We start from the raw sequence: 447,627 nt of genomic DNA, 5'->3' as shown, positions 1-447,627 counted from the left end.
AACCGTGCCCCGTTCCCACCGCTCACCGCTGCTGCTGGCCGGTCTGCTGGCCACCGCCGGCGTCGCGCACTTCGCCCGACCCCGCACCTTCGACGCGATCGTGCCGCGCGGACTGCCCGGCACGCCCCGAGCCTGGACGTACGCCAGCGGCGTCGCCGAGCTGGCCCTGGCCGCGGGTGTCGCCCTGCCCCGCACCCGCAAGGCCGCCGCGCTGACCACGGCGGCCTTCTTCGTGGGGGTGTTCCCCGCCAACGTCAAGATGGCCGTGGACTGGCGGCACCGCCCCACGCCGCAGAAGGCCGCCGCCTACGGCCGGCTGCCCGTGCAGGTGCCGCTCGTCCTGTGGGCCCGCGGCGTCGCCAAGGGCAGCGAGGGCCGGTCGTGAGCCGGGCACTCGGCGTCGGCGACACGGTCGACGACTTCACGCTGCCGGACGAGACCGGAACCCCGCGCCGCCTGTCCGAGCTGCTCGCCGACGGTCCGGTCGTGCTGTTCTTCTATCCCGCCGCCCTGACCCCCGGCTGCACCGCGGAGGCCTGTCACTTCCGCGACCTGGCCGCCGAGTTCGCCGCGGCCGGCGCCCGCCCCGTCGGCGTCAGCGGCGACCCCGTGGAGCGGCAGCGGGAGTTCGCCGGACGGCACACCCTCGGCATGCCGCTGCTGTCCGACGCCGACGGCGAGGTCCGTGAGCTGTTCGGAGTCAAACGCGGGTTCAGCCTGGCCCCCACCAAGCGGGTCACCTTCGTCGTCGGCCGGGACCGCACCGTGCTCGAGGTCGTCCGCAGCGAGCTGCGGATGAACACCCACGCCGACCGGGCGCTCGCGGCGCTGCGCGAGCACCGAGCGTAGGCAGCCGTGCCCGTTGCGGTTGAAACCGCGCCACAACGGGTCAATCCTGGACATCATGGAGCATGCCTCCGCCGTGGCGACCCTGGACATCCGCGGCACGGTGACGGGTTGGAGCGAGGGCGCCCGACGGCTGACCGGCCACCCGGCCGAAGAGGTGGTGGGACGGGACGCGCGGGAGCTGCTCGCCCGGGACCTGCCGCCCGAGGCGCTGACCGGCCTGTCCGCCACCGTCCTGCTCCGTCACCGTGACGGCTCGACCGTGTCCGCGCACGTGCGCGCCTCGCCCCTGCTCGGGACGGCCGGCACACCGCAGGGGTACGCGCTGACCGCGGGCCCGTCCGAGCGCCCGGCGTTCCAGCTGACCGGGGAGACCTTCCGGCAGGCTTCCCTGTCGATGTCGGTGCACGACGTCCAGCAGCGCTACCTCCAGGTCAACGACACGGCGCGCCGCATGCTCGGTCTGCGGTCCGAAGACCTGATCGGGCGGCCGATCTCGGACGTCATGGACGAGCTCGACGCCGACGGCGCGGCGTTCCTGCGCCACCTGAGGCAGGTCGCCGAGAACGGCCGTCCCGCACGCTACGAGACCTTCGCCCCGGCCTCCTCCCGGCTCGGCGAGCACGCCTGGACCATCGAGATGTGGCCGGTCCGCGACGCGTCCGACGAGGTGGCCGCCGTCGCCGTGGCGGGCTTCGAGAGCACCCTCCAGCACCGGGCGCGCAAGCGGCTGGCCCTGCTGAACGAGGCCGCCGCCGGCATCGGCACCACCCTGGACGTCGTACGCACCGCCGAGGAGCTCATCGGCTTCCTCGTCCCCCGCTTCGCCGACTTCGCGAGCGTCGACCTGCTCGACTGGGTCCTCGGCACGCAGGAACCCCTCTCGCCGGCCGCCGCGGGCGTCACACTGCGCCGCGTCGCGCACGGGGCGGCCACCGAGGGGGCCCCACGGGCGTCCGTGCACCTGGGCGAGACGGACGTCTACCCGCCCTACTCCGCACCCGCCCGCGCGGTGGCCCTGGGGCGGGTGGTGCTGTCGGAGCCGGGTGACCCGGACTTCGACCGGTGGATGCGGGTCCGCAACGAACAGGCGCCGCACAACCGCGGCTACCGGGAACGCGTCCGCTCCACCCTGGCGGTGCCGCTGCTGGCCCGCGGCACCACCCTCGGAGTCGTGGTGGCCGTCCGAGCCGCGCCCCAGGAGCCGTACGTCGACGACGACGTCGTCCTCGCCGAGGAGCTCGCCAGCCGGGCCGCGGTCTGTATCGACAACGCCCGCCGCTTCGCCCGCGAGCGTGCCACCGCACTGGTGCTCCAGCACAGCCTGCTGCCCAGGGGCCTGCCCGGACCGGCGGCGGTCGAGGTGGCCCACCGCTATCTCCCCTCCGCCTCCGCGGCCGGCATCGGCGGCGACTGGTTCGACGTGATCCCCCTGTCCGGCAGCCGCGTCGCCCTCGTCGTCGGCGACGTCGTCGGCCACGGCATCCCGTCCACGGCGACCATGGGCCGTCTCGCCACCGCCGTCCGCACCCTGGCCGACGTCGACCTGCCCCCCGACGAGCTCCTCACCCACCTCGACGACCTCGTCACCCACCTCGTGGCCGGCGACACCGGCAACGAGGTCGCGGAACTGGGCGCCACCTGCTTGTACGCCGTCTACGACCCGGTCTCCCGCCGCCTCACCGCGGCCGCCGCCGGCCACCCCGCACCGGCCCTCGTCCTGCCCGACGGCACCACCCGGCTCCTGGCGATGACCGCGGGCCCGCCGCTCGGCGTGGGCGGGCTCCCGTTCGAGGCGGCCGAGGTGGAACTCCCCGAGGGCACCGTCGTCGCCCTCTACACCGACGGCCTGGTCGAGGACCGCGACCGCGACCTCGACCACGCCACCGCGGAGTTGTGCCGCGCGCTGACCGCGCCCGCCGCCTCGCTCGACGCCCTGTGCGACACCGTGCTCAAGGCCGTGCTGCCCGAGGAGCCCAGCGACGACGTGGCGCTGCTGCTGGCCCGCACCCGGGCACTGGGAGCCGGCCAGATCCGCACCTGGGACATCAGTCCGGACCCCGCGCACGTCGCCGCCGTCCGGCGGTCCGCCACCGAACAGCTGTCGGCCTGGGGACTGGACGAGACGGCGTTCGTCATGGAACTGGTCGTCAGCGAACTCGTCACCAACGCCATCCGCTACGGCGAGCCGCCCATCCAGCTCCGCCTCATCCGCGACGGCGCCCTCATCTGCGAGGTCTCCGACGGCAGCTCCACCTCACCGCACCTGCGCCGGGCCCACGCCTACGACGAGGGCGGCCGGGGCCTGCTCCTGGTCGCCCAGCTCACCCAGCGCTGGGGAAGCCGGCAGACCACCACCGGCAAGACGATCTGGGCCGAACAGGCGCTGCCCGCCGAGTGAGCGAACCACCGCCCCGGGACGCGAAGGAAGGCACCACTCGCTACTTTGCGCCGCGTTCCGCGGCGACCCGGGCGAGCGTCCGCCCGGTCCGCGCCGACCGCGCCCGCCGTGGGTCCGGGGTGCCGCGCCCGCGGGCGCCGCCGGTGGCCGTCCGCACGAGCAGCCAGGCCTCCTCCTGGTCGCCGTCCCGCCCGCCGCGGAACCGGGTCAGCGCGTACTCGCCGCGCAGCTTCGCGCCGCGCAGCCGGAACCTGGCGTGGCCGTGGGCCAGCGACTCGCCGAAGTCGACCGGCCGCCCCCGGCGGTCGTGGCTCAGCGGCTCGTAGGTGCCGTGGTCCCAGACGATGACCGTGCCGCCCCCGTACTCGCCCGCGGGGATCACGCCCTCGAACTCCTCGTACTCCAGCGGATGGTCCTCCGTGGGCAGGGCCAGCCGCTTGTCGCCCGGGTCCGCCGACGGCCCCTTCGGCACGGACCAGGACCTGAACACGTCCGCGACCTGGAGACGGAAGTCGAAGTGCAGGGTGCTCGCGTCGTGGATCTGCACCACGAACCGGGGCTCGCCGCGCAGCGCGGACGCCCCGCGCCCCGCAGGTTCGCCGGTCCGGCCGAAGTCACGCCTGCCGCGGTAGTCCCGCAGCCCGTCGCCCTCGCCCACCTGCGGCTCCTTCCCGGAAGACGTACGCCGACCGGGGCCGGGTACCCCGCTCAGAACTCCTCGTGCGCCTCCGGGTCGCCGCCGATCCGGCGGTGCGCCCGGTCCGAGACCGCGCGCAGCTGCGCGTCGTCCAGTGCGAACCCGAAGACGTCCAGGTTCGCGCGCTGCCGGGCGGGGTCGGCGGACTTGGGGATGGGGACCGCGCCGAGCTGCGTGTGCCAGCGCAGGACCGCCTGGGCGGGCGTCACGCCGTGCGCGCCGGCGACCGCGGCGACGGCCGGGTCGTCCAGCAGGTCGCTGCCGCGGCCCAGCGGGCTCCAGCTCTCGGTGCGGATGCCCTTGCGCTCGTGGAAGGCGCGCAGCTCCTCCTGCGGGAAGAGCGGGTGCAGCTCGATCTGGTTGACCGAAGGCAGTACCCCGGTCTCCTTCTCCAGCCGCTCGATGTGCCCGGCGGTGAAGTTGGAGACGCCGATCGAGCGCACCAGGCCGTCGTCGCGCAGCTTGACCATGGCCTTCCAGGAGTCGGCGTACTCGTCGACCCGGGGCAGTGGCCAGTGGATCAGGTACAGGTCGACGTACTCCAGGCCCAGCCGGGCGCGGGACTCCTCGAAGGAGGCGAGTGTCTCCTCGTAGCCGTGGTGGCGGCCCGGCAGCTTGGTCGTCACCACGATCTCCTCGCGCGGGACGCCGCTGTCGGCCACACCGCGGCCGACGCCCGTCTCGTTGCGGTAGTTGGCCGCCGTGTCGATCAGACGGTAGCCCGCCTCCAGGGCCTCGCGGACCGCCCGCCGGGCCTCGTCGTCCGTCATCGGCCAGGTGCCGAGCCCCAGCGCCGGGAGCGCGGTGCCGTCGTTGAGCGTGTGCGTCGGGATGCTGATCACCGTGGGACCTTCCCTCGAATGTGCGCGGTGGTGTGCTGCCCGCCCAGCCTCGCCCACCCGGTCGGCGGTGATCAACCGGGCGGGACGGGGCGGGCGCCGGCCACCCGTCTGCCACGATCTCCCCTGAGCCGGAACGGACGACCGAGACGACCACGGGAGTGCGCATGACGACGGACAGGGCAGCGGCGACATGTACGGCGGCGGACGCGGCCGGGATCGAGGTGGCACCGGCCGCCGGACACATCGGCGCCGAGGTCCACGGCGTCGACCTGGCGGGCGGCCTCGACGCGGCGCAGGTCGCGGCGGTCCGGGCGGCGGTGCTGCGCTGGAAGGTGGTGTTCTTCCGCGGCCAGCGCCTCGACCACGCCGGACACGTCGCGTTCGCCCGGCTCTTCGGGGAGCCGGTGGTGCTGCCCCGGCGCGGCAAGGCCTCGCCGGCCGGCCACCCGGAGGTCGAGACGACCGCCGACCGGCTGGAGCTGGGCGGACGCTTCGGCATGGAGCACGACGAGTGGCTGCGGCGCCGGCGCCACACCCTGCTGCGCGGCTGGCACTGCGACCACGGCGCCCGCGTCGACCCGCCGGCCTTCACGATCCTGCGCGCCGAGACGGTCCCGCCGTACGGCGGCGACACCACCTGGTCGAACCTCGCCGCCGCCTACGCCGGGCTCTCCGCGCCGATGCGCGCCTTCGCCGACGGCCTGCGCGCCGAGCACCGGCTCGGCGTCGGCTACCAGCCCAGGCCGGGCGACGACGCCTACGTCCGGCACCTGTTGGACCATCAGACGGCCACCCTGCACCCGCTGGTCCGCGTCCACCCCGAGACGGGGGAGCGGGTGCTGTTCGTCAACGGCTACTACGTCGAGCAGATCGCCGGCCTCACCCGCCCCGAGAGCGCGGCGGTCCTGGAACTGCTGCTGGAGCAGGCCACCCGGCCCGAGTACACCGTCCGCTTCCGCTGGGAGCCGGGCAGCGTCGCCTTCTGGGACAACCGGGCCACCATCCACCTCGCCCCGAGCGACAACGCGCACCTCGACCATCCGCGGACCATGCACCGCGTGATGCTCGCCGGGGACGTACCGGCCGGGGTCGACGGCTCCCGCTCCGAGGCCGTCGTGGGCAGCGAGCCCGGCCGCTGGTGACCACCCGGGCCGATGCCGGGGAGGTCCCGGCATCGCGGGACCCGTGGAGGCCGGGCGGACCGGGGGCGTGCGAGCCGTGTCCGGCGCCGACCCCTACGAATCCGGGACCGCGCACGCCGCGGGCATGCCTCTGAGGCGGCACGACGCGCACGCCGCCGTGGCCGCCGGGACCGGGCTCGTGCCAGAGGACCGCAAGCGGCAGGGTGAGCGGAGAGGGAGGCGGGCTCCCGGCGGGCGCCCGGGTCAGAACGTGCGCTCGAGCAGGTCGAGCAGCGCCGCCCAGTGCCGTTCGGCCGCCTTTGGGTCGTACGCCGCGGTGTCGGCCTGCGTGTAGCCGTGGGGCGCGCCCTCGTAGACCTCGCAGCGGTGCCGGACGCCGGCCCCGGCCAGGGCCGCCGTCAGGCGTTCCTGCTGCTCGGCGGGCAGGCCCGGGTCCTGGTCGGCGTGGCCGAAGTACAGCTCGGCGGTGATCCGGCCGGCCACCAGGTGCGGGCTGTCCGGTGCCTCGGTGGCCAGGTTGGCGCCGTGGAAGCCGGCCGCCGCGGCGACCCGGTCCGGATAGGTGCCGGCCGTGCGCAGGGCGAGGCCGGCGCCCATGCAGTAGCCGGTCAGCGCGACCGGACCGTCCGCCGCCGCCGGGAACCGCTCCAGCCACCGCAGGTAGGCGTCGGCGTCCCGCATCGCCCGCTCGGGCGTGAGCGCCTCGAAGGCCGGTCCGAGGAGCCGGAACAGACCCGGCCGCGCCGCCGGGTCGATGAACTCCGGCAGCTCCGCGACCGGGGCCCGCCCGTTGCGGTGGAAGACGTTCGGCACCAGGACGGTGTACCCGGCGCCGGCCAGCCGGTCGGCCATCTCCCGCAGCCGCGGGCGCAACCCGAAGGCGTCCATGTAGAGGAGGACGGCGGGGCACGGACCGCCTCCGGCGGGGTGCGTCACGTAGGCGTCGGCGGTGCCGTCCTCGGTGCGGACGTCGACGGCGGTTCCCTGTACGGCGGTCACGGCGGGCCTGCCTCTCTGTCGGATGCTCGCGGGCGACCCGCCGGCCACACCCGCGGATCATGGTCATCCTGGCACGCCGGGTCCCGGGACGGCTCCGCCCCCTGAGCGGGGCGGCCCGCTACTCGAACCGGGCCGTGTCGCCCGCGCCCCGTCGCACGATCTCCGCCTCACCGCCGGAGAAGTCGACGACCGTGGTCGGCTCGGTGCCGCAGTCGCCCGAGTCGATCACCGCGTCCAGTACGTGGTCGAGCCGGTCCTTGATCTCCCAGCCCTGCGTCATCGGCTCGTCCTCGCCGGGCAGCAGCAGGGTGCTGGACAGCAGCGGCTCGCCGAGTTCGGCGAGCAGGGACTGGGTGACGACGTGGTCGGGGATGCGCACGCCCACGGTCTTCTTCTTCGGGTGCTGGAGCATGCGCGGCACCTCCCGCGTCGCGGGCAGGATGAAGGTGTAGCTGCCGGGCGTGGACGCCTTGATCGCCCGGAACACGTCGTTGTCGATCTGCACGAACTGACCGAGCTGCGCGAAGTCCTGGCAGACCAGCGTGAAGTGGTGCCGGTTGTCCAGCTGCCGGATCGACCGGATGCGTTCGGTGCCGTCACGGCTGCCCAGCCGGCAGCCGAGCGCGTAGCAGGAGTCGGTGGGGTACGCGATCAGCGCGCCGGACCGGACGCTGTCGGCGACCTGCGCGATGCTGCGCGGCTGGGGGTTGTCGGGGTGCACGTCGAAGTACTTCGCCATTCACCGAGCTTATGCCCGTCGGCGTGCGCGGACCGTCAGGCCCGGTCGACGGCACGGAGGCCGCCCGCGCCCGGGCGGTGCGGTACCGTCCGCATCTGGGCCGGGGGCGGGACGAGGAAGATGGGAAGGCCGACGTGGCGGGCCGCGAGGAAGGAACACGGCAGCGGGAAGCGGGAGCCGGGGCACGCGCCGACTGGGCGGAGGAGCTGCTCGACCACCTGCGGCCCGCCGGACGCGACGTGCACAAGGTGGTGACCTGGCTCGCCAGGGCCGCGCACGCGACCGTGTCGCTGCAGGACGGCACCGGCCGCCTGCTGGCCGGCACCCGCACCGCACCGGACGAGTCGCTGGTGGCCGACATCACCTCGGGCCGGATCGCGACCGCCGCCCTGGAGGACCGCGGCCGCCATCTGCGGCTCGTCCGCGTGGAGCGGGTCCACCCGGCGCCGGCCGCCGTCCTCGCGGTGACCCGCGAGACCCCCTTCGACCGCCGTGCCTTTGACATCGTCACGCACACCGCCCAGGTGCTGGAACTGCTTCTGGCCGGACACGAGTCGGCCGCCGCCGGACACCGGCTGCGCCGCGCCACCTCCGACCTGCGCCTGGCCATCCTGCAACTGCTGATGGTGGAGGACACCGTCTCCGCCCGCCGCGTCGCCGCCGGTCTCTGGCCGGGACTCCTCGACACCGACACCGCGTGCGTGTACGTCGTGGAGTGCGCGGCGGGGGAGCGTGACCGTCTCGCCGAGGAGTGCCTGTCGGCGACCGGGGACCGGGCGCTGGTCGTACGGTGCCCGGCGATGGACGGCCATGTGATCGTCCTGGCGCCCCGCGACGCGGCCGGGCGGGAACTGCGCTCGCTCGTCGGCCGCCTCCCCGGCGTCTTCCTCGGCGGCAGCGCACGGCAGAGCCTGGCCCGCACCGCCACGGCGTACGGGCAGGCCGTCAGCGCCCTGGCCGTCGCCCGCTACCGGCCGCGGCAGGCGGCCGTGTACGCCGAGCGCACCCGTCCGGAACTCCTCATGGACCCGGCGGCCCTGTACGGCTGGACGGCCCACCTGCTGCGCCCACTCGACGCGCTCCCGCACCACACCCGCGCCGAACTGCTCGCCACCACCAGGCTCGGCCTGGAGTTCACCGCCGTCAGCACCGCGAAGATCCTCGGCGTCAGCCGCAACACGGTCCGCGCCCGGATGGACCGGGTCGAGGGGCTGCTGCGCACGGACTTCGCCGACCTGGCGGTCCGCGCGACCGTCCACCTCGCCATGAACGCACAGGCCGGCCTCGACCAGCACGCCGCCGACGGCGGCGCGGGCCGGCCCGGCCCCGCCCGTCTCACCGACCTGCTGGCCGGGCCCGCGCTGCGTGCCTGGGCCGGGGACCTGCTGGGTCGCCTGGAGCCCGACGCCCGGGACCTGCGGCGGACGCTGCGCACCTGGATCGCCGCCGGCGGCAACGCCGAGCGGGCCGCCCAGACCCTCGGTGTGCACGCGCAGACGGTGCGCGAGCACGTCCGCAGCGCCGAGCCCGTCCTGGAACGCCAACTGCTCGCCGCCGGCGGCGACCTGTACGAGGTCGTGCTCGCCCACCTGGCGGCCGGGGACCTCGACGAGCCCGCACTGCACGGGACAAAGACGGACCATCCGGACTCATCTGTGCACGGGTGAGTCCGGATGGTCCGGCAGCGGGCATCGGCACGATTCACATCGGCCGAGCCGTCCACGTAGTTTCGAGGGGCCGCGGGGGTCCGACCGGAACGGGGGACCGGTCGCGTCCCCGCGGCCCCGCGCCCCGCCGGGCGGGCTCAGCCGTGAGGCAGGATCACCGCGCGGCCGTTGACCTTGCCCTCGTGGAGCCGCTCGTAGGCGAGCGGCGCGTCGTCCAGGGAGTACGTCTCGGTGTGCACCGACACGGCTCCCGAGCGGGCCAGGTCCAGCACCTCGATCAGCTCGCTGCGGCTGCCCCAGTAGGGCGCGTTGACCGACACCTCGAACGGCAGCAGGCCGAAGCCCACGGGGATCGACCCGCCGCCGATGCCGACCAGGGTGACGTCGCCCTCGACGGCCGCGACGGCGCCCGCCGTCTTCACCGTCGGCGCCACACCGACGAAGTCGAACACGGCCTCGGCGCCGAGACCGCCGGTCAGCTCACGCACCGCGTCCGCCGCCTTCGCGTCCGACAGCACCGTCTCGTGGGCGCCCACCTCACGGGCCAGGCGCAGTTTGTCCTGGCTGACGTCGAGGGCGACGACCCGGGCGGAGGTCAGCGCGCGCAGCAGCTGGATGGCGACGTGGCCGAGGCCGCCGGCCCCGATGACCACCGCGGTCGACCCGGGGACCAGCTTGGGCAGCGAGCGCTTGACGGCGTGGTACGGCGTCAGCCCCGCGTCCGTCAGCGGCACCGCCGCGACCGGGTCGAGCCCGTCCAGCGGCACCAGGTGCCGGGGGTCGTCGACGAGCAGGTACTCGGCCATCGACCCCGGGCGCCCGAGCCCCGGCGGGTGGATGCCCAGCTCGCCGGCGCGCAGGCAGTAGTTCTCCTTGCCCTCGGCGCACTTGGCGCAGGTGCCGCAGCCCCACGGACCGTAGACGGCGACCGCGGTGCCCTCGTCCAGCCCGCTCACTCCGGCACCGAGCGCGGCCACCGTGCCGACACCCTCGTGGCCGAGGGTCAACGGCAGCTCGTACGGGAAGCCCTCCGCGGGCCAGCCCATCACCGCGATGTCGGAGTGGCACACGCCGGCGGCGGTGACCTTCAGCAGCACCTGGCCGGGGCCGGGCTCCGGGTCGGGGACCGTCACCACCTCGGGCGGCGCCCCGATGGTGCGGTACTGCAGTGCCTTCATGGTCGAACTCCCTTGTTCGTCCCCCCGGTGGATGTGCCAGTTCTCAGACGGCGGTGTAGGCGCCGTCGACCAGGTGGTAGCTGCCGGCCACGAACGACGCCCGGTCCGACAGCAGGAAGGCGATCAGCTCGGCGACCTCCTCGGAGCGCCCGAGCCGGCCGGCCGGGTGCAGGGCGACCAGGCCGTCGTAGGCGGCCTCGTCCATGGTCTTCAGCAGCGGGGTGTCGATGAAGCCCGGGCCGACCGCGTTCACCCGGATGCCCTGGGCGGCGTACTCGGCCGCGGCGGCCTTGGTCAGCCCGACCACGCCGTGCTTGGCGGCGACGTAGGCGGGGGAGCCGGCGAAGCCGACCGAGCCGAGGATGGAGGCGACGTTGACGACGGCGCCGCCCCGGCCGGCCGCCTCCATGGCGGGCAGTTCGTAGCGCATCGAGTAGAAGACGCCGTCGAGGTTGGTGCGCACGACGCGCTGGTAAGCGTCCACGTCGTACTCGCCGGTCGGGGCGCTGGGACCGCCGATCCCGGCGTTGTTCACGGCGAGGTCCAGGGTGCCGAAGGTGTCGACGGCGAACCGCACGGCGGACTCGACGGACTCGGGGACGGTCACGTCCAGCTCGACGGCGGCGGCCTCGACGCCCTCGGCCCGCAGCTCGGCGGCGGCCTTCTCGGCGCCCTCCGCGTTGTGGTCGGCGACGACGACCTTCGCTCCGGCGGAGCCGAGGCGGCGGGCGGTGGCCAGGCCGATGCCGGAGGCGGCGCCGGTGACCAGGGCGGTCCGCCCGGTGAACTCCGCGGGCGGGACGGTGGTGGGGGTGGTGGCGGGGGTGGCGCCGGTGGTGCTCATGGTGCGTGTCTCATTCTTCCGGGGTGCTGTCGGGGGTCGCGGCCGCGGCCTCCGAGGTCAGGGCGTCGTAGGCCCGCTCCACGAGGGCGGCGAGGTCTGCGGCTCCCGAGTCCCGCCCGTCGCCCCGCGCCCACAGGCGCATGGCGGCGATCAGGACTCCGGCGGCGGCGTCGACGACGGCTGCCGGGCGCACGTCCCGGGCGTCGTCGGTGCCGAGCCGGTCGGCGACGATCCGGATCGACTCCTCCTGGGCGTCGACCCGGATGCGCTGGTAGGCGGCGAACAGGCCGGGCTCGCTGTCGGCCAGGGCCAGCAGCCGGCGCATCCGGGGACGCACGTGCCAGGCCGGGTCGTCCCGGTCGGTCAGCCAGTCGCGCACGGCCCTGCGGTAGGCGAGCAGGGGCGGCTCGCCCGCGGGGCGGGACCGCAGCAACGCGTTGATGCGGTCGCCGTCCCGCCGGACGAAGTCGAGGGCCGCGTCCTCCTTGCCGGCGAAGTACCGGCTGAACGTGCGGCGCGTGACGTCCGCGCGCTCGGCGATGGCCTCCACCGTGGTGGCCGCCGACCCGCGTTCCAGGATCAGGTCGCAGGCGGCGGTGGCCAGCGCGTCGCGGGTCCGCAGCGCCTTGCGCTGCCGCCGGTCGCCGGAGGCGGGGGAGGGCTTCGTCGCCGTCATGCCCCCGAGCGTACACCCGAAAATGTCTCAGTGAGACATGTGGCCCAGCGAGACATTTCCGGTCGGTGCCCGGCGGTGTCCGAGGAGCCGTGTGCCCTGCGGCGCCACGGGTACCCGGGCCGCGCTTCGGATCGAGAACTCGGATCGAGAACATCGAGGAGGAGGACCGCATGACCAGCGGCACGGAGACCGGCGGCGTGACCGGCACACAGGACAAGGACTACAACCTGATCTGGTACGTCGAGTCGTGCCTCAACAACGCGCTGCGCCTGGAGACGTACATCCAGGACGCCGAGCGCAACAAGGACACCGAAGTCGCGGAGCTGTTCCGCAAGGCGCAGGCGGACAGCCGCAAGGGCGCCGAACTGGGCAAGGGGCTGCTGCGTGCCCGTCTGAACGGCGGCTGACCCCGCACGACCGTCCCGCCCGTTTCGCGAGGACCCGGACGCACCCGTGAGCCGGGTGGCCGGGTCCTTGGTGTGAAACCCGGCGAATGCGTGCACATCGGTATGTGACGGGCACCTCACCCTGGGGTACCCGCACCACCCATGTGCGCGGCCGACGGCCGCCTCGCAGCTCAGGGCCGCGTCCGACGACGGCCACGAGTCGAAGGAGCCCACGAACATGACGGACGTATCGAGCCAGGGCCCCGCCTCCGGCGACGACCGCAAGGTGCTCACCAACCGCCAGGGGCACCCCGTCTACGACAACCAGAACCAGCGCACGGTCGGCGCCCGCGGCCCCGCCACGCTGGAGAACTACCAGTTCCTGGAGAAGATCAGCCACTTCGACCGCGAGCGCATCCCCGAGCGCGTCGTGCACGCCCGCGGGGTGACCGCCTACGGCTACTTCGAGGCGTACGGGGCCTGGGGCGACGAGCCCATCGACCGCTACACCCGGGCCAAGCTCTTCCAGGAGCGGGGCAAGCGCACCGACCTCGCCGTCCGGTTCTCCACCGTCATCGGCGGACGCGACTCGGCCGAGACCGCCCGCGACCCCCGGGGTTTCGCGGTGAAGTTCTACACCGAGGACGGCAACTGGGACCTCGTCGGCAACAACCTCGCCGTCTTCTTCATCCGCGACGCGATCAAGTTCCCGGACGTCATCCACGCGCTCAAGCCGGACCCGGTCACCTTCGAGCAGCAGCCCCGGCGCATCTTCGACTTCATGTCGCAGACGCCCGAGTGCATGCACATGCTGGTCAACCTGTTCAGCCCGCGCGGCATCCCGGCGGACTACCGCCACCAGCAGGGCTTCGGCGTCAACACCTACAAGTGGGTCAACGCCGCCGGTGAGACCAAGCTCGTCAAGTACCACTGGATGCCCAAGCAGGGAGTCCGCAGCATGACCGAGGAGGACGCCGCCAACGTCCAGGCACAGAACCTCGGCCACGCCACCAAGGACCTCTACGACGCCGTGACCCGCGGCGACTATCCGGAGTGGGAACTGCTCGTCCAGATGATGGACGACCACGACCACCCGGAGTTGGACTTCGACCCGCTCGACGACACCAAGACCTGGCCCGAGCAGGAGTTCCCGGCCAGGCCGGTCGGCCGGATGGTGCTCGACCGGATGCCGGACAACTACTTCGCCGAGAACGAGCAGATCTCCTTCGGCACCGGCGTCCTCGTCGACGGGCTGGACTTCTCCGACGACAAGATGCTGGTCGGCCGCACCTTCTCGTACAGCGACACCCAGCGCTACCGGGTCGGCCCGAACTACCTCCAGCTGCCCGTCAACCAGGCCAAGAACGCCGACGTGCGCACCAACCAGCGCGACGGACTGATGGCCTACCACCAGGACGGCGGCGGCGAGAACCCGATCGTCAACTACGAGCCGTCCATCACCGGCGGCCTGCGCGAGGCCGAGTACCCGACCCACGACGAGCAGGGCCCGGAGGTCCGGGGGCGGCTCACCCGCAAGCGCATCCCCCGCACCAACGACTACATGCAGGCCGGGCAGCGGTACCTGCTGCTGGAGGAGTGGGAGCGCGACGACCTGGTGGCGAACTTCGTCAACCTGCTCTCCCAGTGCGACCGGCCGGTGCAGGAGCGCATGGTGTGGCACTTCCTGCTGGTCGAGAACGACCTCGGGCTGCGGGTCGGCGAAGGCATCGGCATCAGCCCGCAGGACGTCAAGCACCTGGAGCCGCTGGCGAGCCAGGACCTCACCGACGAGGACCGCGAACGGCTGGCCAACCTCGGCAAGAACCCGCCGCGCGACGTCGAGGGCCTGACCATGACCCACTGCGTCCCGAACGAGCGGCACGTCGTCACGCGCTGACGCCTCACCCGGCCGAGCGCAGCGCCGCCCGGGCCACCGTCAGGGCCTGCTCGGCGTAGCCCCGGCCGAACAGCACGGCGTGCACCAGCAGCGGGAAGAGCTGGTGCACGCCGACGCGGCCGGACCAGCCGTCGGCGAGCGGCGCCGCCTCGTCGTAGGCGGCCAGGATCCGCTCCAGGTGCGGGCAGCCGAAGAGGCGCAGCATCGCCAGGTCGGTCTCCCGGTGGCCGCCGTGCGCCGCCGGGTCGATCAGGTGCACCTGCCCCTCGGCGCCCCACAGCACGTTCCCGCTCCACAGGTCGCCGTGCAGCCTGGCGGGCGGCTCCGGCGGCCCCGCCAGGTCGGGCAGCCGCTCGCAGACCAGCTCGACGTCGGCCGCCTCGGACGGCCGGACGGTCCCGGCGTCGACGGCCTCCCGCAGATACGGCAGCACCCGGTGCTCGGCGTACCAGCGCGGCCAGTCGTTCCCCGTGGCGTTGCGCATCCGGGCGAGCCCGATGAACGCCTCCTCGGGTCCGCCGGGCGGCGCGGCGCCGAACGCGGGCGCCCCGGCGGCGTGCAGGGCGGCCAGGTCCCGGCCGAACCGGTCCGCCGCCCCTGCGGTCGCCCGGCCCTGCGCCACGCGATCCGTGACCAGCCACCGCTCGTCGTCGCCGTGCACCACCGGAATCCGTACCGTCCCGGCGGCCGCCAGCCAGCGCAGCCCCGCCGCCTCGGCCCGCGCCGCTGCCGTACCGTCGCCGCGCTTGACCATCACCGTGCGCCCGTCGTCGAGGGTGACCTCGGTGAGCGAACCGGACAACGGGCGTTCACCGGTCGCCGGCCTGCCGGTGAACCGGGCGGCGACGGCCGAGGGCGAGGTGAGGGGGCGCACGGTCGCCAGCCTAGGCCCCGCTGCGGCCGACCTGGTGAAAAACGCCCGGTGCGCCGATCGAACGCACCGGGCGCGGGGGAGCAGTGGGACTATGACCAGTTCAGCGTTCCATCGGACCATCACCCTCCCCGCGCCGGTGTGCGAACAGGCCGCCCATCACCTCGAGCAGGCCGTCCACAAGGCCATCGACGGCGCCGCGACCCCGTGGCGCGCCTTCCGGGGGGCCGACGGCGACGACTTCGCCTTCTCGGTCCCCGTCGTCGAGCAGGCCGCGGGCTGTCTGCTGGTGCTGGCGGCCGAGAGCGCCCAGAGCCTGCGGCCCTCGGCCCTGCGCGCGCTGATCACCGTCGCACTGCACCTGCGGGACGCGGCCGAGGCGGTTCGCCGGCCCGCGATTCCCAGTGTGGCCTGGTGAGCGGGGGCGGGGCCAGGGGCGGGGGCGGGAGCGGAGGGGGGCGGAAAAGTCCGTGCGTCGATCGTGAGCGTGTGTTTGGCTCTGCCGCATGTATCCCGGCATGTATCCCGGCATGGAGTTCACTCGCCTTCTCGACTGCCTCGCGGCCGACTACGACCGGCTGCGGGCGGTCGTCGAATCCGGCGCCGACGCACCGGTGCCCACCTGTCCCGGCTGGACCGTCGCCGATCTGACCCGCCACGTCGGCGAGGTCTACCTGCACAAGACCGTGGCCATGCGGGAGGGTGTCGAGCCCGAGCCGTGGCCCCCTGAGGAGTTCGCCGACGAGGAGCCGACGGTGCTGCTCGACCGGGGGTACACCGCGCTGCGCGCCGAGTTCGCCACCCGCGCTCCCGAGGACGCGGCCGCCTCCTGGTACCGGCCCGACCAGAGCGTCGGTTTCTGGATCCGCCGGATGGCCCAGGAGACCGTCGTCCACCGCGTCGACGCCGAACTCGCCACCGGGCAGCCCGTCGCACCCGTCCCCGGAGACCTCGCCGTGGACGGGATCGACGAACTGCTGAAGGTCTTCGCCGCGTACGCCGTCGCCGAGTGGGGCGAGTACTTCACCGACATCCTCGCCGGTTCGCCCGGGCACACGGTCCTGGTGCGGGCCGGTGACGCGGCGTGGCGGGTGAGGACCGGTCCGGGGGAGTTCACCGTGACGGACGGTGCCGGGGGCGGCGAGGCCGACGTGACGCTGACCGGTTCGCCGGAGGCCGTGCTGCGGCGGCTGTGGAACCGGGACGGGAACGGGGACGGGAACGCGGGAGTGGTCGTCGAGGGTTCTCCCGAGGCGGTCGAGGAGCTGCGGCGCTGCATCGTCATGGCGACCCAGTGAGCGTCTGCTGACTCCCGGGGTGGTCAGGGGTGTGGCCGAGGCCACGTGATCGACGAGAGCCGGGCCATGTTCCGTACGGCGGGCCGCGGGCTACGGTTTTCGGGCATCCCTGTTTCCCTCGACGAGCAGTTCGGACGGCCCGGCAGTGCACGCAGACCTCTCGCCCGTCATCGCGGCGACCGCCCAGTGGCTCACCCACGCCTACCCGGCAACGGGCGGGGCGCTGGCCTGCGCCCTGTCCGAGGTGCAGGCACGGCAGGCGGTGACGGTGGCCGCGCGACTTCGCTACCCGACGCCGATGGACGCCGGGCTGATGGGCGTGTCGGGCCCGGGAGGTTCCGCTCGCCTCGACTGGATCACCGGCACGGACGGCATGGGAGGTGCGGACGCGGAGGAGGAGGCCTGGCGGACCTGGGTGGACGAGGTCGTCGTGAGCTGGGCGGCCTGTCTGCTCACCGACCCCGCACTCGCCGCCCGCGCGGTGGCCGCGCTGACCGAGGGCGGTACGCCGGCCGAGTTCCGCCGCCTGCTGACTCCGGACGACCTCGACCGACGGGCGGCGGCGCTGCTGCGTCATCCCGACCTCGTCGCCCCCGTGGCCGCACTGCACCGGGCCGAACTCGACACACGGCTGGGACCTGGCCAGGCACTGGTCGCCTGACCGGCGGTGGGGTGAGGTGCCTGCGGCGGCCTGTGGCTGTTCGGTGGGGGTGCGCGTAGCGCGTTCGGTCGTGGTGTGGGTCGGGGCCGCGCCGGGGGTATCCGTCCCCGGAACGGCGCGGAATCGGTCGGCCACAGAAGTGAACGGCGCGGACGCGCCAACCGCTGCGGGCGGACACCCCCCCCACACGTCCCCTTCCCGCCGTACGCGGCCAAGCGCCCGCGCGGGGGCGCGCGGCCTCCGGCTGGGTGCTGCGCCATCGCGCGCGGCCGCGGGCACGCCCCGCCCAGCTGCCACAGCTGTCCCAGCTGCGGGCAGTCGTGCCTGGCCCAGTGCGTGAACGGCCTGGGAGGTGCCCCCAGGGCGATGGGGGTCCCCCCGCTCGAGCGAAGCCGAGAATGGGGGGAGGGCGGGCGGTGGGGGCACCTCCCGCTCATGGGGGCCCCGCGCGAGCGAAGCCGAGCGTGGGGGAGGTACCCCGTCAGCGCCGGGCCGCGCGACCCACCCCCGCGGCACCCCCACGCCGGGCACCGTCACCCGTCCACGCCGCTCGTCGAAGGTCCCTGCTCAAGCCGCGCAGGGTCACGCCGCCGTCCCCAGCGCCGCTCGTCGAAGGTCCCTGCTCAAGCCGTGCAGGGTCATGCCGTCGTCCCCAGCGCCGCTCGTCGAAGGTCCCTGCTCAAGCCGTGCAGGGTCATGCCGTCGTCCCCAGCGCCGCTCGTCGAAGGTCCCCGCTCAAGCAGCCGTGCAGGGTCACGCCGCCGTCCCCAGCGCCGCCCGCGCCGGCGCCTCCGTGTCGTCGCCCCGCAAGGACACCGCCCCCGCGGGCCTGCGGGCGTGCAGCAGATGCCCCGCCCCGATCGTGCCCGCGATGATGAAACCGCCCGCGATCAGGGCGCCGCGCGCGCCGGCCAGCTCCATCAGCAGGCCCAGCGCCGGCGGGCCGCCGAGGCTCCACACCGTGCCGATGCTGCCCCACACCCCGAGCACCCGGCCCCGCATGTGCGCGGGCGGGTCGGTCTGGAGGACCGCCGTGCCGGCGGTGTCGGAGACGGACTCCACGACGGCCATGGGCAGCACCATCACCAGGAGGACGGCCAGCGACGGCGACAGACCCGCCACCACCTGCAGCAGTCCGCCCGCCGCGGCCAGCGCGCCCACGACGCGCACGGAGGGCCGCCGCAGCCGGGCGCCCAGGACCGCGCCGACGATGCCACCGGCCGCCAGCACCGTGGAGACCGTGCCGAACGAGCCCGCGCCGCCCGCCAGGGGGCCGGTGACGAGCACCGCCAGCGTCAGCTGGTAGTTGCGCCCGAAGACCGCGCTGACCCCCGTGACCCCCGCCAGCGCCAGCAGCCGGGGACGGCGGGCGAAGAAGGACAGTCCCTCGCGCACGCTCATGGTGTCGCGGCGCGTGGCCGCCACGTGCTTCACCGCGCCCCGGGCCGGTCGCAGGAAGGGTATGACCGAGGCGACGAACAGGAACGACAGCCCGTTGGCGGCGTAGGCGGCGGCCGTGCCCAGGAAACCGACGGTCACGCCGGCGAGCGCGGCACCGGTGAGGCGGCCCGCCTGGTGGACCAGCGCGCCCACGCCGATCGCGGAGGGCACGTCCTCGGCCGGGACCAGGTCGTTGCCCAGCAGCGAGCACGCCGGACCGTCGACCGTGGCGACGACACCGGTGACGGCGGCCAGCACCATCAGGGTGGTCACGTCCAGCCGGTCGAGCGCCACCAGGAGCGCCGTCACGAACGCGATGGCGCCGAGCAGCGCCTGGCTGACCGCGGCGGTCAGCTTCCGCGGCCAGCGGTCGACGGCAGCGCCGCCGAACACGCTGATCAGCAGCGCCGGCGCCGCCTGGACGGACATGGACAGCCCCGTCGCGGCGGCCGACCCGGTGATCTGCAGGACCAGCAGGTTCTGCACCGTGAGCTGCATCCACGTACCGGCGTTCGAGACGAAGTTCGCCACCGACCACCAGCGCATGCTGCGGTATCTCAGGGACCGCCACGGCGAACGGGACGGGGCGGGGGCGGGAGCAGGGGAAGAAGACACAGTGCGCCACTCGAAGACGGACCGGGGGACCCGGAAGGAGTACGGGACGGAAGTGAAAGCCCGGCTTCGCTGCGCGGCCACTCCACTGAGCCGGATACGGCGCCGACCATCGTGGCAGAAGGGGCCGGACAGTCCTCGCCGCCGCGCCTCCCACGGCCGGCTGGGGCGGAGTGAAGTCCGTTCGCCTGGTTGGTACTTGGCGGGGCGAGTGGGTTTGATCACAGGGGTCGCCGCCTGCCGGGCGGGCGGGTGCGCCGCCGTGACGGTGGCCACAGGGGCCGGGCCGCACGGGAGGGGCCACGGCAGGCGTCAGAGCATGAAAGCTACTCGGCGGGGCACCCGGGGCGCGCTCGTCAGCGCTTCGCGGAGGAAGGAAGGTCGTCCTCATGATGCCGACGGCGGCGTTCAGCCCGCGGGAGGAGGCCCGGCCGCCCTGGCACCGGGCCCTGGTCACCGGCGGTGCGGGGTTCCTCGGGTCGCATCTGTGCACCCGCCTGCTCGATTCGGGGGTCGAAGTCGACTGCCTCGACAACCTCTCCACCGGGCGGGCCGAGAAGGTGGCCCACCTCGCGGGCCGCCCCGGGTTCCGCTTCCTGGAACGTGACGTATCGGGGGAGGGGTGCGCCGAACTGCTCACCGGGCCCTACGACCTCGTCCTGCACCTGGCCGGGCCGGGGGCCTCCCCGGCGTCCTGGTCCGAGCGGTCCGTGGAGATCCTGGACACCGGCAGCCTCGGGACCCGGGCCGCGCTGGCCGTCGCGGAGCGGGACGGTGCCCGGTTCCTGCTGGCCTCCTCACCCCCGGTGTCCGCCGGTGACGGTGCCGACCCGGTCGGTCCGCACACCGTCCGTGCCGAGGCCGTCCGGTTCTCCGAGGCCCTGGTCGCCGCGCACGCGGCCGCCCACGGCTCGAACGCCGGGATCGTCCGCCTCTTCACCGGCTACGGGCCCGGCATGCGGCTGGACGACGGGGACACGCCCGGCGCCTTCCTCGAGCAGGCCCTGGCCGGCCGGCCCGTCACCGTCACCGGGGACGGCGGCCGGACCCGTCCGCTGTGCTATGTCGACGACATGGTCGACGGTGTGCTGCTGGTCGCGGCCGGGCGGTCGGTACGGCCCGTGGACATCGGTGGCGACGAGGAGCCCACGGAGGCGGAGATCGCCCGCCGGGTGATCGAACTGACCGGGTCCGGCTCGCCGCTGGTGTTCGTCGAGGGGACGGTGCCGGACGAGTCCCGGCCGGTCACCGGATTCGCCCGCGAGATCTTCGGCTGGCTGCCGGGCGTGACCTGGCGGGAGGGCCTGGAACGCACCGTCGCCTCCCTCGCGGAGCGGCCCGATCCGGTCCCGGCGGCGCCGGGAGGGCGCACGGGGGAGTGGTGGGCGTGAAGGCGCTCGTCGCCCGCCCCGGCGGACTCGGTGATGTCCTCCTGGCCGGCCCGGCGGTCCGCGCCGTGGCCACCAGGGCCACCCGCGTGACCATGTTGTGCGGGGCCCTTGGAGCGCCCGCCGCCCGGCTGCTGCCGCACGTCGACGACGTCGTGGTGTGGGAGCAGCCGAGCGGCGACGGCACCGACGGCCTGGTGAGCCGGCTGCGCGCGGAGTCGTACGACGTCGCGCTCGTCCTCGCTCGCGGGGCCCGTGGGTCCTCGAACACGACGGGGGTCCTGCGCTCGGCGCGCGTCCGGCGGATCGGTGCCGTCGGCGGGCCGAGCGGTCTGTCCGAGGAGGAGGCGGCGCTCGACGCGGCCGCGGCGATGGGGTTCGGGCTGCGGCGCGGCGACGACGGCGGGCTCCGTGTGCGGCCGGCGCCGGACACCGCCGGTCTCACCGGGAACGGCCCGTACGTCGTCGTCCACCCCGGGGCGGGGGATCCCGGCCGTGCCTGGGAGGCCGGTCGCGGCGCGGCGGCGGTCGCCCGGCTCGCCGACGCCGGGCACCGCGTCGTCGTCACCGGTGGGCCGGAGGAGGCCGTACTGACCCGCCGGGTCGCCGGTGAGGTGGCCGTGGACCTGGGCGGACGTACCGACCCGCGGACGTTCGCGGGTGTGCTGCGTGCCGCCGACGCGCTCATCACCGGGTCGGGGGGACCTGCCCGGCTGGCTGCCGCCGTCGGTACCCCGGTCGTCTCCGTGCGGGCGCTGCTGGGGCACTGACCGCCGCGCGTGCGACCGCCGCGCGTGCGAGGGGCCCGTCGCCGTCGCGAACGGGCCCCTCGCAGGTGGTGGACGGTTCAGCCGGATTTGCCGCGGCCCGACATCGCGTCCCGCACCCGGTCGACCATTCCCGCGCCGGGCGCCAGCAGCTTGTTCATCGGCGGCTTGTCCGGAGCGGACGGGTGCGGCCGGGTCGGCGCCGTCTTCTTGGCCTGCCGGACCTTGTCGCCCAGCTCGTCGAGGGCGTCCGGGGGGCACGCCTCGCGGAGCCGGGGGAAGAGGTTGCCCTCCTCGTCGGCGACGTGCTCGCGGATCTCGCTCATCAGCATGCCGATCAACCGGTCGAACTCCGCGTCGTCCGCCGCGCAGCCCTCCAGGTCCTTCATGATCTGCTCGGCGCCCGCGTGGTCCTCCAGCTCCTTGTCCGCGAGGGCGTTCCCGTTCGCCACGTGCTCACGGACGGCGGGGTAGAGGTAGGCCTCCTCCGCCACCGAATGCCGGATCAGCTCGATCGTCGCCTGATCCGCGTACAGCTTGCGGTCCTTGTGACCGGACGGCAGTGCCTCGATCTTGCCGAAGAGCTCTTCGACCTCACGGTGATCGGTCGTCAATTCGTCGATGACGTTTCCACCGTGTCCCATGTTTCACCTCCAGCCGGCTCGTGGCGTGCCGGGTCCGGCCGCCACGAGCCTCGGGTCCCCCCTCGTACGGTGGGCTAACGCCCGGTTCAGACGCCCAGCTTGGCCCTCAGGCCACCCGCCGTGGCCGCCGGGCGCGCCGCGGCACGGACCGAACGCCGCACCAGGTGGGCGTCGTGGCGCAGGTCGTGGGCGGCGTGCCGGCCGCGCCACAGCAGCGAGGGGGCGCTGCCCGTGTCGTCGGCCGCGATCAGCAGCCCGCCCATCATGGACAGGTTCTTCAGGAAGTGGATGCGCTGCTGGGCACGGTCGGCCGGGTCGTCCGCGTCCCAGTAGCGGTGTGCCGCCAGGGTGGTGGGGACCAGCGTCGCCGCCAGGGCCAGTGCGGCCAGGCGCGGACAGCGGCCGAGCCCGAGCATGAGCCCGCCCACGACGTGGACGGCGCCGTTGAGCCGTACGAGTTGTTCGCTGCGGTCCGGCAGCACCGACACGCGGTCGGTCAGCGGCCGCACGATCGGCTCGGCGGCCGGTGCCACGTCCTCGGGCCGCCGCAGGGAATGCAGACCGCCCGCGACGAACATCGAGGCGAGCATCGGGCGGCCGGCGATACGCAGAAGACTCATGACGCTCTCTCGCTCTCCAAGAGGGTTAACGGTGCAGTGACAGGGGGTGTGGCGACTGGACGACTACTGGGATCATCGGGTGACCGGGCCGGTGGGCGCCATTCGGCGGGCGGTGCGGGGCGGGCTCTCGCCGGTGGCGTGGGGCCTGGTGTCCGCGCAGGTCACAGACTGTTCAGGATCTGCGGCGACAGGTTCTTGACCATGGTGTTGGTCCAGCGCATCTGGCGGAGTGTCCGCGGGTGGCAGGCGGAGGCGAGCCCCAGCAGCTCGCTGTTCCGGGAGGCCTGCGCGGCCTGCGCGAGCATCTCCCAGTGCAGCGAGTTCTCCGCGGCGGCCACGTGCAGCTCGCGCAGGTCGCGCAGGAGCAGCAGACCGGGCTCGGGCCGGTGCACCACGGCCTCCGACGCCTTCTCGCGCAGCGTCGCGAACAGGCCGTCCGGGGAGGTGCCCGGCGGGTCGCCGAGCCTCACGTCACGGTGCGCGGCGACCTCGGCCAGGCGCCGTACGTGCTCGCGGGACCAGCCGGCGAGGTCGGTGGCGACGTGGTGGACCTCGTGCTCGGTGCGGTGCCGCTCGGCCACCGTCACCAGGTCGTGCGCCAGGTGTCGCTCGCCGCGGTGCAGTGTGCGCAGGGTCAGGGTGATGCCGTTCACTGGGCGCCCTCCTCGCGGCCGTGCGGGAACGGGGCCGGGACCTGTGCCGTGTATGCGGCCTCGCCGCCCTCGGTGGGGCGCGCGGCACCGGCGGAGGCAGGTGCCGACGCGGTGGTGGTCGGCGCCGGTGACGGGCTGCCGTCGCCGCGCTCGACGAGGGTGAGCGACGCCGTGGACGTCTTGAACAGGGGCTGCTTGGAGGCCGGGTCCCAGTCGGTGACCGTCGTCTCGTTCGCCGCCCGCCCGGGGGTGTCCGGGCCCGGGCCCGACCCGTTCCCGGTGTCCCAGTAGCCGTAGTGGAACGGTACGAAGAGCAGCCCGGGACGGATGCCGGTCACCCGCAGCCGGCCGTGCAGCGCGCCCCGCCTGCTCGCGACCTCGACCAGGTCGCCCTCGGCGAGGCCGAGCCGGTCGGCGTCCTCGGTGGAGATCTCCACCCACACGTCCGGGGCGGCGTCGCGGAGCTGGGGCGCGCGTCCGGTCTTCGTACGGGTGTGGAAGTGGTAGACCGTCCGGCCCGTGGTGAGCTGGAACGGGTACTCCTCGTCCGGCTCCTCGTGCGGCGGCAGATAGGCGGCGGCCTTCAGCATCGCCTTGCCGTCCGGGTTGAGGGAGCGGTACTCGACGACCTCCTGCGACGCGCCGGTCTCCAGGTCCTTGCCGTAGCTCTCGCACAGGTCCGGGTGGGCCCAGCTGATGCCGTCGGTGTAGAGCCGGGCGGTGCCCTCGGGCGCGTCCTCGTCGCAGGGCCACTGGATGCCGCTGGTGTCGCGGAGCTTGGCGTAGGTGAGGCCGGTGTAGTCGCAGGGGCGGCCCGCGCTGCACCGCTTCCACGCCTCGAACGCCGACTCGGGGTCGTCCCAGGTGATCAGCGGGCCGCCGTCCTTGTCCCGGAAGTCCATGCGCCGGGCGTAGTCCAGGAAGATGTCGAGGTCCGGTTTGGCCTCGCCGGGGGGTTCGACGGCCTTCTCCGACAGGTGCACCGTGCGGTCGGCGTTGGTCAGGGCGCCGGTCTTCTCGCCCCAGGTGGCGGCGGGCAGCACCACGTCGGCCAGCTGCGCCGTCTCCGTCAGGAACAGGTCCTGCACGACCGTGAACAGGCGTTTCTGCGTCAGGATCGAGCGGATGCGGGAGAGTTCGGGAAGGGACACCGCGGGGTTGGTGCCGCTGATCCACAGCATCCTGATCGAGCCCTGCTCGGCGTACCGGTACATCTGCATCGCGTGTGTGGGCGGTGCGTAGTGCGGGATCCTCTCCGGCTCGACGTTCCACACCTTCGCGAGGTCGGCGACGTGTGAGTCGTTCTGCCAGTTGCGGAAGCCCGGCAGGTCGCCGTTGGCGCCGCACTCGCGGGTGTTCTGGGCGGTGGGCTGGCCGTTCATCTGCAGCAGGCCGGCGCCCGGCCGGCCCAGCATGCCGCGGATCAGGTGCAGGTTGTTGATCTGGACCGCCGCCGCGGTGGCCTGGTGGGACTGGTAGACGCCCTGGAGGACGGTGGAGACCAGCGCGTCGGTGGTGCCGACGAGTTCGGCCGCCTCCTCGATCCGGGCGGCCGGCACGTCGCAGATGTCCGCCGCCCACTCGGCCGTACAGCCGGCGACCCGTTCGGCGAGTTCCTCGAAGCCGACGGTGTGCGCGGATATGAAGTCCCGGTCGAGGCGGTCGTGCCGGATCGTCTCGTGCAGCAGGGCGTTGAGCAGCGCGACGTTGGTGCCGCCGCGGGGCGCGAGGTGCACGGTGGCGTGCCGGGCGACCTTCGTCGGCCGGGGGTCGACGCACAGCAGGCGCGGCGGGTCGGCTCCCTCCAGCCGGTCCAGCAGCCGCATCCACTGCACGGGCTGGGTCTCCGCGATGTTGTGGCCGTACAGCGCGATCACGTCGGCGTGGTCGAAGTCGTCGTAGCTGCCGGGCTGTCCGTCGCAGCCGAAGGTCTCCTTCAGCGCCTCCGCCGCCGTCGATGTGCACAGGCGGGTGTTGCCGTCCAGGTGGTTGGTGCCGATGCCCGCCCGGGCCAGGACCGCGAGGGTGTAGTACTCCTCCAGGAACAGCTGGCCCGAGGTGTAGAAGCCGATCGACCCGGGGCCGCGCTCGTCGAGCAGCTCGCGGGAGCGGGAGGCCACCAGGTCCATCGCGGTGTCCCAGTCCGTCTCCACCAGTCGTCCGTCGCGTCGTACCAGGGGCCGGGTGAGCCGGTCGCGCGAGGCGTTCGCCTGCCACCCGTACAGGTCCTTCGGGCCGAGGCGTCCCCGGTTGACCCGGTCCACGTCGCGGCCCCGTACGCCCACCATCCGGCCGTCGGCCACCGCGATGTCCATGGCGTCGCCGTCGGAGTGGAGGATCGACGCCGACTGCACCCACCGCTGGACCGCGGAGGGGTCCACCCCCTGCGCGAGGAACGTGTCCACGCGGGCCGGCCAGGTCTCGTGGCGCCCGTAGGGCGTCCTGCCGCCCCACGGGCGCGCGATCCGGTCCGTCGCTTCCTCCATCGCCGGCCTCCCGCCAACGTCGGCCACATTGCGGCCGCCGGGTACCCGGGCTTCCGCGATCGAAGCGAACCACTTGTGGGAGCGCTCCCAGGAGGGGAGGATGCCGTAGTGAACCCGACTGCCGCCGTACGCCCGTACCGTCCCGCCGACGCCCCGGCCCTCGACGACATCTGCGTCCGCACCGCGCACAACGGCCGGGACAGCCGGCCCGTGTACGCCGACCCTGCCGTCCTGCCCGCGATCTTCGCCGCTCCCTACGTCCACCTGGACCCGGACCTGGCCTTCGTGCTGGACGACGGGAACGGCCGGGCGGTCGGCTACATCCTCGGCACGGCGGACACCCCGCGCTTCGCCGAGGAGTTCCGCGCCAAGTGGCTGCCGCGCGTCGCGGACCGCTACCCGGCGCCCCCCGGTGCGCCCGGCACACCGGACGAGCTGATGGCCGCGCTGCTGCACGACCCGGAGCGGATGATCGTCCCCGAACTCGCCGCCTACCCGGCCCACCTGCACATCGACCTGCTGCCCGAGTGGCAGGGCCGCGGTCACGGCCGGTCGCTGATGCGGACGTTCTGGCGGGCGCTGCGCGAACGCGGCGTCCCGGCCGTTCACTTGGTCATGGCCACCGCCAACACACCCGCCAGGGCCTTCTACGACCGCCTCGGCTTCCACGTGATCGAGGCGGCCGGCCTGAACCCCGCCGACGTCACCTGCCTCGGACGTACGACGCGGGACCTGGAACGGCCCTGACCAGGACGGCGGCGACCAGGAGCGGGGAACGCGGTCAGGCCGAGCCCAGCTGGTAGACGTTGAAGGCCCGGCGGATGACCGGCTGGGCCACGTTGCGCACCCGTACGCCGCCCGCCGTCATCCCGTGCTCGGTGCCCAGATGCGCGTGGCCGTGGACGGCCAGGTCGGCGCCGGCCGTGTCGATCGCCTCGGCGAGCAGGTAGCTGCCGAGGAAGGGATGGATCTCCGGCGGCTCCCCGGCGAGCGTGTCGGCGACGGGGGAGAAGTGGGTCAGCGCCACCCGGGCCGCACAGCCCTCCTCGTCGAGTTCCTTCAGCGCGGCGTGCAGACTGTCGGCCGATCGGCGGGTGGTGCGCACGAACTCCTTCATCACCGGCTCCCCGAACTCACCGGCGCTGCGCCCGACGAATCCGCCGCCGAACCCCTTGGCCCCCGCGATCCCCACCCGGCCCCCGGCGCACTCCACGACGGTCCCCTCGCCCTCCAGGACGGTCACCCCGGCCTCCCGGAGGATGCCGGTCACCTCCTCGGGCCGTTCGTCGTGGTGGTCGTGGTTGCCGAGGACGGCCACCACCGGAACCGGCAGACCCCGCACCTCCCGCGCCACCACCCGGGCCTCGTCGGGCGTGCCGTGCCGGGTGAGGTCCCCGGCGAGCAGCAGCAGGTCGGCACAGTCGGGCAGGGTCTCGAAGGCGGGCCGCAGCAGCCCCTCGCTGTCGGGCCCCATATGGATGTCTCCGACGGCGGCGACGCGGATCATCACAGTTCCTCCGCATGGTCGGGACGGGTGGTCTCCGCCACCACGATGTCGGTGTGCACGGTGAGACCGGCCAGCTCCTCGCGGGCGATCCGCAGCACGCTCTCGCGGCACCGCGCCGAGGGCACCGTGCCGGTGAGCGCGATCGCCCCCGCCCGGATCTCGGCCCGTACGCCGAGTTCGCCGAGTTCCTCGGCGGCCAGCCGGTCGTGCAGGTGGGCCACGCGGTACTCGACGTTCTCGGTACTCCCGCCGTTCCGGGCGGTGCCGCCCGCGGCGGCGGGGCCGCTCGCCGCGGGGCCCTGGTGTCCGACGGGGTCGCTCATCGCTGCTCCTCCTTCGGGGCGGTGGCCGCGGGGGCGGCCGAGGGACCGGCCGGGGAGATGATCTCCAGCCGTTCGAGAACGAAGAAGAACGCGGCAGGCATCGGGGCGTCTCCGCAGTCGCGGCGCAACCCGTCCCAGTCGATCTTCTCCCGCAGGGTGCGGGCGATCGGCAGCACCGCGCCGAAGTCGCAGTGGTGCTCGGAGAAGGCCGCGAGCAGACCGCGCAGCAGGTCGGTCGGTGCCAGCACCGGCATGAGCACCGAGTCGACCGACAGGTCCTGGGCCCGGGACAGCAGCTTTGTTGTGACGGGCTCGTGGGCCAGCTCGAAGATGAGGTCCACCTGCTGGCCCAGGCACTTCGCCTTCATCAGCCAGTCCTCGGGCGGCGTGTACACCGTCAGACCGGCCTCCCGCAGGGTCTCGGCCACGGCCGTGGCGTCGTCGGGACGGATGCAGAAGTCGACGTCGTGCTGGAGGTTCTGGGTGCCGCCGTGCGCGTATACGGCGACGCTGCCGGCCAGCGCGAACGGGTGCTCGTTGCGCTTCAGGATCGCGCCCACCTGCTTGGCCGCCTGGAGGATCGCCTGGTTGCGGTCGAGCGGGAGGTCTTCGTGGCGGGCGTCGTGCGGGGGGACGGGTCCGGGGTCCCCCGCCGTCGGACGGAGCTCGGAAACGCCGGCGCGCCGGTCGAGAGCGTGGTCGTCGGCGGGCTGCGTCATCGCTGTCCCCTCTCCGGGCTGCTGCCTGTCGCGGACCGGTCGTCCTCTGGCCCTGCGGGTACCCTGCGCGCTGCCGCCGACACGACGGCCGCCGGCCCGGCTGTGGCGGCGGAGCGATCGGGGGCACCCGGGCGGCATGAACGACAAGCAGACGCGGCGACGGACCGCATTCGACGACCGGCGGACCGTGGAACGGCTGGTGGCGGCGTGGCTCGAGGAGACCGAACGCCACGACCGTGCCGCGGCCCGCGAGGCCCGCGCGGGCTGGGAACAGGGCGCTCTGTCCGAGCGGGCCGCCCAGGACCTGGCCACGTGGGTCACGGCGAGGATCACGGACACCGGATTCACCGAGGACGAGGGCCCCTACGTCGAAGGCCCCGTCCGGATCACCCCGGCGGACAAGGACACCGTGCACGACTGGCTGCGTGCGCGGGGGCACCGGGTCTGACGCCCTGACCCACCACGCCGCGACAGGTCAGCGGGTCGGCGGCCGCCATTCGAACATCAGGATCGTCGCGTCGTCACGCAGCTGCCCGCCGGACTGCGAGTCCAGGATCGAGTGGATCAGCCGCCGCAGGGTCTCCGGGGCCAGCTCGCCGCCCGCCGTGGCCCGGATGACGTAGTCCGCGAACCGTTCGAGCCCGAACAGCTTCTCCTCCCGGGTGCGCGCCTCGGTGATCCCGTCCGTGTACAGCAGGACCCGGTCACCGGGCTCCAGCCGCATCTCGTGCGTCCGGCGCGGCTCGGCGGACAACTGGGCCGGTGCGCCCATCGGCGGGTCGGCCTCCCGCTCCAGGGCATCGACGATCAACTGGTCACCGCGGATGAGCAGCGGCGCGGGGTGACCGCAGTTGCTCCACCGCAGCAGCCCGGTCTCGAACTCCAGCTGGGCGAGGACCGCGGTGCAGTACTGTTCCGGCAGCCACCCTGCCAGCGCCTCGTCGACGCACTGCACGAGCGCGGGCAGGTCGTTTCCGTTGCGCCGCGCGTTGCGGCAGGCGGCCATCGCCACCGCGCTGGTCAGCCCGGAGGCGAGGTCGTGTCCCATGGCGTCGATGACCGACACGTGCAGCGTCGTGGGAGTGAGCGAGTGGTCGAAGGCGTCGCCGCCGAGCTCGTAGGCGGGTTCCAGCACGGCCGTGGACACCACGTGCGAGTTGCCGATGGTGCGGGGCGGCAGGAAGGCACGGAGCAGCTCGGAGGTGAGGTGCATCCGCTCGGTGCGCGTGTGCCGGACGAACGAGTCCTCGAAGGCCCTCTTGGACGTGATCATCATGGCCAGCAGCGAGGCCAGCGCCCGGCTGCGGACCAGCGTGGCGGTGGTGAGCGCCGGCGTGTGCACCCCCAGCACGCCGAGCCGTTCGGCACCGTCGAGCAGGGGCAGCCACGCCGTGACGCCGCCGGTCTCGGACTCCTCGACGCGCAGCGCCTGCGTCCGGTAGGCCCAGCCGGCCAGTGAGCCGTCGACGGGGATGACGGGTGCCACGTCGGTCTGCGGCACGAGGTGCCGCTGCTGGAGATCGACGAGGTAGACCACGGCGTGCTGCAGGTCCAGGGCCTCGGTGCAACGGGTCACGGCGGTGGCCAGGTCCAGTGTCAGATGAGCCGGATCGGCGAGGAACTCCTGCAGGAGCGCCTCGCTCGCCTCTGACGTCGACACCTCGTCTCCCCTCGTCGACAGACCCGCCGGGACGGGGCACATTGCCAGCAGTCTGGCACCGCGCGCCCCGCCCCGCCCGCCGGGCCGGACGCCCGTGGAGCGCTTCGGTCCGGGCAGAGGGGGCACGCGTCCCGTCGTAGGCCCCCGAGCGCCGAGGAGTGGTGCCACATGACCGAGTACGAGCGTTCCCGCACCATGCCGGCCCAGCCGGAGCAGGTCTTCGACCAGGCCGCGAACGTCGGGCAGCTCGACACGTGGCTGCCCCGGGACCTGCACGTGGAGCCGGAGGAACCGCCCGCCGTCACCGTGCACGAGGACCGCACCGACCAGGACACCTCCGCGCTGCTGAGCGCCCGGCCCGAGCAGATGCGGCTCGAGTGGGGCACCCGCGACCAGGGCAGCTACGCCGGCTGGCTGCAGGTGGCCGGACTGGGCACCGGGGCCAGCGAGGTGACGGTGCACCTGTCGTTCTTCGACGAGGACCACGACCCGGGGCAGCCCGCGGTGGCCGAGGCCCTGGACGGCAGCCTGCGGCGTCTGGAGGAACAGGTGCGGATCCGCGCCGACAACGCGGCCGACTGACGAGGGCGACCCGCGGCGGTTCTGCCGGGTCGTCCGCCCTCGCCGTGGCCGCGTTCCCGGCGACTGCCGCGACACCGCCCTCCGGCCGTCCGGTCACCGCCGGGCAGCCGGACCCGCTGCCGATGTGCGTCGGGGAGACGCTGCCGCCCACCGTTTCCCACCGCGGGTGCCGGATCGAGTGCGGCACCGGCGCTTTCCGGGTGACGGTCGCGGAGCGCGGCACCCGGGGGGCCGGGGGGCGCCGCCCTGCTCCGCGCCGCCCCGGCCGACCTCCGGGCCACCACGGTCACGCCCGTCGACACGCTGCGCCGAGCGTTCCCGGCGACCGCCGCGACACCGCCCTCCGGCCGGTCACCCGCCGGGCAGCCCGGCCGCTGCCGAGGAGCGCCGGCGAGTCGGTCGACACGCTGCGCGAGCGGTCCGCCGGTTCGCCCGTCACGTCACGTCACGACGGGCGGGCCGCCGTCGGGGCGCAGGACGGCCCGCTGACCGCGCCGGCAGTGCACGAGCCGGTCGGCGAGTCCCTTCCGGTCGGCTTCGGCGAGGAAGGCGTCGAGCGGTGAGCGGAAGACGGAGTAGTCGTCGTAGTGCACCGGCAGGATCAGGCGCGGGCCGAGACGGCGGGCGAGTTCCGCGCCCTGGCGCCCGTCCATGGTCACCACGAAGCCGCCCGGCAGCGTCGTCCCGCCCAGGTGCAGCACCGCCAGATCCAGGTCCGGGAAGCGCCGGGCGATCTCGTCCAGGCCGTCGAAGAGCAGAGTGTCGCCGGAGACGTAGAGCCGGTGCCGCGGGGGGCCCGCCGCCGGGCCGAACTCCAGCAGGCTGCCCATCACCGGCGGCAGCAGGCGCCGCAGCACCGGGTGCCCGGCGTGCCGGCCGGGCAGCGCGGTGATGCGCACCCGCGCGTCCGCGTGCCGCACGGTCTCCTCCTGCCAGGTGCACAGCCCCACGGCACGGTGGAACCCGTGCACGCCCTGCAACCGGCGGGAGGCGTGCGGGGTGGTGACGATCGGCAGCGACCGCGACAGCGACCGCCGGGCCCTGCGGTCCCAGTGGTCGCCGTGCAGGTGCGACAGCACCACGGCGTCGAGCCCCGGCAGCACGCCGGGGTCCAGCGCGGGCTCGGTCAGGCGACGGCTCACCAGTCCGTACCCGAGGTGGGCGCGTTCGCCGCGGTGGAGGAGGTTCGGATCGGTGAGCAGGCTCAGCCCGCGGTAGCGCAGCAGCACCGTCGCGTTGCCGACGAAGTGGATCCGCAGGGAGTCGTCCGGGGTCCGGTCCGGGGACGAAGGCGTGGACGGGGACATGGGGGTGGTCCGATCCTGTCCGGGAGCACGGGGCCGGGGCCCGGGCCGTCCGGCTCGAGGTCCCCGTCGGAGGACGGAGTACCCCGACCGCGGACCCTCACCCGGCCGCCCGCACCGCCGGGTGTCCCTGGAGCGGCCCGGGGCACCCATCGGTCATGGACGCACAACGCCGCCCGATGCTGGACCGCACCCTCGCCGTGCTCACCGAGGGGTACGCCTGGCTGCCCGACCGGATGCGCGAAAGCGCCGACTCAGTGGTGCGCACCCGGCTGCTCGGCAAGCCCGCGCTGGCCGTGCGCGGGCCGGACGCCGTGCGCTTCTTCTACGACGAGGCACACGTGCACCGTCACGGTGCCGTCCCGGCGCCCGTGCTGGACACCCTGTTCGGGCAGGGCGCGGTGCACACCCTCGACGGCGGCGCCCACCGTGCCCGCAAGGAACTGTTCCTGCCGCTGCTCGACCCCGACCGGGTCGCCGGCCTCACCGAGCACGTCACCGAGGCCTGGGACGAGGCCGTGCGCGCCTGGAGCGGGCGTGCCCGCGTCGTCCTGTTCGACGAGGCGGCCGTGGTGCTCACCCGCGGAGTCTGCCGCTGGGCCGGGCTCCCCGACGAAGCCGTCGACGCGGAGCCCCTCGCGCGGGACCTGATCGCGATGGTCGACGGCTTCGCCATCCCGGGACCGCGCCACCTGCGGGCCCGCCGGGCCCGGTCCCGGCAGGAGGTCCGGACCGCCCGGCTGATCGAGGACGTACGGTCCGGGAGCGTCACCGCCCCGGCCGGCTCGGTGCTCGAACGGGTCGCCCGGCACCGCGACGGCCCCGACGGCCCGCTGGACGCCCGGACCGCCGCGGTGGAGCTGCTGAACGTGCTGCGGCCCACGGTCGCCGTCAGCTGGTTCGTGGCCTTCTCCGCGCACGCCCTGCACCGTTGGCCCGCCCACCGGGAGCGGCTGCGTGCCGGGGACGGCGCGTTCGCCACGGCGTTCGCGCACGAGGTCCGCCGCTTCTACCCCTTCGCCCCGTTCCTCGGCGGCCGGACCGTCACCGACCTCACCTGGCACGGCGAGTCCGTCCCGGCCGGCGGCATCCTGCTGCTCGACGTCTACGGCCAGAACCACGACGAGGAACTGTGGGGCGACCCGTACGCCTTCCGGCCCGAGCGGTTCCTCGGTCGGCCCCCCGAGCGCGACGAACTGGTCCCGCAGGGCGGCGGCGATCCGGCCACCGGTCACCGCTGCCCCGGCGAGCGCCTCACCGTGGGCCTGCTGGAGGCGCTGGCGGTGCGGCTGGCCCGCCTGGAGTACACGGTCCCCGCCCAGGACCTGCGCATCCCGCTGCGCCGCATCCCGACCCGCCCGCGCAGCGGCTTCGCCGTCACCGGCGTACGGGCGCCCTGACGCGGTCCGTCACGAGCGGGCGCCCTTGTGCCCCCGGCCCGGCTCCACCGCGTCGCGCCGCCCCGTCTGCTCTGCCTGGTCGAGCCGGACGAGTTCAGGATGGTTCAGGTCGAAGGCCGGTGACTCGGACCGCACCCGGGGCAGCGCGTGGAAGTTGTGGCGCGGCGGGGGACAGGACGTGGCCCACTCCAGTGAACGCCCGTACCCCCAGGGGTCGTCGACCCCGACCGGCCGCCCGTACCTGGCGGTCTTCCAGACGTTGTAGAGGAACGGCAGCGTCGACAGCCCCAGCAGGAAGGCGCCGACGGAGGAGACGGTGTTCAGGGCCGTGAAGCCGTCGGCGGCCAGATAGTCCGCGTACCGGCGCGGCATGCCCTCCACACCGAGCCAGTGCTGCACCAGGAACGTGGTGTGGAAGCCGACGAACAGCGTCCAGAAGTGCACCTTCTCCAGCCGGTGGTCGAGCATGCGGCCCGTCATCTTCGGCCACCAGAAGCTGAAGCCGCCGAACATCGCGAACACGATCGTGCCGAACAGGACGTAGTGGAAGTGCGCGACGACGAAGTAGGAGTCGGTGACGTGCCAGTCCAGCGGCGGGGAGCCGAGGACCACGCCGGTCAGTCCGCCGAAGAGGAACGTCACCAGGAACCCGGCCGCCCACAGCATCGGCGGTTCGAAGGACAGCGACCCGCGCCACATCGTGCCGATCCAGTTGAAGAACTTCACGCCCGTGGGGACGGCGATGAGATACGTCAGGAAGGAGAAGAACGGCAGCAGCACGGCACCGGTGGCGAACATGTGGTGCGCCCAGACGGTGGCCGACAGCCCCGCGATGGCGATGGTCGCACCGACCAGCCCCATGTAACCGAAGACCGGCTTGCGGGCGAAGACCGGGATGATCTCGGTGACCACCCCGAAGAACGGCAGCGCCAGGATGTACACCTCGGGATGGCCGAAGAACCAGAACAGGTGCTGCCACAGGATCGCCCCGCCGTTCTCGGCGTCGAACACGTGCGCGCCGAAGTGCCGGTCGGCCTCCAGCACCAGCAGCGCCGCCGCCAGCACCGGGAAGGCCAGCAGCACCAGGACGGACGTCAGCAGCACGTTCCACACGAAGATCGGCATGCGGAAGACGGTCAGCCCGGGAGCGCGCATGCAGATGATGGTGGTGATGAAGTTGACCGCTCCCAGGATGGTGCCGAACCCCGACAGTGCCAGCCCCATGATCCACAGGTCGGCGCCGAGGTACGGGGAACGCAGGGGCCCGCTGAGCGGTGTGTAGGCGGTCCAGCCGAAGTCCGCGGCGCCCTGCGGGGTGAGGAAGCTCGCGAGGACGATGAGGCCGCCGAAGAGGAACAGCCAGTACGACAGCATGTTCAGTCTGGGGAAGGCGACGTCCGGGGAGCCGATCTGCAAGGGCATGACAGCGTTGGCGAAGCCCGCGAAGGTCGGGGTGGCGAACAGCAGGAGCATGATCGTGCCGTGCATCGTGAAGGACTGGTTGTACTGCTCGTTGGAGAGCAGTTGCAGCCCGGGGCGGGCCAGTTCCGCCCGGACGAGCATCGCCAGCGCTCCCGCGATCAGGAAGAACGCGAAGGACGTGATGAGGTAGAGGTGGCCGATGCGCTTGTGGTCGGTCGTGGTGAGCCAGGAGATGACCACCCGCCCTCTGTGGCGGCGTCGCGCCGCCGGGACCGGAGCGATCGGTTCGGTCTGTGTCGCCATCCGACCACAGCAGCCGACCCCCGGCCGCATGCGTCGACGCCACGTCACGCACCCACCCAGGTAGGGCCGATTGGCTGATCGTTTCTATCCGTCCGGGTGTGTCGCCGCCCCGGAGGGACGCCGCGGCCGTCACCCGAATGGCCCCCGCTCGCTACTGGTGGCGGCCGATCCGGTGTCTCCTGGAGTGTGTCAGCGGCGTCCAGGCTGGGAGGCCGATCATGTACGAAATGTGCGTGGGCCCGGAGAAGGCGGGCGGAGCGTTGGTGTGGCACGTGATGGCCAAAAAGGCAGCGGCCACTCTGTGCGGAGAGCAGCTCCGCGAACGTATCGAAGCATCCGACGGCGAACGGGCACGCCACTGCCCGGACTGCATGGCTTCCTTCGAGAAGCTCATGGCAACCACGCCGTGCTGACGGACCGTCCGCAAACCGTCCGCCCCGTCGCATCCCGCGGCGGGGCGTACGGCGTACGGCGGCCCGCCCGCCCGTTCGTGGCGGGCGGTCGGCGTGATTGTCGGCTGGGTGCATGGTCATGGAGCTGGGCTGCTTCGGTGATCTTTCCCCGGGTGGTGTGCCAGGACTCGGCCCGCACGGTGCGGCAGCCGATTGACTGGCCCACGGGCCGGCGCGGTGCGAGGCGCCGCCGGTTCCCGCTCATCGCCCCCCCTGACGTTCCCATCGCGAGGAGTAGTTCGTGTCGCAGATCACCGACTCGGCCCCGGCAGGTGCCTTTCCCCGGCTGGACTGGGTCGACGACGTGCTGTCGCCCGCCCTGCGGGCCGCGGTCGAGTCGCTGCCCGCCGCCGAGAGCCTGGTGGCCAGGTATCACCGGGGGTGGTGCGAGGCCGACGGCGAGCCCCGTACGTCCGCGTCCGGCGGCGGCAAGGTGGTGCGCCCGGCGCTCACGCTGCTGTCGGCCGTGGCCGTCGGCGGCAGCCCGTCGGACGCGGTGCCCGGGGCCGTGGCGGTGGAGCTGGTGCACGATTTCACCCTGTTGCACGACGACGTCATCGACGGTGACGCGCTGCGCCGGCACCGGCCCGCCGCCTGGTCCCTGTTCGGCACGCCCGCGGCCGTGCTCACCGGGGACGCGCTGCTGGTCGCCGCGATGCGAGTCCTGGCCCAGACTCCGCCGGCCCGCGCCGGAGCGGCCGTGCAGGAACTCGTGGGGGCCCTGCTGGAGCTGGTGGAGGGGCAGAGCCACGACGTCGCCTTCGAGAAGGCGCACGACGTGACGGTGGCCGACTACCTGGCCATGGCCGCCGGCAAGACCGGTGCCCTGATCGGCTGCGCCTGCGCCCTCGGCGGTGTGCTGGCGGGCGCGGACAGCGTCCGGGTGGGCGGGCTGCGGGACTTCGGCCGCCACCTCGGCGTGGCCTTCCAGTGCGCGGACGACATCCTCGGCATCTGGGGCCGCACCGCGCGCAGCGGCAAACCGGTCGGCGCGGACCTGGCCGCACGCAAGAAGTCCCTGCCCGTGGTCGCGGCCCTCGCCGCCCCGGGGGCCGCGGCCGGGCGGCTGCGCGAGCTGTACCGGGCACCGCACCCGCTGACGGAGGACGACGTCGACCTGGCGCGTCACCTGGTGGAGGAGGCCGGCGGACGGCAGGCGGCCGAGGAGGAGGCCCGCCGCCAGACGGCGGCCGCACTGCGTTCCCTGTCGCTGGCGCGTCCCACCGCGGACGCCTACCGCCAACTGCACGACGTCGCCCGGTCGATGACCCGCCGCGAGTCCTGACGCGCACACCGGCGCCGGGCCGTCGCGCACGGCACCGTACTCGCGGCCGCCGGATGCGTCACCGGGCTCGTCACCGCGGGCGTGACCACGCAGGCCGCCCACCCCGCGGCCACCCCCCGGCCCTGCGAGCACTCGCTCGCCTCCCACCCCCGATCAGCCCAGCCGGCCGGAGCGACGACGCCACCGGCGCGTGACCTCGGGCCGGACGGACCGTTGTCCTGGCGATGACCGCTCCGTTCCCTCGCCCCGGCCGCGCCGTGGCCGTCCGCCGCGGCCCCGATCCGACGAAACACAGTGGAGCCGTGCAGACCACCGAGCACAGCGCAGCGCCCCCGGGCGACCTCCCGGCCGTGGCCGCCTACGGGCTGACCGTGGCCCGGGGCACCCGGCCGGTGCTGCGCAACGTCAGTTTCACCATTCCCCGCGGCCGCATCGTCGGCCTGCTCGGTCCGAGCGGATGCGGCAAGACCACCCTGCTGCGCTGCGTGGTCGGTGTGCAGCAGCCGAACGCCGGACACGTCCAGGTGCTCGGTCACTCGGCGGGCGCCTGGCCCCTGCGCACCCGCGTCGGCTACGTCACCCAGGCACCGTCCGTGTACGCCGACCTGACCGTGCTGGAGAACCTGCGGTACTTCGCCGCCGCCCTCGGCATGCGCGGCTGGCGCCGGGAGGACGCCGTGGTCCGCGTCGTGAAGGAGGTGGACCTGGTGGCGTACGCGGACCAGCCGGTCGCCCGGCTGTCGGGCGGTCAGTACTCGCGGGTCTCCCTCGCGGTGGCCCTGCTGAACCGGCCCGACCTGCTCGTGATGGACGAGCCCACCGTCGGCCTCGACCCGATGGTGCGCCGGGAGTTGTGGCTGGTGTTCCAGCGGCTGGCCGAGGAGGGCACCACACTCCTGGTGTCCAGCCACGTGATGGACGAGGCCGACCGCTGCGACCGGCTGCTCCTGATGCGCTCCGGCCGGCTCCTCGCCAGCGCCGACCGGGACAGCCTGCTGAAGCACACCGGCTGCGCCGAGGTGGAGGAGGCGTTCCTGCACCTCGTACGCGCCGCGGCGGCGGCGGAGGCGCGGGCGGCCCGGCAGCACGACGCCGTCGACGGCCTGTCGCCCCATCTGCTCGACCAGCCCGGCGCGCCCGACGCCGAACGCACCTTCTTCGCTGCGGACACCCTCACATGACTGCCACTCACCTGACCGACCGGCTGCCGTTCTCGCCCGGCATCACCACCGCGACCGCGGTGCGGGTGCTCCAGCAGATCTCCCGCGACCGCGGCAGCACCGCCCTGCTGCTGGGCATCCCCTGCATGCTCATGGTGCTGCTCAAACTGATGTTCCACGACTCCGAGGAGACCTTCGAACGCGTCGGACCCCAGGTCTTCGGCATCTTCCCGGTCATCGTGATGTACCTGGTGGCCTCGGTGTCGACGCTGCGGGAGCGCACCTCGGGCACCGCGGAGCGCCTGCTGACGATGCCGGTCCGGCGGCTGGACATCGTCCTCGGCTACAGCCTCGCCTTCGCCTTCCTGGCGCTGCTCCAGGCCGTGCTGTCCACGCTGCTCTCGGTGGGCCCGCTGGGCCTGGACATCAAGGGGCCCGCCTATCTGCTGATGGTCATCGCGATGCTCGGCGCCCTGCTGGGTCTCGCCCTCGGACTGCTGGTGAGCGCCTTCGCCCGCAACGAGTTCCAGGCGGTGCAGTTCCTGCCGGCCGGTGTCCTGCCCCAGTTCCTGGTCTGCGGACTGTTCGTGCCGCGCGACGAGATGCACGGCGCGCTGGCGGCCGTGGCCCGGGCGATGCCGATGACGTACGCCGTGCAGGCCGCTGGTGAGGCCGCCACGCACACGGGCGTCACCGGACTGTTCGTCCGTGACGCGGTGCTGATCCTCGTGTGCGTGGTGCTGGTGCTCGTGGCCAGCGCCGCCACGCTGAAACGACGATGAGGGCCGTCGACCGACGGCCCTCATCCGGGTGTTGCCGCTGCCCGGCCGCGCTAGCGCGCGAGCCCCCAGGAGAAGCCGCCGGAGACGCTGCCGAACTTCGGGATCTCGAACGGGCCGAAGTGCAGCGGCGGCTCGTGGCCGCCCCGGGACCCGTGACCGCCGCCGTCGGGGCCGAGCGCGGCGACGGCCGGAGCCGACGCCTCGGCGGCACCGGCGGCCGACACGGCCCCGCCCGCCGTCAGGGCCAGCGCGGCCAGCGACACCACGGCGGCGCGGCGCAGCTTCAACGACATGAAATACCTCCGAAAGGAATCAAAAAGGGAGAGGGGGCGTGAACGATTGCAATGCTAGCCAATCCCGTCTCGCCGCGGCGCCGTAAAAGGCCGTGTTCCCTCGAATGAAGATGCCGGATACACCAGCAGAAAACGCGATGAACGTCACCGTCGATGCGAACGATGCTTTTCGGTGACCGGAAAGGAAAGGCGATAATGAATATGATGACCCGGACGCGGCGGCCGGCGCTCGTCCTCTGCGCGGTCCTCACCGCACTTCACGTGCCCCAGACAGCCGCCTGGGCCGGACCACCGCCCCCACCGACGCCGCCCACCCCCTACCGGGCGCCGCTGTGGCCGGTGCCCGAGCCGGGCCGGTGGCAGCCCGCGCCCGGCCAGTCCGCGTCCGGCCAGTCCGCCTCGGACTCGTCCGCCTCCCGGCCGCAGAAGGGAGGTTCCGGTGCGGCGGACGAGCGCATGGTCGACGCCGTCAACCGGCAGCGGAAGCAGGCCGGCTGCTCCCCGGTGCGGCTGCACGGGGCGCTCGACCGGGCCGCGCAGAAACACAGCAGCGCCATGGCCCGTACCCGCCGGCTGTCCCACACGGGAACCGACGGCAGCAGCCCCGCCGACCGGATGCGGGCCGCCGGGTACCGGGTCGGCTCGGCCGGCGAGAACGTCGCCGCCGGGTCGGACACCGCCGAGGACGCCGTGACCGTCTGGATGCGCAGCGCCCAGCACCGCGACATCCTCCTCACCTGCCGTTACACCCATGCCGGCGTCGGCCGGGCGAAGGGCTCCGGCGGGCCCTGGTGGACGCTCGACCTGGCCTCGGCGCGCTGACCCGACCGCCCCCGTCCGGGCGTCAGGAGAGGTCCGCGTCCCACCACCAGGCGATGGCCGGGGCGCCCTCCACCGGCCCCGGGCGGGTGTCGGACGGCTCGTCGGCCCAGGTCAGCAGCGTGTCGTCCATTTCGTCGGGCCAGTACCCGCTGCGGATGTACCGCGGCACCCGCAGTCCCCACTCGTTGTTGCCTCGGATGCCGTACGTGAGCCCGCCCAGATACGTGCGCAGGTCCTCTCCGGCGGTCGGCCGGACCCGGTCGTGCAGCTCCATGAAGCGCAGCAGGACGCGGTCCCGCAGGCCGGTGGCCGCCCGTACGGCGTCCTCGAGCGGGCAGGACAGTTCCTGCGTCAGCACCGTGTACACGTTCTGGTCGGCCTCCCCGCCGCCGAGTTCCTTGCGCAGGGAGTGCCCGTCGTTGTCCAGGGCGGCCACGAGGATGGCCATCTCGGTGAGCGCGCGGACGGCCGGGCGGTGCAGCTCACGGCCCGGGACCTGCGCACCCGTCGCCAGTTCCAGCAGGGCGAAGGTCGGCTCGCCGCCCGACGACAGCAGCCGCATCGTCAGGAAGTCGTCCAGGCCCGGCATGCGGCCGGCCGCCTGGTTGCCGATCTGCCAGGCCACCCCCGACAGCCAGGCGCGGTGGGCGTGCGCGAACCTGCTGACCTGGGTGGGCGGGGCGAAGCCGCGGAAGCGGCGCATGATGTCCTGCAGTGCTCCGGCGAAGCGGTCCGAGCCCACGGCCGAATCCGTCTCGCAGGCCCGCTGCACCTGGCCGGCCAGCGCGTTGAACTGGGCCGGACGGCTGCTGAGCGGACCGCTGTCGCACCGCGCGTCGTCGAAGGCGAAGCCCCAGTACACCCACAGGGCCGCCGCCAGCAGCCGCTCCTCCTCGGCGACCGGCGCGAAGCGTCCGAAGAAGTCGGCGCTGTGCGTCGCGACCACCCAGGCCCGTTCCCGCTCCGAGGCGCACATTCCGCTGTCGTCGATCCATTTCACGGCCTGTTTCTCGACCTGCCGGACCCGGGGGTGAATGGCGGACTCGAAAGGGCAGAAGACCGGCGGCAATTCCACGCCGGAAACGCGGGAGGCGGGGGAGGTCATGGCAAGGCGAACCTTTCGGGCGAGCGGCGGGGATTCGCTCACGATCATGGAGAACCGACCGAAAGAATGGTGACGTGACAGCCCGCCGGGCGGTGGCTGTCAGTCGAAAGGGTTCCGGACCTCATGGCGGTTGACGGTCGTGACGATCACTCGCCTGGGGCAGTGTCGGGGTCTGAGTCCGGGGCAGTCGCACGTCGTGCCCGGGCGCGCAGTCCTCCCGCGCCGGGGTCGCAGGGTGTGCCGCGGCCGGGATCCCCGAGTCGGTCGCGGCGCGCCCTCCCACGCCGCGGAGCAGCACGCCCTCCCGTCCACGATGGGTGTCGGCCACGGCGGCCAATGGGCGCGGTCCCCGAGAGTCGCCCCCCGCCCGGCGTGCGACCGTTGAGCGATGCCGCGCCCGGGGGGCTCTGTCCGGGGCCGGGGAGGGGTGTGGGGGGAAGGAAGGCCCATCGGGGAAGGAAGCCCCATCGGGGAAGGCGGCCCCATCGGGGCAGAGCGTCCCGTCCCGCCTTCGCCGCCGTCTTCTTCTTCGCCTTAGGGCTCGCCATCGACCCCGGCGACATCGCCTCCGTCGCCGGACCGGTCGCCGCGGCGGCGGCACTGACCGTCCGCATGAACGTCGTCACCGGGCTGTGCGTCGCCCGCGTGTACGACCACGGTGCCCAGCCCGCCGAGGCGATCGCCACCACCCTGATCGTCCGGGGGAGTTCGCGCTGATCCTGGCCGTCATGGCCGCGGGCACCGGACCCGACGGGCGGCTAACCCCCTGCATTGCCGGGTACTTCCTCGTCCTCACCGTGCTCGGCCCCGTCGTCGCGGGACGGGCGCACGTGCTCGTCGGCTGGCCGCGGTCCGCCGGCCGGCTGGTCCCCGGGGCGCGGACGACGGCCGGGCCGCCCGGCGAACGGTCCGGCGGGGACGTGCAGGCGGGTGAACCGGCGCCCGTCCGAGGCGGCCCCGCCCGGCCCGCACCGCGAGGGGAAGCCGACCGGTAGGGCCGGCACCCGGCGCTCCGTACACGCCCCGCGTCCCGGTGGGACAATCTGCCCGCAGAGCCGGTGTCCGATGCCGTGGTCGGGACCGTCCGGGACCGGAAGGAGCCGTCAGAGTGATCGAGTGGGTGCCTCTGGGCAGCGGTCCCAGACCTGTCCCCCGGCCGGTCGCGGCTCCGCTGGTGTGGGCGGGAGCCTTCGGCGGCGCCCTCGCCCTGGTGGCGCTCATCAACGGCACCGTGGGGTACGGCCGTCCGGGACTCGCCCTGGCCCTGCTCTCCCTGCTGGCGGCGCTCCTCGGGCTCTGCGCCCGGTTCACGGCCGCCCCCGGCACGGCCCTCCTGTGCTGGCTGTCCCTCAACGGCTTCGCGATCCCGCCGGCCGGCACCCTCACGTGGGCCGGCCGGCGGGACGCTCTCTGGCTGGCCTGTCTGCTCGCCGCGGCCCTCGTCGGCACGGCACTGGCCCGCCTGGTGCACGCACGGGCCGCCTACCGCCGGCTGGCCACGGGGTCCGGCCCCGAGGCTCCGGACGGGGGCGCCGGGCCGGGGGACTTCTGAGCCGCGCACCGCTGAGCCACCGGCAGCTCCGCCGGTCACCCGGCGGAGCTGCGGTGCCGTCCCCGAAGGGGTCAGGCGGTGTGCAGGGTCAGCCCGTAGCGGTTGAGTATCTCGTTGACGGGCTGGAACCAGGTCTCCCCGCCGCTGGAGCAGTTGCCCCAGCCGCCCGAGGTGACGCCCTGCGCCTGGTCGCCGCTGATGAAGGAGCCGCCGGAGTCGCCGCCCTCGGCGCAGACGCTGGTCTTCGTCATCTGGTGCACCGCGCCCTGGCTGTAGTTGACCGTCTCGTTCTTCGCCAGCACGGTGCCGCAGTGCCAGTGGGTGGTGGAGCCGGAGCGGCAGACCGACGCGCCCACGGGCGCCTCGTTCGAACCGCGCACCAGCTGGTCGGAGACGGTGCCCCAGCCGAGGACCACCGGCACCGTCCACCAGCCGCTGCCCACGCTGACCCAGGCGTAGTCGTTGCCCGGGAAGGACGAGCCCTGGAACGTCCCGATGTGCGAGCCGTCCCAGCCGCGGACCGCCCCTCCCACACCGCCGCAGTGCCCGGCGGTGACGAAGCCGCCGTGCACCGAGAAGCCGATGGAGCAGCGGACGTTCCCGGTGTAGTACGGGTCTCCGCCGACCGTGCCGGCCGCGAAGGTGGCCGGTGCCGAGGTCACCGTGCGCACCGTGACCGGGCCGGCCTCGCGGGCCCGGTCCACGAAGGCGCGGACATCGTTGTCGGTCCGCTCGCCCCGGACCACGTTCACGACCACGGAGTTGACGGCCGGGTCGACGTGCCAGCTGCCGACGCCCGCGGGAGCGTCGAGGCGGTCGATGCGGTCCTTGGCCGCGTCGAGCTGCCGCGCGCTGTGCTCGACGGTGCGCACGTGCGCACCGGTGGCGGACACCGCCCGCACCGTCGTGGGCGACGCGTCCGAGGTGAGGGCCACGGTCAGCCGCCCGCGTCCGGCGTCGAACCAGGAGCCGCCGAACGCGTTCCCGGCGGCCCGGCGTGCTTCGGGAGCGAGGTCGGTGGCCCGGCGTTCGGCCGCGAGCCGGTCCTCGGCCTCGGCCCGGGTGAGGCCGAAGTCCCGCTGCATGGCGTCCAGGAGACCGGCGGAGGCGGCCGGTTCCCGGTCGGGGGCGGTGGTGGAGGCGGCCGCGGAGGCCGGCAGCGTGCCGGTCGCGGTGAGGCCGCCGAGCACGAGGAGGGTGGACAGGCCGAGGTGCCTGAGTCTGCTGCGTCTCACGGAGTTGCCCTTCGTCGTTCCAGCAAGGTGGGGGTGGAACTGATGGGTGGAACAACCGCGTGTCTGAGAGCGCTCTCATCGGGGTCGCTACGAGCTTAGCCAGGAAGGGGGGATCAGGTCCATGCCAATGCAGGGCTTTTCCCCGGACATTCGCGCGGCTGACCGGCACGTCGGTTGGTCCGTCGCGGACGGGGCACTCAGTGCGGCGTCCTTGCAGTGACGGTTCATCGGCGCGGGAGGCACGCGTGGCGGTTCGGCATCGGTTGATCCAGGCGAGTCCCCGGGCGGTGTGGGACGTCCTCGCGGACGGCAGCCTGTACGTGGAGTGGGTGGTGGGTCCGTCGGACGTCACCCCGAGACGCGGAGAGTGGCCCCAGGTCGGCGCGACGATCGCCTACGAGGTCCGGCTCGGGCCGCTACGGCTGAACAACGAGTCGGTCGTCAGGCGCTGCGTGGCGGGCTCCGAACTGGAGATCGAGGCCAAGGCGGGCCGGCTCGGCACCGCCCGCATCGCCATCGAGCTGCGCCCCTGGGGCGAGCAGTGCCTGGTCATCGTCGACGAACACCCGCTGCGCGGCCCCGGCGGCCTCGTGCACAACGTGGGCGTCGAGGCGCTGATCCAGGTGCGGCACCGCGCGATGCTCGCCAGGCTGGCGAAGCTCTGCGAGAGCGGCGACGGGTGCCGTCCGGACCCGGCCGACTCCGCCGGGACCGTGGACCTCGGTACGGGAACCGGCCGTGCCTGACGCGGTCGTCGTCGGGGCGGGCCCCAACGGGCTGGTGGCGGCCAACCTGCTGGCGGACGCCGGGTGGAGCGTCGAGGTCCTGGAGGAGCAGCCCGAGCCGGGCGGCGCCGTGCGCCACGACAGCGAGGTCGCCCCCGGTTTCGTCCACGACCTGTTCAGCTCCTTCTACCCGCTCGCCGCCGCCTCCCCGGTCCTGGCCGGACTGCGGCTGCGGGACCACGGACTGCGCTGGGCCCACGCCCCGCACGTGCTCGCCCACCCCCTGACCGACGGCAACTGCGCCGTCCTGGACCGCGACCTCGCCGTCACCGCCGCCTCCCTCGACGCCTTCGCGCCCGGCGACGGCGCCGCCTGGGACCGCCTGCACGCGGTGTGGGACCGCTACCGCGCCGACATCCTCGACGCCCTCTTCACGCCTTTCCCCCCGGTCCGGGCCGGCGCCCGGCTGGCCCTGCGGCTGCGTGGCGGCGGGGGCCTCCGCCTGGCCCGGACCCTGGTGGCGCCGGTGCGCCGGATGGGCGAGGAGGAGTTCCGCGGCGAGGGCGGCCGGCTGCTCCTGGCCGGCAACGCGCTGCACGCCGATCTCGCCCCCGAGGCGGCCGGGAGCGGCGGCTTCGGCTGGCTGATGTCGATGCTCGGCCAGACCTACGGCTTCCCGGTGCCGGTGGGCGGCTCCGGAGCCCTCACCGCGGCCCTGGTCCACCGGCTGCGCTCCCGCGGCGGCATCCTGCGCTGCGGGCAGCGCGTCGAACGGGTCGTGGTCCGCGACCGGCGCGCCGTGGGCGTCCGCACGTCCGGCGGCGAGACGGTCGCCGCCCGCCGTGCCGTCCTCGCCGACGTGTCGGTGCCCGCGCTCTACGGCGATCTCGTGGCCCCCGAGCACCTGCCGGACCAGGTCCTCGCCGATCTGCGCCGCTTCCAGTGGGACTTCGCCACCTTCAAGGTCGACTGGGCGCTGGACGGCCCCGTGCCCTGGCGGTGCCCGGAAGCGGCCGGCGCCGGAACCGTGCACCTGGCCGACGGTCTCGACGAGCTGACCCGGTTCGCCGCCCAGATCGCCATGCGGCAGGTCCCCGACCGCCCCTTCTCGCTGTTCGGCCAGATGACGACCACGGACCCGGTCCGCTCACCGAACGGCGCGGAGTCCGCCTGGGCCTACACCCACGTCCCCCACGACATCCGGGCCGACGCGGGCGAGGAGGGCATCACCGGCCGCTGGGACGCCAGGGAGCGGGAGCTCATGGCCGACCGGGTGGAGCGCCAGGTGGAACGCTTCGCGCCCGGCTTCCGCGCGCTGATCCGGGCCCGCCGCGTCCTGGCCCCGCCGACGCTCCAGGCCCTGGACGCCAACCTGGAGGGTGGTGCCATCAACGGCGGCACCACCGCCATGCACCAGCAGCTCGTCTTCCGCCCCGTGCCCGGCACGGGCCGGCCGGAGACCCCGGTGGCCGGCCTCTTCCTCGCCTCCGCGGGCGCCCACCCGGGCGGAGGAGTGCACGGGGCGCCGGGCGCCAACGCCGCCCGCGCCGCCCTGCGCAGGCACCGGTTCGCCGACCTCACACGGGTCCAGCGCGCCCTGACCCGCCGCGACCGCGCCGGCGACAAGAAGTGAACCGCGCCCCCGCCCACCCCGAGAAAGGGCCGGCCCGTGACCGACAGCCCCCTCAGCAACCGCACCGTCGTGGTGACCGGCGCCGCCCGCGGACTGGGCGCCGCCCTGGCCCGCGCCTGCGCGCTCCGGGGCGCCCGGCTCGCCCTGCTCGGCCACGAGAAACCGCTCCTGGACGCCCTGGCGGCGGCACTGCCCACCCCGGCACTCGCCGTCGAGACCGACGTCACCGACCCGGCCGCGCTGGACGCGGCGGCCCGCGAGGTGCGCGGTCGCCTCGGGCCTCCGTCGGTCGTCGTCGCGAACGCCGGCATCGCGCTGGGCGGACCGTTCGCCACCTCGGACCCGGACGAATGGCGCCGCGTCGTGGACGTGAACCTGACCGGGAGCGCCCACACGGCCCGCGCCTTCCTCCCGGACCTGCGCCGCACCGCCGGGTACCACCTCCAGATCGCCTCGCTGGCCTCACTCGGCGCCGCGCCCATGATGAGCGCCTACTGCGCCGCCAAGGCGGGGGTGGAGGCGTTCGCCCACTCGCTGCGCGCCGAGGTCGCCCACCACGGCGTCGCCGTGGGCATCGCCTACCTCAACTGGATCGACACCGACATGATCCGCGACGCCGACCGGTACGCGGTCCTGCGCGAACTGCGCGCCCACATGCCGGCACCGGCGCGCCGCACCTTCCCGGCGGCCACGGTCGCCGCCCGGCTGGTCCGCGCCGTGGAACGCCGCAGCACGGCCGTGTACGTGCCCCGCTGGCTGCGTCTGGCCCAGGCGGGACGCGGCGCCCTGCCGCCCGTCGTCCTGCGGGTCGCCCGGCGGGACCTGCCCCGGCTGGAGGCCGAGGGGGCGATGAACCCGACCGGCCCGCTCGGCGCGGGCGGCGCGGCGGACCACGAGGCGTAGTGTCACGGGGCGCGGCGGACGCCACCGCCGAGAGGCGGGCAGGCCGGTGACGGTCTGCCCGGGCGGGCGGGTGTCCCGACGGCCCGGCGGTGGTGCGGCACCGGTGCTTGCCGTCCAGCCGCTCGTGCACCTGCCACGTGGGCGTGACCGGTGACGCCCACGTGGCGGAGCCGCGCGATGTCGCCGTGCGGCGACGCGCACCGCGGGCGTCAGCGCGGCGGGCCTCCGAACCGCCGTGCCAGGGCGCGCAGCGGCGCGGACCGCCCCCGGTCGGGCACCGTCCACAGCGTCTCGCCGCGCACCCCCCACCGTTCCAGCAGGGCGTTGGCCGCGAGGAAGCCGGAGGTGGCGGCCCGTTCCATCAGCGCGACGGGCAGGCCGGTGCGGACCAGGTCCCCGGCGACCACGACGGACGGGTCGGGCGTGCGCACCGTCGGACGGTCGCGGTAGCCGCCGACGGTGAACAGCGGGCAGTCCTGCCGCCACTCGTGCCGGGCGGCCACGACTCGCGCCTGACGGGTCTCCGGATAAACCCGGTGCAACTGCTCGACGACCCGTTTCTCCTCGACCTCCCGGACGGCCGCCGCCGGCACGGCGTAGGCGTGGAGTTCGACGACGGAACCTCCGGTGCGCGCCGCCCAGCGGGCCGCCTCGCCCTCCCACCGGGAGAGCACGCTGACGTTGTCCAGCGAGCCGTACCCGCTGGTGCCGAGGAACCCGGGCCGGCCGGACGCGACCGGACGGTCCAGCCACAGCCGGGAGACCAGGAACGGCGGCGCGTTGCGCAGCCGCGCCACCCTCTCCCGCCAGGCGGCGTCGGCCAGCTCCGGCGAGCGCTCCACCAGCCCCCGCAGCCCACCGGTGTCCAGGGCCAGCACCACGGCGTCGTACGGCCGGGCACCGGCGTCGCCGGCCACCAGGTGACCGCCGGACGGAGCGGGCCGGACCGACCGCACGGGCGTGCTCGTGCGCACCTCGGCCCCGAGCCGGGCGAGGTGTCCCGCGAGGGGGTCCCACAGAGCCTGCGGGAACGGCTCGCGCGGGACGTCGAACAGCAGTCCCTCGCTGGAGCCGAGGAAGTAGATGTGGAACATCAGCGCCATCTCCGCGGCCGACAGCTCCCGCGGGTCGGCGAAGAAGCTGCGGGAGAACACCTCGAAGGCCAGGTGCCGGGCGGCGGCGGGAAAGCGCACACTGTCGAGGAAGTCGTGGGCGCTGACGTCGTCCAGGCGCTCGTGGACACCGCGGGTGCTGACGTCCAGGAGGGGCAGGGCCGCGGCCGGCCGCAGGGCCAGCAGGTCGCGCAGGCCGAAGCTGGGGCTCAGGGCGACGAAGCCGAGCGCGCTCAGCGGGGGAGTGCGCGGCACCCGGCGGAACCCGTCGCGCAGCCCGCTGCTGTGCTGCAGCGGGTAGTCCGGCAGGCCCGTCAGCATGTCCAGCGCCGGATCGCAGCGGCGCAGCAGCCCCCGCAGGTTGTAGTACTGGCGGAAGAACGCGTGGAAGCCGCGGCTCATCGTGGCGGGCGTGCCGTCGGGCAGCGTGACCGGCCGGCCGGACACCCGTCCGCCGAGCACCGGTTCGCGTTCGTGGAGCACCACCCGCACCCCGCGCTCGGCCAGGACGGTGGCCGCCGCCAGCCCCGCGATGCCCCCGCCGACCACCGCCACGGACGGCGCGTCACCGGCCACCCGGTCCCGCCCCGCCCGGGGCGGGATCGCCCGTGCCCGCCGGTCCCGGCCCGGCGGGCGCATCCCGTCGCGTCGCCTCACCGCGCACCGTCCGTCTCTGCGTCGGCCCGGCGGCCGACGAACGTGTGGGCGATGCCCGTCTGCCAGCCTGGCAGCGGCAGCACTCGTACGTCCGCGAAACCGGCCCGGCCCAGCCGCGCGCCGAAGGCCGGCGCCGTGTCGAACTCGGTGACGCTGCGCCACAGGTGCCGGTACAGGGCCCGGTCGCCCGTGACCGTGCCGAGCGGCAGGATGACGCCCCGGCACACCGCGTCCCACACCAGCCGGTCCGCGCGCCGTCCGCCGAGCGCGTACTCGTGCACCGCCAGCCTCCCCCCGGGCGCCAGCAGCTCACGCACCGAACGCAGGACGGCGTCCGGATCGGTCAGGTTGCGGAAGAGGTAGGCGGCGAGGACCGCGTGGAACGGGCCGTGCACCCCGGCCCGGTGCAGTTCCTGCGCCGGGGCGTGCACGAACCGCACCCGCGCCGGCCACCGCTTGGCCCGGGTGCGTTCCAGCATGCCCGCCGAGGCGTCCACCCCGACGATCTCGGCGGCGGGGAAGGACGCGGCCAGCGCCGCCGTGGACGCGCCCGTGCCGCAGCCGAGGTCCAGCACCCGCCGGCCGGCGCCGCCGTCGGGGATGCCGAGCCGGCGGGCGGAGCGGCGCAACTGGGCGTGGTAGCCCGGGTTGAGCGCGACCAGACGGTCGTAGCGGCCGGCGCCGTGGTCGAAGGCGTCGGTGAGCGCGGCGTCGCGCAGCAAGGGCATCGGTCACTCCCGGGACGTGTCTGTGGGGGGACTTTCTCGGCGGTCGGGCAGCGGCCGGCGCGGCAGCCACGGCAGTTCGGCCGCCGTCCGCAGCATCGGCAGCACGGGAGTGCGCACCCCGACCGAGAGGTCCTCGTACAGCCGGGACCGTCCGTCGAGGAAGCGCAGCAGCCGCCCGGCGGGTACGCGGTCGAACAGCCGGAAGAACAGGTCGGGGCCGTCCACCCGGCCGGTGTCCAGTGCCCGCAGCAGCACCGCGTCCATCAGCCTGGCCCGTGCCGGGTGCGGGGACGGCGGCACCGGGCGGCGGCCCGCGCGCACGGCCCGGGCGACGGCTTCGGACTGCCGTTGCACGGCGGCGAACGTGTAGCCGGTGGACGCGCGGGTCGCCCCGCCCGCGCCCCCGATCCGGAAGACCGAACCGGAGCCCGCCACCCGCCGCTCGAACACCGCGTCGGTCATCGGGATCACCCCCTGTTCCGTCGACAGCACCTGGACGTCACCGGTGTGCAGGACCCGGCGCGTGTACTCCTCCAGGGCCCGGTCGTACGCGTCGGACGCCAGCGGCGCCGGCCCGAACTCGGTGTACTCGACCAGCGCGGTGTGCCGCCCCGTCGGCAGGACGTACCCGAAGGACAGCCCGTGCTCCGGCTGCTGGGTACGGAAGTCCATGAGGTCGACCACCGCCGGGTCGAAGACCGGCCGTCGGGCGCGGACGAACCAGCCGCGGAAGTGCTGGAGGAGCAGGGAGCGGGCGGGCGGCAGCCGCTCGGGCGGGCGGGAGTCGAAGACCCAGCGGGCGCGCACTTCGTCGCGTGCGCCGGTGGCGTCCGTGGCCGGGACGCGGGCCGTCCCGTCGGCCGACGTGGTCACCGTGCCGACCGTGGCCTCGAGCCGCCGTAGCCCCGGCCGGTCCTTCAGGTCCCGGTCCACCAGCGCCTCGAAGTCGTCCGAGCGGACCATCTTGTAGCGCGCCGGCGCGATGTGCCGCCGGACGACCGCCCCGTCCCGGCCGCGCACCCGCAGCCACTCCCAGGACGCCGTCGCCGCCGCGTCGTAGCGTCCGGGACCCGTCTCCCAGAAGCACCAGGTGCGGGGCGGCGGGCGCAGCGGTCCGGGCGGCGGATCGATCAGCAGCACGGAAGGGGCCGCGCCGCGCGGCGCGTCCGTCAGGAGCCGGTGCGCCAGACAGAGACCCGCGGCGCCGGCGCCGACGACGACGATGTCCGCGTCCTCCACGTCCGCCTCCTTCCCGTCCGCCCGGCGCGCCTCCCACCCGGCCCGCCGGAGTATTCCGTCCTCCTGCCGCCCGCGGATGCGCGGCGCGCTGAATCGCCTCGGCGCGGGTACCCACCGGACGCCGGACACCCGCCGCACGGGTGACTGCCGGGCGTGATGAGGCCCGGACGGCGTCGCGCCACGAGCGGCGGGGGAAGGGATGACGCCGAGTCACTTCCCCGGGGCCGTCGCCGGGACACACGGTGCATCCGCCGCGCACCGTCCGGCGGAAACCCCCACGGCACCACGCACCCGGCACGGCCCGTGCCGCAGCCGACGACGAGAGGACCCGGATGCGCCCCACCACCTTCGACGGCGGCACGGACCAGCCGCGTGACCGGCCGCGCGCGGACGGGGGCCCGCGATGACGCGGACGGTGACCGGACGCACCGACCACGTCGTGGTCGTCGGCGCGGGGCTGGCCGGCCTCTCCGCCGCCCTGCACCTGCTCGGCTCCGGACGGCGGGTGACCGTCGTCGAACGCGACCCGCTGCCCGGCGGCCGCGCGGGACGGCGCGAACTCGGCGGCTACCGCCTCGACACCGGCCCCACCGTGCTCACCATGCCCCATCTGGCCGACGAGGCGTTCGCGGCCGTCGGCGACCGGCTGGCCGACCACGTCGAACTGCTGCCCCTGCACCCCGCCTACCGGGCGGGCTTCGCCGACGGCGACACCCTGGACGTGCACACCGACGCCGCCGCCATGGAGGCCGAGGTCGAACGCTTCGCCGGGGCCCGGGAGGCCGCCGGCTACCGCAGGCTGCGCACCTGGCTGACGCGGTTGCACGCCGTACAGATGCGCCGGTTCATCGACGCCAACTTCGACTCGCCGCTCGGCCTGCTCACCCCGGACCTGGCCCGGCTCGCCGCCCTAGGCGGCTTCGGACGGCTGGACGCGCGCATCGGACGGTTCCTGACGGACGAACGGCTGAAGCGGGTCTTCTCCTTCCAGGCCCTGTACGCCGGTGTCGCCCCGGCCCGCGCCCTGGCCGCCTACGCCGTGATCGCCTACATGGACACCGTGGCCGGCGTCTACTTCCCGCGCGGCGGCATGCACGCCCTGCCCCGCGCCATGGCCGCCGCGGCGGTGCGGGCGGGGGCCGACCTGCGCCTCGGACAGGACGTCACCCGGCTGGAACGGTCCGGCTCCCGGATCACCGCGGTCGTCACCGCCGGCGAACGCATCCCGTGCGACGCCGTCGTCCTCACCCCCGACCTGCCCGTCGTCCACCGGCTGCTCGGCCGCCGCCCGCGCCGTCCGGTCGCGCTGCGGCACGCCCCCTCCGCGGTCGTCCTGCACGCGGGCACCAGCCGCACCTGGCCGCACCTCGCCCACCACACGCTCTCCTTCGGCGCCGCCTGGCGCCGCACCTTCGACGAACTCACCAGGACCGGCACCCTGATGACCGACCCTTCCCTGCTGATCACCCGGCCCACCGCGAGCGACCCGGACCTCGCCCCCGAGGGCCGGCACCTCCACTACGTCCTCGCCCCCTGCCCCAACACCGACATCGGCCCGGACGCCCGCGCCTGGACCGACCTCGCCCCCCGCTACCGCGACCGGCTGCTCACCACCCTCGAGGGCCGGGGACTGGCCGGCCTCGCCGCCGCGATCGAGGAGGAGTGCCTGGTGACACCCGCCGACTGGACCGACCGGGGGCACGCCGCCGGCACCCCCTTCTCCGTCGCCCACACCTTCGCCCAGACGGGACCCTTCCGGCCCCGCAACCTCGTCCGCGGCACGGACAACGCGGTCCTCGCGGGCTGCGGCACCACCCCGGGGGTCGGCGTGCCCACCGTGCTCCTCTCCGGGAAGCTGGCCGCCGCCCGCGTCACCGGGGCACCAGGACGCCGTACGGCGGCCGGCGGCGGGCACCGATGACCCGCCGCGAACTGGACGCCGCCGGCATCACCGACCCGGCCCTGCGCGCCGCCTACGGCCACTGCCGGCGCCTCAACGCCCGCCACGGCCGCACCTACTTCCTGGCCACCCGTCTCCTGCCCGTCGACCGCCGGCCCGCCGTGCACGCCCTGTACGGCTTCGCCCGGTGGGCGGACGACATCGTCGACGACATGGGCGTCGGGGCGACCACCGCCGAGCGTGCCGCCACCCTCACCCGGCTGGAGGAGGAGCTGCGGCGGGCACTGACCGGCGGCCCCGGGTCCGCCACCGAACCCGTGGTGCTCGCCCTCGCCGACACGGCCGCCCGGTACGCCATCGACCCGGCGCACTTCACCGACTTCATGGCCTCGATGCGCAGCGACCTCACGGTCACCGACTACGCCACCTACGCGGACCTGCGCGCCTACATGCACGGCTCGGCCGCCGTCATCGGCCTCCAGATGCTGCCCGTCCTCGGCACCGTCACCGCCCGGGCCCACGCCGCCCCGCACGCCGCCGCGCTGGGCGTCGCCTTCCAGCTGACCAACTTCCTGCGCGACGTCGGCGAGGACCTGGACCGGGGACGGATCTACCTCCCGGCGGACCTGCTGGCCGCGCACGGCGTCCAGCGGGACCTGCTGCTGTGGAGCAGACGGACCGGCCGTCCCGACGCCCGCGTCATCGCCGCCCTGCGAGCCGCCGAGGACCTCACCCGCGGCGTGTACCGCGAGGCCGCCCCCGGACTGGCCATGCTGGACCCGGTGGCCCGGCCCTGTATCCGCACCGCGTTCGTGCTCTACCGCGACATCCTCGACGCCGTCGCCCGGAGCGGGTACGCGGTACTGCACCGGCGCGCGGTGGTGTCCCGCCGCCGGCGCGCGGCCGTCGCCGCCGACGGGCTCGCCCGCGTGGCCGCCGCCCGGCTCGTGGCCGCCGCGCACCGGACGCCACCGGTGCCGGCCCGGCACGACGCCTGCTCCGCGAAGGAGGCCGGATGAGGCAGGACCCGCCCAGCCCCCGCAAGGGCCGCTTCCCCCTGCGGCTGCGCCGCCGCGCCGTCCCCTGGCAGCACCAGCGCCCCACCTGGCGCGAGGCCCGCCCCGCGATCGTCGCCGACGCCCTCGAACGGGCCCTGGCCCGCCCCTGCGGCAACTGGTACGTCCTCGGCGCGAGCACCGCCGTACGAGCGGACCGCCCGCTGTCCGGCACGGTCGCCGGCGTCGAGGTCGTCGTCTGGCGGGACGCCGGCGGCCGTCTGGTGGGCGGTCCCGGCGCCTGCCCCCACCTCGGCGCCCCGCTGGCGGACAGCCCGGTGCGGTGCGGCACGCTCGTGTGCCACTGGCACGGACTCGCCCTGGACGGTTCCCCGTTCGCCGGCTGGGAGCCGCTGCCGGTCCACGACGACGGCGTACTGGTGTGGGTACGGCTGGACACCGCCGGCGAGGAGACGCCCACCTCCGCCCCCGCCGTCCCCGCCAGGCCGGCGCGGGCGACGGCCCTGACGTCCGTGTGGCGCGGGATCGGCGTCTGCGACCCCGAGGACGTCGTCGCCAACCGGCTCGATCCCTGGCACGGCGCCTGGTTCCACCCGTACTCCTTCGTGGACCTCACCGTCGTCGAAGTGCCCGGCGAGGACGACGACCGCTTCGTCGTGGACGTGTCCTTCCGGCTCACCGGCCGCCTCGTCGTGCCCGTGCGCGCCGAGTTCACCGCGCCCGGGCCCCGCACCGTCGTCATGCGCATCATCGACGGCGAGGGCACCGGGTCCGTCGTGGAGAGCCACGCCACGCCGCTGGGCCCGGACGAGCGGGGCAGGCCGCGCACCGCGGTCACCGAGGCGGTGCTGGCCACCTCGGACCGGCCGGGATTCCCGGCGGCCCGCCGCCTGGCACCTGCCCTGCGCCCCCTGATGCGCGCCGCCGCCGGCCGCCTGTGGCGCGACGACCTCGCCTACGCCGAACGCCGCAGGCACCTGCGCGAGCGCGGCCAGTTCCCCGGCTGAACGGAGCAGCACCGGCATGCAGACCTTCCTCCCCCACCCCGGCTTCCGGGAGTCGGCGCTCGCCCTGGACCGCCGCCGGCTCGGCAAGCAGCGGGTCGAGGCGCTCCAGGTGCTGCGCGGCCTGACCGTGCCGGGCTACGGATGGCGCCGGCACCCGGCCGTGCGCATGTGGACGGGGTACGAGGAGGCCCTCGTCCGGTACGGCCTGGAGATCTGCCGGGTCTGGCGGGAGCAGGGGCACCAGGACGGTGTCGCCGCCTCCCTCGTGGCCGGGCTCGCCGCGTGCCGCCCGGGTGGACCGGTGCGGGACCAGGAGGAGCTGGCGGGGGCCGGCGAGCTGCCGCCCTGGCTCGGTGACGAGGCCTTCCACCGCAGCCACCGGTCGGCGCTGGTGCGCAAGGACCGGGAGGCGTACGCCGGGCTGTTTCCCGGCGTCCCCGACGACCTGCCCTATGTCTGGCCGGCCTCGGACCGGGAGGGCGGGGGGACGGGGAAGGACGCCTGAAGGGACGTCAGGCCTTCTGCTCGCCGGCGAGTTCCTTCAGGTCGACCGTCTGGTCGGCCGGCGGCTGCTCGGCCTGAACCGGCTCGTTGTACTCGCTGAAGGTGACGCTGCCGGGGTTCTTGCCGCCCTCGGTGATGCTCTTCAGGATGTACGGCTCGCCCTCCGTGGCGACGTACAGGGCGAGGGTCTCGCCGCCGGACGTCTTCTTGGTCAGCTTCAGGGCCTCCTCGCCGCCGACCTCCGTCGTGCCGTCGCGCTTCATGCCCTGGCGTTCGGACTTGTCCTCGTCCATGGCCGCGATGAAGCCCTGCTTGTCGCAGACCCCGGCGGTCGCGGCGTCGCTCGCCGGCATCCTGACCCACTTGCCGTCGAGCTTCTGAGGCATCTGCTGCGAGGCGCCGGGCTGCTGTTGCAGCGCGTTCTGCCAGTACTGCTGGTCACCGCGCAGGTAGAGCGTCGCGTCGGTGTGGCGCACGTCCGCCTGGGCCTCGCCGGTGCCGATGGTGCCCTCGCAGTTCTTCTCCTGGTCGACCGAGACGTCGATGGTGACGGTGCCGCCGTCCTCCGGGCGGACATCGCCCTTCATGTGCAGGGACTTGGCCTGCTGGGTCGCCTCGACCGCCTTCGTCGCGATGTCGTCGGCGCTCTGCCCCTCGAAGGGTTCGCTGCCGCCACCGGAATCGCCGCAGCCGGCCAGTAAGGCGACGGAGACGCTGGCGGTCGCCACAGCGGTTGCCACTTTGATGGTGCGCACTGGCGGTTTCCTCCCATGTCGGTTCATGACCGTCTCATGACTGTCAAATCCCTTGCCGTCCCGATGTGTTGGCATCGGGACGTTCCGGCTACCCCATTTCCTGTGACATGCACGCGGTGGAGAACCCGTGGCGCCCGTGTGAGCGCCGGCCGATCCGATTGGCCCCCGATGCGGACCGTCCGGTGGACCCCATGACGGGCCGCCGTGCTTCCTAACGTCGTGGCCATGAACGCCACCACCACGCGCGGGGCCCTGCTCGCCGCGCTCGCCTGTGTCCTCGTCGGAGGGTCCTTCACCGCCAACAGCCTGCTCGGCGACTATCCGTACGCGGGCGGCCAGTTCCTGCGCTACGCGCTCGCCTTCCTGCTGCTCGTCCCGCTCGCCGGCCCCGGCGCGACGGCCCGGCTGCGCACGCTCGGGGCCGGCCGGTGGCTGCGGCTGGCGCTGCTCGCGGCCGTCGGCATGGTCGGCTTCAACCTCGCCGTGCTCGCCGCCGAACGCACCGCGGAACCGGCGGTCCCCGGCGTCTTCGTCGGCTGTGCGCCGGTGGTCGTGGCCGTGGTCGTCCCCCTCCTGGACGGGCGCCGGCCGCAGCGCGTCGTGCTGTACGGCGCGTTGTTCGTGGCCCTGGGCGCCCTCACCGTCCAGGGCTGGGGGCGCACCGACGCGGCGGGCATCGCCTTCTCGGTGTGCGCCCTGGTCGGCGAGGTCGGCTTCGCCGTCCTCGCGGTGCCCGTACTGCGGCCGCTGGGGCCCCGCCTCCTGTCCACCGTGGTGTGCGGGATCGCGGCGGTGGAGTCGGCGCTGGCCGGGTTCCTGATCGACGGCCCGGACTGGCTGCGGTGGCCGGACGCGGTCGAGGCCGGGGCCCTGCTGTGGCAGGCGGCGGTGGTCACCGTCGTCGGCTTCGTGTGCTGGTACATGGGCATGCAGTGGATCGGTGCCGAGCGCGCCACCCTCTTCTCCGGCCTGATCCCCGTCGCCGCCGCCTGCACGGCGCCGCTCGTCGGCACCGGCTCCTACGGCGCCGCGCAGGCAGTGGGCAGCGCGCTGGTGTGCGCCGGGGTCGCGGTCGGGTCGGGCGCCTCGCCGTGGCCGACGCGCCGGGGCCGGGCGCCGGCGGGGCGTCAGCGGGCCTGCGAGCGCTCCTTGGAGAAGCTGTAGAGGTCCTCGGAGGTGGTGATCAGCTCTCGCTGCTCCTGCCGGGAGCCGACCATGGGCTGCGAGCCGCGCAGCGGCACCTGGGCGCTCTCCGGCAGGAACCGCACGGTCACCAGACCGATGGCACCGGCCACCATCAGGTAGTAGGCCGGCATCAGCTCGCTGCCCGTGACGCTCACCAGGGCCTCGGTGAACAGTGGAGTGGTGCCGCCGAAGGCCGCGACGGCGAAGTTGAAGCCGATGCCCATGGCCGCGTAGCGCACGGCGGTCGGGAAGAGCGCCGGCAGGGTCGCGGCGCTCGGCGCGGCGAAGCAGGCCAGCAGGGTGGACAGGAGCAGCACCCCGGCGACCGGCTGCCAGGTTCCGTCCGCCTTGAGGAGCAGGAAGGCCGGCACGGCGAGGACGATCATCGCGACCGCGCCGACCGCGTAGAGCGGGCGGCGGCCGACGTGGTCGCTGAGCCGGCCGAGGAAGGTGATCAGCAGCACGATCCACACCATGCCGATCAGCACCAGCACGTCGGCGAAGCCGCTGGACCGGCCCAGGGTCTCGGTCTGGTACGTGGGCAGGTAGCCGGTGACCATGTAATTGGTGACGTTGTACAGCAGTACCACGCCCATGCAGATGAGCAGCGGACGCCAGTGGTCCTTGACGATCGTCTTGAACTCGCTGCCGACGGACTCCTGCGCGAGGCTCTTCTCGTGCTCGTCGAGCTGCTGCTGGAAGGCCGGTGACTCCTCCAGCTTCAGCCGCATGTACAGGCCGATCAGGCCCAGCGGGCCGGCGATCAGGAAGGGGACGCGCCAGCCCCAGTCGAGCATCTGGCCGTCGGTCAGCGCCAGGTTCAGCACGGTCACCAGCGCGGAGCCGAGGGCGTAGCCGACGAAGGTGCCGAAGTCGAGCCAACTGGAGAGGAAGCCGCGCCGCCGATCGGGTGAGTACTCCGCGACGAAGGTGGTCGCGCCGCCGTACTCGCCGCCCGTGGAGAAGCCCTGGAGCATGCGGGCGAGCAGCAGCAGGCCCGGGGCGGCGATGCCGATGGAGGCGTAGCTGGGGATCAGGCCGATGGAGAAGGTGCCGACGGCCATCAGGATCATCGTGGTGGCGAGCACCTTCTGACGGCCGATCCGGTCCCCGAGCGGACCGAAGACGAGACCGCCCAGGGGCCGTACGACGAAAGCGGCGGCGAACGTGGCGAAGGACGAGATGACCTGGGCGGTCGGGGAGGCGTCCGGGAAGAAGACCTTGCCGATGGTGGCGGCCAGGTAGCTGTAGACACCGAAGTCGAACCACTCCATGCAGTTTCCGAGGGCGGAGGCCCCGACGGCCCGTTTCAGCAGCGGTCCCTCGACGACCTGGACGTCCTCCTCGCCAAAGGCCCGCTTGTTGCGGCGCAGCCGTCGGGTCAGTTCCTCGCGCACCTGCCGGGGCAGCTGCGCGACCGTACTCGGCATCTTCACCCGGCCCAGAGGGCCGGGCCCGCCGTCAGGCCTCGCGTTCACCAGGCGGCCACCCTTCTGTCGCTTCGCCACGTTTCGCCTGACCGAATTCTGTGCCGCGGTGATCGTCCGGCGCACGCGGAGGGACTGCCGCAGACGCGGGAACCTGGGCCCCCGCTCCGGGGCGCGCGGTGGTCCGGTCGGCGCCCGCTGCGGTCGCGGGCGTCCCAGGTCGCGGCAGCCGATGCGGTGGGGACGTGCGCCAAAGCGCCCGTACGACGGTGACCGGCACCGGGCGGCTGTCCGTACGGGCACGGCGCCGGACGCCGGGCTTGGGCCCGCCCGGTGCCGGAATGGGCTCCCGGGCCCTGCCGGTGGGCCCCGCGCGCCGCCTACCGTCACCGCACCGGACGTGGAGACGAGGAGCAGAGGAGGCGCGGGGTGCCGCTGTTCGGCGGGGCGGAGCAGGAGCGCGCGGGCGGTCGCGCCGGGCGGGACGGCGGGCAGAGCGCCGTGGAGTACCTGGGCATGGTCGCGGTGGCCGGCGCCGTCGTGCTGGCCATCGCCGGCACCGCCCTCGGGACGGAGATCGACGACCGGATCATGTGCCAGGTGCAGCGGGTCGTCGGCACGGACGGGTGCGGCGGGCACGGCACCGAGGGCGCCCCCGGCCCCGACGACCCGCTGCCGCCCGGCGGTGACCCCTTCCAGCCCGCCAAGTGCCTGCTCTCCTCGGAGGAGACCAAGGACACCGTCGTGGTGCAGATCCTGTTCATCAAGATCTCCAGCACCGAGCAGGTCAAGGTGATGCAGTGGTCCGACGGGTCCGTGATGCTCGAACGCGTCACCAGCACGGGCGGCGGCGTGACCGCGAGCATCGGCGCGGACATCCCGGGACTGAAGAACTGGGGCGGTGGCGCCTCGCTGGGCGGGAGCTACGTCAGGAGCAGCGGCAGCGGCGGACGGTGGCTGTTCGACGCACACGACTCCGACGATCCGCAGGCGGACCTGGAGGCGAACCTCGCGGACGCCAAGCAGTTCGCCGAGTACCTCAAGGCCGCGCACAAGTGCCGCAGCCGTCCACCGGGAGCCCGGTCCGCGGAACTCGGCATGATCTGCGGCCACGCCGCGGACGACAAGAAGCCGGACGTCGACCCGGAGAAGGCCCCGGACGTCGACATCACGAAGACCACCACGGAGCTCTCCGGCGAGGTGAGCTTCGGCGGCAAGTACGCCAAGGACGACAAGGCGGTGAAGTCCCTGAAGGACGACATCGCCGCCGAGATCCGCAGGAACGACCCGAAGGCGTCCCCGAAGGAGCTGGCGGAGAAGATCGAGAAGGCGCAGCAGACGGTGATCGGCTCGGCGCCCGACACCAAGGACATGGGCAACGGCTCCCTCCAGGGTCTGTCCGGCACCATGAGCAAGGACGTCGTGGTGATGCGGGCGAAGACCGGACCCGACGCCGGCAAGATCACCTTCGTCTACACCTTCGAGATGAGCGGCAGGTCCGGTGCCGGCGACCAGACCGGGGCCACGCGCATGCAGCAGATCGCCGTCACCTACGACGCCGAGGCCTACGACCGGGAGACGGAGGAAGGGCTGCAGCACCGCCCCGAGAAACTGAAGATCACCACGAGCGAGGAGAGCGGCGGCGGCCCCGGCGTCAACGTCGGCGCCGGAGTCAACACCGGCCCCGTCACCATCGACGTCGGCGGCGGTGGCGGCAGTACCGAGACCCGGCTGCACACCGAGATCGCGGAGATCACCCTCACCGACGACACGGACCGCGAGACGGTGGAGGACTGGATCCGCGGCCGCGGCGACAACCCGGCCGGGCAGGGCGTCCCCTCACCGTCCTCCCTCGTCGGCCCGCTGCCCGCGGACGCCGGCCCGATCGACCGCCTGCTGCACGGCAAGGCTCAGATCAGCAGCCTGGACTACGAGGTGAACACCGACTGGTGGAACGCCTCGCTCGGCATCGGTTTCGGCGTCTCGGCAGGCTCCCTCAACGCGGGCTTCAAGCTGTTCGGCATCGACGTCACCCATGAGGAACGCACCCAGACCATCACCGGCGACCCGGCCTACGCGGGGGCGCCCGGCAGTGACGGCAGCCGTCCGTGGAAGTCGTTCACCAACTGCAGCGACACCGAGCCGATCACCACCTGAGCCGGTGTGCGGCGCGGCTCGGCTCAGGGCTGCACGGGCATGCTCCAGCAGTTGGAGCGGGCCGGTTCCCCGGAGAGCCGGTCGGTGAGCCAGGAGATGGCCTCGCCCTGGTCGGCCAGCAGTGGGGCGAAGTGGTTGAGCAGGCCGCTGCCGACACCCGGCAGCACCACCGGGTCGTAGGTGACCTTCGCGCCCTTGCGGCACCAGTCGACGGCCAGCTGCCGGGACTGGTCGTGGGGGACCAGGTCGTCGGCGGTGCCCGTGGCCACCCGTACCGGACCGGCGGGCCTCAGCTCGCCGATGCGCTGTTCGGCGAGGAACGCCTGAAGGGCCGGTTCGGCCCGGATGACGTCGCTGATCGACTGCCCGCCCTTCGTCCAGGCGGTGCTGCTGTCGCCGCCGTACGCGAGGAGCGCGTCGCCGACGCACATCGTCGACAGGTCCTTGAGCGCCTCCTCACCGGCCGGGTCGATGTACCGGTCGGCGATCGGCCGCAGCGCGGGCTCGCTCTGGAGGAAGCCGTTGAGCGACCAGCCCAGGGCGCCCGCCAGGTCGCTGCCGTCGATGGCCTCGGTGACCTCGGCCAGGTCGGCGGGCGGAGCACCGGCGTAGGTGCCCGCCAGGGTGACGTCCGGGGCGTAGGACGGCTGGAGTTCGGCGGCGGCGGCCGTCGCCCCGCCGCCCTGGCTGTACCCGAAGAGCCCGACCCGGGAGCCGGAGGTGACCGACGCCGAGTCGAGGGAGCGGGCGGCGCGTACGGCGTCCAGGACGGCGTGGGCCCCGTCGACGCGGTTGACGTAGGTGTGCAGCCGGTCGGTGGTGCCGAGGCCGACGTAGTCGGTGACGACGACCGCGACGCCGCGCAGCAGCAGCCGGTAGATCGACAGGTCCTCGTAACCCACCGAGACCGTCTCGCCGTTGAACCGCAGCGGGTGCTCGAGCGCCATCGAGGCGGCGCACTGGTCGCCCTGGCCCATGGTGCCGGGCGCGACGGCGACCAGGGGACGCGGCCCGTCGCCGCGCCACTGGGCGGACGGCTCGATGTAGGCACCGGTCACGGCGACCGGTTCGCCGCCTGCGTCGGTGGACTTGTACATCAGCCGGGTCGCCTCGCCGGGGAGGGGACCGCCGAGGCCGGGCAGGCTCAGTGCCAGGGGCAGCGGCTCGCTGCGGATCAGCGCGCCGTCGGCCCCGGGCAGGGTGGCCGGCGGGGTGTAGAAGGCGGGGATCTCGATGCCGCGGGAGACCTCCGTGGCGGTCGCCGGTCCGTCGGCCGCCGCGGCGGGGACGGCCTGGACGCCGAGGGCGAGCGCGACGGTGACCGCCGCGGCGAGCGTACGTGGACGTGGGGGCATGGCGAACCTCCTGGGGAAGGGCCGGAAACCGGTCGGCCGCGGCCTGGTGGGGCCAGGGCCGTGGCCGCGCTGCTCCTGTGGGGTTACGGGACGGTAACCGGACAGGAGTTACCGTGGGTAGCACCATGCTCATTACGGTTCAGTAACTTGACGTGCTGTCCCACAACCGTCACGTCGAGGGGCGGAGCCGCCGTCAGGACACGGGCCAGGAACCCCGGTCGACGAGCCCCAGCACCAGCTGCGCGATGTTCCAGGCGTCGTCCACGCCCCGGTGGTGCCGCCCCTGAAGCGGCAGCCCGGCCAGGTCGAGCGCCCGCGCCATGCCGGGCCGCCTGCGCAGCCCGTGGGCGTCGGCGAAGACCGCCTTGGCGTTGGTGTGGGTGCGTTCGGCCGGCCGGCCGAACGGGTAGGGCACCCCGTCCGTCGCGCACTGGCGGACGAACTGGTGCCGGTCGTAGTCGCCCCAGCTCGCCCACGGCCGGACGGCCGCGCCGTGCTCGCGCACCAGCGTGTCGCAGGCCTCGGCGAAACTCATGCCCGCGTCGGCCTCGGCCGGGGTGATCCCGGTCAGTTCGGTGCAGAACGCGCTGACCCGGGAGCGGGCGGGCCGCACCATGACGCAGTGCCGAGCCACCCGCTCCCGGGCCACGAGGTCGACCACGGCGAGTCCGATCTCGATGACCTCGCTCACCGCGCCAGGGGGCGGCTGCCCCTCCCAGCAGGTCGCCTCGATGTCGATGACGTTCAGCAGGCCCCCGTGGCCCCCGCCCGTGCCGTGCCGGTCCATCCCGGCACCGTACGGGGGCACACGGGCACCGTCACCCGGATTTCCGCCCGGGGTACGGCTACCGGCGGCTGCGCACCAGCAGGTACAGGAAGTACGGCGTGCCGATGACCGCCGTCATGAGGCCCGCGCCGAGCTGGGACGGCGCGATCACCGTGCGGCCGATCAGGTCGGCCGCGCACACGAGCACCGCGCCGAGGAGGATCGCGACGGGCACGACCCGCACGTGCCGCCGGCCCACCAGGGCGCGGGCCGCGTGGGGGGCCACGAGCCCGACGAACCCGATCGTGCCCGCGCACGCCACGGCCGTCGAGCTGAGTACGACGCTCAGCACCAAAAATCCCAGGCGTCCCGGGGCCAGCCGCATGCCGAGCAGCCGCGGGGTGTCCTCGTCCAGGGAGACCAGGTCCAGCTCGGTGCGCCGGGCGACGGCCACACCGATGCCGACGACCAGCGCCAGAGCGACCGGCACGACGTCCGGCATGGTCCGCCCGTAGGTCGAACCCGACAGCCAGGTCAGGGCCTTGGTGGCGTTGAACGGGTCGGTGAGCACGATCAGCAGGCTGATCAGCGCCGCCGTACCGGAGGCCGTGCCGATGCCGACCAGGACCAGCCGGTTCTGCTGGAAGCCGCCCCGGGCGGCGAGCCCGAAGACGACGACCGCGGTGATCGCGGACCCCGCGAACGCGGCACCGGCGACGCCCCACGTAGTGGCGAGGGGCGCGGTGGTCACCAGGATCACGGCGCCCAGCGCGCCGCCGCCGGTGACGCCCAGGACGCTGGGCTCGGCGAGCGGGTTGCGGGTCACGGCCTGCACCAGCGTGCCGGCCAGGGCGAGCGCCGCTCCCGCGCCGAGCGCGGCGAGCACCCGGGGCACCCGCGTGTCCAGGACGAAGGTGACGGACCGTCCGGCCCGCCCCTGCGTCCAGTTGACGACGTCACCGAGGAGCAGCTTGGTGTCGCCGACCAGGACGGCGGCGATCACCAGGCCGACCAGGACGACGACGAGGACGCCCACGGTGACCAGGAACGCCGTCCGGCTCGGGGTGCGCAGCCGGTCGGGTGCGCCGGCCCCGGCCGTGTCCCGCATCCGGATCGCCATGACGACCAGGAACACGGCACCGACCAGGCTGGTGACGACGCCCGTGGGCACGGCCACCGAGAGGTCGTCCGAGACGAGCGTCCGCAGCACCACGTCCGAACCGAGGACCAGGGCCGCGCCGGTCAGCGCGGCCGCGGGCAGAGCGGCGCGGGAGCGTGCGTAGCCGCGGAACCGGCGGACCAGCGGGCGGACCAGGGCGGGGGCGCACAGGCCGACGAAGCCGATCGGCCCGGCGAGCGTGACCGCGGCGGCGGACAGCAGCGCCGCCAGGACGACGACCGTGACCCGGGTCGCCCGGACCGGGACGCCCAGCCCGCGCGCCGCGTCGTCGCCGAGGGCGAGCGCGTCCACCCGGCGGGCCGTCAGCAGCAGGCCGACGAGCCCGATGAGGGCGACGGGCAGCATCTGCAGTACGCCGTCGAAGCCGTTCTGGCCGATGCTGCCCTGGTTCCACTGATAGAGGCCCTCGGTCTGCTCGGGGAAGAGCAGCAGCAGACCCTCGGTCATGGAGTTCAGGCCCAGCATCAGCGCCGTGCCGGCGAGCACGAGCCGGACCGTGCCCGTGCCGAGGCCGGACAGACCGAGCACCACGGCCGCCGCCGCCAGACCGCCGAGGAAGGCGACGCCGGAGGAGGCGATCATGGGCAGCGAGAGGCCGGTGGCGCCGGCGATGCCGAGCGCCAGGTAGGAGCCGGCGTTGACGGCCAGGGTGTCGGGCGAGGCCAGCACGTTGCGGCTGACCGCCTGGAGGACGGCGCCGGCCATGCCGAGGACGGCGCCGACCAGCAGACCGGCGGTCATCCGGGGCAGCCGGGAGGCGACGACGACCGAGGCGTCGCCGGCGTCGGCCTGCCCGGTCAGGGCCCGCCACACCTCGGAGGCTCCGACGGCGGCGGTGCCCTGGGTGATGTCGACGACGGCGAGGACGGCGACCAGCAGGACGAGACCCGCCGTCACCGCGGCCGCACCCGACCGGGGCGTGGGAGCCGTCGACGGACGGGCAGCGGGTTCGGTTGCGGTGACGGCCATGGCCTCGCTACTTCGTGAGCGCGCCGACGACGGCGTCGATGTACGCCTCCATCGACCCGGGACCACCGAACATCCAGATGCCGTCGTTCAGCCGGTGCACGTCGCCGGCCTTGACGAACGGCAGGGACTTCCACACCGAGTTCTCGGTGAGCGCGCTGGTGAACGGCGTGGCGTTCGGGTCCTCGTCGTTGCCGATGTAGGCGAACTGGACGTCCTTCGGCAGGTCGGTCAGGCCCTCCACGTCGGTGGCGCCGAGACCGTAGGCCTCGTCACCCTTCACCTTCCAGGCGTTCTTCAGGCCGATCGCCTCGTGGACCTCACCGATGAGCGAGGTGGCGGTGTACGGGCGGATCGAGACCTGGTTGGAGGTGACGTAGCCGTCGGCGAAGGCGATGTCCTTGCCGGCCATACCGGCGTCCGTGAGGGCCTTCTTGCCCTCGGCGACCTTCGCCTCGAAGTCCTCGCGGATGGACTCGGCCTTGTCGGTGGTGCCGGTGGCCTTGGCGATCAGGTCGACGTTCTCCAGCATCTGGTCGATCTGGCCGGCGCCGTCTGCGGACCTCACCTCCAGCACCGGGGCGACCTCGCGCATCTGCTTCACGGCGGCCGGCGGCAGGTCCGTGGTGGCGACGATGAGGTCGGGGGCGAGGGAGGCGACGGTGTCCATGCTGGGCTCGCCGCGCGTGCCGATGTCCTTGGGGTCGCCCTTCAGCGGGACGGAGGTGTCCCACGTCTTGTAGCCCTTGACGTCGGCGACGCCGACCGGTTCGACACCCAGCGAGAGCAGGCTCTCGACGACGTTCCACTCGGTGGCGACGACCTTGGTGGCCGGGCCGTCGAGCTTCACCTCGGTGCCCTTGCCGTCCGTGAGGGTGATGGCCTCGGAGGCCTTCTTCTCCTCCGGCTTGTCGGCGGCGGGTTCGGTGGTGCCGCAGGCGGCGAGGGTGAGCGCCGCGGCGGTGGTGGCGGCCGCGGTGAGCAGGAGGCGTCTCATGAGGTGGTGCCGAGCCTTTCGGGGGTGCGTAGGTGATGGCGGCCGATCGGGCGGGTGCGCAGCCGGCCGGTGAGGGGGTCGGTGTCGACGTCGATCCGGATGCCGTAGACGGCGGTCAGCCGTTCCGGCGTCAGCACGTCCTCGGGCGGGCCGTCGGCGACGATCCGGCCCGCTTCGAGGAGCGTGATCCGGTCGGCGACGGCCGCCGCCTGGTCGAGGTCGTGCAGGACGACCCCGACGGCGATGCCGTGGTCGTCCGCCAGGTCCCGGATGAGGTCGAGGAGTTCCACCTGGTACCGCAGGTCGAGATAGGTGGTGGGCTCGTCCAGGAGCAGTACGCCGGTCTCCTGGGCGAGGCAGCTCGCGAGCCAGACCCGCTGCAACTGCCCGCCGGACAGGTGGTCGGCGCCGCGGTCGGCGAGTGCGTCGACGCCGGTGAGCGCGAGCGCCCGGTCCACGGCGGCCGGGCCGTCCGGGTCCGGGCGTCCCCAGCGCCCCCGGTACGGGTAGCGGCCGAACTCGACGACGTCGCGCACGGTGAGTCCGCCCGGCGTCGGGCGTCCCTGGGTCAGCAGGGCGACGTACCGCGAGAACTCACGGGACGTCAGTGCGAGGCCGTCGGTGTCGCCGTCGATGCCGAGCGTGGCGCTGCGGGCCCGCTGCAGCCGGGCGACGGTCCGCAGCAACGTCGACTTCCCGCTGCCGTTGGGGCCCACCAGGACGGTCACTTCACCGGGCCTGAGCCTGACCGCCGCGTCGTGCACGACGTCGACACCGTCGTACGCCACGGTGACGTCCGTGGCCGACAGTTCGTGTCCGCGCAGGCGTGGGCTGCCGGCTGCGTCTTCACCAGATCTCACGTGGCGAAGGTTAGCCTAACCTAAAAAGCGCTGGTAGAGATGGGGGTCACACGGTTCCGGGGCGAGTGCGGTCCGCTGCTCCCTGCGCGGGCGGACGACGCTCTCAACTCGCCTGCCACGACTGGGGTTTCCACAGTCCCGCCCGGTTCAGGGACTGCGGGCAGTGCAGGTAGATTTCGTCGATCTCCAGCAGGAGCGCCAGGTCCGGACGGCGTCCGTCCCGCGCCATGGCGTCGAAGAAGGGCGCGTCGGTGAGGATGCGGGCCCGGCCGTTGACCCGCAGCACCTGCTTGCCGCCGGGGACCAGGTACAGCAGGCCGGCGTGCGGATTGTCGAGGATGTTGTGGAAGCTGTCCCCGCGCCGGTTCCCGGGGCGGTCCGGGACGGCGACGGTGGCGGGATCGAGGACGTGCGTGAAGCCCGGGGCGTCGCCGCGCGGCGAGACGTCGCAGTTGCCCTGGGCGTCTGAGGTGGCGAGCAGGCAGAAGGGGGAGCGGGACAGGATGTCCCGGTCGTCGTCGGTGAGCCGGTCGTGCACCTTGTCGATGACGACGGGCCAGGGCTCGCCGAGCAGCTCGCGCAGCTCGGCGTGCGAGCCGAGTTCGGTCCAGCCGGCTTCACCGGTGGTGTCCGGCCGGTCTCCGGCCGCTTCGATCGTGGGTGGCAAGGCCGGCTCCCGGGTACGTGCGGGCCGGAAGGGTGCCCTTCCGGCAAGTAGTTGCACGTAGAACCGTATCTCGCGGCGGGTCGGGCCCGTCCGTCGCCGTCAGAACGCGTACCGGATGCGCAGCCAGGGTGCGTGGGAGGCCACCAGGGCCCGGACCCGCGCCACCGCGTCCGCCTTCACGCCCATCCGGTAACGCACGTTCGGTGCGCCGTTCTCCGAGCGCTTGGCCTCCTGGACGTCCGGCCGCCACAGCACCTCCTCGGCGCGCGGGTGCCAGCCCAGGTTGACCTCGTGCAGCTCCCGGTTGTGCGTCAGCATGATCACCTCGGCGGCGGCCTGTCGTTTGACCCGGTCCGGCAGGACGTCGTCGAGCTGCCGCAACAGCTCGCCCCAGGCCGCCTCCCAGCCCGGCCGCACGACGACGGGCGACAGGTTGAAGTGGACCTCGTACCCGGCGTCCAGGAAGTCGGCCGCCGCCGCGACGCGCTCGGCGACCGGGGAGGTGCGTACGTCCAGCAGCCGGGAGTCCTCCGGCGGCATCAGGGAGAAGCGGATCCGGGTGCGGCCGCGCGGGTCGAGGGCGAGCAGGTCGGGGTTGACGAACTTGGTGGCGAAGGACGCCTTCGCCGTCGGCCACTGCCGGAAGGCGTGTACCAGGTCGGCGGTGTTGTCGCAGATCAGTGCGTCCACCGAGCAGTCGCCGTTCTCGCCGACGTCGTACACCCAGGCCTCGGGGTCGCACTGGTTCGGCTCGCGCTTGGGTCCCTGCCGGGCGATGTGGCGGCCGAGGTGGGCGATGATCCGGTCGATGTTGGTGAAGACGGTGACGGGGTTGGCGTAGCCCTTGCGGCGGGGCACGTAGCAGTAGGCGCAGGCCATCGCGCAGCCGTTGGAGGCGCCGGGGGCGATCCAGTCCGCGGACCGTCCGTTGGGGCGGGTGGTCAGCGTCTTCCTTTCACCCAGGACCAGCGTCTCGCCCTTGACCCGCACCCAGCGCTCCACGTTGCCCTCGTTGCCGTGCAGGCCGGGGATGCGCCAGTGGGAGTCCACCTCGACGACGCGGGCGTCGGGGAAGCGGGCGAGGACCTGCCGGCCGCGAGGGGACGCGGCCGCCGCCGGTTCGGCGTGGATCTCCCGGACCGGAAGCAGCCGGCGGGCGGCGGCGGAGTCCCGCAAGAGCGGACCGGCGGGCGCGGCGGCCGGCGGACCGGGGGTCAGGGCGTCGAGGCCGAACAGGGTGCCGGAGCCGTCGTCCGGGGCGCTGGACGGGTTGTGCATGGGGACTCCGGGGAGCGAGGGTGCGGTGGGGTCCCGGCGGCGGTCGGCCGGTCCCCGTCCCTCCACTGTACGGAGCGTGCGCGAGAGCCGGCCGTGTCACGCCGCCCGTCGGGGGCATACGCGTGACACGGCACCGGACCGGTGCCCCCGATCCGAAGGGATGTACACCGTGCTCGCCATCATCGCGGCGGTTCTGTTCCTCATCGCCTGGCTGATCAACGCGGCGGAGATCTCGACCAACGACATCTTCACCGCCACCAACGTCATGCTCGTCGGCCTCGCCCTGCTGGCCCTGCACGTCGCCGGGATCGGCAGCGGCCGGCCGGCGCGACGGCGCAGCCGCTGAGCCGCCGCCCCCGCGCCCCCGGCCTGCGGCCTTCGCGTCAGGGGATGCGCGCCACGCCCGCGTAGATGCCGCTCTCCTCGGGCGCGGGCGGTTCCTGACCCTCGCCGTACCACTCGGTGGTCGTGACCAGACCGGGCGGCAGCAGCTCCAGCCCGTCGAAGAAGCGCGCCACCTCTGCCCGGGTGCGGAAGCCGAGCTCGATGCCGCCCTTGGCGTACTGGGCGATCACGTGCTCCGCCGTCTCGGGGAAGAGGTCGATCGCGGCGTGCGAGAGGACCAGGTGACTGCCCGGTGGCAGCGTTTCGACGAGTCCGCGCACGATGCCGTGGGCGTCCTGCCGGTCCGTGATGAAGTGCATCAGGGCGATCAGCGACAGGGCGATCGGCCGGTCGAAGTCCAGGACCTCGCGGGCGTGCCGCACGATCTCGTCCGGCTCGCGCACATCCGCCTGGATGTAGTCGGTGGCCCCCTCGGGGCTGCTGACCAGGAGTGCCTGAGCGTGCCGCAGCACGATCGGGTCGTTGTCGGCGTAGACGACCTTGGCCGCGGGCACCGTCCGCTGGACGATCTGGTGCAGGTTGGGCTCGGTCGGAATGCCCGTGCCGATGTCCAGGAACTGGTCGACGCCCCGGGCGGCGAGGTGCGCCACCGCGCGGTGCATGAACGCACGGTTCTGCCGCGCCGCGTCCCGCGCCTCGGGCGGCAGCGTCTCGCCCACCGCCTCGTCGACGGGGTAGTTGTCCTTTCCGCCCAGCAGCCAGTCGTAGACCCGCGCCGGGTGGGCCCGGCCGGTGTCGATCCGGGGGTACTGGGAATGGTCCGTCGTCATGGCAGGCTCCGTGGTCCGAGAGGTGACGCTCCGCCGCGATCGTGGATCATCGTACTGCCCCGCGGTCCGTGCCATGTGCCAGGTGTGCGACGGGAGTTGGCGAGCACCGTGTGTCGGTCAGCCGACGGCCCGGCGCGCGGTGCACGGCGGACGGTAGGCCCATTCCCGGTCGGCGTCGGTGATCTCGCGGATCACCCGTGCCGGGGACCCGGCGACCACCACCATGGGCGGCACGTGCGCCGTGACGACGCTGCCCGCACCGACCACCGAGCCCCGCCCGACGGTGACCCCGGGCATGATCTGCGCGCCCGACCCGATCCACACGTCGTCCTCGATGCGCACCGGCGCCGAGAACTGGGCGCCGTCCCGGCGCAGGCCCGGGTGGACGGGGTGCCCGGTGGTGCTGACGGTCACGTGCGGCGCGAACATCACCCGGTCGCCGACGAAGACCTCGACGTCGTCGACGAGGGTCAGCCCGAAGTTGGCGTACACGTCGTCGCCCAGGTGCACACGGCTGCCGTAGGCCACGTGCAGCGGCGGCTCGATCCAGACGCCTGTGCCCACCGAGCCGAGCAGCTCCTTCAGAAGCGCCCGGCGGCCCTCCTCGTCGCGGGCGCCGGTCCGGTTGTAGGCGTCGGCCAGCTCCTTGCCCCGCGTTCGCTCCTCGGCCAGCCCCTCCAGTCCGGGCGCGCCGTCGGCGTAGAGCTCGTGCGCCGCCATCCTGCGGCGTACGTCGAGTTCCCGTGGGTCGGTGGTCATGCCGCCTCCTTCGGTCGGTACGGGCCGGGGGCCGGCCCGGTCCGCACGGCGGCGGCCGCGCGGACCGGGCGTGAGCGGTGGGCAGAGACTCAGTCGCCGGACACGTCGGTCACCGTCCAGCGCTGGTTCGCCCCTGAGTTGGGCGGTCAGGTGGTGAGGAGGCGTCTGCTGCGGGTACGGCGTGCCATCGTGTGCTCCCAACTGGTAGGTGTGGTCGCTGCGGTGGCCCCTGCCGCCCGGTTCCGGGCAGGAGGGGACGGCCCGGAGCGGGTGTGTGCCGATCGCTCCGGGGAGAAGGGCGGGTGGTACCGGACGCGCGCTCAGTCGGTGGGCGTGCGCACGACGGCGACGCCCCGGCCCGCGAGGACGACGGCGCCCTCGTCGCCCGTGCCGCCCGCCAGGACCTCTCCGGCGAGCCCGGGGACGGTGACCGGCTCGTCGGTCCGGTTGACCAGGAACAGGAACCGGCCGCCCGGGCCGCGGCGCACGGTGGCCTCCACCCGGCCGCGCACCTCGGCGGGCAGCTCGCTCGTCACGCCGGCCGGCTCCAGCAGCCGCGGCAGCAGCGCCGCCAGCCCCTCGGGGCCGAGCCGGGTGGAGACGTAGGCGGCCGATCCGCCGCCCGCCGGGCGCCGGGTGACGGCCGGGCGGCCCGCGTGGGTGCCGGTGCGGTAGTGGGCCAGGACCTCGGTCTCCGGCGCGGTCACCGTGATCTGGTCGGTCCACAGGCTGCCGGTTCCCGCGCCGTCCAGCTCCACCGTCCCCCCGGCGGGCAGCGGACCGAACTCCTCGACGCGGATGCCGAGCAGGTCCCGCAGGGCGCCCGGGTAACCGCCCAGCCACACGTGGTCGTTCTCGTCCACGATGCCGGAGAAGTACGTGGTGACCAGGTGCCCGCCCTGCTCGGCGTACCGGGTGAGGTCCTTGGCCAGCTCGGCCGGGACCAGGTGCAGCACCGGGGCGATCACCACCCGGTGGCGGCTCAGGTCGGCGCCGGTGGGGACCACGTCGGCGCGGATGCCGAGGGAGAGCAGTGCCGAGTACCAGTCCAGCGCCTCCCGGTGGTAGTCGAGCAGCGAGGTGGGGTGCGAGTCCTGCTCGCTCGCCCACCAGGACTCCCAGTCGAAGAGGATGCCGACCTCGGCGGGCTCCCGCTCGCTCCCGGCGACCGGCGCCAGCGCCTTCAGCGTCTCGCCGAGCGCACAGACCGCCCGGAACAGGTCGCTGTCGGCGCCGGCGTGCGGGACCATCGCCGAGTGGTACTTCTCGGCGCCCGCCGCCGACTGGCGCCACTGGAAGAAGCAGACCGCGTCGGCGCCGTGCGCCACGTGAGTCAGCGAGTCCCGGGCAAGCTCGCCGGGCCGCTTGGCCAGGTTGACCGGCTGCCAGTTCACCGCGCTGGTGGAGTGCTCCATCAGGAACCAGGGCCGGCCGCCCGCGATGCCGCTGGTGAGGTTGGCCGAGAAGGACAGCTCGTCACGGTCCCGGGGGCCCGGCACGACGTAGTGGTCGTTGGCGACGAAGTCCACCTCCGCCGCCCAGTCCGCGTAGTTCATGCCCCTGGTGCCCGGCATCACCATGAAGTTGGTGGTCACGGGGACGTCGGGCGTCAGCTCCCGCAGCACCTCGCGCTCCGCCCGCAGGTGGTCCTTGAGGGCGTCGGACGAGAAGCGTTTGAAGTCCAGCTGCTGGGTCGGGTTCGGGTGGGAGGCGGCCAGCCGCGGCGGCAGGATCTGCTCCCAGTCGCTGTAGCGCTGGGACCAGAACGCCGTGCCCCAGGCGTCGTTGAGGGCGTCCAGGGTGGCGTACCGCCCGCGCAGCCAGTCACGGAAGGCGCGGGCCGCGTCGTCGGAGTAGTCGTAGGCGTTGTGGCAGCCCAGTTCGTTGTTGACGTGCCAGGCGACCAGGGCCGGGTGGCCGGCGTAGCGCGCCGCCAGCTCGCGGACCAGGCGCAGGGCGTGCTGGCGGAAGACCGGTGAGGTCGGGCGCCAGTGCTGGCGCGCGCCCGGCCACAGGGTCTCCCCCCGGTCGGTGACGGGGAGGATCTCCGGGTGCGCGGCGGTCAGCCACGGCGGCGGGGACGCGGTGGCGGTGGCCAGGTCGACGCCGACGCCGTTCTCGTGCAGCAGGTCCATGACGTCGTCGAGCCAGCCGAAGTCCCAGGCGTCCGGGCCCGGCTGGATGCGGGCCCAGGAGAAGATGCCCACGGACACCACGTTGACGCCGGCCTCGCGCATCAGCGCTACGTCCTCCTCCCACACCTCCCGGGGCCACTGCTCGGGGTTGTAGTCGGCGCCGTAGGCGAGACGGGGGACGGGCGCGCCGTCCGTTTCGCGGTGGAGACGGGACAGGAGGGTGGAGATCATGCGGTCCAGGTCCTTCCGGTTGTGGCGTCGGCAGTTCTCGACTGCTCCTCGGCCGGCTCTCGGCTACTTCTCGACGGTGAAGCCCTGCTCGGTGCCGTACTCGACCGACGCCTCCTGCCAGGACTCCAGGCCCTCGGCCAGCGTGGTGTCCGAGACGTAGGCCTGGCCGACGGTGTCGTTGAAGATCGAGTTGGCGTACACCTGGTAGGGCAGGTACGACCAGTCGTCGGCGACGTTCGCGGCCGACTCGGCGAAGACCTTGTTGGCCTGCTGGCCGCCGAAGTAGGAGAACGCGGTCTCCTGGAACTCCTTGGACTCCAGGTCCGCGGTGGTCGCCGGGAAGGCGCCGTTCGCCAGGCGGGTCCTCACGCCCTCCCCGGCGTTGGCGTACTCGACGAAGGCGTAGGCCAGCGCCTCGTCGCCGCCCAGTTCCGGAAGGGCCAGGGCGCTGCCGCCGTTCTCCGCGCTCGCCGCGGCGCCCGCCGTCCACTGCGGCAGCGGGGCGACGCGCCAGTCGCCGGCGGCGTCCTTCACGCCCGAGGCCAGGTTGGCGGGCATCCAGGCGCCCATGGCCAGGGTCGCGATGGTGCCGTCGCCGAGGCCCTTGTACCAGTCGTCGGTCCAGCTGGTGACCGGGGCGAGCAGCTTCTCGTCGATGAGCTGCTGCCAGGTGTCGGTGAACGTCTTCGCGCCCTGGTCCGAGAAGTCGATCCGCACCTCGGTGCCGTTCACCGTGTACGGGCGCGAACCGGCCTGCCAGAGCATGCTGGTGGCGAACCCGGCGTCGCCGGTGTCGGCGGTGATGTACGCCTTCGGGTCCGCCTTGCGCAGCTCGCGGGCGGCGTCCAGGTACTCGGCCCAGGTGGTGGGCACCTCGATGCCGTGCTCGTCGAAGACCTTCTTGTTGTAGAACAGCGCCATCGGGCCCGAGTCCATCGGCAGGGCGTAGACGCCGTCACCGCCGGCCTTCACACCGTTCCACGGGCCGGGGGAGAACGTGTCGGAGAGCTTGTCGGCGCCGAAGCCCTTGAGGTCGGTGAGCTGCTTCGTCAGCGCGTACTGGCCCATCGCGTAGTACTCGATCTGCGCGACGTCCGGGACGCCCTTCTTCGCCGATATCGCGTTCTGCAACGCGGTGTACTGGTCGGCGTTGGTGCCCGCGTTGACGAGGTCGACCTCTACGCCGGGGTGCTTCTTCTCGAAGTCCGCGGCCACCTGTTCCAGCGTGGGCTCCCACGCCCAGACCGTGATGGTGCCGCCCTTCTCCAGGGCAGCCCGGATGTCCTCCTGGGAGACGGCCTTCCGGCTGGAGTCCCCGTCGTCGGAGCCGCAGGCGCTCACCCCCAGGGCGAGGGCGCAGACGAGGCCGATGCCGCGCAGCAGGCGGCGCGAGTGCTTGTGCATGGGCGAGCTTCCACTTCTTCGTGGGCCGGGACCGGCACCTTGAGGGTTGGCGGGGCGGGGGAGGGCAGGGGAGCGGCTACTCCTTGACGCTTCCGGCGGCGAGTCCGGACCGCCAGTACCGCTGGAGCAGCAGGAACGCGGCGATCAGCGGCAGGATGGTGACGAGCGACCCGGTGACGACCAGGTTGAAGACGGCCTCGCCGCCCGCGGTCGCGGCCTGGGCGTTCCAGCTGTTCAGGCCGAGGGTCAGCGGATACCAGTCGGGGTCCTTGAGCATGACCAGCGGCAGGAAGTAGTTGTTCCAGGTGGCGACCATGGTGAAGAGCAGGACGGTGACGATGCCCGGCGCCAGCAGCGGCAGGGCGACCCGGAAGAAGGTGCGCACCTCGCCGGCGCCGTCGATGCGGGCGGCCTCCATCAGCTCGGTCGGGATGGCCTCGCTCGCGAACACCCACATCAGATACAGGCCGAACGGCGAGATCAGGGACGGGACGATCACCGCCCAAGGGGTGTTGGTGAGCCCCATCTTGCTGAACATCAGGAAGGTCGGCACCGCCAGCGCCGTACCCGGCACCGCCACCGCGCCGATGACCACGGCGAACACGGCCCGCCGGCCCGGGAAGTCGAACTTGGCCAGCGCGTAACCGCCGAGCACGGCGAGGAAGGTGGCCCCGCCCGCCCCCAGACCCACGTACAGCAGGGTGTTGAGCAGCCAGCGGGTGAAGACGCCGTCGTCGTAGGTGAACGTCTGGCCGATGTTCTCCCACAGCGCGAAGTCGCCGTCGAACCAGAGGCCGAAGGAACGGGACAGCCCCTCCTGCGTCTTGGTGGCGCTGACCGCCAGCCAGATCAGCGGCACCAGGCTGTAGAGCAGCACCAGTGAGGTGAGCAGGGTCAGCCAGACGCTGCGCCGCGGCTTGTCGGCGGAGTGCCGGCGCCGGGGCGTGCGCAGCCGGGGCGGGGGCGAGCCCGGCGTGCCGGCGGCCTTGGCGGCGCCGCGGTCGGAGACGGTGACGACGGGACTGGTCATCGCTGCTCACACTCCCTTGCGCATGCCGCGCAGCTGGACGACGTAGGCGATGACCATGGTGATCAGCCCCATGACGATGGCGACCGTCGCGGAGTAGTTGTGCTGCTGTCCGTTGAAGGACAGCGAGTACGTGTAGAAGTTCGGCGTGTAGTCGGTCGTGATGGCGTTGGGCGCGAGCGGCTGCAGGATGCTGGGCTCGTTGAAGAGCTGGAAGCTGCCGATGATCGAGAAGATCGTCGCGATCACCAGGGCACCGCGGATGGCGGGCAGCTTGATCGCGGTGATCACGCGGATCTGCCCCGCGCCGTCGATCTGCGCGGCCTCGTACAGGGAGTGCGGGATCACGCGCAGCGCCGAGTAGAAGATCAGCATGTTGTAGCCGACGAACTCCCAGGTCACGATGTTGCCGATGGAGGCCAGCACCAGGTCGGGGGAGAGCGGGTCGGGCAGCGAGACGCCGAAGGCGCCGTTGATGTCCCCGACCAGACCGAAGCGGGTGCCGTACATGAAGCCCCACATCAGGGTGGCCACCACGGCCGGCACGGCGTACGGCAGGAAGATCGAGATGCGGAAGAAGTCCCGGCCGTACAGGCGTCCGCTGTCCAGTGCCAGGGCCACCAGCAGCGCGATGCCGAGCATGACCGGCACCTGGACGGCCAGGAAGAGCGAGACCCGGCCGAGCGCGGCCCAGAACCGGTCGTCCCGCAGCGCCTGCGCGTAGTTGTCCAGGCCGACGAAGGTGGTGCCGCCGATCAGCTGGTCACGGAAGAGGCTGAGGTAGACGGAGTACGCGATCGGCGCGAGGAACACCAGGGCGAACACGGCCACGAAGGGCCCCAGGAAGCCCCACCCCGTCCAGGAGCGGCGGCTCCGCCTCGCCCGGGGTGGGGCCGGCCGCGGTGCGGCGGCGGCCGATGGTTGCGGCGTCGTCATGTCGTTCCTCGCTCGTCCAGGTCCGGGAGCCTCGGGCAGCCTGTGTGGCGTCAGTATGTTTGCGTAAACATCGCGCAGCGCGTAGAGCGGTCCGGTGGCCGACCGGGGTTGGTATGTTTACGTAAACATTCGGTGGCGGCATGTCTACACTGCCCCGAGGAGGACGGTCAAGGGTCCTTTCGGGAACCGGACTCGGACGGCTGCGGAGAGGTGGCGGACGGCAAGTGGACACGGCTGAGGGGCTCGCGGACCCGCGGCAGGCGGGCGCGCGGCGCCGGCGCGGCGGCCGGGCGCCCACCGCGTCCATGGCGGACGTGGCGCGGCTGGCGGGGGTCTCCTCGCAGACCGTCTCCCGCGTCTCCAACGGCTACGCCGGGGTGACCGAGGAGACCCGGCGGCAGGTGCTGGCGGCCATGAAGGAGCTGGGCTACCGGCCCAACAGCGCGGCCCGCGCGCTCAAGCGCGGCGAGTTCCGCACCATCGGCGTCATCACCTTCTCGCTGGCCACCACCGGCAACGTGCGCACCCTGGAGGCCATCGCCACCTCCGCGGCGAGCGAGGGGTACGCGGTGACCCTGCTGCCGGTCGCCGTCCCCACCCAGGACGAGGTGCGGGGCGCCTTCTCCCGGCTGGAGGAGCTCGCGGTCGACGCGGTCATCGTCATCATGGAGGTGCACCTGCTGGACGCGGCGACGCTCCAGCTGCCGCCCCACGTCCAGGTCGTCGTGGTCGACTCCGACGCCGGCGACCACTACACGGTCGTCGACACCGACCAGGCCGGCGGCACCCGCGCCGCCGTGCGCCACCTGCTGGACCTCGGGCACGACACCGTGTGGCACCTCGGCGGACCCGAGGGCTCCTTCGCCGCCCAGCGCCGCACGGACGCCTGGCGGCACACGCTCGCCGAGGCCGGCCGCACCCCGCCGCCCCTGGTGCGGGGTGACTGGTCGGCTCGGTCCGGCTACCGGGCCGGCCTCGAACTCGCCGCCCGCGAGGAGTGCACGGCCGTCTTCGCGGCCAACGACCAGATGGCCCTCGGCCTGCTGCGCGCCCTGCACGAGCGAGGGCGGCGCGTCCCCGAGGACGTCAGCGTCATCGGCTTCGACGACATCGCCGAGGCCGGTTCCTTCCTGCCGCCGCTGACCACCGTCCACCAGGACTTCGCCGAGGTGGGGCGGCTGTGCGTCGAGGCCGTGCTGCGCAAGATGCGCCAGGACGGCCCGGAGCGGGGCACGACGCTGGTGCCCACCCGGCTGGTGACCCGGGCGAGCACCGCACCGCCGCCGCGGTAGCGGCCCGGGCGCGGGCCGGCCCTCGGCAGTCCGCGCCGCAGACACGCGCAGGTCCGCCGGCAGCCGGGACACGTGCGTCCGCGAGATGGCGACGGCGTCCGCCGCCTGCCGCTGGGTCGGACAGTCGCCGAAGTACAGCTTCGGAATGGCCCGCTCCCCGGCCGGCAGCTCGGCGACCAGCGACCTGCGCGCCGGCAGCTGCGTGACCAGTTCGAGCCCCGGGTCGTCACCGCCGATGGTCTGCGCGAGGGCGAGCCCCTGCCGGTGCCGCGCGCCTCGTCCACGGACGGCGGGTTGCCCGCCCGGTCCGCCCGGTCCGCCCGGTCCGCCCGGTCCGCCCGGTCCGCCCGCAGGGCGAGCGGCACCTCCCGCTCGTCGATGCCGGCGGGCTGCCGGAGGCCGCGGACCGCCCCTGCGTCGGTGCGCCCGGCCCGGCGCGTCTCCTCCTGCGCGAGCCGCACCCGGCGGTACTTGCCCCGCGGCCGCCGCGGCACGCGCACCTGCCGGGTGGAAGGTGGGTTCGTCGCCGAACGGGTGAGTACCGCCCGGTTTACGAGCGGCCGGGGAAGGCAACTCCACAAGCCGACCGTCGTCCCCCCACGTCCCGGGAGAGCCTCATGACCCAAGTCGCCGACTATGTGCTCCAGCGCCTGTCCGAGTGGGGCGTGCAGCGTGTGTACGGCTATCCGGGTGACGGCATCAACGGTCTGCTCGGCGCCTTCGACCGGGCCGACGGCGACCCGGAGTTCATCCAGGCCCGGCACGAGGAGATGTCCGCGTTCATGGCCTGCGCCCACGCGAAGTTCACCGGCGAGGTGGGCTGCTGCGTCGCCACCTCCGGCCCGGGTGCCGTACACCTGCTCAACGGCCTCTACGACGCCAAGCTCGACCACCAGCCCGTGGTCGCCGTGGTCGGCCAGCAGAAGCGGCTCTCGCTGGGCACCCACTATCAGCAGGAGATCGCCCTCGACCAGCTGTTCGCGGACGTGTCCGAGTTCTGCCAGATGGTCGTGCACCCGGGCCAGGCCCGGCACGTGATCGACCGCGCCTTCAAGACCGCGCTGACCACCCGGGGCGTCGCCACGATCATCATCCCCAACGACGTGCAGGAGGAGGACGCCATGCCCTCCCCGCCCAGGGAGCACGGGTCCGTCTTCTCCAGCGTCGGCTGGAGCCGCCCCCGGGTCCTGCCCGACCACGACGAGCTGCGCAAGGCCGCCGACGTCCTCAACGCGGGCGACAAGGTCGCCATGCTGGTCGGCCAGGGCGCCGCCAACGCCGAGGCCGAGGTCATGGAGGTGGCCGAACTGCTCGGCGCCGGCGTCGCCAAGGCACTGCTCGGCCGCGAGGTCCTGCCCGACGACCTGCCCTACGTCACCGGACCCATCGGCCTGCTGGGCAGCAAGGCCAGCGACAAGATGATCCAGGGCTGCGACACCCTGCTGATGGTCGGCAGCAGCTTCCCGTACTCGGAGTGGCTGCCCGAGGAGGGGCAGGCCCGGGGCGTCGAGATCGACATCGACGGACGCATGATCGGCATCCGCTACCCCATGGACGCCCACCTCGTCGGCGACTCCAAGGAGACCCTGCGCGCCCTGATCCCACTGCTCCAGCGCAAGAAGGACCGAGGCTGGCGGGAGAAGATCGAGAAGGACGTGCGGGAGTGGCACGACCTCGCCGACCGCTGGGCCGGCGAGCACTTCGGCAAGACCATCAACCCGCAGGCCGTCGCCGCCGAACTCTCCTCCCGGCTGCCCGACGACGCCATCCTCACGGCCGACTCCGGCTCGGGCACCAACTGGTGGGCCCGGCACCTCAAGCTCCGCGACGGCATGCGCGCCTCGCTGTCCGGCACCCTGGCGACGATGGGCCCGGGCACTCCGTACGCCATCGCGGCGCGGTTCGCCTACCCCGACCGGCCGGTGATCGCCTTCGTCGGTGACGGCGCGTTCCAGATGAACGGCATGAACGAGATGATCACCGTCAAGCGGTACCTGGACCGCCTGTCCGGCCCGGCCCCGCTGATCTTCTGCGTCTTCAACAATCAGGACCTCAACCAGGTCACCTGGGAGCAGCGCGCCATGGCCGGCGACCCCAAGTACCCCGGCTCGCAGGACATCCCCGACGTCCCCTACGCCGCCTACGCCGAACTCCTCGGCCTCAAGGGCATCGTCTGCTCCGACCCCAAGAAGGTCGGCGACGCGTGGGACGAGGCACTGTCCGCCGGCCGGCCCGTGGTCCTGGAGTTCAAGGTCGACGCGGAGATCGCGCCGATCCCGCCGCACATCATGAAGGAGCAGGGCAAGAAGGCCGTCAAGGCCGCGCTGCACGACCCGGAGGCCACCGGGATCGCCGCCAAGGGCGTACGCCAGAAGCTCACCGAGTACGCCGAGCACCTGCCGGGAAGGGGCAAGAAGTGAGCGGCGGCCCACAGGACCGCGGCGGCGGGCCGCGCCGCCGGGCGGGCGACACCGGCGTCGTGGTCGTCACCGGGGCGAGCGGCGGTGTCGGCCGGGCCACCGCACGGGCCTTCGGCGCCCGTGGCCGTGCGGTAGCCCTGCTCGCGCGCGGCGAGCACGGTCTCGAGCGGGCGGCCGAGGAGGTCCGGGAGGCGGGCGGGCGCGCGCTGCCGCTGGTGGTGGACGTCTCCGACGCCGAAGCGGTGGACGCGGCGGCCGACCGGATCGAGGCGGAGCTGGGCCCGATCGACGTGTGGGTGAACGCCGCCTTCTCGACCGTCTTCGCGCCCGTGGCGGAGATCAAGCCCGAGGAACTGCGGCGGGCCACCGAGGTCACCTACTTCGGCTTCGTCCACGGCACCCAGGCCGCCCTGCGCCGCATGACCCCGCGCGACCGCGGCACCATCGTCCAGGTCGGCTCCGCCCTGGCCCGGCGCAGCGTCCCGCTCCAGGCGGTGTACTGCGGGGCCAAGCACGCCATCGAGGGATTCACCGAGTCCCTGCGCTGCGAGCTGCTGCACGACCGCAGCGGGGTGCGGGTGACCATGGTGCAGATGCCCGGGCTGAACACGCCCCAGTTCAGCTGGGTCCTCACCCGGCTGCCCCGGCACCCGCGCCCGGTGGCCCCCGTCTACCAGCCCGAGGTCGCGGCCGAGGCGGTCCTGTACGCCGCGGACCATGCCGAGCGGCGCGAGTACTGGGTCGGCGGCTCGACCGTCGCCACCCTGCTGGGCCAGAAGCTCGCCCCGGGACTCCTGGACCGCTACCTGGCCCGCACCGGCTACGACGGGCAGCAGACCGACGAGCCCGTCGACCCGTCCCGGCCGGTCAACCTGTGGAAGCCGCCGGACGACACCGCCCCCGCCGACTACGGCGCCCACGGTGCCTTCGACGACGAGGCCCACCCGCGCAGCGTCCAGTTCTGGCTCTCCCGCCACCGCCGCCCGCTCGCCCTGGCCGCCGCGGTGACCGGAACGGCCGCCGCCGCGCTCGCCGACGGGATGCGCCGACGCTCCCGCCACGGTGCGGTGGAGGCGTCACTGCGCCGGACCGCGCGCGCCGCCCGAAGGGCGTGGACGTAGGCCCGTCCGGGAGTACGCCGGGTCGTCGCGGGCACCAGGCCGCCCGGCTTCCGTGACCCGGTCCCGCCAGGGTGGAACGCGGCGGACTCGGCCGTGTTCGGGCCGGGCCGGTGCGCCTGGCCCGGTCTTTGGGCGCCGGTCGGTGCTGTGCCTGGGGGGAGGGGTGATTGTCAGGTGTGCGGGGGCGGCTGGCCGTGTGCGGGGATGGCCCCGCCTGAGGGCGGGGTGCTGCGGGGTCGGACGTGTTCGCGTCGGGCCGGGCGCTTGGCCGGGCGTCCGGGCATGTGTTCGGGTGCCCGAGTGTGCGGGCGCGGTAGGCGGCGCGTGCGGGCGCCGGGCCGGGCGCCGGGCCGGGCGACGGTGCCGGTCCGGCAGGACGACGGTCCGGTTCGTGCCGTCTCCGCCGGGCGGCGGCCCGGCGTGCCGTCCCGGTCCGGTCAGTCCGGTTTGCCCGCCGGTGCCGGCCGGGCAGGCCCGCCCCGCTCCCGTCGGTCCGCGACTCAGGCGGCCGGTGCGGCCGTCCGATGGTCGAGTATCTCCTTCGTCACCGCGTCGACCAGGTAGGTCTGCGCGTGGTCCCGGCGCACGGTGGTCACCTCCACGGACCACACCGTGCGATCCCGCCGGTCCTTCTCCAGGCGGATGCCGGACACCTTGCCGAAGTCCGGGCTCTTCACCTGCTCGACCGCCACCTCGGGCAGCACCTCGGCCGAGTCGGCCAGCGCGGCGACCCGTTCCTTGTCTGCGGCCGTCTGCCCGCCCGGCACGGAGGAGCCCAGCAGCCGCCCGTGCACGGCCCCGACGCGGACCACGTGAACGGTTCCGTCCCGGCCGGCCACCCGGGTGTACCAGACGGGTTCCGGCTCGGTGGCCCCGCGCAGGGCCAGCGAGAGCAGCCGGCTGCCGGAGACCTCGTCGAGCGCCTCGCGCACGGCACGGTCGTAGGGCGCCTCGACCTGTGGCAGCACCTCCGGGCGCGGCGAGGGCGGTGGGCCCTCGCAGCCGGCGCCGGTGACCAGCAGGACGCACGCCGCCACGGACGCGGAGACCCACGGGACGCGGGCGCGACGCCGGGTGCCGGTGCACATCAGGAGGCGGACCATGGAACGTATGCCTTTCCGGTAGGTAGCGGGGGCGAGTAGGTAGCGGGGGCGAGGGACCGGAGGACCGCTCACTCCCGGTCGATCGTGCGCGTCCACCAGTGGTGCTCGCAGAACCAGTGACCGACCATCGCGCCGCCGAACACGACGAACCCCACGCCGATCAGCCAGGACTCCACCACCAGCACGATGCCGACGGTGCCGTAGCTGATCGCGTTGTCCAGGATGAGCGGGGTGAAGACCAGGTACGAGAAACCCCGCAGCCCGATGAGGCCGACCATGGTCGCGACGGCCCCCGGCAGCAGGTCCCGCCAGCGGACCTGGCTGCCGAGCAGGAAGTGCTGGCCCCACCAGAAGAACAGCATGCCCGTCGCCGTGGACAGCGCGATCCGCAACGACCCGTGCAGCGCGGTCCGCGTCTGGACCTCCTGGTAGAGGTAGGCGGTCAGCATGACCACCCAGGTCAGCTGGCGCCACACACGGTGCCAGGGGCCGGAGGGCAGCTCCCAGATGCGCTCGTAGCCGTTCTGCACACTCGCCGCGAAGGACACGCCGAACACGGCGAGCGCGATGCCGCCCCAGACACTGGTGGTGCCGATGACCTTGGTCGGCGGACTGATGATGTCGGTCAGCACCTTGGCGGAGCGGCCGGACAGTCCCATGCCGTCGGCCAGCCAGGACGCGAAGCCGCCGCGTCCGAGCGGATCGAAGGCGGCCACCACGATGAGCAGCGGCGCCAGGGTGACCAGCGCGAGGGTGGCGAACCCCATGGCACGGTGCATCAGCTCCAGGTCCCGGCCGCGCCGGACCAGGGCGGAGGCGGCCAGCCGGTCCCACACACGGTGGAACGGCTGCCAGAACCGGTTCACGGGGTGCTCCTCGGGCGGTCCTTCCGATGGCTCGTGGACGCGCAACTGAGTGACCCGGGACGGCCTGGGCAAACGTGCCGCCACCCGGACGCCCGCCGCACAGCCGCGGACGGCCCACGCATGGGTCGGGCGGTGCGGGGAACCGGCCCCGGGAAGGCGAGCCGAGAGGATGACCAGCATGCGCGCACTGACCGTCCGCCCGGGCCGGGACGGCTCACTCGCCGTGGAGGAGGTCCCCGACCCGGAACCGGCCGCCGGTGAACTGCTGGTCCGCGGTCTGGCCCTCGGCGTCTGCGGCACGGACCGGGAGATCGCCTCGGGCGCCTACGGCCAGGCCCCGCCGCACCACGACCGGCTGGTCCTCGGCCACGAGTCGCTCGGCCGGGTGGCCGAAGCACCGCGGGACAGCGGCTTCGGCCCCGGCGACCTGGTGGCGGGCGTGGTGCGACGCCCCGACCCGGAGCCGTGCGGCGCCTGCGCGCACGGCGAGTTCGACATGTGCCGCAACGGCCGCTACCGCGAGCGCGGCATCAAGGAAATCGACGGCTACGGCGCCGAGCTGTGGCGCCTGGAGCCGGACTACGCCGTGCGGATCGACCCGGGCCTGGGGCTCGCCGGCGTGCTCATGGAGCCGACCAGCGTCGTGGCCAAGGCCTGGGAGCAGATCGAGCGGGTCGGTGCCCGGGCCTGGTTCGAACCCCGCACCGTACTGGTGACCGGGGCCGGCCCCATCGGGCTGCTCGCCGCCCTGCTCGGGCGGCAGCGCGGCCTCGACGTGCACGTCCTGGACCGGGTCACGGACGGTCCGAAGCCGGACCTGGTGCGCGCCCTCGGCGCCGCCTACCACAGCGACGCGGCGGACGACGTGCTCGCCGCCGTACGACCCGACGTGGTGGTCGAGGCCACCGGAGCCGGCCGGCTGGTGTTCGACGCGATCCGCGGGACGGCCGCGTACGGCGTCGTCTGCCTCACCGGCGTCTCGCCCACCGGCCGGTCCCTGACCGTGGACGCGGGCACCGTCAACCGTGACATCGTGCTGGAGAACGATGTCGTGGTGGGCTCCGTCAACGCCAACCGGCGCCACTTCCGGCAGGCCGCCGACGCACTGGCCCGGGCCGACCGGGACTGGCTGGACCGGCTCCTCACCCGCCGGGTGCCGTTGGCCCGGGCGACCCGGGCCTTCGAACGGGGCCCCGGCGACATCAAGACGGTGATCACGCTATGACGCCGGTCACCGGGCCCGGTGACCGGCCACCGGCCTCTCGTGCGGCCGGCCCGACGGCACTGGACTCGTGCACGGTCGACGGGGTCGACGTGCACGCCTTCGAGGTTCCCACCGACGGCCCGGACGGCAGGGAGCAGGACGGCACCCTGGAGTGGGACTCCACGACCCTGGTCCTCGTCCGCGTGCACGCCGGCGGCCGCACCGGCCTCGGTTACACCTACGGGGACCTTTCCGTCGCCTCCTTCGCGCAGTCGGTGCTGGCGCCGGTCGTCGAGGGCCGGCCGGTCTCCTCGCCGCCGGCGCTGTGGGAGCGGATGGGGGCGCGCATGCGCAACGCCGGCCGGCCGGGCGTCGGGGCCATGGCCCTGTCCGCCGTCGACGTGGCGCTGTGGGACCTCAAGGCGAGGCTGCTGGGGCTGCCCCTGGTCCACCTCCTGCCGGCCCACCACGACCGCGTCCCGGTCTACGGCAGCGGCGGCTTCACCAACTACCCCCTGGACCGGCTCACCGACCAGCTCTCCGGATGGGTCGAGCAGGGCATCCCCCGGGTGAAGCTGAAGACCTCGCGCGACCCGGAGGCCGACGCGGACCGCCTGACCGCGGTGCGCCGGGCGGTCGGCGACCGACCGGAACTGTTCACCGACGCCAACGGCGCGCTCGGCCGCAAGGAGGCGCTGTACTGGGCGCACCGGTTCCACGACGAGTGGGACGTGCGCTGGTTCGAGGAGCCCGTCACCTCCGCGGACCTGGAGGGGCTGCGCATGCTCCGGGACCGGGGGCCCGCCCGGCTGGAGATCACCGCGGGGGAGTACGCCTTCACCGCCCAGGACTTCGCCAACCTCACCCACGGGCCGGCCGTGGACTGCCTCCAGGCCGACGTCACCCGCTGCGGCGGCATCACGGGCGTGCTGGAGGTCGCAGGCCTGTCGGCCGCCCGGCACCTCGACCTGTCCGCGCACTGCGCCCCGGCCGTGTCCGCCCACGCCTTCTGTGCCGTGCGCCGACTGCGGCACCTGGAGTACTTCCACGACCACGTCCGCGTCGAGCGGCTGCTTTTCGACGGCACCCTGTCGCCCGACGGCGGCGCCCTGCGCCCCGACCCGGGGCGGCCGGGGCTGGGGCTGGACGTCAGGTGGCCGGACGCGGAGCCCTACCGCACGTACGGGACCCGCCCGGCCACGGCCTGATCACGGGGCCGGATGACCGGCCCGGATCACGGGTCCATGCGCTGTTGCTGCTCGCGCATGCGCTCGTTGTGCCAGGCGATGGCGGCCCGTATCTGCGAGTCCTGGAGGCCGGTCCGGCAGCCGAGCTGGTCCATGGACAGCGCCGTCGGGCCCGTGGTCAGGGCCCGGGTGAGTTTCGCCGCCCACAGCTCCTCGTCCACGAAGGGCCGGTGCGCGTAACCTTCCTTGATCACGTCGAAGTGGTCGTCGCAGCACGTCGTGATGAGCCGCAGCCCGTCGAACCACTCCTTGGTGGCGTGCGCCGCGGAGGAGTCCGGCACGTAACCGCTCACGGCCTCGTCCTTGGGAAATATCCTGGCGCACAGGTCGCACAGCTCCATGGGGACCGGCTTCGCGGCCCGGCGGCCTTTCCTGCCCTTGCGCTTCCACATGGCGACTCCCGGGGGTCGGCGTCCGGAATGCCGGAGTTACCCGAAGGGCGGGGTGCAAACGCCCCACCGGTGAAGGTACGGGGCGCGGCCGGAAGGCGCTAGACCAGTCTGACCGGCAGCTCGTACAGGTCGTTCTGCGTGACCACCGGTTTGTTGCGCAGTTCGGACGCGGGTACGGCCAGGTCCAGCCGCGGGAAGCGGGCGTAGAGCGCGGGCAGCGCCACACCGGCCTCCAGCCGGGACAGGGCCGCTCCGGGGCACACGTGCGGGCCGTGGGTCACGCGGCACGCAACAGGCGATCACTATCAGGGAGTTCATGATCGCAGCGAGAAGGGTCTTGTTCGGTCGCCGGGTACCTCCATGCGGTCCGGGACGGCCGGGTCACAGCCGCTCGCCGGCCACGTCGTCCTCGCCCGGCGCCCGTCCGGCGGGCCGTCGGCCGCGGGCCCTGAGCAGCCGGAGCCGGTCCAGGCGGGAGACCGCGGGGGAGGCGGTCACCCCGTGCAGGACGACGGAGGCGAGCACCGTGAACGCCACCACGGCCCACAACTCTCCGGCGGGCACGTGGAAGCCCTCCGTACCGAGCGCGTACGCCAGGTAGAACAGCGAGCCGATGCCGCGGATGCCGAAGAACGCGGTCACGGCACGCTCCCGGGGGCCGGCCGCGACGCCGAACTGCGCGACCCAGCCGGTCACCGGCCGGACGACGAGCAGCACGAGCAGACCGACGGCCGCGCCCCGCCAGGTCAGGTCGGCCAGGGCGCCCTGCGCCACGCACGCGCCCAGCAGGAAGAGGAGACCGGCGGTCAGCAGTCGTTCGACCTGCTCCACGAAATCGTGCAGCACGGCGTGGTAGCCGTGGTCGCGTTCGGCGGCGCGGATGCGGCAGGCGGTGACGAAGACGGCCAGGAAACCGTAGCCGTGGGCGAGTTCGGTGACCCCGTAGGAGAGGAACGTGGCGCCCAGGGCGACGAAGCCCTCCCGGTGCTCGGACAGCCGTACCGCCTGCCGGCCGGCCCGGAAGAAGAGCCAGCCGAGCAGCTTGCCGACGGCCAGGCCGCCCAGGACGCCGATCAGGCACGCGTACAGCAGGTCGACCAGCAGCCAGTGGCCGACCCAGCCACCGGACAGGCCCGTGCCCGCCGCGGCGGTCAGCGCGATCGCCGCCATGACGACCGGGAAGGCGAGGCCGTCGTTGAGGCCGGCCTCGCCGGTGAGCGCGAAGCGCGCCTCGTCCTCGTCGTGCTCGGAGTCGGTGGGCGCGCCCACCCGTACCTCGGAGGCGAGCACCGGGTCGGTGGGCGCGAGCACGGCCGCCAGCAGCAGCGCCGCGGCCGGCGGCCAGTCCAGCAGCCACCAGGCCAGCAGCCCCGTGACCGCGACGGTCAGCGGCATGGTGATGCCGATCAGCCGCCAGGGCGCCTGCCAGCGCCGTAGGCCGACCGGGCGGTTGAGCGCGAGGCCGGCGCCCATCAGGGAGACGATGACGCAGATCTCGGTGAGGTGTTCCACCCACACCCGGTCGCGGACCAGGTCGATCTCCGGGAGCGGGGTGGGCAGCAGTTGCAGGGCGACGCCGAAGGCCAGGAACACCAGCGGCATGGACAGCGGCCGCCCGGCCACCAGGCGCGGCAGCACGGCCGCCGCGAGCGCGCCCGCCCCGAGCACGGCGAAGAGGAAGTCAGCCAAGGTCACCGCTGACGTGTGCCCGCCGGGGCGGAGCGGTACGCCCTCCGGTGCGGTACCGGGGCGGGGCGCCCGCCGGGTGCCGGCTCAGGACAGGCCGCCCCGCTCGACCACCCGGCGGGCGACCTCGCGGAGTTTCACGTTGTGGTCCTGCGAGTACCGGCGCAGTGTGGCGAAGGCCTGGTCCTCGGTGATGCGGTGCCTGCCCATGAGGATGCCCATCGCCTCACCGATGGTGTGCCGGGTGCCGATGGCCTGCTGCAACTGGGCGTGCGTGCGGGCACTGGAGAAGGCGACCGCGGCGTGCGAGGCGAGCAGCCAGCCCGCCGTCTCACTGGCCTCCGTGAACGCCCCGGGCCTGAAGGAGTAGAGATTGAGCGCCCCGAGGTCCTCGTCCTCGGTGAACAGCAGGAACCCCATCATGCTGCCCAGGTTCAGCTTGCGGGCCTCGGGCACGTACTTGGGCCAGCGCCGCGCCTGGTCGGTGAAGTCGGCGATCCGGAACTGCCGCTGTCCCTCGGCGGTCCGCGCGGCGTCGAAGCACGGACCCTCGCCGACGCGTCCCTGCAGTTCGTCGCTGTCGACGACCACCTGGCCGGTCGGGGCGAGGGACTGCACCCGGTTGCCGCGCAGGATGAGGATGCCCGCGGCGTCGCAGCCCTCCACCAGCTCCGTCGCGGAGAAGGTGATCCGTTTCAGCGTGTCGTTCACCGACTCCTGCGCCAGGAGATCGCGCGCCAGCGACGCCATCTGTTCGGCGAACCCGCGCCAGTCGTCCATGCCGCCTCCTCCTCGCTCCGTGCAAGGGTTCCCGCCAAGGGCCGGAAGGCAACACCGGACCGGCGAGCGCCACCGGCCCGGCTCAGCGCCGGATGAGGCCGAGGGCCGTGGCGGCGGCGACCGCGGCGGTGCGGGAGTCGACGTCCAGCTTGGTGTAGACGCGGGCCAGGTGCGACTTGACGGTGCCCTCGGTCAGGTGGAGCCGGGCGGCGATGTGCTGGTTGGACAGGCCCTCGGCGACCAGGGACAGGACCTCGGTCTCACGGCGGGTCAGCGAGGTGCGCGGCTCGCGCAGGCGCGCCATCAGCCGGTCCGCGACCGTGGGCGCGAGCGTGGTGCGGCCCGCGGCGGCGGTGCGCACCGCCGCCGCGAGGTCCTCGGGCGGCGCGTCCTTGAGCAGGTAGCCGGTGGCGCCGGCCTCGATGGCGGGCAGGGTGTCGGCGTCGGTGTCGTACGTCGTGACGATCAGGACGCGCGGCGCGCCCGTCCGCGCGGTGATCGCGGCCGTGGCCTCCGCGCCGCCCATGCCCCCGCCGAACCGCAGGTCCATCAGTACCACGTCGATGTCGCCCCGGCCCGCCCGGGTGACGGCCTCCTCGGCGGTGGCGGCCTCGGCGGCCACGGTGATGCCGTCCTCGGTCTCCAGCACCGCGCGCAGCCCCGCGCGGACGACGGGGTGGTCGTCGGCGAGCAGCAGACGGATCGGCGTCGGGGCGGTCTCGGTCACGGGTGTGCCTCGGGGTCGTCGGGCTCGGGTGCCGGGTCGGGCTCCGGCTCGGACTCGGGGGCGGCTTGGAGCGGGACGCGCGCGGTGAGCGCGGTGCCGCGCCCGTGGGCGGACTCGACGGTGAGCGTGCCGTCCAGGGCGTGCACGCGGGCCCGCATCGCCGGCAGACCGAAGCCGGCGCCGTCCGGGCCGGGCGCGGAGACGGCGCCGGGATCGAAACCCACCCCGTCGTCGGTGACGCCCAGGGTGACGCAGTCGTCGAGGTAGGCCAGGGTCACCTCGGCCTTTCCGGCCCGGGCGTGCCCGACCGTGTTGGCCAGCGCCGACTGCGCGACGCGGAGCAGGGCGACCTCCTGCGCGGTGGGCAGCGGGCGCGGCCGGCCCGCGAGGCGGAATCGGACGTCGAGACGGTGCCGGTCGGTCGTGGTCGCGCACAGGCGCTCCAGCGCGTCGGCGAGCGTGGTGTCGTCCAGGGCGGGCGGGGCGAGCGCGGCGACGAGTCGACGGGCCTCGGCGAGGTTGTCCAGCGCGGCCTGACGGGCCTGGCCCACGTAGGTGGTGGCGGGCGCCGGCCCCTCGGGCAGGGTCCGCTCGGCGGCGCGCAACAGCAACTGGATGCTGGACAGGCCCTGGGCGAGGGTGTCGTGGATCTCCCGGGCCAGGCGTTCGCGTTCCTCCAGCACCCCGGCGGCCCGCTGGGCCTCGGCCAGGTCGGCGCGGGTGACCGTGAGCTCCTCGATGAGCCGCCGCCGCGCTTCGCTCTCGCGGTACAGCGCCTGGTAGCCCCACACCACCGCCACGGCCACGGCGGCCCCGAGCCCCGGGCCGATCACGGTGGCCGCCGAGAACGTGCCCTGGTGGGCGGCGAAGGCCCCGATCGCCGCGGCCGCCGTGGCGACGACCGCGATCAGCCCGGCCCGGCGGGAGAGCAGGTGGAGCTGGACGAAGTACAGCGGGAACGCCAGCCACACCCCCTCGGCGGACAGCGCCAGCAGCGCGAGCCACACCGCGCCGACGGCGCCCAGCCACAGCGCGGCCGCGCGGCGGGAAGAACGGACGGATGCGAGGGCGGGGCCCAGCGCGTACACCACGCCCACCACAGCGGCCACCGCGACGACGGCGGGCGCGTGCGGCCGGTCGTCCGCCACCGCCCGTGCCGCCGGGAGGGCGAGCAGGCCGGCCACGAGCAGGTGCAGGCTCCAGGTCAGGGCCCGGGAGGTGGGAGTCAGCGCGTTCACGATCGTTCCAGCGTACGGACCGCGCCGGGGGCCGGGCATCTGCCGAAAGTTGCAAGTCGCACCGCGTCCTTCGGCTCGGGAAGTGCCCGCCCGGGAGCGATGCCCTCGGGGCCGCCGAACGGCGACGGTGGACTCCTCGCCGGTCACTCCGGCGGTTGTGCCCCCCTCCCACCGCTGTCGAAAGGCCGGGCGAAGACGTGTTTGTCGCCTTGAGAGACCTGACGTTCGCCAAGGGGCGGTTCGCCCTGATGGGCGGCGTCGTCGTACTGATCACCCTGCTGGTCGGACTGCTGTCCGGCCTCACCGCGGGCCTGGCCCGGGAGAACATCTCCGCCGTCACGTCCCTGCCCGCCGGCCGGATCGCCTTCGCCGCCCCGAGCGGCGGCCAGGACCTGTCGTACGCGAACTCCACCGTGACCGAGGAGCAGTGGCGCCGCTGGGCCCAGGCGCCCGGCGTCCGCGGCGCCGAGCCGCTGGGCATCACCACCACCCGGGCCACCGCGGGCGAGCGCACCACCGGCGTGTCCGTCTTCGGCGTCGAGCCCGGATCGGGCCTGGCCCCCGGCGGCGGCCGCGTCGACGACCGTACGGTACTGATGCCGGACTCGGTGGCCGACGAACTCGGCGTGCGCGAGGGCGGCACCGTTGCGCTCGCCGGCCGGAGGATGACCGTCGCCGTCACCGGACACGACGTCTCCTTCAGCCACACGCCCGTGGTGTGGACGAGCCTCGCCACGTGGCAGGCCGTCGCCCCGCCCACCGGCGGCACCGAAGGACCCGCCGCGACGGTGATCGCCCTCGACACCGCCTCCGGTGCCGACCTCGCGGCGACGGACCGCGCGGCGGGCACCGAGACCGTGACCAAGGACGAGTCGCTCTCCGCGATCGGCTCGTACACCTCCGAGAACGGCTCGCTGCAGCTGATGCGCGGCTTCCTCTTCGCCATCTCGGCCTTGGTGATCGGCGCCTTCTTCACCGTGTGGACGATCCAGCGCGGCGGCGACATCGCGGTGCTGAAGGCCCTGGGCGCCACCACCGCCTCGCTGCTGCGCGACGCGCTCGGCCAGGCCGTCGTGCTGCTGGCCGGCGGCACCCTGGTGGGCACCGCCGCCGCGGCGGTGATCGGCGCCGCGGTGGCCGGATCGGCCGTCCCCTTCGTCCTCACGCCCGCCACCGTCCTCGTCCCCGCCGCCGTGATGATCCTGCTCGGCGGCCTCGGGGCGGGACTCGCCGTCCGCCGTATCACCTCCGTCGACCCGCTGACCGCCCTGGGGAGCGCCCGATGAGCCTGCGCCTGACCGACATCACCCTCACCTACCCCGACGGCGACAGCCGGCTGACCGCCCTCGACCGCGTCAGCCTGGAGGTCCCGAGCGGCCACCTGACCGCCGTCATCGGGCCCTCCGGTTCGGGCAAGTCCAGCCTGCTGGCCGTGGCCGCGACCCTCATCACGCCCGACTCCGGCACGGTCACCGTGGACGGCGCCGACACCACCGGGATGAGCCGCGCGGAACTGACCGACCTGCGCCGCCACCGGATCGGCATCGTCTTCCAGCAGCCCAACCTGCTGCCGTCCCTGACCGCGGCCGAGCAGCTCCAGGTGATGGCCCACATCGACGGGCGCCGGGCGGGCGCCGCCCGGGGCCGGGCGCTGGACCTCCTCGACGCGGTCGGCCTGGCGGACCGGGCCGACCGCCGGCCCCACCAGCTTTCCGGCGGCCAGCGCCAGCGCGTCAACATCGCCCGCGCCCTGATGAACGACCCCGGTGTGCTGCTCGTCGACGAACCCACCAGCGCCCTCGACCACGAGCGGGGCGCCGCCGTCATCGACCTGATCACCCGCCTCACCCGGGAGCGCGGCACGGCCACCGTGCTGGTCACCCACGACCGCGCCCGGCTGGCCGCGGCCGACCGGGTCACCGAGGTGCACGACGGCCGCCTCGGCCTGCCCGCAGGCCGCCTCGACCTGCCCGCGGCGGCCGGCTGACGAGGGCTCAGACGTCACCGGGTCCCGGGGCCCGTCCGGCGGCGTCCGGCGGCTGGATCCGCATGCCGGGACGCCGCCGGTGCACGGTCAGGTACGTCACGCCGTCCGGGCCCGCGGCGATGCCCCGCGCCGAGCCGTGGGGCAGCCAGGTCAGGGCGCCCGCCCCCAGCGGGCGCTCGCCGTCGGCGCGGACGAGGTCCGCCGATCCGTCCAGGACGAGCAGCAGGACGTCGAGGTCCGGCTCGGTGTGCGTGCCGACCCGTCCGCCCGCCGGGACGCGGACGACGTTGGCGTCGAGCTGCCGCCCCGGCTCGGTCAGCCTCCACAGGGCGCCGGCCGCCGTGTCGTCGCCGAGCGACAGCAGCTCGGCCGTGTCGCACAGGACCCGGGGGAGGGGAGTGCCGTCCGCCGGGGTGTCCGCCGCGCCTCGGTCCGGGGAGCCGTCGTCGTCCGCTGCCATCCGAAGTCACCCTCCTCGCGCGTCCCGTGACGCGTTCCACAAGATCATGGCCCCCATTAAATACGAATCTAACATGCGCATTTGATAACGTCCGGGCTGTGCGGCTGACGAAGTTCACCGACCTGGCGCTGCGTTCGGTCATGCGCCTGGCGGTCGTGAAAGACGGCGACGACCCGCTGACCACCCGTGAGGTGGCCGAGGTCATGGGCGTGCCGTACACGCACGTGGCCAAGGCCATCACCCGCCTCCAGCACCTCGGCGTAGTGGAGGCGCGCCGCGGCCGCGGCGGCGGTCTGACGCTGACCGGCCCGGGGCGGCGGGCCTCCGTGGGCCGGCTGGTGCGCGAACTCGAAGGGGACGGTGAGGTGGTCGCCTGCGAGGACGACCCGCCCTGCCCGCTGCGCGCGGCCTGCCGGCTGCGCGGGGCGTTGCGGGACGCCCAGGAGGCCTTCTACGCCTCGCTCGACCCGTTGACCGTCGCCGACCTGGTGGCCTCGCCCACCGGCCCGGTGCTGATCGGCCTGACGGACCGCCCGGACCGCCCCTCGGGGTGAGCGTCGGCCCGTCGTCGCGGGCCCGGCCGGTCCGTGTCGGCGCCGGCCTGGCTTCAAAACACGCATATCATCTACCAATTAAGGAGTCGCTGTGCTCTCCGAACAGTCGGTCCCCGTGGTCCGCTCGACCCTCCCGGCGGTGGGAGCGGCCATGGGTGACATCACCACGCTGTTCTACCGGAAGCTGTTCGACGCCCACCCCGAGCTGCTGCGGGACCTGTTCAACCGCGGCAACCAGGCCAGCGGCGAGCAGCAGCGGGCCCTGGCCGGCTCCATCGCCGCGTTCGCCGGGATGCTGCTGGAGCGCCCCGACGCCCGCCCGGACGCGCTGCTCTCCCGGATCGCGCACAAGCACGCCTCCCTCGGCATCACGTCCGAGCAGTACAAGATCGTCCACCGCCATCTGTTCGCCGCGATCGCGGAGGTGCTCGGCGACGCCGTCACCCCGGAGGTCGCCGCGGCCTGGGACGAGGTGTACTGGCTGATGGCCAACGCGCTCGTGGCCGTCGAAACCCGTCTCTACCAGGAAGCGGGTGTCGCCGAGGGCGAGGTCTGGCGCTCCATGGAGATCACCGGGCGGCGCGAGGAGACCCCCGACGCGGTCTCCCTCGTCCTGCGGCCCGCCGACGGCGGTCCCACGCGGCCGTTCCTTCCCGGCCAGTACGTCAGCGTGCGGTCCTCGCTGCCCGACGGCTCCCGGCAGATCCGCCAGTACAGTCTGTCCGCGGCACCGGGCCGGACCGACTGGCGCATCACCGTCAAACGCGTCCAGGGCGACGGACGGCCCGAGGGCGAGGTCTCCTCCTGGCTCCACGCGCACGCCCGTCCGGGCGACGTCCTCACCGTCTCCGCGCCCTTCGGCGACCTGGCGCTCGCGGAGGACGACGGCCCCCTGCTGCTCGCCTCGGCCGGAATCGGCGTCACCCCCGTACTGGCCATGCTGGACCACCTGGCGGCCACCGGCTCCACCCGCCCGGTGACCGTCGTCCACGCCGACCGGAGCCCCGCCGGCCACGCCCACCGGCAGGAACACCTCGACCTCGTACGGGCACTGCCCGACGCCCGCCTCCACCTGTGGTACGAGGAGCCCGGCGACGCGGCGCCGGAGGCGGCGGCCGGCCGTGCCGACGTCACGGACCTCGAACTCCCTCCGGGGCTCACCGCCTACCTGTGCGGACCGGTGCCCTTCATGCGAGCCGTCCGGGGCGACCTGCTGCGCCGCGGGGTGCCGGCCGAGGCCGTCCACTACGAGGTCTTCGGCCCCGACCTCTGGCTCGGGCAGCAGTAGGAGGCCGAGGGGCGCGCCGGGACCTCAGGCCGCCGCCGTGAACGCGGTGGAGATGGCGGTGTCGACCCGTGCGTGCACCACCAGCCGCGGGCCGGAGGCGTCGGCGTTGTCGTCCAGCAGCCGCCGGACGGGCGCGCTGTGGGTGACGACGCTCATCAGCACGCCGAGGCGACCGCACCACTGATGGGCCCGGAGCACGGCACTGACCGCGGCGGGACCGCCGGCCCGGTCGGTGAGGACGATGACGACGGGCGTCGGCTTGTGGGCGTCGACCAGGTTGGTGATGTGCGTGGTCAGCGCGGCCCGCCCGTCGATTCCCGGGTCCTGGTCCAGCGTGATGACCAGGACCCCATGCTCCAGGGTGTGGGACAGCATCGTGGCCTCCGATCCGACGCCTCGTGGCGAAGTTGTGTCCAGTGAAAGTGCCCAGGGCGGGGTCCGCAATGCGCCCGCCCGGCACCGCCCCGTCCGGGTGGCCGGAGCCGAGTACGATCGTCCGGTTCGCCCCGACCGCCACGAGGAGTCCCGACCGGTGCCCGCCCTGCTGCCCCAGCCCCGCACCGGGGCCCGTCTGCCGGCTCCGGAGTGTCTGACGCGAGTGGAGGACGGCGAACGGCTGCACGCCCTGCTCTGGCGCCTGGGACCGGGCTGGCGCACGGTCAGCAGCGCCGTCCTGGGCGGCGGGATCACCGAGAGCGAGTGGGTGCTCAACGCCCAGGTGGCCCACGGCTACCGGCGTACCGACCCCGCGCGGCACCTGGCCGGCCTGGCGCGTGACGCCGGCGCCCGGGGGCCGGGGGTGGGCCTGATGACGGCCGCCGACGTGTCGGCCTGCGCCGGCGCGCGGGACGGCGGCGCGCAGGCCGTCGTGACCGCGGGCATCTCGGTGCGCGGGTGGGCGGCCTCACCCGGGGCGGGCGTCCCCGGGGCCACCACGCCGGGGACGATCAACATCGTCGCCGCGCTCCCGGTCGCGCTGACCGACGCCGCCCTGGTCAACGCGGTGATGACGGCCACCGAGGCCAAGGTGCAGGCGCTGCTGGAAGCGGGCCTCGACTGCTCCGGCACACCCACGGACGCCGTGTGCGTCGCCGCCCGGACCCGGAGGGAGGGCGCCGAGCTCCACTCCTTCGCCGGCCCCCGCTCCGAGTGGGGAGCCAGGCTCGCCCGTGCCGTCCACCGGGCCGTGCTCGGCGCGCTGCCCGACGGCCCCTGACCGGGCCCGCTACAGCGACGTCCGGCGCCGCACCGCGAGCGTCCGCAGGCCCAGTGCCCCGGCGAGCAGCACCCAGGCCACTACGCAGTAGGCCCACGCGGTCGCGCCCCGCGCGACACCGACGGCACTCCACACGGCCCACAGCGCGAGCACCACGCACAGCGTCGTCCAGGCGATGTCGGCGACCCGGGTGCGCAGTTGGGCGCGCTGGCGGGTGCCCGGCTCCAGTTCGCCGAGGCCGTTGTCCGCGGCACTCTTGTGCTCCTCCACGTCGGACTCCTTCGGGGTCGCGGATCGGATCGCTGCAGAGCGAACTCCGAGTACCCCGGGGCCCGTTGCCCAAGCGGCCGCCCGGGCGGAGGGAGGCGCACGCGAACGGGGGCGGCCCGGCCGGGCCGCCCCCGTCGACCGTCCGTGCGGACGCTCAGCGCTGCGAGGTCTTCTGCAGCGCCTTGTCGAGCGCGGCCTTGAAGCCGTAGGCCCACAGCTGGTTGACCCGGCTGCGCTCGGCCGAGTTCGGGTAGGCGTTGGTGCAGGACGGGCCGGGGCCGCCGCCCGACATCAGCTCGCTGCACGGGCCGGAGTAGTGGTCGGGCAGACCGAGCACGTGCCCGGTCTCGTGGGCGGTCACACGGGTCGAGTCGTACACCTGGTTCTGCCGGTAGTCGAGGAAGATGTAACCGTTGCCGTGTCCGTCCGTGGACGCGTACGAGCCGCGCGAGTCGTTGCCCTCGTAGTACGCGAAGTCCGCGCCCGAGCTTCTCTCCGCGAGCCGCACGTTGGCCACCGAGCTGTTCCATATCTGGGTGGAGCGGGCTATCTGGGTGCGGAAGCTGGGCGCGTTGGAGGCGCTGTAGTAGACGGTCACGGCCGCCGTCGAGGACGGGTTGGCGGCGCGCTTCTCCGCGACGGACTTGATGACCGCCTCGAAGAACGCCCGGTTCGCGGCGGCGTCCTCGCCCGAGCCGGCGGCGGGCTGGTAGCCGACCTGGGCGGCCTTGGCCGGCGCCTGGGGAGCGGCGACGGTCGCGGCCGGGGCGCCGAGCACGGCCGCCGTCAGACCGAGGCCGACGGTGGTGGCGAGCAGGGGCATGCTGATGCGCATCGATGACTCCTTGTGTGGGGGAGTGGGGAGAGAAGTCGTCACCGGTGAGTGTGGAGCGCCCACGGACCCGCTGTGATGATGGCAACCGGTGATAGGGCGGGGCTATCACCACCGGCCGCACCACCGCACGGCGTCCCGGAACAGCTTCGACCGGAGTGCAGAACTCGCCCTGGTCCGCCGCGTTTTGTTCACCTGGCGCAACCAACTGTTCCGCTTTACGCTCCCTGCATGGAGCTCGAGGTGAGGCACCTACGCGCACTGTGCGCCATCGCCGACGCCGGTAGCCTGCACCGGGCGGCACGCCAACTGGGCGTCGCCCAGCCTACTTTGAGCACGCAGCTGACCCGGATCGAACAGGCCCTGGGCGGGCCCCTGTTCGTCCGCGAGCGCACCGGCTGCCGCCCCACTCCGCTCGGCCGGTCGGTGCTCGGGCGGGCCCGTCCGCTCCTCGCCGACATGAGCATCCTGGTCCGCGAGGCCCGCGCCGCCGCGGCCGGCGGCGACAGCCGGCTGCGCGTCGGCTCCACCGCCAGCCGCGCGCTGGCCGGCTGGCTGCGCCGGCTCAGACGCCCCGGCCTGGAACCCACCCTCCAGATGGACGTCTCCGCCAACGCCCTGCTGCGCCGGGTCACCGAGGGGCAGCTCGACGTCGCCTTCGTGCACGAGGTCGAGGGCAGCCCGCTGCGCGTCCCCGAGGGCCTGCGGCTTCGGGTCCTCGTGGAGCGTGAACCGCAGTTCGTCATGCTGCCCGCCGATCACCCGGCGGCGGGCCGGCCTGTCGTCCGCCTCGCCGACCTCGCCGACGACCGCTGGATGGTCGACCCCACCGTCGACGGCGAGTGGGACGGAGTGCACCGCATGCTGCGCGCCGTGGGGCTCAACCCGCGTGTCCTGCACGGCGATTACCACACGGCCGCGTCCCTCGTCGCCACCGGCGAGGTCGTCACCGTCTGCCAGCCCAGCTCCCAGTCCCGCCCCGACATGGCGGTACGGCGCCTGCACGGCGACCCCCTCGGCGTACGCCTGCTGCTGGCCGCCCGCACCCGGGCCGAGCTGGAGGCCGTCTACCCGGCGCTGGAGGAGGCGTACTGGGAGGTGGCCCGCCAGTCCGTCGCCTACCGGGAGTGGCTGGACGGCTCCGGCTCCGGCTCCCGCCCCGGCGCCCCGTTCACGCCCGGAGCCCGTACCGCGACGGACCGGGCGGTGTTCGTACCGGCTCGCTGAGCCGTGTCGGCCATTGCGGTGGTTTCCGCCCGAAACCGGTATGGCAAAACGGTCATATGGTTACGGAGAGGTGTATGAGCTCTGTGCGACGTCTCCCGCCTCTTCGTTCGATGGCCGTCATCTGCGCGCTGGGCAGCTCGGTGCTGCTGATGACCGGCTGCACGAACGCCGACACGACACGCTCCAGTGTCGCCGAGGCGGCCCAGACCACCCCTGCCACCGACACCGCCTCCCCCACCGGTACCAGTACCGGCACGACCTCTCCCTCCCCCTCACCTTCCGAGTCCATGACCGACGACCAGGCCGAGCGCAAGGCCCTCGTCCCGATGGCCGAGGTCACCTGGGACAAGGCGGCCGACACGGCCGTCAAGGAGGTCCCCGACAGCAAACTCGTCGACCTCGAACTCAAACGCACCTCCGCCGAGGCCACCGCGTCGACCGGTTCGCCCAGCCCGAGCACGCCCAACCCGGCCCCCAGCCAGGGCGCTCCCGAATGGGAGGCCAAGGTCGCCACCGCCGACGGCACCGTGCACCGGATCGACATCGACGCCGTCTCCGGAAAGGTCTTCCGCACCCAGGCCGAGGACCAGGACGCGGACGACAAGCAGCAGCTCGCGGACCTGCTGAAGAAGGCCACCCAGACGCCTGAGCAGGCGGTGAAGGCGGCCACCGACAAGGCCAAGGGCACCGTGACCCACGTCGAGCTGGACGAGAACGACGACCAGAAGGCCGTCTGGTCCGTCGACGTGGTCTCGACCGACAACTGGAACAAGACGACCCTGGACGTCGACGCGACCAACGGCGAGATCCTGCGCGAGCACGTGGACCGCGACTGAGCGCCGCCCACGTCGCCGCGAAAAGTACCTGACGACGACGGGAGCAGCCGGGTGACTCACCCGGCTGCTCCCGTCGTGCGCGTCCGCGGACCTCAGGCGGCCGGTCCGACGGCCTTCGCCCCCGCGTCCGCCGCGGTGCGCGGCAGGGTGAGCACGGCCAGGAACCCGAGGACCGCCACCGCGGCGAAGAAGTAGAAGCCCCACGGATGACCGACCCCGGACGAGACGAGCGCACCGGTGATCGACGGGCCCACGATCGAGCCGATCCGGCCGATCCCGGACGCCGAACCGAGCGCGGTGCTCCGCACGGAGGCCGGGTAGTAGGCCGTCACGTAGGCGTAGACGAGCACCATGGCCGAGAAGACGAACACGCCGGTGAGGAAGACGACGGCGTTGAGCATCAGGTCGCTCTCCATCTTGACGCTCAGGCAGGCCAGCATGAGCACCGACACCGCGAACCAGACCAGGGTGGTGCCCTTGATGCCCCGCCGGTCGGCGACGAACCCGCCGAGCACCAGCCCGACCACACCGCCGATGTTGAGCACCAGGAGCTGGGTGACGGCCGTGGGCACGGGGTAGCCGGCGTCGTTCATCAGCTTCGGCAGCCAGGTGTTGAGGCCGTAGACCAGCAGCAGCCCCATGAACGACGCGACCCAGATGCCGATGCCCGCCCGCAGGTACGCCGGCTTGAGCAGCTCGGTGAACGGCACCCGCTGCTCCCCGTCCTGCTTGGCCCGGACGAAGGCCTCCGACTCCGGCAGCCTGAACCACTGGACGGCGGCGACCACGAGGCCCACGACGCCGAGCAGGTAGAAGAGGATCTCCCAGTCGTCGGTCACCTGGAGCGCGAGCAGCGAGGTGATCACCGCACCGGTGTGGTAGCCGGTCATGGTCAGCGTGCTGGCCCGCGCCCGGCGGTCGGCCGGCATGTGCTCGGCCATCATCGTGAGCGACACGGGCATGCAGGCGCCGAGACCGAGTCCGGCGATCAGCCGCAGCGCGGCGAACATCCACACGGAGGTCGCGAGCGGTACCACGATGGTGAAGACCGAGAACAGCACCACCGAGCCGATGAGCAGCCGGCGGCGGCCCAGCCGGTCGGCGAGCGGCCCGACGCAGACCGCGCCGATGGCGACGCCCACGAGCGAGAGCGTCGCGATGGTGGTGGCGTCAGCGGCGGTCATGCCGAGGTGGTGGGTCTTGAGCAGGGTGGGGATGATGGCGCCGAGGACGACGAGGTCGTAGCCCTCCAGCAGGACGGTGATCCAGCACAGGATCACCGTCCACGCGCTGCTGCCGGTGCGGCCTGACCGCGCGGGCGCGCCGGACGTGGTGGCGGAAGCCATGATGAGTCTCCCCCCGGGGACGGGTGCGAGTGAGCGGAGCCGGAGCCGGGACGGCCGGGGCGGCCGTCCCGGAAGGAGGGGCCGGACGGATCAGAACGGGTAGTCGGCGATGTCCGGGCGGACCGTGACCCACTGGGTCTCGGTGAACGCCTCGATGTTGGCCGTGGCGCCGCCGAAGCGGGAGCCGGTACCGGAGGCCTTGACCCCGCCGAACGGGGCGCCCGGCTCGTCGCTCACCGTCTGCTCGTTGATGTGGACCTTGCCCGAGTCGATCCGGTCGGCGAGCTTCATCGCCGGCCCGACGTCGCCGAGGATGCCGACCGACAGCCCGTACTCGCAGTCGTTGACGATCCGCGCGGCCTCCTCGAGCGTCGAGAAGGAGATGACCGGGGCGACGGGACCGAAGATCTCCTCGCGCCAGGCCGGCATCTCCGTCGTCAGGCCGGTGAGCACCGTGGCCCGGTAGCCCGCGCCCGCGATCTCGCCGCCGGCGGCGATCTTCGCACCCGCCGCCACGCTGTCGGTGACGATGCCGTGCACCCGCTCCAGCTGGCGGCGGTCGATGATCGGGCCGAGCGCCACGTCCTCGCGGGCCGGGTCGCCGACCGGCAGCGCCTCGGCCTTCGCGGCGAGCGCGGCGGTGTACTCCTCCACCAGCGACTCGTGCACGATGTGCCGGCCGGTCGTCATGCAGATCTGCCCCTGGTGCAGGTACGAGCCGAACGCCCCCGCGGAGGCCGCCTTCGGCACGTCCGCGCCCGGCAGCACCACCAGCGCGTTGTTCCCGCCCAGCTCCAGGTGGGCCCGCTTGAGCAGCCGCCCGGCCTGCTCGCCGATGATCCGCCCGACCGGCGTGGACCCGGTGAAGGAGATCACCCGGACCTCAGGGGCCTCGACGACCGCCCGGCCGACCGCGCCGTCGCCCGGCAGCAGGTGCAGGACACCGGCGGGGAGGCCGGCCTCCTCGAAGATCCGGGCGATCACGACACCGCCGCCGACCGCGGTGCGCGGGTCCGGCTTGAGCAGCACGGCGTTGCCGAGGGCGAGCGCCGGGGCCACCGAGCGCAGGCCCAGGATGAGCGGGAAGTTGAAGGGGGCGATCACGCTCACCACACCGGCCGGGCGGCGGCGGGCGAGCGACCAGCGGGCCTCCTCGGAGGTGAGCACCTCGCCCTGCGGGTGCGTCGGCAGGCCCGCGCACTCGAAGCACTCGCCGATCGCCAGCCCCACCTCGAAGGCGGCCTTGGAGCGCACCGAGCCGGCCTCGCGCACCAGCCAGTCCTCGATCTCGGCGGCGTGCTCGGTGAACAGCTCGCCCGCGCGGCGCAGCACGGCGGCCCGCCGCTGGGGCGAGGTCGCCGCCCACTCCCGCTGGGCCTCGGCGGCCCGCGCGGCGGCACGGCCCGCGTCCTCGGCCGTGGCCAGACCCACCGAACCGAGCCGCTCTCCGGTCGCCGGCTCGGTCACCGGGTGCTCGGCGGGGGAGTCCCGCCAGCCGTCGCTGAAGAACTTCCGGCCCCAGACGTCGCTGTCCAGGAATGTCATCGTTTTCCCCTTCTTCGGGACTGCTTCGGGACTGCTTCGGGACTGCTTCGGGACTGCTTCGGGACTGCTTCGGAACTGTTTCGGGACTTCTTCGGAGCCAGTCGCGGGTCACGCGGGCGTGGTGAGGGCGGTGTCCACCTGGATCAGGCGAGGGTGGTCGGGCCGCTCGGCGAGCGCGGCGCGCAACTCCTCGGCCCCGCCGACGTGCTGGGCGCGCACCCCGTACCCCTCCGCGACGCGGGTGAAGTCCAGCCCCGGGATGTCCAGTCCGGGCGCGTCCGGCACCCCGAGCAGACCGCCGAACCAGCGCAGCGCCCCGTAGGTGCCGTTGCGCAGCAGCACGACCGTCAGCGGCACCCGGTGCTGGGCGGCCGTCCACAGGGCGGTGATGCCGTAGTTGGCCGAGCCGTCCCCGATCACCCCGGCGACCGGCCGGCCGGGCTGGGCCATCGCGACGCCGACGGCGCCGGGCAGGCCGAAGCCGAGCCCGCCGGCCGCCGGGAAGTAGTACGAGCCCTGGCGGCGCAGGTCCATCTGGCGCCACCACGCGGAGTTGGTCGACGTGGACTCGACGACGTACGCGGTGTCACCGGGCAGTTCGTCGCGCAGCGCGGCGAAGACCTGTTCGGGGTGGAGCGCCGCTCCGTCGGCGGTGAGCGGCTCGGGCACCGGCCGGTAGGGGCCCGCGGGCTCGCCGGGCGCGTCGAGGGACTTCAGCAGCAGGTCGATGACGGCGCCGGGGTCGGCGACCAGGGCCTCGCCCATCGGTGCCCGCGCGGCGGCCGACGCGTCCTCGGTCACCTGGATCAGCCGCGTGCCCTCGGGCAGGTAACGGCCGGGCAGGTGCTCGTGGTACCGGAACACGGGCGCGCCCAGCACCAGGACGAGGTCGTGCCCCTCGAAGGCCTCGGAGACGGGCGCGATCCCGGCGGGCAGCACACCGCGGAACAGCGGGTGCCGGTTCGGGAAGGGCAGCCGGAAGAGCGAGGGCGCCGCCCACACCGGGCCGCCCAGCCGCTCCGCCAGCCGGACGGCGTCGTCGAACAGTCCCGCCGAGTCGATGTCCCCGCCGAGCACGAGCGCCGGGCGCCGGGCGGCGGCGACCCGCTCGACCAGCCGGCCGCCCTGCTCGCCACCGGGCGCCGAGGCGCGCTCGACCCGGCGGTCGAGCACCGCCAGGGCGTTGTCGCCGGCCTCGGCCGACCAGTCGTCGTACGGCACGGAGAGGTACGTCGGCCGCCGCTGGAGCCGCGCCTCGAAGACGGCCTGGGCGAGCGCCCGCGGCACGTCCTCGGCACACGCCGGTTCCGCGGCCCACCCGACCAGCGGCTTCATCAGGGTCTGCGCGTCGACGCTGGCCAGGTTGGCCTCCGGCCCGATGGCGGGCCGCACCTGCTGGCCGGCCAGTACCACCAGCGGCGTGCGGGAGGCCACGGCGTTCGTCAGCGCCCCCATCGCGTTGCCCGAACCGGAGGCGGCGTGCAGGTTGACCAGGACCGGACGCCCGGACGCCTGGGCGTAGCCGTCCGCCATGCCGACGACCGCGCCCTCGTGCAGGCCGAGGACGTAGCGGAACGTGTCGGGCAGGCCGGCGAGGAAGGGCAGCTCGTTGGAGCCCGGGTTGCCGAAGACGGTGGTGAGGCCCTGGCGTTCCAGGAAATCGTGGGAGACACGACGCACGGATGGCACGGACGCTCCTTTCGCAGTGATGTCCGACACGCTAAGGACCCCGCGACATGGGCACCAATAGATGTTTCGGCAACCCGATATAGAGTCCCTCTATATGGGCACCTTCGATCTCAATCTGGCCCGCGTCTTCGTGTTGCTCTACGAGACCGGCAGCGTCACCGCCACCGCGGAGACGCTCCACGTCACCCAGCCCACCGTCAGCTACAGCCTGGGCAAGCTCCGGCGGCACTTCGACGACGAACTCTTCCGCCGCAATGGGCGCGGGCTGACGCCCACGGCCGGCGCCCGGCGGCTGTACGAGCCGCTCCAGCGCGCCCTCGCGGAGATCGACGGGACGGTCCGGCAGGGCGACGCCTTCGACCCGGCCGCCATGTCGGGCCGCTTCACGATCGCCCTCTCCGACCTCGGGGAGGCGACCCTGCTGCCGAGGCTGCTGGCCGCCGCGCGCGAGCGGGCGCCGGGGGTGTCGTTCACGGTCCGCCCGTTCGACGTGGAGGACGCCGAGGGCCAGCTGCGCCGCGGCGACCTCGACGTGTTCGTGGCCACCCCGGTGATCACCTCGCACCTGACCGTGCGCGTCCCGCTCTTCCGGGAGCGCTACGTCCTCATGGTCGCGGCCGACCACCCCCGGATCCGGGGCGACGAGGTCACGCTGGCGGACCTCGCGGCCGAGCAGCACGCGACGGTCTTCGGGCCGAGCGGACACGTCGCGCCCCGGGCGGTGCTGGCGGCCCACGGACTCCTGGAACGGGTGGCCGTGGACGCCACCCGCTTCTCGATGCTGCCGTACCTGCTGGAGCAGACCGACCTGATCGCGATCGTCCCCGAGTACGTCGGGGAGGTCTTCACCGCCTCCCACCGGGTGCGCCTGGTGCGGCTGCCCTTCGAGACCGAGCCGATCGAGATCGCCCTGTACGCACGGCACGAATCCTCGCGCAGTCCGGCGCAGCGGTGGCTGGTGCAGTTCATGTCCCAGGTGCTGGGCGAGCAGGTGAGCCCGGCCCAGCTCCCGCCGACCGCGGCGGTGACGTAGCGGTCACCGCCCGGACGTCACCCCTTGCGGCCCACCCCGCCGAACATGGCGACCTCGGCGGGGAGTTCGCCGTCACCGGACTCCGGGCGCCAGCGGTTGCAGGAGACCACGCCGGGCTCCAGCAGCTGCAGCCCGTCGAAGAACCGGGCCACGGCGTCCGGGGTGCGCTGCGTCAGCTTCGGCGTGCCGTTCTCGTTCCAGAAGGCCACGGCCGCGTCGACGTCGGGCATGTCCGGCCGGGTGACGGTGTGCGACAGCACCAGATGACTGCCCCTGGGCAGCGCCTCGACCAGACGCCGCACGATCCCGTACGCCTCCTCGTCCTCCTCGACGAAGATGACCACGCCCAGCAGCACCAGCGCCACGGGCTCGCTCAGGTCCAGCGTGCGCGAGGCGTGCTCGAGGATCGTGCCGACGTTGCGCAGGTCCTCGTCGAGGTAGTCGGTGCGGCCCTCGGGCGTGCTGGTGAGCAGCGCCTCGGCGTGGGCCAGGACGATCGGGTCGTTGTCGACGTAGACGATGCGGGACTCGGGCGCGACGCGCTGCGCGACCTCGTGGGTGTTGTCCGCCGAGGGCAGCCCCGTACCGATGTCGAGGAACTGCCGGATGCCGCACTCACCGGCCAGATGACCCACCGCGCGCCCCAGGAAGAGGCGGTCGGCGAGGGCGTAGTCCCCGATCCCGGGGTGCAGTCGGCGTATCTGGTCGCCCGCCTGCTGGTCGACCGGGTAGTTGTCCTTCCCGCCCAGCCAGTAGTTCCATATGCGGGCCGTGTGCGGCTGGTCCGTCCTGATCCGGCTGCGCGCCTCGTTCACGGCGTTCACGTCGTTCACGGCGGGCGACTCGGGCATGGGAAGTCCTCCGGTGCGGCTGGGTGATCACTCAAGAGACAACGTAGCCCGCCGAGTTGACGCCCGCCGGAGTACGTACGTGTTTGCCGCGGCGGCGAGCGGCAAAGCGGAGTCCATGAGCGATCCCAGCAAGGACACGAGCCAGAAGCGCACCACCACGCGGACCGCCGAGGTCAAGGCATCCGGCGTCGCGGACAAGGCCGGTGACGCGGCGTCAGCGGCCAGGGCGGGAACCCGGCGTTCGGCCGAGGCCGCCAACGGGGCCGTGCAGACGGCGGCCAAGGGCGTCGCGGCCGGCCGGCAGGCGGTCGTCACCACCTCGGGCCGGATGGCGACCGGGGCGAGGACGGCATGGACGGTCATCGCCCACCGCAAGCTGGTCGCCGCGGGCGTGGGCGCCGGCGTCACCGCGCTCAGCGCCGCCTCGTACGCGGTGGGCCGCCGCGCGGGACGCCACAGCCACGGGCCCCTCACCCGGCTCACCGGCGGCCGGATCTGACGCCTGCCGGACAGCTCCGTCGTCGGCGGTCGCACCGGTCCGGGCGAGCACCGGTGCCGCCGCCCGGCCCCCTCCTCCGTGTCCCGGCCGACGGCTGTCGCGCCCCCGTCTCGGTCATGCGTTCACCGTAACCATGGCCCTCCCCCGGGTGCCGCTCCCCGGACAGGGGAAGATGGGTCCGCGAGCGATTGCCCGACGAGCGGAGGAGTGGGCGCATGCAGCACGACCGAGCCGGCAAGCCGGCCGGCCCCGAGGACCTGATCGACGTCGCCAGGCTGGTGACGGCGTACTACGCCGTGCACCCGGACCCGGCGGAGCCCGGCCAGCGCGTGGCCTTCGGCACCTCCGGCCACCGGGGATCGTCTCTGGCGGCCGCGTTCAACGAGGACCACATCGCGGCCACCAGCCAGGCCATCTGCGAGTACCGCGCCGCACAGGGCACCGACGGCCCGCTCTTCCTGGGCGCCGACACCCACGCCCTGTCCGAACCGGCCAGGATCACCGCGCTGGAGGTGTTCGCGGCCAACGACGTGACCGTCCTGATCGACACCGCGGACGGCTACACCCCCACCCCCGCCGTCTCCCACGCCATCCTCACCCACAACCGGGGCCGCACCTCGGGCCTCGCCGACGGCGTGGTCGTCACCCCCTCGCACAACCCGCCCTCCGACGGCGGCTTCAAGTACAACCCGCCGAACGGCGGCCCGGCCGGCTCCGACGCCACCTCCTGGATCCAGGACCGCGCCAACGAGATCATCACCGCCGGACTCAAGGACGTACGACGCGTCCCGTACGCCCGGGCCCTCGCCGCGCCCGGCACCGGCCGCCACGACTTCCTCGGCGCCTACGTCGGTGACCTGCCGAGCGTCCTCGACCTCGACGCGATCCGGTCGGCGGGCGTGCGGATCGGTGCCGACCCGCTGGGCGGAGCCTCCGTCGCGTACTGGGGCCGCATCGCCGAGCAGCACCGCCTCGACCTGACGGTGGTCAACCCGCTCACCGACCCCACCTGGCGGTTCATGACGCTGGACTGGGACGGCAAGATCCGCATGGACTGCTCGTCGCCGCACGCGATGGCCTCGCTCATCGAACAGCGCCACCGCTTCACCATCGCCACCGGCAACGACGCGGACGCCGACCGGCACGGCATCGTCACCCCGGACGCCGGGCTGATGAACCCGAACCACTACCTCGCCACGGCCATCGCCTACCTCTACGCCCACCGCACCGAGTGGCCCGCCGACGCCGGCGTGGGCAAGACGCTGGTCTCCTCCGGCATGATCGACCGGGTCGCCGCCGACCTCGGACGCCCGCTCGTGGAGGTGCCCGTCGGCTTCAAGTGGTTCGTGGACGGACTGGTCGACGGCACGCTCGGCTTCGGCGGCGAGGAGTCCGCCGGCGCCTCCTTCCTGCGCCGGGACGGCTCGGTCTGGACGACGGACAAGGACGGCATCATCCTGGCCCTCCTCGCCTCCGAGATCACCGCCGTCACCGGGAAGACGCCGTCCGAGCACTACGCGGCCCTCACGGCCCGTTTCGGCGAACCCGCCTACGCCCGCATCGACGCCCCCGCCACCCGCGAGGAGAAGGCCCGCCTGGCCAAGCTGTCCCCGGCCCAGGTCACCGCCGACACCCTCGCCGGGGAGCCGGTCACGGCGGTGCTCACCGAGGCACCGGGCAACGGGGCCGCCATCGGCGGCATCAAGGTGACCACCGAGAACGCCTGGTTCGCGGCCCGGCCCTCCGGCACCGAGGACGTCTACAAGATCTACGGGGAGTCGTTCCGCGGGGCGGACCACCTCCGGCAGGTGCAGGACGAGGCCAAGGTCGTCGTCCTCGGCGCGCTGGGCGACTGACGCCGTGGCCCCGGCCCCGGGCCGGTCAGCGGTGACCGGCCCGGGGGAGCGCCACGGTCAGCCCGCGAATCTCGTAGCCGCCGATCGCCTCCTGGAAGGCGACGCGCGGTTCCCCGCTCATGCGGACGCCGTCCAGCGCGAAAAGTCGGCTGAGGAAGACGTCCGTCTCCAGCAGGGCGATGTGCGCCCCGGGGCACCGGTGCGGGCCGTCACCGAAGGCGAGCCCCGCGCCGACCTCCCCGGCGCGGTCGGGCCGGACCCGCAGCGGCTCCGCGCCCACGGCCGCCGGGTCGGTGTTGGCGTCGTCCAGCAGGAGGGCGACGCGCTCGCCGGGGCGCACGGTCACCGGCCCGCCCGGACAGGGCAGCTCGACTGCCTCGGTGGCCCGCCGGCGCAGTTGCCCGATCACGGGCTCCAGCCGCAGCAGCTCCCGCAGGACGGCCAGGCGCCCCGCTTCGTCTGCCGCGCGGTAGTGGGCGAGCAGCTCGGTGTCGGAGAACAGGTGCCAGGCGGCCAGACAGACGAACTCACGCGTGGTGACCATGCCGGCCGCGGCGAACGTCAGGCACTCACCGAGGATCTCCGCGTCCGAGCAGCCCTCCGCGATCAGGTGGGAGATCAGATCGTCGTGCTCCCGGCGGCGGTGCGCGCGGATGGCCGGGCGGACGTCGGCCAGGTGGATGTGGAGCCAGTTGGCGTTCTGCCGCAGCAGCCAGTACAGACCCCGCGCGCTGGTCAGGCCGGGCTCGCCGAACTCCTGAGGGAAGAACCGCTCCAGCCTGCGGCGGATGCCGGGCCGGCCGTACCGCAGCCCGACGACCTCGCTCACCACGCCGATGGCCAGCTCGAAGGCCAGGTCGGAGAGCGGGGCCTCGCCCGCCGCGCGGAGCACGCCCAGCTGTTCCCCGGCGATGCGGACCATCAGGTCGCGGTAGTGCTCGTCGACCCGGCGGGGAGTGAAGAAGCGCGCGGTCTGCCGGCGGTGCTCCCGGTGTTCGGGGCCGTCCCGGTAGAGCACCGGCCGGCGCACGCGCGGCGGGAGTTTCTCCACCGTCTCCACGCCGAGACCGGCCTGTACGGTGCCGGGTCCGCGCAGCAGCGCACGCGCGACCTCGTAATCGTGTACCTGCCACGTCCCGTCCGCCGCGCGGCTGACCGGGCAGGCGGGCCGGGGCCGCCCCCGGTCGGCCTTCCGCGAGGACCGCGCCGCTTCGTGTCCGCCGTGCACCAGGATCCCCTCCCCGTCCCGGCCCCGCGCGGTCCTTTCGACCGCGCCGCCGGCCGGCGTCCCTGACAGGATCGGTCAGGCACCCGGCCCCTGGCCATCCCCGGGCTCCGTCGAGCCGGCCGCACGGGCCGTGGCGGGTCCCGCTCCCGGCGGGCGGGAGCGCAGCGCCCACGGCGGCGCCCAGACCTCCCCGTCCGGGTGGTGGGCCGGCCGGGAGGCGAGGTGGGCCCGCAGCGCCGCCAGCGCGGGGTGCGGGTTGTCGGCGTGCCGGAGCAGGGAGTGCGGATAGACGGGCGTCGGGTCGCGCAGCGGGATGCGCCGCAGACCGTCCACGGCGGGCCGGACGAGCGGTGTCCGGTCGCTGAGGAAGGTTGCCACCGCCGGGGACCCGGCGATCGTGTCGAGCATGTCATCGACGCCGAAGTTCGGTCCCACGGCGTCGATGGTGAACCCGAACGCGGCGGCGAGGGCGTCGTAGTAGGCCGTCCACTCGGTGCCGGGCACGTTCCCCGGCATCCAGACGCGATGACCGGCGAGCCGGGCGGGGGTGATCTCCCGTGCCGCCGCCAACGCGTGGGCGGGCCCGGTGACCAGATGGAGCGGCTCGTCGAACAGGGGCGTGACCTCGATGCCGTCCGGCAGCTCGAATCCCGGCATGGTGACGCAGCGGAAGGACGCGTCGAGGGCCCCCGACCGGATGGCGGCGACGGCCGCCCGCACGTCGGGGAGTGTGACGACGTCGAGGGCGACACCGGGACGGGCCCGGTGGAAGTCGCGCAGCACGCCGGCCGTGGCGGCCCGTCTGCCGATCACGTCGACCCGCAGCGGGCGGCCGCCGGGCCGTACGGAGGACAGGGCCCGCTCCTCGGCGTCGAGCAGCGCACGCGCGTGCGGGAGGAACGCCTGTCCGTCGACGGTGAGCCGCACCCCTCGTGCGGTGCGGGTGAACAACGGCACGCCAAGACTCTTCTCCAGGGCGGCGACGCGCTTGGACACTGCCTGCTGGGTCACCGCCAGCCGGTCGGCGGCGATCTGCAGCTGCCCCGCCTCCGCGGCGGTGACGAAGGTGCGCACGGCGAGGAGGTCCACGCCCGCCATCCTAGGAGGCCCGCACGACTCGTGGCCGCGGGCCGATGTTTCCCGGATCCGGGGGTAGACGGGCTGGCGTGACGGTCAAGGCTCAGGAAGAGGGCGGATCGAATGAACGGGGCTGCCCGGAACGGGAACCGGCCGAGAGAAGCGTCGGTCAGGGTGTCGGCGGAGTACGAGGGCAGGCCCGGCGACATCGCCCGGGGCCGGGAGCTGGCCCGCGCCTTCCTGACCCGCGTGCGGGCCACGCGGGACCGGCCGGTGCCCGACCGCGCGGTCGACCTGGTGCAGCTCGTGGTCAGCGAGCTGCTGACGAACGCCTGCAAGTACGCGCCCGGTCCGTCACTCGTCGACCTGGAGCTGGCCGGGGACCGGGTGGAGGTCACGGTGTGGGACAGCGATCCGGTGCTGCCGGTGGCCGAGAGCGCCGACCCCGACCGGGTCGGGCGGCACGGGCTGGAGATCGTCATGGCCGTCTGCCAGAGCTTCGAGGTGCACCGCGAGCCCGTCGGCAAGCGCATGAGGGCCGCGGTGCGGCTCGCGGACGACCGCGACGGCACGGCCCTCGGCCACGCGTCCTGACCCCTTTGGCCCCGTACTGCTCGGTGGCCGGGTGCTTTACTTTGTCGCCGCCTCCGCGTCGATGACCTCGGCCGGATCCGGCGCCTTGATGTCCAGCGGCTCGTCGAAGGCCGTGAACGACGTGGTCGTAGCGTAGTCGGCGCCCTTGTAGACCACCTTCAGCAGATGGGGCTCGCCCTCGGTGGCGACGTGGAAGGTGTAGGTCCCGCCGGTGCCCCCGGCGCCCCCGTCGTCGGTCACGGTCAGTTCGACGGCCGGCCGTCCCGCGACGGAGGCGCTCTTGCCCTTCTTCGCCTTGCCGAACGACGTGAAGGGCCGTGTGCAGGAGGAGAGGCCGTCGCCGGGCTGCGCCGAGTCGGCGGGCACCTTGATCCACATCCGCTGCTCCCCGGTGACACCACCGGGCTTCCACTTCTCCAGGTAGGCGCGGTCGGGACGGACGAAGTCGGTCTCGCCCATCCGTATCTGCTCCAGGCTGCCGCCCTCGGAGAAGACGGTCCTCGCGGAACACCGGCTGTCGAGGTCGGTCACGAGGCGGCTGGTCACCGTACCGCCCTTCGCGGCGGTGCTGGTGGAGTCGATCCGTACGGACTCCAGTGCCCGCATCGTGGCGTTGGCGTCATCGAGCAGCTCGTCGGCGGACTTCGCCTCCCCGGCGTCGCCGGCGCCGCACCCCGCCGTGAGCGCTCCCGCCAGCAGACAGCTCAGTACGGCCGTCGCCGCGGTCGTGGTCCTGGTCCGCACACACCCCTCCGAGGTACAAGATCGGCACCGGGAGCCTACCCGATCTCCCTCTTCCGGCCCTCCGGAGCGGTTCACCCGTGCCCGGTGGGGGAACCTGGCGGGACGGACGGCATCGGAAGGCTGTGAGGGTCGTGGCGTCACGCTGGGCGGGCCACCGGGAGGGCGACGGACCGGGGCCCAAGAACGCGGACGGCGTTCCGGATCCCGCCCTCACCGGCGCCGTGCTGCGGGCCCTGGGCGCCGGCGTCCTCACCCTCGACGCGTCGGGCCGGATCACGTCGGCGAACCCGTGGGCCGAGCAACTGCTGGGACGGCCGGAGCGGGACATGATCGGAGACGACGCGCACGACCTGCTGCACAGACACGCCGACGGCAGCCCCGTACCGCGCGAGCTGTGCTCCCTGCGCAACCCGCTGACCGGGACACCGGCAGAGGAGGGCAGCGAGGAGTACTTCCAGCGGGCGGACGGCACCACCGTGCCGATCATCTGGGCCACCACCCCGCTGGTCCGGGACGGCCGGCCCGACGGACTGGTGCTCGTCTTCCACGACTTCAGCCTGCACCGCAGCGCCACCGAGGAGATCGAGGCGCGCACCGCCGCGCTGGAGGCCTTCACCACCCAGCTGCACCTGGTGGCCGAGATCTCCACGGTCCTCGTCCCCACCGAGCGCACCTCCGTCACCTTCCGCCGTCTCCTGCGGCTGCTGGTGCCCGAGCTGGGGCAGTGGGCCGCGGCCGACGTCCACCAGGACCGGTCGGAGGTCCTGGAGCGGGTCGCCGTCCGCAGCAGCACGCACCCGCACCGGGCCGGACGGCTGCGAGGGCCCGTCGCCCCGCTGCCGGACGCGGCCCGCGCCGCGCTGAACCGGCTGGTCAACGGCGACCGTCCCGTCCCGCTGAGCGCCGACGAGGTCCGAGACGACCCGCACCACCCCCTCGCCGCCACGCACCGCGTCCTGTTCGAACGACTCGGCGGACACTCCGCCGTCGTCGTCCCGCTCCGCACCCGGCAGCGGTCGTACGGGACACTGACCGTGGCACGCGCGGGGGACCACCCCGCCCATTCCGAGGCCGAGATCGCCCTGCTGGCCGACATCGGCCGGCGCGTCGGACTGGTACTGGACAACGCCCGGCTCTACCGGGAGCAGCAGAACGTCGCCGTGACCATGCAGCGCCAGCTGCTGACCCCCCTTCCGCAGGTCGACCACGTGCGCATGGCGGCCCGCTACTGGCCCGCCGAGAGCGCGATGGAGGTCGGCGGCGACTGGTACGACGCCTTCCTGCTCTCCGACGGCGTGATGGCCCTGGTCATCGGGGACGTGGTCGGTCACGACCTGCAGGCCGCCGCCCACATGGCCGAGGTCCGCAACATGCTGCGCGCCCTGGCCTGGGACCACCGGGAACCGCCCAGCGTCATCATGCGGCGCCTGGACGAGGCGGTGACCAACACCAGCGACGCCCCCATGGCCACCCTCGTCTTCGCCCGGATCGAAGGTCCGGAGGGCGGCCCCTGGCACTTCCACTGGGTCAACGCCGGCCACCCGCCGCCCCTGGTGGTCACCCCGGACGGCGCGACCCGCTTCCTGGAGGCGGGGCACGGTCCGCTCATCGGCATGAGCGCCACCCTGCGCCTCGGCCTGGACTGGCCCGACGCGACCGAGGAGCTGCCGCCGGAGAGCATCCTCCTGCTCTACACCGACGGTCTGGTGGAGAGCCGCGACCGTCCCATCGACGCCGGCATGGCCAAGCTCCGCCACCACGCCGGCGTCCTGGCGCGGCGGCTGGAGGAGGAGAGCATCGACGCGTTCTGCGACGAACTGCTCGCCCGCATCGAGCCCCGCGGCGACGACGTCGCTCTGCTGGCCCTGCGCCTGCCCGCCGAGGGTGTCGGCGCCCCCGGCGACATCTCACCGCCGCCCCCGCCCCAGTCCCCGCACAGCGAGGCCACCCCCGACCGGGCCGCGCCGGGCGCCCGCCGCCAGGAGCCCGAGGTCCTCGACCCGACCCACGCCGACCCGGACGAGTAGCGGGTTCGGCCAACGGGGCGAGGCCCGCCCACGGATGCACCCGTGCCGTCACCCGCCTGAGCGCCTTGAGTGGTGCTACCCGGGCCGCGGGCTGACGGTGATTCACGTCGGGGCCGGGTCAATTCAGCTGACGAAGCACCAGCTGCCCGGTCGTGACGGAAGGAACCTCAGATGCGTTCTGCTCGCATGCTCCTGACCACTGCGGCGGCCTCGGCCGTCCTCGTCCTCGGCGCACCCGGCGCCTACGCGGCGGCCGCCGGCGACTGGGAGCACGACGATTCTTCCTACAGCAAGGAGCACGACAACGGAGGCAAGCACGACGAACCGCGCGGCGGAATGCACACGGGCGGCGGCGCCCTGGCCGCGGTGAACGAGGGCGACTGGGAGGGCGGCGGCTCCAAGGAGGGGTCTCAGACCCACAAGCAGGACGAGGGCGAGAAGTCCTGGGGCGGCGGCGAGCAGGAGAAGCCGCGCGGCGGGATGCACACCGGAGGCGGCGGGCTGGACACGCCGGCCACGACCGCGGGCGGGCTGGCCGTCCTGGGCGTCGCCGCGACCGGTCTGTACGCGGTCCGGCGCAGGAAGTCGGCCGACGGAGTGGCGTGAGCCGTGCCGGGCGCGATAGCAGCCGGGCCGCCACCAGGCAACGCGTGGCGGCCCGGCCCGCTTTCCCCCTGCCTCGCCCGCCCGTCCCTCGCCCTTCCACCGCCCGCCCTGCTGCCGTGCCCAAGTGAGGTGGTCCTCGATGGCAGTCCCCCCTACCCCACCCGCCGACGACACGGAGGTGCCCGCCGGACAGGGATCCCGTCCGGGCATGACGGTGCTGTGCGCCGTGGCCCTCCTGGTCCTGGCGGTGAGTCTGGTCGGCGGCAACGACACGTCGGCCGACTCCTCGCGGCCGCCCCTCACCTCGCAGCCCGGCGCGTCCGCGCCGTCGGCCCCGCCCACCGCGGACGACGGCGGGAGGAGCCTGCCCCGGTCGAAGCCGGTGCGCCTGCTGATCCCGGAGATCTCCGTCGACGCCCCCTTCACCGGCCTCGCCATCGGCAAGAACGGACAGCTCGAAGCACCCCCGCCCGACGACACCAACCTCGTCGGCTGGTACGCCAAGGGCGCCTCCCCGGGGGAGACGGGCACCTCGATCATCGCCGGGCACGTGGACACCAAGACGTCCGCGGCCGTCTTCGCCCGGCTCTCCGAACTCGACGAGGGCGACGTCTTCCGAGTGGAGCGGGCCGACGGACGCACGGCCACCTTCGAGGTCGACAGTCTGGAGACGTTCGACAAGGACGACTTCCCCAGCAAGCGTGTGTACGGCGACACCGACCGGGCGGAGGTACGGCTGATCACCTGCGCGGGCGACTACGACCGCAAGGCCAAGGACTACACGGACAACCTCGTGGTCTTCGCCCACCTCACCTGAGACCGCCTCGTCCGAGCCCCCGGTCACCCGCGCAGTGCACACGGGTCGCGCGCCACCAGGGGCGGGCACAGGATCGAGGAACGCCGGCGTCGCACCACCGCGGCCGGCGTCACGTTCCGCCCCCGCGAAGGACCCGTGCAGGACCCGCGAAGGAGATGTGCGCAGGATGACCACCACGCCCGCCCCTGCTTCCGAACCGCTGACGCGACAGGTGTCGCACCACGTCTCCCAGTCCGTGTTCGACGGCTCCAGACTCCGGGTCGTCCTGCTGGTCGAGGTCTACGACGGAGCCCAGCAGCAGTTCCTGGAGACGTACGAACGTCTGCGCAGCCACGTCGAGTCCGTGCCCGGGCACCTCGGCGAGCAGCTGTGCCAGTCCATCGAGAACCCCTCGCAGTGGCTCATCACCAGCGAGTGGGAGAGCGCCCCGCCGTTCTTGAACTGGGTGAGCAGCGAGGAGCACGTGCGGATGGTGAAGCCGCTGCACAGCTGTGTCCGGGACACCCGGTCGCTCCGCTTCCACGTGGTCCGCGAGACGGGGCATCCGGCGGCGGGCGCAGAGTCCGCCGCCCCGGGCGGGCTCCAGACGTCGCCGCGGATCGGTGACGGAGTCATCCGGCACGCCCTCACCTTCACCGTGAAGCCGGGCAGCGAGGACGCGGTCGCCGAACTCCTCGCCGACTACGCCTCGCCCGAGCCGCGGGTCGACGACAGCACGCGCTTGTGCCGCACCTCCCTGTTCCTGCACGGCAACCGGGTGGTGCGGGCCATCGAGGTCCGCGGCGACCTGCTCGCGGCTCTGCGGCACGTGGCGGAACAGCCCGAGGTGCGCGCCCTCGAGGAGGCGCTCAACCCGTATCTGGAGCAGGACCGGGACCTCGGTGACCCGGAGTCCGCGCGGGTCTTCTACACCCGGGCGGCCCTGCCCGCCGTACACCATGTGACGACGGGCGAGGAGGACCCGGCGGCACGCCGGCACGCGCTGGCGTACCCGGCCCGGCCGGGTTGCGGCATGCGGCTGGCCCAGCTGCTGGCCGCGGCCGACGAGGCGGCGGCGGACGACCCGCACAGCCCGGTCCTGTGCAGCACGATCTTCCAGCGCGACGACGTCGTCGTACGGCTGGTCGACGTCCGGGGCGAGCTGGCCGACGGAGACCCCGCGGTGGCCCTCGGCCTCGCGGACCCGGCCCGGGTGTCCGAACTGACGACCCTCCTGGACGGCCCCGCGCCCGCCGGCGGCGAGCTCGCCCACGCGCTCGCCGGCGCCCGCATGGACCTCGTCACCGACCGTCGCGCGCCCGGCGTCTGACCCGGCCCCCCTCGCCCGCACGCACCTCGGCCGCCGGCCCGCGCACGTCGCGGACCGGCGGCCGAGGTGCGTCCCACCCGTCAGCTCACTCGGGCACGGTGCAGTCGAACGCGTGCAGGTAGGGGTTGACCGGGCGGATGTCGTCGATGACGAGGCCCGCGTCGGTCAGCCGGCCGACCATGCTGTCGGTGGTGTGCTTGGCGCCGCCGACGTTGAGGAGCAGCAGCAGGTCCATCGCGGTGCTGAACCGCATGGAGGGCGAGTCGTCGACGAGGTTCTCGATGACCACGACCCGTGCCCCGGGGCCGCCCGCCGCCATGACGTTGCGCAGGGCGCGGGCGGTGCTGTCGTCGTCCCACTCCAGGATGTTCTTGATGACGTAGACGTCGGCCCGGACCGGGATGGCCTCCCGGCAGTCGCCCGGCACGATCCGCACCCGGTCCGCGAGCGAACCGCCCTCGCGCAGCCGGGGGTCGGCGTTCTCCACCACGCGGGGCAGGTCGAGGAGGGTGCCGTGCATCGACGGGTACTTCTCCAGCAGGCTCGCCACCACGTGCCCCTGGCCGCCGCCGATGTCGGCCACCGACGTGCTCGCGGACAGGTCGAGGAGCGCGGCGACGTCCTGGGCCGACTGGCGGCTGGACGTGGTCATGGCGCGGTTGAAGACCTCGGCCGACTCGGGGGCGTCCTCGTTGAGGTAGGTGAAGAACTCCTTGCCGTACAGGCCCTCGACGACGTTGGAGCCGGTGCGGACCGCCTCGTCGAGCAGGGGCCAGGCGTCCCAGGTCCACGGTTCGGTGCACCACAGGGTGATGTAGCGCAGGCTGTGCGGGTCGTCCTCGCGCAGCAGCAGCGACATGTCGGTGTGCGTGAACGTCCCGTCCTTGTGCTCGGCGAAGACGCCGTAGCAGGTCAGGGCGCGCAGCAGCCGGCGCAGCGGCCTCGGCTCGGTCTTCACCGCGGCCGCCAGGTCCTCCACGGCCATCGGTGAGTCGCCGAGCGCGTCGGCGACGCCGAGCCGGGCGGTCGCGCGGAGGGCGGCGGCACATGCCGCCCCGAACACGAGCTCCCGCAGCCGCATGGGCGGGGGCGGGGCGGTCTGTGCGGTCATGTGCCGCGTCCTTCCTTCTTCTGCGTTCTTCCGGGGTTCCCCGGGTGATTACCGGCGGCCGGTCAGCACAGTCCCGCGGGCTCGGAGGCGCCGCAGGTGTTGCCGGTGAAGGTGTTGCTCTTGGCGGTGTCGCCGGTCGTGGCGTTGACGAGGTCGGCGGGGGCGTTGTCGCGCAGCCGGTTGCCGTTGATCTCGTTCTTCGAGTTGGCGGCGCCCACCATGCTCTTGGCCAGGACGATGCCGCCGGACATCGACGACTTGCCGGAGTTGCCCTCGACGGTGTTGTCGGCGACCAGGACCTTCTCGACGCCGGTCAGGACGATGCCGGAACCCTGGAGGGCCTCCAGCCGGTCGGTCTTCGGGCAGGACTTGTTGTTGCGCACGACGTGGTTGTCGCGCACGACCAGGTCGCCGGCCATGGGCTTGTTCTCGTCGCCGACGACGAACACACCCGCGCAGTTGCCGCTGATGAGGTTGTCCGCGACGGCCAGGTTGCGCAGCCGACGGACGGTGATGCCGATCCGGTTGCCCTCCAGGCGGTTGTGCGCGACCTCGGTGCCCTGGGTGTCCACGGCGCCTTCCTCGGCCTTGATGGTGTTGGCCAGGAAGATGCCCGCGTCGCCGTTGTCGCGGGCGGTGTTGTCGCGGAAGATGCCGTGGATCGACCGCTCCTGGGCGATGCCCCAGACCCCGTTCTTCACGGCCGTGACGTTGCGCACGGTCAGGCCGTCGGTGGCCATGGAGAACAGGCCGGTGCGCTTGAAGCCGGTCACCGTCAGGTTGGCGACGGTGATGCCCTTGACGTTCTCGTCCTTCGTCCCGATCACGCAGATGCCGTTGCCGCCCTCGGCGCAGGTGTTGTCCTCGGCGGCCTTCTCCGTGCCCGGCTTGATGACCGTGTTGCGGCCCATGCCGCGCAGGGTGAGCCCCGGAGTGCTCACCTTGACGCTCTCGTGGTAGGTGCCGGGTGTCACGAGGACGGTGTCGCCCGACTCGGCGGCGTCGACCGCCTTCTGGATCGATTCGCCGGGGTGGACCACGTGGATCATGTGGCCGGCGGACGCGGGAGCCGCTCCCAGTCCCGTTCCGATCATCGCTGCGGTGCACACCAGGTACACAACATGGCATTTCTTCATATTCCGCACGTTATGCCCGAAAGAATCCCGCCCCGGTCCGATGAGCCATCCGACGGCGTGTCATGAACGGACGGTGAACGCCCGGTTCTTGGGCAGACGGGCGTAGGTGATCTTCATGTCGTCGGCCAGGAAGGAAGCACTCCCGTGACCGCTCCCGCACGACACCCCCGCCGAAGGCGCTCCGGACGGCGTTTCGACCTCCGTGCGACGGCCCTGTTCTTCGGACTCGCCGCCGTCGGCCTGTGTGTCGCGGGGTGGGCCGCGCGGATGGCGTTCGGCGTCGCCGAGCGGCGCCCGGCCTGGGCGCTCGTCCTGGTGCTCGGCGGAGTACTGGCCTGGCTCCTGGGCCGCCGCAGGCGCTCCGGGCTCTCCGCTTCCGGCCTGGCGCGGCGCACCACACGCGCACTGGCGGCGGGCACGGAGACGGCCCTGGAGGCACTGGAGGAGACGCGGGAGACCGCGGTGCCGAGGGAGGCGTCCCACGTCCCCGAGCCCGCGACCACGACGGCCGCCGACGACCAGCCGCTGACCGCCGACGAGTTCGAGCAGGCGATAGCCGAACTCTGCCTGCGCGACGGCTGTGCCGAGGTGGAGGTGGTCGGCGGCGCGGGCGACCTCGGCGCGGACGTGACGGCGGTGGCCCCCGACGGCCGGCGCCTCGTCGTCCAGTGCAAGTGCTACGCCGACGGCAACAAGGTCGGCTCCGAGGACCTGCAGCGCTTCGGCGGCACCTGTTTCACCGTCCACGACGCCGACGTCGCGGTCGTCGTCACCACCAGCGACTTCACCCGCCCGGCCGTCGAGTACGCCGAACAGTGCGGCATAGTCTGCGTGGACGAGCGCGGGCTGCGGGACTGGAGGCAGGGGGCCGGACCGGCGCCCTGGGCGCTCGCTCCCGCGCGGCCGAGCGGTTTCCCGGCCGCACGGTGGCAACCTGTGCCGCATGGGCAAAACAGCGCTGATCGTCATCGACATGATCAACACCTATGACCACGAGGACGCCGACTCGCTGATTCCCTCGGTGGAATCCGTACTCCCCGCCGTGACCGGCCTGCTGGAGCGGGCGCGACGGCAGGGCGTCCCCGTGATCTACGTCAACGACAACTTCGGCGAGTGGCGCTCGCACCACGGCGAGATCCTCGACCAGGCCCTCGCGGGGCCGCACGCCCGCCTCGTCGAGCCGCTGCGGCCCGACGGCTCCTCCCTCTTCGTGGTCAAGGCACGCCATTCCATCTTCTTCGAGACCCCGTTGACGTACCTGCTGTACGAGCAGGGCATCGACCGGCTGGTGCTGTGCGGGCAGGTGACCGAGCAGTGCGTGCTCTACTCGGCGCTCGACGCCCACATCCGCCACCTGGAGGTGATCGTGGCGCGCGACGCGGTCGCCCACATCCACTCCGACCTCGCGGACGCCGCGCTGCGCATGATGGAGCGCAACATGGGCGCCCGGGTGTGCGACAGCGGCGAGTTGTGGACGTGACGGGAGCCGCCGCGGCGGCGCACGCCGGCGCCGCCCCGGGTCAGCCGCGCAGGGTGCGCACGGGCAGGACGACCTGGGCCGCCGACGCGAGCGTCCGCTCGTCGTTCGCGAAGGCGGCGACCGCCTCGCCGTCGCCCGGCTCCCCGTCGTCCCACGGGCGGGTGGCGAAGATCAGGCAGGCGTACCCGCGCTCGTCGACCGCGCGGCGCCACTGCGCCGTGGGGATGAACTGGGCGTTGACCCCCGGCATCGTGAGGGCCGCCGCGCCCGGCACCACCAGCAGCGTCACCGGCAGGTTCGGCAGCCGCGCGGCGTCGACGACACCGTCGCCGACGGACAGACCGGCGTGGCCCAGCAGCCGCTCGACGGCGGCCCCGGTCGCCTCGGGGCCGCCCTCGCCGTCGCCGAGGGAACAGGCGAGGAGGAAGGGGACGTCGCCGTCGGGGGTCTCCCGGCTCCAGGACATGATGACGAGCGTGCCGAGGTCGGCGGTTCGCAGGGGGCGTGTGTCAGTTGAGATCGAGGTCACCGCGAAACCGTAAGGGCGCGCCGTGCCGCACCGGCCCGCCGCTCACTCGACTGGCCGAGCCCCTCGTGGTTCTTCACACGAACGAGGGGCGCGCGCCCAGCGCTTCGGGAGCCGGTCCCGCCGGCCGCCCGCCGCCCGGTACGTCCGTCCCCGAGACGCCTGTCCCCACCCCGCACTGGAACCGACATGTCGTCCGCGCGCACCGCCCCCGCGTCCCCGCCCTGGTACCGCGAGGTGTCCCGGGAGAAGTGGAAGTCCTTCTTCACCGCCTGGATCGGCTATCTCCTCGACGGCTTCGACTTCGTCCTGATCACCCTCGTACTGACCGAGATCGCCGACGACTTCGGACTGTCGACGGCGGAGTCCGCGAGCCTGGTCCCGGGCGCGTTCATCACCCGCCGGCTCGGCGGCGCCGTGCTCGGTGCCCTCGGTGACCGTTTAGGCCGCGGGAGCGCCATGGTGGCCGGCATCCTGCTGTACCCGGCCGGCACCTTCGCCTGTGGTTTCGCCTGGGACTGCACCAGTCTGTTCACGGCCCGTCTGCTGATCGGCATGGGCAGGGTCGGCGAGTACAGTGCCAGTGCCACCTACGTCCTGGAGATCCGGCCCGTCCGGCTGCGCAACCGTGCCTCGGGGTTCCTCGTCTCGGGATTCTCGCTCGGTGGTGTCCTCGCTGCGGAGGTCTACGAGCACGTGGTGCCGGCCCACGGCTGACGCTGGCTGTTCCACATCGGCCTGTTCCCGGTGGTCGTCGCGCTGTGGGTGCGGCGGGCGCTGCCCGAGGCCGACGACTGGGAGGCGGAGGTGGGCGCCGCCGGAGAGCGCCCGAACCCGTTCCGGCCGCTGTTCGCGGGCCGCCGCCGGGCGACCGCCAACACGGCCTTTGCGCGCGTCGCCACCGGATCGCTGTTCGCGGTGTTCACCCCGCTCGGCGCGGGGGCCGTGCCCGTGCTCTCCGTCGTGGGCGGCGGCCTGTCTGATCGCGTTCGCCGTACAGCTGGGCGGCCGCGAGCGGTGGGCGCTGTCCGTCGCGCTGTGCCTCACCGTATTCTGCGCCTTCCGCTACAGCCGGCCGGTCCGGGCCCTGCTGCCCACCTACCTCGAGACCGAGCTCGGCTGCACACCTGCCCAGGTCAGTGACGCGCTCTACTACGCGGGCTTCGGCACCGTGGCGGGCTGTGCCGTCACCGGCTTCGCGGGGGACCGGTTCGGCACCCGCGAGACGTACGCCGTCACCCTGCTGATCGGCGTCGCGTTCGTCTTCCCGGTCTTCGCGATCCGGGACAGCCCGCTGCGCCTGGGCGTCCTGCTCTCCCCCATGCTCGCCCGTATGCAGGGCGTCTCGGGGCTGCTGCCCAAGTTCATCGCCGGGCACTTCCCGACCGAGACCCGGGCAGCGTCCCTCACCTACAACGTCGGAGCGCTGGGCGGTGCCGTCGCCCGGTGCTCGGGGCCGAGCCGGCGTCGACGATGCCACTGGGGCAGTCGCTCGCGGTCCTGACGTTCTCCCTCACCCTCGTCGTGATCGTGCTGATCGGCTTCGACGTGCCGAGCCGTCTGAACCGGCTCGTGGACCCGCGGGGCCGTGCCGGACCGTCTGGCCGCCGAGACGGTGACGGAGGGCGGGCGTCGCGTGCCGTCGGCGAAGTGACGGGGCGGCGGGTGCCGTCGGGTGGTCCGGTGCCCCGACCGGCGCAACGAGGCGGTGGCTGGCGAGGCGCCGTGCCGTCACCCGGTGTAACAGTCTCGGTATGATCTGTAGACGAGATGTTCATCGGAGCGCCTCGCGCGTCCGCACGGCCCGGACCGCGGCGGTGGCCCTCCTCGCCGCGGCCGCCCTGGGCGCGACCACCGAGGCGGCGGCCGCGCCCGCCGTCCCCCCGCGCACCGACTGGGACGCCATCGCGGCCTGCGAGTCCGGCGGTGACTGGAACGCGAACACCGGCAATGGCTACTACGGCGGTCTCCAGTTCGCTCCGTCGAGCTGGGCCGCCGCGGGCGGTCTCGCGTACGCGCCGCGCGCCGACCTCGCCACCCGCGGGGAGCAGATCGCCGTCGCCGAGCGCCTCGCCCGTATCCAGGGCATGTCGGCCTGGGGCTGCGCCTGAGGCGCGAGCGCCACGGAACGGGCGTCAGTCGCCCGGCCCCGGGTCCGGCCGTACCGGGGTGCGGACACCGGCCCGGGCCGCCTCCAGCTGGGCCGCGAAGGCGATGCCGAGGAAGAGCGCCACCGCCGTGAGGTTCGCCCACAACAGCAGCGCGATGAAGGCGGTGAGCGGTCCGTACACCGCGCCGAAGGCACCGCTGTGACCGACGTAGAGCGCCAGCAGCCAGGTCGCCGACACCCACAGCACCAGGTGGACCGCCGAACCGAAGGCCAGCCAGGTGTAGCCGGGCTGGTCGCGCCGAGGCGACCAGCGCAGGATCACCGCCGAGGCGACCCAGGCCAGCAGCAGCCCCGCCGGTACCTCCAGCGCGGTCCACCACCCGGGAGCGCCGGCACGGTCGCCGGCGGAGCGGGCCACGGCGTCACCGACGGCCTCGCCCGCGACGAGCACCAGAAACCCCAGCACCATCGGCAGGCCCGCGGTGAGCGCGAGCACCAGCGCCCTGCCGTACTTGCGCAGGGTGGGGCGGTCGCGCTCGACGCCGTAGATGCGGTTGGCGCCCCGCTCGATCTGGCCCATGGCCGAGGCGAGGTTCAGCAGGGCGAACGCCATCCCGAGCCAGAGCGCCAGCGCGCTCCACGCGTCGCTCCCGGCGCTGCGCCGGGTGCCTTCGAACGCTTTCTCCACGACGTCGGCGCTGGCCCCCGGCACGATCCGCCCGAGCGTGAGCTCCACGACCCGGCCCACGCCCTCGGTGTGGACCGAGGTGGCGAGGCCGACGAGCACGATGGTGAACGGGACCAGTCCGAGGACCACCTGGAAGGCGAGTGCGCGTGCGTTGGTGAAGCCGTCCGCGTAGCGGAACCGGGCGAAGGAGTCGGTCAGGAGCCGCAGACCTCCGTACCGGCGCAGCGCGGTCAGGGCTTCGTCGCCGGAGAGCTCCTCTCCGAGCATGTCGCGGGTCTGCGGGACGTGCACGGCGGTTCCCACGGTGCGGCTGCTCCTCGGGTCGGGGCGGGCGAAGGTGCGTACCTCCACCCATGCGCATGCCCGAGAACGAGCCGGGCAGCACCCACCGGACCACCGGTGGCGGCCGATCGGGTGGCCGCGCCCGGAGTTGACCGGGGTAACCCGTGGGTGTGCATGTGCCCGTACCGCCGCCGTCGCCTGTTTCCCTCGGGCGGCGGCTGGGCAGTCCCCTGGCGGGGGAGCCGAGGGGCGGTCCCGGACGTTCCGTACGCCGATACCTCCGGGGCCGCCCTCGCTCACCCGGGTCTCAGGAACGGCGCCCCGAGTAGGCCGACCAGCGGCCGTCCCGCCTGGCCACCGTGATGTCCCGGCCGAAACACGCGGTCAGCAGGGAGTCGGTGAGGACGTCGTCCACGGGTCCGCGGGTCAGGATCCGGCCCTCGCGCAGCAGCAGGGCGTGGCTGACGGCGGGGAACAGCTCCTCCAGATGGTGGGTCACCGTCACGGTGGCCAGCCGCGGGCGTCCCTGGGCAAGCTGGTGCATGGCCTCGACGAGGTCCTCCCGGGAGGGCAGGTCCAGCGCGTTGAAGGGCTCGTCCAGGAGGAGCAGGGCAGGGTCGGCCATCAGCGCCCTGGCGATGAGCACCCGCGCCCGCTGGCCGCCCGAGCACACGCCGTACGGCCGGTCGGTCAGCTCCTTGACGCCGAGTTCGGTGAGCAGGTCGCGGGCGCGGAGGCGGACCTCGTCGTCGTACGTCCGCCACAGGGGCTGCACGGTGCCGCTGTGCCCGGTGAGGACGACCGCGTGGGCGGTGAGGTCCTGGGGCACCCGCTGGGCGGAGTTGACGTGACCGATGCGGGCCCGCAGCTCACGGACGTCCACCCGGCCCAGCCGGCTGCCGAGGACCTCCACCGTCCCGGTCGTCGGGTGCATCAGCGCGCCCAGCAGCCGCAACAGGGTGGTCTTGCCGGCGCCGTTGGCTCCCAGTAGGGCCCAGTGCTCGCCCGGCCGGACCGTCCAGTCGACGCCGTCGAGGATGAGCTGGTCGGTGGTGTGGCGGCGGACACCGACGCCCTCTAGCCGGAGGACGGCCGCGTCGTACTCGGTCACGGGGGAGTCGGCTGACTGCCCTGCCATTGCGTCTCCTTCGCGCGGGAGGCCGGTCGTTCGCGCGGAAGGGTAGATGCATGCGCCATGCGTCTGCCGGGCCGTCCGGTTGCTGGACGGCCCGGCCCGCTGCCGGTCAGGGGCGGGTCAGACGCCGGCGACCGACTGGATCCAGGAGCGGTACGCCGTCACGTTCGTGTACGCCGTGGTGGTCTGGCGGTCGCTGGTCGAGGCGACGCCGACCTGGACGCCGCCGGCCATCATCGGACCGCCGGAGTCGCCGCCCGCGGTGATGCCGTCACCGGGGCGGGCGCAGATGGCCTGGCCGTAGTAGGCGTCGTAGCAGCCGCGGGTGACGGTCAGGTTGGCGACCTTCAGGTACCGGGACTGGCAGTTGATCTCCGAACCGCAGCGGGAGGTGGCGCCCCAGCCGTAGACCTGTACGTTCTGGCCGACGCGCACCGTGCCGGGCTGGCCGAGCCGCGCGTAGGAGGCGGAGACGGAGCGGTCGAGGCGCACCAGCGCGAGGTCCGACGAGGAGTGGGTTACGGTCTGCACGCCGTTCGCCACGGTGCCGCCGGAGCTCTGGTCGAGGCTGCCGATGCGGAAGGAGAGTCCGCCGCCGCTCACGCAGTGCTTGGCCGTGAGTATCCAGGTGGGGGAGATGATGGTGGCGCTGCAGGTCTGGGTGCCGTTGGAGAACAGCCGGGCCGCCCAGGGGGCGTTCTGGGCGTAGCCGCCGCCGATGATCGGCTGGGGGCCGCCCTCACCGGGCTTGTGCTCGGCCGCGGAGGCGTTCGGCGCGAGCGCGACGGCGGACAGAAGTGCGGCCATGAGCGCGGCCAGCAGGGTGGGGACGAGTCTGGTGATGCGCAAGGCTCCTCGATTCCGACGACACGCGTGGGGTCGCGTGTGGTGGGTGGGGGCGCTCAGCATCTCGGGCGGGGGCGAGGAGCCACCAATCCCGGTTTCCCATAACACGCCGTTATGGAAAGGGCCCACAGCCCGCGCGTCCCGGGTCCTGTTCCCCGTCTCAACCGGCCGAGGTGGCCGCCGGGTTCTGCCGGTCCCGCACGGTCATCGACAGGGTCCGGGGCCGCACGGTGGCCGCGGCGACGGGCCGTGCGGTCTGTCCCGGCGCCAGTTCCAGGCGTACCCGGCGGACGATGGTGGCGACGGAGAGGAGTTCGGTGCGGGCGAACCGGTCCGCGATGCACTTGTGCTCGCCGGCGCCGCGGGGCAGGAACGCGTGCGAGGTCCTGGGACCGTCGCCGTCCGGCCGGCGGTCGGGGTCGAACCGCAGCGGTCCGGGAAGAGCGCGGGGTCGCGGTGGAGGGCGTGCCGGCAGTGGGCGAGTTCGGTCCCGGCGGGCACGGGCCAGGGATCGAGACGGGTCGCGGTGACGGTGCGCCGGGTGACGAGCCAGCCGGTGTGGTGCGGGCGCGGAGTCCCGTCGCCGACCCGTCTCAGGTAGGGGAGCACGTCATCGAGTTCCGCGAGGACCTCGGCCTCGACGTCCGGCTCGCGGGCGAGTTCGTACAGCGGCCAGGAGAGCACAGAGGCGGTGGTCTCGGTGCCGGCCACGGCCGGGGGTGAGGATCTCGGAGGGAATCTGGTGCCCGGTCAGCGGCCGGCCGGTCTTCTCGTTTGTGGTGCGCAGCAGCAGGGACAGCATGTCGCCGGTGTCGTGGCCGGAGGCCCGCGGCCCGGTGACGGCCCGGTCGACGGTGGCCCGTACGGCGTTCCGTGCCCTGGTGAAGCGGCGGTTGGCGGGCAGCGGCAGCCGCTCGATCCAGTCGGGGGGAGGGCGTGACGCGGGCGCCGACGCCGTTCATCACGACGGACAGGTCCACGCGCAGGCGGCGGAAGGCGGTCGTTCCTGGGGCACGCGATACAGCTCATGCGCTACAACCCCGGCTTCGTCGTCGCACTGCGCACCGCCTGCGGACCGGTCGTCGAGATCACCCTCCAGCCCGGCACCCGCACCCTCGTCGGCCAGGATTCCGACCTCGTCCCCACCGTGCCGACCCGACCTCGGCCCGAGCCCCGACAAGGGCCGCTCCTTCAAGGAGCCGGGCCGGCTGCTGGGCGGCTCCGTCGTCACCGCCGCCGGACAGACCCACGTCCGCAGACCGCGCCGGCTCCAGCCCGCCTTCGCCCTCGAACGGATCGACCGCCACGTCGACGCCGTGCGCGGGAGACCGAGGCCGCCGTCGACGGCCTGGCCGTCGGCCGGGCCCTGGACGTGCGCGAGGTGATGGTGGGGCTCAGTCTGAACCTGCTGGCCGAGACGGTGTTCTCGGGCAGCCTCGACGAGGCTTCCCTGATCGCTCGCGGGACCAACCCGTCGGGGAACGTGGTCCATCCCACCTGCCAGGTCCGCCCGGACGCGGAGTGCGGAGACAAGTGGCGGGGAAGCTTCCGCTTTTGGCCGCTTCCCCGCCGAAGGACGGCTCAGCGCAGCAGCAGCTGTACGAGGGCCACGGTGCCGACCGTCACGACGACGATCCGCAGCGCCGAGGGGCTGAAGCGGCGGCCCACCTTGGCCCCGCCGTACCCGCCGAGGGCCGAGCCGATCGCCAGGAGCGCAACGGCCGTCCAGTCGAAGTCCGCGGCGAAGAGGAAGAAGAGCGCGGCGACGGTGTTCACGACGGCGGAGAGGACGTTCTTGACGCCGTTGAGGCGCTGCAGCGGCTCGTCGAGCAGCATGCCCATCAGGGACAGGTAGATGATCCCCTGCGCGGCGGTGAAGTAGCCGCCGTAGACGCTCGCCAGCGTCAGCCCGGTGAACAGCAGCGGCCCGCCGTCCCGGCGCGGCGAGGCGCCGGTCCGCTCGCGGCGGTGCTGCACCCACCTGCCGATCTGCGGCTGGAGCGCCACCAGCACCAGGGCGAGGCCCACCAGTACCGGCACGATGGTCTCGAACGCGTCCGCGGGCAGGGCGAGCAGCAGCGTGGCACCCGTCAGGCCACCGGCCAGCGCACCGGCGCTGAGCTTCAGCACGCGCCGGCGCTGACCGCTCAGTTCCTTCCGGTACCCGATGGCGCCGCTGATGGAGCCGGGGATGAGTCCGAGCGCGATGGACACCGTCGCGGTGACGGGGGAAAGGCCCGTGGCCAGCAGCACCGGGAAGGTGATCAGCGTCCCGGAGCCGACGACGCTGTTGATGGCGCCGGCCCCCACGCCCGCCGCGAACACCGCGGCCATCGCCTCGGGCGTCACGGCAGGCCGTCCGGGGCCGGCCGTGCGCGCGGCCGGAAGGTGTCTTGTGCATCTTTCACGGGGCCGACTGTACCCACCGCCGAAGTGACAGGAAGCGGTGGTTCCAACCGGTCCTGGATGAACACTTCTTGACGTGAATTCACCTGATCATGCGGTGATACGATCACCGCGTTTGCGGAGCGGGCGGATGGGTGAAAGACGGCATCTCCGACTTCCGGGACAGCCCGGGCAGCACCCCAGGTGCCGGGCGGTCCACCGGGCCGCCCGCGTGGACGGGAACTCAGCGAACCGGCCTTCAGTCGCCTGAAGAGAGTCTTATGACGGAATACACAGGGAACCCATTGCTCTGGGTCCTTCTCGTCGCCCTCGTCGCCGCCGCCGTGCTCATCGGCCGGCAGCGCGGGGCGGCACGAGCTCTGCGGCAGGAGGTCCAGGGGCTCAAGCAGCACTACACGGAGCTGGAGAACGACTACGGCAAGTCCGTGCGGGCGGCCCAGGAGCGGGCCGAGGACGAGACGAAGACCGTGCTGAAGTCGGCCATGCGGACCCTGCAGGGCCTCGCCGCCGAACAGCAGCTGGTGCTCTCCCGGCTGCAGACCAAGTACGGGGACTCGGCGCTGCTCCAGGACCTGCTGGAGATCGACCACACCAACTCGCAGTTCGGCCGGCGCGCCCAGTCCATCGCGGTGCTGTGCGACGGCTGGCTCGGCGGCCGCCGCGACACCGCCTCGGTGTACGACGTGGTGCGCAGCGCCCAGGGCCGCATCCGGCACTTCCGCCGGGTAGAGATCCTCTCCCAGGTCGACTTCGGCATCACCAGCCGTGCCGTCGAACCCGTCGCCCTGGCCCTCGCCGAGCTGCTCGACAACGCCACCAGCTACTCCAGCCCGGACACCGTCGTCGAGATCAACATCCGTACGGTGCCCAAGGGCATCTGCGTCGTCGTCGACGACGCGGGCGTCGGCATGAGCGACGAGGAGCGCGTCCGCGCCGACAGACTCCTCGCCACCGAGCGCGCCTCGGGTGTGGCGGGGCTCGGCAACCCGCCGCAGTTCGGGTTCGCGGTCATCGGCCTGCTCTGCGAGCGCTTCGGCTTCGAGGTCTCGGTGGACTCCTCGTCCCCCTACGGAGGTGTGCGCGCCGTGGTCCTGCTCCCGCACGACCTGCTCACCGCCATGCCGGAGAGGAAGGCACCCGCCGCCCCTGCCGTCCGCAACGCCGCCCGGCCCGAGGCGGACGGCGGACCGGAGGCGTCGCTCGCCCCCTCCGAGACCAGCGACGGCCTGCCCCGGCGGCGCCGCAAGCGCCCGATGGCCATCGTGCCCGGCAGCGCGGCCGCCCCGCGTACCGCCGGCCGTTCCGACGCGGAGCAGGCGCAGGTCATGGCCGCTTTCCAACGGGGCACCCAGACCGGCCGCGGCACCGGACCCCAGGACGCCGACCGGACACGCAGAACATCTGGTGCAAGCAGAGAAGGACATGAGGACTCGTGAACGACGATCTGTCATGGATGCTCGACAGCGCCCTGGAGATTCCCGGGGCCCTGCACGCGGTCCTGATCTCGGCCGACGGGCTGCTGATGGCCCGGACGCAGGACTTCGACAAGGACGACGCCGACCGGGTCGCCGCCGCGATGAGCGGCGTGCAGTCGCTCAGCCGGACCCTCGCCTTCTTCTGTGAGGACCCGAGTCAGTCCTGGCGGCAGACCCTGGTCGAGTTCGACGGCGGCTGGGTGTTCCTGATCTCCGCCGGCGAGGGCGCCTACCTCGGCGTCTCCGCCTCCCCGGACGTCGACATGGCCGACATCACCTTCCGGATGCAGCAGCTCGTCGCCCAGCTCGGCAAGCGGCTGACGACGCCGCCGCGCGAGAACCCCGGTTCCCGTTCATGACCGGCCACGACGGCTGGGAGCCCGAAGCACCGGAATTAGTACGGCCGTACGTCATCACCAAGGGCCGCGGCCTGCCCGACGAGGAACACCTCTCCCTCATCACCCTCGTCACGGCCGCCGACGGGCACGCACGGCGGCCACTGCGGCTCTCCCCCGAGGAGCAGAGCCTGCTGGACCTGTGCTCCGCCGGCTACCTGTCGGTCGCCGAGATCGCCGGGCACACCCACTTCCCGCTGGGCGTGGTGCGCATCCTGCTGGCCTCCCTGATGGAGGGCGGCCACCTCATGACCCGTCCGCCGGTGGCCCGCGCCCGCCTGGCCGACAAGGAGATCCTGGAGGAGGTGCTCAATGGGCTCCGCGCCAAGTTTGGATGAGCGGGACTACGTGCGGGGCGGGGCGACCCAGACCGCGGTGAAGATCCTCGTCGTCGGTCACTTCGCGGTGGGCAAGACCACCCTCATCGGCTCCATCTCCGAGATCGAGCCGCTGTCCACCGAGGAGACGATGACGCAGGCCGCCGAGTCGGTCGACGACCTCAAGGGGGTCCAGGGCAAGACCACGACCACGGTCGCCATGGACTTCGGGCGGCTGACCATCAGCGACCGCGTCGTGCTCTACCTGTTCGGCACCCCCGGCCAGCAGCGCTTCGTGCAGATGTGGGAGGACATGGCGCGCGGCGCGCTCGGTGCCCTGGTGCTCGTCGACCCCGAGCGGCTGGCCGACTCCTTCCCGGTCATCGACCTCATCGAGCACTACGGCCTCGACTACGCCATCGCCGTCAACCACTTCGACGGCGCTCCGCCGCGCGACGAGCGGGCCCTGCGCGAGGCCCTGGACCTGCTCGACGACACCCCCGTCGTCACCTGCGACGCCCGCGACGAGAAGTCCTCGGCCGCCGCACTGACCACCCTCGTCCGCTACTTGCTGGACCGCACCCGCTAGGAGCTGGGAGCAGACATGAACGCCCACGACACCGCCCCGGTGCCGCCCCCGGGGTGCCCGGCGCACGGCTCCGGCGCCCGAGTGCCCCTGCACGGCCCGGAGTTCGCCGCCCACCCTCAGGCGTACTACGAGTACCTGCGCCACTACGGGGCCGCCGCGCCCGTCGAACTGGCCCCGGGCGTCGAGGCCACGCTGGTCACCGACTACGCGGCGGCGCTTCAGCTGCTGCAGGACTCCGGCTCCTTCCGCAAGGACGCGCGCCGCTGGCGGGCCTTCAACGAGGGCAAGGTCGGCCCGGACAGCCCGGTCGCCCCGCTGCTCGCCTACCGGCCCAACTGCATGTTCGCTGACGGCGCCGACCACATCCGGCTGCGGCAGGCGGTCACCGACAGCATGGCGCGGGTGGACACCCGGCGGCTCAGCCGCAGCACCGAGCAGATCTCCGGCTATCTCATCTCGCAGTTCGGCTCCCGCGGCTCCGCGGACCTGCTCGGCGACTACGCCAAGCAGCTCCCGCTGTTCGTGTTCAACGAACTCTTCGGCTGCCCCGCCGGCATCGGTGACCGGGTGCTGTTCGGCATCTCCGGCATGTTCGACGGCGTCAACGCCGAGAAGGCCACCGCCGTGCTGTTCCAGGCGGTGGAGGAGCTCGTCGCGCTCAAGCGGAACAAGCCCGGCGAGGACGTCACCTCCTGGCTGATGCGGCACGAGGCGCGGCTCAGCGACGAGGAGATGGTCCATCAGCTCGCGCTGCTGCTGGGCGCGGGCGCCGAGCCGCTGCGCAACCTCATCGGCAACACCCTGCACCGGCTCCTCACCCACGAGCGGTACGCGCGCGAGGGCGGCCTGATCGACGAGGCCCTCGACGACACCCTGTGGGAGAACCCGCCGATGTCGAACTACGCGCCGCACTACCCGGCCGCCGACACGGAACTCGCCGGCCAGCAGCTCCAGGCGGGCGACCTGGTCCTGGTCAGCTTCGCGGCCGCCAACACCGGGCCGGCCCTCGAGGCCGCGCGCCAGGCCGGCAGCAACCGTGCCCACCTGGCCTGGAGTGCGGGCCCGCACGCCTGCCCGTCCAAGGAACCGGCCCGCCACATCACGGTCACCGCCATCGAGCACCTGTTCAACGAGCTGCCGGACGTCGGGCTCGCCGTGCCCGAGGACAGCCTGACGTGGCGTCCGGGCCCCTTCAACCGGGCCCTCGCCACCCTGCCCGCCCGCTTCACCCCGGTGCGCTCGGGCCGGGCCGAGGACGCGCGGCCGGGCGCCGTGACCGCCCAGCGGCAGATCTCGGAGAGCTCCGCCCGTCCGGCCGAACGCGGAGGCATGTGGAGCCAGTTCCTCAACTGGCTCACCAGGTGACATGCGCAACACCCGCCCAACCAGTCCCTCTCGCATGAAGGTTCGACGCCACGGGTAGTGAGCAACGCGGCATTCAAGTTGCTTACGAGTAAAAGGAGGTGTCGTGGAGCACATATCCACGAACGCCGCTTTCCCGCCGCCGAACCCCCCGATACCCGCCTCGCCAGGCGGGTATCTCTCTGTGCGGCCCCGGCGGGGGACGGGCCGATGAGCGCCGCACCGACGAGCGCGGACCTCGCGGGCGCACCGACCCTCGGCGCCCTGACCGGCGGCCAGCTGCGAAGACTCGGCGCGGTCGCCGGACTCTCCGCGGCCGACGCCGAGGCCTACGCCGGCGTGCTGACCGACGTCCTGGGCCCGGTGGCCGAGCGGTCCCTGAGCCTGCCGCCGCCCAACCGCACCTTCCTGTCCGACGACCACACCCCCGTGGAGTTCTCCCTCTCGTTCCAGCCGGACACGGCACCCTCCCTGCGGGTGCTCCTGGAGCCGGGCTGCGGCGCAGACAGCCTGGCTCAGGAGGGCCGCGCGGGGCTGGAGGCGGTCCGGGGAATGGCGCGGCGCTGGAACTTCTCCACCGCCGCGCTCGACGGGCTCCGGGACTTGTTCCTGCCTCCGTCCCCGCACGGGCCCCTGGCCCTGTGGATCGCCCTCGAGCTGGAACCCGGCGGCGTGCCCAAGGTCAAGGTCTACCTGAACCCGGCCGCGCGTGGGGCGGAACGTTCCGCCGCGACGGTGCGCGAGGCACTGGACCGACTGGGCCACCGGCGGGCCTTCGCGAGCCTGCCCGCCGGCAGCGGCTACCCGTTCCTCGCCCTCGACCTGGGCGACTGGGCGGAACCCCGGGCGAAGGTCTACGTCCGCCACGAGAACCTCACGGCCGGCCGGGCCGGACGGCTGTCCCGCATGATGCCGGGGCCCGGTCCCGCGGCCGTCGAGGGCTTCTACCGCACGGCCGCGGGGACCGGCCCCGACGCGACGGGACTCGGCCGGCGGCCCGGCCTGTCCTGCCACGCCTTCACCGACACCGCCTCCGCGCGGCCGAGCGGATTCACCCTGCACATCCCGGTCAGGGACTACGCCCGGCACGACGGCGAGGTCCTGGCACGGGCGTCGAGGGTGCTGCGCCACCACGGCATGGACGACTCCGTACTCGTCCGCGCCCTGGCGGCCCTCACCGAGCGTCGCCCCGAGGACGGGGTGGGCCTGATCGCCTATCTCGCCCTCGCCCACCAGCAGGGCCGCGCGCCGAGGGTGACGGCGTACCTCTCCTCGGAGGCGTACGCGGTCAGGCCGCCTGCCGTGGACGCGCCGCGCGAGCCGGTGGCGGTGCGCTGAGCGGACGTCCGGACACACCTCGGGGCTCCCGGTGCGATCCACCGGGAGCCCCGCGGACGGACACGGCGACCGGGACGCCGACGACGGCGTCCGGGGCGGTCACACGGGCAGCGACTCCTTGAACTCCGCCAGGTACGGGCCCACGTCCACCTGGATCGAGGCGCCCCGCGTCCGCCCGTAGCGCCGCACGATGGAGGTGAGGTAGGAATCGATCTCCTCCCGCATCTCCTGGGCCGCGGGCAGCGCGGCGTCCCCGTCGATGATCTGGGCCACCCACCGCGCCTGGGCCTCCACCAGCCGCGTGATGGCGCCCACGGGCCGGACCAGTCCCACGAAGAACAGTCCGGGTCGGTCGGCCGGCACGACCCGGCGGTACAGCTCGACCGACCCGTCCGCCGCCACCGGGCAGCCGGCGGGCAGGAAGGGCCAGGTCATGTGGAAGCCGGTGCAGTAGACGACCGCGTCCGCCGCCGCGGACGTGCCGTCGGTGAAGACGACCCGGTCGGCCTCGAAGGAGTCGATGGCGGGCTTGGGCGTGACCGCGCCGTGCCGGATGCGGCTGAGGATCTCGTCCGAGAGGGTCGTGGCCGAGGAGAAGACCGGGTGGTCGGGCTCGGGCAGGCCGTAGTCCGACAGCTTGCCGCGCGCGACCAGCAGGGCTTGCTCCGCCCACTGGATCCGCTCGGCGAAGGACATCTCGTTGAACCAGGGCGCTTCGGCGATCACGTCGACCGACATGCCGTAGAGCTGCTTGGGCACGATGTGCAGTCCCCGGCGCACCGAGAGGAGGGTCTCGGCGGCGTGCCGGGAGAGGTCCGCCGCGATGTCGACCGCGGAGGCGCCGAGCCCGACCACCACCACGCGCCGCCCGGCGAAGTCGGTGCCGGCGCGGTAGTCGAGGGAGTGGAGGATCCTTCCGGTGAAGGACTCGGCCCCCGTGGGGAGCGGATCGGGCAGCGCGGGGTCGGTGTGGTGGCCCGAGGCGACGACCACCCGCTCGAACCGGCGTGACGCCACGACGCCCTCGGCGTCCCGGCTGACCACGGTCCACATGCCGTCCGCCTCCTGGCTCACGGACGTCACCTCGGTCCGCAGCTCGACGTGCTCCCGTACGCCGGACCACTCGGCGAAGGACCGCAGATACGCGGCGAACTGGCTGTGCCGGGGATAGAGCGGGTACGCCTCCGGCATCGGGTAGTCCGCGTAACCCGTCAGCTGCTTGGCGGTGTTGAGGTGCAGGGACTGGTACCCGGGGCCCCGCTCGCCGGCCTCCGGCTGGCGCCAGATGCCGCCTACGTCGTCCGCCTTCTCCAGGCAGACGAAGCCGATGCCCCGCTCCCTCAGGGCATGACCCACCGCCAGCCCCGACAGACCTGCACCGATCACACACACACGCACGGGATTTCCCCTCAGGACGGACTCGACCTCCCCCGATCATGCACTCACTGCCCATCCATGCCTCGCCGCACACCAGTACGGGAGAGGAACGGACGTGTCCGTCCTCACGTTTCTCCCCGCCGGCGCTCAGGTCCCGCGCTGGTCGCTCACCCTGCGGATCTTGCCGAGTGAGCGCTCCAGGGTCTCCGGCTCGACGATCTCCACCTCGACGGTCACGCCCACACCGTCCTTGACGCCCTGTCCGATCGCCCGCGCGGCGGCCTCGCGCTGCTCGGGGCCGGCGCCGGGGCGGGCCTCCACCCGCACGGTCATGTGGTCCATGCGGCCGCGCTCGGTGAGCCGGATCTGGAAGTGCGGCGCGACGCCGGGCGTGCGCAGCACGATCTCCTCGACCTGGGTGGGGAAGACGTTCACCCCACGCAGGATGATCATGTCGTCGCAGCGGCCGGTGACCTTGCTCATCCGGCGGAAGGCGGGCCGCGCGGTGCCCGGCAGCAGCCGGGACAGGTCGCGGGTGCGGTAGCGGATGACCGGGAGCGCCTGCTTGGTGAGGGAGGTGAAGACGATCTCGCCCTCCTCGCCCTCGGCCAGGACCGCGTCCGTGAGCGGGTCCACCACCTCGGGGTAGAAGTGGTCCTCCCACACGTGCAGCCCGTCCTTGGTCTCGACGCACTCCTGAGCCACACCGGGGCCGATCACCTCGGACAACCCGTATATGTCGACCGCGTGGATGTCCATCCGCTCCTCGATCTCGCGGCGCATCTCCTCGGTCCACGGCTCGGCGCCGAAGATGCCGACCTCGAGGGAGGTGCCGCGCGGATCGACGCCCTGGCGTTCGAACTCGTCGAGCAGGGTGAGCATGTAGGACGGCGTGACCATGATGATCTCGGGCCGGAAGTCCTGGATGATCTGCACCTGCCGGGCCGTCATGCCGCCGGAGGCCGGGATCACCGTGCACCCGGCGCGTTCGGCGCCGTAGTGCGCGCCCAGGCCGCCGGTGAACAGGCCGTAGCCGTAGGAGATGTGCACCTTGTGGCCGGGCCGGCCGCCCGCGGCGCGGATGGAGCGGGCGATCACGTCCGCCCACATGGACAGGTCGTCGTCCGTGTAACCGACGACGGTGGCCCGGCCGGTGGTGCCGCTGGAGGCGTGCACGCGCCGCACCTCGGACATCGGGACGGCGAACATGCCGAAGGGGTAGGTGTCCCGCAGGTCGGCCTTGGTGGTGAAGGGGAACCGGGAGAGGTCCGCCAGGCCGCGGCAGTCGTCGGGCGTGACCCCGGCGGCGTCGAACTTCTTGCGGTACAGCTCGACGTTGTCGTAGGCGTGCCGCAAGGTGGCGCGCAGCCGGTCGAGCTGGAGCTCGGCGAGCTGCTCCCGGGACAGCCGCTCGGCGTCGTCCAGGAGGTCGTGGGGGAGGGGCTCGCCCCGGCGCGGTGCCGGGACCGGCCCGGGCGTCGGCTCGCTGCTCATCGCGACTCCTTCGTCGTCGTACCCTGCGTCTCGCGCGCCGTGGTGTCCCGCACGCTGCGGCTGCGTCCGCGGAACTCGGCGATCACCTCCGCGCCGCGCCGCACGGTCACGTCGTAGACGCCGCTGCGGCCGAACCGGGCGCGTTCCTCGGCCCTGGCCACGAGCACGTCGCCCTCGCGGGCGGGCGCAACGAACACGATGTCGGCACCCGCGGCGACGGTCACGGGGCCGTGGCTGTTGCAGGCGCAGGCGAAAGCGGTGTCGGCAAGCAGGAACAGATAGCCGCCGTGGGCGATCCCGTGCCCGTTCACCATCGACGGGGTCACGGCCATACGGAGAACCGCGGTGCCCTCGCCGTGCTCGACCAGTTCGATGCCCAGCCGCCGGGACGCCTCGTCCGCGCAGAACATCACCTCCGTGGGCGTCTGCTCCGTGGCCTGCGACACCTGTCCCACCACCTTGTCTCCCGAGTCTCCCGACCGACCATTCGGTCAGCGCGCGGCTCGGCCCAGTAATCCAGCCGTGGGGTCGCCCTGTCAAGAGTGTGACCGGCGGGGCCCCGGGGTCTTGCCCGGCGCACGGAAAGGCACCACACTGATACCGAACGAATGGTCGGTTGGGAAGCTGGTGACGATGACCACGACAGACGCCGCCGAGGCGCCGCCCCCTCAGCCCTTGCAGGAGCACTTCGACGCGACGATCGCGCGCGACCAGCGCGTCGAGCCGCGCGACTGGATGCCCGAGGGCTACCGCAAGACGCTGATCCGCCAGATCGCCCAGCACGCGCACTCGGAGATCATCGGCATGCAGCCGGAGGGCGAGTGGATCACCCGCGCGCCCTCGCTGCGCCGCAAGGCGATCCTGTTCGCCAAGGTCCAGGACGAGGCCGGCCACGGGCTCTACCTGTACTCGGCGGCCGAGACGCTGGGCGCCGACCGCGCGGATCTCACCGAGCGGCTGATCGACGGACGCCAGAAGTACTCGTCGATCTTCAACTACCCGACGCTCAGCTTCGCCGACGTCGGCGTCATCGGCTGGTTCGTGGACGGCGCCGCGATCTGCAACCAGGTGCCGCTGTGCCGCAGCTCCTACGGGCCGTACGCGCGCGCGATGGTGCGCATCTGCAAGGAGGAGTCCTTCCACCAGCGCCAGGGCTACGAGCTGCTGATGACGATGATGCGCGGCACCGACGCCCAGCGCGCGATGGTCCAGGACGCCGTGGACCGCTGGTGGTGGCCGTCCCTGATGATGTTCGGTCCGCCCGACGACGCCTCGCCCAACTCGGCGCGGTCGATGGCCTGGAAGATCAAGCGGCACAGCAACGACGAGCTGCGGCAGCGCTTCGTCGACATGACCGTCCCGCAGGCCGAGAAGCTCGGCGTCACCCTGCCCGACCCTCGGCTGCGCTGGAACGAGGAGCGCGGGCACCACGACTTCGGCACCCCCGACTGGGACGAGCTGATGCGCGTCATCAAGGGCGACGGCCCGTGCAACGCACAGCGGATCCAGCGGCGGCGGACCGCCCACGAGGAGGGCGCCTGGGTGCGCGAGGCGGCCACCGCCCACGCCGCCAAGCGGGCCGCCCGCGCGGAGAAGGGAGCGGCGGCATGAGCGCCGAGAAGCCGGAGAAGCAGGGCTGGCCGCTGTACGAGGTGTTCGTGCGCGGCAAGCGCGGCCTCAACCACGTCCACGTCGGCTCGTTGCACGCCGCCGACGACGCGATGGCCCTCACCCACGCCCGCGACCTCTACACCCGGCGCAACGAGGGCGTGAGCATCTGGGTCGTGCGCTCCGAGCACATCGCCGCCTCCACCCGCGACGAGAAGGACCCGTTCTTCGCCCCCAGCGCCGACAAGGTCTACCGGCACCCCACCTTCTACGACATCCCCGACGACGTCCCGCACATCTAGGAGCAGGGCATGAGTGACGACCACGTCTACCTGACCCTGGCCGAGGGACACGAGGACGACACCCGCTGGGCCTACGGCACCGGCTTCGAGGACCCGCTGCACGGCGTGGACACCACCGTGCCGGAGGACGTCGACGCCGGTGAACTGGCCGCCGAGTGCGTGGCGCTCGCCGACGACGCCCTGGTGAGCGCCCAGCGGCTCGCCGAGTGGGTCACGCGCGCGCCCGAGCTGGAGGAGGAGGTGGCGCTGGCCAACATCGGCCTCGACCTCCTCGGCCAGGCCCGCCTGCTCTACTCCCGCGCCGGCCAGGTCGACGGCACCGGCCGGGACGAGGACGCCTACGCCTACTTCCGGGACCCCGAAGACTTCCGCAACGTACGCCTGGCCGAACTGCCCGGCGGCGACTTCGCCTTCGCGATCGTGCGGCTGCTGGTGCTCTCCAGCTGGCGCCTGGCCCACTTCCAGCGGCTGGCGGCCCACCCGGACCCGGTTCTCTCGGCGGTCGCGGCCAAGGGCGTCAAGGAACTGACCTACCACCGGCAGTACGCCGCCGAGTGGGCCGTGCGCCTGGGTGACGGCACCGACGAGTCGCACCGCAGGATGCGCGCGGCGCTGGAGCAGGTCGCCCCCTACGTCGACGAGCTGCACGCCACCCACGACGTGCGCGAGGAGGTCGCCGACGTGCTCCGGCAGGTCACCGAGGCAGCCGGGCTGCCCCTGCCCGTGTACCGCCCGCTGCCCGGCTCCGGCCGCGCCGGCGAGCACACCGAGCACCTGGTGCCGCTCCTCACCGAGCTGCAGGGCATCGCCCGCGCCCACCCGGAGGCGACATGGTGACCGCACTCCTCGACGCCCGTTGCGCCCGGCACATCGCCGAGCAGGTCCCCGACCCCGAGCTGCCCATGCTGACCCTGGCCGACCTCGGCGTGCTGCGGGACGTCGAGGTGACCGGAGAGGGCACGGTCGTCGCGAGCCTCACCCCCACCTACTCGGGGTGCCCGGCGATGGCCGAGATGCGGGCCGACGTCGCCGCCCGGCTGCGGGCAGCGGGGTACGGCCGGGTGGAGATCCGCACGGTCCTCGACCCGCCCTGGACCAGCGACTGGATCACCGAGTCCGGCCGCCGCAAGCTCGCCGAACACGGCATCGCCCCGCCCGGCGCCGCACCCCGCGGCCCCGTCCCCCTCGTCCTGTCGCCCACCCGGCCCGCGGTGCCCTGCCCCCGCTGCGGCTCGCGGGACACCGAGGAGACCTCCCGCTTCGCCGCCACGTCCTGCAAGGCGCTGTGGCGCTGCCGGGCCTGCCGCGAGCCGTTCGAGCACGTCAAGGAGATCTGATGGCCCCGACCGCCCCCGCCTCGGCGTCCGCCGCCGCACCGGCGGTACGCACGCGACGCCGCCTGGCCTTCCACCGTCTGCGCGTCGCCGCCGTCGAGCGGCTGTGCGCGGACGCGGCGGCCGTGAGCTTCGAGGTCCCGGACGGGCTGGCCGAGGAGTTCGCCTTCGCGCCCGGCCAGTCGCTGACCCTGCGCCGCGAGGTCGACGGCCGGGACGAGCGCCGCTCGTACTCGATCTGCTCGCCCGCCGGCTCCGTCCCGCGCATCGGCGTCCGGGTGGTCCCCGGCGGCCTGTTCTCGTCGTGGCTGGTGAACGAGGTGCGGCCGGGCGACACCGTGGAGGTGATGGCCCCCACCGGCCTCTTCACGCCCGACCTGTCGACCCCCGGCCACCACGTGCTGGTCGCGGCCGGCTCGGGCGTCACACCCATGATGTCCATCGCCGAGTCGGTGCTGGCCGCCGACGACCGCTCGACGGTCACCCTCTTCTACGGCAACCGCCGCACCGGCACGGTGATGTTCGCCGACGAACTGGCGGACCTGAAGGATCTGTACCCCACCCGCTTCCACCTCGCCCACGTGCTCTCCCGCGAACCCCGCGAGGCCGAGGTGCTCTCCGGACGCCTGGACGCCGGTCGGCTGGCGGCGCTCGTCGACTCCCTGGTCGACGTGGAGCGGGCGGACCACTGGTGGCTGTGCGGCCCGCAGGGCATGGTCGCCGACGCCCAGCGGGTCCTGGCCGGCCTCGGCGTCCCGCCGGACCGCGTCCACCGGGAGCTGTTCTTCGCCGAGGACGAGCCCGTGCGGGAGGTCCGGCACGAGGAGACCGGTCCCCAGGGTCCCGTCAGCGAGGTCGTCGTCACGCTGGACGGCCGCTCCACCACCTCCTCCCTGTCCCGGGAGCGGACCATCCTCGACGGCGCCCAGCAGACCCGTCCCGACCTGCCCTTCGCCTGCAAGGGCGGCGTCTGCGGCACCTGCCGCGCCCTGGTCACCGACGGCCGGGCCGACATGCGCCGCAACTTCGCCCTGGAGGACGCGGAGGTGGCCGCCGGGTACGTCCTGACCTGCCAGTCCTACCCGGTCACCGAGAAGCTGACCGTGGACTACGACAGCTGAGGAACCCGTGGGGTCCGGCGGTCGTGGGAAGACTGTGAACGCAATGATCGAAGGGGCGGCTCCGGTTCCGGCGCGTTCGTGACATCGCGGCTCGCGGCGCGACTTCGCGCGCGCAGCACGCACAGGAGCCGCCCGTGCCCACACCCCGGCCAGCCACCCGTGTCCCTGGGCCGCGTCCCGCCGACTGCCCGGCCGAACTGGCCGGCAAGGCACGCTGCCGCACCGGTCTTCGCCGGCAGAACCCCGGTGACATGGCGGGTGTTGCCCGCCATCGCGGTCACTCAGGGACGGGCGCCCGGCACGCCCGGCAGGGCGACGTCGCGCATGGCCGCGACGAAGCGGGCCAGGTCCCGGGCCGACGGCCCGGGACCTGGCCCGGGCCAGCGGCTCGGGCGCGGTCAGCGCACCCGCCTCCGGGAGGCCTCCGCCGTCACTTCCCCGGCTCCGACCGCCCGCCAGCGGCAGCCGTACGGCCATGTCGCCCAGCCGGTACATCGCGTCGACCGTGCCGCCGGGGGAAAGCGCTCGACGGGCAGTCCCCTCCACCGAGGGAACTGCCCGTCGACCAACCGCCGTACGAGACCGGTCCGGGCGGTTCAGACGCCGAACTCCGACGGCGGCACGCCGAGAGCGGTGCAGGCCTCGCGGATCGCGTACTGCTCGGACGGCTCGAAGACTCCGTCGGCACCGGCGATGACCATGCCGGTCTGGATGACGGCCCGGGCCTCCGCGGGCTTCTTGGCGGCCTTGGCGATCACCTGAAGCGCCTCGCTCCTGCCCAGCTCGAAGTTGGCGAGGAGCTTGTCCACGTGCTGGTTGAAACGCTGGCGGAGCTGGTCGGCGGGGAAGTTCTGCAGCACCTCGTTGGAGACGATCAGCTCCTCCACGCGCTGGCGCTCCGCCGGCTCCACCTGGCCGTCGGCCGCGGCGACCAGCGCGCACATGGCCATGCTGGCGTCCCGGTAGGCACCGCTCTTGAGCTCGGTCTTGACCGACGCCAGCTGGGACTTGAACAGCCCGATCAGCTGTGCCTTGGAACCTCCCGAGGACGACGACCCCGACCCGCCGGCGCCCTGCTGCCCGTACCCCTGCTGTCCGTACCCCTGCTGTCCGTGACCGCTTGCTCCCCGAGTGCCCTGGGACTGCTGGAAGGTCTTGGCCTGGTCCTTGATCTTGTCCCACATCGCCACTCGTGCCACCTCGGCTTCTGTTGCTGTGTATCCGTCTTGACTCTCACCAGCTTGAACGCCCTTGGGAGCCACGGGGTTCCCGAAAGGCAAAGGCGAAGCAAAGTGTCTCACGGCGGTGGCGCGGCCTTCGGGACTTCTCGGTCACCAAAGGGTTCCTCAGTCACCGAAAAGTGCGTTCTTCCATGTCAGGCCGCACTCTCCTACGGTTTCCGAGCAACCGAAGGAGACGACACATGGCCATCACCCTGGTGAACCCCGAAGGACTGCCGGAGATCGACGTCTACCGGCAGGTGTCCGTCGCCGCCGGATCGAAGCTGGTCTTCGTCGCCGGCCAGGTCGCGTGGGACGCCGACGGCAGGACGGTCGGTGCGGGCGATCTCGCCGCGCAGACCGAGCGGTGCTACCTCAACGTCGCCACCGCCCTCGCCGCGGCCGGCGCCTCCTTCGCGGACGTGGCGAAACTGAACGTCCAGGTCGTCGACTGGACCCCCGACAAGATGCCCCAGCTGCTGGAGGGCATCGCCCGCGCGTCCGCGGTGCTGGGAACGACCCCGGTGCCGCCCGCCACGCTCACGGGCGTCGCGGCGCTGGACGTGCCCGAGCACCTGATCGAGGTCGAGGCCACCGCGGTCGTCGACTGACGCGTGCCCCTACCCGCCGGCCGCTCCCGCGGACCCGCGCTCCTGCTCGCCGCAGGCCCCGCTCGCCCTGCGGACGGCGCCGGCGTCCGGTTCCGAAGTGCCGGTGCGGCGGCGGCAGTCCGGGTCGTGGCCCGTGCCCAGCGAGGTCCACCACCGCTCGCAGCAGCCGCTCGTGGATCCGCGGGCGGCGGCCGGCCGGGTGCACTCGGGGCCGTGCGCGGCCCCGTAGGAGTGCTGCCAGAACGCGCAGCACGGCGCCGGCGCGACGAGGGGCCGCCGTGACCGGGAGCGGGCCAGGCGCTCGGCACGCCGCGCCCGCGCGAGCCGCAGCCGGTGCTCCGTCCGCGCACGGGCGGCGCACCACGCGAACACGGCGGCGGCGTACAGGCCCGGCACGGCGAGCCAGGGGTGGCGGGTGGCCGCGTAGCCGGCGGCGGCGAGCAGCAGAACGGCGGCGGCACGGCACGCGCGGGCGGTGCGCAGGCTCGGCGTCACGGGAACTCCCGTCGGTCGGCGTGGGAGGGGCTCGGGACATCCGTATGCCCCCGGTCCGCCGGTCTACGTGCGCCCGGCGGAACCGACAGCGCCGTCCTCGGACGGGGCGGCGCCGGAAAACCCGTTGCGGTCACCCACCGTCAACCCCAACCCTGCACTCATGTCCCCAGCTTCCGTGCGACCGGCCACCCTCGCCGACGCCCCCGCCATCACCGGCCTGCTCAACGAGATCGACCGGATCGAGATCGGCCGGCCCGAGACCGACCAGCACACCGTCGAAGCCGATCTGAAACACCCGGAGACCGACCTGACGCGCGACTCGTGGCTGGCCTTCGACGACGGGCGGCTCGTGGCCTACGGCCTGCTGTGGGACGAGTCGGGCGGCGAACGCGTCGACATCGACCACTACGTGCTGCCCGGCCACCAGGCGACCGGACTGCGGGTCCTCGCGGCCATGGAGGCCCGTGCCCTGGCCAAGGCGCGGGACAACGGGGCGGAGCGGGCCGTCGTCCACCTCCACCTCAACACCCGGCCCACGACCGACACCGGACTGCTCACCGACCGCGGCTGGAGCGTCGTACGGCGCTACCACGTGCTGCGGCGCGCGGTGGACCCGGCGAGCGACCTCGCGCCCGAGCCGCCGGCGGGAGTGCGGGTGCGGGCCTGCGCCACGGAGGCCGACCGCCTGCGGGTGCACGAGCTCTACCAGCGGGCGTTCGCGGACCACTTCGACTTCCAGCCGCGTGAGTACGCACTGTGGCTCAGCGACATCGACGCCGAGCGACTGGACTGGTCCCTCGTGTGGATCGCCGAGACCGACGACCTCGGCGACGCCGGGTTCCTGCTGGCCCGCGACGACCGTGAGGCCATGGGCTGGATCCGCGCCATCGGCGTCCTGGCCGAGGCCCGCGGCCGCGGCCTCGGCGGATTCCTGCTGCGGCACGCCTTCGCCCGCTTCGCGGCGCGGGGCCGGGACACGGTGGGCCTCGGCGTCGACACCGCCAACGCCACGGGTGCCCCGCGGCTCTACGGCCGCAGCGGCATGTCGGTCCACTACGCGGTCGACACCTGGGAGGCCGTGCTCGTCTGAGACCCGCGTGCCCCGCCAGGGCCTGTCTGAGACAGGCCCTAAAACGCGTCCCGCTCCGCGCCCTCTTCCCGGCCGCCCGTGGCCCGCTTCTGAGCGTGGTGGCCCAGGGCGGCCCTGCGGCTGGCCGCCAGGTGGTGCAGGACGAGTTCCTGCACCCGTTCGACGTCCCGCTCGGCGATGGCCTGGTACAGGGCCTCGTGTTCCAGCGCCACGGCCAGCAGGTCGTCGTGCTGGCCCAGGAGCCACCGCAGCCGGCTGCGCAGCACCCGTTCGAGTTCGTTGAGCAGCTCGTTGGCGGCCAGCGAGACGACCGTCTCGTGGAAGTCGGCCGCCGCCCGCCGCGCCCGCACCGCGTCACCCGCGCGCGCCGCCTCCAGCTCCGCGTCCACCGTCGCGCGCAGCCTCTCCAGCCCTTCACGCGTGTGCCGTTGCGCGGCGAGCCGGAAGCCCAGGGTCTCCAGGCCCGAGCGCACCTCGTCCAGGTCCGCGATGTCGCTGGTCGTGAACTCCCGCACCACCGCCCAGGTGCGCGGCCTCGGCGTCACCAGCCCCTCGGAGACCAGGGTCTTGAGGGCTTCCCGCACCGGCAGCCGGCTCACCCCGAGCGTCTCGGCCAGCTCGCGTTCGACCAGGCGGCTGCCCGGCCGCCGGACACCGTCGACGATCTCGTCGCGCAACTGCCGTGTGACCCGCTCGGACTCGGGCGTGAAGCCCCCTGACGCAGTCATCGCCGTCCTTCGTCCGTCTTCCCGTTCCGAGCCACGCCGACCGGGCGGTGCGGCGCGTCGGTCGGGCGGCCCGTCAGAATACCCCGGGACCGGTCGCGGCCCGTGGAGCGGGGGACGGCGCGGGCGGGGTCAGCCGGCCTTCGGGGGCCAGTTGACGATCCGCTTGGTGCGCGGACGGGCGTAGGTGCGCACCTTGGACGTGGACAGACCCAGCCGGACCAGCGACTCGGCGATCGTCACTGCTGCGGCGACCCCGTCGACCACGGGGACACCGGTCCGCTCCACCACGCGTTCGGCGAGACCGGCCATGCCGCCGCAGCCGAGGCAGATCACCTCGGCCCGGTCGTCCTCGACCGCGCGGGCGGCCTGCTCGGTGATGGCCTCCACGGCCGCCCGCTCGTCCCGCTCCAGCGCGAGCACGGCGAGCCCGCTGGCCCGCACCGAGGCGCACCGGGCACTCAGGCCCGCCACCTCCAGCCGCTCCTCGATCAGCGGGACCGTCCGGTCCAGGGTGGTGACGACGGAGTACCGGCGGCCCAGGAACCGCGCCGTGCTCGCCGCGGCCTCGGTGATGTCGACGACGGGGACGTCGAGCAGTTCCTGCAGTCCCTCCCTGCCGTGTTCGCCGTATCCGGCCTGGATCACCGCGTCGAAGGGCTCCGGGTGGGCCCGCACGGTCTCCATGACGGCGACCGCCGCCAGGTAGCTCTCGTAGTTGCCCTCGACGGACTCCGCGCCGAAGGAGGGGGTCAACGGGACGATCTCGGTGCCCGGCGAGGCGGCGAGCGCCGCCTGCTTGCCGATCGCGTCGGTGATGGACTGCGTGGTGTTGACGTTGACCACGAGGATGCGCATGAAGGGGCCTTCTGCTCGAAAGGGGGTACGGCGCGCGACGGTGCCGGGACTATTCCGCGGCGACGGCGATGGACTCGCCGTCCACGTCGCGGATCGGGGAGGATCGGTCGGCGACGGCCGCGTACAGCGCGGCGGCGAGGGCCGCCCCGATGAACCAGGAGAAGCCGGCCGCGGCGTGGAACCAGGGCACCAGGGCGACGACGACGGCGATCGCGGCACTCGGCACGAAGGCGGCGACGGCCCGCGGGTTGTAGCCGCGGCGGTAGTGGTACTCCGCCCCCGCGTCCTCGGTGTAGAGGGCCGGCACGTTCACGCGGGCCTTCCGCAGCAGCCAGTAGTCCGCCATGATCACGCCGAACAGCGGGCCGAGCAGCGCCCCGAGCCCGCCGAGGAAGTAGTTGACGACGACCGGGCTGTTGTAGAGGTTCCAGGGCGTGATGACCAGGCCCAGCACCGCGCTCACCAGTCCCGCGCGGCGGAAGTCGAGCCGGCGGGGGAAGAGGTTGACCAGGGCGTAGATCGGGGCGACGAAGTTGGCCAGCAGATTCACCGCCACGGTCAGGGCGATGAGGGCCAGCGAGGCGACGGCGAGCAGGAACATGTTGGGCACGCTGCGCACGATGTCCGTCGGGCTGGTGATGACGCGCCCGTCGAGGCTGAACTGCGCTCCGCTGAGGACCGCCACGATGACGGCGAAGAAGAGCATGTTCACCGGGATGCCGATGACGTTCCCGCGCACGATGGAGCCGCGGCTGCGCGCGGACCGGGTGAAGTCGCAGAAGTTCAGCACGAACGTTCCGTAGATCACCACCCACAGCGCGGCGGCCTGAAGCACCTGGAGCCACATCGCGCCGCCGGTGAGCGGGTCGTCGACGGACAGCGAGACCGAACCGTCCGCGCGGACGAACATCCACACGGCCAGGGCGCACATGGTGAGCAGCGTGGTGGGCGCCGCGAACGCCATGTACCGGCGGATCATCTGCATCCCGTAGCTGACGATGACGACCTGCACGGCCCACAGGACCAGGAAGGTGATCCAGCCGAGCGTCGACTGGCCGAGCAGGGAGTTCGTGTCCAGGCGGGCCAGGTCCGGGGCCATGGCCACCAGGAGGGTGCTCAGCACGGCCGAGGCAAGATAGGTCTGGATACCAAACCAGGCGATGGCCACGGCTCCTCGGACGGCGGCCGGTATCTGCGCGCCCTTGACGCCGAACGCGATGCGGCTCATGACCGGGAACGGCACGCCCGTCTTGTGCCCCATGAACCCGGACAGGGTCAGGAGCAGGAAGAGCAGGACCGAGGCGAGCGCGAAGGCGGCGAGGATGCCCCACACGTTCAGTCCGAGGGCGAACAGTCCGATGGCGAACGCGTAATTGCCCAGGCTGTGCACGTCGTTGGCCCAGAGCGTGAAGACGTTGTAGGCGCCCCAGCGGCGCCCTTCCCGCTTCGTCGGGGCCAGGTCGTAGGTGTAGAGGCCGGAGCTGGTGGCGGTGCCGTCGGTCCCGGCGGGCGAGCGGCGGTCTTCCAGGGCAGTCATACGGGACTCCTGGGTCCGGGGAGCGGGGGAGGGGGAGGGGAGTTCGGAAGATTCCACAAAGCGGAAGCGGCGTTCCGGTGAAGAGAACGTAGTTTTCGCCAAACCGGACCGTCAAGAGGTCTGCCGTAAATGGAATACCATTTTTCGCCCCGTTGGCAGTGGTGCGAGCCGTCCCTGCCGTGACACCCCGTCTTTACATCGATGTACAGCTGTGGAAAGGACCCCTCGTGCTTCCCAGCCCCTCCCGCCACCCCCCGCGCGCACGCCGGCCTGCTGGCCGTCGCCCTCCTCGGGCTCCTCGTCGGCCTGCTGCCCGTGTGCACCGCCCCGGCCGCCGCGGACGACGCGTCGTCGGCCCCGCGCCCCACCGCGGCCGGCACGTTCCGCAACCCGCTCAACACCGGGCCCGACCCGTTCGTGACGCACTGGAAGGGGAACTACTACCTCACCGCCACCCAGGGCGACAGCGTCCGCATGTGGCGCTCCCGTCGCTGGGTACCCTGCTGACCGCCGACCCGGTCACCGTGTGGACGGACTCCGACCCGTCCCGCAACCGCAACATCTGCGCGCCGGAGTTCTACCGCTTCGGTAGCCGCTGGTACCTGTACTACACGGCCGACGACGGCGTCGACGAGCACCACCGGCTGTACGTCCTGGAGTCGGAGGGCGACGACCCGGCCGGCCCCTACCGCTTCAAGGCGAAGCCCGCCCCGCCCAACCACGCGGACGACTTCGCCATCGACGCGAGCATCCTCCGACTCGGCGGCCGCCTCTACCTCGCCTACAGCGGCGTCAACCAGTACCAGCACAACGGCATCAACATCGCCCCGATGTCCGACCCTTACACCGTCTCCGGCGACGCCGTCGCCATCGACGCCGCCGGTGGCTGCCCCGAGGTGCGCGGCGCCTGGAACTCGGGCACGGGCTGCGCCACGCAGTGCTTCTGGAGCGACGACCACTGGAGCGACCGGGCCGGGGCCACGGCCACCTTCACCGGCACCCGTATCGCCCTGCTCTCCGTCAAGGACACCGGCAACGGCTACGCCGGCATCAGCGTCGACGGCGGCCCGGAGCAGCGGGTGGACTTCCACGGCCCGATCCGCGTCGGCGAGGCGGTGCAGTACGTCAGCCCCAGGCTCCCGTACGGCGAGCACACCCTGCGTGTCCGTGTGACGGGGGAGCGCAACCCCCGGTCCGGGGCGCGTCCTTCGTGAGCGTCGACCGCGCCGAGGTCTACGTGAACTGACGCGTCCGGCGAAGGACGGCCGTCAGCTCCGGTCGTGGCCCTCCGTGCTCTCCCGCAGGACGAGCCGGTGGGCCACGATGCGGTCCTGGGGCGAGAGCACACCGGACTCCGCGTCCTCGCTCACGCCCTCCGGTCCGGTCGCCTCCTCGATGCGGTGCTGGAGCAGTTGCACCGCGACCCTGGCCACCGCCGCCTTGTCGGGCGCCACCGTGCTCAGCGTCGGCACGGAGTACCGCCCGCCTTCCACGTCGTCGAAGCCGATGACCGCGACGTCCTCGGGCACCCGGATCCCGTGTTCGTGCAGGGTGCGCAACGCCCCCAGCGCCAGCTGGTCGTTGAGGCAGAGCAGCGCGTCCGGCCGCAGGCCCGCGCCGAGCGCCCGCGCCACCGCCTCGGCCCCGTCGGGCATCCGGAAAGACTCGACCGGCAGCAGCGCGGCCGGGTCGTAGGCGATGCCCGCCTCGATCAGGGCCGCACGGTAGCCGCGGGTGCGGGCCTGAGCCGTGCCGAGGCCCGGGTCGTCGCGCCCGCCCACGGCCAGGACGGTGCGGCGGCCGAGCGCGATCAGGTGGCCGGTGGCCTCGCGCGCGGCCCGTTCGTTGTCGATCGCCACGTGGTCGGCGCCCTCCTCCAGCAGCTCACCGAGCAGCACGGTGGGCGGGGCGCCCGCGCGGCCCCGCAGATCGTCGGCGGTCAGGGCGAGCGGGCTCAGGATGATCCCGTCCACGAACGTGGAGCCGAAACCGGCCAGCGCCGCCAGCTCGTGGGCGCGGTCCGCGCCGGACTGGTGGATCAGGACGGTCAGGGAGCACTTCTCGGCCTCCCGGACGACGTGCCGGGCCAGCTCCGCGAAGTACGGGATGTCCAGCTCGGGCACGACCAGGGCGATGATGCCGGTACGGCCCCTGCGCAGGTGACGGCCGGCCAGGTTCACCCGGTAGCCGAGCTGTTCTATGGCCTCCCGCACCACGCGTCGGGTCCGGTCGGAGACATGGGCGTAGTCGTTGATGACATTGGACACCGTCTTCTCCGACACGCCCGCGTGACGTGCGACGTCCTTGATCCTGGGCCGTGCCACCGAGACCTCCCTGCCTCCTCGCGCTGCCCGAGTTTATGTCCCGGCAGTCGGTCACCCCCAACCCGGGCGCCGCCTCTCTGCAGCCAATGTACATCGATGTAAAGACTAGCCACCGCATGAGCGTCCGGCCGTCGAAAGGTCCGTGATGAGTTCCCGTTTGCCTGCCCAGGGGGCGGCCGCGGCCGGAGGCCTGCTCGCCGCCGGCCCGCTGTCCGGCTGCGCCTCACCGGCCTCCGCCTCCGGAGCCTCCTCGCTGAGCGTCTGGGACCTGTTCCAGGGCGGCGACGGCATGCTGATGGACGAGATGATCGAGGCCGTGTCCAAGGGCGCCGGGGGTGCCAAGGGCTTCGAGGTCGACCGCACGATCCTCGACTGGGGACCGTCGTACTACACCAAGCTCGCCATGTCCGCCGCCGGCGGACGGGCCTCCGACGTGGCCGCGATGCACCTGTCCCGGCTCGCGGGGTACGCGCCCGGCGGCCTGGTCGACCCCTTCGACCTGGACCTGCTCGCCGAGTTCGGCGTCCTACCGCGGACAGCCGTACTTCGTCAGCGAGTTCGGCGGCATCTAGTGGGACCCCGAGGCGGCCGCCGACCGGTCCGGCGAGGACCGCACCGTCTCCTGGGGCTACGGCGAACGCGTCCGCGACGAGGAGGAGTTCCACGAGCGGTTCGCCGGCCTCACCGAAGTACTCCTGTCGGACCGCGACATGTTCGGCTACTGCTACACGCAGCTGACCGACGTCTTCCAGGAGCAGAACGGCGTCTACCGCTTCGACCGCGGGGTCAAGCTCGACATCGAGCGCCTCCGCGCCGCGCAGGCGCGCCCGGCCGTCATCGAGGAGGAGCAGAGTCCCGCGTAGGGCACCTGGGCCGGAGGCGAACCGCCGCCTCCGGCCGCACGCGGCGGGTCAGAAGGGGCGGTCACCCTCGATGGCGACGCGTTCCGCGACCCGGCGCTCGGAGCCGTAGTCGCCGACGGCGTAGTGCTGCGTGGCCCGATTGTCCCAGAAGGCGACGTCGCCGGGCTGCCAGCGGAAGCGGACCTGGTACTCGGGCACGTGCGCCTGCTGGAACAGGAAGCGCAGCAGCCGGTCGCTCTCGTCCCGGTCCATGCCGGTGATGTGGGTGGTGAAGGACGTGTTGACGAACAGCATGCGCCGCCCGGTCTCCGGGTGGGTGCGCACGACGGGGTGCTCCACGGGCGGGAAGAGGTCCTGGTGCGGGACGAGCCGTTCGGGTCCGTAGAACCTGGCGAAGCCGGGGATGAAGTCGTGCACGGCGCGGGCGCCGTCGACGCGGTCCTTCACCTCCTGGGGGAGGTTGTCGTAGGCGGCGGCCATGTCCGCCCACATCGTGTCCCCGCCCAACGGCGGCACCTCGCGCAACTGGAGCACCGCGCCGAGCGCGGGCCGCTCGCGGAAGGTGACGTCGGTGTGCCAGACGTTCTCGTACGTCGGGACGGCGCCGTCGCGCTTGTCGAACCGCACGACGTCCTCACTGGAACCGGCGGCGAGCAGGGGATTGGTCTCCAGCTCGCCCCAGTTGCCCGCGAACGCGCGCTGCTGCCCGGAGGTGAGGTGCTGGGAGCGGAAGAACAGCACCTTCCACTCCAGCAGGGCGCGGTTCAACTCCTCGCGCAGCGCGGGAGTCAGCGGACGCGACAGGTCGACGCCCCTGATCTCGGCGCCGATGGTCCGGGCCTGCGGAACGACCTCGAAGCGTTCGTACGGCCGCTCCTCCCACCCCTCGGGCAGCCGGCGCAGCACGCGCCGCCCCTCGTACAGGCCGTCGGCCGGAATACGCGCTTCACGCAGTTCGACAGCGGGTGCGGCAGACATGACGGTCATGGGAATCCTCCCCATTCGTGGTGATACAGACATGTGCGGTGGTACGGGTACGGGCCATGGCGGCACCACGGCGAGGCGTGATGGCCAGGAAGAAAGAAGGTGCTCCGGGCTGTTCGCCGGAGAGCGGGACTCAGCCCGTGGGCGGCCGGTTATCGGCCGGAACGCTCACATCCGGTGCGCTCGGGCACGCGAAGACACTCCGCCGTGGTGCCGAACCGGTATGTGGTCATGGCACCGATTGTGTGATCTTCACCCGCCGCTGTCAACGGGGCGGTGGTCACGCCGGCAGGGGGGTGAAGGGCCGCAGGGCGTCCCCCTCGGGCTGCACGACCCCGTAACTGCCCTCCGGCACCTTGTTCCAGACCCCCGGCAGGTCACCCAGGGGCTCCGACACGATCAGCCGGGCGTCGTCGGACGCCTCCTGGAGGAAGGGCAGCCCGGGATGCAGCGCGCGCAGGCTCTCCACCCGGCTGCTGTAGTAGAGCGACCGGGTTCGGGCCTGGCTGGAGTAGCGGAAGGCCCACAACCGCAGTCCGTCGGTCACGGCGACCGTCATCTGCAGCGGGAACTCCACGTCGTGCTCGTGGCCGATCTCCTCCACCAGCCCCGCCATCCGCGCCACAGCCGTCGGGGGGTCGTCCTCCAGACCGAGGGTGAGCGCCAGGTAGAACATCATCTCCGAGTCCGTCGAGCCCTCGATGTCCAGGAAGAGCCGCGGGTCGACGGCCAGGGCGAGGTCCCGGCGCAGGCGGTGGAACTCGGCGATGGCGCCGTTGTGCATCCACATCCAGCGGCCGTGGCGGAAGGGGTGGCAGTTGGTCTGCTGCACCGCGCTGCCCGTCGAGGCCCGGATGTGCGCGAAGAACAGGGGCGAGCGTACATGGCTCGCGATCTCCCGCAGATTGCGGTTGCTCCACGCCGGCCCGATCTCCCGGACGATCGCCGGCGTGGTCATCTCCGGCCCGAACCAGCCGACGCCGAACCCGTCCCCGTTCGTCGTCTCGACACCCATGCGGGCGTGCAGGCTCTGGTCGATGAGCGAGTGCTCGGGCTGGTAGAGGAGCGTCTCCAGCAGCACGGGCGTTCCCGAGTAGGCGAGCCATCGGCACATCGTCCGCAGCCTCCCTGGTCTTGGGACGTCAGTCGACCGGCCAGGTGTGGACCGGGGCGTTCAGGTGCATGTAGTCCATGTACTGCCGCGTCATCCGGCGCAGCGCCTCGTGGCGGCCGGGGCGGGCGGTCGCGTCGATGTGGTGGAACATCTCCTTCTGCCAGACCGCGCCGTTGCGGCCGGTGACGCACCGCTGCTCGATGATGCCCAGCAGCGGCTCCCGCCAGGCCGAGTCCATGCCGGACAGCTCCAGCCCCCGGTGTGCCAGCGGCAGCAGCCGCCGGAGCACGAGTTCGGGCACGGTCACCTCGCCCATGCCCGGCCAGTACAGCCGGGCCTCGATGCCGTGCCGGGCCGCGGTGTGCAGGTTGTCCTCGGCGACCGAGAAGGACATCCGCGACCACACCGGTCGTTCCTCCTCCACCAGGGCGCGGGTGAGCCCGTAGTAGAAGGCGCCGTTGGCGAGGGTGTCGGCGACGGTCGGGCCGGCGGGCAGCACACGGTTCTCCACCCGCACGTGGGGCTTGTCGTGGGCGACGGCGTAGACGGGACGGTTCCAGCGGTAGATGGTGCCGTTGTGCAGGGTGAGCTCGCCCAGCTCGGGGATGTCTCCCCGGTCCAGGATCTGAGCGGGGTCCTGTTCGTCGCACAGGGGCAGCAGGGCGGGGAAGTAGCGCAGGTTCTCCTCGAAGAGGTCGAAGACGCTGTTGATCCACCGCTCGCCGAACCAGACCCGGGGCCGCACACCCTGTGCCTTGATCTCCTGCGGGCGGGTGTCGGTGGCCTGCTCGAACAGCGGGATACGGCTCTCGTGCCACAGCTCCTTGCCGAACAGGAAGGGCGAGTTGGCCGCGAGGGCGACCTGGACGCCGGCGATGGCCTGGGCCGCGTTCCAGTAGTCGGGGAACTCCTCGGGGGCCACCTGGAGGTGGAACTGGGTGCTGGTGCAGGCCGCCTCGGGCGTGATCGTGTCCGCGTAGGTCCGCAGCCGGTCCACGCCGTCGACCTCGATGTGCAGGTCCTCGCCCCGGGCGGCGAACACCTGGTCGTTGAGGAGCCGGTAGCGCGGGTTCTCCGAGAGGGCGGCCTCGCCGACGTCGGACTGGCGCAGGGTCGGCAGGATGCCGACCATGATCAGGTGGGCGCCGACGGACTCGGCGCGGTTGTCCGCGTGGTTCAGGGCCGCGCGGATCTCGGTCTCCCAGGCGTCGGGGCCGCCCGCCGTCAGCGCGCGCGGCGGGATGTTGATCTCCAGGTTGAAGCGGCCCAGCTCGGTGGACCAGGCGGGGTCCGCGATCGCCTCCAGCGCGTCGCTGTTGCGCATCGCGGGCTCGGCCCCGTCGTCGACGAGGTTCAGCTCGATCTCCAGGCCCACCTGGGGGCGCTCGGTCTCGAACCGGGACTCGCGCAGCATCTGCGCGAAGGCCTCGAGGCACTCCTGCATCTTGATCCGGTACCGGCGGCGGTCCTCGCGGGTGAAGACCAGCGCCGGGACGTCCCGTCCCATCGGCCCTCCCGGGTTGCCTCGCTCGGACGCCTCTCCACCCCAGCGTCGCACCACCTGGCGGACCCCACCAGACGGAACGGGAACGGGGCCCGCCGCAGTGTGTGCGGCGGGCCCCGTCGGAATCAGGCACCAGCGGGACCGGCTGGTCTCAGAGCTTGCCGGACTCCCGGATCGTGATCTTCGCGGAGGTGCGGCCCGACTGCGAGCCGAGGCCCTCGATCTTGTCGACCACGCCCGTGCCCTCGACGACCTTGCCGAAGACGACGTGCTTGCCGTCCAGCCACGGGGTGACGACCGTGGTGATGAAGAACTGCGAGCCGTTGGTGTTCGGGCCCGCGTTCGCCATGGAGAGCAGGTAGGGCTCGGTGTGCTTCAGCTGGAAGTTCTCGTCCGCGAACTTCTCGCCGTAGATGCTCTTGCCCCCGGTGCCGTCACCCCGGGTGAAGTCACCGCCCTGGAGCATGAACTGCGGGATCACGCGGTGGAACGAGGAGCCCGCGTAGCCGAAGCCGTGCTCGCCGGTGGCCAGCTCGATGAAGTTCTTGGCGGTCTTGGGGGTGACGTCCTCGCGGAGCTCGAAGACGATGCGGCCCGCATCCTGGCCGTCGATGTCGATGTCGAAGTAAACCTTGGAATTGCTCATCCCACCATTGTGACGTGCGGACCTCGGCGATGCCGAACCGGCCTGCCCCTTCAGCGTGTGGCGAGCAGTTCCAGGGTGTCGATCACGCGGTTCGAGAAGCCCCACTCGTTGTCGTACCAGGCGACCACCTTGACGTGCCGGCCGTCGACGCGGGTGAGCGCCGAGTCGAAGATCGACGAGGCCGGGTTGCCGGTGATGTCCGAGGAGACCAGTGGGTCCTCCGAGTACTCCAGGACGCCGGCGAGCGGCCCCTCGGCAGCGGTCCGGTAGGCGGCCAGCACGTCCTCGCGGGTCACGTCGCGGGCGACGGTCGTGTTCAGCTCGACGATGGAGCCCACCGGCACCGGCACGCGGATCGAGTCGCCCGACAGCTTGCCGTCGAGGTTCGGCAGCACCAGGCCGATCGCCTTGGCGGCGCCCGTCGTGGTCGGCACGATGTTGACCCCGGCGGCGCGGGCGCGGCGCGGGTCGCGGTGCGGGCCGTCCTGGAGGTTCTGCTCCTGGGTGTACGCGTGCACCGTCGTCATGAAGCCGTGCTCGATGCCGGCGAGCTCGTCGAGCACCGAGGCCAGCGGGGCGAGGGCGTTGGTGGTGCAGGACGCGTTCGAGACGACCGTGTGCGCGGCGGGGTCGTAGGCGTCGGTGTTCACGCCGTAGGCGAGGGTGACGTCGGCACCCGCCGACGGCGCGCTGACCAGGACCTTCTTCGCGCCGGCGGTGAGGTGGGCGCGGGCGTCCCCGGCCGAGGTGAAGCGGCCGGTCGCCTCCAGTACGAGGTCCACGCCCAGCTCGGCCCAGGGCAGCCGGGCCGGCTCGCGCTCGGCGAGCACCCGGATGCGGCGCCCGTCGACGACGAGGGCGTCCCCGTCGACGGTCACCGGGCGTCCCAGCCGTCCGGCCGTGGTGTCGAAGGCGAGCAGCCGGGCGAGGGTGGCGGGTTCGGTGAGGTCGTTGACGGCGACGACCTCGAGCTTGGTGTCGCGTTCGAGCAGCGCGCGCAGCACGTTGCGCCCGATGCGGCCGAAGCCGTTGATGCCGATGCGAGTCATGGGAGTGCCCTTCCGGTTCGCCGTGCGGTGCGATTCCCAGGTTGGCGCGCGAGGCCCGTGCGGGGCAGCGGCGTGAGTGCCATGGTTCGCAAGGATCGCGCCAAGGGGAGGCCGGGACGACTACTCCCCCTGGGTGAAGGTGCGCCGGTACTCGCTCGGGGTGGTGCCCAGGATGCGCTGGAAGTGCATCCGCAGGTTGGCGCCGGTGCCGAGGCCCACGTCGGCGGCGATCTGCTCGACGCCGCGCTCCGACCGTTCGAGCAGCTCGCGGGCCATGTCGACGCGGGCGCGCATGACCCACTGCATCGGTGTGTAGCCGGTGTCCTCGACGAAGCGCCGGGAGAAGGTGCGCGCCGACACCGCCGCGTGCCGGGCGAGCGCCTCCAGCGTGAGCGGCTCGTCCAGCCGGCGCAGGGCCCACTCGCGGGTCGCGGCGAACCGCTCGCCCAGCGGCTCGGGCACGCTGCGCGGCACGTACTGCGCCTGACCGCCGCTGCGGTAGGGTGCCGCGACCAGGCGCCGGGCCGCGTGGTTGGAGGCGGCCACGCCGAGGTCGCCGCGCAGGATGTGCAGGCACAGGTCGATGCCGGAGGCGGCACCGGCGGAGGTCAGCACGCTGCCCTCGTCCACGAAGAGGACGTTCTCGTCGACCCGGACGCGGGGGTGCTTGCGCGCGAGCGCCCGGGTGTAGTGCCAGTGCGTGGTGGCCCTCCTGCCGTCGAGCAGTCCGGTGGCGGCGAGCGCGAAGGCACCCGTGGAGATGGCGGCGAGCCGAGCGCCCCGGTCGTGGGCCGCGGTCAGCGCGTCGACGACGGTCCGCGGCGGGTCCTCGACGTCCGGCGCACGGTGACCGGGGAGGAAGACCACGTCGGCCCACGCCAGCGCGTCCAGGCCGTGGGCGACGTGGTACGAGAGCCCGTCACCGCCGGTCACCAGGCCGGGCGTCGCCCCGCACACCCGCACCTCGTACGGCATGCTCGCGCGCGTCGTGAACACCTGTGCAGGGATGCCGACGTCGAGCGGCTTGGCGCCCTCGAGCACGAGGACGGCGACACGGCGCAGGCGGGAGGACGGCACGGCACGAGCGTACGCGGTGACGCGGCGTCAGCTCAGGTCGAGCACCTCCATGGTGTGCTCGGCCATGCGCCGCTCGCCGAGGGCGTTGGGGTGGACGGGGACGAGGCTGTGGCCGAACAGCAGCGGTTCGATCCAGCGGGTACCGGCGGACTGGCAGGCGTCATGGCCCTCGGACACCCGGGAGAAGTCCACGAAGGTCACGCCGGTCTCCTCGGCGGCGCGCTCGACCGCGTCGTTGAGGCTCGCCTGGATGTCCCGCAGGTAGGGCACGTCACCGGCGGCGACCGGCAGCTTCAGGAAGCAGGACGGGTCGGCGGTGGCCGGCATGATCCACGGGTAACCCAGGGCCGCCACCCGGGCGTTCGGCGCCTTCGCGCGGACGGTGCGCAGCGCGGCCTTGAGCGCGGGATAGGTGCTGGACTCGATCTCGTCCTCGAAGGACGTGCCGTGCCGGTCCTTGCAGGGGCTGCCCCTGCCCCCGCTGAGGAGTCCGGCGGTGCCGCAGGCCGTGATGGCGTTGATGAAGGTGTTGTTGTCGTTGCCGCCGATGGTCAGGGTGACCAGGTCCGTGCCGGTGCTCAGCGCGTCCACCTGGGGTGCGACGCCGGGGTACTGCGACTGGGTGAAGTGGGAGGTCTGGGCGGCCCCGCAGGTCACGTCCTCGAGGTCGGCGCCCGTCTCGGCGGCGATGACGTGGGGGTAGTTCGCCGTGGAGCGCAGGCAGAGCAGGTCGGTGGGGTCGACGGGCAGGACGCCCGAGCCCGCGCTGTAACTGTCGCCGAGGGCGACGTAGTCCAGGGAGGGGGTGGCGTGGGCGGTGGCGTCGGTGAGACCGAGGGCCAGGGTGCCGACCGCAGCGACTGACGCGGTCATGACACGGCGGAGGGCGCGCTTGGGCATGGGCTCTCGCTTCCCGTGCGGAGTGGGGCGTGGGGTTACCGAGCGGTTCTACTTTTAAGTAATGTGCGGGTGCGTTGACTTGCAGTCAATGTTGTTGACAGAACTTCTTACGGCGGAAATGACTTTGCCCCACCGTCCCGCCGTGTGATCAGGATGAGACCATGCCCGCTCCCGTCACCCCTGTGCGCCCCGCGACACCCGAGGACGTACCCGCCGCCGTGCGGACCCTGGCCCGCGCCTTCGCCGACTACCCCTTCACCCGCCACGTGGTCGCGGCGGACGACCACCCGGAACGGGTCCGCCGTTTCCAGGAGCTGTTCCTGACCCGGGTCGCCATGGAGTACGGCCGTGCCTGGGTCACCGACGACCGCCGGGCCGTCGCCGCCTGGACGACTCCGGAGCGGGACCCGGGGCCCGCCTTCGCCGAGGTGGGGCCGCTGGCCGTCGACCTCGCGGGCGACCGGGCGGCGGCCCTCGGGTCCGCCGAGCAGGCGCTGGCGCCGCACCGCCCCACCGGGCCGGTGTGGTTCCTCGCCACGGTGGGCGTGGACCCGGACGCCCAGGGCGCGGGCCTCGGCACAGCCGTCCTCCGTCCCGGCCTGGAGGCGGCCGAGCGCGGGGGGTTCCCCGCCTTCCTGGAGACGTCGGACGAGGGCAACGTACGGTTCTACGCCCGCCTCGGCTTCGAGGTGACGGCGGAGGTGACCCTTCCGGACGGCGGCCCCCGGACCTGGTGCATGCGCCGGGACCCGGTCCCCTGACCGGCACCGACGGCGGCCCGCGCTGTTCTAGAGTTGTCCCGCCAGTGCAGACGACCGTGGACCTGTGAGGTACTCACCAGCCATGCCGACCGAAACGTTTGAGTTCCAGGTAGAGGCGCGTCAGCTGCTGCAGCTGATGATTCACTCCGTCTACTCGAACAAGGACGTGTTCCTGCGCGAGCTCGTCTCCAACGCCTCCGACGCGCTCGACAAGCTCCGCCTCGCCGCCCTGCGGGACGACCTGCCCGACGCCGACGTGTCGGATCTCCACATCGAACTGGAGGCCGACAAGGAGGCCCGCACCCTCACCGTGCGGGACAACGGCATCGGGATGTCCTACGACGAGGTCACCCGGCTCATCGGCACCATCGCCAACTCGGGCACCGCCAAGTTCCTCGAGGAACTGCGGGAGGCCGAGGACGCCGCCGGGGCCGACGGGCTCATCGGCCAGTTCGGCGTGGGCTTCTACTCCGGCTTCATGGTGGCGGACGAGGTCACCCTGGTGACCCGTCGCGCCGGCGAGCCCCAGGGCACCCGCTGGACGTCTCGCGGCGAGGGCACCTACACCCTGGAGACGGTCGACGAGGCGCCGCAGGGCACCTCCGTCACCCTCCACCTCAAGCCGGCCGACTCCGAGAACCAGCTCCACGACTACACCTCCGCGTGGAAGATCAAGGAGATCGTCAAGCGGTACTCGGACTTCATCACCTGGCCGGTCCGGCTGGTGCCCGAACGGGGCGAGGACGGCGCCGAGCCGGGTGAGGCCGAGACGCTCAACTCGATGAAGGCCCTGTGGGCGCGTCCGCGCGACGAGGTGTCCGACGACGAGTACCACGAGCTGTACAAGCACATCGCGCACGACTGGCGCGAGCCGCTGGAGACGATCCGGCTCCAGGCGGAGGGGACCTTCGAGTACCAGGCCCTGCTCTTCGTGCCCTCGCACGCCCCGCACGACCTGTTCACCCAGGGCTACCAGCGCGGCGTCCAGCTCTACGTGAAGCGCGTCTTCATCATGGACGACTGCGAGGAACTGCTCCCGCCGTACCTGCGCTTCGTCAAGGGCGTCGTCGACGCCCAGGACCTCTCGCTCAACGTCTCCCGCGAGATCCTCCAGCAGGACCGGCACATCCGCATGATCCAGCGCCGCCTGACCAAGAAGGTCCTGGCCACGGTCAAGGACCTGAGGACGTCCGCGCCCGAGCGCTACGCCACGTTCTGGCGGGAGTTCGGCCCGGTCCTCAAGGAAGGGCTCGTCACCGACTCCGAGAACCGGGACGCGATCCTCGCCGCCTCCTCCTTCGCGACCACCCACGACGCCGACGAGCCGACCACGCTCCAGGCCTACGTGGAGCGGATGAAGGAAGGCCAGAACGACATCTGGTTCATGACGGGCGAGTCCCGTCGCGCCATCGAGGACTCCCCGCACATGGAGGCCTTCCGCGCCAAGGGCGTCGAGGTCCTGCTGCTCACCGACGCCGTCGACGAGGTCTGGGTCGACGCGGTGGGGGAGTACGAGGGCAAGGCGCTGCGCTCGGTCGCCAAGGGCGAGATCGACCTCGACGACGACCGGGAGGAGAAGTCCGACGCCGAGAAGGAGCAGCAGGGCGAGGAGTACGCGGGCCTGCTCGGCTGGATGACGGAGCACCTCTCCGAGGACGTCAAGGAGGTGCGCCTGTCCTCCCGCCTGACGGTGTCGCCTGCCTGTGTCGTCTCCGACGCGAACGAGCTGACGCCCGCCCTGGAGAACATGTACCGGGCCATGGGCCAGGAGGTTCCCCACGCCAAGCGCATCCTCGAACTCAACCCCGAGCACCAGCTGGTGAAGTCGCTGAACCGCGCTTACACCGAGCAGCAGGACCGGGCGGAGCTCACCGAGACCGCCGACCTGCTGCACGCCCTGGCGGTACTCGCCGAGGGCGGCCGGCCCAAGGAGCCGGGGCGGTTCGTGAAGCTGGTGGCGGACCGCCTGGAGCGCACGCTGTAGCCGGCCGCCCGGCGCCACCCGGCCGGACCGGGGAGTCAGGCGCGTGCCGTGGCGGGAAGCCGCGCGGCACGCGCCTGTCCGTTTCGCCATCCGCATGGCGCGCTCTTCGGCGCCGCTTCGCCGCGGTCCTCGGCGGCACCTGGGCCCCGCACCTGGGCCGGCCTCGAGCCGCGTCCCCTGCGCGGCCTGGGCAACCCGAAGCCGGGCGACGGCGTCCGCTGACGGAGGATGCCCGTGCGGCACAGGGGTCAGGCCTGCGCCGCACGGGCGGCTAGGGGGTGTCGGCGCCCGCGCCCGGAGTGTTCCGGTCCGCGGTGGCGCCCCGGTCCGTGGTGGTGACGCGGGCGATGGCCTCCAGGGTGAGGGCCCGGCCGTGCGGCTCCCGCGCGAGCGCGCGGTGCAGCGTCAGGCCCTCGATGAGGGCATCGAGCTGACGGGCCGTCTCCGGGTCGAAGTGCTTCTCCAGGTGGACGCGGCTGCGGCGCATCCACTCGTGCGTGAGCTCCCGGTAGGCCGGCTGACGCGCCGCGAGGGTGTAGAGCTCCTGCGTGAGCACCAGGTCCCGCTGGCTCTCCTCGGACAGGGAGTGCACGAGGTCGGCCACCGCCGTGCGGGCCTGGTCGCGGTCGGCCGCGGCGCCCAGACGGGCGTCGAACACGGCGACGATGTGGTCGGTGAAACGGCCGAACGCCTCCCGCAGCAGCTGGTCCATGCCGCTGAAGTGGTAGGTCATCGAGCCCAGGGGGACGCCGGCGCGCGCGGCGATCCTCCGGTGGGAGACGCGTGCGATGCCCTCGTCCGCGATCAGGTCGAGCGTGGCGTCGAGAATGCGCTCGCGCCGCCGCGGGTCCGTGTGTCCGGTTGCCATGGGAGCAGGCTTACACCTTCCGCACCGGCCGGGCGGGATTCCCGACCACGACGACGCCCGCGGGGACGTCCTTCGTGACGACGGCGCCGGCGCCGACGACGGAGTCGTCCCCGATCGTCACGCCGGGCAGGACGATGGCGCCGCCGCCCAGCCAGACGTTGTCGCCGATGGTGATGGGCCGGGCCGCCTCCAGCTTGTCGCGCCGGGGCCCGGGCTCCAGGGGGTGGGTGGGGGTGAGCAGCTGGACGTTCGGCCCGATCTGGCAGTCCTCGCCGATCGTGACGGCCGCGACGTCCAGCGCCGTCAGGTTGTAGTTGACGAAGGTGCGCGCACCGATCGTGATGTTGCTGCCGTAGTCGACGTACAGCGGTGGCCGCACATGGGCGTCGACGCCGAGGGAGCCGAGCAGTTCCGCCAGGATCGGCCCCGCGGCCCCGGCGTCCTCCGCGTAGGCGACCTGGTAGCGGGCGGCCAGCCGCACGGCCCGCTGCTGCCTGCGGGCGATCTCGGGGTCGTCGGCGATGTAGAGGTCACCCGCCCGCATGCGTTCGAGGTTCGAGCGGGGGTCGCCCGCGAAGTGGTCGGTCGGCATGCGCGCGATCCTACCCGCCGGAGCGTACGAACGTACACTCATCGCTCGCTGTGTCGCCGTACCGCGCGTCTCAGCCCCGCCGGGGTCGCAACACCCCGGCGAGCAGCAGCACGACGACCCCGGCGAGCGGCACCACCAGCAGCCCCGCCCGCAGGCTCGTCGCGTCGGCTACCAGGCCCACCACCGGCGGGGAGAGCAGGAAGCCCAGCCGCATGAGCCACGAGACGATGGTCAGCCCCGACCCGGGCTTGAGGCCGGGCAGCTCGTCCGCCTCTTGCATCGCCGCCGGCACCAGGGTCGCCACCCCGAAGCCGGCCGCGGCGAACCCGAGGATCGTCCCGGGCACCGTGGGCACCGCCAGCGCCAGGCCCATGCCCACGGCCGCGATCAGGGCACCGGAGCGGGCCACCGCGCGCTGTCCGAACCGGTCCGTGAGCCGGTCACCGATGAGTCGGCCCACGAACTGGGCGCCGACCAGGGCGACATAGCCGGAGGCGGCCAGTGCCACCGACGCGTGCAGGGAATCGGAGAGGTAGAGCGTCGCCCAGGAGCTGCCCGCGTCCTCGACGAGGGTGCCGGCCGTCGCGATCAGCACGAGCGCGGCGAGCACGTAGCCCGTCCGCGCGCCCGGCACCTGAAGCGCGCGCCGCGCCGGCCGTGCGTGGTCCTCCGCCGTGTCCTCCCCGGACGTCTCGTTGTCGGGGCCGGGCAGGCAGAACCGCAGGGCGACGCAGGCCGCGACCGCGAACAGCACGGCCGAGAACAGCAGGTGCGGACCCCGGGGGACGTCCAGCGCGATCGCGCCTGCGGCCATGGACCCTCCGGTGACGGCGCCGATGGACCAGATGGCGTGGAAGGAGTTGATGACGGAACGTCCGTAACGGCGCTGCACCCGCAGCGCATGGGCGTTCTGCGCCACGTCGGTGACCGCGTCCGCGGCTCCGGCCAGGAGCAGCGCGCCCGCGAACAGCGCCACCGAGCCGCTCAGGCCGGCGGCGAGGATCCCCGCGCCGGTCACCAGCGTGCCGCCGACCGCCACCCGCGCCGAGCCGAAACGGCGGACGAGGGCACCGGCCGCGAGCCCGGCCGCGATGGCGCCCGCCGGGAACGCCGCCACGGCCAGCCCGTAGGCGGCGTTGCCGATGCCGAGGTCCGCCTTGATCTGGGGATACCTCGGCAGGAGGTTGGCGAACAGGGCCCCGTTGGTGAAGAAGAGCACGGCGACGGCCACGCGGGCCCGCCGTTCACCCAGGGTCGGCCGGCGCAGTACGTCAACAGTCATGCGGCGGAGCCTACAACCGCGAGCGTACGAACGTACACTCTCGCGTCACCGGCGGCCCGCGGCCGCACAGTGAGACGCGCCCCCGGCGGGAATGGCGGGAAGCGGATCTTCGTTGACACCTGTCATGCCCGCTTCTTCCCCACGGTCCGCGGCCCCCCGCATGCCGCTCGCCGTCTACATCCTCGGCCTCTCCGTCTTCGCGCTCGGTACCAGCGAGTTCATGCTCTCCGGTCTGTTGCCGCCCATCGCCGACGACATGGACGTGTCCATCCCGCAGGCCGGACTGCTGATATCGGCGTTCGCGATCGGCATGGTGGTCGGCGCGCCGCTGCTCGCGGTCGCCACGCTGCGGCTGCCGCGCAAGACCACACTGATCGCGCTGATCTCGGTGTTCGGCCTCGGCCAGGTCGCGGGCGCGCTGGCGACGACGTACGAGGTCCTGTTCGTCTCACGGGTCGTCAGTGCCCTCGCGTGCGCCGGTTTCTGGGCGGTCGGCGCCGCCGTCGCCATCGCTATGGTGCCGAGGACCGCGCGGGCCCGGGCGATGGCCGTGATGATCGGCGGACTGTCGATCGCCAACGTCCTCGGCGTCCCGGCGGGCGCGTTCCTCGGTGAGCACCTCGGCTGGCGGTCCGCGTTCTGGGCGGTGGGCGCGGCGTCCGCCGTCGCGCTCGTCGGCGTGGTGACGCTGATCCCGCGCATCCCGCTGCCCGAGCGGCGGGCCCGGCTCAAGGGCGAGCTGGCGATCTACCGGGACCGCCAGGTCTGGCTGTCCGTCGGCCTGACCGCGCTCGCGGCCGGCGGCGTGTTCTGCGCCTTCTCCTACCTCGCCCCGCTGCTCACCGACGTGGCCGGGCTGGCCGACGGCTGGGTGCCGACCGTGCTGGCGCTGTTCGGCCTCGGCGCGCTGATCGGCACGACGATCGGCGGCCGGGTCGCCGACGCCCACCTGTTCGGCGTCCTGCTCTCCGGCATCGCCGCGTCCACCGTCTTCCTGGCCGCACTGGCGCTGTTCGCGTCGAGCCCCGCCGTCGTGATCGCCCTGTCCCTGCTGCTCGGGGTCTCCGCCTTCTACACGGCGCCGGCGCTCAACGCCCGCATGTTCAACGTCGCGGGTGCCGCACCCACCCTCGCGGGCGCGACGACCACCGCCGCGTTCAACCTGGGCAACACCGGCGGCCCCTGGCTCGGCGGCACGGTGATCGACGCGGGCCTCGGCTACGCCGCCACCGCCTGGGCGGGAGCCGGGATGACCCTGGCCGCGATCGTCCTCGTCGCGGTGTCACTGCGGTTGCACAGCCGGTCCCGGATCGTGACGGGGGCCATGGCCGCCGAGCCCGCGGGTGTGGAGTCCGGCCGGCCGGTCTGACCCTCCCGCGCGGGCAGGCACGCGTGACGCGACGGTGCCGACGTGCATGGCGGTCACCACCTGACCGCCATGCGTGCCACGGTGGGGGCCGCGGGAGGGAGCAGAGCCCGCTGCCGAACCCCACCGAGGAAGACAGGAGCCGATCAGTGAGCCGCCACCCGCATGTTCTCGACGCCCGCGCGCTCAACCGCGCCACGCTGGCCCGGCAACTGCTGCTCGACCGGGCCGATCTCCCGGTCTCGGACGCTGTCGCACACCTCGGCGGCATGCAGGCGCAGGAGCCGCAGGAACCGTTCGTCGGGCTCTGGTCGAGACTGCGCGCCTTCGAACCGGCCTCGCTCTCCGACCGGCTGACGGGCCGGCAGCTGGTGCGGACCCACCTCATGCGCCGAACCGTCCACCTCGTCACCGCCGACGACGTCCTGGCCTGGCGCTCCCGGCACGACGCCATGCTGCGCCAGAAGGTCCTCGGCGTCTACCGCCGCGAGCTGCGAGGAGTGGATCTCGGTGAACTCGCCGCGGCGGGACGGGAGGTGATGGCCGACGGCGAGCCCCGCTCGATGGGCGAGCTGGCGCGGGCGCTCGCCGGACGCTGGCCGGCCCCGGGGCCACGGGCCCTGGGGGAGATGCTGGCCGCCGCCCTGATCCCGATGGCGCAGCTGCCGCCGCGCGGACTGTGGCGCACCAAGTCGGGCGTACGCTACCTGCCGCTTTCCCGCTGGCTGGGCCGGGAGATCGACCCGCCGGCACCGCACGGCTCCGATCCGGTCGGCCAGGCACTGGTACGGCGCTACCTCGCGGCGTTCGGCCCCGCCGCCTCGGCGGACCTGCGCGCCTGGTGCGGCCTCGCCGGACTGCCGGCGGCCGTCGCCGCCGTCCGCGAGGAGCTGGTCGCCTTCCGCGACGAGCGGGGCCGGGAACTGCTTGACCTGCCCGACGCGCCGCGACCCGATCCCGGCACCCCCGCCCCCGTGCGGTTCCTGCCGGCGTTCGACAACGCGGTCCTCGGCTACCACGACCGGGGCAGGATCATCGACGACGCCCACCGCGGCCTGTCGGTCGCCGGCGCCCGTGTGGTCCTGGTCGACGGCAGGGTCGCCGCGACCTGGAACGTCGAGGCGGACACGGTGACCGTCACCCCGCTGCGCCCCATCTCCCGCGCCGACCGCGCGGCCGTCGCCGAGGAGGGGCGGGCCCTGGCGTCCTTCCTCTCCGACCAGCACAGCGACCGGGTGCGACTCACCGCACCCCTCGACGAGTGACAGCGCTGGAGACGCGATGCCGGTGACCGGCTGACGGACACTGGTTCCACGACGGAACAAATGCGGCGTACACCCATCCTCGGGATCTGCACTCCGGGGGGAGGAGGACGGGCCCGCAGTACACCCAATGCAGTACGCCGGTCCAGCCCCAGGGGCGGATCAAATGAAACAGAAGCCGGGTGAGCATAGGTGGGTATCCCGGAGAGAACGCCTGCGTTCCCATCTGCCGGGTCTCGTCCTGCCCGTATCCGACGGATTGGTCCCAGGTGGCTACGTTCCTTTACCGACTCGGCCGACGCGCGTTCCGGCGCCGCGGTCTCGTCGCCCTGCTCTGGGTGGCCATACTCGTGGGCGCCGGCGTCGCCGCGTCCACCGCGCCCGCCCCGCCCGAAGACTCCTTCTCCATGCCCGGCACCGAGTCCCAGAAGGCGTTCGACCTGCTCGACGAGCGCTTCCCGGCCGCCAGTGCCGAAGGCGCCACGGCGCGGGTCGTCATCCGTGCCCCCGAGGGCGACAAGATCTCCGACCCGGCCGGCAAGGCCAAGGTCGAGGAACTGGTCACCGCCCTCGGCGACGGCCCGCAGGTCGCCTCGGTGGACGACCCGTTCGAGGCGAACGCCGTGAGCCAGGACGGGACCACCGCGTACGCCTCGGTGACGTACAAGGTCAACGCCATGGAGCTGACCGACCAGGCCCGCGAGTCCCTCACCGCCGCCACCGACGACGCGCGCGGCGACGGCTTCACCGTCGAGACCGGCGGCGACGCGGTCATGGCCGAGCAGGAGATGGGCGGCACCGCCGAGCTGATCGGCATCGGCGTCGCGGCCGTCGTACTCCTGCTGACCTTCGGCTCACTGGTCGCGGCCGGCATGCCGCTGCTCTCGGCGATCATCGGCGTCGGCATCGGCATCTCCGCCATCGGGGCGCTCGGCAGCACCCTCGAACTCTCCGCGACGACCTCGACCCTCGCCATGATGATCGGCCTGGCGGTCGCCATCGACTACGCGCTCTTCATCGTCTCGCGCTACCGAGCCGAGATCGCCGAGGGTCGCACCCCCGAGGACGCCGCGGGACGCGCCGTCGGCACGGCCGGCTCCGCCGTCGTCTTCGCCGGGCTCACCGTCATCGTGGCCCTGGCCGGCCTCGCGGTGGTCAACATCCCGATCCTCACCAAGATGGGCCTGGCCGCCGCCGCCACCGTCGCCATCGCCGTGTTGATCGCCCTCACCATGACCCCGGCCCTGCTCGGCTTCGCCGGCAAGAAGGCGCTCAGCCGCAAGGACCGCAAGGCGGCCGCCGGACAGCGCGCGGTGTCCGGCAAGCCGAAGCTCGGCACCCGCTGGGCCCGCTTCGTCCTGCGCCGCCCGGTGACCGTACTGCTCACCGCGGTGATCGGCCTCGGCGCCGTCGCCGTACCGGCCGCGAGCATGGAACTGGGTCTGCCCGACGAGGGCAGCTCCGCGCCGGACACCACGCAGCGCAAGGCCTACGACATGCTGTCCGAGTCCTTCGGCGCCGGGTTCAACGGCCCGCTGATGATCACTGTCGACACCCGGGACGCGGACGACGCGAAGGCCGCCGCCGACACCGTCGGCAAGGAGATCACCGCCCTCGGCGAGGCCGCGGCCGTCACGCCGGCCAACTTCAACGAGCAGGGCGACACGGCCGTCCTCACCGTGGTGCCCAAGACCGGGCCCAGCGACGCGGCCACCGAGGACCTGGTCAAGGAGATCCGCTCGCTGTCCGGGGACATCGAGTCCGAGACCGGCGCGACCATGCTGGTCACCGGCATGACCGCGATGACGATCGACTTCTCCCAGACCCTGGACGACGCGCTGATCCCGTACCTGGCCCTGGTCGTCGGCCTCGCCTTCCTGCTGCTGATGCTGGTGTTCCGCTCGGTCCTCGTCCCGCTGAAGGCGGCCCTGGGCTTCCTGCTCTCGGTGGCGGCGGCGCTCGGCGCGGTGGTCGCGGTCTTCCAGTGGGGGTGGCTCGCGGACGTGTTCGGCGTGGACCAGCCGGGTCCGATCATGTCGATGATGCCCATCTTCATGATCGGTGTGGTCTTCGGCCTGGCGATGGACTACGAGGTCTTCCTCGTGACCCGGATGCGCGAGGCCTACGTCCACGGCTCGTCCGCCGCCGAGTCCGTCACCACCGGCTTCACCCACGGCGGCCGGGTCGTCGCGGCCGCCGCGATCATCATGATCAGCGTCTTCTCCGGCTTCATCATGGAGAACGACGACATGATCAAGATGATGGGCTTCGGCCTCGCCATCGCGGTCCTCTTCGACGCCTTCGTCGTCCGCATGGCCATCGTGCCCGCCGTGCTCGCGCTGCTCGGCACCAAGGCGTGGTGGCTGCCGAAGTGGCTGGACCGCATCCTGCCGAACGTCGACGTCGAGGGCGAGAAGCTCCACAAGGAACTCGGCGACGCCTCCGGACCCGCGGAGCCCACCCGCGAGCCCGAGACGGCCGGAGTCTGACACCCGCACCACCGCGGCGCTGCCCGGCCTGGACCACCAGGCCGGGCGGCGCCCCCGCTCAGAGGTCCCTGGAGGCGTCGGTCAGCGCCTCGTCCAGGATGTCGACGCCCCGGGCGATCTCGTCGTCGCCCGCGGTCAGCGGGGGTGCGATGCGGAAGGTGCCTCCCATCCCCGGCAGCTGGACGATGTTCATGTGCAGCCCGAGCTCGAAGCAGCGCCGGGTGACGGCCGCGCCGAGCCGGTCCGCGCCGCCAGGACCGAGTACCTCGTCGCCGACCAGTTCCATGCCCAGGAGCAGCCCCCGGCCGCGGACGTCGCCCACCACCTCGTGGCGGGCGGCGAGCTTGTCGAGCCGGTCGCGCAGGGCCGTGCCGAGCACCCGGGCACGCTCGTCGAGGCGGTCGCGGACCAGGACGTCCAGGACGGTGTTGCCCACCGCGGCCGGCAGCGGGTCGCTGACGTGGGTGGTGAAGAACAGGAACCCCCGGTCGTGGGCGCGCTGCTCGATCTCCGGGCTGGTCAGCACGGCGGCCAGCGGGAGCCCCGCGCCGAGCGTCTTGGACACGGTGAGGATGTCCGGAACGACGCCCTCGTGCTGGAAGGCGTACCAGTCACCGGTGCGGCACAGCCCGGTCTGGGCCTCGTCGAGGATCAGCAGCATCCCGCGCTCCCGGCACTTCTCGGCCAGCGCGGTGAGGTAGCCGGGCGGCGGCTCGACGACGCCGCCGGAGCTGAGGATCGGCTCGACCAGGCAGGCGGCCAGGGAGCCGACCGACTGGGCGTCGATCATCTCGAAACCCAGGTCGAGCTGACGGCGCCAGTCGAGGTTGCCCTCGGCGTCGACGAGGGCGGGCCGGTGCCGGTCGGGCACCGGCAGCGCGAAGTTGCCCGGGGCGGCGGGCCCGTACCCCTTGCGGCCCGCGCTGTACGTGGCGTTCGCGGCGGCCTGGGTCATGCCGTGCCAGGACCGGGCGAAGGAGACGATCTCGTGGCGGCCGGTGACGAGTTTCGCCATCCGCACCGCGGCCTCGTTCGCCTCCGCCCCGGTGGTCAGCAGCAGCGCCTTGTCCAGCGGTGCGGGCAGGGTGCCGGCGAGCCGGCGCGCCAGCTCGACCACCGGCGGGCTCAGCATGCCGCTGTGCAGGTGGTCCAGGCGCGCGACCTGCTCGCGCACCGTCGAGACGATCGCCGGGTGGGAGTGCCCGAGGATCGCGCTCATCTGACCGGAGGTGAAGTCGAGCAGCTCACGACCGCTCTCGGTGAACACCGATGTGCCCGCGGCGCGCACGACCAGCTCCGGTGAGAAGGAGCCGTGACCGGAGTAGCGGACGAGGTGACGCTCGGGGTCGGCGTATGCAGTCTCGGAAGGCATGCGACCGACGTTAGGGAGGGGTGCTGCGCGTGTCCATCGCACACTTTCGACTCTGCTGTTCGCGACAGCCGTACAGGGATTTACAATCGGCCACGTGCTCAATTCGGGACGGCTGCGACTGCTCAGCCTGCTGGACACCCTCGGGACCGTCCGCGCGGTCGCCGACACGCTGCACCTGAGCGCGTCGACGGTCTCCCAGCAGCTGGCGGTGCTCGAGACCGAGACCCGGTGCCCGCTGCTGGAGCGGACGGGCCGGCGCGTCCGGCTGACCCCGGCCGGACTCCTGCTGGCCCGGCGGGGCCGGGAGATCCTGGACCGCATGGCCGAGACCGAGGCCGAGCTGCGTGCCCTGAACGACGAACCCAGCGGCACCGTGCGTCTCGGGGTGTTCCAGAGCGCGATCTACACCCTCGCGGTACCGGCCGCCACCCGCCTCGCGACCAGCCACCCGCACCTGCGCGTGGAACTGACCGAGATGGAGCCGCACGAAAGCGGACCCGCCCTGCGCTCCGGCGAGGCGGACGTCATCGTGACCACCACCGACTACACCGGCCTGTCCTGGGGGACGGACCTCGAAGTCACGTCCCTCGGCACCGACTCGGTCGTACTGGTACTGCCGCGCGCCCACCCGCTGGCCTCGCGGACCACGGTGAGTCTCGCCGCCTGCAAGGACGAGACCTGGGCCTGCGACCGGCCGCAGTCGTACATGGCCGACCTGACCCTGCGGCTGTGCCGTGAGTCGGGCTTCGAGCCCCGTGTGGCCTGCCGGTTCAGCAACTACCTGATGCTGCTGCGGCACGTCGAGACGACCGGGTCGATCGCCCTGCTGCCCGCCCTGGCCGTCACCCCGGACCATGCCGTCGTCACCCGTGGGCTCAACCCTCCGGTGCGCCGCAACATCGCCGTCCTCGTGCGGCGCGGCACCACACGACGCGCCGAGGTGAACGCGGTGATCGCCGCGCTGCGCGACCACCCGGAGCTCCCGGCCCTGGCCGCCCCCGGCCGGCACCCGGGAGGCGAGGAACACCCGCCCGCGCCGTGAGCGGACGGAGGGAACCGGCGGTGGAGCATCCCCACCATGTTCCGCGTCGCGAAGTGCCGGGCGCGGTTGATGGCGGAGTCCACCAACGCTCGGGCAGGTCACGCCAGGGCGCCCCGGTCGGCGACCGCCGGAGCGAGACCGATGATCAGGGGTACGGCTAGTCACCCATGAACCACAAGTAGCTGCCCGGCGTCGCCGCACACGCTTCAAGGAGGCGGTCGAGGTCGAGCAGAGCCGCCTTCTGCCGGTCGTCGGTACACCTTTGTGCCAGAGCGGCGACTTCCTGGCGGGCGAGTTGAGCTTCCTGTTCGTTGAACAGCGTGTCTCCGTACGGATCCACCCAGCCGAGCTTCCCCGAGCCATGCCGGTCGAGGCTGCTGAGTACTCTCGCCAACGCTTCACCGTGCTCGTACGAACCCCGCAGCAAGGTGTCCCGGAACGATCCCTTTCGCGACGGTCGCGACGAGTGCAGTTCCAGCTCGATCCCCATGACTCCTCCCTCAGCCCTCAGCCTCAGACGCGGAAGCTTCCAGTTTCCTCGCCTTCGGGACCGCCGAGAGTGCCCGCCGCCGGTTCGCAGCCGGGCCCTCGGCGCAGGCGCGTCCGGTCAGTGGCGGACGGAGGCCGGGTCCTCGGCGTCGGCCTCTCCGGCGGCCCTGAACTCCACGGCGACCACGCCGTCGACGCGTCGGCAGAGCTCCTCCAGCACGGGGACGGGCACGTCGCCCGGGAGCCGGCCGCTGAGGACGACATGGCCGTGGGCCACGTCCACCTGCACCGACGACGGAGCCAGACCGAGCGACTTGACCAGGGCCTCCTCGATGATCTCGGTCCGGATCGCCCGGTCCGTGCGCAGGAAGACCCGCAGCAGGTCGCTCCGGCTGACGACCCCGATCAGCCGACCCGCCTCGTCGACGACGAGGAGCCGCTTGATGCCGTGCCGGGCCATCACGCGGGCGGCGTCGACGACGCTCCAGTCCTCGCGCGCGCAGACGGCGGGCGACGTCATCAGCCCGGCCGCGTCCGTGGCGGACGCCTTGGCGTCGGCCGGCCGGGGCACTTCCCCGTCACCGGGAGGGGCGTCCGGCTCCCCGCCCCACATCTTCCGCAGGAGGTCCGCCTCCGACACCACCCCCACCGGCCGGTCCTCCCCGTCGACGACGGGCACCGCGGTGATGTCGTACTCCTGCAGCAGGTGGGCGATCTCCTTGAACGGCGTTCCGGGCTGGGCCCGGACCACGGCGTCGCTCATCAGATCGCTCACCTTCTGGTGCTTCATCGAGGGTCTCTCCTCCGCTGCCGGCCGGGACGGGCCGGCGTTCGTCCTTCTTGTCATGGGAAACGGTCCGTCGGCCCGGTGAGTGCCCCACGCCTCACGCGTTCGGGCTGATCAGGAGCAGGGCGACGTCGTCGCCGGGGGCGGGCGTGTGCCGGATCAGGGCGTCGGCCATGGCGTCGAGGTCACCGGGGTCCGCTTGCTCCAGCAGCCCGGCGAGGGCCGCGACCGCGTCGTCCAGGTCGACGCCGGGCGCCTCGACGAGCCCGTCGGTGTACAGGGCGAGGACACTGCCGGGCGGCAGCGGGAACTCCAGCGCCGGGTAACGGGTGTCCGGCTCGATGCCGAGCAGCAGACCGGGCGGCACGCGGACCAGTTCGGTGCGTCCGTCGGCATGCCGCAGCAGGGGCGGCGGGTGGCCGGCGGTGGCCAGGCAGGCCCGGCGCGTCGCGAGGTCGAAGTGCACGTAGACACAGCTCGTGAAGAGGCCGGGGTCCAGATCGGTGAGCAGGCGGTTGGTGCGGGCCAGGACGTCGTCGGGGGAGGCGCCCACCGTGGCGTGGGCGTGGACGGCGGTCCGGACCTGGCCCATGAGCGCGGCCGCGTCCACGTTGTGGCCCTGGACGTCGCCGATGGCGGCGCCGAAGGTGTGCTCGTCGAGACGGATGAGGTCGTAGAAGTCGCCGCCGACGCCCAGCCCCCGGGCGGCCGGCAGGTAGCGTGCGGCGACCCGCAGACCGGGCACGCGGGGGAGGGTGTGCGGCAGCAGGGCGGACTGCAGGCGGTGGGCGAGGTGGTGCTTGGCGTCGTAGAGCCGGGCACGGTCCAGAGCCTGGCCGACCAGACCGGCCAGCGAGGTCAGAGCGGCGCGCTCGCCCGGTGGGAAGGTGTGGGGCCGCTCGTAGGACAGGAGCAGGGAGCCGATGGGGCGACCGGAGGCGATCAGCGGCAGCACCGCCCAGGCGGCCATCCCGTCCTCGTGCACCATGGCCGGATAGGCGTCGGCCATCTCGTCGAAGGTCGCGAAGAACCCGGCGACGCCCGTGGCCATGACATCGGCGCCGGGCACCTCGGAACTCAGCGGAATACCGTCGAAACGGTCCATCAGCTCGGTGCGGTAGCCGCGGTGGCCCGCGATCCGCAGACGGCCGTCCTCGGCGGTCATCAGCACCATGGCCTGCGCGCCCAGCGCCGGCAGCAACTGGTCGGCGGTCTGCTCGACCACCTCCTGCACGCCGATGGCCTCGGTGAGGGTCGAGGCCAGGTGCATCAGGTGGTACAGCACGGTGGCGCGGCTGGGCCCCGCGGTCGGCAGCGTCCGCGCCGGGGCACCGTCGGCGGGGTCACCGCGAGTGATGCGGACACTGATGCCGGTGGAGTCCGGGTACAGCTCGAAGGCCAGCCAGGTCCGCGGTGGCCGCAGCACCGTGAAGGCCTGCGGCAGACGGCTGACCAGGGCGGCCCGGTAGCGGTCCTCGACCTGGGGGACGTCCATCCACGGCAGCGCCTCCCAGGGCAGCGCACCCACCAGCGCCGCCCGGTCGGCGCCCACCAGGGCGGCCGCGGCCGGGGTGATGAACGTGATGCGTCCGTTCAGGTCCAGCCCGCACGACCCGCCCGGCAGACGGTCGACGAAGGCCGAGAGCGCGGACGCCTCGGCGGGTTCCGGAACGCGACCGGCCGGGGGCCGCAGGGTGCGCGGCCGCTCCGCGGGCAGCAGCGGGGCGCCGCTGTCCGCCGCCTGACGCAGCAGTCCGGCCAGGCGGTGACAGCCCGCCTCGACGACGTCCCGTTCCTCGCGGCTCAGCCGCGACGCATGGGTGCCGGGCCACAGCAGCACCAGTCCGCCCCGTACGACGCCGCCCGAGACGACCGGCGCCGCCCCCAGCGCGAAGTCGTACGGCAGCACGAGCGCCGGCCGGGGGTACTGGCGCGCCATCTCCTCCCGGCCACCCACCCACACCAGGCGCTGCTCGCGCACGGCGTCCGCCACCGGCATCGGATCGGTCGGCGCGACACGCCGCCACGGCACGGCGATGTCCTGGGGGACCCCCGCCGTCATGACCAGCCACAAGGCGTCTTCGCGCGGGGGCAGCACGTACAGCAGCCCTCCGTAGGCACCGCTGTCGCGCACCACGGCGGTCATCGCCGTGTCCATCGCGGTGTCCATGGTGGTGCGCATCAGATGTCCGCCCGCCGACGGCCGAGTCTCACGGGAGCCGGCGGGACCGCCCGACGCCGGCCACACCGAACATCACCCATATGAGGACACTACGCCCGCTTCCCCGCGGCGGCATGCGAGGACGTGACCGTCCGTACTCCGTCAGTGGTCCCACACGTCCGGGCCACCGCCGCGCCACTCGACGACGGACGACCGGACCACGTCCATCTCGTCCCAGTCCTGCAGACCGGCTTCCTGAAGGAAGCGGGCGACGTCCCGCACGCCGTAGGCCCGGCCCAGGACCTCTCCGTCCACGCGTACCCGGCGCCCGCCCTCGTCGTCGGGCGGGTACACGATCACGGGCGGTGCGGACGTCATGACACCAGCGTGCGGCCGGAACCGGCGGCACGCATGCCGGGGGGCGAGTGCGGAGGCAGCGCGTGTGCGGGGGCGGCGCGCCGCTCATAGGCTGGTACCGCTCGGGGACATCACGTGGAGAGGCCTGTCCATGCCCCGGTCGATCTGGAGCGGCGCCATCTCGTTCGGCCTGGTCACCGTGCCGATCCACGTGGTCGGCGCGACCGAGGACCACAGCATCCGTTTCCACCGCTACCACCTGGCCGACCAGGGCCGGATACGGACCCGGAAGGTCTGCGAGCTCGAGGACCGGGAGGTCCGTGCCGACGAGATCGGCAAGGGGTACGAGCTCGCCAGCACCCAGGTGGTGCCCGTCACCGACGAGGACCTGAGGGAGCTGCCGCTGCCGACGGCGAAGGCCATCGAGATCGTGGCGTTCGTGCCGCTCGCGTCCGTGGACCCGATCCGGATCGGCGACGGCTACTACCTGCAGCCGGACGGGCAGGTGGCGGCCAAACCGTACAAGCTGCTGCGGCAGGCGCTCGCCCGGTCGGCGAAGGTGGCCGTGGCGAGGTACGCGTGGTCGGGGCGGGAGCGTCTGGGCCTGCTGCGGGTGCGCGGCGAGGCGATCGTGCTGCACGCCATGCGCTGGCCGGACGAGGTCCGCGACCCCTCGTCCCTCACCCCGCCCCCGGTCGAGGTGTCCGAGGAGGAGATCGGCGGGGCGCTGGCGCTGATGGACACGATGACCCGTGAGGATTTGGAGGGCGACGAGTTCCGCGACACCTACACGGAGGCCGTCGCGGAACTCATCGAGGCGAAGCGCGAACACAGGGAGCCGGAGGCGGTGCCGGAAACGGACGAGCGGCCGGGGCAGGTGCTGGACCTGATGGCCGCCCTCCAGGAGTCCGTGTCCAAGGCGAAGGAGTCCCGGGGCGAGGACGATCACGCGGAGGTGCGGGAGCTGCCCGGGCGGAAGAGGGCCCCCGCGAAGAAGGCCCCTGCCGCCAAGAGCCCCAAGACCGCCAAGACCGCCAAGACCGCCAAGGGCGCGGCGAAGGAGCCGGCCGGGAAGAAGCCCGCGGCGAAGAAGGCGGCGGCCCGCGGGCCCAGGAGCGCCTAGCCTTCCCGGCGCTGGGTGAGGGACTGGGGGGAAGCCGGTGATGATGCCGTCCACGCCCAGGCCGGCCATCGTGCGCAGGGCGCCTGGTTCGTCGACCGTCCAGACGTTGATGTCCAAGCCGAGCTCGTGGACGCGGTCGGCGAGGTCCTGGTCGGTGACCGTGTACTGCGGGTCGACCTTGTCGGCCCACCGGCCGAGCCGGACGGTTCCGGTGTCCGTGGGGCGGTCGGCGTCCAGGATGCCGAGGGGGGCGTCCGGCATGAGGGCGTGGAACTCCCGGGCGTCGTCGGTCCGGAAGACTGCACGGCGGGCCGTTCGCGGTCGAGTGCGCGGCGGACGTAACGGGGCTTGCCCCGCAGGGACTCCGCGAAGTCGGTGGCGATGCCGGTGTGGTGCGCGAAGGGGCTGATCTCGGCGAGGAGCCCGGTCCGGGTGGTGCGCACCCTGGAAGCGCCCTCGAGGACGGTGATCAGAGGTTCGCCGGCGTAGTCGTCGTGGAAGCAGGAGCCGGCGTCGAGACGGCGCAGCTCGGCCCAGGTGAAGTCCGAGACGCGGTAGCGGGCCCGGCCGGGGTGGACCTCCTCGATGTCGGTGGTGCGTTCCATGGTGCGGTCGTGGAGGTCGACCAGCCTGCCGTCCTTGGTGCGCGGGATGTCGATCTCGACGAAGTCGGCGCGCTGCTCGACGGCCAGGTCGACGGCGGCCGCGGTGTTCTCCGGGGCCGTTCCGGAGGAGCCCCGGTGCGCGATGACGTCCGGAGCTCCGGCGGTACGCGCGTCGGCCTGCGCGGTGGCCGCGGCGGAGACCAGGGCCCGCCCGCTCAGCACGGCCACGCCCGCGCGCCTCTCGCTCCCCCGCCTCACTTCGGCGTCCCCGTATCGGACGACTCCCTGGAGGCCGGCGGACGCCGGTTGCGGGAAGGCTGCCGCGGCCCGGCGGCGCCGGGATCAGCCGGTGGACCGGAACGGTGAACCGGCTGATCCGAGGCCGAAGGGGCGACTAGGCACCACCACGCTCGGCGCGGTACCCCGTCACCTGCCGACGAGCCCCTCGGGCAGCAGCGACTGGGGGGAGGTGGCCGGATGTCCGATCTCGAGAGAACCGAGCAGACTGTTCAGGAGCGGTCCGCCGGGGACTTCGGAGGAGAGGGCGGGTTCGTGGGCCGCCTCGGCGGCGGGCGCGGCCGCGAGGAGGGCGGTGGCCAGGACGGAGGCACAGGCGAGCTTCTTGATCATGCCGACCTCAACGAACGGCGGCCCGTGCGGAAACGCTTCACGCTCCCCCGCTGCTCCACTCGGGTGCAAGCGGCCGCGGCTTCGTCGCCCCGGGCGACGGCGGATCGGCCAGGGGCGGTTGCCGGTAGCGTGCCGCGGATGAGGGTGGGCACGGAAGAGACCCGGCTGGTCGTGCTGCGCGGCAACAGCGCCTCGGGCAAGTCGTCCGTCGCGGCCGGTGTCCGCGGCAGATTCGGGCGTGGCCTCGCCCTGGTCGGCCAGGACAACCTCCGCCGGACCGTCCTCCGGGAACGGGACCGGCCCGGAGCGGCGAACATCGGCCTCATCGAGCAGACGGCACGTTACGCCCTGGACGCCGGCTACCACGTCGTGGTGGAGGGCATCCTGTACGCCGACCACTACGGCGCCATGCTGGCCCGCCTGCGCGCCGACCACCGCGGCCCCACCCACGGCTACTACCTGGACGTACCGCTCGACGAGACCCTGGCGCGGCACGCCACCAAGCCGAACGCGCACGAGGTCGACGAGGCACGACTGCGTGAGTGGTACCGGCCGCGCGATCTGCTCCGCGAAGGCGTCGAGGCCGTCATCGGCGCCGACAGCACACTCGCCGGGACCGTCGACCGGATCATGCGCGAGACCGGACTGGACGGACTCCCGCCGCTCGAACCCTGACCGTCGGCCCACCGTCCGCGGCCCTACCTCCGGGGTAATCGACCGCCCTCCCACGGCCCCGGCAGGATCGGGGCATCGGCGTGGCCCCGACGGACAGCCGCCGGGAGCCGCCGCGATCCGAAGAGGAGAAGACGATGCCGGTGTCCCCCGAGTCCACCGCGGATCCGACGATTGCGACCACCGAGGCGACCCGCGCCGTCGTGCGGGCCTTCCTCGCCGCCCGGCTCGCCGGCGACACCGATCGCCTCGCCGGACTCTTCGCCGACGAGGTCGACTGGCTGCTGGCGGACAACCCCACCGTCCCCTGGATCCGGCCGCGCTCCACGGCCGCCGAATGTGCCGCACAGTCCGAGGAGCTGACGGCCCACACCGTGCCCGAGGACGCGCACGCCAGTGTGGACGCCTTCCTCGTCGACGGCACCGACGCCGTCCTGACGGGCTACCTCTCCGGAACGGTACGTGCCACGGGAAAGTCCTTCGAGGGCCCGTTCGCGCTGCGCCTCACCGTCGAGGGCGGCAGGATCACCCGGCATCACCTGTACGAGAACAGCCTTTCGATCGCCGAGGCCTGCTCACCGACCGGAACCGAGGCTTAGCGGAGCGTGTACCTGGAAACGACTACTCCCGAACGGTCGTCGAAACGACGGTCGGCCGACACGGGGAGGGGTCTTTCGTGGACGTGCCCTTATATCTGAGGCCGCGGGTGGAACCGCCGCTCGCCTCACTGCTGGGCGCCGCACCGTTCCTGCACTCACTCGTCGACGCCCTCGGATCTCCGCTCAACGTACTGTTGCCCGAGACGGTCGCCGAGAACGCGGCGCGCTTCCGGGCCGTCTACCGCCGCCACCGTCTCACCGGCCGGCTCTACTTCGCGCACAAGGCGAACCGTTCCAGCGCCCTGGTGCGCAGACTGGCGGCCGAGGACCCGGCGGCCGTCGGAGTCGACGTCGCGTCGCTCGCGGAGCTGCGGCATGCCTTGAGCTGCGGCTTCACCGGGGACCGGGTCATGGCCACCGGTCCCAAGGACCCGGAGTTCCTGTGGCTGGCGGCCCGGGTCGGTGCCACGGTGAACCTGGACTCGCCGCGTGAGCTGGAGCAACTGGCCTCTCTCGTACGCGCCCACGGGCTCGGCCGGGTCCGTGTGCTGGCGCGCCTGTCCGGCTTCGAGTCGACCGCCGGCCAGCACGGAGCGGGCACCCGCCTGCTGTCCCGGCGCAGCCGCTTCGGAACACCCGTGCGGGACGCGCGGGCACTCTGGTCGGCCCTGGAGCGGCATTCGGACGCCGTGGAACTCACCGGTCTCGCCTATCACTTGGACACCACCGGCCTGGAGGAGAAGGTCCGTGCCCTGGAACAGTGCGTGCTGCTCATGGACGCCTGCCGCGAGCGGGGCCTCGCGCCGCGTGCCGTCGACATCGGCGGCGGCTTCGGCGTCGGCTACGTAGCCGACGCGGGGGAGTGGCAGCGCTGGACCACCGCGCTCAGCGAGGCGGTCCTCGGCGGCCGCCCGCCCCTGACCTGGCGCGGCCACGGCTACGGGCTGCGCAACGAGGGCGGCACGGTGCGCGGGTCCGTCGCCCTGTACCCCGGCCACCGCCCCGACGCCGGCCCCGGCTACCTCGACGAGCTGCTCTCGCTCCCGGCGCCGGTCCTGGGCCGGGAGTCGGGCAGGCTCCTCCTCGAGCACCTCCACGACCTCCACATCGAACCCGGCCGTTCCCTCGTCGACCAGTGCGGACTGTCGCTGGCACGGGTGCTGGACGTCCGGGGCACCGGCGCGGGCCCGGACCCGTACCTGGTGCGTCTGGGCATGAACGCGGGAGACGTGAGCCTGGAGGAGCACGGAGTGCTGATGGATCCCGTGCTGCTGTCCCGCGGCGACCCGCCGGGGGACGGCCCGGGCGGCGACCCGGAGCCGGAGGCCCCGGTCGGCGTCCACCTGGTCGGCAACCTGTGCCTGGAGGCCGACCTGATCACCCGTCGGCTCGTGTTCCTCCCGAGACTGCCGCGCCCCGGTGACGTGCTGGCCTTCGTCAACACCGCGGGCTACGCGATGGACTTCCACGCCCACCACGCGCAGCGGCAGCCGTCGGCGCGGACCGTGGCCGTGGAGAAGGAAGGCGACTCCTGGCGCTGGTGCCCGGACGAGGACTACTGGCCGATCACACACCCGGGGGGAACGCCCGCATGAGGTACGACAGCATCACGGACGCCATCGGCAACACACCGCTCGTCCGCATCGACCCCGCCGTGCACGGCCTGCGCCACATCGACCTGTACGCGAAGCTGGAGATGCTCAACCCGTTCGGCTCCGTCAAGGACCGTCCCGCCTGGCACATGGCCCGCCCCCACCTGGAAGGCGCGGGCGACGGCGAGGGGACGGTCGTCGAGCTCTCCAGCGGCAACACCGCCAAGGCGCTGGCCCTGCTGGCCGGCATGCACGGCCTGAAGTTCAAGAGCGTCACCAACCGCATGCGCGTACCGGAGATCAAGGAACTGCTCCTGCTCCTGGGCGCCGAGATCGAGGAGCTGCCCGGGCGCAGCGAATGCCTGGACCCGACCGACACGGACGATCCGCTGACCCACTTCCACCAGGCCCTCACCGAGCCGGGCAGCACCTACCTGCACACCGACCAGTACTTCAACCCGCGCAACGTCGAGGCCCACGCCTCCGGCACCGGACCGGAGATCGTCAAGGACCTGGACGGGCGGGCTCCGGACTGGTTCGTGGCCTGTGTCGGCACGGCCGGTTCCTCGACCGGCGTCGCCAGGGTGCTGCGCGAGCACGACCCGGACGTGCGGGTCCTCGGCCTGGTCGCCCACAAGTCCGACTTCATTCCGGGCATCCGCACCATCGACGAGGTCCACCAGGTGGGCCTGTTCGACCCCGCGACGTACGACACGATCGAGTCCGTCACCTCGGGCGAGGCCATCGACGGGATGCTCACCCTGATCCGCCGCTGCGGACTGCTGTCGGGGCCGACCGGGGGCGCCGCCTACCAGGGCGCGGTACGGCACCTGCGGGACGCCGACGAGGCACTGGAGGGGACGGGACGCCGGGAGACCGCGGTGTTCATCGTGTGCGACCGGGCCGAGAGCTACCTCAGCTACGTGCGCGCTCGACGCCCCGGACTGCTGGGCAGGGCGAGCCGGGTGCCCACCCTCGCCGGGCTCACCGAGGACGACGTACGGGCCAACGCCCGTTCCGTGAGCGTCGACGACGCCCGCCGCTGGATCGCCGACAGCGATCCCCGGCCGCTCGTCGTCGACCTGCGCAGCCCGCACGCCTACGCGGCCCTGCACATCGAGGGCTCGGTCAACATCGTCGACGAGCTGTTCGAGGAACTCGTCCGCGGCGGACTTCCCTTCAGTAAACGGACACCGGTGCTGCTGGCCTGTCCGGTGGGCGAGAAGTCGCTGCGCCACGCGGCGCTGCTGACCCGCATGGGCCACCCCGACGTGCGGAGCCTGGCCGGAGGGATCGTCGCCTGGCGGGACGCGGGCGCGCCGCTGGTGCGCGAGTGAGCGCCGGCCACCCGTTCCCGGCCGCCCAGGACCACATGTGGCAGCGGGAGCTGAGGGAGCAGTTCCCCATCGTCACCGCCCACCCGGAGTCGGCCTATCTGGACAGCGCGGCGACCTCCCAGAAGCCGCGGGCCGTACTGGAGGCCGCCCAGGCCTATCTCACGACGTCGAACGCGAACGCCGGCCGGGGCACCTACCCCTGGGCCAACGAGACCACCCGGCTCGTGGAGGACACCAGGGAGCGGGTCAAGGCGTTCCTTCACGATCCGGAACCGGACCGTTCCACCGTCCACTTCACCAGCGGCACCACCGAGGGACTGCGCACCGTGGCCCGCGACTGGCTCGTGCCGTACCTCTCCGACGGCGACGAGATCCTCGTGCCGTTCGCCGACCACCGCGCCAACCTGGACCCGTGGCTCGAAGCCCGGCAGTCGCTGGCCGAACGCGGTGTTCAGGTGCGCGTCCGCGCCCTGCCGTACCAGACGGTGTCGGGCGACTACGACCACCGTGCGCTCGGCGGCCTGGTCGGTCCCCGGACCCGCTTCGTGGCCGCGACCCACGTCCACCACGTCTACGGCGGTGACATGAACGTGCACCGCATCCGCGCGGCGGTCGGCCCGGACGTGCCGATCTGTCTGGACGCGGCCCAGAGCGTCGGCCATCTGCCCGTCGACCTCGCCGACCCGTCGCTGGACGTCGACTTCGTGGTCTTCTCGGGGCACAAGGCGATGGCCCTGCCCGGTTCGGGGGCGGTGTGGGCGCGCAACGCGCGCGGGCCCGTGTTCCGGCCGGGTGGCTGGCAGGGTACGCCCAACACGGTGGGCATCGTCTCGTTAAGGGCCGCGCTGGACTGGCTCGACCGGGCCGGAGTGGACCGGATCGCCCGCTGGACGGCCGGCCTCACGACCCGGCTGACCGACCGGCTGCGGCACCTCGACGCGTACGACGTCCTCGGCTGCCCCGCCAGCCTGGCCGCCGACTCCGTGCTTCCCGGGGACCAGCGGCGCCACGGCATCGTCACCTTCCGGCACCGCGACATCCCCTCGGACGACCTCGGATTCATCCTCTACAGCCACGGCTTCATGGTGCGCGCCGACAGTCTCTGCCAGGCGGGCGCGGAAGACGGGAAGGGGTCGGTGCGGGTGAGCGTGCACGCGTACAACACGGAGGAGGAGATCGACCGCCTGCACGGCGTACTCGCCTCGTTGGCGTGAACCGGCGACCGATGAGGCAACTGATAACCGTTTCCACCTGTAGATTCGGACCCGACCACGACGGGTGCGGATCGGAAGAGGTGGCGCGACCAGATGGGCATCAGCATGGCGGTGGCCGGGACGTGGGTGGAGCGCTGGGAGCGGCAGCAGCAGCGCTACGCCGTGGACCGCGAAGAACGGTTCACGGTGATCACGGATGTCGTCGAGTACGTCACCGCCGGCCGCCCCCGCCCGCTCCTGCTCGACCTCGGGTGCGGTCCGGGCTCCCTGGCCGCCAGGCTCGTCGGCCGCCTGCCGGAGGCGGAGATCGTCGCCGCCGACATGGACCCCCTGCTGCTCGAGCTGGGGCGGACCCACCACGCCGACGCCGCCCGTTACGTGGACACCGTGATCGGCGCCGACGGCTGGACCGACGCCCTCGGGCTGGACCGCCCGCTGGACGCCGCCGTCTCGACCACGGCCCTGCACTACCTCCCCGAACCGGTCCTGCTGGACACCTACCGACGGCTTGCCGCCCTGCTGCGCCCGGGCGGGGTACTCGTCAACGGCGACCACTTCCCGCCCGGCGACGCCTCCTGCGCGGCCATCACGGCGCACGTGGGGCGGCGCCGTGCCGAGCGGACCGGCGGCCACGCCCACGAGGACTGGCACGCGTGGTGGGGCGCGGCCGCGCGGGACCCGGAGCTCGCCGACCTGTACGCCGAGCGTGCGCGGCGCCACGAGGCCCACGGCGGGAGCGGGCGGGGCGAGGACCTCGCGCTGGAGCGGCACGCCGAGTTGCTGGCCGGGGCCGGCTTCCGTCATGTCGCGCCGGTCTGGAGGTTCGGCGACAGCGCGGTGCTGGTGGCGGTCATGGGTGACTGACCGGGGCGGGGCAGGGCCCTGAGCGCCGGGTCAGAGCGCGAGACTCATCAGGATCTCGTCGCGGTCGTCGCCGGGCGCCACGCGCAGCGCGCCCGGCCACCGGCCGACCTCGGACCAGCCCACCCCGCGGTAGAAGTCCTCGAGGCCCAGACCGTCCCGCACCGTGAGCCGCAGCCGTTCCAGGCCCATCTCCTCGCGGGCGATCGCGGGGAGCCGGCGCATCAGGGCGGCTCCGACGCCCGTACCGCGGAAACGGACGTGGGTCTGAAGGTGGTTCACCGTTCCGCAGTGCGCTTCCAGGGCGTGCGCCTCGCGGCGCAGCAGCACCCAGCCCGCGAGAGCGTCCCCGACGGAGGCCAGGAGCAATCGACCGCGCTGTGGAGCGAGCCCCCGCAGGATCGCGTCCACCGCCGGTTCCAGCTGCCGCGGGGAGACCGGCGGAAGGGGGCAGCCCATGGGCACGACCGCGCCCCCGGCGTTGATGACCGTCGCCCAGCACTCCCCGAGATCCCGTCGTACGGATTCGGTGGCGTCCTGATCCCGCATCAGCTGCGCGAACGCGGGTGCGTGTACCGTCTCGTGCGCTGTCACGTCCGCCAGTCTGCCAGGCGCACACGCGTCAGCCGGGTACCGGCCGGACCGTCAAGATCAACTGTCGGGCAGAATGGCCTCATGCCGATAACGAGCACTCCGGAGACGGCGACGCCGGACGACGCCGCAGCGGTCAGCGCGACCCTGGCCCGTGCCTTCGACGACGACCCCATGATGCGCTGGTTCTTCCCCGACGTCTCCTCTCGCCAGGAGGCGCTGGGCCGCTACTTCACCACGATCTTCACCCGGCAGTACGTCCGCCACGGCGTCTGCGAGCGTACGGGTGCCGCGGCGGCCTTCTGGGTGCCGCCCGAGGGCCAGGCGCAGGCCGTGCCCGACGCGGAGACGATCCAGGAACTGGTGAGCATCCTCGGCGACCGGGCCGGGCTGTTCCGCGACGCGGTCGAGGCCGCGGGCCGGCACACTCCTCAGGAACCGCACTGGTACCTGGCGGTGCTGGGCGCCGACCCGGCCGCGCAGGGCGGGGGACACGGAGCCGCCCTGCTGCGCTCGGGGCTGGCCAAGGCGGACACGGCGGGCCTGCCCGTCTGCCTGGAGTCCTCCAAGTCGTCGAACCTCGGGTTCTACGAGCACTTCGGCTTCACCGTGCGCGAGGAGTTCGCTCTGCCGGGAGGCGGGCCGGTGCTGTGGGCCATGCGGCGCGAGCCGCGCTCACCGGTCGGCGCCTGAGGGTACGCGCAGGGCCGGAGCGAGCCGGGAGCGAAGATGCCGCCGCTCCCGGCGACGCGTTGCCGCACATCCGAGGCCGCTTCCGGCGGGTGCCGTCCGGTTTCACGTGAAACGCAAGTTATTCGGGTATTCGGGGGGTCCGTGAGCCCCGTCCGGTCTACCTCCATGCCGCCCTTGCGCCCGCTTTGCGCCCTACCCGCCCTCCGGCCCGCGCCGCACCCTCACCTTCATGGCGGATACACACGAACCGCGACTCGTCCCGTTGCCCGGCCCCGACAGCAGCCGGCAGTCACCCGTCGACGCTCCGCGTTCCTGGGAGAGCGCCGACCGGAGGCAAGCCGTACAAGACGGAGCCACCGGGCCGGAGCCTCCTGCCCGGCCCGTCTGCCCGTACTGCGGCCTGACCGGTGAACGCCGCCTGACCTACACCGGTCAGCACGTGCTGCTCGAACCCGGGCTCACCGTCCCCGCCCACCTGGTCCCCGCAGGGCACCGCTGGCACGTCGACCCGGGCGGGCAGGCCTGGAACGGAGGACTGAGCGAGCCCCCGCCGGGCTCGGCCTGCCGCATCCCTCACCAACTCGCCTGCCCCGGCCTCACCCTGGACGAGTTGAGGCCGTGGCGCTGGCTGGACGCCGTACGCGAGGAGAACGCGCGCCGCGCCACGCGGCAGGCGCAGGACGGCGAGTGCCCGGGAGCGCTGCCCGACGCGGGGTGAACCGTTCCACGGCCCCGGTCCGGTCGTTTCGGCATGGGCAGGAATCCGGTCGGCTCCCGGCGATGTTGGCACTACTGCCACCACCGCACCCTCGTAGTCCTCCGGGAGCCCTCTGCCATGCAACCACTGGAGATCGACGCCCTCGTCCTCGACGTGCTCGGCACGCTCGTCGACGAACCCGCCGGCATCCGCGCCGGAATCCGCGCGCTGGCCCCGTCCGTCGACGAGGCCGGGGCCGAGGAACTGCTCGCACTGTGGCAGCGCCACGTCGAACGGGAGCAGCGCCGCGTCCTCGACGGTGCCCGGCCCTACCTCACCAGCGACGTCCTCGATCTGGAGGCCGCCCGGCTTGTCGCCGACGCCGCCGGAGTCCACGATCCGGCCGCCGTCGAGGAACTGGCCCGGTCGGGTCGCAGGCTCCCGCCCTGGCCCGACACCGTGCCGGGGCTCGCCCGGCTTGCCGAGCGGTTCCCGCTGATCGGCCTCTCCAACGCCGGGCGGACGGCGCTGCTCCAGCTCAACTCCCACGCCGGACTGCGCTGGCACCAGGCGCTGTCCGCCGAGGACGCCCGCAGCTACAAACCGGACCCGGCGGTGTACCGGCTGGCCGTCACGGTGTCCGGCCGACCGCCGAACCGGCTCCTCATGGTCGCCGCCCACGCCTGGGACCTGCGCGGTGCACAGGCCCTCGGCCTGCGCACCGCCTACGTCGCCCGACCCGTCGGCGACCCGCCCGCCTCGTCGGACCGCTTCGACCTGTACGCCGACGGCCTGGCCGATCTGGCCGACCGGCTCGGCTGAGCGTCAGGACGACTCGCGCACCACCAACTCCGTCGGAAGCGTCGTCTGCTGCCGGGGTGCGCCGTGCCGCGTGATGTCGGTGAGGATACGGGCCATGGTCCGGCCCAGTTCCTCCACCGGCTGACGCACCGTCGTGAGCGGCGGATCGGTGTGGCGGGCGAGAACGGAGTCCTCGAACCCGACGACGGCGACGTCCCCGGGCACCTGCCTGCCCCGCTCGCGGAGTTCGGCCAGAGCACCGACCGCCATGAGGTCGGAGGCGGCGAAGACCGCGTCCAGATCCGGCACGCGTTCAAGAAGCAAACGCATGGCCCGCCTACCGCCCTCCTCGGTGAAGTCACCCGCCTCGACCAGGAGTTCCCCGGCGGGCAGCCCCGCCTCCTCGTGCGCCCTCCGCCAGCCCGTCAGTCGGCTGCGGCCGACGTCCATGTCCAGCGGCCCGGCGATCGTGGCGATCCTCCTCCGGCCCCTGCCGAGCAGGTGCCGGACCGCCGCGGCGGCACCCCCGGCGTTGTCGGAGTTGACGTAGCTCAGCCGCTCGCCCGCGTCCCGGCGGCCGGCCAGCACGGTGGGCAAACCCATCTCCTCCAGCATGCCCGGCAACCGGTCCTCGGAGTGCACGGAGACCAGGAGGACACCGTCCACGCGGCGGGTCGCCACCGACTCGGTCAACTGGTCCCGCTCCGCCTGGTCACGGACGAGCATCAGCTGCAACTGGGTCCGGCTGTCGGCGAGCGCGCCGCTGACGCCGCGGATCAGCGCGGCGAAGAACGGCTCCGACCCGAGCCTGCTCTCCGATTCCGGGATCACCAGGGCCACGGCGTCGGTGCGGTTGGTGACCAGGCCGCGCGCGACCGAGTTGGGAACGTAGTTGAGTTCCTTGATGGCCGCGAGCACGCGGGCCCGTGCGTCGGCACTGACGAGATCCGAGCCGTTGACGACCCGGGAGACGGTGGTGCGGCCCACGCCGGCACGGGCGGCGACCGTTTTGATCGTGGGACGGCGGTCTCCGGTCATGTACTCCCCCCTCGGCGGCCGCGGCGGCGATGCCTGCCGCGGAGGTGACCAGCGGCAATTCTTGCAGACGCCGCCCTGCGCGGAGCGACTTCGGGGACCGGGAGGCGAACGCGGGGCCTCGGACTCACGGGCAACTTGTGTTCAAGTCATTGACAGATGGGCGCGCTCCCACGAGTCTTCACTGCGCCGGGTGGGAACGTGCCCACCAAATTGGGCACGTTCCCACTCCATGTGTGAGCGCCGTCGCTAGGAGGAGATCCATGGGCAGTCTCGGTTCGTTGCGCACGAGGGCGGTGGCGGCGGTCGCGGCCGTCGGCGCGCTGTCACTCGTCGTCGGTTGCAGCAGCGGTGACGACTCGGTCACCGGCGGCGGCAAGAAGGACGGCAAGACCGTCATCACCATGGGCATGTACGGGGTGATGGGCATCAAGGAGACGGGCCTCCTCGAGAAGTACGAGAAGGAGAACCCGGACGTCGACATCCAGGCCGAGATCGCCGGTGACGAGCAGACGTACTACACCGCGCTGCAGACCAGGCTCGCCGCCGGCAAGGGCCTGAAGGACATCCAGGGCATCGAGATCGGCCGCGCCAAGGAGATCACCGAGACGCAGGCGGACAAGTTCGCCGACTTCTCCAAGACGGCGGGCACCGACCACTTCCTGCCCTGGAAGGAGTCGCAGATCAGCACCGAGGACGGCAAGGTGCTGGGCCTGGGCACCGACATCGGCCCGATGGCCGTCTGCTACCGCAAGGACTACTTCGAGCAGGCCGGCCTGCCCACCGACCGCGAGGAGGTCGCCAAGCTGTGGGCGGGCGACTGGAAGAAGTACGTCGAGGTCGGCCGCACCTTCAAGAAGGACTTCAAGGGCGACGACGTGGCCTACATGGACGCGGCCAGCGGCCTGTTCAACGCCATGGTCTACGGCTACCCCGAGCAGTACTACAACGAGCAGGGCGACCTGATCCACGAAACCAACCCCGCCGTCAAGGAGGCGTGGAACCTCGCCGCCGACGCCGGTGAGGAAGGGCTCACCGCCAAGCTCCGCCAGTTCCAGCCGGGCTGGGACCCGGGCCTGGCCAACGGCACGTTCGCCACGGCCGTGTGCCCGGCGTGGATGCTCAGCCACATCAGCGAGAAGGCCGGTGAGGCCAACAAGGGCAAGTGGGACGTCGCCCGGGCCCCGAAGGGCGCCAACTGGGGCGGCTCCTTCCTCGGCGTGATCGAGCAGAGCCCGGTCAAGGAGGAGGCCAAGAAGCTCGTCGCCTGGCTGACCGCGCCCGAGCAGCAGGCCCACATCTTCAAGGAGATCGGCAACATCCCCTCCTCGGAGCAGGCGCTGCAGTCCCCCGACGTCAAGAACGCCAAGTCGGAGTACTTCAGCGACGCGCCGATCGGCCAGATCTTCGGCGCCGCCGCCCAGGAGATACCCGACAAGCAGGTCCTCGGCCGCAAGGACGGCACGATCAAGGACCTCTTCTCCCAGGGCCTGACCCTGATCGAGCAGGGCGACTCGCGTGACGAGGCGTGGAAGACCACCGCGGAGCGCATCGAGAAGGCGGTCGGCTGACCCGCGGGCCGCTGTCTCCCGTGGCCGTCCGGGCCCGCCGCCAGTCGAGCGGCGGGCCCGTGACCCGGCCCGCACATCCGCTTTCCGCTCTCAGGAAGGAAGTCCGGTGGCCACCTCCACCACCAAGGCCCGGACCGGCGAGGAGCCGCCCGGCAGGACGGGCGCCGCGGGCACCGCCCGGCGGCGCGGCGCACTGATGCACCGGCTCGACGTCAAGGGCGCCCCGTACGTCTTCGTCGCACCGTTCTTCGTCGTCTTCGCGGCGTTCAGTTTCTACCCCCTCGTCTACACCTCGTGGATCTCCCTGCACGACGTGGAACTGGCCACCCTCGACGTCATGGAGTGGGTGGCGTTCGACAACTACGTCGAGCTCTGGGGCGACTCACGGTTCTGGAACGCGCTGCAGAACACCATCACCATCGGCGTCATCTCCACCGTGCCGCAGCTGATGATGGCGCTGGGCCTGGCCCACCTGCTCAACTACCGGATGCGCGCCTCGCTGTTCTTCCGCGTCGCCTCGCTCGTGCCCTACGCCACGTCGGTCGCCGCGGCCGCCCTCGTGTTCACCATGATCTTCGAACGCGACTTCGGCATGATCAACTGGGCGCTGGGGACCGTCGGGATCGACCCGGTGAACTGGGAGGCCGACAAGTGGCCGGCCCAGGCCGCGATCTCCACCATCGTCATCTGGCGCTGGACCGGCTACAACGCGCTGCTCTACCTGGCCGCCATGCAGGCCATCCCGGCCGACCGCTACGAGGCCGCCTCCCTCGACGGCGCCTCCCGGTGGCAGCAGTTCATTCACGTCACCGTTCCCGGCATCCGCTCCACCATCGTCTTCACCATCGTGCTCTCCACGATCGGCGCCACCCAGCTGTTCGGCGAGCCGCTGATCTTCGGCCAGGGCCCCAACGGCATCACCGGCGGCGCGGACAACCAGTACCAGACGCTCGGCCTGCTCCTGTACGAGGAGGGCTGGAAGAACTACCAGATGGGCCGCTCGGCGACCGTCGCCTGGGCGATGTTCATGCTGCTCGTCCTCGCCTTCGTGGCGCAGCGTCTGATCAAGCGCCTGCGCTCCCGCACGTCCTGACCTGGAGTCGCCATGACCACCCAAAGCCTCCCGGCCCGGACGGACGCGCCGGCCCGGACCCCCGCCGGGCAGCCGGCCGGCCGCGGCGGCCGCCGGCTGCTGCGCCAGCGCGCCGGACGCCAGCACCACGCCGGCCCGCTCGCCTACGTCCTGCTCGCCATCATGGCGGTACTGTCGATCTTTCCGCTGTACTGGACCATGGTGGCCGCCTCCACCGACAACACCCGGGTCAGCCAGACGCCGCCGCCGTTCCTGCCCGGACCGAACCTGTTCAGCAACCTCGCCCGGGCCTGGGACGAGGCCGCGATGGGCAAGGCCATGGTCAACAGCCTCATCGTGGCCGGGGTGATCGCCCTGTCCACGGTGCTGTTCGCGACCCTGGCCGGATTCGCCTTCGCCAAGCTGCGCTTCAAGGGCCGCAACCTCCTGCTGATGCTGGTGATCGGCACCATGATGGTGCCCCCGCAGCTCGCCGTCGTACCGCTGTTCATGATGATGGCCGAGCTGGGCTGGTCGCAGCAGCTGCCCGCCGTCATCTTCCCCACCCTGGTCAGCGCGGTCGGTGTCTTCTTCATGCGCCAGTACCTCTCGGAGGCACTGCCGGACGAACTCGTCGAGGCCGGACGCGTGGACGGCGCGCACTCGCTGCGCATCTTCTGGAGCATCGTGCTGCCCGTCGCGCGGCCCGCCATGTCGGTCCTGTTCATGATCACGTTCGTGCACGCGTGGAACGACTTCTTCTGGCCGTTCGTGGTGCTCGACATGACCAACCCGACCGTCCCCGTCGCCCTCACCCAGCTCAGCGCGGGCTACGTCCGCGACCAGTCGCTGATCATGGCGGGCGCGCTGCTCGGCACGCTGCCCCTGCTGGTGATGTTCATCGTCTTCGGCCGGAAGATCGTCAGCGGCATCATGGCGGGCGCCGTCAAGGGCTGACCGGCCGTCCTGCTGCCGTCCCCCCCGTTCCTTCCTGCCGCCTTCCCGCCGGGCACGAGCCCGCGCACCCTCACCCCACCGCACCCTCCATCCCGAAAGGACTCACGTGGTCACCGCCGCACAGCAGCCCGCGTCCGCCGCCCCGGACGCCGCCCTGACCTTCCCCAAGGGCTTCCTCTGGGGCTCCGCGACCGCCTCCTACCAGATCGAGGGGGCCGCCACCGAGGACGGCCGCACCCCGTCCATCTGGGACACCTACGCCCGCACCCCCGGCCGGGTCCGCAACGGCGACACCGGCGACACCGCCACCGACCACTACCACCGCTGGCGCGAGGACGTCGCCCTCATGGCCGAACTCGGCCTCGGCGCCTACCGCTTCTCCCTCGCCTGGCCCCGTATCCAGCCCACCGGCCGCGGCCCCGCCGTACAGAAGGGCCTGGACTTCTACCGGCGCCTCGTCGACGAACTGCTGGACAAGGGCATCCAGCCCGTCGCCACCCTCTACCACTGGGACCTGCCGCAGGAACTGGAGGACGCCGGGGGCTGGCCCGAGCGCGCCACGGCCGAGCGGTTCGCCGAGTACGCGGCCCTCGCCGCGGACGCCCTCGGCGACCGGGTGAAGACCTGGACCACCCTCAACGAGCCCTGGTGCAGCGCCTTCCTCGGCTACGGCTCCGGCGTGCACGCCCCCGGACGCACCGACCCGGTCGCCGCCCTGCGCGCCGCCCACCACCTCAACCTGGCCCACGGTCTCGCCGTCCAGGCGCTGCGCGAGCGGGTCCGCGCGGACGCCCAGTGCTCCGTCACCCTCAACATCCACCACGTCCGCCCGCTGACCGGCGGTGACGGCGATGCCGACGCGGCCCGCCGGATCGACGCGCTCGCCAACCGGGTCTTCACCGGACCGATGCTCCAGGGCGCCTACCCGGAGGATCTGCTCAAGGACACCGCCGCGCTCACCGACTGGTCCTTCGTGCGCGACGGCGACCTCCAACAGATCCGGCAGCCGCTGGACTTCCTCGGCGTCAACTACTACACGCCCACCGTCGTCTCCGAGGCCGACGGCAGCGGTGCGCACACCTCGGACGGGCACGGCAACAGCCCGCACAGCCCCTGGCCGGGCGCCGACCGGGTCGCCTTCCACCAGCCGCCGGGCGACACCACGGCCATGGGCTGGGCCGTCGACCCGACCGGCCTGTACGACCTGCTGCGCAGGCTGGCGTCCGACTTCCCGAGGCTGCCGCTGGTCATCACCGAGAACGGTGCCGCCTTTGACGACTACGCCGACCCGGCGGGCCAGGTCAACGACCCCGCCCGGATCGCCTATGTGCGCGAGCACCTGGCCGCCGTGCACCGGGCCATTCTGGACGGAGCGGACGTGCGCGGCTACTTCCTGTGGTCGCTGCTGGACAACTTCGAGTGGGCGCACGGCTACGGCAAGCGCTTCGGCGCCGTCTACGTGGACTACCCGACCGGCACCCGCATCCCCAAGGCGAGCGCCCGCTGGTACTCCGAGGTCGCCCGCACCGGCGTTCTGCCCGGCGCCTGACCGGACCCGGTGCGGCACCGCCATCCGCCGCCCCGCACGGTGCCGCACCAAGAGCCCGCCCCCGTCCCCGCGCATCTGCGCGGGGACGGGGGCGGGCGCCTTCCGGCCGGGTCAGTCGAGCGGGTCGAGCGTCAGCCGCGCCTCGACCGGGTCGCCGTCGTGCACCAGCGACTCGTGGTGGCCGACGTCGTCGAAGGCGAAGGCGTACGCCTTCCCGTCGGCCATGTGGGCGTGGATGATCCGCGCGTAGTGATTGGTCACCGAGTCCTGGTAGAAGCCGTCCGCCGAGGAGTCGGGCTGGTTCGGGTTGCTCAGCAGCGTGGAGCGGTTGAAACCGGCGCACAGGGTGCGGGAGATCGGCCCGCGCACCTGGTCGTTCGGGGCGTCCAGGAGCTTGTGGCAGCCGAAGACGCTGGAGGCGTCCGGCTTCTGGAAGCTCGTGACGACCGCACCGGAGCCGTCGGTGAAGTTCATGACGCCGCCCGAGACGCGTCCGTAGTACTTCGTGCCGGGGCGGTCGGCGAACGGGGTGACGGTGAGGGTGCTCGTCGTGTACTTCTGCCAGACCCGGTTGATGTAGTCGTCCATGACGGACGCGGGCAGGGCACCGGTCTCCACGCCGTACAGCGGTGCCAGCGCCCGAAGGACGGTGCCGTCGGACCGCGTCTGGATCAGCCCGCCCCAGCCGGGCTGCGCCCGCAGCGCGTCGAGGACGCCGCTGTAGCCGCCGGCCTTCAGCCGGCCCGCGCTGCTCACGCCGCCGTCGGCGCGCCGCACGCCGACGGTGTAGGGAGCGGAGAACATGTCGACCTGCGTGCTGTTCAGCCACAGCCCGGAGTCGTTGAGTGTGTACTCGGACCAGTTGAACAGGATGTCGCGGTTGGGGTCGTTCGGGTTCTGGACCGCCGGCTGCACCAGGCCGCCCGTGGTGAGGCGGAAGTCGAGCTTCTGGCCGTACGAGAAGTAGATGCGCCCCGACAGCTTGGGGACGCGGATCGTCTTGGTCTGTCCGGCGGCGGGACCGGGGATGGACGCGTCCGGTGCGGGGGTGGGGGGATTGCCGCCGGCGGGCCAGGCGTGGAAGGTGCCGCTCGCGTCGGCCCAGCCCTGCTGACCTGTCGTCAGCGAGGTGCCCAGGTTGTAGATGTGGACCGGCTCGCCGCGGCCGGAGTTGTTGGTGATCTTCAGGGGGATGGTGGCGGGAACCGCCGCGTCCGCGGGCGGCGAGCCGCCGAACGTGAGCAGTGCGCCGGCCAGGCCCGCGGCCGAGACCACGGCGAGCAGACGGTGTTTGAGGCTGGAGAGCACCCTCGACCTCCGTGCGGGTGTGGGGGGGGATTGGTCCGTACCGAACCTGAGAGCGCTCTCAGCGTCTCGCCAGGGCGCGTTCATGTCAATGTGTGGGGAGGGCGTAGGGTTGTCGGCCTGTCCGGTGGTGCGGGGAGGGAAGTGGCGTGGTCACGGATTCCGGTGCGGGCGACGGCTGTCTGGCGTGCGACCTGATGGCGGGCAGAGCCCCGTTGCCGGGCGGCACCGTACTGCGCACCGGGGCATGGGCGGTGGAACACTGCGTCGGGCCGTTCGGTGCCGGCACCCTCGTGGTCAAGCCCGTCCGGCACGTGGTGCACGTCGCCGGCCTGACCGCGGAGGAGTCCGGCGAACTGGGGCCGCTGCTGCGGCGGGTCAGCGCCGCCGTCACCGAGGTGATGACCCCGGAGCAGGTCTATGTGTGCCTGTGGTCGCACGCCGGGGGAGTGCCCGGCCACATCCACTTCGTCGTGCAGCCCGTCGGCGGCGCGGACATGGCCCGCTTCGACGCCTTCGGGCCGGCGCTGCAGGTGGCGATGGGGCGGGCCGGGAGCTTCCCGGACCCACCGGAGGTGGAGCGCGTTTGCGACCGGCTGAGGAAGGTGCTCGGTTCGACCGGCCCGGCGGACCCGACGCGCTGAGCGGCCCGTTCAGCCGCTTTGGGTGTCCGTGCCGCCGAGCGGTCCGTAGTGCCGTACTCCGGCGGGCCCCCGTGGCGTCGTCTCGGGCCACAGGCAGTCCAGCACACAGGCGGACGGCGCGAAGAGCGCGGAGGGCACCGCCGGGCGGGCGAACCACCCCCAGCGCACGATTTTGTCCGGCTCGGTGACCCGGGGCGTCCCGGCAGCGCCCCGGGTGACGGCCGCCGCCGTCACGCGGGTCAGCCCGCCCAGGCCGTCGACGAGGACCGCCAGGACCCGTACGTCCGCCGGGTCCGCCACGAGCCCGGTCTCCTCCGCCAGTTCCCGGGCGGCGGCCGTCTCGAAGTCCTCACCGGCGTCGACCTTGCCGCCCGGGAGTTCCCAGCGCCCGTCGTGGCCGAGGCCGAGCAGGACCCGGCCGGCGGGATCGAGGACGGCGAGGCCGACACCGGTGAGACTGTGGGCGGCGGGGCGGGCGCGTTCGGGGCGCTCGGCGCCGGGAGTACGAGAGTTCACCCCGCCATTCCACACCGTCGCGGCCGTCCGGGGCCACCGGTCCTACAGCAGGTCGCGCGGCACCGTCTCGTTCCAGGTGCGCGAGAACACCCGTCGGCCGCCCTCGTAGCCGTCCAGCGTGGCGTCGACGAAGAACCGGCTCTCGTCGCAGGTGAGACGGGTGTGGGTGACCACGCGCACATCCCAGTCGGCGCGCCTGAAGTCCATCGTCCACGTGGACTCACCGCTCACGGACGTGAAGTCGTCGGCGACGGAGGAGTAGCGTTCGTGCGCGCGGCGGCCGACGTCGAGGCCGATCTCCTCGAAGCGGACCGTGCCCCGGTCCTTCACCGTCTCCAGCTCGGCGTGGTATCCGACCAGGTCCCGCTTCACGTCCCACCGTTCCTCCGGGGGCGTGATCGTCGTGGTGGCGAGGGGCGGGGTGCCCTCGGGCTCGCCGAACGGCACCGCCAGGCTGTCGTCGGCCTGCTCCGGGGGACGCACCGGGAGGGTGAGCGTGCTGGAGCCCTCGCGGAGGCCGAGCATCGCCGGTTTCGGCGGCGGCCAGGCGAGCGGCCAGTAGGACGTGGACAGCGAGAGCCGGACGCGGTGGCCGGGCGGGAAACTCTGTGCCACTCCGTTGAGGTGGACCCTGGCCCGGTAGCGGCGGCCGGGCACCAGCGGCTCGGGTTCTTCGGCGCTGTCCAGGCGGGTGAGGTTGAGCAGACCGTAGGTGACCCGGGTGGCGGCTCCGTCCGGGTGGACGTCCGACAGGCGCGCGGCCACCATGGCGATCGGCTGGTCGGCCGTCAGATCGAGGTCGACGGCCGGCGAACCGAGGATCTCCATCCGCTCGGTCAGCGGCTCGGTCTCGAAGACGAGGGAACCGCCGTCCTCCTCGCGCTGGTCGTAAGGCAGGTCGGGCGGCGCGTTGTAGGAGGCCCACTTGCCCGCGAACTGGCCGACGGACAACGGGGACCGCACGGTCAGGTCCTCTCCTCCGTCCCCGGGACCCGCCTCCACGTCCGCTGCGAGGGCGGGCCCGATCCGCCGCCCGGTGAGCGGGTGCGTGACCGGACGGACATGCGGGGACGGCCACTCGGGCTCCGCCACCCAGCGTCCCGGCCGCTGTTCGTACGAGGTGGACGGCGGGACGCTGTCCTGCATCCACGTCCGCAGCATCGGGCCGTCCATCACGCCGTTGTCGACGCCCTTGAGCCAGTGGTCCCACCAGCGCACGACCTCCTGGAGGTAACCGATGGCGGGCCCCGGTTCGCCGAGGTGGGGGAACTTGTGCGACCAAGGGCCGATGAGCCCCTTGCGGGGCACGTCCAGGTGGGCGAGCAGCCGGGTCACGGCGTTGGAGTAGCCGTCCGCCCAGCCGCTGGACGCGAGCACCGGACAGCGCACGTCCGCGTAGTTCCCGGAGACCGAGGCGTGCCGCCAGTAGTCGTCGAGCCGCTGGTGGCGCAGCCACTCCACGACCCAGGGGCGCGCGTGCTCGAGGCGTTCGTGCCACATGTCGCGCCAGCTGTCGCCGGCCACGGCCGGGTCGGGGGGACAGGTGGCGTAGGCGAACATGGTGCCCGCCTCGGCCAGGTTGTCCGACAGCATGGCGCCGCCCATGTAGTGCATGTCGTCGGCGTGTCGGTCGTCGGTGAAGGACGCGATCACGATCGCCTTGAGGCTCGGTGGCCGGCGGGCCGCAACCTGGAGGGCCGCGAACGCCCCCCACGACAGCCCCATCATCCCCGTGCCGCCGTCGCACCAGGGCTGGTCGGCGAGCCAGGCCAGCACCTCCTCGGCGTCGCGCTGCTCGATCTCCAGGTACTCGTCGCGCAGCACCCCCTCCGACTCGCCGGTGCCCCGCAGGTCGACGCGGACACAGGCGTAACCGTGCCCGGCGATGTAGGGGTGGTGGATCGAATCGCGTTCGGCGGTGAGGTCGCGCTTGCGGTACGGGATGTACTCCAGCACCGCCGGCACGGGTTCGTGGTCCGACGACGTGGGCCGCCAGATCCGCGCCGACAGACGGACGCCGTCCGACATCGGGATGACGACGTGTTCCTCTTCCTTGGTCGTGTACGGCAGGTGGGTCACATGACGCATGGTCGGCGCTCCTTAACTCCGCGCTCCTTCCGGCGGCCCGTCGAAGGTGAGGCCCAGGGCAGCGACGCACTGGTCGTACTTCCTGCGCAGGTCCGCCTCGTCGTCGCCGCCGGTGAAGATGTGCGCGAGTTCGTAGCTGTAACTGTCCTGCTGGGAGAGGTCGGAGAGCCGTCGGCCCGGCTCGGGCAGGACCTCGATCCGTACGCCCGGTATCTCGCGTTCGACGCGGGCGACGTCCTCGGCGGAGGGCACGTGGCGCACCACACCGTCCGTGAACCAGCGGTAGTACCACTTCGCCGCCATCGCGTACCGGCCCTCGCGGTGCGGCATGCGCGGGTCCCGGCCGAGGGCGAGGGCGAGCATGGCGTGGTGGTTGGGCACGCCGTCCACGTACTGGAACAGCTCGGCGTGGGACTGGGAGTGGCGCGGGTTGATCTCCAGCAGGCTGATGTCCTGGCTGCCCGGGTCGTAGAAGTACTCCACGCTGAACGTCGCGTTGTCGAAGCCGATCCGGCGCATCACCCGCTCGGTGACGTCGCGCAGCCGGGCGACGACGTCCGCGGGCAGCATGGAGGGGTACTGGTGGCGCAGGAAGCACGGTGAGTCCGGATAGTCGATGGAGTCGAGCGTGCCGTAGACGACCACCTCGCCGTCGTGCACATAGCCCTCCACCGCGACCTGCACGCCCGACAACGCCTCCTCGGCGAGACACACCCGGCCTCCGACACCGTTCATCTCCGGCGGCAGGTCCACTCGGTCGAGGATGTGCTCGAAGGGGCGGCCGACACGGGAGATGCCCTCGCGCACCTCCGCGACGGCCTTGCGGAACTCCTCCTCGTCCCCGACGCCGAAAGCGAGTTCGGACGAATAGGACAACGCGGGCTTGAGCCACATCGGGAACCGCACGCCGTCCGGCGGACGCGGCGGGTCCGCCGCCAGGTCGACGCGGCCGAAGCGCGGATGCCGGTCCGTCACCTCCCGCTGTTCGAGCCGGCTCCAGTACTTGTGCTCGCACTTGACCACCGACTCGAGACTCGTGGTCCGGGTGCCGTACCTCTCGCCGAGGATCGGGACGAGGGTGCTGACCGGGAAGTCCCAGTAGCCGACGATCGCGTCGATGCTCCCGTCGAACTCGTCCAGCACCGTCTGTGCCTTCTCCAGCACCGCCGGCAGGCGCACCTCGCCGTCCTGCAGCTCCTCGACCGTCAGCAGTCCGTGGAAGCGCAGCGATTCGGCACCCGGCACGGACTCGAGCACCGGAAGGTTGGCCTCGTCGAGACCGACCACGAAGACGTTCTTGACCTTGTCGTCAGACACGGCTCTCCTCTCTCCTCCCAGGTTCGGCGGGGTACCCCGGCACGGCGCGGGAAACCTCCGCCGTGACCGGTCAGATGACGCGGAAGAGGTCCGCGGCGGCGTGGACGTCGGTGAGGTCCTCGACGGCGCGCAGGTTGTCGCACAGGGTGTCGAGGACCGAGTCGGCCTCGGCGACGCGCGGGGTGCCGACGGCGATGCCGAAAACCCGGAAACCGAGCCGCTGCTTGGCGGCGTTCCAGTCGCGCATCCACTCCTCGGTGACGCCGCAGTCGTCGTCGGTCAGCATCACGATGTCGCCGCGGGCGCGGGCCGTGTCGTCGAACTCCGCCTCCAGCAGTCCGGCGGCCGCCGTGAGCGGCCGCTGGTAGCTGGTGCCGCCGCCGAGGAAGGACTCCGCGAAGTCGAGCACCTCGGTGACGGGCGCGGGCCGGCCGGCCGGGAAGCGGAAGACCTGGAGCTTGTCGGCGGCGGCGAACAGGATGCCCACGAAGTCGCGCCCGGCGTCGCGGGCCTGGTCCAGCAGGGCGAGGGCGCACGCCTTGGCCCACGCCTCCCGGGTGATGCCGCCGGGCCCCGCCTCGTACATGGAGTGCGAGGTGTCCACGCAGGCGATGATCGCGCCCCGGCCGGTGGCCTGCTCGCCCTGGCTGTCGTAGAGCATCAGCTCACCGGCGGCGTAGCGGGCGGCGAACACCGCCCGCAGTTCGGGCAGTCCGAGGGCCGCCAGCTCGGAGGGGAGGACGCGGGAGAGGTCGTCGCCGAGCGTGACGCCGATCAGTTCCCCGGTGGCGTTCTCCACCCTGCGGGCTCGCTCACCGCCGGCCATCTGCCGGAAACGCCCGATGAGCTCGGCCCACCGGGCCAGCCGGCCGGTCCGCAGCCGCTCGGCGAGCCGGGCCCGCTGCTCGAAGGGCATCCGCTCCAGTTCTCCGGGGCCGACACCCCACGCCCGCATCAGCGCCGTCTCGTTCCGCGTGGCCTCGGCGGCCCGGGCCACGGCGCCGCGTGCGGCGGCCCGGATCCCGGGGACGGCCGCCCCGAGCGCCTGTGCGGCACCGGCGGCGGCCTCGCGCGCGGCGTCCTCGGCGCTCTCGGCCGCCTCCGCGGTCCGTCCCACGGCGTCGGTGCCGTCCTCGCGGGTCTCGTGGCCGTCCTGCCGGAGGGCGTCGGCCACGGCGGCGGCCGCCTCCTCGGCGTCCAGCAGGCTTCGCTTCGCCCGCTCGGCCTGTTCCTGGGCACGCCAGGAGTGCTCCAGCATCCGGCGCAGCGCTCCGGCCTGGGCGAGTACGGCCATGGCGGCGGCGTACGCGTCACCGGCCGTCTCCCGGTGCAGCGCGGCGAACTCCGGGGAGTCCGTCAGGGACGTGATGATCTGGTGGTTGACCAGCCGGGCGGGGTCCATCTCCGCCGGCCGCCGCAACCGCGGCCGTGCCTTGTAGGCGGCCTGGAACGTGTCGGCCAGCAGGTCGGCGGCGTGGGCGTGGCGGTCGTCCAGTTCCCGGGCCAGCTCGCGCAGTCCGTCCGACTGCCCGTGCATGTCCTGCCAGGTCATGAGGTCGAACCGGTCCGCGACCACGGCGGCGGTGTGCCGCTCGGCCGTGGCACTCGAAAGGCTCAGCCACTTCCCGGCCCGGCTCGCCGGCTCGCCGCGCGCGTCCGGTGCCGCGTCCGATGTCCCGTCCATGTTTCCGGCCGCCCCGGTACTCAGAGCTGGGCCTGCACCGTGCTCGCGTCCACACCGAGGGCCTCGGTCAGGACGCGGGCGCGTACCGCGCGTTGGCGACGGGCGACCCGGTCGATGGCTGCGGTGCTGCGTCCCGCGCTCGCCGCCTCCGCGCGCAGCTTCTCCAGCCGCTTCCCCGTCGTGGCGAGCTGGTGATGGGCCTTCTTGATGACCCACTCGCTCAGCGCCTCGCGGGACTGGCCGGCCATGGCGTCGAGCTGGGCCTCCAGTTCCTCGACGGTGTCCGCCAGGTCGAGGGCCTCCTTGGCGTCGGGGTTGACCAGGTGCAGCACCTCCCGCTCGACGAGCGGACGCTGGGCGGGGGAGTCCCACAGCACATGTGTCAGCACCGACAGGTCGGTGTCGGTGACCGCGGGGCGGCCGTCGAGGTAGGCGGAGGCCTGGAGCAGGCGGACGGCCTGCCGCCAGCGGCGGTCCGAGGCGACGAGTTCCTTGCGGCGCAGCGCGGCCCGCAGCGTGCACACGGCGTCGACGACGGCGTCGGGGACCTCGACGGCCGGGACGGCCTCGGCCACGGCGTACTGCAGCGAGGCCAGCTCGATGGTGGTCCGCGGCGGTGCCTCGGTCCCGCCGACGGCGGAGCGGACCAGCGCGGCGAAGTTGGAGGGGTCCGTCAGGTAGCCGACCTCGAGGCGCACGAGCAGCCGGTCGTAGATGGCGGCCGAGTCCTCTCCGGTGGGCAGCTCGTTGCTGGCCGTGATCGCTCCGATCAGGGGACAGCGGATCGGTTCGCCGCCGTTCTCGGGGTGGTAGATCCGCTCGTTGAGGAAGCCGAGCGTCTCGTTGAGCGCCGCCGTGGAGCACTTGAAGATCTCGTCGATGAACGCGATGTGCGCGGTCGTGGCGCGGCCGTCGTAGACCTGGCGGTACTCGCCCCGGGCCAGCGCGGCGACGTCGATGGGGCCGAACATCCTCGTCGGCGCGGTGAACTTCGACAGCAGGATCTCCCAGTAGGAGGCTCCGTCGATCCGGCCCGTCAGTTCCCGGGCCAGTTCCGACTTGGCCGTACCGGGGGGTCCGAGCACCAGTGAGTGCTGACCGGCGAGCAGCGTCACCACCAGCGTCCGCACGACGTCGGCCCGCTCGTAGAAGCGGTCCGACAGTTCGTCGCCGATGGTCCGCAGCCGCTCCGCCGTCTCCCGCGCGTCCTGTGCGCCCATAGCCAACTCCTCGCCTCGGCGCTCGGACGGCCGACGATTCGCAGCCTATTACGCGCGTGTGCGTCCCCGGCGAGGGGGGAAGGCGCCCGCTCGCGGCGGGTGGCTTCCCCCCTTCGGCACCGGGCGAACGCGGCCGCGCTCAGCCGCCGACGTTGACGTCGATGCAGGCGTAGAAGGCGTTGTCGGTGTCGGCCACGTTCCACACCGCGAGCACCTTCTGGTGACCGGACAGGCCACCGAAGTCGACCTGGTGGTTCACGACGGCGTCGGGCTTGGCGCCGCCGTCGTCGAACACGGCGATCCGCTGCCCGCCCACGAAGTACTCCCAGGTGCTCGTGGCGTGCTGTGCGGTGAGCCGCCACGAGAACGTCGTGTTTCTCGGCACCGGGGTGACGGTCCAGCCCCTGCTGTCGTCGTCCAGTTCGGCGAAGCGGCTGTTGCCGCCGCTGCAACTGGTCAGGCCCTTGGGGCCCTCGACGCTCTGGGGCTCGTACTTGATGTCCCCGCAGGACACCGTGCCGGCCGCGCACTGGGCCTGGCGGCTGGGCGGGTCGGAGATGTAGCCGTGCGCGCTCGCCGACGAGGCGGGGAGACTGACGGCGATGACAGGGGCGAGGGCCGCGCCGATCAGGGCGGCGGTCTTCCTGCTGGCGTGCATGTGAAGCTCCTTCACCTCGGGCCGTCCCGGGGCGCACGGTCAGGAGTGTGGGGTGACCGCACGTCGGAGGCGGCCTCTCTGAGTGGGGTCGAGAGACGCGAAGGTGACGCACACCCGCCGCCACGCTGTGCGGTGGTGAGCCCGCGGGGGACCCAACTCCGCAAGCGGAGCGACGAGTTCTGTTGGACTAGACCATACAAGCGGTCGACGTGAACGTGTCAAGGGTGTGACGTCCGCTGTTCGGAGGCCGCCCCGAGTTGATAGGCAAGTGGGAGCTTGCCTATCCTGGAGCGGTGGCCGACGACCTCTTCAAAGCGCTGGCCGACCCCACGCGCCGCATCATCCTGGACGAGCTCACGGAGAAGTCCGGGCAGACCCTGTTCGAGATCTGCTCGCGGCTGAGCATGAGGCATCACCTCGGCATCTCCCGCCAGGCGGTCTCCCAGCACCTCGCCGTGCTGGAAGGTGCCGGGCTCGTCGAGACCAGGCGGGAGGGGCGCTACAAGTTCCACGACCTGAACGTGGCCCCGCTCCGGCAGATAGCCGAGCGCTGGCCCGCATCCGACCCCGACCCACCCGAAGCGGAAGAGAGCACCCCGTGAAGATCCATCTGACCAGCGTCTTCGTAGACGACCAGGCGGCGGCACTGCGCTTCTACACCGAGGTCCTCGGCTTCGTGAAGAAGCACGACGTCCCGGTGGGGGAGACGGACCGGTGGCTGACCGTCGTCTCGCCCGAGGACCCCGAGGGCCCGGAGCTCCTCCTGGAGCCCCTCGGCCACCCGGCCGCGCGCACCTATCGCGACGCCCTCGTCGCGGACGGCATCCCGCTCGCCCAGTTCGCCGTGGACGACGTCAAGGCCGAGTACGAGCGGCTGCGCGGTCACGGTGTCCGCTTCACCCAGGAGCCGGTGGAAATGGGCCCGGTCACCGCGGCCGTCTTCGAGGACGGCTGCGGCAACCTGATCCAGATCGCCACGCAGGGGTAGTGGGCGGTAGCCGTACGGCGGCGAGGAGGGCGTTGACAGGTCAGGCTAATGGCAATAGCTTCTGGCTAATGTCATTAGCCAACGCTCTCCGGAGGCGTCCATGACCGAGTACCTCCCCGTCGACGGCGGGACGATCGCGTACGAGGTGGCGGGCTCCGGCCCTCTGATCGTTCTGGCTCACGGCATGGGTGACAGCCGCGCCGCCTACCGAGCCGTCGTCCCGCGGCTGGTCGCGGCCGGGTACCGGGTGGCCTCGGTGGACCTGCGCGGCTGCGGCGAGTCCAGCGTCGACTGGCCGGCCTGGAGCCGCACCGACATCGCCGGCGACCTGCTCGCCGTGATCCGCCACCTCGGCGGCCCGGCCGTACTCGTCGGCCACTCGGTCTCCGGCGGTGCCGCCACCGTCGCCGCGGCGCGGGAGCCCTCGCTGGTCACCGCGGTCGTCGAGCTGGCGCCGTTCACCCGTAAGCAGTCGGTCGGCCTCGGCGACCTGAAGGTGAGGCGTTTCCGGCAGGGGATGCTGCGGCTGCTCGGCGCGGGTCTGTTCGGCAGCCTGCCGCTGTGGCGCTCGTACCTCGACCTCGCCTACCCGGGCGTGAGGCCGGCCGACTGGGCGCGGCGGCTCGGGCGCATCGACTCCCTGCTGCGCGAGCCGGGCCGGATGAAGGCCATGCGGGCCATGGGGCGCAGCGCCCCGACGGACGCCGGAGCCCAGCTCGGCAACGTCCGCTGCCCGGTCCTGGTCGTCATGGGAACCCTCGACCCCGACTGGGCCGACCCGCACGCCGAGGGCATGGCGGTCGTCGAGGCGCTCCCGGCCGGCCTCGGCCGCCTGGAAATGATCGAGGGTGCCGGGCACTACCCGCACGACCAGTATCCCGACCGGGTCGTCTCGCTCGTCCTCGGCTTCCTGCGTGCGGACGCCGCCCGTGCCTAGGGCAGGCCTGGACCCGGCGGCGGTGGTCGCGGCCGGTGCCGCCCTCGCCGACGAGGTCGGTCTGGCCAACCTGACGATGGGTTCGCTGGCGGAGCGGGTCGGTGTGCGCGCCCCGTCGCTGTACAAGCACGTGGGCGGGCAGGAGGATCTCCTCCGGCGCATCGCCGTCCTGGCGATGGGCGAGGCCGCCGACGCGGTGGGCGGCGCGGTCCAGGGGTACGCGGGCCGCGACGCCCTGGCGGCGGCGGCCCGGGCGTTCCGCGCCTTCGTGCTGGAGCACCCCGGCCGGTACGCGGCCACGATCGGACAGGAGCCGTCCGGCCCCGACGACCCGCTGGCCGCCGCGGCACGGCGACTCCTCGACGCGTTCATGGCCGTCCTGCGGGGCTACGAGGTCGACCCGGCCGACGTGGACCACGCCCTGCGCATGCTCCGCAGCCTGTGCCACGGTTTCGCCACGTTGCAGGCCGCGGACGGCTTCCAGTGGAGCGCCGACGTCGACGAGAGCTTCGAATGGCTGATCGACTTCGCCGATCGGGGGCTGCGCGCCCGGTGAGGGGCCGCTTCGGAAGCATTGCAACGAGCCGTGTGGCACGGTTGCGTTAACCGATACGCATTGCAATGATTCCAAGGCGACCACCTGCATAGATGATCGATCTCTGCAATAAATAGGTTGTCCGCTTCGTGAATGCAACGTAGCGTTTCCCCCGTCGGAAAGCGTCGAGGGGGGTGGATCATGGACGCAGCGCAGAATCGTAAGCAGGTCGCACCGGGCGCCTTCACCGCCTTCGCTCGTTTCGTGCTCTGTGGTGGTGGAGTGGGGCTCGCATCGAGTTTCGCCGTGGCGGCTCTCGCGTCGTGGGTCCCCTGGGTCCTGGCCAACGCCGTGATCACCGTGGTCTCCACGCTGCTCGCCACGGAACTGCACGCTCGCTTCACCTTCGGCGCGGGCCGGCGCGCGACCTGGCGCCAGCACAAGCAGTCGGCCGGTTCCGCCGCGGCCGCCTACGCGGTGACCAGCATGGCGATGCTTGCCCTGTACCAGCTCGTGGCGACGCCCGGCGCGGTGCTCGACCAGGCCGTGTACCTGTCCGCCTCCGCGCTCGCCGGTGTCGCGCGGTTCGCGGTGCTGCGCCTGGTCGTCTTCGCGCGAACCCGGTCGCAGTCCGCCGGTGCCGGTGCCGGTGCCGGTCCCGTCACCCGTCCCGTTCACCGCGCCTCGGTCCCGGCCGCTCCCGCGGGGCTCTGCCGAGCCGTCTGAAGATCGCTTTATGGTTGCTTGATGCGTGTTGTCCCCAGATGGGTCCTGGTCTCTTCCGGGTGTGCGCCCGTCCTGCTGATCGCAGGCTGGTCGGGCGCGGCACTGTTCGAAGGGCCAGAGTACGACCCCGCCACCCAGACGATCAGCGTGCTGGGCGCCTACGGGGCCGCGGGCTACTGGGTGATGACGACGGCGTTCCTCGCTCTGGGCGCCTGTCATCTGCTGACCGCCTGGGGCCTGCGGGCCGCCGCGACCGCCGGACGTGTGGCGCTGGGCGGCGGGGGTGTGGCCGCGCTGGCCGTGGCCCTGCTGCCCGCGCCGAGCAGCGGGGGTTCCCTGCGGCACGGCGCGGTGGCGGTAGCCGGGTTCACGCTTCTGGCGGTGTGGCCGCTGCTGGCCGTCGACGGTACGGCGGCCGCTCCCTGGGCTCTGCGAACCGCGCCGGCGGTGGCGGTGTGCGCGCTGATGGCCGCGGGCGGAGCGTGGTTCCTGTTCGAGATGCACCGGCAGGGCAACGCCGGTGTCGCCGAACGCGTCGTGACGTTCCTTCAGTCGCTGTGGCCGTTCGTGGTCGCCGTCTCGTGTCTGAGCCGCATACGCCGACCGGCCCGACGGCCCGTACGGGAGTAGCGGCCCGGCGGGTGGGCGCGGCGAACGTTCAGGCGGCCGGGGAGCGGTGCCGGTCCACGATCCCCTCGACGATGCGCATCAGCCGGTCGCCCGCCCGGTCGATGCTGCCGTTCTGCGTGCTGACCTGTGCGCCCTCGAGTACGAAGGTGATCTCGGCCGCGGCCTGCTCGGGGTCGGGCAGTCCCGCGTCGGCGCACATGCCGATCATCCTGCGGGTCTGGTCCGCCTTGTGCTCCTCGATGACCTGTCGTGCGGGATGGGCGCGGTCGGGCAGTTCGGCGAGCGAGTTGATGAACGGGCAGCCCCGGTAGGAGATCGCGGGCAGTCCCTCGGCGATGAAGCGGGCGAGGCCCAGGATCTGCTCCCTGGGGCGGCCGGGGTGTTCGGCCGCCACCCGGTCGAAGGCCGCCCGGTACTCGGCGGCGACGATGCGCAGCCACTCCGCGACGAGCGCGTCCTTGGTCTCGAAGTGCCGGTAGATCGCCATCTTGGTGGTCTCCGCCTTCTCGGCGATCGCCTGGACGCCCACCCGCCGGATCCCCTCGCTCTGGAAGAGCTCCTCCGCCGCGTCGAGGATGCGCTCGCGCGGCGGCAGTTTCGCCACCCTGCCCGGCCTTGCGGCGGTCGTTGCCATGTCTGCTCCGTGACGTCCGGTCCCGTGGGGCGTCGCGCCCCTCGTCGGCTGCTACGGTACCATTCCGTCCCGTTCGATACCGCTCGGTATCGTCCAGGACCACTCGGTATCGCGATGTCCGCGCTACCCGCCCCCTGTCTTGGAGTGACAGTGAGAATCGACGAGTACGTACGCTTTGACGCCGTAGGCCTCGCGGAACTGGTGGCGAAGGGTGAGGTCACCCCCGCCGAACTGGCAGCGGCCGCACATGACGCCGTGCGGGCGGTCGATCCGGAGATCAACGCCGTGGTCGAGACGTGGCCGGCGGACGACCTGCCGGAGCCGGGGAGCGCCCCGCTGGCCGGCGTTCCTTTCCTGATCAAGGACATCGGGGTCGCCATGGCCGGCCGGCGCATGGAGATGGGCAGCCGCCTGGCGGCCGGCCACGTGGCCCGCTCCGACTCGTCCCTGATGCTGCGCCTGCGCCGCGCCGGCCTCATGACGCTCGGACGCACCGCGACACCCGAGATGGCCTACAGCAACACGACGGAACCAGTGCAGTACGGCGCCACCCGCAACCCGTGGGACCCGGAGCGGAGCGCGGGCGGATCCAGCGGCGGCGCGGGCGCGGCCGTCGCCGCCGGGGTGGTCCCGCTGGCGCACGCCACCGACGCAGCCGGTTCGATCCGCGTCCCCGCCGCCTGCAACGGCCTTTTCGGCCTGAAGCCGACCCGCGGCCGTGTCTCCGTGGGCCCGCACTTCGACGAGATCTTCAACGGCCTGGCCGTGCACGGCAGCGTCAGCCGCACGGTACGCGACAGCGCGGTCCTGCTCGACCAGATCCGCGGTCCGGAACCGGGCGACCCCTACTTCGCCCAGGAGCCGTCCAGGCCGTACGCGGAGGAAGTCGTCCGTGACCCGGGGCCGCTGCGGATCGGTGTCCTCACCCAGGCGTGGGGCGGACACCGCACCACCGCGCCGGTGGCCGACGCGCTCTCCCGCACCGTGCGCCTGCTCGAGTCCCTGGGCCACGAGGTGGAGGAGGCCGAGGTCGGCCTGGGCGTCGACTGGGAGGACTTCCTCGTGGCCAACGCGCGTCAGTGGACCGCCAACCTGACGGCGTCGGTCGACGAGCTGGCCGCCGCGACGGGCCGGTCCGTGAACGCGTCGACCCTGGAGGAGCCCATACTCGCGAGCTACCGCTACGGACAGGAGGTCACCGCCGCCGAGTTCGTCACCGCGCTGACGACCCGCAACAAGGTCGCCCGAGCCCTGGCGCGCTACTTCGCCGGGTACGACATGCTGCTCACCCCGACGCTGCCCGAGCTGCCCGTGCCCCTCGGCACGCACGCCGAGGGCGCCGGGAGGCTGGACGGCCTCGGCTGGCTGCGGCGGCTCTTCGACATCTCGCCGTTCACCGCCGTGTTCAACGTCGCGGGCACACCCGCCATGTCCGTACCGGTGACGGCCGACGCCGCGTCGGGGCTGCCGGTCGGTATGCAGTTCGCCGCCGGTTACGGCCGGGAGGACAGCCTCTTCCGCCTCGCCGGACAACTCGAACAGGCCGACCCCTGGTCGGCCCGGACCCCCACGGTGTGGGCCGGGGACCGCGGGGGCGACTGACCTCGAACCGGCAGCCGGCGGCCGCGTACATCCCGTGCTCGGGACTGGGTACGGGTAGGGTGCGCAGCCGTACGGGACACCGCGCGTAAGGGGAAACGGTGGGCGTTCATCCGGCGGAGGCGACGGCCGCGGAGCTGCGGGAGGCGGCGCGCGCACTGCTGTCCGTACTGGAGCCCGCGCAGGTGCGCGAACTGCGCGCGGGCCCCGGCCGGCTCGACGCTGCCGAGCTGCGGGAGTGGACCTACCTGCCCGGCCCGCGCCCCGGGCTGTCCACCGAAGGCCTCGACGGGCGGCAGCGCGCGGCGGTCGACGCGCTGCTGGCCGCGGCACACGGCACACCCGGAGCGGCGCTGGCGCGCGGGGCTATCGAGGTCGAGCGCCACCGCCGCGCCATGGCCGGTGCCACGGGCCGCCGACCGCTACTGGGTGCGGCTGCTGGGGGACCCGGACGGGGACGCCCCCTGGGGCTGGCGGATGAACGGCCACCACCTCGCCGTGCACGTGGTGGTCACGGCCGCCGGAATCCGCGTGACACCCCACTTCGTCGGGGCGGAGCCCGCCCGTGTCGCGGACGGTCCACAGGCCGGACGCCGGCTGCTGGGGCCGGAGGAGGACCTGGCCCGGGAACTGGTCACGGACCTGGACGCCGGCCGGCGCGCGAGAGCGGTCTTCGCCGCCGCCCCACCGGACGACATCCTGACCCGGGACGACCCGTTCGCCGACCCGGACCTGCTGCCGCCCGGTCTGCCGCACGGCGACATGACCCCGGATCAGCAGCGGCTCCTCACCCGCCTGGTGCGCCGCTACCTCGACCGGGCGCCCGCGGCCTACGCCGAGCAGTGCTGGTCCGGCCTGGCGGCGCGCGGCCTGGACACCCTGGCGTTCGCCTGGGCCGGCGGCCGCGCGCCCGGCGACCGGCACTACTACTGCGTCCGCGCCCCGGACCTGCTCATCGAATACGACAACACCCAGGACGACGGCAACCACGCCCACTCCGTCTGGCGGCACCTGCGCCACGACTGGGGCACCGATCTGCTCCGCGCCCACTACACGGACCGGCACGGGCCGGAGCACTGACCGCTACGGACCGAAAGCCCCTAGAGCCCGTGCACCTTGGCGTTCGACGAGATCTCGTAGACCAGTTCCAGCGTGCGCCGGCCTCCGGGAGGCAGGAGGACGTTCCAGTGGACGACGCCGTCCGCGTCGACGTCGTCGGGCGGGGGAGCGCAGGCACTCCGGCGCAGGCGCACCTCCACCGCCGACGTCTCGGAGACCGGGACGCGTTCCCGGACGACGACCACGTGCTCATGGCGCTCGCCGGGCCCCGAGAACCGTGACAGGTGCAGGCGGACGGTCCGGGTGAGCACGCTCCGCTGGGTGAGACCGGCGGTCTCACGGGTTTCCTCGGTTTCCCTCACGACCCGGTGGTCGTCGCGGCTGCCGAAGGCGAGGGCGGCCGGGGCACCGGGAGCGGTGAAGTCCAGCGTGCCACGACCGAGGAAGCCGCCGCCGCTGACGAGGTCCACGGGCCCGGCGAGCAGCGCGTGCCCCGAGCGGTTGTCGAACCGGACCAGTCGCCCGACCAGCGGCGACAGCTCGGGGGAGCAGGCGTACTCCGTGGACGTGGGAGTCTCGAAGGAGGAGAGCGGCACCCGGTGCGCCCGGCCGTCGGACGGCACCGAGACCGAAGTGGCGCATCGCAGGACCCGGACCTCGCCGCCGTCGTCGACTCCCGGCAGGCCTTGTACGGGCGCCGGACCGAGGTCGGTGATCTCCTCCTCGCGCCATTCGACCTGGACCGTGCGGCGTTCCGCCGCCGATCGGTCCCGGAGGGACAGCCGGTCCTCCGCGAGGCGCGGAGGCTCGGTGGCGAGCGTGCTGCGGGCCGTGGACAGGGTCAGCCGTACGTCCGACCAGTCCTCACCGGTGCGCTGCCAGACCATCGCGTCCGTGTCCAGGGTGAGCGAGTCCCCGTCGAGCACCGCGCGGTAGGCGGGCCGCCACAGGGCGCACGGGACGAGATGGGCCACGCGCAGCGCGGCCGGACCCGCGTCGCCCGCCCGTACGGTCACTTCGATGCGGCCGACCAGTTCGGACGGTTCCGACTCCGTGTCCGCCAAGGCGTGCCGGGCGACGGAGAGTTCGGCGGCCAGCGCCGTCAGCCGGGACTCGACCGCGCGCAGTCGTTCGCCGCAGGTGTCGCGTTCCGCGTCGACCCGGTCCAGTTCACGGGCCCACCGGGCGGTGTCGGACTCACCGAGACCCGCGCCCTCGCCGATCTCCCGCAGCAGATCGCCGGCGAGACGGCCGAGGAGGTCGACGCGGGCGTGCAGGCGCTCACGCCGCCGACCCAGCGCGTGCTGCTCCTCCTCGAGATCTCTCACCCGGTGCCGCAGGGCGGAGTCGTCGTCGGCGGGCCCCGGCGCCCTCGGTGTCCACTCGCGTACGACCCGGGCGTCGAGCACGGTCACCGGGCCGTCGGCGGACAGTTCGGCGTGCAGGCTGTGGTCGACGGTCAGGGCACTGACCGGTCCGAGACGCAGCACCTGGGTGCCGGCCGCGAGGTCGACCCCGGTGGTCCGCTCGACGTACGCCCGGTCCTCCAGACAGGTGACGGCGGTGACGGGGAGGGCGATCGGAGCGGGGCTCGTGTCCATGCGGGGTCAGCTCCTGCGGTTGCCGCCGGTCAGGGCTTTGCCGGCCGGGATGCGGATGACGTAGCCGCCGTCGAGGGCGCAGGCGGCGTGGGCCGGGATCTCGACCCGCCACACGCGGGTGCCGGGAGCGTGCCGCTCGGCGTCGGTGCCGGTGGCGGGCGTCTGCCAGTCGGCCTTCTCCTCGATCCTGATGTCCGCGTCGGAGGTGACCGGCACCCGCTCGCGGACCTCGACGGTCACGGGTACCGGGAGGCGGTTGGCCAGTTCCACGTGCACGCGGTGGTCGAGGACGGTCACGTTGTTGCGCAGCCCGGAGGTCGATTCGAGCAGACTCGTACGGCGCGTGACCCCGATGGCCTCGTCGGCGCCCAGGCCCACGCGGCGCACACCGCCGGGGGCGAGCGTGGGCAGTGCGGTGGTCAGCTGGAAGTCCCCGTCGGCCGAGACCTCCAGCGGGCCGGCCAACAGCGCCTGGTCGGTCGCGTTGGACAGCACCAGGGTCGTGTAGACCGCCTGTTCCACCGACGGGACGCACAGGTACTCGGTCCGCAGGCCGACCGCCACCTCACCGACGGTGATCGTGTGCCACGTACCGTCCGAGGGGACGTCGGCGCGTGCCGCGGCGTCATAGCGGTGGTCGAAGGAGCCGGCCGACTCGCGGGGGCGTACGGCGTCGTCCGGCAGGGGCAGCGCGGTGACGGTCTCGGCGCGCCGCCGGTGTTCGGCCGCCACCGGGTCGGAGGCGGCGTCGGGGAACAGCCGTCCGCGGCGCTCCGGTTGGCCGTCCGGGCCGGTGAGCACCAGTGCCGCGTAGTCGAGTTCGGCACCGCTCGGCCGAGGTGGCCCGGTCTCCGGGGCCGGTGACGGGGCGGGTGCCGCCCGGGGAGCGGCTGCGGACGGTGCCGCGGCCCGGCCGGGCGCCGCGGGAGCCGCGGGACGGGGCGCGCCGCTTCCGCCTCTGCGACGGGCGTACGGCTGAGGGTCGCCGGGCGCCGGGTCGCCCGGCATCACGCCCTCGGCGCTCGCGGGCATGCCGCCCGGCGGTGGCGGCAGCGCGCCGGGTGGCGGCGGCACGGCGCCGGGCGGCGCACCGTAGCCGTGAGCCGCCATCGGCGGGGCGGGGGCGGGGGGCGGTACGGGACCGGACGCGGACACGGCTGTGGCCGCCACCGCGCCACGGACGGTCACGGCGGAGCCCCCGGCGCCCGGAGGCGGTCCGGCCGCGTCGTAGCCGCTGAAGAGGTCGAGCAGTCCGCGCGGGGGCTCACGCCAACCCGACGACGCGGGAGCGGGCTGCTCGCGTCCGATGCGGATCGATCGCAGCCGGGGCACATCGGTGCGCCGCCGCAGGTCGGCCGTGGCCAGCGAGACCCGGACCCCGGTCCAGTCCTCGCCGGTGCGCTGGGCGATCGACGCCCGCAGCAGCAGCCGTCCGTCGCTCCCGCCCCGGTGGCGGGTGAGGCGGTAGGCCGGCACCCAGACGGCGCCGGGCACCCCGTACTCCACCTCCACCTCGACCTCGATGTCCGTGCCCTCGCCGCCCGCGAGGGTCACGTCCGCGCACGCGGTGGTCTCGGAGCGCGAGGCGGGGGCGTCGGTGGAGGCCCGGGCGAGCCTGTCGGCGGCGACCTCCCACTCGTGCTCGGCGTGCTTCAGTTCCTCGTCCGTCTCGCGCAGGCGAGCGTGCAGCACGGTCAGCCGGCCGTCCACGAACTCGGCGAGGTCCAGCCAGGCGTCGACGGGGGTGCGACGGTGGGGCGCCTCGTCATCGCGGGGCGGCGGCACCGGGCGCAGGGCCGCCACCTCGTCGATCAGCTCCTGCTGCCGCCTCCGGCGGGCCTGGACGGCCTCCAGGCCGTCGCGGAGCCGTTCCACCTCACGGCGGAGTTCGCCGACCGGGCGGCTGTCGAGCGGTTCGGCCTCGACGGCCGCTCTCGCCCCGGTGACCCGTACCCCGGTGGCGCTGACGACCCGCACCCGCAGGGAACCCGGGTCCATCGAGCGCGGCAGACCGGTCACCCGCACCCGCCCGCCCCGGGGCATGCCACCGCGGGCGAGCCGGCGGCAGAGGGCGCCCTGGGCGTACACCACCACGGAGTCGAGCGTCGATGCCCACCTCGGGGCCGCCTCAGCCATCATGTGCTCCCCCACACGCCGTGTCAGTGCCGAGGGAACTCTATGCCGGATGCCGGCCGTGAGTGCTCCGGTGCGGTGGAGCGGATCGCGGAGATGTCGAACTGGAGCCGGACCTTCTCGCTGACCATGCTGCCGCCGGCGTCGAGCCGCTGGTTGTAGACCAGCCCCCAGTCGCGGCGGTCGATGGTGGTGGTGCCGTCGAAGCCCGCACGCTCGTAGCCGAACGGGTCCATGACCGAGCCGAGGTAGTCCAGTTGGATGTCCACGGACCTGGTCGTACCGCGAATCGTGAGGTCGCCCGTCATGCGGAAGCTCTCCCCGCCTTCGTGGACGGTCGAGGTGCTGCGGAACGTCATCTCCGGGTGGCGGCGCACGTCGAAGAAGTCCCTGCCGACCAGGTGCCCGTCCCGCTGCTCCACGCCGGTGTCGACGCTCCCGACCCGGATGACGAGTTCGGCCCGGGACTCGGCGGGACTGGCTCCGTCGAAGTAGAGCGCGCTGTCGTAGTCGGCGAAGGACCCGCGCACGGTCGTGACCATGGCGTGCCGCACGGAGAAGCCGATCCGGCTGTGCGGGCGGTCGATGGTCCAGTGTCCGGTCAGAGCGCGAAGTGCCGGGTCGAGCGCGGCGCCGGCCGCCGCGGCCCGCGCACCGGGCCCACCGGACCCCACGGCCGGCGGCGGCTCGGCGACGGCGGTCTGGCGACGGCTGAAGATACCCATGTGACGTGGCCCTTTCGAGTCGGAACACTCGGTGGTACCACGCCGCGGGCGGACCGGACCGGGCAAGATGTGCGGCCTCGTCCGGGTTCCATGACGCCGACCGGAAAACTGCACAAGATCGCCGGATCGAGTACGCGTCCCTGCACGCACCCGGTGACCGGCAGTCCGGGTACGGGCCCGCGCGTCCTGGGGGCGCGGGCTACCCGGCGGGATCCTCCTCCGCCTGCCGTACGGCGCGGTGGACCGCCTTCTCGACGGCTTCCACCGGCAGGCCGCCGGCCGCGGCGTGATCGGCGATCGCCGCCCGTGCCGCCCGGGCGGCCTCCTGCCAGGCCCGTTGCTGCGCTTCGAACTCCTCGCCGTCGAGTCCGGCGAGCCGCGCGCGCTGTTCTTCCGCCGCCCGCTCAAGGCTGATCAGGTCCTCGGGAATGTCCACGCCGCCGATCCTAGGCTCGGACGCGGCCGGGTCCCGGCCCCGACCCGCGGGCGTCGCGGGGCGTCCGTGGGGGTTGGTCCCCGGGGCGGCGAACGTGCAGGGTGACGGGTACCGGCCAGGTGAAGAGGAACGCGGAGGTCCCATGAACTCGCACCCCAGGCTGCTGCAGACCGTGCTGGACACCACCGACCCGCGGCGACTGGCCGAGTTCTACCGGCAGCTGCTCGGACTGACGTACCGTCCGGGGGACGAGCCCCCGGCGGACGGTGTGCCCGAGGAGCCCGACTGGCTCGTGCTGCGTACGACCGACGGAGCCAACCGCCTGGCCTTCCAGCTCGTGGACCGGCTTCCCCGTACGACGTGGCCGGTGCACGACGTCCCCATGCAGGCGCACCTCGATCTCACGGTGCCCGTCACCGGGGAACTCACCCGGCAGCGCCTGAGGGCCCAGGCGCTGGGCGCCGAACTCCTGCTCGACCGTTTCGACGATCCGGAGGAGCCGCTGTATGTCCTCGCGGACCCTTCCGGGCATCCGTTCTGCCTGTTCGCCGTCTCGGAGGCATGACACGGCGCCTCGCTTCCGGCGCGCCCCGTCACTCGCCGAACCTGCGGCGCGCCTCCTCGATGCGGCCGAGGTACTGGTGGGTCCAGCCGCACATGGCGTCAACCGTGGTGCGCAGTGCCCGGCCCGGCTCGGTGAGCGTGTACTCGACCCGTGGCGGCACCGTGGGATACACCGTCCGCTCCAGCAGGCCGTTGCGCTCCAGCATGCGCAGGTTCTGCGTGAGCATCTTGTGGCTGACGCCCTCCACTTCGTCGCGCAGCTCGCTGAAGCGCAGGGTGCGCTCGCCGAGCGCCTCGATGATCAGGAACGCCCACTTGTTGGCGACGTCCGAGAAGATCTCCCGTGCCAGGGAGTCGGCGCGCCGCAGGTCCGCGTCCTCGGGCAAGCCCTTGAGCAGCTGTTTGGTCACCATCTGGTTCCTCAGTCACCGAAAAGTGCGTTCTTCCAGGTCCGCGCCTACTTTCCTACAGTTCCTCAGTAACCACAAGAGAGTGAACCGAAGGGTGAGCACGTTGACTGCCATGAACGTCTTCAACCACCGTGTGCCGGCCGAGAGCGAGTTCGGCTACACGCAGGCCATCAAGTCCCGCGATCTGATACACGTCTCCGGACAGCTCTCGCTCGACCGGGCGGGCGAGTTCGTCCACGCGGACGACTTCGCCGCGCAGCTCGACCAGACGTACGCCAACGCCGACAAGGTCCTGGACCACTTCCGCGTCACCCGGAACCAGGTGGTCTCGCAGACCCTGTACGTGGTGAACCTGCGGCAGAACGCCACGGCGACGGCGGCGGGCAATCTGGCGTACTTCGGCGACCACCGCCCGGTCAGCACGGTCGTCGGCGTCACCGAACTGACCTTCCCCGGCCAGGTCGTCGAGATCGCCTTCGTCGTCGACGAGAAGCTGCCCGCCTGACCCCGGGCCCGGCGAGTACGCGCCGCCGCGACGGGGCGCGTCTACCCCGGGGTGCCCCGAAGGACGCGGTCGAGCGCCGCCCGGCCCGCGGGACCCCACGCCGGCTTGCCGCCGGGCAGCCCCCGGTCCCCGTCCCGGCCGATCAGCATGAGGACGAGGCCCTTGAGGACGGCCAGCCCGCGGGCGCGCCGGACCGTGCCCGCGTCCGCCTTCGCGTACACGTCGAAGAAGCGTGCGGCGGCGCCCTCGGGAAGGACCACCCACGCGGCCGCGAGGTCCCACGCCGGATCGCCGGCGAACAGGTCGCCGAAGTCGACCACGCCCGAGAGGGTTCCGTCCGAGACGACGACGTTCGCGGGATGCAGATCACCGTGCACCCACACCGGCGGGCCCGCCCACTCGGGGGCGGCGACGGCGTCGTCCCACACGGCCCGGAGGCCGTCGGCGATGTCGCCGGGCGCGACGGCCCCGAAGAAGTGGTCGAAGCCGTCCGTGCACTCCTTGGGATGGGCGCCGCGGTCCTTACCGGCCGGCGCCTCGGCGGGCGCCGGAACGTGCAGTGCCCTGAGAAAGTCCGCCAGCCTGCCGGCCGCGTGGTCACCCCGGCTGATCCGACTGTGGTCCAGCGGCTCGCCGGGGACCCACGTCATGACGGTCCACGGCTTGGGGAAGCGCGCGGACGGTTCGCCGGTCCGCACCGGTTCCGGGACCGGGAGCGGCAGGCGCGGGGCCAGGACGGGCAGCCACCGGCGCTCCTTGCGCTGGAGATCCGGTGCACGCTCCGTACGGGGCACGCGCACGGCCAGTTCGCCCCCGAGGCGCCACTGCTGGTTGTCCCATCCGCCCGCCACCGCACGGATGGCCAGGTCCGCGAGGTCGGGGTGCTGCTCGCGCAGCAGTTCGCGGACCAGGTCCGCGGTGATCTCGGATGCGGAGTCGGTCATGAGACGTCACAGTACTGGTCAGGCGGGGACCGTCCCCTCCACGAGAACCTCGCGGAAGACTTTGCCGCGGTGGCGGCGTACCTCCACGAACGCGACGGCGACCCGGCGACGGCGGCACGGCTGTACGAGGAGGCGGCCCGCAAGGCGTCCAGCCTCGCCGAGCGCGACCACCTGACGCGCCGGGCGGCCCGGCTCAACGCCCGCCGGCGTCGCTGACGGCCAGGACCCTGCCGGTGAACTCCGCCAGTCGCCTGCGCAGCCTCTCCCGCGGCACGTCCTCCTGGCCGGCGAGATGCTCGACGAGGTCGGCCCGGACCGCGGCGAGCAGGGCGTGGGCGGTGAAGTCGCGGTCGGGCAGGCCGGGGATCTGCTCCAGTACCGTCCGGAGCAGGGCGTGCCAGCGCGCGTAGTGCTCCGCCCCGTATGGGCTGCCCGCCCCGCCGTCCTCCAGCGCCAGCGCCAGGCGTCGGTTGTCGTACTTGAAGCACAGGACGGCGTCGAGCAGGGCGGCCACCCGCTCCCTCGGCTCAGTGGCGGGCCCCAGCGGCGGCGGGCCGGACTCGACGGCCTCCCCGACCGGTTCGAGCCGCCTCTCGTACAGCGCGCGGAGCAGCCCCGGCCGGTCGCCGAACGCCCTGAAGAGCGTGCCCTTGCCGACGCCGGCGGCGGCCGCGACGTCGGCCATGGTGACGTCCTCCGGGCTGTCGCGCCCGGCGAACAGGGCGTCGGCTGCCGCGAGGACGGCCTCCCGGTTGCGGGCGGCGTCCTTGCGGGGCCTGCGCTCGGCCATGGTGCTGCTCCTTCGTTTGCAAAGCGGACCCGGGGTCCGTATCGTCGTCGAAACGGACCCATGGTCCGGATTCTACGAGATGGAGGACACCCATGTCCGCACCGACCTCCCCGGCGGACCTCTACCGCCACAGCCTGCGACTGCTGCTCGACAAGGACGTCGCCGCCTGGACCGACCTGTGGGCCGACGACGGAGTCATGGAGTTCCCGTTCGCCCCCGAGGGCTGGCCGGGACGACTGGAGGGGAAGGAGGCCATCGGCGCCTACATGCGCGGCTATCCCGACCACATCGATCTGCGCGACTTCCCGGAGCTGCGCGTCCACCGGACCGTCGAGCCGGAGACCCTCGTCGTCGAGATGCGCGGCGTCGGCCGCCTCGTGAGGACCGGCGAGCCCTTCGACGTGACGTACATCGCCGTCGTGACCGTGGAGGGAGGGCGCTTCACCTCGTACCGCGACTACTGGAACCCGCTCGCCGTCCTCGAACCCGGCGCGGACTTCCGGAGCGGCCGATGACCGCCGCCGGCACCACCTTGGTCATAGGCGCCACCGGCACCACCGGCAGCCGTACGGTCGCGCGGCTGACCGCAGCCGGACACCGCGTCAGGGCGGCGAGCCGCCGGGCCACCCCGGTCCCCGGTGCCGAGCCGGTCCCCTTCGACTGGTACGATCCCGCCACCCACCCCGCGGCCCTCGACACGGTCGACCGCCTCTACCTCGTACCGCCCGTCGGCGACGCCGACCCCGCGGCGACCGTGCTGCCCTTCCTCCGGCGGGCCGGGACCGAAGGCGTCCGCCGTGCGGTCCTCCTCGGCTCCTCGGCCATCGGTGAGGGCGACCCCGCGGTGGGGGAGGTCTACGGGGCGGTACGGGAACTGTTCGAACAGTGGGCGGTGCTGCGTCCGTCGTGGTTCATGCAGAACTTCACCGGTACACACGAGCATGCCCGCAGCATCCGCGAGGACGGCGCCATCCGGACGGCGACCGGAGCCGGCCGAACCGGCTTCGTCGACGCCGAGGACATCGCGGCCGTCGCCTTCCACGCCCTGACCGACGAGCGGGCACCCTGCACCGATCTCGTCCTGACCGGACCGGAGGCGCTCAGTCACGACGACATCGCCGCGATCATGACCGACGTCACGGGCCGCCCGGTGGTCCACCACCGGCTGACCCACGAGGAGATGACCGAGCGCCTCACCGCGGTGGTGCCGCCGGAGTTCGCCGCCGTGCTGGCCGGCCTGGACCGGGCGATCGCCGAAGGGGCGGAGGACCGCGTCACCGACACCGTCCGGCGCGTGACCGGCCGCGCCCCGGGCGGCTTCCGCGCCCACCTGGAGCGGGAACTGCGCCGACGCGGCCGGGCCGCGATCAGCCCGCGGCCGCGTCGGCAGGGACAGGGTCCGCGCACGGGCGCAGGACCATGAGCGGGCCTTCCGGGGCCGCCGCCATCGCGAAGGGGAAGCGGTCGAGTTCGAGGCAGAGCGCGACGTCGTCGGGATGGGTTCCCTGACGCACGCCCGTCGTCAGCTCGACGGCGGCCCGGGAGGCGGCGGCCCGGCGCAGGAACCCGGATGCGTCCGTCTCCGCGCCGGTGGCCCTGCGCGCGATGTACTGGGCGCACGCCAGGTCCTCGTCGGCGCGCCCGTCCTCGCCGGTGACCACGAACGTGACGCGGTCGCACGCGCGAGTGCGCAGGAGCCGGGCCGTCGCCTCCGCCACCACGAAGCCGGCGCACAGCACCAGCGACGCGTCCTTGACCGCGAGGGCGCCGACCGTCCCCGCCGTGGTCTTCTGCACGACGGTCCGCCCGGCGAGGTCGACGGACCGCAGCAGGCCCGGCGAGTTGACGGCGTCGAACCCGGGCTCGGGCGGACCGTCCTTGATGGCCGCCCAGTCCGGGTGGCGAGCCTTCAGGGCCCGGGCTTCGTCCAGCGACTCGGCGAGGACGATCCTCTCCGCACCCCGGGCAAAGGCCCAGGCGGCCACGGTGTACGCGCGCATGACGTCGACCACGACCGCCACGGAGGGGACTTCGGTTCCGACCAGGTCGGCGATGCCGACGAAACGAGCGTCCATGCCGGCCATGATCGCGCATGCCGACGGTCCCGGACAGCGAATTCACCTCCGGCGGCCCGGTGTTGGGTGCCCGGTCCGCGGCCGCACCGGCGAGCCTCGCCCAGCGTCCTGAGGCGGAGGGGGAGGATTCCGGTATGGCACCGAAGCATCCCAAGACCGAGCTCGACGCCCGCTACAGCGCCGCACTCAACCCGCGTCCGGGCGCGGAGGACGTCACCGCCACGGAATGGGCCGTGGCCGAGGGGCGACTGCGCGCCGCCGAGATCTTCTGGATCACCACGGTCCGACCGGACGGCCGCCTCCACGTCACGCCGCTGATCGCCGCCTGGCACGACGGCGCACTCCACTTCAGCACCGGGACGGGGGAACAGAAGGCCAAGAACCTGGCGGGCAACGCCCATTGCGTACTCACCACGGGGAACAACACGTTCTCCGAAGGACTCGACATCGTGGTCGAGGGCGCGGCGGAGCGGGTGACGGATCCGGCACGGCAGGACGAGGTCATCGCCGCGTTCGAGGAGCAGTACGGGGACCGCGTCGCCTCGCCGGAGGGGCCCTTCCGCGGCTTCGGCGACAGCATCCGCGAGGGCAACGACCTGCTGTTCGCGGTGGCGCCCGGCACGGCCTACGGCTTCGGGCACGACGGCCAGGTGTTCAGCCACACCCGCTACACCTTCGCCTGACCGCCGACGGATGTCCGGTTCTCGCCCGTCCGGGGTAAATGCCTGGACCGGTGGCGGGACTTGTAGGGAGACTTCCGGGTCTGGACTCCGGGAGTGTGATGACGCAGACAGCCGCACACGTGACGTCGCCGGGCAGGGGCGCGGTTGTTCTCGCCCTGCGGCGCTACGGCAGGGAACTCCTCCGGTTGCGACGGCCGGCCCTGCCGGCGCTGCTGCTGCCGGCCGTGGGCAACATCGGGATCCGCTACGTGGCGCCCCTGCTGGTCGCCAAACTGGCAGGGCAGGCAGCCGACGGCGGTGGTCTCACGGTCGGCTCGGCACTGCCCTACGTGCTCGGCTTCGGTGCGGTGCTGCTGCTAGCGGAGGCCGTGTGGCGGGTCGGTCAGCACTGCCTGAACCGCGTGGAGGCCCTCGGCGTGGAGCACCTGTACGTCACCGGCATGGACGAACTCCTCGCCAAGGACGCCTCCTTCTTCCACGACAACTTCGCCGGCTCCCTGACGAAGCGGGTGCTGAGCTTCGGCAAACGGTTCGAGGACTTCGTCGACACGGTGACCTACCGGATCGTGGGCAGCCTCGTACCGTTGATCTTCGGCGCCGTCGTGCTGTGGCACTACGAACCGCTGCTCGTCGCGGGCCTCCTGCTGATGATCGTACTGACCGTCGTGGCCGCGGCACCCCTGATCCGTCGCCGTCAGGCGCTCGTCAACGACCGTGAGGCGGCGATCGCCAGGGTCTCCGGGCACGTCGCCGACAGCCTCGCCAACATGGAGACCATCCGGGCGTTCGCGGCCGAGCGCCGGGAGGCCGACGAGCACCGCCGCCGCGTAGCGGACTCCCGGCGCCTGACGCTGAAGTCCTGGGACTTCGGCAACCTGCGGGTCGACACCCTGATCGCCCCCATGTCCGTGCTGACCAACGTGCTGGGGCTGTTCGTCGCCATCGCCTTCGGCAGCCCGGGCCAGGGTGTGGAGGAGATCGTGGTCGCCTTCACCTACTACTCCAACGCGACCCAGATCATGTTCGAGTTCAACCAGATCTACCGCCGCCTGGAAAGCTCGATGACCGAGGCCGCGCAGTTCACGGAGCTGCTGCTGGATCCACCCACCGTGCTGGACGCGACCGAACCCGAGCCGCTCGCCCCGCGGGGCACCGGCGTCCGCTTCGAGGCGGTCACCTTCGCGCACCCGGGCACCGAGCCGATCTTCGAGGGCCTCGACCTGGACGTGCCCGGCGGTGCGCGGATCGGCCTGGTCGGCAGGTCCGGCGGCGGCAAGACCACCCTCACCCGGCTCCTGCTGCGGATGGCCGACATCGACGCCGGACGCATCCTGATCGGCGGGCAGGACATCAGCCGGCTGCGCCAGACCGACCTGCGCTCACTGATCGCCTACGTCCCCCAGGAACCCGCGATGTTCCACCGCAGCCTGCGGGACAACATCGCCTTCGCCCGGCCCGGCGCCACCGACGAGGAGATCCACGCGGCCGCCGCCGCCGCGCACGTCACGGAGTTCGCCGACCAGCTCCCCGACGGCTTCGCCACCCTGGTGGGGGAGCGGGGAGTGAAGCTGTCCGGCGGCCAGCGCCAGCGGGTGGCCCTAGCCAGGGCCCTGCTGCGCGACGCCCCGATCCTGCTGCTCGACGAGGCGACCAGCGCGCTCGACTCGGAGAGCGAGCTGCTCGTCCAGGACGCCCTGTGGCGCCTGATGGACGGACGTACGGCTCTCGTGGTCGCCCACCGGCTCAGCACCGTCGCCGGCATGGACCGCCTCGTCGTCCTCGACCGCGGACGCGTCGTCGAGCAGGGCAGCCACAGCGAACTGCTCGCCGCCGACGGCGCCTACGCCAAGCTCTGGCAGCACCAGTCGGGCGGTTTCCTCGGCGAGAACGCCGACCCGGCGCCCGACGGCGACGCCCCCGGCGAGGACCTCGCGAGGCAGTACAGCTAGCCGCTGCCCCCGATCATCGACATCAGCAGCCCGTGGGTCTCCGCGTCGGCGGCCACGACGAGCCCGCGGCCCGCCCGGCCGAGCGGTCCGCCGTCGATGCCGGTGACGACGCAACCGGCGGCCCGGCACACGGCGATGCCGGCGGCGAAGTGCACGCTGCCGGACAGGTCCCCGCCGTCGGTGACGTACGCGGCCCGCCTGCCGGCCGCGACCCAGGCCAGTGCGAGCGTCGTCGACACGACCCGCGGCCGGAACCGCTCGGCGAACCCCGGGTGGGCCAGCAGGTCCACCGCCCGGAACCCGGGCGCGCTCGGAAACGGCGGGTCGAGATTGACGTCGACCAGCCGGGTGGCGGACGTGGGCGCCAGCGGTGCGTCGGCCTCGTCCTGCCGCACCCACGCGCTCTCACCGTCCGTGCGGAAGACCTCGCCGCCGAACGGGTCGGCCACGGCCGCCGCCCCCTGGCGCAGCGCCACGTTGACGGCCACCAGCATGCTGCCGGAGGCGTAGTTCAACGTGCCGCACAAGGGGTCCACCAGCCACTCGCGTACGGCGGCGACGGGACCTCGCCGCCCGCCCTCCTCGCCGAGCACCGCGTCACCGGGCCGGGCGGCACGGATGACACCGACGATCGCCTTCTCGGCCTCCACGTCGGCGGCGGTGGCGAAGTCCCCCGCGCCCTTGTCGGTCCGGGACAGCCGCCGGCCGTACATGCGGCGCACCACGTCCGCACCGGCACCGGCCGCGGCCGCCGCGACCCCGGCGTCGTCGAGACTCTCGTACGAGCTGATCATGCCGGGCAGAGTACCGACGAGGAGTCAGCGGGCGACCCGCGGGACGCGCCTGTCCCAACTGCGCCGGAAGACGATCTCCTCGCCGTCGCGGCACACCACCTCGTTCGACGTGACGAAGTCCTCGGCGTCGCAGGTGATCTCCGACCTGGTCTCGACCCGTACGTCCCAGGCACGTTCCGGGCGACGCAGACGTACGGTCCACTGGGACCCGGCCCGCGCCGACAGCGGGTCGTCCTCCCGGACGGTGTACGTCTCCAGCGCGTCCTCGGTGAACTCCAGGCCGTCCGGGTACACGCGGGTGCCGCCGTAACGCGGATCGACCTCCAGCCGCCATTCGCCCTTGGCGACATCGCGCACCACCAGCCGCTCCGGGCGCTCCTCCCCCTCGGCCGCCGGCACGGTGACGCGCAGCGGCTCGGACTGCTCGGGCGGCTCGAAACGGATGCCGGCGTCCTCCGGGTGGGCCCCGCCGTCCCGCACGGGCAGTACGAGTGCCGACCCGGCCGGTTCCAGCACGAAGCCGTTCTCGGAGCCCGCCTGCGGCCAGATCCACGGCCAGTAGGCGGAGGAGACGGCGAGGCGGATGCGGTGCCCGGCGGGGAAGCTGTGACCGATGCCGTTGAGCTGGAAGGTCACGGTCTCCGTCGCCCCGGGCGGCCAGGGCACGTTGCGGTCCCGGCCCTCGCGGGCGGCGAGGTTGAGCGCGCCGCGGGTCACGAGGGTCGACGAGCCGTCCGGCGTCACGTCGCACAGCCGGGCCACGACCTGCCCGTACGGCACGTCCATCCGCAGCCGCAGGGTCACCTCCGGGCGGCCGAGGATCTCCACCGGGCCGTCGGTGACGGGGAACTCGAAGCACGCCGAGCGGGCGTCCTCCTCGCGCTGGTCGGGCGGCAGGTCGGCGTCGTTGCCGAAGGGGAAGAAGCGGCCGGCGTCGATGCCGGTGTGCTGGGGCGAACACACGACGACCGGGTCACCGCCGAGGGCGTGGGGCGTGGGGGTCGTGTACGGGGAGGGCCAGGCGGGGTCGCCGACCCAGCGGCCCGGCAGTTCGGGGTAGACGGTGGCCGGGCGGTGCGACTCGCTGATCCAGGAACGGAGCAGCGGCTCCTCCATCACGCCGGTGTCCCGGCCCTTGAGGTGCTGGTCCCACCAGCGCAGTGTCTCCTGCAGGAAGCCGATCGCCGGGCCCGGCGGCAGTCCGCGGTCCGGGTACTGGTGCGACCAGGGGCCGATCAGTCCGCGCACCCGGTCGCCGGGCAGGTGCTCCACGAGCCGGAGCACGGTGTCGCGGTACGGGTCGTGCCAGCCGCCGACGGCGAGGACGGCGGCGTCGAGCGCGGAGTAGTCCTCACAGACGCTGCCGTGTTTCCAGTACTCGTCACGGAGCTGGTGGGACAGCCAGGTGTGGATGAACGGGTCGACCGCCTCCAGCCGCCGCAGCCACATCTGCCGCCACTCCTCCCCGGCGTACTCGGGGTCCGGCGGACGGCAGACGAAGGCGAGCATGGTCGAGGCCCAGGCGTGCATGTCGACGCCGAGCACCGAGCCGCCCATGTAGTGCACGTCGTTGTCGTACCGGTCGTCCGCGGAGCAGACGGTGACGACGGCCTTGAGGGGTTCGGGCGCCAGCGCGGCGATCTGGAGCGAGTTGAAGCCGCCCCAGGAGATGCCGAACATGCCGACCTTGCCGTCGCACCAGGGCTGCGCGGCCAGCCACTCGACGACCGCGACGCCGTCGGCCAGCTCGGTGGCGTCGTACTCGTCGCCGGGCAGGCCCTCGCTGTTGCCGTGTCCGCGCACGTCGACGCGGACGGAGGCGTAGCCGTGGCCCGCGTACCAGGGGTGGCGCTGGCTGTCCCGGGGCGCGGTCCAGTCGCTGAGCCGGTACGGCAGGTACTCCAGCAGGGCGGGAACCGGCTCGTCGGTGACCGGCCGCCACACGCGTGCGTAGAGGCGGGTGCCGTCCGGCAGGGGGATGCGGATGTCGTCGTGGGTCGTCTCGTAGGGGAAGTCGGTGCGGATGCGCATGGGGAGGTACACCTTCCGGCGGGCCGGGCGGGTCAGTGGTCGGGGCGGGTGCCGGTGGTCAGTGGACGGGATGCATCGTGCGCCGCAGCCACGGTGCGAGCGCGACGACGACCAGGCCGAGGACGACGGCGATCGCGCCGTTGACGCCGAAGTACGCGGGGTGGGACACATCGTCGTAGATCTTCACCACCTGGGCCTGGATGCCGTTGGCGAGGGCGAGGGAGAGGAACCACAGGGCCATGGTCTGGCTGGAGAAGGCCTTCGGCGCGAGCTTGCTGCTGGCCGACAGGCCCGAGGTCTCCAGGAGCACGTCGCCGAGGCCGAGCAGCAGGTAGGAGCCGACGATCCACCAGGCGGCCATCCGGTAGTCGGTGCCCTCGTGACCCGAGGTCGGCAGCACCATGAGGAGGAACGACAGGCCGCCGAGGATCACACCGAGCGCGATCTTGTTCGAGGCGTGCGGCTGCCGGCGGCCCATCCGCACCCAGACGGCGGCGACCACGGGCGCCAGCGCCACCTCGAAGGCGCCGAGCGCGGAGGCGTACCAGCTGGAGGGGAAGTCGAACCCGAGGATGCTGGTGTTCGCGTTCGTGGAGGCGAGCAGCATCATCGTCGAGTACGCCTGGAAGAGGATGAAGTTGAACACCACCGAGGCCAGGAAGAGCACGATGTAGGGCCGCAGCCGCCCGCGCTCCTGAGCGGTGACCCTGGGGCTGGTGAACATGACCCAGAAGTAGACGACCGGCGCGACCACCGAGACGAGCGTGAGGACGTCGACGAACCGTCCCATGGTGAGCCAGCCGACCCCCGCGAGGACCCCGCACAGCACGGCGAAGGCCACGGCTCCGGCGGTCATCAGCCACACGGCCCGCCGCATGGCCGCCGGGGCCAGGGCGAACTCGGCGGCGTGCTTGCGGCCGGCGAGGTGCCGCCGTCCGGCGATGTACTGGATCAGCCCGAGGGTCATGCCGAAGGCGGCGGCCGAGAAGCCCCAGTGCCAGCCCTGGTGCTCGCCCAGCCAGCCGGTGATCAGCGGGCCGGCGAACGCGCCGACGTTGATGCCCATGTAGTACAGCGCGAAGCCCGCGTCGCGGCGGTCGTCGTCGGTGCGGTACAGCTTGCCGACCATGGCGGCCACGTTGGGCTTGAGCAGCCCGGTGCCGGCGCTGATCAGGCCCAGGCCGACCCAGGTCATGGTGGCGGTGGGCACGGCCATGGAGTAGTGGCCCAGCGCGATGAGGACGCCGCCCCACAGGACCGCCCGGTAGGAGCCGAGGATGCGGTCGGCGAGCCAGCCGCCCCCGACGGAGACCAGGTAGACGAGGGTGCCGTAGGCCGCCGACACGGACGCGGCGGTGCCCGCGTCCATGCCGAGGCCCTCGTTCGCCACCGAGTCGGCGAAGTACAGGACCAGGATCGCCTGCATGCCCAGGAACGAGAACCGCTCCCAGACCTCCAGGGCGGACAGCGTCAGCAGTCCCTTGGGTTGTCCGAAGAAGGCGCGGTCGTCCTCGGACGGCGGCTGCTCGTCGTCGGCTGTCACGGGGTGGGCACTGTCTGTCATGGTTCCTGTCGCCGGTCGGGGGAGTTTCGCCGGTCAGGAGATCAGGGATCATGCTCGCTTCGCAACTGCGACGTTCGCATGCCCCTGTGGGTCGGTGTCCCTCGCACGGCCGAGGGGCGGTTGTCAGTGGTGGGTGTCAGGCTGGGAGGACACAGGAACTGCGAAAGGGAATCGCCGTGATCACCACTGATTTCGCCTCCGGCTCGCCCTGCTGGATCGACGTCGGCGTCCCGGACGTTCCGGCCGCCGCGGCGTTCTACCGCGCGGTCCTGGGCTGGGAGTACGAGTCCATGGGCGGCGGGGGAGAGGGGCCGGAAGGCGGGATGTTCCGCAAGGACGGCAAGATCGTCGCCGGCCTCGGCAGCCTCACCGAGGAAGGCGCCCGTCCGGCCTGGATGATCTACCACTCCGTGGCCGACGCCGACGCCACGACCCGGGCGGTCGAGGGCGCGGGCGGCACGGTGCGGGTGGCGCCGATGGACCTTGAGGACTGGGGCCGGATGGCGCAGTACAGCGATCCGCTGGGCGGCCAGTTCGCCGTCTGGCAGCCGGGGAAGACCAACGGGGTCGAGCTGGTGGACCAGCCGGGATCACTGTGCTGGACGGAGCTGTACACGAGTGACGCCGCCGCGGCCAAGGAGTTCTACGGCGGGGTCTTCGGCTGGCAGTTCGGCGACATGGAGATGCCGGGTGGCGGGGGCACCTACACGCTCATCACCCCCGCCGGGCAGCCCGAGGAGCGGATGCACGGCGGGCTGATGCAGCTGAGGGAGCAGGATCTCGCCCTCGCGGGCGGCCGGCCGTACTGGCACCCGGTCTTCGCCGTCACCGACTGCGACGCCGCCGTCGCCGCGGTCACCGGGAACGGCGGCAGCGTGCAGATGGGCCCGGAGGACGCGGAGGGCGTCGGCCGGCTGGCCGTCTGCCTCGATCCGGCCGGCGCGGACTTCGTGGTGCTCCAGCCGAGCGAAGGCTGACACGTGCCACTTCGGACCACCCTCAGGACGGCTTCTTCCCGCAGAAGGCCGCCTCCAGGGTGCCCCCGAGCGCCGTGTTGGCCTGGCCCCGGTTCGAGGTGTTCGCCATCGCGGAGAGGCCGCGACTGCCGTCCCGGGTCGCGAACGCGTAGGTGTAGTAGCCCTGGACGGTGCCGGTGTGCCCGTACACCCGCGTGCCGCAGGTGAGGTCGTAGCGGCGCAGGCCGAGCCCGTAGAACCGGGTGTTCGTGGCGTCCGTCGGGGTGACGGTGGTCATGGCGTCGAGCATGCGGGGCGACAGCAGCCCGCCGCGCATCAGCGCGGTCATGAAGGTGTTGAGGTCGGCGGGGGCCGAGATGACCGCCCCCGCCGACTGGGCCCACGACACCGTCTGCTCCGTGGAGTCCACCAGCGGGGCGCCGGCCTCGTCGGGGTGGAGGTACCCGCGCACGCGCAGCCCCGCGATCCGGGGGTCGGGATGCACGTACGAGGTCTCCCGCAGTCCGAGGGGGCCGATGATCCGCTGCTGGTACGCGCGCGCCACCGGCCGGCCGGTGACCCTCTCGACGAGCATTCCGGCCACCACGAAGTTGGTGTTGGAGTACTTGTACGTCGCACCGGGCTCGGTGGTGCGCGGCTCGGCGAGGGAGAGGTCCACGAGTTCCCGCTGGCTGAAGACCCGGTCGCGCACGGCCTCGAAGCCGGGCACGGTCTCGTGGAACATCCGGTCCGTGTAGTCCGCCAGTCCGCTGCGGTGGGTCAGCAGGTGCCGCACCGTGATCCGGTCGTCGGGCAGCAGCCCGGGCAGATAGCGGTCGACCGGGGCGTCGAGCGCGAGCCTGCCCTCGTCGACGAGCTGCAGCACCACGACGGCCGTGAAGGTCTTGCTGACACTGCCGACGCGGAAACGCGCCCGGACGTCCATGGCCGCGCCCGAGGCGCGGTCGCGGACCCCGGCCGTCCGGGCCCGCGCCCCCTCCGGGCCGGTGAACCTGGCCATCGCGCCCGGCGCCCCCTCGGCCACGGCGGCGTTCAGGGCGGCGGCCACGCCCGCCATGTCGGGGGACGGGGCGGCGGTCCGCGCCGCGGCGGGGGCGGCGGGGGCTCCGTACGCCACGGGGGAGGAGGCCACCCCTCCGGCGAGCGCGGCGACCAGGGCGGCACCTGCGGCCAGACGACGACGCGGTGATGACGGCACGTCAGTCCTCGTTTCGTGAGCGGGGCGGGGAGCCGGAGACCGTGCGGCTCCGGTCCCGGCCAGTGTGCTGGGTGCCGCGGTCCCGCTCAGGCGTTTCGAGGGCGTTCACACCTCCGTGTCGCGTCCGTCCCGGCGCGACGATGACTTCCGGGCTCCGTGCCGGTCATAACCGGTACGCACACGTACTTCGGGGAAGGACAAGGCCGATGCCGGACCTCATGGTGGACTTCATCATCTCGCTCGACGGCTACGGGGCCGCGGACGGCTGGCCGGGCCTGTGGGGCATGGACGTGCCCGAGTACGTCGCCTGGCTCGACGAGGACTCCGCGGGCGACCGCACCACGCTGATGGGCGCGACGACGTACCGGCTGATGTCCGGCTTCGCCGCCGAGATGGCCGACAACCCCGTGTTCGTGAAGCTCACGGCGGCGCCGAAGATGGTGTTCTCCTCGACCCTTACGTCCCCGCCGGTCTGGGCCAACACGGAGCTGGTCCGCGGGGACGCCGCGGAGACCGTGCGGGACCTCAAGCGGCGCGGCTCCCGGCCCCTGCGCACCCTCGGCAGCGTCAGCCTGTGCCGGTCGCTCCTGCGGGCCGGTGTGGTCGACCGGTTCCGGGTGGTCGTCTTCCCGGTCATCACCGGCGCGACCGGCAAGGACCGCATCTTCGACGAGTACCCGGACGTCGCCCTGGACCTGGTCGGGCACCGCACGTTCGACGGCCGGCTCCAGCTGCTGGAGTACGCCCCCACGGTGCTCGACGGCCCGCCCGGCACCGGTGGCTAGCCGACGCGGGGCGGCCCGTCAGTCCGGTCCGGGCAGGGCTTGTTCGGTCCAGATGGTCTTCCCGGAGCCGGAATAGCGCGTGCCCCAGCGCTGGACGAGTTGGGCGACGATGAACAGCCCCCGCCCGCCCTCGTCGTCCTCGCCGCTGTGCCGCAGGTGCGGTGACGTGTGGCCGGTGTCGGCGACCTCGCACCACAGGGTGCGGTCACGGATGAGGCGCACCTGGACCGGTCCTTCGGCGTACCTGACGGCGTTGGTCACCAGCTCGCTGACGACCAGCTCGGTCGTGAAGGACAGTTCCTCCAGGCCCCACCGGTGCAGTTGCCGCGTGGTCAGGTCCCTGAACCGGCCCGCGGTGACCGGTTCGGCGGGCAGCTCCCACGAGGCCACCTGCGTGTGGTCGAGTTCGCGGGTGCGGACGAGCAGCAGCGCGGTGTCGTCGGCCGTCGACCCGCCCGGCAGGAGTTCCGCCACCACCCGGTCGCACAGTTGGTCCAGGGACGCGCACCGGTCGCTCAGTACCCGCCCCAGGACGGCGAGTCCGTGATCGATGTCGCGGTCGCGGGCCTCGACCAGGCCGTCCGTGAAGAGGGCCAGCAGACTGCCCACCGGCAGTTCCACCTCCATGGACTCGAACGGCAGGCCGCCCAGCCCGAGGGGCGGACCGGCCGGCAGGTCCGGGAAGGAGACCCGGCCGTCGGGGGCGACGACCGCCGGCGGCAGATGCCCGGCCCTGGCCATGACACAGCGCCGCGAGACCGGGTCGTAGACCGCGTAGAGACAGGTCGCGCCGGTGGTCACATCGGCGTGGGTGCCGTCCGCCATGCCCATCTCGCCCCACTGCTCCTCCGCCGACTGGGCCACCAGGTCGTCGAGCCGCGACAGCAGCTCCACCGGGTCCATGTCCATCTGGGCGAACGCGTGGACGGTCGTACGCAGCCGCCCCATGGTGGCCGCCGCCTGCAACCCGTGGCCGACCACGTCCCCGACCACGAGTCCGACCCGGGCCCCGGACAGCGGGATGACGTCGAACCAGTCACCGCCGACGCCGGTCACGTCGTCCGTGGGCAGATACCGGTAGGCCAGCTCGCCCGCCGAGCCCTCGGGCAGTTTCTGGGGCAGCAACTGGCGCTGCAGGGTCAGTGCGGCGGTGCGCTCACGGGTGAACCGCCGGGCGTTGTCGATGGACACGGCCGTGCGGGCGACCAGCTCGTCGGCCAGCGCCACCTCGCCGCCGTCGAAGACGGCCGCCGCGGCGCCGCGGACGAAGGTGACGAGTCCCAGCATGCCGTCACCCGCCCGGAGCGGCACGACGAGGGTCGTGTCGTCGAGTACGAGCCCACCGGAGGAGAGACAACGGTCCTGCGGCGAACCGGACGGGTACTCCACGGGCGAACGCTCCGGGACGGGCGAGGGCGAGGACGTGCCACCCGGCCCCGCGGCGGCCTCGTCCCCGGCCGAGCAGTGGGCTGCCCGGACCAGCGGCGCCTGCGTCACGCCGCTGCCGGCCGGGACCTCGCCCTCCAGCACCTCGCCGGCCAGGTCGACCGTGACCGTGGTGGCGAAACCCGGCACCGCCACCTCGGTGACCTTCCGGGCGGTGACCATCACGTCCAGGGCGGTGCCGATCCCGCGGCCCGCCTCGACGAGCAGGGCGAGCCGCTGCTGCGCCCGGTGGCGGTCGGAGATGTCGAACGCGTCCTCGCAGACCCCGAAGACGTGGCCGTCGGCGTCCTGGAGCCGGTAGTAGGCGCAGGACCAGAGATGGTCCGTCTCCGGATCGCTGGGCGGCCGGCCCCGGAAATGCAGGTCCAGGAAGGGCTCCCCGGTGTCGAGCACCCGGCGCATGACCGCTTCCAGGGTGGGCGGGTGCCCCTTGGTCACGAACCTGCCACCGGCGTACAGCGCATCGGCCCGGAGCCCCCGGAACTCGGCGAACGGACGTCCGATCTCTCGCTCGTACGCCGTGTTGCACCAGATCAGACGCAGGTCGGTGTCGTAGACGGCCAGGCCGACCGGTGACTGGGTGGCCAGCCCGTCGAACAGGGCCAGCCGGAAGTCCCACAGCCGGAAGTCCTTCAGCTCGGTGGCGATGAGGACGCGCTCCGCCGTGCCGGAACCGGACAGGGGAGACACCGCGGTGGCGAGGACCAGCTCGAGCCCGTCCCGTCGCCGGGCGGTGCGGGTCTCGTTCCCCCGGAGCCGGTGGGACAGCGGGGCGACCGAGGTGCTCGGGCCGGGCGACAGGAAGGCGGACAGCGGACGGCCGACGACCTCCTCCGGCCGGTAGCCGAGCAGCCGCTCCGCCGCCGGACTCCACCCGACGACCGTGTCCCGGGCGTCGATGACCATCGTGGCCGCCCTGGACACGTCGAGAGGACCCCGCAGGTCGGCGTTCTCGTCCGCGTTCCATGCAGCCATAGCCGGTACCAGCCCCGTTCCTCCCCTACAGAATCCGCCGTCCCCCGGGCGGGCACAACCGCAGCCCCGCGGTCACAGGTCGTCGAGGTCCGGGAACGCGGCGAGATCGGGCGGTGCCCCTTCGGCCGAGGTCGGTTCCGTCAGGGACTGCTCCGTCCACACCACCTTGCCGGTCGCCGTGTAGCGCGTCCCCCAGCGCTGGGCGAGCTGCGCCACGAGGAACAGCCCGCGTCCGCCCTCGTCGGTCGTGGCCGCCCGGCGCAGATGGGGGGAGGTGCTGCTGCCGTCGGACACCTCGCAGATCAGCGCCCGCTCGTGGAGCAGCCGCACGTGGATCGGTTCCGAACCGTGCCGGATCGCGTTCGTGAGCAGTTCGCTGAGGACGAGTTCCGTGGTGAACGCGAGGTCGTCCAGCCCCCAGGCGGCCAGTTGACGGCTGCACGCGTTGCGGACCGCGCCGACGGCGGCCGGGTCACGGGGGACGTCCCAGTCGGCGACGTGCGAGCGGTCCAGCAGCCTGGTGCGGGCGACGAGCAGCGCGACGTCGTCGCGGCGGTGCTCGGGCAGCAGACCGCCGAGCACCGCCTCGCAGATCTGCTCCGGAGTACGGTCCTGCGCGCCCGCGAGCGTGCCGCGCAGCATCTCCAGCCCCGTGTCGATGTCGCGGTCGCGCCGCTCGACCAGACCGTCGGTGTAGAGGACGAGGGTGCTGCCCTCGGGCAGGCGCAGTTCGGCGGACTCGAAGGGGAGGCCGCCCAGCCCCAGGGGCGGGGCGAGCGGCACGTCGGGGGTCTCCACGGTGCCGTCGGGGTGGACCAGCATGGGGGCGAGGTGCCCGGCCCGGGAGATGCTGCACAGCCCGGAGACCGGGTCGTGCACCGCGTAGATGCAGGTCGCGCCGGTGACCGCCTCCCCGCTTCTGCCCTCGGGATCCTCCTGGTCGAGGCGGCTGACCAATTCGTCGAGGTGGGTGAGGAGTTCGTCCGGGGGCAGGTCGAGCGTCGAGAAGTTCTGCACGGCGGTGCGCAGCCGGCCCATGGTCGCCGCCGCGTGCAGCCCGTGCCCGACGACGTCACCGACCACGAGCGCCACCCGGGCACCGGGCAGGGGGATCACGTCGAACCAGTCGCCGCCGACCCGTGCCTGGGCGGGCAGGTAGCGGTAGGCGATGTCGAGGCCGCTCTGGTGGGGCAGGGCGTGCGGCAGGAGGCTGCGCTGGAGGGTCTCCGCCATCGTGTGCTCGCGGGTGAAGCGGCGGGCGTTGTCGATGGCGACCGCGGCACGGGCGGTCAGCTCCTCGGCGAACGTCAGGTCCTCCGGGCCGAAGGGCTCCGAGGTCCCGGTCCGCCAGAAACGGACCAGGCCCAGCGGAATGCCGCGGGCCTGCAACGGCACCGTGACCAGCGAGCTGATGCCGTACGCGCGCACGCCCGCCGGATCGGTCTCCAGCACCGCGCGCGCCCCCGCCGGCGCGGCTGCCGCCGGCGTGCCCGCGGCCTCGGTCGGGACGACGCTGCCGGCCGGCCGGAACGGATGGTCCGTCCGGACACCGCGCAAGGCCGCGCGCCGCATCCGGCCAGGGGCGCCGGACGGCTCCTCGCCGCCCGTCACGGCGCCCAGCAGATCCACGGTGACGAAGTCGGCGAACCGCGGAACGGCCACATCCGCCAGTTCTTCCGCCGTCCGCACCACGTTCAGGGTGGTGCCGACGCGCACCCCAGCCTCATGGAGGATGTCCAGCCGTTCACGGGCCGTCTCCGCCGTGCCGGCCAGGGCTCGCAGCTCCGTGGTGTCCCGCAGCGTCGTCACGTTCCCGGAGGGGCCGCCGTACGGGGCGGTGCGCCTGGTGTTGAAGGACACCAGTCGGTCCCCGGCCAGATGCACCTGGTCCGTCACGGGACGGTCCGAGCGGAGCAGTTCGACCGTGGCGTGGTTCAGGCCCAGCTCCGTGACGTGCCGCCCGTCGGCGTCCTCCGGCAGGTCCAGCAGCCGTCGCGCCTCGTCGTTGGCCAGGACCAGCCGGCCGTCGCCGCCGGTGATGAGCACGCCCTCGCGGACGGCGTGCAGCACCGCGTCGTGGTGTTCGTACATCCGGGTCATCTCGCTCGGCCCGATGCCCCGCGTCTGACGTCGCAGCCGTCGGCTGACCAGGGCGGCACTGCCGACGGCGAGGAGCAGTGCGACACCCGCCGAGGCCAGGATCACCGGAATCTGGCCCCGCAGGGACTGCCCGACCGTCTCGAGAGTCACCCCTGCCGCGACCAGCCCCAGGACCGACCCGCCATCACCGGTGACCGGCACGACCGCGCGCGCCGCGTCCGACGGATCGCCCTCGTAGATCTCGGTGAACGGCTCGCCCCCGGCCGCCCGCTCGACACCCTCCGCGCGCTCGCCGATCAGCCCCGGGTCGGTGTCCGCCAGACGCGTGCCGTCCGGTGCCATGACGACGATGAAATCGACCCCCGTGCCTTTGTGGGCCGCGGCCACGTACGGCTGCAGCCCGGCCGTGGGATCGCCGGACTCCAGCGCCGCGATGAGGCCCGGCGCGTGCGCGAGGGTCTCCGCCACAGCACGTGACCTCGCCTGCGCGTCCTCTTCGGCGTCGTTGCGCGCCTGGAGGGTCAGCCCCGCGACGGCCCCCACGATCAGGAACACCGCGACGACGACCTGCAGGAAGAGCACCTGCCCGGCGACGCTGCGCCCACGCACTCTCCACCACCGGCCCGGGCTCTTCTCCTCACCGGACAGGTCGGCCGACGGCCTGTCTGCGCGGTTCCTTCGAGCGGAACGCCCCTGCATACCCCATTTCTAGCACTTTCCAGCGGAATGGCTGGTAGGCGCGGGGCAGTGGCCGCCGGCGGGGCTACTCCGGCAGGTGTGCCTCCGGGTCGTCGGGGCGGTGGTCGGGCAGGGCCGACCGGCTGGTCGCCTCGTGGTGCAACCGCAAGAACTCCAGATGGCGCTCGTACTGGTCGAGCACGTCGGCGATGAGCTGCTCCCTCGTGTAGCCCATCACGTCGTAGCCCTGGTTGCCCTCGGACAACTGGACCTCGAAGCGCACATAGGTGTCGTGGGTGCTGACCGAACGGGTCGCGAACCCGGGGGTCGGCGTCTCCACGGGCCACACCCGGTAGACGAACACGTCGCTCGGCCCGATCGGCACGTTCAGGCCGACGTGCGCGAGGCCGTTCTCCTCGCTGACGCCCTCCAGGAGTGTCGCCTCGGCGCCCTGCTCCCGCAGCTCTCCGGCGACGTCGCGGAACGCGGGACGGCACACGTCGTCGACGAAGCGGCGGGCCGCCCGCCGGCCCGGGAACGTCGTGGCCCGCGCCAGGCGCTGCCGCCAGTTCCGCGCCCCCGGCGGGCCCTGTTGAGTGGTGCGCCCGGACAGCGACGCCGGGAGCGAGGTGGTCAGTGCCTCTTCCCGCATGCGCTCCGTGCGCAACGCCAGGTAGAGCCCGATCATGATCAGGAACATGACGACGGAGAACGGCAGACCCATGATGATGGTGGCGTCGGTCAGCGCCTGCACGCCTCCCACGAGGAGCATGGCGAGGGTGAGCAGGCCTGTCGTCAGGGCCCAGAAGATGCGCATCCAGGGAGCGGCGTCCGTCACTGGAGTCGGCAGGTCGGAACTGAGATTGCCCATGACGAGCGCACCGGAGTCCGCGGAGGTCACGTACAGCAGCAGCCCGACGAACGTCGCGAGGCCGGCGCTGAACAACGCGCCCGGGTACTGCTCCAGCAGCCCGTAGAAGCCCTGCTCGGGCAGGGCCATCGCGGTCCGGCCGAACTCGGTGTTCCCGTCCCGCACGACGAACAGCGCGCTGTTGCCGAAGACCGCCAGGAAGAGACCGGTGAACAGGAACGGGATGATCAGCGTCGCGGCGACGAACTGGCGCAGGGTGCGGCCGCGGGAGATCCGCGCCAGGAACAGGCCCACGAACGGCGCCCAGGCGATCCACCAGGCCCAGAAGAAGAGCGTCCACGCGTTCAGCCACTCGGTGGGCTGGTCGTAGGCGAAGGTGTTCAGGGTCATCGAGGGGAAGCCGCTGACGTAGTCCCCGACGTTCTGCACCAGCGCGTTGAGCAGCCGGAAGGGTTCGCCCACGATCAGGATGTAGAGCATGAGCAGGACGGCGAGCAGGACGTTGAGCTGGGACAGCCGCCGGATGCCCTTGTCGACGCCCGCCACGGCGGACACCGTGGCCATCACCACCGCCACCACGATCAGTGCGATCTGCGCGGGCAGCCCCTCGGGTACGTCGAACAGGACCTTCAGCCCGTAGTTGAGCTGTACGACGCCGATGCCGAGCGACACGGAGATGCCGAACACGGTGCCGATGATGGCCGCCAGGTCCACGGCGTCGCCGATCCGCCCGTGGATGCGGCGGCCGATGACCGGGTAGAGCGCGGAGCGGATCGCCAGCGGCAGCCGGTAGCGGAAGGCGAAGTAGCCGAGCACCATGCCCATGAGGGCGTACATGGCCCAGCCGGTGATGCCGTAGTGGAACAGGGTCCACACCACCGCCTGGCGTGCCGCCTCGATGGTCTCCGGGGAGCCCTGCGGCGGCGCGAGGTAGTGGCTGACCGGGCCGGCGACGGAGAAGAACATCAGGTCGATGCCGATGCCCGCGGCGAACAGCATCGCCGCCCAGGCGAAGAGGCCGTAGTCCGGCTTGTAGTGCTTGGGGCCCAGCTTGACCGTGCCGTACTTGGACACGCCGATGAAGACGACGAACACCAGGTACAGCGTCGCGGCGAGGAAGTAGTACCACCCGAACCAGGACGAGATCCTGTCCACGGCGACGCCGATGGCCTTCTCGGCCCCGGAGGGTGTGACGATCGCCCACAGCGAGATCGCGAGGATCAGCGCGGCCGAACCGAAGAAGACCACGGGCTTGAGCGTGCCCGAGCCCGCCGGGGCCGCTTCCTCGGCCGCTTCCTCGGGTGTGTGAGGGACGTGCTGGGGCCCGCCGGTCATGACTGTCTCCGCGGACCGGAGCGGCCGGTGAGCAGGTCGGCGGCGCGTTCGGCGACGAGCAGCACCGTCACCATGGGGTTGATGGTGGGCATGGTCGGGAACACCGACGCGTCCACCACGCGTACGCCCTCCACGCCGCGCAGCCTCAACTCCGGGTCGCAGACGGCCATCGGGTCGTCCGCCGCCCCCATCCGGCAGGTGCCCGCCGGGTGGTAGACGGTGTGCGCGGCACGCCGCCCGTACTCCGACAGATCGGCGTAGGAGGTCACCTCCGGGCCGGGCGCCACCTCGCGAACCAGCCAGTCGCGCAGCGGGTCGGTGGCGGCGACCTCGCGGGCGACCCGCAGACCGTCGACGATGGTCCGCTCGTCGTGTCCTTCGGGGTCGGTGAAGTAGCGGAAGTCGAGCGCGGGATGCTCGGCGGGGTTGCTGCTGCGCAGCCACATGCGCCCGGTGGACCGGGCCCGCGGGACGTTCGGCGTCATGCAGACCCCGTGTTCCGGAGTGGGGTAGCCGAGGCGTTCGGTGTTGACGGTGAACGGCACCTGGTAGAAGTGGAACATCAGGTCCGGCCGCGGCTGTCCCGTCTCGCGCCGCAGGAACAGTCCGGCGTCGGAGTCCATCGCGGAGTTCGGCGGCAGCGGTCCGGCCGTCTCCCAGACGATCACCGACTCGGGATGGTCCAGCAGGTTCTCGCCCACCCCGGGCAGGTCGGCCCGCACGTCGATGCCCAGGCCCCGCAACTGGTCGGCGGGTCCGATGCCGGAGAGCAGCAGCAGCCGCGGGGTGTCGACGGCTCCCGCGCACAGGAGCAGTTCGCGTTCCGCGCGCACGGTGGCGGGGAGGCCGTCGGGACCGCGGACGGCGACGCGGGTCGTCCGCCCGGCTTCGTCGGTGAGCAGACGGTGGGCCCAGGTTTCCAGGCGGACGGTGAGGTTCGGGCGGTCGAGCACGGGGTGCAGGTAGGCGACGGAGGCGGAGGAGCGCAGGTTGCCCTCCGGCTCGTAGGCCAGGGAGAAGAAGCCGGCGCCGTCGGCGAAGGGTTCGGCGTTGAAGTCGTCGACGACCGGAACGTCCAGGGCGCGCGCCGCGGCGGTGACGAAGTCCTTCGCGATGGGATTGCGGTCCGCCTCGGCCACCGGCACGATGCTGGTGCGCAGCCGGTCCCGGTAGGGCAGGACGGTCGCCGGGTCCCAGCCGGCGCAGCCCCGGGCCACCCAGTCGTCGAGGTCCTGGGGGAGGGGCAGGAAGCTGATCAGCGTGTTGTGGGACGAGCAGCCGCCGAGTACCCGGGCCCGCGAGTGCAGGATGTGGGAGTTGCCGCGTGGCTGCTCGACGGTGGTGTAGCCGTAGTCGAACTCCGAGCCGAGCAGGTTGATCCAGTTGCGCAGGCGCAGGATCCGGTCGTCGCCGACGTCGCTGGGGCCGCCCTCCACGACGCAGACGCGGCACTCGGGGTCCTCGCTCAGGCGCGCCGCGAGCACGCATCCGGCGGTGCCGCCGCCGACGATGACGTAGTCGTAGGCGGTCTCCGGACCGTGCGGGGTGGGGGTGGCCATAGGGTGCCTTTCGTCCGTCCGAGGGAGCGCGGTGCGCCGGGTTCAGCCCTTGAACCAGCCGGAGGGTGCGGGGGAGAGGTTCTGGTAGATGTGCTTGGCCTCCTGGTACTCCCGCAGCCCGGAGGGCCCCAGCTCACGCCCCACGCCCGAGTGACCGAAGCCGCCCCACTCCGCCTGCGGCACGTAGGGGTGGAAGTCGTTGATCCACACGGTGCCGTGCCGGAGCCGCTGGGCGACGCGCTGGGCGCGGCTCGCGTCGGAGGTCCACACGCCGCCGGCCAGGCCGTAGCGGGTGTCGTTGGCCAGTTCCACCGCCTCGTCCTCCGTGCGGAAGCGCTCGACGGTGACGACCGGGCCGAAGACCTCCTCCTGGACGATGCGCATCGACCTGTCGCAGTCCGCGAACACGGTCGGCAGCAGGAAGTAGCCGCGGCTCAGCGCGGGATCGTCCGGACGGGCGCCCCCGGTGACGAGCCGGGCGCCCTCCTCCAGGGCGGCGGCGATGTGCCGCTCGACCTTGTCACGGTGCTCGGCGGAGCTGAGCGGTCCGCTCTCCGTGCCCTCGTCCAGGCCGTTGCCGAGCCGGATCGCCCGGGCCCGGCCGGCGAGGGCCTCGACGAACCTGTCGTACAGGCCGTCCTGCACCAGCAGTCGGGAACCGGCGGAACAGACCTGGCCGGAGTGGAGGAAGGCCGCGTCCAGCGCGTAGTCCACGGCGGCGGCGAAGTCCGCGTCCTCGAAGACGACGTTGGGGTTCTTGCCGCCCAGTTCGAGAGCCACCTTCTTCGGCCCTTCGGCGGCCGCCGCCATGATGCCGCGTCCGGTGGCGAGACCGCCGGTGAAGGACACCAGGTCAACCTCGGGGTGGCTGGTGAGGGCGGCGCCGACGGTCGCGCCCGCTCCCAGGACCAGATTGACGACGCCGGGCGGCGCCCCGGCCTCCTCGATGAGCCGGACCATGGTGATCGTGGTGAGCGGAGTGACCTCGCTCGGCTTGAGGACGACGGTGTTCCCGGCGGCCAGCGCCGGCGCCACCTTCCACGATGCCTGGAGCAGCGGGTAGTTCCAGGGCGCGATGAGGGCGCACACCCCGACCGGCTGGTGGACGACCCGGCTGAGGACGTCGGGGCCGACGTCCACGACCCGGCCGCCGTCCTTGTCGGCCAGCTCGCCGTAGTAGCGGAAGGCGTTCGCCACGTCCTCCACGTCGAGACGCGCCTCGGTCAGCGTCTTGCCGGTGTCCAGCGTCTCGGTGCGGGCGATGTCCTCCTTGTCGCGCAGCAGCAGGGAGTGCACGCGCAGCAGCAGGTCGGCCCGCCGGCGGGTGGGGACGTCCGCCCACTCCTCCTCGTCGAAGGCCCGGCGGGCGGCCCGTACCGCACGGTCCGCGTCGGAGGCGTCCGCCTCGTCGACGGTGGTGACCACGGAGGCGTCGTACGGATTGAGCACCTCGCGCCGCCCGCCGGCCGCCGGCCGGGTCCACTCACCGTCGATGTACAGGTCACTCACCGTGAACTCTCCTCTGTGACGGACCGGACCCGAGCAAATCGGGACATTACCCTCTGCTGCGGCATGAGGGTCTGCTGAGCCGCCCTTCGGAGTGACGCGGTACCCGAGTGGCTGCGAGAAGCACGGGTCAGGGGGCGCCCCGGCCGGTGGCGTGTGCCCCGGCGAAGGCAAGCGGCAGGCCGGCGGTGCGCCGCGTTCCTCCAGGATGGGCGTGTGGACGGCGCCCGGCAGCATCTCCACCTCCGCCCCGGGCACCGCGCGGTGGTCGGCGGCGGAGGAAGGGCGCCATCTGCGGTCCTGGTCGCCGAAGACCACCAGCGGCGGTTTGCCGAGGACCGCCAGCCGGTCGGGGAGCGCCTGCCGGCCCAGGTTGGCGGTGGACGCGCGCATGGCGGCGGTGACCGCGTGGTACGTCATCCCGCGCAGGTCGTCCACGAGTTCCTGCGGGATCGGGTGACCCGCGCGGAATCCGGTGCTCGCGAACCGGCGGATCCGGTCGTCGGCCGGTGGTCACCGTGCGGGATCGAGCCCGGGGCCGTCCGGGGCGATGAAGGCGTCCATGCCGGGGCCGGTGTTGACGAGTGCCAGCGTGGTCACCAGGCCGGGCCGCTGCTCGGCGAGGGCGAGGCACGGAACGGGATGGTCCGGGCGGAACTGACCCTGTCTCCCGCCGCGGAAGCGAGACGCGGCACGCCGATCGCCGGCCACGGTGTGCTGCGGCCCATGCGGGACATCGGCAACCTCTCACCCGCCGGGGGCGCTTCGGTGAGCATCGCCGGGCTCTGGATCGAGGACGTCCCCTTCCTGGAGTCCGGCGGCCGGGCCGCCGTCCGGCTCGTTCCGCTCACCCCGTCCCACTGGCGGCACGTCGAGGCCGGCCGGCGGATCACCATGCACGAGAACCGGACCGTGGCCGGTACCGCACTCGTGCTGGAGGCCCGTCCGCCCGCCTGCCGCGCCGGCCCGTGACGTCGGCTCAGCCCGGTCGCCTGATGCTCTCGTAGATCCGGGCGAACCCCTCGGCCCCATGTCCCGCGTCGGCCTGACGCCGGATCAGCCGTTGCACCATGGCGACCGCGTCGTTGTCGATGCCCTGCTCGGAGCCGGCCGCCAGGATGTGGCCGAGGTCGGAGAAGTCGAGGCTCTGCTGCCCCGGCACGGTGTAGTCGCCGCCGTCGATCACCTCGGCGAACCCTTCGAAGGCGCCGGTCATGGCGGTCAGCCAGGGTGCGGCCATGGCGGCGAACTCGCCCGCCGTCACGCCGGCCGGGGCGACCATCGCGGCACCGTGCATGAAGCCGGCGAACATGACGTACATCCCCGAGAGCAGGGCGAGGTCGTACAGCGACGCCAGCCCGGCGTCCTCACCGAAGTAGGTACTGCTTCCCCAGACGTCCAGCAGTGGCTTGTGCTGACGGAAGACGTCGGCGGACCCGCTGTAGAGGATCGACGAGCCGGGCGCGCCGATCATGTGCGGTACGGCCATGATGCCGCCGTCCAGGTACGCGACGCCGGCGCGCGCGGCCCAGTCGGCCAGCTCCCGTGACTGGGCCGGGGACGTCGTCGTCACGTTGATCAGGGTGCGTCCGGCCAGCTCGCCCGCGAGCGGGTCGAGCACCTCGTGGACCGACGCGTGGTCCAGCAGACACGCGATCACCAGGGGGCCGGACCGGACCGCGTCACCGGCCGTGGCCGCGGCTTTCGCGCCCTGCGCGACGAGGTCTTCGTGCTTGCCCGGTGTGCGGTTCCAGACCGTCGTCGGGTGCCCGGCCTTCACCAGGGCGCCCGCCAGGGCACTTCCCATCGCCCCCAGCCCGAGAACGCTCACCCGGTCTTCGCTGTTGGTCGTCACAGCTCTCATTCCCCTCTGTTCGTCGTTCGGTTCGATCCTCTCCGTGGTCGGTAGGGTTGACCAGTACGGACCAATTAGTGGGGTACTCACTCTCGGGTAAGTACGCCTTGGAGGGGCGAATGGCGACAGCGGCACGACGTGGTCCCTACTTCTGCGGCATCGACGCGGCGATGGACGTGGTCAACGGCAAGTGGAAGTCGCTGATCCTGTGGGAGCTGCACCATCACGGGACCCGCCGGTTCGCCGAACTCCGGCGCGGTCTGCCGGGGGTCAGCGAGAAGATGCTGGTCCAGCATCTGCGTGAGATGGAGGAGGACGGGCTCGTGCACCGTGAGGTGTACCCCGAGGTGCCGCCCAGGGTGGAGTACTCCCTGACCGAGCACGGCGTCTCGCTCAACGCCGCGCTGGCCTCGCTGGGACAGTGGGGCACCGAGCGCATGCGGCGGATCGGTGCCGAGAAGGTGAGTGTGCGTCAGCCGATGGTCACGACCCGCGCCCAGGGCGGCGGGAGGTCGGGCACGTAGTCGGGGTCGTCGGTGTCGATGCCGGTCGGCCGGGGGAAGAGTCCGACCACCGTGCGGCAGGGAGGTTGTGCGGAGGGCCAGGGTGTCTGGCCGTCCGTCAGGGCGACGATCACGTCGGGCCGGTGCCGGGCGCGCAGGGCCCGTGTGAAGCCGGAACGCAGGTCGGTCCCGCCGCCGCCGAGGAGCTCGATGTTCTCGGCCTGGCAGAGGGGGGCCGCGGTGCGGGCCGCGGCGTCGCAGGAGATGACGGTGACCAGGTCGCGCCGGCCGCCGACCGCGCGCGTGACGGCCGCGACCTCCAGCAGCGCGCTGCCGAGTTCGCCGTCGCTCACCGATCCGGAGGTGTCGATCACGACACAGACCCGCGGCGGTGTGCGGCGCAGACTGGGCAGCAGCACACCGGGCACGCTGGCCGAGCGGCGGGACGGGCGCCGGTAGCTGTGGTTGTCGCCCGGTCCCGGCGCGCCGACGGCGGAGCGGACCGCCGCCCCCAGCAGCTGGCGCCACGGCTGCGGCGGGTGGAACGCCTCGTCCGCCCATCGGCGCCAGCCGTCGGGTGCGTTGCCGGGACGTCCCTTGATGCCCTGCGCCACCCGGAAGCGCACCGCGTCCCGCTGTTGTCGGGTCAGTCCGTGCGCGCCGTCGGGCCCGAGCTCCCACGGGCGTGCCTGCCCGTCGGCTCCGCTGCCGCAGTCCAGCCAGGCCAGGTCCGCGGCGAGCGGGGACATCGACGCGGTGCGCAGGTAATCCTCCATCAGCAGCCCGGAGGGCAGCCGCAGGAGTGAGGGCAGCACCGCGCCGTGCGGGCGGGGCAGGCCGTCACCGTAGATGTCGTCGTTGATCTCGAAGTCGGCCGCGATGTTGCGCCGCAGCCGTTGGCCCGGCCCGTGTTCCTCGTGCTGTCTCGCGTACCGCTCGCCTCGTCCGTGATGGTCGCGCAGGAGGTGGGAGACCTCGTGGACCCATACGCCGGCGAGCTGCTCCACCGGCATGCGTGCCACGAAGGCGGGGGAGACGTAGCAGCGCCAGTGGGCGTCCACCGCCATCGTCGGCACCGACGGGTCCTCGACCACGTGCAGTGCGAAGAGCGCGTCGGCGAGGTAGGGGCGTACCTTCACCGCGTGCAGCCGGGCGGCCAGCAGTTTTCGGGTGTCGAGCCGGAGCGGCGGCCGGGCGCCAAATTCCCTGGCACGGGGCGGTCCGGGCGGGGTGGCCCGCACCGGGCGCGGCGGCGCGGGCGGGGACACGGGGCGCGGCACCGGACGCGCCGGCCGGGGGCTGGGTCGTGAGTGCGGGTGCGGCTCGGGCCGCCGCGCGGTCCCCGTCATCGGCCAGCCTCGGACGTCCGCCGGGTGGCGCTCTTTCCCGTGGCCCGTCCCACCGACCGTTCCGCCTGCCGGGCGAGCCCGATGACCCCGGTCAGCCGCTCCACGGTCTCCGGCACCTCCCAGTCGTCGCGCCGCAGTGCGGCCAGCGCGGTCGCCGGGGCCACCAGCAGGTCCGGGGTCCCGGTCTCCAGCGCCCCGGCCAGTACCGTCCAGGCGGCCTCCCACCGTTCCCGTCGCGGCCTGGCCCCCACGGCGGCGACCACCGCCTCCAAGGTGGCCTGCCGCAGGTCGCCCCGCTGGGGCAGGTCCGCGGCCGCCGGGTCGGCGAGCAGCGTCTCCGGGTCCGGCAGGTCCATCCGGTCCAGGTGGGCGAGGAGTTCGAGGCCGGCACCGTCCCCCACGGCGCCCCGCACCAGCAGCGCCAGTACGTCCCGGGAGACGGAGGCCGCCGTACCGAAGGCCAGCAGGGTCAGCGCGGCCTCCCAGCTGCGGGGCGAGGGCCACGCGCCGCCGCGCCGTGCCTCGCTGCTCGGCAGCCGGTGGATCAGCGTCGGCCGGGCCTTGAGGAAACCGCAGACCGCTCGCCGGGCCAACGCGACCGCTTCCGGCAGCCGTTGCGCCTGAAGCCGGGGCAGTTCCGCCCGGGGCCATACTCCGCCCAGTCCACGTACCACCACCTGGGGGTCGTGCGTCCAGTACAGGTGGACGAACCGGTTGGCCAGCGGCGGGCTCAGCTCCCACCCGTCGGCGGCGGACGCCCGCGGATTGGCGGCGGCCACGATCCGTACGCCGGGCGGCAGTCGCAGCGCTCCGACCCGCCGTTCGAGAACGACCCGCAGGAGCGCGGCCTGGACGGCCGGGGTGGCGGTGGACAGTTCGTCCAGGAAGAGCAGGCCTCGCCCCGCCCGTACCAGCTGAACGGCCCACTGCGGCGGCGCCATCGGCACCCCCTGCACGGCGGGATCGTCGCCCACGATCGGCAGCCCGGAGAAGTCGGACGGTTCGTGGACACTGGCGATGACGGTGGTCAGCGGCAGGTCGAGGGAGTCGGCGAGCTGGGTCAGGGCCGCGGTCTTGCCGATGCCGGGCTCGCCCCAGAGCAGCACGGGCAGGTCGGCGGCGACGGCCAGGGTGAGCGCCTCGAGCTGTTCGTCGGGACGCGGTTCGCTGGTGGTGGTCCGCAACAGGGACAGGAGGGTGTCGGCGACGCCGAGTTCGGGGTCGTGGGTCTCGGCGGGCCGGGACATGAGCGTGCTGGAGGTCATGGGCATCACCTGGGGTGTGAGGAAGGACAGGAGTGGCGTGATACGTGAAAGGTCAGGCGGTGCGGGCGGTGCGGGGCCGTGGCCTGCTGCCGCGCTTGTGGCGCATCGACTCCGGCAAGCGCCGGTCGGCACGGGGGCGGTGCCCCTCCTCGGTCCGCGCCGCCGGATGAACGGCGACGAGCCCCGAGCGGAAGAGCCCGTGGTCGATGCGGCGGCTCGCGGCGGACCGCAGCGCGTCCCGCAGCGGCCCGTCCCGCAGGAGCGCACCGGGGCCGAGGAGTCCCTCGACCACGGTCAGTGCCCCGGCGACGTCGCCGTGCGCGAGCCGCTCCCGGACCGCGGGCAGGGCCTCGGGACTGCGGTGCACGGTGTCGATGGCCCGCAGACAGGGCAGCGGCGGCCCGCCGAGCGCCACCAGCAGTTCCTCCCGGCGCAGCTGGTCGGCGTCGTGGTCGACCGCCGACAGCGCACCGTCGCGCAGGGCGATCCGGTGGACCTCGCCCCGGCATTCCACGGTGTGCGGATCGCCTGACTCCGCCACCGGGCCCTCTTGGAAGGCTCCACGGGCGGCGCCCGGCACGGGCGGTGCACCGGGCGCCGGAAGCGCCGCGGCCACGAGCGGATGCAAGCGTTCCGCCGTGATCAGTCCCGCCCGCAGCAGCTCCAGGTCCGGCGGGACGCGGACCGCCGCCTCCGGCAGCACCGGGAGCGCGGCGACCGCCTGCGGCGGCAGTGGGCCGCGCAGCGGACGCAACGTCGGAACGTGGCTGTCGTCGGGCGCGGCGAGCTCGAACACGGTGCGGTTCCGGGCGCCGAGTCGCACGGTGAAGGCCCCGCGAGGGAGCCCATCCGCCCGCAGCAGGTGTTCCGCCTCGGCGGCCCAACGCCCCGTTGCCCAGGAGTCCTCGGGGTGATCGTGCGGAGTGGAACCGGCGGGCGGACCGTGCGTGGGCCCGGCCGCACCGCACCGCCTGGACAGGTCGCCGCTGCGTACGGCGTCCCAGAGGTGCCGGTGCAGGTCGAGCCGGAAACGCCGGTCGGGATGCGGGTGCGGATGGTGTCCGGCCGTGCCGCGGCGGGACCCGTCCCACAGGGCCAGCGACATGCGCTGTCCGGCGTCCGCCCAGGCCGGCGGCGTCCGGACGACGAGGTGCACGACCGGCGTGCCGGGAGTGCGGTAGCGGGCGAGGGACAGCGTGAGGCCGGGCCGCAGACGCCCGTCGGGGGCGATCCGGGGCATGTGCCAGCGCAGCAGATCCGGCGCCAGCCGGCGCAGATCCGCCCGGAGGCGGGCGGCGAGGTCGGTGCCGTGGTGCTTGCCCACGGCGCGCGGATCGAGATCGACGTCGATCCGGGCGGCGGCACACGCGCCCGCCCAGTCGCCGACCGCACGTCGCGCGGTCGCGGTCTCGATCATGGACGGTGGCACGGCGTACTCACGTACGCGCCGCCACATCAACTGGTGGGGTGGAACACCGTTTGCGAGGTGATGAGCCATCAGCACTCACCCGACGCGAACGATTCCCCCAATCCGTACGAGGAGAAGGTCATCATCGCGGGCATCGTAACCACTCGCGGATGATCTGTCACTCTTCCGGGCGCAATCCGCCGCCGGTGGGCGGGGCGTGCTAGATTCCCAGACTTGAACATGGTTTCCATTATCGAGAGAAAGTGTAGGTAGGCCACGTGCCTCCGCCTTCGACCTCCATACCGTCGGCGAGCGCGGACACGGCCGGCCCGGCCGAGGTGCCGGCGTCCGCACCCGCGGCGGCCGCGAAGGGCCGGCTCGCCTCCCGCGAGGCCCTGTGGCTCGGCTGCGCGGGGCTGGCAGCGGTCCTGCTGGTTTCCGTCGTCGTCGCCATCGGGCTCGGCCCCGCCGTCATCTCCCCCGGGGAGACCTCCCGCCATCTGTGGGCGGCCCTCCGCGGCGGGCGCATCGCCCCCGACGAGGTGACGACGTACCAGATCGTCTGGCAGATCCGAACGCCCCGAGTGCTGCTGGCGGCACTGGTGGGAGCGGGGCTCAGTGCGGTCGGCGTGGCGGTCCAGGCACTGGTGCGCAACGCGCTGGCCGACCCCTTCGTCCTCGGCGTCTCGTCGGGCGCGTCCGTGGGCGCCGTCGGCGTCACGGTCACCGGGGGACTCGCCGCGTTCGGCATCTACGCGGTGTCCGTCGGCGCCTTCGCCGGCGCGCTCGCCGCCTCGCTCCTGGTGTACGCCGCCGCCGCGAGCCGGGGCACCCTCTCGCCGCTGCGCCTCGTCCTCACGGGCGTGGCCATGTCGCTCGGCTTCCAGGCGGTGATGAGCCTGATCGTCTACTTCGCACCGGACGCCGAGGCGACGAGCATGGTCCTTTACTGGACCATGGGCAGCTTCGGCGCCGCGACCTGGGGCGCGCTGCCCGTCGTGTCCGTGGTGGTGCTGGGCGGACTCGCCGTCCTGTACCGGTACGGGAGGGTGATGGACGTCCTGGCCCTCGGTGACGAGACCGCCGCGAGCCTGGGGGTCGGTCCCGACCGGTACCGGAGGGGGCTGTTGCTCCTCGTCTCGCTCGTGACGGGCGTCATGGTCGCGGTCAGCGGCGCCATCGCGTTCGTCGGGCTCGTCATGCCGCACGTGGTGCGGATGCTCGTCGGTGCCACCCACGCCCGGGTGCTCGCCGTGGCCCCGCTGGCCGGGGCGGTCTTCATGGTGTGGGTCGACCTGGCGGCCCGCACCGTGGCCGCCCCGCGCGAACTGCCCCTCGGGGTGGTCACCGCGCTCGTGGGCGTGCCCGTCTTCATCGGCCTGATGCGCCGCAGGGCCTACGCCTTCGGGGGGCGCTGACATGGACCTGAGACTCGACGAGCTCTCCGTCGTGACCGACGGCAGGACCCTCGTCCGCGCCTTGTCCGTGGAAGTGACGGACGGACAGGTCGTGGGTCTGGTCGGCCCGAACGGAAGCGGCAAGTCCACCGCGCTGCGATGCGTGTACCGGGCCTTGCGCCCCAGCTCCGGAACCGTCTGGCTGGGCGAGCGGGACCTGACCCGGCTCCCGCTGCGCCACACCGCCCGGACCGTCGCGGCGATGACCCAGGACGGCGGCGTCGACTTCGACTTCACGGTCGAGGAGGTCGTCGCGCTCGGACGCGCGCCGCATCTGCGCGGTAACCAGGCGCTCGGCGGCCGCGAGCGCGAACTGTGCGCGCGGGTGATGGACCGCCTCGACATCGGGCACCTCGCCCACCGGGGGGTTCTGACGCTTTCGGGCGGGGAGCGCCAGCGCGTCCTGCTCGCCCGCGCGCTGGTGCAGGAGCCGAAAGTCCTCGTCCTCGACGAGCCGACCAACCACCTCGACGTCCGCCACCAGGTCGACCTGCTCTCGCTCCTGCGCGGCTCGGGGCTCACGGTCCTCGTCGTCCTGCACGACCTCAATCTCGCCGCGGCCGCCTGCGACCGGCTCGGCGTGCTCTCCCAGGGCCGCCTGGTCGCTTCCGGCGCCCCTGCGGAGGTCCTCACGCCGAGCCTGGTCGCCGAGGTCTTCGGAGTGCGGGCCAGTGTCGTCCCGCATCCGCTGACGGGCGATCCCCAACTGCTGTACTCGCTCGACCCACGTCATGGAAAGGTCATGTGACACATGCTCATGAGCAGATCCCGCGCCGCCGTCCGGCAGCGTGCCGCCGTCGGATCGGCCCTCGCGGCGGCACTGGTGCTCGGCGGCTGCGGCGCCGAGGTCGACTCGGACGACGCCAAGGCCTCCGGCAAGGTCACTGTCAAGCGCTGCGGCGAACCGGTGGAGTACACGGTTCCCGAGCGTGCCGTCGCCTACGAGGGCGGCAGCGCGGACAAACTCTTCGCCCTCGGCCTGACCGAGCACGTGTACGGCTATGTGATGCCGCCCGCCAACCCTCCGGTGAGCGAGTCCCCGTGGGCGTCCGAGTACGCGAAGGTGAAGATGCTCAGCGACGACCTCCTCAACAAGGAGGTCGTGGTCGAGGCCGAGTCCGACTTCGTGGTGGCCGGATGGAACTCCGGCTTCAAGAACGAGCGTGGCATCACGCCCGAGATCCTGGACACGCTCGGCATCCAGAGCTTCATGCACACCGAGAGCTGCTTCAACTACCCCGGGTTCCCCGAGAAAGTGACCCCCTTCGAGGCCCTTTACACCGACCTCGAACGACTCGGCAAGATCTTCCGGGTCGAGGACAGGGCCACGGAGGTGGTCGGCGAGTTGCGCAGGCGCGTGAAGGAGGTCGAGGCCAAGGCTCCGGAGGGCGACCCGGTACCCGTCTTCCTCTACGACTCCGGCACCGACCAGCCGTTCACCGCGGGCAATCAGGTGCCGCCCAACGACATCATCAAGACCGCGGGCGGCAAGAACGTCTTCGACGGTCTCGACGAGCGCTGGACCCAGGTCAGCTGGGAATCCGTCGCCGAGGCCGAGCCGGAGGTCGTCGTCATCCTCGACTACGGCGACATGCCCGCCCAGAAGAAGATCGACTTTCTGAAGAAGTCGCCCCACACCAAGGGTCTGCCCGCCGTGAAGAAGGACAACTTCTTCATCCTCGACTACAACGAGGGCATCAGCGGCCCCCGCAACATCGACGGCCTGGAGAAGTTCGCCGCGTACCTGCGCGAACTCGAGAGCTGAACCGCCGGCGCACCCCGACGGCGGCACAGCCCCTGACACGCCGTTCGCTCCCGCCGCCCACCGCGGGCGGCGGGAGCGAACGGCTGGGCGGGCGGTCCCGTCAGGCGGAGGGATCCGCCCCCCGAGGGGCGTTGGCCGTCCCCGTCGGCGGTTGGGAGAAGGTCCGGGTGCTGGGAACGAGGGCGGCGGCCGCCGGTGCCGCGAAGCAGACGACCGCGCAGCCCGCGAGCACCGCCCTGGCACCGAAGGCGTCGATGGCGGGGGCGATGACGGCGAGTCCGACCGGGGCGAGCCCGTAGGAGAGCAGGAAGTCCAGGGAGGAGACCCGGGCCAGCTTGTCGGGGGCCACCTCGCGCTGGGCGGCGGTGAACCACGGTACGTTGAACAGTTCGATGCCGATGCCCGCGACGGCGTATGCGGCCATCACGACGACCGGGTGCACGGGGAACACGAGGCTGAGCGGGGCGAATCCGTACGCGGCGAGCCCGGCCAGGGCGGCCCGGCCCGGGGAGCGTGGACGCCAGCGGGCGATGAGCAGCGCACCGGCCAGTGCCCCGGCGGTGTACGCGGTCATCGCACCCGCGAGGACGACCTCGGTGCCGTACTCGTCCCTGCTGACCACGGGGAGGGCGACGCCGGTCGCGGAGTAGCCGGTGGCTATGACCGCCGTCAGCGCGCCCAGCCCGGCGAGGAACCACGGGTGCCTGCGGGCCTCGCGGACACCCTCGGTGAACTCGGTGAGGAACGATGCCCTGTCCGTACCGGCCGAGGGCTGGGACGCGCCGTTCAGGGTGTCGGGCCGCGCGCCGCGTCCGGGAACACACGCGGCGACGAGCCAGAGCAGGCCGATGCCCACCAGCAGCGCCCCGGTGCTGAGGAACACGGCGAGCAGGGCGGCCAGCGAGGGCCCCACGAGCGTGGTGGCCCGTACCGCCAAGGTCATGGCGGCGTTGGCCTGCTGCCTGCGGTCGGCGTTCACCACTTCGGCGGTCAGTGCCTGGTAGGCGGGCCGGCAGGCGCCCTGCCCGGCGCCGGCCACCGCGGCGGCCGTGGCCATCAGCAGCACCGAGCGGTCCAGTCCGGCGGCGAGCACGGGGGCCGCGGCTCCGGCGGCGAGCCCCGCCCACAGGACGACGCCCCGGCGGGAGTGCCGGTCGGCCAGCACCCCGGCCATGGGCACCGCGGTGAGGAACCCCATCGTCCGGGCAGCGAGCAGCAGACCCAGGTCGGTGGCGGTGAGCGTCCGGTCGAGGACCGCGAGGCCGAGCACGAACGGCAGGGCCCAGGTGGCCAGGCCCGACGCCGTGGCGCCCGTCCAGAGGCGGAGGAAGGCGATGTCGAGCAGAACGGTCCGCTGCTTCGCGGCTCGGTCCTCGACGGCGTCGGGCGGGGCGGAGGGGGTGGGCACGATGACGCGCTCCTGTCCTGTACGGGGTCGGCGGGCGGACGCGGCGCGCCCCAACGGCCTTGATGGGCCAAAGAGATGGGATGACGCCGCCCGCCGTGGAGGTGGGCCGGGCGAGCGGGGTGGCGCTGCGTCGGAAACAGGCTACCGCAATGACAATCATTTCCATTAGTGTGCTGCCGGGAGAGGCCGACGCCTCGTCCGTCGCGTACACCTGTCGCTTCATCACGCTCCCCCGGAAACGCACCAGGAAGGACCCACCCATGGACCGGAACACCACCGGGCCCGCGCTCCTCGGGCAGCTGCCCCCGCCGCTGCCCGCGGACCGCATCATCGCCCTGAACCAGCCCAAGGGCGACCTGCACACCACCCGCTCCTACGAGTGGAACGGATGGACCTTCGACGTCCCGCCGGGCGTCTTCATACCCGGCTGGACCAGCCGCCTGATCCACGAGCGGCTGCTCGACGGCCGTATCGAGACCCGCGGCCGCCGATACGCCGCCATGGGCGTCGGTCTCGGCGTCGAGGCCGTGGCGGCGGGCGTCCGGGGCGCCCGGGAGATCCACGCGCTCGACGTCCATCCGGAGAGCGTGGCCGCGGCCACCCGCCACTACCGGCGCCTCGTCGGCGAGCGCCCGGAGACCGCGTTCCTCCCCGCCGTGAGCGACGTCTTCGACGCCCTCCCGGACGCCGTCCAGCTGGATGTCGTCACCTTCAACCCGCCCGCCGTCAGCCAGACCGTCAGCGACGACCCCGACGTCGTACGCAACGTCTGCGTGGGCGCACCGCTGATCGCGAAGTTCTTCGCCCAGATCACGGAGAAGGACCTCCTCGCACCCGACGGCGAGATCCACCTCATCGCCTCCAACACCGCCGACCTGCGCGCCCTGGTCCAGCACGCCCTGGACCACGGGCTGAGCCCCCGGGTCGACCACCTCCACGACTGGCGGGACGGCGTGCTGACCTTCCTGTTCCGCATCACCCACGACACGCCCCGCTCCGGAGGCCGACGATGAAGAACACCGAGGAACTCCTGGCCGGCGTACTGGCGGGCGAACACGGTCAACCTCCCGCCGAGATGACGGCGACCAGCGTGTTCTGGGTCCACCACGGCACCCGACTGGCCGGCGGGAACACCACCTACCTCAACCAGTACGTCCTCGTCCGCGTCGGCGCCTCGTTCGGCGGCTGCGCCTTCGAGGCCGGCGAGGCCGACCCGTCCCTGTGCCGCGACGCCTCCGGCGCCCCCCTCGACACGCTGCTGCGCGACGCCCCCCACCCGCTGCGGATCGCCGCGCTCGACGCCTACCTGAGCGCGGTCCGGCCGCACCGGGAGGCGGCCGGGGCGGAACCGGTCACCCTGCCCGCCGGGACACCCGAGACCCGGGCGCGGGCCCGCGACGCGGCCATCGCCGGCCTCCTGGACGTCGAGGCCGGCGCCCGGGTCGGCCTGATCGGCGTCGTCAACCCGCTGGTCGCGGCCATCCGCGAACGCGGCGGTGCCCCCCTGCTCTGCGACTTCAACCTCCGTACCACCCAGTGGGGCGACCCGGTCACCGACGACATGCACGAGCTCCTCGGCACCGCCGACGCCGTGGTCGCCACCGGCATGACCCTGAGCAACGGCAGCTTCGACACCGTCCTGGCCCGTTGCCGCGAGCGCGGCGTTCCCCTTGTGGTCTACGCCCAGACCGGGAGTGCCGTGGCCCGCGCGTTCCTCGGCGCGGGCGTGACCGCCCTGTCCGCGGAACCTTTCCCCTTCTCCCAGTTCAGCGCGGAACCCACGACCCTGTACCGCTACCGGGCGGCGGCCGGCGCATGACGTCCGCCACCCGCCGACCGGCGTCGCCGGACGCCGCCGCCCGTGAGACCACGGGCACCGGACACGCCGCCTGCCACCACGGCGAGATCCTCCAGGGCGTGTTCCTCGACGAACGGCGCCGTCCCCGTCACGGCCTGGTGACCCTGCCCATGACCGCCCGGGGCAGCACGGCCCGCTTCACTTGCCGGCCCGACAGCCCGCCCGACGAGGTGACGGTGACGCCGGGCGGCCGGGCCAAGGCGCGGGCGGCGGCCGTCCTCGCGCTCCGGGAGTGCGCGGAGCGCCTCGGAGAGGAACCGTGCGGCGGCGAGCTGACCCTCACCGGCGACCTCCCCGTCGGACTCGGCATGGGCTCGTCCACCAGCGACGTCATCGCCACGGTGCGCGCGGTCGCCGACTCCCGGGGCCTGCTCCTGCCGCCGGAGACCATCGCCCGGCTCGCGGTGCGCGCCGAGGGCGCCAGCGACCCCCTGATGCACGGCTGTCGCCCGCTGCTCTTCGCGCAACGCGAGGGCCGCGTCCTCGAAACCCTGGGCTCCGCGCTGCCGCCCGCGGTGGTGGTCGGCTGCGCGCTCGGCGGCGGCGAACCGGTCGACACCCTCTCCCTGCCGGTCCTCGTCGCGCACGACGACCTCGCCGCGTACGAGCACCTGCGCCGCATGCTGCGCAGGGCGGTGACCGACGCCGACACCGCGCTGCTCGGCAGGGTCGGCACGGCCAGCGCCCGTCTGCGTCAACGCGTGCTGAGGCACCGGGAGTTCCCGGCACTCACCGCCATCGCCGACAGCGTGGGTGCCGCCGGGGTGCAGATCGCCCACAGCGGCAACGTCGCCGGCATCCTCTTCGATCCCCGAGTCCCCGGCCTGCCCCGCAGGCTGCGCCGTTGCGCCCGCGCCCTGGACCGTGAAGGCATCCCGCCGACCCGGACCTTCACCACCTTCGCGACCCCCGCCACTGAGGAGTACCCCCGTGGACGAACACATCTCGGAAGCCATCGGCCGACCGGACCTGATACGCCTCGACGACGGACTCGTCTGCCTGCGGTTTGAGACGATGAAGGTCGTCTCCGCCCTGGCCGCCGTACGCCACCTGCTCGACACCAAGGCCGTGCGGCGCGGCGACACCCTCGTCGACAGCTCCAGCGGCATCTACGCCTACGCCCTCGCGCTGGCCTGCCACCGCTACGGCATGCGCTGCCACATCGTCGGCTCCACCACCGTCGACCACACCCTGCGCACGCAACTCGGCGTCCTCGGCGCCACCCTGGAGCAGATGCCGCCCAGCAGCGACCTCAAGCTCGACCAGAGCCGTCGCGTCGCCCGCGTCCGGGACATCCTGCGCGACCACCCCGGCCACCACTGGATGCGCCAGTACCACGACGACGTCCACTACCTCGGCTACGAGGCCGTGGCCGAACGGATCCAGGAGGAGACCGGTGCCGCCGCCCTGTCCCTCGTGGGCGGCGTGGGATCAGGGGCCTCCACCGGCGCGCTCGCCCACTATCTGGGCAAACGCTCCGTCGATGTGCGACTCGTCGGCGTCCAGCCGTTCGGCAGCGTCACCTTCGGCAGCGACCACGTCTCGGACCCGGAGATCATCATCGCCGGCATCGGCAGTTCCATCCCGTTCGGCAACGTGCGTCACGACCTGTACGACACCGTCCACTGGCTGGCCTTCGACGCCGCCCTCGCCGGGAGCGTCGACCTGCTGCGCCGGCACGCCGTCTTCGCCGGTCTGTCCACCGGCGCCGCCTATCTCGCCGCCCGCTGGGAACGCGGTGCGGAGCCCGGCCGGACGGCCGTGTTCATCGCCGCGGACACCGGCCACCGGTACGTCGACACCGTGTTCGCCCGGCACGCGGAGGCGGCCCGGGTGGAGGACCTGGCGCCCCGTCCGGTGCGCGGCACGGACGACCTCGCACTGCCCTGGTCCCGCATGGACTGGAAGGGCTCGCCCGCCCCCGAGGCGGCGGTCGTCAGCCCGGCTTGCGCCACACCGAGACGTGCTTCACCGAGTCCTGGGTGAACGGCGTGCGGTCCCAGTCCGCATAGCGGTGTTCCAGGCCGAGACCGGCGATGCGCGCCATCAGGTCGAGCTCCGCCGGCCAGGCGTACCGGTGCCGGGAATCGTCCCGGCGGTAGTGGTCGCCGTCGCGGGTGAAGTGGTTCGAGACGAGGATCTGCTCGACCAGGTCGAAGGTGTCGAACCCGAGGTGCCGGTCGGAGACGTCGAACGGCACCGCGGTCTGGCCGGGCGGCAGACGGCGCAGGGGCGGCACGCCCAACTCGATGACGAACCTGCCCCCGGGCCTCAGATGACGGGCCGCGTTGCGGAAGCACTCGACCTGCTCGTCCTGGGTGAGCAGGTTGCTGATGGTGTTGTAGACGAGGTAGACCACGGCGAACTCGCCGGGAACGACGGTCGTCGCCATGTCCCCGAGGGTCACCGGCAGCGTGTCCTCGTCGGCCTTGCGCCGCAGGACCGCCGCCATGTGCTCGGACAGTTCGATGCCCACCACCGGCACACCGCGTTCCCGGAGGGGGACGCCCACCCGTCCGGTACCGATGGCGAACTCCAGCGCCCGGCCGTCCCCGGCGAGTTCGGTGAGGAGGTCGAGAGTCGGTCCGAGGACGGCGGCCGAGGACATCTCGGTCTCCTCGGCGTCGTAGCGGTCGGCGGTCGCGCGTGTCCACAGTTCGCTGCTCGTCACGGGCGACCACTCTGCCGGGCGCGGGGATGCGGTGTCGACGCATTTGCCTCGCGGAGCGGAAGACGCCGGCGGCCCGGCCCGGCCCGGCGCGGTGGGCCGGGCCGGACCGCAGGGCGGGGCCATCGGCCCGTTAGGCTTGCCGTCATGAGCCGATGGGAGCAGCTGACCGGCGGCACGTCCGGTGAGCAGTACGCCGCGCGTTTCGCCGAACTCGCCGAAAGCGGGCAGGACGTCCATGGCGAGGCGCGCCTGTGCGCCACGCTGGTGCCTCCCGGGGCGCGGGTGCTGGACGCGGGCTGCGGCACCGGGCGGGTCCTGATCCAACTGGCCCACCTCGGTTACGACGGGGTGGGCGTGGACCGCGACGCCTCCATGCTTGCCGTGGCCCGCCGGAACGCGCCCCGGCTGACCTGGCTGCAGGCCGACCTGGCCGAGTTCGACCCGGCTGCCGCGGACCTCGGCCCCGGCTTCGACCTCGTCGTCGCCGCGGGCAACGTGTTCCCCCTCCTCGCGCCGGGCACGGAGGCCGCCGTCGCCGCCGCCCTGGCCGGGGCCCTGCACCCGGGCGGCTTGCTCGTCGCCGGCTTCGGCCTGGACCGGGAGCACCTGCCCGTGCCGCCCAGCCTCACGCTGGCGGAGTACGACGCCCACTGCACCGCGGCCGGCCTCACGCTCACCGACCGCTTCGCCACCTGGGACGCCGACCCCTACGACGGCGGAGGTTACGCGGTCAGCGTCCATCGCCGCTGACGCAGCCACAGCGGTGCGTCACCCTTGGACATCGAGTGCCGTGCCGTACAAGCGGTCCACCTTCAGCCTGACGACCACTCGGCGCTCGGCGACCGACCGCGCCAGGAACGCCTCCTCGTCGTCGGGTCTGAGGGCCGCCGGCATCATCGCGAGCAGTTCCCTCCCGACCGCGTCGCCGGGCACCGTCGTGATCTCCGTGACCTCGGCCTCGCCCTCCGCGACGGCGAACGACCACACGTCGTCACCCTGTACGTGCAGCGCCACACGCGGCTCGCGCCGTATGTGCCCGAGCTTGACCCGGTCCGCCGTGGTCGAGAACCGGACGATACGGGCTTCCGGGTCCCATCCGTACAGCATGGTGGTCAGGTGGGGGTGGCCACTGCGCTTGACGGTGGCGAGTGTGCCGAACTGCTGGCTGCCGAGCAGGCCGGAGAGCGCTTCATCGGACAGTGGGCGTGGTGCCGGTGATTGAGTCATGACCCGATCAACGTCCGGGGGTGCTCGATGAATTCCGGAACGCGAGCGGCGCGGGCGCCGGTCAGGCCGGGCCTTCGATGCACCCCAACACGTCCACCTCATCGAAACGGCGCTCTGCCAGGTTCTTTCTCGTGACCGTCCAGTAGACGTCACCGTGGACGTAGACGCCCCCGTACCACTGGGTGAGCAGGGCCCAGTCCTCCGGCCGAGGTGCGGCCCAGGCACTGGCGGACTCGCCCGGCGGCCGCCGTTCCCTCCGGGCCCTCAGCGACGCTGCTACGTCAAGCATGTCGAACTCGCCGTAGGGATCGCGGGCGTACCCGTCGATCCGCAGCAAGGACCTGCCGCGTGACCGGTCCTCGTCGCGCACCGATCGCCAGGCATCGCGCAGTTCCGCGGCGTGGGGGTGCTCGGCGGGGGCGTACATCGCCTCGCAGTCCGGCAGGGAGACCTCACGGCGAAGCCGCAGTGCCGTCCCTTCATGAGGGCCCCGGCCCATGTTCGCCCACGGGTCCCTGGGCGAGTGCCTCGGGCTCAGGGGGCGCTCCTCCACCGGTGTGCCGGCGGGAACGTACACCGCTTCGCCGCCGGCATCGAAACCGTCGTCGGCGGACCGGGCGAGCAGGTGCAGTACACCGTCGGACGGCAGTGGCAGGGTCGTCGCGTCCGCGGGCGGTGCCGCGAGATCCATGGACGCGATCAGGTACGTGCGCGCCGGAGGGTTGGCGAACTCGACGGGAAGCAGCAGGGGCCCGCCGAAGCGGCCCACGACCGGTCCGTCCCCGTCAGGCGTGAGCGTCGCGCACGGGCGGGCGGCCTCCAGCCACCTCTCCACCTCGGCGGGCGGGACACCGCGCGCGAGCGCCGACTCGCGGACCCGGTTCAGTCTGTCGAGCATCTCCGGCTTCATGCGACGAACTCAGCGTCGGGGACCGACAGTCGGCGGCCCGCGCCCGGGGCGCCGCCTACCGGAGCCGACCCAGCGCCTCCCGCAGCCGCCGTGCGTCGCGCAGCCGCTGTTCGTACGTGGCACCCAGGGCGAGCAGTGCCAGACCGGCGAGTGCGGGAGGCACCCACCGGGGAAGCGCGCCGACGACCTGCGTGACGTACGGGGCGAGTTCGTGCAGCGCCACCAGTGCGAGCGCGCTCCCGCCCAGGACCAGCGGGGCCTGGAGACGGAACCGGGCGCCCGTCAGGGCCGTGGCCAGCGCGGCGGTGCCGAGCAGCAGGGGCCGCAGCCAGTGCGGATCGCCCCACATCGCGAGCAGGCTCGGCACCAGGGTGACGGCCGGCCCCGCCGCGTACGCCGTCCAGGAGGAGACCGACGGATCACGGCGCCGGGTCAGGTGTCCGACGGCCAGCGCGGCGACGGTCACCGGCAGCGTGTAGGCCTCCGGCGTGGTGACGTCCCACGCCGCCAGCCGCACCCAGGTGGCCGACAGGAAGAGGGCGGCCGCCACGTGACCGGCCCGCCGCCGCTCCGGCCGCAGCGCGGTTCCGGCGGCGACGACCCCGCAGAGCGAGAGGACCAGGGCCAGCATGGGCAGTTCCCGCACCGCGAGAGCGAGCGACAGCAGCACCGCGGCCGCGCCCGCCGCTTCGACCGGCACGGTCGCGGCCGAGCCCCGCGCCCGCGCCGCGACCAGAGCCGCGACGACGGGTACGACCAGGACCAGCAGCGCGGTGTGCTCCGGCGGCCGGCCGGCGGACGCCCCGACCGCGCAGGCCAGGGCCGCGGCGTACCCCAGGGCGGCGGGCGCGGCGAACACGACGAGCCCCGGACGGGCGCTCGCCACGCCGAACAGCGCCGTCAGCGTCAGGAGCACCACGATCGTCCCGGTCTCGGTGGCCAGGGAGGCGAGGGCGAGGGCGACGGAGGTGACGAGGGCCAGTACGACGGCCGTCACGGCCGGCGCGGACGGCCCGCCTGCCACGCGACGGGCCCGCTCGGCGACCCCCAGCGAGGCCAGGACCAGGACCCCCTGCGTCATCAGCCCCGCCCCGTGGGGTACTTCGAGCACCACCGGGGTCACGAACAGCGCCGCCCACCCGAGGACTAGCGCACCCGCCCCGGCCGCCGGGCGCCACACCGCGTGGCGCTCGGCCACGGCCAGCACAGCGGCCACGAGGGCGAGGACGAGCGGTGCGGCAGTCGCGTAGGAAGGCCAGTGGGCGTCCGCGAACACGGCGTCCCGGGAGTCGAGCGGCACCCCCGACCACGGACGCTCGAGCCGGGCCGCCGGGCCCAAGAGCGTCCCCGTGACGAGCGGGAGCGCCCACAGCACCGAGAGGCCCTGGACGACCAGCGAAGCCCCGGCCATCCCCCGCCGCAGCGGCCGGGGGAGCGGTACCCGGACAGCCGTCAGCAGGGCGATCCCGAGGACCAGGCATCCGGGCACCGTCCACTCACCGGGCACCGACGCCCGCAGTACCCCGCCCGCCCCCGCGACCAGGAACAGCCCGGCGGACAGGGCGGCACACACGGCGACGTCCGGCACCGGGGCGAACCGGGCGGCGGTCAGGGCGATCGCCGCGGCGAGGACCAGCAGCGCGGCGCCCCGCGCGGCCGCACCCGGACCGGGCGCGCTCCAGCAGAGCCATCCGGCCGACAGCACCCCGACGGCACCCGTGCCGCAGGCGCCGACGAGCGTGACGACCCGCACCGGCGCGTGGGCCGACCGGAGCGACACGGCGGTGTCGGCCGCGGCGGTCACCAGCAGCACGGCGGTGAGCGCGTGCGGGCCCGCCTCGACGGCGAGCGCCCACAGCAGCAGCGGCAGTTGCGCGGTCACCGCGGCGAGGGGGAGCGGGAGCCGCAGGGCGGAACGCGCGCCCGTCCGCGCCCGGCCCTGCTCCGCCTCGATGTCGTCGGCCGCCCGCGGCACCAGCAGGCCCACCCCCGCGCCGTACGCGGCCCAGGCACCGGCCAGGACGGCCGACGCGGCGGCCGGGTACCCGAGACCGCCGCTGCCGTCGAACGCCACTTCGTGCAGGGCGTAGGCATCGAGCACGGTCAGGGCCATGCCCAGAGCCGCCACCGCCTCGGCGGTCGAGCCCAGTCCTCGCCGCAGCAGCGGCACCGGCACGGCCAGCGCGCTCAGGGTCACCGCGCCCAGAACCAGCGCCCGTCCGGTGATCCCCAGGTGACCCCAGCCGACCAGCGTGAAGGCGATGGCGGCGACCGTCAGGAGGATGCCGCCGAGGAGCAGCAGCACGTTCTGCACGCCGGGTGCCGTCGCCTCCGGCCGTTGCGCGGCCGTGCCGGGCCACATCGGGTCGGCCACCCGGGCGGGCTGCGGTGCCGAGGCCGTACGCAGGGTGTGGACCAGCCACTCGCGGCGCCGGAGCAAGAGGGCGCGGCGGGCGTCGAGTTGCCGCAGCTCGGCGTCGAGGAAGCGCAGTTCCTCGGCCGGAGGCGGAATGTTCGTCATGGCCTGAGTGTGGGCCTCGTCACTTGGCCGCACATGGGTGCGCGTACTCAGTTCCTACTCAGTCAGACTGACGCGCGATGAGTGAGCAACCACGTGATGAAGAGGCAGTCTTCCGTACGACCCGTGGCCGGGTGCGGGGCACCACGGCCGGTGACGGTGTCACAGCCGTGCTGGGGGTCCCGTACGCCGCTGCGCCTTTCGGTGCCCGCCGGTTCCGGGAGCCGCAGGCGGCGCCGAGCTGGAGCGGGGTACGGGACTGCACGGACTTCGGCCCCATCGCCCCGCAGTCCGCCGAGTTGCCGGGAGCGCCGGTGTGGCGGCCGGGCGACGAGGACGTCCTCACCGTCAACGTCTGGGTGCCCGACGGCGCGGGAGCCGGCGGGCTGCCGGTGTTCTTCTGGATCCACGGTGGCGCCTACACCTTCGGCTCGTCCGCCCAGCCCGACTTCGACGGGGCGTCCCTGGCCCGCGCCGGTCTGGTCGTGGTCAGTTGCAACTTCCGCGTGGGCTTCGAGGGCTTCGGCCACGTGCCCGGGTTCCCCGACAACCGAGGGCTGCTCGACCAGGCCGCCGCCCTGGTCTGGGTCCGGGAGAACATCGAGGCCTTCGGCGGCGACCCCGACAACGTCACCATCGCCGGGCACTCCTCCGGGGGAGGCTCGGTGGCCTGCCTGATGGCCATGGAGCGGGCACGCGGGCTGTTCCGGCGGGCCATCGCCCACAGCGTGCCCAGCGCCTTCTTCACCGTGGAGCTCGCCGAGGCGGTCACCGGGCGGATCGCGGCCGAGGCCGGGGTGAGTCCGACGGCCGCGGGACTGCTGTCCGTGCCGCCCGAGTCGCTCGTGACCGCGTCCGACAAGGTCACCGCGGAGTGCCGGACGGACCCCGTGACGCCGATCCAGGCCTTCGACCCCGTGATCTTCCAGCCCGTCGTCGACGGTGAGGTGCTGCCCGCGGAACCGCTCCGTGCGCTCGCCTCCGGCCCGGCGCGGGAGGTGGATCTGCTGGTCTGTCACACGCTGGAGGAATACCGGTTCCTCCACATGGTCGGAGCCGTCCGGGCAGCCGTCACCGAGGCGGAGCTCGCGGACGTCGCCGAGGCCCTCCGTCTCCCCGCCCACCTGGCCGACGGCTACCGGGAGTTGCTGCCGGACGCCCCGGTGCTCGACCGCTGCCTCGCGCTCCTCGGGGACGCGCGGTTCGGCGAGTACACCACCCGGCTCGCCGAGCAGCACGCGAGGGCCGGCGGCCGGGCGTACCTGGCCCGCTTCGCCCGCCGGCGCGGTGCGGCCGGGCCCTGGCACACCGCGGACATCCCCTTCGCCTTCGGCAACCTGGACGCCGTCGGCGCGGACTTCCTCATCGGCGGCGAACCCGACGAAGACGACCGGGCCCTGTCCCGCCGCATGCTCCGCTCCTGGGCCGGCTTCGCGGCCACCGGGGACCCGGGTTGGCCGGCGGTCACGCCGGACGCCACACCGGTCAGATCCTGGGCCGTCCCCGACGACGGCCTGACGGCCGACGACACGTGTGGCTTCCGCGAGCTGTGGCGCGACGTCCGGTTCGATCCGATGCGGCCCGGCCGCCCGGGCGGCTGACGCGTCGGTGGGCGGCGGCCTCACCCGAGGGGCGGATCCGCGTGCTCGCCGGGCTTCGGGCCCGCGGACTCCAGCCTCACCACGAGCCCCTTCGACGTCGGCTGATTGCTGATCTCGGCCACGCTGTCCAGCGGAACGAGGACCTGCGTCTCCGGGTAGTACGCCGCCGCGCAGCCACGGCTGGTCGGATACGGCACCACCCGGTAGCCCTCGGCACGGCGTTCCGTGCCGTCGGTCCACACGCTCACCAGGTCGACGTACTGCCTCTCGGAGAGTCCCAGGTCCGCCATGTCCTCGGGGTTGACCAGGACGACCCGGCGGCTGCCGTGGATGCCCCGGTAGCGGTCGTTGTTCGTATAGGGGACCGTGTTCCACTGATCGTGCGACCGCAGCGTCTGCAACAGCAGGTGTCCCTCGGGAGCCGTAGGCATCTCCCAGTCGTTGCGGGTGAACCGGGCCTTTCCCGTGGACGTGGCGAAGACGCCCTCGTTGACCGGGTTGGGCAGCCTGATGCCACCCGGCCGGGTCACCCGCCGGTTGAAGTCGTGCAGCCCCGGCACCACGCGGGCGATCCGGTCACGCAGAGAGCCGTAGTCGGCCTCGAACCGCTCCCAGGGGATGCCGGTCCCGCCGTCGAGGGTGCGGCGGGCCAGCCGGCACAGGATGGCGACCTCGCTGAGCAGGACCCTGGAGGCCGGGGTGAGACGGCCCCGGGAGACGTGCACCTCGCTCATCGAGTTCTCGACGGTGACGAACTGCTCGCCGCCCGCCTGGATGTCGAGCTCGGTACGGCCCAGGGTGGGCAGGATCAGTGCGGTGTCACCGCAGACCGTGTGCGATCTGTTGAGCTTGGTGGAGATGTGGGCGGTGAGCCGGCAGCGCTCCATGGCGTCCTCGGTGACCGCGGTGTCCGGGGCGGCCAGGACGAAGTTGCCGGCCACGCCGAGGAAGACCTTGATCCGGCCCTCGCCCATGGCCCTGATCGAGTTCACCGAGTCGAGCCCGTGGGCGCGGGGCGGGTCGAAGCCGAACTCCTCCCGCAGCGCGTCCAGGAAGTCGTCGGGCATCTGCTCCCAGATGCCCATCGTGCGGTCGCCCTGTACGTTGCTGTGCCCGCGCACCGGGCACGCACCGGCTCCGGCCCTGCCGAGATTGCCGCGCAGCAGCAGGAAGTTCACGATCTCCCTGATGGTGGGGACGCCGTGCCTGTGCTGCGTCACGCCCATGGCCCAGCAGACGATCACCCGCTTGCTGCGCAGGACGTCGCCGTGCACCTCCTCGATCTCCGCACGCGTCAGTCCGGTGGCCCGCAGGACGTCGTCCCAGGCGATGCTCCGGGCATGCCGCGCGAACTCCTCGAAGCCGCTGGTGCTCGTGCGGATGAACGCGTGGTCGAGTACGGTGCCGGGCCGGTCGTCCTCCGCCTCCAGCAGCAGCCGGTTCAGTCCCTGGAAGAGGGCGAGGTCCCCGCCGCCGCGGATGTGCAGGAACCGGTCGGCGATCTGGACGCCGCGTCCGATCACCCCGCGGGCCTTCTGCGGGTTCTTGAACCGCAGCAGTCCGGCCTCCGGCAGGGTGTTCACCGCGACGATCCGGGCCCCGTTGCGCTTGGCCTCCTCCAGCGCGGACAGCTGCCGCGGATGGTTGGTCCCCGGGTTCTGTCCCACCAGGAAGATCAGGTCGGCGTGGTGAAGGTCCTGGAGACTCACCGTGCCCTTGCCGGTGCCCAGCGTCTCGTGCAGGGCGAAGCCGCTGGACTCGTGGCACATGTTGCTGCAGTCGGGCAGGTTGTTGGTGCCGAAGGCCCTGGCGAACAGCTGCAGTGCGAAGGCGGCCTCGTTGCTGACCCGGCCGGAGGTGTAGAAGACCGCCTCGTCGGGGGAGCGCAGCGACTTCAGCTCGTCGGCGATCAGCCCCAGCGCGTCGTGCCAGCTGATGGGCTCGTAGTGGTCCGAACCCGGGCGCTTGACCACCGGTTCGGTGAGCCGCCCCTGCTGGTTGAGCCAGAGGTCGGAGTGCCGGCGCAGGGCGGACACCGAGTGCTCGCGGAAGAAGTCGGCGGTGACGCGCCGGGACGTCGCCTCGTCGTTGATGTGCTTGGCGCCGTTCTCGCAGTACTCGTTGCGGTGCCGGTGGCCGGGGGAGGGGTCCGCCCACGCGCAGCCGGGGCAGTCGATGCCGCCGACCTGGTTCATGGTCAGCAGGGTCACCCCGGTCCGCCTCACGGACGTCTCGTCGAGGGAGTACCGCAGGGCGTGCCGCACCGCGGGCACGCCCGCCGCCCACTTCTCGGGCGGAGTGACGGTGAGTTCCTGCGCGGGCTCTTCGCCCGGTGGCCTGTGCGTCACAGAGGTCGCTCGCTTTCTCGCCGGTCGGATCAGCCCACGGGCCAACGGGGAACGCGGCAGCGCGCGGGCTCGGGCTCCGCCGGCAGGACGTGTCCGTTGCGGATGGTCCCCCGCCAGCCACCCGTCTCCTGGCCCAGCCCCTCGATGAACTCCTTGAAGTGCGCCAGCTCGGAGCGGAGCACGCGTCGCGCGACACCGGAGAGGCCGGACAGCACGGCCGCGGCACCTCGTCGCCCGACATCGATGCGTACGGTGACCGCGGTCCGGCCGGGGCCCGCCGCGTGGAACGTCACCCTGCCCCGGTGGTGTGAGTCCAGGCTCCGCCAGGTGATACAGGTGTCCGGCCGCTGGTCGACGATCTCCGTCGCGAACTCGCGCCGCACCGGCCCCAGACCGACCACCCAATGGGTGATGGACGGTCTGACCTGCTCGACCCTCTTCACCGTGGTCATGAACCGGGGGAACGTCTTGAACTGGGTCCACTGGTCGTACACGGTGCACACCGGCACCGTGACCTGGACCGTCTCCTTGATCGTGGTCATGGTCCGCCTGTCTGCGATCACTGGTACCCCCAGTGTCACGGCCCGGCCGGGTGCCCGCCACGGGAAGCCTCGCGGCAGCGCCCGCACGCCGTCGGCGGTCTTGAACAATTCTCATCTTCTCTGATGTGATCTGCGGCACAGCCGACCGACCGTGCCGGAGGTCCCATGCACCGCCGTCTGCTCACCGCGCTCGTCTGCGTCGCGCTGCTGGCCACCGGGACGGCCTACGCGCGGCCGGCCGTCGAGGACCACCGGGTCCCGCCCTCCGGCATACCCCGGCTCACGGACGACCGGGGCCGCGTGCTGACCCTGCGCGGCTGGAACGTCGAGGACAAGACGCACCGGGGCGAGGACGCCCTGTCCGCGATCAGTGAGCGGCACTTCCGGGACCTGCGGGCCCGGGGCTTCAACTTCGCCCGGCTCCTCGTCTTCTGGGACGACCTCGAGCCCCGCCGGGGCCACTACAGCGAGCGGTATCTGCGCCGTATCGAACGCATCCTCGACTGGGCGCACAAGCACCGCGTGCACGTCCTGATCGACGCGCACCAGGACGTCTTCGGGCCCGCGTTCGGGCACCGCGGCATCCCCGAGTGGGCGACGAGGACCGACGGTCTGCCGTTCACCCCGCACCCCGACGACTGGTTCGCCGAGTACTTCGAACCGGCCGTGCAACGGGCGTTCACCCACCTCTACGAGGACCCCGACCTGCGCCGTGCCCAGGCCGACATGTGGCGGGTGCTGGCCCGTCGCCTCGGGGACCACCCGGCCGTCCTCGGCTACGACCTGATCAACGAGCCCATGGGCGAGATCGCGCGGGGCGAGGACCTGCCGACGGCCGCCCGGCGCATCGAGCGCGAGCAGCTCACCCCGCTGTACAACCGGCTCGCCGACGCCGTCCGCGACGTCGACGACGACTCCTGGATCTTCTTCGAACCGACTCCCATCGTGGGCGAGGGCGTCCCCACCGGTCTGGGCCGGATCGACGACCCGAAGGCCGTCTACGCGCCCCACTTCTACAACACGGCCATGGAGGCGGGCGCCGACTACGACCCGTCGGCCGGCTGGATCGAGGCGTACGAGTCCGCGGTGACCGTCTATCCAGGCCGGTACCGCGTCCCCGTCGTGGTGGGGGAGTGGGGCCCGCTCAACAACTCGCTGCCGAACATGGGGCGTTTCTACCGCGACGCCCTGTCGTCCCTGAACCGCTACACCTCGGGCTGGGCCGGGTACGTCTGGTGCTACGGCGGCGGGTACTGCGCTGTGGACGCCGAGGGACGCTTCCGGACCAACAAGGAGCAGACCTCGGCGCCGTACGCCCCGGCCGTCGCCGGACGGGTCACCGCTCAGACGTACGAGCCGGACGGCGGCGTCTTCCGGCTGTCGTACCGCGCCGGGCACGGCGCAACCGAGGTCTCCCTGCCGCCCCGGGCGGACGGCTGGCGCATCGAACTGACCGGCGCCGCCCGCACCGCCACGCCGGCCCCGCCCGGTGACCGCGCGCGGACCGTGCGCGTCGTCGCGCGACCGGGCGCGTACGTCACCGTCGTCGTCACTCCTCGCCCGCCGCGGTGACCCGCCGGGGAGTCCACGACGGCGGAAGGCGCAAGCGGAGGTCTGTGGTCCCCTCAGGGACGGGGGGCCGCCTCGCCGGCCGGCCCGCTGTCCTCGGGGAAGTCCCCTTCCGGGCCGAGCGGACTGCCCTCCCACAGAAGCGCCCGCCAGCCCCGGTCGGGCGAGCCGGTGAGCACGACCACGCCGGTGTTGCCCAGCGGGTGGCCGGCGGCGTACGAGACGTCGACGTTGTCCGCCCGGGCGGCCACCCACGCACGGATCATCGCGCCGTGGCTGACCATGGCCACCGTCTCCGCGCCCGCCTCCGCCGCCTCGGCGACGACGGCGTCGAAGCGGCCCAGGGCCTCCACGCCGTTCTCACCGCCGGGCATCCGGCGGCCGGTGTCGCCGGCGGACCAGGCGAAGGCAGTGGAGAGATACACGGCGGCGGCGTCCTCGTCCCCGCGCATCTCCAGCTCTCCCGCGGCCAGCTCCCGCAGCCCGTCCCGGACGCGGACGTCCAGCCCTGTCGCGGCCGCCAGCGGCGCGGCGGTCAGCTGGGTACGCACCAGCGTGGAGGCGTACAGCGCACCGATCCGCTCCGCCGCCAGGGCCTGCGGCAGCGCGGCGGCCTGCTCCTGCCCCAGAGGTGTCAGCCCCGGCCCCGGCGCGTCGGTGTCCAGCAGGTGCTTGAGGTTGGACGGGGTCTGACCATGGCGTACGAGCAGCAGACGCATGCGGGGCTACCTCCACAGGACGGAAGACTCCCTCCACTGTGCCACCGCCGCCGTGGGCTCCGGAACACGGGACGGGGCCGCCCCGGTCACCGCCGGATCAGATGCCGCAGGTGGGAGCCGACCAGTAGGGCGACGGGTCGAAGGCCACGTGGGTGTGGTCGTTGTGGCCGGGGTAGCCGGGGCCGAGGATCTCCGAGAAGCCGTGCGTCCTGGACTGCTGGGCGAGCCGGCACAGGGACGGCGAGCCGACGAGGTCGGCCGCGTCGCCGTACAGGTGGCGGCTGGTGGCGGAACCGCCGACCGCGTTGTTGCACGCGCGGGAGCGGAAGCCGCTGGAGATGGTGATGGGGACGTCGCCGAGGGCGTGCCGCATCGCCTCCAGCTTCCACATGGTCTTGAGCGCGTTCGACCTGGCGGTGGCCGCGGAGACGGCGCCGCCGGACCAGTCGGAGTTGCACTTGTTGAGTTCGGCGTAGGTGAAGTGGACGGGCGTGCAGTCGGCGTCCTGGAGGGCGTAGATCTTGCTGAAGGTGGCGGGTCCGGCGACGCCGTCCGCGCTCAGTCCGTACGCGGCCTGGAACTTCTTGACGGCGGCGGCGGTCCGTGCGCCGTACTGGCCGTCGTAGGAGAGTCGTTCGCCGGACGTCACCCAGCCGGCGACCCGGATCTGCAGCTGGGTCACGTCGCTGCCGGAGGATCCCTGGGACAGGGTGCGGTTCCAGGTGTAGCAGGAGTCGGCGTGAGCCGTGCCGGCGGTGGCACCCACGCCGACCGCGGCACCAGTCATGAGCATGACAAACGAAAGAAGCAGGCGTGACACGCGTCTGAACATCCCGGCCTCCCGACCGTTGAGCCGACAACAACCGAAGCCCAGAGTGCGGGAACGGACTACGCGCGTCAATGGCGCCGGGGTCCTGGCCGCCGGCGCCATGACGGGCATGTGTCAGACCGTGCCGAACCACGCTTCCGCGAGCGAGTGCAGCGTTCCTTCGGCGGGCGCACCCAGTTCCCGCATGTACCAAGGGAGGTTGCTGTATACGTGCAGCAGCGTGTACGCGAGCAGTTCGACCGGCTCGAAGGTGCGTCCGTAGGCCTTGGCGAGCCGGGCCAGCAGGTCCGGATCACCCCGCGTGACGAACAGGCCCACGCCCACGAAGTCGTAGGCGCGGTCACCGATCATGGCCGGTTCGAAGTCGAAGAGCCCGGTCAGCCGCCATCCGTCGGGGTCGACCAGGAAATGCTGCCGCATGACCTCGGTGTGCAGCAGACAACGGTCCGGGTCGCGCGGCAGCGGCACCGAGGCCAGGAAGTCCGGTATCTGCTCCAGCCAGCCGGCGGCCAGCCCGCGGGCGCGCTGCTGTTCCACGGCACCGGCGCTCTGGCGCTCCACGAAGGCGCCCCAGTCCCCGGGGCCGAGCACGTCCCCGAGCGGGCCGGGGTCGAGGGAGTGGAGCATCGCCAGGGCTTCGCCCACCTCGGTGACGAGCCGTTCCCGGTCGGCGTGCGGCACGCGGTCCCAGGCCTGGGCCAAGTTCTCGCCGCGGAGCCGGGACATGAGCACGTACTGCCAGCCGTTCTCGTACGGGCCGCGGTCGTGTACCCGCGGCGTCGGCACCGGCAGCCGCCCCTGGAGGTGGGCGAGGACCCGGCCCTCCGCGACGCCGTCCTGCGCGGCGGCCTTCGGGAACAGCTTGAGGACGTGCTCGTCACCCACCGCGTAGACCGGCTGCGACCCGTCCGGGAAGCGGGTCAGCGGCGCGTCGGCGAGACCGAGCCGCGCACAGAGGTCCGACGCACCGGGACGCATCACCGACTCGTCGGGAACGATCGCGTCCCACTCTTCGTCCGTCTCCACCACAGGCAGCATGATCGCGACCGTAGCCCACCGGCCGGCCGGGCGGCAACGGAGTTCCGGGTGGACGGCGACCGCTCCCGCCGCACCGCCGGCCGACGTCGTGAGCGTCGTCAGCCGGCGGGGTGCGTGCCGCCGCCGAATCCCAGTTCGCGCAACTCCTCCCGCAGCACCGGGGCCAGTGCCCGGGCGTACGACTCCGCCACGTGGCTCTCGTCGCGGTAGACGAAGGTGTCCGCGACGACCGCGGGACACCGGCCCGCCCGTGAACACAGCCACGGCCGAGGATCGACGACCGCGGCGCCGGCCCGGCGGGCCGCTCGTTCGCCGGCCTCCCTCAGGGTGGGGGACCTGATCGCGTCCCGTCGGTCCGCCTCGCAGTTCCCCAGCCGCAGCGGATGCCGCGCCGCGCACTCGACGGGGTCGCCCTTCGGCCACGGACTGTCGAGCAGCACGGCGACCGAGCCGGCGTCACGGGCCAGCCGCCGGTACACATGCTCGTATCCCGCCGTCCATTCCCGCAGCGGATCCTCCATCCGGCGCACCGGATCCGCCGCCTCGGACGAGGCGGCCACGACCAGCATCGGCCGCAGCTCCGTGATGCGCCGCAGCGCCCTCTCCCGCCAGGTGTCGCACGCCTCGTACGCCCGGCCGCGGGCCCGGATCGTGACGTCGGCGGTCTTGCAGGACGCCTTCGTCAGGGACACCAGCTTCCACCCGTTCTCCCGGCTCACCCGGTCGAGAGCCGGGAACCACTGTGCCGCGTGGGAGTCGCCGAAGAGGACCACGACGTCGCGCGAGGACGGGTCCCCGTAGACGCACGCGGGCGAGTCCGTGGCGCCGTAGCCGACGTGGCAGCCGTCTCGGTAGACGGCCGACCGCTGCTTCTTGATGTCCGGCAGCCACGGGGAGAGATTCGCGGGCAGCCGGGTCCCGGACGTGGAGAGGAGACCGGCGAGCCGGTCCTCGGGATGCGGTGCCGTCGCAAGGGTCTCGCTCAGCGTCGGGGCGCGCACACCGGAGCTGATCGTCGGCGGGAAGGACGCCGCGACCAGGCAGACGCACACGACGCCGGCGGTCAGGCCGAGGCCGAGGCCCACCGCTGCCGTGGGCCTGCGCTTCAGCGACGCGCGGAACCGGACCGGATTCTCCACCAGACGCAGGGTCGCCCAGGCCAGCAGCAGCGCCGCCGCGCTCAATTGGAGGGACAGCGGGAGGGTGGCCGAACGGTTCAAAGCGGCGGGACCGAGCAGCAGCAGCGGCCAGTGCCACAGGTACCAGCCGTACGAGAGGTCCCCCACCCAGGTCGCGGGAGGCAGCGCGAGCAGTCGTGAGGCGCCGGACGGGGACGGCCGGCACCCGCCGGCGATCACCAGCGCGGTGCCGAGCACGGGCAGGCCGGCATGGTGGCCGGGGAAGGGCGTGCCGGCGTCGTACACCACGGCCGACGCGACGATCGCGGACAGCCCGAGCCACGATCCCGCGGCGGCCACGGACCGCGGAACACGGGCCAACGCCCCCGCGCAGAAGGCCAGCAGGCCACCGGCGCCCAGTTCCCACAGCCGGGTGTGGGCGCCGAAGTACGCCCAGGACGGCGAGCCGGCGGTCGTCCACACGCTCAGGACGTACGAGACGAGGCAGAGCACGCCCAGCGGCAGGACCCTCAGCCACGGACGGCGCAGCACTTTCCAGGTCACCAGGAGGAGCGCGGGCCACAGCAGGTAGAACTGCTCCTCCACGGACAGCGACCAGAAGTGCTGGAACGGCGACGGCGCGCCGCCCTCCTGGAGGTAGTCGGTCCCCGAGACCGCCAGGTTCACGTTCATGACGTACAAGCCGCTGGTCAGCGCGTCGTGCAGGAACTCCTCGTAACGGACCTTCGAGGCGAGGAACCGGCAGCCGACGAGGGTGCAGAGGCAGACCAGGGTCGCCAGCGGCAGGATGCGCAGCGCGCGTCTGCCGTAGAACCGCCGCAGGGACAGCGACCCGCTGCGCTCGGCCTCCCTCAGCAGGCCGGAGGTGATGAGGAAGCCGGAGACGACGAAGAAGACGTCGACACCGACGTAGCCGCCGGCGAGACGGGGGAGTCCGGCGTGCGCGAGCACCACGAGGGTGACGGCGAGCCCGCGCAGTCCCTGGATGTCGCGACGGTGGGGAACAGGCGACGGGTCCGGCCGCTTCGGCGCCGGAGATCGGGTCGGGAGGAGGACGTCGGAGGTGCGTGTCACACTCCGGACTGTCCGCAGGTACGGGGCGATTACTGTTGCCCCGGTCACACGGCGTACCGCCGTCTGCTCTCCACCGGCCCGTATGACGCACGTCACCGAAGCGTCCCCCGTCCTGCGGACAGTTACAGGCGTGGAGCACTCACTGCGCGACCGTGTCCGAGCCGGGGACCCCGAGGCCTTCGGGCGACTCTTCGACACCTTCGCCTCGACGGTCCACCGGCACGCCGTACGGGTCACGGGCGACTGGTCCACCGCCGAGGACGTCGTGTCGCTGACCTTCCTCGAGGCCTGGCGGCTGCGTGAACGGGTGCTGCCTCACGGAGAAAGCCTGCGCCCCTGGCTGCTGGGCATAGCGACGAACGTCATGCGCAACATGACGCGCACGGCCCGCCGGCACCGGGACGCTCTCGCGCGGCTCCCTCCCGCCGCCCCGGTCCCGGACTTCGCCGACGAGGTGACGCAGCGGCTGGCCGACCGGGAGGAACTGGTCGCCGCCCAACGGGCGTTGAGCGGCATGCGGCGCGCCGAACGGGAGGTCTTCACCCTGTGCGTCTGGGAGGGGCTCGACACCGCCGAGGCGGCCCGGGCCCTGGGGGTGACGGCCGGCACCGTACGGGTGCGGCTCTCGCGGGCCAGGAAGCGACTGCGCGCGCTCACCGACGCGGAGCGCGGGCGGGCGCCCGCCGCGGCTCGGCACCCGGTGCCCGGCCCGCCGACGCTCGCGCGGCACGGACGGGTGGAGCGGTGCGCGGAGGGGGGAGGACGATGACTCCGAAGGATCGTCGAGGGTTGGACTGCTTCGAGTTCGAGGAGACGACCGAGCCGTTGCCGGCCCCGGGGGACCCGATGCTGGGACCGGACCGGCGCCGGGTGCTCAGAGAGCACCTGATGGGGGAGATCGCGAGGAAGCGGGCGGCTGCGCCCCGGAGGCTCCCGGGCAGGCGGCTCGTCGTCTGGGCGGCGGCGCCACTGGCGCTCGCGGCCACCGTGGTGACGGGAACGGTCGTCGTCACCGGGCTGCAGGGCGGACGCGAGGCCGTGCACACTCAGGGCCGGTCCGCGACGACCGTCGGGCGTCCCGGGGCCATCGCGATGGGCGCGGACCAGTTCCTGTACACACGCCGTGTCATGACGGGGGAGTACACGGGCCACCGCGGTGCGGCGGAGGTGGTCCAGCGAGAGGACTGGCTCGCCGTGAGCGGCCGGCGGGACGGTCTGGCCCTGACCGGTCCCCGGCCCGTGGCCGGGGACCGTCTCGACCCGGACTCGCCGACGACGGAGCACATGGCCATGTCCGGCGGCAGCGACTACCGGGAACTCCGGGAACTGCCCACCGACCCGCGGAAGCTGCTCGCGTACGTCTACCGGGAAACGGAAGGGCAGGGGCCGACCCGCGAGGAGGCGGTATTCGAGTACATCGCCGGTGTGCTGGAACCGGCCGCCCTGGTCCCCGGCCTCGGTGAGGCGCTGTACGGGGCCGCGCGCCGGATCCCCGGCGTCGTCGTCGAGCACGGGGTCCAGGACGTCGTCGGGCGCACCGGCACCGGCCTGGCCCTCCCGCGATCCCGCACGGACGGCCGCGCCCTGGTCTTCGACGTGTCGACCTTCGTCTTCCTCGGTGTCGAGGAGACGACCGCGCTGCTCGAGATCGGCGTCGCCGAACGGGCCGGTGCGCCGCCGGCCCGTTCCTGGGAGCCGGGACCGTAATTCGGTGGCACCCGGCCTGGAGCAGTGGTTAGCGTGTCGGTGTTCTGTCGATCTGCTCTGGGCCGGTGACGGCCCTGGAAACGAGACTTTATGACCCGGCCCGCGCCGAGCGCGCCTCGCCGCACCGCCTGACCGTCCGACCCTTCACGCTGTTGGGTGGGCTCGTTCGTCGAGACCGCTCGGCCTGCTCTTGCTGTCATCACCAATCACTCAGCAAGGAGCACCCCGGGTGTCCAGCACCAGAAAGACCCCCTCAGGCACTCCGCACCGCACCCTCACTGGAACGTTCGTGTGCGCGTGGTGCGGCCTGACCGTGTCCACCGTCGCCGGCGACGGCGCACGGCGGAACCACTGCCCGTCCTGCCTGCACTCGCAGCACGTCCTCGACCATGTCGAGGGCGGGCCCAGCGATTGCCGCGGCCGGATGTCGCCGATCTCCATCGCCGTCCTGCGCACCGGTGACTGGATGGTCATCCACCGTTGTGTGCGCTGCGACGAGCTGACCTCCAACCCCGTCTGCACGGACGACAACCAGCTCGTCCTGATGCGCATGGCCGTGCGGCCACTGGCCCAACCGCCCTTCCCGCTCGAAGTGTTCGGTGACCTGTGAGCAGGAAGGAGAAGCACGATCATGCCAAGGCGCAGTAAGCCGCACGGGCGTGCGCGGGCCGCGCGGCGGCCGCAGCGGCGCAAGGACGTCCTCCACGGACACGGAGAGCACCGGGCGAACGCCTTCCGGTGCGTGGGTTGCCGCCTGGACGTGTCACCGAACGCGTCCGGCACCACGCACCGCAACCACTGCCCGAACTGCCTGACCAGCCTGCACGTCGACCGGCGGGTCCCGGGCGACCGGGCCGCGGACTGCCGGGGCCGGATGGAAGCACTGAGCATGTCGGTACGGTCCGACGGTGAGTGGATGATCATCCACCAGTGTCTGGCCTGCGGCGAGCTCAGCGCCAACCGGATCGCGGGCGACGACAACGCACTGGTCCTCGTGCGCCTCGTCCTCAAGCCCTTGAGGGACACCAGCATCGCGCACCGTGTGCTGCTGACCCTGTGAGGGGGCAGGTGGCGGGCGCGGCCCGGTGAACGGCCGGGACCGCGCCGTCAGTCGGCGGCGCGGTCCAGCCAGGCCGGGTCCGCCACGAGCGCCTGCAACTCGTTGACGAGCCGTGCCGAGTGGAACCCGTCCGCGACGGCGTGGTGCACCTGCAGCGCGAGGGGCAGCAGGACCCTGCCGTCGCGTTCGGTGTACCGGCCGAGCGTGAAGATCGGCGCGAGGTGGTCCCAGCCGTCGCCGATGTTGAGGTTGAAGGCGGTGAAGGAGGCCCACGGCAGGCTCGACACGTCGAACGTGTTGGGCGGCGGTGTCCCTTGAGGAAAGAAGTCGGTGGCACGACCGTGCTCCGCGAGCAAGGGGGCGGCGACGTCGTGGAACGCGCCGAAGTCGGGATCGTGCGGGGCCCACACGCACGCGAACGTCTCGCGGTCGGGGTTGAACACCGTGAACGACGGGTGCACGACCGGCCAGACGGCGGGCTCCCCCGACGCGGTCAGGCACATCCTGAACTCGTCGTGGCGGTTGACGACCGTGGCGAGCGCCCAGACCTGCGCGATGTACGACTTGCGCGGTGACCGCCGCAGTGCCGCGGTGAACGCGGTGACGTCGAGCTCCACCGTCATGGAGTACGTGCACGGAACGAGTCGGCGGTAGTGCTCGAAGTGCCGGCGGCGCGGCCATGTGTCCAAGTCGACCGGAAGGGGAGCATGCATCCGGTCATCATGCCAGGTGATCTACCCAAGGTCCCGACAGATTTACCTGTCATCATCGCGCCTTGACAGGTAACCTTGTCGCATGACCGAAGCGGCTGAGTTCCCGACCCCCGACAAGAACGACGACAACTTCTGGGCCACCGTCAGCACCCTGATGGAGCCTTCCTGGACCGAGCCCACCACGGGCGACACGTTCACCATGGACGAGAGAGTCCACGACGCGGTCCGCGCCCTGGCCGAAGGGATCTCGACCCGGGCGCAGGCCTACCGCACCGCCGGCAAGCCCTTCGACCCGGTGCTCATGGCCGCCCCCGATGTGCAGCTCGCGCTGCTGCGGGCCCTGTACGAGGCCAAGCAGTCCGTCGACCGGCTGGCGGAGAGCGCCGCCACGGTCGCCGGCCGCAGCGGAGCGACCTACGCTCAACTCGGTGCCGCGTGGGGCGGCATCAAGCGCCAGTCCGCCCGTCTCAAGTGGCCCCACGCGGTGGTCAGGAAATCCACCCGGGAGTCCGTCCCGCTCCACTACGCAGGCGGCAGCGCAGTCGTCCACCACGATGCCGACGCCGACGCCTGGTGGTACACCGCCACCGCCGCGGACCAGCGGGAGCGGGAGTCCGAGGCCGTCCACAGCACCTACGCCGAGGCGATCGCGGCAGCCACCGAGTTCCTCCTCGCGCACGCCCTGCCCGGCGGGAAGGGCCCCGTATGACGCGAAGGTGAGCACCCGGCCGGTACGCGGGGCGGCTCCCGCTACGTCCTGTCGGCACGGGAGCGGGGAAGGGCCTGCCGCCGGGAGAGGGCCACCCTGCGTCGCTCCGGGTCGACCTCTGTGACGACGACCGCGATCCGGTCGCCGACCCGGACCACCTCCCGCGGAGCCTCGACATCGCTCCAGGCGAGCCCCCGGAGGTGGACCAGTCCTTCGATGTCCCCGGTGAGCTGGACGAAGGCTGGGAACCGGACCAACTCGGTGACCTGTCCCTGGAGGGTCTGGCCCACCGCGGTGCATTCGGCGAAGGCCCGGAACGGGGCAGGCCGAGTCCCCCGCAGGGACAGCCTCGCCTCTGCGTTCACCGTGTCGAACTGGAGGAACACGCACGAAACGCGCTGCCCCACCCGCACGACCTCCGACACCCTCCCCAAGCGCCGCCAGGACAGTTCGGGAATCGTGATGAACCCGACGCCCGGGAAGACGGGGTGATCAGGGCGTCGTCCAACGCACGAAGACGCCGAACGACTCGATCGAGGCGACCCAGCCCGGCATGATCTCGCCTTTGCGTCGAGAGCTCAGAAACGCCCGCAGTCCGGCGTTCTCGGCAGCGTCCATGAACGGCACGGCTCCCCCTCGATCCAGTGCGACGACCGATGCTCCCCCTCGGGGCGCCTCAGCCACAACCCCGGTGCCGCTTCGCGTACGACCAGGTCACCGCAGTCGTCAGGACGGGAATGGCGAACAGCGGAGCGAAAGCCATGCCCCACACCGTCTGCGCCGCACCGCTCGACAGGTACGTCCGGCTTTCCACGGTGACAGCGACGACGAGTTGCCACAGCGCCACCAGGGCGAGAGTGCCCGATGCGGCCCAGGCCGCCCTGGTGAGGGTCGAGGGGCGCAGGGGCCGCCACCGGTCGCTGACGAGCAGCAGCGGGAGCAGTGCGGCCACCTCGGCGAGGACGGACAGGCCGACGACGTATGCGATGCCCCAGCCCGGGATGTCGTAGACGTCGCGCAGCACCTGGTCGCTGTAGCCCACGTAGACGCCGGATGCCATGGCGATGCGCCACAGGCCCGACGGCAGTGCGCACAGCGCGACGGCGTGGGCGGCACGGCGTGCCCAGGCGGGCGCGGGCGCGGCGGCGGGGAGGTGGTCGTTCGGGGTCGTCATGGCGTACATGCTGGCCTCGGACGTGGCAGCGGTGCGTCGTCCGCCGCGGCGGACCTCCTCCGCCCCGCGGGGGAGGGTGCGGTGCGTCAAGTAGGACTCGCCGGAGCTCAGCGGGCTCGGCGGCCGAGTCCGACTTGCCAGGGCTTGTCTGTGCGAAGCATGGTGGAGGCATGGGCGGCAAGGACGGCCCGACACTCATCTCGTCGGTGCAGCGAGCCTTCCGGCTGATGGAGGCCGTGGGTGCGCACGAGGGCGGCGTACCGGCAAAACAGCTGGCACGTGAGACGGGGCTGGCGCTGGCCACCACCTATCACCTGTTGCGCACGATGGTGCACGACGGCTACGTGCGCAAACTCGAGGACGGCACGTTCGTCCTCGGGGAGAAGCTGGACGCGCTGCACGGAGGGAGCCGTGATCAGGCGGCGCTCAGCAGGGTCCGTCCGACACTCACGGAGCTCAGGGACGGCCTGTCGGCCGCGGCCTATCTGACCTTCTACGAGGAAGGCGAGATCAGGGTCGCGGAGATCGTGGACGGGCCGAAGGCGCCCCGCGTCGATCTCTGGGTCGGCTTCGAGGAGGCGGGGCACGCCACGGCCCTCGGCAAGTGCGTGCTGCGCGACCTCGACGGTGAGGCCCGCGCCGACTACCTCTCCCGCCACAAGCTCCACGATCTCACTCCGCGCACCATCACTCACCGCGCTGAACTGCTACGACGCCTCGACCTCATGTCCGACGGCCCCGCGGTCACCGACATCGAGGAGTACTCCCTCGGCACCGCGTGCGTCGCGGTCCCCGTGCGGAACGGCGACACCATCGGTTCGCTCGGGATCTCGCTGGGCGCCGGCCGCACCTCCAGCTTGGAAGGCGCGGTGGAGACGCTGGTGGCCACCGCGGAGCGAGTGTCCACAAGGCTCTCGCTCACCATCTGAAATCGGGACTCTTGTGATGTATGGCGCATAGCGCGTTTCCTGGTCTTGTCGGTCGGAACAGGCGAGGCTGAGGGAGCACGGGCGTGCGTGATCAGGGCATGGCGAGGCAGCAGGAATCGGTCGGCTGGCGCGTGACGAACGGCTGGACGGTCGTCGAGGCCGACGGCGAGATCGACATCGCCTTCGCTCCCCTCGTCCGTGCCGCGGTGGACGGGCTCCTCGCCGACGGCCACCGCCACTTCGTACTGGACCTGTGCGGCGCACCCTTCCTGGACTCGACGGGGCTCGGCATGATCGTCGCCGTCACCAAGCACATCCAGAGCCGTCACGGCTCGCTGCGGATCGCGTGCGCCGACCCGGGTCTGCTGCGCGTCTTCTCGCTCGGTGGCCTGCGCCCCGTCTACGCGTTCCACGACTCCGTCGAGCAGGCCGCCGCCCAGCCCCCCGGCGCCGATGAGCTCGCCGACTGGCCGCACGTGCGACGCCGGCGCCAGCGGTGACCTTCTTGCGCGTGCTGTGCCACGACTCATAAGTTACTGGCAAGTAGCATGCGGCCCTGGCCGCCCGGCAAGAAGGAGTCACCATGCCCGCGCTCGACCGCCACGGGAACGTCTTCGTCCTCGACCTCGGCGACGGGGAGAACCGCTTCCACCCTGAATGGCTCACCGCGGTCGGCGCCGCCCTCGACGAAGTGGAGAAGGCGGAAGGTCCCCGCGCCCTGGTCTCCGCCGCCACCGGAAAGTTCTGGTCCAACGGGCTCGACCTGGACTGGCTGTTCGCCCACGCCGACCAGCACCAGGACTACGTCGTCTCCGTCCATGAACTGTTCGCGCGGATGCTGTCCCTGCCGGTCGTCACGGTGGCCGCGCTGCAGGGGCACACCTTCGCCGCGGGCGCGATGCTCTCCCTCGCCCACGACTTCCGCGTGATGCGCGCCGACCGCGGCTACTGGTGCCTGCCCGAAGCGGACATCAACATCCCCTTCACCCCCGGCATGGCCGCGCTCGTCCAGTCCCGGCTGGCGCCGCAGACCGCCCACGAGGCCATGCTCACCGCCCGCCGCTACGGCGGCACCGACGCCGCCGCCGTCGGCATCGTCGACCAGGCGGCCGGTGAGGACGCCGTGCGTTCGACCGCGATCGAGATCGCCCAGGCGCAGGTGAACAAGGCCGGTGACACGCTCGGCACCATCAAGGCCCGCATGTACGCACCGGTGCTGGCCACCCTGCGCGACACCACCGATCCGCTCGGCTGAGCGTGCCGCCTCCGGCCGGCGGCCCGTCAGGGAGCGGGAACGGGACCGCCGGGCCGGAACCGCTCCACTCCGACGATGTGCCGGACCTTGACCGGACGCACGATCACCGCGACCCGTCGTTCCCCGGGCATGGTCCACTCGAACCGTTCGCTGCCCAGGTACTTGCGGGCCAGCCGGTCCATCCGGTCGTGTGCCTCCTGACCCTCGATGAAACGGGCCACCACCCCACTGATCTGTACGCGGTCGAAGGGATCGGCGGCGTCCGCGTGCGAGAGGTAGACGCGGGGGTCGCGGCGCAGGTTCTCCTCCTTCACCCGGCCCACCGACGTGTTGAACGTCAGCTCACCCTCTCCCTCCAGGTCCACCCACATCGGGCTGACCTGCGGCGCTCCGTCGGCGAACACGGTACCGACGTACCAGACGTTGGGAGCCCGCAGCCGGGCACGGACGGCATGGTCGAACGTTGCGGTCATCCCGGGAGGCTACCCATCACCGAGGGTCCCGCTTCAGGCGAGTCCCCCCAGGACGCGGGCCGCCGGTGCCGGGTCGACGAGCCACTTCAGGTGGCTGCCGGCGAGGGTGCGGACGTCGTACGGGTTGTCCGGGGTCAGCGCGTTGCCCTCGCGGATCAGGCGGTCCTGCATGGCGAGGGGCATGCTCGCGTCGTCGGCGAGGCGCACGAAGGTCTTCGGGACGCGGCCCCAGGTCGACGCCTGCGCGCGGTCGGCACTGGTACCGGCGTCGAGGTTCTCGTCCGGCTGGAAGGTGTTGAGGAAGGTCAGGAACTCCTCCTCCGTGCCGTCGGCCAGGAAGGCGGCCCGGAGCGCCGCGAGGGCGTCGCGGTCGGCGGTGCGGAAGTTGACGCGCAGCAGACCGAGTTCGGCCGGGTTCCCGGCCATCGCCAGGCCCAGCGAGGCGGCGTCGACCGAGGCCATCTCCGGTTCGGCGTAGTAGTCGCCGACGGTGAGGTCGACCGGGCACCAGGCGGAGACGTAGACGATGCGGTCGATGAGGTCCGGTCGCGCGTTGGCCGCGGCGGTGGCCGTGACCCCGCCCCGGCTGTGCGCGACGAGGATCACCGGCCCGTTGCCCTTGGCCCGCTCCAGGACGCCGATGAGGTGCGCGGCGTTGTCTGCCAGCGTGACGCCCTTGATGGAGCCCGGCGCGGTGGCGAGGCCTTCGAGGTCCTGCGGTGCCTGGTAGGCGTGCGAGTAGGTCGCCGCGAAACCGTGCCCGGGGAGGTCGACGGCGACCGAGCGGTGCCCCAGCAGGCCGAGTTCGGCCTGGAGCGGAGCGAAGGAGAAGGAGTTCGCGAAGGCTCCGTGTACCAGTACGAACGTCGGCTGCATGGTCTACTCACTCTCTGCCCCCGTGGGCGGCGAACAGCTGCCCGACACGCCATGGAGCCTACGTAGCCCAAGATCGTTGGTGCAACCTGTTCACCCCAGTCCCTCGGCGCGGCCCGCACGTCGTCGGAACTGTCGGAGCTGTCGTAGTCCTTGAGCCGATGGGTGGTGCCGTCGGGGGCGATCGGCTCCACCCGCAGTTCGCCGCGGAAGGTATGTGCGGACGGGCGGTTTCCCGGGCGCGGCGGAGGCCCTGCTGGGCCATGCTGGACGAAGTGCCGGGGTCGGCGTGGCTGAGCCTGCAGGCCGCACGCGTGCTGCGGCGCCGTGGCGCACCGCTGCCGCTCGCGGAACTGGCCCGGCTGTACCGGGCGGCGGCCCGGGCAGGCCTGCGACGCCGTCGAGGGCGCCCTGCGGCACCTGGAACGGACCGGCGGCCGGGTATCGTCCACCGAGGTCGCCCCCACCGCCGTCGAGGCCCTGTGCGGCGGCGGCCGGGCGGAGCGGGCCCACCGGATCGTCGCGGACTTCGACGCGGGAACCGCCGGCGCGACGCGCCCGCCGCCCGCGCGGCCCTCCTACGGGGCGCTGGCGGCCCGGCTCGGCGGGACCTCCTGCCCGACCCGGAAGCCGGCGGAGCAGGACGGGGCCGGGCGGCGGCAGACGGCCGTGGACACGATCCACGCGGTGATCGAGCAGTACCAGATACCGGGCGCGCTGGGACGTCGCCCGGTGTCACCGGCTGCCGCGCCGCCGCGCCGTCGGCACCACGCACCGCCGCGGCCGTCCCGGCCACGGCGACCAGCTCTCCCTTGCGAACAGGAGGTGACCGGGCTCGTCGTCCAGGGGCGGGCCAACCGGGAAAGAGCCGAGAGCCGGGTGCGACTGGCCACAGCGGTCCCCGCTCCCCGGCCGTACGAGTCTCGGTGGCCCCGGGCACGGATGCGGCTAATGTCGATGACATGAGCGAACACTCGGAGCGTTCCGTCGTCGTCGAACGCACCAGCAGCGGCCAGTTCCTGGCGACCAACGCCCGCGGCGGATCGATCAGTTTCGGTACGTCCTCGGACAGCGGCGAGAACACCGGATTCACCCCGGTCGAGTTGTTCCTGGCCGCGATCGGCGGCTGCTCGGCTGTGGACGTCGACGTCGCCACCGGCCGTCACGCGGAGCCCACCCGGTTCTCGGTGACGGTCACCGGGGACAAGGTCAGCGACGACCTGGGCAACCGCATGACGAACCTAGCGGTCACCTTCACCGTGGCTTTCCCGGAGGACGAGGGAGCGGAGCGCGCCCGCGCGATCCTGCCCCGCGCGGTGAAGGCGTCCCACGACCGGCTCTGCACCGTGAGCAGGACCGTCGAGATCGGCACACCCGTGACCACGACGGTCAACGACGTCTGACGCCCGGGCCACGGAGACGGACGGCGCCGCCGGTGAGCCGCGGTACGGCGGACGGCGTGCGCGCATGGCGATGACGGGAAGCGACGGATCCTGTACCGGCAAGGCAGCGGGTTCTGGCGATGACCGCGAAGTCGGCAGTGGTCTTCGGGGCGCTGTACCTGCTGGACGGCCGGCTGCTGCGGTCGTGGGGCGACGCTCTGGTCCTGCCGCTGATCGGGATCCTGCTGTGGGTGCCGTTCGGGATCGGCGTCGTCTGGTACCCGGGGAAGGACCAGCGTGTCGAGCTGACGGCGCGTGAACTGCGGGTGCGGCGCGAGCGGCTGCCGATGGAGAAGGTGAATCCGCCGCACGTGGCGCGGCTGTGGATGCGGGGCGGTCCACGGCGGACGACCAGCCGGTGCGGGAATGGGCCCGGTTCGACCGGGTGGTCTGGGTCCCCCTGCGGGACGGCAGGGCGTTCGGCGTGGAGCTGCGCGACCCGGCCGCCTTCGCCGAGGTGTTCGGTGCCTTCGCGGTCGATGCGTGCGGCGGCCCCGACATCGTCCGCGCGAGGGCCGCAGCGGAGACCTGCACCGGAGCCGCGCCCCGTGCGCGCCCGCCCCGTCGCCGACGCCGGCTCCGGGCTGGACCTCCTGGACATCTTCAACTGACCGCCGGGCCCGGCACGGGAGGCGACCGGGGTACTCGCGGTCGGACGACCGGTCGGACGACCGGTCAGACGACCGGGCAGGCGTCCGGGCCGGAGGCGGTCAGTGAGGTGAGGTCGCAGTAGGCCGTCCTCGGGTAGTGGTCGCCCATCACCTCGGCGGTGCGGGCCGGTCCGCTGCCGACCGGGACCCGCTGGATCGCCTCGGCGAAGTCAGGGTCGGCCAGCATGTTCCGGAGGATCAGCAGGTGCTTGTCGTTCGGTGTCGCCGCGGACAGCGGCAGGAAGGTGACACCCGGAACGCTCTCGACGGCCGCCCGCTGTTCCTCCCTGCCGACGACGTACGTGTACGTGCCGTCGGCGGCGAGACGGGTGTCGGAGTCCGTGCGGCAGCCGGTGTCCACCGTGCCGTCGGGCAAGGGGTTGGCGACGACCTCGCCGGGACCCCACCACAGGTTGTCGCACATCGACCAGTACCGCACCTGGGCCTTCGGGTCGGGCCAGGGCCGCGCCCGGTCGCCGGTGGTCCCCGCGGGCGCCTTGCCGCGCACGACGAGGACCTGTCCGGGAGGCGGGGCGTCGAAGCCGGTGGCCACGTACGCGTTGTCGGGATTCGGGTACAGCCCGGAGCCGCCCAGCCGGGCGAAGGCCGGCCGGGTCGGCTCGCCGGCGGTGGGGGAGGGCGGCACGGGCCCGCGGCCGGCCCCGGAGGCCAGGGCGTCGTCGCAGGCCGGGACGCGGACCCGGTGGCCGTCACGGAGGAAGGAGACCTTCGGCAGCCGGATCTCGCCGTGCGGCAGGTAGACGCGGTAGATCACCGTCCCCTCGGCGCCCTCCGGTGTTCCGGCGGGAGCGAGCGGCAGGGTGTTGCGCCGGCCTGCGGCCCGGTCGGTGACCGAGACCGTGAACTTGCTCCCGGGGCGGCTGTGCTCCCGGTAGGGATTGTGACTGCCCCGGTCCGGAGCGATCCGGTGGTCGGTCAGGACGGAGGGGGCGCCGTCGGGACCGGCGAAGCTGTCGCGGGAGGCGTCGTAGGAGGCGAACGAGGCGTAGCGGGCGTCGGGATAACGGCCGTCGAGCTCGACGGTGAGACCCTCCTGCACGGTGTAGTGCAGCAGCCAGTACTGGGAGTTGGTGTCCGGGTACGCCACGTTCGACGTCCGGTAGCCCAGCGGGTGCCAGGCGCAGTCGGGTACGGCGGGCGCCGCGGGCTTGGCGCGTCCGGGGCCGCCGGTCTGCGCCGCGGTGGCGGGTGCGGCCGTCGACAGGGCGAGGGCGGTGGCGAGGACGAGGGACTTCCAGTGCGTCATGGGGCGGTCCTTCCGGGAGAGTCGTCGGTCGCGGGCGCACTCAGCCACGCCCCGGCGGCGGTGAGGAGATGGCGGACCCCGGCGGCCACGGCGTGGGGTGCGGAGGGTGCGTAGTGGGGGGAGTGGTTCATGACCGTGCCCGGCGGGAGCGCTCCGCGTTCCAGGGCGGCGACGGCCCCGGCGTCGAAGCCGGCGGGGTCGGCGCCGCCGAAGTGGTAGAGGACCGACGGGCAGCCGGCGGCCGTCGCGAAGCGGCCGAAGTCCTCGCTGGCCGAGAGGGGAGCGGGCAGGACGTGACCCAGCGTGCCTGCGGACTCCAGGGCCTTCAGGACGCGTTCGGTGGCGTCCGCGTCGTTGACCGTCAGGGGAAAGGAGTCGTACGTCTGGATGTCCGGCGGCGCGGGGGCGTCCTGTGCCTGTGCCTCCGCGCGGACGATGCGCCCCAGACCGGTGAGGGCCTCCTCGCGGGTCCGCTCGTCGAAGGTCCGGAGGCTGCAGAGCAGTTCCGCTGTGTGCGGGATGACGTTCGGGACGGTGCCGGCGTGCACGGCCCCGACGGTGAGGAGGGGAGACGGAGCCAGCGGCGCGAACCGGGCCGAGAGCGTCTGCAGCCGCATGACCACGGCGGCCGCCATCACCACGGGGTCGACGGCGAGGTGGGGTGTGGAGGCGTGGGCTCCCGCGCCGTGCAGGGTGACACGGACACTGTCCGCCGCGGCCATGACGGTGCCCGGTCTGGTGATCACCAGCCCCGCGGGCAGTGGACCCACGTGCTGGCCGAGGACCACCTCGGGGCGGGGGAACCGGTCGAGGACTCCGTCGTCGAGCATCGCCCGGGCCCCGCGGCCCACCTCTTCCGCGGGCTGGAAGAGGGCGACCACGGTCCCCTGCCAGGTCTCGGGATGCGCGGCCAGCTGCCGGCAGGCGCCCAGCAGGGCGGCCACGTGGACGTCGTGACCGCAGGCGTGCATGACGCCCGCCGCCCTGGAGGCGTAGGGCAGATCGGTCGCCTCGTGCACGGGCAGGGCGTCCATGTCCGCCCTGAGCCACACCACCGGCCCGTCGCCGTTGCGCAGCACGGCCACCACACCGGTGCCGCCGACCTGGCCCGTCACGTCCCAGCCGGCGAGGCGGGACAACTCGCGCACGACGGCGGCCGCGGTGCGGTGTTCCTCGAAGGCGAGTTCGGGGTGGGCGTGCAGCTCGCGGTAGACCTCCTCCCAGTGCGGGAGGTGAGCCGCCAGGCCGGTGGCCAGGCCGGTGTCAGGCGGAGCGGGAAGCTGTGGACGCATCGCTGTCGTCCTCCTTCGTACGGATGTCGCCGACGACGGCGCGAAGACGCGCCAGGAAACGGTGGGAGGTCTGGGGCAGGCAGAGCACGGCCGTGATCGCGAGAACCGGCCCGAGGGCCAGCGACCAGAAGGCGACCCGGTAGGACCAGACGTCGACCACATGGCCGAACAGGGTGGGCACCACGATCCCGGAGAGCTGCCCGCCGAAGAGGATGACGCCCGACGCGGCACCCGCCAGGTCCGGGGGAAGACTGCGCAGGGGCACCGAGAAGCAGGGCATGTAGCACAGGCCGATCACCGCGCTGATGAGCGTGCCCACCACCACGAACCCGCCCAGCGAGGTGGTGAGCGGCAGTACGACGAGCAGAGCGGCGGCGGCGGACATGGCCGGGACGACGATGCGGCGGGGCCGGCCCTCGAACCGGTCGGACAGCCGCCCGCCGACGACGGCGGCGACCGCCGCGCAGAGCGTCGGAGCCAGGGACACGAGCCCGGCGTCGCTCACCCGCAGACCGCGCTCCTCGATCAGATAGGAGGCGCTCCAGCTGTTGAGGCCCCACACCACGGTGTCGTACGCGAAGAACATCACCGCGAAGCCCCAGACGACCGGGGAGCGCAGCAGGGCGGAGGCGCCCTTGCCGCCGCGCCGCAGGACGGGACCGGTCCGTTCGGCCGGAAGCGGGGCAGGCATCCAGCGCCGGATCGCGACCACGACCCCGAGTCCCAGCACGGAGACGGCGACGAACATCACCCGCCAGTCCCAGTGCGCCAGCAGCAGCCCGCCCAGCACGGCGGCCAGCAGACCACCGACCGCGTTGGAACTCTGCACCCAGCCGTTGGCCGTGAGCCGCTGCTCGGGAACGCTGCGGCGGCTGAGCGCTTCCAGCGCGGCAGCCGGGAACAGTCCCTGGGCCACCCCGAACAGGCAGCGGAAGACCAGCAGGGCGGCGAAGGACCAGGCGACGGCCGTGAGCCCGGTGAACAAGGACCACAGGGCGAGCGCCACGCACATCACCCGCACCCCGCCGAAACGGCCCGCGATCAGGCCTGCGGGAATCTGCGTCAGCGCGTACGTGACGAAGAACGCGGAGAGGATCATGCCCCGCTGGCCGTGGGACAGGCCGAAGGTGTCACCGATCGACGGCAGGGCCAGGTTGATGACCTGTCGGTCTATGTAGTCCACGGCCCAGGCGACGAAGAGCAGGACCGCGGTGGTACGGGTGGTTCGGTGCACGGGTGTCCTCCCGCTGGCGAGCCGACGCTTGGCGGAAACCCTGCACTGCCCGTCGTTCAGCGCCTCCAGATCGCAGGAATCCAGCACGGGTTCTCGCAAACCGCAGGAAACCGCCGCCACTGCCCTCCGGCGCTGACAGGATGAGGGCGTGCAGCCCACCGACACCGTCCTCCCGCCGACCGCCACGCCCGCCGCCACCGGCCTCGCGCACGACAGCACCGAACTGAGCGAGACCGACCTGGCGCTGGTCGAGGCCCTCCAGCTGGACCCGCGCGCCCCCTGGTCCCGGATAGCCGCAGTCATCGGCATCGACGCCACCACCGCGGCCCGCCGATGGCGCCGCCTCTCCGACAGCGGTGCGGCCTGGATCACGGCCTATCCCGCGCGGCACGCCTCGGTGGTCGGATACGTGGACGTCGCCTGCGAGGCGGCGGCGGTGGAGTCCCTGACCGCGCGCCTGCGTTCCTGGGGGCCGGTGTTCAGCCTCGAACGCACCACGGGGGACCACCAGTTGTTCCTGGGAGTCGCCGCCCGCGACCTGCGCTCCCTCGACGACTTCGTGACCCGGCGGCTGGGCGGCCTGAGCGCGGTGCGATCGGTACGGCTGAGCATCTGCACCGCGGTCCACCGGGAGGGCAGCGGATGGCTGGTGCACACGCTCAACGAGCGGCAGCGCGCGGATCTGCGCGGCCAGAGCCACGGCCGCCCGAGGCCGGGCACCGGTCCCTACGAGAGCGACCGCAGGCTCCTCGTCGCCCTCGGCGCCGACGCGCGTCGCGGATACGCCGAACTGGCGCGTGAGTGCGGACTCAGCGAGACGACGGTACGGCGGCGGCTGCGGCGGATGATCACGGGGGGCGAGGTCTACTTCCGGTGCGACCTGACCCAGCGGCTGGCGGGCTGGCCCGTCATCGCGACCTTCCGGATCACGGTGCCCGGCCCCGGCGCGGACGCCGTCGCGAAGGCGTTGGCCGGGCTGCCCGAGACCCGGCTGTGCGCGTCCGTCACGGGCCGCGACAACGTGCTGCTGTCGGTGTGGCTGCGGGCCCCCGGCGACTGCGCGGCCCTGGAGGAGCGCATCCTGCGCCGCCACCCGGAACTGCGGGTCAGCGAACGCGGCATCACCCTCCACACCGCCAAACGCATGGGCCGGCTGCTGGACGGCGAAGGGCGGGGCGGCGCCCATGTACCGATCACGGCGGCGGCCTGCCCGCCCGCGACCGACCGCGGGGCCGAGGAGGCCTGAGCGGCGCCCGCCCCTCCCCGCTCACGCCGCGAGGTACCCTCCGTCCACCGCGAGAACGGTGCCGGTGACGACGGCGTCGCGCCTCGCGCTCAGGGCGTCTTCCCGGCGGTGATCTCAGCGATCAGTCCCTCGACCAGCGTCTTGATCTCATCGCGGATCGGGCGCACCGCCTCTACGCCCTGGCCCGCCGGGTCCGCCAGCTCCCAGTCCAGGTAGCGCTTGCCGGGGAAGACGGGGCAGGTGTCGCCGCAGCCCATGGTGATGCAGACGTCCGACTCGCGGACCGCGTCGAGGGTGAGGAGCTTCGGCGTCTTGCGGGAGATGTCGATGCCCACCTCGGCCATGGCCTCGACGGCGGCCGGGTTGACCTCGGAGCCCGGGGCGGAGCCGGCGGAGCGGACCTCGACGCGGTCTCCGGCCAGCTGGGTGAGCCAGGCCGCGGCCATCTGGGAGCGGCCGGCGTTGTGGACGCAGACGAACAGGACGGACGGCTTGTCGGCCATGGTGATCGTTCTCTCCTGTCGCACGGCGGAATCCGGCCGCCGTTGACTTCAGCCCCCGCTGGTATCAGCGGACGGTGATGTGACAGTATCAGCGCATGCTGACTTCAGTCGATCCTGATGTGATCCGGGTGCTGGGCGATCCGCTCCGCCTGCAGATCGTGACCCTCCTGGCGCGGGAGACGCTCTGCACGACGCATCTGGTCGAGGAGACCGGAGCCAGGCAGACCAACCTGTCCAACCACATGAAGGTGCTGCGCGAGGCCGGGATCGTGGAGACCGAGCCGTGCGGCCGCTTCACCTACTACAAGCTCAAGCCGGAGGTCCTGGCAGGCCTGTCCGAGCAGTTCGCCGGACTGGCCGCCTCCGCCCGCACCGCCGCCGAGAACAAGAGGGCCTGCCCGTGACCTCCACCAAGCCCGCCACCTCCGCGCAGACCGAGGGCGGCGACGACTCGACCGTCAAGAAGCTCTCCACGCTCGACCGCTGTCTCGCGGTGTGGATCCTGCTGGCCATGGCCGTCGGTCTCGGCGTGGGCAGGCTGGTTCCGGGGATGGACGACGCGCTCGCGAAGACCGAGGTCGGCGGCATCTCCCTGCCGATCGCGCTCGGCCTGCTGGTCATGATGTACCCGGTCCTGGCCAAGGTCCGCTACGACCGGCTCGACCGCGTCACCGGCGACAAGAGGCTGATGATCTCCTCGCTGGTCATCAACTGGATCGCCGGGCCCGCGGTGATGTTCGCGCTGGCGTGGACCTTCCTGCCGGACCTGCCCGAGTACCGCACCGGCCTGATCATCGTCGGCCTCGCCCGCTGCATCGCCATGGTCATCATCTGGAACGACCTCGCCTGCGGCGACCGCGAGGCCGCTGCCGTCCTGGTCGCGCTGAACTCCATGTTCCAGGTTCTCGCGTTCGGCCTGCTGGGCTGGTTCTACCTCGACCTGCTGCCGCGCTGGATGAACCTCGGTGACGGCCAGGGCCTGGACGTGTCCGTGTGGCAGATCGCGCTGAACGTCGTCATCTTCCTCGGCGTCCCGCTGCTCGCCGGCTTCCTCACCCGCCGCGTCGGCGAGCGGCGGATGGGCCGCACCGCCTACGAGACGAAGTTCCTGCCGAAGATCGGACCGTGGGCGCTGTACGGGCTGCTGTTCACGATCGTCGTCCTCTTCGCCCTGCAGGGCAGGACCATCACCTCCCAGCCGCTGGACGTCGCCCGGATCGCGCTGCCGCTGCTCGTGTACTTCGCGGTCATGTTCTTCGGCACCTTCCTCCTCGGGAAGGGCCTCGGCCTGGCCTACGACCGCACCACGACCCTGGCGTTCACGGCGGCGGGCAACAACTTCGAGCTGGCCATCGCGGTAGCCATCGCCACCTTCGGCGTCACCTCCGGCCAGGCACTGTCCGGCGTCGTCGGCCCGCTGATCGAGGTCCCGGTGCTGATCGGCCTGGTCCACGTCGCGCTCGCCTGGCGCGGGAAGTTCGCCCCCGGCGCGGTGACGACGGCCCCGTGACCCGGCACACCGACGTGGTGGTGGTCGGCGGCGGCCAGGCAGGGCTCGCCGCCGGCTACCACCTGCGCCGCCAGGGCCTCGACTTCGCCGTCCTGGACGCCGACCCGGAGCCGGGCGGGTCATGGCGGTACATGTGGGACTCCCTGCGCCTGTTCTCCCCGGCGGAACACTCCTCCCTGCCCGGCCGGCTCATGCCCGCCCGGCCCTGCGGGACCTACCCGGGCGCCGGGCACGTGGTGGCCTACCTCAGCGACTACGAGAAGCGCTACGACCTGCCCGTCCAGCACGGCACCCGCGTCGACGCCGTATGCCGTGACGGCGACGGCCTCGTGGTCGAGACGGACACCGGAACCTGGCGGGCGAGGGCGGTCATCAGTGCCACCGGCACCTGGTCACGGCCCTTCGTCCCCGCCGTCCCCGGTCGCGGCCGCTTCACCGGCCGGCAGCTGCACACCGTCAGCTACCGCTGCCCGGCCGACTTCGCCATACCGGGGGACCGCTCGGCCCGGCGGAGCGTCATCGTGGTCGGCGGCGGCAACTCCGGCGCCCAGATCGCGGCCGACCTCGCCCTGGACGGCGGCGTCCAGGTGACGTGGGTGACCAGGAGGCCGCCACGCTTCCTGCCGGACGACATCGACGGCCGGGCCCTGTTCGACGTAGCCACCGCCCGCCGCCGCGCCCTCGAGCAAGGCCGCGGTGACACCGGCGGCGTGGCCTCGCTCGGCGACATCGTCGCCGTACCCCCGGTGCGCGCCGCCCGCGACGCCGGACGCCTGTCCGCGAAACCGATGTTCACGCGGCTCACCGCTACCGGCGCCCGGTGGGCCGACGGCGGCCACACCTGCGCCGACGCGATCGTCTGGTGCACCGGCTTCCGCCCGGCCCTGGCCCACCTCGCCCCCCTCGACCTCCGCGGCCCGCGCGGGCACATCGCCACCGCCGGCACACGCGCCCTCGGCGAACCGCGGCTGCACCTGCTCGGCTACGGCGACTGGACCGGCCCGGCATCGGCCACGCTCATCGGCGTGGGCCGTGCCGCCCGCGACGCCGCCCGGGACATCGCGCTCCTGCTGAGCGACTGACGCGGCGCGCGGACGTCGCGACCGGACCGCGCCCGGCGCTTCTTCCCGCTTCGTGTCAGGGGGTGGCCGGCAGCGCGAGCAGCTTGCCCATCGCCGCGAGCACGGACGGCTCGACCCGGTAGTAGACCCAGGTGCCGCGCCGCTCGGAGGTGAGCAGCCCGGCCTCCTTCAGCTTCTTCAGGTGGTGGGAGACGGTGGGCTGGGAGACGCCGACGTCGGAGATGTCGCACACGCACGCCTCCCCGCCCTCGTGCGAGGCCACCGCGGAGAACAGCCGCAGCCGGACCGGGTCCCCGAGTGCCTTGAACATCCGTGCCGCGGTCTCGGCCTCGTCGGCGGTCATCGGGCGCTCGGTCAGCGGCGGACAGCACGGCACCACACCCTGGCCGTCGGCGGGCTCGAGCAGTGGCAGCACCTTCGCGTTCGACATACGCCTATGTTGACACACGTCGAACCAGGACCCCAACTTCGATAGTTGTCTATGTTGACGTCCATCAATGCAGGTGCCATGCTGAGTCCTGCAAGCCATCGACAGGCGTCGAAACACACAAGGAGTCGTCGTGAACGCGCCCGCCACCACCGAACTGCCCGTTGTCGTGATCGGGGCCGGACCCGTCGGCCTGGCCGCTGCCGTCCATCTGATCGACCAGGGCAGCGAGCCCCTGGTCCTGGAAGCCGGCCCGACCGCCGGCGCAGCGGTGCGTGAGTGGTCCCATGTGCGCCTGTTCTCCACCTGGGGCGAGGTGGTCGATCCGGCCGCCGAGAAGCTCCTCGCCCCCACCGGCTGGACGCGGCCCGACCCGGCCACGTACCCCTTTGGCGGTGACTGGGCCGACCACTACCTGCAGCCGCTCGCCGACGTCCTCGGTGACCGCGTCCGGCTGGGGGTGACCGTCACAGGCGTCTCCCGGTCCGGGCGGGACCGGATCGTCGACGCCGAGCGGGAGCGGCAGCCGTTCGTCGTGCACGTCAACCGTGCCGACGGTCGTGAGGAGCGAATCCTCGCCCGCGCGGTCATCGACGCCTCAGGGACCTGGGCCACTCCGTCCCCGGCAGGCGGCAGCGGTCTGCCCGCACTCGGTGAGAAGGCCGCTGCCGACCGGATCGGCTACCGGGTCCCGGACCTCGAGGACCCCGCCGTCCGCGCCCGGTACACGGGCAGGCGCACCGCCGTGATCGGCTCCGGTGCCTCGGCGTTCACCGCTCTCGCCCACCTCGCCGACCTCGCCAGGTCCGGCGACGGCGAGGGGACGAAGGGGGTGTGGATCCTGCGCCGCGGCATCTCCGGCTCCACCTTCGGCGGCGGAGAAGCCGACCAGCTTCCGGCACGCGGTGCGCTGGGTCTGGCGGCGAAGGCCGCAGTCGACGAGGGCCACGTCGACGCGGTCACCGGGTTCCGTACCGAGGCGATCGAGCGTGACGCCGACGGACGTCTGATCCTCGTCGGCGAGGACGGGCGCCGCCTGGACGCGGTCGACGAGGTGCTCGTCCTGACCGGCTTCCGCCCCGACCTGTCCTTCGTCGACGAGCTGCGCCTCGGTCTCGACGCTCGGCTCCGGGCGCCGGTCGCGCTCGCACCGCTGATCGACCCCAACCAGCACTCCTGCGGCACTGTCTACCCGCACGGCCACCGCGAGCTCTCCCACCCCGAACAGGGCGTGTACCTGGTCGGGATGAAGTCCTACGGCCGCGCCCCGACCTTCCTCGCCATGACCGGCTACGAGCAGGTCCGTTCCGTCGCCGCCGCGATCACCGGCGACCTCGACTCCGCCGACCGTGTCGAACTCACCCTCCCCGAGACGGGAGTCTGCGGCGGCTCGGGCCTGTTCGACACCCCTGACGCCCAGCAGTCTGACGGGGACGGCGGCTGCTGCGGTTCGTGACCGTCCAGGGCGCCCGGCAGGGGCTGAGGGCCGCTCACCGGTCAGAGCCTCACGGCCTTGGGCCCGCCGCTGATCGCGCGGCCACTCCCACACGCCGTCGGGCGTGAAAAGCCCGGATACCGTGCTCGGCTCACCGAGGCCGAGCCGGCGGACGGGTTCCAGGACCGAACGTTCACAGGCGCGTTCAGCGAGAACACACCCCAGCGGGTCAGGGTATCCGGGGGGGGCGTGGTGGTCGTCCCCTCTTCCTACCGCCCCTGGGGCACGATGGACGCATGCTCACTCGGCCTGTACTTGTCTTCGACGGAGACTGCGGTTTCTGTACCGCGGCGGTACGCGTCATCGAACGGAAGGTACGTCCACGCTGCGAGACCACTCCCTGGCAGCGGGCCGACCTCGCGGCACTGAGCGTGCGCCAGGAACGGGCCCGCAGAGAGGTGCTGTGGGTGACACCCGCGGGGACTGTCCACGGCGGTGCGCAGGCCGTGGCGAAACTCCTGATGAGCGCGGGCAGCGGATGGCGCCTCGTCGGAGCGCTGCTCACCCTGCCGCCCACCCGTTGGGCGGCGGCCGGCGTCTACCGGCTGATCGCCGACAACAGGCACCGGCTGCCCGGTGGAACCCCGGCCTGCGCACTGCCCGAAACGGAAACCCGAGGCAGCTGATCCCCGCGGGGGCGTTAGCGGCGTGTCAGCAGCCGGAACTCGTTGCCGTCCGGATCGGCCAGCAGTACCTCGCCGTCGCTTCGGTGGCCGGAGGCGAGAGGCTCGGCGCCGAGGGAGAGCAGACGCTCGACCTCTGTCTCCGCTCGGCCACCGTCGTCGAGCGCTAGGTCGAAGCGCAGGTCCTTGCCGGCGTCCGGCATGAGCGGCGGGCCGCCCCAGGTGATCTTCGTACCGCCGTCGGGCGACTGGATGGCGGTCTCCTCGTCCTGGTCCCACACCAGCGGCCAGCCCAGCACCCGGCTCCAGAAGTAGCCCACGGCCCGCGAACCGTCACAGGCGAGCGCTCCGAGGAAGCCGCAGCCGGCGAGGAAGCCGTTGCCCGGTTCGAGGACGCAGAACTCGTTGCCCTCGGGGTCGGCGAGCACCACGTGGGAGGCGTCCGGACCCTGACCGACGTCGGCGTGCCGGGCACCGAGACCGAGTGCCCTGGCCACGGTCCGCTGCTGCTCCTCCGAGGACGAGCTGGTCAGGTCGAAGTGCATCCGGTTCTGGGCGGCCTTGCGCCGCTGGGAGGGCCGGAATCGGAGCCGGTAGCCGGCGGCGTTCCCGGACGGCAGGCCGACGCCGTCGTGCGCGGCGCCGGCCCGTTCCGAGCCGAGGAGACCTGACCAGAATCGCGCCAGGACCTCGGGCTGGTGCGCGTCGAAGGAGACTGCGAAGAGTCGGCTGCTCATTGCCTTACGCTCCCTTGGTCCCTTGATCGGGCCCGTCGAATGCCGAGAAGTCGGCGTGGCGCCGTGGCGACGCCTTGAGCGGGGATCCTATGGGCCGACCGGGCCCGGTCGCAGCCGGGTATTCGGCGGTCGCGCGCGGGGGGAGTCGGGGCCGGGGAGGGCGTACGCGCAAGGGCCGACGGCCCCGGCGCTTCCGCACGCCTCACCGGCTCCCGCGGAGACCGCCCCCGCCACGCCGGCGTCCGACGCCGTCCGCCAACCGGCACCGAGGTTCTGGTCGTGGAGGACGAGAGCTATCGTCGTCGAGGTTTGTACGGGTGTGACGATCGGCGCGGGGTGGTGCCGGAAGGGGAGGTAGGACCGTGTGGCCACGGATCAACGGCATGCGGGCACTGGAGCTCGGTACGGCAGGTGAGATGCGGGAGCGGCTCAATGGCCTCGTCCTGGCCGGGAAGAAGACCGCCACCACCGGGCTGCTGGCCGAGTACGTCGAGGAGACGGAGGGCCTGGAGTTCGAAGGTGAGCGCCTGGCGCTTGCCGGGAACGACGGAGACCGCGTCGCCACGATCGAGATCACCGGCGTCGAGCTGGCTGCCTTCGGCGGTGTCACGTGGGAACACGCCACCGCCGAAGGAGAGGGCGACCGGTCGCTGGACGAATGGCGGGCCGGACACATGCGCTTCTGGGAGGGCATCGGCACCCCGGTGGATGACGACACGCCACTGGTGTGCCTGCGATTCCGGCTGGTCCCGCCTCCCTCGGACTCGTCCGCTCGCGGGCGGCAGAGGCAGCAAGGGTCCGTTCGGCGACCGTGACGGCGGCTCTTGCCCGCTGCTGAGCCTGCTGATTGGCTGCCGGCATGAACGATCTCGGAGACGTCGCCTGGCCGCCCGCGCCGATCAGGACCGAGAGGCTCGTGCTGCGTGAGCCCGAGGTCCGGGACCGTGCGGCGTTCATCGAGCTGCTGGCGTCGCCGGACGTGCACACGTACCTCGGCGGCCCCCGCCCGCGTGACGAACTCGAGCGAGCGTTGCCCGAGGTGCCCGAGCGGTGGCCCGGGAGCTTCGTCGTCGATCTCGGCGGAGCGATGATCGGCCACGTCCTGCTCAGGAGAGCAACGGAGCACCACCGCCCGGCTGCTGTGGGGAAGGTTGATCTCGGCTACCTGTTCCTGCCGCGGGCGTGGGGGTCCGGATACGCCGCCGAGGCGTGCGCGGCGGCACTCGACTGGCTCGGAGGCGTCCTTCCCGGTGAGCCGGTCGTGCTCGCCACCCAGACCGCCAACGTCGGCTCGATGCGCCTCGCCGCGAAGCTGGGGTTCACCGAAGTGGAGCGGTTCCGGGCCTGGAACGCCGATCAGTGGCTCGGCCTGCGGCGGTCACCGAGGAGGCCCGACGCGTCCGCCTACCGCCGGCTCCGACGCTGACCCTTGACATCCAGGAGACGACATGCGCCTTGACGACGGCCCGAGTGTGCACTGTGACGTTCATGTGGAAGCGGACGTGCCGCAGGTGTGGGAATTGGTGACCGACATACGCCTGCCCGCCCGGCTCAGCCCCGAACTCCAGCGCGTGGCCTGGCTGGACGACGCGACCCGGCCTCGGGTGGGCGCGCGCTTCGAGGGATACAACCATCACCACAGGCTCGGCGAGTGGCGGACCGTCTCGCACGTGATCGAGCTGGAGGAGCGACAGGTGTTCGGCTGGGCGGTCACGGATGCCGACGGCCGGTTCGGAGAACCGACGCTTGACCCGGCGACCTGCATGGCGTCCTGGCGTTTCCTGCTCAGGGCCGAGGGTGAGGGCACCCGACTGCGGCAGTCGGCCTCCATCGGCCCGGGCCGCAGCGGAGTCACCGTGGCCGTCGAACGCCGGCCGGACCGAGAGGAGGAGATCATCGCCATCCGGATGCGGGAACTGCGCGCCGGCATGGAGGCCACCCTCCACGGCATCAAGAGGCTCGCCGGGCCCCGGAGCCGTGGTGGGTGCCGTTGAGCACGGGTTCCTGGACGAAAGGGCTGTCGATGTCGCTGGCGACGACGGCGCGACGCGCAGGCTCAGTCGTGCCGTCAGCCGTCGGGGCGGAGCAGGCCGCGCTCGTACGCTTTGGCGAGCCGCTGGGGCACGCGGTACTGGGTACCGTCCACCGTGACCGTCACCAACTGCGGGGTGTCCGCCTTCCACTGGGCGCGGCGGTGCCGGGTGTTGCTGCGTGACATCTTGCGTTTGGGTACGGCCATGGGGTCCTCCGGTGTGAAGCGTGGGCTCCAGGCAGACAGTACATGAAAATGGATGTCGTTACGATGTGTGGCCCGGATGGACCCCGCTCACCGACGGCTCCGGGCGCTCAAAGGGCCCTTCGCATGAGGACGCACATCGTCTCGTGGCGGCGGACCGACCCGTCGGGCGCTTCCTCGTCCCAGGCATCGGGTTCGCGGCCGTACGCGACGTACCCCAGGCGCTCGTACAGGGCGCGAGCACGCACGTTGTCCTCCTCCACGGCGAGTTCCGCCCTGCGTCGCCCGCGGTCCCTGACCCGCTGTTCGGCAGCTCGGACGAGCAGGGTCCCCAGGCCGCGGGACTGGAGCGCCGGGAGCACCGCGAGCTGCCACAGGGTCCCGGCCCCCTCGGAAACCTGGTAGTCGATGCCGCCGATCGCCACCGGCAGACCGGCGGGGGTGCACACGGCCAGGTAGTCCACCTCGCCCGCCGCGGCGCGCACCAACTCGTGCTCCACGTGGCGCAGGTGGGTGGGCGAGCCGGACCAGGTGCACGCGGGCAGGTCCCGGGGCAGTAGATCGCGCACGCTGACCGGTACGACGATCGTGGCATCGGCGGAGTCGTCTTCAATGGACACGGCACGGAGCATGCCGACCCCGGCGCCGGCGTGGCAACGCATTTCTGCCGTGCTCCGACCGGACGAAAGCACACGGCGGGAAGGGCGTCCGGCCGGAGTGTGTCTACTCCGGGGGAGTGGGCGTGTCGTGGGTGCGGTACATGGCCTGCACATCCATCTCCAGCTGGATGGTCGGGCCGACGACGGCGATGCCGCGGGCCAGCATGGAGCGCCAGTTGAGGGTGTAGTCCTCCCGGTGGAGTTCCGCCTTGGCGAGAGCCGCGCAGCGCAGCTCCTGTTCGTAACCCCCGTTGACCATCCCGAGGTAGGTCGTGTCGAGGCCCACGGAGCGGCTGGTGCCGTGCATGGTGAGCGTGCCGTGCAGGGTCCACTTGGACCCGCCGCGGTAGGCGAACCGGGTACTGGTGAAGTCGATGTAGGGGTAGCGCTCGACATCCAGGAAGTCGGCGGAGCGCAGGTGGTTGTCGCGGGTGTTGTTGCCCGTGTCGATGCTGGCGGCGTCGATGCGTACCGAGACCTGTGAGTCGGCCATGTCCGGTGCGACGCGGATACCGCCCTGGAAGCGCGTGAACCTGCCGTGGACATGGGCCATGCCGACGTGTTTGGCGATGAACCGGATCGCGGTGTGCGGGGGGTCGAACAGCCAGGTTCCGGCTGTCGGGAGCTCCAGTCGGCGCGCGGGCGCGAGACCCACGCGCGTCGGCGCCAGAGCGACCCCGGCCGTGATGTCGACGGTCTCGCGGGCGGGTGACAGGCCCTCGGCGACTGTCATGACGCTGTAGGAGCCCGGAGGCAGCGTCGCTATGAAGTAGCCGTTGGGATCCGTGGTTCCACGTGTCACCACCCGGTGGTTTTCCACCGCGCTCACGGTGACCTCGGCTCCGCCCATGGGCTGCCCCATGGGATCGACGACCTCGAAGCCGAATGCCCCTGCGTCGGGCGGCAGGGGGACCGAGATGCTTGCCCCGGCACCGGAGGTGCCGCGCGAACGTCGACGTCGGAGCAGCCTGAGGGCCATGGAGTTCACCTTTCTTCGCAGGGGTGCCGCGACCCGGCCCACTCGGTCGGCGATGTTCGCGGTCGCCAAGGATGGCGGCGACGGGAGGGCGGCGACAGGAGGGCGTGTGCGGAGGCGGCGGTTCAGTGATGATCGTAAAGCCGACCGGTTCGGCCATCTCGCTCCCGAGTGAGAACAGTTCCACCGCCAGGTGCATGGATGCCGGGCCGTAAATCAGTACATGGACGGCCTGTCATCGCACCTCGGCTGTGCTGCTTTGCAGCGATGCTGTGGCGAAGCACACGGAAGGAGATCGCGATCTTCACCAGCGGTCCTGGGTTTCACCACGAACCCGACACGAGCGAGTGAGCGGTACCGTGTCGTCCTGACCGGTGGCGCCACCGCCCGAGCCGGTGCATAGAATTCGGTTTCATGCCGAAGCCTGACGAGTTGATCGTTGCCCTCGCCGCCCTCGTGGAGTCCGGGCAGAGCAATCGGATGTCCCTGACCGTGGTCACCAGCGGCGCCGTCCTCACGGGTCGCCTGGCTCCCGAAGCCGTGTGGAGGCAGAGGGTGTCGGAAGTACTGACGGGCTCCGCGGACCTGGGTGATTTCTCTGCCGTCTTCGACACCCCAGTGAAGAAGGACGCGCCCCCCACGCACCTGCACTTCCACGTCGCGCGGATCCTCCAGGGCACGATGGGGATCCCGGAGACGGGCGGGATGTACCGGGTGGCGATCGAGGACGTCAGCGCCTGGACCGTGGGCGACTTCAGCTACTCCGACCACTGAGGACGCGTCCCCCGCCCGCCTCGGTGAGCCCTCGACGTGCGAACCTACGCCCGAACCGGACCGGAGGTCTGGTGCGGTCCATGTCGCGGGCCGACCGCATGGCCCCTACGAACGGCAGTCGATGTCCGAGGAGTTCCTCGACTACCTGGGCGCCCTCTCCGCCGAGTACCCGGCCTCGACACACCGGAAGCCGAGGCCGCGCTCGCGTCGATCACGGTTCTGCGGCGGCTCAGTCGCGACCGCGGGCGTGTCTGAAACGTGCGAGCCCTTCGGCGAGGCCGATCAGCGGCTCGGGGTAGTCGAGGCGGGCCCGCACGTCCCGGGGCAGCCGCCAGGGTTCGTGCACGAACCGGTCGTCCACGTCGCTCAGCTCGGGGACCCATCGGCGCACGTAGGCTCCACGCGGGTCGAAGCGCTTGCCCTGGACGACCGGGTTCAGAACCCGGTGCGGACGGGTGTCCGTGCCCGTGCCGGCGGCCCACTGCCAGTTGAGCTGGTTGTTGACGATGTCGCCGTCCACGAGGAGGTCGAGGAAGTGCCGAGCGCCGATCCGCCAGTCCACGTACAGCGTCTTGGTCAGGAAGCTCGCCACCAGCAGCCGTGCCCGGTTGTGCATCCAGCCCTCGTGGCGAAGCTGACGCATGGCCGCGTCGACCACCGGGTATCCCGTCCGGCCCTCCCGCCACGCGGCGATGTCCTCGGCCGCCTCCTTCTCGGTCCGCCAGCGGTCGTGCCTGGTGCGGTAGTCCCGTGCCGACGCCTCGGGGCGCGCCGCCAGCACCTGATGGTGGAAATCGCGCCAGCACAGCTGCCGTACGAACGCTTCCGCCCCGGGTCCACCGTGCGCGCGGGCCCGCTGGACGAGTTCCGACGCGGACAGGGTGCCGAAGTGGAGGTGGGGCGACAGCCTGGACGTCGCGTCGCCGGCCAGGTCGTCGTGCCGCTCCTCGTACGCGGCCATACCCGACCGTGCCCATCGGGAGAACCACTCCCTGCCCGCCTTCTCCCCGCCCGCCAAAAGACCCGGCGAGAGGCCGGACAGCGCGTCGCGGGACGGAAGCGGCTCGCCGCGCACTCCGTCCGGAACGCACACCGTGCGCGGCGGCGGGCAGACCTCCCGCAGCCGCTGGACGGACCAGCGGCGGAAGTAGGGGGTGAACACCGCGTAGTGGTCGGAGCCGGTGGGCGTCACCTGCCCCGGCGCGACGGCGGTGGTCACGGCGTCGTGGACGTGGAGGGCGACGCCGAGCGATTCGAGGTGACCGCGCAGCCGCTCCTCCCTCCGGTGGCCGTAGCCCGTCACCGCTGCGGCCATGTGGACCCGCGTCGCACCGCACTCGGTGGCGACCGCGCCGACCTCCCGGTCGACCGGGCCACTGCGTACGACCAGCCGGCCGCCGCGCCGCCTCAGTGACGCGTCCAGGGCCGCCAGGCAGTCGGCGAGGAACGCGGCGCGGTTCGGGGCGTCGAAGCCCGCCGCGTGGATCCCGGGATCGCGGACGAAGAGCGGGACCACCTCGTCGGCCGCCGCGAGCGCGGCGCGCAGCGGCGGATGGTCGTGCAGGCGGAGGTCGGCGGTGAACAGGACGACCGCGCGGGTCATGTCGTCGCTCCCGGTGTGGTGAGGGGAGTACCGCGTCGGCCGTTCACCGACGGGGGCCCTTCGGGGAGCGGGAACGCCTGGCGCGGTCGTTGCGCGCCGCGGGTCGGCGGGCGCCCATCCCCTTGGCGGCGGCCTGGGCGATGTTGCGGGCCATGCCGCCGAAGACGACCGCGTGGAACGGCGAGACACTCCACCAGTAGGCGTGTCCGAGCAGGCCGCGGGGGTGGAACAGGGCACGTTGGCGGTAGCGCGTGCGGCCGTCGTCGTCCGTCTCGGCGTACATCTCCAGCCAGGCCAGTCCGGGCAGGCGCATCTCGGCGCGCAGTCGCAGCAGACGGCCCGGCTCGATCTCCTCGACCCGCCAGAAGTCCAGGGAGTCACCGACCCGTAGGCGCTCGGCGTCGCGGCGGCCGCGGCGCAGGCCGACCCCGCCGACGAACCGGTCGAGCCAGCCGCGGACCGCCCAGGCGAGCGGGAAGGAGTACCAGCCGTTGTCGCCGCCGATGCCTTCGATGACCTTCCACAGCGCGTCGCGGGGTGCGGCGACCGGCAGGTGGCGTTCGTCCTGGTAGAGACTGCCGCCGGCCCAGTCGGGATCGGTGGGCAGCGGGTCGCTGGGGGCGCCGGGCACGGCCGCGGACGACCAGCGGGTGGCCACCTGGGCGTCCCGGACCTTGCGCAGCGCCAGTGCCAGGGCCTCGTCGAAGGGCAGCGGCCGGCCCGGCGGGTCGGGCACGTGGCGGGCGATGTCGTGTTCGTGGCAGACGACCTCGTGGCGCAGCGACTCGGTCAGCGGGCGGGCGATGGAGGCGGGCACCGGCGTGACCAGGCCCACCCAGTGGCTCGAGAGCCCTGGGGTGAGGATCGGCACCGGCACGATGAGCCGTCGCCGCAGCCCGGCGACCGCCGCGTAGCGGCCCATCATCTCCCGGTAGGTGAGGACGTCCGGCCCACCGATGTCGAACGCCCGGTCGACGTCGGGCGGCATGCCGGCGGCACCGACGAGGTAGCGGAGTACGTCCCGGACGCCGATCGGTTGCGTGCGGGTGTGCACCCAACTGGGGGTCACCATCACGGGCAGGCGCTCGGTGAGATAGCGCAGCATCTCGAACGAGGCCGACCCCGAACCGATGACCACCGCCGCCCGCAGCACGGTGGCGGGCACCGGTGCCTCCAGGAAGATGCGGCCGACCTCGGCCCTCGACCGCAGATGGGGGGAGAGGGATCGCTCGGGTACGCCTGCCGGGGTGAGTCCGCCCAGGTAGACGATCCGTCGGACGCCGGCGGCGTGTGCCTGCTCGGCGAAGATCCGGGCGGCCCGGCGATCGGTGTCCTCGAAACCCGATCCCGAGCCGAGCGCGTGCACCAGGTAATAGGCGACGTCGATCCCGCGCATGGCCTCGGCCACGGACGCGGCGTCCGTGACGTCACCGCCGACCGTCTCGGCGTCCCGCGCCCAGGGGTGGTCGCGGAGTTTGCCGGGGGAGCGGGCCAGACACCGGACCCGGTGACCGGCCCGCAGCAGTTCCGGCACCAGCCGTCCGCCGATGTATCCGGAGGCCCCGGTGACCAGGCAGTGCAGCCGTTCGCCGTCCACCGGTCGGTCCTTGTCCACCACGAGCGTTCCTCCCGCGCGTCACATTCGGTTTCCCGTTCACGTCCGATCATGAACGCACCGGTGTGACCGTGCCTGTCGCGGTGCGGACCGCTTACGCAACCACTTCGGTGGACAGGGGCGCTGTGGATGCACGGAATCCCGGGGTCAATCCGGCATGGTCGACGGCTGCCACTCACGCCTGATCAACCCGTACACCCACGTGTCGGAGACGTCGCCGTCCACGATGCATTCCTCCCGCAACGTGCCTTCGCGTACGAAACCGATCTTCTCCAGTACTCGGGCGGACCCGACGTTGCGCGTATCGGCCTCCGCCTGGACCCGGTTCAGGTCCAGTGTGTCGAACGCCCACCGCAGCAGGGCGTGCGCGGCCTCCGTCGCGTAGCCGTGGCCCCACATGGCTTCGTCGAGGCAGTAGCCCAGTGAGGCGCTGCGGTAGTCCGGGTTCCATCCGGTCAGGGAGCACCACCCGACGAAGGCGCCGTCAGCAGCACGGTCGATGGCCAGCCGCGCCCCGGTGCCCTCGTCCGCGACCTTCCGGCACATCGAGACGAAGCGTTCGGAGCGGGCCTGGTCCTTCCACGGCGGGGAGTCCCAGTAGCGCATCACGGAGGCGCTGCTGTGCAGTGCGAAGAGGGAGCCGGCGTCGGCGTCGGTGAAGGGGCGAAGCCGCAGGCGAGGGGTGCGCAGTACGGGGGTGGCCAAAGTCATGCGCACCATCTTGTGTCCTCACGGGCGGTGAGAACACCGAATATCCGGCCCGGCCCGGACCGGCCGCACGCCCTCTGTCCGGGCCGTTTGTCCAAGCCGTTCACGAGACGCCCCTCTTCTCCCTCCGGCGTTTGACCACGGCCGGCCGCACGGCGTAGCCCGGACAGACGAGCGCCAGTGGGAGAAGAGCGAGGATGACCGGGTTCACCCAGGCCGGCACCAGGTCGTAGCCCGCGTGGCACTTGTCGTGCAGCGGCAACCAGCGTGTGTACTCCTCGAAGTCCGCCCTGCGATACGCCCGGTCGAAGGTCTCGCCCGCGCGGTGGCATGCCTCCTCCGGATCGAGGGACGCCCCTGCGAGGGAGCCGACGAGATGGGTGACGCCGGCGCTCAGCAGTAGGAGCAGCGCACTGGAGGCGAACCAGGCGGCACTGCGCAGCCACCTGCCGGAGTACAGCGGACGGCTCCAGAACCACAGCCCGACCAGGAGGGGCAGGAGGATCGGGACGAGAACGACGGCCATGGGACGACTCTGCAGGTTCTCGCCGGCCTGCACATGCGATCTCGCAGGGCGGAGCTGAGACAAGAGGTGGGAGGATGTGCCGATGGGGATGACCGAGAGCGACGGTGAGGCCGTCCAGTACGTACGTTTCCAGTCGCCGCACCGGAACAGCCGAGGCCATTTCACCGGCGTGTTCGGGCTCGTCAACAATCTGGCGAGGGAGGGAAGGCTCTCGGACGAGCAGGAGTCCTTCCGCCGCAGCAACAACCGTTGGTACGACGCCGCGTACACCGACCCCTCGACCGTCGACCCCGGCGTGTACGACGACGCGGTCAACCCCGGCGCGGCAGCTTGGTTCAAGCCGTCCGCCACTCACCTCCTGGCCCGTGTCCCCGGCTATCTGGAGATTCTTTCCGCACACGGCGTCGACTGCCGGACCCTGCGTTCCACAGACCCGGGGCGGGTCGTCTACGAGGACGACGTGCAGATCGTGGTCGTGCCTCACGCTCCGGGCGCCACTGCCGCCCACGAGGGCGCCGGCGGACTTCGGGGCCGGTGAAACGGCAGGCGTCCTGGACGCCCGGCTATCCGGGCTTGTGCCGCTGGTAGTGCCGTGCGACGCGGACGCGGTTGCCGCAGCGGCCGGCCGAGCACCAGCGGCGGCGCGGATGCTGGGGCAGGAAGAGCAGTACGCAGTCCTCGGCCTCGCATGCGCGGACCCTGGCGACCGCCGGGTCGGCGAGCAGTTCGGCGGCGGCCTCCGCGAGGAAGGCCGCCAGCCGGACGCCGGGGCGGCCCTCCCGGCTGAGCCGCGTGACCACTGCCGTGCCGTCCGGGACCAGTTCACGGATCGCGGGTGCGGCACGCTGCGCCCGGTTGAGACCGGCCAGGTCGGCGGCCGAGGGCGCCTCGCCCCGGCGGACGTGTCCCAGCGCGCGGGCGGTGTGCTCCCGGACTGCCAGGACGGGAACCAGGTCGGCGGTGGTGAGGTCCGGTGGCGGTGCCTCCGGAAACCGCTCGGCCTGAAGCGTCCACCACGAACGCAGATCCACCTCGGTGGCGAGCAGGTCACCGGTGCTGGGGCGGGTGTTGACCAGATCGATCGCCGGCTGCTCTCCGACCAGCGGCGCGTACTCACTCATGGCGCTAATGCTACATCGGCGCGTTGACGTATTAGGTCCAGTCTGCCTATACCTAATGTGACATCTTGCTGAAGAGGGGTTAGATATGACTGTCTCCGTCGCGCGCGTCGTCCATCGCCATGTGGACATAGACGGCGTCCGTGTCTTCTACCGGGAGTCCCTGCCCGACCGGGACGACGCTCCCGTTCTGCTGCTCCTGCACGGATTCCCGTCCGGCTCCCACCAGTTCCGCCGGCTGCTGGACGTGCTCGGCTCGCGCTACCGCCTGATCGCCCCGGACCATCCGGGCTTCGGCCGCACCGAGGTACCGGACGGCTTCACCTACCGCTTCGACCGGCTCGCCGACGTCACGGAAGGCTTCGTCCAGCGACTCGGGCTTGACCGGTTCGTCATGTACGTCTTCGACTACGGGGCGCCGATCGGCTTCCGGCTCGCCGAACGCCGTCCCGAGCGGATCGCCGGCCTCATCACGCAGAACGGCAACGGGTACGAGGACGGGCTGTCGGAGGTGGCCGGCGAAACCCTCCGGTTCAGGCCGCGGACGCCCGGTGCCGAGGAGCGGCTGCTGGACCTGCTCACCCTGGCCGGCACGCGTTCCCAGTACGAGACCGGGGTCGCGGACCCCGCCTTGATCGCGCCCGACGGCTGGACCCTCGACCAGCACTTCCTGGAGCTCCCCGGACGCAGGAACGCCCAACTGGACCTGCTGTTCGACTACCACACCAACATCGACAGCTACGGCCGCTGGCAGGCCTGGCTGCGCCGGCACACGTCGCCCACCCTGATCGCCTGGGGCCGCAACGACCCCTTCTTCACGGAACCCGGTGCCCGCGCCTACCTGCGGGACCTGCCCGATGCCGAACTCCACCTCTTCGACACGGGCCACTTCGCCCTCGACACCCACCTGCCGGAGATCGCCCCGCTGATCGCCGACTTCCTGGACCGCACCTGGAGGTAGGCCGGTCACTCCTCGGCGTCGCGGACCACGAGCGCGATCTGCACCCTGTTCTCGACCGCCAGCTTGGCGAACAGGTTGCCCGTGTGGGCCTTGACGGTCGCGACGCTGATGCACAGCCGCTGGGCGATCTCCGGATTGCCCAGTCCGTCGGCGATGGCCCGGGCGGTGTCGAGCTCCCGTTCGGTCAGTGCGGCGAGCCGTGCCCGTGCGGCCTCGCGCGACGAGCTGCGGGCGTGAGCGGACCGCGGGCCGGTGGCCGCGGCGATCACCCGTGCCGTGGCCGCCGGGGACAGCACCGGATGGCCGTCCGCGACGGTCCGCACCGCGTCGAGGATCCGCGCCGGCTGGGTGTCCTTGAGTACGAACCCGAGGGCCCCGGCCCGCAGCGCACCGAGCACCAGGTCGTCGGAGTCGAACGTGGTCAGCATCAGTACCCGCGGCGGCGCCGGCCGGGTCAGGAGTGCACGGGTCGCGCTGAGGCCGTCCCGTCCGGGCATGCGCACGTCCATGAGGACGACGTCCGGCCGCTGCTCGTCGACCACGGTGATCGCGGCGTCCCCGTCGGCCGCCTCCGCGACGACGGTCAGGTCCGGCTCGCCGTCGACGACGAGCCGCAGCGCCATGCGCACCAGCTGTTCGTCGTCGACGATGACGACGCGCACCGGCTCCCGCTCGCAGTCCACTCAGGTGTTCCTCTCGGGTGTGGGGTTCGGCCAGGGCAGCCGTGCGGTGAGGATGTATCCGTTGTCGGGTGTGGGGCGGTGGTCCAGTTCGCCGCCGGCGAGGCCGACCCGCTCGGTGAGACCGAGCAGGCCGAATCCCGATGCCGGTGGCCGCGGGTTCCTCGCGATCGCCGGGGAGTTGCGGACGCTGACGCCGAGACCGCCGCCCGCGCATCCTTCGACCATGACGTGCACCCGCGTGCCGGGGGCGTGTTTGGCGGCGTTGGTCAGACCTTCCTGGACGATCCGGTAGCAGGTCCGTCCGGCCACGTCGGACGGTGTCCCCGTCACGGTGGTGGTGAGGGTGACGTCGAGTCCGGACGCGCGGGCGTCGGCCACCAGGTCGGGAACGCGGTCGAGGGACGGCTGGGGTGGTTCCGGGCGGCCCGGGTCGGCCCGGAGCACGCCGAGGACGCCCCGCAGTTCCTCCAGGGCCTGGTGCGAGCCGTCGGCGATGCCGCGAACGAGCACCCGGTTCTCCTCCGCCGGGAGGTCGCTGCGGTGGTCCAGCACTCCGGCCTGCATGGCGACCAGGGAGATCCGGTGTGCGAGCACGTCGTGCATCTCGCGGGCGATCCGATTGCGCTCCAGGGCGCGGGCCCGGTCCGCTCGTGCGGCCTGTTCCCGTTCCGCGCTCTCCGCCCGCTCCCGCAGGGACCGCACCTCGACACGCCGCGCACCGACGGCCAGGCCCGCCGCCACCGCGATGCCCGCGGTCAGTGCCGGGAACGCGAGCTGGAACCACAACGAGCCGGGCGGTCTCGCGACCGGGTAGAGCCCCACGGCGAACTGCGACGCGGTCACGAAGGCCGACGAGACGACCGCGATCTCCACCGGCCGGCGACGGGCCGAGAGCGACGCCAGCGCCAGGAGCGCGGCGCCGGTGGCGAGTGCGGACACGGGCGAGGCGATCGCGACCGTCAGCGCGACGGCGAGCGGGAACCGGCGCCGCCACAGCAGCGCCGTCAGACAACCGAGAGCCACCAACGGATCGCCGACGCGGAACCAGGAACCCGGTTCGGCCTCCTGCCACCGCAGCAGCACTCCGACGGAGAGCCAGGCCGGAACGCCCACCGCCGCGGCCGCCGCCAGCCGCCAAGTCTGCTGCCACCTCCCGAGCCGTGGCACCGCGTCCGCTTTCACCCCGCCATTGTCGCGAAAACGAACGGCCGGCGAGTCGGACCGGAGGCCGATGTGGCCTTCGACCAGAGTCGAAAGCCACTTCCGACTTCGGACGAGTACGACTCCAGCCGCCGGGCCGATGTGCCGGCCGGCGCCGCACGGGCAGACTCGTCGAACCGTTCGGGACGACGATCGGTTTCCCGCACCGCCAGCGCCCCACCTGTGCGCTGCGCGCCCACCCCAGGAGGACATCCGATGCACCGAACCCTGTCCCTCGCCCTCGCCGCCACCGCGATGGCGACGACCACGGTCCCGGGAACGCCGGTGGCGGCGACGCCCGGTTCCGTGCGGTGGGGTCCGTGCTCGGCGACGGCAGCACCGGCGAAGGCCGCGGCGCCCGCCGGCGCACCCGCCTCGCCCGCGCTGGAGTGCGCGACACTCGAAGTCCCGCTGGACTACCGGGACCCGCACGGCCGGCAGATCGAGATCGCGATCTCCCGGCTGGCGGGTCAGGAGCCCTCCCGACGCCGCGGCGTGCTCCTGACCAATCCGGGCGGTCCCGGCATCACGGGACTCGGCTACCCGGCCGTCCTCGCCGCCACCGGGCTGCCGCAACAGGTGCTGGACTCCTACGACGTGATCGGCTTCGACCCGCGAGGCGTCGGCCGCAGCACCCCGGTGACCTGCGGCCTGACGCCGGAGCAGCAGGCACGTGGCAACGTCCCGCCGTACGCGCACACCGCCGCCGACGTCGCGCGGGAGGCACCGAAGGCGCGGACCGTCGCCGAGCAGTGCGCCGTCTCACGGACAGCCTGGATGCTGCCGCACACCACCACCGCGAACACGGCCCGGGACATGGACCGCATCCGGGCGGCGCTGGGCGAGCCGAAGCTGTCCTACCTCGGTGCCTCCTACGGCAGCTACCTCGGTGCGGTGTACGCGACGATGTTCCCGAGGCGCGGCGACCGGATCGTGCTCGACAGCAACCTGGGCCCCGGCGGCTACGACTACACGGCCATGCGGTTGCTCGCCCGCGGAATGGAGGACCGGTTCCCGGACTTCGCGGCCTTCGCCGCCGCGCACCCCGAGTACGGCCTGGGCGCCACACCCGAGCAGGTCAGGGCGAAGTTCTTCGAACTCGCGGCGCGGCTGGAGACGGAGCCCGTCCAGGGCTTCGACGGAACCTCGTTCCGAGGCCTCACCTTCGACCGCCTCTACAGCGACGCGGACATGCCCCTGGTGGCCAAGACCTGGCAGGCACTCGACACGGACCAACCGCCGCCGCCCACCCCGCCGTTCCCCGGCATGGAGAACTTCATGTCGGCCCGCTACTCGGTGATCTGCGGCGACAACCGCTGGCCGCAGACGGTACGGGCATACCAGCGCAACGTCGCGGTGGACCGGCTGAGGTACCCGATGCTGGGCGGAGCCACGGCCGGAATCGGGCCGTGCGCCTTCTGGCCCGACGAACGGGCCGAGCCACCGGTGCGCATCGGCGACCGCGGCCCGTCGAACGTGCTCATGGTGCAGAACGAGCGCGACCCGGGAACCCCCCTGGCCGGCGCCCGGAAGCTGCGGCGGGCGTTCGGGGACCGGGCCGCGATGGTGACGGCCGACCAGGGTGGGCACGGCGTCTATCCCTTCGGCCCCAACACCTGCGCGAAGGACGCGGTGACGGCCTTCCTGGCCGATGGGCGGCGTCCGTCCCAGGACCTCGCCTGCGCGGCGGAACCGGTCGAGTGAGGGGAGTTTGAGGCATGTTCGACAAGTGGCGGCACCATCGGGCCCTGCGGCGGGTCGAACCGGGGAACGGGCGACCCTTGAAACCCTTCCGCTGGTGGCAGACGCTCACCCGCGCCCTGTTCCACCTCAGGTTGACCGACGACGACGGCCGTCGGACGGTCTACACCGTCGACGTCAGGCATCAGAATCAGTCGGAGGGCCACGTCAGGGCCCACCTGTACCTCGACGGCAGGCACCACGCCGAGTCCAGAGTCCCCGCGGTCTTTCCCGTCCGCGGCGGCACCGTCGAGGTGAGGACGAGCGCCTTCGGGCTCAAGCGCTGCCACCACGTCACAGCCGAGGGGAGCGCACACCGACTCGTCCCGGACCCCGCCTCCGCCGAGGGACGCCGCGCGCGCCTCGACCGCGCCCACCCCGCACTGGGCCGCTGCATGGGTTTCCTCTCGTCGACCGTGCTGGTCATCGGCCTGGTTCTCCTGGTCCTCCAGCTCGCCGAGCAGATCACCCGTTCCCCAAAGGGCGTCGCCCAGTACGTCGGTACGCTCACCTCGCCCGTCGACCTGCCGGTCTGGGGCAACGCCGTCGTCGGGCTCGCCACCGCGGCGGCCAGCACGGAACGGGCGCGGCGCCTGCGGTACCACTGGCTGCTCGACGGAGGCGCGGGCTGACCCCCGCGGTGTGCCGAGCGGCACCCGAGGCGGCCGGTGCGTCACCTCCTCGCCTGTCCGTTACCGCGGAGTGCGACAGCTTGTCAGTAGCTGTCGTGGCCGGGCCTGCCATTCGGCCGGTAGACGCCGACCACGGTGCCGCCTTTCGTCGTCGAGACGCTGACCGGATCCAGCGCGGTGGGGACGGCTCCGTCGGCGAACAGCCGCTTGCCCGTGCCGATGATCACCGGGTGGATGGTCAGCCGGTACTCGTCGACGAGACTGTGTCGCATGAGGGTCTGGGCGAGGTCACCACTGCCCACGACGTTGATGTCGCGGCCGTCGGACGCTTTGAGGTCGCGTACGGCATCGACGGTGTCGCCGCTCAGCAGCGTGGAGTTCTGCCAGTCGACAACGGTCAGGGTCCGGGACGCCACGTACTTCTGCATGCTGTTCATCCGGTTGGTGAACGGGTTGCCGGGATCGGCGGTCGGCCAGTACGACGCGAAGATCTCGTACGTCTTGCGCCCGAGCAGCATGGCGTCGGAGTGCTGGTACCAACCGGCGATGGCCGTGCCGACCTCGTCGTCGGACACCGGCTTCTGCCAGCCGCCGTGCCCGAAGCCGCTGCGAGCGTCCTCGTCCGGCCCGCCCGGTGCCTGCATGACACCGTCCAGTGTCAGGAACGTGCAAACGCTGATCTTGCGCATGGTGGGCTCCCTTCGTCGATGGGGCAGACCGCGCAAACGCCGGAAACTCATCGGCGGAACGTCCGCGACTGCGGGTGCCGCCCAGTAGGCCTCACGCCGGGGCCGGCAAGTCCATGAGTGCGAGTGCGGCCGGGTCGACCACGGCGGTGATCTCGGTGATGCGGCCGTCGGCGACGGTGAAGGCGAGCACGGACAGCGGGGTGCCGTCCTCGTTCCAGGCGAGGACCCCGGGTCGCCCGTCGACGGTGGCCGCACGCCCGAGTGCCGCTCCGCCGGCCGATCGGGCACGGCCGGCGACCTCGGTGGCCCCGATCGTGACGAACCGTCCGCCAGGGGCGTGGACGGTGAACGTCACTTCGGGGTGCAGAACTTCGAGCAGCCGGTCGAACCGGCCCTCGCGGGCCGCGGCCAAGAACGCGGCGACCACCTCGCGTTGCTGCTGGGGATCGCCTGCCGAGTACCGGGCCGCCCGCACCTTCCGCCGGGCCCGGCTGGTGAGCATCTTGGTCGCGTCGGCGGACCTGCCGAGGATGGCGCCGATCTCTGCGTGGGCCACGGCGAACACGTCGTGCAGTACGAACGCCACCCGCTCGTCGGGGCGCAGCGAGTCCAGCACCGTCAACAGCGCCGGGCCCACCGAGTCGCCCAGTGCCACCAGCTCCTCCGGCGTCGGACCATCGTCGAGCGTCACCGTGAGTGTGGGCAGCTGGTCGTCGAGGGGGACCGTCGGGCGCGTACGGCGTGAACGCAGGAGATCGAGGCTGACGCGGCCGACCACGGTGGTCAGCCAGCCGCCCAGATTGTCGATGGCGTCGGCGTCCTGGCGGGACAGACGCAGCCACGTCTCCTGGACCGCGTCGTCGGCGTCCGGGCGTGAGCCGAGCACGCGGTACGCCACGGCTGTGAGCCGTTCGCGGTGCGCCTCGAAGGCCTCGGCGAACGGATCGGCGGGACGGGCGCCGGACATGGTGTTACCTCCCTGGAAGTTGCTCCGTCATAGGGGTGACGGGCACCAGCCCCGCAAGGTAACCCCGACCGAGGAGAGCACCCTGCCATGCGGAACCGACTGAAGAACAAGAACACCGACAACCCCGACGTGTGGAAGGCAATCGGCCACCTGCAGAAGGCGATCGCCTCCGGGGGTGTCGATCCGAAGCTGCTCGCGCTGGTCCACCTGCGCGCCAGCCAGATCAACGGCTGCTCGGCGTGCGTCTACGCCAGTGTCGCCGGAGGGAAGAAGGCCGGTGACACCGACGAGCGGCTGCACAACGTAGCGGCGTGGCGTGAGGCCCCCTTCTACACCGATGCGGAGCGTGCGGCACTGGCGCTGGCCGAGGCCGCCACCCGGCTCCAGGACGGTGCTCAGGGAGTCACCGACGAGGTCTGGGAGGAGGCCAACGCCCACTTCACCGAGGAGCAGATCGGCGCGATCAACCTGGAGATCGCGCTGACCAACTTCTTCAACAGGATCAACCGCACCATCAAGGAACCGGCCGGACAGACCTGGGGCTGAGCCGACTCGAAGCCCAGGCCGCCGCTCCCCGCGGCGGCTCCCGCGGCTCAACCGGACTTGCGAGCCACAGCCCCGTAGATGCCGATCTGGGCACCCTGCGCCGCCGCAGGCGTGCCCGGTCGCCACAACGGGACCTGGACCAGGCCGGGCTCGACGAGGTCGAAGCCGTCGAAGAACCGCCCGATCGCGCGGCGGGAGCGCGGGTTGAGCGGGGCGCTGGCCCTGTCGTAGACGGTCCGCGCCCCGCTGCAGTCGCCGAAGTCGCCCGTGGCGTGCGAGAGCACCAGGAAGCTGCCGGCCGGTACGGCGTCGCGGAGGGCGGCGACGACCTGCCGGGGCCGGTCCGCGTCAGTGAGGAAGTGCAGGACGGAGGCGAGCAGCACGGCGACCGGCTCGTCGAAGTCGATGACGTCGCGTACGCAGGGATGGTCCAGGACGGTCCGCGGGTCGCGGAGGTCGGCGAGCGCGACGCCGACCGCGTCGGAACTGCGGAGCAGAGCGTCCGCGTGCGCCGTCACGATCGGATCGTTGTCGACGTACACGACGCGCGCCTCGGCCGCGGTCTCGAGGGCGAGTTCGTGCACGTTCGGGGCGTGGGGCAGGCCGGTGCCGATGTCGAGGATCTGCCGGAGACCGTGGCCGACCACGTGGTGGACGGCGCGCTCCAGGAAGGCGCGGTTGGCCCGGGCGGCGCTGCGTTCCTGCGGTGAGGCGGCGATCAGTTCGTCACCGGCCCGTTGGTCCACCTCGTAGTGGTTCTTGCCGCCCAGCAGGTAGTCGTAGATCCTCGCCGAGTGAGGCCTGCCGGTGTCGATCTCCGGGACGCGTAAGCCGTGCTGACTCAACTGGCGCTCCTCTCAGCGATCGCTGCGGCCCGAGGTGTGCGGGGGCAGTGACCTGCAGAGCCTGCCGATATCGTGATCCTGCCCTTGCGCCCGAGGGTGTGTCAACTAAAGTACACAAGAGGCGAGGTCGACGATGGCGGAAGAGATCACTACGTGGGTGTGAGCCGGGACGAGGAGGAGTCTTCGATCGGCGCCGCCACCCGGGCGCAGCGCTCGCGGCCGCACCCTCTCGCCCAGAAGCTGAAGACGCTCATGGCTCACCGAACGGACGCCAGGGGCAGGGCATACGTCTCCCGCACACTCTCGCAGGCCGTCGACGACCTGCCCGACGCGCCCACGTCGGCGTCGTTCGCGCTCATCGCGAAGCTAGCGAACGGCCAGCAGGACAACCCGACCATCAAGACCGTCCTCGCCCTGTGCCAGGCCCTCGGCGACGTGCCGCCGGCGTACCTGCTGCCGCACGCGGCCTACGACGACCTCGAGGCGCTCGAGGCCTTCGAGAACCCCCTCGCCCGTCACGTGCTGGCCCTGCTGAGTGACCTGCCGGAGGACGAGCTACGAGACGTCGTCGCGCATCTGAGGCAGCGCCGGGAAGACCTCGGCATGCCGTCCGTGCCGGACAGGTCGAGCGTCGAGAAGCCGAGGAAGGCCAGGCGGCGACGTACTGGAACCGAAGCCGCCCGATACGCGGCTGACGCACTGGAAGGTCTTTGAGTGGACGGCATCATCTTCGGCTCCTGCACCGTGGCGGGAGTCATCGTCACCACGCTCTGCACCCGGAGAGCCATGCACCACCCACGAGTGTTCACGTGGCTGATCGCCGTGGCGTTCGGGGTGTGCACCCTGGGAGTCTTCTTCGCGATACCCGCGGTCGCCCGGGCAGCCGAGGAAGCCACCGGCCTGGACAACGCCGGGAAGCTGGTGGCACACGTCTGCGCCATCCTCTGGTGCGCGTCACTGCAGATCACCATGGTGGACCTGGCCTATCGCCCGGAGTACCTGCGCACTGCCATGTACCAGCGGATCTGTGCGGCCGCCGTCGAGCTGGCCGTCATGGTGCCGCTCTTCCTCGCCACGAACGGCGACGCCGTCGAGTTCACCACGGCGTACGCCGACCACCCGTCCGTGGCCGCCTACCTGCTCATCTACCTCTCCTACGTCCTGGTCACCTGCGGCGAGCTCGCCTTCATGTGCGGCCGGACCGCGCTGCGCAGCCGGACCACTCGCCCCTGGACCGGGGCCGGCTTCGCGCTGTGTGCTCTCGCCGCCGTCCTGGGCGTCGGGTACACCATGTCCAAGGGGTCGTACATCGTCCTCCACGCCCTCGGCAGCCCCTGGTCCCTCGACACCGAGGAGGCCTTGAGCCCGGCACTGAGCGGACTCGCCGTCCTCTTCCTCTTCGCCGGCCTGACTCTGCCGATGCTCGGCGGCCTGTTCCAGCGGATGCGCCGCCGCCAGGAGACGACGTGACCAGTGGCGTCAGTAGCTGACGGGCAGAGCCGTCAGGCTGCGAGAGCGCATCGAAGGCCGCCACTCGGGCTGGGCACCGGCCAACCGCAGACCGGGAAGGCGTGCGAGCAGAGCATCGAGGGCGATCTCCACCTCCGCCCTGGCCAGCGCGGCACCCAGGCAATAGTGGATACCGAGGCCGAGAGCGAGATGCCCGGTGTGATCTCGTCCGAGATCACACCGGTCCGGATCCCCGAAGCGCTCCGGATCACGGTCCGCGGCGGCCAGGGACAGCAGGACCGTCTCCCCGGCCGGGACGGCGACACCGCCGAGCACCAGGTCCTCGGTGGCGAAACGCCTGATGGCGAGGAGCACGGGCCCCTCGAACCGGGCAAGCTCCTCAACGGCGTTCGGCAGCCGGGAGGGATCCTCGCGCAGCAGCGCCAACTGCTCCGGATGCCGGAGGAGGGTGAGAACCGCGTTGCCGATCAGGTGCACCGTGTTCTCGAACCCGGCGAGGAGAACGAGAAAGGCGAGCGACATGAGCTCGTCCTCGCTGAGCACGTCACCCGACTCGCGCACACGGATCAGGTCGGAGAGCAGATCGTCCGCCGGCTCACGGCGCTTGGCCGCCAGGAGTTCGGTGAAGAAGCCGAGCATGGCGACGACGGCGTCACGGGTCGCCGCCGGGCGGGCCGGGTCAGGAGCGACGAGCGCGTCGGTCCAGCCGCGGAAGTCGGCGCGGTGACGGTCCGGGACGCCGAGCAGATCGCAGATCACGGTGATCGACAGCGGTCCGGCGTAGGAGGCGATCAGGTCGGTGCGCCCGTGTTCGCCCAACGCGTCGAGGAGTTGTTCCGCTGTCTTCCGTATCGGCCCGCGCAGCCGCTCGACCCGGCTCGCGGTGAAGGCACGGCCGACCAGACGGCGGATACGTGTGTGGTCGGGCGGATCCATGTTGAGGAGGTTGGCGTCGAGCGCGGGCGGCAGCGCGAAGCCCTTGTATCCGCCCGAGGAGTGCCGCTTGTCCAGGGAGAGCCGGGGATCCAGCAGCGCCTGACGCACATCGTCGTAACGGGTGACCAGCCAAGCCGTGCTCCCGTCCGGGCCGGCGATCGGATGCACTGGTGAGTCGGCGCGCAGTTGCCGATACACCCGGTAGGGATCTTCGACGAGCTCGTCAGCGGAGTCCATGGCCCCACCCTAGGGCCCCGGCACCACGCGGAAGCGTCCGGCCACGGACCGCCCTCGGCGCCGAGTCGGTTCTCCAACTCGTCCACTCGTGCCGGGTGTCATGGCCGGCAAGCGGACTGTCACTTGCGGCCTGTGCGATATTGCCTCGCACCTGAGCCGTCCCGCGATCTACCCTCGCGGCCATGACGTCACACGGTGCTCCCGCAGGCTCCCGGCTCGCTCCCGCCAGTGCTGGGCTGGTGATCCGGCAGGAGACCCCTGACGATCACCGGGAGGTGCGCGAGGTTCATACGCGCGCCTTCGGTGACGGCGTTCGGGTTCCCGGGCTCGTGGAGGCGCTGCGCGTCGCGGAGGCCGCGTTGACGCCGATGTCCTTCGTCGCCGTCCTTGATGACCGGGTCGTCGGGCATGTCCTGCTGAGCGCGGGGCGGTTGGACGCTCCGCGCCGGATCGTGGACGTCCTGTCGCTGTCACCGCTGGGCGTGGTCCCGGAGTTCCAGCGCCAGGGCATCGGTACGCGGCTCATCGCCCACGCCCTCCAGGCGGCCGGCAGTCAGGGTGTGCCGTTGGTTTTCCTGGAGGGCTCGCCGCGCTACTACGGCAGCCGCGGCTTCGAGGCAGCGGACGCCGCGGGCTTCCGTTCGCCGTCGCTGCGGATCCCCGAGACCGCATTCCAGGTCGCCCGGTTGTCCGCCCACGAACCATGGATGACGGGCACCTTCGTCTACTCGGAGACCTTCTGGGCCTTGGACTGCGTCGGCCTGCGCGACCCCGAGGCCTGAGGGATGCGACGCGACGTGGTCTTGCGGGCCGCCGCAGTGGCGGACGTCCGGGTCGTCCGGCGAACGCCATGAACGATGTCGCACAAGCCTGGTCCCGCATCGAGAACTGGCTCCGCCGGCACCGATGCGCCGCTGACCTCGACGCCCTGTGTCCCCCGGTCTCTCAAGAGGCCCTCCGGTCCCTCGAGGACGCCGTCCCGTATCCGCTTCACCCGCAATTGGTGCAATGGCTCGGTATTCATGACGGTGCCCTGCGCGAGTGTTCCGTCTGGCCGTTCCGGTTCTCCCTGATCAGGGCGGAGGAGATGGAGGACGGGCCACAGTGGTTCGGGGAGATGTTCGAGGAATTCCGTAGCGCATTCACGGATGACGGGCTGGAGCCCGAAGGGCCCGAAGGGCCGTGGGATCCGCCGAACGCGTACGAGTTCTGGGTTCCCGTCGCGGTCACCAACACCGGGGAGTACCTCGCGGTGGATCACCGGCCCGGCGGCCCTCCCTGCCGCCTCAGTCCGCCGTCACGGTGCCGAAGGGCGAGGACGCCGGTGTCGAAGACTCTCCTTCCCGGAGGTGACTTCTCCCGGCTGGTGCTGTCGCCGCGTCGATGGGACGGGCGGGACACCCGCTCGGTGAACGGTGTAACTCGGGCGGACGGAGCGACATGACGCGGGATCGGCCTTCGCCGTCGTCGACGGTGGGGGGCTGCGTCCTCGGGAACGTCGCAGTCGGCGGCATCGATCGGCGCCGCGCCACCGGGTCGACCACCCCGCTTCCTGCCGGGCCGCCGCCGCGGCGGCGGCCCGGCGACGGACGCCCCCGGCGAGGCGACGCGGAGGGTGCGGCTGTGACGTGGAACTGTCTCCTGAGCGGTGCGGGGCACGTGTGTGAGCCCGAGGGCGGTGGGGCTCCGCGCTCCTGAGGGGCCTGTGCGGCGGCCGCCCACGGCCCCGCGGGTCTCCGGTCGTGTGTGGCATCGGTGCGTAGCGGGACGCGAAAGAGGAGAAGGTCCAACGGTCCCTTCCGTCGCCGGTAGCGGGCTCGCCCTCTTCCCGCGCGGTACCGTGCTGTCATGTCTCAATCAGTTGAATCCGGTTCAGTCCCGTCTCCGGTCACCGCGGACGACGTCGACCTCGCTGTGCGGCTCGCCGTGGGCATCCTCCAGGACGCACCCCCGCAGGGGTGGGGCGGTAAGGCCGGTTCGCTGGAGTGGGACTGCTGGGAGACCGTCGAGCACATCGCCAACGACCTGTTGTACTACGCCGTGCAACTGGGGCCGCAGAGCCCGCCTCTGGACACCCATGTGCCGTTCGCATTGCGCCAGGGAAGGCCGGACGGACCCATGGTCTTCGTCTGCGCGGAGCGTGACGCGGGTCCGGCCGGCCTGGCACAGGTGCTGGAGGCGTGCGGCGCGCTGCTGGTCGCCATGGTGCGTACGACGCCGCCCGGCGTCCGTGCCCACCACGCCGCCGGAGTGTCGGACCCCGAAGGCTTCGCGGCGCTGGGGGTGCAGGAAACGCTGGTGCACATGCACGATGTGGCGGAAGGCCTCGGTCTTGCCTGGGCCCCGCCCTCGGCGCTCTGCTCGCGAGTGCTTGCCCGTCTGTTTCCAGAGGCTCCCGGCGGCGCGGACCCCTGGCTCACCCTGCTGTGGGCCACCGGCCGCGCCGAACTGCCCGGGCACCCTCCCCTCGTCACGTGGCGCTCGGACAGCACACCGCGGCCGTAGGAGCGGACCGGGCCTACCTGTACGGCTCCCACCGGCGGCCCACGGTGTCGTACAGGTACCGGGGCAGGCCCTCGATGGCGCTGGTGCGAAACGGGCGGCCGTCGTCGTCGATGCGCACGGTGCCCTCGCGGCCCTGGGAGGACCAGTCCAGCTCCAGGTACCAGCGGCAGTCGCACGAACTGGTCTCTGCCGTGACCAGCAGCACCTCGGGATCCTTCGCCGACACACGGTAGGGCATGCGCACGGCCGGGACCGGCGTGCCGGAGTCGTTCCCGTCGACCGCGCGGGCGACGGGTCGGTCCTTGTCCAGGTCCACGGCGAAGTACCGGGGAGTGACCGAGCCGCCGCAGCCCTGGTCCATGGCGTAGGCGTTGCCCTCGGCCGGCACCCCACGGCCCACCACGCGCACGCGCAGCGCCTCCAGTACGACGGCCGTGTCGCTGCGTCCCTGCACGGACAGCCGCACGAGCGTTTCGCCGCCGTGCACCGCGCTCTGCGTCGCCGCCCAGGGCGCCGCGTCCTGCGGGACGGGGGGAGGGGGTATCTGGCTCGGCGGCTTGTCGATGACGTAGTCGTGGCCGCAACCGAGACTCCACTCCTGGGAGTTGACGGACCAGGTGAGCGGCAGTCCGACGGGCTGTTCGCCGCGGGGCGGGGCGGATGTCGCGCCGGGCAGGCGTGAGGTGCCCGGCTCGTTGCGCGGGGTGGCGGTTTCCGAATTTCGCTCGGAGGTGGGGGCGCCGCTCGACCTGGGCGAGGCGTCCCGTCGCTCAGGCACCCTGGCCTCCGCCGTACCGGACGCCGGCGGACCGCCGACCCGGGCAGGTCCGTCGCCGGACGCCCGCCGCCCGTCCGGCAGCGCCGACAGGGTCCCGAGCGCCGCGAGCACGGCACAGACGGAGGCCAGCCCGGCCACGAGACGTCCACGGCGGTACCAGGGGCGGTGCCGGAGCGGGGGTGCGGCCGTGCCGGGAGGGTTGGGCAAAGGGCGCGTTTCGGCGGCCGGGCCGTTGGCGGTCCTCGGCGCCGCGTCCGGTGCGGCGACCGGACCGCCGTGGGCTTTCGGCGCCGTGTCGTTCACCGCTTCCGCCGCCCCGGCGTCGGGCGGGCTCTTCGCCGCCCCCGCCGTACGAGGCCGGCGGCGGGCTGCCACTGCCAGGAGCCAACGGCGGTGGAGTTCCAGGCGTTGCTCCGAAGTCGCCCCGCACAGGGCCGCGAAGCGCTCGACGGGCGCGAAGCCGAGCGGCACCGTGTCGCCCGCGCAGTAGCGGTGCAGCGTCGAGGTGTTCATGCCCAGGCGGCGGGCCAGTGAGCCGTAGCTCCGGTCCGTGCGTTCCTTCAGCGCCCGCAGCAGCGCCGCGAACTCCGCCACCTCGTCGACGCCGTCGCCGCCGTCCTGTGCCGGCACCCGTCCCCCCCCGGTCCTCGAACAACCCAGCCCGGCCCGGGACGGTATCCCAGGCACCCCATGTACCTGCACGTCAGACGGGCTGGGATGGTTCCACCGTGCCCGATCGGCCGTCGGCTGTTGCGACCGGACGCCGTGACCACGGATGCTCTTGGTGCCGCACCGAACAGGCCCGGGCCGACCAGCCGGCCTCGCCGCGGCCTCCACGTCCATCCACTCGTCCAAGGGGGAACACCCATGTCCCTGCGCATCCGAACGAGCGCTCTCACCGCTCTCACCGCCGCCGCCCTCACGGCGGGCACGGTCCTCACCGCACCTGCCGCCGGCGCCGCGCCGAAGACCGCCGCGCCCAAGTTCCTGTCGGCGTCCCAGCTGCCGCCGCACCCGACGTCGTCCTGGACCGCCGGACCGGTCACCGACGGGTTCCCGGAGGAACTCGGCCCCTGCGTGAGCACGGAGGGCGTGCCCGCCCACGACTACCGGTACCGGGGGTTCTGGACCGACCTGGACACCAGCGCAGTGCAGTTGACCGTCGTGACGGGCACAGCCGCCCAGGCCAAGGCGCTGGCGAAGCACTACGACGACCTGATCCGCACCTGCGCCGACCGCATCGAGGACTCGTCACCCGACATCGAGGCCGAGGGCCGGGACTACGGCACGCTGCCGGTCGAGGAGGGCGCCCGTGTCCGAGGCCTGCACACCGAGACGTCCTGGGGCGCCACCGACATCGCCCTGCTGTCGGTCGGGCGGGACGGCAGGACCGTCACCGTCGTGCGATGGGGACAGATGGGCGACTTCGGGAACGCGCCCGTGGCCGCGTTCAAGAAGACCACGAGCACGGCCGTCGAGAAGCTGTACTGACCCGGCCGGCCACCGGAAGGCGCCCGGGGCCGTCCTCCCGCCACGGGGGTCGGGAGGACGACCCCGCACGGGGCGTGCACCGGGCGAGGCGGGGACCGTCGCAGGTCGGCCAACCTCCCCCGGGCATCCCGCCCGGGGACCGCTGCACCGGCTCGTCGTCGTGACCCGGTCCTGGATCAGAAGGTCGTGTGCGCCATCGTGGGCGCCGCCGACCACACCGTCCCCTGCCCGCCCCGGACGCCGGGGGAGTGGGAGGTAGTCAGAACGTCACCATCCGAATGGTGGAGCGGCATCGTTCCGCAGGCGCGTCACTCGGTGAGCTCGGACCGGTCCGACAGGTCCTGACTGGCGGCGTCACGGAGGATCTCGGCCCCCAGCCCTCGCCACCATCTCCCGGACCGCTTTCAGCGACCGGCCGAACTGATCGGCCCCCAACTCCGCGGACGCCCCCGCGTGACCGCGGTGGCGGCGGTGCGCACCAGCGGGTTGGTCATGATGCCGGCGACGCTCGTGCGGTCGGCGATGTAGGCGTCGAGGCGCTGCCATGCCGGTGGCAGGCGGGTGATGACCGAGTGGACCAGGCCGGGGTTGCGGGCGAAGAGGTTCATCAGCGTCCCGCTGGCTTCCATCTCTGTGCCGAGGGTGTCTTCGACCTGCTGTGTGTAGGCGACGACAGCGTCGCGCGACCCCGTTTCACCACCGGCCGTGACGATGCGGCCGGCGGCCCGGCCCGCGAGGTTCCCAGAGCGCAGCGCGTAGGAAATGCCCTCCCGTGACCAGTGGTCGACGAGCGCGGCCGCGTCACCGGCGACGAGGACGCGTCCGCGCGCGAGCGGGGAGCCGGGGCGGCGGCACCGGGTCAGGTGGCCGGTGTCGTGCAGGGGAGTGGGGCCGAGCAGACCTTGGCGCTTGAGGAAGTCGTCCTTGTACGCGCGCAGGGCGACCGGGTTGCCCCGCGCCGCGACCACACCGGCGGTGCAGACGTCGCCCTTGGGGAACACCCAGCCGAAGGAGCCCGGCAGTGGCCCCCACTCCATCAGCACCCGGCCTCGCCAGCGGGCGGCCGTCGCTTCGTCGACCGGCACCTCGACCTCCAGAGCGAGGTCGACCTGGGCGCACTCCACTCCTACGTACCGGGCAACGCGACTGGCGCTGCCGTCGGCGCCGACGACGACGCTGGCGTGGAGCGTGTCACCGTGGCCGGTCTTCACCGTGACGGTGTCGCCGTGCTGCTCCAGTTGGGTCAGGGCGGTGCCGTCCTGGACCTTGGCTCCCGCCGCGGCGGCGGCCTCGGTCAGCGCCGCGTCGAGTTCGCTGCGGTAGACGAGGGCGCAGGTCGGGGTCCGGCAGTCGAGGGTGCGTTCCTTGCCACCGTTGTGGGCGAAGGTGAACTGCCGGGCCGTGTCGTGGATTTTGAGGGGCAGGCCGGCCGGCAGGGCGGCCAGTGAAGCTCCGATGAGCCCGCCGCCGCAGGTCTTGTAGCGGGGGATGACGGCGCGCTCCAGAAGCAGCGTCGCGCAGCCGTGTTCGGCGGCGACGCGAGCGGCGGTGGCGCCGGCCGGGCCGGCGCCGACGACGATCACGTCCCAAGTGCCGGGCGCGGCGGTGGAAGGAGGAGGCATGTGGTGATCACCTAGAGGTTTGGCGGGACGGGCGGGTGAACGGGCGGTGAGCTGGGGCGCTCATGCGCGCTGGGGTGACGAGGTGCCGGCGAGGGTGTGCTCCGTCTCGGAACGGCCGTCGTCCTGGCCCTCCTCGGGGAACAGGCGGCCCAGCAGGTAGCGGGTCAGGGCGGAGGCTGTCGGGTGGGTCCACATCACCGTGGTGGGGATGTCCAGGGCCAGTTCGCGCTGCAGGCGGTTGCGCAGGGCGATTGCCATGAGCGAGTCCAGGCCCAGCGTGACCAGGGACGTCTCGGCGTCGAACCGGTCGGTGCCCAGACGCAGGACAGCGGCGATGTGGTCGACGACTTCCGGTTGCAGGACTTGCGCGCGCTGCTGGGGCCCGTCCGTGGCCAGAAGTGCTTCCAGCACGGCGCTGCGGGCTCCGGTGGTGTCCGTACCCCCTGCCGCGGCGGCCAGTTCGGCGAAGAACGCGGTGCGGGCGGTGGCGGGGTAGGACTCCAGCCAGCGCGGCAGGTCGACGGGTGTGTAGGCGGTGCGGTCGCGGTCGTGGGAGAGGATGCGCTCCATGGCGGCGATGCCCTCGGCGGGCTCGATCATGGTGTAGCCGCGGTCGGCCATCCCGGCGCCCCGGCCCACCTCGGCCCAAGGGCCCCAGTTGACGCAGGTGGCCGGAAGACCCTGGGCTCGGCGCCAGGAGGTGAACTCGTCCAGCCAGGCGTTGGCGGCCGCGTAGGCGCCCTGCCCGGGGTTGCCGAGCAAGGAGGCGGTCGACGAGAAGGTGACCCATCAGTCCAGGTGCTGGCCGGCCGTGGCGAGGTGGAGGAGCCAGGCTCCGGTCGCCTTGGGGCGCCAGACCTTCTCCAGGAGGGCGGGGGAGAGGTTGGCGACGGTGGCGTCCTCGACGACGGCCGCGGCGTGGACGACGCCCCGCAGGGGGTGGCCCGTTGCCAGGGCGGCTCGGACCACGGACTCGGCGACGCCCGGTTCGGCGAGGTTTCCGCGGACGACCTCGACGCGCGTGCCGAAGTCGGCGGTGAGTGCGTCGAGGGTGCGGCGGGCGGCCGCGGTGGGCGCGCCGCGCGAGGTGAGCACCACCGCCGCGGCGCCTCGTTCGGCGAGTCGGCGGGTGACCAGGAGGCCCAGTCCGCCGAGCCCGCCCGTGACCAGGTAACTTCCGTCGGACCGGACCACGGGGACGTCCTCGGGCCGTACGGGCAGGGTGTCGGTGCCCGTGGTGGGCCAGGTGAGGACGAGTTTGCCCGTGTGCCGGGCGGAGGCCATGGTGTGGAAGACCGACGACGCCTCGGTGACCGGGTGTTCGGCGACGGGGAGGAGAGGCAGTGCGCCGTCGGCGAGCATACCGCCGAGTTCGCGGTAGCCCTCGGCGAGCAGCCCGGGGTCCTGCCGCATCATCATCAGGACATCTACGCCGGCGAAGGTCACGTTGCGGCGGAACGGGAGCAGCCCCATGCGAGTGTTGGCGTAGATGTCCCGCTTGCCGAGTTCCAGGAAGCGGCCGCGGTGTGCCAGCAGCTCGAGACTGGCGGACTGCGCCGGACCGGTGAGGGAGTTGAGGACGACGTCGACGCCGCGGCCGTGGGTGAGCTCGCGCACCCGGTCGGCGAAGTGCAGGGTGCGGGAGTCCATGACGTGCCGCACGCCCAGCTCGCGCAGGTAGGCGCGCTTCGCCTCGCTGCCCGCGGTGGCCCAGACCTCCGCGCCGCAGGCTCGTGCGAGGTTCAGTGCCGCGAGACCGGTGCCGCCGCTCGCCGAGTGAATGAGCACCTGCTCACCGGACCGCAGCCGGGCCAGGTGCCGCAGGGCGTACCAGGCGGTGAGGTACGCGCACGGCAGAGCTGCGGCGTCACGGGTGCTCACCGAGTCCGGCACGGGCAGGAGGCAGTCGGCGCGGACGGTCGCGAAGGAGGCCATGACGGCTGATTGCTCCGCGTCCACGAACATCGCGGCGACGCGGTCGCCCTCCCGCACGTCCCGGACGCCGTCTCCGACGGCGATGACGACCCCTGCCCCGTCGAACGCGCAGACGTCCTCCCGGCTCTCACCGACGGCGAAGTTCTGGTACACACCGACGGCCTGGAGCACGTTGATGAAGTTGACGCTGGTGGCGTCGAGCCGGACCTCCACCTCTCCCGGCCCGGGCCGACGCCGTGACTGGGCGACGAGCTCGAGGGAATCGAGATCACCGGGGCGCGCCAGGTGCAGTGCCACCTGATCGTGTCCGTGAGCGACGGTGGCACGGCGCCGCTCCTCCGCGTCCAGCGGGACGTTGCGCAGCCGGGCCAGGTGACGCGCCCCCCGCCGATAGGCGATCTCGTCCTGCTCGGCGGGGCAGGACAGCAGCTCCGCGGCCACGTCCGCCACCGGCGTGTGCGTGTCGGTGTCCAGGATGCCGGGGCGCAGTTCGGGGTGCTCGTAACTCAGGACCCGCACGAACCCACGCAGGCCCGCCTGGGCCAGGTCCGGCTCGTCCCCGGGCGTGACGTGCTGTGCGGCACGGGTGACGGTCCACAGGCGGGGTGCCGCCGCGTCGCCGTGCGCGGCGCCTGCCAGTGCTCTGGCGGTTTCCGCGAGGCGAGCCACTTGCTGCCTGGCCAACTGGTCGGGGGACGCGCTGTCGCGGTCAGTGCCGGGAGCCGGCAGGTACACGACCGTCTGCGAGACCTGTCCGTCGTCGGAGGTTGCGGACGGCCACGACGCTGCGGAACCGTGCGGAGCGGCGACCCGGAGGCCGACTGTGGCGCCCAGCTCCCGCAGCGCCTCGGCCAGGGAAGAGGCGTACTCCTCACGGCCGGCTTCGGCGAGAAGGGTCCAGGCTCCGGCCGCCGGGCTCGGCGCCGGGCGCTCGCTGGGTTCCCAGCAGGCGCGGAGCAGACGGCGGCTGAAGCGCTCCTCCGCACTCTCGGCGGGTACGTGACGGAACTCCACGCCGGTGGCGTCAGCGGCGACGGACCCGTCATGGGCCCACAACCGGAAGTCGGCGATGTACCGGTCGGCGCTCATCTGTCGCAGGGTGACCAGGCAGTACCCGTCGAGCGGGACCTTCCCGTACAGCCGCAGTTCCTCGATGCCCCGCGGCAGGATGCCGCCCTCGGGCACGGAGCCGGAGCGCAGGACGACACCCGCCACCGCCTGCAGACACGTGTCCAGCGCGACCGGGTGGCAGTGCAGGGTCTGAGCACCTGCCCGGCCCTCGTCCGGTACCCGCACGTGGGCCAGCAGACGGGCGCCCTCGCGGTCCGCTGGCGCACCGTCCGAGTACAGCGCCTGCAGGCCGAGGAACGCCGGGCCGTGGTGCACGCCGCGTTCCTCGCGCATCTGCCGGTAGATCTCCACCGGGTCGACCGCGTGCGGGAACTCTGTCAGCAACTGCTCGGGGTCGCAGCCCTGCGGTACCGAGCTCTCGCCGGGTGCGGCGTGCAGATACGCCTCGGCGTGCTGCACGCTGGTGCCGTCGGAGGAGGCGCTGACTACCCGCCAGCGGGCGGCGTCCGGACCGGTGCTCTCGGTGGTGGCGGTGACGGCGGTGCCGTCCGCCGCCGGCAGCAGCAGCCGCTGGAGTTCGACGCCGGTGACGCGCAGGCGCTGCGGGCCGGCATCGTACAGGTCGCAGGCGGCGGCCACGGCCATCTCGCACAGGGCGGCGCCGGGCACGACGGCGACGTCGTTGACGCGGTGCGCGTCCAGCCACGGCAGTGTCCGCGGGGAGATGCGCGTCTGCCACAGGTGGCGGCCCTCGCCGTCGGGGTCGGCGGTGTGCGGACCGGTGAGCGGGTGTGCGGCGAGCGAGGTGAGAACCCCGGCCCGCTGCCGCAGCGGCGAGGGCTCGACGACGTACCGGGTGCGCTCCCAGGTGGTCGGCGGTACGTCGGCCAGGGCGCCGTCGCGGTGACGGTCGGCCCAGTCCAGCGGGTGCCCGGCGCAGTGCAGCGCCGCCACGTGGGTGTGGAACGCCAGCTGGTCGTCGGTGTCGCGCAGCAGCGAGGGCACGACCGCGGTACCGGAGTGGCCGTTCCCGGTGAGGGTGGCCTGCACGGGGTGGATCAGCACCGGGTGGGGGCCGATCTCGACGAAGAGCCGGTGCCCGTCTTCCGCCGCCGCGTGTACGGCGTCGGCGAAGCGCACCACCCTGCGCAGGTTGTCCGACCAGTAGGAGGCGTCGAAGGCGCCGCGCTCGCGCGGGTCGTCCGAGACGGTGCTGTAGAACGTCGTGTGCGGCGGCCTGCCGGTGACCCCGGCGAGAGCGTCGGCGAGATCGGGCAGGATGGGGTCCATGTGGGCGGTGTGCGAGGCGACGTCGACCTCGATCACGCGAATGCCCACGCCTTGGGCGTCCCACTCCTCGGCGAGGCGGCGGATGCGGTCGGCGTCGCCGCCGACGACGGTGTTCTCCGGCGACGCGACGACCGCGACGCTCACCCCGCGCACGTCCTGCTCGGCCAGGAGCCGCTCGACCTCGGCACGGCCCAGGGCGACCGAGGCCATCAGACCCTGGCCGGCGGTGCGCAGGATCAGCCGCGACCGGCGGCAGATGACCCGCACCCCGTCGTGCACACTGAGGGCCCCCGAGGCCACCGCCGCGGCGACCTCACCCATGGAGTGGCCGATCACGGCGGCCGGTTCGACACCGTGGGAGCGCCACATCGCCGCCAGACCCAACTGGACGGCGAAGATCACGGGTTGCACCCGGTCGAAGCCGGTGACCACCTCGGGACGGTTCAGGGTCTCGCGCAGGGAGAAGCCGGACTCCTCGGCCACGAGCGGTTCGAGTTCGTCGACGACCCGGGTGAACTCCGGGTCATGGTCGAGCAGTCGCCGGCACATGCCGCCCCACTGCGAACCGTGCCCGGCGAACACGAACACCACGCCTTGCCCCTGTCCGGCCTCCGGCAGGGCCCTGCCGGTCGCCACCCCGGCACCGGGGGTGCGCCCGGCCGCCAGTTCCTCCAGCCTCGCCACCAGCTCCGTCCGGTCGGCGGCGACGACGGCGGCCCGTTCCCGGGTGGGGGATCGGCGCACCGCAAGCGTGTGTGCCACGTCGCCCAGCGGGATCTGCGCTCCCTCGTGCTTCAGCCACTGGGCCAGGCGCCCGGCCGCCGACCGCAGGGCGACAGGCGTGCCGGCGGACAGCGGGAAGACGCGCGGTGCCTCCGCCGGCCGGGCCGCGCGCCGGACCGGTGAGGGACCGGACGCCTGTGCGGACGACTGCACAGGGGGCTGCTCCAGCACGACGTGGACGTTGGTGCCGCTGATGCCGAAGGAGGAAACCGCGGCCAGCCGGGTGCCGTCGCGCACCGGCCACTCGGTCGTGTCGGTGGGCACGAACAGGCGGGTGCCCTCGGCATCGATCTGAGGGTTCCACCGGTTGAAGTGCAGACTGGCCGGCACCCTGCCGTGCCGCAGGGACGCGATGGCCTTCAGCAGGCCCGCCACGCCCGACACCGGCTCGGTGTGTCCGATGTTCGTCTTCACCGAGCCGAGTGCGCACCGGTCCCGGCCCTTGCCGTAGACGGCGGCCACCGCGGCGAACTCGATCGGGTCGCCGACGGCCGTACCGGGTCCGTGCGCCTCCACCATCCCCACGTCACCGGCGTCCACTCCCGCGCGTTCCAGGGCCATCCGGTACAGATCGATCTGCGCAGGCTCACAGGGCGCGCTGAGCCGCGTGCCGCGCCCGTTCTGGTTGACCGCTGTGCCGCGCAGCACCGCCAGCACCCGGTCGCCGGCCCGGAGCGCGTCCGACAGGCGCTTGAGTACGACCACGCCGCAGCCCTCCCCGCGTACGTACCCGTCGGCGGCCGCGTCGAAGGCGTGGCAGCGACCGGTCGGCGAGAACACGCCCCAGAGTGCGGGTGCGATCACGCCCTCGGGTCCCAGGGTCAGCATGGCGGCCCCGGCCACGGCGACGTCCGACTCTCCGGCGCGCAGGCTCTGACAGGCGGAGTGCACGGCGACGAGTCCCGACGCGCAGGCGCTTTCGACGACGACCTGAGGGCCCTTCAGGTCGAGCATGAAGCCGACGCGGCCCGGGCCGATACTGTCGAAACCGGTGTACATCGCGTAGGCGTTCACCTCTTCCAGCGGCCGCTGCACCCGCAGCATGTAGTCCTTCTGGTAGATCCCGAAGAACATGCCGGTCGGCGTCCCCGACAGTCGCTGGGCCGGAATCCCGGCGTGCTCGACTGCCTCCCACACGACCTCGGACAGCAGTCGGTGCTCCGGGTCCACCCAGGGCGCTTCCTGCGCGTTGATGCCGAAGAACTCCGGGTCGTAGGCGTAGACGTCGTCGTCCAGGAAGCAGCCGTGGCGGAGCCGGGCCGCCACCTGGGCGGGGAGGCCGGCCAGTTCCGCCTGCTCCCAACGCTCGGCGGGCACCTCTCGCACGGTTTCGCGACGGGACATCAGCAGTCGCCACAGCGAAGTGAGGGAGCGCGCCTGACCAGGGAAGCGGCAGGCGGCTCCGACCACTGCCACTGGCTCGTCCTGGCCTGCCCCGGGTGCGTCGCTGCCGGCGTGTGCGTCCATGAGATGTCCGTTCTTCAGCGCGAAGAGGCTGACGGTGCCCGGCCTGGCACACACGCACCGACTGTCGCTTCGATCTTGGGTGGGGCCTCCTATTTCGACACAGTCGTGGGTGATCTCCAAGAACCGGAAGTATCGGACGAGAGCGCGTTGAACTGCGCGGATGCCTCAATGCTTCGAGTTCAGCCACTTGGTCGGGCGCTTAAAGGATCATCAGGGGGTGGTGGTCCTGCGCAGCGCGCGGTAGCCGGTCGGCTGACCACGAAGCCGGGAGCCGCTCGCTGTCTCTCGCGGGCGGCCCCCGGCCGGTTCTGTTACGGACGCGCTCAGTTGGTGTTGAGGGTCAGCCCGTAGTAGCGAAGGGTGTCGTCGAGCGGCTGGAAGTACGAGGAGCCGCGGGAGTAGACCCCGCCGCCGCACTGCTGGTTGGTCGGTCCGCCGGAGGTCATGCCCTGTGCCTGGTTGCCGGAGATGTACGCACCGCCGCTGTCACCGCCCTCGACGCAGACGCTGGAGGCGGCCAGACCGCTGACGACCGTGTCGGGGCCGCCGTTGCGGTCGGTGTAGGTGACGGTGTTGTTGTAGGAACTGATCGCGCCGCAGGTCCAGCCGGTGGTGGCACCGGACTTGCAGACCGCGGCGCCGGCGGCGGCCCGGCTGCCGCCCCTGACGGCGACCGTGCTGGTGCTGCCCTGGCCCCAGGTACCGACGCTGGTGGTGATCGAGTGGCCGGAGTTGACGGTCGCGATGCCCATGTCGACGCTGCGGGTGCCGAGAGCGTAGCGGGTCTTGTAGCCCTTGGCGAAGGCCGCTCCGTCGTAGCGCAGGGTGTTCACGACACAGTGTCCCGCGGTCACCAGGTACTGGTTGCCCGACCGGTCGCGGGCCCCGTACCCGACGGAGCACCACTGCGTGGTGTCGTTGAACGTCATCTTGCTGCCGGGGTAGATCGCGGCCTTGGGCTCGAGCTCCTTCTGGCCCCGCTCGATCTCGACAGCGGAACCGTGCCTCGCGGCCGCGGCGAGGAACGCCTTGGCGGCGGCTCCCCGGTCGTCGTTGACCTTGACGATCACCTTGTCGGAGGCCAGATCCACGGACCAGGCGACCACTCCGGAGGGGACCTTCTTGGCGGCGAGGGCGTCCAGCTCGGCCTTGATCTCGTCGAGTACGGCCTGACCGCGGGCGGGCACCCGGGCGGTGAGGCCGGCCTTCTCGACTCTGGCAGCCTCGGCGGTGTCGGCGGCGTTGACGGTCAGCTGTCCGGAGGCGTCGAAGAAGGCTCCGTCGCCGGATATGCCGCTCCTCCTGAGCTCGGCGAGCTTGGACTGCTGGGCGCTCTGCCGGTCCAGACGGTCGGTTGCGGCCTCCTCGCTCACACCGAGCGAAGCGGCCAGCGCCCGGACCATCTCGGGCTGGTAGTGGGGGGTGGGGTGAGCGCCCTGCGCCTGCGCCACGGTCTGGGTCCCCAGGACCGCAGAGGCCGAAAACGCGATGCCCGCCGCAGCCAGGCGGTACTTACGAGAATTGCGCACGTCGATTCCTTCCGGGTGACAGACAGGAACCCGATGTGGGGTTTATGCCGGAACGCAAAAGCGCTCCGGCACAGGACGGTTCCTGCCTGACGGCGAGTCAGCGACCCGCCGTGATTCCGAACTATCGCTCAGCGATTCCTCGAATTGCAAGGTGCGTGCGACGGCATCTTTTCGCGGAGTTTTGGTGCTCTCTGGAAAGAAGAGAGCAGGCATGATCGGAGCATAAGAGAGCCCCGTTCGCCGTTGCATCAGGCGGGCGCATTTACGGATACGCAAGAAACCCGACGTGCGCCGAAGCGCGGCAGCCTCCGGCGCCACCGCAATGGCCCGCATCCGTCTGCCGGGAATCTATCCGGACATGACACGAAGGCACCGACCAGGATACGTATAGGTGATTGGCCGATTCGGATATTCAGAGATCGGACCGGTTCATACGTTGGTCAAGGCGCGCAGCTCGCCGGGCAATTTCGCCACACTATGCGCCGATGGAGCGGAAAAGCGTGCAGAATCAAGGAGGTGGCGCCGTGACCAGAATCTACTTCCAGGTCCATGTGCCCATCAGAAGCTCCGCACGGCCCGAGCAGCACGGGCTGCACGTTTTCACCGGTGCGGCCGACACTTGGTCGGCAGCCCTCCGTATCGCTCGCGAAACCTGTGACACGGCCGTTGCCGCGCAGAAGGCGGGGCTCCCGGTCCCTGGCCGGCGCCCGGACGGCTGGGGAGCGCGCGGGCTGCGCCCCGGCTGGGTGCTCGACTGGACGGCTGCGACTGTGCACGCCTGGGGGCAAGACAGGAGGTTCCGGCTCAGCAGGTCTCAACTGCCCTGACGGTACGGCTGTCCCCGGTCGGGAAGCGGCGCTCACCGTTCCCAGGAGCACCTCCCAGCCGGTGGTCGAGGTCACGGCGGGAGAGCGCCCCGGTCTTGCGCATGGCGCGGGCGATGTGCTGCTCCACCGTGCGGGGAGACAGGTGCAAGGTCGCGGCGATCTCCCGATTGGTGAGACCGGAGACAGCGAGCTGGGCGACTTCCGCCTCCCGGGGGGACAACTCGTCGGCGTGCGATGGGCGTCCGGGAGGGCGGCCCTTCCTGGCCGGCTGCCGTGTACGCAGCAGGGCCCGGGTCCGCGCCGCGTCCCAGACGGCCCCGAGGTCGGTGAAGCGCTGGGCGCAGGACTCCAACTCGGTGGTCGCCGACAGGGTGGTGGCGTTGTCGGATACCGGGTCTGCCGACGTGGCGGTGGCTCCGGCCTTCGCGGCCGGGCAGTCATGGGCTTCTGGGTCCGCCGTGAGTACGCAGCGTGCGGCGCCCTCCGCGGCCAGAGCCTGGGCGTAGGGGCGGGGCAGCTCCGCGTAGGCCGCCGCAGCCTGCCGGTACAGTTCAGCGGCCCTCAGCAGTCCGTCCCGCCGCTCATGGGCGGGGGCCTCCGTTTCGGCGAGCACGGCCCGGCTCCAGGTCAGTGCGGCCCTGGCGGCGGGCGCGTCGCCAGGGCCGAGGCCCTGGGAGAAGCTCCGGACCATGGTGTGTGCCGTGGCGTTGTCACCCGCGCGGGCCAGTGCTTCCACGGCCCACGGCGCGAGTTCCGCGGCCCACGGCCACACGCCCTTCTCGGCCACCACCTTCCAGGCGGCACGCGCCTGTTCCGCCGCGGCCTCCACCTCCTGACGGGCCAGGGCGAGCCGGACCACGGCGCCGGCGGCGGTCGCGGTCAGGGGAACCGGCAGGTCCTCCGTGCTGAACGTCCCACGCTGGGACAGCCGGCGGGCCGCCTCCCCCCAGTCGCCCTGGGCGAGGGCGAGCAGGCCGCGCACGATGTAGGCGTCGGAGGCGATGAGCGGCATGTCGGCGGTCGCGGCGACGAAGTCCTCGCACCGCTTTGCCAGGCCCGACCACCGGCCGGTCCACCACTCCTGGAGGAGTTGGGCCCCCAGAGCGTTGTGCTCGAAGTAGGGCGCACCGCTCCGCGCGGACAGGTCCCGTCCCTCCGCCAGCAGGTCTTCCGCCTGCTCGTGCAGGCCGAGCCAGACGGCGGAGTCCGCGGCGTTGCACAGGCCGCGTGCCGCCTGCCGGGCACACGCGGGGTCGGTGGCTTCCAGGGGAAGCTGCTTCACCAGCTCCCACGCGTCCGGCTCGGCACAACTCGTGGCGAGGGCCGCACGGTTGGCCAGGACCGCCGTACGCATCGAGTCGTCCCCGCTCGCGTCCGCCGCGGCCATGGCCTTGACCAACCACTCTCGGTGGACGTCGATGGAGTCGCCCGGCCAGTAGGGGCTGGACAGCGCTGCCATGGCGCGTGCGGCCAGACCGGGGCGGACCTCGACCAGTTCGGCGGCGGCGGCTTCCAGAGCACGCCGGCCCTCGGGGTACCGACCCATCTGATTGCACAGCATCAGCCCCAGGTCGAGCCGCAGCTCTCCGCGCACGGCCGGCGGCAGGGACGCGTCCTGCACGATCTGCGCGAGGACCTCCACCGTCTGGTCAGAGCGCAGGCCGGTCACCGCGCTGCGGGCCAGCAACGGTGCCAGCCGGGCACGGACCTGGGGCGCAAGGCCCGGGGTGGCCAGTGTCTGTTCCAGTAGCATGACGGCTTGCTGGTGCCGGCTGGAGGCCGCCGCCGACTCCGCGGCCTTCTCCACCGCTTTGATCCACCTGTGGCCGTCGCCGGCCGCCCGGTGGTGTTCGGCCACGGCGTGCCAGACGACGGGCTGTCTGCGGATCAGCACACCCGCCGCCCGCCGGTGGAGGTCCTGGCGGACGGGCCCGGGCACACAGGCTCGTACGGCCGACGCCGCGAGCGGGACGGCGAAGCCGTAGCGGTCTTCGCCCAGCTCCGCCAGGGCCGCGCTCTCCAAGGCCCGCAGCAGTGCGCTGTTCCCCAGCGCGGTTCCAAGTCCCGACACCGCGGTCAGTTCGTCGCGGCCGGCGGGTCCGTCGAGGACGGCGGCCGCCCAGACCACCGGCCGGTCCGCCGGGGACAGCGCGTAGGTACGGCTCAACACCAGCTCCGTCAGCCGGGCCGGTGTACCGGCCACTTCCACCTCGGCTGCCGTACCGGTGAACGCAGGCCGCCGCTCCCGCAGTACGGCGAGGAGGTCGACGACCGCCCGGGGCACCCCGCCGGTCCGCTCATGCAGTGTGCGCACCGCTTCGGCCGTACAGTCCTCGCCCAGCGCCTCCACGGCCGCCCGGTGGACCCGCTCCTCGTCCCAGGGCCCGAGCCGGTGCCGGAACACCGTCATCCGGGGCGGGTACGCCATCGGCGGGCTGCCCAGCGGAAGACCGGGTACGGAGAGTTCCTCGGGGCGATAGGCCACCGCGGCCCCGGAGCCCGGCCCCAGCCCCTCCAGCACCAGACGCAGCCGTCGGAGTTCGTCCTCGTCCGCCCGGTGAACGTCGTCCACCAGCCACAGGGCCGGCGCTCGCCGGTCCCCGTCCCCGTCCGACGGCCCGCCGTCGGCTCCACACCGCCACCACACGCGGACCGTGTTCGCCGTCTCGGGCAGGTCGGCCAGTTCCTGCAGCAGATGGCTCTTTCCCTGACCGGCGAGACCTTCGACGAACAACAGCACCGGATCGGCACGTTCGTCGGCCAGGGCGCGTGCCAGGGGCCGCAGAGCGGAACCACGCGTCGCGATCACGCCGTCATCCTCGCTCTCCTCAGGCAGAGCCTGTCCATCGCAACGGCCCACGGAAGGCGCCGTTCCGGCACGGTACCAAGATGACGACACACCCGAACAGACGTAAGCGCGGGACGTCCGCGGACACTCCTCCGGCGAACCACGTCCATGCCGTTCGGCCGGGCATGCGTGCCCGGGCGTGCGGAAGGGCTGCCGGGGTCGAGGCGCACCGCGGAGCACACCGCCCGACCGCCGAGAAGCAGCACCATGCCATCCGGCTCGGGACAGCCGGGAGGCGGTACCGCGATCCGTTCCACACGCCCGTGCACACTGTCGGTCGACCGAGGCTGGACGAGTTCCGCGAAGTCGCTGCGCGGTCTCGCAGCCCGGACGGCCGACACCTGAAAACTAGGCGCCGCTCCCGGCCCTCAACATCCGGAAGCCGGGGTCCACGGATACTCAATCAACCTTCCGGAAGACCAGTATCGACCAGAGCGCCCGTTACGGGACCCTCGATGCGGTCGCTGCTCTCTGTCTCCCGTCAACCCGCTGACCTGATCGCGGCGCGGGCCTGAAACTCCCGGGCGGCCACAGCTGCTCGTTGACCGCGGTGACAAGGACGCCTGTCCCGCGGCGGACCGCGCGCCTGTCGAACCGGGTGGCCACCGCCCGGTTCCGTTAGAGCCGGTTGTTGCCGCACTCGACCGCGTGCCGGACCTGTAGTCCTCACGGTCGAAGGCTGGTGGAGGCCGGCCACCTGAACGGCTGCCCCGCTCGTCGACACACGCACTCGCGTGCCTCGACAGGGGCGCCGGTCCTTTGGGCGACGCCCGACGGCCCCTCAGGCCCCGGCGACGACCTGGGGCCGAAGAAGCCCCGCCTACGATGCTTCGACACGGAATCACATTCGCACCACGGGGATACACACATGCGCAGGGCAGCAACCACAGTGGCGCTCCTGGCAACGGCCGGGCTGATGACCGCCGCCTGCGGCAGCGGCGACGAGGGGAAGAAGGAGCGAGCGGACAAGGGCACGACCACATCGTCATCGAAACCGGCCGCCGGCGGCCAGGACAAGTCCTACGAGATTACTCTGCAAGTCGGTGGCAAGGGCAGGTCCAGGGTGGGCTACAACCTAGACACGAACCACTTCGAGCAGGTCACCCTGCCGTGGAGGAAGTCGGACAAGCTCACCCTGAACGGCACCCAACGCGAGGTCGGGATCACCGTGTCCATCGTGCCGGGCCCCGTGGAGCTGCCCAACGGCCAGTTCGGCGCGGCTTCTTGCTCGATCACCGTCGATGGCCAGAAGGTCGCCGAGGACCCTGGTGGTGTCGACGGCAAGCACATGTGCGAGTACACCCTCCACTGATCGCTGGAGAAGCGGCAGCACGGGCGACTCGTGCCCTGTGCCCTTGAGTGCCTGGGTTTCCAAGCCCCCTCAAGGGCGCAAGGTCTCGAGTTCGTCCGCGCGACGGTGGTCCTTGGGACGCCCGAGGGAACGGCGCATGAGGATCAGGTCGTCCAGGTCGGCGCAGAGGATGGCGAAACCGGCCGGATCGTGGGCGTTGACCGCCCGGGCAAGGCAGGGCGCGACGTCCATGTCGCCCCAGGGCAGGGCGGGAGTGCACAGGTCGCCGCCGACGCCGGTGACCTCGTAGGCCACTTGGGAGCGGGCGAGGTCGGGCAGGTTCGTACAACCCGTGGCGGTCAGGGCCTCGCGCAGGGCGTGCGCCTGCTCGGGCGTACCGTCCCACAGCAGGTCGAGGTCGCCTGTCAGTTCTGCCGAGCCGTGCATGATGCCGGCCACCTGGCCAATGACCACCGCACGGGAACCGGCCTCGTGAAGAGCCCGAAGGAACGGAAACGGATCGAAGCCGAAGGCGCCGTCCGTGGCGAACGTACCGACCACGTCGTCGGCTTCGTCCGGGCCGCGCCCCGTTGCGGCACGGTTACGGGTGGCCGCCTCGACAAGCCGAACGGCCCGGTGAAGGCGCAAGGCAGCAGTTTCGTCCACGCAGCTCATTCAACCAGGATGGCCGTTGAACGACGGGGCCGTCGACTGGCGAGGAGGACACATGGGAAAGGTCGCCTGGGGATTCACGTGTTCGATCGACGGCTTCATCGCCGGACCGGAACACGACATGAGCTGGATGTCCGCCGCGGAACCCCTGGCCGAGGGTGCCGGGGAGCGGATGGCGGGGGACGTCGCAGTGATCATCTCCGGTCGGGCGGGCTATGACGCGGCGAAAGCTCAGCAGGACGAACGGGACGACACGACGTCGGAGGCGTACGGCGGCGCGTGGTCCGGAACCGAGTTCGTCCTCACCCACCGACCGGAGGAGATCGCCGACGACCCGGCCGTCGTCGCCCTGAACTGCGACATCGTGGACGCGGTCCGTCGCGCTCAGGAAGTCGCCGGCGACAGGGACGTGCAGATCGTCAGCGCCGACATCGCCCGGCAGGCGCTCGAGCACGACCTCATCGACGAGTTGCAGGTCTTCGTCGCCCCGGTGTTCCTCGGCGACGGCACCCGTGTCTTCGACGTTCCCGGCGGGCAACGGATCGACTGGGAGCTGGTCGAGATCTACGAGGACAGTCCGCGCAGCTTCGGGCGTACCTACCGCCCGAAGCCGCGCTCCTGAACCACCCCTGTGCGAAGAAGCCGTTCAGCCCCGGCGGCACTCTCAGACGCGGGCGAGCTCAGCGGCGCCGAAGGAGACGTCGAAGCGGTCGCACCAGATGCTCACACTGCTGTAACGGGACGGGTCGACGTCGGCCGGTACCGTGTAGTTCTGGCTGCCTCTGTTCCCCTTGAGCTTCCCGAGACTGACGTACTCCCCGTCGTCGAACACGTGCCAGCCGGCCGTCCCCGGCTTCACCGGCGCATCGGTCAGCCACACCCGCAGGTCGGGGCCGTTGCTCGTGTCGAGGTTCTCGACGCGCACGATGTGGGAGCCGTCGGTGAGCCGCACCAGCTTCACCGTTCCCGAGGTCGCGTGCTCGTGGCTGATCAGACCGCCGCTCGCCAGGGTCACCGGTCCGGCCGGGGCGGAAGGGGCACCGCCGGCCGCCTCCCCAGTGGACGGCCGCGGTGGCGGCACGGCTTCGGGCAGTGCCTCGTTGACGGTCTCCTCCTGCCACAGCTTCCATGGCTGGAACCAGTAGGAACCGAAACCACCCACCGCGACAGCCACGGTCAGCGCAGCGATGACCCACGGCCTGACCAGCACATTACGAAGACGTCTCATTGCGTCCCTCCCGACAGTCGTTGACCCGGGACCATTCAATGCGAGAACCGGCCGACGTGGGCGACCCGGCAGATGACGAAACTCTTACGCGCGCGACCGCGCGCGACCGCGCGCGCCCCGCGCTCACCAGCCGGTCGCCAGCAGGTGGTTGAGGAGCAGGGCCAGAACCGCCTGCGCTGCCAGCCAGACGCGCGGGCGGGTGAGGAACGCGCAGGCCGGCAGGAGCCACAGGGCGAAGGGGAGCCAGATGCGTTCCGTCTCCGCCTTGCTCATGCCGGACAGGTCGGCGACGAGCAGGGCGAGCAGCGACGCGGCGATGAGGAAGGCGAGGCGGATGTCCTCGGTGCGGACCTCCTCACGGTGCCGCCGGACCAGAGCGGCCCGGCGCAGGCCCGCCGCCGTCGCCAGGCCCGTGATGAGCACCGTGCAGGCGAGGTTGGCCCACACCCAGTAGCCGTAGGGGCGGATCCCGCCCGCACCCTCGTAGTAGCGGGTGACCAGCAGGTGGTACGCCTCCCACCAGTCGAACCCGGCGACGCCGAACGCCACGGGCACCACCGCCGTCCCCGCGAGCAGCGGCACGAACAGCAGTGGCCGCTTGCGCACCTCGCGCCTGCCCAGCAGCAGTACCGCCGCCCCGAGCACCGCGAAGAGCGTGAGCCCGTACGAGAGGTAGCAGGTCAGGCCGAACAGCAGCCCCGAGCCCGCCGCCCACCACAGCGAGCGCCGCGTGACGGCGAGGGCCAGCAGGGCCACGGCCCACGCGGTGACCGCCGCGAAGTAGCCGTCCGCGGACGTGCCCATCCACACCGCGGCCGGTGCCAGCACCAGGAAGGGCACCGCCCGCCGGGCGAGCCGTTCTCCGGCCAGGGCGCGTACCGCCACCAGCACCGCCACGCACGCAGTCGCGCCGACGGTGATGCACCATGCCCCGGCCCAGCCCCCGCCGCGCAGCCCGATCCGGTCGAGCAGGACGAAGGTGAGCGTGGCCGCCGGAGGGTGACCGGCGACGTGGGCCGGCCAGTTGTCGGGGGAGTGGAGCAGGATGTGCTGGGTGAAGTCGCGCAGGGTCGCCGGGATGTCGTCCCAGCGGCCGATGACCGACAGATACTCCTGGTGGGTGGTGAGCCGGCCCGCGATGCCCCGTCGCCAACCGTCGATCAGGGCCAGTGACCAGGTCCAGGCCATCGCAGCGCCCCAGGCCGCGGGGAGCAGGGCGCGCCACGGCAGACGGGCGGCGACGGCCGGGCCGTACGCCACGGTCGCCACCGCCACCAGGACGGCCGCCGGCGTGCCGGGGCCCAGGTGCGGGTCCCAGCGGCCCAGCAGGGGTGGCCAGCCGACGATCAGGTCGTCGTAGGTGAACACGTACCGGCCGACGAGGACGGCTGCCGCCACGAGGAGCGCGGCGGCCGCGGCGGCGTACAGGTCGCGGGGAACGGAGCGGAGGCGGGTCACACCGGCACCGTAGGCCGGGAGATGGCGCACCGGTCGGTGCGCACGGCGGACGTCAGCGTTTCGTCATGGGTCGTGGACCCTCCGCGGCACCGGTCGCGGCCTACCGTCGGACCATGCGCGACCTCGCCACACGGCTTCCGTCCTCACCGCACTTCTGGCGCAGCCCCCTGCGCGGCCCCCGGTTCACCTCGGTACTCGGCCTCGTCCTGCTCGCCGGCATCAGCGTGCTGTTCGTGACCGGCCTGCTCTCGTACGCCGCATACAACCCGGACCTGTCCCCGGTCAACGACAAGACCCCGGACAAGGGGCTGCTCGGCTTCTACCTCTTCGCCTGGCCGACCGACCCGCCCTGGCTGTACCGCCTCACCCAGGGCGTCCACGTCACCCTCGGGCTGACCCTGATCCCGGTACTGCTGGCCAAGCTGTGGTCGGTGGTGCCGAGGCTGTTCACGATGCCGCCGGTCCGGTCGCTCGCCCACGCGCTGGAACGGGTCTCACTGCTGCTCCTGGTGGGAGGCGCGCTGTTCGAGTTCGTCACCGGCGTGCTCAACGTCCAGCTGGAGTACGTCTTCCCTGGCTCCTTCTATCCGCTGCACTTCTACGGCGCCTGGGTCTTCTTCGCCGCGTTCCTCGCGCACGTCGCGCTGAAGGCGCCGACCGTGGTGCGCAACGTACGGCGGATGCGTACCGGGGGAGGGGAGGAGCGGGACAGCCTGGTGGCGTCGCGGCCCGACGCGCCGACGGTGTCGCGGCGCGGGGCCCTGTGGACGGTCGGCGGGGGATCGCTGCTGCTGTTCGCCACCAGCGCCGGCCGCAGCTTCGACGGGGCGGTGCGGGCGACGGCCGTGCTCGCGCCGCACGGCGGGCCCGAACCGGGCGGCGGCCCCAACGGCTTCCAGATCAACAAGACCGCCGCGTACGCGGGCATCGAACCGGCCGAGACACACGAGGACGCGTGGCGGCTCGTCGTCGTCGGCCCCACCGCGACGGTCCGCCTCGCCCGCGCCGACCTGCTGCGACTGCCGCTGCACAGCGCCGCGTTGCCCATCGCGTGCGTCGAGGGCTGGTCCACCTCCGACCAGTGGTGGCGCGGGGTGCGGCTGCGCGACCTCGCCGCCCTGGTGGGCTTCGACGGCGACTCGCCGGACGTGCTCGTCGAGTCACTGCAACGGCGGGGCGCCTTCCGCAGCGGCGCCCTGCGCGGCAACCAGGTGGCCGACCCGCGCTCCCTGCTCGCGCTGTACGTCAACGGGGAGACGCTGAGCCCGGACCACGGCCATCCGGCGCGGATCATCGTGCCCGCCGCGCCCGGCGTGCTGAACACCAAGTGGGTGGCGCGGATGACGTTCGGAGACCTCGGATGAACCTCGTACGCAGACTGCGGCGGCCCGGCCGACGGCTGGCTGGACCGCGACCGCCGCGGCCCGTGATCGGCGGCCCCTTCCAGCTTCTGCTGCTCGCCGCCTCGTTCGCGCTGGCCGGCTACGCGGGAGTGCGGCTGCTCGCCGGTGACTGGCTCGGCGTGGCGCTGTGGTTCGTGGGGGCGGCGCTCCTGCACGACCTGGTGCTGCTGCCGCTGTACGCGGTGGCCGACCGGGCCCTGACGCGTGGGCTGGGGAAGGCGGGCCGTCGTGAGTGGGTGCTGTACGTGCGGGTCCCGGCCGCCTTCTCGGCACTGCTTCTGCTGGTGTGGTTCCCGCTGATCAGCGGCCGGGTGGACGCGCGCTACCGGTCGGTGGCCGGACTGTCGGCGGACGGCTTCCTCACCCGCTGGCTGCTGATCACGGCGGTGCTGTTCGGTGGTTCGGCGCTGGTGTTGCTGCTGCGCAGGGCGACGAAGCGGCGTCCGCCCGACGTCCACTGAGCCGCCGTACGCCAACCGTCGGCGGCGGCGCGGCGGCGCAGGGCGCGGGCGCCGATCCGCGCCCACGGGAAGGGACTGCCGGGCGGGTGGCCGTCCGTGTCGTCGACGAGCTGCACGTACGCGCGCTCGTCGACGTCCGTCCGGGCCGTCTCCGCGATCAGCAGACCGCCGGGTGCGAGCAGGGCGGCGACGCGGGCGAGCAGGGCGCCGGGATCGCCGCCGATGCCGATGTTTCCGTCCATGAGCAGGACGGTGCCCCAGCGTCCCTCGCCGGGCAGCGGCTCGAACACGGAGCGCCGCAGCGACTGGCCGCCGATGCGTACCGTGCGGGCCACGGCGGCCTCGCTGACGTCGATACCGAGGACGGTACGGCCCCGGGCGGCGAGCTCCGCCACCAGCCGGCCCGGGCCGCAGCCGACATCCAGCACGGCACCCTCGCACCGGTCCAGCGCCTCCAGGTCGACCGCGTCGGCCCGCGCACACCACCGCTCCACGTCCAGCGGCAGCAGCCGGCCGTCGGAGCGCCGCAGGAACAGCGGCCCGCGACCGGCCCGCAGCGCGGCCGTATAGGGGTCGCAGGCCTCCCAGGCCCGGGCGGCGGCGGGCGGCCCGGACAGCCGGCCGGGACCCACGCGCGGAGCCGCCCTCACCGGCTCGTCCGCCGGTCCGCGTCCAGGGCGCACGCCGCGAGCCGGGCGGCGAAGCGTCCGTGCGGGGCCAGCGCTGCCACGGCCCGCGCGTCGTCGGCGGTGTCGACGTCCCGGAGCGGCGGCAGGTCGCGTACCCGCAGCCCGGCCGCGAGCAGCCGCCCGCGCTGCACGGCTCCCGTCACCGGCGTCGACATGGGCACGCCCCGCAGCAGCGCGGGGTCGGGGCGGGACAGGCCCAGGGCCCAGAAGCCGCCGTCCTCGGCCGGCCCGAAGCAGGCGTCGCAGTCGGCGAAGTCCACGTCGAGCAGTTCCGGTGTCACCTGCGGGGTGTCCATCCCGATCAGCAGGGCGGGCCCCGAACACCCGGCGAACGCGGCGGCGAGCCGTTCGTCGAGGTCCCCCCGGCACTGCGGTACGACGTCGAAGCCGTCCGGCAGCCAGGGGCCCGCTTCTCCGGCGAGCACCAGAACCCGGCGGAGCGCGGGGGTCGCGGCCACGGCGTGCAGGGTGTCGGCGAGCGCCGCCTCGGCCAGTGCGGCCGCCTCGGCGGGGGTGAAGGGCGGGGTGAGCCGGGTCTTGACCCGGCCGGGGCGCGGCTCCTTGGCGATGACGAGGAGAGTGGTCGCGGCGCTCATCCCGAGGTCTCCTCTCGGACGTCCGGTTGCTCGGCCAGGACGCGCCGCATGTCCCGTACGGCGTGCCAGGTGCCGCGCCAGGTGCCCGTCACCTTCGAGGCGCCGGTGCGCGGCAGGTACGGCACGTCGTGCTCGGTGACCCGCCAGCCGGCGTCGGCGGCGCGGACCACCATCTGGAGCGGGTAGCCGCTGCGCCGGTCGGTGAGACCGAGGGCGAGCAGCGCCTCGCGGCGGGCCGCGCGCAGCGGGCCCAGGTCGTGCAGGCGCAGGCCGGTGCGGCGGCGCAGCATCCGGGCGAGGGCGAGGTTCCCGGCACGGGCGTGCGCGGGCCACGTTCCCCGGCCCTGGGGGCGTCTGCGGCCGAGGACGAGGTCGGTGCCGCCGGCGAGGATCTCGCGCACGAAGGGGACCAGCAGAGCGGGATCGAGGGAGGCGTCGCAGTCGCAGAAGCAGACGACGTCGGCGGTGGCGGCGGTCAGGCCGGCGTGGCAGGCGGCGCCGAAACCACGGCGCGGCTCGGCCACGACCGTGGCGCCGTGCGCGCGGGCGATGTCCGCGGAGCCGTCGGTGGAGCCGTTGTCGACGACGAGCGCGCGCCAGCCGGCCGGGACACGGGACAGGACCCAGGGCAGGGCCCGGGCCTCGTCCAGGCACGGGAGTACGACGTCGACGTCCGGAGGGGGTGAGGTGGTCACGGCTTTCACCCTACGAGCGCAAAACGCGCGAACCGGACTTCCGGTCCTTACGAAACACGGACGTCGCGGCTGGGACGGCTCCCGGCGGCGACGCCCGCGGGCCCGCGGTGCGAGGCTGGGCGCATGCAGCAGCCGCAAGAGTCCGGCTTCACGGACCTGTCCCCCCGCAGACCGCCGGACGGAGCCCCCGGCCCGCCCGCCCGGATCCTGGTCGTCGACGACGACCCCACGGTCGCGGAAGTCGTCGCCGGTTACCTGGAGCGCGCGGGCCACGTCGTGGACCGGGCCGACGACGGTCCGGCCGCGCTCGACCGAGCCGCGGCGCACTGGCCGGACCTGGTCGTGCTGGACCTGATGCTGCCCGGCATGGACGGCCTCGAAGTGTGCCGGCGGATACGCGGCACGGGACCCGTGCCGGTCATCATGCTGACCGCCCGAGGCGACGAGGACGACCGGATCCTGGGCCTCGAGGTCGGCGCCGACGACTACGTGACCAAGCCGTTCAGCCCGCGGGAGCTGGTGCTGAGGGTGGAGTCGGTGCTGCGCCGGACCCGGCCCGCCGCCGCGCCGCGCCCGCCGTCCGCGGCCGGACTGACCGCCGACCCCACCGCCCGCCGGGCCACCAAGGACGGCGTCGAACTGGCCCTGACCCTGCGCGAGTTCGACCTGCTCGCCTTCTTCCTCCGGCACCCCGGGCAGGCCTTCGCCCGGGAGGACCTGATGCGCGAGGTGTGGGGCTGGGACTTCGGCGACCTGTCCACCGTCACCGTCCACGTACGGCGGCTGCGCGGCAAGGTCGAGGACGATCCGGCCCGCCCCCGGCTGATTCAGACGGTGTGGGGTGTGGGCTACCGCTTCGACCCCGCCGGACGGGAGACGGACTGACGTGCACGACACCCTCCTCATCGCCCTTTACGCCTTCGCGGGCGCCGCCGCCGCCGGCCTGGCCGGCGCGGGCGTGCTGCGGCTGATCCGGCGTCGCTCGCTGACGGCGTCGCTCGCCGTGGTGGCAGCCGTCGCCGTCCTCGCGATGCTCGCGGGCACCCTCGCCGTCGCGTGGGCGATGTTCCTGTCCCCGCACGACCTGTCCGTCGTCACGACCGTCGTGGCCATGGCCGCCGTCGTCTCCCTCGCCACCGCGTTGCTGCTCGGCCGCTGGGTGGTCGCCAGAAGCCGGGAACTGGCGGCGGCGGCCCGCTCGTTCGGAGACGACGGCGACTACGCGGCGCCCACCACTCCGGCCACCGCCGAACTCGACGCGCTCAGCCGGGAACTGGCGGCCACCAGCGCCCGGCTCGCCGAGTCCCGCGAACGGGAACGCGCCCTGGAGACCTCCCGGCGCGAACTGGTCACCTGGATCTCGCACGACCTGCGCACCCCACTGGCCGGCCTGCGCGCCATGTCGGAGGCCCTGGAGGACGGCGTCGCCGCCGACCCCGACCGCTATCTGCGCCAGATCCGCACCGAGGTGGAACGCCTCAACGACATGGTCGGCGATCTCTTCGAACTCTCCCGCATCCACGCCGGCACGCTTCCCCTCGCTCCCGCCCGAATGTCCCTCTACGACCTGGTCGGCGACGCCCTCGCGGGCGCGGACCCGCTCGCCCGCGAACACGGGGTACGGCTGGTCGGCGACGCGGTGGCGGCCGTACCGGTCGAGGTGGACGGCAAGGAGATGAGCCGGGTCCTCGGCAACCTCCTCGTCAACGCGATCCGCCGAACCCCCGCCGACGGCACGGTCGCGGTCGCCGCCGAGCGCTCCCCCGAGGGGGTGGTGGTCTCGGTGACCGACGGCTGCGGCGGCATCCCCGAAGAGGACCTGCCCCGGGTCTTCGACACCGGCTGGCGCGGCACCCACGCCCGTACGCCCCCGGCCGGCGCGGGCCTGGGCCTGGCCATCGTGCGCGGCATCGTCGAGGCCCACCGCGGCCGCGCCACGGTCCGCAACATCCCGGGCGGCTGCCGCTTCGAGGTGCTCCTGCCCCCGGCGGAGACCTGAGCCCCCGGGCCCGCGGTCAGGGCCGGCGCAACTCGGCCCGCGCGAACTCCCGCATGCCCTCGGCGAACCCGACCAGAGGCCGCCACCCCGTCTCGTTCCGCAGCCGCGCGGAGTCCGCGGTGATGTGGCGTACGTCGCCCAGACGGTACTCGCCGGTGACGACGGGTTCCGGCCCGCCGTACGCCGCCGCCAGGGCACCGGCCATCTCCCCGACCGTGTGCGGCTCACCGCTGCCGGTGTTGTAGGCGACGAGGCCGCCGCCCGGCCTCCGGACCGTCAGCGCGGCGACGTTCGCCGCGGCCACGTCCCGCACGTGCACGAAGTCCCGGCGCTGACACCCGTCCTCGAAGACCCGCGGAGCCTCGCCGCGCGCGAGCGCGGAGCGGAAGAAGGAGGCGACACCGGCATACGGGGTGTCACGGGGCATCCGGGGCCCGTACACGTTGTGGTAGCGCAGCGACACCGCCGTAGCGCCGGTCGCCCTGGCCCAGGCGGCGGCCAGGTGTTCCTGGGTCAGTTTGGTGGTCGCGTACACGTTGCGCGGATCGGCCGGGGCGTCCTCACCGACCAGCCCCGGCACCAGGTCCGCACCGCACACCGGGCACGGGGGCTCGAAGCGTCCCGCCGCCAGGTCGGCCACCGCGCGCGGACCCGGCCGCACCACCCCGTGCCGCGGACAGCCGTAGCGCCCTTCCCCGTACACGACCATCGACCCGGCCAGCACGAGCCGCCGCACGCCCGCCTCGGCCATCGCGGCGAGCAGTACGGCGGTGCCGAGGTCGTTGCGCGAGACGTACTCCGCGGCGTCGGCGAACCCGGTGCCGAGCCCGACCATCGCCGCCTGGTGGCACACGGCGTCCACCCCCGTCAGGGCCCGCGCCACGGCCGCCGGGTCACGCACGTCGTCGCCGGGATCCTCGCGCACATCGAAGCAGACGGCATCGTGCCCGTGCTCCCGCAGGGCATCGACGACGTGGGACCCGATGAACCCGGCACCGCCGGTGACCAGTACGCGCATGCGCCCACGCTAGGCCCACCCGACGCCCGCACCGCGCGCCGCGAGCGGCACGTCACGGGTCCGTAAGAAGCGGGCGGCTTCTGCACGGCTGTTCGCGCTCCGGTGACCGTCCCGCCCTCCTCGTTCCTGCTACGGCCGGCGCACCACCCTGAGCAGGTCGTCCCGGTCGGTCGGCGTCTCACGAGACAGCGGGAGGCGGTGCGATGCACGGGCCGGCGGGTCTCGGCCGGGTCTTGGACGTCGTCGGCATCCTCCGCCTCGCACCGGACACAGTTGCCGCACGGTGGCTCGCAGTCCGGTGCCGCCTCCTCCGCTGCCTCGCCCGGTGGTGTGTCCGGTGCACGGACGGGCCGGTGCGGACGCTGGTCGACCTCGCGCTCGCGCCTGAGCCCGCCGCGGGCACGGGGCCCTCTACGGCGGGCTCAATCAGGGGCGGATCGACGTCGTCAGGCTGCGTCGTGCTTTGGCCGGGATGCCGCTGCCGAGGGCGGCAGAGGGCCGGCTCGTGCTGGCTGTGGATGTCTCGCCGTGGTCGCGGCCGGACGCCAACACCTGCCCTGACCGGGCCTTCTGTCACACGTTCGGCCGGGGCGAGGGCAAGCACCAGATGGTGCCCGGCTGGCCGTACTCGGTCGTGGCCGCACTGGAGACCGGCCGCACGTCCCGGACGGCAGTGCTGGACGCGGTCCGCCTGGAGCCAGGGGGCGGACGTCGCCGCTGTGACCTCGGTGCAGATCCGCGACGTCGTCGAGCGGCTCGTCGCCGCCGGCCAGTGGCAGCCGGGCGACCCCGAGGCCCTGGTCGTGCTGGACGCCGGATACGACGCCCCGCGCATCTCCCACCTGCTAGGCGACCTGCCAGTGCAGACTTCCCGTCCCGGCCCCGGTCGGCCACCGGGTTCGAAGAACCGCCGCCCGGCCACCCGTCATGACGTGGGCCGGGTCCTTGCAAGCGGCGAGGCGTTCAGCCGCCCTGCCCACCACAAGGCGGGCACGAAGCCGCGTCGAACTGGATGAACGACAAGCTCAGTGCCGCCGCCCGCGATCTCGCCACCAATACCACCAAGTCCGCGCCGGCTTGGCGCGGGCCCCCGTCCTGCCCTGCTACGGGCATCAACGAACAGGCGGTCATCTCCTACCTCGTCACCGCCGACTGCACCGCCGCGGCGCTCCTGCCCGACGTCCTCGGCGTGATGACCGAGGCGGACCGCGGGTAGCTCCTGCTCCGGGAGGCCGGGTCCCGCGGGCGGCGCGACCCGGCCGCACGGGACCACGGCGCTGTCACCGTCAGCTTGCGGCGGACCGGCGCGGGCGGATCCCGTCCAGGAGGTAGGCGGTGCGGCGGTCGTAGTCGTCCCGATGCGGCCGCTCGCCGTGCTTCAGGGCCAGGGCGGTGTCGATGACGAGAGCGTGCAGGTCGCCCGCCGTGAACTCCGGCCGCAGCGCGCCGGCGGCCCGCGCCGCCGCGACGATCTCGTCGTTGGCCTCGCTCCCGGCCCGGCAGATGTCCATGAGCTGCTGTGAGTGCGGGTACGTCTGCAGCAGGACGTCGTTGACCGAGGGCTGGCGGTACTGGAGGTCGCGGAGCGCGGTGAGGTAGTACGCGATCCGCTCACCGACGTCGTCGATGGTCCGAGCGCTCTCGATGACGGCGAACAGCTCCGTCGCGACGACCTCTTCGATGACGGCCTCGATGAGGCCGATCCGACCGCCGAACCGGTTGAAGATCGTGGCTTTGCTCACCCCCGCCGCCTTGGCGACCTCCTCCAGCGGCACCGTCAGGCCCCGCCCCTGGAAGGCGCCGATCGCGGCGGAGCGGATCTGCTCGGAATTGCGCCTGGCGTCGGCGCGCAGCCGGGGTTCCGAAGGCACCGCACCGGCCAAGGTCCTCACCGTCTCCCACTGTCGTTCATCACCGAAACTTGACTCGCAGGGTCAGCTTACCTACGGTGGCCGAAAAGCGCGAAACTGACCTGCGTGGTCAGTTTATGGTGCGGCCCCCACCAGGCGTGGAACCGGTGTGGGCGCACAGGAAGAGGCAGGAACATGATCGTTGTCACCGGTGCCACCGGGGCTCTGAACGGGGCCACCGTCGAACACCTCCTCAAGCGCATACCCGCCGACCGGATCGGCGTCAGCGTCCGCGACGTCGCCAAGGCGCACCACCTCGCGGACCGCGGTGTACGTGTGCGGCAGGGCTCCTACGACGACCCGGCCGCGCTGCGCGAATCCTTCGCCGGTGCCGAACAGGTGCTTCTGGTGTCCGGCAACGACCCGGCGGCCGACCTGGTCGGCCTGCACCGAAACGCCGTCGAGGCCGCCGTCGCGGCCGGTGCCCAGCGGATCCTCTACACGAGCCAGCTCGCCGCCGTCCCCGGCAACCCGTACCCGCCGTCGGGGACGCACATCGCCACGGAGGCGATCCTGGCCGAGTCCGGAGTCGCCTGGACCGCACTGCGCAACGGCGCCTACGGCACCCTGGACGAGGTGCTCGGCCCGTGGCAGCGGACCGGGCGGGTCGCCCGGCCGGAAGACGGTCCCGTCCCGTACACCGACCGTGCCGACGTGGCCGAGGCCATCGCCGTCATCCTCGCCGGTGACCGCTCCTTCGACGGCCCGGTCGACCTCACCGCGCCCACCGCCGTCACCCTGGACGACTTGGCCAAGATCGCCGCCGACCTCACCGGCCGCACCGTCAAGCGTGTCGTCCTGGACGACGAACAGTGGGTCGCCGATCAGATAGCGATCGGCGTCCCGGAGCAGATGGCCCGCCTCATGCTCACCTGGTACCAGGCAGCCCGGGCCGGTCACTTCGCGGAAGCCGGTCCCCTGCTGGCCGAACTCCTCGGCCGCGAGCCCCTCAGCGTCACTGACCGGCTCGCAGCCGGCATCACCGCCTGAAGCGCTTCGTTACGACGGTGCGCCACCAGGGCGCTACCAAGGACCGCACCGGACGGGTGCCGACCCGCCGGCCCGCTCGGTCCAACAGGTGCCCCGTGCGTTTGACGGTTCGGGCGCCGATGATCCGATCGGTGATCTCCAGGGCGTCCAGGCGCGCGGCCATGGCCGTCTCGTGCTGCTGCACGGAGCCGATGCCGGGCAGCCAATAGGTGGCCAGGACCGTGGAAGTGCCGGTGACGGCGGCGACCAGCCGGCAACCGTGCAGGGTGGCCAGCGTGCGGTGCAGGGTGTTGACGTCCCTGACCGGCGCCCGGCCCCGGAAGGTCACGGCCACCGGAAGCCCCGTGAGTTCGGGTGCCACGTCGCAGCGGAAGGCCACCGTCCCCGAACGCGTGAGTCTGCCGAGCCGTCTGCGGACGGTCGCGGCGCTGACGTCCAGGCGTTGCGCCAGAGTGGCCCGTCCGAGGCGTCCGTCGTGAGCCAGGGCGTCGAGCAGCGCGCGGTCGACCTCGCCGGAGCGGACGCGGACGCCTCGGCGTCCGGAGCACCGCCCTGCCGACGGCCCAGGGCGAAGAGCTGTGCGGGGTCCAGGGAACCGAGCCGCCACCGGCTGCCCTCCGTGTACGGGGACGTGGCGAACAGGCCCTCCACCGACGTCACTTCGGTCGGGGGTGCCAGGTGTTCGTCGACGAACCGGTGCACGTCGGCCGGGTTGGCGGCCAGCACGTCCCCCAGCAGGTCGGCGCTGCCCGGAGCGGTCAGCTCGACGGTCGCCGCCTCATTCAGCTCGGCGATCCGGGCGGCCAGTGACTCCCGCGCAGCGGGCCGGCATCCCACGGGGACGAAAGCGGTGCGGCGGGAGTGGGAGTAGGCGGGTTGGGGACGGCGGACAGCCACGCCAGCCCCTGCTTCCGTCAGCCGCTCCCAACGGCGGGCCAGGGTAACGGCCGTCACTCCCAGGGAGGGCGCGATCTCGGTCCACGCGGCACGCGGCCGGATCTGGAGCGCGTACACCAGGGCGAGGTCGAGCTCGGTGACGCTGACTGATTCCTTCATCGCGGTCGGCCTTCCCGCACGATTCTTGCGAAGTCGGCGAACGCTTCCGATGGAGCTCGCACTGTAGTCACCGCTTCGCGCTAACGCGCTCGACGCCGTGACCCTGGCGCACACGGCCGTCGGCGTGCTGCGCCAGCAGTTGCCGCCGGGCACCCTGGTCCACGCCGTCGTGCACGAGGCGGGCCACGCGGTCAACGTCATTCCCGAGCGCGCGCCGGCACGCTACGAGGTGCGCGCCCGCAGCACGAGGGAACCGGCCGCGGCTCGCCGGCGGGTCCGGGCCTGCCTGGAGGCGGGCGACCTGGCCACCGGAGCGGGAATCGGACGTCGTGCAGCGCGGCCACGACTTCGCCGATCTCCGGCAGGACCCGTTCCTGACCTCCGCCTACCTCCGGTCCGCACGCGCGCCGGGCCGCGACCCGGCGCCCCGCCACGGCGAGCTGATGGCCTCCACCGACATGGGCAACGTCTCCCACGCCGTACCGTCGCTGCACCCGCGCATCGGCTACGACGCAGGCGGCGCACTTCAGCACACCGCCGACTTCGCCCGCCACGGGACCGGTACGGGCGCCGACCGGGCCGTCCTGGACGGCGCGACCGCCCTGGCACACGTCGCGGTGGAGCTGGCCACCGACCCCCGGCGGCGTGCCGACTTCCTCAGCCGCGTCGAACCGCGCCGGGCCGCCGCCGGGGCAGGGCACGAACCGAACTGAGATGCCGGCAGTCGGCCCCGTGCCTGCTCGGAGTTCCGTCCGGGGCGAACGACTCGTGGAAGGTGAAGGCGCGGGGCGCGGAGCCATGGTCGTGGAGATGCTCCAACCTGGAGACCCCGTCGTGCCAGGTGGGTGTCACGCCGTCGGGGACCCACCAGAACACGTAATTGGGGTGTCCCGTCCTCTCGAACCAGTCGTAGCGCCTGCTCAGCGCCTCATGGTGCAGACCGGTGTAGATGGCGTCGAAGGCGAGGCGCAGCTCGGTCCAGAGCGAGAGGGTCGACGCCAGGGCGGTGGTTTCCGGCGTATGACCGTTGTCGTACCAGGCCGGCGCGACGAACTCCCCCCACGCACCCCAGTCCGCCCCGAAGAGCGCTCCCCGGTCCCATTCCGCCGGTTCGGCTCGCGCGAGGTATCCGGAGCGCTGACTCATCTCCCGGTAGACGGCCTCGCCGATTTCGTAGAACTCGCGCGTGAGAGGTGCGGGATCGGCGAGAGGTGACTTCAGGACGCCGAATGTGTACAGAGCAAGGCGGGTCATTCGTCTCTCCTGGTGGGTTGTCTGGTGTGGACCTGGTTCGGTGGCTTACGGATGCGCCCGCAGACAATTGCTGCGTGACCGTGGAGGATCGCCGAAGACGCGGGTGAAGGTAGCTGCCGCCGGGGGCGATGTCGAAGTTGCGCTTTCCTCGCCCAAGTGGCCTCTCTTACCCGTGCCCTGGACGCCTGCAGGTGCAAGGCCGCCTTGTTATCGGGCTGTTGAGCGGCCTGCGGGCGTGAACGGTGGGCGATGCCTCGATGGCCGGGCGGCTGCCCGAAGAAGGTCGACCTCCACCGTCGTCGGCGCAGCCACCCTCACTGGGCAGTCAACCGCCAGCAGATCAGCGCGGCGGCGATGCCGACGAAGTACGCGGCCTTGTGCGAGAGGCGGCGCGACCTGCCGGCGGCACGGTTCGGTGGGACGACCGGTCGTCAGCCGGTTGATCGTGGGTACTCGGGCAGCGTGCCGGGGCCGCGTGCTGCTGGCTCCCGGCGGCGATGGATCCAACAGACCCGATCGAAAGGCAGGTTCCCGGATGAGCACGGTCAAGGAAGCGGTGGAAGTCGAGGTCCCCGTGCACACCGCCTACAACCAGTGGACCCAGTTCGAGGAGTTCCCGCGGTTCATGGAAGGGGTCGAGGAAGTCAGGCAGCTCGACGAGCGCCGCAATCACTGGACCACCAAGATCAGCGGAGTGAAGCGCGAGTTCGACACCGAGATCGTCGATCAGCTCCCCGACGAGCGCATCACGTGGCGCACGACCGAGGGTGACAGCCAGCAGAAGGGCACGGTGCGCTTCCAGCGGCTGGACGACACGCACACCCGGGTCGAACTCGTGATGGAGGTCGATCCCACCGGTACCGTCGAGAAGACCGGTGACATGCTGGGAGTACTCGACCGGCGGGTGAAGGACGACATGCGGCGTTTCAAGGAGTACATCGAAGGCCGCGGCGGCGAGTCCGGAGCATGGCGCGGGCGCATCAGTCCGGGGGAGTGACCCCGTCCCGGTCCCTGACGCGCAGCGGTGTCGGCGTCGGTGACCACGTGGCGCCGGCGCCGACACGCGCGTAGGACGATCCGGACAGAGAGATGGCCGGACACGAAAGGGCGTGTCACGCCTCGGGAAGCTTCGTCGGCGACACGGAACGGGTCAGGCACTGTCAGGCACGGGGACGGCCCTTCCGTCAACCTCTGGATCGCCTCCAGCGCGGCGCGTCGTCGTCAGGGACGTCCGGGGACGGGAAGTGGAAAGGCACGTGAAGGTGGTCGGCCAGCGCCTGGCCGGCCCTGGCGGCGGCGACGCCAGGAGGAGCGCCGTCACGGCCTCGGTGGACGGTCGCCAGCCGGCCCTCCCTGCCTGGTGCGTCCAGGACCGCGACCAGGAGCACGAACCAATCGTGGACCGCATCGCCGTCCGAGAGCCCTTCCACCGCTTCCACACGGCCTGGGAGGGCCGCGGCGAGGGCTGCCAGCGAGTGGACGTCCAGCGGATCGGACGGCCTGGGCTGCACGCGGTCGCCGAGAGCCGCGGATCGGGCGTGGACCACCTGTTCGGCTTCGTGCCCACCCACCCCCAGTGGGCGCAGCGCTTCCCAGACGGCCCTGACCGCCGACATCCGCCGGTCGAGGAGCACACTGGCATCGACCTCTCGACGGGCCCGTTCCTCCAAGCAGGCCCACCAGCCGCTCACTGGGCCACCGGCCGGGAAGCCAGGGTGCACATCGTGCGTACAACGTACGTCGGCGCTTGGTGCCCGGTCGCCCGGCGGCCCTTGCTCGGTCGGTCACGAAGCACCCGCTCAGCGCCCCCGCCCGTCCGCAGGCTTCGGTCAGTTCACCATCGCGCGCAGCTGACGTCGCGCCCCGCCGGACAGCTCGACGAAACGCACACACCGCGGCTCAGCCTGAGCGGTCCCAGCCCCGCCACTGGTCGGCCAGTGCCCACAGCCCGGACACCGACGCGCCACGCCGGCGCTTGGCCTCGACGGTCGTCATGCCCGCGTGCAGGGCGGTGGTGCCGTGGGTGTAGGCGTCTTCGACGGGGAGGTAGTACATGAGGTTGAAGTACAGGTGCGGGGCGGGGTGGCGCCGGTCGACGGCGACCGCGCGGATCCATGTCGTCGCCCCGTAGTGGTAGTACAGGCAGAACCCGGTCATCCGACGCCCGTCGTAGGCGGCCACCACACGCGCCTCGTCGCCCATCGCCGCGGCCTGCCGCTCGAGGAGCCCGGTCATCGCGTCGACACCGTCCCGGTCGTGCCCGTGGTCTTGCTGATGGCCGGCGAGCAGTGCGCCCGCGTCGTTCAGGCAGTCCGCGAGCGCCTGGTGGCGTACGTCCAGGCCGGCCGCGGCGAAGGCACGGCGTTCGCGGCGAATTCCGGTACGGCGCCGCGAGGGCAGGGAGTCGATGTAGTCGTCGATGCCCGTGCCGGGCAACGGGATGAGGGCGTCGTCCTCCAGGTGGAGGGGACGGCCGGGGTACAGAGGAGCGAGCTGTTCGGCGGCCGGCGTGGTGAGGTACGGCCACCAGTGCGTGGTGCCGTGCCGGTCGGCGAAGTGCCGTGCGGCGTCGCGCAACAGCATGAGGCAGCCGTCCCGCTCCGCGGCCTCGAGGCCGCGGGCGACGAGTGGCGTGTTGTGGTAGCCGCGCCGTGCTCCGGCGATCACGCGGGGCCACGGGGGCGCGGGCAGCACCGTGCCGGGCAGGTAGTAGTCGTTCGGTTCGTGTCGTACGAGGTAGAGGGGCGCGGCGGCGAGCAGGGTGCCCGCGCGGTCCCGGACGAGCGCGTACGCGCACCGGGCGGTGAAGTCGTCCTCCTCACCGGCGAGCCACCGGTGGGAGAGATAGAAGCCGGCCGGCCGGGCCAGGCGCTCCCACTCGGCGGCGGGAACGGCGCGGACGGAATCGACGAGGCTCGTGATCAACGGGGTTTCCTCCGGCGATGGCGGTTGGGGGCCTTGAGGGCGGGCGCGGCGAGGACGGCGATCAGGCAGGCGGCGGCCTCGACGCCCCACGGCAGGAGCGGACCGGCCGCCAGCAACAGGGTGAACAGGGCGGGAGCGGCGACCATGCCGACGGCCCACGAGAACTGGTACAGCCCCTGCGTGAAGCCCCGCGCGGCCCCGGGAGTGAGGCTGACCGACAGCTCGCTCAACGCCGGCCCGAGAAGGATCTCCGCGACGCTGAACAACACCGTCGCCCCGACGAGGGCGACCCACGCGGTGAAGGCGAGGCGGGGCAGCGCGGGCACGGCGAACGCGCCCATCGCCGACGCCATGACCAGGTACCCGGCAGCCACCGCGCGGCGGGGAACGCTCGGCGCGACCTGCGCGGTGACGACGGTCGACAACCCGGAGACGATCACGGTGTTGACGACGAACAGCACACTCGCCGCCGACGCGGGCAGCCCCAGGGAGCGGGTGGTGTAGACGGCGATGAGCACGGAGAACATCGCCTGGGCGAGGACGTAGGGGATGTTCGCGGCCACGAGGAGCAGGTAGCGGCGCGTGTCGTCCTTCCGGTCCACCACCGTCTCCGGTGCGGCGTCCTCCGCTGGCGGAGCGGTGGTGGTGAGAGCGGCGAAGCAGAGGGCGGCCAGCAGGTACGTCGCGGCGTCGACCGCGATCATCCACCTCAGCGAACCCTGGCCGAGCACCGTCAGCGCCCCCGCCGCCGCGGCGGCGCCCCCGGCGAGCCCGATGTTGCGCAGCGAACCGGTGAACGCGAACCACGCCCGCCGCTCCCCGGCTTCGGTGACGTGCGTGATCAGGGTGCGCTGCGCGGTGAAGTACATGTTGATCCCGGCCTGCACCAGCACGTACACACCGACGACGTGCCACAGCTCGGTCGCGGCCAGGAACAGGGCGAACCCGGCCGCGGCGACGACGTTCGCCCACACCACGACCGGTTTGGGCCCCACCCTGTCCATGAGACGCCCGGCGAGGAACGTGACCGGCAGGGCGATCGCCTGCCCCACCGTCGTGGCCATCCCCACCTGCGCCAGCGGCAGGCCCCGTACGTCGGTGAAGTACAGCAGCCCCAGCGGCAGGAGCATGCCGTTGCCGACGGAGTCGATCAGGTTGCCGGCGACGAAGAGGCCGTGTCCCCGCAGCACGGGTACGCCGAGCCGTTCCGCGGTACGGGAGCGGCCGCGGGCCTGCGTCACCGTGCTCACGGGCACAGCAGGGAGCGGATCTTGCCGATGACGCCGGCCGAGGGGAAGCCGGTCGTCCCGTGCAGTTCCGCCAGCGCCTTCACCGTGCGGTCCTCCTCGCCCTCGGCGAGGGTGAACGCGACGATGTCCCCGCGCAAGACACCGTCGATGACCAGACCGTGCGCGGTGACCACCGCCACCCGCTGCCGCAGCTCGGCCACCGCCGCCGGTGGGATGCCCTCCTCGGCGAGGAACTCGACGGCCCACCCGGTGCGTTCTGCCATGCCGTCCGTGACGGGCAGGCCCCGGGCCATGCGGGCGAGGGACGCGAAGGTGTTCGTGCCCGACGCGGCGCACGACAGGGTGGTGGCGCCGCCGATGCGCGGGTTGATCTCCAGGACGACGAAATGGCCGCCGGTGTACACCATGTCGACGTTGACCGACCCGCACACCCCGAGGTCCCCGCACAGGGTGACCAGGGTGCGGGCCACGCCGGCGAACGCGGCGTCCGCTTCCCCGCGGGGACCGCACCAGCGCAGATCGGCGAAGGTGAAAACGGGCTCCGCCCCGGCGCGCCCGGTCCAGCACAGCGGCAGCACCCGGTAGGAACCGGGGCGCCCCACGATGTCCACGCTGCACAGGTCGCCCTCGACGACCTCCTCCACCACCGCGGACCCCTCCGGCGGGGAGGCGAGGTAGGCGTCGAGGTCGGCGGCACCGCGGAGGGTGCGGATGCCCATGCTGGTCGAGTCCCACACGGGCTTCGACATCAGCGGATAGCCGATCTGCCCGGCCCGCACCCGCAGGGCGTCCCGGTAGCCGGGCACCGGCAGACCCCGCCCCGCCAGCAGATCGGAGTCGACGCGGAAGCCGTCCGGCACCCTCAACCCGGCCTGCTCGCACAGCCGCTTGGTCTCCCACTTGTCCACCAGCAGCATCGTCGAAGCGAGCGGAGTCATGATCGTCGGAATGCCCTCGGCGTCCAGCAAGGCCTTGGCCGCCGCGTCACGCACCGCGTTCTCGCAGGGCAGCGAGATCGACACCGCGGCATCCGCTCCCCACGCGGCGACCGCGTCGGCCAGCGCCCGCGGCGTCACCGACCGGTCCAGCCGCTCCCGGTATCCGGGGAAGTCACCGTCGGCGGCACGGCCGCTGGTATGGAAGAGCCCGGCCTCGATTCCGTCGGCGGCGAGCCCGCGCACGGCTCGCTGGATGTAGGGGTCGGCGCGTCGGATACCGACCGACCGTAAGAACGCGATCTTGCGCATCTGTTCAGCCCACTTCCACTCGGGACCGGGCGGCCACCCGGCCGGCCAGCCCGCATGCCTGGTCAACCGTTTCCGCGTGGGCGACCACGTGCCCGACGCGGCAGCTCGAGTCCGCCGGCTCCGGCACCGTGTCGCCGGGACTCAGGTGCAACTCGCTGTGCGTGCCGGGCATCTCGGGAACGGACACCCGCCGGAGCACCCCGCCCCGCTCGGGCAGCAGGAACCGGATCGCCGCCGCCCGGGTACGGGAGGCGACGGTGTCGGGATCCCGGCCGAGCACGGCCTGGAGACAGGCCACCGCTTCGCTCACGCCCGTCGCCGCCTCGACGACCTCGCACAGGTTGTCGCCCGGCAGCCGGGCGCCGGTCTCGATCACATGGGGCGTCTGTGTGGACCGGGGGATCTTCACCTCCGTGTGGGCGATCCCGTTGCGCACACCGACGGCGAGTGCCGCCCGCGCCGCGACGTCCTGCACCTTCCTGGCGAGCGGCGGGGCCAGACCGGACGGGCAGGTGTGCCCGGTCTCGATCCGGTACCGGCCCTCGGTGGTGTCCTTCCTGACGACCGGCAGGGGATGGGCGACCCCGTCCGCGACGACCGTGTCGCACGAGTACTCCGCGCCGGGGACGTACTCCTGGAGCAGGACCCGCGTGTCGAGCTCGAGACCGTGCGGGTGCGCGTGGGTGTACCGCCGGGCCGCCTCGACGGCGCGGGGCAGCTCGTGGGGGGTGTACACCACGGACACTCCCCACGAGCCCCCCTGCTCCGCGGGCTTCACCACCAGCGGCCGTCCCAGCTCGCCCGACCTCGCCACCCGCTGTGCCTCGGCCGCGTCGTGCACGACCGTCCAGCGGGGCGCGGGGACCCCGGCGGCGGCGAACGCCTCGCCCATGCGGATCTTGTTCCTGGCCGCGTGCGCGAGCGCCGGGTCGTTGCCGGGCAGGCCGACCCGCCGGGCGAGCAGGGCGGCGAGCGGCGTGAACAGCTCGAAGCAGGCGACGACGCCCGAGACGGAGTGACGCCGGCAGAAGACGTCCATGTCGCGCAGCGCCTTCGGCGTGTCCGTGAGATCCGTCGCGCACACCCCGGCGAGGGCCGAGCGCAGCCACACCGGATAGCCGTCGTGGATGTCCTCGTGCGTCGCCGCGTACAACCGCAGACCCAGCCGCTCGGCGGCCTCCACGAGGAAGCGCCCCGCGTTGCCCATCGGCTCGATCACCAGCACTGCCGGCCCGCGCGGGCCCCCACCGATCGTCATGCGACCAGCAAAGCCGCAGGGCACAGCGGACGACTATGGGCTCGACCGACGAAAACAACTCCTCGCAGAGCGCCGCCATTTGGAGCAATGACCAGCCAACTGACCAGTAGCCGACGTGCATTTGGTGCACACACCTCATGGAACGGTGCGCGCACTCCGTGGTCGGATCGCCACGTCAGGTAACCCGCATCCGAGACCCGAACGGGGATCACCGCAGTGACCAGCCTGCACCAGCAACTCGCCGACTACATCGACCAGGGCGTCATCCCGCCCTACCAGTACTCGTACCCGCCCCGCTCCACCTACCGCCCCCTCCAGGAGGGCAGGTGGACCATCCACGACGTGTGGGAGAAGGACCTCGCCAACCACCAGGTCCCCGAGCTCAACCTCTACCTTCACGTCCCCTTCTGCGACCGCAAGTGCGGCTTCTGCAACCTCTACACGATCATCAGCACCGACGAGGACGTCTTCGACGCCTACACCGACGCCCTCTGCACCCAGATCCGCGACCACGCGGAGATCATCCAGGCCCGGCGCCTGCGCACCGTCTACATCGGCGGCGGCACCCCCGCCCTGCTCAGACCCCGGCACTTCGAGCAGATCTTCACCACCATCGGAGCCGTCTACCCCAACTGGCGCTCCACCGTCGAAGAAGTGGCCGTCGAGGCCACCCCGTCCTCCATCGCCGACGAGCCCGGCGAGTTCAAGGCCCTGATCGGCATGGGGCTCACCCGGGCCAACGTCGGCATCCAGTCCCTCGTACCCCGCGAGATCCGCGAAGCCGGCCGCGGCGGCGAGGACGAGGACGTCATCCGCCGGGCCGTGCACACCGCGCACGAACTCGGCCTGCCCGACCTGTCCACCGACCTGATCATGGGATTCGCCGGCCAGACCCCCGAGACCTGGCGCCACAGCGTCGACGAGCTGGCCCGGTTGCGGCCCACCACCATCAGCACCTACTTCCTCACCGTGCGGCCGGACGCCTGGTTCTCCAAGACCGGCGCCTACCAGTACATGTGGCAGCCCGAGCTGTACGACCGCTACGACTACGCCCGCCAGGTCTTCCTCGAGCACGGCTACGTCCAGGAGGGCTCCGTCCGCTACAAGAGGCCCGGCCGAGGGGGCTACGCCCAGAAGGTCCTCACCTTCCACGGCGTCCCGCTGCTCGGCCTCGGCGTCGGCGCCCGCTCCTACACCAGCGTGCTCGACTACATGAGCGGCAGCGTGAAGCCCTCGACGGCCGAGGTCGCCGACTACATCAAGAGGGCGCGGAGCCACGAACTCGCCCCCGTCACCGGCTTCGAGCTGACCGGCGAGGAGAGCGTCCGCAAGCGCCTCGTCCTCGACACCTTCGACCTGGATCTCTCGGAACTCGACCGCTTCGGCTACCAGCAGCACGCCGCCGAGTTCGAACCCATCCTCGACGCGGCCGAGTCCAACGGCCTCCTCCACCGCATCGGCCGCCGCGTCCAGCTCACTCCCAAGGGCTTCAAGTACCGCGACATCCTCTCCTGGATGTTCTACTCGGAGCCCGTCAAGGCACTCGACCGCGAGTACTACGAGACTCTCCACGCCGCCAACCGGCGCGCGCGGACCAACATGGGGACGACGCCCTTACGCATCACCGGCATCGACCTGCGCGAGCACGTCGCATGAGCGACCTGTACGTCGCGGCGGGCGGAGGGGGCGACCCCATCGGCGCCCTCATCGCCGCCCGCACCGTCACCGTCGACCCGGCCCCGCCGCTGATCGCCACGTACGCCTGGGAACGCCCCGAGGTCGACCCCACCGCCCGGCCCCTCGGGCGGCGGGACTTCACCGGGCTCACCCGCGAAGCCGGCGCGACGGCCTTCGCCTCCGCCACCCGGGCCCGCCCGCCGGCCGGATCCACCATGCCCGGCCTGGCCAGGGACCTGCCCGCCCGGCTGCTGCTCCTCGACCCCGCCCGGGGGCTCACCTCCCTGTCGCGGCAGATCGAGACCATGGCCGAGGCGGCCGGCGGCCGGATCCGCGTCATCGACGTCGGCGGCGACGTCCTCACCCACGGCGACGAGCCCACCCTGCGCAGCCCGTTCGGGGACGCCCTGACCCTCGCCGCCTGCCGCCTCGCCGGCGTGCCCACCACCGTCTACGTCGCCGGACCCGGCCTCGACGGCGAGATCGACGAACGGCTGCTGCTCGAACGCCTCACCGGCCGCCACCCGCTCACTCCCGGCCCGGACGCGGCCTCGGCGGCCGGTCCCGCGCTCGCCTGGCACCCCTCCGAGGCGTCCGCCCTGTGGGCCGCCGCCGTCCACGGCGCCCGCGGTACGGTCCGGACCGTCCACCGCACCGTCCGGCTCACCTCCGTCTCCCCGCGTCTGTACCACCTGCCGCTGCGGGAGGCCGTCGACCACAACCCGGTCGCGCGAGCCCTGCTGGACGAGCGCCCTGCCACCCTGGAGGCGGCGGCCGACCTCTCCCACCGGCTCACCGGCATCCCCGGACTGGCCCCGGAGCGTGATCGCGCGCCTGGTGACCACGCGCTCGCCGGGAGCGCCGCCCTCCTCGACCGGGAGCGGGCGATGAAGACACTCCGCGAAGCGGCCGACGGAGCCGACCACGTCACCCTCCGGTACGCCGCCCGCGCCCTCGACCTCCCCTGGACGGCCATCCCGTCCGTGCGGGAGGCCCTCGGCGGCGACACCCCGCTGCTCCGGCTGACCTGAGCCGCTGTCGGGGGGACCGGCGTCCCCGCGGGGACGCCGGTCCCTCGCCGCCCGGTCGGTCGAGCGCCTCGGTGGCGAACGGCGGACAGCGCGCGACGCCGCTCACGAGCGGGGCCGCGTCCCCGGGCGGCCCGCCGGGGAGTGGGCCGGCGCGAGCACCGTGGCCGTCGTCACTGTGAACCGGGTGCCGGGCCCTGAGGTCAGTCGTGCGGGGGGCGGTGGGTCAGTTGGTGGTCGGCGAGATTCAGTGCTTCGTCGACGACGCGCCGCAGGTGTCCGTCGGCCAGGGTGTAGATGACGCGGCGTCCTTCCTTGCGGGTGGTGACCAGGCCGCTCAGGCGCAGGCGTGCCAGGTGCTGGCTGACGGCGGGGCGCTGGGCGCCGCACGCCTCGGTCAGGGTGGTCACGTCCGCTTCCCGCTGGGCCAGGGCGTGCAGCAGGGCCAGGCGGGTGCGGTCGCCGAGGAGGGCGAGGATCTCGGCCGCGAGGGCGAACTGCTCCTCGCGCGGGTTGCGCGGGTGCGCATCGTGCGCAGTTGACAGGTGCGTGCGTGCGCTCATACGCACATAATGGAGCGTGTGCCGCTCCCGTGTCCAACGGGGCGCGGCTTCGCCCTGCCCGCGCACCCGCACGAGGAGGACCCCGTGAGCCACGACCACGGCCACCACTGGCGCCCCGGCCACCCGGACGGACACGACTCCCACGCCCCGCACGGCCACGCGCACGGTGGGGGAGTCGGACGGTTCGCTCGGCTGCGGCACCGGGCCGGGCATCTGCTGGTGCCGCACTCCCACGAGTCGGCCGACAGGCTGGACTCGGCGCTGGAGTCGTCGGCGCGAGGTCTGCGCGCGCTGTGGACGTCCCTGGCGGTTCTGGGCGTCACCGCCGTCGCGCAGGCGGTGATCGTGGTGATCTCGGGCTCGGTCGCACTGCTGGGCGACACCGTGCACAACGCCGCCGACGCGCTGACCGCGGTACCGCTGGGCATCGCCTTCCTTCTGGGCCGACGTGCCGCCACCCGGCGCTTCACCTACGGCTACGGCCGCGCCGAGGATCTGGCGGGCATCGTCATCGTGGCCACCATCGCCGCCTCAGCCGTCTTCGCCGCCTGGACCGCGATCGACCGGCTGGTCGACCCGCGCGAGATGCGGCACCTGTGGGTGGTCGCTGCGGCGGCCGTGATCGGGTTCATCGGGAACGAGTGGGTGGCCCGCTACCGCATCAGGGTCGGCCGCGAGATCGGGTCCGCCGCGCTGGTCGCCGACGGGCTGCACGCCCGCACCGACGGCTACACCTCCCTGGCCGTACTCCTCGGCGCCGGTGGCGCCGGCCTGGGCTGGCAGTTCGCCGACCCCGTGGTCGGACTGCTGATCACCGCGGCGATCCTGATGGTCCTGCGCGACGCGGCACGCGAGGTCTTCCGCCGCGTGATGGACGCCGTCGATCCCGCCCTCGTCGACGCCGCCGAGACCGCACTGCGCCGGGTGCCCGGCGTACGAGAGGTCGGCGGGCTGCGGCTGCGCTGGATCGGCCACCGCCTGCGCGCCGAGGCGGACATCGTCGTCGACGGTCACCTCAGCGTCCGGGCCGGACACCGCATCGCGGTCGAGGCCGAACACGCGCTGTTGCACGCCGTCCCGAGACTGACCGCCGTGATCGTCCACACCGACGTCGAGCCCGACACCGGTGAGCGCGACCCGCACCACCTCCTGGCCCACCACGCCGCGGCCTGACACCCACGGCCGACCCGCCCGTCCCGGACCGCAGGGAGCACAAGTGACCCTCCCCGCCCCGAAAACGGGCCACCGGCCAGGCGCCCTCCGCCTCGGGGACGGCGAGGACCGCGACGAGATCCTCATGCCCCTCGCCCGGCTGTGCCAATGCAGGACCGGCTACGACCTCACACCCCGACCGGGCGATCGACCTGCGAGCCACCTGGTTCTGCGACGGGGAGGAGTGCGTGCGTGCCCTGGCCGCACGCAGCGGCATCGAAACCATCGCCCAGCACCTCGCCGGCGACACGGTGCTCCGGGAGACGACCGGCGTCCGCCGCCGCACCGGCAATTTGGCCGATACCCCTTCCCGCCGTTTCGCCACCGGAGCGCAGAGCGTCGCCGACGCCCTCGCCGCCGCGCTGCCCACCGGGCCTCTTCGGCCGGACACGCCCGTCACCGGCGTCCCCTCGACCGGCCGGGCCTCGACGTACTCAGCCCGGCAGGCACCTTCCATGCCGAGCACCTCGTCCTGGCCGATCCTCCCGCCCTGGCCCTGGCACGCGTCGACTTCGGCGACACCCTCCCCGCCGACCTCGTAGCCTGGCCCGGGCCTCTCCGGTGTGGATGGGCGCCGCCGTCAAGGCCGTCGCCCGCTCCCCGAGCGCTTTCTGGCGCCGGAACGGGCTGGCGCGTGCGGCGTTCAGCGTGTCCGGCCCGCTCCAGGCCCTGCGGCCCGGAGGCGCCCTCGCCGCCGGAGGGCGCGCGCGGCCCGAGCGGTCCGCCCTGCCAGGCTTCCTCACACACAGGAGAGAGATGACCAACGCCGCACCCGCCGTACAGCCGGAACGCATGTCCGCTCCGGCCCGCGCCCAACGACGGATCCTGCGGGTCCTGGTCGCCTCGCAGATCCTCAGTGGCGCAGGGCTCGCAGCCGGAGTCACCGTCGGCGCCCTTCTCGCCCAGGACATGCTCGGCACCACCAGCCTCGCCGGACTGCCCAGCGCCCTGTTCACCGCCGGCTCCGCCCTCACCGCCGTCGCCGTCGGCCGCATCTCCCAGGCCCGCGGCCGCCGTCCCGGTCTCGCCATCGGCTACCTCACCGGCGCCGTCGGTTCGGCCGGCGTCATCACCGCGGCCGTCGTCGACAACCCCGCCCTGCTGTTCACCTCCCTGTTCGTCTACGGCGCCGGTACCGCCACCAACCTCCAGGCCCGCTACGCCGGAGCCGACCTCGCACCGGCCGGACACCGCGCCCGCGCGGTCTCCACCGTCCTGGTCGCCACCACCCTCGGCGGTGTCGCCGGCCCCAACCTCGCCGCCCCCGCAGGCACCCTCGCCGAACACCTCGGCATTCCCCGTCTCGCCGGACTCTTCGTCATCTCCGGCGCCGCCTACGCGCTGGCCGCGCTCGTCCTCACCCTCTGGCTGCGCCCCGACCCGCTGCTCCTGGCCCGCGCCGTCGCCCAGGCCCGGGAAGCCGACGCCGCGGCCGACCCGGTCGCCACCGAAGCTGCCGACACAGGTGAGGGACGCGGCGGCGTGGTCCTCGGCACGCTGGTCATGATCCTCACTCAGCTCGTCATGGTCGCGATCATGACGATGACGCCGGTCCACATGCACGACCGCGGCCACTCCACCGCCGCCTCCGGCCTCGTCATCGGCGTCCACATCGGCGCCATGTACCTGCCCTCCCCGCTCACCGGCTGGCTCGTCGACCGCTACGGCCGTATGAGGGTCGCCGCCGCCTCCGGTACCACCCTGCTGGCGTCCGGCAGTCTCGCCGCGCTCGCCCCCGGCGACTCCATCGCGCTCCTCGCGCTCGCGCTCGCCCTGCTGGGGCTGGGCTGGAACTTCGGCCTGGTCTCGGGCACCGCGATCATCACCGACACCGTGCCGCTCGCCACCCGCGCCAAGACCCAGGGCCTGGTCGACGTCTCCATCGCCATAGCCGGCGCCACCGGCGGCATGGCCTCCGGCATCATGGTGGCCGCCACCAGCTACCCCGCCCTCGCTCTCACCGGCGGGGCCCTCTCCCTCGCCCTCCTGCCCGCCGTCGCCGCCACCGCCTACCGCCGATGAAATCCACCCACCACGAAACTCCCACGCCCGGCATCACCATCGACGGCACCGGCCTGCTCCGCGTCACCCTCCTCCTACGCGTACGCGAGGAGATCGACGGCGCGCAGCCGGGCACCGTCGTCCACGTCGTCGCCACCGACCCGGCCGCACCGCTGGACCTGCCCGCCTGGTGCCACATGACCGGACACCACTATCTCGGTCGTGTACCGAACGCCGCCGACGAGCCTGTGTACGCACTGCGGATCGCTGCCGGCGCTCGCCCCACCCGAGCAACCGCCCCTGGCACGCGGACGATCCGGGCGGCTGACGACCCGCTCCACCCCGCCGGCCCGGCCCGGCGAGGCGGTGACGGTGCGCAAGCCGGCGCCGGTGGCGAGGACACGGCCTGGACGCCCCGGGCAGGGGCGTCGCCGTCCGCCATGGCTGTGCGAGCTTCGTCCGCGCGTCCTGAGCCGCCGACCGCTGGACGTCCGGGTCCGACGCCGCGCCACGCTGCCGTCGTCGACGTCCCGGCCCCACGCGACAACTAGGTGTGCCGACCGGCGGATCCTGTTGCCCTGACGGCACCGAGTCAGTTCTCGTGGGCCGGACCGCGCCGGGTGGTGGAGCGATCGCGGCCCTCGGGCACCGGCAGGACCGCCAGTGCGGTGTCCGCGACGTTCCGCAGCCTCTCCGGGTCCAGGCCGGCCTTGCCCACCGCCTCGATTCCGCGGACCACCGTGAGCAGCAGTGCCGCCAGCCGCTCCGGATCTGCGGCGCTGTCGATGTCGCCGTGGCGCTGGGCGGCGCTGATCTCCGTCCGCAGCAGGGTCAGCAACGCCGTCATGGTCTCGGCCGACCGCCCGGCGACCGTCGGATCGTGCTGGGCCAGCTCCGCCGCGCCCTTGGCCAACAGGCACCCGCGACGTTCGGTGTCGGAGGCGGCGTTCTCCGCCATGAGGCGCACGTATCCCGACAGCCGGGTCAAGGCCTCCGCGTCCGGGCCATCGGCCAGGTGTGCCTCGGCCACCTCGACGACCGCGGTGCACCAGTCGCCGAACACGCGGTGGAACAGCTGGCCCTTGTCACCGAACGCGCCGTACAGACTGCCCTTGCCCAGGCCGGTCGCTCGGGCGATGTCGTCCATCCGGGTTCCCGCATAGCCGGTCGCCCAGAACTGCTCCCGGGCCCGCTCCAGTACTCGCTGCTCGTCGAATGCGCGTGGTCTCGGCATGGCCTCACTCTACTCATTCTTGACTCGATCGTCCATTACGGCTTACGTTATGGACGATCGATTCCATAACTGAGGGGTGGCAACATGTCAGGCGTGCTGCAGGACAAGGTGGCAGTGATCACCGGCGGGACCAGCGGGATCGGGCTGGCCGTCGCCCACCGCTTCGTCCGGGAAGGCGCCCGGGTCTTCGTGACCGGCCGGGACACCGACCGCCTGCGAGCGGCGGTCGGGGAGTTGGGCCCCGCGGCCACGGGCGTACGGTCCGACGTCTCGGTCCTGGCCGACCTGGACGCGCTCTACGCGCGAGTCCGCGAGGAGGTCGGACGCATCGACGTACTGGTGGCGAACGCGGGAATCGCCGCGGACGCCGCGCTCGGCGCCCACACCGAGGCGAACGTCGACCTGACACTCGCCGTCAACGTCAAGGGCACACTGTTCACCGTCCAGAAGGCGCTCTGGCTGCTGGCGGAGAACGCCTCCGTCCTGGTCGTCGGATCGAGCAACAGCGTGCGGCCCAACGAGCAACTGGAGGTCTACAGTGCCTCGAAGGCGGCGGTCAGCAACCTCGTGCACAACTGGGCCCGGCAGTCGCGGGAGCGCCGGTTCAGGGTCAACGTGCTCAGCCCGGGCCCCACACGGACCCCCGGCCTGCTGGACGCCGCGGGGTCGGCCGCCGACCAGTTCGCCGAGGCCACCGTGCCACTGGGGCGGCTGGCAGACGCCGAGGAAATCGCCGAAGCCGCCCTCTTCCTGGCCTCGGACGCCTCGTCGTTCGTCACCGGCGCCGAACTCTTCGCCGACGGCGGCTACACCCGGGCCTGAACGCCGGACCCTCAGGTGACGCGCACGTCACGCGCGATCCGGTACAGCACGTTCGGACGCAGTGGCCCTTCGGGGGCGGTGGGGTCGTCGAAATCGTCAGCGGCGTCGCGGGTCATGCCGATCCTGCGCATCACCGCCTGGGAGCGGAGGTTGGTGGCAGTCGTCACCGCGAGGATCTCGGGGAGTTGGAGCGTTTCGAAGCCGAAGGCCAGACCGGCCAGGGCGGCCTCGGTGGCGTAGCCCCGGCCCCAGGCCGAGCGAGCCAGCCTCCAACCGATCTCGACCCCCGTGAACGGCATGCCGTCATCCACCTGGTCCAGGCCCGCGAAGCCGATGAACTCGCCCGTGGCCCGCAGTTGCACTGCCCACCATCCGTAGCCCCGCTGGTCGAACTCGTCCTGGAACCGCGCCACGGAGGCATCGCTCTGTTCACGGGTGAGCGGGTCGCCCAAGTGCTCCCGCACCTCCGGATCGGCGTTCATCGCCGCCCACGGTTCAAGGTCGGAGTCTTGCCATCGACGGAGCACGAGGCGATCGGTGCGCAGTTCAGCCATGCTGCGCAGCCAACGTGAGCGCCGCCCTCAAGGCAATCCATTTTCGTCGGGACCGACATCGAGGCGGTGGATCGATGCCGGGAGGGTGTCACTGACCGCCATTTGCCACGGTGCCGCACGTACAGGCGGCCGCCCTCGTGATCCTCGGAAGTTGTTGTGCCCTGCCCCCACCCCCGCCGTCCACCGCTCGGAGTACGGGCCCTCGAAGTGGTCGGAGACGGCGACGACCGCGTCGTACTGGTACTGCACCCGTCCCGGCCTCGGCGGGGCGTAGGCGTTGCGCGGGCTTCCGGGTCCAGGCCGCGGCGCCCAGGACGTCGGCGGCGGGTGCGTCGACACCCCGGAGTCCTCCTCGGCCAACCCCGGCTTCCACTGCGCCAACGACGCGACGGCCACGCCGGCCGCGTAGACCTCCCGCCCACCGGCGGCACAACCGGCGGCCCCGTCCCGCACGCGCGATTCACCGCGTTCGCACTGGTGGGCAGTGCCGGCGTGGTTCATACGTCCACGCCTCCGGGCGGCCGACAGTCAGGCTGCGCTGGTCAGAGGGGATCGGTGAACGAGACCGGCTTGCCGGTGGCGCGGGCGTACGCGATCTCTCTGCGCGTGGACTCGCCGACGTACCCGCCAGGGTTGACGACCAGAACCCGGTCAGCCAGGTCGATCTTGCGTAGGTGGAGGGCGCCCAGCGCGGTCTTCTGCTCGAAGGTGACCACCTCTTCTCCTTCGTGATCCTCGGCGGGCGGGAAGACACCTGGCGCCACCACGATGACACCCGCGAAAGTCAGTTCACGGTTCGCCGCGTTCATCTCGTCCACGAACCGGGCAGAGCCGCAGATGCAGACGATCTCGGGTCGGTCGGGCACGGCTCAGTCCTCCGGGGCGAACGGGAAGCCGCCGGTGTGCGAGCAGCCATCACCGACCGGCCAAACGAACCGACAGCTTACGCAGCGAGACGGACACCACGCGGCTGGACCCCTGCTGGGCGGGGCTGCCCCGAAGCCGCCACAGTCGTCCACGGGTCTCGTGCTCAGCGTCTTCTGCCAGAGCCGGTACGGCCCCCCGGGCCGCTCGGCGCGCCGCGGACCTCGTACCCGGGCAGGCAGTCGACCTGCGTGTTCACCCCGTGACGGTGGTGTTTCATCGACGACCGTGACTACGGGTGCGTGTCCGTGATCGCGATGACCTCGTCGAGACGGCCCAGGGCAGTCTGCAAGTCGTCGATCTTGGCCTGGATGCGCTCGCGCTCGGCTCGCAGCATGGCTCGCTGCTCGGCGTCGGTGTGCCCGGAGTCCCAGCACGGAAGGAGTTCGGTGATCCTTCGGCTGGTGAGGCCGGCGGCGAACATCTGCTGGAAGAAGCGGACCAGGGGGATGGCGTCCTGCCGGTACAGGCGCTGGCCGGACGGGCTGCGCTCCGGGGTGAGCAGCCCCTGCTGCTCGTAGTAGCGCACGGCGCGCACCGATACGCCGGCTTCCCGTGCCACCTGGCCGATACGGATCAGCCGCTCGGCCGCGGCCACTGTGACAGTCATGGGTGATTCCTCTCACCGCCGGCTCTGACGACCAGCACTTGCCTCTGACGCCAACGTCAGCTTTTAGCGTAACGGCCATGGATATCAACAACTCCGTCGCCCTTGTCACCGGAGCCAACCGCGGCCTGGGCCGCGCCTTCTCTCAGCGCCTGCTCGAACGGGGCGCCCGCAAGGTCTACGCGACGGCCCGCCGACCGGAGACCGTGGAACTGCCCGGGGTCGATGTGCTGCCCCTCGACATCACCGATCCCGCATCCGTGAGGGCCGCCGCCGAGGCGGCCCCGGACGTCTCGCTGCTCATCAACAACGCGGGAATCAGCACGAGGACCGACCTGGTGACCGGTTCGCTGGACGCGGTGCGGCACGAGTTGGAGACCAACACGTTCGGCCACCTGGGAATGATCCGGGAGTTCGCGCCGGCGCTCGCCGAAAACGGTGGGGGAGCGATCGTCAACGTCCTCTCCGCCATGTCGTGGTTCGGGACCAAGGGCGCCAATGCCTACCACCTGACCAAGGCCGCCGCCTGGGCCATGACCAACGGTGTCCGCCTGGAGCTCGCCGACCAGGGCACGCTCGTCACAGCGGTACACCTGGGCCTGGCCGACACCGACATGGCCGCGGGCTGGCCAGTGGACAAGATCGCGCCGTCGGACCTGGCCGACGCGGCGCTCGACGGTGTCGAGGCGGGCTCCGCCGAGGTCCTCGCCGACCAGTGGAGTCGGGACGTCAAGTCCCGTCTGCCGCTGGTGCCGGAAGAGTTCAACGCCGCAATGGACCGTGCCCTGGCGGCGCTGACGGCGGCCTGAGGACTCCCAGCACGGTGGTGGGCCTCGTGCTCACGTGGCTCTGTCAGCACGATCGCGATGTCCTGGAGGCAGACGGCAGCGGCCGTTCGTCGCGTTGAGGCTGAAGGGCGGGGCGGGGAGAGGAGGCGGTGAACCCCGGTACGCCCGGTGGACCGCATCGAGTGGTTTACGCCTCCCGTCCGTGTGAGGGCACCGCCACCACGGTGTTCCAACATCAAGGGTGGGAGGCGATGAACACTCAGAACGCGAACACCTCAGGTACCAGCACGTCGTCCGGCACGGGGGCCCGCGCGGCGGGGGAGGAGCGGCCCGCGTCCGGCGCTCCCGGGGCAGCGCCTCGTCCTCCGGCGCCCCGGCGGCCCACGCCCTCACGGCGCTCCGTGGTCACGGCGACCGGAGCCTCCGCGCTTGCCGTCGGGCTCACCGCCGCCTCCGTCACCCCCGCGACCGCGCTCAGCCCCGGGACCGCGCCCGCGGTCACGCCGGCCGCGGCGCCGCCCGGCACCGACCCGGAGGCGTACCGGACGGTCGCCCGAGCGGTCGTCGTCCACGACGAAGACGACAAGCCCCTGGTCCCGGCCTACGTGAAGGCGGTCAACGACGGCCTGCCGGCCAGCCGGGGGAAGGCCACCAAGCGGGTCCTGATCGTCGGGGCCGGCCCGGCCGGACTGCTCGCCGCCGACCTGCTCAACCGGGCGGGCCACGACGTCGTCGTGATCGAGGCCAACGGCAACCGGGTCGGCGGCCGCATCAAGACCTTCCGCAAGGGCGGTCACGAGAAGGGCAGGCAGCCCTTCGCCGACCCCCGGCAGTACGCCGAGGGCGGAGCCATGCGGCTGCCGGAGAGCCATCCGCTCCTCATGGCGCTGCTCAAGAAGTTCGACCTCCCCCGACAGGAGTTCTACCTGGTCGACGTCGACCCCGACGACCCGGCGAAGAAGACCAACCGCACCTGGATCCACGTCAACGGTGTCCACGAGCGCCGGGCCGACTACGAGAAGAATCCGGAACGGATCAACGACACCTTCGGAGTCACCGGCGCCAACCGCAAGAAGACCGCCGCTGCCATTCTCGCCGACGCCCTCGAACCCGCACACCAACTCATCCGCGGCAAGGAGGGGAAGGCGCTCGTCGACGGCTGGACCGAAGTCCTCAAGAAGTACGGACACTGGTCCATGTACCGCTACCTCACCGAAGCAGCCGGGCTCGACACACGGACCATCGACCTGGTCGGAACCATCCAGAACCTGACTTCGCGGCTGCACCTCTCGTTTCTCCACAGCTTCCTGTCCAGCGCGCTCATCGACCCCAGGACCAAGTTCTGGGAGATCAAGGGCGGCACCGCGCTGCTCGCCGACGCGATGTACGCGCCGGTGAAGGGGAAGGTGCGGCTCGACCGTCGCGCCGTTCGCATCGAACGCACCGGCGGCAAGGTACGGGTCCACACCGTCTCGGAGGACTGCCAGACGGGCGAGGGAGGCACCACAGAGGTCTTCGAGGGGGATGAGGCGATCGTCACCGTTCCCTTCTCCGGACTGCGACACGTCGCCTTCGACCCCCCGCTGTCGTACGGCAAGCGCCGGGCCGTCACGGAGCTGCACTACGACGCGGCGACCAAGGTGCTGCTGGAGTTCTCCCGGCGCTGGTGGGAGCTGACCGAGGAGCAGTGGAAGCAAGCCCTCGACACCATCGAGGACGGCCTGTACGAGAAGTACCGGGCGGGCAAGGTGACTGACGCCAGGTACCTCGGCGCGCACAAGTCCGTGAAGGCCCTGGGCGTGACGGTCCCCGACGCCTACAAGCACTGCTTCGCCGCCTTCCGGCCCGCCGGGGAGGGCGAGATCGAGGCGGCGCACGTCCGCGGTGGCGGATCCGTCAGCGACAATGCCAACCGCTTCATGTACTTCGAGCACGCCCACCCCATGGAAGGCAGCGACGGCGGCATCGTGCTTGCCTCCTACAGCTGGTCCGACGACGCTCTCAAGTGGGACGCCTACGCCGACGAGGAGCGCTGTCTGCGCGCCCTCGCCGGAGTGCAGGCCGTCTTCGGCCGCAGGTGCGAGGTCTTCTTCACCACCAAGTGCCAGACCCAGTCGTGGATGCGCGACCACTACGCCTACGGCGAGGCGTCCGTGCTCTTCCCCGGCCAGCACACGGAACTGTTCCCGGACATCCCCACCTCGGAAGGGCCCCTGCACTTCGCGGGGGACCACACCTCGATCAAACCCGCCTGGATCGAGGGCGCCCTCGAGTCGGCCGTCCGAACCGCCCTGAAGGTACACACCGGCTGACGCCTTCCCACCCGCCCGGGGGCCTTGCCACCCGCCCCTGGGACGGGGCCGTACCTGACCATGACGGGTGCCAGAGTGCGGCCGGGCCCCAGAAGGCCGGCCTGCCGAACCGGACCGCGGTGACCGCGTACGCACTGCGACGCGGTAGCGCCAGGCCATCGCTGACGCCGGGGGGGGGGGCGACGCGTGCACGGACGTCCCCCCCTCACCGACGGAGTTCGGCCGCGCCACGCGATCAGATGCGGTGCGGGGGAGCCGTGCTGTCGGTCCAGTGCCAGTTCACCGGCTTCCACTGCCGCTTGAGGAGAGTGCGTTCCTTGGCATAGGAGCGCAGCGCGTCCTCCACCGTCTGGCCGAGGTCGCCGAGGGAGGCGGGGCAGGGGACGCGGAGCATGAGGTGTTGTGCGCGGTGAACGAGGATCAGTTCGCCCGCAGGGGTGCAGTCCGCGAGCGTGAAGTGCTTGAGCGGTTTGTACCGCTTGTCGTCCAGGTCGAGGCGTTGGGCGCGCACGCCGGTGGCCGTCCAGGCGAACAGCCCGTACCGGTTGAGGTGGTAGATCCGCTCGCGTGCGGGGTCGGCGGCGATCTCGAAGCAGAAGCCGGTGAAGGGGCTGTCGTGGTACAGGTGCATGCCACCGAGCCGGCCGACGATCTCGCCGGTGTCGCTGACCAGGACGAAGGCGAACCGCTGGCCGCGGCTTCCGCCCCGGTAGATGTGCCCGAAGACCGGGACGACGAACAGGTCCTCTCGTACGACTGCGGGCCGGCCGAGCCGGGCGTTGTGCCAGTCCCATTGCCGCCCGGTCGGTTCGAGCCCGGTGAGGTGCTCGGTCAGTGAGGGCCGCGGCCGGTGGCCCATGCCGACCGGCTCGCCGTTGAACAGGACGTCCGGCCGCAGGTCGGCTTCGGTGTGCTTGACGGGTTCCGCCTCCATGGAGGCCAGGGCCCGCAGCGTCGGCTTCGAGGTGGAGACGAGTGGCTGGTCGGTGATCGACACGATGTTGTTGAGCAGGTTGGCGTAGTTGTAGAGCCCGTACTCGCCGGTCGTGCACAGCAAGCGGCCGGCCGGAGTCGTGCTGATCCAGGAGGCGAACGGGTCGCGCGGGCCGTCGTCGTAGCTTCTGAGGGGCATACGGTGGCGGCCGGTCACCGCCGTGAGATCCGCGGTGACCAGATGGGTCTGGTCCCCCGGCCCGGTGACTGCGAGAGTTCCGTCGGGCAGGACGCACAAGCCTTTGGCCCACCACAGATCCTCGCCCAGCCCGGTCGTAGGCCCGCCGAACGTGGTGTCCTGGCGCAGGTACTCGCTCTGCCCCGAGACCGCCGTGGCGAGCGGAGTGCCGTCCGGGGCGTACCTGGTCAGCAACGAGTAGCCGAAGTGCGCTGTCGTCGGGGCGGCTTCGTCATCGGCCACGCCGCCGGTGTGACGGTGGACCCCGTAGAGGGCGTATATCTCGCCGGTGGGCGCGGTGGTGACGTCGTCAACCCTCATGCCCCAGCCGTCGGTGTACCTGCGCTCCAGATCGACGGCATGGTGATCGACGAGCGCGGACGGCAGCGGCACGGGTATCGCGTGAGTCATCGCGCCATTCTCACAGGCCCCACTGACAAAGGGGGCAGGCGTATTCGGCAGGTCAGGACGGCCATAGCCAGACCTCGACATCCATCGGCCGGGGGGGCGGCGGGACTGGAGTGCGGAACCTACTCGCTCAGCCTCACGATGCCCCAGCCCCTCCCGGCCGCTTCGGTCAGGACACGGCCCCAGTCCTCCAGCAGCGCCCGGAACGCCGGGAAGTCGCCGACCCAACCACCGGGAGCGGCGGCGTACGCGGTGAAGGGTTCGCGCACCGTGTCGAGGCCGGGACGCGCCCGCTCCCACACCGAGGCCAGGGCCCGGACGCTGCCCGGTGACCGCGCGAGCAGCACTCCGTGGGTCCGGGGACCGGCACCGGCGAGTGCCGGTTCGACGTGCTGCGCCGTACCGTCCGGTCCGTCCCAGACGAGCCCTCGCAGCAAGGCGTCCAACTCTTCCCGCAACGCGGCGCCGACGTGGTCGCGGACGGACTCCCACCGCTGCCCGGCCCAGAAGTGCGGCTTGAACGAGCCGCACGTGCCCCGAAACTCGTACACCGCGAAGAAGGGGGCGTCGGGCCCTCGCGGATGGCACCAGTCACCCTCGACCGCTGGGGCGTCGTGGTCCCACAGCCCAGTCTCGTCGGCGTACCAGGCGGTCCTCAACCGCGGCAGCCGCTCCTGGGGCGGGACCTCCTCCAGCCACGCGCAGTCGGTGATCAGCACCGTGATGTCCAACCCCATGTCCGTGAGCGTACCGACCGGCACGCCCCCCCCTGGCCTTCGGGCCCGCTCGCATCCCGGCACCCGGCACGGGCCATCGGTACCGGTGAAGACCCGTACCGCGGTCGACCCCGGCCCGAATGAGCCGCGGCGACGAACGCGATGGTGGAACCGGGCATGGGAACTGCCGGGATGCCCGGCGGTCTCGTAGGTGTCAGGGGCGATGCGGTCAGCCCACCACCGGCCGTGCCGTGGCCAGTCTTGAACGCCCGGCTCCATCGTGGGTGCCCCACATCGGGGGTGCGCGACCAAGGCGGCCGGAAGGGCTTGGCCGTCCCGTGCCTCGGACGAGAGCTGGAAACGCTTGGTGTCCATCCAGCGCTGGCCGTGGGAGCCGCCTGCTTGCACGTGACCGCAGGTGCAGGCGACTTCTGACCTCGGTCGTGCGAACGACGGCCCAGTGCTCGAGCTTCCGCCGATATGATCATGGCCATGACTGCATTGGAACCGACCATCCTCGCGACCTCCGGCGGGCACCGAGTCGGAGGGCGAACCAGGGTGGTGTTCGACGCTCTGGTGCATCACGCGGTTGACCTCTCCGGCGTGCATGGCCGACGCCCGCGCATCATGTACGTGGGTACCGCCATCGGGGACGCGGAGCACTTCACGACGCGTATGACCGAGGCCGCGCGGGTGGCGGGATTCGATCTGACGCCGCTGCACCTGTTCCCCATGCCCAACATCGATGACATCGAGGGCTCGGTCCTCGACCACGACGTGGTCTGGGTCATGGGCGGCTCGGTGGTCAATCTGCTGGCGGTGTGGAGAGCGCACGGTCTGGACCGCATCATGCATCGTGCCTGGCAGGCCGGTGTGGTGCTCAGCGGAGTCAGCGCAGGCTCCCTCTGCTGGTTCCAGGGAGGCGCGACCGACTCGTTCGGGCCGGAACTGCGCCCGGTCACGAACGCACTCGGTTTCCTGCCGTACGGCAACGGTGTGCACTACGACTCGGACGAGGGACGTCGGCCGTTGATCCACCGACTTGTGGCGGACGGCACCATACCTCCTGCTCACTGCACGGACGACGGAGTCGGTCTGGTGTACCGCGGAACGGAATTGGTGGAGGCCGTGACGGAAATCCACGGCAAGGGTGCCTACATCGTCCAGAAGGACGGGGCCAGGGCGGTGGAGGAACGCATAGAGCCCCGTGTGCTCACCTCATGCGGGCGGTGAGTGCTGATCCCGTCGACTGGCCGTCGAGCGCGGCCGACGGATTTCCCTTCCCTCAGACCGTACCGACGACTCAGCTGGTCGACGAGTTGTCAGCCATGCTGCTCTCGCCCGACCCTGAGGTCCGTGACGACTACGGCTACACCGCAACCGCCCGCTGGATCAGGGAAGGACCGCGGTACTGCTTTCAGGACTTTGCGGCCCGTCCGAAGCGTGGCGCGCTCTCGTCGTCGAGCGCCGACAGGAAGCCGCCCAGGGTGTCGGCGACCTCCTCCAGGCTGCGGGCGCTGAAGAGCACCGGCTGGTACCCGGAGATGTCGTACTCGGTGGCCAGCATGGCGTGAATGTCCAGCGGACGGATCCGAGCCTGCCGCAGGCGGCAGATCTCACCGGAGGAGGAGAGCAGAGCCGCCCCGTACGCCTTGGGTGTCCCTCCCTCGTCAAGCACTCCGTACTCCAGGGTGAACCAGTAGACGTCGCTGATCATCTGGAGGACGTCCCTGTTCTCGACGCGCTTCGCCGCGTCCCCGATCAGCCGGTAGACGTCGGCGAAGGCCGGCGAGGCCAGGTGGATTCCGTGACCGAAGACGTCATGGATGATGTCCGGCTCGGGAGTGAACATCGGTACGTCCGGGTGGCGGACGAACTGCACGGCGTGGAAGTAGCCGTCGGCCATCGATCCCAGGAACCTCTTGTTGCCGACCACACCGCCCGCGAGGGTGAAGTCGAAGCCCGTCAGCCTCCGCAAGTGCGGCCCGACCTCGGCGTGCTGCGGGATGTGGTCCGCCGGAACGGGCGCCTGTTCACGGGCGTCGAGGGCGGCACGGCAGGCATGCTGACGTTGGGTGTCCCAGAGCCGCTGGTGGACGGTCCGCCAGGTCCGCTGCTCGTCCTCGGTGTAGTCCACTCGCGGTGAGGGGTCACCGACCCGGTGGCCGCGGGCCAGCGATGCGATGGCCCGACGCCGCAGCAGATAGCGGGGGTCACTGAGGCCAGGGTGCATGGCGGCCGTGTCGAGCCGGCCGTCGGTCGCGATCGGAGTACGCACGCGCATGTCTCTCACGAGTCGATTGTTTCGGCCGGCGCGCAGCCGGAGCACCGGGACACGCCTGCCCCAGTGGCGCGTCATCCACGTTCCGCTCGGATTGCCCAGCCGCCCTGCTCTCCCGCCCCCGTCGAAGCACCCGGCCGCGGTCGGGCTCGAACGCCCGGTCCGCCGCGCCCACCGCCGCCGGGGCGCCTGGTCGCCACAAGATGGAGTCCACTGCCACCGCCACTGCCAGAGCCGGCGGCGCGCTCCGAGGAAGGCACATCACACTGCGAGTGTGTTCGGCCGGCCATCAGGCGGGTACGGCACCGATCAGACCGCCGTCGACGACGAGGTCCTGACCATTGACGTAGGACGCGTCGGACGAGGCGAGGAACGCCACTGCCGCGGCGACCTCCTCCGGGCGCCCGAAGCGGCCGGCGACGATCCGGCCGGTGATCGCCTGTGCCTCCGCCCGGGTCAGCGCGGCCGCAGGATACATCGGGGTGTCGATATAGCCGGGGCTGACAGAGTTGACTCGGACACCGCGCGGTGCGAGTCCGGCGGAGAGGGTTCGGGCCAGGTTGTGCACGGCGGCTTTGGTCGCCGAGTAGAGGGTCAGGACGCTGTTGCCCCGGTGGAGGGTCCAGGAGGCGTTGATGACGATCGAGCCTCCGTCCGCCATCAGCGGCAGTGCCTTCTGGACTGCGAAGAACACGCCCTTGAAGTTGACGTCGATGCCATGGTCGAAGTCCGATTCGGTGACGTTCTCGAACGGCAGGAAGGTGCCGGTGCCTGCGTTCGCGAAGAGGCCGTCGAGACGGTCGTGACGGTCCCGGACGGTCTCCATCAGCGCCTCCACCGCGCCGAGGTCGGCGGCGTCGGCGACGATGCCCGAGGCGTGCGGGCCGAGCTGGTGGACGGCGGAGTCCACCCGGGCGCTGGTGCGGCCGGTGACGATGACGTGGGCGCCTTCGGTGATGAGACGGTGTGCGGTCGCCAGGCCCATGCCACTGGTGCCGCCGGTGATGAGGATGGTCTTCCCGGTGAAGCGCTTCATGCTGGTCTTCCCGTCAGGACATGTGCGAGGTGGTCGGTCAGGTGGGGCAGCCAGTCGGGGCGGGCGTTACCGAGCAGGTGGTCGCCGTGTGGAACGGGCAGGTAGGTGCCGTGCGGCGCCAGACGGGCCAGCGGCTCGCCGTTCGTCACACCGGGAATGACGTCCTGACCGCCGTCCACGACCAGCAGTGGGGCAGCGATTCGGGGCGCCAGGACGGCGAGGTCCACGTGCTGTGCGAACGCGCGGGCGGCGTCGGCTCCTCCGGCGCGCCGGGCCATGATGGCCCGGACCGGCAAGGGCAGTTCCTCCCAGTCGAGGCGGAAGGGACCGCTGACCGTGGCAACGGCTGCCACACGCGGCTCCAGCGCTGCGGCTCGGGCCGCGAAGTAGCCGCCCAGACTCAGGCCGACGAGCCCGATGCGCGCGGCGCCAAGGGCATCGATCACCCGGCCCACAACCCGCTCATAGTCCGACACGAAGGTCGTCGTGGCCGCGAGCACCCCCTGTCCGGGGCCGTCCATGGCGAACACCGCCAGCCCCCTGGCCAGCAGTGCGGACACCAGATCGAGGAATTCCTCCTTGGCCGAGTCCAGTCCGGGGACGACGACCACGGTCCCCGGCGCGTCGGAGGCGCCACGCAGCCAGCCCGTGAATCCCTCGCCGCTCACTCGGCGCGCACCAGGTTCCAGCACGGTGAGAGCTCTGCTCAAGGCGTGATCCGCCTCGACGGCACCAGGATGTGCCCCCGCGTACGGCGCCAGGGTGGCCAGATGGAACCACCGGGCCGCCATCAACAGGTGCTCACCGGCTGAGACAGGTGACGCCGCGTCCTGTGCCCGCCGGACGTAGCTGTGCCCCGTGCGCAGGAACGACGGCCCCCAGTCGGCGACGGAGGTGAAGCCGGCGGTGACGCGCAGGTACTCGTGAGGGTCCACGCCCGCACCGGCGGCGCGTGTCCACTGGGCGGCGGCGAACTCGGTGGTGCTCACCGTGTTCCTCCGGTCAGCAGGACGGCTTTGCCGCGTATCCGGCGCTCTCGCAGATCGACCAGGGTTTCGGCGGTCTTCCCCCAGTCGGCGATGCGGTCGATCTCCGGGTGCAGCCGGTCCTGTTCCACGAGGCGCACCAGTGCCGCGAGATCGGAGCCGTACGGGGCGCCGGCGTAGTGGAAGTGCTGGATCGTGACGCGCTCGGGCCCTCGGAGGAGTTGGAAGAAGTCGAGGCACACAGGGGTGCGGCTCGCCTGGCCGAACCAGACGAGCGTGCCGCCCGGGCGCACCTTCGACAGGGCGATCGCCAGATCCGGCCCGCCCGTGGACTCCAGTACGGCATCGAACGGGCCATGGGCCGCCGCCACCTCGTGCACCACGTCGGCGCCCAGCTCCGAGAGCCGCGCGCCGCGCGTCGGCGTGGCCGTCACCGCGGTCAGCTCGGCTCCGGCCCCAACGGCCAGTTCGGCGACGAAGTGGCCGACGCCACCCGAGGCACCGGTCAGCAACACCCGTCGACCGGCCAGGGAACCGGTCGTACGCAGCAGCCGCAGGGCGGTGATCCCGGCCAGGGGCAGGGCCGCGGCCCGTGCGCTGTCGATGCTGTCGGGGAGTACTGCGAGGGAGTGCGTGGGCACCGCGGCGTACTCGGCCCAGCCGCCCTGGGCCGGGTGCCCGACCACGCGGGTGCCGATACCTGGGCCGGAGCCGTCGGCTGCCGCCTGCACGACCAGACCTGCGATGTCTTTGCCGGGCAGCAGCTCCGGCCGGGGCTGTTCAAGAAGGAATGTCTCGCCCCGGTTCGGTGCGAACGCCTCGACTTTGATCAGTACCTCACCGGGCTCCGGCACGGGCTGGGGAGCCTCGGCGAAAGCGACCGGGCGCGCCGCTTCTCCCGTGGGAATCAGTCTCTGCATGGAGACGATGCAACCTCCGCGCCTGCCCCACGATCCAACAACGCACAAGCAAGACCGACAACCTCCGGTTGTCGCCTATGGTGAGAGCTGTGGATCTCGACATGGCGCGGGTGCGTGCCTTCGTGCACACCGCCGAGGAACTGCACTTCGGCCGGGCGGCCGGGAGGCTCGCCATATCCCAGCAGGCGCTCTCCAAGAGGATCGCGCGGCTGGAATCCCAGCTCGGCACCGAGCTGTTCCGGCGCGGCGGCAACGGCGTGCACCTCACCGATGCCGGACAGCGCTTCCTCGCGCCGGCCCGGCAGGCCGTGGACGCCGCCGACATCGCCGTCGCGGCAGCGTTCGGCAACGACCGCCCGCTGCGCGTGGACGTCTGGGGGCACCTCTACGCGCCGATGCGGACGCTGGCCCAAGTCGCCGGACACGCGGGGGAGCTGGTGTTGGGGCACGGCCGCGATCTGCCGTCGGTGACAACGGCACTGCTGCACGGTGCCATCGACGCGGCCTTCGGCCGAGTCCACCCCCCGCTGCCCTCCGACCTTGCCCACCGCCTCGTCCGCCTCGAACCCGTCGACGCGGTGCTGAGCACCGACCACCCATTCGCGGCCGCGTCGGCTCTGAGGCCGGAGCAGTTGCGCGGGAGCGTTCTGCGGACACCCGGTGCGCTGCACCGACTCGACTTCCTCCACCGTTTCGTCGACCGATTCGGCATCGAGAACACGGCCCCGGGCGTCAACCTCGGGCTCGCTCACTTCCTCGCCGAAGTGGCGGCGGAACCACGGCAGTTCTCGCTGCTGCCCGCCGACGTGTCACTGCCGGACGTCCCCGGCCTGCGCTCCGTCCCCCTGGTCGAGCCCACGCCGCTGTACGCCTGGTCGCTGCTGTGGCGCTCCGGAAACGGGCACCCGGGGCTGAACGGCCTGGCCGCCGCCTGCGCTGAGGAAGCGGGACGAAGCCGATGGCTGGAGTACGACCCGGCCCGCGACTGGCTGCCTGAACCACCCGCGGGCGGTCCCGGATCTGAGTGACCTTGTGGACACCGCGCCGAAGACGCCGGCGGCCCGGTGACTCGGCGTCCGCCGGACCGGCGGAGCCGGGCGACACCGTCCCCGTCCGGGGAGACGCGGAGGAATCGGCAGCATCGTTCCCGTAGCTCATACGGGGGTGCTTCGACGCCTCCTGCCCTTCACCGGCAGTTCTCCTGGCTGACGCTTATCAGCCCCGCGAAAACCTGAAGAGCAGGCGCACATATCCGAATCATCATGCTGTGATCCACGGCACACGTTCCGGGGCCTGACGGTGGGTTAGGCTTCAGCCGCATTCTGTTCGTCTGTCAGAACAGCATGGCGGGGGCAGGGGGTGCCTGGGGGTTTTCCAGGGGGAGCTTCCTTTCGGACCTGGCGTCACCTCGCGTTGCCTGAAAGGGACTTCACGTGGCACCTCGCCTTCGTCGACGGTCGCAGGCCGGTCTCGCGGGGACCTCCCATGTCACTGGCAAGTGGACCGCCGTCGCCTTCGCCGTGATGACACCTTCCGCGGCTGCCACCGGTGGGTGGCAGAGAAAAGGCCCGCCGCCTGCGCTCAGGGATTTCGGTCTCCTCCGATGTGATCCTCACGGAAAAGGGGATTCTGATAGGAAGCTCGACGGCCGCGTTCCGCCGTCCGGGCAGGAGACATTCTCCCTGGAAGGAGGCACTCTGTCCCGGCCGGAACTCGTGTGACCGGCTGAGACCCGGCAGGTGGGCGCACCGCCTCGTTTCTCTCACAAGTCCTGACCCGGTCCGCGCGGCCGGAGCCTTCCGGTCGAGTCTGCCGAACGTTGCGTCGGGGCGCCCCGACGTGGCCGGATCCTAATCCTTTGGGGAACATTCTTGATAGCCAATCGTTCACGCCTCATGTGGACCACGAGCGCCGCCGCGGCGCTCGCCACACTGCTGACGACCGCTCCCGCGCACGCCCTGCATGGCGCCGATGCCCCCGCCGGGCTCGGCTTCACCGCGAAGATCAACGTCGGGGAGCAGGCCGCCTGCACCGGCACACTGGTCTCGCCCCGGTGGGTGCTGACTGCTGCCTCCTGCTTCGCCCCGGACGGTAAGCCCGCCGCCGGCAAGCCCGCCGTCAGCACCACCGTCACCGTGGGCCGCACCGACCTGACCCAGACCACGGTCGGGGCCACTCGGGCGGCGGTCGAACTCGTCCCGCACCCCGACCGGGACCTGGTCCTGGTGAAGCTGCAGACCGGTGTCGCAGGTGTGAAGCCGGTCGCCCTGGCCGCCACGCCGGTGGCGGCCCAAGAGAGCGTCCAGGCAGTCGGCTTCGGCCGCACCAGGACGACGTGGGTCCCCGACAAGCTCCACACCGCTTCGTTCACGGCAGCAGGCGACGGTTCGGCCGACGTCGCTCTGACGGCCACCGGCGACGCGGTCGTCTGCCAGGGAGACGCAGGCGGACCCGTCCTGCGAGAGGCGGGCGGGACGCGGGAGCTGGTCGCCGTCACCAGCAGGTCGTGGCAGGGCGGATGCCTCGGCATGCCGTCCACGGAAACCCGGACGGGGGCCATCGCGACCCGCGTCGACGACGTGCGGTCCTGGATCACCGGCACCGTGTCCCTCGTTCCGGGCGACCTGAGCGGCGACAACAAGCCCGACCTCGTCGCGGTCGACAACCTCGGCAAGCTGTACCTCTACCCCGGTACGGGCACCGGCGGTCTCGGCACACGCACCCTCATCGGGACGGGCGGATGGTCGGGCGCCTCCGTCACCCATCGAGGTGACTGGACCGGGGACGGCATGGAGGACATCGTCGCCCGCGTCGGCAGCGAGCTGCGCGTCTACCCCAACCGCGGCGACGGCTCGCTCGCCACACCGATCAGGATCGGCACCGGACTTCCCGCGAACGCCCAGGTCGTCGGCGTCGGTGACGCCACCCTGGACGGACAGCCCGACCTCGCCGTCTCGTACAACGACAAGCTGTACATGTACGCGGGCGTCAGCAGTCCCACCCCGTCCGTGGCCGCACCCGTCCAGATCGGCAACGGTGGCTGGGGGGTCATGAGCCTGACCGCACCCGGCGACGCCGACCGGGACGGACGGGTCGACCTGCTCGCCCGGGACTCCCGTGACGGCATCCTGTACATCTACCTCGGACAGGCCAACGGAACGTTCAGCGACCGGACCGAGTACGGCCATTCGTACACCGTCAGCTGGCGGCCCCTGATCGCCGGAGCCGCCGACGCCAACCGCGACGGCGTCGCCGACATGTGGACCACCGCGGCGGACGGCACCCTGAAGTTCTACAAGGGCGGGACCTCGATCCACGGCCCGGTCGACGGGCCGAGCGTTCAGGTCGGCAACGGCGGCTGGAACGCCATGAGGTCCATCAGCTGATCCTCGTTCCGCCCACTCGCGGATCCACCCGGTCCGCCACGGCCGGGAGCATTCGGCGGGTCCCGTGAACACGAGGCCCGCCAACAGCTCCCGGCCGTCCGGCCGCGCCCCCGGTCAGCTCGCCGCACCCCAAGCGTGCCGGGACATCCGGCACACCCCGTACGACGCCGGCGAGCCGTCCCTCTCCTCCTCCGACCCTCGCATCCGTCAGACGGTGCCCGGCGGGCGGCGTGGTGCGGGAGAGTGAGTTATGTGGTCAGAGACGCAGCGGGCCCGTACGTAGGCGTTCGCCAGTCCCCGGAGATTGTCGCGCGTTTAGGTGGGGGTAGGTTCGCGCTCGGCACCCCGATGCGCATCTGCGTACCTGCAACATCGTCGCAGCGGACCGATCATGGTTCTTCACCCTGTACTTCGACGCCACCGGGACCGAGCTCCTGGCGTGCAGCGGCGTCATGAACGAGCGGCTCATGAGGGGGACGGTCAGAAGCTCCAACTGTAGAGGCCGCCACGCGTACTCGTCGCAGCCGCCGCGAGGCGGGAAACGCCCTGCATGACGGCGAGGAGGTCATCGTCGGTCATGTCGTCGCCGTCCTGAGACCGCAGCCGCGTACTCCAGCGGCCTGCGAGCTCTTCGAGTTCGGCGGCACTCGCCTGGCCGAGCGCTCGAGTCAGCCTCTTGGGCAGAGCGAACACCTCAATGCCATCGTTCAAGGGGGCGGTGACCCACTCCGGCCACGGCCGCCACGCGTAGAGCTGCTCAAGCGGCGGAGTCTTGGCCGAAGGCGCCTGGAAGTACATGTCCCACTCGGCGATGGCCGTGTCCGGCTCAATGAAGTGGCAGGTCACAGACTCGAATGCCTCGCCAGGTCCCCGCAGACGCGTGGCAGCGGCGGCTGCGTCGTCGGGGGCGAGGAAGAACACTATGTCGTGGGCCATCCGAGCATGATGACAGCCCGCCGAGCCGGCGCGGATGCCAGATGCCAAGGCCAGACAACACCCGACTCGACCAGGCACGTGCGGCTGAACCCGCTCCAAACCGCGCGGCCTCTCTGTCAGTGGCCACTGCCAGGATGCGCCGGTCAACTGCAGGACCGGGAGAGACCATGGGCACTTGGGGCGTCGGCCTCTTCGGCAACGACCCAACAGCGGACTTTCCCGGTGGCCTTGACAAGGTAGCCACGGGCGAACGTGAGGGCATCGTCCGCAGCCCACGCCGCGTTTCACAGGCCGTCGGCGCTCATCCGCTCTCCCGCGGGAGCGGCTGCCTCGACCACGGGTGCCTGGCACGTGGGCTGCGTGCGTCCAGGGAGCGTTTCCGTAAAGCCCCGTCCTGTCACATCCCGCACGGCTCGTTCGTCGTACCGGTGAAGACGGTGGTTCCGTGGAGGTGGCGATGCAGTATGCGCTGATGATCTACTCCGAGCCAGGCGCGGAGGAGACACTGTCCGACGCCGAACGCGCGGCCGTGCTCGCCGGGTACGCGGCCCTGGCCGACGACGACCGGTGCCTCGACGGCACGTGGCTGCAGCCCATGGAGACAGCAACGAGGCTTCGTAGGGCAGGTGGCGAGGTGCTGTTGAGCGACGGCCCGTTCGCGGACACGAAGGAAGTGCTCGGCGGCTTCCGTCTCGTCGAGGCGGCCGATGTCGACGAGGCCCTGGAGCTGGCGGCACGGGTTCCGGCCGTCAGGCTGGGCGGGACCGTGGAGGACAGGCCGGTGAAGAGGCGCTGACCGGGCTGGCGGAGGTCTTCCGGGAGGAGTGGAGCGGGGTACTGGCCTCTCTGGTCGGGTTCCTCGGTGACTTCGACCTGGCTGAGGAAGTGACGCAGGACGCGTTCGCGGCCGCGGCGGAGCGCTGGCCGGTCTCCGGGACCCCGGCCAATCCTCGGGAGTGGCTGGTCACCACCACCCGCCACCGGGCGATCGACCGGGGGCCGCCGAGATACGACGATGCCGTAGCGGGCGGACTCCTTCGCCGACCGCAGCACGCGCATGCCGGCAGGAGTCGCCGTGAGACCGTCCGATGCCGGCCGCTTCAGACTGTCTCCGCGCATCGAGCGCTGAGCTGAACGGTGCGGAGGGCGACGCACCCCGTCGCGTCGCAACCCGTGTCCGGCCCCGGGACGCCCGAGGGCGGCACCCCTCCCGGGATGCCGCCCTGCGATGCGTACGGCCGCGCCGGGGCGCGTTCGTGTCAGTGTGAGCCGACAGGCGTCCGCTCCTGCGGGAAGGAGTCCTCGTCCGACGAGCCCCAGCACTCCACCTCGCCGCGCAGACCCGGCACCTGGTCCTTCCGGAAGACCGGGTCGAGGCCCTGGCCGCGCTGGGCCATGTAGTCGTCGAGCAGGCGGAAGGCGACCGCGCCAAGGGGGACGATCGCGATCAGGTTGACCAGGACCATCGCGCCCATCGTGACGTCCGCGAGGCTCCAGACCAGCGGCACGGAGCCGATCGCGCCGAGGACGGCGCAGGCGATGACCACGGCGCGGTACGAGTTCATCACGCTCTTGCTGCGTGTGATGAACTGGATGTTGGACTCGCCGTAGTAGTAGTTACCGATCATGGAGCTGAAGGCGACCATGAAGACCACCAGGGTCAGCAGGTGACCCGCCCAGTCGCCGAGCGAGCTGGTGAAGGCGGACTGCGTGACGTCCGCGCCGCCGCGCTCACCGAGGGTCGGGTTGGCGGACAGGATCACGAAAGCGGTCATGGTGCAGATGACCAGGGTGTCGAAGTAGACACCGAGGGTTTGGACCAGGCCCTGCTTGACCGGGTGGGTGGTCTCCGCGGACGCGGCGGCGTTCGGGGCGGAACCCATGCCCGCCTCGTTGGAGAACATGCCGCGCCGCACGCCCTGCAGGATCGCCGTACCCACGGCGCCCCCCGCGACCTCGCGGAAGCCGAAGGCCCCGCCGATGATGTCGCCGAGCATGCTCGGCACGCTGCCCAGGTTGAGGAGCACGATGACCAGACCGACCAGCAGGTAGAGCCCGGCCATCACCGGGATGATGACCTTGGTGACGGCAGTCAGGCGCTTCACCCCGAAGAACACCGCCAGTGCGAGCAGCACGGCGAGCACAATGCCGAGGGCGGGGTCGAACCAGGAGGCGTCCGAGCCGAAGGAGCCCTTCGTCGCCACCGTGATGGTGTTGGACTGCACCGCGGTCAGCACGAACCCGAACGTCAGCGTGATCAGCACGGCGAAGACCACGCCGAGCCAGCGCATTCCGAGCGCCTTCTGCATGTAGTAGGCCGGGCCACCGCGGTATGTACCGGGTTCGGTGTCGCGCACCTTGTACAACTGCGCCAGGACCGACTCGACGAACGCCGAGGCACCGCCGATCAGAGCCATCATCCACATCCAGAAGACGGCTCCGGGGCCGCCCATGGTGATCGCGGTGGCCACGCCGGCGATGTTGCCGGTGCCGATCCGCGCGGCGGCGGAGATGGTGAAGGCGCCGAAGGGGCTGACGCCGGACTGCGGCTTGTCCTTGAAGACCCGGAACATCTCCGGGATCAAGCGGATCTGCACGCCCTTCGAACGCAATGTGAACCAGACGCCGACTACGGCGACCAGCGGGATCAGCAGATATGTCCAGAAGACGTCGTTGAGGTCGACGACCCAGGTTTCCAACGTGCTCATGCGAGTGCTTCCCGGTTCCTCGTGAGTCGGGGAGTCGACCCGGCTTCCGCATGCGCACAGGTCGTGTACAGAACGGCCGGCCGGGCCGGGTGGCGCGGAGGCAAAGACTCCGCAAACCTCAGGACCCTAGGCTGGCGTCGTAGCCCCTGCCTATAGTTCCTGAACGTGGGCTACCTCACATGACTCCGGCAGCCGTCGGCGCAGTTCTGGACTCTCGGCAGCTGAGCCACGTGCTCCGCCTGTGGTGTCGATACAACGGTGGTCAGACTGTCCTGGCCGCGAGAACTCATCGCTCTGTCCGTTCTGGGGGCAGACGGAGTTGACCCGATCCGGCACGCCTCTGATCAGTAGGGTCATGGTCCTATGAAGGGTCTGATCGTGCTGTCCGCTGCGTTCGTCGTTTTCGTCATGCCGACTTCCCTGGTATGGCTACTGGCGCGGCGCGCGAGAGTTCCCGACTGGATCCTGGCCGGGTTTCTGCTGGCCGGGTGGCTGACCGTGTTCGCCGGCTGGTTCCTCTCACAGCGTGCGCAGCCGGGTCTGTTCCCCGAAACATCGCCCTGCCACGGCATTCGCGCCACCCCTGTCTCGCAGTACTTCCCGCCCGACGCGTTCTGTCGCCACGCTGACGGAGAATTGCGGACGGTCAACGGGCCGGACGCCAAGTTGCTGTTCTGGGCCGCAGCCGGCATCACTGTGGCGATGCCGATCGCCGCCGTCCGCGCGCGGCGTCAGGCGGTGCGCCGCAGTGCCCCGACCGTGACGAGCAGGAAGACGCCCGCCGAGCCGCGAAAGGGTGCCTGACCGTGGTGGTCCAGCGATCGCCACGCTCCTGGCGTACGTGCCGTTCGTTCCGCTGACCAGCTTGTCGTACGCGGTGGTCAGTACCTCGTCCCACGTGCGACCGATCGGCAGCTCGAAGTACGGGAACCGGCTGCCCGAGGTGAGGTGACTGAGGCGTCGGAGCTGCGCGGGCCGCAGGTCCGGTTCGTGGACGCTGGCTACGGCGACATGTGCACCGGCCGGCGACGGGGGAGGTGGATCTCAGTCTTTGCCGGTGGGAGGGCCTTGCTCTAACCGGCGTGAACACGGTGTGGGAGCCGGTCCGAAAGGGCCGGTCCCGGAGCCGCCGCCGGTGGGGCGCGGGGGGCAGGGGCCGTGCAGGGCCGCCCATCGCAGGAGCAGGCGGGTCTTGTCGTCGGTGATGCGGCCGTCGCGGGTCATGCCGAGGGTTTCGGTGAAGGGCAGCTCGAGGACTTCGATGTCCTCGCCTCCTTGCGGGTCCGGTAGCGCGCGTAGATCAGTCCGCTGTCGAAGGAACGTTTCTCGACCAGTTCGAGTTCGAGGCGCACACCGTCGGGAAAGAACCGCTTGCCGCCGCCGACCACGCTCGTGGTGATGAACAGGTGGTACTCGTCCACCAGGCCGGCCGCGATCGCCTGGACCGCGAGGTTCGGACCGTCCACGGTCAGGTCGCGATCGGCCTCGGCCTTGAGCTCGCGCACCGCGTCCGGGTCGAAGGTCCGCTCGATCCTCATCGTGCGCTCCACCAGCCCGACCTCTTTCAGCCGGGTGATGAGAGGGGACAGCGCGCTCTGGCGGAGGTGAACCCGGCCGACCAGATTCTGCACCCGGCACCGGCAACCGTCCTCGGCCCCTCGGCCACCAGGATGTCGAGCACCTCCAAGTCGCTCGCGCCCAGGCCGTGCGAGTGCAGTGCGCGGTCGATCTCGCACCTGGTGCGCGCGTGCCCCGAGTGGATCTCCCGCCAACGCTCCCCGAGCCGCGCACCGGCGGTCCTGGCTGCCGTACGTGCAGGAAAACACCGGGACCCGCCGTCGGCTGTCCGGGCAACCGACGCGCACCCAAGAAGACCGCCTCGCACGCGCGGACCGGACTCCGGCGTGGGACTCAGGCCGAGGCCCGCCGCACCAGTTCCGTCGGCAGGATCACCGCGGCCGGGTCCTCGCCGCCGATCTGGGCCAGCAGCACCCGGACCATCTCCGCGCTGATGCGGTCCCACGGCTGCCGGATGGTGGTCAGCTGCGGGCTGGCGGCGACCGCGGCCGGAGAGTCGTCGAAGCCGCCCACCGCCACGTCCTCGGGCACCCGCCGCCCGGCCCGCTGCAACGCGGCCAGCACCCCCTGCGCCATCAGGTCGGAGGCGACGAAGACCGCGTCCACGTCCGGGGCCCGCGCCAGCAGCCGCTCGGCGCCCGCCTCGCCGCTGGCCCGGCTGTAGTCGCCGGACACCACCAGCCGCTCGTCGAAGGCGACGCCCGCCTCCGCCAGCTCCTCCTTGTAGCCGGCCAGCCGCTCCACACCGCCCGGGGTGTCCAGCGGCCCGGTCACCACCCCCACCCGCCGACGCCCCAGCGACAGCAGGTGGCGGACCATCTCCCGGGCGCCGTCCCGGTCGTCGGCGGCCACGTAACTCACCTTCGCCCCCAGCCCGATCGGCTTGCCGCACGCGACCAGGGGCACCCCCGCCGCACGCAGCTCCTCGGCGACCGGGTCCCCGGAGTGGCTGGACACCAGCAGCACCCCGTCGACGTGCCCCGCCGTGATGTACCGCGTGATGCGCCGCCGTTCGTCCTTCGTCCCGGCCAGCATCAGCAGCAGCGGGACGTCGTGCGCGGCCAGCGCCTGGGTGCAGCCGCGCAGCAGGACGTTGAAGTTGGGGTCCTCGAAGAACCGCTCCTGCGGCTCGGTGAGCAGGAAGCCCACCGAGTCGGAACGCCCGGTGATCAGCGACCGGGCGTGCCGGTTGACGACGTAACCCGTCTTGCGGATGGCCGCGTTGACGGCCTCCTCCGCGGCCGGACTGACGTAGTGCCCGCCGTTGAGCACCCGTGACACCGTGCCCCGCGAGACCCCGGCCTCGCGTGCCACGTCGTGGATCGTGGGCGGTCGGCGCCGGCCCCCCGTGTTGCTCATGGTCATGACTTTACGGCCCCGGAGAGCAGGTCGAGGCTCCAGAAGCGCTGGACGACGAGGAACAGGGCGACCAGCGGCAGCACGGCGAGGAAGGCACCGGTGATCACCAGCGTATAGAGCGCCGGGGTGCTCGCGCCCTGCTCCAGCAGCGTGTGCAGGCCGAGCGTGATCGGGAACTTCTCGTCGTCGCTGAGCATGATGTACGGCAGCAGGAAGTTGTTCCACACGGCCACGAACTGGAAGAGGAACACCGTCACCAGCCCCGGCACCATCATCGGCAGCGCGATGCGGATGAAGATCCGCCACTCGCCCGCCCCGTCCATCCGCCCGGCCTCCACCACGTCGGCGGGCACGGTCGCCGCGGCGTAGATCCGGGCCAGGTAGACGCCGTACGGGGACAGGACCTGCGGGAGCAGCACGGACAGGTACGAGTCCGTCATGCCCGCCTCGGCCAGCAGCAGGTACTGCGGCACCGCGAGGATGACCGGCGGCATCAGCACACCGGCGAGGAGCACGTTGAAGAGCGCCTCCCGGCCGCGGAAGCGGTAGGTCGCCAGCGCGTAGCCGCTGACCGCCGACACGGCCGTGGACAGCAGGGCGCCGAGACCGGCGTACAGGGCCGAGTTGGCCATCCACCGCCAGTAGACCCCGTCGCGGTAGGCGCTCAGGTCGCCCACGTTGTCGGTGAAGCCCGTGCCCGGCAGGAAAGTGAAGGTGGAGAACAGTTCGCTGCCCGACTTGGTGGCGGCGACGACCACCCAGACCACCGGCAGCAGGCAGTAGAGCGCGCCGAGGGCCAGGGTGAGCGTCGGGACCAGCGCCGTCCGGCGGCGGCGCGGCGGCCCCTGGGCGGTGCCGGGCGTGGTGCCGGCGGCCGGGCGGGTCTTGCGGACGGCGAGGGTGCTCATCGGGGTGCCTCCTGCTTGTTGCGCCGGTTCGCGGCCCGCAGGAACCCGAAGGACAGCACCAGGGTGACGAGCGCGATGATCGCCGCCTGGGCGGCGGCGGAGTGGATGTCGCCCTTGCCGAAGGCGTCCTGGTACACCTTCATCAGCGGACTCCAGGTCGTGGAAACGGAGTTGGTCAGGGGCTTGAGGGTGGTCGGCTCGCTGAACACCTGGAGGGTGGCGATGATCGAGAAGAAGAACGTCAGCACCAGCGACGGAGCCACCATGGGGATCTTGATCCGCAGGGCGATCTGCAGCGGGGAGGCGCCGTCCAGCCTCGCCGCCTCGTACACCTCGGTGGGGATGGCCCGCAGCGAGGTGTAGATGACGATCATGTTGAAGCCGGTGCCGCCCCACACGGCGATGTTCGCCAGGGCGAAGTAGAGCGGACCGCCGTCGAGCAGGTCGGGCTGAGGCAGTCCCAGCCGGTCGAGCGCGAAGTGGAACGGGCTGACGTCCGGCAGGTAAAGGAAGCCCCACAGCAGCGCCGCCACCACGCCGGGGATGGCGTACGGCAGGAAGATCGCGAGCCGGGTGACCGGGGTGAACCGCACCCGGTCGGAGTCGAGCATCAGGGCGAACAGCAGGGCCAGGCCCAGCATCACGGGCACGACCAGGCAGCCGTAGCCGAGGACGCGCAGTGCCCCGTCCAGCAGCTCGCTGTCGCCCAGGGCGTCGGCGTAGTTCTGGAAGCCGGCCCAGACCTCCTTCCGGGCCCCGGCGCCCAGGCCCAGCCCGGACACCTCCACCTTGCGGAAGCTGAGATACACCGCGTAGCCGATGGGCAGGGCGAAGAACAGCATGAACAGGGCGGTCGCGGGGAGGAGGAAGAAGTAGGGGGCGCGAGGGGCTCCCCCGCGTGCCGTCGTGCCGGTCACCGCGCGACCTCGAAGCCCTGCTTCTCCAGGTCGGCGACCGTCTCCTCCTGCATGGTGCGAAGGGCGGCGGAGAAGTCCGACTTGTTCTTGGCGGCGGCGCCGAAGGCGTCCTTGAAGGAGGTGTAGGCGACGTTGACGTTGGGGCCCCAGGCCGAGGGCGTCGTCGTCTTCGCGATGACGGCGGCCTTGGTGTAGAAGTCGGGCTGGTTGGCGAAGAACTCCGGCGGCTGGGCGAAGGCGCCGCTGAGCTGGGCCGAGGTGGACGCCGGGTAGATGCCGCCCTCCTTGGCCAGCGCGCCCAGCGCGTCGGCGTCGGTGTTCAGCCACTCGGCGAACTTCGCGGCGGCTTCCCGGTGGTCGGAGTCGGTGGTCACCGCGGTGGAGGAACCGCCCCAGCTGCCGGTGCGGTTCTCGCTCCCGGACCACTGGGGGAGCGGGGCCATGGCCCACTTGCCCTTGGTGTCCGGCGCGGCCGTGGTCAGCGTGCCGGGCGCCCACACCGCGCTGACCCAGGCGATATGCTTGCCGGTGTTCAGCGCCTTGTTCCAGGCGGGGGTGTACATCGGCTGGTTGTCGATGGCGCCCTCCTCGACGAGACCGCCCCAGAAGTCGGCGACCTTCCTGGTCGCCTCGTCGTCGATGCCGACCTTCCACTTCTGGCCCTCGGTCGTCCACCACCGCGCGCCGGCCTGCTGGGCGAGCCCGGCGAAGAGGCCGGAGTCGTTGGCGGAGAAGGTGGTGAGGTCCTTGTCGGGAGCGGCCTTCTTCAGCTCGCGCGCGGTCCGGGCGAACTCCTCCCAGGTGGCCGGGACATCGAGTCCGTACTGCTCGAACAGGTCCTCGCGGTAGTAGAACATCATCGGACCGATGTCCTGCGGCACGGCGTAGACGGCGTCCGTGCCCAGCGTCGTCTGCTGCCAGACGCCGTCGGCGAACTTGCCCTTCACGTCGTCGACCTCACCGGATATGTCGGCGAGCGCGTCGTTGCTGACCAGCGTGGGCAGCGCCTGGTACTCGGCCTGCACCAGATCCGGCGCCTGGCCGGCCTTGTGTGCGGTGAGGATCTTGGTGACCAGCGTGTCGCCGGACGCCTGCTTCTTCACCGTGACGGTGATCTGCTGCTCCTTGCCCGGCCCCTTGTTCCACAGGTCGACGACCTTGTCCATGCCGGGCGTCCAGGTCCAGTACGTCAGCGAGACCGGACCCGACTGGGCGTCGCCGCCGTCGTCGGACGAGCCGCAGGCGGCGAGGGTGCTCGCCCCGAGGGCGACGGCGACGGCGGAAGTCACCAGGCGGCGGCGCTTCGTGTACGGCATGGAACTCTCCCCTGACCTGGGTCCCCACCCGCTGCGGAGACCTGCCACGCTTCTGTGAGCGTTCACAGTAGAGAAACATCCCGGACACTTGTCAATGGTTGTTGCTGTGCGGTTATGTTGGGCTCGCATCGCATCCGATGTGTGTGCACGTTCCCACTTTTCGATCGACACCGGGAGACCATCCATGCCGGAGACCACCCCCAGGGGCCTGGCCGGGCTCGCCTTCGGCGGGGACTACAACCCCGAGCAGTGGCCCGAGCACGTGTGGCAGGAAGACGTCCGGCTGATGCGCGAGGCCGGGGTCACCATGGTGAGCGCGGGGATCTTCTCGTGGGCCCTGCTTGAGCCCGCCCCGGGCACGTACGACTTCGGCTGGCTGGACCGGCTCCTCGACCTGCTGCACGACAACGGCATCCGGGTGGACCTCGGCACGCCCACCGTCGTCCCGCCCGCCTGGTTCTACCGGGCCCACCCCGATGCCCTCCCGGTCACCGCCGACGGGGTGCGGCACGAGTTCGGCTCCCGCGGCGCCATCTGCCACAGCAACGCCGACTACCGCGCCGCCGCCGCGAACATCACCACCCGGCTCGCCGAGCGCTACGGCACTCACCCGGCCCTCGCGCTCTGGCACGTCCACAACGAGTACGGCGTCCCCGTCTCGGCCTGCTACTGCGACTCCTGCGCCGCGCACTTCCGACGCTGGCTCGCGGCCGCGTACGGCACGGTGGACGCCGTCAACGAGGCGTGGGGCACCGCGTTCTGGGGCCAGCGCTACGCCGGCTTCGACCAGATCAACCCCCCGCGCACCACCCCGACGGTCGGCAACCCGGCCCAGGCGCTGGACTACAAGCGCTTCGCCGACGCCACCATGCGCGAGAACTTCATCGCCGAGCGGGACATCCTGCACCGCCTGTCACCCGGCGTCCCGGTCACCACCAACTTCATGACCGCCCTCAGCCAGTGCGACTCCGTCGACTACTGGGCCTGGGGCCGCGAGGTCGACCTCGTCACCAACGACCACTACCTGATCACCGACGGCCGCCGCACCCACGTCAACCTCGCCATGGCCGCCGACCTCACCCGCTCGGTCGCGGGCGGCGCCCCCTGGCTGCTGCTGGAACACTCCACGTCGGGCGTCAACTGGCAGCCCCGCAACCCGGCCAAGGCCCCCGGCCAGATGGCCCGCAACTCCCTCGCCCACGTGGCGCGCGGCTCCGAGGGCGCCATGTTCTTCCAGTGGCGGCAGTCCCGGCGCGGCGCCGAGAAATTCCACTCGGCGATGCTGCCCCACGGCGGCACGGACACCCGCGTGTGGCGCGAGGTGGTGGAGCTCGGCGCCTCCGTCGGCTCCCTGCGGCCGGTCCGCGGCACCCGCACCGAGGCCGACGTCGCCATGGTCTGGGACTGGCACTCCTGGTGGGCGCAGAACCTCCAGTGGCGCCCCAGCGAGGACCACGACCCGCGCGAACGCGCCGACACCTTCTACGAGGTGCTCTACGACCGTCACCTCACCGTCGACTTCGCCCACCCCGAAGCCGACTTGTCGCCCTATCCCCTCGTCGTCGTCCCCGCGCTGTACCTGGCGACGGAGGCGGCCGGGAACAACCTCCGGGAGTACGTGGAGCACGGCGGCACCCTCGTCGTCTCCTACTTCTCCGGCATCGTCGACGAGCACGACGCCGTCCACGAGGGCCCCTGCCCGGGCGCGCTCAGGGACGTGCTCGGCCTCACCGTCGAGGAGTTCTCCCCCCTGCTGGCGGGCGAACGGGTGCGGCTCATCGGCCCGGACGGCGGCGAGCTGCACGGCGACGTGTGGACGGAGTTCGTCGTGCCGCGCGGCGCCGACCCGGTGTGGACGTACACCGACGGACTGGCCGCGGGCCGCCCCGCCGTCACCCGGCACCGCCTCGGCGAGGGCACCGCCTGGTATGTCTCCACCCGGCTGGGCGCCGACGGCCTGGACACCGTCCTGGGCGGTGCCGCCCAGGACGCGGGTCTCGCCCCCCGCACCGGCCTGCCGCGCGACGTCGAGGTGGTCCGCCGCACCGGCGAATCGGGCACCTACCTCTTCGCGGTCAATCACACCGCCTCGGACGCCAAGGTGCCATTGGACGCGCACGGCACCGAGCTGCTGACCGGGGAGCGGGCGGCCGGCCGCCTCGCCGTCCCGGCCGGGGCGGTCCGGGTCGTACGGCTCGACGGCTAGCCGTCACCACCCGAGCCTTCCCTCTGCTCGATCCGCTCCATCGGATCCGCTCCATCTCCTCCATCCCCCACGTCGAAGGGACGACGGACGACGATGCACCAGTCCGGACGCACACTCAAGGCACTGCTCCCACCCCTGGTGGCGGGGCTCGCCCTCACCACCCTGCCCGCCCAGAGCGCCCACGCGGCGAGCACCCTCACCAACGCCGGTTTCGAGGCCGACGGCACCGGCGCCGCCACCCCGAGCGGCTGGTCGGAGTACGGCGCGAGCGGCGCCTCGTACACCGAGCCCGGCGGCCGCGGCGGAGGCCACCGGCTGAGCCACTGGTCGCCCACCGCCTACCGGGCCGAGACGTACCAGTACCTGTCCGGACTCGCCAACGGCGACTACCGGCTGACCGCCTGGGTCCGTTCCGGCGGTGGCCAGAACGCCGCCTGGATCGCCCTGAAGAACTGCGGCGGCGCCGAGCGGCGCACCGACCTCCCGGTCTCCGCCGACGGGTGGATCCGGATCGTCGTGCCCGTCCGGGTGACGAACCACCAGTGCACCATCAGCGTCAACAGCGACGCGAACGCCGGCGACTGGATCAACGTCGACGACCTTACCTTCGCGCCGGGCGCGCCCACCGGACTGCCGGTCAAGGGCGCCGACGTCTCCTCCCTCGCCAAGAGCGAGGCGAAGGGCGGTGTCTACCGGACGGCTTCCGGTGCGAAGGCCGACGCCCTCGGCGTCCTGGGGGCCGCCGGCATGAACTACGCCCGCCTCAAGGTGTGGGTGGACCCGGCCGACGGCTACAACGACAAGGCCCGGGTGCTGGAGACCGCCCGGCGCGTCAAGGCACAGGGCATGAAGCTGCTGGTCGACTTCCACTACTCGGACACCTGGGCCGACCCGGGCGCCCAGAAGAAGCCCGCCGCCTGGGCCGGGCACTCCTACGGGCAGCTGAAGACGGACGTGTACGACCACACCTACGACGTGCTCAGCGCACTGGAGGCGCAGGGCACCGGCGCCGACATGGTCCAGGTGGGCAACGAGATCAACGGCGGCATGCTGTGGGACGAAGGGTCCACGGACGACTGGCCCCGCCTCGCCGGGCTGCTCAACAGCGGCTACGACGCGGTCAAGAAGGCGGACCCGGGCACGCCGGTCGCGCTGCACCTCGCCGAGGGCGGCGACCTGGACGGTACCCGCTGGTGGTTCGACAACGCCGTCGCGCACGGGGTCCGGTTCGACGCCATCGGGCTGTCGTACTACGGCTACTGGCACGGACCGCTCTCCGCCTTCCAGACCACCCTGGACGACGCAGCGGCCCGCTACGGAAAGCCCGTCTTCGTCGCCGAGACGGCCTACCCGTTCCGGCTGGACAGCGAGGACGCGCACGAGAACATCATCGACACCGAAGCCGAACTGGTCCCGGGCTATCCGGCGACCCCGGCCGGTCAGAGCGCGTGGATGAACACCGTGGCGGACATCGTGGAAGCCGTTCCGAACGGCCGCGGCCTCGGAGTCTTCTACTGGGAGGCGACCTGGACGGCGGTGGAGGGCAACGGCTGGGACCCGGCCGACCCCGCCTCCGGCAACGGCTGGGAGAACCAGGCGCTGTTCGACTACGACGACCGGGCCCTGCCGGCCACAGCGTGGTTCCGCCACCGCTGACGCCGCCGGCGCGCTCCTACGGTGCCGGACGGCTCACGGGGCGTGTAGTAGGGCTTGGACGCCATGAGCGCCATCAGCATCGGTCAGGCCGTCGTCCTCGGAGCCGTCGAGGGGGCGACCGAGTTCCTCGCGGTGTCCTCCACCGTCCACCTCGAGATCACCGAGGGGCTGATGGGCCTCCCCGTCGACGACGACGCCGCCATCGGGTTCTCGGCGGTCATCCAGGTGGGCGCGAGCGCCGCCGTCCTCGTCTGGTTCCGCAAGGGCATCGCGCGGATCGCCTCCGCGTGGTCGCGCGGGCTGAGCGACCGGGAGCCCTGTAGTGGAGCCGACGGTCAGGACGTTGCCGCGGCCGCGCCTCAGGTGCGGCCGGGCCGCCTGACGACGAGCCGCACGGAGTCCTCGTCGGTGACGACCAGGGGCCCGGCGTGAGGATAGTGCCGCCCTCGCGGGCGACCAGCCGCTGGGTTACCGAGGGCCTCCTCGTGGAGCAGGTCGCCGCCGACGACCAGCGCGCCCTCGGCGGCGCAGGGCCGCCGCCCGGCCCTGCCCCCGGGCGGTGCCGGAGATCAGGGCCACCTTGCCGTCGCGCCGCTTCATCCGCCGGCCTTCGCGGCGAGCAGGGCGTCGGAGACGGACTCGACCCCGCCGTGCGCGGTCAGGCCGCCGTCCACGGGGATCTCCGCGCCGGTGATGAACGACGCCTGGTCCGACAGCAGGAACACGACCGGCGGCGCCACCTCGTCCACGGTGCCGGTGCGTCCGAGGGGCGGCTCCCGGACGTTGGCCTCGCGGAACGCCGGGGGGCGCGCAGGCCGCCATCTCCGTCTCGACGTAGTGCTTGGGTGTGGGCGCACCCAAGCCTTCGTAGCCCACGGCTCCGTGACGCGTTCGCTGATTCCAGGGTCACCCATCGAGGGCACCTGCCCCACAGCGCGGGAGGCAGGCTCACCCGCAACGTGTACTGCGGCCGCTGCAACCTATGCCGGGAGCTTCCGCGGCCGGTCCTGGAGCGAACCCGAAGGTGACGGTCGTGCCGCTTCCTCGGCGCTGCCGTTCCCTCTTCGGGGGGATCACCCCGGGGGTTGGCGTTCGCCTTCCGCTGAGGCGCGGATCTGCTCCGCGTGGCGGGTCAGGGTATCGATGCGGGTGATCAGTTCTGGCTGGTCGGCTGCTAGGTGGTCGCGTGCGCGGGTCAGTGGGCCGATGAGGCCGGCGGCGTCGTCCTGGCCGAGTGCCTGCAGGAGGGGCGTACGGGCCTCGGAGGGGAGGCCCGTGAGGGCGGTGACCTGACCGGCGAGCTGGCGCAGGTCGCCGGCGTTGCCGCGGGCCCAGGCGGTGACCGTGCGGTCGGCGGCGCGGCGGTCCCGGGTGGCCTGCACGCGCTGTTCGCCCGTGGTGCCGGGGGCTCCGGGGCGCAGGCGCAGATAGCGGCGTTCGGCGGCCTGCCGGCTGGCGACACCGAGTGGGTGGGCGAGATCGGCCCAGCTGGCCCCCGCGGAACGCGCGGTTTCGATCAGCCCCGTCTCCCAGCCGGCGAGACGAGCGCGGACCTGGCGCAGGAGGAGCAGCGCGGCGAGTGCCTGGTCCGGGCTGATCTCGTCGCTGGGCCGCTCTTCGGTCTGCGGTGCCTGGGCGGTGTGGACGGCTTCGTCGATCGCCGCCAGTGCCGCTTCGGCGGCAGGGAACGACGAGGGCTGCGTACCGGCTTGCCGGGGGTCTGCGGTCATGATTCACCTCCACTCAAGGGCGTCACCTGACCGGTGACATCTGCGCTTGTCATCGTTTCGATGACATGCTACAAGAAATACAGGAAGCAGCGCATGAGCGGTTCTGCTCGAAGTGGAGGTGTTTCACGATGCTGATGCGCACTGACCCTTTCCGTGACTTCGACCGGCTGACCCAGCAGCTGTTCGGCAACACGTCCGGCACCTGGTCGCGCCCCACGGCGATGCCGATGGACGCCTACCGCGAGGGGGACGCCTACGTCATCGCCCTCGACCTGCCCGGTGTCGACCCGGACGCGATCGACATCGACGTCGAGCGCAACATGCTGACCGTCAAGGCCGAACGCCGGCCCGTCACCAAGAGCGCCGACGTGCAGATGGAGCTCTCGGAGCGCCCCCTGGGGGCCTTCTCCCGCCAGGTGATGCTGGCCGACACCCTCGACACCGAGCACATCAGTGCCGACTACGACGCGGGGGTGCTCACCCTGCGCGTCCCGATCGCCGAGCGAGCCAAGCCCCGCAAGATCTCCGTTTCGGGCGGCGCGGAACGCAGGGAGATCTCCGGCTGATACGCGGGCCGCGCACCTTGGCGGAGGGCCGGCGGCCTCTCAGGCGGCCCAAGCCCTCCGCCCGCCGTCACGGACTCCCGGCGAAAGGAGGACCCCGATGGCCATGCACTGGGACGTGTTCCTCGACCAGGTGCAGGAACGCGGTGAGTACACGACCCGAGTGGAGGCGGACCGCGCCGCACGCACTGTGCTGGGGCTGCTGGGCGCGCACCTGGTGGGCCAGGTACGGGCGGAGCTGGCCGCCCGGCTCCCGGAGACCTTCGCCCTGATTCTCCTCAACCCGCTCCAGGCGGCCGAACCCCTCTCCGCCGAACGCTTCGTGCGGGCCACCGCCGCCTGGATCGAGGGAGCCACCGAACAGACCGCGGCCTGGGACGTCGGGGCCGTGCTCAGCGTGACCGCCGACGCCGCGGGCGAGGACCTGACCCGCCGCGTCCTGCTCCAGCTCCCGCCCGGATACGACCTGCTCTTCGGCCGGCCGCAGAACGGCACCGCCTCCGACACCACGTCCGGTGACTGAAACCTGCCGTATCCGCGGTCACCGCCCCACACAACCGAGACGATCCACGACCGAGAAAGGCACCCTTCACCGATGCAGACCACGACGGCCCCGGAGACGATCAACACGACCCCGGCCAAGTCGTACCTCCACATGCTGGAACAGGTCCGTTACGACGGCGCCTACCCCACCCGTGAGCGGGCCGAGGAAGTCGTCTCCGCCGTCTTGGCGGCCCTCGGCCGCCGCGTCGCCGGCGAGGAGCGCGTCGAACTGGCCGCCCGCCTGCCCCGTGAGGCCGCGCAGATCTTCGCCGCCCAGATTCCCGGAACTGACGAGATGACCGGTTGGGCCTTCGTCAGGGACCTCGCCACCCGTACCGGCGGCAGCCTGGCAACCACCCGCTGGGACGTCGGTTCCGTCCTGGGCGTCGTCGCCCGCCTCGCCGGCCCCGACCTGCTCGACCGCATCCTCGCTCAACTCCCCTCCGGCTACGCGATTCTCTTCGGCCGCGCAGAACTCATCCAGGCGGCCTGACCTATCGAAGCCCTCGTCCCGACGAGCAACGCCGGGACGGAGGGTCTGCCAATCGAACGGTCCGGTCGGGGTGTTGGGGTTACTGACGGGCTGCGGAGAGCCGGCCGTCGCATGCACGGGCCGGGCGTCGCCGCATCCTCGACCTGCTCCGCGCACGGGACAGCGACCGCAGTGACTGCCGTTGCTGTTCCGCGCGCGGCGGGCTCTGGTGATCGGCGACGCCGTGCAATCGGCGCCCACTGCGAAGATCAGCCCGGAACGCGAGGCGCCCGTCCGGCGGAAACTCGGACTGAGATCGGAATGGCTGTAGAAGCACCGCCTTGCCTCCCGGCGCCACTTCGCCTTCCACGACGTCGCCTTGGGCGCGCTCGGCAGCCTGGTACCCCGCCGTGCGGCGGACGGCGGCCCGGAATGGTCCGCCGGTCCAGGGACCCGATCGTGAAGAGCGTGTCGCCGTCCCTGCCCGCACCTTCGTGCCTCCCTCCACGGGAGACTCAAGGCCGGTTTCCCGCTGGTGCTTTCACCCCACTGGGCCGCCAGTCCACAGGTCTCGACAAGTGCTCGTCGGAGCAGCCGTGGACGACCTGACCCTGGACGCGGCTCGGCGGTGATTGCAGTGGGCAAAGGGGGCCGGGGATCGATCGATCCCTTGACCCGGCTTCCAGGGAGGGCAGACGCGTGAAGTGACGCCGGAGGACTCAAGCTGCACCTCAGGGGATGGAGCCCTACGGACCGGAACGGCATGGCTGAGGGTGGCGTGAGCGGGCTCGGCCGCCCTGCCGTCCCTGCCATCGCGCGAAGGTGTACTCGTGGCAGTTCTCTCGTGCTGCCCCGGCCGCCCCATCGTGGTGTCCCGACCGGGCCGGCATCGCTGTCCAAGGCGCAACCCGCATCGAGCGAGTCGCGACCGACAACAGTGGTCTGCTACCGCGCTGACGACATCGTCCCAGCCGAGGAGTTCCTCCAGAAGCGCTCGCGATCTGGAGTAGTGTCCCGGCCTCCGGCCGGCATCCGGTGCTGATCCGGCTTCCTGCGCCGGCCAGTACGTCAGGCGGCGAGCGTCTCCTTCGCAGTGGGGGTGGACTCCGGGTCGTGGCGGCGCAGGCCGACGAGGACGAGTGCGCAGGCGGCGACCACGATGGCGGCGCCGACGTAGAGTTGTGTGGCGGAGGCACCCGCGTCCTTGAGCATGCCGGCGATGGTCGGGGACAGGATGGCGCCGATGCGCCCCATCCCGAGCGCCCAGCCCATGCCGACGCTGCGGAGGTTGGCCGGGTAGAGCGGCGGACCGACGGTGTACGCGCCGGCGATGCAGCCGTTGATCAGCGCACCGACGACGACGCCGATGCCGAACCCGAGCCACAGAGCCGAGGTGCTCACGATGAAGACGATCATCATCACGGCCGAGAGCAGGGAGAACCCGATCAGCACCACCCGCGGCGTACGCACCCGGGCGGCGACGCCGTAAAGCACCGAGCCGACCGTGCCACCGATCGAGATCGCCATGCCGGCGGTCACCGCCGCGCTCTCGGAGAGACCCTCCTCGACCAGGAGGGTGGGGGTCCAGCTGTTGACGAAGTAGAAGCCGAACATGATCGTGATGAAGACGAGCCAGAGCAGGATCGTCGGGCTCAGCAGTTGCTTGAGCCATCTCGAACCGGCCCGTTCGGTGCCCACCCGGGTGGCGGCCGCCCGGTCGAGGTCGGCGTCCGAGACGGCCTCCATCCGCATCCGGGCCAGTGTCCGGTTGATCCGCTCCAGCGCGCCGCTCGGACGGCGCTGCTGGAGGAAGGCGACCGACTCGGGCAGGATGACGGCGATCACGATCAGGGCGAGCAGGGTCCCGACACCGCCGGCGTAGAAGACGATCCGCCAGTCGCCGCCCACGGTGGCCTTGGCGACCAGGCTCGCGGCGGTGGCCCCGACCCCGTATCCGGCGGTGTAGATGCCGATGGCCAGACCGCGGTTCCTGGCGTTCGAGAACTCACTGGCGATCACGTTGGTGCTGGCCAGGATGGCTCCGACACCGATGCCGGTGACAAGGCGGAAGGCGCCCATCACGGTCGCCGACGGTGCCGCCGCCGCGCCGAACATCCCGATCGTGCCGAGGGCGAGGCTGATCAGGACCAGCGGGCGTCGGCCGACGACGTCGGCGAAGGGGGCGAGCAGCATCGAGCCGATCGCCATCCCGATCAGCCCGACCGAGACCAGCAGGCCGAACTCCGAGCCGCTGAGCGCGAACTCCTCGGTGACCGACGGCCCGGTGAAGGCGACCGCCATGACGTCGAAGCCGTCCAGGCAGTTCATGAAGGTGCACAACGCGACGATCAGCCATTGGTAGCCGCTCATCGGCGCCTGCGAGATGCGTGCGGTGATGTTCATGGGTGTCCAGGTGGTGAGGGGCCCGTGGGGACCCGGTGGTGCACCGGCTCAGGTGAGGCGGAGGGAGAGGACAGCGGGATCGCCCGGGCCGCTGCCGGATGCCACTGCTCGCGAGACGCACAGGCACAGCCTGTTGGAGCGCTCCTTCTGGGACTCGCTCAGGAAGACGTCGCGGTGGTCGATGGTGCCGGTGGAGTCGACCACCTTCGCCAGACACAGCCCGCACTCGCCCTTGCGGCAGTCCGAGAGCGTGTCGACCCCGGCTGCCTCGAGGGCGTCGAGGATCGAGGTGTCGGGTGCGACGGTGATCTCCCGGTCGAGGTCGGGGAGGCGTACCAGGAACTCCTCGGCCGGGTACCGGCCGCTGGAACCGAAGGTCTCGAAGCGCAAGTTGGTCGCCGGCAGGTCGTGCTCGGCCCAGCTGCCCGAGACGGCGTTCATGAGTCCGATCGGGCCGCACATGTAGAGCTCGGTGCCCGCGGCGGCGGGTGTCCGGGCGATACCGGCGACGAGGTCGTCGACCGCCAGCGGGGTGCCCTCGTCGTCGACGTGGACGCGGACACGGTCGCCGTGCTCGGCGACCAGATCGTCGACGTACGCCATCGAGGCGCGGCTGCGGCCGACGAGCACCAGCTGGTAGTCGGCACCGCGCCGGCGCAGCGCGGAGGCCATGGCCACCAGTGCGGTGACGCCGATGCCGCCGGCGACGAGTACGTAGCGAGTGGCGCCGACCGCGAGCGGGAAGTTCTGCAGCGGCCCGGTGACGGTCAGCTCGTCCCCGACCCGCAGTCGGTGCATCGCCGCCGAGCCACCGGACGAGGTCGGGGAGAGCCGCACGCTGAGCGTGAGGCGGCGGCCGCCGTCCTCGGAACGCACCACGGAGTAGGAACGCACCCGGCGAGAGCCGTCCCCGGTCTTGATGTCCACATCGACGTGTGTTCCAGGCGCGGCGTGCTCGGGCCGCTCGGGGGCCAGAACGATGCGGCGGATCCCGTCGGCGACGTCGGAGACCTCGACCACCCGGGCCCGCTGCCGGCGGGTCTGTGTCTGCACCGCCATCTCAGGCCCCCTGACCGGCGGCCGGCGCGGAGGAGGAGAGTCCCTCGGCCGCGAGCATGCGCTCGAGGATCTGGCGTACCCACATACCGCCGGCGTCGATGTTGAGACTGTAGAACTCGTGCTCGGGGTTGGTGTCGATGGCGCGCTGCTGGGCGCGCAGCATCTCCTCGTCCTCGCCGAAGACCCCGTGCACCGCCTGGCGCAGCTGGGTGGTGATGGTCTGGCTGTCCAGGCGGTAGTTGCGCATGAACGCCCAGAAGTAGTGGGAGGTGCGGTCGGTCTCGGGGGTGATCGTGTTCATCACGTACCCGTTGACGCCCTGGCTGCGGTCCCCCTCGGGCGCACCGGTGCCCGCCTTCGCCACGCCGACGTCGATACGGATCGTGCCCGGCGCCTCGAAGGTGATGATCTGCCAGCGGTCGACCTTGCCGGAGAAGCCCGGGAACTTGTCCCGCATGTTCTTCAGCCAGAACGGCGGGGCGTCGATGTCGCGCATCCACCTGGTGACGGTCACCGTGTCGCCCTCATGGGTCACGTCGAACTCGGCCTCGGACAACTCTTCCTGGCCGATGGTGGAGGAGTGCACGAACTCCTCGTGGGTGAGGTCCATGAGGTTGTCGAGGATGAGCTGGTAGTTGCAGTCGGCGTGGATGGTCTCGCCGTCGCCGGCCCAGGCCGGGTCGTCCATCTGGTGCATGTCGGGCACGGTGGCCGGATCGGCCAGGTCCGGATCGCCGACCCAGACCCAGACGTACCGGTAACGCTCGACGACGGGGTGGGAGGGGACCACCGCGCTGGGATTGATGGTCTCCTGTGCGGGCATTCCGGTGCAGCGACCGGTCGAGTTGTAGCGCAGACCGTGGTACGGGCACTGCAGCTCGTCGCCCAGGATCTTGCCCTTCGACAGCGGCGCGAGCCGGTGCCAGCAGGCGTCCGCGAGAGCGACTGCGCGGCCCTCGGTGTTGCGCCACAACGCCAGCGGCACGCCGGCCACCGTACGGGCCAGCGGCTGCTTGCCGGTGACCTCGTGGTCCCAGGCGGCGACGTACCAGGCGTTGCGGGGATAGTTGAAGATCTTCGCGGCAGCGGTGGCCGGTGGCGCGGTGTCCGTGGGGAGGTGAGCGGTGCGGGGCATGAGAACTCCCTATGGAGAGAGGTATGTGTTGCGCGCGCCACAAACTAACTATCGATATAGTGAGATGGCAATAGTCGGTAGCCTGGGAAATCCGGAGGGGGGAAGTGCCTTGTCACTGCGCTACGCGCTGATCGCGCTGCTCACCGGTCGTCCGATGACCGGTTACGACATCTCGAAGAGCTTCAGTCGCTCGGTCGCCCATGTCTGGCACGCCCCGGACTCGCAGATCTATCCCGAGCTCAACCGGATGGAGCGCGGCGGGCTGCTCACCTCGGTCGAGGTGCCCTGGGGCAAGAAGGGGACGAAGAAGGAGTACCACGTCACCGACGCCGGCCTCGCCGACTTCCGGGAGTGGATGGGGTCCCCGCTGGCACCTCAGCGGCAACGCGACCCGGCGTATCTGAAAGCGGCCTACTTCGACTTCGCCGAGCCCGCGTCGGTGCGTGAGCAGCTCCGGCAGCAGCAGGTGTACTGGGAGGAGCAGTTGAGCCTGCTCGAAGGCACCCGGGCCGCGCTCGTGGACCGCACCCACCCCACCCTGGCGGCACGCCTGTCCAAGCTGACCGGGCGCGAGGCCGAGCTCGCGGTGCGCTACAAGGTGTACGCCTACGACGGCCTCATCGCCCGCGCCCGCACCGAGCTCGCCTGGATCGCGGACGGTTTCGCGCTCGTCGACGAGTTGCACGACTCCTGAGTCCATCGCCGAGCTCGTTTCGGCCCCGTCTACGGGCAGCCGGCCTTTCTGGGATGCACCCCCGTTCGGGCGGAGCCGGACAGAAGCACGCGTCAGACGATCTCCATCCCGGGGAGACCCGCCCACACCAGCAGCGAGGCAGGGAATCGCCTGCCTCGGCCGGCCCGGGCAGGCATCGGTTCGCGCGGCGGAGGCCACCGCCTGCTGAAGCCGCGGGCCCGGGTGCGGGGCACCCGGGGCGGCAGGCGTTCGTCAGGCCGCGAGGCGATGGGCGAACGCCAGGGAGCGGGTGAAGAGCTCCTCCACCTGGTCGTCGGGCAGTCCGTGCCAGCCATGGTCGGCGCCCTGAACCGTCCACAGCTCGACCGGCGCCCCGGCTTTCTCCAGTGCCGAGGCGAGGGATCGGCTGTGTGAGCAGTCGACCATGGTGTCCTCGTCCCCGTGGACGAGGAGGAACGGTGGCGCGTCCGCGTGGACGCGGGCGAGCGGGCTGGCCGCACGGGCACGCTCCGGGGCGGCGGCCGGGGCCGTGCCGAGCATGAGTGCCTCGGGGGTGGCGGCGTCCTCGGGAGTGAAGCGGCCCCGTGCCGTGGTGAGGTCGCTCGGTCCGTACCAGACCACGGCGCCGGCCGGCTTCGGGTCGGCGTGGGTCAGGGCGAGGAGTGAGGCGAGATGTCCGCCGGCGGACTCGCCCCACACGATCGTTGTGCCGGTGTCGACGCCGAGTTCGGCGGAACGCAGGGTGAGCCAGCGCAGGGCGGCGCGCAGATCGTCGAGTGGGGCGGGGAAGGTGGCCTCGCCGCTGAGCCGGTAGTCGACGCAGGCGACGGCGAAGCCCGCAGCCGCGATGCGGGCGAAGGGCCGGGGAGACCAATGGCGGGTGCGCATCCCCATGTCGTCGCGCCGGCCTCGTCGCCAGGCGCCGCCGTGTACGAACAGCACCAGCGGAAGAGGGCCTGTCCGGGGTGCTCCGGGCAGCCAGAGATCGAGTTCCAGGGGGCGGTTGCTCTCGACTTCGGCGTACGGCACGCCGCGCAGTTCGACCACGCCGGGCTCGCTGGGGGCAGCGGGCGGCAGCGGAGCCTGGTCGGGGTGAGGTGCGGCGATCAGGTCCCGCAGCGAGGGCCCGGTCGCCGTCATCGCGTACGCCACTGGTGGTCCGGCAGGAAGCGCACGTCGTACTGCTCGGGGACGCCGGCGAACTTGTGGGGGGCCGGGACCACGGGCTGGTGCGGCAGGCCGAGCTGCTCCGCGGGCTCGCCCAGGTTCTCGAAGAACCGCTCGAAGGTGCCGCCCGGGCCGGCGGCGACGCCCACGACCTGGCTGTGGTGGCGCTCCATGCGGTAGGCGTGCCGGCAGTTCTTGGGTACGAAGCCGAAGTCGCCGGGGGTGAGCAGCTTCTCCTGCTGAACGCCTTCGGTGTCCTCGACGAACAGCCGAACGGCGCCCTGGGTGATGTAGAAGACCTCGTGCGTGTCGGTGTGCAGGTGGGCCGGGATGATGTCGCCCCTGGGGCCTTCGACGGTGAAGAAGTTGAAGGTGTTCTCGGTCTGCTCGCCGCCCGCGTAGATGGTGATCAGATCGCCGAACAGGTGGGCGCGGTCCCCTTCGCCCTTCTCTATGAAGTACGGCTTGCCGGGCTCCGGGGGAATGCGCGATGCCTGCCGGTAGCGGGTGGCGTACTCGATGGTCATACCGTCTCCTCGGATCGACGACGGGCGATTTATGTCAGGCACCCTGACATGAGAGGGTGGGGGAAGACAAGCTCTCGGTACGAGCCCGGCCCCGTCGTGAGGAACAGATGCAGTCCACCCGCCGCAACCTCCCTCAGCTGCTCGGCGAGGCCCGGCGCTGGTTCGAAGAAGGACTGTCGGCCGCGATGGACGCAGCCGGAGCCGCCCCGGTGTCCGCGACGCAGGCCCAGCTCTTCGCCGTACTGGACGACCAGGGCACCACGGTGTCCGAACTGGCCCGGCGCATGAGTGTCACCCGGCAGACCGCGCACCAGGCCGTGCACGGCCTGGTCGCCGCCGGACTGCTCGAACAGGTCCCGCACCCCGCGTCCGCCCGGCAGCGGCTGATCCGGCGCACCCAGGAGGGAGAACGCGCCCACCGGCAGGCCGGCGTCATCCTCGAACGGCTGGAGGAGCAGCTCGCCGAGCGCATCGGCCGTGAGGCGGTCGACGCCCTGCGGGCGACGCTGGAGACTTCGTGGGGGCGGCCACCGGTGCCCGGCTCACCATGAGGCCGCCGCCGTGGCGCCGGTTTCCCTGCCGCGCGAGAGCCCGGCTGATCAGAGGCCCAGCAAGCGCTGGGCGTTGAGATGGCAGATCTTGGCGCGGTCGGCCTCGCTGATCGGGGCGGTCTCGATGAAGCGGACGGCCTCCTGCCGAGCAGAGGGGCGTGTGCGCAGACGCCGCTGGTGGTGATCACGATGTTGCTGCGGATGTAGTCCGAGGGGCGTGGCTCGGCCAGGTGGATGCCGCGTTGGTTGAGGAAGCGCCATCGGCTGTCGAGGCGCCACAGGTGGCCGGGTGGCCCTTCGCCCATGTGGCCGAGGGCGAGGGTGGCGGCCCGATCGGTTCCTCGTGGCCGCGCAGGCTGTGCCACACGTCGTAGGAGCTGGCAGGGTGCAGGTAGATCGGCACGCGGAGAGCCTCGGCACACTCCCGCACAGGCCGGAACCTGTCCGCGTCCAGGTGTTCGCCGTGCGTGTGACCGTTGATCAGGGCACCTCGCAGGCCGAGTTGGGTGACGGCTCGTTCCAGCTCGGCCGCGGCGCGGTCCGGGTTCCGCAGGGCCAGTGCGGTGTTTCCCTGTGCGCTACAGCCCCTCGCCGTCGGCGGAGATCTGGCGCATCAGGCGGTCCAGGTGCGAGCGCATCACGGCGACCAGATCGAAGGAACGTCCGCTGGTCAGCCACTGGACCCGCAGGCCGGAGTCGAGCGCCGCGCACTCCCGGGCGATGCTCTCAGGGTCCAGGTTCGACTTGAGCTCGCCCGTCGCGGCGCCGACGTGCAAGCGGTCCGCGAGTTCCCGCACGCCCTTCTCCTGCCACTGGGAGAAGAAGTCGTGCGCGGGGTGGTCCCGTGCCGTGGCCTCGGCACCCACCACGACGGCGAGTTCGAGGATTCCCGGCATGGTGAGGATGTCGGCGGTGTCGTCCAAGTGGCGGCGGAAGGCGTCCCTTACCGAGTCGGACACGCGTGCCCACTGCTCGTCGAGCCGCTGGTGCCAGTACTGCACGACGGCCAGCAGCAACTGCTGCTTGTCGCGGAAGTGGTGGAGGAGTCCGGCGTCGGTGATTCCGGCGTCGCGGGCGACAGCGGCCAGCGAGGCTGGCGGTAACCGTCCTGGCCGAGGCGCAGCAGCGCGGCCTCGAGGATCTGGTTGCGCCGCGCCAGCCCCGTTGCGCAGCCGCCCCGCGGCCCCCGTGGTGCCCCCATGCGGACAACCGTACCGAGTGCCGTCGCCGGCCGGCGCGGGAGTGCTGCTGCCGTGGGGGAGATGCCGCGCCGCCGACTCCGTTCGGTGCGAGCCATTATGCAACCAATACCTAGTGACGGCGCGGGGGATGCGCGGCGATCAGCCCACAGGCCCCGTAGTGCGCGAGGCGCGCAAGGGGGCCTTCACGGCCCGGCAACCTGCCACCCGCTGCGGTTCCCGTATGGACCGATCGGGCTGTCCCCGCATGAGGCGGCCAAGTTGCTTCCAGCGCTACTGCCGCAGACCCGCGGCCACGGCCGCGCCCTTGCGGGCGACGCCTGCGCGTTCCAGTCCGCTTTCGTCATCCGGGCTCCGCGGGTGACCACCCGAATCGCCTCGGAAGTCGACATGTACATTGTCTGGTCGTGATCGAAAGTGTGGGCGGGCGAGTCGTCGCCGACAGGTACGTGCTCGCCGACCGGCTGGGCAGCGGCGGTATGGGCACGGTGTGGCGTGCCTGGGACCATCTGTTGCAGCGGACGGTGGCCGTGAAGGAACTCCACGCCGCAGGTGGGGGGTACGAGCAGCAGGCGTCGATGCGGCGTGTGCTGTCGGAGGCGCGGGCGATCGCCCGGGTGACGCACGCGCATGTCATCGACATCTACGATCTGCTGGAGTTCGACGGCGGTCTGTGGATCGTCATGGAACTGGTGCCGGGTGGCTCGCTGAGTGAGCGAGTGCGATCGAGCGGGCTCCTGTCGCCGGTGGAGACAGCCCGCGTCGGCCTGGAGGTCCTGTCCGCTCTGGACGCGGTCCACGCGGCCGGTGCGCTGCACCGTGACGTGAAACCGGCCAACGTGCTTCTGCGTGCGGACGGCAGCAGCGTGCTCACCGACTTCGGTATCGCGGCCCTGTCCGGTCACACGGGTCTCACGGGCACGGGGGCCGTGGTCGGCTCACCCGAGTACATGGCCCCGGAACGCCTGCGCGATCAGCCCGTCGGACCGGCCAGCGACCTGTTCTCCCTCGGTGTCACCCTGTGTTTCCTCGCCTCCGGTCAGTCCCCCTTCGCTCGCGGGGACCTCACGGCCACCTCGTTCGCCGTCGCCTTCGAACCGCCCTCCGTCCACGTCCCCGGCCCGCTGGGCGACGTCATCGAGCAGTTGCTGGACAAGGACCCCGCCAAGCGCCCGTCCAGCGCACAGCTCGCAGACGCGCTGCAGTCGATAGTCGACGGCGCTCCCCAAACGGTGCAGGCCACACTGCGGCAGTCGGTGCGGCCCCCGGGCGCGAACCGGCGGCGCACGGCGAGTGCGGGGGCGAGCCGGCGGCGCACGGCGATCACAGGGGCGATCGCCGTGGCGGTGCTCGTCGCCGGAGCGGGTGTGACCGCATCCGTCGTCGGAGACGACTCCGGCCCGGTTTCGCCCGAGCAGACCGGGCAGGCGTCCACCGGCGCCCATACGGTCTCGAGGGTGGACGCGGTGATGCCGGTTCCGGGTGTGCAGGGCAGGTTCTGGGTGTTCGCCGGCAGCGAGTACATGGTCGTCGAGACGGGTGCGGACCCGGCGTCGGCGCGGCGGGTGGGCGGGCCTTCCCCGATCGCGCAGTGGCGCAAGACCTTCGGTGGCCTGGACAGTTTCACGAGCGGGATCGACGCGGTCCTGCCGGTTCCCGGTGACGCTCATCGCTTCTGGGTCTTCTCCGGCGATGAGTACCTGCTCGTGCACATCGCGGGCGACCGCTCCGGCAAGGGCCGCCTCCAAGAACCCCGCCCCCTCACCGACTGGCCGTCATTGAGACCCTTCCGAACGGATTGAGCCCGGGAGGCTGGTCCACAGGACGCTGTTCCGGGTTGGCGAAGACAACTGGAGCGATCCCCGAGATCCCGACACCTGGACACTGGATGCTTCGTTAACCAGGGGAAGGGTCCTCATCCTCTATAACGAGCTCGTGCACGGTAAGCGGTGAGACGTCGAGCTTCTGATCATCGATCATGCCCATGCGGTGGGGAACGCATCTCCTGTAATGACCATCGGCGCCCCGGAGGATCACGGGCCTGCCGGCCAACGTGATCGCTGAACCGGTCGCGGAGCTCGGCCCGTTGTGGCACGAACGGCACCAGGCCGAGCTTGTGTCCCGTTCGCGGAAGCGCGCTGTGGGCGCCGGCGCGAAGCACCGGTTGATGTTCGTCGACCGGCTTCTGGCCACGCCCGTGCACCTCCGGCATACCACCACGCACGACGTGCCGGCCTCATGGTTCGGTGTCGACCGCCTCACGATCACCCGGGCCGTCGGTGAGGTGCGGCCGTGCGGCCTTTGCTCGCCGAGCGAGGCTGCACCGTCAGCCCTGACGTACGGCTGCGGTCTTCGGCCGACGTCGTCGACCACCTCGGCGCGAGCGGTACGACGGGCATCGTCGACGGCACCGAGGTCCGGGTCCGTCGGCCCGCCGCCGGGCGCCAGGACCGCGACAAGTTCGTCTCCGGCGAAAACAAGCAGAACGCCGTCAAGTCCATGGCGGTCACGGACGGCGAAGGCCGCGTGCTGTGGTGCGGTCCCGCCAGGCCCGCAAGCTGCGCGGACATCACCCACGCGACGGTGACCAGTTGGCGGATGTCGTCGACACGTCGCCGGCGAACGACGTCGCCGTCCTCGGGGGGAGGGGGGAGCTGATCGGTCATCGCTTCAATCTGGGCAACATGGCTGCGCATCGAGCGGTTGTGAGGGAACCCTCATCGTCTGACGTGCCCGGCCCCGCAGGCTGTCACAGCCAGCCGCGCCGCGCGGCGATGACGCCGGCCTGGAAGCCTTGAGTCCGCTGACCAGGAGGGAGAGCGGTAGCCGGTCTTCTTCGGCTGGTTCTTCTGCCACACGGTTCTGAGCGCGCAGTGGTGTCGCGCGGTCCCGGCACTGCTGCCAGTAGTCGATCAGCGCGTCGAGCAGATTCGATGGAGCACACCCGCGCCGTCCCCGGCCTGCACGCCAGCGGGAAGCGGCTCGCGGGCCCCGCCGACGCGGTGCTCGACAACTGCGCGCCCGCCGGCGATGCGCTCTTGCCTCCGCCCGGCGAAGGCAGTCTGGGCGGAGTCTCCACGATCGTCTCCACCACCCTCGCGCAGATGGTGGTGGCCGAGAGCGTGGCCCTGCTCCTGGCCGAGGGCCACGTCATTCCTGCCTACCTCTCCGCCAACGTCCCGGGGCAGCTTCGAACGCAGCGCGCAGCTGGAGGCCCACTACGCGGGCGGCCTGCATGACGGATGCCCTGAACCGGGCGAGCGATCGGCGGCACTGTGCGTCGGCACCGATGACGTCGCGCAGCTTCCGGCCCTGCTTGCCGAGCAGGATGGCCCCCTCGCGGACCTGCTCGCTCACCTGTGAGTTGCCGCAGGGCCTGGCTTCGCGGGTTTGCGGGGTCAGGCGGAGTGGAGGGCGAGAGTGGGTGAGAGGCGAGAGGCGCGGATGGCGGGGTAGAAGCCGGCGATGGTGCCGATGCCGAGGGTGGCGCCGAAGCCTCCTGCGATCCTGCGGTTTCCTGCGGACGTGCCGAGCGGGGGAGTGGTGCGTCGGTCGGGTATGGGTGGGGCGATCTCGGCAGATGATCCGAAGTGGATCGAGCCGTTCGCGGGTCTGACCGAGCTGCAGTTCGCGGCGCTGGTGGCACTGGTACGGCGCCGAGGTTGCGGCGTTCGGCGTGTTCGGCCGTGGCGGCCGACGCTCGAGGGGCGCCTGGCCACGTTGCTGCCGCTGCCCGTGGCGTCGCAGCCCGCTGCTGCGCTGACGGAGTGGTTCGGCCCTGGGCCGCCATCTCAGGTCAGGAGCAGGCAGACGCCGATCAGCAGTCCGGTACAAGCGAGGGCCGCCACCACCGTGACGGTGCGCCCGCGTGCACCGCAGATGCGGAGCGTGAGGGCCAGCGGGCCGATGGGTGCGTTCTTGTCGCCCATGTCAGTCTCCTGGGGTAGGGGGTGAATCCGGTTGCTCCGCGTCGTCTTGCCGCAAGGCATCCCGCAGCCGCAGTAGTGCACCGCGGCGGCGCTGCGCCCGCACCAGGGCGAGCGCCGCGGTGGCCGTGAAAACACCTCCGCCCGCGGCGGTGGCCGCCAGGTCGGCGCCGGTGCCGCGCGCCGCGGCCAGCGCCACCCCGGCCAGGGCGGTGAACACGGTCGCCACCAGTGCGATCCGGGCGGACAGCACCCGGTCCTGGGCGAAGAGGGGCCGCCGCCTGCTCAGCACCCAGCCGGCGAAGACGGCCCAGGCCAGCCCGACGGCGATCAACCCGGCGAACACGGCCCGAGTACGCGTCGGCAGAGTACTCGGCTCGGTCACCCACAGCACCGCGATCAAGGCCGCGCCGCATGTTCCGGCCAGGCCCACCGCGACATGACGCAGCCGGGAGCGCAGTGACACCTCCGTGGCCAGGGTGTGCTCCAGCCGCTCCGGCACGGTCCGCCGCGCTGCCCGATTCCGCTCGCTCATGCCTCGTAGCCCTTCTCGGCAAGGTGGTGGCGCAGCATGCGCCGGGCGCGGTGCAGCCTGCTCTTGACCGTGCCGGCCGGTACGCCGAGCACGTCCGCGCACGTGGCCAGCGGCAGATCCTCAAGATGGAAGAGGATCAGCACCTCGCGCTCCACGGGTGGCAGGGCGGCCAGGCCGGCCTCGATCTGCATCGTGGTGAGCACCAGACCGAGCTCGTCACCGGCGACGACGGTCGAGGCCTCGTCCATGGAAGCCTCTGGCGCCTTGTAGGTCCGTCGCAGATGGTCGGCGACCGTGCGCCGGGCGATGGTGAACAGCCAAGGGGCGAACCGCCCCGGCTGCCGCAGCCGTGGCAGACCGCGCATCACGGCGACCCACACCTCCTGAGAGAGGTCGTCCGCGAGATGGGGCGAGCCGACCATGCCCCGGACATAGCGCCACAGCGGGCCGTGCCAGACGCCCACCAGCTCGCGGAACGCCTCCCGCTCCCCGAGCTGGCAGCGCACGACCAGCAACCCGTCGTTGCCCACCACACCTCCACGCACCGCATCGCCCGTCACACCGACAGTCGGCATTCCGAGCGGAAAGGTTCACGGAGCAGCCCAAGGCATTGTGAACCCTCAACGAAGCGAGACGCCGCAGACCGCGGGCCGCCGACCGCGATGTGCCGCAGGCCGCCGACACCCCGGACTGTGGAGCCTGCATACGATGCTGAGCGTGAATACGGACGAGTGCCCCCAGGAAGACACCGCTCAGGCTCGTTGGGAGCGGCGCAGCCAGCGACCGCTGCTGGTGCTCGCCGTCGCCTTCGCAGTCGCCTACGCCGTGCCGATTGTGGACGATTCGACGAGCCCGGCAGTGGGGCGGGCATGCCAGGTCGTCGAGTGGTGTGTGTGGGGAGCGTTCACCGCCGACTACCTGATCCGACTGCGCCTCGCCCCCGAACGAATGGCGTTCGTCCGCACTCACTGGCTGGACCTGTGCGCGGTGGCGCTGCCTCTGTTGCAGCCGCTACGGCTGCTCCGACTGGTCTCCACCCTGCTCCTGGTGGGGCGCAGAGCTCGGATGGCCTCGCAGGTCCGGCTGACGACCTACGTCGCCGGCGCTGTGCTGGTGCTGCTTGTGTTCGGTTCGCTGGCTGTGCTGTCGGTGGAGCGGAACGCACCCGAGGGAAACATTCGGACACTGGGCGACGCCATGTGGTGGTCCTTCACGACCATGACAACCGTTGGCTACGGAGACCTCGCTCCCACGACTGGTGTCGGGCGGTTGCTGGCCGTTGGCCTGATGCTGTCGGGTATCGCCCTGTTGGGTGTGGTGACAGCGAACATCGCGGCCTGGTTCATCGCCAGGTTCGAGCGGGAGGACCTGGAGGGGCAGCGTCAGTCGCAGGCCATCCGCGCCCTGACGCAGGAGGTCCGAGCGCTGCGGGCGGAGGTGGCGGAACTGCGACAGGCCGACGCCGGGTCCAAGGAGCTCACGACCGGCCTCCAGGGTGCCGGCCCGCATGCGGGACGTCTGTCACCCCCTCGGTGATGTCGTCGGCACGGTGGCCGACTCCCGGCCCTTCCGGCGCACAGGCGCCGCGGCACTCAGCTGGCGTCGGTCAGCCCGTGCTTGCGGGCGTATGCAGCATTCACGGACCGCCGCCGGTCGTCGTGGAATCATGTCGGTGCCGTCCACGGAGGAACGCGTGACGCTGGGCTTCAGAGCGCTCGTCGTCGTCCAGCGGGACATCTGCGCGTCCCAACGTACCCGGACTTCCCGAACCGCCTCCCGATGCGCTGATCCCGGCCGGCCGGCTTCCCTTGGGATTCTCGTCTCTGCTGACCGAACTCGGGATATTCGCGGTCGTGCTGCCGTTCCTTGCCCGGTTCCCCCACGGCGCAGGCAAGAAGTTCGACCTCGGGAACCGGGGTCGTGGGGGCCGTGGCCGGCAGCCTGTCGAACAGTACCCCCGCGGCCCTGACAGCGGTGCTGCTGGCAGCCGCAGGCATCCGTTTCATCACAGCCACCGGAAAGCCGTAGCCCCTACGGGGCCGTAATGGATCCAGAGCCCCGGCCTTTGCCCGGCTCGTCCACACTGGGTCGAATATCGACGGTAGTGATATACGAGCTCGTAACACGGTCCTGGTGAAGGGCGGTCCACTGTTGCCCGAGTGTCGCCCCTCGCTATCATCGAGTCTTCGCATTCATCGGCCTCTGCCGCCCTGGACTACGCGGCGCTCCCTGATGCAGATACCTGGCCGGCGTGGGTCCGCCTACGCGGACGTCGAGCGGGATGTGCCTGCCGGGGGGCGACCGACCGGCACGAGTGGATGGCCTGTGCACCATCCGTTCCCCCGCTGGACGTGTGTGCTGCCGCGAGCGCGTCGTCGAGATGGTCCCCGACCGGCGGTTCGGCTACGAACAGGCTTGCAGGGCTGTTCACATCTCATCGGGGGTCAGTGGCCCTGGCCCGGGCCCCCCATGGCGGCACCGGCATCACCTGGTCAGCCACCGACCGGAACACCCTTCCTCTTCTGGATGAACTCAGGAGGCGGCGCCTGCCGGTGTGACGGTCGTCGAGGCGTCTCGGGCTTGGAAGTGACAGTTATGGATTGCGCCATCCAAAACATGCTAGGTTCGCCTCATGGCCAGACCGCGCACGTTCGACGAGACCGCAGTGCTTGACGCCGCAGCGCGTGAGTTCCGCGTGCACGGTTTCGCCGAGACCTCGACCGAGCAGCTTTGCGAGGCGGCGGGCGTGCGTCGCAGCAGCCTGTACAACGCGTTCGTCTCCAAGGACGAGCTGTTTGTGCGGGCCCTGCAGCACTACGTCGCGACGACCGGAGCGCGCCAATCGACGATCCTCGCCGACGACGAGCTGACGGGCGCTGAGAGGTTGCGCACCCTCGTCGACGTCATCGTGGACGAGGAGCTGCAGGCGGCGAACCGCGGCCATGCGGCCGGCTGCATGGTCGTACAGAGCCTCATGAACCCGGACCTGCGCGAGCGGGACGAGCGAGTGACCCGAATCCTCGACCGCGACCTACGCGAGAGACTCTCCCTTCTGGCCGGAGCGATCAGGGCCGGTCAGATCGACGGGTCGATCTCCGAAGGAGTAGATCCCGACGACGGGGCGGTGCTCGCCAGCACCGTCATCTCGGGCTTGCGCGTGACCGCACAGACCGGCGTCGACATCGAGACGCTCCGCCGGATCGCCCTGACCGGATTGAGCGCCCTCCTGCACTGAAAGCGCCGCTGCCCGGCGCCGCTTCTTCATGCCCGAATTTTGGATAAACGAATACAGAAAGGCTCTCTCGTGAGCACAGCAACAGCACCAGCCGTGAAGAAGGCCGTCCCACCCGCGGTGTACGTCCTCGCCGCCGGGGTGTTCGCGATGGTGACCAGCGAGTTCACCGTCGCAGGCCTCATGCCCCAACTCGCGGAAGGTCTCGGCACCGGGATCCCGCAGATCGGCTATCTCGTGACGATTTTTGCCGTCGCAATGGCCGTCGGAGGCCCACCGCTCACCCTGGCCCTGCTCAGGGTTCCACCGAAGAACGCGCTCATGACCATCTTTGCGATCTTCCTCGTCGGCAACGTCGTCGCAGCGCTCGCGACCGGGTATCCGATGATGGTCCTCGCCCGGATCATCAGTGGGGCCGCCTCGCAGGCGTTCTTCGGTATCGCGGTCTCGATGGGCGTCCAATTGGTCGACGAGCGGGTGCGCGGACGCGCGGTCGCTGTCGTCATGAACGGGCTGATGCTCGGGACTCTGCTCGGCCTGCCGCTCGCGACCTTCGTCGGTGGCCGGTTCGGCTGGCAGACCGCGTTCTGGACGATCTCAGCGATCACCCTGGCCGCCGCGATCCTGACGCTCGCCGTCGTGTCGAACCCCGCCGCACCGGCCGGCAGCGGTGTCGAGCCCGCCGGGTCGACTCGTTCGACTTTCGCCGTACTGCGAAAGCCCCAGTTCCTGCTCGCCCTCGCCTCCAGCACGCTCATCATCGGAGCGACGTTCTCGGCATTCAGCTTCTTCACCCCGATCCTCACCGAAGTCACCGGCTTCTCGGACAACCTCGTGCCGGTTCTTCTGCTCGTCTACGGAGTGGCGACCCTGGTTGGGAATCTCATCGTCGGCTGCTTGGCCGACAAGCACACGATCTCCACACTACTGTTCGGCACCGCGCTGAACACCCTCTTCCTCACCGGTTTCGCGCTCTTCACCGACATTCCGTCACTGGCGCTGGCGTTCATGCTCGGCATCGGCCTGGTCGGCGTCACCATGAACCCCGCCATGGCCGTCCGCATCCAGCGTGCAGGAAGCACCGCACCACTGGTGAACACGATCCACGGCTCGTTCATCACCCTCGGCGTCGTCATCGGGTCTGCTGTCGGCTCCGCGCTCATCCCGCTGCATGGCTTGCGAGCACCCGTCGTCCTCGGGATCGGCCTGGCAATCCTGTCGATCGCCGCCACCTTGTCCGCCCTGGCCAGCCCGTACTTGCGACGAGGTGCACCCGATGACGCAGCAGAAGCGGAATCGGACCAGCCCCTACTGTCTGCCTCGACCGAAGACATCGGAACCGATCGGGAGACCACTGTGAATCGCGTGCCGGCAAACCGCTCCGGCGAGACCAAGGCATGACCCATGCGAACGCGCCGCTCAGCATTGAAGGACGACGACGTCTGGTCGAGCGAGGCGAGAACCGGTCTATCGCGCATGTGGCCGCCGAGATGGGCATCTCGCGGGAGTGCGCGTCGAAGTGGGCCAACCGCCGGCGGCGTCACGGTGACGCCGGACTTCGAGACCGCGCATCGATTCCCCATGCGGCACCTACATGGGTCATAGAGCACATCGAGACCTGGCGGCGCGAACATAAACCGTCGGCCCAGCGCATCACCGGCGAACTCGCCGACCTGGCCTACCGGATCAACCGCCGCACCGTGACGCGGCATTTGAACCGACTCGGCCTTGGCCGACGCCGCTTCCTCGCCCCTGCGGTACAAGAAGCGCAACACCGTCGAACGAGCGATCAACAGGTTGAAGCAGTCCCGGGCCGTGGCCACCCGCTATGACAAGCGCGGCTACGTCTTCCTCGGTACCGCGACCACCGCAGCTCTACTCATCTGGCTTCGAGGCTGAGTCCCGGCCTCACAAAGCGATCGGCCGGTACGTCAGGGCCTGATCGACTACCTCGTCAGCTGGAAGCTCCCGCTCCGGCGGACAGAAGATCAAGTCGCTGACATGGCCGGACGGGCGTGCCAGGGCTCTGTCGAGCCTGTCCAGCCAGCCGTCCACCTCGTCGTCAGAGACGTAGTCCGCCTCGGCCAGCCATCCCCGCTCACCAGCCACTTCAGCTTCGACCTGAATCCCTCCACCTTGCTCTTGTCCGTCGACAGCCCTATTGCGGCGCACAGGTGGTGGGCTCGCATCGGCTGCACCGCGTCCGCCAGGACCTCGACCATGTCCTGGTAGGCGCGCGGCAACACGGTCTCCGCCAGCTGAGGCGCCCAGCCAGGAATCAGCCGCACACCGACCGGCGACCCGCCCCCGAGCCGGCCCGAAGACACCGCCGCTGGCCCGGATCTCGGTCTCCGTCTCCGTGACCGGGCCCTTCTCGCCATCGCCCAGGAGTCCCGACATGGTCACCCGCGTGATCTCCAGCCGGGACAAGACCGTCTCCTGCTCGGCCAGTCGGCCGGACAACTCCTCGATCCTGCCACGCCGTTCAGCGGTCTGTTCTCCCGCAGCAGCCTCCCGCCGCTCGAGCTTCTCCAGCCACGAAGCCATATCCGCCTCCGAGACCACGGTCCCGGACACGACGATCCGCCCTCAGGTCACGGACAGCAACGGCGCACCGCATCACGGCCTCACTACGGAGGAGCTGCACCCGAATGTAACGACGGCGCCCGAACCCCAGCGACCTGTCCGACGCCCGCTGGGAGTTGATCGGTCCCACGCTCACCGCTTGGCGGACCGAGCGCAGGGGCAAGGGCCTGGCCATTGGCCGTCCACCCGAGTACGACCTGCGCCGCATCATGCCCGTGCGCTGGAAGGTCGATCGGCTGGATCACGAACGCCCGCCACAACTGCCGGAGCTCCGAGCGGCTACCGGAACACGCTGAAGCCCACCCGAACTGGGCGTTCTCACCCTCACGACCCGTCGCCTGGCGTGAAAGGGCCCCCGCGCCATCCGCTGGGAGAAAAATTCGTAGCCGACCGCGTCAAGTTCGGATATGCCACTCCAGGAAACGGTGGCCTGATGCTTCTTCGAAAGGTGTGGGCCAGTAATAGAGGAACGGGCCGTCAGATTCCAAGGAATTGGCCAAGTTGCGAAAGAGCTGCGTCAGACTGGTTGCCCAAAGGCTTCCGTCCAGGTCGCCGGACCCAATGCCCATCTCATACACGTGACCGTATGAGGGTCCGGGGCGGTGATCGACAAAGGTAACACCGCCATCGTTGGGAAGTGCGAATGGCACACAGCGATGCAGATTCACGGCCAGCGCATCGCCCTCCCAGAGGTCGGCATCGATGTTGTCATCGCCGACGTCCACGAGCACGTCATACATCACTATGATGTCATCCACACCACTAAGCCGGTGCCCCAACGGAAGAAATGCGCCAGCGGGACGGCCCCTGCGGGTTCCAGGAGCGACAACAGGTTCAGCAGCTCCATCATGCTGCAGCAGCAGCGCCCTGAGCTCCGGATGCAGCTCGAAACCGAGCCGCGATTCCAGCTCGATGAGCCGCTCGGGGTCCGCTGGCCTTCGCAACATGGCGTGATCGGCGGGCGAGTTCGCATGGAGCCACGACTCAAAGCGAGTCCACTCACGCTCGAACGCAGGAAGATTCATCTGTGTCATGAGGTGAACATAGACGGTCGTACTGACAGCCAGTCTCCCGACCAGGTCGCCTGGCCTGACCGACAGGGGTCCGAGAACGCCCACTGGCCCTCGGTTCAGCACCGCCTCTCTGCTCACCCGCGTCGCATGATTCCGCAAGTTGCAGTAGCTGCACGCCTTCTCGCGCAGCCGGTCGGCGATGTGGGTGCGGTCACGCTCCTGGAGAAACCGCGAAGGGCCGCAAGACGGCGCCTCCAGATCTTCCGCGGCCCCGGACGCGTGCCCGAGATCCTGGTAGATCGGAGGAACTGCCTTGCGGCCCCTCTTGTGACCGTTGCGCCACTTCTTGCCCGTGCGGCGGTCGATGCCGACGGTCCGGGCCGCTTCCCGGGCGCTGTACCCCTGCTCCGTGAGCTGGAAGTATGCGGCCCGTTCCCGGGTCAACGGCTTGCGCCCCTGCCGGTTCCTGTCCTTGCGGATTTCGAAGTCCATGACACCCCTTGAACTGGGGTGTTGCAACGACCACTAGAACTTGAAGCTGTCCGGGGCCCACTGAACCTCTTTCATCCTGTGCTGGTGGGTGAAAGAGGTTCATTGATAGGCGAACAGCAGGCGCACCGCGTGCCCCTGCCAGAAAGGTGATGCCTAGACGGACCCGATTCGGATTTCTTCGGGCGCGACACTCGCTTTCTCCTGCGACATGCCGCGAGCCGCGTCGTTGTTCTCCGCGGGAGGGGGACGGCCTAGGCTTCGCCCGTGGGACGTCATCACAGGATGTGACGACTTGCCTACTCACGGAAGGGACTCGTGTGATGCCATCAGACTCTCAAAGCCCCGCTCACATCGTGAAGTCGCCCATGCCCGGGACCTTTTATGAGGCGCCCCCGGGCGGTGGGGAGCCGTTCGTCACGGTAGGCCAGCGGGTCGCTGTAGGCGATGTACTGGGCATCGTCGAGGCGATGGAAATGATGAACGACATCGAGGCAAACGAGGCAGGTGTCGTCACGGCGCGACTGGTCAAAGATGGCGCGCCCGTGGGATACGACGAGCCGCTCTTCACCATCGCATAGAAGCGGGTCCGAGTCCGCCGCTGCGCACACCTCCACGCGATCGGCTCCAGGCCGGCCGGTGCAAAAGGATTAGTGAACCGTTTTCATTCTGTCCTGCAGGGGTGATGGTGCAGGTCAGCGGGATGGTGTGACGAGGCGAGGCTCCTGACCGTTGCGGTGGTGTTCTGCACGCACCACGCTTCGTCCGAGGAGCCTCGCCTGGTCCCGTATCGTGCCACGCTCGACGTCCCGCATGAGCTGGTCGAGCATGTCTCATGGCTCATCCATGCCCGAGAGGGGCCTCGGCAACGTCGACCGGCGCCGGATGCGCCATCACGGCGAGGTGATCGCTCTCCTGGGGCCGTCCGCGTCGTCGCCGGGGCCGCCGCGTGTGTACATGGCGCCCGTGCCGCACTCGGGGGAGGCCGAGGCTGCGGTGAGGATCGACCAGCTCGCCCAACGTCACGGCGCAGGCGGTGCCGTAGCGCTCGACGAAGCGCTCCCGGTGGTCCCGTATGTACGTCGGCATCGTCCACTCCGGGATGATCGCCCAGACCACGGTGGCATACCGGCGCACTTCCCGGCCGGCCGCCTCCGGTACGACGAACTCGCAGGGTGTGCGCGGATCCACGTGGATCGGCTGCCGGGCGTGCGCGTCGCTGTCCGTGCCGGGGACGTCGAGCCGGCGGACCTCGTCCAGGAGCCGCTGCCAGGAGTCGCCGCCCAGTCCAGGGGGACCTCCTGGCGCCGTGCACAGGCCGCCCGGATGTCCCGCAGTATCTGCGCGTCGTCTGGAATCGCCGCGTCCAGGACCGCCTCGATGCCGTCGAGCATCGTGGCGTCGATGCCGTGCGGGGAGATCGAGGTGAGCAGGAAGCCGTGCCCCAGGAGCCCGGCCGGCTGACGGGCGAGCCGATCGGCGTCCAGCGCCGGAAAGCGCTCCGTCAGAGACAACGGCAGATCGGCATACGGCACCGAGGTGCGCGCCCGCTCGCACACGGCACCGACCAGCGCGTTGTCGCGCACGGACTGCTCCTGCCCGCCGGTGCACAGACACAGCCGCCCGTCCCGCACAAAGCACAGGTCATTGAGTGCGACGTTCACGCGCCGGCGGACGGAGGGCTCGGTGAGCCAGGCCTGCACCCCGGCGGCGCAGCCACGCCCCGTCGAGCCGGTCCGCCACCTCACCGCCGCCTGGCTCCGCCTGGGCCGCCGAACCAACCGGGCTCTGCCGACCCCGCGAACAGGCCGAAGGGCGTCGGGCCCGCCCTGGCCCGCCGGGCGTACCGCGTCGGGGTCCGCGCGGCGCTCGGGGTCCGTGTGCGGCCCAGCGCGGTCGCGCCTTCGCCACTCGTCAGACCGGCCAGCAGGCTGCGGGCCAACGCGCCGCTGGTCACCCGGACCGCCTGACCGAGGAGGGGATCGGAGACGGGCTGCCGCGACCCGGGAGCGGCTCGGCGGCGTCGACCGTGGCCCGACCAGCGCCCCGCGGTCGGCTCGCGACGCGGACGAGCACGGGCTCCCGTACCTCCAATGCCGCGGATGATCGCTGGGTCTCGGACGCCGCCGCCATGTGTGTGCTCCTCGCCGTCGTTCGGAAGGGCGGGGCGGACCCGAGCCCGCCCCCGTCCGCGAGGCCCCCGAGGGCCCTCAGTCCGTAAGCGACAGATGGGGCAGCGTGTGCCGATCGCACAGCTGCTCGGCGAAGCGAAGTTGAGTCCGTGCATCCCAGAAGCATGCGTTCCGAGATCGTTCTGTCCCACGGAGCCCCCGAGCTCGAGCTCGACCTCGACCTGGATCTGCCCTTCTCCGGTCTCCCGGAGCAGGCCGAGTCGTTCGGTCAGGACAGCCAAGGCCTCGGGCCCCCGGCAGCGGCCGGCGGTTGCCCCGCCACAGCCCGAGGGCAACCGCGCTCGCTGGTGGGGGCGCATTAGCCGACGGGGAACGTCCGGGACGAGGTTCACCCGTCCCGGGCTGCGCGCCGGGCGGACCGGCGGCGGAGCCACAGGGGAAGGGCGTACCACGACAGCGCGAACCAGGCCATCACACCGCCGACGAGCAGTTTCGCCAGGATTCCCGGTACAACCACGTGCAGGATCAGGAGGAGCGTGCACCCAATGGTTATGGCCATCAGCAGCATGCCGCACATCATCAGGCGATGCGCCACCTCCACCATCTCGTCCTTCATCCGCTGCCCCGACAGGAAGCGGTGGATGGAGACCGGGGCGATCAGGCAGGCGGTGGCCGTGGCACCCGAGACCACGGTGAGGACGTAGACGGCGTGCTCGAACGTTCCCAGGTCGTGGAAGAGAGGCGTGAAGGCGACACTGAGCAGGAAGCCGAAGAGGATCTGGACGCCCGTCTGAGCGACGCGCGTCTCCTGCATGATCTCGTTCCACTGGCGGTTGACGCGCTCGCGTGGCGTCTCCGGAGCCTCGCCCAGGGCCTCGGGGCCGTGTCCTCCGCACGCATCGCAGCCGCTGGGAGTCGCCTTCGACCAGGTGATCGGCTCAGTCGTCATGTTCGTCGCTCCCCTCCCGTTCAGGAACGTGCATGTGCCCGTTGACGCCGTGCACATGCAGCGGGCACCTGACGATTCTTCTGAGGGACCGGAGTGACTGTGCGCGACTCCGACGACCTGATTCGCCGTCAGCGGGCGGCGCTGGAGTCGGCCGACCGCCCGTGGTCGGTCTCGTCCCGGACGAGCAGGGACAGCAGAGCGGCCACGGTCAGCCCTGCTTCCGCGGGGTGGCGCAGAACCCTGTCCGGCTCGATACGGTAGATGTTGCTGCGCCCGTCGCGGGTGTGGGAGAGATAGCCGTCCTGTTCCAGGTCCGAGATGATCCGCTGGACGGCGCGCTCGGTGAGTCTGCAGTGGACGGCGATGTCGCGGATCCGCACGTTCGGTTTATCGGCGATGGCCGCCAGCACACGCGCGTGGTTGGTGACGAACGTCCATCCGGAGTGAGATTCAGGCACTTCAACCATGTACAGCATTCTAGGGACCGTCTTTGCGTGACAGCCAATACGTGACATGCTTTTCATGCTAGAGATGACGTGTTCCGTCCCCGTGGCAGACATAGGAGGGACCCGAGGGTGTCTTGGGATGCAGCGGCCGCAGGGTGCTCGCGCCACACCGACCGGAGTCGGCCCCCGGCCCTGGACCGACCCGCGCCAGCGCAGTACGCGATGCACGGCGCCTGGGTCGTCGGCGCCCGGGGCGCGTACGACATGAACTCGGTCGAACCGCTGGCCGACGCACTGAGAGAAGCGGCCGAGAAGAGTCCGAAGGTGGTCCTGGACGCGTCCGGCATCACCTTCGCCGACTCCGCCCTGCTGAGCCTGCTGATTCTCACGCACCAGGCGACCGACTTCCGGGTGGCCGCGCCGACGCGGCAAGTGCTGCGCCTCTTGCAACTGACGGGTGTCGACGGCCTCCTGAAGGTACGGGCGACGGTGGACGAGGCCGCTGCCGCCTAGGGCGCCGTGTGCCGGCTGAACGCAAGTCGTGTGGCTTGGAGCTGATGATCGCGGGCATTCGACGTTCTGCATGGCCCCAAGCTGCGGACCGTGACTGTCAGGCGTGGTGGCGACTGTCCCTTCCTCTCGACGCGGTCAACCGCGCCGAGAGGGGGACGGGTGAGGGGAGAGGGAAGGTGTCCATGATTCTGCCGGCGGAGAAGGAGCTGCGCGCCGTGCTGGCTCGGTTCGCTCAGGCGCGCATCGACCACGACGTACGTCCCAGTGGCTGCACGAGCAGGCTCCTCGAAGACGCCACGTACACACTGTGCGCGATGACTGGAGCCCGTACCGTCGAACAGGCTCTGTCCACGGCGGACAGGCTTCTCGAACAGTTCGCCGAGCGCACAGTCACCCCCATGAAGGCCGAGGTCCTGGCCGCGTGAACCGATCGGTCCACGGCGATGCAGGCCGGGAATCGTAAAGCATCTGGATGCGTCGACGGAGCGGCGGCGGACTCGAGCACGTGAGGAAGTGGAAGTCAGGCATGAGCGACATACGGCTTCGGCAGCGGGATGAGACGATGGGTGGGCCGGCCGCCGACGTCCCGGCGCCGCAGTGGCGGAACCTCTTCCTCGCGCCCGACTGGGGTCCTGGTGATCAGGTCGTCACCGAAGAGGCGCCCAGCCCGTCCGAGCACCTCACCGGAGCACGACGCCCGCGTGGCGGTCGCCGATCGGGTCGACGGAACACGTGAGCGCTCGCCCGGACACGTCACCCGGCAGTCGACCGGAGCAGCCGGGGACCGAGACCTGCGGTCAGGCCTCACCCGGGTCGTGCACGGTGGTGAGGTCGGCCAGGCCCGACACTGCCAGCACGGACGCCGGAGCGGAGTAGCGATGAGCTGGATCCGATGGATGTGGCGGAAGAGGACGCTCAGACCAGTGGACCGCCTCCGACGCGCTCTCCGGAAGCGGCGACCGCCGACCCCGCTGTGAACGGGCGAGGTATTCGGTCGCGAAGTGACGGGCGTCGGCGATGCGCAGCGCCTCCCGCCGATACCTCACCGGGGCCGTCCGCGGATCCGCACCGACCGGTGCCCGCAGTACCGACGAACCGTCCAGTCCGGTCCCACCCATGCCAACCGCCACGTTCCCCCCGAGCCATGCAAGCGCGCCGACGCCTCCCGCGCGATGAGAACATCTTCTGTGTCCCTGCGACAGATCCGCTATCCGTCGGTCACCGTACCCGTCGACCGGTGAGGAAGCGGCGGCCTGAGGTCCGGGTCCGGGCCTCAGGCCGTGCTGAACATGCCCTCGCGCAGGCGGGCCAGCAGGCGCGAGATGAGCCGGGAGACGTGCGTCTGCGAGACGCCCAGGCGTTCGCCGATGTCCTTCCGGGTCAGCTCCTCGACGAACCGCCAGTGGATGGCCGGGACGGGGCTGCCCGTGTTCACCGTGCGCGATCGGGCGTTCGCAGCGCCAGCATGGCGACATCGTCGTCGTTGTCCTCGGGGCGGACCTGCTCCAGCAGCGAGTCGCAGAACGATCCCAGGGGCCGGTGGGCCAGAGATGCCGCGTGCCGACGCAACCGGTCCAGGCCGAGGTCGATGGAGCGGTGCCGGGACTCGACCAGGCCGTCGGTGTAGAAGAGGAGCGTGGCGCCGGGTGGCAGCACGGTGACCGCGCTGGGCCGGGATCTACTGAACCCCGTCCCCAGGAGGATGCCGTGGGCGTCTTCCAGGTAGTCGGCCCGGCCGTCGTGGCTGACGAGCAGCGGCGGCGGGTGCCCCGCGTTGGTCCAGCGCAGTCGCCACAGCGCGTCCTCGCCGACGGTGAGCGTGGCGAGGATTATGGTCGCCGTCGGCACTTCGGCGATGTGTTTCACCGCTTCGTCGAGTTGGGTGACGACGGCGCTGGGCTCGGCCCGGGGCTGGGCCCAGGCGAAGGCGCGGAGCATGTTGCGGACCTGGGCCATACCCGCCGCGGCGTCCAGGTCGTGCCCGACGACGTCGCCGATGACCAGGGCGTGCGAGCTGTCGGTCAGGGCGAAGGCGTCGTACCAGTCGCCGCCGACGGACGAGGCGTGCGGAGCCGGCACGTAGCGCACGGCCATGTCGACGCCGGGCACGGCGGGAAGTTGGGGCAACAGGTGCCGTTGCATGGTCTCGGCGACCTTGCGCTGGCGCTGGTACAGGCGTGCGTTGTCGAGCGCCAGGCCCGCACGCCGGGTGATGTCCTCCAGCAGCGGGAGGTCGGCGGTGGTGAAGGCCGCCGGCCGCCGGGAGCGGCCCAGGGTCAGCGCCCCGATGGTGTCGCGCAGCCCTCGGATGGGCGCGATGACCGCGGAGTGTATGCCTGTCTCGGCGAACAGGCGCCGCTGTTCCACCGCGATGCCCGAATCGGGAGGGCCCTGGTAGATGGCGGGACCGGCGAGAGAGGACGCGGCACCGCGCAGCGCCCGCGACAAGGGCATGGGCGACTCCTCGGGAACAGGCGGCATGGGCCCCTGCAGGTCCTCGTGGCCGATCAGGCTGCCGTCCTTGTACTCCATCACCAGCGCGCGCCGCACCTCGTCCCGCTCGGCGATCAGATCGATCACCGCCCAGTCCGCGAGTCGGGGCAAGGTCAGGTCCGCCAGCCGGTGCAGGGCCTCGTCCGTGTCCAGGGTGGACGTCAGCTGCGTCGTCGTCTCGGCGAGCAGGGCGAGGCGGTCCAGTTCCGTCAGGCCCTCCGGGGCCCCGTCGAGGTCTTCCTCGGGCGCGCTCCGTCCCCGCCCGTACAGCAGGACCAGGGCGCCCGTGCTCCGGTGTCCGGACGAGTACGGTGCGACGCACCAGGCCAGTCGGACGAGTACGCCGTCCCCGCGGGCGAACCAGTCCGGGTCACCGTGCTCGGTCCGCCGGTCGCGCAGGGCCTCACCGGACCGGCAGCGCGTACGGGGCGGGACCCGCCCGTGGCTGTCCCGGTGCAGCAGGTCATGGACGTCCTGCCCGACGAAATCCTCACGGCTCCGGTGCAGCAGGCTCTCGGCCGCCCCGTTGGCGGAGACGATGACGCCGTCCTCATCGACGGTGAGGGCAGCCGCCCGCACGTCCTCCAGGGACGGGGCGGGCACGAGGCCGGGCCGCTCCTGGTGTCTGGGCGAGGAAGCATCCCCGGGACCCGTACTGGTGACGTCCATGGCCCTCCTCGTCGGGACAGACGCGCTCGGCCTTCCGTGAAGGTACCTGATATGGCGGTCCGGTACGGCGATGATGATCCGCTGCTGTTCGAGGGCTGACGTCTGTGCCCCGGCACAGCCAGTACGTGCCGTCCTCGGTGGTACAGCAGCGAGGGCCTTTCTGCTCGATCTCCGTCACGAGTGCTGAGGCGATCGACCGGCTCGGAGAGGGCCGTGTCCGAGACCCCACGCACCCGTATCCCGGGAATGCCTGTCGGATCCCCGGCCTATGGGGGAGAGGTCGCTGACGTGCCAAGGACCCGTGGCTGTGCACTCAGGTCCGGGTCCCGGGCGTGCAAGGCCCACCGAACCGGTCGAACCACAGGTTCGTCCCTTCTTGAACTCGGTGCGATCTCCGGGGCGGCCTTCTTGGGAGCCGTGACCGACGGCGCGCTGCTGTGCCGCCCGTCCTCGAGCAATGTGGTGAGCTGCCCCAGATCCCTGGGTGGCCCCGCCTCTCCTTCGGCGACCACGAACGGCGACTCGTAGAGGGCCGGGCGGGTGATGCTCAATCCGGCGGCGGCCGCCCGCAGGGCGAGGACCGGTCCGGAAGACGAGCCGAACAGCGACGCCGATCCGCCGACGTCCGGGATCGAGCGCTGATGTCTTCGATCTCGCGATCGAGGGTGTAGCCGTCGTTGCGGCCGCATCCGCGTGCGGGGCGTCATCGGTCAGGGCCGGCTCGGTCGGTGGGCCCTTGCTGTGGCCGACAGGGGAGCCGAGGCCGCACTGCGAGGACGTGCACCTGTGCGGGGGACCGGACTCCGCCAGCCACCGACCGAGAGCGCGGCCCCCGCTGTCCCGGTCAGGCCCGACCACGCCCGTCAGGGAGCTCTCGAACCATGCGGCCGAGCCCACACCGTGCACGCTCCGCGTTACGGGCGATGCGCGGAGGCATCGATGACGTGAGGGGGGCGAGTCGCGTACGGCGACGGGGGCAAGTCGCCAGTTACGGGATCAGGAATTCCAGCTCGGGCCGGTCCCATGCCACCGCGGGCGGGTTCGCGGAGGCGGTTCCGGTGGGCAGGGCGCCCACACTGCGGTAGAAACCCTCGGCCGGAGGATGCGACACCACCCGTACACGGTCCAGCCCTGCAGCGCGCGCCTGGGTCTTCATGTGATCAACAAGCAGCCGCCCGATGCCGCGGCCCTGCGTACCGTCCTGTACGAAAAGCAGGTCCAGCTCTGGCGGCACGAGGAGCAGCGCATAGAACCCGACCACCCGTCCCGTGACGTCCTCGACCGCTACGAAGACCCGGTGGTTCTCGATGTAGTCGGGTCCGACACGGTAGCCGGAGACCATCGCCGCGTACTGCCCCTCATAGGCGCGCGAGCCGCGCACGAGCCGCGTGAGCCGCTTGGCGTCCCGGGCGACCGCCCGGCGTACGAAGGTCTCGCCGCGTACGGACGGAATACTCGATTGCACATGGAGCATGCTACGCGTCCGGAAGGGGCCGAGGGCTCCGCGCTCCCTCACCGGAGGTCTCCCGGCGCACCAGTAGGGGCCAGTTGTCAGTCAGCCGGATCGCCACGCTGACCTGGCTACGATGCCGCTGGTTCGCGCCCCAGGCGCCGCATCGGCAGGATGGGGGCATGACCGAGATCCGCACGCCCCGTCTCCTTCTGCGCCGCTGGCTGGAGGACGACCTCGTCCCCCTGTCCGAGATCCATGCCGATCCGGCGGTCATGCGGAACATCGGTGACGGCAGGCCGCGCTCGACGGGGCAGACCGCCGGGGACATCGAGGCGTGGGAGGAGGAGTGGGACGACGAAGGATTCGGGGTGTTCGCGGTCGAGCTTCTGGGATCCGGTGAACTGGCGGGCGCGGTGGGCCTGACCGTGGCCGCTGAACCGGACGAGGTGGCCGGTCAGGTCGCGGTCGGCTGGCGGCTCGGGCGCGTGTTCTGGGGGCAGGGGTATGCCTCCGAAGCGGCGCACGCCGCTTTGGAGTTTGCCTTGCAGGACCGCGGTCTCGAGCGGGTGGTCGCCGTACTGCGCACGGGTGACAGTGCCTCCGCGGCAGTGGTCGACAAGCTTGGCATGCAGGCGGAAGCTGCCGTACAGCACCCCGTCCACGGCTACGACCTGAAGGTGTTCGGGATCGACCTGACGCAGTATCAGGAATAGGACGCGGGTGCCGGCCTCGTAACGGGTGATCCGGGCTGACCCTTCGCGAGTGGCGAAGTGGGGTCGAGAGCGACAGTGCCCCCTGCTCCATCTCTCCGTCAGTCCTTGCCGATGACGACCACCTCGTCCTCGGCCGTCCACCGGCGCCGCTCGCGTTTGGGCGGATTGATCCGCACGCCGTAGCGGGGGCTCGTCGACGAGTCGTCGCGGCTGCGGTATCCGATGGCGCACTCGCCGCGACGGCGTGCCGCGGCCACGACCGTGGCGAAGAACGTCTCACTCCCCGGCAGCACGTACTCAGTCGCCGGCCGCAGGCGGACCCCGGCGCCTTCGGCGGAGAACAGTTCCTCGAACACCGCTGCCAGGTGCCGGTTCTGGGAAATCTGGGACATGAGCAGGCCGATGAGCTTGCCGCTGATGATCACGTCGGCCGCGGGGCTGATCGGGGCCAGTGCCCGGTTACGATCGTCGATCAGCTCGGTGACGACCGGAAGCTCACGCCCGGTCGCCTCTTCCAGTTGGCGCAGCAGCAGAAGGGTGACGAGCGTGCGATTGTCGGGATCGTCCGGCGAGTGTCCCGGGACGGGGTCCCGGCCGAGCACGATCACGCTGTCGTAGGAGTGGACGTCCAGGCGCCGCAGGGTCTCGGGGCGGGTGATGTCCCCGTGGTGCAGTGCCAGGCTCAGGCCGTTCCCGCTGTCCGCGTCAGCCTCGCTCACCTGGCGGATCGTCGCTTCGCCCCGTTCCGCCACCACGTCGACGACTGAACCGGGCCGGGCGCTTCGGTGCAACTGGTCGATCATGAGTGGCGCTCGGCGGTTCCAGCCCAGTAAGAGAATCCGCTCCGCCGGCGCGGGCGGCGAAGGGCGGGAGGCCATCGCGGCCTTCTCGGCCAACCCCGCACAGTCCTCCAGCCAGGACGTGTCGTCGTCGCGGGTGATGACGACGAGCAGGTCCTCCCGGGCGATCGGCGTCTCCGGCGGCGGGTTGAGCAGAGGGGCGCCGCCTCGCATCAGCCCGACGACGCTCGACGTCGAGTAGGACAGGAGAACGTCGCCGAACGGGCGGCCGGTCAGGGCCGGCTCGCTGATCAAATAGAACTCGTCTCCGGCGAAGTCGAGGAGTTCCTGATGGACGAGGGAGATCCCGGGGCGGCGGGCGGCCTGGACGATCAGCCGCGCGGTGACGGTGTCGCTCTCCAGGACGACGCCGCCAGGCCCGGCGGCGAGACGGGCTGCCAGGCGGTACTGGTCGTCCCGGACGGCGGCGACGACGGGCGGACACGGCTCCGCCCCGGCCAGCGCGGCTCGGAGCGCCAGCAGCGTCTTCACCACCTCCGCGTCGGCGTCGAGCCCGTCAGGGGGCAGGACCAGCACGACACCGGCCGCAACCGGGCTGGTCAACGGCAACACGGCCGGGTCGGTGGTGGGGCCGCTGCGGCAGATCAGCCGCGTACGGCCGAAGGAGCCCAGTTTTGTACCCAGGGCCTCCTCCATGACGGTCTTGTCCCGGTCGGCCAGCACCACAACCGCCGCGCCGCGCTGGTTGGCGTTGGCGGCCACCAGCTCGCTCACCACCGTGAAAACCTGCTCCGACCATCCCAGGACCACGGCGTGCCCCTGTTCGAGCACGGTGGAACGGCCCCGCCGCAACGCGGTGAGCCGTTCGGTGAGCGCCGTCGTGATCAGGCCGACGAGCGTGGAGACGTACAGCAGAGTGACCAGAGCGAGCAGCACCGACATCATCGCCCGCAGCGGCGTACCGCTCGCACCGCCCAGCCGCAGTGTCTCCCCGGTGAGACGCCATACCTCCGCCAGGCGCTCCGCCAGGGACGGCGGGGCATCAGGGTCGGTCCACACCAGCACCGCACTGGTCGGCACGACGACGGCCAGACACAGCAGCGCCATCCAGCCGACGAGAGCGGCGGCGCCGCGGGCCAGAGTGCTGTCGAACCAGTAACGGGCTCTGTCACCGAACGGAGTCCGCCGCTGCGCCACCCTTCCCCCTTCCGTCTCCCCGTGCTCCCACCGGGCCACGTCGGCACCGCATGGGTGATGCGCCGCGCGGGCCTGCCGGAGAACCCGGACGTGAACACGTATGTCGCAGTGTGGGGTACCGCCCCGGGCGGCAGACGGAGTTCGATCAGTGTTCATCCCTTCGGGTGTCCGAGTCGTTCATGGCGGCGGACCTGCGGAGACGCCAGCCTCGCCACCGTCTTGGCTCGTTCGAGTCAACGTCGGAGCGAGAGGCGAACGCCGGGTCACGGCCACCGGTGCGAGGACTGCCACGACTGAAGAGCACACGGTGGTGCGTTGCGACGGCGGTCTGTCGCGGAGGAGCTTGGCGGCGGCGGTCGGCAGTACCGGATTCCGATGATCACCCCCTCGTCCCCGGCCATCAACGCGTCCTGCAGACGGGACGGCCGGTCCAGCGACGGGCGTGGCCCGAGAACGTCCTGGTCATCGGCGCCGGTCCGGCCGGACCGTTGACGGCCTGGCTGCTGAAGGAGTCAGGCCACCGAGTGACGGTGCTGACAGCCGACGGCAACCGGGCGGGCGGACGCGTCAAGACCTTCCGAGCCGGTGGCCACGAACGCGCCGAGCAGCCCTTCGCCGACCCGCGCCGGTACGCCGAAGCGGGCGCCATGCGGACCCCGGCCGCCAGCCCCTGATGACGGAGCCGACCGACCAGTTCGGCTCGAAGAGGCGCCGGTTGCACTACGTCGACATCGACGCCTGGGGAAATCCTGCGAGCCGCACCTGGTTCCATGCCAACAGCATCCGTGTGCGGCCTGCCGACTACGCCCGTGCGCCCCGGCGCGTGAACCGGTCGTTCGGCGTTCCCCGAGCCCGCTGGGACACCTCCGCAGCCGCCATCCTGTGCTCCGCGCTGGACCCGGTGCGTGACGAGTGGGCTGGGCCCTTGTGCTTCAGCGGTCCGGCGACGGGTCGATGTTCCGCTTCCGCACCGAGCACGCCGGTCTGGAAGTACGGACCATCGACCTGATCCGCACGCTGGAGAACCCCGCCTCACGCCCGGCTCCGTCCTTCAACCACAGCTTCATGCTCCTCCCTCAGCAGTCCTGACACGCCCTTGTACTCGCTGGAATGCGGCACGGCCGTACTGCCGGAGGCCCTGCTGGAGCGTGTGCGCAAGGAGGCGCGCTGCGACCGCCGGGTGACGCGCGTTCAGTGCCACCGTCCCGACCGCCCCTCACCGGAGGCCGGGCACGTCCGAGGCAAGGGGGGCCGCACGTGCGGGTGGACACCGTGTCGGAGGGACGTGGCGGCCGTCGTCGACGCGAGCAGTCCACCGCCGACGTCGCAGTGGCTCCGAGAGCTGGCTGCGCCGTCCCCCACGCCTGCGGGGGGACCTCCGTGTTCCTGCCGGGGCAGCGCACGGAACTACTGCATTCCCTTACCGCGGCTGAGGGGCCGTCGCACCTCGCAGGGGACCACACGTGCGTCAAGCCGGCTCGGACCGAGGGTGCTGGGGCGTCCACCGTGTGTACCCCCTGGAGGTGCACACCGTGTGAGCGGCGTGCCGGGCCCCGCCTGACGCACAGGCGCTCAAGGCGGAGTCCATTTCCTCACCGAGGAGAAGAAGGCACGCGTGGGCCTTGGGTCGGCCATGCCGCTGCCGAATGGGGGAAGGCGTGGCAGTAGGACCCGGTACGAAGGTGTGGCAGTCGTCTGTGCTTGGCGAGCGCGGGCAGGGAGGATCGACAGTGGACGAGTCGTCAGTGCGGGCGGTGGGCTGGGCGCGCTCGCTGCCCGTGGATACCGAGCCGAAGGCGGCACGCGACTGGGCACGCGAGCATCTGAAGGCCCTCGGCTGGTCGGACAGCCTCTCGCGGACGGTGGACGACGTCCTGCTTACCGTCTCCGAACTGGTCACCAACGCGCACATCCACGCGCACTCCACCGCTCGTCTCGTGCTGGCCTGGGACGGTCAGTGCCTGCACATCACCGTGCACGACGACAGTGTCGCCCTGCCCAGTCCACGCGAGCCCAGCCGTGACCGTCTCGGCGGACGCGGCATGTTCCTCGTCGACTCTCTGGCCGATGCCTGGGAAGTGCGTCCGTGCCCTCACGGCAAGTCGGTGACTGCCTGTTTCTGTCCGTCAGCCACCTCGGCCGACTTCGACTGACATGGGCACTGGAGGAAAGTGAGCACACGCCGAGAACGGTCGGTCGCCAGCGGGTGAACCATCCCCGGCGGCGGCTGCCGGAAGTGCCGTAGGTCGTCGGCCGCGGCCCACGCCATCGGGTTCCTCCGGCTGAAGCCGCCGGGCACGACGGGGGCCCGAGCCGGTGACGGCCTGTCCCGGCAGGTGCTTCCGCCTCTCGTCGGGCACGGAAGGAGAGGAATGACCGCCATCCAGTACATACCGGATACCGCGGACGGCACGCGGGGAGGCAGGGCCGTCGGTGAGCGGGCGGCACGCGTACGGCGCCGTCTGGAGCGTCTGATCGGCATCGCGGCCACCGAAGGGAACGCGCTGGTCGCCCTCCGTAACGGCGACGAGATCTTCCCGGCCATGCTCGACACCATCCGCTCCGCCGAGCACACGGTGGACATGATGACCTTCGTCTACTGGAAGGGCGCCATAGCCCGCGAGTTCGCGCACGCACTGGCGCAACGGGCCCGGGACGGGGTCAGGGTGCGGCTGCTGCTGGACGGTTTCGGCAGCCGGCTGATCGACAAGGACCTGCTGGAGGAGATGGACCGGGCAGGCGTACAGGTGGCCTGGTTCCGCAAGCCGCTGTATCTGTCGCCCCTCAAGCAGAACCACCGCTGCCACCGCAAGGTGCTGGTCGTGGACGAGCAGGTGGCGTTCACCGGCGGCGTCGGCATCGCCGAGGAGTGGTGTGGGGACGCCCGCAATCCGCGTGAGTGGCGGGACACTCATGTGCAGGTGCGCGGTCCGGCCGTGGACGGCATCGCGGCGGCGTTCGCGCAGAACTGGGCCGAGTGCCACGACGAGCTCTTCGACGATCGTGACCGGTTCACCGGCCATCGCCCGCAGGGCGACGCCGTGGTGCAGGTGGTGCGCGGCTCGGCCAGTTTCGGCTGGCAGGACATGCAGACCCTGATCCGGGTCATGATCGAGTCGGCCGAGGAGCGCTTCCGGCTGGCCACCGCCTACTTCTCCCCGGACACCTACTTCGTCGAGCTGCTGTGCGCCGCCGCACGACGGGGCGTGGAGGTGGAGATCCTGCTGCCCGGCCCGCACACCGACAAGCGGGTCTGCCAGCTGGCCGGGCAGCATCATTACGAGGATCTGCTCGCGTGCGGGGTGAAACTCCACCAGTACCAGCCGACGATGATGCACGCCAAGGTCATCACCGTGGACCGCACGGCGGCTCTCGTCGGCTCGACCAACTTCAATCGGCGCTCGCTCGCCCATGACGAGGAAGTCATGCTCGCCGTCCTGGACGAAGGGTTCACCGCGACCCTCGACTCCCACTTCGACGCCGACATGGCGGAAAGCCGATCCATGAGTGGGGGCCGCTGGAAGAGACGCTCCCTGCTCCAACGCGCCCGCGAGTACGCTGTCCAGCCCATTCGCCGCTACCTGTGACAATCCACCGGCGCTGATCGGCTCCGTCCAGGTCAGCGGCGCTCGGTGTCGTGAATCGGGCGCAGGGTCGGCTCCCAGCTCTTGGCTGGACCCAGCCAAGAGCTGGACCCAGCCGCGGCTGCGTGTCCACCGCTGTGCAGGACAACGAACAGCCCCCGCGCGCGGCGGCCGTCCGGCATGAGCCAGGCACCGGCCACGTGGCCAGTCACCTCCGGCGGGACCACAGACGCGTCGTCCGGGGCGCGACGCCCGGTGCAGGCGGAGGGGCCAACCGTCCGCGCGGACAGCACAGTGCCCTCCCGGGCGTCGACGGCAGTGGCGGTGAAGGCCGAGGGGGGAGGGGCCGTCAGCTGTGCCGGAGCAGGTGACCTCCGCGTCGGGGGTGTCGCTGGAGTCCTGGTCATGGGCCTGGGCCCGGCCCTCGATCAGAGCCAGCAACTGGGCGACCGGCACCAGGTCATGACAGCCGTCGTGGGGCCAGCGCCGTCCCGACACCCCGTGCTCCCTGGTGCCGACGAGCGTGTGCTCTGCCCCGTCGAGCGGGACACCGCGACAGGAGAGAGGCACCAAGCAGACGGTGGGCTGGGCGCGCCCCCCGGGGCACACCGAGTGAACGCACGGAGACGGCGCCTGAGGGTTACGGTCCCGGCCGTAGCCCCCAGGCGGTTACGGCCCCTGCCATCCCGCAACCCTCGAGCGGCCCGGTGGGACCGTCCGCGGGGCCGGACCCGTAGGCTGCTCAAGTCCGGCGAACCGCCCGCTGAAGGGAAGCAGCCCCACCGTGTTCCAGCAGACTCCCGTCTACGACCGCCTCGTCGCCGAACGCGGCGACATTCCCGTCCAGGTCCGCGGCGAAGCCGACCGGATACACCGCGATCTGGCACAGGTACTGCCCCAGGCAGCCGCCAACCCGCCGAGTGCGCCGCAGAACGTGTTCGAGCCGAAGACGCCGCCCAGCACCCTGTAGGCCTGGACTGCCGGCTTGCCCTGTTCCGGCCGACGGCAGACGGCAGACATCGGCGCCGGGCTTGCGCACCGGCGCACTCCGGCGACCGTGAGCTGTGGCCGAAAGCTCCACTCGGGGAGTGTCTGCGCGCCCTCTCACCCGACCGCAGAGGCGATACGACCGGCCAGTCGCCGCGGGCGGTGCCGCCCGCCCCCGCGCCTGGTCATGGGGCGCCGGGGGCACGGTCGCCTTTCGGTCGGGACGGACTGCCGCATGGCGCTGCCCCGGGCCAGGACCTGAGCACCTGTCAAGGCGTCGGTGACCACCCCCATCGCGACGGCCTACACCGTCTCGCGAAGCATCGTCTCCGCGGGCGCCGTCGACAAGTTCCCGCTCGGCGCCGTGATCAGTAAGAGGCTCACCGTCGCGGCGCGCAGATGCACGGGCGGCGCCGCATCCCGATGCTGATCGACCGGCCGACCGCGGGCGAGATCGAGACGGCGCAGCCGGCGACCCACTGCTCGACGGAGGGCCCACGGCGTACGACATGTTCAAGTCAAGATCTACTATCTGAACATTTGTGCAGGTCAGAGGCATGATAGAGCCGCTCAGGTCAGCAAATGGTCAGCATCGGGCGCGGGAGCGTCCTGACTTGCTGACCTGACGGCCGCCGTGGCGGGGCCTGGGCGCGGATGTCCGGCTCTCGTTTGGAGGTTGCGTCTCTTGGCTCGTCAGCTCGCCCGGGGGATGGGGTCGTTATTCAAAGACTGCGGCTGTGCCCGGCCGTCCCGGTGTCCGCATCCGTACACGATCCGTTTCCGGAACGGGCTGGGAAAGCAGTCCGAGGAGGGCGGCTTCGATACGCAGGACGATGCGATCGAGCGCCTGACGCAGATCTATACGGAGACGAAGCGCACGGCGCCGTCTGTGGCAGAGGCGCGTCGCGAGCTGGGGCAGAAGACGGTGGCGGAGTATGCGAAGGAGTGGCGGTCCCGGCAGCGGAAGATGACCGAGTACTCCACGGGCGAGCACGTTGGTAGCTCCCTCAACGTGCACATCGTCCCGCGCCTGGGTTCGCGGAAGCTGAATACCGTCACGCCACTCGTGGTGGAGCGTTTCCTGGATGCATTGGAGGCGGACGGTGTCGGCCGAGGGAACCAGGTTACATATTCCGCATCCTGAAGACGATCCTGCGGGACGCCTTTGACAAGGGGGCGATGGCGGACGATCCGGTGAAGGGGGTGCAGGAGCCGGAGTACGTCCGGGAGAGGGTGGTCATTCCGTCCCTGGAGTATGTGAAGCAGGCGCTGGCGGTCGCGGGTGACGATCTCGCGATGGAGATCTGATGATGGCGGGGTGCGGGCTGCGCAACGGTGAGGCCCGGGCGGTAAACGTCAACAACGTGGTGGCCGACGACGTGTACCGGGTCCATGAGCAGATCCACTCCAACACGCACCGGCCGGCCAAGCTCAAGCACCGCAAGGTGGGGGAGTTCCGGGAGGTGCCGCTGCCACGCTCGGTGCGGGAGGCAATCGAACGATATGAGGAGAAGCACGGCACTACGCGGGATGGCTATCTGCTGCGAGGGCCGAGTGGATACTTCACCGAGCCGATGGAGCGCCGGCGCGTCCATGCGCTCTTCGACGAGCTGCCGCTGATGGACGGGATGGGGATGTACGGCTTCCGGCACTACTTCGCGTCCAATGCACTCGGCAACGGCATACCGATCACGGACGTGGCCGAGTGGATGGGACACAAGTCAATCGAGGAAACGTACCGCACCTACCGGCACCTAGGGCCTGTCTCTGGTTGTGATCAGCTGCGGGGGTGCTGGCGCCTTGTACCACGATCTGGTAGATCGTCGTGCATGACGCAGGCGCATCTGACTGATGACGCATGGGAGTTCATCGAGCCGTACTTGCCGATCGGTAGGTTCGGTCCGTATCCCGAGCGGCTGCGGCAGCAGTTCGAGGGCGTGATTTGGCGGTTTAAGACGGGCGGGCAGTGGCGGGAGATGCCGACCGAGTTCGGCGCCTGGCAGACCGTCCACAACCGTTTTCGTCGGTGGCGGGATGTCGGTGTCTTCGAGGCCCTGCTGGAGGGCCTGATAGTCGAGGCTGCGAAGCGGGGCGAGGTGGACTTGTCGCTGGTCAGCGTGGACTCCACCACCGCCCGCGCCCACCACGATGCCGCCGGGATGCAACTCGGCGAGGACGTGCTCACCGTCCTGGAGGAGGCTGCCGCCGAGGAGGGGAAGGCCCGGTCAAAGGGGGCTATGAGCAAGGACAAGACGGGCGATCCACCGACAGTGACACCGCCCGGGACGAGCGACGCCGCCAACGGCGTCGACACCGACTCCGACTGAAGGCCGCCCTGCTCGGGCGCTCGCGCGGCGGGCAGACCAGCAAGATTCACGTCGCCGCCGACCGCAAGTGCCGCCCGCTGGCGCTCGTCCTGACCGCCGGGCAGGCGGCCGACAGCCCGCAGTTCATCGCCGTGCTGAAGAAGGTACGGGTCCGCGGCCCGGTCGGCCGTCCCCGCACCCGGCCCGACGCGGTCGCCGGGGACAAGGCGTACTCGTCCCGCGGCAACCGCGCCTACCTGCGAAGACGCCAGATCAAGGCGGTCATCCCGGAGAAAGAGGACCAGGCCGCCAACCGGAAGAGGAAGGGCAGCAGAGGCGGTCGGCCCGTCGGCCACGACACCGACCTCTACAAGGCGAGGAACACTGTCGAGCGACTGATCAACAAGCTGAAAGCCTGGCGCGGCATCGCCACCCGCTACGACAAGACCCCGCAGAGCTACCTCGCCGGCCTGCATCTCCGCGCCTGCATGATCTGGATCAACGACCTCACCCGAACCAGCCTGTGATCACAGCTAGTTACGGGACCGGTCGCGAGGTCAGGCGGTCAGCGCCGCAAGCTCCGCGTTGGCGCGCTCGGTGACCAGGGCGAGGACGCGGCCGGCGGCGGTCAGATCCTCGGCGGGTATCCCGCCCCAGATGCGGGCGGAGATGGGGGCGGTCTCCGCGCCGGTGGCGGTGAGCAGCTCGCGCCCCGCGTCCGTCGGGCGAAGGTGCGCGCCGTCCGCGATGAGCAGCTGCTTGGCCAGCAGTTCGTCGAGAGTGGCGCGGATGTCGGCCGGATCGGCCTTGAGGGAGCCCTGGACCTGGGTGATGAGATCGTCCGACGTCTGCGGGGTCTCGGTGGTGATGGCGGCGCGCAGGGCGACCTGCTGCTGGAACGTGGCGCGTACCGGGCCAGGACGTGCTCCAGGACGCTGCGGGCGGCGTAGTGGGCCAGGGCGAGGGCGCGGGCATCGGCGACGGGCGCAGTAGCGGTGGATGCGGTGGTGGTCATGGTGTTCTTCTCCGAGTGCTCTGGTCGTTCGGTACGGATGGAGCGAGAGGTACGTCGAGCAGGGCCGTCAGCTCGTCGGTGAACGCGCGCGTCCGCGGGGCGTTGAGGCCGCCGAGCGGCTCCAGCAGTTGCTGGAGTAGTCCCTGGACCACCGCGACGGCCTGCCGCGTGACAGCCTGTCCTTGCTCGGTGAGGGCGAGCTGTACGGCGCGCGGGTCGCGGGGGTCGCGGGTGCGCTCGATCAGACCGGCCGACTCCAGGACGCGCGCCAGCTTCGAGACATACAGCGCCTCCAGACCGGTGTGGTCGGCGAGCCGGCGCTGACTGGGCCGCTCACCAGCGCGCTGCATGCCGTGCAGCGACGCGACCAATACGTACTGCGCGTGGGTGAGACCCAGCGGAGCCACCGCGCGGTCGACCGCGACGCGCCACTTGTTGGCGAGTCGCCATACCAGGGAGCCGGGTGTGGGGCCCGGTGAAGCCTTGCTCATGGCGAATAGATTACATGGCTACTATGTCCATGGCTACTATTTTCCGGCGGATGTGACGGCGCGATCGACTCGGCTCCGCGACGGGACGAAGGGAACGCCCCCAGCGGGACCGCCTCCGCCCCGTCACATGATCAAGACCAAATACAGGCCCTAATGCCCGGCAGCATCACCAAGGCCGCGCGCATCCTGGACGCCGGTCTCTGGGAAGCGGCGTAACAGTCGCTGGCGCAATGGGTCCCATCCGGTTCTTCTGGAACTGGATCGGACGGTCGCAGGAGGAGGCCGGGACGGGGGCGAGGACGGCAAGGCGCCAGGCGGGAATGTCGACGAGCTTGATCTCGGGCCTGTCGCGGCACCAGCCGCCGTACCGTTCTTTGGCTTTCGGGATCTTCCCGGTCTACGGGCGGCGGCGATGCGGGTTGGTCAGTTCACGGAGTCACGGCCGGTGCCGGGCTTGACGATCCGGCCGCCGGCGGCCGCGAGTTCTTGCAGCAGCTGCTCCGTGAACGTCACACGATTCTGCCGGGTAGGGCTGGGCTTTCGTCCGGCGGCTGGAGCGTTCTGCGGTCGGGGTGACGACCGTTGCGGAGCGGCGGGCCTGGACTTTCCGCGGGCGCGACTCTGGACGAACAGTAGGGAACCCGACGATGCATCCGAGGAAGGCTGCGTGAGCGGGCAGGTTCCCCGGGGCTCCACCGGTTTGCCTGGCTCGTGCCCGTCGGACAGATGCCGACCACCTACTCCCACATCGGCGACCTCGTCTTGAGGAGCAGTACGAGAAGGTCATTTGATCCTCGTCCTGACATCGCGACAGGCGCGTGAAGGCGCATCTGAGGAAATCGCTGGTGACCAGGTCAAGGAGGAAGACAAAATGTCTTCGTGACCACCAGTAGTCGATGGATCAACCTTGCGGTCTCGCAGCTGCCGCCAGCGAAGCTGCGAACGCTCGCGAACGATGCGGGTCTTGAAGCGCGTCGGACTTCGGACGGCGGTTGGCGCGTGTGCGTGCAGGAGGACTATCGACGGAGTCAGTCACCATTGCTGCGCTCTGAGCGCGCCAGCGCAGCAGATCCGGCGTCCTTTTCGCGACTGACTGAACTGCTTGACACCTCCATAGAGATTTCCAGCCTCACTCAAGCTGGCCATGTGAAGGTCCGCCAGCAGCAGACGCCTGCTGCACTGGCGGCTCAGTTCCAACTCGAGTTTATGTTCACTCCCGGACAACAACTGGCCGGTGTCATGCGAACCTTCCTGAGTAAACGGGCGACGTTCCTCGACGGGCCAGCTTCTGAAATTCGAGTTGTGCTGAGCGATTCCGCCCTGCCTCGCCGGGCCCACTTCCCACGCATCCTCACCTCGCTGGCCTTCCAAAAGGAGGAGCTCCCTGCCATAGGTGGAGAAGTCGGCAAACTCTTCCCCGCCGCGCAAGGGCTCACGCAGGACGTTTCTATCGGTGCACTCACGTTCGTACTTCCAGCGCTCTCCGCTGCGTCTCCGAAGGTGCTTGGTGTAGCGGCTGCCCGCTTGCTCGCATGCGGTGTCTGGTTGTTTGGCGAGGCGCTGAGTGATGCGGATTGGCCAAGCAACCGCCTCACCGATGTGCTTCTCCCAACGGCGCGCTTCGATAACCCAAAGGGGCATGCGATCACCCCAAGCATTGAGATGACGGGTCCGTATCTCAGCTGGTGGGTGCAACGCTCCGCTGAACTCCTCCGCATAGCCACTGACCCTGCGGGCTTCAAAGATGAACAGGGCTTCTATGCGCCGACCCGCCACCTTGCCTTCATCGCGAGCCTGGGGCGCCTCTACCGTGACACGGCCGAGGCCATGCGATCGAACAGTCATAGTGTCGCCCTGCGCGCGGCATACGATGCACTCGATTGTCTGGAAGGAATGCGATGGAATGCATTCGACAATGCGACCAATCCTGGCAAAGTCCGTAAAGTATTGCAGGGGCTGCGCGAGACACTTCCTTCGCCGGTCGCCGAAGTGGCACTTCCTCTGTGCGAGCGTGCAGCACGAGCCGTGGAAGAGGTGCGGGACGGATTCATCAGCAGAAGTCGTCACTACTCCACCGACGGTTTGATTGGAATGCCAGGGAAAGGGGGTCCGAAAAATATCTCCTGGGACAAGGCCGTCCAGATGTACATCCGTTTGGACCGGAACAGTGCTCATTCATTTGGCAAAATCGAGGAGGATCCTCTCGACCGCAGTCTTCTTTTTGTCCACGAGGGGGTGATTCCCGCAGACCTCTGCTACCTTCCTTTCCTTCACCTGATGGACATGCTGGTGAACTGTGGACGCCTCGAAGTGCAGCTCTCCAAACGCCGCTAATACTCCAGTGCGACTTCGTGATCTGGTTCGATGACCTTGCGGGGTAGGCAGCTAGGCTTGTTGTGGAGGTGGGGCAGGATGGACGGACGCACGGTCATCCTGAACGAGTTGGCGCAAGGCATCCGTCCGCTCACCCAGGGCGTCGGCTGGTTCGGGGGCCTCGCCGACGCTGAGCAGTTTGAAGTCCTGCGCGACCTGGCAGGGTTCTGTATCCAGGCCCGCGCAACCAGCGAGGACGGGCCGGAGAGTATCCGCAGAGCTGGCATCCGGTTCACCCACACCCCGGCCGTGCTGGTCACACGCGGCCGCCTCACCGAGCAACTGACAAAGATCATCAACCTTCCGCAGGACGAGCGGGTCAAGGCATTCCGGCTGCTGGTCGCCCTGCTCGGCGTCGCTGATGATCGGCGGCGGCTCCGCTTCTGTGCTGGCGGATGCGGGCACGCCTGGCACCACCTGATGTCCGGAGTGGGCACCCAAACGGCCACCGCGTGATCATCGGGGGTTGTGCGGACTCCTGAAGATCGTGCGGTGGCCGCGGGCCACAGCGTAGACGCCGCCCGTTGGCGGGCGATGTTCGACCAGGCCATGGCCCGGATCGCGAGCAGGTTCAGGCGGGTTGAGCCGCGCGCCACGGCCCGCGCGTTCGTGCTCGGGTTGCTGTCCGGCGTCGAGCGGAAGAACTGCTGGCGGCTGGCCGAGCAGGCCGGCCATGCCCGCCCCGGGCCGATGCAGCGGCTGCTGCGAATCGCCCGCTGGGACGCCGACGCCCTTCGTGACGATGTGCGCGCCTACGTCCAAGAGCACCTCGGCGCCGACAACGGCGTTCTGATCGTCGACGACGAGACAGGCTTCCTCAAGAAGGGCGCCGCCTCGGCGGGCGTGCAGCGGCAGTACACCGGCACTGCGGGGCGGATCGAGAACAGCCAACGTCGGCACGGTTGAGCCGGTGATCCTCTTCGGCCAGCGATGCGACTGAGAGCAGACTAGTCTTCTGAGTCGGTATTTCGTTTCATTAGTAGGGTCTGTGCATGGCTCGGATGGGACGGCCCAAGGCTGAACTGGTGCTGACTGCTCAGGAACGCGATCAGCTGGAGGAGTTGGTCCGGCGCAGATCAACGCCGCGGGCGTTGGCTCTGCGCTGCCGGATCGTCCTGGCCTGTGCCACGGGCGCCACCAATCGCGAGGTGGCGCGTCAGGCTGGGGCGGAGGAGCACACGGTCGGCAAGTGGCGGGCGCGCTTTGTGCGCGACCGGTTGCCCGGGCTGGGTGACCTGCCGCGGCCGGGCGGACCGCGCACGGTGAGCGATGAGCACGTCGCCGTGGTGTTGCGCCGGACACTGGAGTCGACTCCGAAGAACGCCACGCACTGGTCGACGCGGGCGATGGCGAAGGAGATGAGGCTGTCGCAGTCGACCGTGTCGCGTATCTGGCGGGCCTTCGGCCTCCAGCCGCACCGCACCGAGACCTTCAAGCTGTCCACGGACCCGTACTTCATCGACAAGGCCCACGATGTCGTCGGCCTATATCTGGACCCGCCCGAGCAGGCGCTGGTGTTCTGCGTGGACGAGAAGTCGCAGATCCAGGCCCTGAACCGGACCCAGCCGGTGTTGCCGATGATGCCAGGTGTCCCTCAGCGCCTCACCCACGACTACGTGCGGGCGGGAACCACCACCTTGTTCGCTGCCCTGGAGGTGGCCACGGGGAAGGTAATCGGTTCCCTGCACCGCCGGCACCGCACCGCAGAGTTCAAGAAGTTCCTGGCCAAGCTCGACCGCGAAGTGCCGGCCGGGCTGCACGTGCACTTGGTGCTGGACAACTACGCCACTCACAAGACTGCGGCCGTCAAGCACTGGCTGCTGGCCCATCCCCGCTTCCACCTGCACTTCACCCCCACCGGTTCGTCCTGGCTGAACCTGGTGGAACGCTGGTTCGCGGAGCTGACGAACAAGCGGATGGGTGAAGCCCGCCGACGAGATCCTCGAACGCCTCGCCTCATATCTGAAGCGCATTCCTGAATCAGAAGACTAGGTTCTGTCGTCAAATGTCAGGCCCACACCAGAAGTGATGCGAGGGCTGATGCCGATCCAACCGCCCCAGGCCCGCTCGATGGCCACGTCGGACAGCGACGGGAACCGGTTGGCCAGATCCTTCCCCATGTCATGCACGACACTGGGGTCCGGGAGCGGGTAGGTCTGGCCACCCGCAGCAACGATGACTGAATCGTCACAAGAGCGCGGTCTCACTTCGAGTTGCTGCGCCGCAGAGGAGAGCTCGGCGACTGCCTGCGGTGAATCGGCCCCAGCGTGTCAGGGCGAGGCCCTAACGGCTATGCGATGCTGCGGTCGGCTCGCCGAGGCATGGTTCACGGATGAGCCGTCCAGCGCCTGGCGCACAGCCATACCAGGGCGACGGTGATCGAAACGACCGATACGGAGCCGAAGGCCACGATCAGCGGCGTGTGTGAAAGCGCGACTGCCACGATCGTCAAGCTGAGCGACAAGGCGCTCAGCAGTGCGAGGCTGCGGCCCGAGGAGGGGATGAGTCTGCCGATCCTGCCACGTCGCGGGCGATGCGCCTGCAGTGTCCGCAGACGGCGGCGGAACAGCTCATCCTGTTCCAGGGCAGCTGCTATCTGCTGCCAGATCTGCTGTTCTCGGGCTGACAGAGTGGGACTGTCCATGGCCTGTCTCCATGCTCGATGGGCGTCAGCGGCCCGCCGGACGGAACGGAGCATCCGCTGGCCGCAAACCGCACCCCTACGCCTGACGGAAGGGAAAGCCGGGATAGACGTAACCGGGCCCCCAGAACGGCGGATAACCGTAGAAGCCGTACACGTTGGTGTAGTACTCGGACTCATCGGTAAGTTCGGGATCGTAAACGGGGGCCTCGGCCACACGCTCGCGCGACTGGTCGATGAACACCTGGTCCTCGGTGATGTGCGTGACGGCGTCCACCGGCACGAATGACTTGGTCTCGCCGAAGCCCAGGAATCCACCGTGGGCCACGAGCAAGAAACGGACCTTGCGTTGCGGAGCGTCAACCAGAAGGTCTTCAATCTTGCCAATCTCGTTACCCTCGGTGTCAGCCACCTTGCGGCCTCGCACATCCTCTGCGGGGGTCTCCACCGTCTGCTCGGAGTCGCTGAGCTTCTCCAGTATCGGAGCGCCATCGGTCGCCATCTGCTATCTCCCTTGTCATGATTAACGCTGGACCACCCGGCAGACAGTGCACCCTGCTCTGCTGAGGCACTGCTCTCTGGCGGAGCATGCCGTGAGGCGCGTGCCCGGGCTCCGGGCCGCACAGCCAACCAGGCACCCGTGCTCGTCTGCTCGAAGCTGCTGGACGTTGCCCGCGTACCCGGTGGGCTGCCGGGCATTCAGGGTGGCTACGACCGGCCAGCTGACGGGCAGCAGGTGTGCAGACACGTCCGGGCGTTGCCACCAGCATGCCAACGGAGACCGCCGCCGTAGGTGGCGTTTGGTTGGCAGGCAGTCGTGTGATGTCCGGGTCGCGGGGTGTCAGGCTTCCCGAGCCTCGGTCAGTAACTTTGCGGTGGCGGTCGGGCGCAGGTGGGGAAACGCGTGCGCCCCCGGTACCGACACGGCGCGTCCCCGTACGGCGCGGCCTGCCAAGAGGCGAGTCCATTCCGGTGGACACAGTGCGTCGTGCTCCCCCGCCACGATGGTGGTCGGGCAGGTCACGGCGGGCAGGGCGTCTTCAGGAGTGTCTGCCTGGGCCGAACGGACGCAGTTCATCAGCCGCCGCGGTCCGGCCTTCAGGTAAGAGGGCAGTAGCGTCGGTACCACAGAGGGGGATTCATGGAGGGCTGTGCGAGCGAACGCCACCACCAGCGGGCGCGCCGACCGCAGCGGCGGCGGGAAGGTGGGGGCCAGCATGACGAGAGCCTCTACTCGCTCGGGCGCCGTCACGGTTGCGTGCAGCGCTGCCTGAGCGCCAGTGGAGTGGCCGGCGAGGAGCACCGGGCCCTGCGGAACGGTGGCCAACCACCGAGCCACCATGTCGGCGAGCGGCCCGAGGGCCTCGGAGCATACCGGGTCGGCCGGTCCGCCGAAGCCCGGTACGTCCAGCAGACGTACGGGCCCTCGCCTTGCGCATTCCCGCAGGGTGCGCAGTAGGTAACCGGGCGCCCCCAGGCCAGGCACCAGCACCGTCAGGGGGCCGTCACCTCGGGCGCCACTGCTCGTGCCCAAACTGCGGACCGTCTTCGAACCCACGCGGTCGTAGTGAACGTGGAGGTGGGGACTCTCGGCCTGCAGCATCGCTACCTGGTACCCGTTGATCAGGGAGCCATGAGTTCACGCAGCACGGAGCGCCTGTTCGGACGCTCCCGCTCCGGCCGCTCCAGCGGCGAGCACGTGATGAGCGGTCGATGGTCACAGCACCGGGTCGCGCACACGCATTGCGGCCGCTTGGTGTTTCCCGATCGGTGTCTGTTCGTCAATGTGCCGATGCTCAATCTCGTGGAACCACGACCGTCGACGCTGGTCGGCAAGGACGGAGCCGAGCGTCCAAGCGTCAGCCAAGAGAGGTGAGCAGGTCGTTGCACGCCTCTTCGCAGCGTCGGCAAGCGTCCGCGCAGATCCGGCAGTGGTCGTGCATGTCGGCATGGCGCCCGCACTCGTCGCCGCAGGCTTTGCAGGCGACGGCGCACGCCTGGAGGATTGCGCGCGTGATGCTGGCGTCGTAGCCGGTGTGGCGGGAGATCACTGCAGCGGTCGCAGTGCAGATGTCGGCGCAGTCGGCGTTGGTGCGGATGCACTTGGTCAGTTCATTGACCGTGTCTTCGGACAGGCAGGCGTCTGCGCAGGCGGTACAAGCCTGGGCGCAGGCGATGCATTCCTCGATGCAGCGGGCGAGCTTGTCGCGATTCAGGTTGCCCAGGTCGGCGGGGTAGGTGGCGAGCATGTCCTTGACCGCAGTGGTCATGAGGTCTCCAGGGTGTTGATGTCGGGGGTGCGGCGGTGACCGCGTTGTATGCGTAACACCGGGCGGTGAACTCAAACGCGTGAGCGACGCTGCCCTCCAAAGTGAGGCTTGCGTCCACGCCTCCAAGAGACAGGCCCGAGTCCCCCCTCGGCGTCGAAACTGCCACCTATCGCCGTAGAGCCTTCTGCTCTGTGAGGGCGGCCCTGCCGCAGCAGGAGGAACCCTGTCCACCACTTCGCAGGACGCAACCGCCGACGGTGGCGGCAGAGAGACCTACACGGCATGTTCCAGGCGCTCTGAAGGTCGACACCTCGGTCGGTACTCCCTCGCTTACGTCCCGCGTGTGCCGGAGTCCTCGGCACCCTGGGCGTGGATTTGGACATCAGGTTGTGGCGGGCAGGAGAGCTCGTCACAAGTGCGTGAATACCCGTTGCCAACCAAATGGGCTGCACCCCTCCGCGTAGTCGCCACCGGCGATGACGATGCTGGGCCGCCACCGAGGGCTGCTCTTTCTCACGCTGGAAGGCTGGCCCGTGTCGGCAGACGTCGGTCGTCTCCTCGCGCGTCAGGGTGACGACGCGATGAAGCGCCGTAACAGCGGCACCGGGTACCCGGCGGCGAGCAGCGGGCCACGCACGTCGCGGTCGAGGTCGGGCAGGTAGCCGATCAGCACGTCGGCCGGCCCGATGATCTCGACTTCGCCGCACGCCGCGGGCAGCAGCAGCGTCTCGGCCCGGCCGAGCACCTCGCTCCACGTACCCGCGCGTACCCGTACTGGGGCGCCGACGTTCGACAGGATCTGCGCGGTGGCGAATGCGTGCCGCATCGGCTCTGCGGTCCCGGCACGCCAGCGTTCGAGCGCGAAGTACGGGCCCGCGCACAGGAACACCCGCTCCACCGCGTCCCCGACGGCGATGCTCAGCCCGGGGGTGAAGTCCGGGCGGGTCTCCAGGTCGACCTGGCGCATCAGCATGTCGAGGTTGGTGCGGAATTCCGCGTCGCCCACCGGGGAGCCGTCCTCCATCTTCCAGCGCATCGCGTGCTGCTGGATGTCGGACGTCTGCTCGATCTCGTAGACGAGCGTGTCGGGCCCGAAGCTGTGCAGTGTGCCGCCGGGCACGTACAGGGTCTCTCCCGCGCGCACCGGCAAGCGGCGCAGCACCGTGTCGAAGTCCTGTGCCTCCAGAGCGGTACGCAACCGGTCGGCCGTCACCCCTTGCTCGACCCCGCAAAGGGCGGTCGCGCCGGGGGTCGCGTCCAGGATGTGCCAGGCTTCGGTCTTGCCGTTGGGCTGTTTCTCCAGGCGCCGGGCCGCCTCGTCGTCGGCGTGCAGGTGCACGGGAAGGGTGCCGGTGGCGTCGATGAACTTCGTCAGCAGGGGGAAGTACGTGCCGGACCAGCCGGCGCCCATGAGTGCTTCGGGGTGGTCGCCGAGCACCCGGTGCAGTGACCGGCCGGCCATGGGGCCGTTGGTCACGACACTACGGTGGCCAGCGACGTCGCTGCATTCCCAGGTCTCCGCGACGCTCCAGTCCGGTAGGCCCGTCTTGCCCAGGCGCCGGGCGATCGCCTGGCCACCGAAGACCAAAGGCTTCACCGTGACGGTCAGTCGCAGCGGATACAGGGGCTTCCCCTTGTCGCTCACAGGATCGGCTGCCCGCCGGTGACAGCGATGCGGGCCCCGGAGACGTAGCTGGCCTCGTCGGAGGCGAGCATGACGTACACGGGTGCCAGTTCGGCCGGCTGGCCCGGCCGACCGAGCGGTACCTGTGAGCCGAAGTTCTCGACCTGCTCTGGCGGCATGGTCGCGGGGATGAGCGGTGTCCAGATGGGTCCCGGAGCTACGCTGTTGGCTCGGATGCCCTTGGAGGCCAGCATCTGGGCGAGGGAGCCGACCATGTTGGCGATGCCCGCCTTGGTGACGTCGTAAGCCAGCAGTTGCGGTGGCGGGTTGTCGGAGTTGACCGACGTGCTGCCGATGATCGCCGATCCGGGCCGCATGTGGGGTACGGCGGTCTTGGTCAGGTGGAAGAAGGCGCTGAGGTTGATCGCCAGGGTACGGTCCCATTCCTCGTCGGGAATGTCTGTGACGGAATCGCGTGTCATCTGGTGGGCGGCGTTGTTGACCAGCACGTCGACTCGGCCGAACTCCCGCACGGCAATGTCGATGATCGCCCGGCAGTGTGCCGGGTCGGCGACGTCTCCGGGCACCAGCACGCACGTACGGCCGGCGTCTCGAACCCAGCGCGCGGTCTCCTCGGCGTCCTCGTGCTCGTCGAGGTAGGAGAGCAGGAGGTCAGCGCCCTCACGGGCGTAGGCGATCGCCACCGCACGTCCGATCCCGCTGTCTCCGCCGGTGATCACGGCCGCTTTACCGGTCAGCCGTCCGGACCCTCGGTAGCTGTCTTCACCGTGGTCGGGCTCGGGCACCATCTCAGTGGTCACACCGGGCGGGACCTGCTGCTGACGAGGCTGAGACATCACGGCTCCAAAGGTGACGCGTACTGGGGGGCGGCACCGAGCGCCTCGGAACCTGGTGGGACGGTCGGAGCGCCGAGTACCCCGTCCCTCCTGATCCCACCCGTAGGGTGCGTCCTGCCGCTTCACCGCTCGCGGAACGTGGAGCCGCGTCAGGGAGCAGCGGGGACAGTTCCTGGTCCGGCTCGTTGAGAAGCGTGAACCGTGCGTCGTCGGCAGCGTCCCGCACAACACGAGGGGAAACGGCGTTCCGGGACTTTGGCCCGGCAGCGGCCCCGCCGCTGCGGCTGGCTCTCGGTGCCGCGCAGGGGGCGGACCGAGCTTGGCACTCGCCCGCTCGGCGTCGGCGAAGCTCCCCTGAGTGTCCCTCGCCGTCCCGCGGGCACTCGGCCCGCGAACGGGGCCAAAGAGGAGGAAGTGTGCAGCTGTCATTTCTGACACCACTGTTCGATCGTGGCGGGCCATGGGCCACCGTGTACTTCGACCCGGCTCAGAACGACGAGTCGGGCGCCAAGCGACGCGAGCTGTCCGTACGGGAGGCGTGCCGCACGTTGGAGGAAGCGGGTGCCGACGCGGCGACCGTCCAAGCCGTGCGGGAGGCGTTGACGGACATCGGGCCCGCGGAGGACCCGGCCGG

Annotated in this window: 420 protein-coding genes and 33 pseudogenes (1 of these 453 cut by a window edge); 215 read left to right on the top strand and 238 right to left on the bottom strand. The window is 72.1% G+C overall.

All coding sequences use genetic code 11. From position 1 onward, the window contains the following. Positions 1–4 precede the first annotated feature (4 nt). The 3 genes from M6G08_RS28310 to M6G08_RS28300 are packed head-to-tail and all read left to right on the top strand — an operon-like array spanning position 5 to position 3,247. A complete protein-coding gene (locus M6G08_RS28310; RefSeq protein WP_272589949.1) occupies positions 5–385 on the top strand; it encodes a DoxX family protein in 381 nt (126 codons plus the stop codon). Further along, the gene (locus tag M6G08_RS28305) at positions 382–849 is read left to right on the top strand and encodes a peroxiredoxin (RefSeq protein WP_272589948.1); all 468 of its coding nucleotides are present in this window, start codon (positions 382–384) and stop codon (positions 847–849) included. The genes M6G08_RS28310 and M6G08_RS28305 overlap by 4 nt, the downstream gene beginning before the upstream one ends. 55 nt (positions 850–904) lie before the next feature. Beyond that, positions 905–3,247 carry a SpoIIE family protein phosphatase gene (locus M6G08_RS28300; protein ID WP_272589947.1) on the top strand — a complete coding sequence of 781 codons (2,343 nt, stop codon included), beginning with the start codon at positions 905–907 and terminating at the stop codon, positions 3,245–3,247. A gap of 40 nt (positions 3,248–3,287) precedes the next feature. On the opposite strand, the gene M6G08_RS28295 is transcribed toward M6G08_RS28300, so the two are convergent. Both M6G08_RS28295 and M6G08_RS28290 read right to left on the bottom strand, forming a co-directional pair. Continuing rightward, positions 3,288–3,905, bottom strand: coding sequence for a DNA polymerase ligase N-terminal domain-containing protein (locus M6G08_RS28295; RefSeq protein ID WP_272589946.1), 618 nt, complete (start codon positions 3,903–3,905; stop codon positions 3,288–3,290). Positions 3,906–3,955: 50 nt separating this feature from the next. After that, positions 3,956–4,786, bottom strand: coding sequence for an aldo/keto reductase (locus M6G08_RS28290; protein ID WP_272589945.1), 831 nt, complete (start codon positions 4,784–4,786; stop codon positions 3,956–3,958). 164 nt (positions 4,787–4,950) lie between these two features. On the opposite strand from M6G08_RS28290, the gene M6G08_RS28285 reads away from it, so the two are divergent. Then, entirely contained in the window at positions 4,951–5,928 is a 978-nt protein-coding gene (locus M6G08_RS28285) for a TauD/TfdA dioxygenase family protein (protein ID WP_272589944.1), read from the top strand. Positions 5,929–6,171: 243 nt separating this feature from the next. Here the strand turns inward: M6G08_RS28285 and M6G08_RS28275 are convergent, their stop codons facing one another. Together M6G08_RS28275 and M6G08_RS28270 are read right to left on the bottom strand one after the other, a co-directional pair. Further along, entirely contained in the window at positions 6,172–6,927 is a 756-nt protein-coding gene (locus M6G08_RS28275; RefSeq protein WP_272589943.1) for a dienelactone hydrolase family protein, read from the bottom strand. 118 nt (positions 6,928–7,045) lie between these two features. Next, a complete protein-coding gene (locus M6G08_RS28270) occupies positions 7,046–7,666 on the bottom strand; it encodes an L-threonylcarbamoyladenylate synthase (protein WP_073730278.1) in 621 nt (206 codons plus the stop codon). 134 nt (positions 7,667–7,800) lie between these two features. Here M6G08_RS28270 and M6G08_RS28265 point away from each other — a divergent pair, with 134 nt between their 5' ends. Continuing rightward, positions 7,801–9,333, top strand: a complete 1,533-nt coding sequence (locus tag M6G08_RS28265; RefSeq protein ID WP_272591456.1) for a helix-turn-helix domain-containing protein — start codon at positions 7,801–7,803, stop codon at positions 9,331–9,333. A gap of 137 nt (positions 9,334–9,470) precedes the next feature. Here the strand turns inward: M6G08_RS28265 and M6G08_RS28260 are convergent, their stop codons facing one another. From M6G08_RS28260 to M6G08_RS28250, 3 genes are read right to left on the bottom strand one after another with little or no spacing between them, the layout of a single operon-like run. Further along, positions 9,471–10,511 (bottom strand): NAD(P)-dependent alcohol dehydrogenase, encoded by a 1,041-nt coding sequence (locus M6G08_RS28260; protein ID WP_272589942.1) that lies wholly within the window; start codon positions 10,509–10,511, stop codon positions 9,471–9,473. 43 nt (positions 10,512–10,554) lie between these two features. Continuing rightward, positions 10,555–11,355, bottom strand: coding sequence for an SDR family NAD(P)-dependent oxidoreductase (locus M6G08_RS28255; protein ID WP_272589941.1), 801 nt, complete (start codon positions 11,353–11,355; stop codon positions 10,555–10,557). Between the two features lie 10 nt (positions 11,356–11,365). Then, positions 11,366–12,031 (bottom strand): TetR family transcriptional regulator, encoded by a 666-nt coding sequence (locus M6G08_RS28250; protein ID WP_272589940.1) that lies wholly within the window; start codon positions 12,029–12,031, stop codon positions 11,366–11,368. A 170-nt stretch (positions 12,032–12,201) separates the two neighbouring features. Here M6G08_RS28250 and M6G08_RS28245 point away from each other — a divergent pair, with 170 nt between their 5' ends. Together M6G08_RS28245 and M6G08_RS28240 are read left to right on the top strand one after the other, a co-directional pair. Continuing rightward, entirely contained in the window at positions 12,202–12,438 is a 237-nt protein-coding gene (locus tag M6G08_RS28245) for a hypothetical protein (RefSeq protein WP_073730273.1), read from the top strand. 217 nt (positions 12,439–12,655) lie between these two features. Continuing rightward, a complete protein-coding gene (locus M6G08_RS28240) occupies positions 12,656–14,314 on the top strand; it encodes a catalase (RefSeq protein ID WP_272589939.1) in 1,659 nt (552 codons plus the stop codon). Between the two features lie 4 nt (positions 14,315–14,318). Here M6G08_RS28240 and M6G08_RS28235 read toward each other — a convergent pair whose 3' ends face one another. Next, on the bottom strand, positions 14,319–15,188 hold the full coding sequence (locus tag M6G08_RS28235) for a fructosamine kinase family protein (protein WP_272589938.1): 870 nt from the start codon (positions 15,186–15,188) through the stop codon (positions 14,319–14,321). Between the two features lie 91 nt (positions 15,189–15,279). Between M6G08_RS28235 and M6G08_RS28230 the strand changes: the two genes are divergently transcribed. The 3 genes from M6G08_RS28230 (at position 15,280) to M6G08_RS28220 (ending at position 17,144) form a co-directional block, all read left to right on the top strand. Next, complete coding sequence (locus M6G08_RS28230; RefSeq protein WP_043376270.1) at positions 15,280–15,603, top strand: hypothetical protein; 324 nt, start codon at positions 15,280–15,282, stop codon at positions 15,601–15,603. 88 nt (positions 15,604–15,691) lie between these two features. After that, positions 15,692–16,483, top strand: a complete 792-nt coding sequence (locus tag M6G08_RS28225; RefSeq protein WP_272589937.1) for a maleylpyruvate isomerase family mycothiol-dependent enzyme — start codon at positions 15,692–15,694, stop codon at positions 16,481–16,483. Positions 16,484–16,628: 145 nt separating this feature from the next. Beyond that, positions 16,629–17,144, top strand: coding sequence for a hypothetical protein (locus tag M6G08_RS28220; RefSeq protein ID WP_272589936.1), 516 nt, complete (start codon positions 16,629–16,631; stop codon positions 17,142–17,144). 753 nt (positions 17,145–17,897) lie between these two features. Here the strand turns inward: M6G08_RS28220 and M6G08_RS28215 are convergent. Then, positions 17,898–19,130 carry an MFS transporter gene (locus tag M6G08_RS28215; RefSeq protein WP_272589935.1) on the bottom strand — a complete coding sequence of 411 codons (1,233 nt, stop codon included), beginning with the start codon at positions 19,128–19,130 and terminating at the stop codon, positions 17,898–17,900. 455 nt (positions 19,131–19,585) lie between these two features. On the opposite strand from M6G08_RS28215, the gene M6G08_RS28210 reads away from it, so the two are divergent. Continuing rightward, the gene (locus M6G08_RS28210) at positions 19,586–20,587 is read left to right on the top strand and encodes an NAD-dependent epimerase/dehydratase family protein (RefSeq protein WP_272589934.1); all 1,002 of its coding nucleotides are present in this window, start codon (positions 19,586–19,588) and stop codon (positions 20,585–20,587) included. Next, entirely contained in the window at positions 20,584–21,354 is a 771-nt protein-coding gene (locus M6G08_RS28205) for a glycosyltransferase family 9 protein (protein WP_336299021.1), read from the top strand. The genes M6G08_RS28210 and M6G08_RS28205 overlap by 4 nt, the downstream gene beginning before the upstream one ends. A gap of 77 nt (positions 21,355–21,431) precedes the next feature. Here the strand turns inward: M6G08_RS28205 and M6G08_RS28200 are convergent, their stop codons facing one another. The 4 genes from M6G08_RS28200 to M6G08_RS28185 form a co-directional block, all read right to left on the bottom strand. Next, on the bottom strand, positions 21,432–21,995 hold the full coding sequence (locus tag M6G08_RS28200; RefSeq protein WP_272589933.1) for a hemerythrin domain-containing protein: 564 nt from the start codon (positions 21,993–21,995) through the stop codon (positions 21,432–21,434). 86 nt (positions 21,996–22,081) lie between these two features. Continuing rightward, complete coding sequence (locus M6G08_RS28195) at positions 22,082–22,615, bottom strand: DoxX family protein (RefSeq protein WP_272589932.1); 534 nt, start codon at positions 22,613–22,615, stop codon at positions 22,082–22,084. A 161-nt stretch (positions 22,616–22,776) separates the two neighbouring features. Next, complete coding sequence (locus M6G08_RS28190) at positions 22,777–23,268, bottom strand: hypothetical protein (RefSeq protein WP_272589931.1); 492 nt, start codon at positions 23,266–23,268, stop codon at positions 22,777–22,779. Continuing rightward, a complete protein-coding gene (locus tag M6G08_RS28185) occupies positions 23,265–25,754 on the bottom strand; it encodes a molybdopterin oxidoreductase family protein (protein ID WP_272589930.1) in 2,490 nt (829 codons plus the stop codon). The genes M6G08_RS28190 and M6G08_RS28185 overlap by 4 nt, the downstream gene beginning before the upstream one ends. Positions 25,755–25,862: 108 nt before the next feature. Between M6G08_RS28185 and M6G08_RS28180 the strand changes: the two genes are divergently transcribed. Next, positions 25,863–26,501, top strand: a complete 639-nt coding sequence (locus tag M6G08_RS28180; RefSeq protein WP_272589929.1) for a GNAT family N-acetyltransferase — start codon at positions 25,863–25,865, stop codon at positions 26,499–26,501. 34 nt (positions 26,502–26,535) lie between these two features. Here the strand turns inward: M6G08_RS28180 and M6G08_RS28175 are convergent, their stop codons facing one another. Genes M6G08_RS28175 through M6G08_RS28165 form a run of 3 tightly spaced genes read right to left on the bottom strand, consistent with a single transcriptional unit; the run spans position 26,536 to position 28,303 of the window. Beyond that, on the bottom strand, positions 26,536–27,261 hold the full coding sequence (locus M6G08_RS28175; RefSeq protein ID WP_272589928.1) for a metallophosphoesterase family protein: 726 nt from the start codon (positions 27,259–27,261) through the stop codon (positions 26,536–26,538). Next, positions 27,261–27,584, bottom strand: a complete 324-nt coding sequence (locus M6G08_RS28170) for a BON domain-containing protein (RefSeq protein WP_272589927.1) — start codon at positions 27,582–27,584, stop codon at positions 27,261–27,263. The genes M6G08_RS28175 and M6G08_RS28170 overlap by 1 nt, the downstream gene beginning before the upstream one ends. Beyond that, positions 27,581–28,303, bottom strand: coding sequence for a nucleotidyltransferase family protein (locus M6G08_RS28165; RefSeq protein WP_272589926.1), 723 nt, complete (start codon positions 28,301–28,303; stop codon positions 27,581–27,583). Before M6G08_RS28165 ends, M6G08_RS28170 begins: the two co-directional genes overlap by 4 nt. A 136-nt stretch (positions 28,304–28,439) precedes the next feature. On the opposite strand from M6G08_RS28165, the gene M6G08_RS28160 reads away from it, so the two are divergent. Next, a complete protein-coding gene (locus M6G08_RS28160) occupies positions 28,440–28,751 on the top strand; it encodes a hypothetical protein (RefSeq protein ID WP_272589925.1) in 312 nt (103 codons plus the stop codon). Between the two features lie 27 nt (positions 28,752–28,778). Here the strand turns inward: M6G08_RS28160 and M6G08_RS28155 are convergent, their stop codons facing one another. Beyond that, positions 28,779–29,963, bottom strand: coding sequence for a PP2C family protein-serine/threonine phosphatase (locus M6G08_RS28155; RefSeq protein ID WP_272589924.1), 1,185 nt, complete (start codon positions 29,961–29,963; stop codon positions 28,779–28,781). Positions 29,964–30,131: 168 nt separating this feature from the next. Between M6G08_RS28155 and M6G08_RS28150 the strand changes: the two genes are divergently transcribed. Further along, positions 30,132–30,545 carry an SRPBCC family protein gene (locus tag M6G08_RS28150; protein WP_272589923.1) on the top strand — a complete coding sequence of 138 codons (414 nt, stop codon included), beginning with the start codon at positions 30,132–30,134 and terminating at the stop codon, positions 30,543–30,545. A 440-nt stretch (positions 30,546–30,985) separates the two neighbouring features. Here the strand turns inward: M6G08_RS28150 and M6G08_RS28145 are convergent, their stop codons facing one another. Next, positions 30,986–31,852, bottom strand: a complete 867-nt coding sequence (locus M6G08_RS28145) for an MBL fold metallo-hydrolase (RefSeq protein ID WP_272589922.1) — start codon at positions 31,850–31,852, stop codon at positions 30,986–30,988. 155 nt (positions 31,853–32,007) lie between these two features. Between M6G08_RS28145 and M6G08_RS28140 the strand changes: the two genes are divergently transcribed. Beyond that, entirely contained in the window at positions 32,008–33,249 is a 1,242-nt protein-coding gene (locus M6G08_RS28140) for a cytochrome P450 (RefSeq protein ID WP_272589921.1), read from the top strand. A gap of 9 nt (positions 33,250–33,258) precedes the next feature. On the opposite strand, the gene ctaD is transcribed toward M6G08_RS28140, so the two are convergent. Further along, the gene (gene ctaD, locus M6G08_RS28135; RefSeq protein ID WP_272589920.1) at positions 33,259–34,974 is read right to left on the bottom strand and encodes an aa3-type cytochrome oxidase subunit I; all 1,716 of its coding nucleotides are present in this window, start codon (positions 34,972–34,974) and stop codon (positions 33,259–33,261) included. Between the two features lie 693 nt (positions 34,975–35,667). On the opposite strand from ctaD, the gene M6G08_RS28130 reads away from it, so the two are divergent. The 3 genes from M6G08_RS28130 to M6G08_RS28120 all read left to right on the top strand — a co-directional run bounded on the left by M6G08_RS28130 (position 35,668) and on the right by M6G08_RS28120 (position 38,653). Beyond that, positions 35,668–36,711, top strand: coding sequence for a polyprenyl synthetase family protein (locus M6G08_RS28130; RefSeq protein WP_272589919.1), 1,044 nt, complete (start codon positions 35,668–35,670; stop codon positions 36,709–36,711). Between the two features lie 350 nt (positions 36,712–37,061). Continuing rightward, positions 37,062–37,892: an ABC transporter ATP-binding protein gene (locus tag M6G08_RS28125; RefSeq protein ID WP_383141157.1), complete on the top strand. Its 831-nt coding sequence runs from the start codon at positions 37,062–37,064 to the stop codon at positions 37,890–37,892. Then, positions 37,889–38,653, top strand: a complete 765-nt coding sequence (locus M6G08_RS28120; RefSeq protein ID WP_217254845.1) for an ABC transporter permease — start codon at positions 37,889–37,891, stop codon at positions 38,651–38,653. The genes M6G08_RS28125 and M6G08_RS28120 overlap by 4 nt, the downstream gene beginning before the upstream one ends. A 50-nt stretch (positions 38,654–38,703) precedes the next feature. Here M6G08_RS28120 and M6G08_RS28115 read toward each other — a convergent pair whose 3' ends face one another. Continuing rightward, on the bottom strand, positions 38,704–38,946 hold the full coding sequence (locus tag M6G08_RS28115; protein ID WP_272589917.1) for a hypothetical protein: 243 nt from the start codon (positions 38,944–38,946) through the stop codon (positions 38,704–38,706). A gap of 261 nt (positions 38,947–39,207) precedes the next feature. Between M6G08_RS28115 and M6G08_RS28110 the strand changes: the two genes are divergently transcribed. Beyond that, the gene (locus M6G08_RS28110; protein WP_272589916.1) at positions 39,208–39,768 is read left to right on the top strand and encodes a CAP domain-containing protein; all 561 of its coding nucleotides are present in this window, start codon (positions 39,208–39,210) and stop codon (positions 39,766–39,768) included. Between the two features lie 22 nt (positions 39,769–39,790). On the opposite strand, the gene M6G08_RS28105 is transcribed toward M6G08_RS28110, so the two are convergent. Beyond that, positions 39,791–40,768, bottom strand: coding sequence for a terpene synthase family protein (locus tag M6G08_RS28105; RefSeq protein WP_272589915.1), 978 nt, complete (start codon positions 40,766–40,768; stop codon positions 39,791–39,793). 833 nt (positions 40,769–41,601) lie between these two features. On the opposite strand from M6G08_RS28105, the gene M6G08_RS36150 reads away from it, so the two are divergent. Both M6G08_RS36150 and M6G08_RS28095 read left to right on the top strand, forming a co-directional pair. After that, entirely contained in the window at positions 41,602–41,868 is a 267-nt protein-coding gene (locus M6G08_RS36150) for a hypothetical protein (protein ID WP_443048983.1), read from the top strand. A gap of 113 nt (positions 41,869–41,981) precedes the next feature. Beyond that, on the top strand, positions 41,982–42,425 hold the full coding sequence (locus M6G08_RS28095; protein WP_272589914.1) for a hypothetical protein: 444 nt from the start codon (positions 41,982–41,984) through the stop codon (positions 42,423–42,425). A 71-nt stretch (positions 42,426–42,496) separates the two neighbouring features. Here the strand turns inward: M6G08_RS28095 and M6G08_RS28090 are convergent, their stop codons facing one another. Next, positions 42,497–43,660, bottom strand: coding sequence for a S1 family peptidase (locus M6G08_RS28090; RefSeq protein WP_272589913.1), 1,164 nt, complete (start codon positions 43,658–43,660; stop codon positions 42,497–42,499). A 245-nt stretch (positions 43,661–43,905) separates the two neighbouring features. Between M6G08_RS28090 and M6G08_RS28085 the strand changes: the two genes are divergently transcribed. The 3 genes from M6G08_RS28085 to M6G08_RS28075 are packed head-to-tail and all read left to right on the top strand — an operon-like array spanning position 43,906 to position 46,921. Then, positions 43,906–44,406 (top strand): SRPBCC family protein, encoded by a 501-nt coding sequence (locus M6G08_RS28085; protein ID WP_272589912.1) that lies wholly within the window; start codon positions 43,906–43,908, stop codon positions 44,404–44,406. Next, entirely contained in the window at positions 44,399–46,018 is a 1,620-nt protein-coding gene (locus M6G08_RS28080; RefSeq protein ID WP_272589911.1) for a phytoene desaturase family protein, read from the top strand. Before M6G08_RS28085 ends, M6G08_RS28080 begins: the two co-directional genes overlap by 8 nt. 36 nt (positions 46,019–46,054) lie before the next feature. Continuing rightward, entirely contained in the window at positions 46,055–46,921 is an 867-nt protein-coding gene (locus M6G08_RS28075; RefSeq protein ID WP_272589910.1) for an SDR family oxidoreductase, read from the top strand. 209 nt (positions 46,922–47,130) lie between these two features. Here the strand turns inward: M6G08_RS28075 and M6G08_RS28070 are convergent, their stop codons facing one another. From M6G08_RS28070 to M6G08_RS28060, 3 genes are read right to left on the bottom strand one after another with little or no spacing between them, the layout of a single operon-like run. Continuing rightward, entirely contained in the window at positions 47,131–48,672 is a 1,542-nt protein-coding gene (locus M6G08_RS28070; RefSeq protein ID WP_272591455.1) for an FAD-dependent oxidoreductase, read from the bottom strand. Positions 48,673–48,686: 14 nt separating this feature from the next. Beyond that, the gene (locus M6G08_RS28065) at positions 48,687–49,418 is read right to left on the bottom strand and encodes a methyltransferase domain-containing protein (RefSeq protein ID WP_272589909.1); all 732 of its coding nucleotides are present in this window, start codon (positions 49,416–49,418) and stop codon (positions 48,687–48,689) included. A gap of 3 nt (positions 49,419–49,421) precedes the next feature. Continuing rightward, a complete protein-coding gene (locus M6G08_RS28060) occupies positions 49,422–50,657 on the bottom strand; it encodes a lycopene cyclase family protein (protein ID WP_272589908.1) in 1,236 nt (411 codons plus the stop codon). 403 nt (positions 50,658–51,060) lie between these two features. On the opposite strand from M6G08_RS28060, the gene crtI reads away from it, so the two are divergent. Genes crtI through M6G08_RS28040 form a run of 4 tightly spaced genes read left to right on the top strand, consistent with a single transcriptional unit; the run spans position 51,061 to position 55,085 of the window. Further along, entirely contained in the window at positions 51,061–52,578 is a 1,518-nt protein-coding gene (gene crtI / locus M6G08_RS28055; protein ID WP_272589907.1) for a phytoene desaturase family protein, read from the top strand. Beyond that, entirely contained in the window at positions 52,575–53,576 is a 1,002-nt protein-coding gene (locus tag M6G08_RS28050; RefSeq protein ID WP_272589906.1) for a phytoene/squalene synthase family protein, read from the top strand. The genes crtI and M6G08_RS28050 overlap by 4 nt, the downstream gene beginning before the upstream one ends. Continuing rightward, positions 53,573–54,580: a Rieske (2Fe-2S) protein gene (locus tag M6G08_RS28045; RefSeq protein ID WP_272589905.1), complete on the top strand. Its 1,008-nt coding sequence runs from the start codon at positions 53,573–53,575 to the stop codon at positions 54,578–54,580. Before M6G08_RS28050 ends, M6G08_RS28045 begins: the two co-directional genes overlap by 4 nt. 16 nt (positions 54,581–54,596) lie before the next feature. Next, positions 54,597–55,085: an MSMEG_6728 family protein gene (locus M6G08_RS28040; protein WP_272589904.1), complete on the top strand. Its 489-nt coding sequence runs from the start codon at positions 54,597–54,599 to the stop codon at positions 55,083–55,085. 7 nt (positions 55,086–55,092) lie between these two features. Here the strand turns inward: M6G08_RS28040 and M6G08_RS28035 are convergent, their stop codons facing one another. Further along, complete coding sequence (locus M6G08_RS28035; protein ID WP_272589903.1) at positions 55,093–55,812, bottom strand: hypothetical protein; 720 nt, start codon at positions 55,810–55,812, stop codon at positions 55,093–55,095. A gap of 252 nt (positions 55,813–56,064) precedes the next feature. Here M6G08_RS28035 and M6G08_RS28030 point away from each other — a divergent pair, with 252 nt between their 5' ends. After that, positions 56,065–57,003: a DMT family transporter gene (locus M6G08_RS28030; RefSeq protein WP_272589902.1), complete on the top strand. Its 939-nt coding sequence runs from the start codon at positions 56,065–56,067 to the stop codon at positions 57,001–57,003. Here M6G08_RS28030 and M6G08_RS28025 read toward each other — a convergent pair. Further along, positions 56,967–58,454 (bottom strand): MFS transporter, encoded by a 1,488-nt coding sequence (locus tag M6G08_RS28025; RefSeq protein WP_272591454.1) that lies wholly within the window; start codon positions 58,452–58,454, stop codon positions 56,967–56,969. The two genes, M6G08_RS28030 and M6G08_RS28025, sit on opposite strands and share 37 nt — an antisense overlap. Before the next feature lie 426 nt (positions 58,455–58,880). Between M6G08_RS28025 and M6G08_RS28020 the strand changes: the two genes are divergently transcribed. Beyond that, the gene (locus M6G08_RS28020; protein WP_272589901.1) at positions 58,881–60,608 is read left to right on the top strand and encodes a hypothetical protein; all 1,728 of its coding nucleotides are present in this window, start codon (positions 58,881–58,883) and stop codon (positions 60,606–60,608) included. 23 nt (positions 60,609–60,631) lie between these two features. Here the strand turns inward: M6G08_RS28020 and M6G08_RS28015 are convergent, their stop codons facing one another. The 7 genes from M6G08_RS28015 to M6G08_RS27985 form a co-directional block, all read right to left on the bottom strand. Next, the gene (locus M6G08_RS28015; RefSeq protein WP_272589900.1) at positions 60,632–61,963 is read right to left on the bottom strand and encodes a lipase family protein; all 1,332 of its coding nucleotides are present in this window, start codon (positions 61,961–61,963) and stop codon (positions 60,632–60,634) included. A gap of 193 nt (positions 61,964–62,156) precedes the next feature. Then, complete coding sequence (locus M6G08_RS28010; protein ID WP_272589899.1) at positions 62,157–62,750, bottom strand: 3'-5' exonuclease; 594 nt, start codon at positions 62,748–62,750, stop codon at positions 62,157–62,159. 58 nt (positions 62,751–62,808) lie between these two features. Then, positions 62,809–64,878 carry an iron ABC transporter permease gene (locus M6G08_RS28005; RefSeq protein WP_272589898.1) on the bottom strand — a complete coding sequence of 690 codons (2,070 nt, stop codon included), beginning with the start codon at positions 64,876–64,878 and terminating at the stop codon, positions 62,809–62,811. 7 nt (positions 64,879–64,885) lie between these two features. Further along, a complete protein-coding gene (locus M6G08_RS28000) occupies positions 64,886–65,872 on the bottom strand; it encodes an ABC transporter substrate-binding protein (protein ID WP_272589897.1) in 987 nt (328 codons plus the stop codon). Then, positions 65,869–66,732: a siderophore ABC transporter ATP-binding protein CdtA gene (cdtA, locus tag M6G08_RS27995; protein WP_272589896.1), complete on the bottom strand. Its 864-nt coding sequence runs from the start codon at positions 66,730–66,732 to the stop codon at positions 65,869–65,871. The genes M6G08_RS28000 and cdtA overlap by 4 nt, the downstream gene beginning before the upstream one ends. Before the next feature lie 103 nt (positions 66,733–66,835). Then, positions 66,836–67,387 (bottom strand): MSMEG_1061 family FMN-dependent PPOX-type flavoprotein, encoded by a 552-nt coding sequence (locus M6G08_RS27990; protein ID WP_383141167.1) that lies wholly within the window; start codon positions 67,385–67,387, stop codon positions 66,836–66,838. Positions 67,388–67,498: 111 nt separating this feature from the next. Then, positions 67,499–68,677, bottom strand: a complete 1,179-nt coding sequence (locus M6G08_RS27985) for a spore photoproduct lyase family protein (protein ID WP_272589894.1) — start codon at positions 68,675–68,677, stop codon at positions 67,499–67,501. A gap of 160 nt (positions 68,678–68,837) precedes the next feature. On the opposite strand from M6G08_RS27985, the gene M6G08_RS27980 reads away from it, so the two are divergent. After that, positions 68,838–69,023: a hypothetical protein gene (locus M6G08_RS27980; RefSeq protein ID WP_073730229.1), complete on the top strand. Its 186-nt coding sequence runs from the start codon at positions 68,838–68,840 to the stop codon at positions 69,021–69,023. A gap of 37 nt (positions 69,024–69,060) precedes the next feature. On the opposite strand, the gene M6G08_RS27975 is transcribed toward M6G08_RS27980, so the two are convergent. From M6G08_RS27975 to M6G08_RS27950, 6 genes are all read right to left on the bottom strand, one after another. Further along, on the bottom strand, positions 69,061–69,852 hold the full coding sequence (locus M6G08_RS27975; protein ID WP_272589893.1) for an SAM-dependent methyltransferase: 792 nt from the start codon (positions 69,850–69,852) through the stop codon (positions 69,061–69,063). Positions 69,853–69,969: 117 nt separating this feature from the next. Then, positions 69,970–70,611, bottom strand: a complete 642-nt coding sequence (locus tag M6G08_RS27970) for a sugar O-acetyltransferase (protein ID WP_272589892.1) — start codon at positions 70,609–70,611, stop codon at positions 69,970–69,972. Between the two features lie 320 nt (positions 70,612–70,931). Continuing rightward, complete coding sequence (locus M6G08_RS27965; RefSeq protein ID WP_272589891.1) at positions 70,932–72,977, bottom strand: beta-galactosidase; 2,046 nt, start codon at positions 72,975–72,977, stop codon at positions 70,932–70,934. A 63-nt stretch (positions 72,978–73,040) separates the two neighbouring features. Beyond that, positions 73,041–74,381 carry an ABC transporter substrate-binding protein gene (locus M6G08_RS27960; protein ID WP_272589890.1) on the bottom strand — a complete coding sequence of 447 codons (1,341 nt, stop codon included), beginning with the start codon at positions 74,379–74,381 and terminating at the stop codon, positions 73,041–73,043. Positions 74,382–74,457: 76 nt separating this feature from the next. Continuing rightward, positions 74,458–75,411, bottom strand: a complete 954-nt coding sequence (locus tag M6G08_RS27955) for a carbohydrate ABC transporter permease (protein ID WP_272589889.1) — start codon at positions 75,409–75,411, stop codon at positions 74,458–74,460. Positions 75,412–75,417: 6 nt separating this feature from the next. Beyond that, positions 75,418–76,344 carry a carbohydrate ABC transporter permease gene (locus M6G08_RS27950; RefSeq protein ID WP_272589888.1) on the bottom strand — a complete coding sequence of 309 codons (927 nt, stop codon included), beginning with the start codon at positions 76,342–76,344 and terminating at the stop codon, positions 75,418–75,420. Between the two features lie 305 nt (positions 76,345–76,649). On the opposite strand from M6G08_RS27950, the gene M6G08_RS27945 reads away from it, so the two are divergent. The 3 genes from M6G08_RS27945 (at position 76,650) to M6G08_RS27935 (ending at position 81,177) form a co-directional block, all read left to right on the top strand. Then, positions 76,650–77,636, top strand: a complete 987-nt coding sequence (locus M6G08_RS27945; RefSeq protein WP_272591453.1) for a LacI family DNA-binding transcriptional regulator — start codon at positions 76,650–76,652, stop codon at positions 77,634–77,636. A 617-nt stretch (positions 77,637–78,253) separates the two neighbouring features. After that, the gene (locus M6G08_RS27940; RefSeq protein ID WP_272589887.1) at positions 78,254–80,056 is read left to right on the top strand and encodes a thiamine pyrophosphate-requiring protein; all 1,803 of its coding nucleotides are present in this window, start codon (positions 78,254–78,256) and stop codon (positions 80,054–80,056) included. Further along, positions 80,053–81,177 carry an SDR family oxidoreductase gene (locus M6G08_RS27935; RefSeq protein ID WP_272589886.1) on the top strand — a complete coding sequence of 375 codons (1,125 nt, stop codon included), beginning with the start codon at positions 80,053–80,055 and terminating at the stop codon, positions 81,175–81,177. The genes M6G08_RS27940 and M6G08_RS27935 overlap by 4 nt, the downstream gene beginning before the upstream one ends. Before the next feature lie 500 nt (positions 81,178–81,677). On the opposite strand, the gene M6G08_RS27930 is transcribed toward M6G08_RS27935, so the two are convergent. Next, positions 81,678–82,280, bottom strand: a complete 603-nt coding sequence (locus tag M6G08_RS27930; RefSeq protein ID WP_272589885.1) for a PepSY domain-containing protein — start codon at positions 82,278–82,280, stop codon at positions 81,678–81,680. A 68-nt stretch (positions 82,281–82,348) separates the two neighbouring features. After that, entirely contained in the window at positions 82,349–83,146 is a 798-nt protein-coding gene (locus M6G08_RS27925) for a YhjD/YihY/BrkB family envelope integrity protein (protein WP_272589884.1), read from the bottom strand. 178 nt (positions 83,147–83,324) lie between these two features. Here M6G08_RS27925 and M6G08_RS27920 point away from each other — a divergent pair, with 178 nt between their 5' ends. Further along, a complete protein-coding gene (locus M6G08_RS27920) occupies positions 83,325–84,371 on the top strand; it encodes a glucose 1-dehydrogenase (protein ID WP_272589883.1) in 1,047 nt (348 codons plus the stop codon). Next, entirely contained in the window at positions 84,368–85,558 is a 1,191-nt protein-coding gene (locus M6G08_RS27915; protein ID WP_272589882.1) for an enolase C-terminal domain-like protein, read from the top strand. The genes M6G08_RS27920 and M6G08_RS27915 overlap by 4 nt, the downstream gene beginning before the upstream one ends. Positions 85,559–85,584: 26 nt before the next feature. On the opposite strand, the gene M6G08_RS27910 is transcribed toward M6G08_RS27915, so the two are convergent. The 6 genes and pseudogenes from M6G08_RS27910 to M6G08_RS27885 all read right to left on the bottom strand — a co-directional run bounded on the left by M6G08_RS27910 (position 85,585) and on the right by M6G08_RS27885 (position 90,459). Next, the gene (locus M6G08_RS27910; RefSeq protein WP_272589881.1) at positions 85,585–85,989 is read right to left on the bottom strand and encodes a hypothetical protein; all 405 of its coding nucleotides are present in this window, start codon (positions 85,987–85,989) and stop codon (positions 85,585–85,587) included. 98 nt (positions 85,990–86,087) lie between these two features. Then, positions 86,088–86,264, bottom strand: a pseudogene (locus M6G08_RS27905) (cytochrome P450); the annotation flags it as partial. A gap of 106 nt (positions 86,265–86,370) precedes the next feature. Continuing rightward, positions 86,371–87,684: a cation:proton antiporter gene (locus M6G08_RS27900; protein ID WP_272589880.1), complete on the bottom strand. Its 1,314-nt coding sequence runs from the start codon at positions 87,682–87,684 to the stop codon at positions 86,371–86,373. A 78-nt stretch (positions 87,685–87,762) separates the two neighbouring features. Next, a complete protein-coding gene (locus M6G08_RS27895; RefSeq protein WP_272589879.1) occupies positions 87,763–88,455 on the bottom strand; it encodes a GAF and ANTAR domain-containing protein in 693 nt (230 codons plus the stop codon). 82 nt (positions 88,456–88,537) lie between these two features. Next, positions 88,538–89,182 carry a response regulator gene (locus M6G08_RS27890; protein ID WP_272589878.1) on the bottom strand — a complete coding sequence of 215 codons (645 nt, stop codon included), beginning with the start codon at positions 89,180–89,182 and terminating at the stop codon, positions 88,538–88,540. Continuing rightward, positions 89,179–90,459: a sensor histidine kinase gene (locus tag M6G08_RS27885; RefSeq protein ID WP_272589877.1), complete on the bottom strand. Its 1,281-nt coding sequence runs from the start codon at positions 90,457–90,459 to the stop codon at positions 89,179–89,181. Before M6G08_RS27885 ends, M6G08_RS27890 begins: the two co-directional genes overlap by 4 nt. Positions 90,460–90,617: 158 nt before the next feature. Here M6G08_RS27885 and M6G08_RS27880 point away from each other — a divergent pair, with 158 nt between their 5' ends. After that, positions 90,618–91,706 (top strand): ABC transporter permease, encoded by a 1,089-nt coding sequence (locus M6G08_RS27880; protein ID WP_272589876.1) that lies wholly within the window; start codon positions 90,618–90,620, stop codon positions 91,704–91,706. After that, positions 91,703–92,407, top strand: a complete 705-nt coding sequence (locus tag M6G08_RS27875; RefSeq protein WP_272589875.1) for an ABC transporter ATP-binding protein — start codon at positions 91,703–91,705, stop codon at positions 92,405–92,407. The genes M6G08_RS27880 and M6G08_RS27875 overlap by 4 nt, the downstream gene beginning before the upstream one ends. A gap of 7 nt (positions 92,408–92,414) precedes the next feature. Here M6G08_RS27875 and M6G08_RS27870 read toward each other — a convergent pair whose 3' ends face one another. Next, entirely contained in the window at positions 92,415–92,867 is a 453-nt protein-coding gene (locus M6G08_RS27870) for a hypothetical protein (RefSeq protein WP_272589874.1), read from the bottom strand. A gap of 98 nt (positions 92,868–92,965) precedes the next feature. On the opposite strand from M6G08_RS27870, the gene nsrR reads away from it, so the two are divergent. Together nsrR and M6G08_RS27860 are read left to right on the top strand one after the other, a co-directional pair. Next, on the top strand, positions 92,966–93,421 hold the full coding sequence (nsrR, locus tag M6G08_RS27865) for a nitric oxide-sensing transcriptional repressor NsrR (protein ID WP_272589873.1): 456 nt from the start codon (positions 92,966–92,968) through the stop codon (positions 93,419–93,421). A 91-nt stretch (positions 93,422–93,512) separates the two neighbouring features. Then, complete coding sequence (locus M6G08_RS27860) at positions 93,513–94,709, top strand: globin domain-containing protein (RefSeq protein ID WP_272589872.1); 1,197 nt, start codon at positions 93,513–93,515, stop codon at positions 94,707–94,709. A gap of 24 nt (positions 94,710–94,733) precedes the next feature. Here M6G08_RS27860 and M6G08_RS27855 read toward each other — a convergent pair whose 3' ends face one another. Then, complete coding sequence (locus M6G08_RS27855; protein WP_073730205.1) at positions 94,734–95,084, bottom strand: hypothetical protein; 351 nt, start codon at positions 95,082–95,084, stop codon at positions 94,734–94,736. A 157-nt stretch (positions 95,085–95,241) separates the two neighbouring features. On the opposite strand from M6G08_RS27855, the gene M6G08_RS27850 reads away from it, so the two are divergent. Continuing rightward, entirely contained in the window at positions 95,242–95,925 is a 684-nt protein-coding gene (locus tag M6G08_RS27850) for an adenosylcobinamide amidohydrolase (RefSeq protein WP_383141126.1), read from the top strand. 9 nt (positions 95,926–95,934) lie between these two features. On the opposite strand, the gene M6G08_RS27845 is transcribed toward M6G08_RS27850, so the two are convergent. Further along, entirely contained in the window at positions 95,935–96,195 is a 261-nt protein-coding gene (locus M6G08_RS27845; protein ID WP_272589871.1) for a hypothetical protein, read from the bottom strand. 154 nt (positions 96,196–96,349) lie between these two features. After that, positions 96,350–97,030, bottom strand: coding sequence for a snapalysin (gene snpA, locus M6G08_RS27840; RefSeq protein WP_272589870.1), 681 nt, complete (start codon positions 97,028–97,030; stop codon positions 96,350–96,352). Between the two features lie 228 nt (positions 97,031–97,258). Between snpA and M6G08_RS27835 the strand changes: the two genes are divergently transcribed. Further along, entirely contained in the window at positions 97,259–98,254 is a 996-nt protein-coding gene (locus tag M6G08_RS27835) for a LysR family transcriptional regulator (RefSeq protein WP_272589869.1), read from the top strand. 74 nt (positions 98,255–98,328) lie between these two features. Then, the gene (locus M6G08_RS27830) at positions 98,329–99,090 is read left to right on the top strand and encodes a PepSY domain-containing protein (RefSeq protein ID WP_272589868.1); all 762 of its coding nucleotides are present in this window, start codon (positions 98,329–98,331) and stop codon (positions 99,088–99,090) included. A 92-nt stretch (positions 99,091–99,182) separates the two neighbouring features. Here M6G08_RS27830 and M6G08_RS27825 read toward each other — a convergent pair whose 3' ends face one another. The 3 genes from M6G08_RS27825 to mdlC form a co-directional block, all read right to left on the bottom strand. Then, entirely contained in the window at positions 99,183–100,436 is a 1,254-nt protein-coding gene (locus M6G08_RS27825) for an MFS transporter (RefSeq protein WP_272589867.1), read from the bottom strand. A 90-nt stretch (positions 100,437–100,526) separates the two neighbouring features. Then, entirely contained in the window at positions 100,527–101,981 is a 1,455-nt protein-coding gene (locus M6G08_RS27820; protein ID WP_272589866.1) for a benzaldehyde dehydrogenase, read from the bottom strand. 108 nt (positions 101,982–102,089) lie between these two features. Further along, entirely contained in the window at positions 102,090–103,670 is a 1,581-nt protein-coding gene (gene mdlC, locus M6G08_RS27815; protein WP_272589865.1) for a benzoylformate decarboxylase, read from the bottom strand. A gap of 94 nt (positions 103,671–103,764) precedes the next feature. On the opposite strand from mdlC, the gene M6G08_RS27810 reads away from it, so the two are divergent. Then, positions 103,765–104,703, top strand: a complete 939-nt coding sequence (locus tag M6G08_RS27810) for a LysR family transcriptional regulator (protein ID WP_272589864.1) — start codon at positions 103,765–103,767, stop codon at positions 104,701–104,703. Between the two features lie 17 nt (positions 104,704–104,720). On the opposite strand, the gene M6G08_RS27805 is transcribed toward M6G08_RS27810, so the two are convergent. Continuing rightward, a complete protein-coding gene (locus M6G08_RS27805; protein WP_272589863.1) occupies positions 104,721–105,554 on the bottom strand; it encodes an SAM-dependent methyltransferase in 834 nt (277 codons plus the stop codon). Between the two features lie 115 nt (positions 105,555–105,669). Here M6G08_RS27805 and M6G08_RS27800 point away from each other — a divergent pair, with 115 nt between their 5' ends. Continuing rightward, positions 105,670–106,053, top strand: coding sequence for a hypothetical protein (locus M6G08_RS27800; protein ID WP_272589862.1), 384 nt, complete (start codon positions 105,670–105,672; stop codon positions 106,051–106,053). 215 nt (positions 106,054–106,268) lie between these two features. Continuing rightward, positions 106,269–107,909: a phosphoglucomutase (alpha-D-glucose-1,6-bisphosphate-dependent) gene (pgm, locus tag M6G08_RS27795; RefSeq protein WP_272589861.1), complete on the top strand. Its 1,641-nt coding sequence runs from the start codon at positions 106,269–106,271 to the stop codon at positions 107,907–107,909. Between the two features lie 25 nt (positions 107,910–107,934). On the opposite strand, the gene M6G08_RS27790 is transcribed toward pgm, so the two are convergent. Together M6G08_RS27790 and M6G08_RS27785 are read right to left on the bottom strand one after the other, a co-directional pair. After that, positions 107,935–109,140, bottom strand: a complete 1,206-nt coding sequence (locus M6G08_RS27790; RefSeq protein ID WP_272591451.1) for a cytochrome P450 — start codon at positions 109,138–109,140, stop codon at positions 107,935–107,937. 72 nt (positions 109,141–109,212) lie between these two features. Then, positions 109,213–110,235 (bottom strand): LysR family transcriptional regulator, encoded by a 1,023-nt coding sequence (locus M6G08_RS27785; RefSeq protein ID WP_272589860.1) that lies wholly within the window; start codon positions 110,233–110,235, stop codon positions 109,213–109,215. Between the two features lie 102 nt (positions 110,236–110,337). Here M6G08_RS27785 and M6G08_RS27780 point away from each other — a divergent pair, with 102 nt between their 5' ends. Continuing rightward, positions 110,338–110,808 carry an ATP-binding protein gene (locus M6G08_RS27780; protein WP_272589859.1) on the top strand — a complete coding sequence of 157 codons (471 nt, stop codon included), beginning with the start codon at positions 110,338–110,340 and terminating at the stop codon, positions 110,806–110,808. A 36-nt stretch (positions 110,809–110,844) separates the two neighbouring features. Here the strand turns inward: M6G08_RS27780 and M6G08_RS27775 are convergent, their stop codons facing one another. Continuing rightward, on the bottom strand, positions 110,845–111,552 hold the full coding sequence (locus tag M6G08_RS27775; RefSeq protein ID WP_272589858.1) for a hypothetical protein: 708 nt from the start codon (positions 111,550–111,552) through the stop codon (positions 110,845–110,847). A gap of 131 nt (positions 111,553–111,683) precedes the next feature. Here M6G08_RS27775 and M6G08_RS27770 point away from each other — a divergent pair, with 131 nt between their 5' ends. The 4 genes from M6G08_RS27770 to M6G08_RS27755 all read left to right on the top strand — a co-directional run bounded on the left by M6G08_RS27770 (position 111,684) and on the right by M6G08_RS27755 (position 116,311). Further along, on the top strand, positions 111,684–113,579 hold the full coding sequence (locus tag M6G08_RS27770; protein ID WP_272589857.1) for a SpoIIE family protein phosphatase: 1,896 nt from the start codon (positions 111,684–111,686) through the stop codon (positions 113,577–113,579). Positions 113,580–113,750: 171 nt separating this feature from the next. Beyond that, entirely contained in the window at positions 113,751–114,185 is a 435-nt protein-coding gene (locus M6G08_RS27765; protein WP_272589856.1) for a hypothetical protein, read from the top strand. A 139-nt stretch (positions 114,186–114,324) separates the two neighbouring features. Next, positions 114,325–115,002 (top strand): class F sortase, encoded by a 678-nt coding sequence (locus tag M6G08_RS27760; protein WP_443048982.1) that lies wholly within the window; start codon positions 114,325–114,327, stop codon positions 115,000–115,002. Between the two features lie 166 nt (positions 115,003–115,168). Then, the gene (locus M6G08_RS27755) at positions 115,169–116,311 is read left to right on the top strand and encodes a SchA/CurD-like domain-containing protein (RefSeq protein WP_272589855.1); all 1,143 of its coding nucleotides are present in this window, start codon (positions 115,169–115,171) and stop codon (positions 116,309–116,311) included. A gap of 85 nt (positions 116,312–116,396) precedes the next feature. On the opposite strand, the gene M6G08_RS27750 is transcribed toward M6G08_RS27755, so the two are convergent. Then, entirely contained in the window at positions 116,397–117,422 is a 1,026-nt protein-coding gene (locus tag M6G08_RS27750) for a methyltransferase (protein WP_272589854.1), read from the bottom strand. Between the two features lie 62 nt (positions 117,423–117,484). Continuing rightward, complete coding sequence (locus M6G08_RS27745) at positions 117,485–118,558, bottom strand: right-handed parallel beta-helix repeat-containing protein (RefSeq protein WP_272589853.1); 1,074 nt, start codon at positions 118,556–118,558, stop codon at positions 117,485–117,487. Between the two features lie 144 nt (positions 118,559–118,702). On the opposite strand from M6G08_RS27745, the gene M6G08_RS27740 reads away from it, so the two are divergent. Together M6G08_RS27740 and M6G08_RS27735 are read left to right on the top strand one after the other, a co-directional pair. After that, complete coding sequence (locus M6G08_RS27740; RefSeq protein WP_272589852.1) at positions 118,703–119,548, top strand: restriction endonuclease; 846 nt, start codon at positions 118,703–118,705, stop codon at positions 119,546–119,548. Next, complete coding sequence (locus M6G08_RS27735; protein WP_272589851.1) at positions 119,502–120,038, top strand: cysteine hydrolase family protein; 537 nt, start codon at positions 119,502–119,504, stop codon at positions 120,036–120,038. Before M6G08_RS27740 ends, M6G08_RS27735 begins: the two co-directional genes overlap by 47 nt. Before the next feature lie 40 nt (positions 120,039–120,078). Here the strand turns inward: M6G08_RS27735 and M6G08_RS27730 are convergent, their stop codons facing one another. Beyond that, entirely contained in the window at positions 120,079–120,567 is a 489-nt protein-coding gene (locus tag M6G08_RS27730; protein WP_272589850.1) for a DUF5949 family protein, read from the bottom strand. A 186-nt stretch (positions 120,568–120,753) separates the two neighbouring features. Here M6G08_RS27730 and M6G08_RS27725 point away from each other — a divergent pair. Together M6G08_RS27725 and M6G08_RS27720 are read left to right on the top strand one after the other, a co-directional pair. Beyond that, positions 120,754–122,322, top strand: a pseudogene (locus M6G08_RS27725) (MFS transporter). Next, on the top strand, positions 122,319–122,675 hold the full coding sequence (locus tag M6G08_RS27720; RefSeq protein WP_272589849.1) for a transglycosylase family protein: 357 nt from the start codon (positions 122,319–122,321) through the stop codon (positions 122,673–122,675). Before M6G08_RS27725 ends, M6G08_RS27720 begins: the two are co-directional and overlap by 4 nt. A 24-nt stretch (positions 122,676–122,699) precedes the next feature. Here the strand turns inward: M6G08_RS27720 and M6G08_RS27715 are convergent, their stop codons facing one another. The 5 genes and pseudogenes from M6G08_RS27715 to M6G08_RS27695 form a co-directional block, all read right to left on the bottom strand. Then, positions 122,700–123,665 (bottom strand): YihY/virulence factor BrkB family protein, encoded by a 966-nt coding sequence (locus tag M6G08_RS27715; protein WP_272589848.1) that lies wholly within the window; start codon positions 123,663–123,665, stop codon positions 122,700–122,702. 286 nt (positions 123,666–123,951) lie between these two features. Then, positions 123,952–124,782, bottom strand: a complete 831-nt coding sequence (locus M6G08_RS27710) for an ABC transporter ATP-binding protein (protein WP_272589847.1) — start codon at positions 124,780–124,782, stop codon at positions 123,952–123,954. Positions 124,783–124,899: 117 nt separating this feature from the next. Continuing rightward, on the bottom strand, positions 124,900–125,628 hold the full coding sequence (locus tag M6G08_RS27705; protein ID WP_272589846.1) for a S1 family peptidase: 729 nt from the start codon (positions 125,626–125,628) through the stop codon (positions 124,900–124,902). 157 nt (positions 125,629–125,785) lie between these two features. Further along, positions 125,786–126,309, bottom strand: a pseudogene (locus tag M6G08_RS27700) (cytochrome P450). An 897-nt stretch (positions 126,310–127,206) separates the two neighbouring features. Continuing rightward, positions 127,207–127,959: a sulfite exporter TauE/SafE family protein gene (locus tag M6G08_RS27695; RefSeq protein ID WP_272591449.1), complete on the bottom strand. Its 753-nt coding sequence runs from the start codon at positions 127,957–127,959 to the stop codon at positions 127,207–127,209. A gap of 332 nt (positions 127,960–128,291) precedes the next feature. Here M6G08_RS27695 and M6G08_RS27690 point away from each other — a divergent pair, with 332 nt between their 5' ends. The 6 genes from M6G08_RS27690 (at position 128,292) to M6G08_RS27665 (ending at position 133,507) form a co-directional block, all read left to right on the top strand. Beyond that, positions 128,292–129,467, top strand: a complete 1,176-nt coding sequence (locus tag M6G08_RS27690) for an ATP-binding protein (RefSeq protein ID WP_272589845.1) — start codon at positions 128,292–128,294, stop codon at positions 129,465–129,467. After that, a complete protein-coding gene (locus M6G08_RS27685) occupies positions 129,464–129,865 on the top strand; it encodes a roadblock/LC7 domain-containing protein (protein WP_272589844.1) in 402 nt (133 codons plus the stop codon). Before M6G08_RS27690 ends, M6G08_RS27685 begins: the two co-directional genes overlap by 4 nt. Then, entirely contained in the window at positions 129,862–130,239 is a 378-nt protein-coding gene (locus M6G08_RS27680) for a DUF742 domain-containing protein (protein ID WP_272589843.1), read from the top strand. Before M6G08_RS27685 ends, M6G08_RS27680 begins: the two co-directional genes overlap by 4 nt. Further along, entirely contained in the window at positions 130,214–130,807 is a 594-nt protein-coding gene (locus M6G08_RS27675) for a GTP-binding protein (protein ID WP_272589842.1), read from the top strand. The genes M6G08_RS27680 and M6G08_RS27675 overlap by 26 nt, the downstream gene beginning before the upstream one ends. A 15-nt stretch (positions 130,808–130,822) precedes the next feature. Then, on the top strand, positions 130,823–132,172 hold the full coding sequence (locus M6G08_RS27670) for a cytochrome P450 (RefSeq protein ID WP_272589841.1): 1,350 nt from the start codon (positions 130,823–130,825) through the stop codon (positions 132,170–132,172). 207 nt (positions 132,173–132,379) lie between these two features. After that, the gene (locus tag M6G08_RS27665) at positions 132,380–133,507 is read left to right on the top strand and encodes a tryptophan dimethylallyltransferase family protein (protein WP_272589840.1); all 1,128 of its coding nucleotides are present in this window, start codon (positions 132,380–132,382) and stop codon (positions 133,505–133,507) included. Between the two features lie 99 nt (positions 133,508–133,606). Here M6G08_RS27665 and M6G08_RS27660 read toward each other — a convergent pair whose 3' ends face one another. The 3 genes from M6G08_RS27660 to paaI form a co-directional block, all read right to left on the bottom strand. Then, positions 133,607–134,905 (bottom strand): flavin-containing monooxygenase, encoded by a 1,299-nt coding sequence (locus M6G08_RS27660; RefSeq protein WP_272589839.1) that lies wholly within the window; start codon positions 134,903–134,905, stop codon positions 133,607–133,609. 126 nt (positions 134,906–135,031) lie between these two features. Next, on the bottom strand, positions 135,032–136,378 hold the full coding sequence (paaK, locus tag M6G08_RS27655) for a phenylacetate--CoA ligase PaaK (protein WP_272589838.1): 1,347 nt from the start codon (positions 136,376–136,378) through the stop codon (positions 135,032–135,034). After that, entirely contained in the window at positions 136,375–136,788 is a 414-nt protein-coding gene (paaI, locus tag M6G08_RS27650; RefSeq protein WP_443049023.1) for a hydroxyphenylacetyl-CoA thioesterase PaaI, read from the bottom strand. The genes paaK and paaI overlap by 4 nt, the downstream gene beginning before the upstream one ends. 223 nt (positions 136,789–137,011) lie before the next feature. Here paaI and paaA point away from each other — a divergent pair, with 223 nt between their 5' ends. From paaA to paaE, 5 genes are read left to right on the top strand one after another with little or no spacing between them, the layout of a single operon-like run. Then, on the top strand, positions 137,012–137,989 hold the full coding sequence (gene paaA / locus M6G08_RS27645) for a 1,2-phenylacetyl-CoA epoxidase subunit PaaA (protein WP_272589836.1): 978 nt from the start codon (positions 137,012–137,014) through the stop codon (positions 137,987–137,989). Next, on the top strand, positions 137,986–138,288 hold the full coding sequence (paaB, locus tag M6G08_RS27640) for a 1,2-phenylacetyl-CoA epoxidase subunit PaaB (RefSeq protein ID WP_272589835.1): 303 nt from the start codon (positions 137,986–137,988) through the stop codon (positions 138,286–138,288). Before paaA ends, paaB begins: the two co-directional genes overlap by 4 nt. A gap of 9 nt (positions 138,289–138,297) precedes the next feature. Beyond that, positions 138,298–139,125 carry a 1,2-phenylacetyl-CoA epoxidase subunit PaaC gene (gene paaC, locus M6G08_RS27635; protein WP_272589834.1) on the top strand — a complete coding sequence of 276 codons (828 nt, stop codon included), beginning with the start codon at positions 138,298–138,300 and terminating at the stop codon, positions 139,123–139,125. Continuing rightward, on the top strand, positions 139,119–139,625 hold the full coding sequence (gene paaD, locus M6G08_RS27630) for a 1,2-phenylacetyl-CoA epoxidase subunit PaaD (protein ID WP_272589833.1): 507 nt from the start codon (positions 139,119–139,121) through the stop codon (positions 139,623–139,625). Before paaC ends, paaD begins: the two co-directional genes overlap by 7 nt. Next, complete coding sequence (gene paaE, locus M6G08_RS27625; protein WP_272589832.1) at positions 139,625–140,743, top strand: 1,2-phenylacetyl-CoA epoxidase subunit PaaE; 1,119 nt, start codon at positions 139,625–139,627, stop codon at positions 140,741–140,743. Before paaD ends, paaE begins: the two co-directional genes overlap by 1 nt. Before the next feature lie 596 nt (positions 140,744–141,339). Here paaE and M6G08_RS27620 read toward each other — a convergent pair. Further along, positions 141,340–141,933, bottom strand: a complete 594-nt coding sequence (locus M6G08_RS27620; RefSeq protein WP_272591448.1) for a tellurite resistance TerB family protein — start codon at positions 141,931–141,933, stop codon at positions 141,340–141,342. Positions 141,934–142,166: 233 nt separating this feature from the next. On the opposite strand from M6G08_RS27620, the gene M6G08_RS27615 reads away from it, so the two are divergent. After that, entirely contained in the window at positions 142,167–142,574 is a 408-nt protein-coding gene (locus tag M6G08_RS27615) for a RidA family protein (RefSeq protein ID WP_272589831.1), read from the top strand. Positions 142,575–142,583: 9 nt separating this feature from the next. Here the strand turns inward: M6G08_RS27615 and M6G08_RS27610 are convergent, their stop codons facing one another. Continuing rightward, positions 142,584–143,069: a hypothetical protein gene (locus M6G08_RS27610; protein ID WP_272589830.1), complete on the bottom strand. Its 486-nt coding sequence runs from the start codon at positions 143,067–143,069 to the stop codon at positions 142,584–142,586. 160 nt (positions 143,070–143,229) lie between these two features. Between M6G08_RS27610 and M6G08_RS27605 the strand changes: the two genes are divergently transcribed. After that, on the top strand, positions 143,230–144,159 hold the full coding sequence (locus M6G08_RS27605) for a GNAT family N-acetyltransferase (protein ID WP_272589829.1): 930 nt from the start codon (positions 143,230–143,232) through the stop codon (positions 144,157–144,159). A gap of 38 nt (positions 144,160–144,197) precedes the next feature. Here M6G08_RS27605 and M6G08_RS27600 read toward each other — a convergent pair whose 3' ends face one another. The 3 genes from M6G08_RS27600 to M6G08_RS27590 form a co-directional block, all read right to left on the bottom strand. After that, positions 144,198–144,887 carry a GntR family transcriptional regulator gene (locus tag M6G08_RS27600; RefSeq protein WP_272589828.1) on the bottom strand — a complete coding sequence of 230 codons (690 nt, stop codon included), beginning with the start codon at positions 144,885–144,887 and terminating at the stop codon, positions 144,198–144,200. 129 nt (positions 144,888–145,016) lie between these two features. Continuing rightward, positions 145,017–145,742, bottom strand: a complete 726-nt coding sequence (locus M6G08_RS27595) for an aspartate/glutamate racemase family protein (RefSeq protein WP_272589827.1) — start codon at positions 145,740–145,742, stop codon at positions 145,017–145,019. A gap of 49 nt (positions 145,743–145,791) precedes the next feature. After that, positions 145,792–147,279, bottom strand: a complete 1,488-nt coding sequence (locus tag M6G08_RS27590; protein WP_272589826.1) for an NCS1 family nucleobase:cation symporter-1 — start codon at positions 147,277–147,279, stop codon at positions 145,792–145,794. 201 nt (positions 147,280–147,480) lie between these two features. On the opposite strand from M6G08_RS27590, the pseudogene M6G08_RS27585 reads away from it, so the two are divergent. After that, positions 147,481–148,525, top strand: a pseudogene (locus M6G08_RS27585) (family 43 glycosylhydrolase). A gap of 22 nt (positions 148,526–148,547) precedes the next feature. On the opposite strand, the gene M6G08_RS27580 reads toward M6G08_RS27585, so the two are convergent. Further along, positions 148,548–149,603, bottom strand: a complete 1,056-nt coding sequence (locus M6G08_RS27580; protein WP_272589825.1) for a LacI family DNA-binding transcriptional regulator — start codon at positions 149,601–149,603, stop codon at positions 148,548–148,550. Positions 149,604–149,748: 145 nt separating this feature from the next. Here M6G08_RS27580 and M6G08_RS27575 point away from each other — a divergent pair. Then, positions 149,749–150,129, top strand: a pseudogene (locus M6G08_RS27575) (ABC transporter substrate-binding protein); the annotation flags it as partial. Next, positions 150,122–150,466, top strand: a pseudogene (locus M6G08_RS27570) (beta-galactosidase); the annotation flags it as partial. The pseudogenes M6G08_RS27575 and M6G08_RS27570, both read left to right, overlap by 8 nt. A gap of 48 nt (positions 150,467–150,514) precedes the next feature. Here M6G08_RS27570 and M6G08_RS27565 read toward each other — a convergent pair. The 7 genes from M6G08_RS27565 to M6G08_RS27535 all read right to left on the bottom strand — a co-directional run bounded on the left by M6G08_RS27565 (position 150,515) and on the right by M6G08_RS27535 (position 157,740). Continuing rightward, on the bottom strand, positions 150,515–151,453 hold the full coding sequence (locus M6G08_RS27565) for a TauD/TfdA dioxygenase family protein (protein WP_272589824.1): 939 nt from the start codon (positions 151,451–151,453) through the stop codon (positions 150,515–150,517). 277 nt (positions 151,454–151,730) lie between these two features. Then, positions 151,731–152,564 (bottom strand): class II glutamine amidotransferase, encoded by an 834-nt coding sequence (locus M6G08_RS27560; protein ID WP_272589823.1) that lies wholly within the window; start codon positions 152,562–152,564, stop codon positions 151,731–151,733. A 28-nt stretch (positions 152,565–152,592) separates the two neighbouring features. Continuing rightward, on the bottom strand, positions 152,593–154,071 hold the full coding sequence (locus M6G08_RS27555) for a glutamate-cysteine ligase family protein (RefSeq protein ID WP_272589822.1): 1,479 nt from the start codon (positions 154,069–154,071) through the stop codon (positions 152,593–152,595). A 148-nt stretch (positions 154,072–154,219) separates the two neighbouring features. After that, positions 154,220–154,714, bottom strand: a complete 495-nt coding sequence (locus tag M6G08_RS27550; RefSeq protein WP_272589821.1) for a peptidylprolyl isomerase — start codon at positions 154,712–154,714, stop codon at positions 154,220–154,222. Between the two features lie 50 nt (positions 154,715–154,764). Next, positions 154,765–155,763, bottom strand: coding sequence for a type I glyceraldehyde-3-phosphate dehydrogenase (gene gap, locus M6G08_RS27545; protein ID WP_272589820.1), 999 nt, complete (start codon positions 155,761–155,763; stop codon positions 154,765–154,767). A gap of 120 nt (positions 155,764–155,883) precedes the next feature. Further along, positions 155,884–156,840 (bottom strand): GlxA family transcriptional regulator, encoded by a 957-nt coding sequence (locus M6G08_RS27540; RefSeq protein ID WP_272589819.1) that lies wholly within the window; start codon positions 156,838–156,840, stop codon positions 155,884–155,886. Between the two features lie 27 nt (positions 156,841–156,867). Continuing rightward, positions 156,868–157,740 carry an SGNH/GDSL hydrolase family protein gene (locus M6G08_RS27535; protein WP_272589818.1) on the bottom strand — a complete coding sequence of 291 codons (873 nt, stop codon included), beginning with the start codon at positions 157,738–157,740 and terminating at the stop codon, positions 156,868–156,870. A 161-nt stretch (positions 157,741–157,901) separates the two neighbouring features. Between M6G08_RS27535 and M6G08_RS27530 the strand changes: the two genes are divergently transcribed. Next, the gene (locus M6G08_RS27530) at positions 157,902–158,501 is read left to right on the top strand and encodes a GNAT family N-acetyltransferase (RefSeq protein WP_272589817.1); all 600 of its coding nucleotides are present in this window, start codon (positions 157,902–157,904) and stop codon (positions 158,499–158,501) included. Between the two features lie 82 nt (positions 158,502–158,583). Continuing rightward, positions 158,584–160,485, top strand: a complete 1,902-nt coding sequence (htpG, locus tag M6G08_RS27525; RefSeq protein ID WP_272589816.1) for a molecular chaperone HtpG — start codon at positions 158,584–158,586, stop codon at positions 160,483–160,485. Between the two features lie 271 nt (positions 160,486–160,756). Here htpG and M6G08_RS27520 read toward each other — a convergent pair whose 3' ends face one another. The 3 genes from M6G08_RS27520 to M6G08_RS27510 form a co-directional block, all read right to left on the bottom strand. Then, positions 160,757–161,353, bottom strand: coding sequence for a TetR/AcrR family transcriptional regulator (locus M6G08_RS27520; RefSeq protein WP_272589815.1), 597 nt, complete (start codon positions 161,351–161,353; stop codon positions 160,757–160,759). Between the two features lie 10 nt (positions 161,354–161,363). After that, positions 161,364–161,945: a sugar O-acetyltransferase gene (locus M6G08_RS27515; protein WP_272589814.1), complete on the bottom strand. Its 582-nt coding sequence runs from the start codon at positions 161,943–161,945 to the stop codon at positions 161,364–161,366. Positions 161,946–162,015: 70 nt separating this feature from the next. Further along, entirely contained in the window at positions 162,016–163,227 is a 1,212-nt protein-coding gene (locus M6G08_RS27510; RefSeq protein ID WP_272589813.1) for an MFS transporter, read from the bottom strand. A gap of 160 nt (positions 163,228–163,387) precedes the next feature. Between M6G08_RS27510 and M6G08_RS27505 the strand changes: the two genes are divergently transcribed. The 3 genes from M6G08_RS27505 (at position 163,388) to M6G08_RS27495 (ending at position 168,344) form a co-directional block, all read left to right on the top strand. Beyond that, complete coding sequence (locus M6G08_RS27505; RefSeq protein ID WP_272591447.1) at positions 163,388–164,596, top strand: Cmx/CmrA family chloramphenicol efflux MFS transporter; 1,209 nt, start codon at positions 163,388–163,390, stop codon at positions 164,594–164,596. A 146-nt stretch (positions 164,597–164,742) separates the two neighbouring features. Next, entirely contained in the window at positions 164,743–165,858 is a 1,116-nt protein-coding gene (locus M6G08_RS27500) for a winged helix DNA-binding domain-containing protein (protein ID WP_272589812.1), read from the top strand. Positions 165,859–166,124: 266 nt separating this feature from the next. Beyond that, on the top strand, positions 166,125–168,344 hold the full coding sequence (locus M6G08_RS27495) for an MMPL family transporter (RefSeq protein ID WP_272589811.1): 2,220 nt from the start codon (positions 166,125–166,127) through the stop codon (positions 168,342–168,344). 58 nt (positions 168,345–168,402) lie between these two features. On the opposite strand, the gene M6G08_RS27490 is transcribed toward M6G08_RS27495, so the two are convergent. Next, complete coding sequence (locus tag M6G08_RS27490; protein ID WP_272589810.1) at positions 168,403–169,716, bottom strand: aspartate aminotransferase family protein; 1,314 nt, start codon at positions 169,714–169,716, stop codon at positions 168,403–168,405. Positions 169,717–169,810: 94 nt separating this feature from the next. Here M6G08_RS27490 and M6G08_RS27485 point away from each other — a divergent pair, with 94 nt between their 5' ends. Next, the gene (locus tag M6G08_RS27485) at positions 169,811–170,758 is read left to right on the top strand and encodes a LysR family transcriptional regulator (protein ID WP_272589809.1); all 948 of its coding nucleotides are present in this window, start codon (positions 169,811–169,813) and stop codon (positions 170,756–170,758) included. A 157-nt stretch (positions 170,759–170,915) separates the two neighbouring features. Here the strand turns inward: M6G08_RS27485 and M6G08_RS27480 are convergent, their stop codons facing one another. From M6G08_RS27480 to M6G08_RS27465, 4 genes are all read right to left on the bottom strand, one after another. Beyond that, positions 170,916–171,248 (bottom strand): hypothetical protein, encoded by a 333-nt coding sequence (locus tag M6G08_RS27480; RefSeq protein WP_272589808.1) that lies wholly within the window; start codon positions 171,246–171,248, stop codon positions 170,916–170,918. Between the two features lie 117 nt (positions 171,249–171,365). Further along, entirely contained in the window at positions 171,366–172,037 is a 672-nt protein-coding gene (locus tag M6G08_RS27475; RefSeq protein ID WP_272589807.1) for a CBS domain-containing protein, read from the bottom strand. A 94-nt stretch (positions 172,038–172,131) separates the two neighbouring features. Further along, the gene (locus M6G08_RS27470) at positions 172,132–174,216 is read right to left on the bottom strand and encodes a SpoIIE family protein phosphatase (RefSeq protein ID WP_272589806.1); all 2,085 of its coding nucleotides are present in this window, start codon (positions 174,214–174,216) and stop codon (positions 172,132–172,134) included. Positions 174,217–174,357: 141 nt separating this feature from the next. Continuing rightward, positions 174,358–174,573 (bottom strand): hypothetical protein, encoded by a 216-nt coding sequence (locus M6G08_RS27465; protein WP_272589805.1) that lies wholly within the window; start codon positions 174,571–174,573, stop codon positions 174,358–174,360. 130 nt (positions 174,574–174,703) lie between these two features. Here M6G08_RS27465 and ku point away from each other — a divergent pair, with 130 nt between their 5' ends. Next, positions 174,704–175,675 (top strand): non-homologous end joining protein Ku, encoded by a 972-nt coding sequence (gene ku / locus M6G08_RS27460; protein ID WP_272589804.1) that lies wholly within the window; start codon positions 174,704–174,706, stop codon positions 175,673–175,675. 87 nt (positions 175,676–175,762) lie between these two features. On the opposite strand, the pseudogene M6G08_RS27455 reads toward ku, so the two are convergent. The 3 genes and pseudogenes from M6G08_RS27455 to M6G08_RS27445 all read right to left on the bottom strand — a co-directional run. Further along, positions 175,763–175,936: pseudogene (locus M6G08_RS27455) on the bottom strand (hydrolase); the annotation flags it as partial. 245 nt (positions 175,937–176,181) lie between these two features. Continuing rightward, a pseudogene (locus M6G08_RS27450) lies at positions 176,182–176,502 on the bottom strand (glycerophosphodiester phosphodiesterase family protein); the annotation flags it as partial. Positions 176,503–176,706: 204 nt separating this feature from the next. Next, complete coding sequence (locus tag M6G08_RS27445) at positions 176,707–176,910, bottom strand: hypothetical protein (RefSeq protein ID WP_272589803.1); 204 nt, start codon at positions 176,908–176,910, stop codon at positions 176,707–176,709. A gap of 138 nt (positions 176,911–177,048) precedes the next feature. On the opposite strand from M6G08_RS27445, the gene M6G08_RS27440 reads away from it, so the two are divergent. The 6 genes from M6G08_RS27440 (at position 177,049) to M6G08_RS27415 (ending at position 183,188) form a co-directional block, all read left to right on the top strand. Beyond that, entirely contained in the window at positions 177,049–177,585 is a 537-nt protein-coding gene (locus M6G08_RS27440) for an AAA family ATPase (protein WP_443048981.1), read from the top strand. A gap of 134 nt (positions 177,586–177,719) precedes the next feature. Next, positions 177,720–178,181 (top strand): nuclear transport factor 2 family protein, encoded by a 462-nt coding sequence (locus M6G08_RS27435; protein WP_272589801.1) that lies wholly within the window; start codon positions 177,720–177,722, stop codon positions 178,179–178,181. 77 nt (positions 178,182–178,258) lie between these two features. Next, positions 178,259–179,776 (top strand): Y4yA family PLP-dependent enzyme, encoded by a 1,518-nt coding sequence (locus M6G08_RS27430; protein WP_272589800.1) that lies wholly within the window; start codon positions 178,259–178,261, stop codon positions 179,774–179,776. Beyond that, entirely contained in the window at positions 179,773–181,110 is a 1,338-nt protein-coding gene (locus M6G08_RS27425) for a pyridoxal-phosphate dependent enzyme (RefSeq protein WP_272589799.1), read from the top strand. The genes M6G08_RS27430 and M6G08_RS27425 overlap by 4 nt, the downstream gene beginning before the upstream one ends. Before the next feature lie 35 nt (positions 181,111–181,145). Beyond that, a complete protein-coding gene (locus tag M6G08_RS27420) occupies positions 181,146–182,324 on the top strand; it encodes an aminotransferase class V-fold PLP-dependent enzyme (RefSeq protein ID WP_272591446.1) in 1,179 nt (392 codons plus the stop codon). A 93-nt stretch (positions 182,325–182,417) separates the two neighbouring features. Then, on the top strand, positions 182,418–183,188 hold the full coding sequence (locus tag M6G08_RS27415; protein WP_272589798.1) for a class I SAM-dependent methyltransferase: 771 nt from the start codon (positions 182,418–182,420) through the stop codon (positions 183,186–183,188). Between the two features lie 30 nt (positions 183,189–183,218). Here M6G08_RS27415 and M6G08_RS27410 read toward each other — a convergent pair whose 3' ends face one another. Next, a complete protein-coding gene (locus M6G08_RS27410) occupies positions 183,219–183,779 on the bottom strand; it encodes a GNAT family N-acetyltransferase (RefSeq protein ID WP_272589797.1) in 561 nt (186 codons plus the stop codon). A gap of 81 nt (positions 183,780–183,860) precedes the next feature. Between M6G08_RS27410 and M6G08_RS27405 the strand changes: the two genes are divergently transcribed. The 3 genes from M6G08_RS27405 to M6G08_RS27395 all read left to right on the top strand — a co-directional run bounded on the left by M6G08_RS27405 (position 183,861) and on the right by M6G08_RS27395 (position 185,988). Continuing rightward, complete coding sequence (locus M6G08_RS27405; RefSeq protein ID WP_272589796.1) at positions 183,861–184,469, top strand: GNAT family N-acetyltransferase; 609 nt, start codon at positions 183,861–183,863, stop codon at positions 184,467–184,469. 229 nt (positions 184,470–184,698) lie between these two features. Continuing rightward, on the top strand, positions 184,699–185,187 hold the full coding sequence (locus M6G08_RS27400) for a DUF6083 domain-containing protein (RefSeq protein ID WP_272589795.1): 489 nt from the start codon (positions 184,699–184,701) through the stop codon (positions 185,185–185,187). Positions 185,188–185,304: 117 nt separating this feature from the next. Continuing rightward, the gene (locus tag M6G08_RS27395) at positions 185,305–185,988 is read left to right on the top strand and encodes a haloacid dehalogenase type II (protein ID WP_272589794.1); all 684 of its coding nucleotides are present in this window, start codon (positions 185,305–185,307) and stop codon (positions 185,986–185,988) included. A 3-nt stretch (positions 185,989–185,991) separates the two neighbouring features. Here M6G08_RS27395 and M6G08_RS27390 read toward each other — a convergent pair whose 3' ends face one another. After that, positions 185,992–187,005, bottom strand: coding sequence for a LacI family DNA-binding transcriptional regulator (locus M6G08_RS27390; protein ID WP_272589793.1), 1,014 nt, complete (start codon positions 187,003–187,005; stop codon positions 185,992–185,994). Positions 187,006–187,265: 260 nt separating this feature from the next. On the opposite strand from M6G08_RS27390, the gene M6G08_RS27385 reads away from it, so the two are divergent. From M6G08_RS27385 to M6G08_RS27370, 4 genes are all read left to right on the top strand, one after another. After that, positions 187,266–188,573 (top strand): ABC transporter substrate-binding protein, encoded by a 1,308-nt coding sequence (locus M6G08_RS27385; protein WP_272589792.1) that lies wholly within the window; start codon positions 187,266–187,268, stop codon positions 188,571–188,573. A 106-nt stretch (positions 188,574–188,679) separates the two neighbouring features. Then, complete coding sequence (locus M6G08_RS27380; RefSeq protein WP_272589791.1) at positions 188,680–189,666, top strand: carbohydrate ABC transporter permease; 987 nt, start codon at positions 188,680–188,682, stop codon at positions 189,664–189,666. Positions 189,667–189,678: 12 nt separating this feature from the next. Next, complete coding sequence (locus tag M6G08_RS27375) at positions 189,679–190,602, top strand: carbohydrate ABC transporter permease (RefSeq protein ID WP_272589790.1); 924 nt, start codon at positions 189,679–189,681, stop codon at positions 190,600–190,602. Between the two features lie 106 nt (positions 190,603–190,708). Continuing rightward, positions 190,709–192,151 (top strand): GH1 family beta-glucosidase, encoded by a 1,443-nt coding sequence (locus M6G08_RS27370; RefSeq protein ID WP_272589789.1) that lies wholly within the window; start codon positions 190,709–190,711, stop codon positions 192,149–192,151. A gap of 111 nt (positions 192,152–192,262) precedes the next feature. On the opposite strand, the gene M6G08_RS27365 is transcribed toward M6G08_RS27370, so the two are convergent. Beyond that, positions 192,263–193,459, bottom strand: a complete 1,197-nt coding sequence (locus M6G08_RS27365; protein ID WP_272589788.1) for a glycoside hydrolase family 64 protein — start codon at positions 193,457–193,459, stop codon at positions 192,263–192,265. A gap of 146 nt (positions 193,460–193,605) precedes the next feature. Between M6G08_RS27365 and M6G08_RS27360 the strand changes: the two genes are divergently transcribed. Next, positions 193,606–194,100: an HIT family protein gene (locus M6G08_RS27360; protein WP_272589787.1), complete on the top strand. Its 495-nt coding sequence runs from the start codon at positions 193,606–193,608 to the stop codon at positions 194,098–194,100. 9 nt (positions 194,101–194,109) lie between these two features. Here the strand turns inward: M6G08_RS27360 and M6G08_RS27355 are convergent, their stop codons facing one another. The 6 genes from M6G08_RS27355 to M6G08_RS27330 all read right to left on the bottom strand — a co-directional run bounded on the left by M6G08_RS27355 (position 194,110) and on the right by M6G08_RS27330 (position 201,583). Further along, a complete protein-coding gene (locus tag M6G08_RS27355) occupies positions 194,110–194,616 on the bottom strand; it encodes a nucleotide triphosphate diphosphatase NUDT15 (RefSeq protein WP_272589786.1) in 507 nt (168 codons plus the stop codon). A gap of 42 nt (positions 194,617–194,658) precedes the next feature. Next, entirely contained in the window at positions 194,659–196,704 is a 2,046-nt protein-coding gene (locus M6G08_RS27350) for a CocE/NonD family hydrolase (protein ID WP_272589785.1), read from the bottom strand. Between the two features lie 12 nt (positions 196,705–196,716). Then, a complete protein-coding gene (locus tag M6G08_RS27345; protein WP_272589784.1) occupies positions 196,717–198,021 on the bottom strand; it encodes an ATP-grasp domain-containing protein in 1,305 nt (434 codons plus the stop codon). A 70-nt stretch (positions 198,022–198,091) separates the two neighbouring features. Continuing rightward, entirely contained in the window at positions 198,092–199,705 is a 1,614-nt protein-coding gene (locus M6G08_RS27340) for a VWA domain-containing protein (RefSeq protein WP_272589783.1), read from the bottom strand. Positions 199,706–199,725: 20 nt separating this feature from the next. Next, entirely contained in the window at positions 199,726–200,925 is a 1,200-nt protein-coding gene (locus M6G08_RS27335) for an AAA family ATPase (protein WP_272589782.1), read from the bottom strand. A gap of 139 nt (positions 200,926–201,064) precedes the next feature. Then, on the bottom strand, positions 201,065–201,583 hold the full coding sequence (locus M6G08_RS27330) for a lytic polysaccharide monooxygenase auxiliary activity family 9 protein (protein ID WP_272589781.1): 519 nt from the start codon (positions 201,581–201,583) through the stop codon (positions 201,065–201,067). Positions 201,584–201,876: 293 nt separating this feature from the next. On the opposite strand from M6G08_RS27330, the gene M6G08_RS27325 reads away from it, so the two are divergent. From M6G08_RS27325 to M6G08_RS27300, 6 genes are all read left to right on the top strand, one after another. After that, entirely contained in the window at positions 201,877–202,185 is a 309-nt protein-coding gene (locus M6G08_RS27325) for an ArsR/SmtB family transcription factor (RefSeq protein WP_272589780.1), read from the top strand. Further along, positions 202,182–202,571, top strand: coding sequence for a VOC family protein (locus M6G08_RS27320; protein ID WP_272589779.1), 390 nt, complete (start codon positions 202,182–202,184; stop codon positions 202,569–202,571). Before M6G08_RS27325 ends, M6G08_RS27320 begins: the two co-directional genes overlap by 4 nt. Before the next feature lie 100 nt (positions 202,572–202,671). Then, positions 202,672–203,508 (top strand): alpha/beta fold hydrolase, encoded by an 837-nt coding sequence (locus M6G08_RS27315; RefSeq protein WP_272589778.1) that lies wholly within the window; start codon positions 202,672–202,674, stop codon positions 203,506–203,508. A 22-nt stretch (positions 203,509–203,530) separates the two neighbouring features. Beyond that, on the top strand, positions 203,531–204,064 hold the full coding sequence (locus M6G08_RS27310) for a TetR/AcrR family transcriptional regulator (RefSeq protein WP_272591445.1): 534 nt from the start codon (positions 203,531–203,533) through the stop codon (positions 204,062–204,064). A 180-nt stretch (positions 204,065–204,244) separates the two neighbouring features. Continuing rightward, on the top strand, positions 204,245–204,769 hold the full coding sequence (locus tag M6G08_RS27305; RefSeq protein WP_272589777.1) for a GtrA domain-containing protein: 525 nt from the start codon (positions 204,245–204,247) through the stop codon (positions 204,767–204,769). A gap of 21 nt (positions 204,770–204,790) precedes the next feature. Continuing rightward, complete coding sequence (locus M6G08_RS27300; protein ID WP_272589776.1) at positions 204,791–205,399, top strand: DUF998 domain-containing protein; 609 nt, start codon at positions 204,791–204,793, stop codon at positions 205,397–205,399. 28 nt (positions 205,400–205,427) lie between these two features. On the opposite strand, the gene M6G08_RS27295 is transcribed toward M6G08_RS27300, so the two are convergent. Continuing rightward, complete coding sequence (locus M6G08_RS27295) at positions 205,428–206,033, bottom strand: TetR/AcrR family transcriptional regulator (protein ID WP_272589775.1); 606 nt, start codon at positions 206,031–206,033, stop codon at positions 205,428–205,430. Positions 206,034–206,183: 150 nt separating this feature from the next. Here M6G08_RS27295 and M6G08_RS27290 point away from each other — a divergent pair, with 150 nt between their 5' ends. From M6G08_RS27290 to M6G08_RS27280, 3 genes and pseudogenes are all read left to right on the top strand, one after another. Continuing rightward, positions 206,184–207,635, top strand: coding sequence for an amidase (locus tag M6G08_RS27290; RefSeq protein WP_272589774.1), 1,452 nt, complete (start codon positions 206,184–206,186; stop codon positions 207,633–207,635). Between the two features lie 98 nt (positions 207,636–207,733). Next, positions 207,734–207,955: pseudogene (locus M6G08_RS27285) on the top strand (DUF3500 domain-containing protein); the annotation flags it as partial. 79 nt (positions 207,956–208,034) lie between these two features. Continuing rightward, a complete protein-coding gene (locus M6G08_RS27280; protein ID WP_272589773.1) occupies positions 208,035–208,712 on the top strand; it encodes a DUF3500 domain-containing protein in 678 nt (225 codons plus the stop codon). A gap of 20 nt (positions 208,713–208,732) precedes the next feature. Here the strand turns inward: M6G08_RS27280 and M6G08_RS27275 are convergent, their stop codons facing one another. From M6G08_RS27275 to M6G08_RS27260, 4 genes are all read right to left on the bottom strand, one after another. Then, entirely contained in the window at positions 208,733–210,292 is a 1,560-nt protein-coding gene (locus M6G08_RS27275; RefSeq protein ID WP_272589772.1) for a mucoidy inhibitor MuiA family protein, read from the bottom strand. Between the two features lie 6 nt (positions 210,293–210,298). Continuing rightward, positions 210,299–212,431, bottom strand: coding sequence for a DUF4139 domain-containing protein (locus tag M6G08_RS27270; protein ID WP_272589771.1), 2,133 nt, complete (start codon positions 212,429–212,431; stop codon positions 210,299–210,301). A 20-nt stretch (positions 212,432–212,451) separates the two neighbouring features. After that, a complete protein-coding gene (locus M6G08_RS27265; protein ID WP_272589770.1) occupies positions 212,452–213,150 on the bottom strand; it encodes a YceI family protein in 699 nt (232 codons plus the stop codon). A gap of 199 nt (positions 213,151–213,349) precedes the next feature. Continuing rightward, positions 213,350–213,586 (bottom strand): hypothetical protein, encoded by a 237-nt coding sequence (locus tag M6G08_RS27260; protein ID WP_272589769.1) that lies wholly within the window; start codon positions 213,584–213,586, stop codon positions 213,350–213,352. A gap of 142 nt (positions 213,587–213,728) precedes the next feature. Here M6G08_RS27260 and M6G08_RS27255 point away from each other — a divergent pair, with 142 nt between their 5' ends. Further along, a complete protein-coding gene (locus M6G08_RS27255; protein ID WP_272589768.1) occupies positions 213,729–214,151 on the top strand; it encodes a VOC family protein in 423 nt (140 codons plus the stop codon). Positions 214,152–214,179: 28 nt separating this feature from the next. On the opposite strand, the gene M6G08_RS27250 is transcribed toward M6G08_RS27255, so the two are convergent. Then, on the bottom strand, positions 214,180–214,563 hold the full coding sequence (locus M6G08_RS27250) for a winged helix-turn-helix transcriptional regulator (RefSeq protein ID WP_272589767.1): 384 nt from the start codon (positions 214,561–214,563) through the stop codon (positions 214,180–214,182). A gap of 109 nt (positions 214,564–214,672) precedes the next feature. Between M6G08_RS27250 and M6G08_RS27245 the strand changes: the two genes are divergently transcribed. Continuing rightward, complete coding sequence (locus tag M6G08_RS27245; protein WP_443049022.1) at positions 214,673–215,065, top strand: RidA family protein; 393 nt, start codon at positions 214,673–214,675, stop codon at positions 215,063–215,065. A 41-nt stretch (positions 215,066–215,106) separates the two neighbouring features. Here the strand turns inward: M6G08_RS27245 and M6G08_RS27240 are convergent, their stop codons facing one another. Next, entirely contained in the window at positions 215,107–216,009 is a 903-nt protein-coding gene (locus M6G08_RS27240; RefSeq protein WP_272589766.1) for an aminoglycoside phosphotransferase family protein, read from the bottom strand. A gap of 63 nt (positions 216,010–216,072) precedes the next feature. Between M6G08_RS27240 and M6G08_RS27235 the strand changes: the two are divergent. Further along, positions 216,073–216,225, top strand: a pseudogene (locus tag M6G08_RS27235) (RNA polymerase subunit sigma-24); the annotation flags it as partial. On the opposite strand, the gene M6G08_RS27230 reads toward M6G08_RS27235, so the two are convergent. Beyond that, the gene (locus tag M6G08_RS27230) at positions 216,203–216,799 is read right to left on the bottom strand and encodes a TetR/AcrR family transcriptional regulator (protein ID WP_272589765.1); all 597 of its coding nucleotides are present in this window, start codon (positions 216,797–216,799) and stop codon (positions 216,203–216,205) included. The pseudogene M6G08_RS27235 and the gene M6G08_RS27230 overlap by 23 nt on opposite strands. A 92-nt stretch (positions 216,800–216,891) precedes the next feature. Here M6G08_RS27230 and M6G08_RS27225 point away from each other — a divergent pair, with 92 nt between their 5' ends. Both M6G08_RS27225 and M6G08_RS27220 read left to right on the top strand, forming a co-directional pair. Further along, positions 216,892–217,314 (top strand): nuclear transport factor 2 family protein, encoded by a 423-nt coding sequence (locus M6G08_RS27225; protein WP_272589764.1) that lies wholly within the window; start codon positions 216,892–216,894, stop codon positions 217,312–217,314. Then, positions 217,311–218,222, top strand: a complete 912-nt coding sequence (locus tag M6G08_RS27220) for an NmrA family NAD(P)-binding protein (RefSeq protein WP_272589763.1) — start codon at positions 217,311–217,313, stop codon at positions 218,220–218,222. The genes M6G08_RS27225 and M6G08_RS27220 overlap by 4 nt, the downstream gene beginning before the upstream one ends. On the opposite strand, the gene M6G08_RS27215 is transcribed toward M6G08_RS27220, so the two are convergent. After that, a complete protein-coding gene (locus M6G08_RS27215; protein ID WP_272589762.1) occupies positions 218,167–218,874 on the bottom strand; it encodes a 2-phosphosulfolactate phosphatase in 708 nt (235 codons plus the stop codon). The two genes, M6G08_RS27220 and M6G08_RS27215, sit on opposite strands and share 56 nt — an antisense overlap. A 134-nt stretch (positions 218,875–219,008) precedes the next feature. Here M6G08_RS27215 and M6G08_RS27210 point away from each other — a divergent pair, with 134 nt between their 5' ends. Both M6G08_RS27210 and M6G08_RS27205 read left to right on the top strand, forming a co-directional pair. Continuing rightward, on the top strand, positions 219,009–219,557 hold the full coding sequence (locus tag M6G08_RS27210; RefSeq protein ID WP_272589761.1) for a pyridoxamine 5'-phosphate oxidase family protein: 549 nt from the start codon (positions 219,009–219,011) through the stop codon (positions 219,555–219,557). A 98-nt stretch (positions 219,558–219,655) separates the two neighbouring features. Then, positions 219,656–221,506: an ABC transporter ATP-binding protein gene (locus M6G08_RS27205; protein ID WP_272589760.1), complete on the top strand. Its 1,851-nt coding sequence runs from the start codon at positions 219,656–219,658 to the stop codon at positions 221,504–221,506. On the opposite strand, the gene M6G08_RS27200 is transcribed toward M6G08_RS27205, so the two are convergent. From M6G08_RS27200 to M6G08_RS27190, 3 genes are read right to left on the bottom strand one after another with little or no spacing between them, the layout of a single operon-like run. Next, on the bottom strand, positions 221,503–222,300 hold the full coding sequence (locus tag M6G08_RS27200) for an inositol monophosphatase family protein (RefSeq protein WP_272589759.1): 798 nt from the start codon (positions 222,298–222,300) through the stop codon (positions 221,503–221,505). The genes M6G08_RS27205 and M6G08_RS27200 overlap by 4 nt on opposite strands. Positions 222,301–222,324: 24 nt before the next feature. Next, the gene (locus M6G08_RS27195; protein ID WP_272589758.1) at positions 222,325–224,331 is read right to left on the bottom strand and encodes a CocE/NonD family hydrolase; all 2,007 of its coding nucleotides are present in this window, start codon (positions 224,329–224,331) and stop codon (positions 222,325–222,327) included. Between the two features lie 58 nt (positions 224,332–224,389). After that, positions 224,390–225,895, bottom strand: a complete 1,506-nt coding sequence (locus M6G08_RS27190; protein WP_272589757.1) for a peptide MFS transporter — start codon at positions 225,893–225,895, stop codon at positions 224,390–224,392. 176 nt (positions 225,896–226,071) lie between these two features. Here M6G08_RS27190 and M6G08_RS27185 point away from each other — a divergent pair, with 176 nt between their 5' ends. Next, positions 226,072–226,872, top strand: a complete 801-nt coding sequence (locus M6G08_RS27185) for a VOC family protein (protein ID WP_272589756.1) — start codon at positions 226,072–226,074, stop codon at positions 226,870–226,872. A gap of 22 nt (positions 226,873–226,894) precedes the next feature. Here M6G08_RS27185 and M6G08_RS27180 read toward each other — a convergent pair whose 3' ends face one another. Next, positions 226,895–228,070: a serine hydrolase domain-containing protein gene (locus M6G08_RS27180; protein WP_272589755.1), complete on the bottom strand. Its 1,176-nt coding sequence runs from the start codon at positions 228,068–228,070 to the stop codon at positions 226,895–226,897. 206 nt (positions 228,071–228,276) lie between these two features. Here M6G08_RS27180 and M6G08_RS27175 point away from each other — a divergent pair, with 206 nt between their 5' ends. Beyond that, a complete protein-coding gene (locus M6G08_RS27175; RefSeq protein ID WP_272589754.1) occupies positions 228,277–228,855 on the top strand; it encodes a dihydrofolate reductase family protein in 579 nt (192 codons plus the stop codon). 18 nt (positions 228,856–228,873) lie between these two features. Here M6G08_RS27175 and M6G08_RS27170 read toward each other — a convergent pair whose 3' ends face one another. The 6 genes from M6G08_RS27170 to M6G08_RS35930 form a co-directional block, all read right to left on the bottom strand. Next, positions 228,874–231,276, bottom strand: a complete 2,403-nt coding sequence (locus tag M6G08_RS27170; protein WP_272589753.1) for a SpoIIE family protein phosphatase — start codon at positions 231,274–231,276, stop codon at positions 228,874–228,876. A 72-nt stretch (positions 231,277–231,348) separates the two neighbouring features. After that, positions 231,349–234,075 (bottom strand): SpoIIE family protein phosphatase, encoded by a 2,727-nt coding sequence (locus M6G08_RS27165; RefSeq protein ID WP_272589752.1) that lies wholly within the window; start codon positions 234,073–234,075, stop codon positions 231,349–231,351. Between the two features lie 64 nt (positions 234,076–234,139). Further along, positions 234,140–236,260 (bottom strand): choline BCCT transporter BetT, encoded by a 2,121-nt coding sequence (locus M6G08_RS27160; RefSeq protein ID WP_272589751.1) that lies wholly within the window; start codon positions 236,258–236,260, stop codon positions 234,140–234,142. Further along, the gene (locus M6G08_RS27155; RefSeq protein WP_272589750.1) at positions 236,257–237,819 is read right to left on the bottom strand and encodes a GMC family oxidoreductase; all 1,563 of its coding nucleotides are present in this window, start codon (positions 237,817–237,819) and stop codon (positions 236,257–236,259) included. The genes M6G08_RS27160 and M6G08_RS27155 overlap by 4 nt, the downstream gene beginning before the upstream one ends. A 42-nt stretch (positions 237,820–237,861) precedes the next feature. Continuing rightward, on the bottom strand, positions 237,862–239,328 hold the full coding sequence (locus tag M6G08_RS27150; RefSeq protein ID WP_272589749.1) for an aldehyde dehydrogenase family protein: 1,467 nt from the start codon (positions 239,326–239,328) through the stop codon (positions 237,862–237,864). Positions 239,329–239,838: 510 nt separating this feature from the next. Then, on the bottom strand, positions 239,839–240,036 hold the full coding sequence (locus M6G08_RS35930) for a hypothetical protein (RefSeq protein WP_336299019.1): 198 nt from the start codon (positions 240,034–240,036) through the stop codon (positions 239,839–239,841). A 15-nt stretch (positions 240,037–240,051) separates the two neighbouring features. On the opposite strand from M6G08_RS35930, the gene M6G08_RS27140 reads away from it, so the two are divergent. Next, positions 240,052–240,297, top strand: coding sequence for a hypothetical protein (locus M6G08_RS27140; protein ID WP_272589748.1), 246 nt, complete (start codon positions 240,052–240,054; stop codon positions 240,295–240,297). 7 nt (positions 240,298–240,304) lie between these two features. Here the strand turns inward: M6G08_RS27140 and M6G08_RS27135 are convergent, their stop codons facing one another. Beyond that, complete coding sequence (locus tag M6G08_RS27135) at positions 240,305–241,180, bottom strand: NAD(P)-dependent oxidoreductase (RefSeq protein WP_272589747.1); 876 nt, start codon at positions 241,178–241,180, stop codon at positions 240,305–240,307. A 119-nt stretch (positions 241,181–241,299) separates the two neighbouring features. On the opposite strand from M6G08_RS27135, the gene M6G08_RS27130 reads away from it, so the two are divergent. Continuing rightward, positions 241,300–241,704 carry a winged helix-turn-helix transcriptional regulator gene (locus M6G08_RS27130; protein WP_272589746.1) on the top strand — a complete coding sequence of 135 codons (405 nt, stop codon included), beginning with the start codon at positions 241,300–241,302 and terminating at the stop codon, positions 241,702–241,704. Here the strand turns inward: M6G08_RS27130 and M6G08_RS27125 are convergent. The 3 genes from M6G08_RS27125 to M6G08_RS27115 form a co-directional block, all read right to left on the bottom strand. Next, entirely contained in the window at positions 241,653–242,951 is a 1,299-nt protein-coding gene (locus tag M6G08_RS27125; RefSeq protein WP_383145175.1) for a vWA domain-containing protein, read from the bottom strand. The two genes, M6G08_RS27130 and M6G08_RS27125, sit on opposite strands and share 52 nt — an antisense overlap. A 77-nt stretch (positions 242,952–243,028) precedes the next feature. Beyond that, positions 243,029–244,297 (bottom strand): AAA family ATPase, encoded by a 1,269-nt coding sequence (locus tag M6G08_RS27120; protein ID WP_272589744.1) that lies wholly within the window; start codon positions 244,295–244,297, stop codon positions 243,029–243,031. A gap of 52 nt (positions 244,298–244,349) precedes the next feature. Further along, on the bottom strand, positions 244,350–245,795 hold the full coding sequence (locus M6G08_RS27115) for a hypothetical protein (RefSeq protein ID WP_272589743.1): 1,446 nt from the start codon (positions 245,793–245,795) through the stop codon (positions 244,350–244,352). Positions 245,796–245,983: 188 nt separating this feature from the next. Between M6G08_RS27115 and M6G08_RS27110 the strand changes: the two genes are divergently transcribed. The 3 genes from M6G08_RS27110 to M6G08_RS27100 are packed head-to-tail and all read left to right on the top strand — an operon-like array spanning position 245,984 to position 248,927. Continuing rightward, the gene (locus tag M6G08_RS27110; RefSeq protein ID WP_383145182.1) at positions 245,984–247,123 is read left to right on the top strand and encodes a FecCD family ABC transporter permease; all 1,140 of its coding nucleotides are present in this window, start codon (positions 245,984–245,986) and stop codon (positions 247,121–247,123) included. A gap of 1 nt (position 247,124) precedes the next feature. Then, on the top strand, positions 247,125–247,910 hold the full coding sequence (locus tag M6G08_RS27105) for an ABC transporter ATP-binding protein (protein ID WP_272589742.1): 786 nt from the start codon (positions 247,125–247,127) through the stop codon (positions 247,908–247,910). 3 nt (positions 247,911–247,913) lie between these two features. Further along, the gene (locus tag M6G08_RS27100; protein WP_272589741.1) at positions 247,914–248,927 is read left to right on the top strand and encodes an ABC transporter substrate-binding protein; all 1,014 of its coding nucleotides are present in this window, start codon (positions 247,914–247,916) and stop codon (positions 248,925–248,927) included. 100 nt (positions 248,928–249,027) lie between these two features. Here M6G08_RS27100 and M6G08_RS27095 read toward each other — a convergent pair whose 3' ends face one another. Then, positions 249,028–250,335 (bottom strand): MFS transporter, encoded by a 1,308-nt coding sequence (locus tag M6G08_RS27095; RefSeq protein ID WP_272589740.1) that lies wholly within the window; start codon positions 250,333–250,335, stop codon positions 249,028–249,030. Between the two features lie 260 nt (positions 250,336–250,595). Between M6G08_RS27095 and M6G08_RS27090 the strand changes: the two genes are divergently transcribed. The 4 genes from M6G08_RS27090 to M6G08_RS27075 are packed head-to-tail and all read left to right on the top strand — an operon-like array spanning position 250,596 to position 254,179. Beyond that, positions 250,596–251,348 carry a methyltransferase gene (locus tag M6G08_RS27090; RefSeq protein WP_272589739.1) on the top strand — a complete coding sequence of 251 codons (753 nt, stop codon included), beginning with the start codon at positions 250,596–250,598 and terminating at the stop codon, positions 251,346–251,348. Further along, positions 251,345–252,154 carry a Rossmann-like domain-containing protein gene (locus tag M6G08_RS27085; RefSeq protein ID WP_272589738.1) on the top strand — a complete coding sequence of 270 codons (810 nt, stop codon included), beginning with the start codon at positions 251,345–251,347 and terminating at the stop codon, positions 252,152–252,154. The genes M6G08_RS27090 and M6G08_RS27085 overlap by 4 nt, the downstream gene beginning before the upstream one ends. Next, complete coding sequence (locus tag M6G08_RS27080) at positions 252,151–253,203, top strand: GHMP family kinase ATP-binding protein (protein WP_272589737.1); 1,053 nt, start codon at positions 252,151–252,153, stop codon at positions 253,201–253,203. Before M6G08_RS27085 ends, M6G08_RS27080 begins: the two co-directional genes overlap by 4 nt. Then, complete coding sequence (locus M6G08_RS27075; RefSeq protein WP_272589736.1) at positions 253,124–254,179, top strand: pyridoxal-phosphate dependent enzyme; 1,056 nt, start codon at positions 253,124–253,126, stop codon at positions 254,177–254,179. Before M6G08_RS27080 ends, M6G08_RS27075 begins: the two co-directional genes overlap by 80 nt. Here the strand turns inward: M6G08_RS27075 and M6G08_RS27070 are convergent. Then, positions 254,130–254,864: a class I SAM-dependent DNA methyltransferase gene (locus M6G08_RS27070; RefSeq protein WP_272589735.1), complete on the bottom strand. Its 735-nt coding sequence runs from the start codon at positions 254,862–254,864 to the stop codon at positions 254,130–254,132. The two genes, M6G08_RS27075 and M6G08_RS27070, sit on opposite strands and share 50 nt — an antisense overlap. Before the next feature lie 144 nt (positions 254,865–255,008). On the opposite strand from M6G08_RS27070, the gene M6G08_RS27065 reads away from it, so the two are divergent. Continuing rightward, positions 255,009–255,614 carry a class I SAM-dependent methyltransferase gene (locus M6G08_RS27065; protein ID WP_272589734.1) on the top strand — a complete coding sequence of 202 codons (606 nt, stop codon included), beginning with the start codon at positions 255,009–255,011 and terminating at the stop codon, positions 255,612–255,614. 18 nt (positions 255,615–255,632) lie between these two features. On the opposite strand, the gene M6G08_RS27060 is transcribed toward M6G08_RS27065, so the two are convergent. The 3 genes from M6G08_RS27060 to M6G08_RS27050 form a co-directional block, all read right to left on the bottom strand. Further along, the gene (locus tag M6G08_RS27060; RefSeq protein WP_272589733.1) at positions 255,633–256,091 is read right to left on the bottom strand and encodes a PPOX class F420-dependent oxidoreductase; all 459 of its coding nucleotides are present in this window, start codon (positions 256,089–256,091) and stop codon (positions 255,633–255,635) included. Positions 256,092–256,152: 61 nt separating this feature from the next. Then, entirely contained in the window at positions 256,153–256,989 is an 837-nt protein-coding gene (locus M6G08_RS27055) for a DUF1963 domain-containing protein (protein WP_272589732.1), read from the bottom strand. Between the two features lie 67 nt (positions 256,990–257,056). Continuing rightward, on the bottom strand, positions 257,057–259,522 hold the full coding sequence (locus tag M6G08_RS27050; RefSeq protein WP_272589731.1) for an SCO7613 C-terminal domain-containing membrane protein: 2,466 nt from the start codon (positions 259,520–259,522) through the stop codon (positions 257,057–257,059). Between the two features lie 77 nt (positions 259,523–259,599). Here M6G08_RS27050 and M6G08_RS27045 point away from each other — a divergent pair, with 77 nt between their 5' ends. Further along, positions 259,600–261,120 (top strand): carboxylesterase/lipase family protein, encoded by a 1,521-nt coding sequence (locus M6G08_RS27045; protein WP_272589730.1) that lies wholly within the window; start codon positions 259,600–259,602, stop codon positions 261,118–261,120. A 20-nt stretch (positions 261,121–261,140) separates the two neighbouring features. On the opposite strand, the gene M6G08_RS27040 is transcribed toward M6G08_RS27045, so the two are convergent. Next, the gene (locus tag M6G08_RS27040; RefSeq protein WP_272589729.1) at positions 261,141–263,468 is read right to left on the bottom strand and encodes an FdhF/YdeP family oxidoreductase; all 2,328 of its coding nucleotides are present in this window, start codon (positions 263,466–263,468) and stop codon (positions 261,141–261,143) included. A 29-nt stretch (positions 263,469–263,497) separates the two neighbouring features. After that, entirely contained in the window at positions 263,498–264,010 is a 513-nt protein-coding gene (locus M6G08_RS27035; RefSeq protein ID WP_272589728.1) for an SRPBCC family protein, read from the bottom strand. A 165-nt stretch (positions 264,011–264,175) separates the two neighbouring features. Between M6G08_RS27035 and M6G08_RS27030 the strand changes: the two genes are divergently transcribed. Then, complete coding sequence (locus M6G08_RS27030; protein WP_272589727.1) at positions 264,176–265,582, top strand: cellulase family glycosylhydrolase; 1,407 nt, start codon at positions 264,176–264,178, stop codon at positions 265,580–265,582. A gap of 53 nt (positions 265,583–265,635) precedes the next feature. Here the strand turns inward: M6G08_RS27030 and M6G08_RS27025 are convergent, their stop codons facing one another. The 4 genes from M6G08_RS27025 to M6G08_RS27010 all read right to left on the bottom strand — a co-directional run bounded on the left by M6G08_RS27025 (position 265,636) and on the right by M6G08_RS27010 (position 270,378). Beyond that, positions 265,636–266,298 carry a histidine phosphatase family protein gene (locus M6G08_RS27025; protein WP_272589726.1) on the bottom strand — a complete coding sequence of 221 codons (663 nt, stop codon included), beginning with the start codon at positions 266,296–266,298 and terminating at the stop codon, positions 265,636–265,638. A 97-nt stretch (positions 266,299–266,395) separates the two neighbouring features. Next, positions 266,396–267,130, bottom strand: a complete 735-nt coding sequence (locus M6G08_RS27020; RefSeq protein ID WP_272589725.1) for a D-Ala-D-Ala carboxypeptidase family metallohydrolase — start codon at positions 267,128–267,130, stop codon at positions 266,396–266,398. Between the two features lie 111 nt (positions 267,131–267,241). Beyond that, positions 267,242–268,165, bottom strand: a complete 924-nt coding sequence (locus M6G08_RS27015) for an aminoglycoside phosphotransferase family protein (RefSeq protein ID WP_272589724.1) — start codon at positions 268,163–268,165, stop codon at positions 267,242–267,244. 98 nt (positions 268,166–268,263) lie between these two features. Beyond that, positions 268,264–270,378 (bottom strand): acyltransferase family protein, encoded by a 2,115-nt coding sequence (locus tag M6G08_RS27010; protein ID WP_272589723.1) that lies wholly within the window; start codon positions 270,376–270,378, stop codon positions 268,264–268,266. Positions 270,379–270,508: 130 nt separating this feature from the next. Between M6G08_RS27010 and M6G08_RS27005 the strand changes: the two genes are divergently transcribed. The 4 genes from M6G08_RS27005 (at position 270,509) to M6G08_RS26990 (ending at position 273,145) form a co-directional block, all read left to right on the top strand. After that, positions 270,509–271,147, top strand: coding sequence for an RNA polymerase sigma factor (locus tag M6G08_RS27005; protein WP_272589722.1), 639 nt, complete (start codon positions 270,509–270,511; stop codon positions 271,145–271,147). Positions 271,148–271,167: 20 nt separating this feature from the next. Then, the gene (locus tag M6G08_RS27000) at positions 271,168–272,085 is read left to right on the top strand and encodes a CU044_5270 family protein (protein WP_272589721.1); all 918 of its coding nucleotides are present in this window, start codon (positions 271,168–271,170) and stop codon (positions 272,083–272,085) included. A 229-nt stretch (positions 272,086–272,314) separates the two neighbouring features. After that, a complete protein-coding gene (locus tag M6G08_RS26995) occupies positions 272,315–272,695 on the top strand; it encodes an RNHCP domain-containing protein (protein ID WP_383143745.1) in 381 nt (126 codons plus the stop codon). 21 nt (positions 272,696–272,716) lie between these two features. Then, the gene (locus tag M6G08_RS26990) at positions 272,717–273,145 is read left to right on the top strand and encodes an RNHCP domain-containing protein (protein ID WP_272589720.1); all 429 of its coding nucleotides are present in this window, start codon (positions 272,717–272,719) and stop codon (positions 273,143–273,145) included. 47 nt (positions 273,146–273,192) lie between these two features. On the opposite strand, the gene catA is transcribed toward M6G08_RS26990, so the two are convergent. Next, complete coding sequence (catA, locus tag M6G08_RS26985; protein WP_272589719.1) at positions 273,193–273,858, bottom strand: type A chloramphenicol O-acetyltransferase; 666 nt, start codon at positions 273,856–273,858, stop codon at positions 273,193–273,195. 82 nt (positions 273,859–273,940) lie between these two features. Between catA and M6G08_RS26980 the strand changes: the two genes are divergently transcribed. After that, on the top strand, positions 273,941–274,567 hold the full coding sequence (locus tag M6G08_RS26980) for a hypothetical protein (protein ID WP_272589718.1): 627 nt from the start codon (positions 273,941–273,943) through the stop codon (positions 274,565–274,567). A 41-nt stretch (positions 274,568–274,608) separates the two neighbouring features. Here the strand turns inward: M6G08_RS26980 and M6G08_RS26975 are convergent, their stop codons facing one another. The 3 genes from M6G08_RS26975 to M6G08_RS26970 all read right to left on the bottom strand — a co-directional run bounded on the left by M6G08_RS26975 (position 274,609) and on the right by M6G08_RS26970 (position 275,750). Next, positions 274,609–274,992: a S1 RNA-binding domain-containing protein gene (locus M6G08_RS26975; RefSeq protein WP_336299034.1), complete on the bottom strand. Its 384-nt coding sequence runs from the start codon at positions 274,990–274,992 to the stop codon at positions 274,609–274,611. 67 nt (positions 274,993–275,059) lie between these two features. Beyond that, positions 275,060–275,185 (bottom strand): S1 domain-containing protein, encoded by a 126-nt coding sequence (locus M6G08_RS35925; protein ID WP_336299018.1) that lies wholly within the window; start codon positions 275,183–275,185, stop codon positions 275,060–275,062. A gap of 58 nt (positions 275,186–275,243) precedes the next feature. Continuing rightward, positions 275,244–275,750 carry a hypothetical protein gene (locus M6G08_RS26970; RefSeq protein ID WP_272591441.1) on the bottom strand — a complete coding sequence of 169 codons (507 nt, stop codon included), beginning with the start codon at positions 275,748–275,750 and terminating at the stop codon, positions 275,244–275,246. 161 nt (positions 275,751–275,911) lie between these two features. Between M6G08_RS26970 and M6G08_RS26965 the strand changes: the two genes are divergently transcribed. The 3 genes from M6G08_RS26965 to M6G08_RS26955 all read left to right on the top strand — a co-directional run bounded on the left by M6G08_RS26965 (position 275,912) and on the right by M6G08_RS26955 (position 277,925). After that, the gene (locus M6G08_RS26965) at positions 275,912–276,670 is read left to right on the top strand and encodes an IclR family transcriptional regulator (RefSeq protein ID WP_272589717.1); all 759 of its coding nucleotides are present in this window, start codon (positions 275,912–275,914) and stop codon (positions 276,668–276,670) included. Positions 276,671–276,753: 83 nt separating this feature from the next. Then, positions 276,754–277,170 carry an STAS domain-containing protein gene (locus M6G08_RS26960; RefSeq protein WP_272589716.1) on the top strand — a complete coding sequence of 139 codons (417 nt, stop codon included), beginning with the start codon at positions 276,754–276,756 and terminating at the stop codon, positions 277,168–277,170. Positions 277,171–277,253: 83 nt separating this feature from the next. After that, positions 277,254–277,925, top strand: coding sequence for an enoyl-CoA hydratase-related protein (locus M6G08_RS26955; RefSeq protein WP_272589715.1), 672 nt, complete (start codon positions 277,254–277,256; stop codon positions 277,923–277,925). 26 nt (positions 277,926–277,951) lie between these two features. Here the strand turns inward: M6G08_RS26955 and M6G08_RS26950 are convergent, their stop codons facing one another. Both M6G08_RS26950 and M6G08_RS26945 read right to left on the bottom strand, forming a co-directional pair. Continuing rightward, complete coding sequence (locus tag M6G08_RS26950) at positions 277,952–278,398, bottom strand: TIGR03618 family F420-dependent PPOX class oxidoreductase (protein WP_272589714.1); 447 nt, start codon at positions 278,396–278,398, stop codon at positions 277,952–277,954. Between the two features lie 33 nt (positions 278,399–278,431). After that, a complete protein-coding gene (locus tag M6G08_RS26945; protein ID WP_272589713.1) occupies positions 278,432–279,274 on the bottom strand; it encodes an alpha/beta hydrolase in 843 nt (280 codons plus the stop codon). A gap of 324 nt (positions 279,275–279,598) precedes the next feature. On the opposite strand from M6G08_RS26945, the gene M6G08_RS26940 reads away from it, so the two are divergent. From M6G08_RS26940 to M6G08_RS26930, 3 genes are all read left to right on the top strand, one after another. After that, the gene (locus M6G08_RS26940; protein WP_272589712.1) at positions 279,599–280,237 is read left to right on the top strand and encodes a hypothetical protein; all 639 of its coding nucleotides are present in this window, start codon (positions 279,599–279,601) and stop codon (positions 280,235–280,237) included. Further along, entirely contained in the window at positions 280,234–280,674 is a 441-nt protein-coding gene (locus tag M6G08_RS26935; RefSeq protein WP_272589711.1) for an OsmC family protein, read from the top strand. The genes M6G08_RS26940 and M6G08_RS26935 overlap by 4 nt, the downstream gene beginning before the upstream one ends. Before the next feature lie 119 nt (positions 280,675–280,793). Further along, entirely contained in the window at positions 280,794–281,324 is a 531-nt protein-coding gene (locus M6G08_RS26930; RefSeq protein WP_272589710.1) for a hypothetical protein, read from the top strand. A gap of 64 nt (positions 281,325–281,388) precedes the next feature. On the opposite strand, the gene M6G08_RS26925 is transcribed toward M6G08_RS26930, so the two are convergent. Genes M6G08_RS26925 through M6G08_RS26915 form a run of 3 tightly spaced genes read right to left on the bottom strand, consistent with a single transcriptional unit; the run spans position 281,389 to position 285,156 of the window. Then, the gene (locus M6G08_RS26925; protein ID WP_272589709.1) at positions 281,389–282,630 is read right to left on the bottom strand and encodes a hypothetical protein; all 1,242 of its coding nucleotides are present in this window, start codon (positions 282,628–282,630) and stop codon (positions 281,389–281,391) included. After that, positions 282,627–283,922 carry an amidohydrolase gene (locus M6G08_RS26920; RefSeq protein ID WP_272589708.1) on the bottom strand — a complete coding sequence of 432 codons (1,296 nt, stop codon included), beginning with the start codon at positions 283,920–283,922 and terminating at the stop codon, positions 282,627–282,629. Before M6G08_RS26920 ends, M6G08_RS26925 begins: the two co-directional genes overlap by 4 nt. Further along, entirely contained in the window at positions 283,894–285,156 is a 1,263-nt protein-coding gene (locus tag M6G08_RS26915; protein ID WP_272589707.1) for an MFS transporter, read from the bottom strand. Before M6G08_RS26915 ends, M6G08_RS26920 begins: the two co-directional genes overlap by 29 nt. 148 nt (positions 285,157–285,304) lie before the next feature. Between M6G08_RS26915 and M6G08_RS26910 the strand changes: the two genes are divergently transcribed. Then, complete coding sequence (locus M6G08_RS26910) at positions 285,305–286,402, top strand: Lrp/AsnC family transcriptional regulator (protein WP_272589706.1); 1,098 nt, start codon at positions 285,305–285,307, stop codon at positions 286,400–286,402. Between the two features lie 89 nt (positions 286,403–286,491). Here the strand turns inward: M6G08_RS26910 and M6G08_RS26905 are convergent, their stop codons facing one another. After that, positions 286,492–286,905 carry an arsenate reductase ArsC gene (locus M6G08_RS26905; protein ID WP_272591440.1) on the bottom strand — a complete coding sequence of 138 codons (414 nt, stop codon included), beginning with the start codon at positions 286,903–286,905 and terminating at the stop codon, positions 286,492–286,494. A gap of 95 nt (positions 286,906–287,000) precedes the next feature. Between M6G08_RS26905 and M6G08_RS26900 the strand changes: the two genes are divergently transcribed. From M6G08_RS26900 to M6G08_RS26890, 3 genes are read left to right on the top strand one after another with little or no spacing between them, the layout of a single operon-like run. Further along, positions 287,001–287,309, top strand: coding sequence for an ArsR/SmtB family transcription factor (locus tag M6G08_RS26900; RefSeq protein ID WP_272589705.1), 309 nt, complete (start codon positions 287,001–287,003; stop codon positions 287,307–287,309). Then, positions 287,306–288,415 carry an ACR3 family arsenite efflux transporter gene (arsB, locus tag M6G08_RS26895; protein WP_272589704.1) on the top strand — a complete coding sequence of 370 codons (1,110 nt, stop codon included), beginning with the start codon at positions 287,306–287,308 and terminating at the stop codon, positions 288,413–288,415. The genes M6G08_RS26900 and arsB overlap by 4 nt, the downstream gene beginning before the upstream one ends. Then, a complete protein-coding gene (locus tag M6G08_RS26890) occupies positions 288,412–289,497 on the top strand; it encodes an ArsO family NAD(P)H-dependent flavin-containing monooxygenase (protein WP_272589703.1) in 1,086 nt (361 codons plus the stop codon). The genes arsB and M6G08_RS26890 overlap by 4 nt, the downstream gene beginning before the upstream one ends. 55 nt (positions 289,498–289,552) lie before the next feature. Here the strand turns inward: M6G08_RS26890 and M6G08_RS26885 are convergent, their stop codons facing one another. Continuing rightward, positions 289,553–289,927 (bottom strand): ArsR/SmtB family transcription factor, encoded by a 375-nt coding sequence (locus M6G08_RS26885; RefSeq protein WP_272589702.1) that lies wholly within the window; start codon positions 289,925–289,927, stop codon positions 289,553–289,555. 130 nt (positions 289,928–290,057) lie between these two features. Here M6G08_RS26885 and M6G08_RS26880 point away from each other — a divergent pair, with 130 nt between their 5' ends. Further along, a complete protein-coding gene (locus M6G08_RS26880; RefSeq protein ID WP_272589701.1) occupies positions 290,058–291,380 on the top strand; it encodes an NAD(P)-binding domain-containing protein in 1,323 nt (440 codons plus the stop codon). 275 nt (positions 291,381–291,655) lie between these two features. Beyond that, a complete protein-coding gene (locus tag M6G08_RS26870) occupies positions 291,656–292,045 on the top strand; it encodes a thiol-disulfide oxidoreductase DCC family protein (RefSeq protein WP_272589700.1) in 390 nt (129 codons plus the stop codon). A 14-nt stretch (positions 292,046–292,059) separates the two neighbouring features. Here the strand turns inward: M6G08_RS26870 and M6G08_RS26865 are convergent, their stop codons facing one another. Beyond that, positions 292,060–292,779: a VOC family protein gene (locus M6G08_RS26865; RefSeq protein ID WP_272589699.1), complete on the bottom strand. Its 720-nt coding sequence runs from the start codon at positions 292,777–292,779 to the stop codon at positions 292,060–292,062. 383 nt (positions 292,780–293,162) lie between these two features. On the opposite strand from M6G08_RS26865, the gene M6G08_RS26860 reads away from it, so the two are divergent. From M6G08_RS26860 to M6G08_RS26850, 3 genes are read left to right on the top strand one after another with little or no spacing between them, the layout of a single operon-like run. Then, positions 293,163–293,594: an ASCH domain-containing protein gene (locus M6G08_RS26860; RefSeq protein ID WP_272589698.1), complete on the top strand. Its 432-nt coding sequence runs from the start codon at positions 293,163–293,165 to the stop codon at positions 293,592–293,594. 44 nt (positions 293,595–293,638) lie between these two features. Next, complete coding sequence (locus M6G08_RS26855; protein WP_272589697.1) at positions 293,639–294,205, top strand: GNAT family N-acetyltransferase; 567 nt, start codon at positions 293,639–293,641, stop codon at positions 294,203–294,205. 22 nt (positions 294,206–294,227) lie between these two features. Then, positions 294,228–294,773 (top strand): SRPBCC family protein, encoded by a 546-nt coding sequence (locus M6G08_RS26850; protein WP_272589696.1) that lies wholly within the window; start codon positions 294,228–294,230, stop codon positions 294,771–294,773. A 74-nt stretch (positions 294,774–294,847) separates the two neighbouring features. On the opposite strand, the gene rpmF is transcribed toward M6G08_RS26850, so the two are convergent. The 3 genes from rpmF to M6G08_RS26835 form a co-directional block, all read right to left on the bottom strand. Continuing rightward, the gene (rpmF, locus tag M6G08_RS26845) at positions 294,848–295,018 is read right to left on the bottom strand and encodes a 50S ribosomal protein L32 (protein WP_272589695.1); all 171 of its coding nucleotides are present in this window, start codon (positions 295,016–295,018) and stop codon (positions 294,848–294,850) included. A 107-nt stretch (positions 295,019–295,125) separates the two neighbouring features. Continuing rightward, a complete protein-coding gene (locus M6G08_RS26840) occupies positions 295,126–295,647 on the bottom strand; it encodes a GNAT family N-acetyltransferase (RefSeq protein WP_272589694.1) in 522 nt (173 codons plus the stop codon). A 91-nt stretch (positions 295,648–295,738) separates the two neighbouring features. After that, entirely contained in the window at positions 295,739–296,653 is a 915-nt protein-coding gene (locus M6G08_RS26835) for a YceI family protein (protein ID WP_272589693.1), read from the bottom strand. A 411-nt stretch (positions 296,654–297,064) separates the two neighbouring features. Here M6G08_RS26835 and M6G08_RS26830 point away from each other — a divergent pair, with 411 nt between their 5' ends. Then, positions 297,065–297,424 (top strand): hypothetical protein, encoded by a 360-nt coding sequence (locus M6G08_RS26830; protein ID WP_272589692.1) that lies wholly within the window; start codon positions 297,065–297,067, stop codon positions 297,422–297,424. Between the two features lie 229 nt (positions 297,425–297,653). Here M6G08_RS26830 and M6G08_RS26825 read toward each other — a convergent pair whose 3' ends face one another. The 4 genes from M6G08_RS26825 to M6G08_RS26810 form a co-directional block, all read right to left on the bottom strand. After that, positions 297,654–299,027: a cryptochrome/photolyase family protein gene (locus M6G08_RS26825; protein ID WP_272589691.1), complete on the bottom strand. Its 1,374-nt coding sequence runs from the start codon at positions 299,025–299,027 to the stop codon at positions 297,654–297,656. A gap of 43 nt (positions 299,028–299,070) precedes the next feature. Continuing rightward, complete coding sequence (locus M6G08_RS26820) at positions 299,071–300,642, bottom strand: SDR family oxidoreductase (RefSeq protein WP_272589690.1); 1,572 nt, start codon at positions 300,640–300,642, stop codon at positions 299,071–299,073. Between the two features lie 147 nt (positions 300,643–300,789). Then, on the bottom strand, positions 300,790–301,353 hold the full coding sequence (locus tag M6G08_RS26815) for a GNAT family N-acetyltransferase (RefSeq protein WP_272589689.1): 564 nt from the start codon (positions 301,351–301,353) through the stop codon (positions 300,790–300,792). Between the two features lie 100 nt (positions 301,354–301,453). Continuing rightward, entirely contained in the window at positions 301,454–301,876 is a 423-nt protein-coding gene (locus tag M6G08_RS26810) for a hypothetical protein (protein WP_272589688.1), read from the bottom strand. Positions 301,877–301,958: 82 nt separating this feature from the next. Here M6G08_RS26810 and M6G08_RS26805 point away from each other — a divergent pair, with 82 nt between their 5' ends. After that, positions 301,959–302,414 (top strand): hypothetical protein, encoded by a 456-nt coding sequence (locus M6G08_RS26805; RefSeq protein ID WP_272589687.1) that lies wholly within the window; start codon positions 301,959–301,961, stop codon positions 302,412–302,414. A 25-nt stretch (positions 302,415–302,439) separates the two neighbouring features. Here M6G08_RS26805 and M6G08_RS26800 read toward each other — a convergent pair whose 3' ends face one another. Beyond that, positions 302,440–302,997, bottom strand: coding sequence for a CGNR zinc finger domain-containing protein (locus M6G08_RS26800; protein ID WP_272589686.1), 558 nt, complete (start codon positions 302,995–302,997; stop codon positions 302,440–302,442). Positions 302,998–303,082: 85 nt separating this feature from the next. On the opposite strand from M6G08_RS26800, the gene M6G08_RS26795 reads away from it, so the two are divergent. Beyond that, positions 303,083–303,955, top strand: coding sequence for an alpha/beta fold hydrolase (locus M6G08_RS26795; protein WP_272589685.1), 873 nt, complete (start codon positions 303,083–303,085; stop codon positions 303,953–303,955). A gap of 5 nt (positions 303,956–303,960) precedes the next feature. On the opposite strand, the gene M6G08_RS26790 is transcribed toward M6G08_RS26795, so the two are convergent. Both M6G08_RS26790 and M6G08_RS26785 read right to left on the bottom strand, forming a co-directional pair. After that, entirely contained in the window at positions 303,961–304,638 is a 678-nt protein-coding gene (locus M6G08_RS26790; RefSeq protein ID WP_272589684.1) for a response regulator transcription factor, read from the bottom strand. After that, entirely contained in the window at positions 304,639–305,820 is a 1,182-nt protein-coding gene (locus tag M6G08_RS26785) for a sensor histidine kinase (protein WP_272589683.1), read from the bottom strand. It abuts the gene before it with no gap. Positions 305,821–306,054: 234 nt separating this feature from the next. On the opposite strand from M6G08_RS26785, the gene M6G08_RS26780 reads away from it, so the two are divergent. Continuing rightward, positions 306,055–307,542, top strand: coding sequence for an alpha/beta hydrolase (locus M6G08_RS26780; protein ID WP_272589682.1), 1,488 nt, complete (start codon positions 306,055–306,057; stop codon positions 307,540–307,542). Positions 307,543–307,556: 14 nt separating this feature from the next. Then, the gene (locus tag M6G08_RS26775; protein ID WP_272589681.1) at positions 307,557–308,210 is read left to right on the top strand and encodes a hypothetical protein; all 654 of its coding nucleotides are present in this window, start codon (positions 307,557–307,559) and stop codon (positions 308,208–308,210) included. A gap of 83 nt (positions 308,211–308,293) precedes the next feature. Here M6G08_RS26775 and M6G08_RS26770 read toward each other — a convergent pair whose 3' ends face one another. After that, a complete protein-coding gene (locus tag M6G08_RS26770; RefSeq protein WP_272589680.1) occupies positions 308,294–308,899 on the bottom strand; it encodes a dihydrofolate reductase family protein in 606 nt (201 codons plus the stop codon). A gap of 91 nt (positions 308,900–308,990) precedes the next feature. Then, positions 308,991–309,866, bottom strand: a complete 876-nt coding sequence (locus tag M6G08_RS26765; protein ID WP_272589679.1) for a sigma-70 family RNA polymerase sigma factor — start codon at positions 309,864–309,866, stop codon at positions 308,991–308,993. Positions 309,867–309,953: 87 nt separating this feature from the next. On the opposite strand from M6G08_RS26765, the gene M6G08_RS26760 reads away from it, so the two are divergent. After that, positions 309,954–310,412: a carboxymuconolactone decarboxylase family protein gene (locus M6G08_RS26760; RefSeq protein WP_272589678.1), complete on the top strand. Its 459-nt coding sequence runs from the start codon at positions 309,954–309,956 to the stop codon at positions 310,410–310,412. Between the two features lie 47 nt (positions 310,413–310,459). Here the strand turns inward: M6G08_RS26760 and M6G08_RS26755 are convergent, their stop codons facing one another. Then, positions 310,460–311,257: an SAM-dependent methyltransferase gene (locus M6G08_RS26755; protein ID WP_272589677.1), complete on the bottom strand. Its 798-nt coding sequence runs from the start codon at positions 311,255–311,257 to the stop codon at positions 310,460–310,462. Positions 311,258–311,410: 153 nt separating this feature from the next. On the opposite strand from M6G08_RS26755, the gene M6G08_RS26750 reads away from it, so the two are divergent. Both M6G08_RS26750 and M6G08_RS26745 read left to right on the top strand, forming a co-directional pair. Then, a complete protein-coding gene (locus tag M6G08_RS26750) occupies positions 311,411–311,971 on the top strand; it encodes a hypothetical protein (RefSeq protein ID WP_272589676.1) in 561 nt (186 codons plus the stop codon). Beyond that, positions 311,972–312,727, top strand: coding sequence for a hypothetical protein (locus tag M6G08_RS26745; RefSeq protein WP_272589675.1), 756 nt, complete (start codon positions 311,972–311,974; stop codon positions 312,725–312,727). It begins immediately after the preceding gene. A gap of 9 nt (positions 312,728–312,736) precedes the next feature. Here M6G08_RS26745 and M6G08_RS26740 read toward each other — a convergent pair whose 3' ends face one another. Further along, a complete protein-coding gene (locus tag M6G08_RS26740; RefSeq protein WP_272589674.1) occupies positions 312,737–313,900 on the bottom strand; it encodes a cytochrome P450 family protein in 1,164 nt (387 codons plus the stop codon). Between the two features lie 239 nt (positions 313,901–314,139). On the opposite strand from M6G08_RS26740, the gene M6G08_RS26735 reads away from it, so the two are divergent. After that, positions 314,140–314,682, top strand: a complete 543-nt coding sequence (locus tag M6G08_RS26735) for a GNAT family N-acetyltransferase (protein WP_272591439.1) — start codon at positions 314,140–314,142, stop codon at positions 314,680–314,682. Between the two features lie 1,066 nt (positions 314,683–315,748). Continuing rightward, positions 315,749–316,405, top strand: coding sequence for a hypothetical protein (locus tag M6G08_RS26730; RefSeq protein ID WP_272589673.1), 657 nt, complete (start codon positions 315,749–315,751; stop codon positions 316,403–316,405). A 13-nt stretch (positions 316,406–316,418) separates the two neighbouring features. Here the strand turns inward: M6G08_RS26730 and M6G08_RS26725 are convergent, their stop codons facing one another. Then, positions 316,419–317,813, bottom strand: a complete 1,395-nt coding sequence (locus M6G08_RS26725) for a transcriptional regulator (RefSeq protein ID WP_272589672.1) — start codon at positions 317,811–317,813, stop codon at positions 316,419–316,421. Between the two features lie 237 nt (positions 317,814–318,050). On the opposite strand from M6G08_RS26725, the gene M6G08_RS26720 reads away from it, so the two are divergent. Next, positions 318,051–318,674, top strand: coding sequence for a hypothetical protein (locus M6G08_RS26720; RefSeq protein ID WP_272589671.1), 624 nt, complete (start codon positions 318,051–318,053; stop codon positions 318,672–318,674). Positions 318,675–319,078: 404 nt separating this feature from the next. Here the strand turns inward: M6G08_RS26720 and M6G08_RS26715 are convergent, their stop codons facing one another. The 5 genes and pseudogenes from M6G08_RS26715 to M6G08_RS26690 form a co-directional block, all read right to left on the bottom strand. Next, positions 319,079–320,296 carry a geranylgeranyl reductase family protein gene (locus M6G08_RS26715; RefSeq protein ID WP_272589670.1) on the bottom strand — a complete coding sequence of 406 codons (1,218 nt, stop codon included), beginning with the start codon at positions 320,294–320,296 and terminating at the stop codon, positions 319,079–319,081. A gap of 60 nt (positions 320,297–320,356) precedes the next feature. Continuing rightward, a complete protein-coding gene (locus M6G08_RS26710) occupies positions 320,357–320,866 on the bottom strand; it encodes an acyl carrier protein (protein WP_272591438.1) in 510 nt (169 codons plus the stop codon). Between the two features lie 81 nt (positions 320,867–320,947). Beyond that, positions 320,948–326,842 (bottom strand): annotated as a pseudogene (locus M6G08_RS26705) (SDR family NAD(P)-dependent oxidoreductase); the annotation flags it as partial. A 323-nt stretch (positions 326,843–327,165) separates the two neighbouring features. Continuing rightward, the gene (locus M6G08_RS26700) at positions 327,166–328,371 is read right to left on the bottom strand and encodes a S1 family peptidase (RefSeq protein WP_272589669.1); all 1,206 of its coding nucleotides are present in this window, start codon (positions 328,369–328,371) and stop codon (positions 327,166–327,168) included. Between the two features lie 804 nt (positions 328,372–329,175). Continuing rightward, a complete protein-coding gene (locus M6G08_RS26690; protein ID WP_272589668.1) occupies positions 329,176–332,007 on the bottom strand; it encodes a helix-turn-helix transcriptional regulator in 2,832 nt (943 codons plus the stop codon). A 907-nt stretch (positions 332,008–332,914) separates the two neighbouring features. Here M6G08_RS26690 and M6G08_RS26685 point away from each other — a divergent pair. Then, positions 332,915–333,358: a hypothetical protein gene (locus M6G08_RS26685; RefSeq protein ID WP_272589667.1), complete on the top strand. Its 444-nt coding sequence runs from the start codon at positions 332,915–332,917 to the stop codon at positions 333,356–333,358. 69 nt (positions 333,359–333,427) lie between these two features. On the opposite strand, the gene M6G08_RS26680 is transcribed toward M6G08_RS26685, so the two are convergent. Beyond that, positions 333,428–334,012, bottom strand: coding sequence for a hypothetical protein (locus M6G08_RS26680; RefSeq protein WP_383143535.1), 585 nt, complete (start codon positions 334,010–334,012; stop codon positions 333,428–333,430). Positions 334,013–334,064: 52 nt separating this feature from the next. Between M6G08_RS26680 and M6G08_RS26675 the strand changes: the two genes are divergently transcribed. Then, positions 334,065–334,631, top strand: coding sequence for a dihydrofolate reductase family protein (locus M6G08_RS26675; RefSeq protein ID WP_272589665.1), 567 nt, complete (start codon positions 334,065–334,067; stop codon positions 334,629–334,631). A gap of 42 nt (positions 334,632–334,673) precedes the next feature. On the opposite strand, the gene M6G08_RS26670 is transcribed toward M6G08_RS26675, so the two are convergent. Both M6G08_RS26670 and M6G08_RS26665 read right to left on the bottom strand, forming a co-directional pair. Continuing rightward, on the bottom strand, positions 334,674–335,237 hold the full coding sequence (locus M6G08_RS26670; protein WP_272589664.1) for a DM13 domain-containing protein: 564 nt from the start codon (positions 335,235–335,237) through the stop codon (positions 334,674–334,676). A gap of 123 nt (positions 335,238–335,360) precedes the next feature. Next, on the bottom strand, positions 335,361–336,695 hold the full coding sequence (locus M6G08_RS26665) for a hypothetical protein (RefSeq protein WP_272589663.1): 1,335 nt from the start codon (positions 336,693–336,695) through the stop codon (positions 335,361–335,363). A gap of 113 nt (positions 336,696–336,808) precedes the next feature. Here M6G08_RS26665 and M6G08_RS26660 point away from each other — a divergent pair, with 113 nt between their 5' ends. Beyond that, positions 336,809–338,059: a molybdopterin-dependent oxidoreductase gene (locus M6G08_RS26660; RefSeq protein ID WP_272589662.1), complete on the top strand. Its 1,251-nt coding sequence runs from the start codon at positions 336,809–336,811 to the stop codon at positions 338,057–338,059. Between the two features lie 361 nt (positions 338,060–338,420). On the opposite strand, the gene M6G08_RS26655 is transcribed toward M6G08_RS26660, so the two are convergent. Genes M6G08_RS26655 through M6G08_RS26645 form a run of 3 tightly spaced genes read right to left on the bottom strand, consistent with a single transcriptional unit; the run spans position 338,421 to position 340,548 of the window. Next, a complete protein-coding gene (locus M6G08_RS26655) occupies positions 338,421–339,191 on the bottom strand; it encodes a class I SAM-dependent methyltransferase (protein ID WP_272589661.1) in 771 nt (256 codons plus the stop codon). Between the two features lie 14 nt (positions 339,192–339,205). Continuing rightward, positions 339,206–339,844 carry a TIGR04282 family arsenosugar biosynthesis glycosyltransferase gene (locus tag M6G08_RS26650; RefSeq protein WP_272589660.1) on the bottom strand — a complete coding sequence of 213 codons (639 nt, stop codon included), beginning with the start codon at positions 339,842–339,844 and terminating at the stop codon, positions 339,206–339,208. After that, on the bottom strand, positions 339,841–340,548 hold the full coding sequence (locus tag M6G08_RS26645) for a glycosyltransferase family 2 protein (protein ID WP_272589659.1): 708 nt from the start codon (positions 340,546–340,548) through the stop codon (positions 339,841–339,843). Before M6G08_RS26645 ends, M6G08_RS26650 begins: the two co-directional genes overlap by 4 nt. Before the next feature lie 114 nt (positions 340,549–340,662). Between M6G08_RS26645 and M6G08_RS26640 the strand changes: the two genes are divergently transcribed. Together M6G08_RS26640 and M6G08_RS26635 are read left to right on the top strand one after the other, a co-directional pair. Then, positions 340,663–341,424, top strand: coding sequence for a response regulator transcription factor (locus M6G08_RS26640; protein WP_272589658.1), 762 nt, complete (start codon positions 340,663–340,665; stop codon positions 341,422–341,424). 1 nt (position 341,425) lies between these two features. Beyond that, a complete protein-coding gene (locus tag M6G08_RS26635; RefSeq protein ID WP_272589657.1) occupies positions 341,426–342,538 on the top strand; it encodes a sensor histidine kinase in 1,113 nt (370 codons plus the stop codon). Between the two features lie 16 nt (positions 342,539–342,554). Here the strand turns inward: M6G08_RS26635 and M6G08_RS26630 are convergent, their stop codons facing one another. Next, complete coding sequence (locus M6G08_RS26630; RefSeq protein ID WP_272589656.1) at positions 342,555–343,556, bottom strand: NAD-dependent epimerase/dehydratase family protein; 1,002 nt, start codon at positions 343,554–343,556, stop codon at positions 342,555–342,557. A gap of 332 nt (positions 343,557–343,888) precedes the next feature. Between M6G08_RS26630 and M6G08_RS26625 the strand changes: the two are divergent. Together M6G08_RS26625 and M6G08_RS36145 are read left to right on the top strand one after the other, a co-directional pair. After that, positions 343,889–344,473, top strand: a pseudogene (locus M6G08_RS26625) (transposase); the annotation flags it as partial. Positions 344,474–344,568: 95 nt separating this feature from the next. Further along, the gene (locus M6G08_RS36145; RefSeq protein ID WP_443048977.1) at positions 344,569–344,772 is read left to right on the top strand and encodes a hypothetical protein; all 204 of its coding nucleotides are present in this window, start codon (positions 344,569–344,571) and stop codon (positions 344,770–344,772) included. Between the two features lie 70 nt (positions 344,773–344,842). Here the strand turns inward: M6G08_RS36145 and M6G08_RS26615 are convergent, their stop codons facing one another. Then, the gene (locus tag M6G08_RS26615; protein WP_272589655.1) at positions 344,843–345,427 is read right to left on the bottom strand and encodes a TetR/AcrR family transcriptional regulator; all 585 of its coding nucleotides are present in this window, start codon (positions 345,425–345,427) and stop codon (positions 344,843–344,845) included. A gap of 174 nt (positions 345,428–345,601) precedes the next feature. Between M6G08_RS26615 and M6G08_RS26610 the strand changes: the two genes are divergently transcribed. Then, positions 345,602–346,456, top strand: a complete 855-nt coding sequence (locus M6G08_RS26610; RefSeq protein WP_272589654.1) for an NmrA family NAD(P)-binding protein — start codon at positions 345,602–345,604, stop codon at positions 346,454–346,456. On the opposite strand, the gene M6G08_RS26605 is transcribed toward M6G08_RS26610, so the two are convergent. The 3 genes and pseudogenes from M6G08_RS26605 to M6G08_RS36135 form a co-directional block, all read right to left on the bottom strand. Beyond that, positions 346,446–346,790 (bottom strand): hypothetical protein, encoded by a 345-nt coding sequence (locus M6G08_RS26605; protein WP_272589653.1) that lies wholly within the window; start codon positions 346,788–346,790, stop codon positions 346,446–346,448. The genes M6G08_RS26610 and M6G08_RS26605 overlap by 11 nt on opposite strands. A gap of 102 nt (positions 346,791–346,892) precedes the next feature. Beyond that, a pseudogene (locus M6G08_RS36140) lies at positions 346,893–347,063 on the bottom strand (hypothetical protein); the annotation flags it as partial. A 320-nt stretch (positions 347,064–347,383) separates the two neighbouring features. Continuing rightward, positions 347,384–347,512, bottom strand: a pseudogene (locus tag M6G08_RS36135) (AsnC family transcriptional regulator); the annotation flags it as partial. Positions 347,513–347,841: 329 nt separating this feature from the next. On the opposite strand from M6G08_RS36135, the gene M6G08_RS26595 reads away from it, so the two are divergent. Then, complete coding sequence (locus tag M6G08_RS26595; RefSeq protein WP_272589651.1) at positions 347,842–348,225, top strand: zinc-binding metallopeptidase family protein; 384 nt, start codon at positions 347,842–347,844, stop codon at positions 348,223–348,225. On the opposite strand, the gene M6G08_RS26590 is transcribed toward M6G08_RS26595, so the two are convergent. After that, the gene (locus M6G08_RS26590) at positions 348,170–348,766 is read right to left on the bottom strand and encodes a DUF3291 domain-containing protein (RefSeq protein ID WP_272589650.1); all 597 of its coding nucleotides are present in this window, start codon (positions 348,764–348,766) and stop codon (positions 348,170–348,172) included. The genes M6G08_RS26595 and M6G08_RS26590 overlap by 56 nt on opposite strands. A 535-nt stretch (positions 348,767–349,301) precedes the next feature. On the opposite strand from M6G08_RS26590, the gene M6G08_RS26585 reads away from it, so the two are divergent. Further along, entirely contained in the window at positions 349,302–349,763 is a 462-nt protein-coding gene (locus M6G08_RS26585; RefSeq protein ID WP_272589649.1) for an SRPBCC family protein, read from the top strand. Positions 349,764–350,665: 902 nt separating this feature from the next. On the opposite strand, the gene M6G08_RS26580 is transcribed toward M6G08_RS26585, so the two are convergent. Genes M6G08_RS26580 through M6G08_RS26565 form a run of 4 tightly spaced genes read right to left on the bottom strand, consistent with a single transcriptional unit; the run spans position 350,666 to position 355,446 of the window. Further along, the gene (locus tag M6G08_RS26580; RefSeq protein ID WP_272589648.1) at positions 350,666–351,691 is read right to left on the bottom strand and encodes a GNAT family N-acetyltransferase; all 1,026 of its coding nucleotides are present in this window, start codon (positions 351,689–351,691) and stop codon (positions 350,666–350,668) included. Beyond that, positions 351,688–352,941 carry an MFS transporter gene (locus M6G08_RS26575; RefSeq protein WP_272589647.1) on the bottom strand — a complete coding sequence of 418 codons (1,254 nt, stop codon included), beginning with the start codon at positions 352,939–352,941 and terminating at the stop codon, positions 351,688–351,690. Before M6G08_RS26575 ends, M6G08_RS26580 begins: the two co-directional genes overlap by 4 nt. Then, on the bottom strand, positions 352,938–354,188 hold the full coding sequence (locus tag M6G08_RS26570) for an ATP-grasp domain-containing protein (RefSeq protein ID WP_272589646.1): 1,251 nt from the start codon (positions 354,186–354,188) through the stop codon (positions 352,938–352,940). The genes M6G08_RS26575 and M6G08_RS26570 overlap by 4 nt, the downstream gene beginning before the upstream one ends. Positions 354,189–354,192: 4 nt before the next feature. Then, positions 354,193–355,446: an ATP-grasp domain-containing protein gene (locus M6G08_RS26565; protein WP_272589645.1), complete on the bottom strand. Its 1,254-nt coding sequence runs from the start codon at positions 355,444–355,446 to the stop codon at positions 354,193–354,195. A 216-nt stretch (positions 355,447–355,662) separates the two neighbouring features. On the opposite strand from M6G08_RS26565, the gene M6G08_RS26560 reads away from it, so the two are divergent. Both M6G08_RS26560 and M6G08_RS26555 read left to right on the top strand, forming a co-directional pair. Then, entirely contained in the window at positions 355,663–357,102 is a 1,440-nt protein-coding gene (locus M6G08_RS26560) for a coproporphyrinogen-III oxidase family protein (RefSeq protein WP_272589644.1), read from the top strand. Then, positions 357,099–358,154 carry a DUF1152 domain-containing protein gene (locus tag M6G08_RS26555; protein WP_272589643.1) on the top strand — a complete coding sequence of 352 codons (1,056 nt, stop codon included), beginning with the start codon at positions 357,099–357,101 and terminating at the stop codon, positions 358,152–358,154. The genes M6G08_RS26560 and M6G08_RS26555 overlap by 4 nt, the downstream gene beginning before the upstream one ends. Before the next feature lie 200 nt (positions 358,155–358,354). Here M6G08_RS26555 and M6G08_RS26550 read toward each other — a convergent pair whose 3' ends face one another. Beyond that, a complete protein-coding gene (locus M6G08_RS26550) occupies positions 358,355–358,714 on the bottom strand; it encodes an ArsR/SmtB family transcription factor (protein ID WP_272589642.1) in 360 nt (119 codons plus the stop codon). A gap of 84 nt (positions 358,715–358,798) precedes the next feature. Between M6G08_RS26550 and M6G08_RS26545 the strand changes: the two genes are divergently transcribed. The 4 genes from M6G08_RS26545 (at position 358,799) to M6G08_RS26530 (ending at position 362,478) form a co-directional block, all read left to right on the top strand. Then, positions 358,799–359,887: a cation diffusion facilitator family transporter gene (locus M6G08_RS26545; protein WP_272589641.1), complete on the top strand. Its 1,089-nt coding sequence runs from the start codon at positions 358,799–358,801 to the stop codon at positions 359,885–359,887. Between the two features lie 227 nt (positions 359,888–360,114). Continuing rightward, positions 360,115–360,468: a hypothetical protein gene (locus M6G08_RS26540; RefSeq protein ID WP_272589640.1), complete on the top strand. Its 354-nt coding sequence runs from the start codon at positions 360,115–360,117 to the stop codon at positions 360,466–360,468. A 214-nt stretch (positions 360,469–360,682) separates the two neighbouring features. Continuing rightward, positions 360,683–361,948 (top strand): MFS transporter, encoded by a 1,266-nt coding sequence (locus tag M6G08_RS26535; protein ID WP_272589639.1) that lies wholly within the window; start codon positions 360,683–360,685, stop codon positions 361,946–361,948. After that, positions 361,945–362,478 carry a sulfurtransferase TusA family protein gene (locus M6G08_RS26530; RefSeq protein ID WP_272589638.1) on the top strand — a complete coding sequence of 178 codons (534 nt, stop codon included), beginning with the start codon at positions 361,945–361,947 and terminating at the stop codon, positions 362,476–362,478. The genes M6G08_RS26535 and M6G08_RS26530 overlap by 4 nt, the downstream gene beginning before the upstream one ends. Before the next feature lie 41 nt (positions 362,479–362,519). Here M6G08_RS26530 and M6G08_RS26525 read toward each other — a convergent pair whose 3' ends face one another. Further along, positions 362,520–363,161: a TetR/AcrR family transcriptional regulator gene (locus tag M6G08_RS26525; protein ID WP_272589637.1), complete on the bottom strand. Its 642-nt coding sequence runs from the start codon at positions 363,159–363,161 to the stop codon at positions 362,520–362,522. An 84-nt stretch (positions 363,162–363,245) separates the two neighbouring features. Between M6G08_RS26525 and M6G08_RS26520 the strand changes: the two genes are divergently transcribed. After that, complete coding sequence (locus M6G08_RS26520) at positions 363,246–363,983, top strand: SDR family NAD(P)-dependent oxidoreductase (protein WP_272589636.1); 738 nt, start codon at positions 363,246–363,248, stop codon at positions 363,981–363,983. 11 nt (positions 363,984–363,994) lie between these two features. Here M6G08_RS26520 and M6G08_RS26515 read toward each other — a convergent pair whose 3' ends face one another. From M6G08_RS26515 to M6G08_RS26505, 4 genes and pseudogenes are all read right to left on the bottom strand, one after another. Then, positions 363,995–364,537, bottom strand: coding sequence for a GNAT family N-acetyltransferase (locus tag M6G08_RS26515; RefSeq protein WP_272589635.1), 543 nt, complete (start codon positions 364,535–364,537; stop codon positions 363,995–363,997). Positions 364,538–364,684: 147 nt separating this feature from the next. Further along, positions 364,685–364,828 (bottom strand): annotated as a pseudogene (locus M6G08_RS36130) (family 43 glycosylhydrolase); the annotation flags it as partial. A gap of 251 nt (positions 364,829–365,079) precedes the next feature. After that, a complete protein-coding gene (locus M6G08_RS26510; RefSeq protein ID WP_272589634.1) occupies positions 365,080–365,403 on the bottom strand; it encodes a hypothetical protein in 324 nt (107 codons plus the stop codon). 290 nt (positions 365,404–365,693) lie between these two features. Beyond that, complete coding sequence (locus M6G08_RS26505) at positions 365,694–366,071, bottom strand: MerR family transcriptional regulator (protein ID WP_272589633.1); 378 nt, start codon at positions 366,069–366,071, stop codon at positions 365,694–365,696. A gap of 77 nt (positions 366,072–366,148) precedes the next feature. Between M6G08_RS26505 and M6G08_RS26500 the strand changes: the two genes are divergently transcribed. Together M6G08_RS26500 and M6G08_RS26495 are read left to right on the top strand one after the other, a co-directional pair. Then, a complete protein-coding gene (locus M6G08_RS26500) occupies positions 366,149–366,877 on the top strand; it encodes an SDR family oxidoreductase (RefSeq protein ID WP_272589632.1) in 729 nt (242 codons plus the stop codon). Positions 366,878–367,107: 230 nt separating this feature from the next. Continuing rightward, positions 367,108–369,168 (top strand): flavin monoamine oxidase family protein, encoded by a 2,061-nt coding sequence (locus M6G08_RS26495; protein ID WP_272589631.1) that lies wholly within the window; start codon positions 367,108–367,110, stop codon positions 369,166–369,168. Between the two features lie 235 nt (positions 369,169–369,403). On the opposite strand, the gene M6G08_RS26490 is transcribed toward M6G08_RS26495, so the two are convergent. Both M6G08_RS26490 and M6G08_RS26485 read right to left on the bottom strand, forming a co-directional pair. Then, positions 369,404–370,750 carry a hypothetical protein gene (locus tag M6G08_RS26490; protein ID WP_272589630.1) on the bottom strand — a complete coding sequence of 449 codons (1,347 nt, stop codon included), beginning with the start codon at positions 370,748–370,750 and terminating at the stop codon, positions 369,404–369,406. A 119-nt stretch (positions 370,751–370,869) separates the two neighbouring features. Beyond that, the gene (locus M6G08_RS26485; protein WP_272589629.1) at positions 370,870–371,484 is read right to left on the bottom strand and encodes a hypothetical protein; all 615 of its coding nucleotides are present in this window, start codon (positions 371,482–371,484) and stop codon (positions 370,870–370,872) included. 471 nt (positions 371,485–371,955) lie between these two features. On the opposite strand from M6G08_RS26485, the gene M6G08_RS26480 reads away from it, so the two are divergent. Continuing rightward, entirely contained in the window at positions 371,956–372,696 is a 741-nt protein-coding gene (locus tag M6G08_RS26480; protein WP_272589628.1) for a Type 1 glutamine amidotransferase-like domain-containing protein, read from the top strand. A 184-nt stretch (positions 372,697–372,880) separates the two neighbouring features. Here M6G08_RS26480 and M6G08_RS26475 read toward each other — a convergent pair whose 3' ends face one another. The 4 genes from M6G08_RS26475 to M6G08_RS26460 all read right to left on the bottom strand — a co-directional run bounded on the left by M6G08_RS26475 (position 372,881) and on the right by M6G08_RS26460 (position 376,686). Further along, a complete protein-coding gene (locus M6G08_RS26475; protein ID WP_272591437.1) occupies positions 372,881–373,747 on the bottom strand; it encodes a phenylalanine 4-monooxygenase in 867 nt (288 codons plus the stop codon). 286 nt (positions 373,748–374,033) lie between these two features. Next, the gene (locus M6G08_RS26470) at positions 374,034–374,780 is read right to left on the bottom strand and encodes an SDR family NAD(P)-dependent oxidoreductase (protein WP_272589627.1); all 747 of its coding nucleotides are present in this window, start codon (positions 374,778–374,780) and stop codon (positions 374,034–374,036) included. After that, positions 374,777–375,769 carry an alpha/beta hydrolase family protein gene (locus tag M6G08_RS26465; protein ID WP_272589626.1) on the bottom strand — a complete coding sequence of 331 codons (993 nt, stop codon included), beginning with the start codon at positions 375,767–375,769 and terminating at the stop codon, positions 374,777–374,779. Before M6G08_RS26465 ends, M6G08_RS26470 begins: the two co-directional genes overlap by 4 nt. Next, positions 375,766–376,686, bottom strand: a complete 921-nt coding sequence (locus M6G08_RS26460) for a zinc-binding dehydrogenase (protein WP_272589625.1) — start codon at positions 376,684–376,686, stop codon at positions 375,766–375,768. The genes M6G08_RS26465 and M6G08_RS26460 overlap by 4 nt, the downstream gene beginning before the upstream one ends. 89 nt (positions 376,687–376,775) lie before the next feature. On the opposite strand from M6G08_RS26460, the gene M6G08_RS26455 reads away from it, so the two are divergent. Together M6G08_RS26455 and M6G08_RS26450 are read left to right on the top strand one after the other, a co-directional pair. Further along, complete coding sequence (locus M6G08_RS26455; protein ID WP_272589624.1) at positions 376,776–377,714, top strand: LysR family transcriptional regulator; 939 nt, start codon at positions 376,776–376,778, stop codon at positions 377,712–377,714. Between the two features lie 867 nt (positions 377,715–378,581). After that, entirely contained in the window at positions 378,582–380,072 is a 1,491-nt protein-coding gene (locus M6G08_RS26450) for an FG-GAP-like repeat-containing protein (RefSeq protein ID WP_272589623.1), read from the top strand. A 480-nt stretch (positions 380,073–380,552) separates the two neighbouring features. Here the strand turns inward: M6G08_RS26450 and M6G08_RS26445 are convergent, their stop codons facing one another. After that, a complete protein-coding gene (locus tag M6G08_RS26445; RefSeq protein ID WP_272589622.1) occupies positions 380,553–381,008 on the bottom strand; it encodes a hypothetical protein in 456 nt (151 codons plus the stop codon). A gap of 445 nt (positions 381,009–381,453) precedes the next feature. On the opposite strand from M6G08_RS26445, the gene M6G08_RS26440 reads away from it, so the two are divergent. Beyond that, entirely contained in the window at positions 381,454–381,804 is a 351-nt protein-coding gene (locus M6G08_RS26440; RefSeq protein WP_272589621.1) for a YciI family protein, read from the top strand. Further along, the gene (locus M6G08_RS36125; RefSeq protein ID WP_443049021.1) at positions 381,801–382,142 is read left to right on the top strand and encodes a sigma factor; all 342 of its coding nucleotides are present in this window, start codon (positions 381,801–381,803) and stop codon (positions 382,140–382,142) included. Before M6G08_RS26440 ends, M6G08_RS36125 begins: the two co-directional genes overlap by 4 nt. A 125-nt stretch (positions 382,143–382,267) precedes the next feature. On the opposite strand, the gene M6G08_RS26435 is transcribed toward M6G08_RS36125, so the two are convergent. Continuing rightward, positions 382,268–383,716: an alanine/glycine:cation symporter family protein gene (locus M6G08_RS26435; RefSeq protein WP_272589620.1), complete on the bottom strand. Its 1,449-nt coding sequence runs from the start codon at positions 383,714–383,716 to the stop codon at positions 382,268–382,270. Positions 383,717–384,079: 363 nt separating this feature from the next. On the opposite strand from M6G08_RS26435, the gene M6G08_RS26430 reads away from it, so the two are divergent. After that, positions 384,080–384,520 carry a hypothetical protein gene (locus M6G08_RS26430; protein WP_272589619.1) on the top strand — a complete coding sequence of 147 codons (441 nt, stop codon included), beginning with the start codon at positions 384,080–384,082 and terminating at the stop codon, positions 384,518–384,520. 240 nt (positions 384,521–384,760) lie between these two features. Here the strand turns inward: M6G08_RS26430 and M6G08_RS26425 are convergent. The 6 genes and pseudogenes from M6G08_RS26425 to M6G08_RS26395 all read right to left on the bottom strand — a co-directional run. After that, positions 384,761–384,988: pseudogene (locus M6G08_RS26425) on the bottom strand (hypothetical protein); the annotation flags it as partial. Then, positions 384,937–385,478: pseudogene (locus tag M6G08_RS36120) on the bottom strand (dihydrofolate reductase family protein). The pseudogenes M6G08_RS26425 and M6G08_RS36120, both read right to left, overlap by 52 nt. A 149-nt stretch (positions 385,479–385,627) precedes the next feature. Then, positions 385,628–386,659, bottom strand: a complete 1,032-nt coding sequence (locus M6G08_RS26410; RefSeq protein WP_272589618.1) for a LacI family DNA-binding transcriptional regulator — start codon at positions 386,657–386,659, stop codon at positions 385,628–385,630. Beyond that, positions 386,656–387,561, bottom strand: a complete 906-nt coding sequence (locus tag M6G08_RS26405) for a carbohydrate ABC transporter permease (RefSeq protein ID WP_272589617.1) — start codon at positions 387,559–387,561, stop codon at positions 386,656–386,658. The genes M6G08_RS26410 and M6G08_RS26405 overlap by 4 nt, the downstream gene beginning before the upstream one ends. Further along, complete coding sequence (locus M6G08_RS26400; protein WP_272591435.1) at positions 387,558–388,403, bottom strand: carbohydrate ABC transporter permease; 846 nt, start codon at positions 388,401–388,403, stop codon at positions 387,558–387,560. Before M6G08_RS26400 ends, M6G08_RS26405 begins: the two co-directional genes overlap by 4 nt. Positions 388,404–388,474: 71 nt before the next feature. Continuing rightward, the gene (locus M6G08_RS26395) at positions 388,475–389,794 is read right to left on the bottom strand and encodes an ABC transporter substrate-binding protein (RefSeq protein ID WP_272589616.1); all 1,320 of its coding nucleotides are present in this window, start codon (positions 389,792–389,794) and stop codon (positions 388,475–388,477) included. Positions 389,795–389,978: 184 nt separating this feature from the next. Between M6G08_RS26395 and M6G08_RS26390 the strand changes: the two genes are divergently transcribed. The 3 genes and pseudogenes from M6G08_RS26390 to M6G08_RS26380 form a co-directional block, all read left to right on the top strand. Then, complete coding sequence (locus M6G08_RS26390) at positions 389,979–392,000, top strand: beta-galactosidase (RefSeq protein ID WP_272589615.1); 2,022 nt, start codon at positions 389,979–389,981, stop codon at positions 391,998–392,000. Positions 392,001–392,093: 93 nt separating this feature from the next. After that, complete coding sequence (locus M6G08_RS26385) at positions 392,094–393,656, top strand: glycoside hydrolase family 53 protein (protein ID WP_272589614.1); 1,563 nt, start codon at positions 392,094–392,096, stop codon at positions 393,654–393,656. Positions 393,657–393,719: 63 nt separating this feature from the next. Beyond that, positions 393,720–393,971, top strand: a pseudogene (locus M6G08_RS26380) (undecaprenyl-diphosphate phosphatase); the annotation flags it as partial. Positions 393,972–394,252: 281 nt separating this feature from the next. On the opposite strand, the pseudogene M6G08_RS26375 reads toward M6G08_RS26380, so the two are convergent. After that, positions 394,253–394,493 (bottom strand): annotated as a pseudogene (locus tag M6G08_RS26375) (SDR family oxidoreductase); the annotation flags it as partial. A 236-nt stretch (positions 394,494–394,729) separates the two neighbouring features. Next, positions 394,730–395,386: a type III effector protein gene (locus tag M6G08_RS26370; protein ID WP_272589613.1), complete on the bottom strand. Its 657-nt coding sequence runs from the start codon at positions 395,384–395,386 to the stop codon at positions 394,730–394,732. Positions 395,387–395,514: 128 nt separating this feature from the next. Here M6G08_RS26370 and M6G08_RS26365 point away from each other — a divergent pair, with 128 nt between their 5' ends. The 3 genes from M6G08_RS26365 to M6G08_RS26355 all read left to right on the top strand — a co-directional run bounded on the left by M6G08_RS26365 (position 395,515) and on the right by M6G08_RS26355 (position 396,985). Continuing rightward, the gene (locus M6G08_RS26365; RefSeq protein ID WP_272589612.1) at positions 395,515–395,952 is read left to right on the top strand and encodes an Hsp20/alpha crystallin family protein; all 438 of its coding nucleotides are present in this window, start codon (positions 395,515–395,517) and stop codon (positions 395,950–395,952) included. 97 nt (positions 395,953–396,049) lie between these two features. Next, positions 396,050–396,472 carry a DUF2267 domain-containing protein gene (locus M6G08_RS26360; RefSeq protein ID WP_272589611.1) on the top strand — a complete coding sequence of 141 codons (423 nt, stop codon included), beginning with the start codon at positions 396,050–396,052 and terminating at the stop codon, positions 396,470–396,472. Between the two features lie 72 nt (positions 396,473–396,544). After that, positions 396,545–396,985, top strand: a complete 441-nt coding sequence (locus tag M6G08_RS26355; protein ID WP_272589610.1) for a DUF2267 domain-containing protein — start codon at positions 396,545–396,547, stop codon at positions 396,983–396,985. Positions 396,986–398,032: 1,047 nt separating this feature from the next. On the opposite strand, the gene M6G08_RS26350 is transcribed toward M6G08_RS26355, so the two are convergent. From M6G08_RS26350 to M6G08_RS26340, 3 genes are read right to left on the bottom strand one after another with little or no spacing between them, the layout of a single operon-like run. Beyond that, positions 398,033–399,367 (bottom strand): MFS transporter, encoded by a 1,335-nt coding sequence (locus M6G08_RS26350; RefSeq protein WP_272589609.1) that lies wholly within the window; start codon positions 399,365–399,367, stop codon positions 398,033–398,035. A gap of 48 nt (positions 399,368–399,415) precedes the next feature. Further along, positions 399,416–400,426: a PDR/VanB family oxidoreductase gene (locus tag M6G08_RS26345; RefSeq protein ID WP_272589608.1), complete on the bottom strand. Its 1,011-nt coding sequence runs from the start codon at positions 400,424–400,426 to the stop codon at positions 399,416–399,418. 1 nt (position 400,427) lies between these two features. After that, positions 400,428–401,561 carry an aromatic ring-hydroxylating dioxygenase subunit alpha gene (locus M6G08_RS26340; protein ID WP_272589607.1) on the bottom strand — a complete coding sequence of 378 codons (1,134 nt, stop codon included), beginning with the start codon at positions 401,559–401,561 and terminating at the stop codon, positions 400,428–400,430. 109 nt (positions 401,562–401,670) lie between these two features. On the opposite strand from M6G08_RS26340, the gene M6G08_RS26335 reads away from it, so the two are divergent. Beyond that, entirely contained in the window at positions 401,671–402,255 is a 585-nt protein-coding gene (locus M6G08_RS26335) for a PadR family transcriptional regulator (protein ID WP_272589606.1), read from the top strand. Positions 402,256–402,507: 252 nt separating this feature from the next. Here M6G08_RS26335 and M6G08_RS26330 read toward each other — a convergent pair whose 3' ends face one another. Further along, complete coding sequence (locus M6G08_RS26330; protein ID WP_272589605.1) at positions 402,508–403,395, bottom strand: alpha/beta hydrolase; 888 nt, start codon at positions 403,393–403,395, stop codon at positions 402,508–402,510. Next, complete coding sequence (locus tag M6G08_RS26325) at positions 403,392–403,949, bottom strand: quercetin 2,3-dioxygenase (protein WP_272589604.1); 558 nt, start codon at positions 403,947–403,949, stop codon at positions 403,392–403,394. Before M6G08_RS26325 ends, M6G08_RS26330 begins: the two co-directional genes overlap by 4 nt. A 107-nt stretch (positions 403,950–404,056) precedes the next feature. On the opposite strand from M6G08_RS26325, the gene M6G08_RS26320 reads away from it, so the two are divergent. After that, positions 404,057–404,500 (top strand): MarR family winged helix-turn-helix transcriptional regulator, encoded by a 444-nt coding sequence (locus M6G08_RS26320; protein ID WP_272589603.1) that lies wholly within the window; start codon positions 404,057–404,059, stop codon positions 404,498–404,500. A gap of 184 nt (positions 404,501–404,684) precedes the next feature. On the opposite strand, the gene M6G08_RS36115 is transcribed toward M6G08_RS26320, so the two are convergent. The 3 genes and pseudogenes from M6G08_RS36115 to M6G08_RS36110 all read right to left on the bottom strand — a co-directional run. Next, positions 404,685–405,023: an amidohydrolase family protein gene (locus M6G08_RS36115; protein WP_443049020.1), complete on the bottom strand. Its 339-nt coding sequence runs from the start codon at positions 405,021–405,023 to the stop codon at positions 404,685–404,687. Between the two features lie 55 nt (positions 405,024–405,078). Next, positions 405,079–405,516, bottom strand: coding sequence for a TetR family transcriptional regulator C-terminal domain-containing protein (locus tag M6G08_RS26310; protein WP_272589602.1), 438 nt, complete (start codon positions 405,514–405,516; stop codon positions 405,079–405,081). Between the two features lie 27 nt (positions 405,517–405,543). Beyond that, positions 405,544–405,804, bottom strand: a pseudogene (locus M6G08_RS36110) (hypothetical protein); the annotation flags it as partial. 302 nt (positions 405,805–406,106) lie between these two features. Here M6G08_RS36110 and M6G08_RS26305 point away from each other — a divergent pair. The 5 genes and pseudogenes from M6G08_RS26305 to M6G08_RS26285 all read left to right on the top strand — a co-directional run. After that, a complete protein-coding gene (locus M6G08_RS26305) occupies positions 406,107–407,501 on the top strand; it encodes a serine/threonine-protein kinase (protein ID WP_272589601.1) in 1,395 nt (464 codons plus the stop codon). Positions 407,502–407,866: 365 nt separating this feature from the next. Next, positions 407,867–407,932 (top strand): annotated as a pseudogene (locus M6G08_RS26300) (hypothetical protein); the annotation flags it as partial. Positions 407,933–407,991: 59 nt separating this feature from the next. Continuing rightward, on the top strand, positions 407,992–408,357 hold the full coding sequence (locus tag M6G08_RS26295; RefSeq protein ID WP_272589600.1) for a transposase family protein: 366 nt from the start codon (positions 407,992–407,994) through the stop codon (positions 408,355–408,357). 275 nt (positions 408,358–408,632) lie between these two features. Further along, positions 408,633–408,938 carry a phosphoheptose isomerase family protein gene (locus M6G08_RS26290; RefSeq protein ID WP_272589599.1) on the top strand — a complete coding sequence of 102 codons (306 nt, stop codon included), beginning with the start codon at positions 408,633–408,635 and terminating at the stop codon, positions 408,936–408,938. Between the two features lie 319 nt (positions 408,939–409,257). Beyond that, a pseudogene (locus tag M6G08_RS26285) lies at positions 409,258–409,413 on the top strand (IS5/IS1182 family transposase); the annotation flags it as partial. Between the two features lie 77 nt (positions 409,414–409,490). Here M6G08_RS26285 and M6G08_RS26280 read toward each other — a convergent pair. The 3 genes from M6G08_RS26280 to M6G08_RS26270 are packed head-to-tail and all read right to left on the bottom strand — an operon-like array spanning position 409,491 to position 410,690. Continuing rightward, entirely contained in the window at positions 409,491–409,628 is a 138-nt protein-coding gene (locus tag M6G08_RS26280; RefSeq protein WP_272589598.1) for a hypothetical protein, read from the bottom strand. A gap of 1 nt (position 409,629) precedes the next feature. Then, a complete protein-coding gene (locus tag M6G08_RS26275) occupies positions 409,630–410,160 on the bottom strand; it encodes a transmembrane transport protein (protein WP_272589597.1) in 531 nt (176 codons plus the stop codon). Further along, positions 410,157–410,690: an RNA polymerase sigma factor gene (locus M6G08_RS26270; protein WP_272589596.1), complete on the bottom strand. Its 534-nt coding sequence runs from the start codon at positions 410,688–410,690 to the stop codon at positions 410,157–410,159. The genes M6G08_RS26275 and M6G08_RS26270 overlap by 4 nt, the downstream gene beginning before the upstream one ends. Before the next feature lie 178 nt (positions 410,691–410,868). Here M6G08_RS26270 and M6G08_RS26265 point away from each other — a divergent pair, with 178 nt between their 5' ends. From M6G08_RS26265 to M6G08_RS26245, 5 genes and pseudogenes are all read left to right on the top strand, one after another. Continuing rightward, entirely contained in the window at positions 410,869–411,696 is an 828-nt protein-coding gene (locus M6G08_RS26265; protein WP_443048969.1) for a potassium channel family protein, read from the top strand. Positions 411,697–412,792: 1,096 nt separating this feature from the next. Next, a complete protein-coding gene (locus M6G08_RS26260) occupies positions 412,793–413,395 on the top strand; it encodes a TetR/AcrR family transcriptional regulator (protein ID WP_272589594.1) in 603 nt (200 codons plus the stop codon). A gap of 93 nt (positions 413,396–413,488) precedes the next feature. Continuing rightward, positions 413,489–414,793, top strand: a complete 1,305-nt coding sequence (locus M6G08_RS26255; protein ID WP_272589593.1) for an MFS transporter — start codon at positions 413,489–413,491, stop codon at positions 414,791–414,793. Then, a pseudogene (locus M6G08_RS26250) lies at positions 414,790–415,146 on the top strand (helix-turn-helix domain-containing protein); the annotation flags it as partial. The gene M6G08_RS26255 and the pseudogene M6G08_RS26250, both read left to right, overlap by 4 nt. Positions 415,147–415,150: 4 nt before the next feature. Then, positions 415,151–415,291, top strand: a pseudogene (locus M6G08_RS26245) (IS5/IS1182 family transposase); the annotation flags it as partial. A gap of 9 nt (positions 415,292–415,300) precedes the next feature. On the opposite strand, the gene M6G08_RS26240 reads toward M6G08_RS26245, so the two are convergent. Continuing rightward, positions 415,301–415,519, bottom strand: coding sequence for an e9imm peptide (locus tag M6G08_RS26240; RefSeq protein WP_443049019.1), 219 nt, complete (start codon positions 415,517–415,519; stop codon positions 415,301–415,303). A gap of 1,067 nt (positions 415,520–416,586) precedes the next feature. Further along, positions 416,587–417,483: pseudogene (locus tag M6G08_RS26235) on the bottom strand (helix-turn-helix domain-containing protein); the annotation flags it as partial. 353 nt (positions 417,484–417,836) lie between these two features. On the opposite strand from M6G08_RS26235, the gene M6G08_RS26230 reads away from it, so the two are divergent. Continuing rightward, entirely contained in the window at positions 417,837–418,061 is a 225-nt protein-coding gene (locus M6G08_RS26230) for an acetyl-CoA carboxylase biotin carboxyl carrier protein (RefSeq protein ID WP_272589591.1), read from the top strand. A 259-nt stretch (positions 418,062–418,320) separates the two neighbouring features. Here M6G08_RS26230 and M6G08_RS36105 read toward each other — a convergent pair. Then, positions 418,321–419,144, bottom strand: a pseudogene (locus tag M6G08_RS36105) (lantibiotic dehydratase). An 80-nt stretch (positions 419,145–419,224) separates the two neighbouring features. After that, positions 419,225–419,767, bottom strand: a complete 543-nt coding sequence (locus M6G08_RS26215) for a lantibiotic dehydratase (protein ID WP_272589590.1) — start codon at positions 419,765–419,767, stop codon at positions 419,225–419,227. A gap of 9 nt (positions 419,768–419,776) precedes the next feature. Here M6G08_RS26215 and lanA point away from each other — a divergent pair, with 9 nt between their 5' ends. Continuing rightward, positions 419,777–419,974, top strand: coding sequence for an SCO0268 family class II lanthipeptide (lanA, locus tag M6G08_RS26210; protein WP_272589589.1), 198 nt, complete (start codon positions 419,777–419,779; stop codon positions 419,972–419,974). 26 nt (positions 419,975–420,000) lie between these two features. On the opposite strand, the gene M6G08_RS26205 is transcribed toward lanA, so the two are convergent. Next, positions 420,001–420,561 carry a DUF6328 family protein gene (locus M6G08_RS26205; protein WP_272589588.1) on the bottom strand — a complete coding sequence of 187 codons (561 nt, stop codon included), beginning with the start codon at positions 420,559–420,561 and terminating at the stop codon, positions 420,001–420,003. 128 nt (positions 420,562–420,689) lie between these two features. Further along, positions 420,690–421,028 carry a helix-turn-helix transcriptional regulator gene (locus M6G08_RS26200; protein WP_272589587.1) on the bottom strand — a complete coding sequence of 113 codons (339 nt, stop codon included), beginning with the start codon at positions 421,026–421,028 and terminating at the stop codon, positions 420,690–420,692. 201 nt (positions 421,029–421,229) lie between these two features. Between M6G08_RS26200 and M6G08_RS26195 the strand changes: the two genes are divergently transcribed. Continuing rightward, positions 421,230–421,520 carry an STAS domain-containing protein gene (locus M6G08_RS26195; RefSeq protein ID WP_272589586.1) on the top strand — a complete coding sequence of 97 codons (291 nt, stop codon included), beginning with the start codon at positions 421,230–421,232 and terminating at the stop codon, positions 421,518–421,520. A gap of 182 nt (positions 421,521–421,702) precedes the next feature. Then, positions 421,703–421,945, top strand: a complete 243-nt coding sequence (locus M6G08_RS26190) for a DUF5133 domain-containing protein (protein WP_272591432.1) — start codon at positions 421,703–421,705, stop codon at positions 421,943–421,945. Positions 421,946–422,793: 848 nt separating this feature from the next. Here M6G08_RS26190 and M6G08_RS26185 read toward each other — a convergent pair. The 3 genes and pseudogenes from M6G08_RS26185 to M6G08_RS26170 form a co-directional block, all read right to left on the bottom strand. Then, positions 422,794–422,928 (bottom strand): annotated as a pseudogene (locus tag M6G08_RS26185) (sigma factor-like helix-turn-helix DNA-binding protein); the annotation flags it as partial. 23 nt (positions 422,929–422,951) lie between these two features. Further along, the gene (locus tag M6G08_RS26180; protein WP_272589585.1) at positions 422,952–424,682 is read right to left on the bottom strand and encodes a SpoIIE family protein phosphatase; all 1,731 of its coding nucleotides are present in this window, start codon (positions 424,680–424,682) and stop codon (positions 422,952–422,954) included. A gap of 988 nt (positions 424,683–425,670) precedes the next feature. Further along, entirely contained in the window at positions 425,671–426,156 is a 486-nt protein-coding gene (locus M6G08_RS26170) for a GNAT family N-acetyltransferase (protein WP_272589584.1), read from the bottom strand. Positions 426,157–426,314: 158 nt separating this feature from the next. On the opposite strand from M6G08_RS26170, the gene M6G08_RS26165 reads away from it, so the two are divergent. Then, the gene (locus M6G08_RS26165) at positions 426,315–426,848 is read left to right on the top strand and encodes a GNAT family N-acetyltransferase (protein WP_073732384.1); all 534 of its coding nucleotides are present in this window, start codon (positions 426,315–426,317) and stop codon (positions 426,846–426,848) included. 98 nt (positions 426,849–426,946) lie between these two features. On the opposite strand, the gene M6G08_RS26160 is transcribed toward M6G08_RS26165, so the two are convergent. Then, the gene (locus M6G08_RS26160) at positions 426,947–428,845 is read right to left on the bottom strand and encodes a CASTOR/POLLUX-related putative ion channel (RefSeq protein WP_272589583.1); all 1,899 of its coding nucleotides are present in this window, start codon (positions 428,843–428,845) and stop codon (positions 426,947–426,949) included. Positions 428,846–428,895: 50 nt separating this feature from the next. Here M6G08_RS26160 and M6G08_RS35920 point away from each other — a divergent pair, with 50 nt between their 5' ends. From M6G08_RS35920 to M6G08_RS26145, 4 genes are all read left to right on the top strand, one after another. Beyond that, entirely contained in the window at positions 428,896–429,519 is a 624-nt protein-coding gene (locus M6G08_RS35920) for an NAD(P)-binding protein (protein ID WP_336299017.1), read from the top strand. Positions 429,520–429,772: 253 nt separating this feature from the next. Continuing rightward, on the top strand, positions 429,773–429,934 hold the full coding sequence (locus M6G08_RS35915; protein ID WP_336299016.1) for a hypothetical protein: 162 nt from the start codon (positions 429,773–429,775) through the stop codon (positions 429,932–429,934). A gap of 641 nt (positions 429,935–430,575) precedes the next feature. Then, the gene (locus M6G08_RS26150) at positions 430,576–430,998 is read left to right on the top strand and encodes an ATP-binding protein (RefSeq protein ID WP_272589582.1); all 423 of its coding nucleotides are present in this window, start codon (positions 430,576–430,578) and stop codon (positions 430,996–430,998) included. A 219-nt stretch (positions 430,999–431,217) separates the two neighbouring features. Then, positions 431,218–432,432, top strand: a complete 1,215-nt coding sequence (locus M6G08_RS26145; protein ID WP_272589581.1) for a phospholipase D-like domain-containing protein — start codon at positions 431,218–431,220, stop codon at positions 432,430–432,432. Between the two features lie 516 nt (positions 432,433–432,948). Here the strand turns inward: M6G08_RS26145 and M6G08_RS36100 are convergent. Continuing rightward, positions 432,949–432,999 (bottom strand): annotated as a pseudogene (locus M6G08_RS36100) (hypothetical protein); the annotation flags it as partial. Positions 433,000–433,213: 214 nt separating this feature from the next. Between M6G08_RS36100 and M6G08_RS26140 the strand changes: the two are divergent. The 3 genes and pseudogenes from M6G08_RS26140 to M6G08_RS26120 all read left to right on the top strand — a co-directional run bounded on the left by M6G08_RS26140 (position 433,214) and on the right by M6G08_RS26120 (position 436,249). Next, on the top strand, positions 433,214–433,399 hold the full coding sequence (locus M6G08_RS26140; RefSeq protein WP_272589580.1) for a hypothetical protein: 186 nt from the start codon (positions 433,214–433,216) through the stop codon (positions 433,397–433,399). Positions 433,400–434,125: 726 nt separating this feature from the next. After that, positions 434,126–435,185, top strand: a pseudogene (locus tag M6G08_RS36185) (site-specific integrase); the annotation flags it as partial. Between the two features lie 60 nt (positions 435,186–435,245). Then, positions 435,246–436,249 (top strand): annotated as a pseudogene (locus tag M6G08_RS26120) (IS5 family transposase). Positions 436,250–436,279: 30 nt separating this feature from the next. Here M6G08_RS26120 and M6G08_RS26115 read toward each other — a convergent pair. After that, positions 436,280–436,737, bottom strand: a pseudogene (locus M6G08_RS26115) (MarR family transcriptional regulator). Continuing rightward, positions 436,734–437,228 carry a MarR family winged helix-turn-helix transcriptional regulator gene (locus M6G08_RS26110; protein WP_272589577.1) on the bottom strand — a complete coding sequence of 165 codons (495 nt, stop codon included), beginning with the start codon at positions 437,226–437,228 and terminating at the stop codon, positions 436,734–436,736. Before M6G08_RS26110 ends, M6G08_RS26115 begins: the two are co-directional and overlap by 4 nt. An 879-nt stretch (positions 437,229–438,107) precedes the next feature. On the opposite strand from M6G08_RS26110, the gene M6G08_RS26105 reads away from it, so the two are divergent. From M6G08_RS26105 to M6G08_RS26090, 4 genes and pseudogenes are all read left to right on the top strand, one after another. Continuing rightward, entirely contained in the window at positions 438,108–439,562 is a 1,455-nt protein-coding gene (locus M6G08_RS26105; protein WP_272589576.1) for a hypothetical protein, read from the top strand. Positions 439,563–439,640: 78 nt separating this feature from the next. Next, the gene (locus tag M6G08_RS26100; protein WP_272589575.1) at positions 439,641–440,057 is read left to right on the top strand and encodes a DUF5958 family protein; all 417 of its coding nucleotides are present in this window, start codon (positions 439,641–439,643) and stop codon (positions 440,055–440,057) included. Between the two features lie 93 nt (positions 440,058–440,150). Then, positions 440,151–440,492: pseudogene (locus M6G08_RS26095) on the top strand (transposase); the annotation flags it as partial. 101 nt (positions 440,493–440,593) lie between these two features. Continuing rightward, positions 440,594–441,520, top strand: a pseudogene (locus tag M6G08_RS26090) (IS630 family transposase); the annotation flags it as partial. A 69-nt stretch (positions 441,521–441,589) separates the two neighbouring features. Here the strand turns inward: M6G08_RS26090 and M6G08_RS26085 are convergent. The 4 genes from M6G08_RS26085 to M6G08_RS26070 form a co-directional block, all read right to left on the bottom strand. Continuing rightward, positions 441,590–441,721 carry a hypothetical protein gene (locus M6G08_RS26085; protein ID WP_272589574.1) on the bottom strand — a complete coding sequence of 44 codons (132 nt, stop codon included), beginning with the start codon at positions 441,719–441,721 and terminating at the stop codon, positions 441,590–441,592. Between the two features lie 206 nt (positions 441,722–441,927). Next, positions 441,928–442,245, bottom strand: a complete 318-nt coding sequence (locus M6G08_RS26080; RefSeq protein WP_272589573.1) for a hypothetical protein — start codon at positions 442,243–442,245, stop codon at positions 441,928–441,930. Positions 442,246–442,321: 76 nt separating this feature from the next. Continuing rightward, positions 442,322–442,744: a PRC-barrel domain-containing protein gene (locus tag M6G08_RS26075; protein WP_272589572.1), complete on the bottom strand. Its 423-nt coding sequence runs from the start codon at positions 442,742–442,744 to the stop codon at positions 442,322–442,324. 339 nt (positions 442,745–443,083) lie between these two features. Further along, positions 443,084–443,845 carry an alpha/beta fold hydrolase gene (locus M6G08_RS26070; RefSeq protein WP_272589571.1) on the bottom strand — a complete coding sequence of 254 codons (762 nt, stop codon included), beginning with the start codon at positions 443,843–443,845 and terminating at the stop codon, positions 443,084–443,086. Between the two features lie 30 nt (positions 443,846–443,875). Here M6G08_RS26070 and M6G08_RS26065 point away from each other — a divergent pair, with 30 nt between their 5' ends. Next, positions 443,876–444,118, top strand: a complete 243-nt coding sequence (locus tag M6G08_RS26065; protein ID WP_272589570.1) for a hypothetical protein — start codon at positions 443,876–443,878, stop codon at positions 444,116–444,118. On the opposite strand, the gene M6G08_RS26060 is transcribed toward M6G08_RS26065, so the two are convergent. The 3 genes from M6G08_RS26060 to M6G08_RS26050 all read right to left on the bottom strand — a co-directional run bounded on the left by M6G08_RS26060 (position 444,102) and on the right by M6G08_RS26050 (position 446,993). Continuing rightward, positions 444,102–444,512: a four-helix bundle copper-binding protein gene (locus M6G08_RS26060; RefSeq protein WP_272589569.1), complete on the bottom strand. Its 411-nt coding sequence runs from the start codon at positions 444,510–444,512 to the stop codon at positions 444,102–444,104. The two genes, M6G08_RS26065 and M6G08_RS26060, sit on opposite strands and share 17 nt — an antisense overlap. Before the next feature lie 565 nt (positions 444,513–445,077). Further along, positions 445,078–445,989 (bottom strand): class I mannose-6-phosphate isomerase, encoded by a 912-nt coding sequence (locus M6G08_RS26055; protein WP_272589568.1) that lies wholly within the window; start codon positions 445,987–445,989, stop codon positions 445,078–445,080. A gap of 164 nt (positions 445,990–446,153) precedes the next feature. Beyond that, positions 446,154–446,993 carry an SDR family oxidoreductase gene (locus M6G08_RS26050; protein WP_272589567.1) on the bottom strand — a complete coding sequence of 280 codons (840 nt, stop codon included), beginning with the start codon at positions 446,991–446,993 and terminating at the stop codon, positions 446,154–446,156. Positions 446,994–447,409: 416 nt separating this feature from the next. On the opposite strand from M6G08_RS26050, the gene M6G08_RS26045 reads away from it, so the two are divergent. Further along, on the top strand, positions 447,410–447,627 hold the 5' portion of the coding sequence (locus M6G08_RS26045; protein ID WP_272589566.1) for a baeRF2 domain-containing protein. Its footprint extends 934 nt past the window's final position; the window shows 218 of its 1,152 coding nt (coding positions 1–218); its start codon is at positions 447,410–447,412; the stop codon falls past the right edge of the window.

The sequence above is a fragment of the Streptomyces sp. M92 genome, assembly GCF_028473745.1.
Lineage (GTDB): Bacteria > Actinomycetota > Actinomycetes > Streptomycetales > Streptomycetaceae > Streptomyces.
Note: the sequence above shows the minus strand (reverse complement) of the source record. Positions and strands in the feature narration are given on the sequence as shown.

Excerpts from the sequence above, each read along its gene's own strand:
- M6G08_RS26280 (WP_272589598.1), bottom strand. The coding sequence starts at position 409,628 with ATGGGCGACAAGAACGCACCCATCGGCCCGCTGGCCCTCACGCTCCGC.
- M6G08_RS26830 (WP_272589692.1), top strand. The coding sequence starts at position 297,065 with ATGCCGAAGCCTGACGAGTTGATCGTTGCCCTCGCCGCCCTCGTGGAG.
- M6G08_RS27855 (WP_073730205.1), bottom strand. The coding sequence starts at position 95,084 with ATGCTGTCCCACACCCTGGAGCATGGGGTCCTGGTCATCACGCTGGAC.
- M6G08_RS27465 (WP_272589805.1), bottom strand. The coding sequence starts at position 174,573 with ATGACGTCCGCACCGCCCGTGATCGTGTACCCGCCCGACGACGAGGGC.
- M6G08_RS26930 (WP_272589710.1), top strand. The coding sequence starts at position 280,794 with ATGACCGCGAAGTCGGCAGTGGTCTTCGGGGCGCTGTACCTGCTGGAC.
- M6G08_RS26370 (WP_272589613.1), bottom strand. The coding sequence starts at position 395,386 with ATGACCGCAGACCCCCGGCAAGCCGGTACGCAGCCCTCGTCGTTCCCT.
- M6G08_RS26435 (WP_272589620.1), bottom strand. The coding sequence starts at position 383,716 with ATGAGCACGTTGGAAACCTGGGTCGTCGACCTCAACGACGTCTTCTGG.
- M6G08_RS27435 (WP_272589801.1), top strand. The coding sequence starts at position 177,720 with ATGCCGGTGTCCCCCGAGTCCACCGCGGATCCGACGATTGCGACCACC.
- M6G08_RS27520 (WP_272589815.1), bottom strand. The coding sequence starts at position 161,353 with ATGGCAACCGGACACACGGACCCGCGGCGGCGCGAGCGCATTCTCGAC.
- M6G08_RS26260 (WP_272589594.1), top strand. The coding sequence starts at position 412,793 with ATGGCCAGACCGCGCACGTTCGACGAGACCGCAGTGCTTGACGCCGCA.
- M6G08_RS27115 (WP_272589743.1), bottom strand. The coding sequence starts at position 245,795 with ATGGCTCATCACCTCGCAAACGGTGTTCCACCCCACCAGTTGATGTGG.
- M6G08_RS26630 (WP_272589656.1), bottom strand. The coding sequence starts at position 343,556 with ATGCGCGTACTGGTCACCGGCGGTGCCGGGTTCATCGGGTCCCACGTC.
- M6G08_RS27945 (WP_272591453.1), top strand. The coding sequence starts at position 76,650 with ATGGCGGACGTGGCGCGGCTGGCGGGGGTCTCCTCGCAGACCGTCTCC.
- M6G08_RS27065 (WP_272589734.1), top strand. The coding sequence starts at position 255,009 with ATGAGCCGATGGGAGCAGCTGACCGGCGGCACGTCCGGTGAGCAGTAC.
- M6G08_RS27030 (WP_272589727.1), top strand. The coding sequence starts at position 264,176 with ATGCACCGCCGTCTGCTCACCGCGCTCGTCTGCGTCGCGCTGCTGGCC.
- M6G08_RS27275 (WP_272589772.1), bottom strand. The coding sequence starts at position 210,292 with ATGGACACGAGCCCCGCTCCGATCGCCCTCCCCGTCACCGCCGTCACC.
- M6G08_RS26460 (WP_272589625.1), bottom strand. The coding sequence starts at position 376,686 with ATGCAGAGACTGATTCCCACGGGAGAAGCGGCGCGCCCGGTCGCTTTC.
- M6G08_RS27940 (WP_272589887.1), top strand. The coding sequence starts at position 78,254 with ATGACCCAAGTCGCCGACTATGTGCTCCAGCGCCTGTCCGAGTGGGGC.
- M6G08_RS27340 (WP_272589783.1), bottom strand. The coding sequence starts at position 199,705 with ATGGACGGGACATCGGACGCGGCACCGGACGCGCGCGGCGAGCCGGCG.
- M6G08_RS27205 (WP_272589760.1), top strand. The coding sequence starts at position 219,656 with ATGACGCAGACAGCCGCACACGTGACGTCGCCGGGCAGGGGCGCGGTT.
- M6G08_RS26215 (WP_272589590.1), bottom strand. The coding sequence starts at position 419,767 with ATGCACGGACTCAACTTCGCTTCGCCGAGCAGCTGTGCGATCGGCACA.
- M6G08_RS26340 (WP_272589607.1), bottom strand. The coding sequence starts at position 401,561 with ATGCCCCGCACCGCTCACCTCCCCACGGACACCGCGCCACCGGCCACC.
- M6G08_RS27240 (WP_272589766.1), bottom strand. The coding sequence starts at position 216,009 with ATGACCGACTCCGCATCCGAGATCACCGCGGACCTGGTCCGCGAACTG.
- M6G08_RS26100 (WP_272589575.1), top strand. The coding sequence starts at position 439,641 with ATGGACGGACGCACGGTCATCCTGAACGAGTTGGCGCAAGGCATCCGT.
- M6G08_RS26870 (WP_272589700.1), top strand. The coding sequence starts at position 291,656 with ATGCTCACTCGGCCTGTACTTGTCTTCGACGGAGACTGCGGTTTCTGT.
- M6G08_RS27230 (WP_272589765.1), bottom strand. The coding sequence starts at position 216,799 with ATGGCCGAGCGCAGGCCCCGCAAGGACGCCGCCCGCAACCGGGAGGCC.
- M6G08_RS27960 (WP_272589890.1), bottom strand. The coding sequence starts at position 74,381 with ATGCACAAGCACTCGCGCCGCCTGCTGCGCGGCATCGGCCTCGTCTGC.
- M6G08_RS26065 (WP_272589570.1), top strand. The coding sequence starts at position 443,876 with ATGAGTTCACGCAGCACGGAGCGCCTGTTCGGACGCTCCCGCTCCGGC.
- M6G08_RS26475 (WP_272591437.1), bottom strand. The coding sequence starts at position 373,747 with ATGCGCGTGCGTACTCCGATCGCGACCGACGGCCGGCTCGACACGGCC.
- M6G08_RS26180 (WP_272589585.1), bottom strand. The coding sequence starts at position 424,682 with ATGGACGTCACCAGTACGGGTCCCGGGGATGCTTCCTCGCCCAGACAC.
- M6G08_RS28185 (WP_272589930.1), bottom strand. The coding sequence starts at position 25,754 with ATGGAGGAAGCGACGGACCGGATCGCGCGCCCGTGGGGCGGCAGGACG.
- M6G08_RS27680 (WP_272589843.1), top strand. The coding sequence starts at position 129,862 with ATGACCGGCCACGACGGCTGGGAGCCCGAAGCACCGGAATTAGTACGG.
- M6G08_RS26410 (WP_272589618.1), bottom strand. The coding sequence starts at position 386,659 with ATGACCATGAGCAACACGGGGGGCCGGCGCCGACCGCCCACGATCCAC.
- M6G08_RS28015 (WP_272589900.1), bottom strand. The coding sequence starts at position 61,963 with ATGCCCCCACGTCCACGTACGCTCGCCGCGGCGGTCACCGTCGCGCTC.
- M6G08_RS27400 (WP_272589795.1), top strand. The coding sequence starts at position 184,699 with ATGGCGGATACACACGAACCGCGACTCGTCCCGTTGCCCGGCCCCGAC.
- M6G08_RS27950 (WP_272589888.1), bottom strand. The coding sequence starts at position 76,344 with ATGACGACGCCGCAACCATCGGCCGCCGCCGCACCGCGGCCGGCCCCA.
- M6G08_RS26485 (WP_272589629.1), bottom strand. The coding sequence starts at position 371,484 with ATGGGGTTGGACATCACGGTGCTGATCACCGACTGCGCGTGGCTGGAG.
- M6G08_RS26590 (WP_272589650.1), bottom strand. The coding sequence starts at position 348,766 with ATGACCCGCCTTGCTCTGTACACATTCGGCGTCCTGAAGTCACCTCTC.
- M6G08_RS26905 (WP_272591440.1), bottom strand. The coding sequence starts at position 286,905 with ATGGCCGACAAGCCGTCCGTCCTGTTCGTCTGCGTCCACAACGCCGGC.
- M6G08_RS27250 (WP_272589767.1), bottom strand. The coding sequence starts at position 214,563 with ATGGTGACCAAACAGCTGCTCAAGGGCTTGCCCGAGGACGCGGACCTG.
- M6G08_RS27515 (WP_272589814.1), bottom strand. The coding sequence starts at position 161,945 with ATGCCGACCGACCACTTCGCGGGCGACCCCCGCTCGAACCTCGAACGC.
- M6G08_RS27060 (WP_272589733.1), bottom strand. The coding sequence starts at position 256,091 with ATGACTCAATCACCGGCACCACGCCCACTGTCCGATGAAGCGCTCTCC.
- M6G08_RS26650 (WP_272589660.1), bottom strand. The coding sequence starts at position 339,844 with ATGAGCGCCGCGACCACTCTCCTCGTCATCGCCAAGGAGCCGCGCCCC.
- M6G08_RS27555 (WP_272589822.1), bottom strand. The coding sequence starts at position 154,071 with ATGGGACGGGACGTCCCGGCGCTGGTCTTCACCCGCGAGGACCGCCGC.
- M6G08_RS26345 (WP_272589608.1), bottom strand. The coding sequence starts at position 400,426 with ATGGCGGTGCAGACACAGACCCGCCGGCAGCGGGCCCGGGTGGTCGAG.
- M6G08_RS28140 (WP_272589921.1), top strand. The coding sequence starts at position 32,008 with ATGGACGCACAACGCCGCCCGATGCTGGACCGCACCCTCGCCGTGCTC.
- M6G08_RS26385 (WP_272589614.1), top strand. The coding sequence starts at position 392,094 with ATGCACCAGTCCGGACGCACACTCAAGGCACTGCTCCCACCCCTGGTG.
- M6G08_RS27720 (WP_272589849.1), top strand. The coding sequence starts at position 122,319 with ATGATCTGTAGACGAGATGTTCATCGGAGCGCCTCGCGCGTCCGCACG.
- M6G08_RS27875 (WP_272589875.1), top strand. The coding sequence starts at position 91,703 with ATGAGCCTGCGCCTGACCGACATCACCCTCACCTACCCCGACGGCGAC.
- M6G08_RS27805 (WP_272589863.1), bottom strand. The coding sequence starts at position 105,554 with ATGCCCGAGTCGCCCGCCGTGAACGACGTGAACGCCGTGAACGAGGCG.
- M6G08_RS27820 (WP_272589866.1), bottom strand. The coding sequence starts at position 101,981 with ATGACATTCCTGGACAGCGACGTCTGGGGCCGGAAGTTCTTCAGCGAC.
- paaC (WP_272589834.1), top strand. The coding sequence starts at position 138,298 with ATGAGTGACGACCACGTCTACCTGACCCTGGCCGAGGGACACGAGGAC.
- M6G08_RS28300 (WP_272589947.1), top strand. The coding sequence starts at position 905 with ATGGAGCATGCCTCCGCCGTGGCGACCCTGGACATCCGCGGCACGGTG.
- M6G08_RS26445 (WP_272589622.1), bottom strand. The coding sequence starts at position 381,008 with ATGGCCCACGACATAGTGTTCTTCCTCGCCCCCGACGACGCAGCCGCC.
- M6G08_RS27385 (WP_272589792.1), top strand. The coding sequence starts at position 187,266 with ATGGGCAGTCTCGGTTCGTTGCGCACGAGGGCGGTGGCGGCGGTCGCG.
- M6G08_RS27300 (WP_272589776.1), top strand. The coding sequence starts at position 204,791 with ATGCGTGTTGTCCCCAGATGGGTCCTGGTCTCTTCCGGGTGTGCGCCC.
- M6G08_RS26970 (WP_272591441.1), bottom strand. The coding sequence starts at position 275,750 with ATGTACGCCATGACGACCCCGAACGACCACCTCCCCGCCGCCGCGCCC.
- M6G08_RS27800 (WP_272589862.1), top strand. The coding sequence starts at position 105,670 with ATGAGCGATCCCAGCAAGGACACGAGCCAGAAGCGCACCACCACGCGG.
- M6G08_RS27480 (WP_272589808.1), bottom strand. The coding sequence starts at position 171,248 with ATGGGGATCGAGCTGGAACTGCACTCGTCGCGACCGTCGCGAAAGGGA.
- M6G08_RS27920 (WP_272589883.1), top strand. The coding sequence starts at position 83,325 with ATGCGCGCACTGACCGTCCGCCCGGGCCGGGACGGCTCACTCGCCGTG.
- M6G08_RS27470 (WP_272589806.1), bottom strand. The coding sequence starts at position 174,216 with ATGCGCACCACCATGGACACCGCGATGGACACGGCGATGACCGCCGTG.
- M6G08_RS28115 (WP_272589917.1), bottom strand. The coding sequence starts at position 38,946 with ATGTCGTTGAAGCTGCGCCGCGCCGCCGTGGTGTCGCTGGCCGCGCTG.
- M6G08_RS35925 (WP_336299018.1), bottom strand. The coding sequence starts at position 275,185 with ATGGACGCTGCCGAGAACGCCGGACTGCGGGCGTTTCTGAGCTCTCGA.
- paaD (WP_272589833.1), top strand. The coding sequence starts at position 139,119 with ATGGTGACCGCACTCCTCGACGCCCGTTGCGCCCGGCACATCGCCGAG.
- M6G08_RS26470 (WP_272589627.1), bottom strand. The coding sequence starts at position 374,780 with ATGAAGCGCTTCACCGGGAAGACCATCCTCATCACCGGCGGCACCAGT.
- M6G08_RS26715 (WP_272589670.1), bottom strand. The coding sequence starts at position 320,296 with ATGCCTCCTCCTTCCACCGCCGCGCCCGGCACTTGGGACGTGATCGTC.
- M6G08_RS26505 (WP_272589633.1), bottom strand. The coding sequence starts at position 366,071 with ATGACTGTCACAGTGGCCGCGGCCGAGCGGCTGATCCGTATCGGCCAG.
- M6G08_RS27035 (WP_272589728.1), bottom strand. The coding sequence starts at position 264,010 with ATGACCACGATCAAGGAGACGGTCCAGGTCACGGTGCCGGTGTGCACC.
- M6G08_RS27965 (WP_272589891.1), bottom strand. The coding sequence starts at position 72,977 with ATGATCTCCACCCTCCTGTCCCGTCTCCACCGCGAAACGGACGGCGCG.
- M6G08_RS27885 (WP_272589877.1), bottom strand. The coding sequence starts at position 90,459 with ATGCCCGGCCCCCGGCGCGGTCCGTACGCTGGAACGATCGTGAACGCG.
- M6G08_RS26555 (WP_272589643.1), top strand. The coding sequence starts at position 357,099 with ATGAGCGACCTGTACGTCGCGGCGGGCGGAGGGGGCGACCCCATCGGC.
- M6G08_RS26195 (WP_272589586.1), top strand. The coding sequence starts at position 421,230 with ATGCACGGCGCCTGGGTCGTCGGCGCCCGGGGCGCGTACGACATGAAC.
- M6G08_RS26770 (WP_272589680.1), bottom strand. The coding sequence starts at position 308,899 with ATGCGCAAGATCAGCGTTTGCACGTTCCTGACACTGGACGGTGTCATG.
- M6G08_RS27420 (WP_272591446.1), top strand. The coding sequence starts at position 181,146 with ATGTGGCAGCGGGAGCTGAGGGAGCAGTTCCCCATCGTCACCGCCCAC.
- M6G08_RS28200 (WP_272589933.1), bottom strand. The coding sequence starts at position 21,995 with ATGGGACACGGTGGAAACGTCATCGACGAATTGACGACCGATCACCGT.
- paaB (WP_272589835.1), top strand. The coding sequence starts at position 137,986 with ATGAGCGCCGAGAAGCCGGAGAAGCAGGGCTGGCCGCTGTACGAGGTG.
- M6G08_RS27605 (WP_272589829.1), top strand. The coding sequence starts at position 143,230 with ATGTCCCCAGCTTCCGTGCGACCGGCCACCCTCGCCGACGCCCCCGCC.
- M6G08_RS26855 (WP_272589697.1), top strand. The coding sequence starts at position 293,639 with ATGAACGATCTCGGAGACGTCGCCTGGCCGCCCGCGCCGATCAGGACC.
- M6G08_RS26050 (WP_272589567.1), bottom strand. The coding sequence starts at position 446,993 with ATGTCTCAGCCTCGTCAGCAGCAGGTCCCGCCCGGTGTGACCACTGAG.
- M6G08_RS28000 (WP_272589897.1), bottom strand. The coding sequence starts at position 65,872 with ATGAGACGCCTCCTGCTCACCGCGGCCGCCACCACCGCCGCGGCGCTC.
- M6G08_RS26325 (WP_272589604.1), bottom strand. The coding sequence starts at position 403,949 with ATGACCATCGAGTACGCCACCCGCTACCGGCAGGCATCGCGCATTCCC.
- M6G08_RS27475 (WP_272589807.1), bottom strand. The coding sequence starts at position 172,037 with ATGAAGCACCAGAAGGTGAGCGATCTGATGAGCGACGCCGTGGTCCGG.
- M6G08_RS28030 (WP_272589902.1), top strand. The coding sequence starts at position 56,065 with ATGAACGCCACCACCACGCGCGGGGCCCTGCTCGCCGCGCTCGCCTGT.
- M6G08_RS28240 (WP_272589939.1), top strand. The coding sequence starts at position 12,656 with ATGACGGACGTATCGAGCCAGGGCCCCGCCTCCGGCGACGACCGCAAG.
- M6G08_RS26500 (WP_272589632.1), top strand. The coding sequence starts at position 366,149 with ATGGATATCAACAACTCCGTCGCCCTTGTCACCGGAGCCAACCGCGGC.
- M6G08_RS27560 (WP_272589823.1), bottom strand. The coding sequence starts at position 152,564 with ATGTGCCGATGGCTCGCCTACTCGGGAACGCCCGTGCTGCTGGAGACG.
- M6G08_RS26190 (WP_272591432.1), top strand. The coding sequence starts at position 421,703 with ATGATTCTGCCGGCGGAGAAGGAGCTGCGCGCCGTGCTGGCTCGGTTC.
- M6G08_RS26585 (WP_272589649.1), top strand. The coding sequence starts at position 349,302 with ATGAGCACGGTCAAGGAAGCGGTGGAAGTCGAGGTCCCCGTGCACACC.
- paaA (WP_272589836.1), top strand. The coding sequence starts at position 137,012 with ATGACCACGACAGACGCCGCCGAGGCGCCGCCCCCTCAGCCCTTGCAG.
- M6G08_RS26835 (WP_272589693.1), bottom strand. The coding sequence starts at position 296,653 with ATGGCCCTCAGGCTGCTCCGACGTCGACGTTCGCGCGGCACCTCCGGT.
- M6G08_RS27675 (WP_272589842.1), top strand. The coding sequence starts at position 130,214 with ATGGGCTCCGCGCCAAGTTTGGATGAGCGGGACTACGTGCGGGGCGGG.
- M6G08_RS27695 (WP_272591449.1), bottom strand. The coding sequence starts at position 127,959 with ATGGCCGCGGTGTTCGCGGCGGGCGTGGGGGCCGGCGCCATCAACAGC.
- M6G08_RS27255 (WP_272589768.1), top strand. The coding sequence starts at position 213,729 with ATGAACTCGCACCCCAGGCTGCTGCAGACCGTGCTGGACACCACCGAC.
- M6G08_RS27665 (WP_272589840.1), top strand. The coding sequence starts at position 132,380 with ATGAGCGCCGCACCGACGAGCGCGGACCTCGCGGGCGCACCGACCCTC.
- M6G08_RS28010 (WP_272589899.1), bottom strand. The coding sequence starts at position 62,750 with ATGGACCGGCACGGCACGGGCGGGGGCCACGGGGGCCTGCTGAACGTC.
- M6G08_RS26935 (WP_272589711.1), top strand. The coding sequence starts at position 280,234 with ATGAGCGAACACTCGGAGCGTTCCGTCGTCGTCGAACGCACCAGCAGC.
- M6G08_RS28225 (WP_272589937.1), top strand. The coding sequence starts at position 15,692 with ATGTATCCCGGCATGTATCCCGGCATGGAGTTCACTCGCCTTCTCGAC.
- M6G08_RS26110 (WP_272589577.1), bottom strand. The coding sequence starts at position 437,228 with ATGAGCAAGGCTTCACCGGGCCCCACACCCGGCTCCCTGGTATGGCGA.
- M6G08_RS27265 (WP_272589770.1), bottom strand. The coding sequence starts at position 213,150 with ATGGGTATCTTCAGCCGTCGCCAGACCGCCGTCGCCGAGCCGCCGCCG.
- M6G08_RS28070 (WP_272591455.1), bottom strand. The coding sequence starts at position 48,672 with ATGCGCCCGCCGGGCCGGGACCGGCGGGCACGGGCGATCCCGCCCCGG.
- M6G08_RS27335 (WP_272589782.1), bottom strand. The coding sequence starts at position 200,925 with ATGGGCGCACAGGACGCGCGGGAGACGGCGGAGCGGCTGCGGACCATC.
- M6G08_RS26395 (WP_272589616.1), bottom strand. The coding sequence starts at position 389,794 with ATGCCGTACACGAAGCGCCGCCGCCTGGTGACTTCCGCCGTCGCCGTC.
- M6G08_RS28065 (WP_272589909.1), bottom strand. The coding sequence starts at position 49,418 with ATGCCCTTGCTGCGCGACGCCGCGCTCACCGACGCCTTCGACCACGGC.
- M6G08_RS26740 (WP_272589674.1), bottom strand. The coding sequence starts at position 313,900 with ATGGACTCCGCTGACGAGCTCGTCGAAGATCCCTACCGGGTGTATCGG.
- M6G08_RS27160 (WP_272589751.1), bottom strand. The coding sequence starts at position 236,260 with ATGACCGGCGGGCCCCAGCACGTCCCTCACACACCCGAGGAAGCGGCC.
- M6G08_RS27140 (WP_272589748.1), top strand. The coding sequence starts at position 240,052 with ATGCGGGACATCGGCAACCTCTCACCCGCCGGGGGCGCTTCGGTGAGC.
- M6G08_RS27980 (WP_073730229.1), top strand. The coding sequence starts at position 68,838 with ATGTACACCGTGCTCGCCATCATCGCGGCGGTTCTGTTCCTCATCGCC.
- M6G08_RS27025 (WP_272589726.1), bottom strand. The coding sequence starts at position 266,298 with ATGCGTCTGCTGCTCGTACGCCATGGTCAGACCCCGTCCAACCTCAAG.
- M6G08_RS26495 (WP_272589631.1), top strand. The coding sequence starts at position 367,108 with ATGAACACTCAGAACGCGAACACCTCAGGTACCAGCACGTCGTCCGGC.
- htpG (WP_272589816.1), top strand. The coding sequence starts at position 158,584 with ATGCCGACCGAAACGTTTGAGTTCCAGGTAGAGGCGCGTCAGCTGCTG.
- M6G08_RS26805 (WP_272589687.1), top strand. The coding sequence starts at position 301,959 with ATGGGGATGACCGAGAGCGACGGTGAGGCCGTCCAGTACGTACGTTTC.
- M6G08_RS28230 (WP_043376270.1), top strand. The coding sequence starts at position 15,280 with ATGACCAGTTCAGCGTTCCATCGGACCATCACCCTCCCCGCGCCGGTG.
- M6G08_RS26610 (WP_272589654.1), top strand. The coding sequence starts at position 345,602 with ATGATCGTTGTCACCGGTGCCACCGGGGCTCTGAACGGGGCCACCGTC.
- M6G08_RS26885 (WP_272589702.1), bottom strand. The coding sequence starts at position 289,927 with ATGTCGAACGCGAAGGTGCTGCCACTGCTCGAGCCCGCCGACGGCCAG.
- M6G08_RS26950 (WP_272589714.1), bottom strand. The coding sequence starts at position 278,398 with ATGACCGCAACGTTCGACCATGCCGTCCGTGCCCGGCTGCGGGCTCCC.
- M6G08_RS26720 (WP_272589671.1), top strand. The coding sequence starts at position 318,051 with ATGTCCCTGCGCATCCGAACGAGCGCTCTCACCGCTCTCACCGCCGCC.
- M6G08_RS26860 (WP_272589698.1), top strand. The coding sequence starts at position 293,163 with ATGCGGGCACTGGAGCTCGGTACGGCAGGTGAGATGCGGGAGCGGCTC.
- M6G08_RS28145 (WP_272589922.1), bottom strand. The coding sequence starts at position 31,852 with ATGTCCCCGTCCACGCCTTCGTCCCCGGACCGGACCCCGGACGACTCC.
- M6G08_RS27220 (WP_272589763.1), top strand. The coding sequence starts at position 217,311 with ATGACCGCCGCCGGCACCACCTTGGTCATAGGCGCCACCGGCACCACC.
- M6G08_RS26815 (WP_272589689.1), bottom strand. The coding sequence starts at position 301,353 with ATGACTTTGGCCACCCCCGTACTGCGCACCCCTCGCCTGCGGCTTCGC.
- M6G08_RS28165 (WP_272589926.1), bottom strand. The coding sequence starts at position 28,303 with ATGACGCAGCCCGCCGACGACCACGCTCTCGACCGGCGCGCCGGCGTT.
- M6G08_RS26925 (WP_272589709.1), bottom strand. The coding sequence starts at position 282,630 with ATGACGCACTGGAAGTCCCTCGTCCTCGCCACCGCCCTCGCCCTGTCG.
- M6G08_RS26765 (WP_272589679.1), bottom strand. The coding sequence starts at position 309,866 with ATGTCCGGCGCCCGTCCCGCCGATCCGTTCGCCGAGGCCTTCGAGGCG.
- M6G08_RS28170 (WP_272589927.1), bottom strand. The coding sequence starts at position 27,584 with ATGAGCGACCCCGTCGGACACCAGGGCCCCGCGGCGAGCGGCCCCGCC.
- M6G08_RS28050 (WP_272589906.1), top strand. The coding sequence starts at position 52,575 with ATGACCCGCCGCGAACTGGACGCCGCCGGCATCACCGACCCGGCCCTG.
- M6G08_RS27225 (WP_272589764.1), top strand. The coding sequence starts at position 216,892 with ATGTCCGCACCGACCTCCCCGGCGGACCTCTACCGCCACAGCCTGCGA.
- M6G08_RS26775 (WP_272589681.1), top strand. The coding sequence starts at position 307,557 with ATGTTCGACAAGTGGCGGCACCATCGGGCCCTGCGGCGGGTCGAACCG.
- rpmF (WP_272589695.1), bottom strand. The coding sequence starts at position 295,018 with ATGGCCGTACCCAAACGCAAGATGTCACGCAGCAACACCCGGCACCGC.
- M6G08_RS26405 (WP_272589617.1), bottom strand. The coding sequence starts at position 387,561 with ATGAGCACCCTCGCCGTCCGCAAGACCCGCCCGGCCGCCGGCACCACG.
- M6G08_RS27785 (WP_272589860.1), bottom strand. The coding sequence starts at position 110,235 with ATGGCGGGCGTGGACCTCCTCGCCGTGCGCACCTTCGTCACCGCCGCG.
- M6G08_RS27975 (WP_272589893.1), bottom strand. The coding sequence starts at position 69,852 with ATGACGACGGACCATTCCCAGTACCCCCGGATCGACACCGGCCGGGCC.
- M6G08_RS26810 (WP_272589688.1), bottom strand. The coding sequence starts at position 301,876 with ATGGCCGTCGTTCTCGTCCCGATCCTCCTGCCCCTCCTGGTCGGGCTG.
- M6G08_RS26170 (WP_272589584.1), bottom strand. The coding sequence starts at position 426,156 with ATGCTCCATGTGCAATCGAGTATTCCGTCCGTACGCGGCGAGACCTTC.
- ku (WP_272589804.1), top strand. The coding sequence starts at position 174,704 with ATGCCCCGGTCGATCTGGAGCGGCGCCATCTCGTTCGGCCTGGTCACC.
- M6G08_RS26825 (WP_272589691.1), bottom strand. The coding sequence starts at position 299,027 with ATGACCCGCGCGGTCGTCCTGTTCACCGCCGACCTCCGCCTGCACGAC.
- M6G08_RS26145 (WP_272589581.1), top strand. The coding sequence starts at position 431,218 with ATGACCGCCATCCAGTACATACCGGATACCGCGGACGGCACGCGGGGA.
- M6G08_RS27100 (WP_272589741.1), top strand. The coding sequence starts at position 247,914 with ATGCTCATGAGCAGATCCCGCGCCGCCGTCCGGCAGCGTGCCGCCGTC.
- M6G08_RS26350 (WP_272589609.1), bottom strand. The coding sequence starts at position 399,367 with ATGAACATCACCGCACGCATCTCGCAGGCGCCGATGAGCGGCTACCAA.
- M6G08_RS27910 (WP_272589881.1), bottom strand. The coding sequence starts at position 85,989 with ATGTGGAAGCGCAAGGGCAGGAAAGGCCGCCGGGCCGCGAAGCCGGTC.
- M6G08_RS26955 (WP_272589715.1), top strand. The coding sequence starts at position 277,254 with ATGCCCGCGCTCGACCGCCACGGGAACGTCTTCGTCCTCGACCTCGGC.
- M6G08_RS27105 (WP_272589742.1), top strand. The coding sequence starts at position 247,125 with ATGGACCTGAGACTCGACGAGCTCTCCGTCGTGACCGACGGCAGGACC.
- M6G08_RS26900 (WP_272589705.1), top strand. The coding sequence starts at position 287,001 with ATGCTGACTTCAGTCGATCCTGATGTGATCCGGGTGCTGGGCGATCCG.
- M6G08_RS27415 (WP_272589798.1), top strand. The coding sequence starts at position 182,418 with ATGGGCATCAGCATGGCGGTGGCCGGGACGTGGGTGGAGCGCTGGGAG.
- M6G08_RS27750 (WP_272589854.1), bottom strand. The coding sequence starts at position 117,422 with ATGACCGCACAGACCGCCCCGCCCCCGCCCATGCGGCTGCGGGAGCTC.
- M6G08_RS26365 (WP_272589612.1), top strand. The coding sequence starts at position 395,515 with ATGCTGATGCGCACTGACCCTTTCCGTGACTTCGACCGGCTGACCCAG.
- M6G08_RS27895 (WP_272589879.1), bottom strand. The coding sequence starts at position 88,455 with ATGGACGACTGGCGCGGGTTCGCCGAACAGATGGCGTCGCTGGCGCGC.
- M6G08_RS26780 (WP_272589682.1), top strand. The coding sequence starts at position 306,055 with ATGCACCGAACCCTGTCCCTCGCCCTCGCCGCCACCGCGATGGCGACG.
- M6G08_RS27970 (WP_272589892.1), bottom strand. The coding sequence starts at position 70,611 with ATGACCACCGACCCACGGGAACTCGACGTACGCCGCAGGATGGCGGCG.
- M6G08_RS26205 (WP_272589588.1), bottom strand. The coding sequence starts at position 420,561 with ATGACGACTGAGCCGATCACCTGGTCGAAGGCGACTCCCAGCGGCTGC.
- M6G08_RS28270 (WP_073730278.1), bottom strand. The coding sequence starts at position 7,666 with ATGGCGAAGTACTTCGACGTGCACCCCGACAACCCCCAGCCGCGCAGC.
- M6G08_RS26525 (WP_272589637.1), bottom strand. The coding sequence starts at position 363,161 with ATGCCGAGACCACGCGCATTCGACGAGCAGCGAGTACTGGAGCGGGCC.
- paaE (WP_272589832.1), top strand. The coding sequence starts at position 139,625 with ATGGCCCCGACCGCCCCCGCCTCGGCGTCCGCCGCCGCACCGGCGGTA.
- M6G08_RS27305 (WP_272589777.1), top strand. The coding sequence starts at position 204,245 with ATGGACGCAGCGCAGAATCGTAAGCAGGTCGCACCGGGCGCCTTCACC.
- M6G08_RS27390 (WP_272589793.1), bottom strand. The coding sequence starts at position 187,005 with ATGACCGGAGACCGCCGTCCCACGATCAAAACGGTCGCCGCCCGTGCC.
- M6G08_RS28210 (WP_272589934.1), top strand. The coding sequence starts at position 19,586 with ATGATGCCGACGGCGGCGTTCAGCCCGCGGGAGGAGGCCCGGCCGCCC.
- M6G08_RS28175 (WP_272589928.1), bottom strand. The coding sequence starts at position 27,261 with ATGATCCGCGTCGCCGCCGTCGGAGACATCCATATGGGGCCCGACAGC.
- M6G08_RS27930 (WP_272589885.1), bottom strand. The coding sequence starts at position 82,280 with ATGGTCCGCCTCCTGATGTGCACCGGCACCCGGCGTCGCGCCCGCGTC.
- M6G08_RS28195 (WP_272589932.1), bottom strand. The coding sequence starts at position 22,615 with ATGAGTCTTCTGCGTATCGCCGGCCGCCCGATGCTCGCCTCGATGTTC.
- catA (WP_272589719.1), bottom strand. The coding sequence starts at position 273,858 with ATGCATGCTCCCCTTCCGGTCGACTTGGACACATGGCCGCGCCGCCGG.
- M6G08_RS26490 (WP_272589630.1), bottom strand. The coding sequence starts at position 370,750 with ATGACTCACGCGATACCCGTGCCGCTGCCGTCCGCGCTCGTCGATCAC.
- M6G08_RS26760 (WP_272589678.1), top strand. The coding sequence starts at position 309,954 with ATGCGGAACCGACTGAAGAACAAGAACACCGACAACCCCGACGTGTGG.
- M6G08_RS27600 (WP_272589828.1), bottom strand. The coding sequence starts at position 144,887 with ATGACTGCGTCAGGGGGCTTCACGCCCGAGTCCGAGCGGGTCACACGG.
- M6G08_RS27595 (WP_272589827.1), bottom strand. The coding sequence starts at position 145,742 with ATGCGCATCCTCGTGGTCAACGTCAACACCACGCAGTCCATCACCGAC.
- M6G08_RS26685 (WP_272589667.1), top strand. The coding sequence starts at position 332,915 with ATGCGCAGGGCAGCAACCACAGTGGCGCTCCTGGCAACGGCCGGGCTG.
- M6G08_RS27155 (WP_272589750.1), bottom strand. The coding sequence starts at position 237,819 with ATGGCCACCCCCACCCCGCACGGTCCGGAGACCGCCTACGACTACGTC.
- M6G08_RS27050 (WP_272589731.1), bottom strand. The coding sequence starts at position 259,522 with ATGACGAACATTCCGCCTCCGGCCGAGGAACTGCGCTTCCTCGACGCC.
- M6G08_RS27765 (WP_272589856.1), top strand. The coding sequence starts at position 113,751 with ATGCGTTCTGCTCGCATGCTCCTGACCACTGCGGCGGCCTCGGCCGTC.
- M6G08_RS27165 (WP_272589752.1), bottom strand. The coding sequence starts at position 234,075 with ATGCAGGGGCGTTCCGCTCGAAGGAACCGCGCAGACAGGCCGTCGGCC.
- M6G08_RS28215 (WP_272589935.1), bottom strand. The coding sequence starts at position 19,130 with ATGCGCTGGTGGTCGGTGGCGAACTTCGTCTCGAACGCCGGTACGTGG.
- ctaD (WP_272589920.1), bottom strand. The coding sequence starts at position 34,974 with ATGGCGACACAGACCGAACCGATCGCTCCGGTCCCGGCGGCGCGACGC.
- M6G08_RS26550 (WP_272589642.1), bottom strand. The coding sequence starts at position 358,714 with ATGAGCGCACGCACGCACCTGTCAACTGCGCACGATGCGCACCCGCGC.
- M6G08_RS28150 (WP_272589923.1), top strand. The coding sequence starts at position 30,132 with ATGACCGAGTACGAGCGTTCCCGCACCATGCCGGCCCAGCCGGAGCAG.
- M6G08_RS27295 (WP_272589775.1), bottom strand. The coding sequence starts at position 206,033 with ATGGCAACGACCGCCGCAAGGCCGGGCAGGGTGGCGAAACTGCCGCCG.
- M6G08_RS27505 (WP_272591447.1), top strand. The coding sequence starts at position 163,388 with ATGCCGCTCGCCGTCTACATCCTCGGCCTCTCCGTCTTCGCGCTCGGT.
- M6G08_RS27550 (WP_272589821.1), bottom strand. The coding sequence starts at position 154,714 with ATGAGCAATTCCAAGGTTTACTTCGACATCGACATCGACGGCCAGGAT.
- M6G08_RS26430 (WP_272589619.1), top strand. The coding sequence starts at position 384,080 with ATGAAGGGTCTGATCGTGCTGTCCGCTGCGTTCGTCGTTTTCGTCATG.
- M6G08_RS27015 (WP_272589724.1), bottom strand. The coding sequence starts at position 268,165 with ATGCTGCCTGTGGTGGAGACGGACGAAGAGTGGGACGCGATCGTTCCC.
- M6G08_RS26800 (WP_272589686.1), bottom strand. The coding sequence starts at position 302,997 with ATGAGTGAGTACGCGCCGCTGGTCGGAGAGCAGCCGGCGATCGATCTG.
- M6G08_RS28255 (WP_272589941.1), bottom strand. The coding sequence starts at position 11,355 with ATGAGCACCACCGGCGCCACCCCCGCCACCACCCCCACCACCGTCCCG.
- M6G08_RS26840 (WP_272589694.1), bottom strand. The coding sequence starts at position 295,647 with ATGCTCCGTGCCGTGTCCATTGAAGACGACTCCGCCGATGCCACGATC.
- M6G08_RS27120 (WP_272589744.1), bottom strand. The coding sequence starts at position 244,297 with ATGACCTCCAGCACGCTCATGTCCCGGCCCGCCGAGACCCACGACCCC.
- M6G08_RS26070 (WP_272589571.1), bottom strand. The coding sequence starts at position 443,845 with ATGCTGCAGGCCGAGAGTCCCCACCTCCACGTTCACTACGACCGCGTG.
- M6G08_RS27425 (WP_272589799.1), top strand. The coding sequence starts at position 179,773 with ATGAGGTACGACAGCATCACGGACGCCATCGGCAACACACCGCTCGTC.
- M6G08_RS26515 (WP_272589635.1), bottom strand. The coding sequence starts at position 364,537 with ATGGCTGAACTGCGCACCGATCGCCTCGTGCTCCGTCGATGGCAAGAC.
- M6G08_RS26450 (WP_272589623.1), top strand. The coding sequence starts at position 378,582 with ATGTGGACCACGAGCGCCGCCGCGGCGCTCGCCACACTGCTGACGACC.
- M6G08_RS27510 (WP_272589813.1), bottom strand. The coding sequence starts at position 163,227 with ATGACTGTTGACGTACTGCGCCGGCCGACCCTGGGTGAACGGCGGGCC.
- M6G08_RS26850 (WP_272589696.1), top strand. The coding sequence starts at position 294,228 with ATGCGCCTTGACGACGGCCCGAGTGTGCACTGTGACGTTCATGTGGAA.
- M6G08_RS26670 (WP_272589664.1), bottom strand. The coding sequence starts at position 335,237 with ATGAGACGTCTTCGTAATGTGCTGGTCAGGCCGTGGGTCATCGCTGCG.
- M6G08_RS26945 (WP_272589713.1), bottom strand. The coding sequence starts at position 279,274 with ATGCAGCCGACGTTCGTACTGGTACACGGAGCCTTCGCGAACTCCTTC.
- M6G08_RS26640 (WP_272589658.1), top strand. The coding sequence starts at position 340,663 with ATGCAGCAGCCGCAAGAGTCCGGCTTCACGGACCTGTCCCCCCGCAGA.
- M6G08_RS27915 (WP_272589882.1), top strand. The coding sequence starts at position 84,368 with ATGACGCCGGTCACCGGGCCCGGTGACCGGCCACCGGCCTCTCGTGCG.
- M6G08_RS27375 (WP_272589790.1), top strand. The coding sequence starts at position 189,679 with ATGACCACCCAAAGCCTCCCGGCCCGGACGGACGCGCCGGCCCGGACC.
- M6G08_RS27440 (WP_443048981.1), top strand. The coding sequence starts at position 177,049 with ATGAGGGTGGGCACGGAAGAGACCCGGCTGGTCGTGCTGCGCGGCAAC.
- pgm (WP_272589861.1), top strand. The coding sequence starts at position 106,269 with ATGCAGCACGACCGAGCCGGCAAGCCGGCCGGCCCCGAGGACCTGATC.
- M6G08_RS26360 (WP_272589611.1), top strand. The coding sequence starts at position 396,050 with ATGGCCATGCACTGGGACGTGTTCCTCGACCAGGTGCAGGAACGCGGT.
- M6G08_RS27760 (WP_443048982.1), top strand. The coding sequence starts at position 114,325 with ATGGCAGTCCCCCCTACCCCACCCGCCGACGACACGGAGGTGCCCGCC.
- M6G08_RS26400 (WP_272591435.1), bottom strand. The coding sequence starts at position 388,403 with ATGCTGTTCTTCGCCCTGCCCATCGGCTACGCGGTGTATCTCAGCTTC.
- M6G08_RS27190 (WP_272589757.1), bottom strand. The coding sequence starts at position 225,895 with ATGACAGACAGTGCCCACCCCGTGACAGCCGACGACGAGCAGCCGCCG.
- gap (WP_272589820.1), bottom strand. The coding sequence starts at position 155,763 with ATGACTCGCATCGGCATCAACGGCTTCGGCCGCATCGGGCGCAACGTG.
- M6G08_RS27590 (WP_272589826.1), bottom strand. The coding sequence starts at position 147,279 with ATGACTGCCCTGGAAGACCGCCGCTCGCCCGCCGGGACCGACGGCACC.
- M6G08_RS26075 (WP_272589572.1), bottom strand. The coding sequence starts at position 442,744 with ATGGCGACCGATGGCGCTCCGATACTGGAGAAGCTCAGCGACTCCGAG.
- M6G08_RS26390 (WP_272589615.1), top strand. The coding sequence starts at position 389,979 with ATGCCGGAGACCACCCCCAGGGGCCTGGCCGGGCTCGCCTTCGGCGGG.
- M6G08_RS27315 (WP_272589778.1), top strand. The coding sequence starts at position 202,672 with ATGACCGAGTACCTCCCCGTCGACGGCGGGACGATCGCGTACGAGGTG.
- M6G08_RS27490 (WP_272589810.1), bottom strand. The coding sequence starts at position 169,716 with ATGCCTTCCGAGACTGCATACGCCGACCCCGAGCGTCACCTCGTCCGC.
- M6G08_RS28250 (WP_272589940.1), bottom strand. The coding sequence starts at position 12,031 with ATGACGGCGACGAAGCCCTCCCCCGCCTCCGGCGACCGGCGGCAGCGC.
- M6G08_RS26330 (WP_272589605.1), bottom strand. The coding sequence starts at position 403,395 with ATGACGGCGACCGGGCCCTCGCTGCGGGACCTGATCGCCGCACCTCAC.
- M6G08_RS26570 (WP_272589646.1), bottom strand. The coding sequence starts at position 354,188 with ATGCGCAAGATCGCGTTCTTACGGTCGGTCGGTATCCGACGCGCCGAC.
- M6G08_RS27020 (WP_272589725.1), bottom strand. The coding sequence starts at position 267,130 with ATGTTCAGACGCGTGTCACGCCTGCTTCTTTCGTTTGTCATGCTCATG.
- M6G08_RS26200 (WP_272589587.1), bottom strand. The coding sequence starts at position 421,028 with ATGGTTGAAGTGCCTGAATCTCACTCCGGATGGACGTTCGTCACCAAC.
- M6G08_RS27985 (WP_272589894.1), bottom strand. The coding sequence starts at position 68,677 with ATGCACAACCCGTCCAGCGCCCCGGACGACGGCTCCGGCACCCTGTTC.
- M6G08_RS27710 (WP_272589847.1), bottom strand. The coding sequence starts at position 124,782 with ATGGCAGGGCAGTCAGCCGACTCCCCCGTGACCGAGTACGACGCGGCC.
- M6G08_RS26290 (WP_272589599.1), top strand. The coding sequence starts at position 408,633 with ATGGAGCACACCCGCGCCGTCCCCGGCCTGCACGCCAGCGGGAAGCGG.
- M6G08_RS26320 (WP_272589603.1), top strand. The coding sequence starts at position 404,057 with ATGCAGTCCACCCGCCGCAACCTCCCTCAGCTGCTCGGCGAGGCCCGG.
- M6G08_RS26980 (WP_272589718.1), top strand. The coding sequence starts at position 273,941 with ATGACCGAAGCGGCTGAGTTCCCGACCCCCGACAAGAACGACGACAAC.
- M6G08_RS27870 (WP_272589874.1), bottom strand. The coding sequence starts at position 92,867 with ATGGCAGCGGACGACGACGGCTCCCCGGACCGAGGCGCGGCGGACACC.
- M6G08_RS26060 (WP_272589569.1), bottom strand. The coding sequence starts at position 444,512 with ATGACCACTGCGGTCAAGGACATGCTCGCCACCTACCCCGCCGACCTG.
- M6G08_RS27445 (WP_272589803.1), bottom strand. The coding sequence starts at position 176,910 with ATGATCAAGAAGCTCGCCTGTGCCTCCGTCCTGGCCACCGCCCTCCTC.
- M6G08_RS27835 (WP_272589869.1), top strand. The coding sequence starts at position 97,259 with ATGGAGCTCGAGGTGAGGCACCTACGCGCACTGTGCGCCATCGCCGAC.
- paaI (WP_443049023.1), bottom strand. The coding sequence starts at position 136,788 with ATGTTCTGCGCGGACGAGGCGTCCCGGCGGCTGGGCATCGAACTGGTC.
- M6G08_RS27330 (WP_272589781.1), bottom strand. The coding sequence starts at position 201,583 with ATGCACGCCAGCAGGAAGACCGCCGCCCTGATCGGCGCGGCCCTCGCC.
- M6G08_RS27080 (WP_272589737.1), top strand. The coding sequence starts at position 252,151 with ATGACGTCCGCCACCCGCCGACCGGCGTCGCCGGACGCCGCCGCCCGT.
- M6G08_RS26680 (WP_383143535.1), bottom strand. The coding sequence starts at position 334,012 with ATGAGCTGCGTGGACGAAACTGCTGCCTTGCGCCTTCACCGGGCCGTT.
- M6G08_RS27195 (WP_272589758.1), bottom strand. The coding sequence starts at position 224,331 with ATGCGCATCCGCACCGACTTCCCCTACGAGACGACCCACGACGACATC.
- M6G08_RS26535 (WP_272589639.1), top strand. The coding sequence starts at position 360,683 with ATGACCAACGCCGCACCCGCCGTACAGCCGGAACGCATGTCCGCTCCG.
- M6G08_RS27090 (WP_272589739.1), top strand. The coding sequence starts at position 250,596 with ATGGACCGGAACACCACCGGGCCCGCGCTCCTCGGGCAGCTGCCCCCG.
- M6G08_RS26530 (WP_272589638.1), top strand. The coding sequence starts at position 361,945 with ATGAAATCCACCCACCACGAAACTCCCACGCCCGGCATCACCATCGAC.
- M6G08_RS26080 (WP_272589573.1), bottom strand. The coding sequence starts at position 442,245 with ATGGACAGTCCCACTCTGTCAGCCCGAGAACAGCAGATCTGGCAGCAG.
- M6G08_RS27245 (WP_443049022.1), top strand. The coding sequence starts at position 214,673 with ATGAACGTCTTCAACCACCGTGTGCCGGCCGAGAGCGAGTTCGGCTAC.
- M6G08_RS27755 (WP_272589855.1), top strand. The coding sequence starts at position 115,169 with ATGACCACCACGCCCGCCCCTGCTTCCGAACCGCTGACGCGACAGGTG.
- M6G08_RS27170 (WP_272589753.1), bottom strand. The coding sequence starts at position 231,276 with ATGGCTGCATGGAACGCGGACGAGAACGCCGACCTGCGGGGTCCTCTC.
- M6G08_RS27130 (WP_272589746.1), top strand. The coding sequence starts at position 241,300 with ATGGCGACAGCGGCACGACGTGGTCCCTACTTCTGCGGCATCGACGCG.
- M6G08_RS28260 (WP_272589942.1), bottom strand. The coding sequence starts at position 10,511 with ATGAAGGCACTGCAGTACCGCACCATCGGGGCGCCGCCCGAGGTGGTG.
- M6G08_RS27955 (WP_272589889.1), bottom strand. The coding sequence starts at position 75,411 with ATGACCAGTCCCGTCGTCACCGTCTCCGACCGCGGCGCCGCCAAGGCC.
- M6G08_RS26865 (WP_272589699.1), bottom strand. The coding sequence starts at position 292,779 with ATGAGCAGCCGACTCTTCGCAGTCTCCTTCGACGCGCACCAGCCCGAG.
- M6G08_RS36145 (WP_443048977.1), top strand. The coding sequence starts at position 344,569 with ATGAACGACAAGCTCAGTGCCGCCGCCCGCGATCTCGCCACCAATACC.
- M6G08_RS28120 (WP_217254845.1), top strand. The coding sequence starts at position 37,889 with ATGACTGCCACTCACCTGACCGACCGGCTGCCGTTCTCGCCCGGCATC.
- M6G08_RS28025 (WP_272591454.1), bottom strand. The coding sequence starts at position 58,454 with ATGCCGAGTACGGTCGCGCAGCTGCCCCGGCAGGTGCGCGAGGAACTG.
- M6G08_RS26990 (WP_272589720.1), top strand. The coding sequence starts at position 272,717 with ATGCCAAGGCGCAGTAAGCCGCACGGGCGTGCGCGGGCCGCGCGGCGG.
- M6G08_RS27615 (WP_272589831.1), top strand. The coding sequence starts at position 142,167 with ATGGCCATCACCCTGGTGAACCCCGAAGGACTGCCGGAGATCGACGTC.
- M6G08_RS27830 (WP_272589868.1), top strand. The coding sequence starts at position 98,329 with ATGAGCTCTGTGCGACGTCTCCCGCCTCTTCGTTCGATGGCCGTCATC.
- paaK (WP_272589838.1), bottom strand. The coding sequence starts at position 136,378 with ATGAGCAGCGAGCCGACGCCCGGGCCGGTCCCGGCACCGCGCCGGGGC.
- M6G08_RS27745 (WP_272589853.1), bottom strand. The coding sequence starts at position 118,558 with ATGAAGAAATGCCATGTTGTGTACCTGGTGTGCACCGCAGCGATGATC.
- M6G08_RS27535 (WP_272589818.1), bottom strand. The coding sequence starts at position 157,740 with ATGCCCAAGCGCGCCCTCCGCCGTGTCATGACCGCGTCAGTCGCTGCG.
- M6G08_RS27200 (WP_272589759.1), bottom strand. The coding sequence starts at position 222,300 with ATGATCAGCTCGTACGAGAGTCTCGACGACGCCGGGGTCGCGGCGGCC.
- M6G08_RS27085 (WP_272589738.1), top strand. The coding sequence starts at position 251,345 with ATGAAGAACACCGAGGAACTCCTGGCCGGCGTACTGGCGGGCGAACAC.
- M6G08_RS28285 (WP_272589944.1), top strand. The coding sequence starts at position 4,951 with ATGACGACGGACAGGGCAGCGGCGACATGTACGGCGGCGGACGCGGCC.
- M6G08_RS26265 (WP_443048969.1), top strand. The coding sequence starts at position 410,869 with ATGCTGAGCGTGAATACGGACGAGTGCCCCCAGGAAGACACCGCTCAG.
- M6G08_RS28005 (WP_272589898.1), bottom strand. The coding sequence starts at position 64,878 with ATGGCCGTCACCGCAACCGAACCCGCTGCCCGTCCGTCGACGGCTCCC.
- M6G08_RS27780 (WP_272589859.1), top strand. The coding sequence starts at position 110,338 with ATGAACGGGGCTGCCCGGAACGGGAACCGGCCGAGAGAAGCGTCGGTC.
- M6G08_RS27055 (WP_272589732.1), bottom strand. The coding sequence starts at position 256,989 with ATGCTCGACAGACTGAACCGGGTCCGCGAGTCGGCGCTCGCGCGCGGT.
- M6G08_RS27210 (WP_272589761.1), top strand. The coding sequence starts at position 219,009 with ATGGCACCGAAGCATCCCAAGACCGAGCTCGACGCCCGCTACAGCGCC.
- M6G08_RS26480 (WP_272589628.1), top strand. The coding sequence starts at position 371,956 with ATGACTGCATTGGAACCGACCATCCTCGCGACCTCCGGCGGGCACCGA.
- M6G08_RS27530 (WP_272589817.1), top strand. The coding sequence starts at position 157,902 with ATGCCCGCTCCCGTCACCCCTGTGCGCCCCGCGACACCCGAGGACGTA.
- M6G08_RS36150 (WP_443048983.1), top strand. The coding sequence starts at position 41,602 with ATGGCCGCGGGCACCGGACCCGACGGGCGGCTAACCCCCTGCATTGCC.
- M6G08_RS26085 (WP_272589574.1), bottom strand. The coding sequence starts at position 441,721 with ATGGGGAAGGATCTGGCCAACCGGTTCCCGTCGCTGTCCGACGTGGCC.
- M6G08_RS27810 (WP_272589864.1), top strand. The coding sequence starts at position 103,765 with ATGGGCACCTTCGATCTCAATCTGGCCCGCGTCTTCGTGTTGCTCTAC.
- M6G08_RS28045 (WP_272589905.1), top strand. The coding sequence starts at position 53,573 with ATGAGGCAGGACCCGCCCAGCCCCCGCAAGGGCCGCTTCCCCCTGCGG.
- M6G08_RS35920 (WP_336299017.1), top strand. The coding sequence starts at position 428,896 with ATGGGTGATGCGCCGCGCGGGCCTGCCGGAGAACCCGGACGTGAACAC.
- M6G08_RS26165 (WP_073732384.1), top strand. The coding sequence starts at position 426,315 with ATGACCGAGATCCGCACGCCCCGTCTCCTTCTGCGCCGCTGGCTGGAG.
- M6G08_RS28040 (WP_272589904.1), top strand. The coding sequence starts at position 54,597 with ATGCAGACCTTCCTCCCCCACCCCGGCTTCCGGGAGTCGGCGCTCGCC.
- lanA (WP_272589589.1), top strand. The coding sequence starts at position 419,777 with ATGCGTTCCGAGATCGTTCTGTCCCACGGAGCCCCCGAGCTCGAGCTC.
- M6G08_RS27825 (WP_272589867.1), bottom strand. The coding sequence starts at position 100,436 with ATGGCTTCCGCCACCACGTCCGGCGCGCCCGCGCGGTCAGGCCGCACC.
- M6G08_RS27735 (WP_272589851.1), top strand. The coding sequence starts at position 119,502 with ATGGGCAAAACAGCGCTGATCGTCATCGACATGATCAACACCTATGAC.
- M6G08_RS27270 (WP_272589771.1), bottom strand. The coding sequence starts at position 212,431 with ATGATGGCTGAGGCGGCCCCGAGGTGGGCATCGACGCTCGACTCCGTG.
- snpA (WP_272589870.1), bottom strand. The coding sequence starts at position 97,030 with ATGCGCATCAGCATGCCCCTGCTCGCCACCACCGTCGGCCTCGGTCTG.
- M6G08_RS26355 (WP_272589610.1), top strand. The coding sequence starts at position 396,545 with ATGCAGACCACGACGGCCCCGGAGACGATCAACACGACCCCGGCCAAG.
- M6G08_RS26675 (WP_272589665.1), top strand. The coding sequence starts at position 334,065 with ATGGGAAAGGTCGCCTGGGGATTCACGTGTTCGATCGACGGCTTCATC.
- M6G08_RS27045 (WP_272589730.1), top strand. The coding sequence starts at position 259,600 with ATGAGTGAGCAACCACGTGATGAAGAGGCAGTCTTCCGTACGACCCGT.
- M6G08_RS26920 (WP_272589708.1), bottom strand. The coding sequence starts at position 283,922 with ATGCGTCCACAGCTTCCCGCTCCGCCTGACACCGGCCTGGCCACCGGC.
- M6G08_RS28245 (WP_073730273.1), top strand. The coding sequence starts at position 12,202 with ATGACCAGCGGCACGGAGACCGGCGGCGTGACCGGCACACAGGACAAG.
- M6G08_RS26275 (WP_272589597.1), bottom strand. The coding sequence starts at position 410,160 with ATGAGCGAGCGGAATCGGGCAGCGCGGCGGACCGTGCCGGAGCGGCTG.
- M6G08_RS27405 (WP_272589796.1), top strand. The coding sequence starts at position 183,861 with ATGCCGATAACGAGCACTCCGGAGACGGCGACGCCGGACGACGCCGCA.
- M6G08_RS26730 (WP_272589673.1), top strand. The coding sequence starts at position 315,749 with ATGTCTCAATCAGTTGAATCCGGTTCAGTCCCGTCTCCGGTCACCGCG.
- M6G08_RS26795 (WP_272589685.1), top strand. The coding sequence starts at position 303,083 with ATGACTGTCTCCGTCGCGCGCGTCGTCCATCGCCATGTGGACATAGAC.
- M6G08_RS26565 (WP_272589645.1), bottom strand. The coding sequence starts at position 355,446 with ATGACGATCGGTGGGGGCCCGCGCGGGCCGGCAGTGCTGGTGATCGAG.
- M6G08_RS27670 (WP_272589841.1), top strand. The coding sequence starts at position 130,823 with ATGAACGCCCACGACACCGCCCCGGTGCCGCCCCCGGGGTGCCCGGCG.
- M6G08_RS26965 (WP_272589717.1), top strand. The coding sequence starts at position 275,912 with ATGGGCGGCAAGGACGGCCCGACACTCATCTCGTCGGTGCAGCGAGCC.
- crtI (WP_272589907.1), top strand. The coding sequence starts at position 51,061 with ATGACGCGGACGGTGACCGGACGCACCGACCACGTCGTGGTCGTCGGC.
- M6G08_RS27215 (WP_272589762.1), bottom strand. The coding sequence starts at position 218,874 with ATGGACGCTCGTTTCGTCGGCATCGCCGACCTGGTCGGAACCGAAGTC.
- M6G08_RS28160 (WP_272589925.1), top strand. The coding sequence starts at position 28,440 with ATGAACGACAAGCAGACGCGGCGACGGACCGCATTCGACGACCGGCGG.
- M6G08_RS26520 (WP_272589636.1), top strand. The coding sequence starts at position 363,246 with ATGTCAGGCGTGCTGCAGGACAAGGTGGCAGTGATCACCGGCGGGACC.
- M6G08_RS27690 (WP_272589845.1), top strand. The coding sequence starts at position 128,292 with ATGACGGAATACACAGGGAACCCATTGCTCTGGGTCCTTCTCGTCGCC.
- M6G08_RS27175 (WP_272589754.1), top strand. The coding sequence starts at position 228,277 with ATGCCGGACCTCATGGTGGACTTCATCATCTCGCTCGACGGCTACGGG.
- M6G08_RS27350 (WP_272589785.1), bottom strand. The coding sequence starts at position 196,704 with ATGCGTCATGTGACCCACCTGCCGTACACGACCAAGGAAGAGGAACAC.
- M6G08_RS26710 (WP_272591438.1), bottom strand. The coding sequence starts at position 320,866 with ATGGAGCGCATCCTCTCCCACGACCGCGACCGCACCGCCTACACACCC.
- M6G08_RS27395 (WP_272589794.1), top strand. The coding sequence starts at position 185,305 with ATGCAACCACTGGAGATCGACGCCCTCGTCCTCGACGTGCTCGGCACG.
- M6G08_RS27565 (WP_272589824.1), bottom strand. The coding sequence starts at position 151,453 with ATGACCGTCATGTCTGCCGCACCCGCTGTCGAACTGCGTGAAGCGCGT.
- M6G08_RS26660 (WP_272589662.1), top strand. The coding sequence starts at position 336,809 with ATGCGCGACCTCGCCACACGGCTTCCGTCCTCACCGCACTTCTGGCGC.